We start from the raw sequence: 461,373 nt of genomic DNA, 5'->3' as shown, positions 1-461,373 counted from the left end.
CGTGACCCCGAGCGCCGAGCAGGGCATGTTCCCGGCCCGCGTCGAACTGGGCGAGCCGTTCGAGGTCACGGCGCAGGTGTTCATCGAGGGACGCACCAAGGTCGGTGCCACCGCCGTGCTGCGCAATCCGCGTGGCCGTGAGATGCAGCGCGCCGCCATGACCTGCGCGAACCCCGGTCTCGACCGTTGGACCGTCATGCTCCAGGCCGGCGAGCACAGCGACCTGAAGCCGTGGGATGAGGACTATGCCGCCGTCAAGCGCCAGCTGGGCGAGTGGACCGTCACCATCGAGGGTTGGGAGGATACCTACACCTCGTGGCTGCACGACGCCCGCATCAAGGTGCAGGTCGGCGACGACGTGGAGAACGCCCTGGAAACCGGCGCCGAGATGCTCAACCGTTGGGCACACACCGCGGACGCGCACCTGTCCGCCCGCGACCGCAAGCATCTGGAGCAGGCCGCCGAACGCATGTCGGACAAGGAGCGTCCGGCCTCCGCCAGGCTTGCCGAGGCCGACAACCCGCGCATCGAGGCGCTGCACAAGACGCACCCGCTGCGCGACGGCATCTCCGAAAGCCGCCCGCAGCGTTTCAAGGTCGAGCGTCCGAAGTCCAGCTTCGCCGCCTGGTACCAGTTCTTCCCGCGTTCGGAAGGCGCGTACCGCGCCGAGGACGGCACGATCGTGCAGGGCAATTTCAAGACCGCGCTCACCGGTCTGGACCGTGCCGCCGAAGAGGGGTTCGACATCGTCTACCTGCCGCCGATCTTCCCGATCGGCGTGACCAACCGCAAGGGCCGCAACAATTCGCTTGTGGCCGGCCCGCACGACCCGGGCTCCCCGTTCGGCATCGGTTCCGAGCTCGGCGGCCATGACACGGTGGACCCGCTGCTGGGTACGATGGACGACTTCAAGGCGTTCGTGGCCCACGCCCACGAGCTGGGTCTGGAGATCGCGCTCGACTTCGCGCTGCAGTGCTCCCCCGACCATCCGTGGGTCAAGCAGCATCCGAACTGGTTCCGCATCAAGCCGGACGGCACGATCGCGTTCGCCGAGAACCCGCCGAAGAAGTACCAGGACATCTATCCGATCGACTTCAACGCGGACATGCCCGGCATCGAGCGCGAGGTCGAGCGCATCATGAACCGGTGGATCGAGGCGGGCGTGACGATCTTCCGCATCGACAACCCGCACACCAAGCCGGTGCGCTTCTGGCAGGACGTCATCGCCGCGGTGACCAAGAAGCACCCCGAGGTCCTGTTCCTGGCCGAGGCGTTCACCCGCCCGGGCATGATGCGTGCGTTGAGCTACGTGGGCTTCACGCAGTCGCACTGCTACTTCCCGTGGCGCAACACCAAGGAGGAGCTGGCCGAGTACCTGCTCGAAACCAACGGCAACGAGGGCTACTACCAGCACAACACCTTCTGGCCCACCACGCCGGATATCCTGACCGCCTACGTGCGCGACAACGGCATCGCTGGCCACGCCGTGCGCGCGGTGCTGGCCGCCATGGGATCGCCGTCCTGGGGCATCTACAACGGCTACGAGCTGATCGAGAACCGCCAGCGCCCGGGATTCGAGGAGCAGATCGACAACGAGAAGTACGAGATCAAGGTCCGCGACTGGAAGGAAGCCGACAAGTACGGCATCGCCGAACTGCTCGGTTCGCTCAACGAGATCCGCCGCAACCATCCGGCCACCCGCAGCTACCACAACCTCACGGTGCTGCCGACCTCGGATCCGAGCATCCTGGCGTTCGCCCGCCACACGCCGGCCGAGCTGACCGGCACCGGCCAGGCGGACACGCTGATCGTGGTCGTGAACCTGGACGGCTACAACGCCCACCAGTCCACCGTGCACATCGAACTGCCCGAGCTCGGCCTGCCGACCGACCGCGCCGTCACCATGCGCGACGAGCTGACCGGCCGCGAGTTCCAGTGGGGCTGGGACAACTTCGTCTCGCTGGCCCCGTGGGCCGACGTGGCGCACATCCTCAGCGTGCAGGGCTGAGGTATCGTAGGTAACGGAATATCCGTCTGACCTTCCAAAGGAGAAGACAATGGCAGAAACCTTCAACGTGGTGGTGGAGATCCCGCGCGGTTCCAAGAACAAGTACGAGGTCGACCATGAGACCGGTCGCGTGTTCCTGGACCGTACGCTGTTCACCTCGATGGGCTACCCGGATGATTACGGCTACATCGACGGCACCCTCGGCGAGGACGGCGATCCGCTCGACGCCCTGGTCATGATCCCGAACTCGGTGTTCCCGGGCTGCGTGGTCGAGTGCCGCGCCGTGGGCCTGTACCACATGGTCGATGAGGCCGGCGGCGACGACAAGGTGCTGTGCGTGCCCGCCGATGTGCGCTTCGACGACATCAAGGACATCGACGACGTCTCCGAGTACCACAAGGCTGAGATCAAGCACTTCTTCGAGCAGTACAAGGCCCTGGAGCCCGGCAAGGAGGTCATGCCCGGCGACTACTGGGCCGGCGTGGCCGAGGCCGAGAAGGAGATCGTGGCCGCCAAGGAGCGTCTCGCCGCCCAGGGCGAGTGAGTCCGTCTCCTCGGTAACGTTTGCGGGGCGCATGGTATGAACCATGCGCCCCGTTCGTATAGGTGTCCGGAGAGGGAACCGACCGCTACACCAGCAACGTCGTAATCAGGCCGGCCACTGCCACCACCGGGCCCAGGAACATCACCGGCATCAGCCCGATGCCGAGCCACGGGTGCGCGGCGCCCTCCACCGGGTTCGCGTCCCTCGCCCACAGATATGAGGCGATGCCCAGCAGCACCGCCAGCACCGCAATCACCGCGCAGCCAGCCCATGCGACCGTCAGGGCCGGCCCACCATCCGCGGCACGGCAGCCGGCGAACAGATCGGGCAGGAAGCACCAGCCGGGGGCGGCGATCATCGCCACCCCGCCGGTCACGCCGTGGGACAACGAACGGATCAGATGCGACCGGTCCTCACGCGCCATCTGCCGCGCGAACGAGACCAGCACCAGCGCCACCAGCAGCCCCACGACCCCGGCGGCCCACGTCTCCTGCGGGTAGAACCCCACCGGTTCGGTCCCTTCGGCGCCCGTGGCACGCACAGGGAAGAACAGCGCCCCCAACGACTGCCCCACGGCGCACGCCAGGGACAGCGCACCGGCCACGGCCGCAATCACCCTGCCGGCCAGCCCGTCGCGCAACGACGAGCACCATGTGAACAACGCCATGGCCGCCACCACGGGAACCGTCGTATAGGCAACGTGCACGGCACCCTGCAGATCCCGCATCGGCGAGCACGCCGACACCGCCACCAGCACCACGTATGCGCAGACCTGAACCGCCACCACCTTGGGGAACGGGATCGCATCGGGCTGTTCCGCCGTCTGTGCCGACGACTGCGTCTGAATCATGGTCGCCCTCTTTTCTGTCGGATAATCGAACCGTTCCTTGCCATTCCAATGTAGTCTACAGTGTCCACATACTGCGCCGCATTCCCGCAATTGACATATCCCAAACGTACAATCCAACCAAAAGGGACGTTGCGTTCCAACAGTCCGTGTCGGGGAGACAATCGCAAGGAGGAGCAGGTGACGGATCTGACGTTGATGACTGCGGCGGAAGACCCCGCCACCGTGCTGCCCTCGCTGGCGCTGCTGCCGCACCGCGTGCGCGTGCTCCCGCTGGATCTGGCGAGCATCGTGCGTCTGCCCGAGGACACCATCCTGTTCGTCGACGCCCGCGACGACCTGGCCACCGCCAAAACCGTGTGCCTGATGATGCACGCCTCGGGGCTGACCATACCGATCATCCTGATCCTGACCGACGGCGGATTCCCCGTGGTCACCGCCGAATGGGGGACCACGGACATGGTGCTGGCGTCCGCCTCGCCCGCCGAGGTGGAGGGACGGCTGCGGCTGGCCGGCGAGCGCCAGCCGGTGCGCGCCGACACCGTGCAGAAGCTCGACGCGCCGGCCCTGAGCGACGAGCAGGACGGTCTGCTGCGCTGCGGCGATCTGGTGATGGATGTCAACGGCTATACGGCCAGCCTGCACGGCCACCCGCTCGATCTGGCCTACAAGGAGTTCGAGCTGCTCAAATACCTCATGCAGCACCCCGGTCATGTCTTCACGCGCGCCCAGCTCCTGCAGGAGGTATGGGGGTACGACTACTACGGCGGCACCCGCACCGTGGACGTGCATATCCGGCGGCTGCGCGCCAAGCTCGGCGGCGAATACGAGCATATGATCGGCACCGTGCGCAACGTGGGTTACCGGTTCGACCCGCCCGAGGACGCCCTGGGGGATGAGTGAGCATTCCGCGCGAATCCAAACGCGCCCGGTTGCGGCGCATGCATGACGAATACGCGATTCTCTGCCGTGTCATTCCCGAGCCGGCGTGCGCGCTCGATTTCGACTCCCCGTTCCAGCTGCTGGTGGCCACCGTGCTGAGCGCCCAGACCACCGACAAGCGCGTGAACACGGTCACCCCCGCGCTGTTCGCCGCCTATCCCACGCCCGCGGCGCTGGCGGCGGCCGACCCGCAGCGTGTGGAGGACATCATCCGCCCCATCGGCTTCTACCATACCAAGACGCGCAACATCATCGCCCTGTCCGCCCAGATTGAATCCCGGTTCGCCGGCCGGGTGCCCGACACCATGGAGGAACTGGTCACCCTGCCCGGCGTGGGCCGCAAAACCGCCAACGTGGTGCTCGGCAACGCGTTCGACGTGCCCGGCTTCCCCGTGGATACGCATGTGATCCGCGTGACGGGCCGGCTGCGCTGGCGCGACGACTGGAACGACCCCACCCCCGACCCGGTGCGCATCGAACGGGAGATCACCGCCTGCTTCCCGCCCGAGGAGTGGACGGACCTGTCGCACCGGCTGATCCTGCACGGGCGCGCCACCTGCCACGCGCGCAAGCCCGACTGCGGGGCGTGCCCCCTGAACGACACCTGTCCTTCCGCTCATTGACAGCCGTTATTCAGACGCAGTGGCTACACTCGATACCATGCGTACTCAGAGGAACGATGCATGGAAACGTTGGGCCGTGTTCGTGGCGGTCGCCGCCGCGCTGTGCATGCTGCTGTGGGCGGGCTGGACGCTCCTGAAGGACAGCCACGTCATCGACCACGTCAGCTCGATCCAGTCCGACACGGCCGTCACCATCGGCGTTCCGGACGCACCGTCCTCGATCGACATCCGCACCGACGACAACCCCGCCATCGAGCAGGCGCTGCTCGGCAACGTGTACGAAACGCTCGTCTCCCGCGGCCAGGACAACTCCCTGACCGCCGGTCTGGCCAAGCAATGGGACGTCTCCGAGGATGGCCTCAGCTACACCTTCACGCTGCAATCCGGGCTGCGGTTCTCCAACGGCCATGCGCTCGACTCCTCCGACGTGGTCTGGTCCCTCCAGCAGGCCGTGCAGCAGCAGTACGTCGGCTCCGAGGCGCTCGACCATCTCGCCGAGGTCGCCAATCCGGACAAGGACACCGTCACCATCACGCTGTCCTCCCCCGACCCGACGCTGCCCCGGACCCTGGCCGGACGCGCCGGCATCGTCTACGATGAGGACGCCTCCATCGATTACGCGCGCCAGGCCTTGGGCTCCGGGCCGTTCACCGTCTCCGAGTTCCGCCAGAGCGTGTCCATCGCGCTGCGCGGCAACGACTCCTACTGGGGGCAGGCCCCGGCCTCCTCGCAGATCACCCTCCGGTATTTCGCCGACGAATCCTCCATGGTGGAGGCGCTGCGGAACGGCGAGATCGACATGGCACTGCCGCTGAGCGCGGCCACGGCCCAATCGCTGAGCGAGGACCCCACGCTGATGGTCGCCACCGGGGAGAGCCTGAACAAGACCACGCTGGTGTTCAACAACGACGCCGATTCCATCCTTTCCGATTCGCAGATGCGGCAGGCCATACGGTATCTGGTCGACACCGCCGTCATCACCCAGTCGCAGGCCGACGCCTCGCAGGAGCTGGGCGGCCCGATCGGCCCGCTCGACCCGGGGTACGAGGACCTGACCGGCCTGTTCCCGCACGACACGGACCAGGGTGCCGCCCTGGCCTCGTATTTCGGCACTTCGTACTACGGCGGGGGGCTCCGGTTCGTCGTCCAGCAGGAGTACGCGACGCTGGCCACCACCATCGCCTCGCAGATCGAGCAGGGGGGTGTGCCGGTCAACGTGGAGGCGCTGGCCGAGAACGACTACCAGGTGCGCATCGACTCGCGCCAGTTCGACCTGACGCTGCGGACCGAGGACGGGGACGATTCCGCGGCGCAGTACGCCGACCCGCAATCGCTCTCGCAGTACACCGATTCGCAGGCGCAGGACCAGTACAAGGCGGCCATGGCGGCCCCCAACGATGAGGAGTACCAGGACGGCCTGCGCGCCTTCGCCCGTACGGTCAGCCAGGATGCGGCCAGCGATTGGTTGTACTCCTGCCGGACGTTCGTGGCGGCCCAGCCCCGGTTGAGCGGCTACACCACGAATATGGTGGACCGGTGGCTGCCATTGTCCGATATCGCGCTGTCGTAACGGATTTCTAGACTGTCGTGTATGACAGAGAGCCACAACACCATCATCAATGCGCATCTGACGCCGCTGCCCGACCGGGTGGGCGTCGACGGACTTGAGGACAAGTGGCGCGGCGTCTGGGACGGCAACGACACGTACAAGTTCCAGGGCACCCGCGACCGCAAGGCCGTCTATTCGATCGACACCCCGCCGCCCACCGTCTCCGGTTCGCTGCATGTGGGGCATGTGTTCTCCTACACGCACACCGACGTGATCGCCCGGTTCAAGCGCATGCGCGGCTACGACGTGTTCTATCCGATGGGTTGGGACGACAACGGCCTGCCCACCGAGCGCCGTGTGCAGAACTACTACGGCGTGCGCGTGGACACCTCGCTGAAGTACGATCCGGACTTCAAGCCGCCGTTCGAGGGCACCGACGGCAAGAAGATCGACGCCAAGGACCAGGTGCCGATCAGCCGCCAGAACTTCATCGAGCTGTGCGAGAAACTCACCGCGCAGGACGAGAAGCTGTTCGAGGCGCTGTGGCGCAAGCTGGGCCTGTCGATCGACTGGTCGCAGACCTACCACACCATCGGCGAGCATCCGCGGCGCGTGGCGCAGAAGGCGTTCCTGCGCAACCTGAAGCGCGGCGAGGCCTACCAGAAGGAGGCGCCGGGCCTGTGGGACGTGACGTTCCAGACCGCCGTGGCCCAAGCCGAGCTCGAGTCGCGCGAGTACCCGGGCTTCTACCATAAGGTGGCGTTCCGTTTCGAGGACGGCACCCCGATCTACATCGAGACCACCCGCCCCGAGCTGCTGGCAGCCTGCACCTCGCTGATCGCCAACCCGGAGGACGAGCGCTACCAGCCGTATTTCGGCCAGACCGTGTATTCACCGCTGTTCAAGGTCAAGGTGCCGATCCTGGCGCACAAGGCCGCCGAGATGGACAAGGGCGCCGGCATCGCCATGTGCTGTACGTTCGGCGACGTGACCGACGTGGAGTGGTGGCGCGACCTGAACCTGCCGCTGCGGTCGATCATCCAGCGCAACGGCCGCATCATCATGGACACCCCGGACTGGATCGAGGACGAGGCCGGACGCGAGCTGTTCCAGCAGATCGCCGGCAAGACCACGTTCTCCGCACGCAAGGCGATCGTGGACGCGCTGCGCGAGTCCGGCGACCTGGACGGCGAGCCGACGCCGACCAAACGTATGACGAACTTCTACGAGAAGGGCGACAAGCCGCTGGAGATCGTGACCTCCCGCCAGTGGTATCTGAAGAACGGCGGCACCGACCAGCAGCTGAACGCCGAGCTGATCGAGCGCGGCCGTGAGCTCAACTTCCACCCGGATTTCATGCGCGTGCGCTATGAGAACTGGGTCAATGGCCTCAACGGCGACTGGCTGATCTCCCGCCAGCGCTTCTTCGGCGTGCCGTTCCCGCTGTGGTACCCGGTCAAGGCCGACGGCACCGCGGATTACGAGCATCCGATCACGCCGAGCGAGGACGTGCTCCCGATCGACCCGACCACCGACGTGCCGGAGGGCTACGACGAGTCGCAGCGCGACGTGCCGGGCGGGTTCACGGCCGAGCCGGACATCATGGACACCTGGGCCACCTCGTCGCTGACCCCGCAGATCGTGACCCGCTGGGAGGAGCCAGGCGAGGAGAATCAGGCGATCTTCAACGCCACGTTCCCGATGGATCTGCGCCCGCAGGGCCAGGACATCATCCGCACCTGGTTGTTCTCCACCGTGGACCGCGCGCATCTGGAGAACAAGTGCCTGCCGTGGGCGCACGCCGCGCTCTCGGGCTGGATCCTGGACCCGGATCACAAGAAGATGTCGAAGTCCAAGGGCAACGTGGTGGTGCCGAACGAGCCGATCGACAAGTACGGCGCCGACGCGGTGCGCTACTGGGCCGCCGCCGCCCGCCTGGGCCTGGACGCCACCTATGACGAGGGCCAGATGAAGATCGGCCGCCGCCTGGCCATCAAGCTGCTCAACGCCACCAAGTTCGCGCTGGCCATCGGCCGCGAGGACGAGAACCATCATGTGGGCGCCGCCGCCACCGCCGCGTGGAATCCGGCCGACGTGACCGAGCCGCTGGACCGTGCCGCCATGGCCGCCATGGCCCGCGTGGTGCGCGAGGCCACCGAGTCGCTGGAGGCGTACGAGCATTCCAAGGCGCTGGAGGCCATCGAGACCTTCTTCTGGCAGTTCTGCGACGACTACATCGAGCTGGTGAAGAACCGCGCCTACGGCACCGCCGATTCGACCGGCGTGACGCCGAGCGAGGCCGCCGTGCTCTCCGCGCGCACCACGCTGGGCCTGGGACTGGATGCGTTCGCGCGTCTGCTGGCCCCGTACCTGCCGTACGCCACCGAAGAGGTGTTCAGCTGGATGCATGAGGGCGAGGGCTCCGTGCACCGCGCCGCCTGGCCGGATGCGGCCGTGTACGAGGCGGCCGCCGGTTCGGTGTCCGCCGACGTGCTCGACTGGGCCGGCAAGGCCCTGGCCGAGCTGCGTGGCTTGAAGTCGCAGGCCAAGGTCTCGATGAAGACCCCGATCCTCTCCGCCACGCTGGCCGCGCCGACCGACGCCGTGGAGGCGATCATCAGCACGCTCAGCGACATCGCCGAGGCCGGCCGTGTGACCGGTCCGCTGACCGTGGTGGAGGCCGCCGCGGGCGAGGGCGAGGCGGATGCGACCGTTGCGGTGACCGCCAGCGAGCTGGGCGAGCCGCCGGCCAAGAAGCCGAAGGCCTGATCCAAGGCTCTATTTCCGCTCGGGGGGCGTCCGATGGATATCGGACGCCCCCTGTGTTATTTCGGCATTCCTTCCCCAACACGCCCGGCCTGTGCGGACTCTGATCCATCGTGACTCTGATCCAAGTTACAAAACGGCGGAATATCAAGGTTCTGAACTTGTGTCACGGTCACAAAGTATCAGAGTCCGCAGAAGTCGGGCGTGTCGGACCGATACGAGACGTGCTACGACTGGGCGGCGATGCGTTCGTGGCGGGTCTTGGATTCGCTCACCACGAAGGTGTGGTAGGACTCGGCGATGTCCGGGTCCAATCCGGCCTGCTCCGCGAGCGTGCGCAAGCGTGCGATCTGGCGGTGTTCCCGTTCGTTGTCGGCGGGGGCGAACCCGGCCCGGGCCTTCCATTGGCCTATCCGAGCCGTGTATTTGAACCGTTCGGCCAGCAGCATGACGATGGCCGTGTCCACGTTGTCGATCGACCCACGCAGCCGCTCGATGGCCTGCACGGCCTCGGCCGTCTCGGGATGTTCCCGCGTCTCGGCGGCATCGATTGTGGAATTGCGCCAATCACTCTGTTCGTTATCGCTCATACCCGTCAGCCTAGCGCATCACACAGGCACTCACCATCCACGGATTCCGTTATGTGATGGTACGTAATGCGAATCGACCCTCCGGAGAGGCTCCGTACCGTACCACACCCCTCCGCCGGATTAAGGATTGGCTGTATTCCGCCGTTCCTGTTCATGCCACATCCATGTGGTACGGTACGGAACCCCACATGCGGGATGAGACCCGTTACGTACCACGTCGTGGTGGTACGCGGTTATGAAAAACCGCCGCGGCTCGTTGCGTACCACGGCGGTTGATGCGTTCGGCGTCCGGCTGCAGTTCAGTTGCCGTTGACGGCGCTGGAGTTGCTCTGCTGGACGATCGCGGCCAGGAAGTCGCGGTTGGTCGGCGTCTTCTTAAGCCTCGGCACGAGCGTCTGATAGGCCTGCTCCGGTTCCAGACCGCCCAGCAGGCGGCGCAGACGGTAGATGACCGGTAGCTCGTCGGGCGGGGTGATGAGCTCCTCGCGGCGGGTGCCGGACGAGTTCACGTCGATGGCCGGGAACAGGCGCTTGTCAGCCAGTTCGCGGCTGAGCTTGAGCTCCATGTTGCCGGTGCCCTTGAACTCCTCGAAGATCACCTCGTCCATCTTCGAGCCGGTCTCCACCAGCGCGGACGAGATGATGGTCAGCGAGCCGCCGTTCTCGATGTTGCGGGCCGCGCCGAAGAACTTCTTCGGCGGGTACAGCGCCTGCGCGTCCACACCGCCGGACAGGATGCGGCCGGAGGCCGGGGCCGCGATGTTGTAGGCGCGGGCCAGACGGGTCATGGAGTCCAGCAGCACCACCACGTCCTGGCCGAGCTCGACCAGGCGCTTGGCGCGCTCGATCGCCAGTTCGGCCACGGTCGTGTGGTCGGAGGCCGGACGGTCGAAGGTGGAGGAGATGACCTCGCCCTGCACCGTGCGCTCCATGTCGGTGACCTCTTCGGGGCGCTCGTCCACCAGCACCACCATCAGATGCACCTCGGGGTTGTTGGTGGTGATCGCGTTGGCGATGTTCTGCAGCGTGATGGTCTTGCCGGCCTTCGGCGGGGAGACGATCAGGCCGCGCTGGCCCTTGCCGATCGGGGCCACGATGTCGATCAGACGACCGGTGAGCTTATTCGGCGTGGTCTCCTGCTTCAGCCGCTCCTGCGGATACAGCGGGGTGAGCTTGGCGAACTGCGGACGGTTGGCCGCCTCCTCCACGCTCATGCCGTTGATCGAGTCGATCGCCTGCAGCGGCACGAACTTCTGACGCTGGTTGCGGCGGTCACCCTCACGAGGCGGGCGAATCGTGCCGTGCACGGCGTCGCCCTTGCGCAGGCCGTACTTCTTGACCTGCCCCATCGACACGTACACGTCGTTCGGTCCCGGCAGATAGCCGGAGGTGCGCACGAACGCGTAGGAGTCCAATACGTCCACAATGCCCGCGACCGGCACCAGCTCCTCCTGCGGACGCTGCTGTTCCTCGCGATCCTCGGTGTTCTCGCGGTCACGGCCGCGCATGCGGCGCTGGCGGCGATCATTGCCCGCGGCGTTGCTGTTCCGGTCGCCGCGGTTGCGGTTGCGGCGGGAGAACTCATGGTCCGCGCCCTCGTCCTCATGCTTCTGGTCGGGCAGAGCGGCGAGGATGTCGTCCAGCTCGTGATCCGGTTCGGACACACGCTGACGGTCGGCGGGGGCATGCTTCTGGTCGCGCTCGCCGCGGCGGCGACGGCGCATCGGCTGCCCGGAGTCATCGACCTCATCCTGGTGACGGTGCTCGCGGGATTCCGGCTTGGCGCCCAGATCCAGCTCGTCGAGCAGGGTGGAGGCGAATTCGTCGGTGGACTGACGCTCATGGGCGGCGCGACGCGGCCTGCGTTCGGCCTGCTCCGCCGGCTCCGCGGCGGGGGCGGCGGGATGCTCGGGTGCCGCGGCCGCCTGGGGCGCGGCGGGCTCGGCCGCCGGGGTTTGCTCGGCCGTGCGCGTACGGCGAGGCTCAGTATTCTTCGGCGCGCGGACCGTTACACCTTCCGGGGCCTCTCCCCCGTTACGCGCGGCCTGCAGGGTGGCGAGCAATTCCGGCTTACGCATCGTCGACGTGCCACGAAGACCCATCTGCTTGGCGAGCTCCTTGAGCTCGGGCAGCTTCATCTCTTCAAGATTTTGGCTATTGGCCACTGTTGGTACCTTTCCTTGGCCGCAACCGCCATACGACATAACCGGCTGCGGCTGGTGACAGGATTGCGGAAAACCCGCGATGGAACGTCCGGCATGGCAAGCATCGCTAACGGACGTTGTTCACCATACTACGCCATGCCGACCAACCGCAAAACCCGCCCAACAGCCCGGTTACTTGCTTTCGTGGTAGGACTGCTCGGTATTGACGCTCCACACGTTCTTCTTGGACGTCTTGCCGGTTTTGATGTTGCCGACCGCCTCCATGGCCGTGGCCATCGAATGGTCCATGTTGTTGTACCGGTGCTGGCCGTTGCGGCCCACGCAGTACAGGTTGCCGAACGAATCCAGGTACTCCACCAGCTCGTCCATGCGGCTGTAGGTGTCGAAGTACGCCGGATACGCCTTCTTCACGCGTTCGCGGTGCGAGTCGATGACATCCTGCGGACCGTTGATCACGCGCATGCGGGTGAGTTCCTGGATGGCGAAATCCCGGGCTTCCTCGTCGCTCATCGACCAGAACGAATCGCCCTCCTCGCAGAAGTACTCCAGGCCGATCCACACCGTGTCGTCCACATCCTTGACCAGGTAGGGGCTCCAATTGTTGAAGATCTGCAAACGGCCTACCTTGTAGCCCGGATCCTGCACGTAGATCCAGCAGTCCGGCACGATCGGCGGATTGCCCAGCGTGGGGATGTCGGTGGTGTTGCGCAGCTTCAGGTGCTTGACCAGCAGTCCCACGGTCACGAAGTCGCGGTACGGCAGGCCGTTGGCGATCTCGCTCATATCGGCGGGCACCTGCGCGGCGCCCTCACCCGCGCCCAAGGCGTTGACCAGGTCCTTCACCGGCATGGAGGAGATGAACTGGTCGGCCTTCAGCTCGGTGCGGTTGCCCTCGCAATCCTCGTACACCACGGATTCGATGCGGCCGCCCTCCTGGCGCACCTGGACCACGTTCGCGTCGGTGATCACACGCACGCCGGCGCGCTCGCAGTTGCGCTCCACGGTCTCCCACAGCTGGCCGGGCCCGTACTTGGGGTACCAGAACTCCTCGATCAGGCTGGTCTCCACCTTGGAGGAGTCCTGCTTCTTCGGCAGCAGTTTGAGGAACGCGTTCTTCAGCACCTCGGTGATGCTCAGGCCCTTGACGCGCTGCGCGCCCCAGTCGGCCGAGATCTGCGAGGGGTGCCGCCCCCACAGCTTCTCGGTGTAGCCCTCGAAGAACATCGAGTACAGCTTGCGCCCGAAACGGTTGATGTAGAAGTTCTCCAGATTGTCCTCGGGCAGCTTGTGCACCATCGACTTCAGGTACGAGAACCCGGCCTCCAGCGTCAGCTTGGGGCCCATGGCCTTGAGCGTGTTCGGGCTCAGGCTGATCGGGTAGTCGAAGAAATGCCGGTTCCAGTAGATGCGGGACACGCGGTGCCGCTTGAGCATCACCTCGTCGCAGGTCTCCGGGTCCGGCCCGCCCGGTTCCAGGTCGTGATGGCGGCCGAGCTTCCTGTCGTCGTAGCTGGGCGCACCCTGCAGCGGCAGGGTGTCGCGCCACCACTGCATGATGCGGTCGTCCTTCGAGAAGAACCGGTGGCCGCCGATGTCCATCCGGTTGCCGTTGTGCTTCACCGTGCGCGAGATGCCGCCGAACTCGCGGGTCGCCTCCAGCACGGTCACGTCGTACGCGTCCGCGCCGCCGTCCTTCATCAATTCCCATGCGGCGGTCAGACCGGCGGGGCCGCCGCCGATGATCACCACGGTTTGCTTCTGCGTCACGTTCCGTTCTCCTTGCATTACGGTAAATCACGCATAGTTTACCCGAAAAGGCGGTACCCCGCATGGGGTATCGCCAAATCCTCACGATTGCGGCAAGGATTGGCATCCATTCGTCCCGCGGATGTGCCTCCACGGGAATACAGGAAACGGGCCGATCCGTCTGTTGGAATCGACCCGTCGGATACGTTCCGTTCGTCACCGCTCATCGACCCGAACCCGATGCCGGACGACCGGTTCCGTGTGACATCAGATGCCGTCGGGGATGTCGATGTCGGATTTCTGGACCTCCTCCACGTTCACATCCTTGAACGTCACGATACGCACGCTCTTGGCGAACCGGGAGGACCGGTACACGTCCCACACCCATGCGTCGGTCAGCTGCACGTCGAAGTACACGTCCTGCCCGGCCGAACGCACGTTGAAATCCACCTTGTTCGCCAGGTAGAAGCGCCGTTCCGTCTCCACCACGTAGGTGAACAGTTTGATGACGTCGCGGTATTCCTTGTACAGGGCGAGTTCGGCGTCGGTTTCGTAGTTGTCGAGATCCTCGGCGCTCATCACTTACCTTCCATATCGCGTTTGCGGCCACGCCCCAGGTTGCGCCACCAGGCGGTCTTCGACGATTTGCGTTCGGACGAGCCGTACGGCCAGCTGCTTTCCTCGCCGTCGGACGATTCGCGCACGTCGCCGGACTCCGGCTCGCGGAAGCGTTGGACGGCGCGGGGTTCGGACTGTTCCGGCGGGACGTGCTCCTGCCGCTGCGATTCGCCCGGTTCCTCGCCCGGCTGCGGCATCGGGGCCTTGGCCTCCTCCGGGATGACCGGCCGCGTCTGCTGTTCCTCGGCGTTGCGCTTGCGGATGGACACCGAGTGCTCGCGCATGCTCAGCGCCTCCTTGACGCCGGGGTTATCCTCCAGCACATGCATGCCGAAGGCGTCGAGGGAGGCGATCGGATCGTATTCGTCGGCCAGGGTGTCCATGACGATCAGGTCCTGGTACTTGTTGTTCTCCGCGTCCCACAGCGCGTCGCGCGAGGTGCCCGAGGGCACGAAGCCGAGCGACTGGTACACGGAAATCGACCGCGTGTTCTTCTCCGGCACGCCGACCCAGATGCGGTGCATGCCCAGTCCGGCCGGTTCCGGGGCGAACCCGAAGGTCATGACGCGAGGCATCGCGTCACGCGAATAGCCGCGGCCGCGGTAGTCCTTGCCGAGCACGATCTGGATGCGCGCGGAACGCGCCCAGCCGTCGATGTCGATCAGGAAGATCATGCCGATGACGTTGCCGGTTTCGGCCGCGTCGATTGTGCCGTCGTCGTCATGGTCCGCGTCGGTCAGGATCGACCAGGCAATCGTGCGGCGCGATTCGGGATCGTCCACACCGGTTTCGCTGCGACCCTCCGACCAGGCCACCGAGCGGCGGACCCAGGCGTGGACCACGGCGCGTTCGGCCTGCATGTCCTTGCCGGTGATGCGGGAGGCGCCGCAGTAGGCGCCCAGTTCGTCCATACGCGGCAGATCCTCCACGGCCGCCGGGCGTAGATGCACCATCTCGCCCCTGATCGGGGGGATGACGATCCGCGCCGGAAGTTCGCGGGAGACCGCGTCGGCATCAGTCAACGGAGGTTCGGCGTTCTGTTCCATGACATACACCCCTTGGTCATTCGCTTTCACTCTACCTCTCGACGGTATTGTACCCATCTCAAGATTCGCTGAAAGCATTGTGCACTAGGCGTGAAGCCTCTCCATCACGATCTTGTTGACCGCCTTGGCGTCGGCCTGGCCCCTGGTGGCCTTCATGACCGCGCCGATGATGGCGCCCATCGGCTTCATGTTGCCGGCCTTGAGCTTCTCGACCACATCCGGGTTGGCGGCCATGGCCTCCTCTACGGCGGCCACGAGCGCGCCGTCGTCGGAGACGACCTGGTAACCGTGCTTGGCCACGACCTCGGCGGGGGTGCCCTCGCCGGCGAGCACGCCGGAGACGGTCTGCTTGGCCAGCTTGTCGTTGAGCTTGCCGTCGGCGATGAGCTTCTCGACCTCGGCCACGTCGGCCGGGGTCACCGGCAGCTCCTCCAGCGACACGCCCTTGGCGTTCGCCTCGCGGGACAGCTCGCCCAGCCACCACTTCTTGGCGCCGGCGGCACTTGCGCCGGAGGCCACGGTGGCCTCGATCAGGTCGAGGGCGTCGGCGTTGACCACGTCGCGCATCTCCAGGTCGGAGAAGCCCCACTCGCCCTGCAGGCGGTTGCGGCGTTCGCGCGGCATCTCCGGCATCTGCGCGGCCAGACGCTCGATGTGCTCCTTGGTGATGTGCAGCATCACCAGATCCGGATCCGGGAAGTAGCGGTAGTCGTCCGCGTCGGACTTGACGCGCCCGCCGGCGGTGGTCTGCGAGGCCTCGTCCCAGTGGCGGGTCTCCTGCAGCACCTCGCCGCCGTCGTTCAGGATGGCGGCCTGGCGGCGGATCTCGTACTGGATGGTCTTCTCGATGCCGCGGAACGAGTTCACGTTCTTGGTTTCGGAACGGGTGCCGAACGGGTCGGTCGGGTTGCGGCGCAGCGACACGTTCACGTCGGCGCGCATGTTGCCCTGCTCCATGCGGGCGTGCGAGATGTTCAGCGCACGCACGATGTCGCGCAGCGTGCGCATGTAGGCGCCGGCGATTTCCGGGCCGCGGTCGCCCACGCCCTCGATCGGCTTGGTGACGATCTCGATCAGCGGCACGCCGGCGCGGTTGTAGTCGACCAGCGAATGGTCCGCGCCCTCGATGCGGCCGTCGGCGCCGCCGACGTGCGTGTTCTTGCCGGCGTCGTCCTCGATGTGGGCGCGTTCGATCGGCACGCGGAAGATTGTGCCGTCATCCAGTTCCACGTCCAGGTAGCCGTTGCCGTTGGTCGGCTTGTCGTACTGGGAGATCTGGTAGTTGCGCGGCATGTCCGGGTAGAAGTAGTTCTTGCGGGAGAACTGGCTCCATTCGGCGATCTCGCAGTGCAGGGCCAGGCCCAGCTTGATCGCGTAGTCCACGGCCGCCTCGTTGAGCACCGGCAGGGAGCCGGGCAGACCGAGGGAGACCGGGGTCAGCTGCGTGTTCGGATCGCCGCCGAACTCCACATGCGCCGGGCAGAACAGCTTGGTGTTCGTGCTCAGCTCGACATGCGTCTCCAGGCCGATGACCGGGTCGAACTGCTTGACGGCATCGGCGTACTTCATCAGTTTTTCAGCCATAGTGTCTTGCTCCTCCGATGCTTCACTTGTTCAGGCCGTCGAGCCACGGGGTCTTCAGGGACTGCCAGATCGGGCCGCCCCACTGTTCGTTGAGCGCGGCCTCCAGGGCGGCGGCCGGCTTGTACATGACCTCGTCGCGCTGCTGCGGGGCGATGAACTGGATGCCGGCGGGCAGACCGTCGTCGGACAGGCCGGACGGGATGCTCATGGCCGGGGTGCCGGCCAGGTTCGCCGGGATCGTGGCGATGTCGTTCATGTACATGGCCAGCGGGTCGTCCATCTTCTCGCCGAACTTGAACGCGGTGGAGGGGCTGGTCGGGGAGATCAGCACGTCGGCCTGCTCGAACGCCTTGTTGAAGTCCTGGATAATCAGCGTGCGCACCTTCTGCGCGGAGCCGTACCAGGCGTCGTAGTAGCCGGCGGACAGCGCGTAGGTGCCCAGGATGATGCGGCGCTTGACCTCGTCGCCGAAGCCGGCCTCACGAGTGTAGGCCATCATGTTGGCGGCGGTCTGCGGCACGTCGGCCGGCGGCATGACGCGCAGGCCGTAGCGCATGCCGTCGTAGCGGGCCAGGTTGGAGCTGACCTCGGAGGGCATGATGATGTAGTACGCGCCCAGCGAATACGGGAAGTGCGGGCAGGAGACCTCCACGATCTCGGCGCCCATCTCCTCCAGCAGCTTGACGGACTCGTTGAAGCGGGCCTGCACGCCCGGCTGGAAGCCTTCGCCGCCCAGTTCCTTGACCAGGCCGATGCGCATGCCCTTCAGGTCGCGCTTCATGCCTTCGCGGGCGGCGGCGGCCATCGGGCGCACCGGGGCCGGGATCGAGGTGGAATCGCGGCGGTCATGGCCGCCGATGATCTCCTGCAGCAACGCGGAATCCAGCACCGTGCGGCTCACCGGGCCGATCTGGTCCAGCGAGCTCGCCATCGCGATCGCGCCGAAACGGCTCACGCCACCGTAGGTCGGCTTGACGCCGACCGTACCGGTCAGCGCACCCGGCTGGCGAATCGAGCCGCCGGTGTCAGTGCCCAGGGCCAGCGGGGCCTCGAAGGCGGCCACCGCGGAGGCCGAGCCGCCGCCGGAGCCACCCGGCACACGGTCGGTGTCCCACGGGTTGTGGGTCGGGCCGAACGCGGAATGCTCGGTGGAGGAGCCCTGCGCGAACTCGTCCAGGTTCGTCTTGCCCAGCAGCGGCATGCCCGCGGCCTTGAGCTTCTCGATGACGGTGGCGTCATACGGCGGCACCCAGCCTTCGAGGATCTTCGAGGCGGCCGTGGTCACGATGCCCTTAGTCACGATCATGTCCTTGATCGCGATCGGCACGCCGGCCAGCTCGGGCAGGCCCTCGGTCTGCCCCTTGGCGGTCTTCTCGTCGAAGGCGTCGGCCTGGGCGCGCGCCTCGTCGGCGGACACCTGCAGGAACGCCTGGATGCTCGGTTCGGCGGCTTCGATCACCTTCAGGTGGGCCTCGACCAGCTCACGGCTGGACACCTCGCCGGACTTGATCTTCGCGGCCATCTGCGCCGCGGACAGCTTCACCAGCTCGTCGGTCATCTCACTCCTCCCCCAGAATGCGCGGCGCCACGAACATGCCGCTCTCGGACACCGGAGCGCCGGAGACGGCCTCCTCCTGCGTCAGCGGAGCCTCGGCCACGTCCGGGCGCAGATACGCCTCAAGCGGCACCGGGTTGGCGGTCGGCGGCACGTCGTCTCCGGCGACCTCCTGCACCTTGTTGATGGCGTCGGCGATGACGTTGAGCTCGCCCTGCAGGCGGGCGATCTCCTCATCGGTCAGCGCGATTCGGGCCAGATCGCCCAAATGCATGATCTCTTCACGTGTGAATGTTGGCATGGCCTCAACTATATGAGCGCGGCGTGACACGTGGGTTACCGGTCTCACTTGACATCGGAGCGGCGGACCACGATCGCGCCGATCGCATACGCCACAACCACCCACGCCAGCAGAATCAGTCCGCTCTGCCACCAGGTCGGCTCGAACAGGCCGCTTGTTTCGGGGGTCGCGGCAACCGTCGTCTCCGCAATGGCATCCGCCGAGCCGACGTCGATGCTCACGTTCGTCGAAGACGACGACACCACCACATCGACGCCCGCCGTCAGAACATTCGACGCGGCCTGATCGGGCAGGCAACGCGCCACCGACTGCAGCCACGCAAACCGGTCGCCGGCCAGAGAGGCCATCGACAGCGCGGACGGGGCAATGATCAGCAGACCGACCAGCGCGAACACGCCGCCCATCGTCGACCGGCAGACGCCGCCCAGGCCCACGCCCAACACCGCCATGGCGGTCAGCAGCAGCGCGCCGCCCAGGATACTCACCCACGGCAGCGCATGCTCGCCGTCGGCCAACGGAGTCATGCCGACCGGGGACAGCAGCGCATAGGCCGCGGCCCATGCCAGCAGCAGGCCGACCAAGGACGATACGAACGCGAGCGCCGCCGTCACCAGCGTCTTGGCGTTCAGGAACATCACGCGGCGCGGGTTCGCCGTCAGCGAGGATTGAATCGTGGATGATGAATACTCCACCGTCACCGCCATCACCCCCAGGATGCCGGTCACCAGCAGGCAGGTCGGCACGAACGCGGAGGCCGACCCCCACATATACGATTCGGCCACCGGCTGCGGATCGTCCGTCGTGGTTCCGGTCGCCGGGTCGAGGGACATCAGGAACGCCATCGCCCACGCCATCAGCGCGGAACCGACGGGCAGCAGCAGGGCGTTGATGATCAGCAGCACGTACGTGGACTTCAGGCTCAACGCCTTGCAGATCTCGGCGCGCAGCGCGTTCAGGAACGTCAGGCGCGGCGCGGCGAACGTGGCGTGCGTGCCGTACCCGCCGGCGCGGCCGCCGTCTCCAGTATTCGGTGCGGGGACGTTCCAGGTCTGCTGCGGCTGGCGGCGGGTGCGGGTGTTGCCGGCGGAACGGGCGGAACGGGCGTTACGGTTGGCGTGCGCGGCGTGGGCTCCCCTGCTCATTGCTGCACCTCCTTGGATTGCGCGGGCTGCGCTGATTGCGTGGCGCCGGACATCGAACGGCCCAGGTATTCGGCGCTGGTGTGGGTGAGCGTCATGTAGGCCTCTTCGAGCGAGGCGTGCTCCTGCACGAACAGGTAGGTGACCAGCTGCGCGGCGGCGAAGACACAGGCGGCGGCCCCCAGATCGGCGCCCGTGATGCGGAAGGCCGCGCCCTCCTGCGGGTCGCCGGTTTCGCGCGTGATCGGCGTGACCGTGACCTCGGGCGCGTGGGCGAAGATGGCCCGCAGCTTCTCCGGCTCGGGCGTGATGACGCGCAGCGAACGCGTGGAGTGTTCGGCCACGAAGTCGGCCACAGTGGTGGTCTCCAGGATGCGGCCTTGGCCGATGATGACCAAGTTGTCGGCGGTGAGGGCCACCTCGCTCATCAGATGCGAGCTCAACAGTACGGCGCGGCCCTGCGCGGCGTAGTAGCGGCACAGGTCGCGCACCCATTTGACGCCTTCGGGATCCAGACCGTTGATCGGCTCGTCGAGGACCAGGTTGTGCGGGTCGCCCAGCAGGGCGGCTGCGATGGACAGGCGCTGGCTCATGCCCAGGGAGAACGCGCCAGCCTTACGGGTTTTGACGGCGGCGATGCCGGTCAGGTCCATGACCTCGTCCACACGGCGCTTCGGGATGCCGTTGGTGAGGGCGATGCTCAGCAGGTGGGCGTAGGCGCTACGGCCCTTGTGCGCGGATTTGGCGTCCAACACCGCCCCGACGGTCCGCAGCGGGGCGCGATGCTCGGCGAACGGCCGGCCATCGATGAGGGCGCGACCGGAGTCCGGGGCGATCAGGCCGAGCGCGGCACGCATGGTGGTGGACTTGCCGGCGCCATTCGGCCCGAGAAAACCGGTGACTTTGCCATCCTCGGCGGTGAAGCTGACGTGGTCCAGCACCGGTTTGGCACCGAACCGTTTGGAGAGCCCCTCAATCTCGATCATGCCTCCGAGCCTACACCACCAGCGGTATGTCGGCCGCAGGTAGGGGGCACTGGCGCCATCTGATGCACAAAGTCAACACGCTTGATCCTGCCATCGATATTGAATTCCACCTGGAGTTCGGGAACCATGAAGCCCGCTTCTATGATGACGGCCCGACATTCGGATTCACCACCGTTTTCACTCCGGGCATCCGCATAATCATAATGCAGTGCCCTTATTCGATCAGGAGGAACCAGCTCGTCCCATTGATTCGCAGTCATATATGTATTGCAATACGTGCGTTTCAGTTCGCCGTCTCTGGCCAGATTGAGCATCGCACGCCGCTGCGAATGGGTCGAGCCATAGAAGCAACGTTTTTCCTTGGCTGCCTGATCAATGATTGTTTGGATCCCCGCGCTGATTCTCATGCATCGAACCCTAGCGAATAATGCGATGACAGACACGGGAATCCCGACTATGTGTACGCAGGGAACGGTTTCGGGCGTGTTGTGGATAACTCATGCCCAATGAAGACCTTTTGGTGCACCAGCAAGACCGTGCTGCGGCAAAAGGACCAGATACGACCGGCCCTACATGGCGCGCTGGGCGATCCAACAGTGCATGGCCACGGCGGCCGCGGCACCGGCGTTGATGGAGCGCACGGAGCCGAACTGAGAGATGTACACCACATCGTCGGCCATCGACACGGCCTTTTCAGACAGTCCCGGCCCCTCGGCGCCGAACAGCATCAGGCAGCGTTCGGGGAAGCGGTAGGTCTCGATCGGCACCGCGCCCGGAATGATGTCGAGCGCGATAATCCGCGCCTCACGCAGCACACGCAGTCGCTCGCGCACTTCAACCCGTTGCATAGCCAGATCGGGGATGCACTCATGCCCAAAGTCCGGATGGGACGGGTCAAGGGTCAGCTGTGCGAGTTGGACCTCGCAATCGGCTATCTCGGCGGCGATGCCGGCGCGCCAGCCGGTGATCAGTTCGTCGATCGACGGATGGTATTCGACGTGCTGGTACAGCTCGGTCATCAACGCGCCCTTGCGATTCCACTTGTGCGGGCCGACGATATGCACACGCCGCGCGGCGAATGCGTTGGCGGTACGCACCATCGAGCCGATGTTGAAATCGTGCGTCCAATTCTCCACCGCCACCTCGAACCCGTGGCGGCCCCGCGCATCCAGGTCGGCCTTGATGGCGTCGACAGTCCAGTAGCGGTACCGGTCGAGCACGTTGCGCCGGTCGCCTTCGTCCAGTAGCTCGCCATCATACCGGGCGTCGTAGTTGGGCGACTGGGGGTCGTCCGGACGCGGCTCGCCCGGATGGACCTGCGCCCATGGCCCCACGCCGATCTCACGGAAGGTGGGTTCGCCGGAGGCCTTGGCGGCCAAGGAGATGGGATTCGGCTCGTGCATGAAATCACGCCTTGAGATCGGATTCGTGGAAGATCTCGATGAACGGCAGGGCGTGCGATTCACCGTTGACCGGATTGACGACGGTGATGGTCGGTTCGGTCATGTCAACGCCGCCGATCAGGGAGGCGATGGCGACGACCTGCGCGTTCTGCGCCTCGACGACGCCGAAGTCCAGGCTCAGTTCGTTGCCGTTACGCAGGGTGACCAGAGACGAGGTCTGCACATACGATTTCTCGGACAGCCAGGAATCCAGAAGGATGACGCGCTTATTCGCAATGCTCGGCCCCTTGACGGACGGGTAGACGAAGTCCATCACGAAACCGTCCAGGTCCTCGCCGCGGGAGGCGGCCGCCTGCACCATCGCACCAACCAGCGGCACGGCGGCTGCGGTCAGGGCGCCGACGGCATCGAAATCATCGATCGAATACCCCTGCTCCTCCAAGGTGTCGAGCAGGAGATGACCCACCACTGCGGCCCCTCGATGATCGAAGGTCACGGAGAACAGCTCGCTGAAGGGTTTGTCTGCCATCTCGGCGCGCAGCAGCGTCTTCATCTGGTCGTACGGCGTCATCATGGCGAATGTCGCCTCGTCGATGGAGGTGGAGGCGGTGTTCATGGTCTCTTCGGTCATACGTCCAGCCTATCGCCGAGTGCCGCCAAACCGATTCCGGGCTATTGCGTGACCTCCGGGGCGGTGAGTTCACGGATGTTGGTCTTCTCCGCATCGAGCATTCCCACCTGTGCGATGATCTTGCTGCCATCGACCGCCTGCAGTTTGCGCGCGGTGACGAGCACACGCGATTCCAACGACGAAGCGAACTGGTTGTAGGCGCCCACGGTGCGGGTGATGGCCGTGCCGAGCTTGTTGGCATGGTCGCCCAAGGTCACGAAGCGACTATAGAGCTCACGCGACAGGTCGAACAGCTGCTTGGCGTCATCCGTCAGTCCCTGCTGCCGCCACGCATACGCCACGGACTTGAGCACCGCCCAGAGTGTGACCGGCGAGGTGAGCGCCACCTTGCGGGCGAAGGCATCGTCCATCAGCGTGGGATCCGCCTCCAGCGCCGCCTGGAGCAACGCCTCATTCGGAATGAACGCCACCACGAAGTCGGGCGCCGTATCGAACGCCTGCCAATATGCCTTATCCCCCAGCGTCTTCACATGGTCGCGCAACGCCTTGGCATGGGCCTTGAGCAGCTCGTTGCGGCGGGCCAAGTCCTCGGCGGAAGCGGTCTCCGGGATCTCACAGGCACGCTGGTAATCCGCATACGGCACCTTGGCGTCGATCGGAATCGATTTGCCGCCGGGCAGATGCACCACCATATCGGGGCGCTGGATGTGGCCGTCCGAATCGGTGACCACCACCTGCGTATCGAAATCCACATGCTCCAGCAGGCCGGCCGATTCCACGATATTGCGCAGCTGCGCCTCGCCCCACGCTCCACGCACCTTGTTGTTTCGCAACGCGGCCGACAGTGTGCTGGTCTCCTTATCCAACCGGGCCTGCTGCTCGCCCAGGCCGCGCAGCTGTTCGCTCAGCGCGCCCAACTCCTGCTTGCGCCCCTCCTCAATCTGGGCGACCTTCTGCTGCAGGGCATCCAGATTCTTCTGCACCGGGGCCAACGCCGACAGCACCTTGCCCTGTTCGTTCAAGGCCTGCGCCTGTTCGGACCGTCTGCGCTCGGCCTCCGCCGCGGCACGGTCCTTCTCATGCTGCATTCGGACCTGCTCGGCCTGCTGCGCCTGGGCCAACTGCGACTTGACGAACGACAGCTGCTGGTTCAGACCATCGGCCTGCGCACGGTACTCCGCCGACTGCGTGGACAGCGAAGCAATCTCATGCCGGGCCGATTCCAACTCCCCCTTCACCTGATCCAGCTCACTGGACTTGACGGCGCGAGCCTGCTCCTGACCTTTGGCGCGCCCCAGCACAAAGCCGGCGAACGCCCCCAGCGCCGCACCGACCACCACCATCGCCACCATAACCAGTGGCATCACCGCAGAATCGAACATATGTTCTATTGAAGCGGCAGGCGTGGACGAGGGAACGGGCGTGAGCGAAACACCGGGCACGATTCACCAATCGTCGTGCAAGCCGAGACAACAGCGACAACCAAAAGGCCCCGGCCGCAGTAAAGGGGCCGAGGCCAAAGCGGACAGATCCGGAACGAACCGAGGGCTACCGGCATGGACACCATGCGTATAGCCCCCGATTCGACGGATCGGAACGGACCGGGGACTACCGCATCAGTCCTCGGCAACGCCTTCCACGGTCACGCCGTCATCGACGAGTCGGTCGCTCGCCCAGGCGGAGAGCTCCAGATGCTCGCCGCCGGTGTGATCCACCAGCACCGTGTCGCCATCGTGCACGCGACCGCCCAGCAGCATGCGCGCCAGCTGGTCGCCGACCTCGCTCTGCACGAGGCGACGCAGCGGGCGGGCACCGTACGCCGGGTCGTAGCCGGTGTTGGCCAACCATTCGCGCGCCGAATCCGTCACGTCGAGCGTGATGCGGCGTTCGGTCAGCCGGGCCGCGACCTGCGCCACCTGGATGTCGACGATGCCGCCGAGTTCCTCGCGCGTCAGCGGGTGGAAGATCACCAGCTCGTCCAGACGGTTGACGAACTCCGGCTTGAACTGCATGTGCACGGCATCCATCACGGCCTTGCGCTTGGCGTCCTCGTCCAGATCGGGCTGGACCAGGAACTGCGAGCCCAGGTTCGAGGTCATGATCAGGATCGTGTTCCTGAAGTCCACGGTGCGGCCCTGACCATCGGTCAGACGACCGTCGTCGAGCACCTGCAGGAGCACGTCGAAGACCTCCGGGTTCGCCTTCTCCACCTCGTCGAACAGCACCACCGAATACGGGCGGCGACGCACGGCCTCGGTCAGCTGACCGCCCTCCTCATACCCGATGTAGCCCGGCGCCGCGCCGATCAGGCGGGACACGGAGGACTTCTCCATGTACTCGCTCATATCGATGCGCACCATGGCCTTCTCATCGTCGAACAGGAAGTCGGCGAGCGCCTTGGCGAGCTCGGTCTTGCCCACACCGGTGGGGCCGAGGAACAGGAACGAGCCGGTCGGGCGGTTCGGGTCGGCGATGCCGGCGCGCGAACGGCGCACCGCGTCGGACACGGCCTGGATGGCCTCCTTCTGGCCGATGACGCGCTTGCCGAGGTACTCCTCCATGTTCAGGAGCTTCTCGTTCTCGCCCTGCATGAGGCGGCCGACGGGGATGCCGGTCCAGTCGGAGACGATCTCCGCCACGGAATCGGCGTCCACATGGTCGGGCACCATCGGCTCGTCGGCGTTCTCGGCCGCGTCCGCCTCGTCGGCGGCGCGTTCGGCGGCGGCGAGCTCCTTCTGGATGGCGGGGATCTCACCGTACAGGATGCGGCTGGCCTTCTCCAGGTCGCCCTCACGGGCGGCCTTGTCGGCCTCCACGCGCTTGGCGTCGAGCTGGGCGCGCAGGTCGCCGACCTTGTTGTGGCCGGCCTTCTCCGCGTCCCAACGGGCGGTCAGGCCGCTCAGCTTCTCGCGCGTGTTGGCCAGTTCGGCCTGCAGCTTGCCCAGACGCTCCTTGGACGCGGGGTCCTCGGCCTTCTTCAGCTGCATCTCCTCCATCTCGAGACGCGTCACCTTGCGCTGCAGCTCGTCGATCTCCTCGGGCTGCGAGTCGAGCTCCATGCGCAGATGCGCGGCCGCCTCGTCGACCAGGTCGATGGCCTTGTCCGGCAGCTGGCGGCCGGAGATGTACCGGTTCGACAGCGTGGCGGCGGCGACCAGCGCGTCGTCGCCGATCGTGACCTTGTGGTGCGCCTCGTACCGCTGCTTCAGACCACGCAGGATGGCAATCGTGTCCTCGACGGACGGCTCGCCCACATACACCTGCTGGAAGCGGCGTTCCAGCGCCGGATCCTTCTCCACGTTCTCGCGGTATTCGTCGAGCGTGGTGGCGCCGATCAGGCGGAGTTCGCCGCGCGCCAGCATGGGCTTCAACATGTTGCCGGCGTCCATCGAACCCTCGGCCGCTCCCGCACCGACGATCGTATGGATCTCGTCGATGAACGTGATGATCTGGCCGTTCGCGTTCTTGATCTCGTTGAGCACGCTCTTGAGGCGCTCCTCGAATTCGCCGCGGTACTTGGAGCCGGCCACCATGGAGCCCAGGTCCAGGGAGATCAACTTCTTGTTCTGCAGGGTGCTCGGCACGTCGCCGGCCACGATGCGCTGCGCCAGGCCTTCCACGACGGCGGTTTTGCCGACGCCGGGCTCGCCGATCAGCACCGGGTTGTTTTTGGTGCGCCGGCTCAGGATCTGGATGACGCGGCGAATCTCCTGATCGCGGCCGATCACCGGGTCGAGTTTGCCGTCGCGCGCCTGCGCGGTCAGATCGGTGGAGTACTTCTCCAACGCCTTGTAGTTGCCTTCGGCGTCCGGGCTCGTGACCTTCGCACCGCCGCGCACGCCGGGCACGGCCTTGCGCAGCGCCTCGGGGGTGATGCCGTTGCGCTTGAGGATGTCGGCGCTCTGGTTCGGGGTGGCCGCGGCGATGCCGATGAGCAGGTGTTCGGTGGAGACGTATTCGTCGCCCATCGCCTGCATTTCCTTCTCGGCCTGCGCGAGCGCGGCGGTCAGCTGACGGCTGGCCTGCGGCTGCGCGGTGCTCGAACCGCTGGCGCTCGGCAACGCGACCAGCGCGTTGCGAATCTCAGCCCCGATGCGCTGGCGATCGCCGCCGGCGGCCTGGATCAGGCCGGGGACCACGCCGTTCTCCTGGCGGAGCAGCGCATCCATCAGATGCAGGGTCTCGACCTGCGCGTTGCCCGCGGCGGACGCGCTCTGAATCGCGTCGCCGATCGCCTCCTGGGCCATCGTCGTGAACTTCTGTTCCATATCATCCTCCATGCGTCGCGCCCCGCCGCGGCTTGCTGCCGGGCCGTCTTCGGGCGCGATTCCCGCTGTCTGATATGGTCAACCGACCATGCCCCTATTCTATTCCCAAAACTTGAGTGAAGTTGACTCAAGTTTCCACCATCCAGGCAATCCTTTACCACTCGGAAAGACACACGCTAAACCTCCCGACACCTCGTATCGAAGCATCACCTCCGCATACACCATGTCCATCCTTCAAGTTCCACAGTTTCGACACCCCGAGGAAGTAAAACTTCTGCGCTTGATATACTTAGCATGTCCTGTTTCTAGAACGGGGCTCCAAGACGCCGGGGGATATCCCCCGGCACTTCACTTTTCGGGGGAAAGGGCGAAGGGGATGCGGGAATGCAGTATCTTTCTTGACGAGAGTGGCGAGCAAGGCCGCGAATCCAAATACTATCTGCTCGCAATCGTCTTTCACGATCAGTCACGTCCCATCGGTGAGTTCATTCATCGATACGAGCAATCGTTGCATGCCCGGAATCTTCCAGACATACCGCTACACACCTCACCGCTTCTCAACGGACACGACGCATATGCCGTTCTCGAACCTCGGATACGTAAGCAGCTGCTTCTCGCATTCCTCTCAACGCTCCCGCGTCTTCCCATCACCTACACATGTCTCGTATATAGAAAAAGTGACTTCAACTCCCCAAACCAGCTACGCCTTCGCATGAAGCGTGACATCATGAATCTTCTCATTCGTAACCTCGCGTGGCTGCAGCGTTTCGACAGGATCAAAATCTACTATGACTCCGGGCAGGCCATTGTCAACAAAGCCATTCACGAAGCCGTGGAATTTGCAATCGCAAAAGAAGCCACATTCTACAGAAAAAGCTCGCCGAACGATTACCGACTTGCACAAACCGCTGATTTATTGTGCACGCTAGAGCTTACCGCTTTGAAATTCAACCTCCACGAAGCAACTAGCACCGATACAAAGTTCTTTGGAGACCGACGAACCTTTATGAAAAACTACTACAAAAAGGCCAGCAAATTAAAGCTGAATAACCAACCTGTGGTCGCACTACCTCGGCGTTGAAATTCTCTTGCAAGGAAAATCAAGCCCTCCGAATTAAAACCCCGAAGTAGTGCGAACTGAAGCTCAGCCCTGAACCACCACATTCCTCAGCGAGCCGATGCCCTCCACATGCACAACCGCCTCATCGCCCGGCTTCAATGAGCCTGAGGCGTGCGGGGTGCCGGTCAGGATCACGTCGCCGGGCAGCAACGTGGCATAGCTGGAGATGGCGGCGATCTGCTCGGGGATGCCGTGAATCAGGTTGGCCGTGGTGCCGCTGGCCTCGGGCACGTCCTCACCATTGAGGCTGAACGAAATCCGCGCATCCCGCCAGTTGAGCTCGGTCTGAATCCACGGGCCCAACGGGCAAGCCGTGTCGAACCCCTTGGCGCGCGTCCACATCGGATCGAGCTTCTGCAGGTCGCGCAGCGTCACGTCATTGGTGCAGGTGAACCCCAGCACATAGTCCATGGCCCGCTCCACCGGCACGTTCTTGGCGATCCGCCCAATCACCACCGCCACCTCCGGCTCATAGTTCATGTCATGCGAAGCGCCCGGCATGACAATCGGGTCATCCGGCCCGATGACCGAGGTGGACGGCTTCATGAAAATCATCATGTCCTCGGGAGCATGGGCGATCTCCGAATGCCCGGCCTCATGCATGAACTGCGCATGCGCCTCATAGTTCTTGGCCAGCCCGTAGATCTTCGAGGGGATGATCGGCGCCAGCAGCCGGATGCCGTCAGCATCCAGCGCATACCGCTCGCCGGTCGGGTTCACGCGCGAGCCGCCGAGCGGATACCCGTCGAGCGCCACCAGGTAATCCTTCTCCTCGGCCTCGTCATACTGCACAAAGGCATACTGCGGAACATCATCATGCGAAAAACGTGCGATTCTCATGCTTCACAGTCTAGGCCATGCGCCTGCCTCACTTGAACGCACGCTCGCCGAAGATGGCCGTGCCCACACGCACGATGGTCGATCCTTCCGCAATAGCCAGTTCCATATCCTGCGTCATGCCCATCGAAAGCTCAAGGCAATGCCCCGTTCCGGGGTCCCCGGAGGCCAGGATCTGCTCGCGCAACCGTCGCAGATGCGCGAATCCGGCCCGGATAACCCGCTCATCATCCACATGCGCGCCGATGGTCATAAGCCCCTGCAGCTCCACGCCGCCCATCGCGCCGATCCGCCGAGCGATATCGAGCGCGAGCGCCGGATCGCACCCGGATTTGGAGGCTTCGCCGGATTCGTTGACCTCAAGCAGCACGCCGACGGTGATTCCGGCGGCCACCGCCCGCCGTGCAATCTTCTCCGCGAGTTCGACGGAATCGACCGATTCGATGGTGTCCACAACCGGCAGGACCTTGTTGATCTTGTTCGATTGCAACTGTCCAATGAGATGGAACGGAATATGCCCGGCCACGGCCGACGCGCCGCCGTCAGCCGCGTCACCGCCGTCCGCGCCCAACGCATATCCGCGCTCCCGGCACAGCCGCCGCAAGCCCTCGACCTTGGCTACAACCTCCTGCGGCCGGTTCTCCCCTATCATCCGCACGCCGGCGTCGATTGCCGCCACGATCTCCCCGACGTCGCGGGTTTTGGTGGCCGCGAGCAGCCGCACGGATCCGGCTTCGCGCCCGGCGGCGCGTTCGGCCGACGCGATGCGGTCGAGCACCCGATGCACCCCGTCCGTAATCTGCCGCGTCCGCTCCGGGCCGATCGACTCGTTCGCCAGATCCTTGTGTTCCATATATGCAGCCATAGCCAGCTCCCCGCCGATTCGCGTTCTGCGTTCCGCCACGATTCCCAGTCCATCGTAGTCCGCCGGCGGACCAGGTCAATGGGACCAGGTCAACAGGACCACGTCAACACCCGTCGCCCCGTCGCCCGTTGTCCATTTGGAAGCGCATCACCCGAAACCCGAAATCTACCAGTGCTTCGGCCAGCGCGCCCCGTGCCGCATCGGGTTCCACGGCCCCCGCCGCAAGAACGCAACCAGGATCAGCAACGGCAGCAACGTGCCGGATACGGCGATCGCCGCGGCCACACGCGGGTCATGCGGCGCTTCCTCGATGGGCGGGATATCGCCCGGAATCGCCGCCCGAACGCCGGAAACGAGCAGTCGGTGCGTGTTCACGCCGTACGGGGTGCAGGTCATCAGCGTGACCCGGTCCTCGCCCTCCACGATTTTCAGCCGCGAGGTGTCGTCGGGCTCGATGACCTCGATCCGGTCGACCCGGTAGCCCAACGTCTCGCCCATCACATCGATGTAGAAGTAGTCGCCGACCTTCATCTCATCGAGTCGGGTGAACATCATGGCTTCCACCAGACCTCGATGCCCGGTGATCACCGAGTGGGTGGATGCGCCGCCGACCGGCAGGCTCGACCCGTACAGGTGCCCCGCGCCCGAGGCCAGCGCCGACTCCGAGGTGCCGTGGTAGATCGGCAGGTCCACCGAAATCTCCGGGATGCGGATCGCCCCCATCACGCCGCCGCCCGCGTCCAACAGCGACTGGTATTCCTCGTCCTGCGCGGATGCGGAGTCCTCGCCCGCGGCGCGCGAGCCGCCCGATTCGGCGGAGAACGGGTCGTGCGCCTCGCCCAGGATCGGCTGGCCCGACGCGGCGAGCCGTTCATTGTATGCCCGGGCGGCGGCCAGCGATTCCTCGGCCTGCGGGTATGGCCAGCCCGCCACACGTTCCGCCGCGGCCGACGTGGTGTGTGCCAGCCGCACATCCGACTGGTATTGCAGCACCATCGGGTATCCGATCACGCACAGCGCCAGCACGAGCAGCAGCGCCGACAGGATCCGCAGCCCCCACATCGACCGGCGCAGGCTGCGCTGCCGCTTCACCAGATCGGATATATCAATCGCTTCCATGAACGGCGTCGGCACGAACTCCCCCGATGCCGACGTTCCCGCGGCGTGGTCCCCGTCAATTCCCCCTATCTTGGCGACGTCGCCGCGATCATGCGACGCGCGCCGCCGGATGTCGGCGTTCCTCCTGTGATGTGAGCCGCGCATACCGCTCCTTCCAGACCGAACGTGTTCCGACGCGTCGCACCCCGCTTCCCCCGTATATGACGCGACGTGGCGGTCGTCCTTCGACTGCAAGCATAGTGCCAACCGTCAGACGGTTTGCGCCAATCGAGGATCCCCCGATACCCCCGCCGCTGCCTCGGAACCGGAACAGGGCAAGATAGAATACCCCCCCCCCTATAACGTTTTCGGCCGCGTCGTGGCGCGCGCGTTTCAGTTCGCTGATTTCGATTTCGAGTTCCGGGATGCGGCGGGCCTGCTGGGCGATGATGAGGTTGCGCGGGTCCGGCTCGGGCACGCTCGGCTGCCGCGATTCGGACGGGCCGATGGACACGGTGTCGGCAGTGTCGTCGACATACCGGTAGCGACGGTCCGGATGGGCGGACACGGAATTGAGACGACGGCGCTGCGACGGGTTCCAGCGGCTGCCGGTTGCAACGATGAAGGGCGAGGGGACCGTGGGCGGGGGCACCGTCGTCGCCCAGGGCGGCCTTCCAGCGGGCGATGCTGCGCTCGATCCGCTTGTAGCCGATCAGTGCGGAGTCGAGGCCCGCGCTACGGAAGATCTCGGCGGGCGATTCGCCGTTACGGTACCGACGGATGCAGTCGCGCTTGAAGGCGTCATTGTAGACGATGCGACCGCTGCGCACACGATCCACGGCCGGCAGGGATTCCAGATACTCGACCTCGCGGATGCTGAAGACGCCGCCTCCCAGCGAGCCTTTATGCTGAGCCATGTTCGCACCTCGTTCCCGTGGTTCCCTGATATGACCTGTTTTTTGTTCCGTGTTTCCCCTGACTCGATGGGAGTTGATGGAATCATGGGCAAGGGCGTGCGTTATACACCGGAGTTCCGGGAGAGGGCCGTCGGGCTGCTGGCGGAGTCACGGGACTCGCATTCATCCGGGACACGAGCCCTGGCACAGGTCGCCGGGAACCTGGGCGTGGCTCCCGAGACACTGCGCCGCTGGCGCAACCAGGCCGGCGGTGCCGCGGACGCGCGCCCGTGACCACGCGTCCCGCCAAGGGCACGGGCGGCAGGCCCGACCTCGTGGAGCGCAGGTTCCGGGCGTGCGCGCCGAACCGGCTGCACGTAGCCGACATCACCTACGCGCGCATGGCCGACGGCCGGTTCGCGTATACGGCGTTCGTCACCGACGTGTACGCGCGCAGCATCGTCGGATGGGCGTGCGCCACGGGCATGGGCACGCGGGAACCGCCCCTGCAGGCGTCGGGGCAGGCGATCTCCCGGGCGTCGAGGCACGGCGGCACGCAGGGACTCGTGCGCCACGGCGATCACGGTGCGCGGTACATCGGCACGGTGTGCACCACGCGCGTTCCGGAGTACGGGATGCTCCCGTCCACCGGCACGGTCGGCGACTCGTACGACAACGCCATGGCCGAGAGCGTCAACGGCGCGTACAAGACCAAGCTCGTCTGGCGCAGCAAGCCGTTCCGTACTCTGGGCGAGCTGGAACTGGCCACGTTCCAGTGGGTCTCGTGGTGGAACACGAAGCGGCTGCACGCTTCCCTGGATCACAAGACACCACAGCAGGTCGAGAACGAGTACTATGAACACCAGACGGCACAAGCCGCCTCACTGTAAGGACGGAACAAAAACCAGGCCAGTTCACCCGGCCTCTACGGACTCTGATGCAACACGACTGTGACACAAGTTCAGGAATGGCTATAATCCGCCGTTCTGAGACTTAGATCACGGTCACAAAGTGTCAGAGTCCGTACAGACCGGGCGTGTCCCGACCGCGCCACACGAGAGCTCAGCGGAACAGCGACCCACCATCCGCCACGCGGTCGGCGGTATCCGCTGCCACCGCTTCCCAGGAGAACAACGGCAGCAGCTCCTGCGGCGTCATCGGCCGCGGCTCGCCCACCAATCGCAGCAGCCACGCGCAGTAGCCGACCACGGCACGCGGGTCGTCGCCACGCTCGCGCATCGCCCCCAAATCCAGCGAGTTCAGCCGCTTCGCCATCCGTCGGCCATCGGCCGCATCGATCAACGGCAGGTGCGCGAACTCCGGCGTATCGGTCGCCCCCAAGCATCGCCGCACATACAACTGAATCGCCGTGGACCGCAGCAGGTCGCGCCCGCGCACAATCTGCGTGACGCCCATCGCCATGTCATCCACGCTCACCGCCAGCTGGTAGGCGAACAACCCGTCGGAACGACGCACCACCACGTCGCCCAACTGCCGCGGCAGATCGAAACGTTGCGGCCCGAACACGCGATCGTCGAAACATACCACGCGCGGCAATCCCTCGGTCGGCGCATCGCACGCAGCGCGGTCCACACGAGATATGTCAGAGTCCGCGTGTTCCGACATGACGGATGTGTCAGGGTCCGGGGCCGCACAGGAGGCAGGGTCCGGGTCCGCATATGCATCCGGCACGGCCAGACGCCAGGAATGCCGATCACCTCGGGCCACGCGCGACTCCCGCTCCGCCGCAGGCAGCCTGCGGCATGTGCCCGGGTAGATCAGGAACCCGTCGCCCTCATTCGGCGCGGATGCGGCGCGGATGTCCGCGCGCGAGCAGAAGCACGGGTACACCAGCCCCTGTTCCCGCAGCCGCCGCAGCGCCTCCTCATACGCATCCAGCCGCTGCGACTGGTAGACCGGCTCGCCATCCCAGTCCAGACCGAGCCACGTCAGATCGTCCATAATCCAACGGTCCGCGTCCTTGACCACGCGCGGGGCGTCGATGTCCTCGATGCGCAGCAGCACACGGCCCCCCCGTGGCCCGCACGCCCAGCCAGGCGGCGAGCGCCGCATACGCATTGCCCAGATGCATGCGACCCGTCGGCGAGGGGGCCAGGCGGCCGGTTACGGGGGCGGCGCTCACTCGCTCACCCACAATTCCTCGTCCAACGGCCATTCGTTGGGCACGCAGCCGAGCAGGTCCATCGACTGCTGCTGCATGAGCGGGGCGGGTTGGTTGACGGCGGGGCAGGTCAGTTCGTTGTCGAGGTGCCCCAGGCGATGGCCGACCTCGTGGTTGATGACCATCGTACGGTAGCGTTCCACGGTGCCGCCGGCGTTGCGCCAGCCCTCGGTGGCGTTGTTCCAGCGGTCGATGTTGATGATCACGTCGTTGCCGACGCGGCAGCTGTACTCGTCGCTGCATTCGGTGGAGAACGACGTCATCTGGTCGGCGGCGGCCAGAGTGAGGGTCATGCTGCAGGCGTTGGGGTCGGTACCGTCGGCTTCCTGGAAGACGGCGCCGGCGCGGGGCCAGCCACGGGGGTCGTTGAGGGTGGAGAAGACCGTGTTGGCGAACTCGGTCAGGTCGCCGACATCGCCTTTGGAGGCGACGCAATACGTGTACGTGATGAGCCCGTTGCCGCTTTCGGATGCGGTTTGCTCGGCTTTGGCGAGGATGGCGGAGCGCTCGTCGGCACTCAGCGGTTCGGGAGTGGACTGCTGGTCGGAGGAGCCCTCGTTGTTCTTGTTGTCTGCGTTGTCCTTGCCGTCCGTGTTATCCGACTGCGATTCCGCGGCGGTGTCCTTGCCGGAGGCTCCGTCCTTGCCGGAACCGGAGCCGTGGTCGCCCGCGCCACCGGCGGCCTGCGACTGCGTTGAAGATCCGGCATCGTCGGCACCGGCGCCGCCGTTGCCGACCAGGGCGTGTACGCCGAATACGATGCCGAGTGCTATGGCGAGAACGATCAGCGCGGCCGAACCGAAGACCACGATGCGGCGGACCAGGTAGACGTGCGCCGTGCCGGCGGATGATTTAGCGGCGTTGTTGGCAGCAGACGACTTGGCATTACCGGCGGACATCACACCATCGGACGTCGCACCGTCGGACGTGGCTGCGGGGTCCGCGGACGTGGCCGACGGGCGCAGGTCCCCGATCACTTGAGATCCCAACGAGACGAGGTGTCGAGCAGCGCGAGCGATGGCGCCGGCCGCGCGGATCGCGGCGGAACGGATGGCCCCAGCCGCACGGACTGCTATCGGCCCCAGCTGGGCCGCTCCCCATCGCAGGGCACGACCGATGGCGCCGACCATACGGGTTGTGAAGGAGCGGACGGCGGGCCACACCTTATGGGCCAGCACATGCAGGGCGCCGGCGAACCAATCGCGGATAGCTCGAATAACGGTGCTGGCGTTGGAACCGGGCTTGCCGCTACCGGGCTTGCCGTTGGACTTGTTGCCTCCGTTTGTGAGCTTGTCAGCGTTCACGCCATACACCTCCTCGGAAATTATATTGCCTGGCGGGGATGCCGCGCCGGATGTGCATTGCACGTTGGACACGGCAGCCCCGCCAGGCCACCATAACAGGAATCTGTTCGATCAGGCGAACAGCATGCAGAACAGCCACGCGCCGACGATCGCGCCCAGGATCGGGGCGACCACCGGAATCCAGGCCTCGCCCCAACGCGAGGAGCCCTTGTGCGGGATCGGCAGCAGCTGGTGCAGCAGTCGCGGCATCAGGTCGCGAGCGGGGTTCAGGCCGGGGCCGGTCGGGCCACCCATCGAGGTCACCAGACCCCACACGATGAAGCCGACCACAATCGACGCGGCGGCCGGATTCGCAGCACCCCACGGCAGGCTCAGGCAGCACAGCGCGCCGAGCACGAGCATCAGCGTGCCGAAGAACTCGTTGACGAAGTAGTTGACCTTCGAGTTATAGGCGTCGGTGGTGCTGAAGGTGCCGAAGATGGCCTCCGCCTCCTCGGTGTCGCGATAGTGCGGGTAATAGGTCACGAACACGATCAGCTGGCCCACAAGCGCACCGAGCAGCTGGGCGATGATATACGGGAGCACTTCGTCCCAGGGGAACATGCCGTTGATGGCCTGGGCCAGCGTCATGGCCGGGTTGATGTGCGCGCCGGAGACGCCGCCGAACATGAGCACGGGGAACATGACGCCGAAGCCATAGCCCATGGCGATGGTCAGCCAGCCGGCATGATGGCCCTTGGTGTTTTTCAGTTCCACGTTCGCCACGGCGCCGTTGCCGAACACCATGAGGACGGCCGTGCCGATGAATTCGGCTGCCAATTTGGTAAAGAGCGAGTATTCCATGCGGATCCCTTGTCTTCTCTCGATACTCTCGTATTACAGGCGACGAGACTTCGTTCGGCGCCTAAAGAACATCGATTACCTTACCTCGCCCGCTGTACGAGGCACAACCTGGCCGTCAGGCGGCATCCGGCTCGATGGAAGACGGGTCAACCCGCTGGTACACATCAACGGTATCCCAGTGATCCTTGACGAAGGGGTTATGCGCCGGCTGCGCAGTATGACGCCGCTCGATGGGAGTCCGATCCCAGGTGTCCACATACGTGTACTCGATGCGGCCGGGGGCAAGTTGCTCGATGAATCGGTCCCGATAGTAATCGCGCTCGGACAGCAGCGTATCGACCAGATAGCCAGGCTCACCAGAAAAGTTACGCAGACCGCGATAGTACAGCAGCTTCTGCGAGTCGCGAACCACAACCGGCACCGTATCGATACGCAGCAGTTCCTTGAACATGATCATCCTGCCGATGCGACCGTTGCCGTCCGACAACGGGTGCGTGGATTCGAACATCCAGTGGGCCTTCGCGATCGCATAGGGGTCATCCGTAAGATTCCGGTATAGCTCGTAGACCACATTCATGGCGGCCGGCACGTCAGCGGGGAGAACGGTATGGATCTGTTCGATCTCACTGATCACATTCGGCAGAATCTTGTATCCGCCGATATTCCTGTCCGGATTCGATTCCTGGCTGGTGCCACGTTTCAGGATCGACTGCATCGTGCAGACCATGGTCTTATCAACCGGATCGTCGACATGATCAAGCATCCAGTCAAACATGCGGAAGTGATTGCCCATCTCGATGACGTCATCGGCGCGGATGATGTCATCCGGCCCATCCGCCAGCACCGAACCGGTAGTGAACAGCTGGGCCGTCTGCTCCGGGGTCAGCGTGGAGCCCTCCATGTGGTTCGAATTGTACCCCATGGCGATCTGCGTGTTGTAGTACAACCCATGAGACACCCGTTCGCTGCGCTCCCGCACCAGCCAATCCACAAGTCTGCTCATAGACGCTCCAATCCATCGCCCGCACGTTGCTCATACTCATGTTGGACGAGAGCCCAGGGCTCGTATGGTACATGAATACGAAAAGGTCCCGACCGCGAACGGTCGGGACCTTGCGGGTGCCCCCTCAGGGATTCGAACCCTGGACACGCTGATTAAGAGTCAGCTGCTCTAACCAACTGAGCTAAAGGGGCTTGCTCAGCGGCTCATCTGTTTTCTTGAGCCGAGTGATTACTATACTCAGAATTCACCGACTCGCAAGCTTCGGCGTGTCGCGCCTGTTTCCAGCCCGGAGAAAACAGCAAAACCCCGCCGCACACCGCCCAAAGGCGGCGAACGGCGGGGTCGAATGCTTAAGCTCAGACTCGTTTCAGCCTGGTGACCGGTGTTACTCAGCCACAACCTTCACGGTGAAGGAAGCGGTGATCTCCGGGTGCAGAGCCACGGTGGCGGGGAACTCGCCGGTGGTCTTGATGACCTCGACCTCGATGGCCTTCGGATCGACGGCAGCCTTGTCGGCCAGAGCCTTGGCGATCGCGTCGGCGGAGATGCCACCGAACAGCTTGCCGGACTCGGACACCTTGGCGGCGATCTCAACGGTCGTGCCCTCGATGGCGGCCTTGGCGGCGACGGCATCCTCGCGGGTGGCGACGGCCTTGGCCAGACGGGCGCGGCGCATGGCCTCGATCTGGGCGGCGGCACCCTTGGTCCACGCGAAGGCCATGCCCTGCGGGATCAGGTAGTTGCGCGCGTAGCCGGCCTTGACGGTGACCACGTCACCGGACTGGCCGAGGTTGGAGACGGTCTGGGTGAGAATAACCTTGGTTTCAGCCATGATGCAATCCTCCTAATCCAGATCAGCGACCCGAAGTGGCGTACGGCAGCAGAGCCATCTCGCGGGCGTTCTTGATGGCCTTCGAGATCTCGCGCTGCTCCTGCACGGTGACACCGGTGATACGACGGGAACGGATCTTGCCGCGATCGGAGATGAACTTGCGCAGCAGCGCAACGTCCTTGTAATCGATCTCGGTAACCTTGGCAGCCTTCAGCGGGTTCGGCTTCTTCTTGAACGGCTTGACCGGCGGCTGCGGCCTCTTGCGTGACATTGTGATGTTCTCCTTACAACTGATTCAGCGCAATGATGCGTATTGGAAAGGTACGGTTTAGAACTCGGGTTCCTCGGAGTCGCCACCGAAATCGGTCGTGCCCCCGAATGACGAGAAGGAGGAGCCGGAACCGGCATCGCTCCACGGATCGACGGCCGGACCGGACTGTGCGGCCATGGGTGCCGAAGAGGCACCACCCTGGTACCCACCGCTCTGGTAGGAGGCTCCGCCGGAGTACCCGGCACCGCCCTGATACCCACCGTTGTTCTGGAATCCGCCGTTGTTGCCTCCGCCGAATCCGCCGCGATTGCCGCCCGAGAAGCCGGAGCTCTGACGGGTGACCTGGGCGGTGGCGTAACGCAGCGACGGGCCGATCTCGTCGACCTGCATCTCCACGACGGTGCGGTTGGTGCCATCGTTCGCCTGATACGAACGCTGCTGCAGACGGCCCTGTGCGATGACGCGCATGCCCTTGGTCAGCGACTGGGCGCAGTGGTCGGCGAGCTCACGCCAGGCCGAGCAGCGCATAAAGAGCGCCTGCCCGTCCTCCCACTGTCCGGACTGCCGGTTGAACGTGCGCGGGGTCGAGGCGATGGTGAAGCTCGCCACGGAAGCACCGCTGCCGATGGTGCGCAGCTCGGGGTCCGCGGTGAGGTTACCGATGACGGTGATGACGGTCTCGCCTGCCATGTCGTGCCTTCTTACCTAATACCTAAATATTCCAGCTTGGTTGCGCCGTATTGACGACTTACTTGACGTCCTTACGAAGGATCTTCGTACGGATCACGGATTCGTTGAGGTTGAGCACACGATCGAGCTCGTTGCTCGTGGCGGGCTCGCAGGTGTAGTTGACCACCACGTAGTTGCCCTCGGTCTTGCCGGCGATCTCATAGGCGAGCTTGCGACGGCCCCAGATGTCGATATTCTCGACGGAACCGCCCTCGTTGGTGACGATCTCCAGATACTGCTCGGTCAGCTTCTTCAGACCGCGCTCATCCAGCTCAGGATCGGCAATGAACATCAGTTCGTACTTATGCGCAGACATCACCCACCTCCTTCGGACTATTCGGCCACGGACCTTCCGTGGCAGGAGTGTGTTTACGCGTTATCCGCAGATACTCTGCGGGCAACCGTGCAAGGATAACCCGCGGCGCAGACATTGAGGCATGCCCGATACCGGCGTCCCCGCACTGCTTCCGCATAGAGTGCCACCCGCTACTGCAGATCCACGGCTATGCAGTCATCGGTGCTGTACCCGTTGGCCGGGCACCATGCGGTGGCGTCCGCGGCGCTGCCGAATCCTTCGCCCGACAGAATGACGTAGAAGTCCGTGGTGCCATTCTCCTGGTAGGTCGGATAGTCGCCTGACCAGATGAACAGCGCATTCGGATGCTTCGCACGCCGCTGCAGGAACTGTTCGTAGATATCCCGATACTTCCAGGTTTTCCCTTCCACCTGCATGCCGTACTGTTTGCTGGACAACTGCGTGGTAAACGTGGAGTAGAAGGTGTTCGCCGCGGTCGTATCATGATCAAGCTGCCAGCTCATGGCCAGCTGCGCATACCGTTCGATATCCGTGTCCGCAACGTTCGCCCCGCCCAGCGCCCCGCCGACGGCAGCCGCGGAAGCACCTGACGCCGTAGCATCCTCGATAAGTTCAACGCTCGCGTTTGAAGCATCGATCTGATCATACGGACGCCAATACTGCACCGTGGTGAATGCCAGATCGGCCTGTGCCGTTCCGTCATCGAATTCCAGTGGAGCGTCTCCAAAGTCGTAGACGGCTGCAGCCACAACGTTGCCGTCATCCTGTATCGTGACCTGCACCCCAGCGGCGGAATATGCAGAGTCCTCACATGATTCCGATTCGAAATCCACACTGGCGATCAGCAAGGTCCCCCTGAGTCTCACATCCGACAGTGACGCATCCGGCACCGTGCAGACAACTGTCCGCGATTCATCCCCCGCCGAAGCGTGCCCCCGTGCATCGGCGTCACCGGAATCGGCCGTATCCCCCGCGTCATTTGAGTCCGACGATTCAGATGATTCACCGGACAGCGGTGTTCCGACGGCACCGGACTGTGCCGAGGCATCGTCGCGCAGCACGAACCACCAGACGCCGAATGCGGCAATCGCAATAACCGCCACAGTCACAGCCACGATCGCCGCCACGGCACCCCTAGTCATTCCGCGTTTCCGCTGCGGTTCAGGTTCGACAGGGACCGCCGAAGCAACCGCAGCGGGAAGCGGAAACAGCTTCGCGCCGCAATGCATGCAGAAGCGCATCGAATCATCAATCGCGGCACCGCACGCCGGACAGACCGTAGACGGATTCGTAGCCGCCGGCCGAGCAGGCTCCTGTCTGGCAGCGCCGCACCGCATGCAGAATTTATCTTGCTCCCCCATGGGAGCGCCGCAGGATTGACATGGCATCATTGCATCCCCTTTCATCCGATTGTCCACCGGCTGACGGTGCCAGTATAAGACCGCTTCTCTCATGTCGGTAGATATGTACCGTCTCCTGAAAAGTGTGGCTAGCATGGGATACAAGAAGAGAACAACCCATTCCCGAAGGGAGTCATCATGTTCTGTCCTCACTGTGGAGCGCAAATGAGGGAGGGGGCAAGGTTCTGCGCGCAATGTGGCCAGCCGATGCCCACGCTCCCCACCCCAACCGCCGCGCCTACCAATATGGAAGAGCCTGCGGTGGAAGCAACGATGCCCATGCCTCAGTTCTCCGACTCCTCCCAGCCGGTTTCCGAGGAACCGACGGCGACCGAGCCGATGGTAACTGAACCGATGGCAGCCGAGCCGGCAGCAGCGCAACCGACGACGGCCGAGACAGCCATCGCGGTGCCGGCACCCGACGCAGCGCCGGCACCCGTCGACGGATTCGCTGAGGCCGGAGAATCCCTTGCACCGACGTCGAACGCCGAGCACGAAGTCGAAGACAATGCAGGGGACAACACCACGGCCACTCCGCAGGCTCCCCTTGATGAACCCGCAGAGGCGCCGGCTCCCGACGACGCTCCGACAACGGCAATCCCCGCTCAGGAGCAGCCGACCATGGCCATACCGATGCCGGCGGAGCCGGCACAAGCAGAGCCGGCACAAGCGGAGCCGACGCCGACGAATTATCAACCCGCGCCCGAACAGCCGGAGGCACCGCAGACCCCCGATTTCCAGGACCAGTCCGCCGCCGGACCGGTGCCACTTGTTCAGCAGGTGCCACCCATTCAGCCGACCCAGGCACCGATTATCAACACGCAGGCCATTACCTCCAATGCCACGGTCAAGGAGCTCACTGCTCCCGCAGTGTTGCAGACCGCCGGCGTTTCCCTCGGCATCGGCCTGGGGTCGGCCGTTGTCATCGCGCTGATCAGCGCCATTGTCTGCCTAGCCGGCTCCAGTCAGGCGTTCTCCGGCATGGGCCAGTTCTCCTCTGTCATGTCGTATAGCGGTATGGGCGACCTCGGTTCGATGGTTTCCGGCCTGAATTTCTTCCAGCTGCTGGTCATGTCGCTGATTATGGGAGTCTCCGGCGCGTTCTCCCTGAGCGCGTCCGCCGCGGGAATCTCTCTGGATTCACTGGCGAATGCCTCCCTGTCCATGCCCGTTGGGCTGTCCGGCGTCGCCCTGATGGTCGGCGCGGCGTTCGGCGCCTACTGGTTCGCCCGGAAATCCGGCATCCGGTTCGCGTGGACCGGCGCAATCAGCGCCGCGGCCGTCGGCCTGGTGACCTCCATCCTGTATCTGGTGCTGGGTGCGGTCTTCCCGCTCAGCCTCAGTGTGGCCAGCGGAGGATACGGCGCTTCCGCCTCGTTGGTGGGTGCGACCTTCCGAACCTTCCTGATGACGTTCCTCATCGCGGGACTCGGCGCACTGGCCGGCTACGCGCTGGCCCAGTTCGCCCCTGATTCCAGCAACGTGTTCATCGCCGCCTGGCGTTGGATGCACCGCACGCGTGGCTTCGTGCGCACCATTGCGGAGTCCGTCATGGTGTACGCTGTGGTGTTCACCGTCATCGGCGTCATTGCACTGATTGCCATGGCCATCTCCGGCAAGGATCCGTCCGCGTTGGCGCTGGTCTTCTTCCTGTTCCCGTTCCTGCCGATCGCCACCTTCGTCATCGGCGCTCTCGGATCGTTGGATGTAACGATCACCGGCCAGCAGTCTACCGGCATTTCGGTATTCGCCTCCGGCATGGGGAATGCGCGCTGGGTGTTCGTGGCACTCGTAGTCGTGTTCATCGTCGCCACACTGTACATCGCGCTGCGTGCCGCCGCCCGCAACATGTATGACCGCGCCTACGCCGAGTGGAAGCATTCCTGGAAGTCGCCGGTCGCGGCATTGGTCGCTTGGCTGGTGATTGATTTCGCCGTCGCATCCATGAACGTCACGGCTTCGGTTTCGACCCAGGGCTCGTTCTCGGCGGCGTTCGGCCCGGCCATGTGGTTCTTCCTGGTGGCGGCCATCTGGGCCTTCCTGGTTGAGGTGGTTGCACTGACCTTCGGTCCGACTCTGGTGACTTCCATGCGGGGCCTATGGAAGGTGTTCGTAGGTGGCACCGTGCAGCAGACGCCTCAGAACGTGGCGGATTATGTGGCGGCCTGCTCGCCGAAGAAGGCCAACGCCGCGCAGCAGCCGGCGCAGCAGCCAGCGCAGCAGCCGTCCGGATTCGATACCGCCTCGGAACAGGCTTCTGTCGATTCCGTCAGAACCACGCCGGCAGCCACAACGCAGACATGGCAGCCCCCGACTGCTGTTCCGATGTCCGCCCCGACGGGGCCGGATACCCCCAATGCCGCCAACGCGACGCAACCGATTCCGGTAACACCTGCGCAGCAGACAACGCCGACACAGCAGATTCCGACAGCTGCCGCCATGCCGGCGCCCACCGATCAGGTGCCGCCCACCACGTCCGCCACTGCGCAGATGCCGCCCGTCATACCGCCGGCCGCTCCGGCTGCGCCGAAGGGTAAGCCGCTGACTGCCAAGCAGAAGACCGGCATCATCATCGGCGCGGTTGTGGTAGGCGTGATCGCCGTGCTTGGCATCGCCTATGCGGTGCTGAATGCCACGGTGTTCAGCCCCCAGTCTGTCGCCGACCGCTACGTGGCGGCGCTGTCCAGCGGCGACTACGAGGAGGCGAACAACATCGCCGACCCGCAGCTCGACCAGGACCAGCGTCTGCTGCTGACGAACAAGGCCGCGCAGACCGAGAACGCAACCATCACCAACGCCCGAGTCACCGGTATCACCGACAGCGCGGACGGCTCCAAGCTCGTGAACGTGACCTACACCATCGGCGGCGAACCGGTGAACGACACCTTCACCATGGCACCGTCCGGCTCGCAGTTCCTGATCTTCCGCGACTGGACCGTCACCACGCCGCTGCTCAAGGAGATCACGGTCTCCACCGATGCCGCCACACCGGGATTGACCATCAACGGCGTTGAGGTCGGTGAGGAGAACGCCGTCAGCGGCTCCTTCGGCTCGGATCTGGTGTTCAAGGTCTATCCGGGCACCTACCGCATCGCGGTCACGGAAACCGAGTTCATCACCGAATCCGGCGACGGACCGACCACCGTAAGCACGAACGGCTCTACCTATGCCTACACGAGCGTCGAGGCAACCGACGCACTCGTTCAGGCAATCCAGGATGAGCTCGATGCACAGTTGCAGGCCTGCGCAGCCTCCACCGAAGGCGAACCGGAAGGTTGCCCGTTCTATTTCTGGGGTGCCGACAGTGACAGTTACCGCAACTTCGCGTGGACCCTCACCGACATCCCCACGGTCGATTACGTCAGCCTCTACGACAACTCGTTCACGACCGACTCCTACGGCGAGGCCACGGTGACCTTCGAGCGCCAGAAGTACGACGACAGTTGGGAGCCGGACGACTACGACTGCTCGTTCTACGTGTACGGTTCGTTCGAAATCGACGGCGATAAGGTGACCATCACCGAGATGAACTAATCCAAGCGACGCCGGTTCGGTGCCATTCGCGCCATCGGCGTCGCGGCAACAGTTCGTCGCCGTCGATGCGAGGCAACCCGCCATCCGCTCCTGGGTGACGGGTTGCCTGTATATTGGATACGGTTGTAACGCGGCGACGCCAGAACATATATGTCAGACTGGGTCGCGCAACCGCACAGGCCACATAGAGGCTACGGAGAAAGGCGGAACATGTCGGCGATTCTCGAAGGCACACCGGATAAGCGACTGGCGCTGGTGACGGGACGCGCCTACCCCGAACAAGCCGAGGAAACCGCCAAATACCTGGGCACCACCGTGCTCGAAACCACCGCCTACGACTTTGCGAACGGCGAGATGTACATCCGCTTCACCGAGCCGGTGCGCGGCGCCGACGTGTTCGTGATGCAGTCGCACACCGAACCGATCAACACGTGGGTGATGGAGCAGCTCATCATGATCGACGCGCTCAAACGCGCCTCCGCCCGCTCCATCACGGCCGTCTGCCCGTTCATGGGCTACTCCCGCCAGGACAAGAAGCATCAGGGTCGTGAGCCGATCACCGCCCGCCTGATCTTCGATCTGTTCCGCACCGCCGGAGCTGACCGCATCATGACCGTGGACCTGCACGCCGCGCAGGAGCAGGGCTTCTTCAACGGTCCCGTCGACCATCTCACCGCCATGCCGGTGCTGCTCGACTACGTCCGCGGCCACCTGCCGCTGGAGAACACCACCATCGTCTCCCCCGATGCGGGCCGCATCAAGGTCTCCGAGCAGTGGGCCGCCAAGCTCGGTGGATTGCCGCTGGCCTTCATCCACAAGACCCGTGACACCACGCGCCCGAACTGCGCGGAAGCGCACGGCATCATCGGCGATGTGGCCGGCCGCGACTGCGTGGTGGTGGACGACATGATCGATACCGCCGGCACCATCTGCGAGGCCGTGCGTACCCTGAACAACGCCGGAGCAGCCTCCGTGACCCTGGTGGCCACGCACGGCCTGCTCTCCGGTCCGGCCGTGGAACGCCTGAGCCAGTGCGGCGCGCGCGAGATCGTACTCATGGACACCGTGCCGGTGCCCGAGAGCAAGCGCCTGCCGAATATGACCGTGCTATCCGTGGCGCCGCTGCTGGCCGCCGGCATCCGCTCCGTGTTCGAATCCGGTTCGGTCAGCACGCTGCTCAACGGCCTGCCCGAGGACATGCGCCCGCGCAACATCTACGCGTGAGCGGGCCATCCGTCCGATAGGCCAGTTTTGAGCAACGGGGATGTCATCCTCGTTGCGTACCGCGGTCAGCCTTCCGTTCGACCGTGCGCAAAGGGTGCTGACAACCCATCGGGTTCGGGCTTCCTCGGTGTCCCGTTCCCGGTGTCTCATTCTAATGTCTCGTTCCCGGTGTCTCATCCTAGTGTCCCGTTTCCGGTGCCTCATTTGTCGCTCGTATTTTGGCGTTCCCGTCTTCGGCGTTTCCGCCCCAAGTACCCCCGTACGATACGAATGAACATTGCTGTCTCCGCCCGCGACATCGCATATCGTTATGCACCGGATTGCATATCTCACCTTCGGGCGCGACACACATACCGGCGTGCAATCCTTGGAACGTCAGCGGTCAGCGTATACTCGCTTCGGCAAACAACCAATGCATAACCAATGCATACCGATTGCATACCATAGGAGTAATCCCATGACCGAAGCAGAGAAGAAGACCCCCGCCGAATCGACACAATCGAATGGTGCGAAGTCCAAAACCCCGCTGATCATCGGCGCCATCGTGGTCGTCGTGGTCGTCATCGCCGCGATTGCGGCGTTCCTGATGATGAACCGGGGCGGAGGCAACACCGAAGAGGCCCTGTCAGTGTGCGAACGCAACGCCGCCGCGATCGAAGTGCATCAGAATTCGCTGGCCGCCGTGCAGGAGCAGGCCGATGCGCTCGATCTGGACGGCGCCGACGAGGCCGCGCTCACGGATCTGGAAGCCGCGCAGGAGGCCGTCGACGCCTTGGGCGAGATGCCGGCGTGTCCGACGGACGGTTCGGCCAAGGACATCGAGGCCGCGACCGAGGAAATCAAGACATACGCGAACGATCTGCGCGCCGCCACCAACGATCTCGACGTCGCCGTCAAGGCGCTGGCCCCCGCCGAGGAGTAACCCCGCGCCAAAGGCCCGGACTCCCCACCGGAAAATCCGGACTCCGCACCGGAGGCCACGGGCTCCACAAACACGCCCGGCCTCTGCGGACTCTGACACTTTCGTGACCGTGAACTAAGTTGCAAAAGGCTGAAATTCCGCCATTTTTGAGACTTAGATCACGGTCACGTTGCATCAGAGTCCGCAGAGGCCGGGCGTGTTGAGGTTGGGGGGTGACCGTTTATGACCTCACGCCAGGGTGCCGTGGGCAAGGCGGCCCTGCACCCACACGGCACGGATATTCGCCGGTGTCGAGAGGTTCATGATCTTCTGGAATGTGATCGCCGGATCCTCGTCGTTCTCGAAAATCGGCAGATCGTTGCCCGGCGCGTGCACGTCGATCAGCTGCACATCCCACGCGTAGCCGGCCTCCAGTCGACCGGCGCGCACGCCCAGCGCCTCCGTGCCACCGACGGTGGCCAGGTAGAACGCCCGGTCGAGGGTGACCAGAGCATCCGCCACTCCCCCGCGTTCCGCCGCCTCACGCGAGGCGTCCACTCCGGATTCCAGATTACGGGAGACGATCGCCGCCAAACGGACCATCGCGTGCACGCTCGGATCGTAGCCGCCGGAGATGTCGGTGCCCAGGCCGACCGTCACGCCCTGACGGCGATACCGACGCACCGGCGCCACCGCGTTGGCGAAGTACGCGTTGGACAGCGGGCAGTGCGCCACGGCCGCGCCGCGCCGGGCGAACAAGTCGGCATCGGATTCGGACAGGTACACGCAGTGATGCATGACCGTGCGGTCCGTCAACAGGCCGAACATGTCGAGCGCTTCGGTGTCCGACCGTCCGTAGCGGTCGAAGACCGTGTGGTGTTCCCAATCGCTTTCCGAACAGTGCGATTGGGTGAAGCAGTGGTAGCGTAACGCCAGCTCGCCCAGTCCCTCCAGGGCCGCGTCGGTGCAGCTGGGGATGAATCGCGGGGTGATGACCGGTTGGACGATCGGCGGTGCCGCGTCAAGACCGCTGTCAGGCGCGAACTCACGCACCTCGTTGATGAACCGTTCGGTTTCGGCCAACGCCGTGGCGGTGTCCTCGCGGTAGTACTCGGGGTTGGATTCCGGGTCGTCCATCACGACCTTGCCGATGAAGCCGCGCTGGCCGAGTTCGGTGCAAACGTGCGCCAGGTTGACGGCGGCGGCGCGGTCGATGGTGTCATAGTACAGGACGCTGGTGGTGCCGCGGGCGAGCGTGGCTTGGACGAGATGGCGATGGGCGCGGTCGGCGTACGCAAGGTCGGCGAAGCGGGCCTCCGTGGGGAACGTGTAGCGGCCGAGCCAGCGTTCGAGCGGTTCGTCGAGCGCGGCACCGGCCTGCGCCCACTGCGGGGCGTGCAGGTGCAGGTCGGAGAAGCCTGGGAGCAGGACCTGGCCGTCGGCGAGGCTGGTGAGCCGGTTGAGTCGGGCCAGTTCGGCGCGGATGGCGTGGTACTGCGGGTCGTCCGGGGTGAGGACGGCCGCGATGACGCCGTCGGTGCCGACGAGATACAGCGACTGAGGGCGATACGCGACGTGGGTTTCGCTCTCGCTGCTGTAGGCCGGGCCTTCGACGGCGAAGGCGACGGTGTTGAGATCCGGGATGGGATTGGTGGCGATCGGTTTGCTGCTGGGTTGGTCGACCATGAATTCCACGCTCCTCGTCATGATGTGATTGATAAGGTTCAGCTTAACGTAAAGGAATCAGAAGCCGGATTCACGCATCAATATGTCAGGCTTCCACGTAGTCGGCGAGCTCGGGCTCTTTGGCGGCAATCAGGACGAAGGACTGCACGTACTGGCCTTCCTTGTTCCTGTCGTAGCAACGACGCCACTTGTTGCCGTAGCAGTCGGTGAATTCAAGTTCGACGACCTCATGCCGCTCGTCCGCGTATACGGGTTTCCATGCCAATGCGTTTGCAGCCACCGGCTCCGGTTGCGTCCAAGGGTAGCGCGTACGGGTGGTGCCCACCAGCCAGTTGCCGGGGCGGATCATCCGCCACGGTCGGCTCTTGCTTGGAGCGACATGTGGATTACCGTTACGGCAGGCATCGCGGTTGCCGGTACCATGACCGTATGCGAACTCCGTATCGGGCCATTGCGCCCACACCCGGACCTCATAGATGGAGGCTTCGGTCGGCACGCTGAGTTCCACCGCATAGTTCCTGCCGTTCTTGACGGCGAATGCCTCCACATGGGCGATTTCACGTTGCCGTTCCAGAAACAGCGCACGGTTGCGCGCCTCAATCAGCTCCCGTTCATGCTGCTGCTGTTGCTGCAGCGCCAACTCGTCCTGCTTGGCTTCCTTCCGACGCTCCTCCTGCTCCTGCCGCAACGCCAGCTCACGCTGATGCTTGGCCTCGTCATACTGTCCCTTGGCATAGATGCCGGCAATCACCGCGAACGCTGCCATGACCAGATTGCTGACGGCACTCATGATGTCGTACCACATTGCCGTGCACCTCCCTTGCTCCCGATACTCTTAGGTATCAGCCTTATCGCTATAAGCTTCCGTCGTCGTTATCATCATCTTCAAAATCGATTTCGACATCCGCTTCACGATAAAGCTCAATATTGGCTTGCATATCGATTTCCTCAACAATCCACGGTTCCTCTTGAAATTGACAGTGCTGCTTGAACTCATCGAAATGATTGCGGCCGTCCATGCCACGCAGCGTTACCACGATTCCGAAACGCATATCATCGCCCGCGTTTTTGCCGATGATGCCATTCTCGTCGACGGGGGGATCGAATCGTTCGATTTTGCGAATTTTAAACCCCCAAAACCGTTGACCATGGGTGGTGCGGGGCACGAAACGAGTCTTCTCGACGTCGCTGACGTGCTTGACATTGTCCCATTTTCGATACATCCGACGAGCGTCCCCTTCGTATGTTTTTGCTGTCGGATCATCTTGTACGTTACTGTTGAGGGAGTCGATACCTTTCTGACTCATACGACCAAAATGAAAATCCAATTCAGTGTCCGTATAGTCGACACCTTGATTTTTATTGCACTTCGGGAAATAGCAGAGCGTCGCCCGAGCCATATAAGGATATTTCCCATTCACAATTGGCACAGGAATACGCCAATTGAACGTTTCGAAAGCATTGACGGCGCCTTCTATAATGAACCGTATTTCATTGGAAGGCGTAGTCAGTATATCCTCGATGCGTGTGGGCACGATACCGTAGCCAAGACGAATGTTATCAGTCGGCGCAGCCCCCCATCCTGAAGCGGAATCAATCAGCAACGCCTTGGCTGCTTCGCGAGATAGGTTCATGATATGAATGAGGTACGCCATTTTGCGGGCAATCCACGGTGCCGCGAATGATGTGCCGGCAGTCAACGCAATGACGCTATCTGGCTTGCATACAGCCATTCGTTCAGTATCATCTCCGCCGAAACACGAGATATCCGGTTTACGGAAGAACTGCAGCACCGGTCCCTCGCGCGTGTAGCTTGCAGGTTCTCTCAATATGGAAGTAGCGTTGACGACCAGTGCGTTGATGGAGTCTGCAGGTGATCCGATTCGTTTGGGTGTATCAGGATCGTCATGCACCGATTTATTGGTTCCGGCCACAACGAATATCACTCCGTACTCGTGTTGCAACTCATCCAAGATGGCCGCCTCTGGCGAGATGGTGTTCTCGGGGGCTTCCACCACAGAACCAAGGCTCAGATTCCACACGGTAATATCCGAATTCGTGCTGACGATTCGCCGTATTTCGGACAGTATGGTAAACGAACTGTTGCCTCCTTCTTTGGCGACGGCGAAGTGGCGCACACGGAAACGCCCGCACCCATCATCGAGTCGGGGGTTTAGCGTCGGCCCGTCAACGATGAGTGACGTAACTTCCGTACCATGTGTGTAATCTTCCGGGTCATCGCCCAGTTCCGGATTGATTACGTTGTGGTATTCCACCCAGTCAGAGAAATACACGCTGGCGTCGAATCTGGTATCGATGACTCCAATGATTGGCTCGTTACCCGGCTGGGGAATACTCAGCGTATATTCGTCACGCACTGTATCAGGCTCGAACTCCAATTCTGTCAAATCTTTGGTCGACATGGCTACCAGATACGGTGCGGTTTGGGCAAGCCGACGATACTGATCCGGAATCATATTGATAGTGGTGGGATCGAGCAGGTTTGCCGAAATCACATCCACGCCAAGGGAATTCAACAACGTCACCGTCTGGGAGATGGTTCGCCCAGTGTTATAGATGGTGATTAGTGAGCGCCCCGGCTGTTCTTCCGCCTGCCGTTTGACATCGAAGCGGGTGACATAGTAGACGTCGCGGAGGATTTGCGCGAAGACCGTTTTGGTCAAACCAGCTGTTGCATCAATACGATCGAGACCGTCTTTGGCGAGCGAAGCCAGCCCGGCTGCGTCAATGCTGCCACCGTGCCGTTCGAGAATTGTTCGGCACGCCTCCAGATTCGACAACGTCGATTCTATGATTTCCATAGTCACGTAGTACGTGATGACATGGCACTGATGGCCATCAATCGTTTCGAAGTAGGCTCCGACGATATAGTCATTGGGTTTTTTCCTGGTCCCACTCAGCAGTTGCCGTACACGATTGCTCTTGGCCACCACGGTTCTGTAGTGAACTTCAACCAGTGGGTCTATAGGCGTCTTTTCTTTCTGCCAGAACGCACGAACTTTCTCCAACTGCGCGATTTTGCTCTGTACATCAGCTGTGGTGACCGCCGCCCGTGCCGGCAATGCAGGGGGACCGGGACGTCGGGCTTTTGCCGTCTGCAATTTGCCTTTGAGCTTCAGCACATTATTCATTGTCATTCCCCCTCACTTCCCGGGCGACGGTGCTGCGCGATACACCGGTCAGCGTTTCCACCTCGCGTATGGTGAATCCTTGCCCATAGAGCGCCTTAACATCTTGAATGTTTGCGGACCCGTTAGGAACCAATGCAATGTAGAGACGCCGCAGGTAGTCGTACTCGTCATCAGATTTGCTGAATGCTATGGCCGAGCGGATCAGGTTCTTCATCTCACCCGGATAGGGCACCCGCTCGGTCAGGGTGAGGATCTTATGGAACAGTCGCATGTTCCTGCCGATGAACGAGAATTGCCCTGCGTAGTCACTCAAAATGGCTTCAGACACCTCGATGAGGTCATCGCGCGTATATCGGCCAAAGTCAACAACAGCGTCGAACCGGCGTACGAATGCCCTGTCAAATTTCGCGAACAAGTTGGTAGTGGCGAACACGATGACCTGCTCTGACAGCTCTTCCATCTGATGCAATAGCGCGGATGTCGCTCTTCCCATCTCGCGTACATCATGGGAATCAATGCGATCCAGCGCCAAGGCGTCGATCTCATCGAACAGCACGACTATGCGGTCCGGCTGCGCAAAGCCGTTGATTTCCGCGAACAACTTCGAAATGTTCTTTGCTGTTTGCCCCAAGCGGCTATCGACAACCGCGTTGAAATCCACCATGTATAGGTCCCGCTGCAGGATGGCCGAAATCTGCCGTACCGATTCCGTTTTGCCTGTACCCGCCGGACCGTGGAACAGGAACCGGTGGATGCCGATGTTCCGGCTAATCGCGTTGAGAATGCCCTGAATGTCATCCGTAATGACTTCTGGCAACGGTAGTGACGCTTTCACTACAGGACGCTTTGAGAGAAACTCCGACCGTATAGAGGGTTCTACGCTTTGCGGCACAAAAACGTTGGCATCAGACAGCAGCGCGATGATATGCGCGGCCAACTGCACATCGCCGGAGCGGTCGAAATCTTTGGCGATGTCATACGCCACGTTACGGAAGGCTGCATCGTTGTGCTCGGCATGATACCGAATCAGGTTCAGCACGTCTTTTTTCTTCATGGTTTATGCGCCCTCACAATCCATTCAAAAGTTCCTTCTATATTATGATTATACATTTATTTATAGATATCTATGTCCCAAACATCAACTTATTTGTCTTTTATTGACTCAAGTGTTATGGTATAACCAGGCGCCGCCACGGCACCAAAGAAAAAGCTCTGGCCTGTTGCAGCAGGCCAGAGCATAGAACCGAGCCCTAGGACTCGCGCATCGTCGAGAACGACTGCGCCAGTCTAGCTCAAGACACCGCCAATACGCTAACGCTTTGAAGCGTATGCCTAGACCACGAAAGGATCTACAAGTTATGACTGGATGCACAGCTCCGATTCTGGGCCACCGCACAGCTAGCGGCCGAGATAATTGTCCCGTGTGCGGTACAAGAGGTTATAGTTATGGCGGTACGCCATACTCGTATCATCCAAGCCGCGCATTGTCCCCCTATCCCTACAAGACTGCGAAAAGACAGAAACAGAATAAGATGCAGGCAAAATGGTCGCCGCACGGCTCTACGATTCTGTACTCCCCCGCAGAGATACGAGCGCTAACACCCGTGCGAAACAAGATAGTTGAACGAGCCACTATACAAGGTTTACATGATGTATTCCTGTGCCATACATGGGACGATCGAAAAGGCGCGGCAAAAGAACTATACGAATCTTTAAAGTCACGCGGTGTGTCTGTATGGTTTAGCGAGGAAAATGTTCCCCTTGGGTCACAATTATTGAAAGAGATCGACAAAGGTCTGACCAAATCTCGCTTTGGCATAGTTCTAGTAACCCCTGCTTTCCTTAAGCGCGTGGAACACGAAGGAGTGGCGGAAAAAGAACTCTCTGCACTGCTTTCTCGAGATTTACTCGTTCCCGTAGTGCATGAAACAACTTTTGAAGAGCTTCGAGAAGTAAGCCCCTTATTAGGGTCAAGAAGCGGCTTAAGCACATCTGAGGAACCGATGAAAGAAATAGCCGCAAAGATAGCGGAACTAGCAACCATACAGAGGCAGGTGTCTTGAACAGTGACGAAATGGGCTTGATTTATGAAAAGAGCCCATTTCGCCTCCACGAAGACATGTGCCCCACAGCATTTACACGTAACCCAGACATCCTTCCTGATATGGCCTGGTTTTTGTTCCGCATTTCACCTAACTCGATGGGAGATGATGGAATCATGTCCAAGGGCACGAGATACACGGATGAGTTCAAGGCGAAGGCCGTCAGGCTGTTGACGGAGTCCCGTCCCTCGTATTCGTCGGAGACGAAGGCGATCGCCGAGGTGGCCAGGGATCCGGGCGTCTCGTCCGAGACGCTGCGGCGTTGGCGGAACCAGTCGGATGCGTCGGCCGCGGAACAGTCGGAACAGTCCGCGCAGGAGGCGATGGCCGAGCTCAAGCGTCTGCGGGCGGAGAACGCGGAGCTGCGGCGGGCGAACGAGATTTTGACGACGGCGTCGGCTTTTTTGTATTTTGATGCTCCTATACATTGTCAAAGGTTTCGGTGTGTTGGGTTGGTTGGTTCGGGGTGGTGATGGTTTGGATCCAGAGTGCGGCGCGTCGTTCGAGTTCGGGTAGGTTGCGGGTGCCGCGTTCGATCTCGCTGATGCGGCTGGAGTGGACGCCGAGGGCGTCGCCGATCTGTTGCTGGGTGATGCCGTGCGCGACGCGTAGCTCGCGAAGCCGTCGTCCGCGTTCGGCCGGTGGCTTGTTCAGGGGCGTCCGTCCCCGGCGGATGGAGACGAGGGCCCGGTAGGCCTCGCGAGCGATAAAGCGTTTCAGGCAGCGGATGATCTCCATCTTGCCTTTGCCTTCCCCGGTCTTCCTGTCCACGTAGTCGCGGGTGGGCTGGTGGTAGCGCATGCGGACGATGGCGATGTGGTGCAGGGCGGAGTTGCCCTGCCTGTTGCCGCCTTTGTTGAGCCGGTGCCGGTTGGTCTTGCCGCTGGAGGCAGGGATGGGGCAGGCGCCGCAGAGTTTGGCAAACGCGGCCTCGCTGCGGATGCGTTCGGGATTGTCGCCGGCGACGATGGCCAGGGTCGCGGCGGTCACCGTGCTGGCGCAGTAGATGTCAAGCAGCGGGCGGGCGTGCTCCTCCAGGATGAGTCTCATGTTCTTCTCCAGCAGGTCCGCCTGCTCCTTGAGGGCCTTCCATGCCTTGCCCGCGGCCTTCAGCGCAACGAGCATGCCCTGTTCCACCATGTTCCCGCTGGGACGGCATGCGGCGAGCCTGCGCATCCTGATCGGGGTGCGCAGCCCGCGGTAGCGTTCCCGGATGTGTTCCGGGGCGGTGGTCAGCAGTCCCGTCGCGGAGTTGGACAGCGCGGTCATCGCCGTGACCAGCTGCGCACGTTCCGCGTTCAGGGCGCGTAGCGCCTCGACCCACCCATCCGCGCTTTTCGGCACACTGGTCCCGTCGCCCGCGAGCACGCTGCGGGCCGCGGCGAGGGCGTCGACGGGATCGGACTTGCCGTCCCTGCGTCGCACCGAGCGTTTGGGCCGGAGCACCTCGTATACGTCGTACCCGGCCTCGACGAGCCGCCTGGTGAGCGCGGCCCCGTACGAGTTGGTGCCTTCCACCCCGATGCCCAGGCAGGCATCGGGATCGCCGATCATGGCGGCCAGCCTTTCGTAGCCGGTCGGGTCGGCCGTGAACGTCTGCGTGGCCAACGGCCTGTTTTTAGTCAAGTTGGTGTTTCGGTTTCGGGGTGGTGACGAAATGTTGGACTCCTTGAGCGGGGAGGAGTCGTCATCATGGCGAGGTATTCGAGGGAGCAGCGCAGGCGCGCGGCGGAGTTGTACGAGCGGTACGAGCACAGCGCGGCGGACGTGATCCGGGAGCTGGGGTATCCCAGCAAGGAGGCGTTGCGCATGTGGCATCGCGACTGGCTGGAGGAACGGCGCACGGGGATCCCCTCCAGTCGTGGCGAGCATTATTCGAGGTACACGGATGGTCAGAGGCGCGCGGCGGTGGAGCATTACCTGACACATGGCAGGCGTCTGAGCAGGACCATACGCCAAATGGGGTATCCCAGCCGTGAGGTGCTGGCGGCGTGGATTGACGAGCTGGCGCCCGGGGAGCGCGCGGTCAAGCGCGGCCCGGTGGCGGACGAGGTCAGGCGTATGGCGGTGGCGCGGCTGGTCGCGGGCGGTGTGACGTCGCGGCAGGTCGCGGCCGAGGTGGGCGTGGAGGCGTCGGTCGTGAGAAACCGGGTAGCGTCAACTGCTGCGAGAACCGGTATCGGAGGGCGATCCAGTGACACCAGACAAGCCGGGGAAGAGGAATGATGGCGCGGCCCGTCCGGATCATGACGTGCCGGACCTGGAGGGGCTGGTCGCGGAGCGTGATCGTGTACGCGCGGAGGTCGAGCGGCTGCGCAGGGAGAAACGGGAGGCGGAGATCGAGCTGGCGATCCTCAAGGGGGCGTTGGATCTGGTGGGAAAAGAGCGGGGCGCAGACCCGGACAACCTGACCAATAGGGAGAAGACAATCCTCGTCAAGGCCGTCAGTGCCGGACATGGCATCCCCGCGGAGCGTCTGCTCGCCCGGGTCGGTCTGGCGCGCAGCACCTACTACCATCAGTTGAACGCGATGAACAGGCCGGACAGGGACGAGGGGCTGCTCGCCCTGGTGCGCGACGTGTTCGAGAACAGCCTGCGCCGCTACGGCTACCGGCGGGTGTGGCTCGAACTGAGAAACGCCGGGATCGTCGTGTCCGCCAAAAGGGTCATGCGGCTGATGACGCGGCACGGGCTCGTCCCCTTGCTCAAGCGGGCCCGCCGCTACAGCTCGTACAAGGGCGAGCTGACCAAGGCGCCGGACAACCTCGTCAATCGCGTTTTCCATGCCGAGGAACCGAACCGGCTGTGGGTCACGGACCTGACGGAGTTCTCCATCCCCGCGGGCAAGGTCTACCTCAGCCCGGTGATCGACTGCTACGACGGGATGCCGGTGGCCTGGACGATCGGCACGAGCCCGAACGCCGAGCTGGCCAACCGGATGCTCCGCGACGCGTGCGCCACGCTCGGGGACGGGGAGCGTCCCGTCATCCACTCCGACCGCGGTTGCCACTACCGGTGGCCCGGGTGGATCAGCATCTGCAGGGAGAACGGGTTGACCCGGTCGATGAGCGCGAAGGGCTGCAGTCCGGACAACGCGGCCGCGGAAGGGTTCTTCGGGCATCTCAAGCAGGAGTTCTTCCACGGCCGGAGCTTCACGGGCGTCACCATCGAAGGGTTCGTCGAACAGTTGGACGGGTACATGCGCTGGTATCGGGACGAGCGGATCAAGCTCGCCTTCGGCACCAGCATCGCCAAACGAAGACGCGAGCTCGGACTCATGGCATAATCAAAGAACAAGGACACCGGAGTCCAACAAAACGTCACCACCCCCCTTATGCCAGCTGAATTGTGCCAACTAGGCATGAGTATATTGGTTCATCTCATCGACGGAACCATAAAGCGAAAGGAAAAAGCTACACTAATCCATCCCATATATAAGCAACGTGGATCTATAGCATCGCTTTGCTGAAGAACGTGATTTACTAAGGAAACAAGATATGACTGATTTCAATCGTTCCGCCCTGCCCGACACCGTCCGTTCCAACGGCGCGACCCCGAACCCGTGGTGGGCCAACGCGGTCGTCTACCAGATCTACCCGCGTTCCTTCCAGGATTCCAACGGCGACGGCATCGGCGACCTGAAGGGCATCACCAGCCGTCTCGACTATCTCGCCGACCTCGGCGTGGACGTGCTGTGGCTGTCCCCGGTCTACAGGTCCCCGCAGGACGACAACGGCTACGACATCTCCGACTACCAGGACATCGACCCGCTGTTCGGCACGCTCGAGGACATGGACGAGCTGCTCGCCGAGGCGCACAGGCGCGGACTGAAGATCGTGATGGACCTGGTCGTGAACCACACGTCCGACGAGCACGACTGGTTCCAGGCCTCCCGCGACAAGGACGATCCGCACGCCGACTGGTACTGGTGGCGTCCCGCCAAACCGGGCCACGAGCCGGGCACCCCGGGCGCCGAACCGAACCGGTGGGGCTCCTATTTCGGCGGGTCCGCTTGGCAGTACGACCCGAAGCGCGGCGAATACTACCTCCACCAGTTCTCCAAAAAGCAGCCCGACCTCAACTGGGAGAATCCGGAGGTGCGCAAGGCCGTGTACAGGATGATGAACTGGTGGATGGATCGCGGCATCGACGGCTTCCGCATGGACGTGATCACCTTGATCTCGAAATATCTCGATGGCCGCGGGCGGCTGCCCGGAGAGATCGGCTCGGAATTATCCGAGGGCGAGATGGGCGAAGAGGGATACACGGACGCGAGCCCATTCTGTTCCGATGGCCCGCGGCTCGACGAGTTCCTCGCCGAAATGCGCCGTGAGGTGTTCGAGGGCCGTGAAGGCTACATGAACGTCGGCGAGGCGCCGGGCATCACTCCGGAACGCAACGAGTTCATCACCGATCCGAAGAACGGTGAGCTTGACATGCTGTTCCTGTTCGACCACGTGGGCATTGACCAGGAAGGCTCCAAGTGGAACACCGTCCCGTTCGAAGTCAAGAATCTGCGTGCGCGCCTTGTCGACCAGCAGGAGGCCGTGAGGAACGCCGGCTGGGCCAGCCTGTTCTTCTGCAACCACGACCAGCCGCGCGTCGTCTCCCGTTGGGGCGACGACTCCGACCGCGAATCACGCGAGCTGGGTGCCAAGGCGTTCGGCATGCTGCTGCACATGCACCGCGGCACCCCGTACATCTACGAGGGCGAGGAGCTGGGCATGACCAACGCCCACTTCACCAAGCTGGAGCAGTACCGCGATTTGGAGGCCATCAACGCCTACCGCCAGCGCGTGGAGGAGGCCAAGTGCCAGTCGCCGGAATCCATGATGGCGGCCCTCGCTCTCATCGGCCGTGACAATTCGCGCACTCCGATGCAGTGGGACGCTTCCAGGTACGCCGGCTTCACCGCGCCGGACGCGGCCACCGAGCCGTGGATCGGCGTGAACCCGAACCATGTGGAGATCAACGCGGTCGAGGAATTCGACGATCCGGATTCCGTGTACACGTTCTACAAGAAGCTCATCGCCATGCGCCACAACATGCCGATAATTGCTGTCGGCGATTTTTCTCCAATGGATGCGGGAAACGACGATGTCATTGCTTTCCAACGGCATCTGGGAGATGCAACCATCATGGTGATCTGCAATTTGTCTTCAAAAAAGACAACCATATCGGAATCACTCAGAATTAATGACAACAAACAACAAGTGCTGCTCTCCAATTACTCGACAGATCACGCTTTCAAATCTATGCATGATGGTGTACTTGGTCCGTGGGAGGCGATAACAATCCAGTTGTGAAACACAATTTATCCGACATACATACCCAAAAATACTTAATGCCGGAACGATGGTGTCCGGAACGATTCGCATATAACTAATATGCAACTACTCGGATTGGGATATCGATAACAAAGGAAGAAGATTAATGATAAAACAGCGAAGCTTGAATCAGATTACGGGAACAAAAAGTTCGTCGGTGCGTGTGAACAGGCATCGGGCGGATTGGCGTGGTTGGAAGTTCATGTGGCCGTTCGCCCTGGTGTTCACGTTGGTGTTCATCGTCCCGGTCGTGTACGCGGTCTATATCAGCTTCTTCCAGAAGCGCATGGTCGGGGGCACCCAGTTCGTGGGGTTCGCGAACTACGCGCGCCTGTTGCACGACCAGCAGTTCTGGAGCTCGGTCGGCAGGGTGGCTTTGTTCACGATCGTGCAGGTGCCGATCATGCTGTTCCTGTCGGCGGCGATGGCCCTGGCGTTGGATTCCATGAAGCTGCACGGCGCGAAGTTCTTCCGCATCAGCACGTTCCTGCCGTACGCGGTGCCGGCGGTCGTGTCGACCCTGATCTGGGGCTTCATGTACGGCGCGAAGTACGGCCTGGTCGGGTCGCTGAACGACCTGTTGGGCACGAGCCTGGACGTGTTGTCGCCGAGCGTGCTGCTGGCCTCGATCGGCAACATCGTGACGTGGGAGTTCGTGGGCTACAACATGCTGATCTTCTACAGCTCGCTGTCCACGATCCCGCATTCGCTGTACGAGGCCGCGAGCATTGATGGCGCGTCGGAGTGGCAGATCGTCAAGAGCATCAAGATCCCGGAGCTCAAGGGCTCGCTGGCGATCACGGTGATCTTCTCGATCATCGGCTCGTTCCAGCTGTTCAACGAGCCGAACATCCTGCAGAACATGGTGCCGGGCAACGCGATCACGACGTACTACACGCCGAACATGTACGCGTACAACCTGAGCTTCTCGGGCAACCAGAGCAACTACGCGGCGGCCATGGCGATCGTGATGGCCGTGATCACGATGGCGATCGCGTACGCGGTGCAGCTCAACAGCATGAAGGAGCAGATGAAATGACGAGCGCAACCAATCATCGTCTGGCCATGCAGGAGCTCAAGGCCCAGGAGAAGGCCGCCAGGAAGGCGGAGAAGGAGCGGCAGAAGCGCGTGGCTCGCGACGAGGCCGCGGAGCGCAGGCGGGCCGCGAAGTCCGGGTTCGCGAACGTGGCCAACCCGCGGCGTTCGACCCTGATGACCGTGCTGTGCTCGATCTTCGCGATCTACTGCCTGTTCCCGTTCGTGTACCTGCTGATCAACGCGACCAAGTCCCAGGCGGACTTCACCAGCACGTTCGGCCTGTGGTTCGGCGGCGAGTTCAACCTGTGGGACAACATCGTGACGGTGTTCACCTACCAGGACGGGATCTTCGGCCGCTGGTTCCTGAACACGATCCTGTACGTGGTCGTGGGCGCGGGCGGCGCGACCCTGCTGGCGATCATGGGCGGCTACGCGCTGGCCAAGTTCCGCTTCCCGGGCCGCAAGGCCGTGTTCGCCGTCATCATCGGCTCGATCAGCGTGCCGGGCACCGCGCTGGCGGTCCCGCAGTTCCTCCTGTTCGCCCAGCTGGGCCTGACGAACACGCCCTGGTCGATGATCATCCCGAGCCTGATCAGCCCGTTCGGCCTGTACCTGATGTGGATCTTCAGCGAGCAGGCCGTCCCGACCGAGCTGTTGGAGGCCGCCAGGGTGGACGGTGCGGGCGAGTTCCGCACGTTCTTCCAGGTCAGCCTGCCCCTGCTGGCGCCGGGCATCGTGACCACGAGCCTGTTCACGATCGTGGCGACGTGGAACAACTACTTCCTGCCGTTGATCATGCTCAAGGACGCGGACTGGTACCCGCTGACGATCGGTCTGAACCAGTGGAAGGACCAGGCCAACACCGCGGGCGGCACCGCGATCCAGAACCTCGTGATCACCGGCTCGCTGATCACGATCATCCCCCTGGTCATCGCGTTCCTCCTGCTGCAGAAGTACTGGCAGTCCGGCCTCGCCGCCGGCGCCGTCAAAGAATAAACGGAACCATAGTCCCGCCGACTGTACCGCACCACGATTGTTGACGAGAAACAGTAATCGAAGGCGCGTTACATAGATAGAATAAGATAAGATGAAGAGGTGTGTGCATCTAATACTTGCACACACCTCTTCATGTATCTCGGCAACCGAGATATGCGGATAGCATCCGAATTCCACATAGAATCAGCTTCCACAAAGCGCCATGCATATGCAATCCGTCTCCGTCACAAGCATTTACTTCTGTTCACCAGATGAAAATACAAAAGAAGCGACGAAACCGGCGAGACTTCACACCAGAGGTACGCCTACAATGAAGCCACAACAGAACAAACGGCTCCGCACGAGGCATGAATGAATATTTGCTTGTTTTAGGGCCGTTGTTATTGTCGTAGGAGGCCGATCGGGCTTTTGGGGGTTATTGCGGTTCAAGGCCGGCGTTATTGCCGTTCAGGGCCACCGGTTGTTGGGCTCCTTTCACCATGCGGGGCACGTGTGGTGAAAGGAGCTGCCAGCATGGTAAGGAAAATCAAGGCCAAGGCGGTCCTCCGTCTGGACGGGTAGGGCCTGTCCGGACGCGCGATGGCCGGATCGCTGGGGATCGCGGGGCAGAGCGTCTCCGAGACGCCCGGCGCCGCGAAGACGGCCGGCGTAATCGGTCGAATCATATATGTTGCAGTCATACCGCCATTATCCACCGTCGGCGTGGAACGCGTACTGCCGTACGGGACTGCGAGCCCGCACAAACCCAAGAACCATGGCATCATGCGATTCGCATCCGCACAGGCTGGCGACCTACACGGTGACTTCACCCATTCCCGTTCCGGCGCAATCGGTGTACCGTGGACATCATGCCAGATGTCTCGCCGCAGGCCGCCCCCGATTACACCCCGTGGGCGCTGCGTACGCTCCAGCGCTTCTACGGATACGATTCCTTCCGTGGTCGGCAGTTGGAGGTCATCACTGCCATCCTCAATCGTCGCGATGTGCTGGCCGTCATGCCGACGGGCGCCGGCAAATCCGTCTGTTACCAGATTCCCGCCTGCGCGGCCGGCAAAGGCGGTCGCCCCGCCCTGGTTCTGGTCATCACCCCGCTGCGGGCGCTCATGCACGATCAGGTCAACCAGCTGAATGCCCGCGGTATTCCCGCCGCGCTGATCGACTCCGCCACCGGGCGGGAGGAGCACATTCGTATCGAGCAGGAGATTCGCAACGGGGCGGTGCGTCTGCTGTATGTCTCGCCCGAGCGGTTGACCTCGCCCGGATTCGTGCGGTTCTGCCAATCCATTCGCATCCGTCTGATCGCCGTCGATGAGGCGCACTGCGTATTCCAATGGGGACAGGATTTTCGCCCCGACTATCTGGGCATTGCGGATTTCATCGAGCAGCTGCCGGAACGTCCGGTCGTCGCCGCGTTCACCGCCACCGCCACGTCGGAAACCCGGACCGGTATCATACGCAACCTGCGATTGCGGGACCCGCTATCCGCTGCCGCCGGTTTCGACCGGCCGAACCTGTTCTTCGACAGGCGTCGGGTGAACGGCAAGACGGAACGCACCGAATACGTCATAGACTATGCCCGTCGGCATCCGGGGGAGAGCGGCATCGTCTACTGCATGTCGCGGGACCGGACCGAGGAACTGGCTGAAGCGTTGAAGGATGCCGGAGTCAACGCCGAATACTTCCACGCACGGATGGATGAGGCGCGCAAAACACGGGTGCAGGACGGGTTCCTCAACGACGACATCGATGTCATCACAGCCACCACCGCGTTCGGCATGGGTGTCGACAAGCCCGATGTGCGCTGGGTGATCAACGACAGCGTTCCATCCAGCATGGAGGAGTACTACCAGGAGGCCGGACGTGCCGGAAGGGACGGGCAGCCGGCCACCTGTACGCTGTTGTGGAGCGAATTCGATTTCGAACTGCACCGGCGGCGTATCAAGGACTCCGTCGGCACCGCGCTCGCGGATGAGAACGACCGCAAGCGGGCCAAGGAGGCGGCATTGGCCCGAAGCCGCGCGATGGAACGGTATTGCGATGCCTCCGCATGTCTGCGCGGACAGATTCTGCGATATTTCGGCGACCGTCCGGAATCGGCATCGTGCGGTGCCTGCGGGTATTGCACAAGGCGACAAGCCGCAGCGGATGTCAGGTCGCGTACCGATGGGCACGGCGGTCGGGCGTCATCCCGCACGGTGGTCGTCGAGTCGATGGTCGTCGATCCGCAGTTGAAGACGCGGATTGCGGCGTATGTGCGCAATATCTATGCCGAACAGGGGCATGGGTATGGCGTCGCGAAAATCGTCAACGCGATCCAGGGGTCGCGGAGCCTGAACGTTACCGGTTGCGGATTGGACCGGGTCGATGGCTATGGTTCCGCGCCGCATGCCACGAGCGCTCAGATTCGCGCCGCGGTCAAACAGTTGCTGTCCGATGGGGTCCTCGTCCACGGGGAGCATAAGGCGTTGGAGCCGGTGGATCCAGAGGCGCGACCCCGGACGTCGTAGCCGGTGCGGCGCCATACGGCGGTGCGGCGGCGTGAAGAATCGGGTAGGCTTCTGCTGTAGGAAGAGAGGAGCCGACGATGGCGATGTATTTCACGACCGATACGCACTTCGGACATCCGTTGGTGTCGGCGTTGCGCGGGTTCATCGCCGATGCCGACATCAAGGCCGGGTACGACCATGCCGTTGCGGAGCAGGGGATTGCCGCGGCGGCGCAGTACGTCAAGCGGGCCGCCAACAAGCGGCATCTGCGGATGGCGGATATCGCCGACACCGATGCACACGACACCGCCGTCATCGCCTCGATCAACGCCACGCTAACCCCGGTGGACGAGCTGTGGGTCATGGGCGATGTCGGCTACCGCACGTCGATGGAGCATATCCGCCACTGCCTGCACGCCATCCACGCGCGCCGGCTGCATCTGGTCGTCGGCAACCATGACGTGAACTTCCATCACCGGGAGTTGGACGGCGAATGGCATCACGCCTTCGCCACCATCCAGGATTCGGCGACTGTCACCATCGGCGGTGTCGAGTACCATCTCAGCCACTTCCCGTACCGGGAGGATATGGACGGCTTCCGCGATCCGACCGGCGACGTGTCCGACAACGCCTACGACCCCGGTTACGCGCCCGACGCGTTGCCGCGGGATGGCCACCGTCTGCTGTTCGGGCATACGCATCAGCACACGAAAGCCGGTCGGCAGACGGACTCGCTGCACGTCGGGCTGGATTCGTGGGGATTGAAGCCGGTAAGTGAGGAGCAGGTCGCGGCGTGGTTCGGGGCCGTCCCGCCGTCACCTGTCGCGGCTTAGAATCGCAGCCGCATCTGGTACCAGGTCACGTCGCCGTGCGTGGAACCGGACACGCCCTCGTTCACGAATCCCAGCCGCTCATAGAACCCGATGAGCCGGTCCTTGCAGGTCAGCACCAGTCCCGCGCGTCCCGCGGCACGGGCATCCTCGATAGCCGCGCGCAGCAGCATGCTCGCATACCCATGGTGTCGGTATTCGGGCGCGGTGTCCACGCCGAAGATCATCTGCCAGGCGCCGTGCTCGTCATGCATCGAGGCGTCCTCGTACATCTCGTCGGTCAGATCCGCCTCATCGGTCACGAACCCGTTGACGAACGCGACGAGTCGACCATCCCGGACTGTGTCGCTAGCAACCCCGGCGTCGTCCGCCTCGTTGCCATGCTCGGTCGCCGCGGTATCCACCATCAGCCAGAAGTGATTCGGATACACGGCCAGTCGCGCGCGCACCTCGCGCTCGCTCGCCGCCTCGGCTGCCGGGAAGCAGGCGGCCTCCACCAATGCGATCGCCGCGGCGTCGTCCAATGTCGCATGTCGGATTCTCATGGGCATCACTGTAGTAGACCCATCGTCCTGTGCATGTCCGGATCGTCGGCGAACCGACACAGGAAGTTCATCTGGGCGTCGGTGGCACATGACGTGCGGAAAGGCCGCGATTGGTAAGATGGTGCCACAGGATGCGGCAAGTGGTGCCGTGTCGATGATGGAAGGAGTCATCATGTTCGACGTCGCAGTGGGGGCATGGATAACGCTGATCGTCGTGCTGGTCATCATTGTCGCCGTGCTTGGCGCAGCGCTGTTCATCGTGCCGCAGCAGCAGGCGTACATCATCGAGCGATTCGGCAAGTTCAACAAGGTGCAGTTCGCGGGTATCCACTTGAAGATCCCGTTCGTGGACCGCATCGCCATGAAGACGAATATGCGCGTCTCGCAGATCAACGTGCAGCTGGAAACCAAGACGCTCGACAACGTGTTCGTGACGGTGGTGGCCTCCACGCAGTTCCGTGTGAACCCGCAGGACGTGGCCACCGCCTACTACGAGCTGCGCGATCCGGCGGGCCAGCTGCGCTCCTATATGGAGGACGCGCTGCGTTCCGCGATCCCGGCCCTGAGCCTGGATGACGCGTTCGCCCGCAAGGACGATGTGGCCTCCGACGTGCAGAAGACCGTCGGCGCCGAGATGGCGCGCTTCGGCTTCACCGTGGTCAAGACGCTGATCACCGCGATCGACCCGAGCCCGCAGGTCAAGAGCGCGATGGACTCCATCAACGCCGCCCAGCGCGAGAAGGAAGCCACCCGTCAGCGCGCCGAGGCCCAGCGCATCCAGATCGAGACCCAGGCCGCCGCCGAGGCCGAGAAGACCCGCCTGCAGGGTGAAGGCCAGGCGAACTACCGCCGTGAGATCGCCAACGGTATCGTCGACCAGATCAAGAGCCTCCAGGCCGTGGGCATGGACATCAACAACGTGAACAACGTCGTGCTGTTCAACCAGTATCTGGACGTCATGCGCTCGCTGTCCGAATCGAACAACGCCAAGACCGTGGTGCTGCCCGCCTCGACCCCCGGCGGCTACCAGGATCTCTATGAGCAGGTCACCAAGGCCATGCTCACCGCCGGCGAAGTCGGTAAGTAATGCGCGAAGCCGATAGGTAATGTGCGATCGGGGAGTTGCGTGCTGTGACGGCACACTCCCGAACGACTAGTGCGAAGGTTCCCCTCCGCCGCGTTCCAACCCTACGATTGGGCGGAACCCGAAGGTGGGGAACCTTTCGTGTATGCGGCCGACTATCGTATGGGTGGTTGATACGCATTCCTTTAGCTATGCTGCCAGATCAGGCGTCCGGCCTTGATGGTGGCCAGAACCTGCAGGTTGCGTAGGGCGGTGGGGGAGTCCGCGGAATCCGGGGAGACATCGCAATCCAGCGGATTGCGCGCCACAATCGCCAAATCGGCCAGTTTGCCGACCTCCAACGTGCCCTTGCGGTTGAGCTCGCCGTATTGGGCGGCCGCGTTCACGGTCACGGCCTGCAAACCGTCGTAGATGCCCACGCGTTGAGCCGGGTCGAGCTGTACGCCGGCCCTTGTTATGCGTGTGGCCGCGCACCATACCGATTCGAACAGGTTCGGTTCGATCACCGGGGAATCGGTGTGGAAGGTGAACGGCAGACCCAGTTCAAGCGCATCGTGCACCCGGCTGATTTCCGAGGCACGCCCCATTCCCATATTGGCGATGTGCGTGTCTCCCCAATACCAGGTATGCGCCACAAAAATCGACGGAATCACCCCCAGCGTGCGCATGCGCTCGTATTGGTCGCGTCGCGCGAACTGGCAGTGGACCATCACCGGTTTCAACTCCCGCTTGCGTGGATTCGTTGATTCGTGCATCGCCCGCTCCACCAGATCCAGATACGCGTCCGACGCGGCATCGCCGTTGCAGTGGCACAGCAGCTGATGGCCCTCGTCGAACGCCGCCAACGCGAACCGGTAGGCGGCATCGAGATCCACGGTAGCGTGGCCGCGGTAGCCCGCGCCTTCCGCGCCGGGCGTATACGGTTCGGTCAGCCATGCGGTGCGTGCCTGCGGGGAGCCATCCATGAACAGCTTGCGCCCGCCAAACCGGAAACCGCCATGGTAGGTGGCGGAATCGTACCGTGCGAATTCACGGAACACGCCATCCACATCCTCGCCGAACATCGGATAGGAGACCAGATCCACGCGGAAGCCGTCGTGATCGGCGATGCCGGCGAACGCGGCGACGTCATGCGCGGTGGTGGCGCCATCCTGCACGGTGGTGATGCCATGCGAAGCGTAGAGATCCTGCATGTCGCCGACCAGCGCATGCATATCCAACCGCTGATGCGACTGGATATAGGTGAACACCGGCGACATGGCCGGCGGCTCCACGCAACGGCCGTCCGGCCTGCCGTCCGCATCCCGCAGATAACGGCCGCCGGTCGGATCGGGAGTGTCGGCGGTGACGTCGGCGAGTTGCAGCATGCGGGTGTTGCAGGCCAGATTGTGACCGGAGACATGGTTGACGACCACCGGCAGGGTGGCGCTCACCCGGTCGAGTACCACGCGGTCCGGCATCCGGTGCTCGTCCAGATGGGTGTCGTCCAATCCCACGCCGATCAGGATCACGCCGTCGTCGGCGTGCGCTGGTGCCGCCTCATCGGTGGCCGTGAGCCAGCCGCGGCGCCGCGCGAAATCGGTGAGCAGCCGGGTCACGTCGTCGAAACTCCGTGCGTCGCTCAGGTCCGCCGCGGTGAAGTACTGCGTGGCGCCACTGAAGTGTGAATGGGGGTCGATCAGGCCGGGCATGACGCAATGGCCTTCGCAATCGATCTGTCGAACTGGGGAACCGGACGCGGTGCGCCGCAGCTGTGCGGCGCGGTCGCGGGCCTGCTCCAATGATCCGGTGAAGGCGATGGTGCCGTCATCGCCCACCAGCATGGCCTCAAAGGTATCGTGCTCGCCGGTCATCGGCAGAAACCTGGCATTGACATACAGATCCATGGCGTCCTCGCTTTCGTCGGCTGGAAGCGAGTCTACGCCTGGAAACTGAACGAGGCCGGGACACCCCCCGTTGTAGGAGTTGCCCGGCCTCGTTTCGGAGGGTACGGCTGAGTGTTCTCGGTGTGGAATGGGTCCGCGGACATGCGGGATCCGCCGAATCTGGCGGCCGTGCGGTCAGCTGTTCAGGAAGTCGCCGATCCGGGCGGCGGCCGCATACCCCTTGCGGTACATGCGCTCCAACCCCTCGTAGGTCTTGGTCAGCGTGCTCAGCCCGCACAGGTCGTCGGGGGCCAGAATCATCGCGATGCCCTGCTTCTCGTACTCCTTGGCCAGCGCCACCTCGTCGTTGTAGGTCTTGTACCGGTTGAGCAGGCGTTCGGCGGCCGCCGGATACAGATGCTTGAGCACGCGCGCGGGGGCGACGTCCTTCTTCTGCTCGCGCAGCTCGTCCTTCAGCCGGGTCAGCACCACCACAATGCGGTCGCAGCCGTCGTCCACCGCCTTCTGCACCGGCACCGGATCGGCGATGCCCCCGTCGTAGTACGGCACGCCGTCGATCACGTACGGTTCGTTGGCCACCGGCACCGAGCTGGAGGCCTTGATCGGGTCGATCGACTCGTAGCCCATGTCGGAACGGGTGAAGTACTTGGTGGATCCGTCGCGCGCGTCGCAGGCCACCACGGTGAACTTGGCGGGATTGCCGAGGAACGCCTCATAGTCCAACGGGTTCTCGCCGTCGTGGTTGCTCAGCGTGCTGTACACGTAGTCCAGGTCCACGAAGTTGCGGTCCTTGAGGAAGTTCTCGGTGCTCGCGTACTCCTTGCGGAACGCGTACTGGGTGTAGAACGTGTGGTTGCGGCCATGCTGGCCGGCCAGGAACGAGGTCAGGTTCGCGCTGCCGGCCGAAACGCCGTAGCAGCTGTCGAAGGTGATGCCGTCCTCCAGACACCGGTCGAGCACGCCCGCGCCGAAGATCGCGCGATAACCGCCGCCCACGTCGATGATGGCCGTCTTATGCGCCGTCGGTTGTGTTGCCTGTACCGTCTGCGTTGCTTGTACCGTTTGTGTTGCCTGTGCCGTCTGTGCTGTCTGCGTCATCGTCAAACCCCTTTCGCGCTATGATTGGCGAGCTTACGCGCCCGGCCTCGACATTTCCGCCGGCGGCTGCTAGTTTCCCGACACATCCGGTTTGTGCGGACTGTGACACTTCTGTGACTGTGATACGAGTTCAGACCCTTGATATTCCGCCGTTTTGCACCTTGTGTCAGAGTCACGATGCATCAGAGTCCGCAGAAGCCGGGCGTGTTGGTGCGGGAAGGGGCTTGCGGACTGCAGGAGGGAGTCTGACGGGTGCCGCGGGAGATCCCGGGAAGAGCGCTATGGACGCTGCAGGAGGTCCCGTGCCAGGGCGGCGACGCGCGGTGACGGGTCGGAATTCGCCAGCTCCACACCGCCTACGGCGTCCTCGGGCGCCAGTTTGCCCAATGATTCCAGCACCACATGCAGATGCCGCACCGTGCCCTCGTTGCCGTCGATGATGGCCGCCGAATCGGGCAGCAACTCGCGGAAATACCCGCGGTAGAACACGAAGTGCGTGCAGCCGAGCACCACGGCGTCGATCGAATCCAGGTCGTAGTGGTCGAAATACCCGTGCAACGTGCGCATCACCAGATCGTGATCGTCCAGCCGTCCGCTCTCCACAATCGACACCAAATCAGGACACGGCTCCGGGTGAATCGTGTGATCGGCCTTGAACCGGTCCATCAGCGCGGCGAACTTGCGTTCCCGCAGCGTCAGCGGCGTGGCGGCCACAATCACCCGCTGACGTTCCCCGTGTCCGCGGTCGCAGGCCACCTTGAGCGCCGGCTCCATGCCGATGATCGGGATCTCATACGTGTCCCGCAGCTCGTTGACCGCGGCCGAGGTGGCGGTGTTGCAGGCGATCACCACCGCCTTGACTCCCTGTTTCACGAAGTGTTCCACGATGGCGAACGAGAGCTCGCGCACCTGTTCCGGCGTCTTCGTACCGTAGGGGGCGTTGGCGGAATCGCCGAAGTACAGCACCCGCTCATGCGGCATGGCGCGACGGATCTCATGCGCCACCGAGATGCCGCCCAAGCCGGAATCGAACACGCCGATCGGTGCCGTTGATGCCATGCCGCCTCCTGTGTTGTCTGTATACCGTCCGTGCGCGTGCGGTCGCACACGGTGTCCTCTCCAGAATACCGTCCCGCCCCGGGGTGGCGGTAGGCTCGAAGCCATGAGCATTCCCCATGACGTTTTCAAGGCGCACGCCACCGGCAACGATTTCGTGGTGTATCTGGACCCTGACGGCCGGTACGAGCCGACCGCCGACGAGGTGCGGTTCCTGTGCGACCGGCATTTCGGCATCGGCGGCGACGGCCTGATCCGTCTGACCCATCCCGCGATGGTGTCCGATCTGAACGCGGAGCAGATTGCCGAATGCGCGGACGGCGACGCCGCATGGTTCATGGACTACCGCAACGCCGACGGGTCGCTGGCGGAGATGTGCGGCAACGGCACGCGGGCGATCACGCTGTTCGCCCAGCGCCAAGGCATCGCCGATGGCCCCGGCGGCGAACCGTTCCGACTGGGCACGCGCGCCGGGGTGAAGGTGCTGACCTCGCTGGGCGATGTGGCGCCATACGGCAGGGATGTGTTCCAGGTGCGGATGGGCGCCTGGTCCAGGGGCGCGGACGATGCGTATACGGTCACGATCCCCGGCATGCCGGGCGAGGGGCGCGGAACGTTCGTGGATATGGGCAACCCGCATGTGGTGGTGCCGTTGTGGCGACCCGTGGCGACGCTGCCGGACGTGGAGGACCTGGACCTGACCGTCAAACCGGTGGTGACGCCGACGATCGAAACCGATCAGAATGTGGAGTTCGTCCGGATCGATGACGCGTCCGACCCGGACGGCATCGGCAAGGCCACGATGCGCGTGCATGAACGCGGCTGCGGGGAGACGCTGTCCTGCGGCACCGGCCTGTGTGCCACGGGCGTGGTACTGCGCGGGCGGACGCGGATCGACCATTGGGATATCACGGTGCGCGGCGGTATCGTGCGCGTCGACGTGGATGACACCGAGGTCGTGCTCACCGGTCCCGCCACCATCGTGGGCCGAATCAGCCTGCAGTAACAGCGTCGCCGCGGCCAATCCGGGCATCGTCGGCGGATACGCGGTGGCCCGTGCATTCATGCACGGGCCACCGGTGAAGCGGGATACGCCAGGGTGCGCTAGGCGAACAGCGCCGGTCCGTCGACCACCAGGATCAGCGTGATGACGGCGAGTACCCATACCGCGTCCATCATCAGGTCGATATGGAGTCGGTAGTAGGTGCGCAGCCCATCGGCCTTCGGCGGCAGCCCCTGCACCACCACCGTGGCATGTGACAGCGCCATGAACTGGATGGTGGTGGAGAACATCAGCACCATGCACCATGGGCACAGCGCGTTGATGACGAACATCGACTGGCTGAACAGCCAGTAGGCGTAGGCCAGCGCCGCCAGCCCGCCGAACCAGGTGCAGGCGGCGAACCAGCGCGGCACGCGCACCTGACACAGGCCGATGACGGCCACGGTCACGAACACCGACTCGGCGGCGATGCCGAAGAACGCGTTCGGATAGCTCAGCCCGCCGAACTTGACGATCTCCGCCTGCCAGGACTGCGCCACCGTGGAGCAGGAGAGCACGCCGTTGATATCGCAGCCGAGCGTCTGACCCGGATGCCGGGCGAGCTGCAGGGTTTCGGCCGAAAGCACGAACGAGGCGAACAACGCCACCGCGGAGGCGATCAGCATGATCAGGTACGTCCACTGCGCGGTATGCCGCCAGCCGCCCAGCAGGCTGCGCCCCGGAATCGTCAGCCCGGAACGCGCCGTGGTCGTATCCGCGTCATAATCGGTTGCGGTTGTCGGAGACTGCATCGAATCGTTCATCATCATCCTTCGTGTCCGCGTGGACGCCACTCATGGCGTTCGCCATACCGCTCACCAGATTACGATGGGTGTATGACCCTTGTTGCCTATGCCGATACCCCGCCGCAGGCCGGTTGGGATATCCACTGCCATACCGTGTACTCCGACGGCACCGAGGCCCCGCGGACCCTGGTGCGTGAGGCCGTGCGCCGGGGATTGCACGGCGTGGCGATCGCCGATCACGACACGACCGCCGGCTGGCGGGAGGCCGAGCAGGCGGCTCGGGAATTGTCGATGACGCTGCTGCGCGGCACGGAGATCACCGCGGTGGACGACGGTGTGTCCGTACACATGCTGGGGCTGCAATACGATCCGGGGAACGCGGGCATTCGCGAACTGTTCGCCGCCACGCGGCGCGCCCGCCTGCGCCGTACCCGCCGGATGGTGGAGATGATAGCCAAGGATTACCCGATCACGTGGGAGGATGTGCTGGCGCAGACCAAACAGGGGGAGCGCACCACCATCGGCCGCCCGCATATTGCCGATGCGCTGGTGGCGGCGGGCGTCTACCCGACGCGATCCGACGCGTTCGCGGGGGCGGTGAGTGCTTCCAGCCGGTACTACATCCCCACGCCCTCGCCCACGGCGATGCAGGTGGTGGAGGCGGTGAAAGCCGCCGGCGGCGTGAGCGTCGTGGCCCACGCGGGGGATCCCGGGCGCAACCGTGTGCTGCTGTCCGACACGCAGATCGAACGTCTGGCGCGAGCCGGTCTGGGCGGTCTTGAGGTATGGCACCGTGGCAATCCGCCGGAACAGCGTGAACGTCTGCTGCGTCTGGCGCATCGGTTCGATCTGCTGGTCACCGGCGGCTCGGACTGGCACGGTGCGGGCAAGCCGAATGCGCTGGGGGAGAATCTTACCGAGGACGCCGTAGCGGAGGAGATCATCCGCTACGGCTGTTTGCCGGTCATCCGCTGATGGTGCGGACGGCCGGCAGACCCGGCGTCACAGTGCGCCGAAGCCGACGGCGTGCTTGGTTTCGGATCCGATGATCGCGTACCCCAGGGAACCGGCCGGCACGATGATATGGCGGCCCTTGTCGTCCACCAGGTCGATGGTGCGGCCGTCCGCCACCGCGGCGGCGATGACCTGGCCGACCTCGTCGGCGCTCTGCTCGGTGCTGAAGTTCACCGTGCGCGCCACATCGCGGATGCCCAGTTCGATGTCCATGCTTCCTCCTTATGTCCTCCGCTCGGCCGGAGGACGGATATACGGATATACCGTGAGTTGACGTGTTCCGATTGTATTGTGCCCCGTCCTGCGCCGGGACATGGCCGATTACGCTCGCGGCGTGCGCTCGCCCGTGTCGTCGTTCTCGTCCGGGTGAAGGCCGGCCTGCGCGTCGCGCATCGCCCGCTCCTCACGTTCCAGCAGGGGGATGACGATGGTGGCGGTCGATTCGGCGTCATGTGACGGGGCGGCCTCGGTCTGTGCCGTCACGTCCCGGACCTCCGCCTCGTCGGTGTCGTCGTCCGTGTCGATCGAGCCGGAGAACACGACCGTCTGTGCGGTGGAACCCGACGTGTGCGCGGTCACCGGGTGATCGGCGGTGGAATCGACGTCGGCCTCGCCGACCGCCTCGATCTGCGACGAACCGGTCTTGTCGGTCTCTCCGGTGTCGTCGTTGACGGCGGTCTCACTGGCGACGGTTTCGGCGGGGGGCCGTCCGGTGGACGTTTCGGATGCGCGCCGGCGTTCCGCGTCATTGAGAAGGGTGCCCACGGTGATGGTGCTCGGCGGCTTCGTGCCGGAACGCTGGGCGGGGGCGGCGGTGCTCTTGGCGCGCTGCGTCATCACTCCGAGCTGGTGGGCGAGCCGCTCCACCTGCGCCTTGAACTGCAGGATCTTGGCGTTGTCCGCGCGGCTCAGCGCCTGAACGAATTCGCCGACCTGCTCCATCTGCAGCCACAGGTTCGCGCGCAGCATGATGAGGTCGTCCAGTCGGTTGCCGAGCATCCTGCCGTAGGCGGCGAGCACGGCGTTGCGGTGGGCTTCGTCGAGCTTGGCGAAGATCCACGCCAGATCGCGCGCGGGATCGTTGATCTGCATATCCTGCCAATTGGTGATGGCGGTGATGGTGGAACCGGAGAAGAGGATGTCGCCGTCGTCGAATCCACCGTGCACGGGGCATGTGGCGAACGACCAGAGCCCTTCGGTCTCCAGCACCTGCGACCAGCTGGTGGTGATCTCGGCGGGGATGTGCCCGGCCTGACGCAGCCGCTTGATCCAGGCGGTCAGCTGGGCGCGGATCTGCCCGGTGGCGAATGCCGGATAGCCGTTGTCGGTCAGGAACGCCCCATGCAGGCGATGGATGGCGCCGATGGCCGTGCCGATGGCCGTGCAGTCGTCGATGGTGAGCATATTCAGCGGCCGGGCGTCCCCGATGACATGGGGGCATATCATAACCGCGGTGCTGCCGGTCGGTCCGTGGGCGTTATCACCGGATTCGAACGCCGCCACCCGATCCACGGCGAACCCCAGGCCCGCGGGCACATGCGCCTTGCTCAGCGTGTCGGCGGCGCGCACACGGTCCTGAAGCCGCTTCCGTCCGGCTTCGGTGTCGGTGACGAACACGTCGTACAGTTTGCCTGACGCATCCTGTACCACGGTCTGGCTGATGTCGCAGGACACGTCCGCCGGGGCTACCTGGTTCACGCCGCGCACTCCGGATACGACGATGTTCGGCATGGCCGCCGAGGCCAACGCCGCCAATTGGAACTTGCTTCGCTGAGTCACAGTTCCACACTAATACACGGATGGTGCAAAGCGAAGCATGGCACAATGGGTGCATGGCAACTTCGGCGGATGCGATTCTGGACGGTTTGGACGAGGCGCAGCGTGCCGCCGCGATGGCGGTGGACGGCCCGGTGCGCATCGTGGCCGTGGCCGGTGCGGGCAAAACCCGCACGGTGACGCGCCGCATCGCCTACGCCTGCGCGTCGGGCGCCTGGGATCCGGCGCGGACGCTGGCGGTCACCTTCTCGGTGAAGGCCGCCGCCGAGATGCGGGTGCGGCTGTCCAAACTCGGCGTCGGGGAGGCCGTGACCGCCGCCACCTTCCACTCCGCCGCGTTGCACCAGCTGCTGCGCGTGTGGGATGAGGTGTGCGAGACCCCGTTCCCGCATATCACGGACGACCAGCGCGGGTTGGTGGCCAAGGCCTTCGCGCGGATCAGCGAACTGCAGCCGCAGGAGAGCGATCTGCGCGACATCCACGCCGAGATCAACTGGGCCAAGGTGTCGCTGATCGCCCCGGATGACTATCCGCGGGTGTGCGCGGCGTTGCACCGCCGCCCGCCGGCGGGGATGGAGCCGGATCGGTTCGTGGAGGTCTACCGCGCCTACGAGACGGTGAAGACCTCACAGGGGGAGATCGATTTCAACGACATCCTGCTGATTGCCTGCCACCTGCTGGACGGGTTCCCGGAGGTCGGCGCCGCCATCCGCTCCTCGATCCGATGGCTGACGGTGGACGAGTACCAGGATGTGTCGCCGCTGCAGCATCGGCTGATGCGGCTGTGGTTGGGGGATAACAGGAACGTGTGCGTGGTGGGCGATCCCGCGCAGACGATCTACTCGTTCGCGGGGGCGAGCAGTTACGATCTGCTGGGGTTCGCCGATGAGTTCGCCCCGCTGTCGGCCGACATCAATCTGGCTGTGGATTACCGTTCGACCCCGCAGATCGTACGGTGCGCGAACCGTGTCCTGGGGGCGTCGCCGAACCGGGCCGATTACCTGAAGCTGGATTCCGGCCGCCGGGATGGCGTGCGGATCAGCCGCACCGTGTACGGCACGGACGCCGACGAGGCTGCCGGCGTGGCCGCTGCGATTGCCCGTCTGGCGGCGCGCGGGGTGGCGCCGCAGGACTGCGCGGTGCTGACGCGGCTCAACGCGCAGCAGCAGGTGGTGTGCGCGGCGTTGCGGCGTGAGGGGTTGCGGTTCCGGGTGCGTCGCGATGCCGGATGGCAGCGTTCGGCATTGGACGACGGGCAGGCCGGGCGGCAGGCCATGCTGGAGACGTTGGGGGTTTCGGGCGATGACGCGGGTGTGACCGTGTCCACGATCCATGCCGCCAAGGGCCTGGAGTTCAAGCACGTGTTCCTGATCGGCTGCTCGGAGGGACTGCTGCCGTACGGTTCGCCCGCCCCGGGCGATCTGTTGGAGGAGGAGCGGCGGCTGATGTATGTCGGCATCACGCGCGCCGAGGATTCGCTGCACCTGTCCTACGCGCGGGGCAAGGACGGCGCTGCGGCCATGCAGCGCAGCGCCAGTCGTTTCCTTGTTTAATTGTCGTAATTGTCGGACGGTTCGGTGCCGGAGGAGTCGCCGTCGGACGTCCCGTCGTCGGGCAGCCCCTCATCCAGCAGTTTGCTGAGCTCGGCGTCCCAGTCGATGCCGGTGGTGCCGTCGTCGCCGGAGCCGGCATCGGTGTTGGCGGGACGCGCGTCCACCTCGGCGTCGTCCGGGGCCGAGGCGATGGAGCGATCGTCGTCGGTGGGCATGACGGGCAGCAGATCGGGGTGCGACCAGCGGGTGTCGCGCGCGTCGTCGCCGTCCTCCAAGCCGATGCGTTCCCACAGCGCGGCGGCCTCGCGCATGCGCTTGGGGCGCAGATGCATCCCGAGCAGCTGAGCGAAGGTGCGTTCCGCGGGGCCTCCGGTGGCGCGCTCCCTGCGGGACATCTCACGGAGCTGTTCGATATGCGGGATATGGGCCATGCCCGCCTTCCAGGTCACGCAATCGACCCATCCCTCGACCAGGGCCAGCAGATTCTCCAGACTGGCCAGCGCCTCCTGCTGTTCGGGGGTGTCGGGGATGCCCACCTTGGTCAGATTCACCGCCCCGGACAGGGAATCCGGATCCATCGAAGCGGCGTCGCGCAGCTGTTCCTCCATGGCGTCCAGGTCGATGGTGATGCCGCGCGCATACTTGCCGATCAGGGCCTCGAACCGCGGCATCAGCCACGGCACGGCCGCGAAGAGCCGGGCATGGGCCAGCTCCTGCAAGGCGATGAACGCCATGACCTCGGCGACCGGGATATCCAGCGAATCCGCATACGCCATGATGTTCTGCACGATAAGCGCGCCTGCGGGATTCTTCAGCAGGGCCAGCCCTTGATCGAAGCTGCCGCGCACCTCGTGCGACATGGCGCCGGCGGCCTTCCCCAGCTGCATGGCGAACGAGGTGTTCGCCAGCAGCCGTATCAGCTGGGCGGGGTCCTTCATCCCCTCGGGAATCGGAATCGGCACGGGGCCAGCGAACATGCCGGCCACCTCGCCGTCGCCGAAGGCATCGCCGAGCCGTTCGGACATCACGGAGGCCACCGCGTCGTTCATCGACTGGGCCACCGGCGCGGCGAACTCCGCCCACGCGTCCAGCGTGCCCTCCACCCAGCCGGAGCGGGTCAGCAGCTGCACCTCGCCGGGCACCGGGTCGAACCGGCAGACCGTATCCAGCCATAGGTTCGCCTCGCTGACGGCCCTGCGGGCCAGCTGGCCCTGCTCGGCGTTCACGGTGCGGTCGCTGCCCTCGCCGTTCGCCTGCTGCAACGCTATGGAGGTGGCGAGCTTGACGTTGATGGGCCCCTCCTGCACGGTGCGCTGCATATCGTCCATGGTGTTCAGCCCCCCGGCGGTGAACGCCTGCATCATCGACTGCACCTCGGCGGGTTTGGGCAACCGGCTCGGATCCTGGCTGAGCAGCTGCTCGCGAATCGGCTCGGGCAGATTCGCGATCTGGCTCCAGGCCATCTCACCCTGAATCGGTCCGAAGCATTCGATCAGCCATTGCCGGATAGCATTCTCGTCCATATCGGTCTCCGCCTTCGCGCTGTGAGGATAACGTCGGTTGTATCCATAGTATGGGAGGTATGCCGAATATGCACTCCACGCGCCGTTTTCACGCCAAAGGCGCATTCCAACGTCTGAGGCGGTACTTCGAAACCCGTTCGCTGCGGTACTGCGCCGGGCTGCTCGCCGTGCTGCTGGGACTGGTCGCGCTGGCGGCCCCCAGCCCCTACTGCATCGAAACCCCCGGGCCCACGCAGGATGTGCTGGGGAAGCTGACGGGGCGGTCCGGTGGCGAGGTTATTGCGGTCGAAGGCGCCGACACCTACACGGACGAGGGCGAACTGCTACTGACCACCGTCAACGCGTCGGGCGTGCCCGGATATCCGGTGTCGAATATCGTGGCGCTGATCGGCTGGTTCGACCCGGATACCGTGGTCATGCCGAACGAGGCCGTGGTGCCGATCGGGCAGACCGCCGAGGAGTACGCCGGCGAGAGCCAGCAGGAGATGGACCAATCCCAGCAGGAGGCGGTCGACGCCGCGCTGGCGTTCCTGCAGGACCGGGGCGTGGATGTGTCGGGCGTTGACGTGGAGATGCATGTGGAAGGCATCGGCGGCCCCTCGGCCGGCATGATGTACGCGCTGGGTCTGATCGATAAGCTGACGCCCGAAAGCGAGACCGGCGGGCGGACGATCGCGGGCACCGGAACCATCGATGCCGAGGGCAACGTGGGCGCCATCGGCGGCGTGCGCCTGAAGATGCTTGGGGCCAAGCGCGACGGCGCCACCTGGTTCCTCGCGCCGGAGGCAAACGCCGCCGAGGTGGCGGGCAATGTTCCCGAGGGGTTACGCGACGTATGCGTATCCACGCTGTCCGAGGCGTACGATGCGCTGACGGCCATCGGCCAGGGCAGGGGGGGATGGCCTGCCGCATTGTAAGGCGCGGTAGGACAGGGCGTTGCCCGGCGCGGCAACGGGCGTCCGGAATGTGGGAGGAATCGCGAATCGGCGCGGAAAGACCCCGTGAGTTCACACCGGTTTGCTATATTGTGCAACGTGAACCAAACAGCATCACGACACGCTGAAGAATTCGGTTTCAGCCGTGGGGACATCATTCAGGAATGGCTATGGGATGACGATGTAGACGATTCCATCCGTGCATCCATCGAGGAACTGACCGGTGAGGATCTCGTCGACGAGGAATACGATTCCGCCGTTGATGGCGTCATCATCTGGTGGAGGGATGGCGACGATGAGGACGCACTGTCCGACACGATTGTGGACGCGTATGCGGTGCTGGGGGAGGACGGGCCGCTGTGGGTGCTGACCCCGAAGCCGGGGCGTCCGGGCGCCGCCAGCTCCAGCACGGTGCAGTCCGCGGCCAAAACCGCAGGCATGAACGCCGCGACGCCGTTGACGGTCAGCTCCGATTGGAACGGCATCCGACTGCGCGCCTTCGGCAAGGGGCGCTGAATACGACGTATGGCCGCCGCATTGCCGCGGCGGCCATAACGATTCGTGTGGGCGATGAGGGACTCGAACCCCCGACATCCACCGTGTAAAGGTGGCGCTCTAACCAACTGAGCTAATCGCCCGCATCGACCTACTGTACCGTATGCCTCGACCGTATGGCGAGCGCGTGGCGTGTGTTGGTGCTCGGGCGCGTCGCAACGGTCACGTAATCTGGACTACAGAGTTGTAACCGTAGGAGGTCAAGAGCCATGGCGCAGCAACCTGAATCCGGCAGGAACGCTTCGGGCATCGCCCGGGCGGGCAAGCGCAAGTGGGGATATAACCCCGAACAGGTGGATGAGTTCCTCGAACGTACCCACGCGTTGTATGACAGCGAAGACGCCCAGCTGACGCAGCAGGACATCCAGAACGTGTCGTTCGACCTGAGCAAGGGTGGCTACGTCATCAGCCAGGTGGACGCCGCGTTGGGCCGGCTCGAACGCGCCGTGGTGGATCAGCAGACCACCCGGGAGATCGCACGTCACGGACGTGTGGTGTGGAAGGCCCAGACCGAGGATCTGTACCGCAGCCTGGCCGCTCACGCCGACCGCGCGGCGCGTCAGCGTTTCCGCCCGGGTGACGCCAAGGCTCCGTCCTACGATCGCAAGCAGGTCGACCGTCTGGTGGATCAGGTCATCGACAAGGCCGCCGCGGAACTGGGCGTGGACGGGGTGACAGCCGACGACGTGAAGGATCTGGTGGATGTGAACTCCACCAGCGTGGCCAATGTGATCTTCACCCAGCGCAAGGGCAAGCGCGGCTATGACGAACGCCAGGTGGACAACTACCTGAACGCCTGCGTGCGGCTGCTGAGCCGCATCGAGTCCTATGCCCGCGTGTCGGATTACGTCCATGACCCCGCCACCACGCAGCAGCGCAGTGCGGTGGCCGAGACGGCCGCGGCTCCGGCGCTGTTCCCGCCGAGGGGGGAGAGCCAGCCGCTCGATACGGCCGCGTCCCCCACGGTGATGGACGACGATTTCGCCGAACTGCATCGCGTCGAGCAGCAGATCTTCGCCGTTCCGGCACCCGCCGCCCCGCGTGAGCCCGCGGTGGCGCCCGTGCCGCCTGCCCCGGCTCCCGCACCGTCCGCACCGACTGCCGAGACGGCGTCCCCGGTGACGACGACCGCCATGCCTGCTCCGGCCCCCACGCCCGAATACACGACTCCTGCGGCGCCGGCACCGGTCGCGTGGGATTACGCCCGGAAGACCGAGCCGGCAGCCGTGGCGCAGCAGCCCGAACGGAGTACTCCCGAACAGAACACTCCGGAGAAGAGCGAGGATCCGCTGGCGGGGCTGGCGCATCTGGCCGCCGCCGTGCAGCAGACCCAGCCGATGCCGACGGCCTCCGATCCGGTGGTGCCGTCATTGGACGTCCCCAGCGTGCCGACGGTGCGCTCGCTGAATCTGGACGCCATGCCGTCGCTGGACATCCCCGATCTGTCGTTCCCCACGTTCGACAATGACGAACCGACGCGGAAGAAGCCGGAACAGTGAATCAGAACCTCACCGTGGTCATCCTTGGTTCGACCGGTTCCATCGGCACCCAGGGATTGGACGTCATCGCGCGCCACCGTGACCGGTTCACCGTCGTCGGATTGGCGGCGGGCGGCGCCCATGTGGAGCTGTTGGCCAAGCAGGCCGCGGAGTTCCAGGTGCCGCAGGTGGCCGTATACCGGGCCGACGTGGTGCCTGCGCTGCGGGAGGCGTTGGACCGCGCCGGTGCCGTGACCACGCAGATTCAAGCCGGACCGGATGCGGTGGAGGCCGTCGCCGGATGCGGTGCCGCGGTGGTGCTCAACGGCATCACCGGCTCGATCGGTCTGAAGCCGTCCATCGCCGCGCTGAAGGCCGGCTCCCAACTGGCCCTGGCGAACAAGGAATCGGTGGTGGCGGGCGGCAACCTGCTGTTCTCCGCCCAGACCCGGGACAATCAGATCAATCCGGTGGATTCCGAGCATTCCGCGATCTGGCAGTCGCTGCGCTCCGGCACCCACGCCGAGGTCTCGCGCCTGATCGTCACCGCGTCGGGAGGCCCGTTCCGCGGCATGACGCGCGAGCAGATGGCCGACGTCACCCCCGAGCAGGCGCTGCATCATCCGACGTGGAACATGGGGCCTGTCGTCACCATCAACTCGTCCACGCTGATGAACAAGGGACTTGAGGTCATCGAGGCGAGCCGTCTGTTCGACATCGAGCCTGACCGGATCGTGGTGACCGTGCATCCGCAGTCCATCGTGCACTCGATGGTGGAGTTCCGTGACGGCGCCACCATCGCCCAGGCCTCGCCGCCGGATATGCGTCTGCCGATCGCGCTGGGCCTGTCCGCGCCGGACCGTCTGGACGACATCGCGGCGCCCTGCGATTGGACGACGGCCGCCACCTGGACCTTCGAGCCGCTGGACGATGAGGCGTTCCCGGCCGTGAATCTGGCGCGCCAGTGCCTCAAGGCCTCGCAGAAGCATACCGCCGTGCTCAACGCGGCGAATGAGCAGGCCGTGCACGCGTTCCTGGACCATCGGCTGCCCTACCTGGGCATCGTGGATACGGTCAAGGCCGTCATCGACCAGATGGACGCCGAATTGCGCGGCAACCCGGTGTTCGCCTCCGTGGAGGAAATGGGCGAAGTCGAGCTCGAAGCTCGCCGTCGTGCCGATGATCTGATAGACAAGCAGTTGTGATTCAGAACGATACCCCAGCCGAAACCATGACCGGTGATATGACCAACGACAAGCCGTTCCGCAAAACAGGCGAGGCCGCGATCAGCGAGAGTCCGCTCCATCCGCGCCGCCAGTCCCGCCGGATCATGGTGGGGCCGGTGCCGGTCGGCGGCGGGGCGCCGATCTCCGTGCAGTCGATGACCAACACTCCGACCGTGGACGTGTCGGCCACGCTCCAGCAGATCGCCGAGCTGACCGCCGCCGGATGCGATATCGTCCGCGTGGCGGTGCCCAGCCAGGATGATGCCGACGCATTGCCCGAAATCGTCAGGAAGTCGCCGATCCCGGTGATCGCCGACATCCATTTCCAGAGCAGGTACGTGTTCCAGGCCATCGACGCGGGATGCGCGGCGGTGCGCGTGAACCCGGGCAACATCCGCAAGTTCGACGAGGTGGGACCGGCCATCTGCAAGGCCGCCACCGACGCGGGCATCTCGCTGCGCATCGGCGTGAACGCCGGGTCGCTGGACAAGGAGCTGTACGCCAGGTACGGCGGGCCGACCCCGGAGGCATTGGTCGCCTCCGCGCTGAAGGAGGCCCGCATGTTCGAGGACGTGGGCTTCCATGACTTCAAGATCTCCGTCAAACACCATGATCCGATCACCATGGTGCAGACCTACCGACTGCTCGCCTCCAAGGGCGATTGGCCGCTGCATCTGGGCGTCACCGAAGCGGGACCCGCCTGGCAGGGCACGATCAAGTCCTGTCTGGCGTTCGGCGCGCTGCTGGCCGAAGGCATCGGCGACACGATCCGCGTCTCCCTGTCGGCGCCGCCGGTCGAGGAGGTCAAGGTGGGATGCAAGATCCTCGAATACCTGGGACTGCGCCCGCGCAGGTTCGACATCATCTCATGCCCGAGCTGCGGCCGCGCGCAGGTGGATGTGATCCAGCTGGCCAACGCCGTCACCGAAGGGCTCAAGGATGTGACCGCGCCGATCCGCGTGGCCGTGATGGGCTGCATCGTCAACGGTCCGGGCGAGGCGCGCGAGGCCGATCTGGGCGTGGCCTCCGGCAACGGCAAGGGGCAGATCTTCATCAAGGGCAAGGTCATCGAAACGGTGCCCGAGGACAGGATCGTGGACACGCTGCTGGAGAAGGCCAACGAGATCGCCGCACAGATGGAGGCCGAGGGCCAGGTGCCGGCCGGCTCCACCGGGCCGGTCGTCGTGCCGGTCACCCATACCGCGCGTCACGCGTGAGCTCATGCACCGGCCGTCGCGTGACTACAATGAACCGACGTGATGCATCATCGGAAGTCCACACGGCGGCCGGGCGGCTGGAGCCGTCGCCGGCGTCTGCTGACCACGCTGCCGATATTCATCGTGCTGTTCGGCATCCTGGTCACCGTCTCCACGTTGACCGACGTCCAATGGCATGACGACGCCACCGGACGCACCATCACGCCAGCGACCCCCAACACCGCCGTCGCCTTCGCCAACCCCGACGACGTCCCGCTGCCCGCGCTCGGCACCTACGAGGTCCGCGACCGCTACGTGACCATCGACGTCACCCGCGCATCCACCGGCGAGGTCCAGAAGCTGAACGTGCACGTCCGCGAGCCGGTCGATGCCGGAAACGGTCTGCCCGGCGTCGTGTTCCTGCACGGGGCGGGATACGGCACCTGCGACAACTCGTTCAGCGACGTGGCGAAGGCGATGGGCACGGCGGGCATCGTGACCGCCGTGGTGGACAAGCCCGCCTGGTCCACCATCGACATCAACCGCGACTATCCGGCCTCCGCGGACGCCTATGACGCGGTCATCGACTACATCCGCGGCTTGGACGCGGTGGACGACGGCAAGGTCGGCATCTACGCCACCTCCGAGGGCACGTGGATCTCCAGCTATCTGCTGCAGGACGACCCCGACGTGGCCTTCCAGATCCTGCTCAGCCCGATGGTGTTCACGCCCCGGGAATCGCTGGCGTTCTTCGTCGCGCAGGATTTCACGCTCGCCGGCGCCCACGGCGGCTACCAGTCCTTCGTCCGCCGCGTGTTCAACATCGACGCGGCGCTGTTCGGACTGACGAACCTGGACATCCGGACGCTCACACCGGAGGCGTACGCCATCCCCACATTCGTGGCGTACGGTTCACGGGATGTGATGACCGCGCAGGTCGACGGTCTGCACACCATCCTGGACATGTGCGAGCGGGCGGGAAACCCTGACGTGGTGATACGCAGCTACCGCGGCGGCAACCATGTGCTCCGGCCCGGCGACCTGACGGCGCTCGGCACCCCGTATGCGGGCAACTACGTGAACGATCTGATCGACTGGATCGGCGGCACGCTGGCCGGGCTCGATCCGATCTGCGAACAGGTGGCGGGGGCGCCGATCCGGCAGTCGAGCGCGGTGCCGACATTGCGGGCGCAACGCGTGGCCACGATCTACGGCGTGGTGTTGCATATCCTGACGCTGGTGCTGCTGATCGCCTCGGCGGCGGTCGCTCTGGTGGGTGCGACGCGCCGGATACGGCAGGGGCTGCGGCGCAAGGAGCCGGTGTTCGGCTTCAGCCACGGTTTCGGCAGGTCGCTGGCGTTGCTGGTCATGGCCACGGGGCTCACCCTGCTGTTGTTCGTGGCGGCCATGGGACGCATCATCATGTCGGTGGTGAACCTGGCATGGGGCGGCACGCCGGCGCATGACCCGGGCATCATGTACTGGAGCTGGCCGGTGGCGCAGGTGGTGTGCGCGCTGGTGGTGTGGGAATGGTCGGGCGTGCTCGCCCGGCTGATCGAGGTGGCCTCGGCCCGCGGCATCCTGCGGGTGCCGCCGCGCAAGGGGGCGGTGCGGGAGATCGTGACCGGCGAGCAGCCGGTGCTGGCCTCGCGTCGATTGGGGCGCGTGATGTTCTGGCTGGCCGGAACCGCCATGTTCGCCGTCCTACTGGTGTTCGCGTTCTGGGGCCTGTTCTCGTATGCCGAACCGCTCGTATACTGAGACCCGGATGGAGGTGCGCGATGGCGTTGTACACGGATGAGGGCGTGGTCCTGCGCACCGCCAAACTGGGGGAGGCCGACCGCATCATCACACTGTTCACCCGCATGCACGGCAAGGTGCGCGCCGTGGCCAAAGGCGTCCGACGGACCAAATCGCGGTTCGGCGGGCGTCTGGAACCGTTCATGCGCGTGAATGTGCTCATCGCCGAGGGCCGGTCGTTGGACGTCATCTCCCAGGCCGAGACCATATCGGCCTACGCGTCGTCGATCTGCCTGGATTATGACGCGTATATGGCGGCCGGGATCATGGCGGAGACGCTGGACAAGCTGATCGACACCGAGCGCGAGGCCGCGCCGGAGCAATACCGGCTGCTGATCGGCGCCCTGCACGCCCTGTCCAAGCAGGTCCATCCGGCGCAGTCGATCAGCGACTCGTACGTATTGCGCGCCCTGGCGTTGGCCGGCTGGACGCCGCGACTGCAATCCTGCGTGGTCTGCGGCACCCGTGAACGGCTGCAGCATCTGTCGATTCCGGCCGGTGGCGTGATGTGCTCCGCCGACCGCACCCCCGAGGCGCGTCCGCTGGCCGATGCGGAACGGGTGCAGCTGTGCGCGCTGCTGGCGGGGGACTGGACGATGCTTGGCGACCGCCCGCCCGAGGCCCGGGTGACCCGACTGGTGGGGGATTGGGCGGAGTACTATCTGGAGCGTCCTCTGCGTTCGATGCGCGTCTAGTGCTGCTGTGTTCGATGCGCGTCCGGGAGACGACTGCAAACGGTAAGATGCGTAGTATGGCTTTTGAGAACGTTGATTACCAGTCGCTGAGTGTGCCTGCCGCGCCGTTTTCCGACCCCTCGCGCATCCCCGATTTTCCGAAGAGCAAGGTGCCGCGTCACGTCGGCGTGATCATGGACGGCAACGGGCGTTGGGCGCAGCAGCGCGGGCTGATCCGCACCGAAGGCCACCAGGCCGCCGAGCCGGTGGTGTTCGACACCATCGCAGGCGCCATCGAGGCCGGCGTGCGCTACCTGAGCCTGTACACGTTCTCCACCGAAAACTGGAAGCGCAGCCCGCAGGAGGTGCGGTTCCTGATGGGCTTCTCGCGTGACATCATCCACCGCCGCGTGGCCCAGATGGACGAATGGGGCGTGCGCGTGCGCTGGTCGGGACGCCGTCCGAAGCTGTGGAAATCGGTGATCGACGAACTTGAGGTGGCGATGGAGCGCACCAAGCGCAACAAGGTCATCGACGTGGTATTCTGCATCAACTACGGCGGGCGCGCGGAGATCGCCGACGCCTGCGCCGCCATCGCGCGCGAGGTGCGTGACGGCCGCATCAGCGGCGACCGCGTGACCGAGAAGATGGTGGCCGAGCATCTGTACAACCCCGACATCCCCGACTGCGATCTGGTGATCCGCACCTCGGGCGAGCAGCGCACCTCGAACTTCCTGCCGTGGGAGGCCGCCTACGCCGAACTCGACTTCGTGCCCGAACTGTTTCCCGACTGCGGCCGCGAGGTGCTGTGGCGTTCGATCGACCACTACATCCACCGCGATCGCCGGTTCGGCGGCGTGAAGAAATAAGGTTTCAAGCCGCTGTCCGTCGGAGGGGTCTGCGCAGGTCGGCGAGGCGGTCTTTCGTGCGTTTCTGCTGCGCCGAGGGGCATGGGCGTGTATCGTTTGATGCATGACGACGATGAAGCAGGTGGCGCAGAAGGCGGGAGTCTCGGTATCCACGGTGTCGTTGGTGCTGAACCATCGCGACGCAGGCCGTGTGAAAGCCGAAATCGCCGAACGGGTGCGGAAAACCGCGGAGGAGCTGGGGTATCGGCCCAATCCGCTGGCCAGCAGTCTGCGTACCAGCAGGACCCATATCCTAGGCTTCATCAGCGAGGAGGTCGCCACAACCCCGTACGCCGGCGGCATCATCCTCGGGGCGCAGGACGCGGCCAGCCGATTGGGATACATCATGCTCACCGTCAGCACCGACGGCGAGTCCGACGAGGGTACGGAGATCGCCGCGCTGAAGCGCTACGGCGTGGACGGTTTCATGTACGCCAAGATGTCGAACCGCATCACGCATGTGCCGGATGCGTTGAAGGATTCCCCGGTGGTGCTGGTGGACGCCACGGACGCGGAGGGGCGGATTCCCAGCGTGGAACCGGACGAGATCATGATCGCCAAGGACGCCACCAATCGGCTGATCTAGGCCGGCTGCCGGCGCATCGCCTACATCGGGTGCAGCGAGCCGATGATCGCGCAGGACCTGCGTAAGGAGGGGTACCGTCGGGCCCTGGAGGAGGCCGGCATCGGCTACGATGAGCGGCTGGTCGTCGATGTGCTGAACAACCGGCCTGCGTTGGATGAGGTCCGGGAGCTCTTCGACCGGGAGAATCCGGATGGCTTCTTCTGCTTCAACGATGCGCGTTCGTGGCCGGTGTACGAGTGCGCGGCCCGCAAAGGGCTGACCGTGGGCAGGGATATTTCGGTGGTGGGCGTGGACAACCACCGCGTCATCGCCGAGACGTTCTCCCCGCAGCTGACCACGGTGGAACTGCCGCATTACGAGATGGGGTATTGGGCGGCGTGCAAGCTGATCTCGATGATCGAGGGGCGGTCGCTGGACGATGTGCCGATGCCTGCGACGCGAGCCCCGATTCCGCCGCTGGATTCGCCGATTCCTGCGAGGATCCATTGCACGCTGATCGAGAAGGAGTCCGTGGTCCGCTGAGCGTACTGTGTGCGGCGGTTGCGTGTAGTGTGGTCGACATATTGGATGCGACACGCCGGTGTGCAGTAGGCATGGAATCCAATAACGGCGCTATTTCAATCGTTTAATGTTCGTATGGTGCACGGCAAATGTAAATCGTTTGACGTAAAACGATTGACGTTTTATGATGGCATCACGGTCCCCGGACGGCACGGCAGCCGGACAGAGATCCGCCGCGTCCGCGGCACAATCGAATATCAAGGCAATGGCAGCGGCGGTCGCACGGCAGCGTCCGTCGAAAGAGAAAAGAGACACACATGGCAAGTGCATCAAGGTCTGCATGGCGCAACCCGTCGTATCTGCAGAGCTCCTTCGGCATCTTCATGTTCTTCTGCTCGTGGGGCATCTGGTGGTCGTTCTTCTCCAGGTGGCTGCTGGACCCGGATAAGGGTTTGGGCATGACGGCCGCCGAACAGGGGCAGATCTACTCCATCAACTCGCTGGCCACGCTGATCATCATGTTCGTCTACGGCGTGATCCAGGACCAGCTGGGCATCAAGCGCAAGCTCGTCATCGCGGTTTCGGTCATCGCCGCGCTGGTCGGCCCGTTCGCCCAGTTCATCTACGCCCCGATGCTCACCGCCGGCGGCACCACCCGCTTCCTAGGTGTGCTGCTCGGCTCCATCGTGCTGTCCGCGGGCTTCATGTCCGGCTGCTCGCTGGTCGAGGCGCTCACCGAACGCTACAGCCGCAAGTTCGGCTTCGAATACGGCCAGTCCCGCGCCTGGGGCTCCTTCGGCTACGCCATCGTGGCCCTCATCGCCGGCCACACCTTCAACATCAACCCGCTGATCAACTTCTGGATCGGTTCCGCCTGCGGCCTGGGCATGCTGCTCGTCTACCTGTTCTGGGTACCCGCCGAGCAGAAGGCCGAACTCAAGAAGGAAGCCGACTCCACCGAGCGCACCAACCCGACGCTCAAGGAGATGGTCTCCGTCCTCGGCATGCCGACCCTGTGGGTGCTCATCGTCTTCATGATCTTCACGAACACGTTCTACACCGTGTTCGACCAGCAGATGTTCCCGACCTACTACTCCAGCCTGTTCCCGACCACCGAGATCGGCGACGCCACCTACGGCACGCTCAACGGCTTCCAGGTCTTCCTCGAGTCCGCCATGATGGGCGTGGTCCCGATCATCATGCGCAAGATCGGCGTGCGCAACTCCCTGCTGCTCGGCGCGTTCGTGATGTGCGCCCGCATCGGCCTGTGCGGCGCGTTCCACGACCCGATCTCCGTGTCGATCGTCAAGCTGTTCCACTCCATCGAGGTGCCGCTGTTCTGCCTGCCGGCATTCCGCTACTTCACGCTGCACTTCGACACCAAGCTCTCCGCCACGCTGTACATGGTGGGCTTCCAGATCGCCTCCCAGGTCGGCCAGGTGGTGCTGTCCGTGCCGCTGGGCGCCCTGCATGACGCGATGGGCGACCGCCCGACCTTCTTCACGATCTCCGCAATCGTGCTCGTCGCACTGATCTACGGCTTCTTCGTCATCAAGAAGGACGACCAGGAAGTCGGCGGCGATCCGTTCTACACCGACAAGCAGCTCAAGGCCATGGAAGCCGCCAAGGCCTGACGATGCGGCGGGGCGGCCGAGCCGACGGTCCGGCCGCCCCGCCTCCTCCCGCTCTTCCGTAGCGCAACCATCGAACATCACCAAGTAATCAGAAAGGCACGCAACGATGAGTGACTTCACTCCTACCCTCACCCCGATCGCAGACCACGACGCCGAACTGGCCAAGGCCGAACTCGGCGTGGCCAAACTGGCGGCGTCGCGCAACGACCGCTGGTACCCCAAATTCCACATCGCCTCCAACGGCGGCTGGATTAACGACCCGAACGGCCTGTGCTACTACAAGGGCCGCTGGCACGTCTTCTACCAACTGCACCCGTACGGCACCGCATGGGGCCCGATGCACTGGGGACATGTCTCCAGCGAGGACATGGTCACGTGGCGCCGCGAACCGATCACGATGGCGCCGAGCCTCGAACAGGAGAAGAACGGCGTGTTCTCCGGCTCGGCCGTCATCGGCGACGACGGCAAGCTCCGCTTCTACTACACCGGCCACCGCTGGGCCAACGGCGTGGACAACACCGGCGGCGAATGGCAGGTGCAGCTGATGGCCGTGCCGGACGATGACGAGATCACGCATGTCACCAAGCTCGGCATGGTTGTCGACTGCCCGCGCGAGAAGGTCCACTGGCACTTCCGCGACCCGAAGGTCTGGAAGACCGGCGATACCTGGTACATGATCCACGGCGTCTCCTCCGCCGACCAGCGCGGCCAGATGTGGCTGTACACCTCCGAGGACATGGTCGAGTGGACGTTCAAGACCGTGCTGTTCGAACATCCCGATCCGAACGTGTTCATGCTCGAATGTCCCGACTTCTTCCCGCTCAAGGACAAGGACGGCAACGAGAAGTGGATCATCTGCTTCTCCGCCATGGGTTCCAAGCCGAACGGGTTCATGAACCGCAACCAGAACAACGCCGGCTACATGATCGGCTCCTGGGAGCCGGGCGGCCGGTTCCAGCCCGAAACCGAATTCCGCCTGTGGGACTGGGGCCACAACTACTACGCTCCGCAGTCCTTCGACACCGAGGACGGCCGGCGCATCATGTACGGCTGGATGAGCCCGTTCGACTACAAGTACGCGATGGCCGACGACGGCTGGTGCGGCCAGCTGACCCTGCCGCGCGAGGTGTTCCTCGGCGAGGACGGCGACGTGCACACCGTGCCGGTGCCCGAACTGGCGGGCCTGCGCGAGGACACGTACGACCACGGTGCGATCGATCTGTCCGCCGGTGAGGAACGCGTGCTCAGCGACGACGCCGAGGCCGTGGAGATCGAGATGGCGATCGACCTGAAGGCCACCACCGCGGAACGCTGCGGGCTCAAGGTGCACGCCACCGAGGATGGCGGATACGTCTACGTGGCGTATGACGCGCAGCTCGGCCGCGTGGTGCTCGACCGCCAGGCCGGACACGGCACCGACGGCGGCTACCGCGCCGCCCCGCTGGACGCTGCGGAACTGGCGGCTGACACGCTCACGTTGCGGGTGTTCGTGGACCGCGGTTCGGTGGAGGTCTATGTCAACGACGGCCATCAGGTGCTGAGCTCCTACGACTTCCCGACCGAAGGCCCGCGTGCGGTCAAGCTGATCAGCGAGTCCGGCTCGCTCAAGGCCACGGGTGTGACCCTGCACCACCTGAAGTCCAACGGCTTGGAGTGACCGCCTGGCCTGACCGTTCTTCGCGAATCCTCATCACATAGCACATAGCAAGCGGTCCGCAACGCTCCCACTCGCTGTGGGTGGCGTTGCGGACCGCTTCGTTGTGATGTCAGCGTGCATGCCCGGCGGATGCCGGCGGCTACTCGGCCAGGAGCTCGTCCACCAGTTTCGATTTCTCGGTCAGCTGGCCGCTGAAGCCCGGCCGGATGTCGAGCTTCAAGGTCACGCCGGTGCGGTAGCCCTGCTCGGCGAGCTTCATCGTGGCGTCGCGCACCACGCGCAGCACGTCGTCCAGGTCGCCTTCGATGTTGGTGAACATCGCGTTCGTCTCGTTCGGCAGTCCGGAATCGCGGATCACCGCCACCGCCTGCGAGACGTATTCGCTGAGCTCCGCGCCCACGCCGCTGGGGGCGATGGCCACGGCCGCCACCGTGTTGATATACGGCTTGCCGGTTTCGGGGTCGGTCGGCACCTCCTGCCGGACGGCGTTGCGGTTGATCTGCTTGGATTCGTTCATGTCAAACTCCTTCTTCTGATGTGCCGGCTTCAGCGCCAACGCCAGGCGTGGTCCATTGGACCGGCGCCGTGCCCCAGGTCGAGCTGTTCGGCCAACGCGCCGGTCAGATAATCCTTGGCGCTGCGTACCGCCTGCGGCAGCGTCTCGCCGAGCGCCAGATGGGAGGCGATCGCCGAGGACAGCGTGCAGCCGGTACCGTGCGTATTCGGATTGTCGATGCGCGGGCTGGTGAACCATGTCACGGCACCATCGGGTTCGACCAGCACGTCGTTCGCGTCCTTGACGCCGTGCCCGCCCTTGACGAGTACCGCACATCCGAAGTGTTCTGCCAGTGTGCGGCCGGCCGTCTCCATATCCGCCTCGGCACGAATCCCTTCGCTGAGCAGTCGAGCGGCAGGGTCATCATTCGCCGACGAACGCTCCTGCAGAGCCTGCTCCAGCAGCGCTTCGGTCTCGGGCATGTTCGGTGTGATGACCGTGGCCAGCGGGAACAGCCGTGTGGTGAGCGCGGCGACGGCGTCATCATCGATGAGCTTGGCGCCGGAGGTGGCCACCATCACCGGGTCGAGCACGATGTTCTGCGCCTGATGCGCGGTCAGCCGGTCGGCGATCGTCTCGATAAGCGCCGCGCTGGAGACCATGCCGATCTTGACCGCCATCGGCGGGATGTCCTCGAACACCGCATCGATCTGGTCGGCCAGGATCGCCGGGTCGGCGTTCTGCACGGCGCGCACGCCGGTGGTGTTCTGCGCCGTCAGCGACGTGATGGCGGACATGCCGAACACGCCATTGGCCAGCATCGTCTTCAGATCGGCCTGAATGCCTGCACCGCCCGACGAATCCGATCCGGCGACCGTCAGCACCGGCGGCAGGCCGTGCGGTTGCTTGACGTCGAACATGGCGGCACCGCATTGCAGGGGAGCGGCCACATCCGATTGCGGATGGGAGGCCGCCGACGTCGCAACGCCGTGCCGGGCGTCCCCGCGCACGGCGGTCCATGCCTGGAGCAGTTCGCGGGTGGCGCGTTCCGGATCGTCCGCGGCGGCGATCGCCGAGACCACGAACCATCCGGCGGCCGCGGTCCGGGCCAACGCCGGCACGTCGTCCGCGTGCACGCCGCCGCCGACCACTACCGGATACCGGCTCGCCTCGCACAACAGTTGCGCCCCCGCGATGCCGAGCGCGTGCTTGGTGCCGTCCGCTTCGACCGCGGCCGCATCCGGCTTGGTGGCGGTGTAGTGCAGTGGTCCCGCGCCGATATAGTCGATGGTGCCGTCGGACAGCGCGTTGGCGGCTTTGATGTGCGGCAGGGTTTCGGCGGACAGGCCGATGACGGCGTCGGGGCCGAGCAGGGCGCGGGCCTGTTCGGGAGCCATATCGTCCTGGCCGATGTGCACGCCGTCGACCTTGATGCCGAGTTCACGGCACTGCCAGGCCGCATCGACGCGGTCGTCGATGACGAACGCCACGGTGTCCGCCTTGCCGGCCTGCGCGATGACGGCGGCGATCGCCTCGGCCATCGCGGTCAGATCGCGGGTGTCGGCGTGCTTGGCGCGCAGCTGGATGAAGGTCGCGCCGCCACGCAGAGCCGTGGCGACGACATCGGCCACCGGACGTCCCTTGGTGTCATCGGGGCCTACGACGAAGTAGGCGCGCAGGTCGAAGCGGTCGCGCATTGTGGGGTAGGGGGAACGGTTCATCGTCGATCCTTTCCGTGGTGATTGGACCGTTGCATCGAACGGCCTATGTCGTTGTGCCGTCTGTTTCACTGCAGAATCGTGGAGTCGGCGATCTGTTCGGCGGTCACGTTCCACAACGCATCCAGGAATTCGGTCTGGAACGAGCCGGGGCCGTGGGCGGCGGCTTCGGCGATCTCGCCGGCGCGGTTGAAGTGCAGCGAAGCGGCCATCGCCGCGGTCAGCGGGTCGGCGACGGCCAGATAGGTGCCGACCACGCCGCCGAGCGAGCAGCCGGCGCCGGTGATCTTGGTCATCAGCGCGCTGCCGCCGGGCAGCCGGTAATCGTGCGTGCCGTCGGTGATGAAATCGATGGCGCCGGATACGGCGACCGCACCCTGTCCATTGGGCGAATGGGCGGCGAGGTGGCGGGCGAGGCGGCGGGCCGCGGGAATCGCGGAATCCACCTCGTCGACGGATTCCACGCCGGCCGGACGGGTCCCGTCATCCGCGGCGGCGTCCGTGTCCGTCAATCCCCACATCCGGTCGAGCACGATGATCTCGCTGGCGTTGCCGCGGACGATGGTCGGCGGCACATCGCGGAACGATTCGAGGATGGCGGTGCGCGTGGCGCCCAGTCCCGCCGCCACGGGGTCGAGCACCCACGGCTTGCCCTGGTCGTGCAGTCCGCGGGCGATGTCCGCCAGGGCGTCCTTGTAGAACGGCAGCAGTGTGCCGACGTTGATGTAGGTGGCGCCACAAATGGCCGCGATATCCAGGACGTCGTCCGGCAGATAGCTCATCGCGGCGGTGCCGCCGGCGGCCAGCTGCGCGTTCGCCACCAGATTGATGGTGACGAAGTTCGTGAACGATTGCGCCAGTGGCGTGGTGCTGCGCACGGCATGGACCGCATCCGCAATGCGCGTGCGCAGCGGATGGCCGGCGGGTAGATTGCCGGTCTGAGAGGTGGATGTTACGGCCGATGCCATGGACGAGTCGATGCTCATATCTGCTCCCTACGATGGTCTTAACCAACAGGTTCAAAGGGTCGGGCTTGTGGCCCATCTCAACCCCGTGCGGGGTTCCCCTGCATGTCGGTTCCGACGCTACGCCGTCAAGCGGACAATCCGGGCATCAAACCGGCGGTCCGTGCTGTCAGCGTCTATCGGTATCCTGAGGTCTTTGATAAGACCCCAAACCGTTCAAACCAGAAGGTGCATTGTGGCTGCAAGCAAACTCGATGAAGTGGTATCCCTCGCGAAGCGTCGCGGATTCGTTTTCCCCGCCGGCGAGATCTACGGCGGCACCCGTTCCGCGTGGGACTACGGCCCGCTCGGCGTGGCGCTCAAGGACAACATCAAGCGTGAATGGTGGCGCTCGATGGTCGTGACCCGCGGCGACGTGGTGGGCGTGGACACCTCGGTGATCCTGCCGCCGGCCGTGTGGGTGGCCTCCGGACACGTCTCCGTGTTCAACGACCCGCTGATCGAATGCCTGAACTGCCACAAGCGCCATCGCGCGGACAAGCTCGAGGAATCCTATGCCGAGAAGCACGGCCATGAGCCGGAGAACGGCCTGAAGGACATCGTGTGCCCCGACTGCGGCACGAAGGGCGATTGGACCGAGCCGCGCGACTTCAACATGATGCTGCGCACGCATCTGGGCCCGGTGGAGGACGAGAACAGCCTGCACTACCTGCGCCCGGAGACCGCGCAGGGCATCTTCGTGGACTTCAAGAACGTCATGACCTCCTCGCGCTCCAAGCCGCCGTTCGGCATTGCGAACATGGGCAAGAGCTTCCGCAACGAGATCACCCCGGGCAACTTCATCTTCCGCACTCGCGAGTTCGAGCAGATGGAGATGGAGTTCTTCGTGGTGCCGGGCACCGACGAGGAATGGCACCAGTACTGGATCGACACCCGCACCCGCTGGTACACCGATCTGGGCATCAAGCCGGAAAACCTGCGCCACTACGAGCATCCGAAGGAGAAGCTGAGCCACTATTCCAAGCGCACCGTGGACATCGAATACCGCTTCGGTTTCCAGGGCTCCGAGTGGGGCGAGCTGGAGGGCATCGCCAACCGCACCGACTTCGACCTGACCGCGCACCAGAACCACTCCGGCGAGGACCTGAGCTACTTCAACCAGGCCACCGGCGAGCGCTTCATCCCGTACGTCATCGAGCCGGCCGCCGGCCTGACCCGCTCCCTCATGGCCTTCCTGGTGGACGCCTACGACGTGGACGAGGCCCCGAACACCAAGGGCGGCGTGGACAAGCGCACCGTGCTGCGTCTGGATCCGCGCCTGGCTCCGGTCAAGGCCGCGGTGCTGCCGCTGTCCAAGAAGCCGGAGCTGCAGGGCATCGCCCAGGATCTGGCCGCCGACCTGCGCCAGCACGACTGGATGATCGACTACGACGAGGCCGGCGCGATCGGCCGCCGCTACCGCCGTGAGGACGAGATCGGCACCCCGCTGTGCGTGACGGTGGACTTCGACACGATCGACGATCACGCCGTGACGGTCCGCGAGCGCGACACGATGGCCCAGGAGCGAGTCAGCCTGGACAAGGTGGCCGAATACGTGGCCGAGCGCGTCGGCGAGAAGCGCGTGCGCTACCCGCAGGGCCCGGTCTCCATCGTCGGCACCAAGGCCGCGGATGGTGGTCAGGACGTGGCCAAGGAGCAGGGCGTCGACGAGAGCGAGCCGGTGAAGGTGGCCGAAGCCGGCGGGCAGTACTGAGTCGAACACGTTCGAACGATAATGAGATGACGGGATCCAGTCCGGCAGGCGTCCGGTCTGGGTCCCGTCTCCGTGAATAAGGGGATGGGAATCCGGATATGTCAGAGGAAGCCGTGATCGATTGTGCCGACGAAACCGTTTCGGTCGATCCACGTACCGACGCGAAGCCGACGTCCGCCGTGCGCATCGCCCCGGTCGATCTGGGGCCGGTGCATGTCGAGACCCCGGTGGTGCTCTCGCCGATGGCGGGCGTGACCAACTGGCCGTTCCGCGTGCTGTGCGAGGAATACGGTCCGGACGGACTGTACGTGGCCGAGATGATCACGGCCCGTGCGCTGGTGGCGCGCAATCCCAAGGCGTTGCGGCTGTGCCGGTTCGCGCCGGGGGAGAGGATCCGCTCGCTGCAGCTGTACGGGGTGAACCCCGGCATCGTGGAGCAGGCGGCGCGCATCGTGGTGGACGAGGACATGGCCGACCATGTGGACCTCAACTTCGGCTGTCCGGTGCCGAAGGTCACGCGCCGCGGCGGCGGTTCCGCCCTGCCGTGGAAAACCGATCTGTTCCGTGAGATCATCCAGCGGGTCGTACGCGTCTGCGACGAGGCGAACATTCCGGTGACCGCCAAGATCCGCGTCGGGATCGACCACGACCACGAGACCTTCCACGAGGCCGGCCATATCGCCCAGGAGGAGGGGTGCAAGGCGGTGACCCTGCACGCCCGGACCACCGCCGAATACTACGGCGGGCATTCCGACTGGTCCCGGATCGGCGAGCTGGTGAGCGAACTGGACATCCCGGTGTTCGGCAACGGCGACATCTGGGGCGCCGACGACGCGCTGGCCATGGTCGAGCAGACCGGGTGCGCCGGCGTGGCCATCGGCCGCGGCTGTCAGGGGCGACCGTGGCTGTTCGCCGACATCAAGCATGCGTTCGCCGGCAGCGGGGAGCGTACGAATCCCACACTGGGTGAGGTCGGGCGCATCATCGTACGCCATGCGCAGCTGCTGACCGAGTTCTATGACGGTGACGAGCGGATGGCCGTGCACGACCTGCGCAAGCATGTGGCGTGGTATCTCAAGGGGTTCCCGGTCGGCGGGGCCACCCGTCGGGCGTTCATGGAATGCGAATCGCTGGCGGATGTGGAGCGCGAGGTGGCGCAGCTGGATCAGGACGCGCCCTATCCGGAGCGCGTGGTGGACAAGCCGCGCGGCCGGGTCCGCTTCCAGAAGAAGGTGCATCTGCCGTACGGCTGGCTGGACTCGCGGACGACCACGCACGAGGAGCGCGAGGCGCTGTTCGGCGACGATCCGATGGACGCCAGCTACTGATGGAGCACGGGAATCGCCGGGGACTGCAAAAGAGTTGTCAAAAAGCGGTACACGCTTGAGAATCTGCGTTGATTGTCAGGCCGACTGCGATAGAGTTATGCGTAACCGTGAGTGACAGGAGACTATGGTGAGCGAGATCGCCCAGACTGAATTCAACGACAAGACCAACATCAAGGTCGTCGGTGTCGGTGGAGCCGGCGGCAACGCCGTCAATCGCATGATCGCCGAAGGCCTGCAGAACGTGGAATTCGTGGCCGTCAACACCGACGCCAAGGATTTGCTGCGTTCCGATGCGGATGTGAAGATCTCTTTGGGGGACAACCAGAATCGTGGACTCGGCGCCGGTGCCGATCCCGAGCGTGGCATGAAGGCCGCCCAGGACCATCAGTCGGATATCGAGGAGGCCCTCAAGGGCGCCGATATGGTGTTCGTCACCTGCGGCGAGGGCGGCGGCACCGGTACCGGCGCCAGCCCGATCGTGGCCCGCGCGGCGCACCAGCAGGGGGCTCTGACCATCGCCGTGGTCACGCGACCGTTTGCGTTCGAAGGCCCGCAGCGTGCCAACAAGGCGGAGCTCGGCATCGAGAACCTGCGCAAGGAGGTCGATGCGCTGATCGTCATCCCGAACGACCGTCTGCTGGAGCTGTCCGATCGCTCCATCGGCATCGTGGAGGCGTTCAAGACCGCGGACAGCGCGTTGCTGGCGGGCGTGCAGGGCATCACGGATCTGATCACGCTGAACTCGTACATCCATGTGGACTTCGCCGATGTCACCGCCATCCTGCGCGGGGCGGGCACGGCGCTGTTCGGCATCGGTTCGGCACGCGGCGAGGACCGCGCCACCAAGGCCGCGGAGATCGCCATCAGCTCGCCGCTGCTGGAGGAGAGCATCGAGGGCGCTCATGGCGCGCTGATCAACATCGCAGGCCCGAGCGACATCGGTCTGCAGGAGGCGGCCGCGGCCACGCAGCTGGTGCGCGACGCCATCCATCCGGAGGCGCAGATTATCTGGGGTTTGGCGCTCGACGATTCCTACGGGGACGAGGTCAAGGTCACCGTCATCGCGGCCGGCTTCGACTCCGCCAGCAAGAAGCAGGATACGCAGGAGAAGATCACGCTGGCGCCGGCTGTGGCGTCCGCCCAGCCTTCCCCGATCTCCGTTACGCCTGCGCAGCCGCAGGCCCCGGTCGTCACCGAGCAGACGACCCCGGCGTTCGCGCCGTCCACCGGGGATGCGGCGTCGCGGTCCTTCGACGAGACGACCGAGCATGACGTCATCTCGTCCAACGACCCCAGCGATCTCGACATCCCTGACTTCCTGCGCTGAATCGACGGACTGTAACGAAAGGAACCGTGATGGCTGGGTTTATGAAGAACGCGATGTCCTATCTGGGCATGACGGATGTCGTTGACGACGACGATCCGGTGCTTGACGAGGAGCCTGCCGAATCGTCGTTCGATTCGGATCATTCGGTCACGCCGATGACTTCGAACGCGTCGTCCGGTACCTCCGGGGCCTCCCGTGAATCGTCCACCAGCCCGTTCCCGGGGCGGGTCAGCCGCATCACGACGATTCACCCCAAGACCTACGACGAGGCGCAGATGGTGGGGCGTGCGTTGCGCGACGGCGTGCCGGTGGTGCTCAACCTGACCGGTGTGCCGGAGGCCGTTGCCTACCGGATCGTCGATTTCTCCGCCGGCGTGGTGTTCGGCGTGCGCGGCTCGATCGAACGGGTGACCCCGCGCGTGTTCCTGCTGAGCCCGGCGAACATCAAGGTGGACGAACCACAGACGTCCAAGTCGACCCACGACCTGTTCTCGGACTGACGGCTCACTGTTCGTTATCAGCTTGTCCCCGGTTCTCTTGGTAGGCTGGGGACATGCTGTTATTTGTCCTCGCACGCATCATCGATTGGCTGATCGGTGCGTATATCACCGTATTGCTGATCCGGATGGTGCTGGATTGGGTGGCGGTGCTGGCCCCGCGGTGGCGTCCGCGTGGCGTGGTGTTGTCGCTGATCGGGGCGGTCTATACGCTCACCGATCCGCCCCTGAGGTGGTTGAGGCGCTATATTCCGCCGATTCCCATGGGGCCGATATATTTCGATGTCAGCTTCATCGTGCTGTATTTCGCTCTGATCGTGTTGCGGATTCTCCTTTAATGGCATGTGTAATGGCGTTCTGCACAGGGGGCGTGCTAGCATCGTAGGTTGAGTACGTACATAGCGAGGCACTATGCCTGAAGCGAGGTGCAAGATTTATGGCTCTGTTGACGCCGAAGGACATTAGGGAGCATACGTTCCGAACCGTTCGCCTGAAGGAAGGCTATGATGTCGACGAGGTCGACGACTTCCTGGATCAGGTCACCGAAACCGTTGAAGCGCTGGGCCGTCAGGCCATGCAGGGCAGCCAGTCCACGCAGTCGCTCGGTCCGGATGTTGCCAGCCTGAACACCAAGATCTCCGAGCTGACCGCGCAGGTGCAGTCGCTGCAGGAGGAGAACGAGGGCCTGAAGACCGCCGCGGCGAACGCCGGTGCCCAGTCGGCGCAGGTCGATGCCGCGCAGCTGACCGAGGCCCAGGAGAGCAACCGTGCACTCTCCGCCCAGAACGAGCAGCTCAAGGGACAGGTGGATCGTCTGAGCGCTCAGGTCGATCAGCTGACCGCCCAGGCCGCGCAGGCTTCCGGCAACGAGGATGTTGCCGCGCAACTGGTTTCCGTGCAGCGCGAGCGTGATGAGTTCCGCTCCCGCGTCGAGGATCTCTCCCGCCAGCTGGCCGCCGCCCAGCAGCAGGCCGGCGCCGCCGCCCAGCAGGCCCAGCAGGTTGACGAGCTGGCGCGCCAGCTGCGGGAATCGCAGGATCGTGAGGCGCAGCTGCGCGAGCAGATGGCCAAGGTGGAGCCCGCCGCGGAGACCGGCAGCCTGCAGAAGATCGCCGGTGCCGCCGCGGCCGCCACCACCGAACCGGAGCGCGCCACCGCCATGCTGACGCTGGCTATGCAGCTGCACGACCAGTACGTCGACAAGGGCAAGGCCAAGGCCAAGGAGATCACCGACACGGCCCAGAACCGTTACGAGGAGACCGTGGCCAAGGCCAACGACTACTCCACCCGCACCCGCACCGAGGCCGACGATTACAGCCAGCGCGTGCACGCCGATGCCGACGAGTACTCTGATCGCACCCGTGCCGAGGCCGATAGCTATGCGGTCAAGACCCGTCAGGATGCCGACACCTACATGCAGAACAAGCATGTGGAGGGCGACCAGTACTCCGAGGCCAAGCATCAGGCGGCCGACCAGTACGAGGCCGAGGTCCAGCGCCGCGCCGCCGAGTACGATCAGAAGACCCGCAACGGTGCCGATGCCTACGCCGAGGAGGTTCGCAACAACCTGGAGACCCAGAGCAAGGTCATCGAGGGCAACATCCAGAGCCTGAAGCATTTCGAGAGCGAATACCGCGCCCGCTTGACCGAGTTCCTCGGCCAGCTGGTCTCCCAGGTCTCGGATACGAACAACTTCAATCAGGTCGAGCAGAACTGACCTGACCGGAGCTGATACCGTATGACTGTGAGTCAACAAAGACGGCTGCGCACACGCGTGGCCGTCTTTGCGTGTATTGCGATTGTCGGACTGATCCTTGACCAGGGCACCAAGCTGTGGGCGCTGCAGGCGCTGGCCGATGCCGGTACGGTGCCGGTGATTCCCGGACTGCTGTCGTTCACGCTGGTGTTCAACCCGGGTATGTCATTGGGGCTGTTCTCCTCCGCCACCTGGGCCATCTCACTGCTGGCCGCCGTGGCATGTGTACTCCTGGTCGTCGGCGCGTTGAAGACCGTCAGACTGGCGTGGACCGTGGTGCTGTCCGTGGCGTTCTCAGGTGCCTTGGGCAATCTGATCGACCGCGTGGTGTACGCGGATGGTTTCCTCAACGGCAAGGTGGTGGATTTCATCAACTACGGGTGGTCCGTGGGGAATGTGGCGGACATCCTGCTTGTGGGCGCCGGCATTGCGGTGGTGCTGCTGTTGGTGCTGGGGGTGCCCTTCAGCGAATCGGATCTTGGCGAGGAGCGACGATGACCCATCTGGCACCGGCTCCTGATGCGCTGATCGGCAAGCGGTTCGACGTTGCCGTGGCCAAGATGCTTGGCATCTCACGGGCGAAGGCGTCCGACCTGGTTGCCAGCGGACAGGCGCACGTATTGGGGCGTGACGTGGCGAAATCGGGGATATTGCAGGCCGGCGACATGGTGGAGTTCGACCTGCAGGAGGAACGCCACGAGCCTGAACCCATCGCCGACGACATGCGTGTCGTCTATGAGGACGATGACGTTGTGGTGGTGGACAAGCCGGTCGGCGTCGCCGCACACGCCTCGGTGGGATGGACCGGCCCCACGGTGCTGGGCAGTTTGCTGGACCGCGGGGTGCATATCACCTCGTACGGTGCGCCGGGGCGGCAGGGGATCGTAAGCCGGCTGGACGTCGGCACCTCCGGTCTGATGCTGGTGTGCAAGTCGGAGCTGGCGTACAAGGAGATGCGGCGTCAGTTCGCCGAACATGAGGTGGTGAAGACCTATCATGCCTTGGTTCAGGGCAACCTCAAGGAGGATAGGGCCACTATCGATGCGCCGATCGGGCGTGCCAAGGTGTCCGATTTCCGCTTCACCGTAACCCCTGCCGGCAAGGAGGCGGTCACGCATTGGGATGTGATGGAGCGTTTCGGCGAGGCCACGCTGGTGAGCGTGAACCTGGAGACCGGGCGTACCCATCAGATCCGTGTACATTTCTCCTCCATCGGGCATCCGCTGGTGGGCGACCCGATGTATGGGGCGAATCCGGTGATGGCGGCCGAGCTGGGTCTGGAACGCCAATGGCTGCATGCGGTGCAGTTGGAGTTCCGGCATCCCCGCACGCACGTATGGACCACCGTCACGTCGACGTATCCCGCCGATTTGGAGCATGCGCTAGAGCAGCTGCGTGCCCAGCACGCCGAGTAACGGCACCGCGCCCACGGTGATGGCGTATATCGATATCCAACGGCTGCACGAACGGCGGCAGAGACTGATGACGCCCAGGACGAGGGATGCCAGGGCCGTAACCACCGTCAGCCAGCCGGTGGCCAGCATCGACACCATGAGCAGCGCGCCCCAGGGGGAGTATTCGCCGGAGAGCAACATCCACGTCTGAAACGCTGTACCCAGCAGGCCGAGCGTGGTGCACACGGCCGCCACCAACGTCGCTATGGTGATGATATTTGGTTTACCGGGCGATATGTGTTGTCTGGTCATGATGATGACGGTAGACGGGACGTGCCGCCGATGTCCAGATGATTCGGACAATGTGGTCGAACGATACCGGTTATCCACATGTCCGGCGTGTCGTCGCGGCTATGATGAGGGTAGGCGTCGAGTCCGGGAGGGCGGCATGGCAGGCAGGAAAACGCGTAGCACCAACGAGATTCTGGTGGATATCCTGAACGAACTGGCCGAGCATACCGATTCGGAACACGGCCTGACGGTCAAGGAGCTGAGCGATCGTGTCGGGGCAACCGAGAAAACGGTGCATGCTCATCTGCAGCTATTGGAGGCTCAGCGTCCTATGGGTCGGACGGTTCGGCGTCTGACCGCAGCCGATATGCGTCAGGCGGACAGTGCCGATGCACGCCCCGGATGGTGCATGGAGCCTGCGATCGATGTGGCCGAGCTGCGCCTGTTCGGTGACGGGCTGGCATTGTCCCGCATCGATGAGGAGTATGCGCGGGAGTCCTATGACCGATTGCGCGTTCTTGCGGGATTCGCCGGCGCGCATTCACAGGGGTTGCGGAACATACGGGTACCCAGACCGTACAATCGTGAGTTCCTGTCGAATGTCGAGAATCTGGACGAGGCCATCAGCGGGAAACGCGTGGTGTCCTTCCGGATGTGCGATTACGCGGTGGATGGCAGTCTGACGCTGCGTATCGATCCGGAAAGCGGCAAACCGCGGGAATACCGTGCCGACCCGTATCAGATGACGTACCGCAACGGCATGTACTACCTGCTCTGCCATATGCATGGCAAGAACGGCGTGGCATTCGCGCATGTCGATAGGATTCGCGACCTGCGGATTGTGGAGGGTGTACGGCAGGAGTGCCCGTTGGAGGAGTTGCACGCGCCGGATGGCTCCCCGTTCTCGTTGGCGGATTATCTGGCGGAACGCCTATATCCATGGACCGGCCAGGCCGAGGACATCCTGATGCATGTCAGCAGCCTGTCATGCATCTATGACTGGTTCGAGCGCCCCTCGGTCAGCCGAGTGGATGCGCGCACGTATGAGGTCGCCGTGCACGCCGACCCGCAGACCGTCTTGTGGTGGGCCCTACAATACTCCGATAACGTCGACATCGATATTGTGCAGCCCCAGTCGTTGCGCGACGCCATGGCCGCCGTGGGCCGACGTCTGGTCGAACGATACGGCAGCCGCTCCGGTGAAGATGACGTCTGACGGGATGCCGGTGGATATGCCATGCGGCGGAAGCGCCAGAAGCGGGAGGGCGCCGCTGCGAACGCTTCCGTTTGCGTGGCATGCTATGCCATGATGCCGAGTTCCCGTTTGGTGAACTGGGCTGTCATGGATTGTCCGGTGAGCGTGGCGATGACGGCAAGTCGGGTGAGGGCGCCTTTGAGGGTGCGGATGTCGTCGGGGTACTGCTCGACGAGCAGATCAATGGCCTCGGCGGGGATGTCGTATCCGTGCATGGTGGCCGTCATGCGCAGGATCGCCGTTCTGGTTTCGAGCGATGGGGCGTTGAGACTCACCACGATGCCGGATTGCAGACGGGTGATGAGGGGCTGCGTGAATCCTTTGAGGTTTTTGGGTGCGACGTCGCTGGCGATGACGATGCGTTTGCTGGCTTGGTAGAGGCTGTTGAAGGTGTGGAAGAACTGTTCGAGGGTGGCTTCCTTGCCGCCGAGGAATTGGATGTCGTCGATCAGGAGGACGTCGACCTGGCGGTAGCGTCGGTTGAATTCGGCGATGCGGCCCTGGCTTTGGTTGGGGTTCTGGAGGGCGTCGATGAATTCGTTGGTGAATTCCTCTGATGTGACGTAGCGGACCTTGAGGGTGGGGTCCTTGACGAGGGCGTAGTTGCCGATGGCGTTGAGCAGGTGGGTTTTGCCCAGGCCTGATCCGCCGTAGATGCATAGGGGGTTGAAGTCCTGTCCTGATCCTTCGGCGACGGCGAGGGCGACGGTGCGTGCGAAGCGGTTGGAGTCGCCGGGCACGAACGTGTCGAACGTCGCATTCTTATTCAGATGCGTCTCCGGATCCATGGGAGACCATGGATGGGGAGCAGGGACGCTCCCGTGTTGATTCATAGGTGCCGTCGTCATCGTGACCAACTCCTTTCCGTTCTGCCGCATGCCCGCGGTCGTGGCGCTGTATGGTGCGCACCATTGTTGACTCACACACGCGGAATCGGTACATATCTACCATCGGTGCGTGTCGGGTGGAGACTGGAGCAACGGTTATCGTGGACCTACTGAGGTAAGGTGGAACCTATGGCTGGATCAGGTAGTGACTTCGTGCAACTGCACAACCATACGCATTACTCGTTGCTGGATGGTGCGTCCAAGATTCCCGATCTGGTGCGGCGCACCAAGGAACTGGGTATGACGGCCGTCGGCATCGCCGACCACGGCAACATGCACGGTGCGTACGAGATGTGGAGCGAGGCCGTCAAGGTCGGCGTCAAACCGATCATCGGCATCGAGGCCTATACCACGCCGGAAACCGCCAGGCAGGACAAGACCCGCGTGCATTGGGGCACCGAGGCGCAGCGCTCCGACGACGTGTCCGGCGGCGGCCTGATCGCCCATCTGACGTTGTGGGCGGAAACCGATGAAGGCCTGAAGAACCTGTTGAAGGCATCCTCGGTGGCCAATCTCGAAGGCCGCGTGATGCGCTATCCGCGTATGGACAACGAGGTGCTCTCCACCTATTCCAAGGGCGTGATCTGCGGTTCGGGCTGCCCCTCGGGCATCATCCAGACCCGTCTGCGCCTCGGTCAGTTCGATGAGGCATTGCGCTACGCCGGCGAACTGCAGGACATCTACGGCCGTGACAACTTCTACATCGAACTGATGGACCACGGTCTGAAGATCGAAACCCAGGTGACCAATGAACTCCTGGACATCGCCAAACGGCTCAACGCGCCGCTGTTGGCCACGAACGACTCCCATTACGTGCTGGAGGAGGATCGCGGCGCACAGGACGCGATGCTGTGCATCAACTCCGGTTCGCGGCTGGATGACCCCGACCGTTTCAAATTCGACGGTTCCGGCTACTACCTGAAATCCGCCGAGGAGATGCGTGCGCTGTTCAAGGACCTGCCCGAGGCCTGTGACAATACGATCGAGGTGGCCGAACGCTGCAACGTGATGTTCGACGACGGCGAGGACGGCGCTTTCATGCCGCAGTTCGCCTGTCCGGAAGGCTGGGACGAGACCTCGCTGTTCCTCAAGCAGGTGGAGGAGGGCCTGGAGAAGCGCTACAAGGGCAATGTGCCGATGGATGTGCTGAAGCAGGCCGACTACGAGTGCGGCGTGATCTGCCAGATGCAGTTCTGCGGCTACTTCCTGGTTGTCTCCGACTACATCAACTGGGCGAAGAACAACGGCGTGATGGTCGGCCCCGGCCGTGGCTCCGCCGCAGGCTCGATGGTCGCCTACGCCATGGGCATCACCGAACTCGACCCGTTGCAGCACGGCCTGATCTTCGAACGGTTCCTGAACCCCGAACGTGTGTCCCTGCCGGATATCGATACCGATTTCGACCCGGAAGGACGCATGCGTGTGCTGGAATACGTGGCCGACAAGTACGGTCATGACAAGGTGGCCCAGTGTGTGATCTATGGCACCATCAAGACCAAGCAGGCGTTGAAGGATTCGGCCCGCATCATGGGGTACGAATTCTCCGTCGGCGAGCATGTCACCAAGGCACTTCCGCCGAGCAAGAACGGCAAGGACGCCAGCCTCAAGGAGATCTTCGACCCGACATCGAAGCGGTACGCGGAGGCGCGCGAGTTCCGTGAGATGTACGAGTCCGAACCGGACGCGCACCGCATCATCGATGAGGCCAAAGGCATCGAGGGCCTGATCCGTCAGACCGGTGTGCATGCCTGCGCCACCATCATGGGTTCCGAGCCGATCACCGACACGTCCCCGTTGCTGGAACGCACCGACGGCACGGTCACCACCACCTTCGAATACCACACCTGCGAAACGCTGGGTCTGGTCAAGATGGACTTCCTGGGCCTGTCCAATCTCACGGTCATCCGAGATACGCTGCGCAACATCGAACGCAACGGCAAGCCGGCCATCGACTACCGAGAGATTCCGCTGGACGACAAGGAGACCTACCAGCTGCTGTCGCGCGGCGATACGCTGGGCGTCTTCCAGCTCGATTCCGACGGCATGCGCTCGCTGCTCAAAAGCCTCAAGCCGGATAACTTCAATGACATCTCGGCACTGATCGCCCTATACCGACCGGGCCCGATGGATGTCGATTCACACAACAACTATGCCAAGCGCAAGAACGGCCTGCAGAAGATCACGCCGATCCACCCGGAGGTGGCCGAGGCGTTGGCCCCCGTGCTGGACGAGACCTATGGTCTGATCGTCTACCAGGAGCAGGTGCAGTCGTCCGCGCGTATCCTGGCCGGCTACTCGCTCGGTCGAGCCGACGTGCTGCGCCGAGCCATGGGCAAGAAGAAGCCCGAGGTGCTGGCCAAGGAGCAGGTGCCGTTCTTCGCCGGCATGAAGGAGCACGGCTATTCCGAGGAGGCGGCGCAGGCCGTCTGGGACATCTTCGTGCCGTTCGCCGGGTACGCGTTCAACAAATCGCACTCCGCCGCATACGGTCTGATCTCCTACTGGACCGCGTATCTGAAGACCCATTATCCGGTGGAGTTCATGGCGGCCCTGCTGCAGAACGAACGCACCAACAAGGACAAGACGGCGCTGTATCTGGGCGAGGCCAGGCGTATGGGCATCCAGGTGCTGCCGCCCGACGTGAACGAATCTGTACTGGAATACTCCGCCGTCGGCGATGTCGTGCGTTTCGGCCTGGGTGCGATCCGCAACGTCGGCGACCAGCCGGTGGCCGACATCATCGCCGAACGCAGCGGCCCGCGGGGCAAGTTCGTCAACTTCATGGACTTCATCCGTCGCGTACCGTTGAGCGCGTTGAACCGGCGTCTGGTCGAATCCCTGATCAAGGCCGGCGCCTTCGACTCCATCGACCCGAACCGGCGGGCGCTCTACCAGATTCACGAGGCGGCCATCGACTCGGTGGTCGGGCTCAAGCGCAAGCAGGCGGAGGGTCAGTTCGACCTGTTCTCCGATGTCGACGGTGGTGATGCCGAGGACATGGGCGATGCCGGTGTCACCGTGCCGGACGTGGAGGAGTGGGACAAGAAGACCAAGCTCAACTTCGAGCGCGAGATGCTGGGCCTGTATGTGTCCGACCATCCCCTGAGCGGCATGCAGGCCGTGCTTGCCAGTCTGCGCGAGATGTCGATCGCGCATCTGATTGACCGCGCCAAGACCATGCCCGATCGCATGCAGGTCACCATCGCGGGCCTCGTGACCGGCGTGGACCGGCGTGTGTCCAAGAAGGGCAATGCATGGGCCATCGTCACGATCGAGGACATGGAAAGCTCGATCCAATGCATGTTCTTCGGCAAGGTGTACGAGGCGGCGGCCGCCGATCTGGCCATCGACACCGTGGTGCGCATCCGTGGCATGGTGGAGGTGCGCGACGAGAGCGTGAGCCTGCGAGCCACCGAGATGGATGTGCCGACGTTGGAGGCGGTGGACGAACGTCCGCTCGTCATCACGCTGCCGCAGGTGGCGCTCAACCGCGCCCATGTCATGCAGCTGGGGCAGATCCTGACCAATCACCCCGGATACTGCGAGGTCAAGCTCGCCATCGTGGACGACAAGGGCAACGCGCAGGTGCTGACCTTCGGCGACCGGTTCCGCGTCAAACGCGACACCTCGCTGTTCGCCGAGATCAAGATCCTCTTCGGTCCCAGCTGCCTGCCGGCGGCCTGACGGCATACGCTGACGGGGCGTCGACCACGTGCGGTCCGGCGCCCCGGCGTTCCGATCCGAGCGGTTGCAGTGCCGGGGCGATGGCGTGTCGGTTCATCGCCGGCGATATTATCTAACATGTATTAGATATGCGTCACCGTCGCGGATGATGGCATGGCGCAGCCATACGAAAGGAGCCGACATGGAATTCCAGTGGATCAATGAGTCGACGGTGACCGAGCGAGACGGCATGATCAGCATCCTCGCCCCGGAACACACCGATTTCTTCTGCAACAGCGGTGCGGAGGCGGAAGAGGGCGACGCGGTGCCCGACTCGCTGTGCAACGCGCCGTTCTACTACACCGAGGTCGAAGGCGATTTCGTGCTGCGCGTCAAGGTGTCGCACGATTTCAAGCAGACCTATGACTCCTGCTCGATCATGGTGTTCAAGGACCTGACTCACTGGGCCAAGGCCTGTTTCGAACTGACCGACTTCGGCACCCGCGCCATGGTCAGCGTGGTCACCAAGGACGTCTCCGACGACGCCAATGGCCCCAACGTGGACGCCGACGCGGTCTGGCTGCAGATGTGTCGCAAGGGCGACGCCTTCGCCTTCCACTATTCGCTGGACGGCGAACACTTCTACATGATGCGCTTCTTCACGCTCGACGCCGGCAAGGTGGCCAAGGTCGGTCTGCTGGCGCAGGCGCCGACCGGCGAGGGTGGCGAGCGTCGCTACGAGCACCTGTCGATCGAGCATCGCACCGTGGCCAATATCCGCATGGGGGAGTGATATCCGTCTTAGGAAACCGTGATACGGCGGCCTGTTGCGAAGATGGCGTCCCGCGAGGATCGTTTCCTTGCGGGACGCCATCACGTTGTTACTCCCGGGAAGTAAGCGTAATGCTTCGTGGATATCATGAACTGTTCACCATGGCGTAACCCCTATCCCGCGTTCCTCGAACCGGTTCGCTGATAGAACTGGGTTGTCCGTTGCGCGGCCCAGCCGACAGGGGCCGCGGTTCGATTCGATGATCCGACGGGTGCGGGCGTGATGTGCGCCCGGAAAGAGGGACACAAGGAGACCATTGTGAACAAGCAGTCGAAGATGCGTCGGGCGTTGGGCTCGGGCGTGGCCGGTGTGGCCGCCCTGGCGATGTTGGCGACGGGCACGGCCCATGCTGCGAACGGCACCTACTACAGCAGCAAGCAGCCGTACATCGTTCCCCAGCAGGCACTTGACATGAGCTACTCCGCAGCGCCGGAAGGGTACACGATCACCTACACCGAGATGCTCGCCCGCCACGGTTCCCGCGGCCTGTCCAGCTACAAGTACGACGCGCTGCTCAAGATGATGGGGCAGACCGCCTCCGAGGTGGGCGGCTTCGTCAGCGAGGAGGCCGAACAGGCGTTCATGGCGAATGTGCAGGCCATCATCGATGCCAACGTGGAGAACGGCTACGGCATGCTGACCGGCCAGGGCGCCACCCAGCATCAGGGCATAGGCTCGCGCGCCTACCAGCGCAACAAGCAGCTGTTCGACCAGGCCACAGCCGATGGCGAGACGATCGAATACGAATCCTCAGGCGAGGCCCGCGCCACCGAATCCGGCGAGAACTTCAAGAAGGGGTTCGACCAGGCCTCCGGCAACACGCTGTCGGACTCCTATGAGACCCCGACCGACCCCGCCGGTGAGGGCGATGCGGCACCGTTCCAGAAATCCCCGGACACCCTGTACTTCCATAAGACCGACAACCCCGACGGCTCCGAGAAGACCGGCGAGGCCGCCGACATCGCGTCCCATTATGAGAGCTTTGTCGAGAACGATGAGACGATCGCCAACGCCGAGGACTACATCGAGAACGTCGATGCGTCGGTCACGGTCTCCTACGACCTGCTCTCCCAGATCTTCACCGAGGACTTCCTGGAGAAGGTCGACGACGGCACCTACTCCTGGTACAACACCACCACCGGAGAGAAGGACTCGGATGAGGATGGTAAGGCCGATGATGGATCCGGAACGGACATCCGCAACTGCGCCATCGAGGGTGATCCCGACGAGCTGATGGCCGAGTACGGCGAGGACATCTGCGGCGAGACCGGCAAACACATCTCCTCGGTGGTCGACGCTGCGATGGACCTGTACAACCTGTACATCATCGCCGCGGACATGCAGGAGGAAAACACTGGCGATCACACCTTCGACTTCGACCAGTACTTCACGACCATCAGCCCCGAGGACGGCGACGTCTTCGCCTGGATCCTGGATATGGAGGACTTCTACGAGAAGGGGCCGAGCTACGCCGGTCAGGATGAGACCTACCGTATCGCCCAGCCGCTGCTTGACGACTTCTTCAAGTCGATCGACGAGCGCGTGGCCGGCGGCACAACCGCCGCAACCTTCCGCTTCGCGCACGCCGAGACCATCATGCCGTTCGCCGCACTGATCGGCGCACCGGGCTCCACGCAGCAGGCTCCGGCGGTCGAGAATCCGCAGTCCGTCGCCGATGTGTACAACTACCAGAACAACGAATGGCGCGGCGAGTCCGTCACCCCAATGGCGGCCAACATCCAGTGGGACGTGGCCACCAGGGACGGCATCGATCCGGAGACCGGCAAGGCCTACACCCCGCTGATCCGCATGCTGTACAACGAGGAGGAGGTTGCATTCGGCGGCACCAACACGCTGACGCGCGGACTGTCCTCCTGCACCCCGGTGGCCGAAGGCTCCACCTGGTACAAGGAATCCGAGCTGAAGAGCTGCCTGGGTGTGGACGGTAAGCGTATCCCGTCCACCGAGGAACCGACCATCACGGTCGAGACCGGCACCTCGGGCGATCAGCAGCAGGACGGCAACGCCGGCGACCAGAACCAGAACACCGGTGACGGCGTTACCGGTCCGTCGGATTCCACCAAGAAGCCGACGGCCGCCGACCAGCCGAAGACGATCGCCAAGACCGGCTCGGCCATGATCGTTCCGGCCGTGGCCGCGGTGGTGCTGATCGCCGCCGGCGTCACGTTGGTGTTCGTCAGGCGCGCCAAGCGGCACTGACAGTGATATGAAGGAGGCGTTCGGGCGTTCCGGACGCCTCCTTTCGTATCCGACATACCGACATGGTGGCGGATCCACCCCGAAAGTTTGCCGACTTCGGCGGAACCTGGCCGAAGTCGGCAAACTTTTTTTTGGGGGGGGGGTATTTCGCCATCATGCCGGTATGTCGGGTATCGAATCCGGGCCTACGGCCGATAATCGGCTCCGGTCCGTGGGCTCATCTCACGATTCGGCTGGTAAAACGCCCACGGCAAGCCGGTTGTTACGATAGGCAGGTATGAATACCCCTACGATGCGAATCATTGATCTGCGAGGCAAGCGCCTCACCCGTGCCGAGATGCTGGCTGCCATGCCGCGTGCCGAGATGGGCACCGACGAGGCCACCGAACTGGTCCAGCCGATCCTCGACGATGTCAAGGCCCGCGGCGCCGCGGCGCTGCGCGACTTCGAGGAGAAGTTCGACCATGTGCGTCCCGAGCATCTGCGCGTGCCCGCCGAGGCGATGACCGCCGCGCTTGAGGAGCTCGACCCGGCCGTGCGCGCCTCCATCGAGGAGTCCGTGCGCCGCTCGCGCGCCGTCGCCGCATCGCAGGTTCCCGAGGACTTCCACACCGATCTGGCACCCGGCGCCCGCGTGGCCGAACGCTGGATCCCCGTGCAGCGCGTCGGCCTGTACGTGCCGGGCGGCAAGGCCGTGTACCCGAGCTCGGTCATCATGAACGCGGTGCCCGCCCAGGCCGCCGGCGTCGAATCGCTGGCCATCGCCACCCCGCCGAAGACGGCGGACGGCCTGCCGGACAAGACCATCCTGGCCACCTGCGCCATCCTCGGCGTCGATGAGGTGTACGCGGTCGGCGGCGCCCAGGCCATCGCCATGTTCGCCTACGGCGCCAGGGGCACCGAGCCGCAGGACGGCGAGGTGCTGTGCGAGCCGGTCGATAAGATCACCGGCCCCGGCAACATCTTCGTGGCCACCGCCAAGCGCATGGTCTCCGGCATCGTCGGCATCGACGCGGTCGCCGGCCCCACCGAGATCGCCATCATCGCCGACGCCGGCGCGAACCCCGAATACCTGGCCGCCGACCTGATCGGCCAGGCCGAGCATGACGAACTCGCCGGCTCCGTCCTGATCACCGACAGCGAGGAGATCGCCACCAAGACCCAGGAGAGCCTGAACCGCCGCGTGCCGCGCACCAAGCACGCCGAACGCGTCGCCACCTCGCTGACCGGCCGCCAGTCCGGCATCATCCTGACCGACGGCCTCGGCCAGTCCATCGACGCGGCCAACGCATACGCCGCCGAACACCTGGAGATCCAGACCGCCGACGCGGACGCCGTCGTCAAGCGCATCCGCAACGCGGGCGCCATCTTCCGCGGCCCGTATTCGCCGGTGCCGCTGGGCGACTACATGTCCGGCTCCAACCACGTGCTGCCCACTTCCGGCACCGCGCGTTTCGCCGCGGGCCTCGGCGTGCACACGTTCATGAAGCCGGTGGAGGTCATCGAATATGACGAGGAGGGCCTCAAGGCGCTCGCTGCACGTATCAACACCTTCGCCGTCTCCGAGGATCTGCCCGGCCACGGCGAGTGCGTGCTCACCCGTTTCGTCGCCGACCCGTACGACAAGGCGACGCTGGACCAGCAGGAAATCGAGGCCGGCCTGAAATGAGCGAGTCGATCCCCGCAAGCCTGCCGCTGCGCAACGATCTGATCGGCGAGGAACCGTACGGCGCCCCGCAGCTCGACGTGCCGGTGTGCCTCAACGTCAACGAGAACCCGTACGCGCCCGACCCGGCCGTCTGCGATTCGATCGCCGCGCGGGTGCGCCGGATCGCGCCCACGCTGAACCGGTATCCGGACCGCGAGCACATCGAGCTGCGTCAGGCGTTCGCCACGTATCTCAAGCGTGAATCCGGCGTGGACCTGAGCGTGGACCAGCTGTGGGGCGCGAACGGCTCCAACGAGATCATGCTGCAGGTCTTCCAGGCATTCGGCGGCCCCGGCCGCACGGCCCTGGGCTGCGATCCGACGTACTCGATGTACCCCGAGTACGCGCGCGACACGTTCACCGCCTGGCGGGTCGCGCACCGCAACGAGGACTTCACGTTGAACGTCGAGCGCACCATCGCGGCCATCAACGAGGTGCATCCGGCGATCGTACTGCTGACCAGCCCGAACAACCCGACCGGCACCCCGCTCAACATGGCCGACCTCAAACGGATCCTCGCCGCCTGCGAGACCGCACCCGTGGCGGGAGCGGCCGAAGGCGTGCATCCGGTGGTGGTGGTGGACGAGGCCTACATCGAATTCCGCAACCTCGGCACCCCGTCGGCAGTGACCCTGATCGGCGAGCATCCGAACCTGGCCGTCAGCCGCACGATGAGCAAGGCCTTCGCCTTCGCCGGCGCCCGTGTCGGCTATATGGCCGCCAGCAAGGGCATCATCGACTGCCTGCGCATCGTGCGCATGCCCTACCATCTGTCGGCCATCACCCAGGCGGCCGCGCTCGCCGCGTTCGAACACACCGACGAGCAGCTGAGCCGCGTGGGCCATCTGCGTGATATCCGTCAGCAGACCGCGGCATGGCTGAAAACCCAGACGTATCAGGGGCGGCCGCTTGAGGTGGCCGAGTCCGAGTCGAATTTCCTGCTGTTCGGCGGTCACTTCGCCGACCGCGACCGCATCTTCCGGGAGCTGCTGGACCGCGGCGTGCTGATCCGCGTGGTCGGTCCCGAAGGGTGGCTGCGCGTCTGCATGGGCACCGACGAGGAGATGGCCCGCTTCCGCACGGCGCTCGCCGAGGTGCTGGCGGAACCCCAGGACGCGGACTGATTCCAGTCCGACCCGGTCAACGTTACGCCGACGGCACACACACCGCACTATGCTGAAGGAAGCACCGTACACGGCCGATGGGCAAGGGCTCGGCGCATGCCGGCAACCCGGAAGGAGCAACGATGGCACGTACCGCAACAATCGTGCGCGAAACCAGCGAGTCGCGCATTGAACTGACGCTGAACCTGGACGGCACCGGCAAGACCGACATCAGCACCTCCGTGCCGTTCTACGATCACATGATGACCGCGCTCGGCAAGCATTCGCTGATCGACCTGAGGATCCGCGCCACCGGCGACACCGACATCGATGTGCACCACACCGTGGAGGATACGGCCATCGTCTTCGGCGAGGCGTTGCGCCAGGCACTTGGAGACAAGCGCGGCATCCGCCGGTTCGCCGACGCCACCGTGCCGTTGGACGAGGCGCTCGCCAAGGCTGTCGTCGACATCTCCGGACGGCCGTACGTGGTGTGCTCCGGCGAGCCAGAAGGCTTCGAGTACGCGATGATCGGCGGCCATTTCACCGGTTCGCTGGTCCGTCACGTCATGGAGTCGATCGCGCTGCATGCCGGCATCTGCCTGCATCTGCAGCTGCTGGCCGGCCGCGATCCGCACCACATCGCCGAAGCGGAGTTCAAGGCCGTGGCCCGCGCGTTGCGCTTCGCCATCGAGCCCGACCCGCGCGTGGACGGCATCCCGAGCACGAAGGGGGCGCTGTGATGAGCGAATCGAATCCCGACGAGTTCAAGGACGACGGCCCCTCGTTCAGCGATGAGGAACTGGAGGCGGCCCTGGCCGGATTCGAGGCGGAATTCCGGGATGAGGCCTCCGGCGCGGACCCCGCTGTTAAGGATGCGGATGGCGGTCCGCTGCCCGACGGCGTGACGGTTCCCGATGACGCCTCCGAACTGACCGGCTCGTTCGATGACGAGCTGGAGGGACTGCTCGGCAACAAGGCCAAAACCGCCATGATCATCACGCAGCTGGCCTCCGCCGACCTGCTGGCCGCGTTCTGCCAGCTGGCCGATGTCTCGGCCACCTGTCTGGAGGACGCGCAGGGCGCGGTGGCGGTGCTGCGCAATCTGGACGGCGACGGCCCCGAGGCGGCCGCCAAGGATCTGACCTGCGTGGTGGCCGGCATGCCGGTCATCCTGGCCGTCAACCGCGCCGACAAGCTCGAAGCCACACTCTACGTGAAGGGACAGCCCGGGCAGACCTTCGCCCCGCCGATCCTGTTCACCCAGACTCCGCCGTTCGTGGAGGACCTGATGCTGGGCATCGGCACGGTGGACGGCGTAATCGCGCAGGGCGTACACACCGTGGACTCGGGCAGCTTGGACCGTGAGACCGCCATGAAGGTGATCGCCCAGCATACGCGGTTCGGGCGCGGCTCCTCGAAGATTCAATAACCGTGGCACGCGCACGGTGGGTGGCTCCATCGGCGTGGACAGTGAAAGGATGAAGCATGACTTCGGTGGTGGTGTTCGACTACGGCTTCGGCAATGTCCGGTCGATGGTGCGCGCGTTGGCGAATCTGGATCTGGACGTGACGCTCACGTCGGATTACCGGCAGTCGCTGGAGGCCGACGGGCTGGTGGTGCCGGGCGTCGGCGCGTTCGCCGCCTGCATGGAGGGCCTGCACAAGGTGCGTGGTGACCGCGTGGTGACTGACCGTCTGCGCCTCGGACGCCCGGTGCTGGGCGTATGCGTGGGCGAACAGGTGATGTTCCAGCATGGCAGCGAGCACGGTGTGCCGGCCGCAGGCCTGGGGCTGGTCGGCGGCGCGGTGGGGCCGTTGGATGCGGATGTGGTGCCCCATATGGGATGGGACACGGTTGAGGCCCCCGAGAACAGCACGCTGCTGGACGGGCTGGATGGGGCGCGGTTCTATTTCGTGCATTCGTATGCCGCCGCCGAGGCCACGCCGCTGGGGCCGGATGCCGCGCCGGTCGATTTCGGCGACGCCCCCCAGCATGTGGGATGGTGCACGTACGGCCGCAGCCGGTTCGTGGCCTCCTATGAGCGCGGGCCGCTGTTCGCCACGCAGTTCCATCCCGAGAAATCGGCGGAGGCCGGCGCCCGGTTGCTGCGCAACTGGGTGGGCATCCTGTAACGGCCGTCGGCCGGCACCGATCGCATTGTGGATCAGACCCCTTATCGAAAGGATCACATCATGGCTTTGACCCTGCTTCCCGCCGTCGACGTCCGCGACGGCAAGGCCGTGCGCCTGCGCCAGGGCGCGTCCGGCTCGGAAACCGACTACGGCTCCCCGCTGGAAGCCGCCCGCGCATGGGTGGAATCCGGTGCCGAGTGGATCCATCTGGTCGATCTCGACGCCGCCTTCGGCACGGGGGACAACCGCGACCAGCTCAAGGCGATCGTGGCTGAACTGGGGGAGCGCGTCCATATCGAGATGAGCGGCGGCATCCGCGACGACGACAGCCTCAAGGCCGCGTTGGAGGCCGGGGCCGCGCGCGTGAACATCGGCACCGCCGCACTGGAGAACCCGGAGTGGACCGCCGACGTGATCCGCCGCTACGGCGACCGCGTGGCCGTGGGGCTGGACGTGCGCGGGCACACGCTGGCCGCCCGCGGCTGGGTCAAGGAGGGCGGCGATCTGTTCGAGACGATGGCGTTCCTCGACTCCGTGGGCTGCTCGCGGTACGTGGTGACCGACGTGGCCCGCGACGGCATGATGAGCGGGCCGAACCTCGACCTGCTGCGCGAGGTGGCCGAACGCACCGAGGCCAAGGTCACGGCGTCCGGCGGCATCTCCTCGCTGGAGGATCTGAAGGCCATCAGACAGCTCGCGCCGTTGGGTGTGGATTCGGCGATTCTCGGCAAATCGCTGTACGCGCGCGCCTTCACGCTGCAGGAGGCGCTGGAGGTCGCCGCGGCCTGACGCAATCGCGCCGGCGACGCGTGTTAACACGATGTGACACAAACCCGTGGGAGGATGGTGGACATGGATAGACAGCAAGAGTTTGCGCTGCGCACCGTTGAGGAGCGCGATGTGCGGTTCATCCGCCTGTGGTTCACCGATGTGCTCGGCACGTTGAAATCGGTGGCGATCGCCCCGGCGGAGCTGGAGGCGGCGTTCGAGGAGGGTCTCGGGTTCGACGGTTCCGCCATCGAGGGCATGACGCGTGTCTCCGAGGACGATATGATCGTCAAGCCGGATCCCTCCACGTTCCAGATCCTGCCGTGGCGCGGCGGCCCGCAGGGCACCGCCCGCATGTTCTGCGACGTGCTGACCCCGGACGGCGAGCCCTCGCTGGGCGACCCGCGCCATGTGCTCAAGCAGTCGCTGGCCAAGGCCAAGGAGAAGGGGTTCACGTTCTACGTGCACCCCGAGATCGAGTTCTATCTGTTCGAGAACCAGGAGGATTGGTCGCAGCCGCCGACCCCGATCGACGGCGGCGGATACTTCGATCATGTGCCGCGCAGCTCCGGCATGGATTTCCGCCGGGCCACCGTGAACATGCTCGAACAGATGGGCATCTCGGTGGAATACTCGCACCATGAGGGCGGCCCCGGCCAGAACGAGATCGACCTGCGGTACGCCGACGCGCTCACCGCGGCGGACAACATCATGACCTTCCGCACCGTGGTCAAGGAGATCTCGCTCGAACGCGGCATCTACGCCAGCTTCATGCCCAAGCCGATGGCCGATCAGCCGGGTTCCGGCATGCACACCCATCTGAGCCTGTTCGAAGGGGATTCCAACGCCTTCTACGAGGCCGGCCAGGAATTCAACATGTCGCTGACGGCCCGGCAGTTCGCCGCCGGCATCCTGTACCATGCGGCGGAGATCTGCGCGATCACCGACCAGTACGTCAATTCCTACAAGCGCCTGTGGGGCGGCAACGAGGCGCCGAGCTACATCTGCTGGGGGCACAACAACCGTTCCGCGCTGCTGCGCATCCCGCAGTACAAGCCGGGCAAGGGCAATTCGGCCCGCATGGAGTTCCGTGCGCTCGACCCGGTGGCCAACCCGTACCTGGCGTACTCGGTGCTGCTGGCCGCCGGCCTGGACGGCATCGAGCAGCAGCTGACGCTGGGCGAGCCGACCAGCGACGACGTCTGGGAGCTCACCGACGCCGAACGTCGCGCGATGGGCATCCAGCCGCTGCCCGAATCGCTGGACGAGGCGTTGAAGATTATGGAGAAGTCCGACTTCGTGGCCGGCGTGATCGGCGAGCACGCGTTCGAGTACTTCCTGCGCAACAAGCGCCAGGAGTGGAACGAGTACAGCCACCAGGTCACCCCGTACGAGCTGAAGACCTATCTGCCACGGCTGTAATACAGCGATATACCATACTTGGAACGGGGCGCATGATATACGCTCCGTTCCAAGTATGTGTGCGCTTTCCCCACGGTTTCAGGTATGTGCATATATATCCCACATCACAACATACGCCCCGAATGTTACGGGCAATCGTATGGTTTTCTCTTGCCGCGTAATGGATAACCTGCCGTTTACCTACACGACATCCGCATCGCATGTTGGCCTCCCATAGTGAATACGGCGGTGTAGCCGGGCTCCGTACCGGAACGTCGTCGTATACGAACAAAACTAAGGGGAGGATGCATCATGAATGCACGATGGAAGACGTTGACCGTCATGGTGGCCTGTGGCGCGTTGGTTCTGCCGTTGGCCGCATGCGGGAGTTCATCGGCCGGGGGGTCGGATGACAATATTGTCCGCGTATATGGGTGCGAGCCGCAGAATCCGTTGATTCCTACGGATACGAACGAGGTGTGCGGCGGCAACCCCGAAACCCTGCTGTTCTCCTAGCTGATCGGCTTCGACGCCAAGGGGAACCCCAAGAACGAGGTCGCCGACTCCATCGAGGCGAACGGAGACAACACCGAATACACGATCAAGCTGAAGAAGGGGTGGAAGTTCACCGACGGCACCGAGGTGAAGGCCGAGAACTTCACCCGGGCCTGGAGCTATGGCGCGAACGCCAAGAACGCACAGCTGGGCGCCAGCTTCTTCGCACCGATCCAGGGCTTCGAGGATCTGCAGAAGGACGGGCTGAAGGGCGATGAGCAGCTTTCCGGCCTGACCGTGGTGGATGACTACACGTTCACGGTCAAGCTCAACGCGCCGAGCTCGGTGTTCAAGACGATGCTCGGGTACTCCGGGTATGCCCCGCTACCGGATTCGTTCTTCGACGATCCGAAGGCGTTCGGAGAGAATCCGGTGGGCAACGGCGCATACAAGTTCGACTCGTGGGACCACAACCAGAGCATCAAGCTGTCGAAGAACCCCGACTACAAGGGCAGCTTCCCGGCCAAGAACGACGGCGTCTGGTTCATGGTCTACACCGATCCGCAGCCGGCGTACGCCGACGTGGAGGCCGGCAACCTCGACTCGATGGATACCGTGCCGACCTCGGCGCTGTCCACGTTCGAAAGCGACGACCAGGTGCAGGCGGTCAACGAGCCGGGTAACGTCTCCCAGTCGTTCACATTCGCCGCCCTCGGACCGTTGTGCCCCATCGCCTTTTGGCGGCGGGGCACACGCGTATCGACTACTGCGGGTCGGTGACGGCCATCTCGTCGTGGACGACGGAGGCGTCATTGATCTGCGTGAGCTGCACCGTATAGTCGCCGTCCCAGGAGGGCACCTCGTAGGCCACCGTCACCGTCATCCCCGACCCGGGCAGCACGTCGATCTGATCGGAGGACTGCTCATACCCCTCCACCGGGTCGACGAGAGCGGTGCGTTGAATCTCAACCCCGTTGCGGAATGCCTTCATCTCGCAGCAGTCGGTCAGGGATATCGGCACCTGCGATTGGTTGGACCAGTCGAAACTCGCGATGACGGTATGCGCGCCGTCGTACCGGTCCGGCCCGCGCCGCAATCCCGTCACGCGAACGGCGGCGCGCGGCTTGCCGTCGTATGACTCCACGGTATGCATCTGCGAGAGCTCCGTCTGCGTAGTCCGTTCGGGTTCGGGCAGGTCGGCCACCGGCATGCGGGTGAGATCCGTGCCGGCCGTGTCCGCGCCGATCGTGAATCCCGATTCGATGATCGTCATGTCATCGTGCGCGGTCAGCCGTACATCGACCGGCGTGGTCTCGTCGCGCAGCACAAACGCGAACGTCAGCGTGGCGGTGCCGTCGGGCAGGATCTCCATGCCGTGCGCGTTGCCTTCGTACCCCCAGGATTCCGCCTGGTTCCCGTCGAAGATCGGGTGGGGGAGGGCCACGCCGTTCTGATAGACGTCGGCCGTGGCGAGTTGCGAGAGCGAGGTGGTGACGCTGCCGGTGTTCCGGGCGTCGACGCAGACGAATACGGTGCGTTCGCCGTCTTCGTCGTGCGGTCCGGCGAACGCGCGGGTGATGGCGAGTTCGAGGGATTCGTCCTCATCGGTCAAGGTGCCCGAATCTTCGAAAACGCTGGGCTGGGGTTCCTCGTTCTGTGACCGGTCGTCGTCGGTGGCGCTACGGGAGACCACGGCATCGACATCCATCGTGCGGATGCGGTATTCGAGCATGAGCATGGGCACATGATCGAAGAGGATCAGTACGCTGCAGACCACGGCGATCAGCGCCATCGCGCGTCCGCGCCGCAGGGCGGGCTCGATCCTGATCGCCGTGACCAGGCCGATGGTCGCGCCGAGGGCGGCGGCTACGATGGCCGGTATCGTTCCCGGTATGAAGAACGAGACGATCATCAGCAGCAGGGCGGCAACGGCCGCGCCGCTGATGGGCCGCGGATCGTCATCATCGGTCGTCCGGCTCTTGGTCACGGGCCGGGCCTGACGGGTACTCGCCTTGGCGGTATTCGGTGCGAGTGTGCGGGGTGCCGGTTGCGGAATGGATGCGAGCCGAAGCGGACGCCCCGTTCGGGGAGAGACGCCGGTCCGTCGCCGGGAAGCCGGTGGCGAGGGCTCCTCCTCGTCGGGGACGATGTCGGCGTTGAGGGCGACGTAGGCGGGGGCGTCATCGACGTCAAAGGGTGATTGGGAATCGTTCGTGTGGTGTCTGAACAGCGCCATGTTCTTCTCTTTCCGTGGCGTCAATGGCCGGCATTCCGCATGATACCGCGGAAAGATGAACGAGAATCGACGGGAGGGCGACGTCTGGGTAGCGGGCTCAGCCCAGTTCGGACGAACCCTCCACCAGCACGGTGTCGTCGTAGTCGACGATGCGCGCGTTCACCGTTCCGGCGGTGCGCGGCAGCTCGTAGGCGATCGTGACGGTGGCCTGTGCACCCGGCAGCACCGAAAGGTACTTCGAACCGTCCTCGTATCCCGTCGGTGGTTCGCTCAGATAGGCGGTCTCAAGCTCGGTGCCGTCGAGCCGGGCCTGGATGTCGCCGAGCCAGGACAGCGAGATGGGGTCGTCGGAGCGGTTGATCCACCGATAGGTGACGATGACCGTGGGCTGTCCCTCGTAGGTTTGAGGCCCCAGCGCGATGTCGTCGACCCGCACGTCGGCGATGACGGTGTCGTCCCAGTCGCGGACCGTCGTCATGCCATCGGTGTCCGTGGCCTCCGGCACCTCCGGCAGCTCGGAGGAATCGATCTGCGTGAACGGCGCATCGGGCGTGTCCTCGCCGATCTCGAACGCCGATCGGATGGTGGTGTCGCCGGAATAGTCGCTGAGCCTGACATCCAACGGCGTGGTGTCGTCACGCAACGTGTAGGCCATGGTGATGGTCGCCGTGGCATCGGGCAGGATCTCGTTGATCGATGCCGACGGGTCGTATCCGGCCAGCACGTCGGCGTCGTCGCCGATATACAGATAGGTATCGCGGAGCCCCACGCCGTTCTGGAACACCTCAAGATCGCCCATCGAACTGAGCGATGTGGCGACCGATCCCTCGTTGGAGGCCTCCAGCTCGATGACGACGGTGCGGGCGTCGAGGTCGTCGTGGATGCCTGCGTACGCCCGGGTGATCGTGAACGACATGCGTTCGTCATCGTAGTCATCGGCCAGCGTGCCTGTTCGCTCGAACGTCTCCGGTTCCGGCTCCGTGTAGTCGTGGTCGTCCTCGTCATCGGGGGACCACGAGAACGACCCCCGCAGCGAGCCGGAGGATGTGTTGTGCTGCGCCATGATGACGCCGATCACCGAGGCCGCCACGATGATCGCGACGACCACCGCTACCGTGATGGCAACGGTGACTGTGCGACGGGAGGATGTCGTCCGCGATGATGCGGCGGACGGGGTGCGGGATGCCGTTGGCGTGGGGCGGCCGGTGCCGTTGGCGGCATCCGGTTTCGGCAAACGGATGGATTGGATCAGGATGATGACCGCTCCAATGACCAGCAGGGCGCTGAACGTGTTGCCGAGTATCGTGGCGACGACCAACAGGAGGATCGCAACGCCCAGCTTGGCGGCCAGCGGCCTCTTGGTCTGCGGCTTGGGCTGGTTCGCCGCGTTGACCACGGGATTGGTGGTGGGGCGTGCGGCGCCGGCCGGCTGCGATGGCGGGATGTTCGGCCGCTGATGTGATGCCGGAGGCTGGCCCGTGTGGTAGTAGGCCTGCTCGATATGCTCCTGCTTGCGGTGCTCGGCTCGCTTCTGCGCCTTGCGGCGGCGTTCCTCGCGCTGGTGCTGTCTGGCGTCGATCTGCGATTCGCGTTCGACCACGGTGCTGGGGTCGACGTAGTCCGGAGCTTCGTCCACGTCGAATGGCGAGACATAGTCATCGGTGTTGCGATTGCCGAACAGGCCCATGGGTGCTGCCCTCCCTCATCGCCGAGCGGTTACACCCCCATTGTACGGGGGAGCGGGGCATGGAATCGCATTACTGGCGTGGATTGCCGAACCAGTCGGTGTAGATCAGCGAGAAGTTGCGGTTGCCATAGGAGGAACAGGCGTCGCCCTCGCCGGTTCCGGCCTCCAATGCGGCCTGATTCGGCTGATAGGGTGTGTAGACGTAGAGCAGTGCGGTCGCGTTGTTCTCGATGTAGACCTGGCTGCCGCCGCAGGATGGGATGGGGCTGTACTGCACGTAGTTGAACCGTCCGGCGTGGTAGGCGTAGTCGTCGGGATGGTTCAGGTAATAGCGGTAGCGTCGGGCGGCGCCGTATACCTGGTTGAAGAATCCGGCGTACGCCGGATCGCAGTTCGCGTCGTCTGGGCAGCTCAGCCCCATGGCGGCGCGGATCTGAAAGTCGGTGGGGGCGGTGGCGGTGACCAGATGCTGTTCCTTCTGCAGCATGGTCAGCAGCACCTTCTGGCTGATGCCGCAGGCCCGGGCGGATTTGTCGATGACGGCTGCGGCCGATTCGTCGGTTGCGCCCTCATAGGCTTCACACAGTTCGTCGGCTGGATGGGATTCGGTATCGAAGCGCATCGAGGCCAAGGCGCCGCCCTGCTGGTCCAGGAAGGCCTGCACCTCGGCCTGGCTCATCGCATGTTCGTTGAAGAACTGGCCGTCGGAGATGATATTGCCCGGATTGAAGCCGTAGCGTTGCGCGGTGGCGTCCTGCGCCGCCGCGGCGGCATCCACCTCACGGCGCCACCGGACGAACGTCGTCAGGCCGACGACCAGGGCGATGACGCAGATGACGGCCACCAGCGGCACCAGAATCATCGCCAGTCGTTGTTTGAACCGGGCACGCTTCCATGTGCGCAGCCATCTGCGGAGGGGCTTGCGGGCAACGGATTTTTTCCGTGTCGTCTTGGGGCGGCGTCGTTTGGAGGATGAGCGTTGATTCATCGGCGTTCCCTACTGAAGCGCCTTGCGGATGCGTTGCAGGCTCACGGGACCGGAGGTGCCGAGCTCCTGCGCCCAGAGCGAGACGTAGAACTCCTCCAGCATCCAACGGGCGGCGTCCGCCTGCTTGGTCAGCGACTCATGCCGCGGGCCGGCCGGTTCGGCCTTGGCCCTGGACACAGCGGCATCCACGAGCTGCCGGGCCTCGTCGGCCTCCCAAGCCCAGCGCACATCACGGTTCTTGTCGGCCTTGGCCTTGTTCAGGCGCAGCAGGTCGGCCTGCAGATACGTGGCCAGGCGCGGCAGCGAGGCCGGGGGCGTGGCGCCGACGAACCCGGGGTGCACGAGTGTGGCGATGTGTTCGCGGATGGACTGCAGCACCGAGAGCATCGGCAGGTCGGCGGGACCGGAGACGGCCTTGTCGATCTCGGCGTAGCGCTTGAGCACGGCGATCACATCATGCGCAACCGCGTATACGGTATCCTCGAACACCTGAGCGATGTCCGCCACGGCTTCGGCCAGCGCGGCGTCATCGGTGAGGTCGTCGATGTGCGGCAGCAGCCGTTTGACGGCGGCAAGCTGCAGATCCTCGACAAGGTCCTTGGTGGACCGATACGGCGCGGAGGCCAGCATCAGCGCCTCGGCCCCCAGCCAGCGCGAGGAGACGCGCTCGGAAGGCAGCCGCAGCGCGTCCAACGCGCCGCGCCACAGCATGGCGGCCCGGGACTCGGTGGTCGCCCCGGCCTTCTGCAGCAGGTTCGCCTGCTCGACCAGCTTGCCCTGATCGCCGGCGGCCCGAGCCTTGCGCTGCACCATCTGCCGGGCGGAGGACTCGGCCTCCTGCGCGAACCGGCGTTGCAGGGCGTTGAGATCCTTGCCGGTGCCCAACGTCTTGACCGGCCCGCGGGCATGCCGGCGACCGCGTTGGTTCTTCGCCGGCGGCAGCTGCTGCTCCACGGCAAACGTCATCCGCAGATACGGCGTGAGCCTGGCCATGAGATCCGGTCCCAGCACCTCGGGGTGAATCTGCGCGCCGACCGTGTGGATGGCGGCCTGCGTGAACACATGCGCGAAATCCGGCCAGGCGGCGCCACCCGTGCCGGGGACCACCTCCACCGGCGCGTCCTCGGGCGGCAGATTCGGCTTCTGCCGGTCGCCCGAACCGGGCAGATCCGGATAATGCTCGTCGATCCACATGCGGATCTTGCGGGCCGTGTCCGGCGCCGGCACGAACTGCACGCGCAGCGCCTTGGGCAGCGCCTTGATCAGCCCCACAATCAGCTCATCCAACAGGCCCGGCACATTCCAGCTGAACTGCTCCGGCGTCAGGCGGGAGAGCGCCTTCAACGGGATGTGCACGGTCACTCCGTCGTCCTGCGCCTGCGGATCATACACATAGCTCAGCTTCAGGTCGATCGGCGTGCCATCGGTGCCGAGCGTATGCCACTGATCCGGGTAGTCGGCCAGACTCACCGACTCCGTATCGGCCAGGCGCTCCACCTTCTCCGGATCGAAATCCAGCAGGTGCGGATCGTCGTCATACGCGGTCTTCCACCATTTGCCCAGATCGGCCACCGAGGTCACGTCGTTGGGAATCCGCGCGTTGTAGAAGTCGAACAGGTCCTCATCGCTCACCGTGCCGGCCAGCTGACGCGTGCGGCTCGCATCCTCCGCGGCCTCCTCCAACACCTCCAGGTTGCGCTGGACGAATGCGTCGTGCTGGAACCGCTGCTGGATGTCGCCCTCCACCAGTCCCTGGCGGATCAGGAAGTCGCGCGCCTCGGGCGGGTTGATCCGCCCCCACTGCACGGTGCGGTCCTGCACGATCGGCAGGCCGTACAGCAGCACCTTCGCGCTCGCCACGGCCGAACCGCGCGAACCGGACCAGTGCGGCTCGGCGTAGGTGGTACGGGTCAGGTTGCCCGCCAGCGGCTCCGCCCACGCCGGGTCGATGGCGGCCGAATACCGCGCCCACAGGCGGCTGGTCTCCACCAACTCGGTGCTCATGACCCACGGCGGCGTGGACTTGGCCACGCTGGAGGCCGGGAACAGCGCGAACCGCGTGCCGCGCGCGCCCTGATAGTCGTTCTTCGCCATCTTCTGCGCGCGCTTCATCGCCCGCGCCTTCGCCGCACCCTTGAGACCGGCGAAATCCGAGGCCTTCGGCTCGCGCAGCACCTGCATGCCCATCATCGAAAGCAGACCGGCCAGCATGGAGGTGTGGATGCCCTGCGCATCCCAGGAGCAGCACAACGCGTGCGCCGCCTGCTGGTTGATCGGCAGCTGGCGGATCTTCAGATCCGGGCGGGAGATCGGGATCGGCTCGCCAACCTTGAACTTGAACTCGCGGCACATCTCGGTCAGCTGCGTGACCAGATCCTTCCACTGGCGCATGCGCAGCCAGCTGAAATACTCGGTTTTGCAGATGCGCCGCAACGCCGAGTTGCTGGGGTTGCCGTCGGCCTGGAACACGCGGTCCCAGATGTTCAACGCGGTCAGGAAGTCGCTGAACGGGTCGGCGTAACGGTTGTGGATGCGGTCGGCCTCGTCGCGGTTCTCCTCCGGGCGCTCGCGCGGATCCTGCAGGCTCAGGAACGCCACCACCACCAGCACGGCGGCCAGCGTGTTCGGCGTGGTCGAGCGCGCCGCCTCGATCACCATGCGTCCCAGACGCACATCGATCGGGATGCGGGCCAGCTGGCGGCCGATATGCGTCAGCATCACGCCGCCCTGACGGCGGGCGATGGCCTTGAGCTCCACCAGCTCGTTGAAGCCGTCGGAGACGGCCTTCATATCCGGCGGGTCGATGAACCCGAACGTGGTCACGTCCTCGGCGGTGCGGGCCACGCCCACGCTGAGCATGTGCAGCACCACCGCACCCAGCGAGGTGCGCAGGATCTCCGGCTCGGTGAACCGCGGCCGCGTCTCGTAGTCCTCGCGGCTGTACAGGCGGATGGCGATGCCGTCGGCCACGCGGCCGCATCGGCCGGACCGCTGGTCGGCGCTGGCCTGGCTGATCGGCTCGATCGGCAGACGCTGCACCTTGGCGGTTTTCGAATACCGGGAGATGCGGGCCGTGCCCGGATCGACCACATACCGGATGCCCGGCACCGTCAGCGAGGTCTCGGCCACGTTCGTGGCGATGATGATGCGCTGATGCGTGTGCGCCTCGAACACCCGATGCTGCTCCTTGGCGGACAGCCGCGCGAACAACGGCACGATCTCGATGGCGTCCGGGCGGCGCATATCGGCGGCGCGCGGCCCGTAATGGTGCCTCAGGGCGGCCTCGAACTCGTGGATGTCGCGCTCGCCGGAGGCGAAGACCAGGATGTCGCGGGGACCGGCCGCATGGCTGGAATGGATGACCAGCTCGGCGCAGGCGCGGGCCACGGCGGTGGGCATGTCGATTGGGGTTTCGCGCTCGCGGCCCCGGCCCTCCCGTTCGGAGGCGGTCGGTGCGGCCGACAGCTCCGCATACGCCTGTTCGCCGGGCATCGCGCCGGTTTCGAACCCGGGCACGGACCGCATCAGCGCGGGCGCGGTGCCCAATGGCTCGTAGACGATCTGCACCGGGTAGGTGCGTCCGGACACCTCGATCACCGGCACCGGCGCGTGCAGCGCGTGTTCGAAATGCTCCTGGAACTTGACCGAGTCGATGGTGGCGGAGGTGATGATGAGCTTCAGATCCCGGCGGCGGGGGAGCAGCGCCGTCAGGTAGCCGAGCAGGAAGTCGATGTTGAGGCTGCGCTCATGTGCCTCGTCGATGATGATGGTGTCGTACCGGCTCAGCTGCGGGTCGCGCTGGATCTGCGCGAGCAGGATGCCGTCGGTGACCACGCGCAGTCGGGTCTTCGGGGAGCTTTCGTCGGTGAACCGCACCTGATAGCCGATCTCGTCGCCGAGCCTGACCCCCATCTCAGAGGCGATGCGTTCGGCGACGGTGCGTGCGGCCAAGCGGCGGGGCTGCGTGTGCACGATCTGATGGCCGTGCGAGCCGCGGCCGAGTTCGAGCAGGATCTTCGGCAGCTGTGTGGTCTTGCCGGAACCGGTCTGGCCGGAGACGATGACGACCTGCGAGGTGCGCACGGCCTGCGCGATCTGGTCCTTGGCCGTGCTGACCGGCAGCTCCTTCGGATACTCGAACCTCATAACCCTTCTTCCGCTTCCGCTCACCTCTGCACGCGCATCCCGCGCGTCCTACGTTCCGTGCGGCATACGGGACCGGGATTCAGGCCTGCCGCAAAATCTCAATGATACGGAAGCCCTTGGAGCTGGCGTATTTGCTCACCGCGAACCCGCTGCCCAACGCTCCGGCCAGCCAGGGGATCAGCGAATCGGCGCCCAGGTTCCGCTGCACTACCAGATATGCCGCGCCGCCGGCGTTGAGCCGTGGCAGCCAGGCCATCAGCAGCGTGTGCAGCGCTTCCTTGCCGATGTGGATCGGCGGGTTCGACCAGATCGCGTCGAAGGTCGTCCCCTCGGGCATCGGTTCCGCGCCGGGCGCCTGCTGGTCGGGCAGTGGTGCGCCGGACTCGTCGGTCTGCACGACGTGCACGCGCCCGCAGCCGTTGCGTCTGGCGTTGCCGGCCGTCAAATCCAGCGCGCGTCCGTTCACGTCCACGGCCCATACGTCGGCTTCGGGCGACTCCTGGGCCATCGCAACCGCCACGGGGCCCCAGCCGCAGCCCAGATCCAGGAACGTGCCGTGTTCGGGCAGCTCGGGTGCGTGGCGCAGCAGCACCGAGGTCCCCAGATCAAGCCGGGAGCCGGAGAACACGCCGTTCGAGGTTTCCATGGCGGCCTCGAACCCGCGCAGCGTCACATGCAGCATGCGGCGCGCATCCTGCGAGGCGGGTGCCGCCGAGAAGTACTGTTCGCTCATTGTCGTCGATCCATCCTTGTCGTGTCGTGGGCGATGCCGGCCCGGACATCCGTCTAGCCGATTGTACGCCGGTGAGGGGAGGCCGCATCGGCGGTCGCCGGGTTGCACGGCCGGCGGCGGTGGCGGTGGCATGCGGGCCGTCGCCGTGCAGGGCCCCGATGTTGTCGGCGTGAATACGGATAATGGGGCGTTGACCTGAACCATGACTCGACGACGATGGGTGGATGTTTGACTGAACTCAACGAAGCGATGATCGACAGCGGCCAGGCGTCCGCGGAAGACGGGCGTCCCGACGCGCGCCGCGACGTGCTGTCCGAACAATCGGAGGTGCTGCTCGACGATGACCGGCGCGGCTCGGGTGCCGCCGCCGACTCCGACGAGCTGTGGGAGGAGCGCGAGGGGCGCAACGCCCTGAGGCACGTCGTCGGCTTGGGCGAGATGCAGGACGTCACCGAGGTCGAATACCGCAAGGTGCGGCTGGAACGCGTGGTGCTGGTCGGCGTCTGGTCGAGCGCCGTCACCACGCAGGCCCAGGCCGAGGAGTCGCTGCGCGAGCTCGCCGCGCTCGCCGAAACCGCGGGCGCCGAGGTCTGCGACGGTCTGCTGCAGCATCGGTACCGCCCCGATGCGGCCACATACGTCGGTTCCGGCAAGGCCAAGGAGATCGCGGGCATCGTGGCGCGCGAGGAGGCCGACACCATCATCGTGGACGACGACCTGCCGCCGAGCCAGCGCCGCGCGCTGGAGGACGTCACCAAGGTCAAGGTGGTGGACCGCACCGCCGTGATCCTCGACATCTTCGCCCAGCACGCCACCAGCCGTGAGGGCAAGGCGCAGGTGGAGCTCGCCCAGTTGCAGTACATGCTGCCGCGACTGCGCGGCTGGGGCGCCTCGCTGTCCCGGCAGGCCGGCGGACGGGCGGCGGGCGCCGACGGCGGCATCGGCTCCCGTGGCCCGGGCGAGACGAAGATCGAGATGGACCGCCGCGTGATCCGCAACCGCATCGCCCGGCTGCGCAAGCAAATCGCCCAGATGGCCCCGACGCGCGACGTCAAGCGCGGGTCCCGCCGCCGGTTCGGACTGCCCACGGTCGCCGTCGTCGGATACACGAATGCCGGGAAATCGTCATTGACGAACCGCCTGACCGGATCCGCGGAACTCGTGGAGAACGCGCTGTTCGCCACCCTGGACACGGCCGTGCGCCGGGCGCGGGCCAAGGACGGCCGTCTCTACGCCTATGTGGATACGGTCGGCTTCGTGCGCCGGCTGCCCACCCAGCTCATCGAGGCGTTCAAATCCACGCTGGAGGAGGTCGGCGAGGCCGATCTGATCCTCCATGTCGTGGACGGCTCGCATCCCGATCCGTTCTCGCAGATCGACGCGGTCAACGAGGTGCTCTCCGACATCGAAGGCGTGGGGAACATCCCCGTCGTCATCGCGTTCAACAAGGCCGATATGATGGACGAGGCCGCGCGCGAACGCATCGCCGCGCTCGCGCCCGAGGCGCATATCGTCTCCGCCGCCACGGGGGAGGGCATCGAGGCGCTGCGGACGCAGGTCGAGTCGATGCTGCCGACGCCGAACGTGCACGTTTCCGCGCTTCTGCCGTATACGGCCGGTTCGCTGCTGTCCCGCGTCAGGGAGTACGGCAAGGTCGAGAGCGTGGAATACCGCGGTGACGGCGTCATGCTTGAGGCCGAGGTCGACGGCGTGCTGGCCGCGCAGATCGTGGAGCAGTCGATCGGCTGACGTGCGACCGCATGGGTGGGGTGCTCGTTATGCGTCGGAACGTACCGATTATGCCCGTGAACGTGAGCAACATCACAATTCGTGGTATCGTATGTCGTTTTTGAAACGTCACGTAGTGTGGATAAAGTAAAGGTGTTGTCTAGAAGAAACCCGGGCGCTCCCCGGGGGTTTGCATTCCGCTAAGAGAGGTCGCAACATGGTGGATTCCCCCATTAAGCCCACAAAGCTCGCCATCATCGGTGCCGGAGCCGTCGGCTCCACGCTGGCCTTCGCCGCCGCCCAGCGCGGTGTGGCTCGAGAGATCGTCCTCGAGGACATCGCCAAGGACCGCGTCGAGGCCGAGGTGCTCGATATGCAGCACGGCTCCAGCTTCTTCCCGACCGTCTCCCTGCAGGGTTCCGACGACGTGGAGATCTGCCGTGACGCCGACATGGTCGTCATCACCGCAGGCGCCCGTCAGAAGCCCGGGCAGACCCGTCTCGATCTTGCCGGTGCAACCATCAACATCATGAAGTCCATCATCCCGAGCGTGGTGAATGTGGCGCCCAACGCCATCTATATGCTCATCACCAACCCGGTGGATGTCGTCACCCATGTCTCGCTCAAGCTGTCCGGCCTGCCGTCCAACCAGATGTTCGGTTCCGGCACCAATCTGGACTCCGCCCGTCTGCGCTTCCTGATCGCGCAGCAGACCGGCGTCAACGTCAAGAACGTGCATGCCTACATCGCCGGCGAGCACGGTGATTCCGAGGTCCCGCTGTGGGCGTCGGCCACCATCGGCGGCGTGCCGATGTGCGACTGGAAGCCGCTGCCCGGCCATGAGCCGCTTGACGCCGACAAGCGCGAGGAGATCCATCAGGAGGTCAAGAACGCGGCCTACCGCATCATCCAGGGCAAGGGTGCGACCAACTACGCCATCGCCATGTCCGGCGTGGACATCATCGAGGCCGTGCTGCACGACGCGAACCGCATCCTGCCGGTCAGCTCGATGCTGGACGACTTCCACGGCATCTCCGATGTGTGCATGTCCGTGCCGACTCTGATCAACCGCCAGGGCGTGAACTCGCGCATCAACACCCCGGTGTCCGACCGCGAGCTCGCCGCGCTGAAGCGCTCCGCCGAGACGCTGAAGGAAACCGCGGCCAAGTTCGGCTTCTGACAGGCCGTCCGTTATCCGTTTCCCGAGAAAGCCCCGACATATGTCGGGGCTTTCCGCGTTGAAGCATGGGCGTACCGGGCGAAGCTCGGGCTGCATGCCGTCGGTCCCACTGCGCGGTGGCCTGTCCAGTCCACGAGGATGGCGGTCTTGGTGTGCATGCTGTCGCGGGGTGATGACAACGCGTCGTTGGTGTGGCGGTATGGGGTTCCTGCCGTTTCGTATCCCGCTTATTGAGAATGATAAGCATGTTGAATTGGCTTTATATCAACGAAAACCGTTATCGATATATTGCAATTCTCAATAAAGCCGTCTATGGTGGGAGGTGGATTGGAGGAACGGGAATGGCGCATGTGCATGGAAGTGGAAGCGTGCCCGATGGGGTCTCGCCTGATGGCAGGGGGCATCAGCGCCGTCTGATGGCGACGCTGGCGCTGACCGGATCGGTATTCGTGGCGGAGGTGGTCGGCGCAATCGTCACCGGGTCATTGGCGTTGCTGGTGGACGCCGGCCACATGCTCACCGATATGTCCGTGCTGGCGGCGTCGGCGGTCACCGCGGTGCTGATGCGGCGCCGGCCGAATGGCACGCGCACGTGGGGTTGGTCCAGACTGGAGGTCATCACGGCGGCCGAGGGCGCCACGGTGCTGCTGTTCGTGGGGGTGTACGCGTTGGTGGAGGCCGGCATGCGCCTGTTCGGCGGACGCGGCGAGGATGTGCACGATGCGCGCCTGCTGCTGTGCTTCGGCATTCTCGGCTTGGCGGCCAACTGCGGGTCGATGTTGGTTTTGGCGTCGAACCGCGAGGACAACATGAACATGAAGGCGGCGTTCCTGGAGGTGCTCAACGATGCGTTGGGTTCCGTGGCCGTGGTGGTGTCCGCCGTGGTGATGATGGCGACCGGCTGGTCCGGGTTCGATGCGATGGCCGGTGGCCTGATCGCGTTGTTGATGATTCCCCGTGCCGTGCGGCTGCTGGTTTCGGCCGGACGCGTGTTGTTGGAGGAGACGCCCGAGGGGCTGGACCTGGATGAGGTGCGCCGTCATCTGGAGGGGGTGCCGCATGTGGTGGCCGTGCATGACCTGCACGCCAGCACCGTGGCGACCGGCATGCCGATCCTGACGGCGCATGTGGTGGTGGACCGCGATGTGACGATGCGGCAGGCCGGTGATGTGTTGGAGCGGATGCAGGATTGCCTGCGCGAGCATTTCCCGGTGTCGATCGGACACACGACCTTCCAGTTGGAGCCGGAGGGCTACGATTCCCCGAGTGCCGAACAGCTGCACGCATAGTCTGCAAGGCGTTCGGGCGGGCTTGCGATACGCGTGGGGCCCGTATGGCCGCTCGATGCCCATGCGGGCCGTCGGCTGCCCTACAGCTTGCGCAGCACGGTGACGACCTTGCCCATGATCTGGGCGTGGGTGCCGTCGATGGGGGAGTAGGCGGGGTTGTGCGGGATGAGCCAGATGTGGCCGTTGTCCTTGCGGAAGGTCTTGACGGTGGCCTCGTCATCCAGCAGCGCCGCGACGATGTCTCCGTTCTGGGCCGTGTTCTGTTCGCGAATGACCACGAAGTCGCCGTCGCAGATCGCGGCGTCCACCATCGAATCGCCATGCACCTCCAGCATGAACAGGTTGCCGGTGCCGGTCAGGCGTTCGGGCAGGCGCATGACGTCGTCGACATGCTGTTCCGCGGTGATGGGCACGCCTGCGGCGATGCGTCCGACCAGCGGCACGTCGCGCGACGCCGTGATGGATTCCGGGTTGCCCTGCGGCAGCGGGAACGGCACGATGGTGGCCGTCGGTGTGGGGGACTCCTCCTCGACCAGTTCGATGGCGCGGCCCTTGTTGGCGTTCATGCGGATAAGGCCCTTGTCGGCGAGCACCTGGAGCTGATGCTTCACCGACGAGGGGCTTTTCAGTCCGGATGCCTCGCCGATCTCCCGAAAGGATGGGGCGAAGCCGTGGGCGGCGACATGCGCCTTGATGGCGTCCAGCACCTTGCGCTGGCGGTCGGTCAGCTGTGCGCTGTCCGACTCGGGCGCAGGGGGTTTCGGGGTGGAGGGGGCGGTGCCCATGGCTGCTCCTTTCGTTGCGGTTGTTTCCAGCATAACGTGAAAACCATGTGAAATCAAACATCTGTTCGAGTTTGTGGGTTGTGGTTGTCGAACATCTGTGCGAGAATCAGAACAGATGTTCGATAGAACACATGTTCGAAAGGAATGGTGGTAGTCATGGTGATCGAAACAAGGATTGCAGACACCAATGCTGCGGCGGGGCGTCGTGCCACTGTGGGGGCGGAACATCATACGCGTGGCGCTGCGGCTGCGCGGCATGGGCGGTTGACGGTGCGCGGACGCGTGATTGCGGTGGTACTGTCCGCTCTTCTGGCATGGGGCTGCCTCGGCATGATCGGCGCACGGGACGCGCGGTCGGACTTGGGCGCCATGCAGGTGACGACGTACACGGTTCGCCCGGGGGATACGCTGTGGGTCTATGCCTCGTCGATCACGCCGGAAGGCGGCGACGTGTCGGAAACGGTGGAACAGCTGAAGGCGCTGAACAACCTCCCGTCGTCCGCGTTGCAGACAGGGCAGCGCATCGTGGTGCCGTTGGCATAGCGACACGCTTGGAATCCACCCGTTCGGGGTATTCTTGAGGCCATGCACTGTCCGTTTTGCCAAAACCCCGATACGAAGGTCGTCGATACGCGTATCAGCGATGACGGCCACTCGATTCGCCGCCGTCGTGAATGCACGCATTGCGGGAAGCGGTTCACCACCGTTGAATCCACCATGTTGCTGGTATTGAAGAATTCCGGCAATGTGGAGCCATTCGACCGCAACAAGGTCATCTCCGGAGTGCGCAAGGCCTGTCAGGGGCGCCCGATCAACGAGGACGATCTCAAGGCATTGGGACAACGCGTGGAGGAGGACCTGCGCTCCAGGGGGCTGGCCCAGGTCAGGTCCGAGGACGTGGGCCGTGCGATCCTGGAACCGCTACGCGAACTCGACGTTGTGGCGTACCTGCGGTTCGCCAGCGTCTACCAGAATTTCGATGGCCTGGAGGATTTCCAGCAGGCCATCGATCAATTGAGGATGCATCAGGCGGAATGACGCCGATCGCCGGCAGCGATCAGCGAATCACGCGTGTGCGAATCGTGCCCTCGATCGCCGCGATGGCGTCCATTGTCGCGTCGTCCGGCACCTGTGACACGTCGGTGACCACATAACCCAGCGAGCCCTGCGTGCCGAGCGACTGCGCGGAGATGTTGATGTTCGCGTCGCCGAGCACGTTGTTCATATCGGCCAGCACGCCGGGCAGGTTGGCGTGGAGGTGGATGATGCGGGCTGCGCCGGCGCAGTCGCCGAGGGCCAGCTGTGGGAAATTCACCGACAGCGACGTGGCCCCCCTGGTCCAGTAATCCTCAAGCCGCTGCGTCACGAAATGGCCGATGGATTCCTGGGCCTCCAGCGTGGAGCCGCCGATATGCGGCGTCAGCACCATATTGTCCATATCGGCCAGCGGCGTGATGAACGGATCGCCGGTCTTCTTGGGCTCCACCGGCCACACATCCACCGCGGCGCCGGACAGATGCCCCGAATCCAGATGCCGCTTCAGCGCATCGAGATCGGCCACGAACCCCCGGGAGCAGTTGATGAAGATCGCGTCCTGCTTCATGGCGGCGAACTGGTCCTCGCCGAAGAACCCGATGTTCGACTTGCGCCCGTCCACATGCAACGTGACCGCATCGGACTGTTCGAGCAATTCCTCCAGGGTGTCGCAGCGGTGGGCGTTGCCCAACGCCAGCTTCTCGTCAATGTCATAGAACACCACGCGCATGCCCAGCGCTTCGGCCAGCACCGACAGCTGTGCGCCGATGTTGCCGTAGCCGATGATGCCCAGCGTCTTGCCCCGCACTTCATGCGATCCGGACGCCGACTTGTCCCACAGCCCGTGCTTGAGATGATGGGTGTGGGCGGGTACGCGCCGCATCAGGCAGATGATGTCGCAGATCACCAGCTCGACCACGGAACGCGTGTTCGAATACGGCGCGTTGAACACGGCCACGCCGTGCGTGCCCGCATACTCCAGATCGACCTGGTTGGTGCCGATGCAGAAGCAGCCGACCGCCGAGAGACCGGGGCGGGCGTCGATGACCTTGCGCGTCACCGAGGTCTTGGAGCGGATGCCGAGCAGATCCACGCCGTCCAGCGCGTCGATCAGCTCGTCCTCGTTCAGTGCGCCCTTGAGCGTGACGACATCGAACCCATGCTTGCGCAGGGACTCGGCCGCGAACGGATGAATATTCTCCAATAACAGTGCTTGAGGCATAACCCCATGCTATAGCGGCAGTTCGGATTCGTCCGCGTTTGTCCGCAGTATAAGCAGACGCTGGGTCGGTCGGGTCATCGCCACATACAGGTCGGCCGCCGCGGTCAGGCGCGAGGGGGCCTCCTGGTCGATCGCCGCGGGCTGGACCACCATAACCGCGTCGTATTCCAGACCCTTGACGTCCTGTGTGGTGCAGACGCAGACCTGCTCGTCCCACGCGCTCTGCGCGTCAAGACGCGCGAACTCCTGATCGCTGAACGCCTCCTGCAGCGCCGTGCGCACCGTGCCGCGGAAATCGGCGAGCCGTGTCTGCGGCACGATAACCGCCACCCGGCCCGTGCCGTCCGACGAGACGAAGCGGTCGGTCAGGGCCACCACCTGCCGTGCCACGGCGGCATGCAGCTCGGCTTCGGTCGGCACGGTCAGCCGCTCGACCGAGTCGGGCATCGTGCGCACCGCGTTCACCGTGGAGATGTACAGGCCTTCGGAACGGGCGAATCGAGACGCCAGGTCCGAAACCTCCTGCGGGTTGCGGTAGTTGATCGTCAGCTCGTTGAGGTCCCAGTTGTCCTCGCCGAAGAGCCGGTCCATCGTGTGCCGCCAGGCGCGTGTGCCGCCCAGCGCCGAGGTCTGCGCCACATCGCCCACGATCGTGAATGAGCGCGAAGGGCAGCGGCGGATCAGCATACGCCAGTCCATCGCGGTGAGCTCCTGTGCCTCATCCACCACGATGTGCCCGTACGTCCATTCGCGGTCGGCCGCGGCGCGCTGTGCGGTGAGCTCCGCATCCATGCCGTTGATCTGGTCGACGAGCATCTGCGAGGTCACGATGCCGGAGCCGATGCCGGCCTGGGCCAAGGTGTCCCGCGCGTACTGCTCCTCTTCGGCGCGCTGCGCGTCGGCGGCCGCCTTGCGGGCCGCCGCACGCGGATCGGGACCCAGCAGCTCCATGGCCTCGTCCAGCAGCGGGATGTCCGACTGGGTCAGCGCGGCACCCTTGTCTCGGGTCAGCGCGGCGATGTCGTCATCGGACAACCAGGGTGCGAACCGCCGCAACTGGGCAGGCTTGGAGAACAGCTGGTCAATCAGCCACGGGCCGGTCATCGGCAGCCAGGCCAGATTCAACGTGTGCCTGACGGTGTCGTTCATGCGCAGCTGCTGCATGACGTCGGTGAGCTCCGGCTGCTCCGGGGTGTAGTCGAGCTGTTCGACGTATCGGGCGCGCAAGGCCTCCAGCATGCTGCGGACGAAGGTCTCGCGCGCCTTGTTGTGCGGCTGGCGTGTGCGCCGCGCGTCAGCGATGGCCTGTTCGACGTCGGAGGGCTTCATGGCGACCGCGAACCCGTTGATACGGACCACCGGCAGGGTACGGGGCACGCGTTCGCGCGCGGCGACGGCGTTGGCGATGGCCTTGGCCATGCGCTGCTCGCCCTTGAGTTGGGCGGCCCGGGGCGTATCGGTGGCGGTGGCGTTGAATCCGGGGATCAGGTCGGCGATGGTGCGGCTGACCACACCGGTCTCGCCGAGCGAGGGCAGGACCTGATCGATGTAGTGTAGGAACGCCGAGCTGGGGCCGATGACCAGCACGCCGGAGCGGTCGAGCATGCTGCGGTGGGTGTACAGCAGGTAGGCGGCGCGGTGAAGCGCCACCGCGGTCTTGCCGGTGCCCGGTCCGCCCTGGACGACGACGGCATGGCCGAGGTCGGAACGGATGATGCGGTCCTGTTCGGCCTGGATGGTGGCCACGATATCGGTCATCTTGCCGGTGCGCCGCGAGCTCAGCGAGGCCAGCAGCGCGCCCTCGCCGGTCAGCGTGCCGGCGGACGAGGCCTTGCCGACCTGCTCGGAATGCACGTCGAGCACCTCATCCTCTACGCCCACCACCTCGCGGAAGTTCAGCGTGATATGGCGACGCATGACGATGTCACCGTGGTGCGATGGGGTCGCCTCGTAGAACGGGCGGGCGGCCTCCGCTCGCCAATCCGTCAGGATCGGCTCATGCGTCTCGCTGGACAGGCCGATGCGCCCGATGTAGCGGCGCTCGCCGGCGGTGTTGTCGAGCCGGCCGAAGATCAGGCGGTCCTCCACGGCACGCAGCTGCGTCAGACGGTCCTCGTACATGGTGGCGAACGAATCGCGCTCGGTGCGCTGGGTGGGGGAGCCGTGCGAACCGGCGGCCCTGACGGCGTCAAGCCGTGCGCGAGCCTGCGCGCGCAGGGCGTCGAGGCGACCGTAGGCGCGGTCGACGGCGTGCTGCTCCTCCTGCAACTGTTCGGCGTAACCCGGCATATGTACTGTCCCTTCCTCCGAAAACTCAGGCAATCCAATGTACCGCAAGGCCGCTACGAATCGTCCGGATTGCGGCGAGCGACGCCTGTGAGGCGGACCGCCGCGGCGTCTGTCTCGTCGATATGCGTCCTCAAGTGGGAAAACCATCGGAAAAGGGTAAGTGTTTTGTGGATAAGTGGGGTTTTGTGGAAAGTCGTGGGGTAAAGTGGTGAAGCGACCCAGGTCGGAGTGTACCCAATGCCAGGCTGAAGGAGGTGGGGCTGTGAATGACGACGTCTTTGCACAGCAGCAACCTCCCGCAGGCGGGGATGACATGGATATGCTGCAGCTGCCGCCGTTGCTGCTGGGCACGTTCACGCCGAAGATCGACGCGAAGGGACGCATGGCGTTGCCGGCCAAGTTCCGTTCCATGCTCGGCCGCGGCGTGGTGCTGGCCCGAGGCCAGGAACGGTGCGTGTATCTGCTGCCGATCAGCCAGTTTCGGCATATGGCCATGCAGATCCAGCGTGCGTCGGTGGGGGACAAGGACACCCGCGACTACCTGCGCGTGTTCCTGTCGGGCGCGTCCGACCAGGTGCCCGACAAGCAAGGCCGTGTGCTGGTGCCGCAGATTCTGCGGGATTATGCGGATCTGGGGGAGGACATTGTGGTGATTGGCGTGGGCACGCGTGCCGAGATCTGGAACCGCGAGGCGTGGCAGACGTATCTGGCGGAGAAGGAGCAGCGCTACTCCGATATCGAGAACGACGTACTACCGGCGGTGGAATTCTGATGAACGACTATGCAACCATCCATCAACCCGTGCTGCTCGAACGCTGCGTCGAGCTGGTCGCGCCGGCGCTGGACCATGACGGCGCCGTGGCCGTGGACTGCACCCTGGGATTGGCCGGACATACCATCGCGTTCCTCAAGGCCTCGCCCCGGGCGCGTCTGATCGGCATCGACCGGGACGCCCAGGCGCTGGCGATGGCCACCGAACGCGTGCGCGCGGAGGGCCTGGCGGACCGGTTCACCCCGGTGCATGCCGCGTTCGATGCGTTCTCGCAGGTGCTGGACGACGTCGGCGTGAGGCGCGTGGACGCCGTGTTCATGGACCTGGGGTTGTCGAGCCTGCAGATCGACGAGACGGAGCGAGGGTTCTCGTACAGCCACGATGCGCCGTTGGATATGAGGATGGACGTGTCGCAGCCGTTGACGGCCGAACGCGTGCTCGCGGAGTATGACGAGCCGGCGTTGACGCGGATCTTCAGAACGTACGGCGAGGAGCGGTACGCCCGGCAGATCGCCCGGCGGATCGTCCAGCGGCGGGACAGGGAGCCGTTGCACACATCGGCGCAGTTGAGCGCGTTGGTGGACGAGGTGATCCCGCAGGCGCATCGGCCCGCGGGCAATCCGGCCAAGCGGGTGTTCCAGGCATTGCGCATCGAGGTGAACGGCGAGCTGGACAAGCTGGCGTCCACGCTGCCGCAGGCTGCGAACCGGCTGGCCGTGGGCGGCCGTCTGGTGGTGGAGTCGTACCATTCGCTGGAGGACAAAACCGTCAAGACGTTCATGGCGCAGGGACTGGCGGCCGATGTGCCGCCGGGCCTGCCGGTCATCCCTCCCGACGCCCAGCCGTTCTTCAGGGATCTGACCCGAGGCGCGGTCAAGGCCGACGAGGGGGAGATCGCGCATAACCCGCGTTCCGCATCCGTCCGGTTGCGGGGCGTGGAACTGACGCGACCGATTCCGCAGCGATGGCGGCGCACCTTCGCGTCCGCCGCGGAGCCGCGACACTACGAAGGGGGACGATGATGGCTGCACAGGCACGAAGCGTGCATTCCTCGGCGGCGCCCGCGGGACGCCCGGACCGGGACGGCGCGCCGCAGTCGCGTCCGCAACTGCACGTGGTCAACGGTCAGCGGGCCGGGGCCGGCTCGGCGGCGCGCGGTTTCAAACGTCTGCTGGAATGGACCAGGACGAAGACCACACCGCTGCTGCACATCACCATCGCCATCGTGTTCCTGGTCGGCACCCTGCTGGGGGCGTTGGCCTTGCGCACGCAGATGGTCGAGATCTCCTTCGAATCCAGCCAGGTGCAGACTCGGATCGAGCGGTTGAGCCAGGACGTGGAGGAGCGCCAGACGCAGCTGGACATGCTGAAGGCGTCATTGCCGGAACGTGCGCAGGAGATGGGCATGGTCCCGCAGGAGGGTTCCATCTCCATCGATCTGAACGGATATCAACCCAGTGAAGGTGGAACGCAATGAGACGCGGACAGATGAGGGCCGGCAGGTATAGCGGGTTCGCCAAGCGGTGCATGGCCATCGGTGTCATTCTGGCGTTCATGGCCGTGGCATGCCTCGGCCGGCTCGTCGGCATCCAGCTGCTGGACGGTCGTTCCACCGCGCAGGCGGCCACCCAGAGCCGCACCACCACGGTGCCGATCAGTGCCAAGCGCGGGCGGATCCTGGACACCAACGGCAACGTGCTTGCCCAGAGCGTCGAGCGGTACACGCTGCTCGCCGACCCCTATGCGGCCTCGCTGTTCGAACCGGTGGCCTGCGGGTCGAACCAGGCCAAGTCGCTGGGGTACTGCCACCAGATCGACGACCAGCCCGTCGGCGCCACCGGCGCGGCCGCCGTGGCGCGTCTGCTGGCCACGGTGCTGGACGGTGTGAACGCCATGGAACTCGGCGCCAAACTGGATGGCGTGAGCCGGTACCAGGTGATCCAGCGGGACATCACCCCCGAGCTCAAGCGCAAGATCGACGACCTGCATCTGGCCGGCGTGGTGTGGTGCGAGCTGAGCAGCGACCGCATCTACTCCACGGGCACCCAGCTGGGCGCGTTGCTGGGCGGTGTGGACGACGAGGGCAACGGCGTCAACGGCATCGAACAGATGATGAACGACGAGCTGACCGGCACCGACGGATACGAGGTGTATCAGCAGGGCAACGGCGGCGAGCAGATTCCGGGCACGATGACCGACTCCGAGGCGGCCGTGGACGGCAGCGATGTGACGCTGACGATCGATCAGGACGTGAACTGGTACGTCAAGAAAGTGCTGCGGGAAGGCAAGGAGGAGTTCGGGGCGGCCTGGGCCATCGGCGTGGTGCATGACCTTCAGACCAACGAGATCATCGCTCTGGAGGACACCGACGAGATCGAGGCGGGCAGCGACGACGCCAAGCTCAACGTCTCCCAGGCGGTGAGCGAGACCTTCGAGCCCGGGTCGATCGGCAAGGTCATCACCATGGCCGGACTGCTGCAGACCGGCCTGCACAAGGCCACCGACCAGTTCACGGTGCCGTACAGCATGACCAAGAACGGCCAGGAGTTCCACGACGCCACCAACCATGGCAGCGAGCATTGGACGCTGGCGGGCATCCTGCAGAACTCCTCCAATGTCGGCATGGTGATGGCGGCGGAGAACTACACCAACGAGCAGCGCTACGAGTTCCTGACCAAGTTCGGCGTCGGCCAGTCCACCGGGCTGGACCTGCCCGGCGAATCCGATGGCATGCTGGCCGGCGCCGACGCCTGGGACGGCCGTACCCGGGACACGGTGCTGTTCGGCCAGGGGTACACGGTGAACGCGCTGCAGCTGACCAACGTGGTGGCCACCATCGCGAACAAGGGCGTGCGGCATCAGCAGTCGCTGATCAAGTCGGTGACCGACGCGCAGGGGCGCGTCACCTCCGAGGAGCACGGGGACGCCGTGCGCGTGATCGACGAGCAGGTGGCGGCGGATGTGCTCAACGCCATGGAGTCGGTGGCCGAGGAATACGACAACGTTGCCAAGGTGGACGGCTACCGCGTGGCCTCGAAGACCGGCACCGCCGAGGTCGCCGGCGCGGACGGCCGTCTGACCTCGATCGTGTGCGACTGGTCCGGCATCATCCCCGCCGACAACCCCCGCTTCGTGGTCACCGTGGTGATCAAGGATCCGCAGAAGGGCGGATTCGGCGGTCTGACCGCCGGCCCGTTGTTCGCCAGGATTGGTGAATTCCTTATGCAGAAATATGAGGTGGCTCCCTCGTCTCCGCGTACCGATGCTATTCCGGTGGATTGGTGAATTCGCTGGAGGAAAGGCTGGACCGATGAGTGTGGTGAGCGGTTCCGGTGCATGCCGGATGACGTTGGGGACCTTGGCTTCCCGGTACGGATATGAGCTGGTGCCGCCGTCCTCGGAGGGCGTGACGGTGACCTCGCTGGCGGATGAGGTCGATTCGGTGATCCCCGGTTCGTTGTATGTGCCTGCGGGGTCGGTGAATATGGAGCGGCTGGAGCACGCCGCCATGCGCGGCGCGTATGCGGCCTTGGTGCCGCAGGCGTTGCGCGGGGCGGTCGACAGGTTGTCGATGCCGCTGGTGCTGGGGGAGTGCGATGACGCGCGTCTGGCCGCGATGGCTCAGGAACTGACGGGCGCCAAGACGTTGGCGATGTTCGCCTGCTACGGCGAGGAGGCCGGGCAGGTGCAACGGCAGGTGGAGCAGTTGTCCGAATTCCTGCATGTGCTCGGCAATCCGGTCGGCGTGATCAGCGCGGCGGATACGCAGTCGTTGGAGCAGTACATCGGGTTGCACTATCCGTTGGGGGTTCTGGATGTGCAGCGTGTGCTGTCGGTGTGCGCGGAGGATGGCGCGAACGCCGTGATCGTGTCCATGGACGAGCGGACGTTGCGGCGCGGCGCGCTGCATGCGGTGGATCTGGACGTGTTCGGTGTCGATGACGTGCCCGACTCCCGTCTGCGCGAGGCCTGCGCGACGGCGTGCGACCGGTACGGTTGCGTGATGGACGAGCGCGGCAAGGCGGTGGGCAGAACCGCCGAGTCCGATGCGTTGGCGCGCCAGGCCGACGAGGGCGAGCACGGCGGATCGTGGGAGGTGCTGTCATTGGCCATCGCCATGGCCATGGCGGCCGGTGTGCGCCGTGCGAATATCAGGAGCGCGTTGCGCGTGTCCAGGGAACTGTCCTGAGGGAGAGGAACGAATATGGCTGTGGAATCCACGATGATGCCGATGACGCTGTCCGAGATCGCCGAGACGGTCGGTGGCGGTCTGGTCATCCCGGAGGGCGTTGCCGCCACACCGCAGACCGTGGCGACCAGTGCCGTCACCGATTCCCGCGAGGTCGGTGAGGCGGGCGTCTTCGTCGCCATCGCCGGGGAACGGGTGGATGGCCACGATTTCGTGGGGCGCGCCGCGCAGAGCGGCGCCGCTGTGGCGTTGGTGGCGCATCAGGTCGATGCTCCGATGGCGCAGATCGTCGTGCCGGATACGGTGGCCGCCCTGGGAACCTTGGCGCAGCACAACATCGAGCGTCGCCGCGCACTGGACACGCCGTTCACCATCGTCGGCATCACCGGCTCGGTGGGCAAGACCACCACCAAGGACATGCTGGCCGCGCTGCTTGGATCGATGGGGGAGACGGTCGCCCCCGTCGGCTCGTTCAACAATGAGATCGGCCTGCCGTTGACCGCGTTGAAGGTCGGCCCGGACACCAGGTACCTGGTGGCGGAGATGGGCGCCAATCACGTCGGGGAGATCGCCCGACTGACCACCATCGCGCCTCCGGACATCGCCGTGGTGCTGAAGGTCGGCGTGGCCCATCTGGGCGAGTTCGGCTCGGTGGAACGCATCGTGGAGGCCAAGAGCGAAATCGTGCGCGGCCTGGCCGACGGCGGCGTGGCCATCCTCAATGCCGATGATGAGCGCGTGGCCTCCATGAGCGCCCAGGCGCCGGGAGAGGTGCTGTGGTTCGGCGTGCAGGACGAGCGGGCCCTGGCCTCCGGCTGCTCGGCGCGTGACATCGGCACCGATGCCTTGGACCGTCCCCGCTTCACGTTGTCCACGCCCGATGGCGCCGCCACGGCGGTGCGCCTGGGCATCTGCGGACGCCACAACGTCATGAACGCGTTGGCGGCGGCCAGCGTGGCATTCCGACTGGGCATGCCGCCGGCACGCATCGGCGAGGTGCTGGAGGGCCTGACGCGCATCAGCCCCCATCGCATGGCGGTGTCGACCGTCGAGCGCGGCGGCGCCTCCTTCACCCTGATCGACGACTCGTTCAACGCGAACCCCGATTCGATGCGCGCGGGTCTGGACGGCCTGATGGCGTGGGGCGCCGGGGAACAGACCGCGCCGTACCGTGTGGCCGTATTGGGCGCCATGCTGGAGCTGGGCGCGAACGATCTAGAGCTGCATCGCGGCGTGGGCGAATACGCCGCCCGGTGCGGCGTGGACGCCGTCGTGGCCGTCGGCGGCACCGCCGACGCGCATCTCGACGCGCTGGCCGAAGCGGTCGCACAGGGGGCAAAGCGCGCGCAAACGGGCGCGACCCCGGCGCACCCGTCGATAGACTGGGTGCATGACGCCGATCAGGCCGATGCCGCGGTCGTTCGTCTGGCGCGGGAGCACGGGAATGCCGTGGTGCTGCTCAAGGGGTCTCACGTCTCCGGGTTGAGCGCGTTGGCCGAACGATGGGCCGCATAGCGGCCGGACGGACCGGGAAAGGGAATATGACGCGAATGGAGTACCGCAGGTGATTGCACTCATTATCGGAATTCTGGTCTCACTGGTGGTGACGATCGTCGGCACGCCACTGCTGATCAGGCTGGTCCACAAACTGCATTACGGCCAGTACATCCGGCAGGATGGTCCCCAGTCGCATCAGGTCAAGCGCGGCACCCCGACGCTGGGCGGCGTGGTGATCAACCTGGCGATCGTGTGCGGCTGGCTGGCTTCGGCCATCTACCGGCATATCGTATCCGGCGAGGCGTTCTCGCTGTCGGCCATGCTCGTGCTGTTCGCCATGCTCTCCATGGGCGTGCTGGGCTTCATCGACGACTTCGCCAAGGTGCGCAAGAAGCAGAACGAAGGCCTGTCCGTGGCGGGCAAGTTCATTGGGCAGTTCATCTTCGCCACCCTGTACGCGGTGCTGGCGCTCATCATCCCCACCCGGTCCGGGCTCCCCAGCGCCCAGGCGGGCATGAGCTTCATCGAGGAGCCGTTCTTCAGCTTCGAATTCGCGGGCAGGATCGTGGCGACCGTCTTGTTCGTCATCTGGGTCAACTTTCTGATGACCGCCTGGACGAATGCGGTCAACCTGACCGACGGGCTGGACGGGCTGGCCACCGGCTCGTCGATGATCGCATTCGCCGGATACGGCGTGATCGCGTTCTGGGAGAGCTACCATCTCAAGGGAGCTGGCCATGAGGGGTTCGCCTACGCGGTCTCCGACCCGCTGGACCTGACCATCATCGCGCTGTGCGCCGCAGTGGCCTGCTTCGGTTTCCTCTGGTACAACTCGAACCCCGCCACCATCTTCATGGGGGACACCGGCTCGCTGGCTCTGGGCGGGCTGTTCGCGGCGATGTCCATCGCCACGCACACCGAGTTCCTGGCCATCATCGTCGGCGGTCTGTACGTCATCGAAGCCCTGTCCGACGTCATCCAGGTCGGCTATTTCAAGCTGACGCACAAACGCGTGTTCAAGATGGCGCCGATCCACCACCATTTCGAGCTGCTCGGCTGGACCGAAGGCAAGGTGGTGGTGCGGTTCTGGATGGTTGAACTCATCTTCGTGCTGGTCGGCCTCGTAGTGTTCTACGGCGACTGGGTGGCACGGTCCGGTCTGGTGTGAGGCCCGTGCGTGCAATGGGCCGCGGGCATGGGAGGACAATGAATATGCAGAGGAACGATTGGTCGGGCATGACGGTGGTCGTGGCTGGTCTGGGCGTGTCCGGGCGGAGCGTGGCCGAGGTGCTGGCACCGCGCGTGGCGCGGGTGATTACGGTGGACGAACATCGGCCCGAGGCGGATGTCCATGCGTTCGACGACGTGGACTGGACCGGGGTCGACCTGGTGGTGACCTCGCCGGTGTTCAATCCGCGCACCCCGTTCATCCTGGAGGCGCAACGCCGGTCCATCCCGGTGATCAGCGAGGTGGAGTTGGCCTGGCGGCTGCGCGTGGACAGCGACCGGACCGGCGCGCCCGCGGCATGGATCGGCATCACCGGCACCAACGGCAAGACCTCGACCACGGAGATGACCTCGCAGATGCTCAACGCCTGCGGGTGGCACGCGCCGGCCGTGGGCAACATCGGCAAGGCCGTGTCGCATGCCGCCGTCGACGCCTCCTACGATGCGCTGTGCGTGGAATTAAGCTCGTTCCAGCTGCATTTCACCGATTCGCTGGAACTGGACTGCGCGGTGATCACCAACCTGGCCGCGGACCATCTGGATTGGCACGGCGGCATGGACCGGTACGCCGCCGATAAGGCGAAGGTCTATCACCGCGTCAAGCGAGCCCTGGTCTACAACGCCGACGACGCGCGCGTCACCGAACTGGCCCGGCGGGCGCAGCCGGCCGACGGATGCCGAATGGTGGGGTTCACCCTGCACGCGCCCGATGAGGGGCAGATCGGCATCAGCGACGGTTGGATTGTGGACATGAGCGGCGTGGCGGGTACTCCCGCCGGACAGGCGCTGCGCATCGCCCAGGTCCGCGACTTCCCTCATCTATGCGAGCCGGACGGTACGGTATACCCGCATCTGCTGGCCGACGCGCTGGCGGCTCTGGCGCTGGTGCTGGGCTTGGGCGCCAATCCGGATCATGCCGTGCAGTCGTTGCGCGACTTCACCCCCGGAGGCCACCGCATCCAGACCGTGGCCGTCCGGCACACCGCCGAAGGCGATATCCGTTTCGTGGACGATTCCAAGGCGACCAACGCCCACGCGGCCGCGGCGTCCCTAGGCAGTTTCGGTTTCAAGAGCGTGGTGTGGATCGCGGGAGGCCTGGCCAAGGGCGGAAGGTTCGAACAGTTGGTGGCCGATCAGGCGGCGCGTATCAAGGCGGCCGTCATCATCGGCGCGGACCAGCTCCCGATGACCGAGGCCTTTGCCGCCAGCGCCCCGGATATCCCGCTGACCCTCATCGACCCGTCGGACAACGAGACCGTGATGCGGCGTGCCGTCGAGGCGGCCGGCGCCTACGCCGCCCCGGGTGATGTGGTGCTGATGGCCCCGGCCTGCGCATCCATGGACCAGTTCGTCTCCTACGCCGACCGAGGCGACCGGTTCGCCGAGCAGGCTCGGGAATGGGTGAGAACCCATGCCGAAGCCTAGACAGATTCGTTCCGCATCCTCGGACCGCTCGAAGGGTACGGGAAAACCGAGGAAACGAGAGGCGGCGGAGGGGTTCCAGCGGTATACGGGCTGGCGCAGCCTGCTCAACCCGCTGTGGTGCTACCACGGCTTCCGGGTGGCGGTGCTCGCGCTCACCTGCTTCGGCGTGATCATGGTGTTCTCCAGCTCGTCCGTGGATATGGTCTCCCAAGGCGCGTCCCCGTGGCGGCAGGCGCTCAGCCAGGGCATGTACTGCGTGATCGGATTGGTGATGGCCTTCATCGCCATGCACGTGCGCTGCCCGATCTACCGCCGACTGGGCATTGCGGGCATAGGCTTTTCGATGGTGCTGCAGGCGCTGACGCTGACGCCGCTGGGCATCACCCAATACGGCAACACCGGCTGGATCGGCATCCCCGGCGTGTTCACGCTGCAGCCCGCCGAGGTCATGAAATGCGCGCTGTGCATCTGGCTTCCCTCCGCCATGATCGCCGCACGCAAACGGTATGAGCGCGAGGGCGTCAAGGCGTATCTGGCTCCCGGGATCGTGTATTTCGTATGCCTGGGACTGGTCATGCTGGGCAAGGATATGGGCACCGGCATGATCATCGTGGCCATCGGCATCGTGGCGTTCCTGATCGGCGGATTCCCGATGAAATGGCTGCTCGCCGGCATGGCCGTGGTCGGTGCGGCCGCCGCGGCGTTCGTGATCTCGAGCCCGAACCGATTGAACCGCGTCCTGGCCGCCTACACGGCATGCACCGGTTCGGACGCGCAGGACGTGTGCTACCAGTCCATCCACGCCCGGTACGCCATCGCCTCGGGGGGGCTGCTCGGCGTGGGCATCGGCAACTCCCGCGAGAAATGGAACTACCTGCCCGCCGCCCATAATGATTTCATCTTCGCGATCATCTGCGAGGAGACCGGATTCATCGGCGGGGCGCTGGTGATCCTGCTGTTCGTGGTCATCGGATGGTGCCTGATCGCCATGGCGCTGCAGATGCGGGACCGGTACGCCTCGATGGTGCTGATCTGCATCGCCGCCTGGCTGGTGGGGCAGGGGCTGGTCAACATCGCCGTGGTCGTCGGCCTGCTGCCGGTCATGGGCGTGCCGATGCCGTTCGTCTCGGCGGGCGGCTCCTCGCTGATCATGTGTCTGGCGGCGGCGGGAGCCGCGGTGAGCATGATGCGGGAGCACCCGCAGGTCAAGGCCGAGCGGGTCAAGGCGTGACGCGCGGACATGGACATTGCGGGCAGGAACCGCTGCCGAATGCCCTGCCGGGGCCTGCCCGTGGACTAAGCTCGTATGCTATGAGCAATCGAATGCACCGCATCGTATTGGCCGGCGGCGGTACGGCCGGACATGTCAACCCGCTGCTGGCGGTGGCCAACGCCATCAGGGCCAAGGATCCCTCGGCGGATATCGCGGTGATCGGCACGGCGGTCGGTCTGGAGCGCGACCTGGTCCCGCAGGCGGGATTCGAACTGGAAACCATCGAGAAGGTGCCGTTCCCTCGCCGCCCCAATATGGCCGCGCTGCGGTTCCCGATGGCCTGGAAGCGGGAGACGGCCAGGACCAGACAGATCCTGGAACGTCATCAGGCCCAGGTGGTGGTGGGTTTCGGCGGATACGCCTCCGCCCCGGTGTACGCGTCGGCGCATGTCATGCGGATCCCGATTCTGATCCACGAGCAGAACGCGCGCGCCGGCATGGCCAACAAGCTGGGCGCCCGTTGGGCCGACTACATCGGCACCGCATACGAGGGAACGGGGCTGAAGGCGCGTCGGGATGCCGTGATCGAACGGGTGGGGCTCCCGTTGCGGCCGGCCATCGCGCAGCTGTGCGAGCGGCTGGAATCCGACCGTGAGGGCGCCCGCCGTCAGGCGGCGGAACAGCTGGGCCTGGACGCGAATCGTCCGGTGGTGGTGGTGACCGGCGGCTCGCTGGGCGCCGCCAACATCAACCGCGCCGTGGCGGCCTCGGCCTCATCGTTGCTGCAGCACGCGCAGATCGTGCATCTGACCGGTAACGGCAAGGCGGACGAGGTGCATGAACTGGTCTCGGTCAGCGCGGGGGATGCGGCCGTCACCGGGTTGGACGCCTCGCACGCCGGGGACGGGGACTACCATGTGGCCGAGTATCTGGAACGCATCGACCTGGCGTTCGCCTGCGCCGACCTGGTGATCTGCCGTTCCGGCGCGGGCACGGTGAGCGAGCTGACGGCGTTGGGCCTGCCGGCGATCTACGTGCCGCTGCCGATCGGTAACGGCGAGCAACGCTTCAACGCGCAACCCGTCGTGCAGTCGGGAGGCGGCATGATGGTGGCCGACCGCGAATTCACCAAGGAATGGGTGATCGACCATGTGCCGGGCTTGCTGGCCGACAGCGGCCGTCTGTCCGGATTCGCCGAAGCCGCATGGCGCTACGGCATCCGCGACGCCGCCGAGGCCATGGCCTGCCGCGTGCTGGCGGCGGCGGAGCGTCAGGCCGCGTAGCGCAGGGGAAAACGCAGAACCAGAAACAGTGCAGGAAGGACTCCCAGTGTCAGAACAATCAGCCGTCGAGACAACCATCGAGCTCGATCCGACCCGTCCGGCCTTCGGACCCGACGAACGGATCGGCGATCTGGGCCGGACCCATTTCATCGGCATCGGCGGCGCCGGCATGAGCGTGCTGGCCGAGATGCTGCACGAGCAGGGCGTCGTCGTCGACGGATCCGACCGCGAGCCAAGCCCCAAAACCGATCGGCTGCAGTCGCTGGGCGTCGCGGTCCAGTTCGGGCAGCGCGCGCAGAACGTGGCCGGCGCGGCAACCGTGGTCTATTCGAGCGCCATCAAGCCGGACAATCCGGAGATCGTGGCGGCGCATGCGGCCGGTGCCCGCATCGTGCACCGCAGCGACATCCTCGCCCTGCTGATGGCCGCCAAACGGGCCGTCACCGTGGCTGGCGCGCACGGTAAGACCACCACCAGCTCGCTGCTCGCCCACATCCTGGTCAACGCGGGAACCGGGGAGCTCGCCGACCCCAGCTACGCCATCGGCGGCTCCATCCAGTCGCCGGACGGCACGAACCGTGACGGCGGCCATGCCGGACACGGCGCGGTGCTGGTGGCGGAGGCCGACGAATCCGACGGCAGCTTCGCCAAGTACCGTCCCTCCATCGCCATCGTCACCAATGCGGAACCCGACCATCTGGACCATTACGGCACGGCGGACCGATACCACCGGGCCTTCGTCGACCACATCGGCCACGCGAGGGACGCGGTCGTCATGTGCGCCGACGACGAAGGCTGCCTGGAGGTCCTGCGGGCCGTGGACGCGGACGTCGCCGGACGGGTCGTGGTCTACACCACCCAGGATCCCGATACGCTGGGCGACCTCAACGGCGCGGTTGCGGTCCGCATCGAATCGGAGCGGGAACGCGAGCGCACCGGCCGCGAATGCTTCACGCTGCGCATCCCTCCGGCGTTGGCCGACGGCGCGGAGCTGGAGGTGCCCGTGGAACTGTCCATCCCGGGCATCCATAACGCGCGCAACGCCGCCGCCGCCATCATCGCCGCGGGGATGCTGGGCATGCCGTACGAGCAGGCCGCACGGGCCGCCGCCTCGTTCCTGGGTGCGGCGCGACGCTTCCAGGTGTGCGGGTGCGTGAACGGGGTCACCGTCGTGGACGACTACGCCCACCATCCCACCGAGATCGCCGCGCTGCTCGACGCGGCCCGGCGCCGGTATCCGCAATCCCGCATCCATGTGCTGTTCCAGCCGCACCTGTACTCGCGCACCCGGATCTTCGCCGAGCAGTTCGCACAGGCGCTGTCGAAGGCCGACGACGTGATCGTGGCCGGTATCTTCCCCGCCCGCGAGAAGCAGGAGGACTTCCCCGACGTCTCGGCCTCGACCATCGTCCAGGCCGCGGACGCGGACCGTTGCGCGGATGCGGGGGAGTGGATCCGCGCCGTCGAGGATATGCGGCAGGCCGCCGTGCGCATCCTCGACACCGTCCGGACGGGGGATGTGGTGATCACCGTCGGCGCCGGCGACATCAACCGGATGGACGACGTGCTGCTGCGCGAGCTGTCGGCGCGCGTCGGCGGGATGGAATCCTGATGGCGGGGCGACGGGTCGTCTCCGGTGCGGTGGACCGCAAGCCGGCGGCGGCGCCCGCACGCTCGGCGCGCTCCGTGCGCTCGACGGAGTCGTCCCCGAAACGCAGCGGGCAATCCGATCCCGGTGAATTCGTCGACGTCAGGCGCCTGCAGGGCGAGGACCTTGTCGCCAAGACGCTGAACCAGACCCGCGGGCCGCTCGGCGTGGTTACGCGTCCGAAGGTCGTGGATTTCCGCGCCCGTCTGAAGGAGCGCCGCAAGGCGACCGCGCGCGTGATTCTCCTGCGGGCGGTGGTCATAACCGCCGCGCTGGCCGCCGTGGCCGCCTTGGTCTGGCTGCTGTTCTTCTCCCCGGTGTTCCGGCTGGAAACCGGCGGCATCCAGGTGTCCGGCGGCAACGAATGGGTCAGCGAGGAGCAGATCATGCAGATCGCCGGCAAACAGACCGGCAAATCGCTGCTCCTGGTCTCCAGCGACGACGTCATCGACCAGCTGGACGACATCCCCGGCGTCACCGAGGCCAAGGTGAGCAAGCAGTTCCCCAACCGTCTGCGCGTGACGGTCCGGGCACAGCGGCCCGCCGCCATGCTGCGCGCCTCGGACGGGTCCATGACCGCGGTCGACAGCAAGGGGCGCGTGCTCAATTCCGTCGGGAACGTATCGGTGGAAGGCATTCCGGTGGTGGACGTCGGTGATGTCGACCAGGGGCTGTCCGACCAGGCGGTGCACGAGACCCTGTCGATCCTGGGACGATTGGACGAGTCGATACGGCAGCGCATCTCCTCGGTGAGCGCGCAGACGCAGGATTCGATCACCACGGTGCTGGACGGCGGCAACTACACCATCGTCTGGGGCGACTCCTCCGACCTGAAACTGAAGAAGGCCGTGGTCGACAAGATTATCAACGACCCCAACGTCATCGGGGACAAGCACCAGGTGGACGTCTCCGCACCGCTGCGCCCCATCATCAAGTAGCTTTGGCGGGGCATGCCCGGCAGGCGTGCCCCGCCCCGGAAGGGACCGGGGAGGGAAGATGCCGAATCCTTAGCGGGGCCGGGCCATCACCGCCGTATCGAGCGGGATGGTCACCGGGCCGTCGTTGGTCAGCGACACCCGCATATGGGCGGCGAACCGGCCCTCCCGGACAGTGAGCCCATGGCCGCGCAGCGCCTCGTCAAGGCGTAGCCAGACGTCCCGCGCATGGTCGGGCTGCCCGGCCGCCACGAAACTCGGACGGTTGCCCCGCCGCACATCGCCGTACAGCGTGAACTGGGAGATGGACAGCACCTCGCCGCCCACGTCGAGCACCGAGCGGTTCATCTTGCCTTCGTCGTCATCGAAGATTCGCAGATTGGCGATCTTGCGGGCCGTCCAGTCGATCTGCTCGGGCCCGTCGTCATCGCTGACCGCAACCAGCAGCACCAGTCCAAGTCCGATCCGCTGCGGCTCGAAGGAGGCGTCCGGCTCGCCGGTTGCCGCGTCGATCACGTCCACACCCGCCGAACTCACGCGTTGAATGACCACTCTCATACCGGCCATCATACCTGCTTCGGCGCGGATAAGGCGGGCGCCCCGGTCCGTGAAGGAACCGGGGCGCCCGCTGTTTTCGGAAGGAGGGAGGGACGTGTTAACGGGTCTCGGTGGCCTGCTTCAGGGCGGGGGCCACGGAGACGGCCGGATTCAGACGCGGGATGAACGTGCACTGCAGCGCGTGGTACAGGTCGGACTTGCCGGGCCACACGGTGCCGATGACGTGGTTGTCCTTGTCCAGCTGGTGGAACCAGGAGCCGTGCTCATGGTCGATGAGGTATTCGTCGATGTACCGCCAGAACGTGGCGTACCAATCCTTGTACTCCTGCTTGTCGGTCACGGTGGCCAGCACGGCGGAGGTGTTCACGGATTCGGCGAGCGTCCAGTGCATGCGGTCGGTGACCACGGGGCGGCCGTTCCAGTCGGTGGTGTAGGCCAGGCCCACGGTGCCGTCGGTGTTCCAGGCGTCCTCGAGCGCGCGAGCGAACAGGTGTTCGGCGGCGTCGATCAGCGCGGCCTTCTGCTCGTCGGTGCGGCTGCAGCTGGTGGCGAACTGGGTGATCAGGCGGGCCCATTCGATGCCGTGGCCGGGCGTGGCGCCGTACGGCTTGAACTGGTCGTCGGGCTTGCTGCGGTTGAACTCCAGGTCCGGTGTCCAGTCGGCGGTGAAGTGCTCCGGGATGCGCCACGAGTTGTGCGACGCCCAGTCGACGACGTGGTCGATGATGCGGCCGGCGCGGGTGCGATAGGTCTCGTCGCCGGTCACGTCCGCCACGGCCAGGAACGCCTCGACGGTGTGCATGTTGGCGTTGATGCCGCGGTACGGATCCAGCTCGGTGAACTCGGTGTTCCAGGTGTCCACGGCCAGGCCGTGCTCCTCGTCCCAGAAGTGCGCGTTGTAGGTGTCGAGCGCTTCGGAGAGCAGTTCCTTGGCGCCCGGGCGTCCGATCAGCGTGGCCGAGGTGGCGGCCAGGATGACGAAGGCGTGCGTGTAGCAGACCTTGCCCGCCTCGGGGGTGCCGTCCGCGGTGATGGACGGATACCAGCCGCCGTTCACATCATCATGCAGCGGCCCGCGCAGGCCGTCGAGCGCCTTGTCAACGAGCTTCTCGGCATCTGGCTCGCCGTGGATGGCGCCGAGCGTGTAGACGTGCGCCATGCGGCAGGTGATCCAGGTCTGGATGCCGTGGGAGGGGTCGGGGTTGCCGCGATCGTCCAGCCAGGTGGAACCGCCGTTCGGGGCGGGGAAGCGGTGTCCGAAATGCAGCAGTTCGTTGCTTTCGGCCTCAAGCAGGTCGTGGTTCTCCGGCGAGCCGAAGACATAGGCTTCGGGCGCGTAGGCGGCGGTCATATGCGATGTCCTTCCAGACGTCCGTCGACATCGACGGTAACTGCGTTAATACGTTAACAATGTTAATACTAAACCGCTTAAGACACGCCGGGTGTGGTGGATATGACGGTGTGAGGGCAACAAAAAAGGGTTCCGGGCGTATGCCCGGAACCCTGAACAAGTGGAGCCGCGGGGAATCGAACCCCGGTCCGATGACCGTACCCACAGTCTTCTACGTGCGTAGTCCGCTGGCTTTTCAGCTATTGTTCTGCCTCCACCTATATCGCGGACAACCGGTGGCAGGCCTATCCACAGTGTAAGTCCCTCAGACGCCCTGCGGCTCGGCGAGTGAGGCGAGTCTCCTTAACGACGCCCGATTTCTTCCCGGAGACGCAGAAGAACGGACGGAGCGGCTGCTCGCTGGATTAGTCCTGGCGCGAAGCTCAGGCAGCGAGAGCGAACTCAGTGCGGTTAGATTTAGCACTTATTGTTTTGCGGGGGACATCCACGAGTGGACCCCGCATTCTCGGCACGCTTCCCTGCAGCGAACAGGTCATCGTCGAAACCGATCGGCCCCTTTTGAATTGTCAAACCATGCCGGCGCGTGGCCGGACTTTCCACAATAACCCTGTTGCCCGATGAATGCAACTCGATGCGTTCCCGGTGAACCGGCCCTGTTGCCGCAGCGGTCTGGTGGTGCTGCGGCAACAGGACCTCGAGGGGCACATGCAATGGCCCATATGTCGCACAAACACTATGCTCATGTGACATATGGGCCATAACGCTCACTCGCCGTTGATGATCTTGCAGTAGTCCGGGATGCCCTCCTCGGGATAGGCGGGCCAGGCGCCTTCCTGCGTGCAGACGAAGGCGGATGTGTTGACGGCCGCGCGGTGCGCCTCCTCCATCGTGGCGCCGTTGAGCAGCTTGCCGGTGAAGGTGCCGGAGAACGAGTCGCCTGCGCCCACGGTGTCGGCCACCTCGACCCGCGGCGTGGAGATCGTGGAGCTCTTGCCCGTCTTCGACATGACGGTGCTGAAGGCGGCGCCGCCGGTCAGGATGATGTAGTCGAGGCCGTATTCGTTGATGAACCAACGGCAGGCCTCGTCGTCGGAGGTGCCGCGGATGTCGAACATGTCGCGCAGGAGGAACAGTTCGTCGTCGTTGATCTTGAACACGGTGGCGTATCCGAGCAGTTCCTCGATCAGCTCCTTGGAATAGTGGTCGCCGCGCAGGTTGATGTCGAAGAACTTCATCGTGCCGGGCTTGGCGTGCTTGAGCAGTTCGATGATGGTGTCATGCGATTCGGGGGAGCGCAGGCCCAGCGTGCCGAAGCAGATCGCGTCGGCGCTTTCGACGACCTCGATGAGCTGGCGAGTGTACAGGATGTGGTCCCAGGCCACGTTCTTCACGATTGTGTACTCGGGGATGCCGTTCTTGAGCGCCACGTCCACGGTGCCGGTCGGCCAGGCGTTGCGCTGGATCATCGAGTTGATGCCGGCGGCCTGGGTGGCGGCCAGCAGCTCGTCGCCGAGCTCGTCCTCGCCCACGGCGCTGATGGCCACGCCCTCGGCGCCGTTCATGGAGGCGTGGTAGATGAAGTTGACCGGGGCGCCGCCGGCGCGCTTGCCGGTGGGGAGCATGTCCCACAGCAGTTCGCCGAGGGAGAGCACGGTGGGTTTGGTCATGGTGATTCCTTTCCTTGGTTGATATGTTGGGTTGTCGATTGACGTCAGGGACCGCCTGCCGTCAGGAGATGTCGAAGAATCTCGACGGGGTGGTGAGGAACTGGGTGATGGCCACGGCCGCCGCGCCGGCGACGGTGGCGTCGGCGGGCAGTTGCGACAGGCGGATGTCCGTGGCCTCGATGACTTCGGCGCTGACGCGGCGGCTGGTGATGTCGCGCACGATGTCGAGCAGCCGTTGCCCGGCTCCGGAGACGATGTCGCCGAGGATGATGCGCTCCGGGTTGAACATGTTGCAGATCGTCACGCATCCGTAGGCGATGTAGCGGCTTGCCTCGTCGAGGATGGCCGTGGCCTGCCGGTCGCCGTCGCACACGAGCCCGAACAGGGCGTTGCATGCCTGCCGGTGGGTCATCAATGGGCTGTCCGCGATGATGCCGGCGGCGTTGATGCGCTCGTGGATGGCGTTGGCGGAGCAGTAGCGTTCCAGGCATCCGACGTTGCCGCAGTCGCAGGGCAGGCCGTTGACGTCCACGCTGGTGTGGCCGAGTTCGGTGGCCGTGCCCTGGGCGCCGTTGATGAGGTTGCCGTGGTCGATGACCCCGAGCCCGACGCCTTCGCCGAGCAGGTAGTAGGCGAGGTTGTTGCAGTGGCCGTCGTCGGAGAACAGGTGCTGGGCCAGCACGCCGGCGCGGGCGTCCTGCTCGACGAACACCGGTACGCGGAAGGCCGTGTCGAATTCGTCGAGGAAGTTGATGGTGCGCCATCCCTGCATGGAGGAGACGACGGTGGTGTACCCCGCCTCGCGCAGGTACGGTCCGGGGACGGCCATGCCGATGGCGATGATGGCCGGGTCGGCGTCGAGCAGCGCGCCGACCTTGGTGTGGATGTCGGCGATGGTCTGCGGGATGGTGTCCTCGCTGACCGTGGGCAGGTCCTCGATGGACAGCGCGGTGCCGCTCAGGTCGAAGACGCCGATCTCCACCAGGCTGCGTGCGAATTTGACGCCGATGACGTGGAACCGCGTGGGGTCCAGGTTCAGGCCGATGGAGCGACGGTTCAGCCGTCCCTCCATGTCCCCGGTCTCCTCGATGATGCCGGCCTCGATGAGGCGTGCGGTGATCTTGGTGATGGCGGCGGGCGTCAGTCCCAGGGCCTTGGCGATCTGCGCCCGCGAGCAGATGCCGTGGTAGTACAGGTGCTGGAGGATGCGCGAGCGGTTCGACTCGGACACGGTCGCCTGCGATGCGACGGTTGTGGACGTGGGCATCGACGCCTCCTTGGGTGCGGTTGTCGGTCCGTCTTTGACTTCCAACGATTGTTTATATATTAACATGGTTAATGTATATGTCAATCGTTTTACAGCGTGTCGCCGACGGCCAAGGCCGCTGCCGCCCGTCGGGGATCCGTGACACGGCGTGGTGCCCGGCGCGGAGATGGTACCGTGGTGGCGTGGCAAGGCAGGAGAATCAAAGGAGATGCCCGTGACCGTGGAAATCGCCGTACAGGATGTCGAAGGCGCGAGGATCGCCCTGGAGGAAGGGGCCGACCGCATCGAGCTGTGTGTGGCATTGGGCGCCACCGGTGGTCTGACGCCGAGTTTCGCGCTGATCCAGGCGTGCTCGCACGTGGGTCTGCCGCGCGGCGTGCAGGTGCTGGTGCGCCCGCGTTCCGGCTCGTTCGTGTTCGGCAAGACGGAACGGATGGTGCAGTTGGGCGACGTGCGCTCCGCCATCCTCGCCGGCGCGAGCGGCGTGGTGGTCGGCGGGCTCAATGAGGACAACACCATCGATGTGCCCTTCGCCGCCGCCCTGATCGAATGCGCCCGAGACGAGGGCCGCCGCTGCAACCGCGACGTGCAGGTGACCTTCCACCGTGCGTTCGACATGGTGCCCGACCAGTTCGCCGCGCTGGACGTGCTGATCGAACTGGGCTATACGCGTGTGCTCACCTCGGGCGGGGCTCCGACGGTGCCCGAAGGCCTTGACCGGCTGCGCGATCTGGTGAGGCACGCCGCCGGACGCATCGAGATCCAGGCCGGCGGCGGGGTGACGCCCGAAAGCATCGGCGCGATTCGTGCGGCGGGGGTGGACGCCATCCACCTGTCCGGCAAGACGCTGGTCGCCGCATCGGGCGGTCCCGGTGGCGGTGGCCAGAACCCCGTGGAGCGGACCGACCGTGCCATCGTGCGCGCCGCGGTGCTCGCCGCACGGTGACGTGTCGTCGGCGCCACGCCCCGCCGTATCACCGCTGAGCGGCCGTCACCGCGCCAGATAGTCGCGCAGCACGGCGGTCGATTCGCCGCGGATCGCGATGTCGCTGCCGATCTCGCACCGTCGGATGCGCGTCTGGGCGTGGAATGACGATGCCGTGGTCTGGTCCAGATAGCGTTGCGCGGCGTTGATGAAATCGGAGTTGACGATATCCGGCGGCCCATACACGCAGATGTCGGTGATGTCGAGCATGCCGGCCGGCATGGCCAGGGCATTGGCCAGGTGGACGCCGGCCTGTTCGAGGATGGTCTGGCGCGACTCGGGATGGTCGCGCATCCGCGCCTCAAGCACCTGGGAGGAGATCAGCCGTTCGAGGCACCCGCGTTTGCCGCACGGGCAGGGCGGGCCCTCCGGGTCGATGGAGATGTGGCCGATCTCGCCGCCGGCGTGGTTCTCGCCGACCACCGGCACATCGTCGATGAGCACCGAGGTGCCGATGCCGCGGCGGAACCAGACGAACATGAGATTGGGGCCGCCCTGGCCGAAGAACCGCTCGGCGAGCATGCCGCTGGTCGAATCGTTGTCCACGCTGACCGGCACGGCGAACCGCTGCTCCAGCGGCGTGCGCAGATCGACGTCATGCCAGCCCAGGGCGGTGGAGCGCCGCACCGTGCCGTCCACGATGACGCCGGGGGCGGCCACGCCGATGCCGATGACATGGTCGGTGTGGTCCATGAGCTGGGCCGCCAACTGCTCGATGTCGTCGATGGCGATGGTGTCCTCGGCGCCCAGCGCCAGTTCGGACCGGTACAGTATCGTGCCCAGCAGATCGGTGACCGCACCCTGGATGAACCGCGACTGCGACAGGTCGATGCTGACGATGTGGAGCCGCTGGGTGTCGATCCCGAGCAGCGTGCCGCGTTTGCCCTTGCCGGGGTTGTGGGCCAGCCCGCCCTCCCTGATCAGTCCTTCGTCCAGCATCGATCCGACCACGTCGGACACCGCCACGCGGGAGAGCCCCGTTCGCCTCCCGATCTGCGCGCGGGAGAGCTCGGTGGCGGGGAACAGCAGCCCGAAGATCAGCGCACGGTTGTTCCGCCGTACGTCGGACGGGTCCGCTTTGGACGTATGTCCCGGCGCGAGGAAGGCGACGGGCGGGGTGGAAGGATTCATAGCGTTCCTTCTAAGTGTGCTGGGGAACGGTTGGCCGTTACCGTGGATACTTCATTGTATTGGTTCTCCATTGTAGACGGTCGCCCGTGATCATACGCGATTGAGCCTCAGGGCGAGCTCCACGGAGCCCACGTTGTACCCGCTGCACGCGTAGATGCCGGTCAGGGGGTCGTCCTGTGCCCGGCCGGGGCGGATGGCCACGATGACCGGCGACTTGTCCGGATCCACGAAGGTGATGCGCGCCAGGCGGGCCGCCGTCGGCTCGGCGCACCGCCAGAGCCGGAACCGCCGGGGCAGACGGTCGAGCATGGCCGTGATCGGGGCGCTGACGGGCGTATCATGCGGGCAGAGGGCGATGACGGGCTCGGCATCGGGGTCGGGGCGTTCCGCCAGCGACTCGCGCAATTCGTCCAGCACGTGGATGCTCGGTTCGGAACCGTGGGCGTCGAGGATGAACACCACGCCGCGCCGGCCGTGCAGGACCTCGCTCAAGGGGGTGTCGGTCCCGTCGTCGGCGATGAGCGGCAGGTCCTCCAGCGGCAGATGCGCCAGCAGGTCGGACTGCGCCGGCCGGCGCCAGTCCAAGGCGATGGTGCGGTCCCCATCCGCCACCCGGAGCGTCCGCGAGGCGGCCAGCTGGCTGCCGTTGGGCAGACGCGTGGTGGTGATGACGCGATACGTGCCCGGCTCTAGGCGGATATGGGTCGCGCCGTCCGTCCACGGGACGTCGCCCAGGTCGATGGTGGAGAAATCCATGCCGTACGGGGTGCGCTGCAGCCGGCCGATGGTCCAGTCCACGCCGTAGCGGGGGGTGTCGTCCCGTCCGGGGGCCGTGAGCGTGCAGGCGACCAGCCGGTCGCTTTCGCGGGCCTGAACGTCGACGAACCGCGCGCCGTCGAAATACTGCGGGCTGCGGGTTTCGGGATTCAGGCGCGCCGGGATGCCCAGGCAGCGGCAGACGGTGACGAACGCGATGCCGCGGTGCGGGCCGTCGCCGTATCCGCGGGACAGCAGCGCCGCCGTGCCGGTGTAGGGCTCGTCGTCCTCGGCGTCGCGCACGCCGCGCAGCATCTCCTGCCACAGTGTCCGCGGATCGGAACGGAACAGCGCGATGCGGTCGGCGCCGAACCGCTGCTGCAGCGCGCGGTGGTCGCCGGCGAGCTCCTCGCCGTCCACGCGCGGATTGAGCACGGTGTCACGCCACAGATCCGTGCGGGTGCGTTCGTCGAGATCGGCCAGCATCCGCATCGTATGGTCCCGGATCGCCGCGGCCGCGGCCAGCGCGTCGTCGAGCGTCTCGGCGTGGACGTCGGCCAGATCCTTGTCGGAGAGCGCCTGCAACAGCAGCATCCGGTCGGGTTCGCTCCCCGCCTCCAGGAAACGGGCGATAACCGGCCAGTTGCCGCCGGCCAGACGGAGGATCGCATCGGTGTCGGCGTCGCCGGTGGCCGACTGCCGGGCGAATGACTCAAGGCGTTCGACGCGCATGGTCTCCGCATGCCGCGCCCTGTCCGCGCCCACGGCCTTCTGCTCCGGCGTCAGCGCCGCGGCGCGGGACCCGCCGGCGGCGGGCGCGGACACCGCCAGCGGCGTCCACGCATCGTCGTCTCGGCGTCCGGCATCCAGCGTCACGGTCACCGCGGTGGTGGATGCGGTGTCGACCAGCGCCTCGCCGAACCCATCCGGCGTCGAGGCGTGCACCAGCACGGTGCCGAGCCCGAGCTCGATGGCGGCACGGCCGTCCTCGTCGGCGGCCAGTTGGGCGATCGGCGCGAATTCGGCCATATTGAGCAGTTCGAAGCGCACGTCGGCACCGGGCACGGGGGCGCCGTCGGTGTCGGTCACCGTGACGGCCAGTCGGGTGGTCGGCGCGTAGGAGGCCGTGAGGTTCTGCAGTATCGCGGCGCCCTGCCTGCCGGCCGACGGCGCAACATCGACCGATCCGGTCGTGTAGTCGCAGAACACGCGGGCGTGAATCAGCATCGCGCGGGCCGCCGCGCAGTCGAACCATCCGCGGTCCAGACGCTCCTCGGGCTCGCAGGCCCCCATGAACCGCCAGACGCCGTCGACCATCGCCTCAACCCAGGCGTGGTTGTCGTCGCAATGCGCCCAGCGCGGGGTGTACACCTGACGCGCCGGGATGCCGACGGCTCGCAAGGCGCTCACCAGCAGCGTGGATTCCTCTCCGCAGCGGCCCGTGCCGCGGTTCAGCGCGCCGACCGGGCCGATCGTGCGGATGTCGGAGGGGGCGTAGGTCACATGCTCGGCGCACCAGTAATTGGTCTCGATCGCGGCGCATTCCATGTCAAGCGGCGTAACCCGTGCGTCCAGCTCGCCTGCGATGCGGCTGCGGCACGGTTCGAGACGCTCGTTGTTGACCCGCGGCCAGAACACGTAGTGGATGAAGACGTCCTCCGGCAGTGCCGCGGTCCATGCGCGGCTCCGGCGCAGCTCCAGGGCGTGGTCCACGTAGTCCAGCAGCGTCGCCGGCTCGCATTCGAGGATATCGGTGGTCGGCAGGGTGCCGACGAGCAGATGCATCAGGGCGCGTCGGTCGCCGTCGAGCCTGCCGATAAGCGTGTCGGCGGGGATCGTCAGGCCGCCCAGTGACGCCTTGCGGTCGCGATACCGGTTGTCGGCGTAGTCGTGCAGTGCGGGGGACAGGAGGTTCTCGCGCATGGGTGTGTCCTTGTGACGGCGGGATGGATACGGCAGTACTGTACGACGCCGCTGGTACCGTGACGGGGCGCGGGCGGTTCGGGTGGTAATCTGCCTAGTGACGCAGGTGTTGTGCGGGCGATGATGTGCCGCACGCCTGTGGTCGGAGGAAAGCGAAGGAAACACCGTCAGGAGAGGAAACCCGCATGAATGAATACGTTGGCATCGATATCGGTGGCACCAAGATCGAGGCCGTGCTGGTCGATGAACGCAACACCGTGCTCAACACCTGCCGCATCCCCGCCCGGCCGGGTGCGCAGAACGTGCTCGACGACGTCATCGGCATCACCCGCAGGCTCGGCGGAGAGCCGGTGGCCGTCGGCGTGGGCCTGCCCGGACAGGTCGATTCGGTGACCGGCGTGGTGCGCGACATCGTCAACCTTGACATCGTCAAGCTGGAGCTGGGCCGCGAGGCCAGCAAGGCGCTGGGGATCCCGGTGCAGGTTGAAAACGATGTCAATGCGGCCGCGCTGGGTGCCGTGGCCCTGATCGATGACCAGGTCTCCGCCGGCGATACCGTGGTGTTCCTGAACTTCGGCACCGGCCTGGCCGCCGGCGTGGTGCGCGACGGCCATGTGGAACGCGGGTACAGCGGCTCCTACGGCGAGATCGGACACATCCCGGTCGACCCGAACAAGTTCCTGTGCAACTGCGGCCAGCGCGGCTGCCTGGAGACCGTCACCTCGGGCGGCTCGGTGGCCAAGCTGTGGCCGGGCCAGCCGCCGCTGCCGGACCTGATTGAGAAGGCCAAGGCCGGCGAGCCCCGCGCCATGGAGGTGTACGGCATCGTGCAGCACGGCCTGGCGGACACCATCCAGGTGGTCGGCCAGGCGTATGACCCGAAGCTGATCGTGCTGGGCGGCGGCATGGCCAAGACCGGCCGCCCGCTGCTGGACATGATCGTCGAGGAGATGCGCCGCCGCGAGGAGACCAGCCATTTCATCACGTCGCTGCATCTGCCCGAGCGTCTGCGCCTGGCGCCGGTCGAGCAGCCGATCGGTGCGATCGGCGCCGCGCTCGCCGCCCCGCGCGACTGATTCGCAGTCGTCGTTTCCGTCATGACGGCCGCCTTCCGTGTGCACCAAGCCATGGGAGGCGGCCGTTGGCATAGAGGGGGTGGCGGACGGCGTTTTTGGGGAGACGACGCGCTAGGATTATTTATGACAAGGAAGTTAACGATTTAACTGCACAGTTACGTCGCTCACCCTGAAGAAAGTAGATATCATGCCGGAAATCATCATTGTTAAGAACGAAGCCGAAGCTGGCGAGATCTACGCTCGTTGCGTCGCCGACCTCATCAAGTCCAAGCCGAACGCCGTGCTGGGCCTGGCCACCGGTTCCAGCCCGCTGGCCGCCTATCAGGCGCTGGCCAAGGTCATCGACGCCGAGGGCATCGACGTCAGCCAGGTCTAGGGCTTCGCCCTCGACGAATACCTGGGTCTGCCGCTGGATCATCCGGAGTCGTACCACTCCACCATCAACCGCACGGTCACCGCGCCGCTGGGCCTCGACCCGGCCAAGGTGCATGTGCCCGGCGACGCGCTGAACGGCTGCCCGCTGGAGGACGGCGAACGCATCGCCGGCGCCGGTGCGGCCTATGACGCGGCGATCGAGGCCGCAGGCGGCATCGACGTGCAGATCCTGGGCATCGGCACCGACGGCCATGTCGGGTTCAACGAGCCGGGCTCCTCGCTGGCCTCGGGCACGCGTGTCAAAACCCTCGTCGAGCAGACGCGCGCGGACAACGCCCGCTTCTTCGACGACGACATCAACCAGGTGCCCACCCATTGCATCACCCAGGGCATCGGCACCATCATGCGCGCCCGTCACCTGGTGCTGCTGGCCTTCGGCGAGGGCAAGGCCGAGGCGATCCGCCAGACCTGCGAAGGCGGCATCTCCGCGTTCTGCCCGGCCTCGGCGCTGCAGATGCACCCGCATGCCACGATCATCGTGGATGAGGCGGCGGCCAGCAAGCTGAGCCACAAGGACTACTACGAGTACGCCTACGCCCATAAGCCGGCCTGGCAGGGCATCTGAGCCCCGCCCCAAGTCCCAAGACTGCGAAGGAGTGATCATGGATTCCAACAGGATGGAAACCGTCAAGCGGGTCACCTCGGCCATCACCGGGGCCCCCTCCTGCATCGCCATCCGCGGCGCGCGGAAGATCGACGCCCGCGGCGTACGGGAGCATTTCTGGCTGACCTCGGCCGACGGGGTCATCACGGCCACCGGCACCGACGAGGAGGAGTTCGAACACGCCTGCCGCTCCATCGCCATCGATCCGGCCGATGATACGCGGATCATCGACGCCGCCGGCCATCTGCTGACCCCGGGGTACGTGGACATCCACGCGCACGGCTCGTGGGAGCGGTCCTTCGACGACGGCCCGGACGGCATCGACATCGCCCGGGCCGGCCACGCCGTGCACGGCACGACGCGGCAGGTGTGCTCGCTGATCACCAACCCGATCGACGTGATGTGCGAGAACCTGCGCAACGTGCGCGCCGCGATGGACCGCCGTCCGGATGTGCTGGGCTCGCATCTGGAGGGGCCGTTCCTGGCGCTCGCCCGCAAGGGCGCCCATGACCCGGAGTGCCTGAAGGATCCGGTGCCGGAGCTGGTGGAGCAGCTGCTGGACGCCGCCGACGGCAGCCTGCGCCAGATCACCATCGCGCCCGAGCTGCCGCATGGCATTGACGCCATCGGGCGGTTCGCGGCCGCGGGCGTCGTGCCCGCGGTCGGCCACTGCGACGCCGACTATGACATGGCCAAGCGCGGTTTCGACGCCGGCGCGGGCATCATCACGCATATGTTCAACGCGATGAACGGCCTGCACCACCGTGAGCCGGGCCCGATCCCGGCGGCGGTGGAGGACCCCCGCGTCACCATCGAGATCATCAACGACGGCTTCCACGTCCAGGATCCGATGGTCCGGCTCGGGTTCGGCTTCGCGCCGCACCGCACGGCGTTCATCACCGATGCGATGGCCGCCACCGACTGCCCGGACGGCCCGTACAAGCTGGGTGCGTTGGATGTGAACGTGGTGGACGGGCACGCCCGACTGGTCTCCAACGGCGCGATTGCCGGGTCGACGCTGCTACTGGAGGTCGCCGTGCGCCGCGCGGTCACCGTGCTCGGCATCTCGCCGGTCGACGCCGTCGAGGCCGCCACGCTGACCCCGGCCAGGACGTTCGGATACGACCGTCCGAATCCGGTTACCGGTGCGCCGCTGGGTCTGCTGGCTCCCGGGTATGCCGCCGACCTGCTCCTGACCGATCCCGAGACCTGGGCGGTCGGTGAGGTCTGGTGCGCGGGCCGCAAGCTCAAGTAACCGGGCGTGCCTCGGACGAGGCGACAAAAGTCCGTATAGTGAGATGACAGCCTATGGCGTCTCACTATACGGATTTTTTGTTACGACCTGTGATACGTCAGAAAACGGCGTCATTCCAAGGAAAAACGGGGATTGGGCGACGTGGTTCGTGGGGCAGGACGGGCCATGGGCAGGGCGATTTCGTAACATGCCGCGTCTACGGTCGTGACTTGGACGCCCGCCGAGCGCGATGCCAAAAGCGAATGTGGAATGCAGGCGGGTCCGAATGTTGACAGAGAGAGGATTCAAACGTGAATCGCAAGAAGATCACCGCCGTCATCGCCTCCGTGGCCGCAGTGGCATCGCTCGCGGCCTGCGGCGTGAAGGATGAGGCCGCACCGGCCGCCGACAGCAGCACCATCACCATCGGCACCACGGACAAGATCGTCAGCCTCGATCCCGCGGGATCGTACGACAACGGCTCCTACGCCGTGCAGATCAACGTGTTCCCGTTCCTGTACGCCCAGGACTACAACACCTCCGAGCTGAGCCCGGACATCGCCGCCGACGACGGCACCTGGAACGAGGACGGCTCCCAGTTCACCGTCAAGATCAAGGAAGGCCTGAAGTTCGCCAACGGCAACGACCTGACCTCCTCGGACGTCAAGTTCTCGTTCGACCGCATCAAGACGATCGACGACCCGAACGGCCCGGTGTCGCTGCTGGCCAACATCGAGTCTGTCGAGACCCCGGATGACACCACCGTGGTGTTCAACGCGGCCGTGCCGTTCGACGTGACGCTCAAGCAGGTGCTCTCCAGCCCCGCGGGCCCGATCGTCGACGAGGACGTGTTCAGCGCCGACGCCCTGACCGATGCGGACACGATCGTCGATGGCGACGCCTTCGCCGGCCCGTACAAGCTGACCTCGTTCACGCTCAACGAGAACGTGGCCTACGCCGCGAACGAGGACTACGAGGGCCTGACCCCCGCGCAGAACGAGACCGTGCAGGTGCAGTACTTCGCCGACGCCTCCAACCTGAAGATGGCCATCGAACAGGGCACCGTGGATGTGGCGTTCCGTTCGCTGACCGCCACCGACATCGAGGACCTCTCCGGCAATGACGACCTCAAGGTCGTCGAGGGGCCGGGCGGCGAGGAGCGCTTCCTGTCCTTCAACTTCAAGATCCAGCCGTTCGGCGAGTCCCAGCCGGATGCCGACCCCGCCAAGGCCAAGGCCGTGCGCCAGGCCGTGGCCGCGCTGATTGACCGCGAGGAGCTGTCCGACCGCGTGTACAAGGGCACCTACACGCCGATGTACTCCTACATCCCGGATGGTCTGGAAGGCCATGAGGACACGCTGAAGGCCGCCTACGGCGACGGCAACGGCGGCCCGGACGCCGAGCAGGCCGCGCAGATCCTGGCCGACGCCGGCGTCGAGACCCCGGTGACCCTGAACCTGCAGTACAACGGCGACCACTACGGCTCCAGCTCCGCCGACGAGTACGCGGCCATCAAGTCGCAGCTGGAGGCGGACGGCCTGTTCACCGTCGACCTGCAGCAGACCGAATGGACCCAGTACAGCGAGCAGCGCCTCGTCACCGACGAGTCCGACGGCTCCTACCCGGCCTACCAGCTCGGCTGGTTCCCGGACTACTCGGATCCGGACAACTACCTGTCCCCGTTCTTCCGCGACGGCAACTTCGTGATGAACGGCTACTCGAACGAAGAGGTCAACACGCTCATCACCAACCAGGCCGGTGAGCAGGACCACGACAAGCGCATGGAGATGCTCGGCCAGATCCAGGACATCGTCACCGACGAACTGCCGACCATCCCGCTGCTGCAGGGCGCCCAGGTAGCGGTGACCCGCAACAACATCGACGGTGTCGTGCTCGACGCGTCGTTCCGCTTCCGTTACGCCTCGGTGACCAAGTCCTGAGGTCGCCTGAAGGAGGATGCCATCATCCTCCAAAAACGCCGTCGGACCCGTGTCTCCTATTCTTGACGGGTCCGACGGCCTTACCATCATACGTCCGACATCGCTGATGCCGGACACTCAACCGTATTCCGCCATCCTCCCCCAAGGAGTTTTCGCGTGTCCCAAACCAGCACCCAGGACGCAACGGCGGAGCCCCCGACGCAGAGCGCGTCCACGCGCCCGACGAAAGCCAAGAAAAACAGGCTGTCGGGAGGGTTCTTCCGCTTCGTCATCACCCGTTTCCTGCTTATCATCCCCACGGTGTTCATCCTGGTCACCGTCGTCTTCTTCGTCATGCGCGCCACCGGCGATCCGATCACCGCGGCGCAGGGCGGACGCCTCAGCCCAGAGGAGCTGCAGCGGCGCATCCATGAGGCCGGCTACGACCGTCCGCTCATCGTGCAGTACGTCGACTATCTGGGCGACCTGCTGCACGGCGACCTGGGCACCACCGTCACCGACAACCAGCCGGTGATCTCCATCCTGACCCGGTACGGCGCCGCCACCTTCGAACTGGCGATCCTCGCGCTGATCGTGGCCATGGTCGTCGGCATCGCGTTCGGCCGCATCGCCGCGCACCACCGCGACCGTCTGGCCGACGCGGGCATCCGCACCTTCGCGATCCTGTGCTACGCCACGCCGGTGTTCTTCTTGGGACTGATGCTCAAGCTGATCTTCGCCGTATGGCTGGGATGGCTGCCCTCGTCCGGTCGCGCCGACCTGAGCAGCATGGCGCAGTTCGACCGCCTGGTCCAACCCACCGGCTTCTACATCATCGACGCCCTGCAGCTCGGCGACATGACCGTGCTGGCCGACGTGCTCCGGCACGCCGTGCTGCCGGCGCTGGCGCTGGGCCTGCTCACCGCCGGCGTGTTCATCCGCCTGGTGCGCACGAACGTCATCTCCACCTACAACTCCGGATACGTGGAGGCCGCCCGCTCCCGCGGCGTCAGCGAGAAGCGGCTGTTGTCCAAGCACGCCTGGCGCCCGGCCCTGATCCCGATCATCACCGTCATGGGCATGCAGATCGCCGTCATGCTGGCCGGCGCCGTGCTCACGGAGACCACCTTCGAGTGGAAGGGCCTGGGATTCATGCTGTCCAACTATCTGAAGGCCCGCGACTTCGTGGCCGTGCAGGGCATCGTCATCCTGATTGCGATCATCGTTTCGGTGGCCAACTTCATCGTCGACGTGATCAGCGCGCTCATCGATCCGAGAGTGAGGTACTGACATGGGTGAAAGCACCGCAACCAAGGTCACCGTCCCCGGCGACAACCGGTTGGCCAACCTTGAGGTCAGCAAGAAGCCGTCCGTGTTCTCCCGCCTGCCGATCGTGCGCGACCTCAAGATCGCGGTCGGCTGGCAGAAGGCCATGCTGATCACCGGTCTGGTCATCACCGCCTTCTTCATCCTCGTCGCGATCTTCGCGCCGGTGATCGCCCCTTACGGGTATTCGCAGATCCGTGGCGACGACGGCGTGGCCTTCCCCACGCAGGCGCCGCCCAGCGCCGAGCATATCTGGGGCACCACCGTCGGCGGCTTCGACGTGTTCAGCCGCACCGTGTGGGGCGCACGCACCGCGGTCATCGCCATCATCGTGGCGGTGGTGCTCTCGATCTTCATCGGCGTGTTCCTCGGCCTGGTCTCCGGCTACTTCGGCGGCTGGGTCGACCGCGTGCTGGTGGTGATCGCCGACGCGATTTACTCGTTCCCCTCGCTGCTGCTGGCCATCCTCATGGCCATCATGATCTCCGGCGGCCAGTCCAGCCTGTGGGGCGGCATCCTCGCCTCCGGCGTATCGATCACCGTGGTCTACATCCCGCAGTACTTCCGCACCATCCGCGCCGAGGTCATGCGCATCAAGAACTCGGCCTACGTGGAATCGGCCAAGGTGGTCGGCGCCTCCACCTGGCGCATCATGACCGTGCACCTGCTGCGCAACTCCACGCGTACGCTGCCGGTGATCCTGACGCTCAATTCGTCGGAGGCCATCCTGACCCTGGCCGGCCTGGGCTTCCTCGGGTTCGGCATCGAGCCCACCGCGGCCGCCGAATGGGGCTACGACCTGAACCGTTCGGTGGCGGACGTGACCGCCGGCATCTGGTGGACCGCCGTATTCCCCGGCCTGGCGATCGTGCTGATCGTGCTGGGCATCACGCTGGTGGGCGAATCGCTCAACGATCTGGCCGACCCGCGTCTGCGCGCCCGCAAGTCCGCCGGCGAGGTCATCGGCTCGATCGAGGACACGTCGGTGGAGCCGAACGTCGAGCCGAGCGCCGACAACGAATACGCGATGAGCCTGATGTCCGCCGCGCCGGGCGCGGCGGACGCCGACGGAAAGGAACCGGACCATGAGTGAGCCGAACGCATCCAGCGCATCCCCGTCCACGAATCTCGCCGAGATCAAGGATCTGAGCGTCTCCTTCATCACCGACGCCGGATCCATCAAGGCCGTGGACGGCGTGAGCTTCACGATCCCGCGCGGCACCGTGGTCGGCGTGGTCGGCGAATCCGGCTCCGGCAAGTCGGTGACCGCACGCTCGATCATCAAGCTGCTGCCCGAAACCGCCACCACCTCCGGCGCCGTGATGCTCTCCAAGCGAGACGGCACCGGCGAACTCGACGTGCTCTCCCTGAGCGGCGAGGACCTGCAGCGCATGCGCGGCAGCGAGGCGGCCATGGTCTTCCAGGAGCCGAACTCGGTGCTCAACCCGGTGTACACCATCGGCTGGCAGATCGAGGAGGGCCTGCGCGCGCACGGCATGAAGGACAAGAAGCAGCTGCGCGCCAAGGCCATCGACATCCTGAAGAAGGTCGGCATCCCCGACGCGGAAACCCGCGTGGACTACTATCCGCACCAGTTCTCGGGCGGCCAGAAGCAGCGCATCGTCATCGCGATGGCGCTGGTGCTCAACCCCGGCCTGATCCTGGCCGACGAGCCGACCACCGCACTGGATGTGACCGTGCAGGCCGAGATCCTGGATCTGCTGCGCCTGGCCAAGGACGAGTTCGGCGCCAGCGTGCTGATCATCACCCACAACATGGGCGTCATCGCCGACCTGGCCGACCAGGTGGTGGTGATGTACCGCGGGCATGTGGTGGAGCAGGGCGACGTGGAACAGGTCTTTTATCATCCGAACCACGACTACACCAAGCGGCTGCTCGCCTCGGTGCCGCGCATCGGCCAGCAGCTGGTCGTGCGCGATCTGGACGGCCGCGCCATCGAGCGCGAGGACGACTGGCGCGACCAGCCGATCGCCGTCGAGGCCAAGGGACTGACGATCACGTATCCGGGCCACCTCATGCAGCCCGATTTCGTGGCCGTGGACGGCATCGACTTCACGATCCGCCGCTCCGAGGTGCTCGGCCTGGTCGGCGAGTCCGGCTCCGGCAAGTCCACCACCGGTCGTGCGATCGCCGGCCTGCAGAAGGTCTCCGGCGGCTCGCTCAAGGTGCTGGGCGTGGAGATGAACGGCGTCAAGGAACGCGACTTCAAGCCCAAGCGCGCCGACATCGGCTTCGTGTTCCAGGATCCGGGCAGCTCGTTCAACCCGCTGATGACCATCGCGCAGAACGTGGCCGAGCCGCTGATCGTGCACGGCAAATACCGTGACGTGGCGGAGGCCCGTGAGTACGTAGGCGATCTGCTGGAGATGGTGCAGCTGCCGCGCGTGTATATGAACCGTTTCCCGCATGAGCTGTCCGGCGGCCAGCGTCAGCGCGCCTCGCTGGCGCGGGCCTTGGCGTTGAAGCCCTCGCTGCTGATCGCCGACGAGCCCACCTCCGCCCTGGACGTGTCCGTGCAGGCCAAGGTGCTGGAGCTGTTCAAGCGCCTGCAGGCCGAGATCGGCTTCGCCTGCCTGTTCATCACCCACGATCTGGCCGTGGTGGATATGCTGGCCGATCGGGTGATGGTGATGCACAAGGGCCGGATCGTGGAGCACGGCGACACCGAGGACATCATGCAGCATCCGCAGGATCCGTACACCCGCAAGCTGCTGGCCTCCCTGCCGGTGCCGGATCCGCGCGAGCAGCGGGCGCACCGCGAACAGCTGCACGCGCTGCTGGCGCAGGGCTGAGCGGATCGCAACGCAGCCGGATACCCCATCCAACGGAACGAGGGTGGCCGCGGACGAATCGTCGTCCGTTGCCACCCTCGTCCCGTATCGGGGCGGATGTGCGGGCCGCCCGACCCGTCCGCCTTGACGCCCTCAGTGCCTGACCCTGATGTCGAAGTAGTCCATCACCAGCTCGCAGAACATCATGTTCGACCAGGAGAACCATTCGCGCGTATACTGCGTCGGATCGTCCACGCACACGCCATCGTGCATCAGATGCGTGCCCGCGTCGATGGCCACCAGGTTGTCCAGGATCGCGGCCTTCTCGGCCTTGTCGGGCGAAGTGAGCCCCTGGATGGACAGGGCGATCGGCCAGACGTAGCGCGGCGGGTGCTGAGGTAGAGCGGGTCGTCCGCCGCGCAGTACCCCAGGTAGGGCGCGGCCATCAGGCTGGGCACGTTGCTGTCGTCCATCAGCAGCGCATGCCCGAGCCCGTCGACCTCGTACGCCCAGATCGTCTCGCCGGCGACGTTGGTCATCGTGCCGTGGGAGCGCAGACCCGCGTCGATCGATTCGCGCAGCGCACGCGCACGGGCGGCCAAGGCGGCGTCGTCGACGATCTCGGTGAAGATGCGTTCCGCATAGCCCATGACGACCGCGGCGAACATGTTGGCGGGCACCAGATAGTGGTAGGTGCAGGCGTCGTCGCTGGGGCGGAACCCCGACCAGGTCATCCCCGTGGGGGCCACGGGCGTGCCCCTGCCGTCGTCGTCCAGGCTTTCGGTGGGGATGTCGCAGTCGCGGATGAAGAAGTACGGCGAGCGGGCGTGGTCCTGCTCGGTCTCCAGCACGTCGAGGACGCGCCGCATGCCGGAGATGAATGTGTCGTCGAACTGTGAGACGCGACCGGTGTTGACGTACAGCAGCCATGCCAGCTGGATCGGGTAGCACAACGAGTCGAGCTCGTACTTGCGCTCCCACAGCCACGGGCTGGAGAAGTCGGAGCGGTCGTCCGGATCCCAAGTGGCGCCGTTCGGCTCCTCGTTGAAGGCGTTGGCGTACGGGTCGATGCCGATGTAGCGGAACTGCAGGCGCACCAGGCCCTCGATCATGTCGGCCAGGTCGTCGTCCTCGGCGGCGATCGGCAGGTACGGGCGCACCTGGGCGGTGGAGTCGCGCAGCCACATGGCGGGGATGTCGCCGGTCAGCAGGAAGGTCGTGCCGTCGGCGTGGCGGTGCACGGTGGTGGTGAGCGTGTTGGCGAACGCGGCGTTGAAGTTCTCGGCCCAGTCGGCGTGTTCGGTGCCGCACAGCTCGGTGATGCGGTCCATGAAACGGCGGACGGAGTCCGGCACGGTCTGGTATGGCATGATGCTCCTTCGCATATATGTAAACTTTGTTAATGAATAATAGTATCGTTGATTAACGAAGTTAACACGCCGATGGGCGGTAAACTCGGGAGCAGTCCAGAACACAGCCGTCGGCGATGACGGCGAACCGCTGATCGGAGCATCCATGACCTCTGTAACGAACCGTGCCGATATCCCGCTGATTCCGACGCCGCGTCTGTTGCGGGCGGACGGCTCCATCGCGGTGCTGGCGGCGATCGGGTGCATCGGGGAGGGGGCGGCCGCGGCGGCCTGCGACGCATCGGGCCGCCTGATGCGGCTGATCCGGCGGGATCTCGAAGCGTGCGCCGGTCTGCGTTGGCGCGCGGGCCGGGGCGATGTCGGGGAGTGCGCCATCCGGCTGGACGTCGATGCCGCGATGGCCGCCCAATCCTACCGTCTGGATGTCGGCCGGCGGGCCGATGGCTCCGCCTCGGTGGTCATCGTGGGCGGGGATGCGGATGGCCTGCGGTACGGCGTGCAGACGTTCCGCCAGCTGGTGCGCTACGCGGGGCCGGCCGTCCCCGTGGTGCACATCGAGGACGCCCCCGTGCTGCCGGTGCGCGGATACTATCTGGACGTGACCCGCGGGCGGGTGCCCACGCCCGCATCGCTGAAGGCCCTGGTCGATGTCCTGGAGCTGCACAAGTACAACCAACTGCAGCTGTACGTGGAGCACACGTTCCGCTTCGACGGGTTGAGCCAGGCCTGGCGTGGCACGGGCGCGCTCGACGCCGACGACATCCTCGAACTGGACGAATACTGCGCGAAGGCCGGCATCGAACTGGTGCCGTCCATCTCCACCTTCGGGCATCAGTACATGGCGCTGCGCACGGACCGCTACGCGGGGCTCGGCGAATTCCCGGAACAGGCGGGGCGTCCGTTCAGCCTCATCGAACGGATGGAGCATCATACGCTCAATCCGCTGATGGACGAGTCGCTGGCGTTGGCGAAACGCCTGATCGACCAGTACGCGCCGCTGTTCCGGTCGCGGAGGTTCAACATCTGCGCCGACGAGACCTTCGACCTGGGCAAGGGCCGCTCGGCGGCGCAGGCCCGCGCTGTGGGCGTCGGCACGCTGTACGCCGGATACCTGACCGAGCTGTGCTCGTATCTGGAGGAGCGCGGCCTGCAGCCGATGATGTGGGCCGACATCGCGGTCGGCCATCCGGAGGCGTTGGAACGGCTGCGCGACAAGGCCGTCCTGCTGAACTGGCAGTACGAGCCCGACGTGGACGAGTCGCGCACCGCCCTGGTGGCCTCGACCGGTGCCGCGCAGTATGTGTGCCCCGCGGTGCACTGCTGGAACGCGCTGCTGCCGCGCATCGACACGGCGTGGGCCAACATCTCCCGCATGGCCGCGTACGGTGCGGCGCACCGCGCCGAAGGCATCCTCGTGACCGACTGGGGCGACTACGGGCATGTCAACGATCCGGTGATGAGTCTGCCGGGCCTGTGCTACGGGGCGCAGTGCGGCTGGAACGGGGGAGGGGACTGCGGCCAGGCGGCCGTCGATCGCGCGATCGACCGGCTGGAATACGGCGTGGAGGGCGGATTCGTGGAAGCGTTGCGGCAGGCCTCGGCATGCACGACCTTCGGCTGGGATGACGCCGTGCGGTATCTGGAATTGGATATGCACGTGTATGACCATGCCGACCATCGGCCGGTGCTGAACGGGGACGTGGCCGCGTTCTGCGATGCGTGCGTCGGATCCGGCCCGGCGGAGCGCGTTGCCGATGCGGCGGACGTACGTCAGGAGCGCGGGCGGTTGTTGAAGGCGTTCGCGGCGCGCGTCGGCGATGCCGGGGTGCGCGACGCGGAGCTGATGTCGGTCCGGGAGCGGCTGGGCCGTCTGCTGGGCGGGATGAGGGGTGACCGTGTGCGGTTCGGCGGTTCTGCGATGCTGGCCATCGAGGGCGTTGCCGCCATGAATTGGGCCGGTTGGCATCTGCTGCGCATGCATGGCATCGGCGGCGACACGGACGGCGAGGGATGCGCGCCGTCCGCGGAGGAGACCGCATACCGCCTGGAGGAGTGGGGCGAGGCGATGGCGGACGCGTGGCGGGAGTCCAGCCGCGAGTCCGAACTGCGACATGTGACCGATGTGGTGTGGGCGTTGGCCGACGAGGTGCGCCGCAGTCAGGTCCCGGCATGAGAGGGCGCTCGCGTGCCTCCGCCCGATTTCGATACCATGTGACCATTCCGATCATCAACCGCACAGGAGGAGCATTACGTTGTTCGTTTTCGACAGGGACGCCTACGAGCGTCGCGTGACCTGGTACCGACACGCCCGATTCGGCATGTTCCTGCATTGGGGACTGTACGCGATTCCGGCGCGTGGCGAATGGATCCGCAGCGTGGAGCAGATGCCCGAGGAACCGTACCGCCGGTACTTCGAGGAGTTCAATCCGGTGGATTTCGACGCCCGCCGTTGGGCCCGCGCCGCCAAGGAGGCGGGTATGCAGTACGTGGTGCTGACCGCCAAGCACCATGACGGCTTCTGCCTGTTCGACTCGCAGTACACGGACTGGAAATCGACCAACACGCCGTTCGGGCGGGATATCGTGCGCGAATTCGTGGACGCGGTCCGGGCCGAAGGGCTGCGCGTGGGCTTGTATTACTCGCTGCTGGACTGGCATCATCCCGACTATCCGCATCGGCACGACGCCAACCATCCCGATCGCAACAACGAGTCCGTAAGCGACGAGGGCCGCGACTTCGACCGGTATCTGGACTACATGCACGCGCAGGTCAGGGAGCTGTGCACGAACTACGGCAAGATCGACGTGCTCTGGTTCGACTTCTCCTACGACAACCTGCGCGGCGAGGCCTGGCGGGGCACCGAGCTGATGCACATGGTACGTTCGCTGCAGCCCGACGTCATCGTGGACAACCGTCTGGAGGTCAGCGGCGAGGGATACGGGTCGCTGGCGGCTGGCGAGCCGACGCCGTACCATGGCGATTTCGTTAGCCCCGAGCAGATGATTCCGCCGAACGGCATCCAGGACGTCCACGGCAACGACCTGGCATGGGAGGCGTGCGTGACGATGAACGGCAGCTGGGGCTACACGGCCGACGACCATGCGTTCAAGCCCGCGCCGATGCTCATCCGCAAACTGGTGGAATGCGTCTCCAAGGGCGGGAATATGCTGCTCAACGTCGGTCCGGACGCCCGCGGCCGGTTCCCGAAGCAATCCGTGGAGATTCTCAGCCAGATCGGCGCATGGATGGACGAGAACCATGACAGCATCTACGGTTGCGGGCGCAGCGACCTGCCGAAGCCCGAATACGGCCGCATCACCGCGAACGCCGAAACCAAGACGCTCTACTTCCACGTCTACGAGAACAGCATCGGCGCACTGCCCCTGATCGGAGTGCGCAAGGAGCAGATCGATTCGATCCGCTACCTGGCCAGTGGGGCGGAGGTGCCGATCTCCACGAGCTGGACCCACAGCGACTACCCGGATATCGTATTCGCCGATCTGGGAGCCGATCCGGTCCTGCCCGATCCGGTCGACACCGTGTTGGCGGTGAAGCTGCGGTAGCGCAGTGCACCGGCGCGCAACACCGGACATGACAACGCCCGGCGGCACCATGAACGATGGTGACGTCGGGCGTTGTCGTCGGTGCCGAATCAGAGCCGGATCGGAACGACGGGTCGGAATCAGTGCAGCTTGCCGTTGCAGGCGAACAGCGCGTGGTTGTCGCCTGCGGCCTTGTTGCGCAGATACTCGTGCACGTAGCCGATGCGCTCCACCGTGCTCGCCGCAATCGGCTCGGGCAGGTCGTCCGGGTCGAACCAGCCGACCTTCAGGCTCTCGTCGTCGCCGACGAACGGGTCGGCGTTGCCCTGCGGATCGACCTCGCACAGGAACAGGTGGTCCATGTACATCGTCCGGTCGCCGTTGTCGTAGGTGAGCACCCGATCCGAGGACTTGACCGCCACCATGTCGGTGACGAGCGCGTCAATGCCGGTCTCCTCCCTGATCTCGCGCACGGCCGTGTCAGCGGGCTCCTCACCAGGCTCCACGATGCCGCACACCAGCGCCCACTTGCCGTTGTCGGCACGCTGCCCGAGCAGCACATGTCCCTCGGCATCGTGCACATAGGCGGTGATGCCCATCATCCACAGCAGGTCATGGCCGATTTTCTCACGCAGCTTCAGCACGAATTCCGGAGTCGCCATCGTTCATCTCCTTAATCATGCGGGTCTGTGCCAACCTCCGCCGGCGCAGACCCGCACACGATCCATCGGTAGGGATGATTCCAGCCTACTCGGCCATGGCGGCCATCCAGGCCTCCACATCCTCCACGGTCTTCGGAATGTCCACGGAGATCCACTCGGGGCCGTGCTCGGTCATCAGCACGTCATCCTCGATGCGCACGCCGATGCCGCGGAACTCCGGCGGCACCAGCAGGTCGTTCTCCTTGAAGTACAGTCCCGGCTCGATTGTGAAGATCATGCCCGGGCGGATCTCGGCGCCCTGGTACGACTCATAGCGGGCCTGCGCGCAGTCATGCACGTCCAGACCCAGGTGATGCGCGCAGCCGCAGGCGTGCCAGCGGCGGTGCTGCTGGCCCTCGGGGGAGAGCGACTCCTCCACGCTCACCGGCAGGATGCCCCAGTCGTGCAGACGCTCGGCCAGCACGCGCATGCAGGCGTGGTGGATGTCCGAATAGGTGGCGCCCACTTGCGCGGCCTCGAAGCCCGCGGCCTGCGCGCGCAGCACGGTCTCGTAGATGTCGCGCTGCAACTCGGTGAAGTGGCCGTTGACCGGGAAGGTGCGGGTGATGTCGGCCGTGTACAGGCTGTCGGTCTCCACGCCCGCATCGATGAGCAGCAGGTCGCCGTTGCGCACCACACCGGTGTTGCGCATCCAATGCAGGATCGGGGCGTGCGGGCCGGAGGCGATGATCGTGTCATAGCCGACCTCGTTGCCCTCCTCGCGCGAAACCGAGTTGAACGCGCCCTCAAGCATGCGCTCGGAACGCTCCTTGTCGATCACATGCGGCAGGGTCTTGAGGATCCGGTCGAAGCCCTTCTTCGTGGCGGCCACGGCCTTGCGCATCTCGCCGATCTCGTAGGCGTCCTTGATCATGCGCGCCTCGGCGGCCACCTCGTGCAGCTTGTCGTCGGCGGCGGTGTTGGAATCCGGATCGGCGAAGCCGTTCGCCTCTCGCACGCCCTCGACCAGCTCGGTGATCGCGGCATCGGTCTCGCGGATCACGCGCACGCGCACCGCGCCGGCCTCGGCGCCGACGTCCTTGCCGATCGCATCGGCCAGCTGGGCGATGTCATGGGTCTCCAGACCGGTCATCGCGGCCAGCTCCTTCAGACCGGCGCGCGGGCCGACCCAGTACTCGCCGTACTGGGCGGAGGTGTAGTACTCCTCGGTGCTGTTGTCGGCGCGCGGCGCCACGAACAGCTCGGCCGTATGCGTCCTGCCGGCCTTGGCCTCCTCGGAATCCGGGTCCACCGGGTTGAGCACCAGCACGGCGCCCGCCTCGTAATCCTGGCCCAGGCCGGTGTAATAGGCGAAGGTGGTGTCCGGACGGAAGGCGTAATCACAGTCGTTGGAACGCACCTTCGGTGTGCCGGCCGGAATCACGATGCGTTCGCCCGGGAACTGCGCGCCCAGCGCGTCGATGCGGGCCTGGATGTACCTGCTGGACTCCAGCGGCTCGATCTCGGGCTCCTGATCATCCCAGCCCGTGGTCATGAAATGCCTGAACGTCTCGCCGGTCGGCCGCAGCGTGCGGTTGTTCACACGGTCGGCGTTCGGCTGCGCGTCTCCCGGCGCGGCCGCCGCCTCACGCGCCTCGTACTCCTTGTCCTTGTCGGTCACGACTTCGCTCATAGGTGAGACTCCTCGTTGATGATGCGTATGCGGATATACCGCATCCCATCGTAGTCCGTTCGGAGGTCTTTGCGTATGCATGCCGTGGCATCCTCGACTCAGTTCAGCATCATGTTTCCGTCTCGTTCAATTCTTTGCGGCCGACGTCGGAATTATCGAGAGTGTTTGACGCACTGTTTGAGTTATCTCCGACATGCGATTGAGAATTTATATGCCAACGGTTCTGCGGCCTTCTTGTATGCGTACAATGATTACAGCCTTACGCTGTGGTGAAGGGATGGTTGGCATATATGGCTGGTGAGCTGGATTTTGAGAATGAACTGATCCATCATCTGGAGAGGATTGGTGGGTCAAAGCAATGGAAGTATGAGCCTTCCATTAAGACGATTCCAGCGTTATGGGCTAATTTCCGGGCAATTCTCGAACGGAACAACGCGGATAAACTTGGTGGGCGACCTCTGACGGACACCGAGTTTGCCCAGGTCAAAGCTGTGATCTGTGGCCTACGCTCTCCTTATGAAGCGGGCTGTTGGCTGTATGGTCTGAACGGTGTGACTCAGATCGAGGTTGATCGGGACGAGGCAGAGGATGGTACTGGCGGGAACCATATATTTCTGACCGTGTTCGATCAGGCTCAGGTTGGCGCTGGAAACACGGTGTATCAGATCGTCAATCAAATCGAGAGACCGCATGTTATGGCGGGACGTAAAAATCGCCGATTCGATACGACATTGCTGATCAACGGTCTGCCAATCATCCATATCGAGGAGAAGTATGACAAGCACGACGCTATGGAGGGACTGAATCAGATCCGCCAGTATATTGATGAGGGATTGTTTCATGACATTTATTCGACAGTGCAGATCCTGGTCGGTATGACTCCGTATCAGGCGTTGTACATGGCAAATACGGATGCTGATTCGTTCAATCCGGCGTTTGCATTTCACTGGCAACGGGAGGAGGACAGCAAACCGGTTTGGGATTGGCGTGAATTTGCGGATCTGATGTTGTCGATTCCGATGGCTCATCAGATGTCAACGAGCTACATGATTTTGGATGGAGACCCGAAGCATAAGAATCTTATCGTCATGCGCCCGTATCAGGTATATGCCACTCGTCGTGTAATCGAACGGTTGCGTACTCACGTATTTGGTACGGATGCGCAGGAATCCGGGTATATCTGGCATACCACCGGATCGGGAAAGACGATCAGCAGTTTTAAGACAGCATGGTTGGCCTCCCGCTTGCCCAATGTGGACAAAGTGGTGTTCGTGGTCGATCGTGTGGCTTTGACGAGACAGACGTTCGAGAAGTATTCCGCCTATGATCCCGATGCCGATGAGGACAATGCCGGTGTGGTTTCGGAGACCGCGAACACCGGTGTATTGCGAGCTAAACTGCGTAGTCGCAGCCGGAACAACTCGATTGTGGTGACATCCATTCAGAAGTTGGATCGCTTGTGCAAGCGTGACTCATTCAAAGCACCGGATATGAATTTCGTGTTCGTCGTGGATGAGGCACATCGTTCCACGAACGGAGAGATGCTCAAGCGTATCAAAAAGGCTTTCCCGCGGTCGGCATGGGTTGGGTACACGGGTACTCCGGCGTTTGAGGGTGATATGACGCATGCCGCATTCGGCGATCTGATTCATGCATATACCATTCGTGAGGCGATAGCTGACAGGAACGTATTGGGATTCAACGTAGATTTTGAGAATACGATTCCCAATACGGAAATCACTGGTCAATTGCTGCCTGATTTGTTGAGGCAACGGTATCCACACTGGTCCGATAAGGACATCAGCCGCAAAGTGGCGCGCATGAGTCCCGAGGAAGTGGACAAATATATCGATTCCGGCGTATATGACAATAACCAGAAACATGTTGAGCAGGTTGTGGATGACATTGTCGTTCATTGGCGCAACCGATCGAAGGAGGGGCGGTATAGCGCGATTCTGACCACACATGTCGGTGGCGGGAAATCGTCTGCACCAATGGCGATACAGTATTTCGAGGAGTTTCAGAGGCGAAACGAACAATTGATTGGAGAGGGGAAGCGTCCTCTCAATATCGCCTTGACGTTTTCCTATGGTACGGATAATTCCGAGTATCAATTGGATAAGAACCGTGGATTGCGGGCTGCCATGATGGCGTACAACACGGCATTTGGCACATCGTTTGACGATCGGACCGTAGGGGAGTATTTCAACGATGTCATGGACCGTCTGCGTGGCGAGGCCGAAGGCGAGAAACTGGATATCGTCATTGTGATCGATCAGTTGCTTACCGGATATGATGCGCCCAACGTGAATACGTTGTACGTGGATCGCACGCTGGCCGGAGCCAATTTGATTCAGGCATATTCACGTACGAATCGCATTCAGGACATGCATGCTAAGCCGTGGGGCCATATTGTCAACTACCGCTGGCCGGAAACCTCGAAGAGATTGATGGATGAGGCACTGAGCATTTACGCGAATCGGGATTCGGCGATGGTGCAGGATTCGTTCAAGGACCTGCAGGATAGTGGCATCCTTGCCAAACCATTCAGCGAGGTGAAGGAGAACACCAAACAGATTGTCGAGAATCTGCGCGAACTATCGGATGGGTTTACCGTACTGCCGGCGAGTGAAAACGAACAGCAGGAAATGGCCAATCTGATCAGTCGGTTCAATAGCGGGGTCTCACAGCTTAAACAATATACCGAATTCGATTACGATCAGCCGGAACAGTTATTGAAAGAACTCAAGCTGTCCGATGACCAGGAAAAATGGTTGAATGGTCCGGCGCGTAGCGAACTGAAAAAGCTTGCCGAAGAGCGGAAAAGCCTGATTGATGTATCGATGCTGGATTTCGGCGTGGAGCATATCGCCGAGATTCGCATTAATTACGATTACATCAACGAGCTGTTGGCTAAATTGCTGAACGAGGTTAAGGAGGGTGCTGCAACTGTTCGGGCAACGTATGACAACTTCAAACGTGCGACTGATCAACTTGAGGATCGCCGTTTGGCTGATCAGATGGTGGCTACGGCTGATGAGGCAATGGAAGTCGGAGAGCTTGAAGGCGTCACGTATCCAGTGGTCCCGGAATCGGTCTCGGAGATTGTCCGAGGCCATACGGCACGGGACCGTCGGCAGGCCTCATTGCGGTTCCGCGAAAAATGGGGGTTGGTTGATGTGGCAACGGCCAAGCTGCTGATCGACAGGATGCTGGACCGGCATATCCTGCATAAGGAGGATCTTGCGGATGGCGGAGAATTGTCTCAGTTATTGGCGGATGCCGTTGCGGAACGTCTCTATCAGCAGGATGCGCAGGATGAGGAGATTCGCAGACTAAGCCCGATTAAGTACCGTAATTCCCTTCGGCAGGCTTTGTATGAGTTTGCCGATTATGTAGTATCCCATTACTGAGAAAGAATTATCCCATGGCAGAACAGAATACGGCAAGGCAGCTCACATCTCAGTTGTGGGCGATGGCGAACGATCTGCGCGGCAAGATGTCCGCTGACGAGTTTCGCGATTACATCCTCGGATTCATTTTCTATCGTTATTTGTCCGAACGACAGGAGATGTATCTGGAGGATTTGAGGAACCAGAATGTCATCGAGACCTATGAGGGTGAGACGCTTAATGACGCATATGCTCGTCAGACACAATCGGATGGTATTGAGGCTTGGCGCGAGGACATCTCTCAAAGCCTTGGATACGTCATTGATCCGGAATACACATGGGCGTCTTTGATAGCCAGGATTCGTGACCAGTCTCTTCGCCCCGACTATTTTCAGGCGATGTTCGATTCGTTCCGGCAGAACGCCGAGTTGAACGCCACTGCAGAGAAAGATTTCCGAGAGGTGTTCTCCGACATCAATCTCGCTGATTCCTCGCTGGGCAACTCCACGGCGGCTCGTGCCAAGAGTCTGTCCAACTTGGCGGAGAAGGTGGACTCCATCGACTTCAAGGATGAATCCGGCCACGATATTCTCGGCGATGTCTACGAGTACCTTATTGCGCAGTTCGCCAGCAATTCCGGTAAGAAGGCTGGTGAATTCTATACGCCGCACGAAGTGTCCCGTGTACTGGCCAAATTGGTGACCTACGCGGATCCAACCTCCGAAGGTGCGGATGTCATTCTTGATACGAACAAGGATTTCAGCGTGTATGACCCGACCTGCGGCTCGGGTTCGTTGTTGTTGACCGTACAGAAGGAACTGCCGGGTTCTGAGCGTGAGGGGCGGGTCCGATTCCATGGCCAGGAACTGAATCGTACGACCTACAACTTGGCACGAATGAATCTCATGATGCACGGCGTTGACTACAAGTACATGAAGCTGCGCAATGCGGATACATTGGAACAGGATTGGCCGGATGGCGTCGATGAGAATGGTATTGATCATCCCCGGGCATTCGATGCCGTAGTCGCTAATCCTCCGTATTCTCAGCATTGGGACAACACCGAGACCAAGCTGAAGGACCCGCGTTTTAAGGACTTTGGTAAGCTTGCGCCAAAGTCGAAAGCTGATTTCGCGTTTGTGGAGCACTGTGTCTACCATCTCAAGGATTCCGGTCGTATGGCGATTGTCCTGCCGCATGGAGTCCTGTTCCGTGGCGCGGCTGAAGGGGTCATTCGTAAAGCGTTGATCGAGAAGAACTATCTCGATGCCGTGATCGGATTGCCCGCCAATCTGTTCTATTCCACATCGATCCCGACCGTCGTGCTGGTTTTCCGGAAAGACAGGAAAATCCGAGACATACTGTTTATCGATGCTTCGCAACACTTCGAAAAGGGCAAGAATCAGAATCATCTACGCGATGAGGACATCGACCTGATCTTCGAAACCTATATCAATCGCAAGGACGTTGACAAGTACGCGCATGTCGCTTCGCCAGACGAGATCAAGGAGAACGAATACAACCTCAACATTCCGCGGTACGTCGACACCTTCGAGGAAGAGGAGCCCATCGATATTGATGAAGTGAATCGTCAGCTTGCCGAAGTCGATGCGGAAATTGCGCGGCTACAAGCGCAATTCGACGCCATGGTGGCTGATTTGGTGCCAACGGAAGGGGATGCCTGTGCTTAGTGAACAAGAGATCATAGGCAAACTTGTCGATAAAAGTATCGAGGCATTTCTCGTGGGTTTGGAAATTTATAACAAACCCACAATCAGATACCGCGTTGAAGGATTCTCGTTCTTCATTATCAACGCATGGGAACTGATGTTGAAAGCAGAACTGATACAACGTGGTGAGCCGATTTATTATCGCGATAACCCCGAACGCACGTTGTCGGTAAATGAGGTGATTCGCCGTATTTATACGGATAAACGACAGCCTCTGCGCCTCAATCTGGAACGAATCATCGAACTGCGCAATACCAGTACACATTTCATTACTGAAGATTATGAAGCGGCATATGCGCCGCTGTTCCAAGCGTGCGTATTGAATTTCGCTGGAGAATTAAATCGTTTTCATAAACGGGAGATTTCCGATTACATACAGCAGAATTTCCTTATGTTGTCGGCTACGGCTGAGCCGTTAACCAATGAGCAGATTCGACTGAAGTATCCCGCTGAGATTGCTGAGCGATTCATCAGGCAAGCCAATGCCATCAATGTTGATCAGGAACAGACAGCATCCGATAGATTCACCATACCGGTACGGCAGAACCTATACATTGTCCGAAGCAAGAAAGATGCCGATTTCACTGTGCGCGTGGAAAAAGAATCCGCGAACCCCGTTGCAATAGTGAAAGACATCAAAAATCCTGCCGATACACATCGTTATACGTACCATAACGTCATCGACGCAGTGAATACTAGATTGGCGGCTTCCGGAACTGTCATGCACTATGTATCGGGAGGAAGGGAACATACCGAATTCAACAGCTATACGCTTCAGCTGTTCATCAGGTTCTATGATTTGAAAAGCGATGAACGTTATGCATACAAGTATGTAATCGGCGACGAGGCACCGCGATGGACCTATTCGCAGCATATGATTGATTTCATCGTCGGAGAAATCGTAAAGGCTCCCGATGAAATCATCGGGAGCCTTAAGAGGCAGATAACCCCAGGAGCATAGGAATGCTCGGCAAACGCCTACCCCATTCTGGGACCCAGCTGTAATCCTTCACGAGTTATCTACTACAGAGAATACCACGGAGCATCGATGAGCAACCAATCTACAAAGAGCGACGATATGAACGACGATGGCATGCTGAACGCTGAAATGCAGCGAAAGCTCCCGCAAGGGAAGATATTGCAGCCGAAACTCCGTTTCAAAGGCTTTGCTGACCCTTGGCAGCAGCGTAAGTTGGGAGAGCTTGGTTTTACGTATTCGGGCTTGTCTGGGAAAAATAAATCGGATTTTGGACATGGAAGTGCATATTTCGTCACCTATCTTAATGTATTTTCAAATCCAATAGCAGATTGCTATGGGATTGAGGCCGTTGAAATAGATGACAAACAACATAAAGTTATTACAGGTGATATATTTTTTACTGCAAGTTCAGAAACTCCCGAAGACGTCGGAATGACTTCTTTATGGCTTGGCGCACAAGACAACTTGTACCTTAACAGCTTCTGCTTCGGTTATCGAATGACCGCCAATCATAATTCAATCTTCATGGCCTATTCATTACGTTCTCCGCAATTCAGATCCAAAATTCAGCTTCTTGCACAAGGAATATCTCGATTCAATATCTCAAAAAAGAAGGTTATGGAGCTGATTTCAACTTTCCCTTCATTAAGCGAACAAATTCGCATTGGAGAGTTCTTTCGCGTGTTGGATGATTTTATCGCTGCCGCCAAGAAAAAGGCCGACCTGCTCAAACTCAAGAAACGCTACTATTTGCAGGCCATCTTCAGCCAGCAACTCCGCTTCAAAGGATTCACAGAGCCATGGCAGCAGCGTAAGTTGGGAGAACTATTCAAGGAAAGGTCTGAACGAAGTAACCAAGGTGAACTTATATCCGTCACCATTACCAATGGAGTCGTACCAGCTTCTTCGCTTGAACGTAAAGATAATTCCAGCGAGGATAAATCGAATTACAAGCAAGTGAAGACAGGTGACATCGCATATAACACAATGCGGATGTGGCAAGGGGCAAGTGGTGTATCTCCCTATTCCGGAATCCTGAGTCCGGCATATACCGTACTTATCCCGAGTTCAGAAGTTTCGTCCTCCTTCTTCGCTCAGATGTTCAAGCTGGTAAGGATGCTTCATTTGTTCCAACGTTATTCGCAAGGGTTAACTTCCGATACGTGGAATCTGAAGTATCCGCTCCTTTCGGAAATTCGAGTAACAATACCTTCATTGGCCGAACAGGAGCGGATAAGCGAATTCCTCGTTCTAAATGATGAGCTAACTGCTCTTGTCAAGAAGAAAGCTGAAGATTTGCAGAAGATAAAGTCATATTATCTCCAACAACTATTTGTGTAAAGCAATTGCCTAATTACTGTAATGTGCTGAGGAATTGCATCACACGGTCATTGTCTTGGTTTTCCAGTTCTTTGATGATGTGCAGGTAGGTGCTTTGCGTGGTGCTCATGTTGGCATGACCGAGGCGTCGTGCCACCGATGCAACGGAAACTCCCGCGTAAAGCAGCAGCGAGGCATGTGTGTGTCTCAATCCGTGGACGGAGATTACAGGAACGTCGGCCTGTGCACAGAGTCGGGCGAGCCGGTCGTTGACCGTGGAGTTGTAGATACGTTTCCCCTCGTGTATGAACAGCGGTTTGTCTTCGGGACGCCCTTCGGATAGCTGTTTGAGTTGCATGCACAGCATCCAATCGATCCGAATCTTCCTGTTGGAAGATTTGTTCTTTGTCTTGGCGAAACGTCCGAAGGAATCCTTGTAGCTCCAGGTCTTACTGACATTGAGCATTTGCCTATGGAAGTCGACGTCCTGCGGTGTGACGGCAAGGGCTTCCGCGAAACGCAGTCCAGTCTTTGCAATTAGCAACAGCAAATAATCGACGTTGGGAACTCCACGTAGTTCCAGTTGGTCTAGAAACTTCTGCAGTTCGTGCTGGTTGAGGAATTTGGGTTTATGCTTTCGAGACACGGTTCCCTTGATCACGACCTTGCGCGTGGGATCCCGTGGGATGACGCCTTCCTCCACCGCATCAAGCAGAGCAGCCTTGACCTGATGGTGGAAATCCATGACTGTCTGGCGCTCATGGTCTTCCGCGAAGACATTGAGTAGCTGCTGATATTCGATTCGCGTGATGCTGCCCAGAGACAATCTGGGCGCAAGCTTCAACAGATGCTGGTATGTCAGCTCGTATTTACGGAAGGTGATATCAGTCACCGCTCCTTTCTTGTACATCTCCATCCAGTTATGGAAGTACGTCGGCAGATACTGGTTCTTATGCATGATTACCTTTCCACCGTCACCCACACGGCGACAGTGGAAACAGGCTAAACCTCATACGAACAAACGTTGCAGGTAAGCGGTCTTTCGCCGCTCAAGCAACTCGATCTTTCGCGTCACGGCAACAATAAGATCGTCCATCATACGGAACATCTCACCGATGTGGGTCTGTTCGGAGCAATCCGGAACGGGTGCGCGCCATGGTTCAACCACGGATATATAATGACGCGCATGACCAAGAGAGGGGAATTTCTGGAATTCGAGTAGCTCAAATATGAAATACAAATCCATGGACGGATTCGCGGTCAAAATCTTGATCGCTGAAGACCGTACTTTGAACGGACGCCGCACTAATTTGCGATCGAGAGTGAAATCGTCGAATATAATGCATGCTCCTTTGTCATATATCCCTTCGGAGTTATTGGTATACCCCAACACGAATCCTTTGTTCGCAGTAAGCACCGGTGTGGTTCCCTCGGATAAATAGTCTCCATCGGGCTCGATATAACGATCTGGCCGCTCAAATTTGAGTAAATCCCCTAACTTACGCTGCTGCCAGGGTTCTGTGAATCCTTTGAAGCGGAGTTGCTGGCTGAAGATGGCCTGCAAATAGTAGCGTTTCTTGAGTTTGAGCAGGTCGGCCTTTTTCTTGGCGGCAGCGATAAGCTTGTCAATTGTATGGAGAAACAAAACAATGCGATATTGTTCTTCAATATTTGGGATATTAAGGGACATATCCAAAAACGTAGGAACATGAACTCGCTTTGCTTTTCTTGAACCGTCCGCAAGATTACCTTGATATAAATAAGTATGTTTGCTGAGGCATGTCATTAAAATGAAATTCGGATCAGCAGATGGTAAAATGTCAAAGGCTGGCGAATCCGCTGTGGACTCGTACCCGTCAAGTTCGGGTGGCACTAATCCAAAAGCCGCATGAAGGAAATCTAGCTTCCCATACATCAGTTGCCCGGTATGCCGAATATAATATTTCGTTGCATTGCTGCCTGCTGTCACCGTCTCTTTCTCGACCACGCCTTTGCCCCACAGTTTTACTGTTAGTTTATTCGCTTCAGAACCATCGTGCCCCGGAATATTGCTCTCGATTAAGTAGTCCGAATACTTACGCTGCTGCCAAGTTCGTGAAGTGTTCTTCCTAGGAGGATGTGAGTGTTTGCATCGCGAACTCTGAACTGTTTGATTCGGCGTTTGGCGGTTGACGTGAGGCGACTTTTGCGCTGTTGCTGGATTGCAACGTAAAGTGGACAGTGGGGCCGCTGTCCCCGGTTGCCCCGTTCGCCTAGAATGAGTGGAGTTTGCATCGTCAAGAGGAACACGAGGGAACACGGCATGTCATTCGAGCATCCGAACCGGAGCAACGCATCCATCCACGAGGTCGAGCGCGAGATCATGCGCCGGCCGCCGGAACACAACACCACCAACCTGGATTTGGACCGGATGAACCTGATGCTCGACGTGCTGGGTCATCCGGAGGAGTCGTTCCGCGTCATCCACGTCACCGGCACCAACGGCAAGGGCTCCACGGCCCGCATGGCGGAGGCCATCTGCCGCGCCTACGGCATGCGCACCGGCCTGTACACCTCGCCGCATCTGGAACGCATCAACGAACGCATCGCCATCGACGGCCAGTCGCTGAGCGACGACGACTTCGTGGACACCTGGGATCAGATCAAGGATCTGGTCGATCTGGTGGACATGAAGATGGAACAGGCCGGCAAGCCGAGGATGAGCTTCTTCGAGGTGCTGACCGCCATGGCGATCTGGAAGTTCGCCGACGCGCCGGTGGACGTGGCCGTCGTGGAGGTGGGCATGGGGGGTGCCTGGGACGCCACCAACGTGCTGAACGCCGACGCGGCCGTCATCGGACCGGTGGATATGGACCACATGCAGTGGCTGGGCGATACGGTCGAGCAGATCGCCGCCGAGAAGGCCGGCATCATCAAGCCCGGCTGCACCGCCGTGATCGGACCGCAGCCGCACGAGCAGGCCGTGATGCCGATCCTGGAGGAGGCGGCCGAACGCAACCACGCCAGGATGCTGCGCGACGGGTACGAGATGGAGGTCGTCTCGCGCGCCCCGGCCGTCGGCGGACAACTGGTCACGCTGCGCACCCCGTTGGGGGAGTACGCGGAGATCCCGGTCGCCAAGTTCGGTGAGCATCAGGCGCACAACGCGCTGGCCGCGCTCGCCGCCGCCGAGGCGGTGATCCCGGTTTCCGGACAGCTGAACGCGGATATCGTGTCCGAGGCGTTGGGCGGCGTGAAGGTGCCGGGCCGCATCGAGCAGGTGCGCACCTCGCCGACGATCATCATCGACGGCGGACATAACGTGAATGCCGCCGAGGCGCTGCGTGCCGCCATCGAGGAGAACTACGACTTCACGCAGCTGGTCGGCGTCATCGCCATGATGGGCGACAAGCAGGTGGAGGAGTACCTGGGTGTGCTCGAACCGCTGCTCAGCCATGTGGTGGTGACCGAGAACTCGTGGCGCGAACGCGTCATGTCGGCCAAGGATCTGGAACAGGTGGCCGTGCGCGTGTTCGGCCGCGACCGGGTGACCTGCGAACCGGATCTGCCCGACGCCATCCAGACCGCCGTGAACATGGTGGACGCCGAGGACGAGCTGGGCGTCGGCTATGGGCATGGCGTGCTGATCTGCGGCAGTTTCGTGACCGCCGGCGACGCCCGCACGATGCTCAAGGAGCATGCGCTGGGCGATCTGGCCAGGCCGAAGGCCGAGCGCGTGAACCCCGCCGACCTTACGCCCGAAGGCGCCGTCGCGACCGAGTCCGGGGACGACGAGGACGACGGGGACGAGACCGCCGGTCCGGCCCTCGACGCCGACGAGGATTTCGCCACCGACGCGAATCCGGACTTCGCCGACTCCGATTTCGGCATCTTCGACGTGGCCAAGGCGCAGGCCGAACTGGAACAGGACGCGCAGGCGATTGTGGACAAGGTGTCCGGCGGCGCCAAGGATGAGTCATGATGCGCCGGCGCAGGCCGTCAGGGCCAGGAGAGGGCCGCTGACATGTATCTGAAGGAACTCACGCTGCGCGGCTTCAAGTCGTTCGCCTCGGCCACGACCCTGCGGTTCGAGCCCGGCATCACCGCCGTGGTCGGTCCGAACGGGTCGGGCAAGTCGAACATCGTGGACGCGCTGACGTGGGTCATGGGCGAGCAGGGCGCCAAGAACCTGCGCGGCAGCTCGATGGAGGACGTGATCTTCGCGGGCACGTCGAGCCGTCCGCCGTTGGGCCGCGCCCAGGTGAGCCTGACCATCGACAACACCGATCGCACGCTGGACATCGACTACACCGAGGTCACGATCTCACGCACGATCTGGCGCAACGGCGGCTCCGAATACGCCATCAACGGCTCGCCATGCCGCCTGCTGGACATCCAGGAGCTGTTGAGCGATACGGGGCTGGGCCAGCAGATGCACGTCATCGTGGGCCAGGGGCGTCTCGACGCCATCCTCAAGGCCGATCCGAGCGGCCACCGCGCCTTCATCGAGGAGGCGGCCGGCATCCTCAAACACCGCAAACGCAAGGAGCGTGCGCTGCGCAAGCTGGCGAACACCGAAACCAACCTGTCCCGGTTGGACGACCTGCTCGGCGAGATCCGCCGTCAGCTCGGACCGCTCGGCAGACAGGCGCGTATCTCCCGACGGGCCGACAGCATCCAGATCAGCCTGCGTGACGCTCAGGCGCGACTGTACGCCGAGGATGCCTGCGAGTCGATGAAACGTCGGGAAGCGCTGCGTACGGAACTGACCGCGGTGCGTACGCAGCTGAACGCCGCACAGCACGACCTGGCCCAGATCAAGGTCCGCATCGAACAGGTGGAGGCGCTGAGCTCCCAATCCAGTCCGGCCATGGCCCGCATCAACCAGACCTTCCACGAGTTGTCGCGCATCGAGGAGCGACTGCACGCGCTCGCCCAGCTGGCGGGGGAGCGCAGCCGGTCGCTGGCCGGGCAGATCGTCACGAACTTCGGCGAGGACCCGGGCATCCTGGAGCAACGCGCCGCGGAACTGGACGCCCAGGCGCAGGATCAGCAGCGCACGGTCTCGGATATGCGACTGGCCTTCGACAAGGCCACGGAACAGCGTGCGGACGGCGAGAAACGGCTGGCCTCGGTCCGGCAGACGCTGAACGAGCTGCGCCGCACCGCGCAGCAGCGTGAGACGCAGATCGCCAATCTGCGTGAGCTGGTGGCCCGCGAGGAATCGGCGGTGCAACTGGCCGAAACCAGAATCCGTGATTTTGGCGGCCAGCGCGAGACGCTGGTGCGGCAGTACGACGAGGCCGAACGCCAACGGCAGTCGTTGGAGCAGGAGTCGCAGGCCGTGGACGATGACGGCGGCGCGGCGCTGGACGCCGCACGCGAGACCGTGTCCCGGTTGCAGGACGAGCTCAACGCCGTCGAGGCGCGGCGGCGCGAGGTGGATGGACGGATCATCTCGCTGCAGGCCAAGGCCGACGCGCTCAAGGACACGCTGGATAGCCGCAATGCCTCCGGAAGCCTGGAACGGGACGCCTCCCTGGAGACGATGGGTCGGCTGACCGATTTCATCCGCGTCGCCGAAGGCTGGGAGGAAGGCGTCGCCCGCGCATTGGAGCAGTTCGCCGGTGCCATGGTGGTGCCGGGCCGGGAGCAGATGCTGCACGCGCTAAAGAAGGCGAAGGCCGACAAGCTCGGCAAGGCCGTGATCCTGACCGCCGCGCCCGATTCGGCGTCAGAGGCGTCCCACGTGGCGGCGGGACGTCCCACGGTCGCGCGAACGGCGGATGTCGGCCGATCCGTCACGCCGTTGGCTTCTTTGGTGGAGCCCAACCCCGATGCCGCGGATCCGGCACAGGCCAGTGACGTGGCCGACACGGTACGGGTGCTGCTGTCCGATGTCGCCGCCGTGGACGATGTGGCGCAGGCGCAGCGGGCGACCTCCGGCGCGACCGGATTCACCCGCGCGGTGACGCGCGACGGTGAGGCGGTGGTCGCCGGCGTGGCGGCGATCGGCGGCTCATCGCTCTCGCAGAGCGACCTGTCGCTGGCCTCCCGCAGGGATAAGGCGCTGCATGAGGTCGCCGAACTCAAGGTGGAACTGGCGGATCTCAACGCGCAGGTGGCGCAGGCGCGCGACGCGCGGGACCGGGCACGGCTCGCCGTCGACGCCGCGGCGCAGCGGCGGACCGAGCTGCGATTGCGGATTCAGCAGGCCGAGAAAGCGCTGCGCGGCGCCGTCGACCGTGTCGCCAGCCTGAACCGGCAGGTGACGGCGATGGATGAGCGCATCGCCAAAACCCGGGAGGATGCGCAGTCGCATCGGCTCAAACTGGATGATCTGAACCGGGCCCTGGCCTCCGCGCAGACAGCCACCGGCGAGCACGCCGACTTCGACGATCTGACCGACCGCGAACGGGAACTGGAACAGAGCCTGAACGCGGCGCGCGAGCAGGAGGTTTCGGCCAGGATCGCGTGGACGGAGGCGAACCGTAAGGCCGAATCCCTGACCCGGCAGGCGGGGCTGCTGCACGACAACGCGCGGGAGGCGGCCGAACGCCGGACACGCCTGGAGACGTTGAACGAACGCCGTCGCAAGCAGATGGCGCATATCGAACGCATCGCCGCCGATGCGGACGCGGTGGCCGGACTGGTGGCGGCGAGCATCCGGAACGTGGTCGCACGCCGCGAGGAGCTGCAGGCCGCCGTATCCAGCCACGACGAGGAGCTCAAGACGCTGCGCGCCCAACGCAACGAGATCGAGCCGCGCGTGGCCGGATTGCAGCGGCGCGAGCACGAGCTGGATGTGGACCGTGAACGGTTGGCCGCCGCATACGGGCAGCTGATGCAGAAGGTGGCCGATGCCGTCGGTATGGGGTTGGACGAACTGGTGGCGCAGTACGGCCCCGACCAGCCGGTTCCCGTGCTCGATGACGACGGGCGACCGGTGCCGTTGGATGACGGCGATGACGCCGCACGGTCGGATGGGTCCGGCGATGCCGGGGCCGACGGCCCGGCGGACGGAGACGCCGCCGCACCCGTGGCGTACCGCACGGTGCCGTATGTGCGCGCCGAACAGGTCAAACGGCTGGAGAAGGCGAAGCGGGACCTGGCGGCGCTCGGTAAGGTCAACCCGCTGGCGGCCGAGGAGTACGAGGCGTTGGAGGCCCGCAACCGGTACCTGAACGACCAGCGCAACGACGTGGTGAACAGCCGCGACGACCTGATGACGCTGATCCGCGACCTGGACAGGACGATGGTCGAGGTGTTCCGCAGCGCGTTCGAGGACACGGCGGCCGCGTTCGAGCAGGTGTTCGCCACGCTGTTCCCGGGCGGTACCGGCCGGCTGCGGTTGGAGAACCCGGACGATCTGCTGACCACCGGCGTGCTGGTGGAGGCCAGTCCGGCCGGCAAACGCGTCAAGCAGCTGAGCCTGCTGTCCGGAGGCGAACGGTCGCTGACCGCGTTGGCTCTGCTGTTCGCCATCTTCACCGCGCGTCCGAGCCCGTTCTACGTGATGGACGAGGTGGAGGCCGCGTTGGATGACGTGAACCTGACCCGGCTGCTCAACGCGTTCGAGCAGCTGCGTTCGCACGCCCAGCTCATCGTCATCACCCATCAGCAGCGTACGATGTCGATCGCCGACGCGCTGTACGGCGTCACGATGCGTGCCGACGGCGTGACCGCCGTGGTCAGCCAGAAGCTCAAGCGGGCGGGTTAGCGCAGGGCGAGCGCGCGGGCCGCGGTGTCTTGCACCAGGACGGCCTGGGCGTCGATGATGGGCAGCTGCGGCATTGGGAACGCCTCGTTGAGCACGCTGAGCTCGGTGCATCCGAGGATCAGCGCATCGCAGTGGCAGGGGCCCGACGGGTCGAGCATATCCCGCAACACCGATTCGTACCGGGCGAGATTCAGGTCGCCCGAGCCCTTCACGTCATCGTAGATCAGCGAGGTGATGCGGTCCTGCAGCCTCTGGTCGGGCTCCACGAAGGTGTATCCCGCCTCCTCGACGGCCCTCCGGTACACGCCGGAAGCGCGCGACCCCTCGGTGCCGAGGAAACCGACGCGACGGCACCGCGCCCCCGGATAGGACGCGGCGAGCTTGGCGACGGCCCCGCGCGGCATGTGCAGGATCGGCACGTCGGTCAGCGCCTGCAGCCGTTCATGGAACACATGCGCGGTGTTGCAGGTCAGCACGATGAACGCGGCGCCCATCGCGGTGGCCTTGGCCACATCGTCCGCCAGCACGGGGAACGGGTCGTCGTCGCTCCTGCCGAGGATGAACGCCGTCCGGTCGGGCACCGAGGCGTCGTTGAACACCACATAATCCAGGAAATCCTGATCCGTGTGGGTCGGCACGGCACGGTTGACCAGCCGGATGAAGCTCTCGGTGGCCAACGTGCCCATGCCGCCCAGCACCGCGAAGAACGGACGCCTCATTTCAGGTCGGCCTTCTTCCGGAACCACGTGGCGTAGCTCCTCTTGTAGAGGGCGAACATGTGGCGCACCATCAGCCAGCGCAGCGGGTTCATGTCCTTCTTGTACTCCAGCGTGGTGCCCCAGTCGCCGTCGCGCAGCATGCGCATGCCGCGGTCCTTGTCCTCGCCGGGCTCCACGTAGTCCTCGAAGATCGACCGGGGGATCTCCAGCCACAGCTTGGAGCCGCGGCCGAACAGCGTCTCGCCGTCGAACGGCGTGTCCTCCACCAGGTCCTCGACGAAGTAGCGGGCCAGATTGAAGCCGTTGAGCGTCACGAAATAGCTGGAGCGGCCCTGTCGCAGGTTGATCTCGAAGAGCTTGTACTCGCCGTCGCGCTCGTCGTACTTCATGTCGAAGTTCGCCACGCCCTCGTACTCGATGGCCTCCAGGAAGGCCTTGATCCGGCGGAACACGTCCTCGTTGTAGTCGGGGATGATCGCCGCGTAGTTGCCCACCGCCACGGGGGAGGGGTCCTCAAGCAGCGGATGGCCGAGGAACATCATGCGCACGCGGTGGTGCTTGTCCACGTAGGCGTTGAGCACGCGCATATGCGAGTCGTCACCGGGGATGAAGTCCTGGATTACCATCTCGGAGGTGTATCCGGCGTCGTAGGCGCGTCGGATGATCGTCTCCAACTGCTCCGGCGTGTCCAGGATGTAGGCCTTCTTACGACCCTCGAAGTCGATGTTCAGCCATTCCACGCTGTTGGCCGGTTTCATGGCCACCGGGTAGTCGAACGGCAGGTTGCGGTACTCGCCGGCCTTCACCTGCTCGGCGGTCACCGTCTTGGTCTTGGGATGGGGCAGCCCGTACTGCTCGCACATCCGGTAGAACGTGGACTTGTACGCCAGCTTGCGCGACAGCTGGATGTCGAGCGTGTTGTACACGTAGTAGCGTTTCAGGTCGTCGCCGCACTGGCTGAGCAGGTTCGCGTACACGTCGCCGCAGGGGATCAGCAGCAGCGCGCGGTCCGGGTCCTCCTGCTTGAGCCGCTTGCCTTCGGCCAGCATGGTGTCCCGGAAGGTCACGAAATTGTTGAAGTCGGGGACGATATGGACGTCGACGATCCTGCTGAACTTCGTGGGGCTCAGTTGGAAGTAGGCGTAGGCCCGGGATGTGATGCCGTACGCCTCGTGGAAGGCGCGGGCCATGCCGTAGACGTTGATGTCACTGCCCAGCAGGATCGGTAGAAAACGTGTCATGGTGTTCACTGTAGCGCGTGGGGTGTGCTTGGAGTCGATGGATGGGAGGGGATCACAGGCCGAGCAGCCGGCGTGCGATGGGCCCGTCGCCCTCGTAGGGCACCGGCTTGCCGTTGATGATGTTGCGGCGCTCATGCCCCTTGCCGGCCAGCAGCACCACGTTGAACCGGTCGGCGTGGCGCCGGGCGTCCTCGATGGCCGCGCGGATCGCGTCCTCGCGGGGCACGATGACATGCGTCTCGGCGCGCGGGTCGGTCACGTATGAGCGCATTTCCTCGGCGATGGCCGTGGGGTCCTCGAAGTTGGGGTCGTCGAGCGTGAAGTAGAACGCCTCGGCGCGGCCGTCGGCGCCCTTGACGATGCCTTCGCGCCGGTCGATGGCCTTGCCGCCGGTGGAGCCGGCCACCAGCGTGATGCGCGGATTGCGGTTGCCGTACGCGCGCAGCGCCTCGTCGACCAGTGCCTTGCAGCTCAGGTAATTGTGGGCGAAATCCACATACACCACCAGGTTGCCGCCCGCCGTGATGCGTTCCATGCGGCCGGGCACACTCACCCGTTCAATCGCGTGGATCGCCGGGTCGGTGGCCGGCACGCCGGCCTTGAGGGCCATCGCCACGGCGGCCGCCGCGTTGGCGATGTTGAACGTGCCCGGCATCGCCAGCTCGAACGGTCCCAGCTCCGCGCCGTCCGCGGTCAGGAGGAATCCCATGCGGTTGTGCGGATCGGGGCGCGCCGCCACGAACAGGTTGCGGATGCCGCTGCGGCTGTCCGCGCCGGTCGTGTCATCCGTGCCGTCGAGGAAGGCGTACTGCGCCACCGGCACGTCGGCCATGGCGGCGTCCTGCATCAGCAGCCGGTGATGGTCGCACGCGGCATCGAGCACCAGTGTTTTGCTGTTGGTGATGAGTTGGCGTTTGCAGTGGAGGTAGTCTTCGAAGGTGGGGTGTTCGATGGGGCTGATGTGGTCGGGGGAGATGTTGAGGAATGCTCCGATGTCGAAGGTCAGGCCGTGGACGCGGTGGACTTTGTAGGCCTGTGAGGAGACCTCCATGACCAAGTAGCGCATGCCGTTGTCGGCGGCCTGGCGCATCATCCGGAACGCATCCAACGACTCCGGCGTCGTCAGCTTCGAGTCGGTGTAGGTGCGGCCGTCCAGACAGGTCTGTTCGGAGGAGAACAGCGCCGCGCGCTGGTTGCTGTAGTCGTTCAGGATGGCGTGGACCAGGTAGGCGGTGGTGGTCTTGCCTTTGGTGCCGGTGATGCCGATGACGGTCAGCTCGTCCTGCGGGCGGCCGTAGAACTCCGCCGACAGCAGGCTCATCGCCTTGTGCACATCGTCCACGATCAGTCCGGTGGCGGCGGTGCGGTCGGAGTGGTCGTTCTCCGCCACGTAGACGGCCAGGCCGCGCTCGTCGATGCCGTCCAGGAACTCGGGACGGAACCGTCCCTTGACGAACAGCATCGACCCCGGCGTCACGGTGCGCGTGTCGTAGGTGACCGCGGCGATCGGATTGTCGGCGCCGGGCACATCGGATGCGTCCAGCGTCCAACCACCGGTATGGATGATTTCGCGCAGCAGATGGTGCCGTTCGAGCAGTTGCGCCGCCGTGGCGATGGTGAATGCCGACATGGGTCGTCAAGCCTCCTGGATGCGTATGTCGGCACGGTCCCGGTGACCGTGCCGACATACGATGCTACTCCAAGGGCTCACTGAGCAGACGCGACACCACCTTGTCGTCACCCTCATAGGGCATATGGCGGTTCCGGTCCTTGATCCAACGTTCGTGCCCCTTGCCGATGACCAGCACCATGTCCCATCGCTCGGGGTTGCCCCGAGCATCCCGGATGGCCTCGGTCAGCGCCGTCACACGGTCCACGACGATCCGCGCGTCCACGTCCGGATTGGTGACGTGCCGCAGCATATCGTTGCAGATGTCCTCATACGGTTCGGTGTCGGTGTCCTCGGCGGTGAAGACGAACCGGCCGATGCGGTGCTGGGCGGCCTCCACGATCTCCCGACGGCGGCCGATCGCCTTGTTGCCGGCCGCGCCGGTGACCAGGGTGATATACGGTTGGTCGGCACCGTACCGGCTGTCGACGAAGTCGAGCAGCGCGGCGACGCTGGCGAAGTTGTGCGCATAGTCCACGATGGCCCAGGTCCGCGTATCCGGATCGGCGAGCACCTCCATGCGTCCCGGAACGGTCACGGTCTCGACCGCGTGCAGGGCGGGGCTGTCGGCGGGCGCGCCGGCGGCGGTCGCGATGGCCATGGCCGCGGCGGCGTTGGCGATGTTGAAGTCGCCGGGCAGTCGCAGCCGGAACGTGCCGGCGTCGTGGTTACGGATGGCGACGCGGAAGTCGTCCGGATCGGAACCGTCCGCAGTCGCGGTGATCGCGTGCGCCGTCTTGCAGCCGTCATCGGGGCCGTGTACGGAGAAGTCGACGACCGGAATCCCGGCGTGGGCGGCGTCCTGCCGCAGCAGCTGCATATGGTCGCAGTCGGCGTTGACGACGAGTGTTTTGCTGTTGGTGATGAGTTGGCGTTTGCAGTGGAGGTAGTCTTCGAAGGTGGGGTGTTCGATGGGGCTGATGTGGTCGGGGGAGATGTTGAGGAATGCTCCGATGTCGAAGGTCAGTCCGTGGACGCGGTGGACCTTGTAGGCCTGTGAGGAGACCTCCATGACCAGGTAGCGCATGCCGTTGTCGGCGGCCTGGCGCATCATCCGGAACGCATCCAACGACTCCGGCGTCGTCAGGTCGGACTCCTCGTAGGTATGGCCGTCCAGGCAGTTGTCCACGGAGGAGAACAGCGCGCAGCGGCCGCCCGAATGGGCGTTGAGGATCGCCTGCGTCAGGTAGGCGGTGGTGGTCTTGCCCTTGGTGCCGGTGATGCCGATGACGGTCAGCTCGTCCTGCGGGCGGCCGTAGAACTCCGCCGACAGCAGGCTGAGCGCCTTGCGCGGGTCGTCCACGATCAGTCCCGGGGCGTCGACGACGGCCGAATAATCGGTGTCGGCCACGTAGGCGGCCAGCCCCCGCCCATCCAAACCGTCCAGATATTCCGGCCGGAACCGACCCTTGCAGACGAGCAGCGAACCGCCGTCCACGGTGCGCGTGTCGTAGGTGATGGCGGAGAACGGCACGTCGGCCGCCGGATCGTCGGGGACTTGCATCATCCAACGGTCATCGTGGATGACCTCCCGGAGCAGGCCATGGTCGGATAGCAGCCGGGCGGCTGTACGGAGCGTGAGCGGCATGGATATGGTCCTTTCATGCGGACGTTGGGAACAGTGTCAAAAGTCCCGGACCCTGAGTGTCTCCTGTAAGTCGGGTTACAGCCAGCTCTCACGCACCGGTGCCCGGCCGCGCCCGGCGAGCCAGCGGTTGTACGATTCGCGCCAGGTGCCGTAGGCATGTCGCTGCCAGTCCATCAGGCCCTCAAGCGTGATATGTCCGACCTGCGGGTACAGCGTGGTCATCGGCGCGATCAGGTCGACCGCCGCGATGGTGTCGGCGGTGGCGTCATGGAAATCACCGTCGGGCTCCACCCCGTAGTATTCGGTGGTGTATTCCAGCGTGCGCTTGCCGGAGCGGCGCGACACGGAACGGTCGATGACCAGCGGATCGACCACCAGCATCGCCCGGCCATCCAGTCGCTCCTCCATGGGACGCAGCTGCCAGCGGTTCAGATCACCGGCCAGCATCCGGATGTCGAACGGCGCGTTATAGGCGAGCAACGGGATGCGCTTGCTCTGGGCCAGCGCGATCAGCGAGGCGATGCGCTCGATGGCGTCGATCGGCTCCTCGCCGTGCTCCGCCAGGAACGCGTCGGTGAAGCCGTTGACCTTGCTGGCGCCGGGGCTCATGCGGCGGTGCGGGTTGATGATCCACGTGTCGATGACATCGCCGTCATGGGCGGATCGCGGATCGCGCAGCACCAACGTGGCGGAGACGATGGCGTCCCTGCCCATGGCCACGCCGGTGGTCTCCGTGTCGAACCCCAACAGCCGGGATTGGCCGAGCGGGGTGTCGGCATCCTGCACGGGGGCGGCTTCGAGGGCATCCTTCAGATTCGTCATACCGCATATTCTCACGGTCAAATCAGACAAATCGCACCGATCCGCGGACCGATGCGGTGTCGCGGCATGGTGCGGACGGTACAATGGGCTGTCGTGGACAGCGAGCAGACCGAGACGATGGCACAGCGGCGGGAACGCTTCGAACGACTCGCCATGCCCGCCGTCAACGCGTTGTACCGGCAGGCGATGAAGCTGACCAACAACCCCGAGGACGCCCAGGATCTGGTGCAGGACACCTTCGAGCGCGGCTTCAAGGCCTTCGACTCGTTCCAACCGGGCACGAACTTCGAGGCGTGGATGACCACCATCGAACGCAACGCCTACTTCAACCAGTACGCCAAGGCCAAGCGTCGCCCGCAGCGGGCCAACGACTCGACCGGCGAATACGACGACTGGGACATCTACTCCGCCTCCGAACACACCTCCGAGGGCCTGAAGTCGGCGGAGCAGGAGTATCTGGACACCTTCGCGCCCGAGGAGATCATGGCGGCGCTCGCCAAACTGAGCCCCGAACGCCGGCAGGTGTTCATCGACGCGGCCATCGACGGCAAGTCCTACCAGCAGGTGGCCGACGAGCAGGGCGTCAAGATCGGCACGGTGATGAGCCGTCTGAACCGCGCCCGCACGCAGCTGAAACGCGAATTGGCGGCATACGCGCGGGAGCGTGGGTACGGCATTGCGGATTCACCGTCCGCGAACCTCGGTTCCGGCAAACACGGCGATAATGGAAACAGGACGTCAACCGATGGAAAGGAACTGGCATGAATCGACATGTAGTGCGCCAGAGCCATATCTCCATCACCAGCCGGACCCATGAAGGCGTGGTGCACACCGACGTGCACATCGCCGAGGTCAACGAGGCAGCGAACGGGGAGTGCTTTGACCCTGAAACCTGTTGCGACGCGCGGGAGCGGGCGCTGATCGAGGCCCTGCGCGCCTACCTGCGCCCCGAACAGGCGCCCGAGTGTCTGCTGACCCGTCTGCGCGCCACGCTGGACCACTGCTGCTGCGAGCAGGATGCGCAGCCGCCGTTCCGAGGGTAATAAAAAAATCCGCGGACCCTAAGCGGTTCCGCGGATGCCATGCTCATATCTCAGAGCTCACAGCTCAGGCATTCGGCCTTTTGCCGTGATTCGCTGCCTTTTTGCGACGCGCCTTGCGCTTGCGGCCACGCATGCCCATGATGGACTCCTTTACTGACGGTTAATAAGCCTACGGGATTATCTCACATCCGCGCGACGTTCACAACTTCGGCGGCGTCGCGCGGATGTGGATCCCTATGGAATCAGGCCTTGCGCATACGGATGAACAGCGTGGTGGAGCTGACCTCGCCCGGCTTGATGACGATGACGTCCTTGCCGGAGCGGAACGCGTTGGCATAGGCGGTCTGCGGCTCCACCGCCACGCCGGCCGGATGGTTGTCCGGGGCGAAGCCGGTGCCGGTGCACACCTGGAACGAGGTGATGGTCTCGTCGCCGCCGACCTCCACGGCCATGCCGTCCGGACGGTACAGCACGGCCGTCACGGTGCCGTCCTCGGCGTGCTTGACATCGGTCCACGCATCGTCGTAGGGCTGCTGGTCGAGCTTCATCGGCTCGCGGAAGTCGTACTTCGTGCCGTCCACCGGCTCGGTGCCGGTCGGCAGCAGACGGTCGTCGACGGTCACATGCGTGTCGGCGGGCACCATCAGCGAGCACTGCGCGTTCTGGCCGTCGATCTCGTCGCCGTACCCGTCGAAGCCGTTGGCCAGCCACGGGTGGATCGCCAGCGCCCACGGGGCGTTCGTCTCGCCGTTGTTGCGGGCGGCGATGGTCAGGTTCAGTCCGTTGTCGGTCAGCGTGTAGGTGACGGCCACCACCACGTCGAACGGGTAGCCGGCCATGTTCGGCACGCGCCAGGAGAGCGTGACAGTGGACTCGTCGAGGTTCTCCAGCGTCCAGTAGGCGCGGTAGCCGTAGCCGTGGATGGCGTTGCGGCGCTCGTGCTCGTCGATCGGCAGCTCGTAGGTCTTGCCCTCGAACGTGTAGACGCCGTCCTCGATGCGGTTCGGGTAGGGGATGAGCAGCTGGCCGCTGGAGGCGGGGGCCACCTCGTTGGCGCCGAACGTGGCGATGACGTTCTTGCCCTGGTAGGTGAGCTTGCGCAGCGCGGCGCCCAACTCGGTGATGACGGCGACGTAATCACCGTGCGTGATGGTGTACTGATGGCCGGTGCGCGGCGTGGCGGCGATGGTCATGGATATCACTCCCATAGTGAAATGATGCGATTGTTATCGCTCACTATCGTACTGCCGATTCCCGGTTCCCGCATCGGCGCGGCCCGGTGTGTCCCGTGCGGGGCGCCGCGTCGATCGGCTCGTTCGGCGCCGCCGCACTGCTTGGCGCGTCCCCCGCGCGGGGGCGGTGCGCGGCACCCCGGAACGGGTAAGATGGCGTCAGAATGGAGGAACCATGACGAACGAACAGTCCGGCCGCATCGTGCTGGCCGATCCGCGGGGATTCTGCGCCGGGGTGGACCGCGCGATCCTGACCGTGCAGACCATCCTGAGATCCGCGGCCGACGCCGAACGCGCGCGTGCCGCGGGACTGCCGCCAGTGTATGTGCGCCGCCAGATCGTGCACAACAGGCATGTGGTGGAGGATCTGTCCGCGCAGGGGGCGGTGTTCGTGCAGGAGCTCGACGAGATCCCCGACGAGGCCGTGGCCGCCGGCATTCCGGTGGTGTTCTCCGCACACGGCGTCTCCCCGGAGATCAAGGCCGAGGCGGCGCGCCGCGGCATGCATGTGGTGGATGCCACCTGCCCGCTGGTCAGCAAGGTCCACCGTGAGGTGCTGCGGTTCGTGCGGGAGGGGTACGAGATCATCTACATCGGGCACCGCGGCCACGACGAGGCCGTCGGCGTGGTGGGGGAGTCGTCCGAGCATGTGCACCTGATCGAGCACGAGACGGATGTGGAATCGCTGGACTTCGATGATTCGACCAAGCTGGTGCTGCTCACGCAGACCACGTTGAGCGTGGATGAGACGGCCGGCACCATCGAGGCGCTGAAGCGTCGGTTCCCGTGGATCGAGATGCCGCCGAGCTCGGATATCTGCTATGCCACGTCCAACCGGCAGGCCGCGGTCAAGCTCGTTGCCGAGCAATCCGATTGCGTGGTGATCGTAGGCTCGGCGAATTCCTCGAATTCGGTGCGGCTGATGGAGGTGGCGCAGGAGGGCTTGGCCGATCGCGGCCGGGCCTACCGTGTGGATGATGCGGGGGAGTTGGATTCCGCATGGTTCGCCGGTGTGAGCGCGGTCGGCGTCTCCTCGGGCGCCTCGGTGCCGGACGAGCTGGTCGCCGGCGTGGTCGAGGCGCTGCGCGGGTTCGGATTCACCGAGGTCTCCACCGTCGAGACCATCAAGGAGCATATGCACTTCGTCCTGCCCGCCGAACTGCGCCGCTGACCCCGATCCTGTTGTGACTCTGATACATCCGTGACTGTGACACATTGGGAAAAACGTTGGAATTGCAACGTTTTGAGACGTTATCGCACAGTCACGATGTCGCACGGTCACGAAAGGGCCGGGGTACGGTCACGGGTTACCACGGGTTACCAGGTGGCGATGGGGGCGGTGGCGGCGTTCAGAACCCTCACCAGATCCTGCGGGGCGATGCCGACGCTGAACCCGCGCTTGCCCCCGGACACCAGGATACGGTCATAGGCCAGCGCGCTCTCGTCGAGCACGGTCGCATGGCGCGTCCGCTGCCCGAACGGCGATATGCCGCCCACCACATAGCCGCTCTCGCGCATTGCCACCTTCGGATCGGCCATCGCGGCCTTCTTCGCGCCCACGGCGGCGGCCAGCGCCTTCAGGTCCATATGTCCGCTGACCGGCACCACGCCGACCACGCGCGCCGTGCCGGTGTCGGCCATCAACGTCTTGAACACCTGATGCTCGTCGAAGCCCAGCTTGCGGGCCGCTTCAATGCCATAGCCGTCATCCATGTGGTCGTTGGAGTGCTCGTACTCGTAAATCTCGAACGGAACACCCGCGCGTTCCAGCTCCACAATCGCCGGTGTGGATCCCTTGCCTGATGTCTTCCTACCCATGCCACCTATCCTATGTCGTGCCTCGGCACACGTTGACATACGAAAAGGGCCGCCCCGGAAACCGGGACGGCCCGAACGGTTCGTCAGGAACCTAGCGGACTAGGCCGCTGAGGCTCACTTGGCGAGCTCGGCGAAGTACAGCAGCGTACGAACCATGTTCGAGGTGAAGCCGTACTCGTTGTCGTAGAAGGCCACGGTGCGCACGAGCTGGACGCCGTCCACCTCGTTCACATCGGTCTGGGTCGGGTCGAACACGCCGCCGTGGGTGTCGCCGACGATGTCGCCGGAGACGATGCCGTCAGCGTTGTAGCCGTAGTACTCGCAGCCCTCGAAGGCATCCTTGAACGCGGCGTTGATCTCGTCCACGTTGGTTTCCTTCTCGAGCACGGTGAACAGCTCGGTCACGGAGCCGTCCGGAACCTGGACGCGCTGGGCGTGGCCCTGCAGCTTGCCGTCGACTTCCGGCACGACCTTGCCGATGGCCTTGGCGGCACCGGTGGAGTGCGCGATGGTGTTGACGGCGGCGGCGCGCAGGTCGCGGCCGTTCTTCTTGCCGCGCGGGCCGTCGAGGATCATCTGGGTGCCGGTGTAGGCGTGGATGGTGGTCATGAAGCCGACCTTGATGCCCCACTTGTCGTTGAGCAGCTTGACCATAGCGGCCATCGAGTTGGTGGTGCAGGAGCCGGCGGAGACGATGTTGTCCTCAGCCTTCAGGATCTCGTGGTTCACGCCGTAGACGACCGTCGGGGTGGTGGCGTCCTTGGCCGGAGCGGAGATCAGGACCTTCTTGGCGCCGGCGTTCAGGTGGGCCTGCGACTTCTCGGCGGAGGTGTAGAAGCCGGTGCACTCGAGCACGAACTCGACACCGTCGTTCTTGACCCACGGGATGTTGTTCGCATCCGGCTCGGCGTACACCGGGTACTCCTTGCCGTCGACGACGATGGCGGAGTCGGTGGCGGAGACCTCGACCGGGGTGCCGTCCACGTGCTTGAAGGTGCCGTGCGTGCTGTCGTACTTCAGCAGGTACGCCAGAGCGGACGGGGAGGTCAGATCGTTGATCGCGGCGACCTCGATATCACCAGCCTCGCCGCCCTTCTGCTGCAGCTCGAAGATGCGACGGAACGCGAGACGACCAATACGACCGAAGCCGTTGATACCAATCTTGACTGTCATGTAGTTCTCCCTTGGGGATAGGCCGTGGCACGTTGTCGGAACCCCGCATGGCGCACGCGCGGCCGTTGAATACCAACACCTTGTACTTTAGTGCGTCGTCTGTACTTGGGCAACGGGACAAGCGGGGCTGTGAGATGAATTTTCAGGAATTTCCGTGAGCGCTCACACCCTTGGCGAGCACCGGGGATACGGCGGTATCGAGCGAACCGAGGTCCCCCGCGAACCCGTGGAAGCGGACGACCTCGGGCATCGGCGCCTCGGAGGGGAACGTGACGATCAGCGTGCCGTGATGGACGTTGATCGCGGAAGGCACGCCCTGCAGGAACTCGTTGCTGACGCCGTTGACGCGGGTGTTGGTCATCGTGGCGTGCCTGAGCTGGTATTTCAATCCCGGTTCGTTGACATCGCGCGCCTCGTCGCTCAGCGAGAACACGGAGACCATGCGTCCGGGGGGCACGTCGTTGGCGGGGAACCGCAGCTCGCCGTCGGTGATCGCCGTGACCACCGTGCCGTCGCCATGCAGGAAACCGATGCCGCCGTGCCGGGAGACGAGCGCCATCAGCTGGATGTTGGCGATGGTGTGGTCGATGCGCCCGCCCAGTCCGCCGTGGATGTGGAAGGTGCGGCAGCCGTGCGACCAACCGATCTTGAGCGCCGAGAGCATGTCCGGATCGTCCTTCTCCGCGGGCAGCGCGATGGTGCGCTCCCCGTCCGCCGGACGGCGTCCCGTGAGCGAATCGAAATCCCCGATGACGACGTCGGCGGTGAGGCCGAGCCCGCGCACATGGTCCAGACCGCCGTCCGCGGCCACGATGAATGCCCCGTCGGGGACAACGGGCGCGTCGTAGTAGTCGCCCGCGCCGAAGATCACACAGGTGTCGTCATGCATGAGCCCCACTGTACCGCGGCTCGGCGCCAAGCGGCGAGTGTCGCCTCGCTCACAGGAACGGCACAACTGTTTGCTAAGCTGACTGGCAGTATCGGTGTCGGGCGAGGACCCGGCAGCACCATAAAAGAGGACATAGAGGAAACAGAGGAAGAAGGAGCGCCGTATCCATGTGCGGTATCGCCGGTTTCGTCAATGACATGCCGATTGATGTGAAATGTCCCGTCCTGAAGCGGATGACGGATATCATCGCGCATCGTGGTCCCGACAGCGAGGGCAGCTATGTCGACGAGCATGCGGCCCTGGGGCACCGCCGTCTGAGCATCATCGACCTGGGCGGCAGCTCGCAGCCGATCTACAACGAGGACCGCACGCTGGTCATCACGTACAACGGCGAGATCTACAACTACCAGCCGCTGCGCGAGGAGCTGCTCGCGCTGGGCCACACCTTCGCCACCGAGGGCGATACGGAGGTGATCCTGCACGGCTACGAGCAGTGGGGCGCGGACGTGCTCAAGCGACTGCGCGGCATGTTCGCCTTCGTGATCTGGGATACGAAGACCCGCACCCTGTTCGGCGCCCGCGACCACTTCGGCATCAAGCCGTTCTACTATGCGCAGATGAACGGCACGTTCATGTACGCCTCGGAGATCAAGGCGCTGCTGCAGCACCCCGACTTCGTCAAGGAACTCAACGCGGACGCGCTCAAGCCGTATATGACGTTCCAGTACCCGGCGATCCCCGAGACCTTCTTCAAAGGCGTGTTCAAGCTGCCCGAGGGACACTGCTTCACCTACCGGGACGGCCGGATGGACATCCGCCGCTACTATGACGAGACCTACACCGAGGGCGGCATGGACCTCAAGGAGCTCGTCGACACCATCGACCGCACGGTGTGCGACTCGGTCAAGGCCCACCAGATCGCCGACGTGGAGGTCGGCTCGTTCCTCTCCAGCGGCGTCGACTCCAGCTATGTGGCCGCCGTGGCCCGCCCCGAGCACACCTATTCGATCGGCTTCGGCAAGGGCACCTACAACGAGTCGCAGCAGGCACAGGAACTGGCGCAGATCATCGACCTGAACAACACCTCCGAGGCGCTGGGCGGCGACGAGGCCTTCGAAAACTTCCCCCGCATCCAGTGGCATCTGGACGAACCGGATTCCAACCCGTCCTGCGTGCCGCTGTTCTTCCTGTCCGAACTGGCCAGCCGCGATCTGCGCGTCGTGCTGAGCGGCGAAGGCGCGGACGAGCTGTTCGCCGGGTACATCGACTACGGCGTGCACACCCACTCCAAGGCCATCAAGGTGGTCACGCGGATGCTGACCCACCTGCCCCAGGGCATGCGCCACGCCATCGCGCGGTTCTGCAAGGGCAAGACCTTCCATGGCGCATGGCACCTGTACGCCAACCTGGCTCCGGCCGAGGAGAGCTTCATCGGTCAGGCCAAGGTCTTCGACGAGGATGAGGCCGTCAGGCTGCTTAAGCCCGAATACCGGCAGGGGCCGGGCGTGGCCCAGATCGTCGGCCGCATCTATGAGCGCATCAAGGGCCGGGGCATGTCCGAGCTGAAGAAGAAGCAGTATCTGGACATGCACCAGTGGATGCCTGGCGACATCCTGCTCAAGGCCGACAAGCTGACGATGGCCCATTCGCTGGAGCTGCGCGTGCCGCTGCTCGACAAGGAGCTGATGGCCGTGGCCGAGCAGGTGCCGACCAAGTACCTGATCACCGACGAGAACACCAAGTTCGCGTTCCGCCAGGCCGCCGCCCGCCATCTGCCGAAGGAATGGTACGACCGTGAGAAGCTCGGCTTCCCGGTGCCGATCAAGATCTGGCTGCGTCAGGAGAAGTACTACCGCCACGTCCGCGCGCTGTTCGAGCAGGAATGGGTGGGTCGGTTCTTCGACCAGGACGCGCTGCTCAAGATGCTCGACGACAATTTCGAGGGCAGAACCGACGACCGCCGCAAGATCTGGACCGTGTTCACGTTCCTGACGTGGTACGACGTCTACTTCAACCACGACGGCTCCAAGCCCGAGCTGGTCGAACTGACCGCGTGAGGCCGTGCGTCCGTGAGTCCGTGTGCCCCGGACGCCCGGCCCGCGCGGACGCCGCACCCGCGACACGCCCGTCCGGGCATGTGGTACACTATCCAAGGCTTGAGAAATCAAGAAAGCGGGGAAACCCCACCTGGAAGCCTGTTACGGCCTCGGGTCCAAGGCATGAGCCCGACGATGGCTATCGTCCGCTCGCGGTGCCCATGTGCGCCGCCATGTACAGTGTCCGCATCAACGGATGCATGATGACATGCCCTGACCCGGCGACGTGCGCGCCGAACGGTGAGCCCGCAAGGAAACACCGAGGATTGGAGTCATCATCAGCGACGAACCACGCATTAACGACGAGATTCGCGTCTCCCAGGTGCGCCTGATCGGCCCGAACGGCGAGCAGGTGGGGGTCATCGCGACCTCCGTCGCACTGAACCTGGCCAAGGAAGCGAACCTCGATCTCGTCGAGGTGGCACCCAACGCAAAGCCTCCGGTCGCCAAGCTCATCGATTACGGCAAGTTCAAGTACAACGAGAAGATCAAGGCCCGTGAGGCCCGCCGTAATCAGAACACTGCCGAGATCAAGGAGATCCGTTTCCGTCTGAAGATCGACGACCATGACTTCGAGGTCAAGAAGGGTCATGTCGTCCGTTTCCTCAACGGCGGGGACAAGGTCAAGGTCACCATCATGCTGCGCGGTCGTGAGCAGTCGCGTCCGATCGGCGGCGTGGAGATGCTGCAGCGCCTGGCCGCCGACGTGGAGGAGTACGGCACCATCGAGTCCGCTCCGAAGCAGGAGGGCCGCAACATCATCATGACGCTGGCCCCGAAGGGCAAGAAGGTGCACACGCAGTCCGAGCAGCGCCGCCGCGGTGCGGAATCCCGCGCCGAGCGCCAGGCCCGTCAGGCCGCACGCCTGGCCGCCAAGCAGGAGGCCCAGGCCCAGGCCGCCGCCGAGGCCCAGGCCGCGGTGAACGGTCAGTCGAAGACTTCCGCGAAGAACAACACAACCAAGGAGGGCAGCAATGCCGAAGATGAAAACTAATTCCGCCGCGTCCAAGCGCGTCCGCGTCACCGGCAAGGGCAAGCTGATGCATGTCGGCAGCGGCATGCGCCACAACCTGGAGCACAAGTCGGCCCGCAAGCGCCGCGCGCTGTCCGCCGACGAGGTCATGGCTCCGAACCAGGTCAAGAAGATGAAGAACCTGCTCGGTATGTGAGCTGCTTCGAGATCGAACAAGACGTCAACAGAAAGCTGAGGAATAGATTATGGCACGTGTCAAGCGCGCAGTGAACGCCCACAAGAAGCGTCGCGTCGTTCTCGAGAGGGCCTCGGGCTACCGCGGCCAGCGCTCCCGCCTGTACCGCAAGGCCAAGGAGCAGCTGCTGCACTCCTTTACCTACAACTACCGCGACCGCAAGGCTCGCAAGGGTGACTTCCGCAAGCTGTGGATCCAGCGCATCAACGCCGCGGTCCGCGCCGAGGGCATCACCTACAACCGCTTCATCCAGGGCCTGCGCCTGGCCGGCATCGAGCTCGACCGTCGCGCCCTGGCCGAACTGGCCGTCTCCGATCCGGAGACCTTCAAGGCCATCGTCGCCGAGGCCAAGAACGCCCTGCCGGCGGATGTCAACGCCCCGGTGGAGGCCTGAATCGGCGTGACGCACGCATGATTCCTGTTGCGAAACCCCGCTTCGGCGGGGTTTCCTCGTATCTACCGGAGGAACGGTAGAGGGAGGGAGACCCGGATGGAATCCGACTTCGGGCGGCTGTTGGAGCAGTTCCTCACGCATATCGGCGTGGAACGGGGATTGGCGCAATCGACCGTTGACGCCTATGCGTCCGATCTGCGCCGGTATCTCGACTGGCTGGAGGCCCGCGGCGTCCACGGGCCGGCCGCCGTGACACGGCAGGATGTGGAGGACTACGTCGCCGATCTCGACGGGGCGGGGGAGAGCGGCCGCAGCAAGGCCAGGCGACTGGCCAGCATCCACGCGTTCCATCGGTTCGCCCTCGCCCAGCAGGCCGTGGCATCGGATGTGGCGGCGACGGTCAAGGCCCCCAAGGGGGCCGGCACGCTGCCCGACGTGCTGACCGTGGACGAGGTCGCCCGTCTGCTGGAGGCCGTCCCGCAGCCCGGGGGCACGGGCGTGGCCGGTGTGGAGGACGCCGTGCTGGTGCGCGACCGGGCGCTGCTCGAACTCATGTACGCCACCGGCGCGCGCGTCTCGGAGATCGTGGGGGCGGATATCGATGACATGGATTTCGACGAGCATGTGATCCGTGTGACGGGCAAGGGCTCCAAGCAGCGGCTGGTGCCGGTGGGCGGGTACGCCTGCCAGGCGCTGCGGCGGTACCTGGACGAGGCGCGACCGGTGCTGGAGCGACGCAAGCGGTCGGGGAGTGCGGAACGCCGCGCGCTGTTCCTGAACAAGCGCGGTTGCCGGCTCTCCCGGCAATCGGTATGGGAGGTGGTCAAGGCGGCCGGCGAACGGGCGCATATCGCCAAGCCGTTGCATCCGCACACGCTGCGCCACTCCTTCGCCACGCATCTGATCCAGGGCGGGGCCGACGTGCGCACCGTGCAGGAGCTGCTTGGCCACGCCTCGGTCATCACCACGCAGATCTATACGCATGTCAGCCCCGAATCGTTGATCGAGGCTTATCTGACCGCCCACCCGCGTGCCCGGTGAACGCGACTGCCCCGCAGATGCCTGCAAGGGGCACGCCACGGACGCCGCGTGATGTCTTCGGACACATTGTCGCGATACGATAGCAATCGGAAGACTTCAGCCATGGTCGCGGCACGGGTCGCCGCCACAGGAATGGAGACGGTATGGGCGCGGCGCAATCGCAGGGCAGTGGGACGGGGCCGTGGTATGACGAGTCCACGACGCACCGGTTCCGGCAGGGGCTGCTGCCGATAGGCGGCACGTACGCCGTGCCGGCCGTGGATGACGGGGGGACACGTGGTGGAACCTCGTCGGATGAACACATGAATGTTGATAAGGTGAACAGTATGCCTACGGATCTGCTTGGTCGTGAATATGAGACGTTCCCCGCGCCCGAACCGCTGCGTCAGCACGGTCCGGCGCGGATCATCGCGATGTGCAACCAGAAGGGCGGCGTCGGCAAGACCACCAGTTCGATCAACATCGCCGGCGCGCTGAGCCAGTACGGGCGCCGTGTGCTCATCGTGGACTTCGACCCGCAGGGTGCGGCCACCGTGGGCTTGGGCATCAACGCGAACACCGTGGAGAACACGGTGTACACGGCGCTGTTCGACATGTCCGTGGATCCGCATGAGGTGATCCACGCCACCGATTTCGAGAACATCGACATCATGCCGGCGAACATCGACCTGTCGGCCGCGGAGGTGCAGCTGGTCACCGAGGTCGGCCGCGAGCAGGTGCTGGCGAGCGTGCTGCGCAAGGTGCGCAACGAATACGATGTGATCATCGTCGACTGCCAGCCCTCGCTGGGCCTGCTGACGGTGAACGCCCTGACCGCGGCCGACGGCGTGATCATCCCGGTGGCGGCGGAGTTCTTCGCGCTGCGCGGCGTGGCGCTGCTGATGCAGTCGATCGAGAAGGTGCAGTCCCGCATCAACCCCCGTCTGGAGGTGTACGGCGTGCTGGTCACCATGTTCACGCGCACGCTGCACTGCGAGGAGGTGCTGCAGCGCATCTACGAGGCCTTCCAGGGCAAGGTGTTCCACTCGGTCATCTCCCGGTCGATCAAGCTGCCGGACGCCACGGTGGCGGCCGCGCCGATCACCATCTACGCCCCCGGGCACAAGACGGCCAAGGAATACCGCGAGGTGGCCCGCGAGCTGATCGCCAAGGGCATCGTGCCCTGACCGGCGGCGTGGCCATGGTGGAATGGGCAGAGCTGGCGGAGCCGGAGGGGCGTGCCGTCGACTCCGGATTCGCCGTCAGTCTGGACGTGTATTCCGGCCCGTTCGACGTGCTGCTGGGCATGATCGCCGGCAATCGCCTGGAACTGACCGAGGTTTCGCTCTCGGCGATCACCGAGGAGTTCCTGGAGTATGTCCGGGGCATGGATGTGGCGCGCAACATGGAGGCCGCCAGTTCGTTCATCGACGTCGCCTCGATCCTGGTGGAGGCCAAAAGCGCCGCGCTGCTGCCCGGCGACGAGGACGGCGGGCGCGACGAGCACAGCATGGAGGCGCTGCGCGAGCGTGATCTGCTGTTCGCCAGGCTGCTGCAGTACCGCGCGTTCAAGCAGGCCGCCGACGACTTCCGTGCACGTCTGGCGGCGAATTCGGGCCGGTTCCCGCATCCGGCGGTGATGGACGCGGGCATGTCGGCCCTGTTGCCCGAACTGGTCTGGACGCTGACCCCCGAGGACCTGGCCCGGCTGGCCGCGCAGGCGTTCGCCAACGCGCCGGCCAGCGAGGTGTCGGTGCATCAGCTGCATATGCCGATGGTGGACCTGCGCGCCCAATCCATGCTGGTGCGGGACCGGCTGCGCGCCCTGCCGGTCGGAGGGTCGATGACCTTCGCCGAGCTGACGGCGGATGCGGCGAGCGCCATTGAGGTGGTGGCCAGGTTCCTGGCGGTGCTGGCGTTCTTCAAGCAGGGTGTGCTGCAGTTCAGACAGGCCGGTCCCTATGAGACCTTGCACCTGCGGTGGGTGGCCGGTGCGGAGGAGACGGACACCGCGATCGACGAACGGGATTTCGCATGACAATCGGATACGGCGGGAGGCGGCTGTGATGGATCAGAACGAGCGGACGGTCGGCGCGGCGCGCCCCGAATACGTGGACTTCGACGTCGACGGATTCCCCGGCGGCCTGCCGGCATGTCTGGAGGCGGTGCTGATGGTCTGCGATCAGCCCCAGCAGGCCGCCGATCTGGCGCGGGTGCTGGCGGTGGACGAGGAGCGGGTGACCGCGGCGCTGGAGACGCTGCAACGCGACTATGACGGTTCGGACGCCTCCGGTCGCGCCCCCAGGGGGTTCGAGCTGCGCCGTACCGCCCGGGGGTGGCAGTTCTCCAGTCGTGCGGTGTTCGAACCGGTGGTGTCGGCGTTCGTGACCGACGGGCAGACCGCGCGCCTGTCTCAGGCGGCGTTGGAGGCGCTGGCGATCATCGCGTACCGGCAGCCGATCACGCGTGCGCAGATCGCGGCGATCCGAGGAGTCAATTCCGACGGGGTGATTCGGGCGTTGATCGTGCGAGGATTGATACGTGAAGAGGGGATTGAGGAAGAGTCTCGTGCCGCGTTGCTGGTGACTTCACCGCTGTTTCTGGAGAAGATGGGGTTGTCCTCGTTGGAACAGCTGCCCGAGCTTGCGCCGTTTCTGCCGGACTCGGTTGGCGCTGCGTTGGAAAGCGGTGGTCCGCTTGATGACACGCAGTTATAGTCATTGTGACTAAAAGTAGTATGCTCGTGCTTGTCTCGGTACGATTTCCGGAACGGAAGGTAAGGGCATGGGCATCGGCAATGTTACGGAACGGCGTATGCAGCCGCCGCAGGTCGGCGTTTCCGTTGTCATCCTGACGTTGGCTCCCGCTCCTTCGGGCAGCCGGCTTTGGTTGCCGTTGGTTCGACGCACCCGTCAGCCGTTCCTCGGCCGCTGGGCGTTGCCTGGAGGAGGGCTGCGCGCCGACCGGTCGCTGGAAGAATCAGCCTATTATGCGTTGGTCAGCACCACCGATCTGCATCCGCGATACCTCGAACAGCTGTACACCTTCGGCGATCCGGCGCGCTCTCAGGGCGGACTGCCGATGGTATCCATCGCGTACTGGGCATTGGTGGGCCGGGAGGAAACGGACGATCTCAGTGAGGCCGAGAACGTGCGGTGGTTCCCGGTGGACGCGCTTCCCGAACTTGCCTTCGACCATCGCCGCATCATCGAATACGCCCTGCAGCGATTACGCGCCCGCGTCGACCAGCCGGATGTAGTCACCACGTTGGTCGGCGAAACCTTTACGCTCAACCAGCTGCATGGCGTCTATGAAGCCGTTGCCGGTACCTCCATCGATTTGGCGAATTTCCGGCGTCGTATGCTCGCCACCGGTCGAATCGAGGAGACCGGAGAACGACGGCGGGAAGGCCGCCACCGCCCGGCTGCCGTATACCGGTACACCCCCGGCGATCCCGATCCCGTCGCGCCATACGACGTGGTGCGGCAACGATTGGCGTCGTTGACCCAGTCGTCGGCGCTGAGCGGCGCATCAGCACCCAGTCTCGATCTGCGGATGCGGGAGGCGTTATCCCCGTTGGAGCGTGCCTGATCGCACCCCTGACGCCGGCATCGTGTAGAACGGCCGCCCGTCGTGCTCGGCAAATCAAAGACAAGGACATATTGGAAGGAGCGCAATGAACGTCGTCTCATCGAAGAACACCGTGCAAACCGAGCGCGGGTTGAGTCGGAACGCACGACTGGACCGTCTGCCATTCAACGCGGCGCATCGCAAGTTGTTGGTGGCCTCGGGCATCGGTTGGGCTTTCGACGCCATGGATGTCGGATTGGTCTCGTTTGTGGTCGCCGCCATTGCCGCCGACCCGCATTTCAACCTGAACGCCACCGAGAAGTCGTGGGTGTTGTCGGTCGGATTCGTGGGCATGGCTATTGGTGCCGCATTGGGCGGATACTTTGCCGATCGGGTGGGACGAAAAACCGTATTCACCGCCACATTGGTCATTTTCGGCTTGGCGAATGCGGGTATGGCCTGCTCCTGGACGTTGGTGGCGCTGCTGATCGCACGTTTCATCATCGGATTGGGATTGGGGGCTGAACTGCCGGTGGCCTCCACGCTCGTGTCCGAGTTCTCGCCGACCCGGCATCGCGGGCGGATGACGGTGCTGTTGGAGTCGTTCTGGGCTGTTGGATGGATCATCGCCGCAGCCATCGGTGCGTTCGTCATTCCGAACACCGGCGACTGGGGGTGGCGTTGGGCGTTGCTTATCGGCGCGTTGCCGCTGCTGTACGCCGTTGTGACCCGCGCCCACATCCCCGAATCGGTGCGTTTCCTGGAGTCCAAGGGGCGCGAGGATGAAGCCGAGCAGGCGGTGCGCTACTTCGAACAGGCCTCCGGGGTGGCCCCCGTCGCCAGCCCGAAGGCCGAACCGCTGCCGGCCATTCGCACGCGGGAACTGTTCGGTCATCAGTATCTGGCTCGTACGGTGGCCATTTGGCTGACCTGGTTCTTCGTGAACTTCTCCTACTACGGCGCGTTCACCTGGATGCCGAGTCTGCTGGCCGACCAGTTCGGCTCGCTGACCAGCTCGTTCGGCTATACGCTGATCATCTCGCTCGCCCAGCTGCCGGGGTACTTTCTGGCCGCCTGGTTGGTGGAGATCTGGGGGCGTCGCCGCACGCTGAGCGTATTCCTCGCGGTGTCGGCTGTAGCCGCCTTCGCGTTCTCCCAAGCCGGATCGGTGGCCGCCGTGATCGGGTTCGGCATGCTGTTGTCGGCCTCGAACCTGGGCGCATGGGGTGTGCTGTATGCGGTGACGCCAGAGATCTATCCGACGCGTCTGCGCGGTGCCGCGTCGGGGGCGGCCGCAGCGGTCGGCCGTGTGGCTGCGATCATCGCACCATTGCTGGTGCCGTGGTTCCTGACGCTGTCCGGGGGCAACAAGACGGTGGCCTTCGTGATCTTTGCCGTGGCCTTCGTGCTGGGGTGCATAGCCGCGTTGTGCTTGCCCGAACGCAAGGGACTCGATCTGGAGGACTGAATACGCCGCAAGGATAATATACGGTGTTCAATATCATGGTGTAGCGTTGCTTCAGAACGAATCCGATGGGAGTGAAGCATGGTGCTGCAGATCAAGGACATCCACAAGCAATACAAGACCGGCGACTTCGTACAGAAGGCGTTGGACGGCGTCACGCTGAACCTGCGCGACAACGAGTTCGTGGCCATCCTCGGTCCCTCCGGGTCCGGCAAGACCACGCTGCTCAACATCATCGGTGGTCTGGATCGCTACGATTCCGGTGATTTGGTGATCAACGGCACCTCCACCAAACAGTACCGCGACCGCGACTGGGACTCCTACCGCAACCACACCATCGGCTTCGTCTTCCAGAGCTACAACCTCATCCCGCACCAGAGCATCCTGGCCAACGTGGAACTGGCGCTGACCATCTCGGGCATTCCGAGGTCCCAGCGCCGTCAGCGTGCCCGCCGTGCCCTGGCGCAGGTGGGGTTGGGCGCCCACGTGCACAAGAAGCCGAACCAGCTGTCCGGCGGACAGATGCAGCGCGTCGCTATCGCTCGCGCACTGGTCAACGACCCGGACATCGTGCTGGCCGACGAGCCGACCGGCGCGTTGGACTCCGACACCTCCGTGCAGATCATGGACCTGCTCAAGGAGGTGGCCCGGGACCGTCTGGTCGTCATGGTCACGCATAATCCAGACCTGGCCGAGCAGTACGCCACGCGCATCGTCAACCTGCGCGACGGCCGCATCGTCGACGACTCGGATCCGTATATCATCGACGAATCCGAGGCGGCACCGGCCGTGCACCGGACGATGGGCAAGGCGTCGATGTCGTTCGGCACCGCGGTGGCGCTCAGCTTCAACAATCTGAAAACCAAGTTGGCGCGCACCATACTCACTTCATTCGCCGGGTCGATCGGCATCATCGGCATCGCGTTGATTCTGTCCGTGTCCACCGGCGTGAACAACTACATCACGGCCATCCAGCGCGATACGATGACCGCCTATCCGATCTCCATCGATGCCAAGAGCTGGGATCTGCAATCGTTGCTGGAGGAGAGCGCGGCCAATGCCAACGGCGAACGCACCAAGGATCACAAGCACGATGCCGTATACGCCGACGATTCCAGTTTCACGCAGGCCTCCACACTGACCAGCAGCATCGCCGAGAACAACCTGACCGCGTTCAAGCAGTATCTGGACGATCCGGACAGCGAGATCCAGCAGTACGTGGGTTCCAACGGCATCCACTATTCCTACGACGTCAAGTTCTCGGTGATCAGCCGCGACCCGAACGGCACCTTGGTCAACGCCGACGGCGTAGATTTCGGCGACGACACCGGGTCGATGTCGTCGATGATGGCCACGAAGAGCGGGTCGATGAGCAGCATGTCGGATGTGACGGCCATGCAGATGTCCATGGTCACCGGCGAAACCGACGAGAACGCCGCACCCTCGTCCTTCGGCGAGATCATGCCCGGCGAGAGCGACAGCGAGCTGATCAGCCCGGTGGTGACCGACAACTACAAGGTCGTCAGCGGCACTTGGCCTGCTGCCCAGGACGAGGTGGTGCTGGTCGCCGATCAGAACAACGAGATCCCGCTGAGCACACTGTACGAGCTGGGTCTGCTGCCGGCGTCCGACTATGACGACCTGATGAAGCGTCTCGATGACGGCGAGAAGATCGACGAGCAGACAATCCGTCTCGATTACGACCAGGTGCTGAACCAGCAGCTGTATCTGATTCCCGCGTGCGACCAGTACGTGCGCGGCGACGACGGACGGTACACCTACGTCGGCGACGACGCCGAGCGGATGGGGGAGCTGATCGACAACGGCACCGCCATGCCGCTGAAGATCGTCGGCGTCGTTCGTCCCGTCGAGGACGCCGACGCGGCCAACATCGACGGCTCGGTCGGCTACACGCACGCCCTGACCGACTATCTGATCGACCACACGGCCTCCAGCCCGGTGGTCACCGACCAGCAGGCGAACCAGAACGTGAACGTGCTCAACGGCATGACGTTCTCGCCCTCCGATGACGCGACCAAGGTCGCCGACGCCCGCACCTATGTGGCCGGCCTCGGCGTGACGCAGAAGGCGCAGCTGGCGGCCGGTCTGATGGACGAGGCGGCGCAGTCCGGCATGGATATGGGCGTCGCGGGGGCGGCGGGCGGCACGGCGGCCAGCGAGGAGATGCTGGCCCAGCAGCTCGACGCCTATCTGGCCACGGCCGATGACGCGACCTTCATCCACATCTACGACGAGTACGTCTCCACCGGCGATTACGACGACAACCTCTCCGCCTTCGGCGTGATCAGCCGGGACGCCCCGAGCTCGATCCGGATCTACTGCGACAGCTTCGAGGACAAGGACGGGGTCTCGGACGCCATCGACCAGTACAACGCCGACGCCTCCGAACAGGACCAGATCACCTACGTGGACTACGTGGGCGCGCTGATGAGCTCGGTGACCACCATCGTCAACGTCATCACCTACGTGCTGATCGCGTTCGTGGCGGTCTCCCTGGTCGTCTCCTCGATCATGATCGGCATCATCACCTACATCTCGGTGCTGGAGCGCACCAAGGAGATCGGCATCCTGCGCGCCATGGGCGCCTCGAAGCACAACGTCTCCTCGGTGTTCAACGCCGAAACCGGCATGATCGGCCTGTGCTCCGGCCTGATCGGCGTGGGCGTGACGCTGCTGTTGCTCATCCCCGGCAACGCGATCCTGCACCATTTCATGGGCACGAACGAGGTCAGCGGCGTGCTGCCGGTGCCCGGAGCCGTGGCGCTGGTCGTCCTGAGCGTGGTGCTCACGCTGATCGGCGGCATCATCCCCTCGAAAAAGGCCGCCAGACAGGATCCGGCCACCGCGTTGCGCACCGAGTGAGCCTCGGGGGCGGAGCTGTCAAGCAATCCCGCTACACTTGGCTCGGTTTGTGTGGACGTACTGGGGCTTGCCGAACGGTCCGGTACCGAAGGAACGCAACTGAAATCAGGTAAGAGAGGTTTTGATGGCAGTTCGTGGCGATATTCGAAATGTGGCGATCGTGGCGCACGTCGATCACGGCAAGACCACGCTGGTGAACGCGATGCTCCAGCAGTCGCACGTGTTCTCCGAGCGCGAGGAGGTCCCCGACCGCGTGATGGATTCCAATGATCTGGAGCGCGAGAAGGGCATCACCATCCTGGCGAAGAACACGGCCGTGCAGTACACAGGCCCGCTCGCCGAGAAGTACGGCCATCCCGAAGGCATCACGATCAACGTCATCGACACCCCCGGCCACGCCGACTTCGGCGGCGAGGTCGAGCGCGGCATCTCGATGGTCGACGGCGTGGTCCTGCTGGTGGACGCTTCGGAAGGCCCGCTGCCGCAAACCCGCTTCGTGCTGCGCAAGGCCCTGGAGGCCAAGCTGCCGGTGATCCTGTGCGTGAACAAGGTGGACCGTCCGGACGCCCGCATCGAGGAGGTCGTGGGGGAGGCCACCGACCTGCTGCTCGGTCTGGCCCAGGACGTCATCGAGGAAGGCGTGGACCTGGACCTCGATTCGCTGCTCGACCTGCCGGTGATCTACTGCGCCGCCAAGGCCGGCTACGCCTCCACGAACCAGCCGGAGAACGGCGGACTGCCGGATAACGACAACCTGGAGCCGCTGTTCGACTCGATCATCTCGAACATCCCCGCCCCCGAGTACGAGGAGGACGCCCCGCTGCAGGCTCACGTGACCAACATCGACGCCTCGGACTACCTGGGCCGACTGGGTCTGGTCCGCATCTACAACGGCACGCTCGTCAAGGGCAAGCAGTACGGCCTGAGCCGTGTGGACGGTTCGATCGAGAACTTCAAACTCACTGAAATCCTGCGTACCAAGGGCTTGGATCGGTTCCCGGTCGAACAGGCCGGCCCCGGCGACATCGTGGCCATCGCCGGCGTCAACGACATCATGATCGGCGAGACCATCGTCGACCCGTCCGATCCGAAGCCGCTGCCGCTGATCCACGTGGACGAGCCGGCCATCTCGATGACCTTCGGCGTCAACGACTCCCCGTTGGCCGGCACGGAGGGCAAGGACCACAAGCTCACCGCCCGCATGATCAAGGACCGTCTGGACCGCGAGCTGATCGGCAACGTGTCGATCCGCGTGCTGCCGACCGAGCGTCCGGACGCCTGGGAGGTACAGGGACGTGGCGAACTCGCCCTGGCGGTGCTCGCCGAGCAGATGCGTCGCGAAGGCTACGAGCTGACCGTCGGCCGTCCGCAGGTGGTCACCAAGACCATCGACGGCCAGGTTTGCGAGCCGATGGAGAACACCACCATCGACGTGCCCGAGGAGTATATGGGCACCGTCACCCAGCTGATGGCCGACCGTAAGGGCCGTATGGAATCGATGTCCAACCATGGCTCCGGTTGGGTGCGTCTGCAGTTCACCGTGCCGAGCCGTGGTCTGATCGGCTTCCGGACCACGCTGCTGTCCTCCACGCGCGGCACCGGCATCGCCTCGTCGATCTCCGCCGGCTATGCGCCGTGGGCGGGCCAGATCGTGACCCGTCAGAACGGCTCGATGGTCTGCGACCGCAAGGGCGTGGCCACCCCGTACGCCATGCAGCGCCTGCAGGCGCGCGGCAACTTCTTCGTGGACCCGCAGTCCCCGGTGTATGAGGGCCAGGTCGTCGGCGTGAACAACAAGCCGGACGAGCTGGACGTGAACATCACGCTGGCCAAGCACATGACCAACATGCGCTCCTCCACCGCCGACGTGCTGGAGACGCTCACCCCGCCGATCAAGATGAGCCTTGAGGAGGCACTGGACTTCGCGAACGAGGACGAGTGCGTGGAGGTCACGCCGGAGTCGATCCGCGTGCGCAAGATCATCCTCGGCCGCGAGGACTGGTACAAGTGGCGCGCCAAGCAGCGTCGTCAGAACAATCAGGCCAAGGCCTGAGCTTCCAACGCCAAGTAGTGACCGTGCCGCCGGCTTCAACCGGCGGCACACCTATACTGGAACGCATGACCTCCATCGCCAATTCATCCCGGCGGCAGTCGGATCCGACCCTGCAGCCGTGGAGCCACCGCCAGCCGTACGCGGTCCGCGTCCTGATCACCATCGTCTCGGGCGTGGCGGCCGGCATCGTCGGCACGCTGGCCCACCGCATGGGCGCGGCGCAGAACATCCCCTACGGCCTGCTGCTGGCGTTCCTGATCCTGGGCATCTCCACCTGGTGCGCCCGCGCGCGCAGCAATGCGGTGGGACTGGGATTCCACCTGATCGCCTCCTCGGCGGCGGTATGGATGCTGACCGGCTACGGCCCGGGTGGCGATGCGCTGGTTCCGGTCGGATTCAGCGGCGAGGTGCCGTTCTTCTGCCAGCACGCCGGCGTGATCTGGATCTACGGCGTGATCGTCATGCAGGTGGTCATGCTGTTCCTGCCGGCGCGGTGGTTCATGGTACCGGACCGTCTGGTGCCGGAGCCGCAGACTGCGGACGCCGCTGAGCCGTTCGCTGTTGAGGGAAACGGCAACGGGACCGATGACGGCACCGCAGACATGACGGATATGACGTTGGACGACGAGGGAGAGACGTGGTGAAACCGTTGCATTATCTGGGGCCGCAGGGTTCGTTCACCCATCAGGCCGCGGCGGGCGCGGCGGAGCTGCTGTCCGGCGGCCCCCTCGGTGCCGGTCAGGCCCCGCGGCTGGTCGCGGTGTCCGACGTGCCCGCAATCGTGAGCGCCGTGGAGCGCGGCGAGGCCTGGGGCGTGGTGGCCTGGGAGAACAACGTCGAGGGGTATGTGGTCCCGAATCTCGATCTGCTCATCGACTCGCGGGATGCCGTTGGGTTCGTGCGCGTCGCGGTCGACATCGCGTTCGACGCGTTCGCCCGCGGCCCCCGCATCGATCCCGACGGCGTCCGAGTCAGCGCGCATCCCCACGGGCTGGCGCAGTGCAAGGGGTTCATCGCCGAACATCATCTGACGGCCGTGCCCGCCGCCTCGAACGCGGCCGCCTGCCGCGACCTGCAGCCCGGCCAGATGGCGCTGGGCCCGTCGATTTGCGGTCCGCTCTACGGCCTGACCACCGTGGCGCGATCGGTGCAGGATTATTCCGGCGCGCATACCGAGTTCCTGGTGCTCGCCCCCCGCGCCGAGGCGAGGCAATTGCTGGAACGGGCGCGCGGCAACGGCGTGGACGAGTTCGAGACGATCATCACGTTCATCCCGTTGAGCACCGGCCCCGGCGTGCTGGCCAACCTGCTGGACGTGGTGCGTGACGCCGGCCTGAACATGACGAGCTTCATCTCCCGCCCGATCAAGGGGCATGACGGCACCTACAGCTTCATCGTCACGCTGGACGCCGCCCCGTGGCAGCCTCGGTTCCGCGCCGTGCTGGAGGAGATCGTCGACCATGGGGACTGGGTGAAGACCCTGGCCGTCTATCCGCGCCGGGAACGGCCGAATCCGCCGGTCGACGCGTGGATGCTGCCGGAGGGCGGGGTGCATGTCGACGAGGGGACGTTGGACGTCGCCGCCAGTGATCGGGCGGACGAGTTGGACAGGGAGCTGCTGTGGTAGGGACACGGACGGAATCGGATTGGATGACGCCGCAACGCATCGGCGTGGTCGGGCTGGGCCTGATCGGAGGGTCGCTGGCCTGCCGGCTACATGACGCCGGGTGCGAGGTGCTGGCATGGAACCATACGACGCGTCCGTATGCCGGCGCCGAGGCCCGCGGCATCCGCTGCCTGCCGACCATCGAGGCGCTGGCCGCCGCGCAGCCGGATCTGCTGGTGCTGTGCAATCCGCTCAAGGCGATGCCGGAGACGCTCGCGGCGCTGGCCGGGGTGCTGGACGAGCGGACCACGCTCACCGATGTGGGCAGCGTCAAGGGCATGGTGCGCGATCAGGTCGAGGCCGCCGGTCTGGGGGAGCGGTATATCGGGGCGCATCCGATGGCCGGCAACGAGCGTTCCGGCTGGTCGGCCGCGGACCCGGCGCTGTATGACGATGCGCTGTGGGCCGTGACGGTGCGCGGGGATTCGGACTACCGGCGGTTCCTGTCCGTGGCGGGGATGATCACCGGGCTGTGCGGCAACCGCATGATCGTGGTGGATGACCGGACCCATGACCGCGCCGCGGCACTGATCTCCCACATGCCGCATGTCGTGGCCACGGCGCTGGTCAACGAACTGGTCACCGACCCCGAACGCGACATCGCCACCGCACTGGCCGCCGGGTCATGGCGTGACATGACGCGGGTGGCGTTGACCGATCCGGACCGCACCCGGGCCATGGTGGAGGAGGATGACGCCAATGTGTCCCGACTGCTGCGGGACGTGTCCTCACGGCTGCTGGCGGTGGCGGACGCCCTGGATGGTGCGGGACGTGACGCCGCATTGGCGCGGTTCTTCGCCGAAGGCGATCCGTTCCGGACGTTCAAGACGGCGCAGACGGACATCCTCGCCCACGCGCCGGAGCGGATCGTCGAACTGCCCGAGCATGGGTGGCAGACGGCGCTGACGGATCTGGCCCGCCGCGGCGAGCATATCGTACGGTTCGACACCCCGCGCACCGTGGTGGTGCGCGAGCTGTCCCACATCGGCTGACGGCCGCCGCCCATGGGTCACGGGCGGGACGTCGGACGTTCCGGCACCGGCTTGATCGTCACGATCGTCTCGACGTCGATGCTCACCCGTTGCTCCGGGCGGGAGCCGTTCGCGGCCGCGTCGCGGGTCATCTCCAGCGTATGGCCGTCCCATGAGCGTACGTGCCCCACGTAATCGCGGAATTTCATACGTTGGTCCTGCGGGTCCACCCCTTCGCAGACACGCACCACAATCCGCGCGCCGGCGGGAATCTCACGTGGCATAGGCATATCCCCATGCTACGCCGTGCGTGGGCCCTGCGGCGTGCGGTGTCCGGACAGCGGTCCGTGGCCTGCGCGGCGCTGCGGCATCCGCATGCGAGAATGGATGGCGAAACGGCGGAAACGGAAAGGGGCCGTCATGCGGTTCGAACGCGAACTGGATGGATATCTGACCTATCTGAAGGCCAACCGGGGGCTGAGCGAGAACACGCGATCGGCGTACGCGCGTGACGTGAGGTCGTGCCTGGAGGCCATGCAACGGCGCGGCGTGGCCGAGCTGGGGGAGATCACGCTGGATGACCTGCGGATGTGGATGGCGGGGGAGTCCCGCACCCACGCGCGTTCGAGCATGGCCCGCCGGGTGGTGGCGGTGCGGGGGTTCTTCTTCTGGGCCCATGAGCATGGGATGATTCCGTCCGACCCGGCGGCCGCGCTGATGACGCCGAAGATCCCGGAGCACCTGCCGGAGATCCTGAACGAGGCCCAGGCCGAACGCTTGCTGGATAAGACGGCGGATCGTCTGGTCTCCGACGGCGACGACCCGCGGCGCGACGCCATCGGACTGCGGGACGACGCGATGCTGGAACTGCTGTATGCCACGGGGATTCGCGTGGCCGAACTGGTGGCGTTGGACCGCGGCGACATCACCTTCGCCAACCGCACGCTGAAGGTGACCGGAAAGGGAAACAAGCAGCGGGTGGTGCCGTTCGGGGCACCCGCCGGACTGGCGCTGGAACGCTGGCTGGAACGGGGGCGGCCGGTGCTGGAGAACGAGGCATCGGGGGCGGCCGTGTTCCTGGGCGCGCGAGGCGGGCGGGTGAACCAGCGCGTGGTGCGCCAGGTGGTCCACGCATCCGCGCGCGCGGCCGGCGTGCCCGACATCGGTCCGCATGCGCTGCGTCACAGCGCCGCAACCCATCTGCTCGACGGCGGGGCCGACCTGCGCGAGGTCCAGGAGCTGCTGGGGCATGCGTCGCTGAAGACCACCCAGCGGTACACCCACGTCTCGATCGAACAGCTCAAGCAGCGCTACGGCCAGGCCTTCCCCCGCGCGTAGAGAGGACATTACGTCGCATGCGTGTCGGAATGTGGACGCTTAAACGTTGCAGCAACCCATTCCGTCTCATCATATGGGAAGTTCCGCATCGGTGATTCCGTGTTTGCTACGATGGCACGTTTCGTCGGTGTCGCCGGCGCAAACCCCTGAACTTCTGCGGCATAGGCTTGTCCATCGTTGTCTTCGGAACATGAACGGCGTCTGAACTTCCGGCGCTTTTGATATAACAGCATCTAATGAAAATGGCTCGGCTCACCGGTTCGACGACTAGAATGTTGAAGAGTTTGCATGGCCGAACATCCTGATAAGGGAGTAGCAAGTGATTAAATACATCATCAGACGCTTGGTGAATTACGTGATCATGCTATTCGTCGCCATTTCGATGACGTACTTCCTGGCAAGTGCGTTCATGGATCCGCGTTCGAACTACATGTCGCGTAACCCCCGTCCGCCGGAGGCGTCCATCGACCGTTCGCTCGATCTGGCGAACATCAACGACAAGACCCCGGTGCTCGTCCGTTATTTCAACTGGCTCAAGGGCATCGTCACCGAGTGGAACTGGGGTCTTTCCCCCGATCAGGAACCGGTCGCTCCGGCTGTGGCCTCCCGCATCTCCTCGTCGGTGCAGTTGGTGGCCATCTCCACGGTGCTGTCCATCATCATCGGCGTGAGCCTGGGCGTGTACACCGCCATCCGCCAGTACAAGTGGCAGGACCGCGCGCTGAACGCCGTCTCCACGCTCTTCCTGGTGACCCCGGCCGCAGTCCTCGGCCTGCTCATCGTGCTCGGCACCATCGCGATCAACAACGCCACCGGCACCCGCATCTTCTACGTCACGGGTCTGCACTCATATGAGGGCGGGAACATAGGGTTGGCCATATTGGATTTCCTGCAGCACATCATCCTGCCGACGATCGTGCTGGTATGCATCGGCTACGTCAACTACCACCTGACGCAGCGCACCTACCTGCTGGACACGATGAACGCCGACTATGTGCGCACCGCCCGCGCCAAGGGCCTGACGCTCAACCAGGCGATCCGCAAGCACGCGTTGCGCACCTCGCTGATCCCGACCACCACCAACATCGCGTTCTCGATCGCCAGCATCTTCACCGGCGCGGTCATCACCGAAACGGTGTTCGCCATCAACGGTCTGGGCCGCTACTTCGTCACCACGATCCAGGACAACGACATCAATGGTGCCGTCTGCATCGCGGCGTTCAGCGGCGTGTGCACGCTGGCCGGCGCCCTGCTGGCCGACATCCTCGCCGCGTGGCTCGATCCGCGCATCCGACTGAACTGATGAAGGTGCGTGATATCCAGTGAACCAAGCAATGCTGCCAGTGAATACATGGTCCGTCAACGGACCTCTCGCGGAAGGAGACCGGTCGTGAGCGACATGGCCACCGAAGAAAAGGACCTCGGTCTGAATCAGGACGTCGCCACCGAAGGCACGCCCGCCGCAGTCGTCGTCAACCCCGTCTCCCAGGGCGGGGACGCCCAGGACCTCAAGCGCACCGGACGCATGACGCTGTACGTCCGCCGCTTCATGCGCCGTCCTTCGGCCGTGTTCGGCCTGGTGGTGCTGTGCATCCTGATCCTGTTCGCGCTGTTCGGCGCCATGGTCTGCCCCTGGAAGTACGACGAACCGGACTTCACCGCCCTCGCCGCGGCGCCGAGCGCCGACCATTGGCTGGGCACCACCATCGGCGGTTCGGATATGTACGCCATGATCGTGCGCGGCCTGGGCCGCTCGCTGCTCGTCGGCATCATCTCCTCCACGCTGATCATGATCATCTCCGCCGTGCTCGGCACGGCCATCGCCTTCTTCGAGGGCGTGGTGGAGAAGGTCGGCATGTGGATCCTCGACATGCTGCTGACCATCCCGTCCTTCCTGCTCGTGGCCATGATCGTGCGTTCCTCGTCCGGCACGTCCGGATGGCTGTGGCTGACCATCGGCATCACCGCATTCGGCTGGATCGGCTACGCTCGTGTCATCCGCACGCTGACCATGAGCCTGCGCGAGCTGGACTACATCCGTGCGGCCAAGTTCATGGGCGTCGGTTCCTTCCGCATCATCCTGCGCCACCTGGTGCCGAACCTCGGTTCGGTGCTCATCATCAACACCGTGCTGGGCGTGGTCAGCGCCGTCAATCAGGAAACCGCACTGAGCTTCCTGGGCCTGGGCATCAAAGCCCCCGACACCTCGCTGGGTACGCTGCTGATGAACGGCCAGTCCTCGGTGCTCACCGCCCCGTGGATCCTGCTGTTCCCCTCGGCCGTGCTGATCCTGCTGACCTTCTCGGTGCAGCTGATCGGCGATGGTCTGCGTGACGCGATCGATCCCTATTCCCGTTCGGCCGGAAAGGCGGAGTGATGACTGAACCGATGAATACTGTGGCGGCCGCGCCCGCCAATGGCGAGCAGCCTGTGCTGGAAGTGCGCGACCTGCGCGTCAACTTCGCCTCCGAGGCCGGCACCGTGCGTGCCGTGCGTGGTGTGAACTTCGACCTGTACCGCGGCAAGACCCTGGGCATCGTGGGCGAGTCCGGTTCCGGCAAGTCCGTGACGTCGATGGCCATCATGGGTCTGCTCGACAAGAACGCCCATGTGGAAGGCTCGATCAAGTTCCGCGGCGACGAACTGCTGACCAAGAACGACAAGGAGATGAGCGTCCTGCGCGGCGACCGCATCGCGATGGTCTTCCAGGACCCGCTCTCCGCGTTGACCCCGGTGTTCTCCATCGGCGAGCAGCTCAAGGAGGCCCTGGTCATCCACAACCCGAAGATGACCGAGGAACAGATCGTCTCCCGTTCGATCGAGCTGCTCAAGCTGGTCGGCATCCCGAACGCCGAGGAACGGCTCAAGTCGTATCCGCATCAGTTCTCCGGCGGCATGCGTCAGCGCGTGGTCATCGCCATGGCCATCGCCAACAACCCGGATATCATCATCTGCGACGAACCGACCACCGCACTGGACGTGACGATCCAGGCCCAGGTGCTGGAGGTGCTGCAGCGTGCGCAGCAGGAGACCGGCGCCGCCGTGATCTTCATCACCCACGATCTGGGCGTGATCGCCGGCATCGCCGATGACATCATCGTGATGTACGCGGGCCGTCCGGTCGAGAAGGCCGATGTGGACACCGTGTTCCACAAGCCCGTCATGCCGTACACGATGGGTCTGCTGGGCGCCGTGCCGCGCCCCGACCGTGAGAAGTCCAGCCGTCTGGTGCCGATCCCCGGCGCGCCGATGAACTTGGTGAACATGCCGAAGGGCTGCCCGTTCGCGCCACGCTGTCCCCTGGCCACCGACATCTGCCGTCAGGGCGAGCCGGATCTGCTGCCGGTCGAGGGGCGTGAGGGCCAGCTGGCCGCCTGCCACCGCGTCAAGGAGATCGTCGATCAGAACCTCACGTTCAGCGACATCTACACCGTCGGCGAATCGGTGAAATCGAAGTTCGACGGCATCCCGCGCGAGCAGCGCCAGACCGTGCTCGACGTCAAGCATCTGAAGAAGACGTTCCCGCTGACCGCCGGCGGGTTCCTGCGCCGCAAGATCGGCGAGGTGCACGCCGTCGACGATGTGACGCTCGACGTGCGCGAGGGGGAGACCGTGGCCCTGGTGGGTGAGTCCGGCTCCGGAAAGTCCACCACGCTGCTGGAGATCATGGAGTTCCGCCAGCCCGAATCGGGCGAGATCTCCGTGCTCGGCAAGCCGATCGCCAAGCGCATGAGCCGCGAGGACAAGCGTGAGCTGCACAGCAACGTGCAGTACATCTTCCAGGACCCGATGAGCTCGCTCGACCCGCGTCTGCCGATCTACGACATCCTGGCCGAGCCGCTGAAGGTGCAGGGCCTGTCCAAGCAGGAGATCAACGACCGCATCCGCGATCTGATGGCCCTGGTGGAACTCAACCCGGATCAGGTCGACCGCTTCCCGACGCAGTTCTCCGGTGGCCAGCGTCAGCGCATCGCCATCGCGCGCGCCCTGGCCGTCAACCCCAAGCTGGTGCTGCTCGACGAACCGGTCTCCGCGCTGGACGTCTCGATCCAGGCGGGCGTGATCAACCTGCTGGAGGACCTGCAGAACAAGCTGGGCGTGGCCTACCTGTTCGTGGCTCACAACCTGTCGGTGATCAGGCACATCTCCAACCGCATCGCCGTCATGTATCTGGGCCGCATCGTGGAGCTCGGCAGCAACCATGACGTGTTCGAGGAGCCGTTGCACCCGTACACCAAGGCGCTGCTGTCCGCGGTGCCGGTGCCCGACCCGCAGATCGAGCGCACCCGTCAGCGCATCGTGCTGGAAGGCGAACTGCCGAGCCCGTCCGAGAGCTTCTCGGGATGCCCGTTCGCCGGCCGCTGCCCGATGTTCTCCACGCTGACCAAGGACCAGCAGGCCCGCTGCCTTGGCGAGTCGCCGGAACTGGTGGCCAAGGGCGGCGCCGCCGACCATATGGCGGCCTGCCACTTCGCGTGACCTATGGACACGACGGGTGAGTGAACGCTGACCCGCGCCGTATCCGTGATCGCCGGATGGATCCTCAGGACCCATCCGGCGATTTTTGTTGCCGTTCCGGGTGAAAACGGGCGCGGAACACCGGCTCACGACCGGTGATGTTGCCTCGGTATTACGAACATGTGTCCAATAGATGAATCATCGCCGCGGTTTGGTCAGCGGTCCTACTACCATCGGAACTGTTTCAGTGCCGCGAGGCACATTCGAGACGAGAGGAAACAATAAGTGAAAACTCGCAAGACAATGATTGCGGTGACTGCTGCTTTCGCTGCCTGCATCCTGGCCCTGTCCGGCTGCGGCGGCAATAACGCGAACACCGACGACAACGGCAATGGCGAAGCCTACGTGCAGCCGGATGACGGCGTCCCCTCGAGCTATCAGGGCACGCTGCCGACCCCGGTCGCGGGCGAGCGCAACGACAACCCGACCGATCGTGACGACATCCAGGACGGCGGCGAGCTGATCCAGGACATCTCCGAGATCGGCCCGAACTGGAACGCCAACAGCACCGACGGCAACACCGCCTACATGGCTGAGCTGTGGGCCTGGTACCAGCCGCACCTGTGGGATTACAGCGTCGGCGGCGAGGCCACCCCGAACCCGGATTACCTGACCAACGTCGAGGTCACCAGCGAGGATCCGCTGGTCGTCACCTACGACATCAACGAAAAGGCCACCTGGAACGACGGCACCCCGATCGACTACACCGCCTTCCAGTCCACCTGGACCTGCCTGAACGGCAAGGACGACCGCTACAACCCGCCGCAGACCATGGGCTATGAGAACATCGCCTCGGTCGAGAAGGGCGAGTCCGACAAGCAGGTCGTGGTGACCTTCGAGACCCCGTTCTACCCGTACCAGTACCTGTTCCAGCAGCTCGTGAACCCGAACTCGGTCGATCCGGACGTGTTCACCCAGGGCTGGGTCAACGATCCGCACACCGAGTGGGCCGCCGGTCCGTACACCATCGAGTCCTTCGACGACACGCAGGTCACCTTCGTGCCGAACGAGAACTGGTGGGGCAACCCGGCCAAGCTGGACCGCGTGGTCTTCCGCCAGATGGCCGATTCCGCCGCCATCAACGCGTTCCAGAACGGTGAGATCGACGCCATCGGCGGCCGCGCCTCCGGCGGCGGCGCGGCTTCGGCCGATCGTCTGAAGATCGTCCGTGGCATGGAGGGCGTGCAGCTGCGTATCGGTTACTCGATGCAGACCAACGTCTTCACCTACAACGGCACCGCTGGTGCTCTGAAGGACATCGCTGTGCGCAAGGCCATCTCCCAGGGCTTCGACTACGATACCTGGATCAAGATCGCCTACCAGGGCGTGGATTGGGATCCGGAGCGTCCGGGTTCCGAGATCCTGCAGCCGTTCCAGGAAGGCTATGAGAACAACCTTCCGGAGGACGTGCAGAAGCTCGACGTCGAGGGTGCCAAGAAGACCCTCGAAGACGCCGGCTACACCATGGGCGAGGAGTACTACGAGAAGGACGGCGAGACGCTGCACATCACCTACACCTACTTCGGTGACAGCGCCACCCAGACCGCCATGGCGAACGCCTACCAGCAGATGATGAAGAACATCGGCGTCGAGTGCGAGATCATCAACCTCGACAACTCCGAGTTCTCCAAAACCGTGGGCGACGGTTCCTACGAGGTGCTGCCGATGGGCTGGTCCGCCTCCGATCCGTTCGGCTACAGCTCCTCCGGTTTCCAGCTGTATGGCTCCGATTCCTCCTCGAACTTCACCTATGTGGGTTCGGATGAGGTCGATGAGCTGTGGGCTGTGGCGGGCACGCTTGAGGACGCGACCGAGGCCACCGCCGCCGCCAACGAGGCTGAGAAGGCTTCGTTGGAGCTGTACGGCACCGTTCCGGTTTCGACCCCGCCGATCTACATGGCCGTCAAGGAGGGCCTGGCCAACTACGGCCCGTCCGGCTTCATGCAGATCACGCTGCACCGTGAGGACATCGGTTGGGAGAAGGAGGCCTGATCCCGATAGGGATTACGCCCCCGTGACCATTCCGGTCTGATTTCGGGGCCTGCGCAACCATGGGCTGCGCAGGCCCCTTTTCGTTGCCCGAAGGCGCGTATGCGGCGAAACCGTCCACATTGCGACCGCGGTGTTCGGATTGACGAAAACCCAGTCGTTTCAAGGAAAACGACGCCATGGCGTAACGTGTTCGTAACAAGCAGGACCACGACATCGTTCCCATCTCGGTACGTGAGACCTATAGCGGACCGCGAGATTGGGATTTCGACTTGTTCCTTGTGAACAGTGCGGGGTACATCTGGGGATTCACAATCGCCCACGGCATCGTGCGGCGCCACAAGCGCGACCGATGCCGGGGAGGACATGATGGTCTGCGAACCATGAGGGGAGCGAAATATGAATATGCGCAAGACGATGACGTGGACGATCGCCATGGTCGCCGCGGCCTCGATGGCCTTGGCCGGCTGCGGCGGCAACGGCGCGGGCGACGCCTCCGCGTCCAAGAGCGGCTACGTCCAGCCGGCGGACGGCGTTCCGTCGGATTATACGGGAACATTGCCCGCTCCGGACGCGTCGAAGGCATATAACAACCCGCAGGAGCGTGACAACATCCAGGACGGCGGCACGCTGACCCTGGCCACGACCGAGATTGGCCCGAACTGGAACGCCAACAGCACCGACGGCAACTCGGTGTACATGAACGAGTTCTGGTCGTTCTACCAGCCGCATCTGTGGGACTACTCGTTCGACGGCAAGGCCACCCCGAACCCGGACTTCCTGTCGAAGGTCACGCTCACCAGCGAGGACCCGATGGTGGTGACCTACGACATCAACCCGGACGCCAAGTGGAACGACGGCAGCGAGATCGACTACACCGCCTTCCAGTCCACCTGGAACGCGCTGAACGGCAAGGATTCGGCCTACAACCCGCCGATGACCACCGGTTACGACCAGATCGCCTCGGTGGAGAAGGGCGAGTCCGACAAGCAGGTCGTGGTGACCTTCGAAACCCCGTTCTACCCGTACACCGGCCTGTTCAACCTACTGGTCAACCCGAAGGCCGCCGACGCGGACACCTTCACCCAGGGCTGGATCAACGATCCGCACACCGAGTGGGCCGCCGGCCCGTTCGTCGTGGACTCCTTCGACGACTCGCAGGTCACCTTCACCCCGAACCCGAACTGGTGGGGCGACAAGCCGAAGCTCGACAAGGTGGTGTTCAAGCAGATGGAATCCAGCGCAGCCATCAACGCGTTCCATAACGGAGAGATTGACGCGGTGGGTGCCAGCACCGCCGATAATCTGAAGATCGTGCGCTCGATGGATGATGTGCAGATCCGCATCGGCTACAGCAAGTCCACCGATGTGCTGACATACAACGGCACGGCCGATGCGCTCAAGGACATCGCGGTGCGCAAGGCCATCACCCAGGGCTTCGACCAGAAGACGTGGTCCAAGATCCGTTACCAAGGCACGGATTACGATTCGCCGCAGCCCGGTTCCGAATGCATGCTGGTCTTCCAGGACGGCTACGAGAACAACCTGCCGAAGGATTCCGGGTATGATGTGGACGCCGCCAAGAAGACGCTGGAGGACGCCGGCTACACGATGGGCGACGCCGGCTACTACCAGAAGGACGGCAAGCCGGTCAAGATCTCCTACACGTACTTCGGCGATGACGCCACCCAGACCGCCATGGCGAACGCCTACCAGAAGATGATGAAGGACATCGGCGTGGACTGCGAGATCGTGAACCTCGACAACTCGGAGTTCTCCAAGACCCTGATCAGCAAGAGCTTCGAGGTGCTGGCGATGGGCTGGTCCGCCTCCGACCCGTACGGCTACTCCACCTCCGGCTACCAGCTCTATGGCTCCGATTCCGATTCGAACTACAGCTTCATCGGCACGCCGGAGATCGACGCGATGCTCAAGAAGCCGTCGACGATGTCGGACTCCACCGAGGCCATCGCCGCGTTCAACGAGGCCGAGAAGGCCGCCTTCGAACAGTATGGCACCATTCCGACCGATGTACCGCCATCGTACACAGCAGTCAAGAAAGGCCTGGCCAATTTCGGCCCCTCCGGCTTCAACAACTGCAACGGCGGCATCTGGCACACCGAGAACATCGGCTGGCAGAAGGAAGCCTGAGCGGCAGACACCGAGCGGAGCGCATGATCCCATAGGATGATGCGGCTCCTATAAGACGGGCGCCGCGTTTCTGCGGCGCCTCCACGGAGCGAATCCGGATCATCTTTCCTCTCATCTCTGATCCGGATTCGCTTGTTCCATTCTGAACAAGGTACGGACAGGCCGTCGCGGCTCCAGGAACCGCGACGGCCTGATCGCAATGGTCGCGCCGGCACACGCATATGACGCGGGGCGTGTCGGCTCAACGGCACGGCCGCGTCAGCGGCGCCCACGGGTCCAGCGTCACCGGTTCGGTTTCGAGCAGCGCGCGCGTCTCGTCGTCGAGGCAGTCCTTGCGGACGACGATCTCCGTCACGAAGCGGTCGAACCAGGCGCCCGAGGCCACGTAATAGCCGTCGTCGCCGTTGTCCTTGCCCCAGCTGTTCTCGATCTTCCAGCGGTCAGGCGCGCCATCGGGAGCGATGTTCACGCCGGTGAACGTCATCGCATGGTTGCTCGGGCAGTCGGCGTATTCGAGGCCCTGACCCTTGTCGAACGTGAACTCGGTGCCGAACAGCTGGTCCACACGCACGGTGTCGCAGTCGAAATACCCCTCGTCGCGCAGCGAGAACTGCATGCAGTCGCAGGCGAACCAGATCGGGTGGCCGGCGGCGAGCTGGTCCGCGGCGGCCTTCCTGAACGTGTCCAACGGCACGTTCACGAATTCCATCGGACCGGCTTCCTTGACGTTCTCGGTGTAGGCGATCCGGTATCGTTTGCCGAACGGGGTGCGCGCCATCGGGGCGTTGACCAGCGTCACGAACTCATCGACGTCCACGGGCACGTACTTCCTGTAGAACTCGAGCGGGGTGATGCCGTACTCGCGGATCTGCGGGCGGTCGTCGATGCCGGACTTCGGCGCGTCGGCGGCGTCCGTATCCTTGCCGGTGTTCTTGCCGTCCTTGGTGCGGGCGATGAAGTCGAATGTCGCGGGCGGCTCGCCCAACGCGATCGCACAGATGCGGTACACGGTCTCCATGTCCCTGACCTTGAGGTCGCGCAGCTCGTCAATCGTGGCGCCCGCGGCGTGGCGGTCGCGCAACTCGGCGGCGAACTCGCGCAGCTTGGTGTTGAGGTACTGCTCGAAGGCCGTCGAATTGCGGGAGTTCGCCGACTCCGGGAACGCGCTTTTGGGCATCAGGCCGTATTTGTCGACCAAGGCGGCGAACATCTGCCACCAGCCGCCGTCGCCGGCCGGATTGCCGTTGATGTTCTGGAACAGGCGGCTGTCGGTGGGCTCGTCAAGCGTTTCCAGCACATGCTCCAGATAGGCGTTCGATTTCTCGAACTTGTCCCAAAAGAACAGGTAGGTCTCCGAGAACTCGAAGTCCTCCAGGTTCCAGCGGTGCATGAGCTCATAGCGCAGCGTGTTCAGGCCTGCGAACATCCAGCAGCGGCCGGACTGGCGCTGGTTGGTGATCGACCCCTGCTTGAGCTCGATCGAGAAGTCGCGTGGCAGGGCGCGCATGCCCTTGTAATCGGTCGCGGCCTTCAGGATCCCTTCGGACACCGAGGCGTTGGCGGCCACCAGATTCGCGCGATCCGCGTTGAATGACTCGGCGTAACCGCGCGTCATCTCGGCGGTCATCGCCACGGATGCGGTCGGATTCGTCATATTCCCTCCCGTCATTGGTGCATGGATGTCGGAACCGTGCGGGCGCATACCGATATGCCCCGCGCCAACTCAATATGATACACCGCCATCGGGGCGGATCCGGTTGCGGAAGGCGCAATCCGTCGGTGCGGTCTCGAACGGTCGGCGGTGGGCGGCCATCCGGCTGGGCAGTGCGGACGTGCCCGGGTGCGGTGCGGGGCGGCTGGTATGGTTCGGGGTATGACGATCACTATCACGACTTCGAATGTCAACGGCATCCGTGCGGCGCGGCGCAAGGGCATCGCCGCCTGGGCGGGCGCGAACACGCCGGACGTGTGGTGCATGCAGGAGGTGCGCGCCCCGCAGGAGGAGATCGATCCGATCTTCGCCGAATTCGGCGCCGAATACGCCACCGCGGGCAAGATCGGCGATCAGGGGGAGCTGTCGGCGATGAACGAGGTCTGCCGCGTCAAGGGGCGCGCCGGCGTGGGCCTGCTGAGCGACCTGCCGGTCATCGACCGCCGGTACGGGCTGCCGGGGCTGGACGAGGACGTGGACTCGGGCCGGTGGATCGAGGCCGACGTCCGCACGCCGCAGGGGTACGTGATCACCGTGGCCTGCGTGTACGTGCATGCCGGCAACAGCGACGACGAGATCAAGATGACGCAGAAGTACCGCTTCCTGGACACCATGCTGATCCGGCTCGGCCAGCTGCGCGATGAGGCGGCCTCCGGCGGGCGCCAGGCGGTGCTGTGCGGCGATTTCAACATCGCGCATACGCCGTTGGACATCAAGAACGCCAAGGCCAACGAGAAGCATGCGGGATTCCTGCCCGAGGAGCGCGCCTACGTGGACCGCTGGCTGGGCGAATACGAGTTCGTGGATGTCATGCGTGATCTGGCCGGCGACATCCAGGGGCCGTACACCTGGTGGAGCCAACGCGGGCGCGCCTTCGACAACAACGTCGGCTGGCGGCTCGACTACCAGTTCGCCACGCCTGAACTGGCCCAGACCGCGCGGGGATTCGTCATCGACAAAGCCCCCAGCTATGACGCACGCTGGTCCGACCACGCGCCGCTGACGATCACATACGACGTGTGAGGCATCCCCAGCGGCCATTCAGGTTCGGATGCCGCCCGGGTGCTAGGCTATAGGACGGTTGCACCCGTGTACGAGCCACTACCAAAGGAGCATTATGGGACTGTTCGGATTCGGCAGGAAGAAGCGCGAGGCCAAGGAAGCCCGGGAGGCCGAGGAACTGGAGAAGGCCGAGAAGACCGAGGACGCCGTCGAGGACGCTGCCGCACAGGCCGCCGACGAGCAGGAGCCGCAGTCCCCGGCGTTCCCGCCGGCCGCCGCGGACACGTATGTCGGCCGCGGCGAGCAGTACGGTCCGTGGGACGTCAACGACGAGAACGTGCCCGACTACGACGAATACCTGGACATGGGATCGTACTACCTGCCGTTCCTGCTGGGCATCCAGCTGCGCATCAAGGCGAACCGCAAGACCGGCCAGGTGCTGGGCGCCACCATCACCTTCGGCGCCTCCAGCTTGGAGATCGAGGCGTTCGCCGCTCCGAAGACGATGGGCCTGTGGGATGACATGCGCGCCGATCTGCTCGCCGCCAACGACAAGGCGACGCAGAAGGCCGGCGTGTTCGGCACCGAGGTCATGCTGCCGGTCACGATCAAGGGCGGCCGCACCGTGATGACCCGCGTGGTCGGCATTGACGGACCCCGTTGGATGCTGCGCGGCGTGTTCTCCGGTCGCGCCGCGGTGGCCGAAGGCCCCGAGACCGACGCGCTGAACAAGTTCTTCGCCGACATCGTCGTCGAACGCGGCGATGAGCCGCTGGCCCCCCGCGATCTGATCCCGATGCACCCGCCGGTGACCCCGAAGCAGCGCCGTGCCGCCGAGCAGGCCGCCGCGGACGCCGAGGACAACGGCAAGCGCGACGTGCCGGGCAAGCCCAAGGGCCCGTTCGATTCCGACCAGCAGGTGCAGGTCGAGACCACGCTCTCGCGCGGTCCGATGTTCTCCGAAGTCCGCTGAACGCACCGACCGACTGCGGAAAGCCAGGAAATCGGGATACCCGCATGACAGAACCAAGGAAACGCACCGGACTGGCCTCGCTGGCCAGCGCCGGCGAGGATGAGGATTTCTCCGTCATCGACGCGATCGGCGGACCGCGCGGCGTCATCGAATCGATGTTGCCCGGAGTGGTGTTCGTGGTGCTGTTCGTCATCACCAGCAATCTGGAACTGACGGTTGGCGTGTCGGCCGTGCTAGCGGTGCTGCAGGTCATCGTCCGCCTGATCCAGCGTCAATCGGCCGTGGGCGCCGCCAGCGGTCTGCTGGCGGTCGGCATCTGCCTGATCTGGGCGTGGCAGAGCCACGAGGCGCGCAACTACTACATGTTCGGATTCCTGACGAACGCGTTCTACATCGTCCTGCTGTCGATCTCGCTGATCGTCCGCGTCCCCGCGCTCGGTTTGGCGGTCGAGTTCATCCGCACGCTGCCCACCGAGCACCTCAGGGCCTGGCTGGACGACTGGATGCAGGACAAACCGCTCAAGCGCGCGTACACGATCATCACCGCGTTGTGGATCGGCGTGTTCTCGCTGCGGCTGCTGGTGCAGGTGCCGCTGTACCTGACCGACCAGGTCGGCTGGCTGGGCACGGCGCGCCTGCTGATGGGCATCCCGTTCTGGGCGCTGATGATCTGGATCTCCTACCTGATCATCGCCACCCCGATGCACCACCACAAGGCGCTGCACGCCGCTGCGGAGGAGCAGCCCGGCGAGCAGGAACCGCAACGGCCGAACGCCTAGGCCGTCACCGGCGGAGTGCCGGCCGGACGCGAACCAGTCATACAGGCCGCAAGGCCGCAAGGCCCGTATCGGGCGTCAAGGAGCAAGCTGTATGGAAGCAACGATTCGCATCGAACGGTACGCCGATCAGGGCCGGTGCGTCGGTCATCTCGACGGGCGCGTGGTATTCGTCCGTTTCGCCCTGCCCGGCGAACTCGTGCGCGTGGTGCTCGATGAACCGCACGACCGCGACGACCGGTATTGGACCGGCGAGGTCGTTGATGTCATTGAGCCGAGCGAGGACCGTGTCACCCCGCCGTGGCCGCTCGCCGGGCCGTTGGCCATGGGAGGCGGCGTCGGCGGCGCCGACCTGGTGCATGTGAGCCTTGAGGGGCAGCTGCGGTGGAAGGCCATCACCATCGGCGAGCAGATGAGCCGTTTGGGGCATATCGAGCTTGAGGACGTGCCGATCGAACGCATGGCGTGCGACTTGGAGACCGGAGGCCTCAACTGGCGCACCCGCATCGAGATGATCGCCGACGACCAGGGCCGTCCCTCGATGCGCCGTCGCGGCACCCACGTCCGCGTGCCGATCGACACGATGCCGTTGGCCAGCCGTGCGCTGCTCGACGTCGCCGACGAGTGCCACGTCTGGGACGGCGGCTTCGAACCCGGCTCGCAGATCCGCATCGCCGTGCCCGAACCGCGCCCTGCGGTGGGGGTGGCGTCACCGGACGACGGAGCCAACCATGCCGTCCTCGTCGACGGCGAGCTGCGCGACGGCTCGCGGGAGCTTGAGGAGATGGTGAACGTCGACGGACACGAGTTCCGATACACGGTGGACGCCGCGGGCTTCTGGCAGATGCACCGCCAGGCGCCGATCGCGCTGGCCGACCATGTGCTGACGCTGGTGCGCGGCGTGCTCGATGGCGCGAACGCCGCCACACTCTGGGACCTGTATTCCGGCTCCGGCCTGTTCACGCTGCCGCTGGCCACGCTGGCGGCCGATCGCACGCGCATGCTCAGCGTCGAAGGCGGCAGGATCCCGGTGCGCAACGCGCAACGCAACCTGCGCCGCGTGGGCATCACCGCCGTCGACGCGCGGTGCGGCGACGTCTCCACGGTCCTGAACCGTGTGCCGCGCGACCTGTCGCACCCCGATGTGGTGGTCCTCGACCCGCCCCGGGCCGGCGCGCGGGCCAAGGCGTGCCGCCAGATCGCCGCGGCCGGGCCGCGGGGCATCGTCTACATCGCCTGCGACCCGACGAGCCTGGCCCGCGACACCGGCACATTAACCGGCCTGGGATACGAGCTGGCCGATATCCGCGCCTTCGACATCTACCCGATGACCCATCACGTCGAGACGGTCGCCCTGTTCCGGCGCGCTGAATAACCCGAGGACGGAGCTATGACACACCTGTTTCGCCGCATCATGGGCGTGACCGCCACCGCCGCGCTGGCGTTGGCGCTGCCCGCCTGCACGCCGCCCGGCAAGGCCGTCGGGGACACCCAGGAGCAGGAGCCCGACGTGGCGTTCGACGGACTGGACCGGGGCGACGTGGTCATCGGCTTCATCGGATCCGACCAGCCGGACTTCGACCGGATCGTGCTGCAGGCGTTCGATGTGTCCGGATTGCGGACCTCCTACCTGTCCACGGACGGGGTCGACGACGCACAGGGCACGGCGCAGCAGGGCGTCAGGGATATGGCCGAACGGCAGGTGGCGATCATCGTCGTCAGCCGCCCCGCCATCACCGACGACACGGCCGGCGGCTGGGACGACGCGCTCGGCGACGCCCGTGGGGCGGGCATACCGGTGGCGCTGCTCAACCCGGTGGGGGAGCTGCCTGACGACACGCTGTATGCGGCGGCGCTGACCGTCAATGACCGCGCGATGGACGCCACGCCGATCGACGACGCGGTGATGACCGTCATCGACGACCTGCCGCACGAGAAGACCATGATGGTCAGCACGTCGGTCGCCGACTGACGCAGCGGGACATCACCCCTGCGGACGATGGCGGCCGCGGGACGCTCAGGGAAGAATCAGGGTAGATATGTACCATCGCCGGACGGCTGCGGCCAATAATGGATAGTGACCGTTGTACGCACGAAACGCAAAGGATGACATGAGCACACCCAATGACGCCCCCTCCATGCCCGCCACCGCCGAGCGCGGCCTGAGCCGTGCCGAGGTCGAGGCCCGTGCGGAATCTGGGCGGACCAACAAGGTCAAGGATTCCACGTCGCGTTCGTTGGCGGAGATCATCCGGGCCAACGTCTTCACCCTGTTCAACGGCATCATCCTGGCGGCCATGGTGCTGGTGCTGGTCACCGGATCCTGGCGTGACGCGGTGTTCGGCTTCGTCATCATCATCAACACCGGCATCGGCATCGTCACCGAACTGCGTGCCAAGCGCACCCTGGACAAACTCTCGATCCTGGTGGCGTCGGACTTCCTGGTGCGCCGCGAGGGCCGGGACGTCGAGGTGCCGCACGACCAGATCGTGCTCGACGACGTCATGTGGATCCGTTCCGGCGAGCAGGTGCCGGCGGACGCGCAGATCATCGAAAGCTGGGGGCTGGAGCTCGACGAGTCGATGCTGACCGGCGAGTCGCGCACGGTCCGCAAAACCGAGGGGGGCCAGATCTACTCGGGGTCCACCGCGGTGTCCGGCATGGCCCTTGTCCGCGTGAACGCCGTGGGCGAACACAGCTACGCGGCCACGCTGACCGCCCAGGCCAAGGTCTACAAGAAAACCGTCTCCGACTTGAACAAGGGCATCAACACCATCCTGAAATTCATGACCTTCCTGGTCGTGCCCCTGTGTGCGCTGCTCGTCTGGTCGCAGATCAACACCGTCGGCGGATGGGGCGTGGCCATCGCCACCGGCGAATGGCGCCAGGCCGTCGTCTCGGCCGTGGCGGGCGTGGTGGGCATGATCCCCGAAGGCCTGGTGCTGCTCACCTCGCTGAACTTCGCGCTCGCCGCAATCCGCCTGGCGCGCAAGAACACGCTGGTGCAGGAACTCGAATCGGTGGAGACGCTCGCCCGCGTGGACAGTTTGAACCTGGACAAGACCGGCACCATCACCGACGGCGGCATCGCGTTCAACCGTCTGGTCATGCTGGATGCTGATGCGGCGGCCGCGGGCCCGGATAAGGCCTCCGGACATCCGCAGGAGGACAGCGTATTGCAGGCGTTGTACGACCTGGCCTACGAGGAGCAGCCCAACGGCACCGGCCGGGCGATCCTTGAGGCGTTGGGGGAGCGGGGATACGTGCCCGCCGGCATCGAGACGCGCGTCCCGTTCTCCTCGGCCCGCAAATGGAGTGCCGTCGCCTACCCCGAGCAGGGGTACGGGCTGGTCGGCGCGGCCGCGAGCGAGGCGGGCCAGCCGTCGTCGTTCGCCGTGCCCGGAGGGCTGTGGTACATGGGCGCGCCGGAGGTCATCCTGGCGGCGTTGGACGGCGACCACGCCGATGTCCTGAGCCAAGCCAACGCCTACGCCGCCGACGGCGACCGTGTCCTGCTGGTGGCGCATCTTCCCGCCGACCGCATGGAGCCGACGATGCGGGCCGATGGGGCCGAGCAGCCTTCGCTGGCGGACGAGCCGCGGCTGATTCCGCAGGCCCGGCCGGTGGCGTTGGTGATCTGCTCGGAACGCATCCGCGCCGATGCCGAGCAGACGCTGGCCTGGTTCCGTGACCAGGGCGTGCGCTGCCGCGTCATCTCGGGAGACAACCCCGCCACGGTCGGGGCGATCGCCGCCAAGGTGCGCCTGACCGGGGACCGCCGCCTCGTGGCGATGGACGCCCGTGAGCTGCCCGAGGACATCGATGAGATGGCCCGCGTGCTGGAGCATGTGGACGTGCTCGGACGCGTGCTGCCCGATCAGAAGAAGGCCATCGTGCAGGCGCTGCACGCCGGCGAGCATGTGGTGGCGATGACCGGCGACGGCGTCAACGATGCGCTCGCCATCAAGGAGGCCGATCTGGGCATCGCGATGGGCAACGCCGCCCCGGCCACCAAGGCCGTGGCGCAGGTGGTGCTGGTCGATTCGAAGTTCTCCCATCTGCCTGACGTGGTGGCGCGAGGCCGCCAGGTGATGGCCAACATGGAGCGCGTGGCCAGCCTGTTCCTGGTCAAGACCGTGTACTCGGCGCTGATCTCGCTCGGCGTGGTCCTCACGCAGATCCCGTACCCGTACCTGCCGCGGCATATCACCTACATCGGTGCACTGACCATCGGCGCGCCCGCGTTCATCCTGGCGCTGGCCCCGAACACCAGACGCTATATCCCCGGGTTCCTCAAGCGTGTGGTGCATTTCGCGCTCCCCGGTGGTCTGGCCACGGCGCTGTCGGTGCTGCTGGCCGCCTGGGCGCTGCCGGGCATCATGGGATGGAACGTGTCCGGGTCGGACGCGGATCTGGTCTCGCTGCGCGCCACCTGCGCGATCATCCTGTTCGTCATGGGCGTGTTCATGCTGGCGCGCGTGGCCAAGCCGTTGCGTTCCTGGCGGGGGATTCTGGTGGCCTGCTTCGCGGCGGCCGGCGTGATCGGCGCGTGCATCCCGTTCGTCGCCTCGTTCTTCGCGCTGCAGCTGCCGACCGGGCGAACGCTGGTCGCCACGCTGGTGGCATTGGCCATGGCCGCGGTCATCTTCGCGCTCTGCCTGTTCGCCGTGCCCAAGGTGTGGCGGATCGTGGAGCATCGCCATGCCGAACGCTGAGGAACGAACGCCGAATTGTCTCACATGACAAGCCGACACGCCAGAGCCGGGACGCGGACACGGTACCGTGGGATGCGGTGTATCGATGGCGAGGCGTTCCGCATCAGGTCCGCGTCTCGCCCTGACGGTCGGAGGGATTCATGGCACTGCGCGACAGCCAACTGTCCACGTTGAACGTGGCGGGCAAGGAATACGACTACTACCGCATCGACGATCTGGACGGCATCGACCATCTGCCGTACTCGCTGAAGGTATTGGTCGAGAACCTGGTCCGCAATATCGACGGCGCGAACATCACCGACGACCATGTCCGGGCGCTGCTCGACTGGGATCCGGACGCCGAGCCCAGCCATGAGATCCAGTTCACACCCAGCCGCGTGGTCATGCAGGACTTCACCGGCGTGCCCTGCGTGGTCGACCTGGCCACGATGCGCGACGCGGTCAAGGCCCTGGGCGGCGACCCGCAGGTCATCAACCCGCAGGTGCAGTCCGACATGGTCATCGACCATTCGGTGCAGATCGACAACTACGGCGTGGCTGATGCCATCGAACGCAACATGGACATCGAATACCGGCGCAACCGCGAACGCTACCAGTTCCTGCGCTGGGGGCAGCAGGCCTTCAGGAACTTCCGCGTGGTGCCGCCGGGCACCGGCATCATCCACCAGGTCAACATCGAATACCTGGCGCAGGTCGTTATGCGCCAGGCCGCGGCGGACTCCGACGGCCGCGAGCTCGCCTACCTCGATTCCTGCGTGGGCACCGACTCGCACACCACCACGGTCAACGGCCTGGGCGTGCTCGGCTGGGGCGTCGGCGGCATCGAGGCGGAGGCCGCCATGCTTGGCCAGCCGATCTCCATGCTGGTGCCGCGCGTCGTCGGCTTCAAGCTCACCGGCGCCATCCCGGAGGGCGTCACGGCCACCGATGTGGTCCTGACCATCACCGACATGCTGCGCCGGCACGGCGTCGTCGGCAAGTTCGTGGAATTCTACGGCGAGGGCATCGCCTCCGTGCCGCTGGCCAACCGCGCCACCATCGGCAATATGGGGCCGGAATTCGGCTCGACCTGCGGCATCTTCCCGATCGACGACGTCACGCTTGACTACCTGCGCCTGACCGGCCGTTCCGAGGAGCAGGTCGCCCTGGTCGAGGCGTATGCCAAGGCGAACAAGCTGTGGGGAGACGCCACCGCACCCGGCTATGTGGAGCCGACCTACTCCGAGTACCTCGAACTCGATCTCGGTTCGGTCGTCCCCTCCATCGCCGGGCCGAAGCGTCCGCAGGACCGCATCGAACTGTCCGCGGCCAAGCAGGCGTTCGAAGCGGCGCTGCCCACGTATGAGACCGTCGACACCGTCACCGAACCGGTGCCGGTCCACACCGCCTTCCGCGGCGACTTCGCCCTGACGAACGGCGCCGTGGCCATCGCCTCGATCACCAGCTGTACGAACACCTCGAACCCCTCGGTGATGATCGCCGCCGGGCTGATTGCCCGCAACGCGGTGGCCAAGGGCCTCAAGCCCAAACCGTGGGTCAAGACCTCGCTGGCACCGGGCTCCCAGGTCGTCACCGACTACCTCAAGGCCGCGGGGCTGCAGGACGACCTGGACGCCCTGGGCTATCAGCTCGTCGGCTATGGCTGCGCCACCTGCATCGGCAACTCCGGGCCGCTGCTGCCCGAGATCTCCGAGGCCATCAACGCCAACGACCTGACCGTCACGGCCGTGCTGTCGGGCAACCGCAACTTCGAGGGGCGCATCTCGCCGGACGTCAAGATGAACTACCTGGCCTCGCCGCCGCTGGTCATCGCCTACGCGCTCGCCGGCACGATGGACTTCGACTTCGCCGCCGAGCCGCTGGGAACGGACCCGGAGGGCAGGCCCGTGTTCCTCAAGGACATCTGGCCCACCAACGCCGAGGTCGAGGCCGTGGTGAACGGCACGGTCAGCCGTGAGATGTTCCTGAAGGACTACGCCTCCGTGTTCGACGGCGACGAGCGCTGGCGCGGCCTCGACGTGCCCGAGGGCGATCTGTTCGCCTGGGACGAGGCCTCCACCTACGTGCGCCGGCAGACCTTCTTCGACGGCATGGGCGCGGACCCCGAGCCGGTGCGCGACATCCACGGCGCCCGCGTGCTGGCGCTGCTCGGCGATTCGGTGACCACCGACCACATCTCGCCTGCCGGCGCGTTCAAGGCCGACAGCCCCGCCGGCCGGTACCTGACCGACCGCGGCGTCGAGCCGAAGGACTTCAACTCGTATGGTTCCCGTCGTGGCAACCACGAGGTCATGGTGCGCGGCACATTCGGCAACATCCGTCTGCGCAACCAGCTGCTCGCCTCGGTCGGGCGGGAGGTCACACCGGGCGGCTACACCTATGATTTCCTGGCCGGGCGCCCGACGACCATCTACGAGGCCTCGCGCGACTACCAGGTGCATGACGTGCCGCTGGTCGTGCTGGCCGGCAAGGAGTACGGCACCGGTTCCTCGCGCGACTGGGCGGCCAAGGGCACGATGATGCTCGGCGTGAAGGCCGTGATCACCGAAAGCTTCGAGCGCATCCACCGGTCGAACCTGATCGGCATGGGCGTGCTGCCGCTGCAGTTCCCCGAGGGCGAATCCTACGCCTCGCTGGGGCTGGACGGCACGGAGACCTACGACATCGCCGGCATCGAGGCGCTGAACGACGGCGAGACCCCGAAGACCGTGCACGTCACCGCCACCAAGACCGACGGCACTGTGGTCGAATTCGACGCGATCGTGCGCATCGATACGCCCGGTGAGGCCGACTACTACCGCAACGGCGGCATCCTGCAGTACGTGCTGCGCAACCTGATGAAGCGCTGACGCGGAAACCGCCGTACACCGAAACGCCTGCCCCCATGCCTGCGGGGCGGGCGTTTCTCGTTATGAGCCGAGCCTGACGACCATGCGGCAATCCGCGGTCGTGTCACCCTGATGGGCGGAGCGTATACGGATGTAGCGGCGTGTTGCATCGCGACAGTGGCAGACTGATGTCCATCTGATTCGTTGAAGGAGGGGACATGGTTCGCGTCGCCATCGTCGATAACGCCCCGGCGTGCCAGACGATCCTGACCGGTCTGTGCCGACGGTATGAGGCCGAGCAGGGCAGGGCGTTGGACGTCACCGTGTTCGACGACGGCGACGCGTTCGTCGCCTCATATACCCCCGATTGGGACGTCATCATCATCGATGTGGATCTGGGCGGCATCGACGGGCTCGGTGTGATGCGTCGGATTCGTGAGGTGGATGATGCGGTGGAGGCGATCCTTGTCTCCCTGACCGACGAGTATGCGGTCGGCGGCTATGAGATCAATGCGATGTCCTATATCCTCAAGCCGCCGTCCTATGAGGTGTTCGCGCATGATATGACCCGGTGTCTGGATGGGCGACGCGCCTGCGAGCGCCGCACGATCCAGGTCATATCCGGTGGCAGGACACGCCGGATGCGTCTTGACGAGATCATCTACGTCGATTCGGTGAAGCACCGAACCATCCTGCATACGATGCTCGGCAATATGCAGATCGTCTGCTCGATCATCCGGTTTGAGGAGCGGCTGATCGAACTCGACCACGCCTTCGTGCGCGCGAACTCCGGATATCTGGTCAATCTGGCGCATGTGACCGCCGTGGCGGAACACGAGGCCATCATGTCCAACGGCGATCGATTGCCGATCAGCCGTCCCCGTCGCGCGGCGTTCAAGCAGGCCTTCGCCTCGTACGTGAATGCCGGCCGTCGGTCCGGGCGCGCCGGCGAACCGTCGTGACGCGCCGTACCCGTCGCATGATTCGGCATTGACACCGAATCGTGTTCACCGTGCCACGCCCGGATTGCGCACGGTCACGGGTGCAGAATTTGCCCATCACATGACAGAACGGTGCGTTCGTTCCGCATCGGCTGCATGATTCTGCTGTACTGGCTCCAACGGCGGAACGATCCCGATATCCGCAGGGATCGCCCCGCACGCTTCCCATAGGAACAGCGGTCCGACGCTGCCGTCGGATTCGCCTGAGCAAAGGAGACAGGATGGTAGGCATCAACATGGAGGACGTCATCGGCGTCCTGCAGACCTGCAAATGGTATCTGGTCGCCTTGGGCGTACTGCTGGTGATCGCGGTTGCGGTCGCCGTCGGGGCCCACTGGATCGGCAAGCCACTGCGTGGTCTGGTCCGCGGCAATGCAGTATTGGGGGCGATCCTCTCGATTGTGGTGGTGGTCAATCTCATCGTGCTGATCCCGATGTCCACGCTGATCGGCATGGCGTTCAGCGAGAGGGCCACGGTCAGCGAGGGAACCACCGAGGAAGCCAAGCAGCTGTCCGAACGAATCGCCGAGGAGGGATTCGTGCTGCTGAAGAACGATGACGGCCTGCTGCCGCTGGACGGCGTCGATTCCATCAATCTGTTCGGTTGGGCTTCGGAGAATCCCTCCTACGCGGGCGGCGGCTCCGGCGGCATCAACGACCTGTATGAGAAGGTCTCGATCCAGCAGAGCCTGGAGGACGCCGGGTTCCGGGTCAACCAGGACCTCGCCGACTTCTACGCCGAATACAGCGATCGTCCGGAGATGTCGATCAACAAGCAGAGCTGGTCATTGCCCGAACCCCCGATCGACTCCTATCCGCAGGAGCTGATCGACGGTGCCAAGGCATTCTCCGACGTGGCGGTCGTCACGTTCTCCCGTGCGGCCAGCGAAGGCCAGAACGACCTGCCGACCGACGTGAGCCAGGCCAAGTTCGAATCCAACTCCACCGCATACCAGGACTTCGAGACGGGCGAACACTACCTCAAGCTCTCCCAGACCGAAGAGGACCTGGTGGACATGGTCTGCGGGAACTTCGACAACGTCATCGTGCTGGTCAACAGCGCCAACCCAATGGAGCTCGGCTTCCTCGACCGATACGAGCAGATCAAGTCCGCCATCTGGTGCCCCGGCCCCGGCCATGCCGGTTTCAGCGCGCTCGGACGCATCCTTAATGGCGAGGTCAACCCCTCCGGGCGCACCACCGACACGCTCGTCTATGACATGACCCAGACGCCGTGGTGGAACAGCGCGGTGAAAACCGACTACAGCAATATGAAGGACATGACCGTCCAGGGCATGAACGCCGGTGTGCCGCAGGACTTCTCTCCCGCGTACCTCGACTACACCGAGGGCATCTACGTGGGATACAAGTTCTATGAGACCGCCGCGGACGAGGGTCTGATCGATTACGATTCGGTCGTCCAGTTCCCGTTCGGTCACGGCCTGAGCTACACCACGTTCGACCAGAGCATGAGCGACATCATCGAGGACGGTGACGGGCTCTCGTTCGAGGTGACCGTCACCAACACCGGCGACGTGGCCGGCAAGGACGTGGTCGAGGTCTACTACAATCCGCCCTACACCAACGGAGGCATCGAGAAGGCCACCGCCAACCTGCTGGACGAGCGGAAGACCGACCTGCTCGAACCTGGCGAATCGCAGACCATCAACCTCACCTTCACCCCCGACGACCTGGCCTCCTATGACTACGAGGATGCCAAGGCGTGGGTGCTGGAGACTGGCGACTACACCATCTCCGTCAACGCCGACTCCCACACCGAACTCGACAGCCGTGTCTGGACCGTCGCCGACGAGATCGTCTACGATGGCGAGGATACCCACAACGGCGACCTGGCCGCCGCCAACAACGAATTCGACGACGCGAACGGCGGCCTGCCGTATCTGTCGCGTGCCGACCACTTCGCCAATTACGAGGAGGCCACCGCCAAGGGCAGCGACGTCCTGCCCGACGATCTGCGCGCGCAGTACCACATCAACGAGAACTTCGACTACACCACCTATCTTGACCCGGAGGCACAGATGCCGACCACCGGTGCCAGGAACGGCGTGCAGCTTGCCGACCTGCGCGGCGTGGACATCGACGACCCGCAGTGGGACGAACTGCTCGACGAGATGAGCGTGCGGGATATGGTCGACCTGACCTCGCTCGCCGGCTACCAGACCCCCGCCGTCGAATCAATCGGCAAGGTGCAGGTCATCGATGCCGACGGCCCCGCCGCCATCAACAACAACTTCACCGGCGACGGCTCGATCGGTTTCGGCGTGGCCACCCTGATCGCGATGACCTGGAACCCGGATCTGGTCCACGACTACGGCGAGATGATGGGGCGCATGTGCCGCGAGATGAACATCGCAGGCTGGTACGCGCCGGGCGTGAACATCCACCGCAGCCCCTTCGGCGGCCGCAACTACGAGTTCTACTCGGAGGACGGCACGCTCTCCGGCATCATGGCCACGGCGGCGATTCAGGGTTGCCAGAGCCAGGGAGTGTACGCGTTCATCAAACATTTCGCCCTGTATGACGGCAACTCCAAGATGGTCAGCGTCTGGTCCAACGAACAGGCCGTCCGCGAGATCTACCTGAAACCCTTCGAGATGGGTGTCAAGGACGGCGGCGCGCAGGCGCTGATGGTCTCGTGGAACTATATCGGCATCAAGTGGGCCGGTGAATGGAGCAACCTGCTCCAGACCGTGCTGCGCGACGAATGGGGTTTTAAGGGCATGGCCATCTCCGACTATTTCCGGGACAACGGCCACGGCTTCATGAACGCCGACGCGGCGCTCGCCAACGGTGTGGATGCGATGCTCTCCACCTATGGCTCAGGTCCGAACGTGCCGCAGGACACCTCCGACGCCAGCACCGTACAGTATCTGCGCGAGGCGAGTCGACACATCCTCTACACCGTGGTGAACAGCTGGGTGTATGAGAACGGCGCACCGCAGACCGGTCTCGAACCGTGGAAGATGGCGGTGATCGGCATCGATGCGGTGATCGGCTTGCTGCTGATCGGTGCCGAGGCGCTGATGGTGCGCGGCTACCTGAGGCGTAGGCGCGGCTGACCGGGCCAATATCCGTCCGGCGAACCCTCCTCCTGCTCGCCGGGCGGATATTCGTTTTCTCTGTCGGGGGAGGGCTTTGTTGCGGGCCGGGAGCATCCGGCCCGCGTTCTCGTGCGCGGCACCCTGTAACTGTGCGATAGTCGGGAGTCCTTCGATTCTTCTCCCTGCATACGAGGTATGTCCTCGGATAACTGGATTGTGCCTGGCGATCGTCGACTGTGTCGGGGCTTGCGCTGCGGCGTAAGCCTGCGATGTCTTCCATAAATATGCAAACGTTGTCATTATGTCGGCGTGTTGCATCGCGCGATGGTGTTGCATGGTGTGCATGACGCAATACACCAGCGAACAGGAACGTATGCTCGCCGGCGAACTGTATGTGGCGGCCGACCCGGAACTCGGCGCGGCCAACATGCGCAAACGCCGCCTTGTGCATGCGATCAACACGATGGACTATGACAGGCTCGACGAGCGCATGGCGCTCTTCCGCGAGCTGTTCGCCGAACTGGGGGAGGGGTCCTTCGTCGAGGCGCCGTTCAACTGCGACTACGGCTCGAACACGCGCATCGGCAGGAACTTCTACGCCAACATGGACTGCATCTTCCTGGACGTCGCCCCGATCACCATCGGCGACAACGTGTTCTTCGGCCCGCGCGTCGGCCTGTACACCCCGTACCATCCGATCGACGCCGAGGTGCGCAACGAGGCCATGGAGGGCGGTCTGCCCATCACCATCGGCAGCGACGTCTGGTTCGGCGGCAACGTCATCGTCTGCCCGGGCGTGACGATCGGCGATGATGTGGTGATCGGCGCCGGATCGGTGGTGACCAAGGACATCCCGTCTCATTCGGTGGCCGTCGGCAACCCGTGCCGCGTCATCCGTGAGATCGGCGAAAGGGATCGCGAATACTGGCAGTCCAAGGCCGCCGAATACCGCGCCTGGAAGGCCACCCAAGCCTGATTCCCGCAGGCCCCGCCATTCAGCAGGCGGATATCCTGGGCGACGACGCGCCGAGCCAAGGCTGAGATTCTCTTCAGTGGGCGAATGAACGCTTCAGTGGGCGCCCTATCATGAAGCCTCGGCTTGAGATATGGCTGAAAATGGCTCCATTCCAAGCCGAGGCTTTGCCATAGCCCGCCCACTGAACGAACAATCCGCCCACTGGGTGGGGCCAGCGGGCGGCGGTGTCAGGGCCGCCCGCTGGGGCAGGCCATCCGGTAATTCAAATCAGCACACGTACAGCGAGGCCGGGTAGGTCAGGTAGCTGATCTCATCGAGCTGGTCGGCGGTTACATAGCCCGCCGGAGCATTGAGTACATCCGGGATGCGGTTGACGATGGTGGCGCAGGTGTGTTCGACCGTGGCCGGCTTGACCACGTGGAATTCCACATCCGGTTCGCCGGCGATCGTCCAGTCGCACATGTCGCCGTCGTCCGGCCCGTAGACCTTGCCGATGCAGGAGGTCTCCAGCGTGATGCCCTGATTGGTTTCCGTGGTCACCACGGCGGACATGCCGATGCACTTGCCGGCCGGAATCGTCTCGCCGAGCGTCTCGGAATACACGTCCAGATCGCTGAAATAGGGTACCGCCCTCTGCGTGGTCGAACGGATCGTCAAGCCCATCTTCTGGGCCAGCGACTCGTTGGAGTTCCACACGTAGGACGGCACGATCGTCTCCGGATGCGCCAGCTCGGCCTCGAACTGTTCGGCGGTCAGGCCGCAGCCGTGCGCCTTGGCCAGCGCCAGACCATAATCCTCCACGTTGTAGCTCACCGCGCCGGTGATCTTCTCGATGCGGTGGCAGCCGGCCGCCACCTGCGCGACCATGTTCACCCAGAAGATGTCCTGCATGCCCGAGCCGACCATGGTGGCGCCGTGGTCCTTGGCGATGCGGTCGAGCCGGTTGGTCACCGCAGGGGCGGTGGTCCACGGGTAGATGGCCTCCTCGCAGGTGGTGATGACGCTGATGCCGCGGCTGAGGCACTGCGCGCACATCGCCTCGATCTCCTCGGTGAAGCTGAACAGCGTCACGACGGCGATATCCGCGTCGCACTCGTCCAGCACCGCTTCGGCATCCGCCCGGATCGGCACGTTGATCGGACCGATGCCCGCATAGACGCCGGCGTCCATGCCGACGACCTCCGGATTCACGTCGATCGCGCCGACGATCTGGATGCCTTTCTCATGCATGTAGCGCATCGTGTACTTGGCCATTTTGCCGCAGCCGTACTGAATCGCCTTGATTGCCTCCATACATAACTCCTTTGTCCAGGTGGCCATTGTCCGCCGTGGCGTCCTCGCCACGTGTCGGCACCATCCAGTCTAGCGTTCTGTCCCGGTTCGGACAAAGCGACATGTCCTGGACGCATGTCCGGTTGGCGAATGCGGTCAGTGAGGCATGGTAACCGGCAGGCGGCTGCCGTTCAGCGTTGTTCGGGAAGGTCGGCGCGCTCCACGAGCCGTGCCATCTGCACGCGTCCTATGCACAGCTTGTCCGCGGCCGAGGACAGATGCGCCTTGGCCGTGCGCTCGGAGATGAACATGCGTTGGGCGATCTCCGCGTTCGTGTACCCCTCGGCGGCCAGTATGACGGCTTCGCGCTCGCGTGCGGGCAGCGTGTCCAACAGGGCCCGCGCCTCATCGCGACGGGATTGCGGCCGTTGCCGGCTGAGCCCGCCGATCAGTTGCCGTTGGCTCGCCGAATTGAATTGGGGCGCGCCCTTGCAGACGCCGATTACGCGTCGGATGATCTCATCGGGCGCGTCCGTCTTGGATACGAACCCCTCCGCGCCGGCCTCGACCGCGCGTTCGACCGTGTCGGCTGGGCTCAGCGAGGTGAGGACGAGCACGTGAGGTGCGGGTCGTAAGGCGCGCAACCGCTGTGTTGTCTCGATGCCGTCGATTCCCGGCATGGCGATGTCCATGAGCACCACGTCCGGATGCTCCTGCTCCGCACGCTCGACCGCCTCGCGGCCATCGACCGACGTGGATACGACGGTGATGCGGCCTTCGGAATAATCGTTGAGAATCAGACCCATCGCCTGACAGATCATCGGGTCATCGTCCACCACGCTAACACGGATCGGACGGTTGTTCTCCAACTCGCTCACGGTTGTATCCTAGGCCAGGCCGGCAACGTTCGACTGCTGTCCGGTGGCGCTACCGATCCACGGCAGACGGGCATCGATATGGAACACGCCTTGTTCGTCGGCGCCGTATGCGCAGGTGCCGCCGGCGCTGTGGATCCGGGCGGCGATGCCGGTCAGCCCGTTGCCGGTCCGATCCGGCCGTGCGTGTTCGCCGGCGGTCAGCGGATTGCTGATATGGATATGCACGCCGACACGGGGGAGTGCATCGATTTGGAGGGCGACCGGCGCATCAGGCGCATGCCTGCGAGCGTTGGTCAGCCCCTCCTGGATGGTGCGGTAGGCGATTTTGCCGAGATTCTCGTCCAGCTCGCTGAGCTGCTGGATGTCGATCCAGGTGTCCACGCGCATGCCGGCCTGCCGCGCGTCGGTGATGAGTGCGTTGAGCGATTCCCGGGTGAGGGCCGTGTCATCGGAGGGCGCCAGTTGGACGTACGCCTGTTCGGGATGCCGGAGCATGTCGATGATTGTGTGGGCTTCATCCAGTGCGCCCGCCGCCTGTCTGCGGATCTGCTGCGCCTGCTGGGCGATGGAATCGGCGCGGGTGCGGACGGCGTCCTCGCTCGACTGCGTCATGGTGCACAGTTTGTCCGATTCGGCCTGCAGCGCGCTGGCATTCAACGCTAGGAGCGACAGGGAATGGGCGAGGGTGTCGTGCGCCTCCGCCGCGATGGCGTCGGCGAGCTGCTGGTTGTTCAGGTCGGCCTGCAGGGTGTGCGCCTGGCTGGCGGCGGCATCGGCCTTGGCTTCGGCCGAGGCTGCGATGGCCTTGGACCGCAGGTGCAAGCCGACGAGCGCCGCGATGGCGGTGGAGATGAGCGCGGCGATCGCGGCCGTGATGATGATGGGGGTCTCGCCGACCAGCATCACGATGGGAGTGCCGGTATTGCCGCCGGTATGGGGTTTGGCGAAGAACACGTGCCAGAGCGACGCGTCGGGCGGATTGAGCGCGTCGCGCAACTGGGCGATCAGGGCGATCGCCCCGCCCGCCGCGATGGCGCGCACCGTGACCGCGCGCGAGGATCGCCGGGCGAGCAGCGAGGCCATGGCCATCAGGGCGAGCATCGAATCGAAGGGGAAGGCGATGACCAGGGCGCATGACCCCCAGAAGACCGCTTCGGGGTGGCGGTCCCTGGCGAGCAGCAGCAATCCCGAAGGAATGGCGGCGAGCGTGGAGAACATGAACCAGAGAAACTGCGGATCCGAACTGCCATAGCGGGCAGCGGCGAAGGACGTTTGCACCAGACACATGAAGATGGCTATGGGAACCATCACCAGGCTGCTTTTCCAGGTGCCGCGGACCGGCACCTCGTCGTCCTGTGCCATGCCGTCCGCTTGTCCGGCCTGTGGACGGTTGCGGTCGCGGATGTCGGGATTGCTCATAGTCACCATTATCGGCATCCTCCAGCGATTCGCCATGGTGCGGCGGGGCATAACCGATTGCCCGAAAGGGCGAACGGAAATGACCGTTCGTCCAGTATCGGTTTCCTGCGCTATCTCGTAGCGTGACAATCGTACCTATTCGGGTTCATGATATTCGTTTCACCGAAGGCGACGAGAAAGAAGGAAACAACATGAATGAGCATGGAACACCGCAGCCCGTGGCGGATGTGGGATCGGGACAACGAGCCAATCGAGGCATCACGATATGTGGCGTTGTGGGGTTGATTCTCGGCATCATCGCCGTGATACTGAGCTTCATACCAATCATCAACAATGCCGCGGCTGTGTTGGGATTCGTCGGTGCCGTGTTGGCACTTGTCGGCACCGTGGCCGCATTTCGCGGCAAGCGGGATGGCAAGGTGCTGTCGGTTGTTGCGTTGGTGTTGTCGGTGCTGGGTATCGTCATCACTTTGGCTATGCAACAGGCTGCGGTCGATGCTATCGACGATGCGTTGGGTGCCGGCTCTTCCCAGCAGGAGCAGGGCGCGGATGCCTCGGGCGTTGAGGATGGAGAAACTGAGGCTGCGCCGGTTCAGGATTCGGAAGGGGATCTGCAATCCGCTCATGTACGTCTGGTATCCGCGGTATCCAGCGGGAACGATTATGAGGGCAATCCCACCGTGTTGGTGACGCTCGAATGGACGAACACGACGGATTCCAACACATCGTTCGCATCGGTGCTGCAAACGAGCGTTTTCCAGAACGGCCATGGACTGGAGACGGCCATCTACGTGGATGCTCCGGAAGGATACGATGCGAACTCGTATCTTGCCGAACTGCAGCCAGGCGCTACCGGCACCGTATCACTTGGTTACGTGCTGGAGGATTCCTCACCTGTGGAGGTCCAAGTGAGCGATCTGATTTCGTTTGACGATGATGCGCCGATGATCTCCCATGCTTTCGAGCTATGAATCGAGTTGCCGGAATAGCCGTATTCCGGCAACGTCGGTTTTTTATCGCACTTTGCGGTCAATGAGCAGCGTCAGCAGCACGAATCCGGCCGCCACCAATGAGAACAGCGCCCCGACGAGCCCGACGTACCGCAATCCCGGGCCGGAGACCACGGCGCCGCCGATGGCCGTGCCGAAGGCGATGCCGATGTTGAACGCCATCGGCTCCAGCGAGCTGGCCAGCACCATCGCCTTCGGATGGCGTTCGCGCGCCACGCGCATGAACAGCGAGATGCAGGAAACCGAGACCACATACATCGACAGGCCCACCAGCATGACCGGCACCAGAGACCACGGCATGGCCGGGCTGACCATGAACAGCGCCACCATGAACAGCGCCTGAACCGGGAACACGACCAGCAGCGCCTTCATGCCGTATCTCAGATCCACCCAGCCTGAGATCAGGTTGGAGACGAAGCACATGACGCCGTACACCATCAGGGTCATGCTCGCGCCGACCGCGTCCATGCCCAGCACATCCTCCAGATACGGGGTGACGTACCCGTAGAACACGTAGACCGAGCCGACGCCGAACAGGAAGATCGCGATGCCGACGAGGATCTGCGGCTCCGTCAGCAGTCCGGCCTGTTCCCGAACCGTGGACGGTTCATCGGTCGAACCGTGCCGGGGGAGCACCGCCAGCATGGCCGCGCTGACCGCCAGCGCCAGCACCAGCGCGATGATCATCACCGCATGCCAGTTCAGCACCTCGGCCACGATCTTGCCGACCGACGTGGCCACCACCATCGCCACGGAGAACGCCGCATACACCACCGAGATCATCATCGACATGCGATGCACGCCCACCAGCTCGGGAATGAACGTCACACCGACGGCCAGCAGGGCGCCCGAGACCGCGCCGAGCAGGATGCGGGCGGCCTGCAGCACCTCGAAGGTCGGCGCGAAGGTCATCATGATGTTGGAGACGCAGAACAGCGTCACATAGACGATCAGCAGCGTGAACCGCTTGAATCGGCCGGTCGATACGGCCAGCAGCGGCGTGAGCACCGCGTAGGCCACGGAGAAGAAACTGATGAGTTCGCCCACACGGGCCAGCGGCACGTCGAATGCCTCGGCGAGTTCGGGTTCGATGCCGATGACGGTGAATTCGGAGAATCCCAGCGAAAAGCCCAACAGCACCAGCAGGGCTATGCAGGCTAGGGCGCGCGGTCGACGGATGGAGGTCATGGCGGTCCTTTGAACGAAGGCAGGGGGATGAATGGGGGTGCCGCGGCGATGCCGCGGAACAGCCATGGGTCATCGTATCGGACATGGCGATTATCGTCATCCGATCGTTCCGTCGGCGTTTCGTCGTTATATGCGCCGAGGAACGTCTGTGTGCCGTACCGAAACGAATAGGGGCCGCATCCGGATGGATGCGGCCCCTACGGCGACGGCGACGTCTCGAACATCCGCCACCGTCATGGCGGGTCAGGTCAGTCCCTGTTGCCCAGCAGTTGAAGAATGTACAGGAAGATGTTCACGAAGTCCAGATACAGGTTCAGCGCGCAGATGATCGAGACCTTCTTGATCATCTCCGGCCCGTAGCCGGCGTATTCGTTGAAGATGGCGCGCGTCTGCTGGGCGTCATGCACGGTCATGGCGGCGAACAGCACCAGGCCGATCGCGGAGACGACCATCAGCATCGTATCCCCGGGGAACAGGAACGTCAGCAGCAGCTCTGCCACGATGAGTACGACCAGGCCAGCGAACAGGATCGGGCCGGCCTTGAGCATGTTGATCTTGGTGGTCATGCCGAACATCGTGAGCACGAAGAAGAACGCCGCGCAGATGCCCAGCGCCAGACCGATCGAGCCCAGGTCGTAGATCATGAAGATCGAGCTCAGTGTGAAGCCCATCAACGCGGAATACACGTAGAACATCACGCGGGCGGTGCTCGACTTGATCGTCATGATGCGGGCGCCGAGGAACACGGCCAGACCCACCTGCACCACGGCGAACAGGATGAACCCGATCAGACCGGTGGCCTGGAGGAACGCCACATAGGCGCCGCTCATCTGCGCGAGCACGGCCACCACGGCCGTGATGACCAGACCGATGGTCATCTCGCCATAGGCCTTCGTGACGGAGATGCGCTGCGCCTCCTCGAAGGCGTAGGTCGCCTGGGCGTTGATGGCGGCGGTGCCGTTGGGCGCATAGGCGTACGACTGCTGCGCGTTGTACTGGTACTGGTTCTGCGGCTGCTGGTTATAGCCGTTGCCGCCTTGCGGCTGTTGGCCGAAAGTCATCATCACTCCTTGGAACAACCCGGCCGGATGGCCGGCATTTCCCCCATCGTACGGGGAGATGCTGAACGAATGGTGAAGAATTCCGCCGCGGGCACAGAATCTTGGCAATCGGCACGGCACGGCAACGCCGTACGGCAACGCGGTGCAATAACGCGGCGTCAGGAGTGCGGGGCCTCGTCCACCTGCGGCGCGCCGTTGATGTCCCGGTGGATGTTCTGCATCTGCACCTCGATGTTCTGCAGGCTGCGCGCGCAGTCCAGCAGCGTCTGCGAATGCTCGCTCAGCTTGACGTCCGGCAGGTCGGTCTTATACCGCAGCGCGTGCTCCAGGCTGGCCCAGTAATCCATCGCGATGGTGCGGAACTGCACTTCCACCGGGGTGTAGTGCGCGCCGGACGAGAGAAACACCGGCACCGCGTAGATGACGTGCAGGCTGCGGTACCCGTTCTGCTTGGGGTTCTTGATGTAGTCCTTGACACGCAGCACCTGGATGTCCGACTGCGCGGACAGGTAGTTGGACACCGAGTACACGTCGTCGCGGTAGTTGCAGATCACGCGCACGCCGGCCACGTCGAAGAGATTGTCCTTGATGGATTCCACCGTCTTCGGCAGTTCGCGGCGCTCGAGCTTGCCCAGGATCGAGGAGATCGACTTGAGACGGCGCTCGATGTGGTGCACCGGGTTGTGCGAGAACCGCACCTGGAACTCCTCGTCGAGCACCTCCAGCTTGGTGCTGATCTCATACATCGCCCCCTCGTAGACCTGCATGAGATTGACGAATTCGGTGATCTGGTCCACGGGGAATTGCCCGTCGCCGAAGTTCGTCGCCTTCAGGCGCGCCTCGAGTTCGGCGGAGTTCAATCGGCTGTGTCGGTCAAGTATCACGGTCACCATCATAGCCCCGTCCGTCAATCCGAGCTCTCGGTTAGCATGGGGTTTCATGGATGAAGCGATGATGACCGAGGCGGAGCGCGCCTCGAAGCAGGCCGATGCCGCCGACCCGCGTGTGTCGGCCGGCGAGCGCGGCAAAGGCGTGTATGCCATTCACACACTCGGCTGCCAGATGAACGTGCACGATTCCGAGCGCATCGCCGGCGTGCTGGAGCAGGATGGCTATGTGCCGGCCACCGAGCAGCAGGTGGCCGACAAGGACGTGGATCTGATTGTGCTCAACACCTGCGCCGTGCGCGAGAACGCGGCGGAACGCATGTACGGCACGGTGGGGCTATGGGCGGAACTGACCCGCCGCAACCCGCGTTTGCAGATCGCCGTGGGCGGGTGCATGGCCCAGCTGGATCGTGAGCGGATCGCCCGGCGCGCCCCGTGGGTCGCCGCCGTGTTCGGCACCAAGAACATCGGTTCGCTGCCGCGTCTGCTCGACCAGCATCGCGCCACCGGCGAGCCGCAGGTGGAGGTCGTCGACAAACTCGACTATTTCCCGAGCCAGTTGCCGGCCGTGCGCGCCTCGAAGGTGTCGAGCTGGGTGTCGATCTCGGTGGGGTGCAACAACACCTGCACGTTCTGCATCGTGCCGACGACGCGCGGCAAGGAGCACGACCGCCGCCCCGGCGACATCCTCGACGAGGTGCGCCGCTGTGTGGAGCAGGGCGCCAAGGAGGTCACGCTGCTGGGGCAGAACGTGAACTCGTTCGGCTACGGCATCGGCGACCGGTACGCGTTCTCCAAGCTGCTGCGCGCCTGCGGCACGATCGAGGGGTTGGAGCGCGTCCGGTTCACCTCGCCGCATCCGGCCGCGTTCACCGACGACGTGATCGCCGCGATGGCGCAGACCCCGAATGTCATGCACCAGCTGCACATGCCGTTGCAGTCCGGTTCCGACCGCATCCTGCGTGCCATGCGCCGCTCCTACCGCACGGCGAAGTTCATGGATATCCTGCGCAAGGTGCGCGAGGCGATGCCCGATGCGCAGATCTCCACCGACATCATCGTCGGGTTCCCGGGGGAGACCGAGGAGGACTTCGAGGAGACGATGCGGATCGTGGAGGAGGCCCGGTTCTCGTCGGCGTTCACGTTCGAGTACTCGCCGCGCCCGGGCACGCCCGCGGCCGCGATGGAACAGGTGCCCAAGGACGTGGTGCAGGAGCGGTTCGAACGCCTGGTCGCACTGCAGGAGCGCATCACCGAGGAGGAGATGGCCAAGTTCGAGGGACGCGACGTGGAGGTGATGATCACCGGCACCCATGGCAAGAAGGACGCCGCCACGCATCGCGTGACCGGCCGTGAGCGGACGGGCGTGCTGGTGCATGTCGGCGTGCCCGAAGGCGAGCCGATGCCCGAGGTCGGCGATTTCGTGACCGCCACGGTCACCCATGCCGCCCGGCACAATCTGATTGCCGATCCCAATCCGAAAGCCGGCCAGACCTACCATGTGCGCCACTGACCGCCCCCGCGTCGTCTCGATCGTCGGCCCCACCGCCTCCGGCAAGACAGGCCTGGGCATCGCCATCGCGCGGGCCCTCGCCGAACGCGGCGAACGGGCCGAAATCGTCAACGCGGACGCCTACCAGATGTACCGCGGCATGGATATCGGCACGGCGAAGCCCTCACCGGAGGAACTGGCGGCGGTGCCGCACCATCTCATCGATATCGTCGACCCCGACGACGCGATGAGCGTGGCACGGTTCCAGACGCTGGCCCGCGATTGCATCGCCGATCTGCAATCCCGCGGCATCCGCCCGATCCTGGTGGGTGGTTCCGGACTGTACGCGCGCGCCGCGATCGACGACATCTCGTTCCCCGGCACCGACCCCGACGTGCGGGCGCAGCTGGAGCATCGCGCCGAAACCGAAGGGCCGGGGATCCTGTTCGAGGAGCTCAGGGCCAAGGATCCGGTGGCGGCCTCCCGCATGGATCCGCGCAACCCGCGCCGCACGATCCGCGCGCTGGAGGTCATCGCGATCACCGGCCGCCCGTACTCGGCGAGCCTGCCGCGGTACCGGTATGTGATTCCGAGCGTGCAGATCGGCCTGGATCTGCCCCGCGAGGAGCTGGATCGGCGCATCGACCTGCGGACCGCACGGATGCGCGAGGACGGGTTCGTGGATGAGGTGCGGCGTCTGCGGCCGCGACTGGGGGCGACCGCCTCCCGCGCCCTCGGCTACCAGCAGGTAATCGACGCGCTGGACGGCCTGTGGAGCGAGAACGAGGCGTTCGCTGACATCGCTCAGAAGACCAAGCGGCTGGCCCGCAAGCAGATGGGATGGTTCGGACGTGATCCGCGCATTCATTGGCTGCGCGCGCAGAACCCGGATCTGGTGTCCAACGCGATGGCCGTCGTTGACCACGCCGATGCGGGCGACTACGACGCCATCGACGCCCAGGCCGACGCGTACACGCAGCACCATCTCGGCGACATCGCCGCCTGATGCTCCGCTGATACCTGCCAAGAAGGGGCGATAGCGTCATCGTCGTGCGACTCCGGCACGCGTCGACGCGCGGCGGAGTCGCACGACGGCGAACGAACGGGGATTCAGTGGGCGGGGCCCTGATCCCAACCGGCGATGAGGAACACGCGCGTCGGGTTCGCCGGTCTGACCATCAGATCGAACATGCGTTCGAAGCCCGTGGTCTGGCCGCGGTAGGCGTCGTGCTTGGCCGTCCGGTACAGTTCGCGGTCCACCGGGCCCCAGTCCAGATCCCATCCGGCATCGTGCGCGAGCCGCGAGGCGAAGATGCGCAGCGTCATCGCGTTGCCGCCCTTGAACGGGTGCAGGTAGCCCAGCTCGTCGTAGATGTGGGCCAGCTGCCGGATGAAATCGCCGCGGTCCAGGTTGCGCAGGTTTCGTTTGTCCGCCAGCTCGGTGGCGATGTTCAACGCCCCGGTTTCGATGAGATTGGCGGGGAAGAACGCCTCTGGATTCTTCGCGCGCGCCCGGTCCTCGGTGTCCTCCCGTGTGGTGTCGCGGGTACGCAGCCGTCCGGCGTCGTTGAACACCCCCTCGAAGAGTCCCCGGTGGATGGCCCGCAACTCGTCCAGGTCGGTGGTGGCCGGCCAACGGCGTTCGGCCAGCACGATCGTACGCACGAACACCGCGCTGCTGCGGTCGTCGTCCGCATCGTCGAGCAATCGGGAGACGTCGATATCCCCGTACTCGTATCGCGCCGTCACCCGCATCGTCGCGTCGCTCGGCGCCATTGAATCCAACGCGCAGTTCTTCAGTGCAAATGCGACTGCGCTCGCACGTTCCGCTGGAGTCATACTCCGATGATAGCGGCGCGGGCGCGGAATCATGCGTCCTGCGTCGTGTGTCGCGAATCTGCGCGGATGGGGTGCGCGTTGACGGTTCCCGTCCGGCGGCGACCGTGCCGGGTTGTACAATCTGTTGCGTTATGGCACGAACCAATTCCTCCTCTCAAACCACCAAGCGCGCCAAGGGTCGGAACGGTCGCGCGGCCCAGTCGCAGCCGCCTGCGGAGCCGGTATGGAAACGCGTCCTGTTGGCGGTGCCCCGGGGCATGGGCTCCGCGGTCCGCTCGCTGACCGGCGTCGGCGAATACGATCCCGCTTACCGCCGTGATGGCCTGTGCTTCCTCATGCTGGTGCTGGCCGTGTGCTTCTGCGCCTCCGAATGGTTCCGGGTCAACGGGCCCCTGGGGGTGTTCCTCCACGCCGTGGCTTCGGGCCTGTTCGGCGTGATGAGCGTGGTGGTGCCGGTGGTGCTGGTGATCGTGGCGGTCCGTCTGATGCGCAACTCCGGCAAGGATTCGGGCAATCCGCGTGTGCTGGCCGGCTGGGTGCTGCTGATGTGGTCGATCTGTTCGATCATCGATGTGGCGCTGATCGCCGACGTGCCCGGATTCAACATCGGCGCGATACAGAGCGCCGGCGGCCTGCTCGGTTTCGTCCTCGGATCCCCCCTGGCTTGGGGTCTGTCCGAGGCGTTCGCGATCGCGGTGTTCGTGATCGTGGGCCTGTTCTCGTTGCTGCTGATCACCCGTACGCATGTCACCGATGTGCCGCAGCGGGTTGGATCCGTGATGGACAGGGTCCGCGGCAATCAGCAGGCGGACGAGCGACCGCAGTTCCCGAACGAGGTGCGTGTGGGGGATGGCACGTTGTCGTTCGCCGAAGGGGTTCCCTCGCATGACGGCGACGATGACGGTACCGATGGCTCCCGGTCCGTCAGGAAGGGCTGGTTCTCCCGATTGTTCTCCAAGGCGTCGGGCAAGCGCACGGATCGCACGCTGGAACGGTACGAGGGCGACGATCCGTTCGACCATGCGGCCAGTCGCCATGGGGACGCCGCCGAGACCCGCGTGCTGGGCGCGCCCGCGTCGGACGGCGCGCGCACGGTGTCGTCCGCAGGCAGGGCCGCGGACGAAACGGCGGTGATGATGAACTCGAATCATGCGCCGGTGGATGCCACGCATGTGCTGCCGGTCGACGACATGACACGTCCGTTGTCCGAATCCGACCCGTGGGCCTCAATCGGGGAGGACGGCGAGATGACCGTGGACCCGCAGACCGGCGAGATCGCCGACGAGCCGGCGGCGGGCGACGACGGCGCCCCGGCGGCGCAGAACGCCCCGTACCGTCTGCCCGATCTGAACCTGCTGGCCAAGGGGCAGCCGCATGCGGCGCGCACCCCGGCCAACGACCGGGTGATCCAGGCGTTGACCTCCACGTTCCAGCAGTTCAACGTGGACGCCAAGGTCGTCGGGTTCCTGCGCGGACCTTCCGTGACCCAGTACGAGGTGGAGCTCGGGTCCGGCGTGAAGGTCGAGAAGGTCACGAACCTGCAGAAGAACATCGCGTACGCCGTGGCGAGCTCGGATGTGCGCATCCTGTCGCCGATTCCGGGCAAGTCGGCGATCGGCATCGAGATCCCGAATGCCGATCGCGAGATCGTGCACCTGGGCGACGTACTGCGCTCCGACAACGCCGTCAACGACCCGAACCCGATGCTGGCGGGCATCGGCAAGGACGTCGAGGGCCATTTCGTGACCGCCGACCTGACCAAGATGCCGCACCTGCTGGTCGCCGGCGCCACCGGTTCGGGCAAGTCGAGCTTCGTCAACTCGATGCTCACCTCGATCATCATGCGCGCCACCCCAGAACAGGTGCGCATGATCCTGGTCGATCCCAAGCGCGTGGAGCTCTCCGCCTATGCCGGCATCCCGCATCTGCTCACCCCGATCATCACCGATCCGAAGAAGGCCGCGCAGGCGTTGGAGTGGGTGGTCAAGGAGATGGACGCCCGGTACTCCGATCTGGAGTTCTTCGGGTTCCGCCACGTCAAGGATTTCAACGAGGCCGTGAGGGCCGGCAAGGTGCATGCCCCCGCCGGTTCGAACCGCAAGGTCGCCCCGTACCCGTACCTGCTGGTGGTGGTCGACGAGATGGCCGACCTGATGATGGTGGCCAAGAACGATGTGGAGAGCTCGATCCAGCGCATCACCCAGTTGGCGCGAGCTGCGGGCGTGCATCTGGTGCTGGCCACGCAGCGTCCGTCGGTGGACGTGGTGACCGGCCTGATCAAGGCGAACATCCCCTCGCGTCTGGCGTTCGCCACGTCATCGGCCACCGATTCCCGCGTCATCCTGGATACGGTGGGTGCCGAGACGCTGATCGGCCAGGGCGATGCCCTGTTCCTGCCGATGGGTTCGGCCAAGCCGATCCGCGTGCAGGGCTCGTGGGTGTCGGAGTCGGAGATCCGCAAGGCCGTGGAATACGTGCGCACGCAGCGCAAGCCGCACTACCGTGAGGATATCGAGCAGATGGCCAAGGACGCCGAGAAGCACGCCCTGGAGCCGGATGAGGAGATCGGCGACGACATGGATGTGCTGCTGCAGGCCGCCGAGCTGGTGGTCACCACGCAGTTCGGCTCGACCTCCATGCTCCAGCGCAAGCTGCGCGTCGGGTTCGCCAAGGCGGGGCGCCTGATGGACCTGCTGGAATCACGCGGCGTCGTCGGTCCCTCGGAGGGCTCGAAGGCCCGCCAGGTGCTGGTGCAGCCGCAGGACCTGCCCGCGGTGCTGGCGTTCATCCGCGGCGAAACCGACAGCCTGACCTCCAGCGCGCCGACGCAGGACGCCCTGTCCATGTGACGGGTGGCGTTGCGATGTGTCGGATTCGAATACGGCGGCGTACACAAGAACAGGATTCGGGGTACAGTGAAGAGTATGCAGAAAACCGATGAACAGACCGCGAACTCGTTGCTCGACGGTTGGAACGCGCCGCCGAACCTGGTCACCTATGCGCGCATCGCGCTGGTGGTGGTGTTCCTGGTGCTTGACATCATGGCGGGGCCGTACGGCGTGGACAATCCGACGCTGCGCTGGGTGGCGGCCATCATCTTCATCATCGCCGCATCCACCGATAAGATCGACGGCTGGATGGCCCGCAAGTACAATCAGGTGACCGAGATGGGCAAGCTGATGGACCCGATCGCGGACAAGCTGCTCACCTGCGGCGCGCTGGTCGTGGCCGCGGCGTTCGGCGAGTTCGGCAACGTGGTGTGGGGCTGGGTCATCGTGGCGCTGTTCCTCATCCGGGAACTCGGCATCACGGTCATGCGCTTCTTCGTCATGGAACAGCCCGGCGGCAAGGTGATCGCCGCCGCCTGGCCGGGCAAGCTCAAGACCGTGTTCCAGTGCGTGGGCCTGTCCCTGCTGCTGGTGCCGCTGTGGACGCTCGCGCCCGGCACCGGGCCGAATCCGTGGTGGCTGACGGCGTACACGTGGCTCACGCAGATCGTGATCTACGTGGCGCTGGTGCTATGCCTGTATTCCGGCGCCATCTACCTGATCAACACCTTCCGCAAGCCTGCCGCATGAGCGGGAGCCTGTCCGCGGGGGAGATCCGGCGCCGCTGCGACGCGTTGGCGCAGGCGGTGCTGGGATGGTGCGGGTCTCGCGGCATGCGCATCGCCGCGGCCGAGTCGCTGACCGGGGGATTGCTGGCCGACGCGTTCGTGCGCATCCCCGGTGCCTCGCGCGTGTTCCTCGGTTCGGCGGTGACCTATGACATCGCGGCCAAGGCGTCCGTGTTGGGGGTCGACGCCGACCTGCTGCGGCGTGAGGGAGCCGTGCACCCGGATGTGGCTAGGCAGATGGCCCTCGGCACGGCCCGGCTGTACGATCAGCCGGCGTATGGGGGACGGGTCATCGGATTGTCCACCACCGGTGTGGCCGGTCCGGGGCCGGACGGGGACAAGCCCGCCGGACTGGTGTATGCGGGGTTTTCGGTACCATCGTTCGATGCCGGGGACGGCCCGCGGACCACGACGTCGGTGCGGTTGATGCTCTCGGGCGACCGCGAGCGGATCCGGTTGCTGACGGTGTTGCGCGTTCTGGAAAATGTGAGCGGATTCACAGTGGATTCACAGGAATAATCCCGCGTCTGCGGTGTTGTTCGTAGTGGTATGGATGAACGACGCCGAGCCGAAAGGGATGACGTGATGGAATCGATGACTGTGACCCGCGAGCGAGTCGAACGGGCGGGTATGACCGCCGCCCCGGCCAAGGCAACCGGGGCGCGCATGCGCGACCTGACTCCCGCGCAGCGGCGTGCCGTGATGTTCGCGCAGCAGCAGGTGATCAAGGCCCGTGCCGCCAAGAAGGCCAAGGAGGAGCGGCAGGCCGCCCTGGAGCGGATGTGGCAGCAGGAGGATTTCGCCGAACGCACGCGCGGCCATACCGGCCGTGCCGTGGAGGCGGCGCCCGAAGCCAAGGAGGTGTCGCTGCGCGAGGCCATCGGCTATGTGCTGCGTGACCTGCGCACCCGCGACCACAAGACGTTGCGCGAGGTCAGCGAGAAGGCCGGCGTATCGCTGGGGTACCTGTCCGAGGTCGAACGCGGGCAGAAGGAGGCCAGCTCGGAGCTGCTGGGGTCGATCGCCCTGTCGCTGGGCGTCAAGCCCTCGCAGATGCTGCGGCTGGTGGCCGATTACCTGGACTCGTTGGAGGACTAAAGGACAGGGGCTTCGGGATATCGTTGCGATGACGGCGTGGCGGGCGGTCCGGTGGCCGCCCGCCACGCCGTTTGCGATGGTTCGGTGCCGCTGCGGATGCGGGCGTCGGGGGTGGCGTGCGCGGGTCGCCGGGCTGCGGGGGGGTACGGTGTCGGGATGTGTGTACACTGGCGGTCATGCGAGAACGCGAATTCTGGGAATTGTTGGAAGAGGTGTTCGGGCGTGGGTACGGGCGCAGTCTTTCCGTCGATCAGCGATTGACCGCGTTGGACAACATGACGGTGGTGGAGGCCCTGGCTGCCGGGGTGGAGCCCCGTGTGGTGTGGAACGTGCTGTGCGATCAGATGGATGTGCCGGATTCGCGCCGATGGGGTGCCGATCATAACGCGCCGCCCATGCCTGCGGCGTGACATGCCGACGCGTCATTCGAACATTTGTTCGTGTTTGGGGGTATAGTTATCCACAGTTACGGAACGTTGCGCGCATCGTTCGACCACATTGGCCGGTCGACCTTGCGGACGCGGCGCGGACGCCCCTACGGTGGATGGGGACGAAGAGCCGAACATGCTTGAAGGAGGCATCATGGCACAGCAGACGACAGTCGCGGCGAAGGACGCCGCGGACACCGCCAAGGAGGCCCATGCCATCGACCCGCGCCGCAAGGCCGCGTTGGATACGGCGTTGGCGCAGGTGGAGAAGAACTTCGGCAAGGGCTCGGCCATGCGCCTGGGAGACAAGCCCCCGCAGGACGTGGAGGTGATCCCCACCGGTTCGCTGGCATTGGACATGGCGTTGGGCATCGGAGGCCTGCCCAAGGGGCGCATCGTGGAGATCTACGGCCCGGAGTCCTCGGGCAAGACCACGCTGGCGCTGCATGTGGTGGCCAACGCCCAGCGCGAAGGCGGCGTGGCGGCGTTCATCGACGCCGAGCATGCGTTGGATCCCGTGTACGCCAAGAAGCTCGGCGTGGACACCGATTCGCTGATCGTTTCGCAGCCCGACAACGGCGAGCAGGCGCTGGAGATCGCCGATATGCTGATCCGCTCCGGCGCGCTTGACGTCATCGTCATCGATTCGGTGGCCGCACTGGTGCCCAAGGCCGAGATCGAAGGCGAGATGGGAGACAGCCATGTGGGCCTGCAGGCGCGGTTGATGAGCCAGGCGCTGCGCAAGATGACCGGCGCGCTGGCGCAGGCGGGCACCACGGCGATCTTCATCAACCAGCTGAGGGAGAAGATCGGCGTGTTCTTCGGCAATCCCGAAACCACCACCGGCGGCAAGGCATTGAAGTTCTACGCCTCGGTGCGCCTGGACATCCGCCGCGTGCAGACGCTGAAAAGCGGCGACGAGGCCGTGGGCAACCGCACCCGCGTCAAGGTGGTCAAGAACAAGATGGCGCCGCCGTTCAAGTCGGCGGAATTCGACGTGCTGTACGGCGAGGGCATCTCCAAGGAGGGCTCGGTGCTGGATATGGCGTTGCAATGCAACGTGGTGAAGAAATCCGGCTCCTGGTTCACCTATGACGGCGACCAGCTGGGGCAGGGGCGCGAGAACGTGCGCCAGTTCCTCAAGGACAATCCGGCCGTGACCGAGGAGATCGAGAACAAGGTCAAGGCCGCATTCGGCCTGATCGATATGTCCGAGGGCGAGTCGGACGGGGATTCGGCGCAGGATGCTCCGGCCGGTGAGACCGCCAAGCCCGCGAAGGCCTCCAAGACCGCCAAGGCCTGACGGCTGCCGGTGCCATGATCGACGCACAGGAATTCCTGGGACGTGCCGTTGCAGCGGAAACGGTCGGCGCGGCGGAGACGGTGGTCCACGAATCGGATGCCGATGATGTGGACGCCTGCCGTGAGGCGGCGTTGCGCCTGCTGGACGCGGCGCCGCGCGCCTCGGGGGCGTTACGTGAACGCCTGATCGCCAAGGGGTATGCGGACGGCATTGTGGACGAGGTCATCGAACGGCTGACCCGCGTGCATCTGCTGGACGACCGGGCCTATGCCGAGTCGGCCGTCCGCTATTGCACAGGGCGCTGCATGGGGCGCAGGGGCACCGTGATGGAGCTGACCCGCAAGGGCGTGGACCGCGCATTGGCCGAGGCCGTGGCAACCGAAGCCGAGCAGCGCGGCGATTTCGAGGACGCCGCATGGGAGCTGGGGCGTCAATACGCCAGAAAGACCCGCGGTCTCGACGTTGCGGTACGGCGTCGGCGCTTCTGGTCGGCGGGAGGCAGAAAGGGGCACAGCCCGGAAACGCTGCGGCGCGTTGCGGAGGAGCTGCTGAACTGAGTAAAGGTGGGTAAAGAAGCGTGAGGTCTCCGATACCCCGGGTTCTGTCACACCGCATGCGCGGTGCGGATGGCCATCCATCTCGACCTGACGTTGCCGCCAGGCTCCAGCAGCCTACCCGGAGGCTCGGGCGAGCAGCCCTCAAACGCCTCCTGCTTGGCCTTGCTCCCGATGAGGCTTGCCATGCGGCCGACTGTTACCAGCGGCCCGGTGGTCTCTTACACCGCCGTTTCACCCTTACCCGGCCGAAACCGGGCGGTCTGTTCTCTGTTGCGCTAGCTCTCAGGTCACCCTGGGCGGACGTTATCCGCCATCGTGCTCTATGGAGCCCGGAAGTTCCTCAGCCGTGTCGGCGAACCGACACGGCCGCGGCCATCTGGAGACCTCACATCCACCCAAGGATAGCATGGCGCATCGGTCTTCATTATTGGCGAGTTGTTCACCATGTCGCCACGGAACTCGGCTACAATGAGACGTACCCGGATGGCGATGATGCCATTCGGACACATACAGCGGGCACAACCCGCTTGAGCTCAAGGAGGTCCACATGGAAATCGTCGTTACCGGACGTCATACGCAGATCAAGCAAAGGTTCCGTGATGTCGTCGAAAACAAGATGAATCGTGTGACCGCTATCGCCCCGGATGCGGAACGCGTGCAGATCGTCGTCACGCATGAGGGCAACCCGCGTCAGGCCGATACCGCAAAGCGCGTGGAGATCACCGTCATTGCCGGGCGTACCGTGGTGCGCGCCGAGGCGTCGAGCACCGACGAGTACAGCGCCCTGGATATGGCGCTGGACAAGCTGACGCTGCGTCTGCGCCGCACCCGTGACCGCCGCAAGGACCATCGTCGTGGATACACGAACCCGGTGCCCGTGGACATGGGCGTTGTGACCCCCGAACCCGTGGAGGAGGAACCCGTACCGGAGGAGCCGAACAACAGCCCGCAGGCTGCGGTCGCCTCCGATCTGGGCCCCGGCGAATCGGTGGAGGTCCAGGTCGGCGACACCCCGATCGTCATCCGCCGCAAGCTGCATATCGCCGAGCCGATGACCATCGACGAGGCGCTGTATGAGATGGAGCTGATCGGGCACGACTTCTTCCTGTTCGTCAACAAGGACACCAACCGTCCCTCCGTCGTCTACCACCGTCATGGCTGGAGCTATGGCGTGTTCGAGATCGACACCCCGGAGAACGTGGCGAAGGCCGAGTAACGGCGAACGCTTGAACTGAGGATGACGCCCCGCGACACACAGTGCGCGGGGCGTCATCCGTTGTTTGACGCGGAAAATCTGTGCGTTCGCGTACTATGGGTCAAAGTTTGCGCCCGATTCCATGGGGATTGGGCTATGCTCGTTTACGGTAACCGACAAGGGAGCGAACGTGGTAGATATCATTGACAAGGCTCTTCGCATGGGCGAAGGCCACCAGCTCAAGAAGCTCGAGAACGTGGCGAAAGCCGTGAACGCGCTGGAGGATGAGATTTCAGCTCTGAGCGATGACGAGCTCAGGGCGCAGACCGGCAAGTTCAAGCAGCGCCTGGACAACGGCGAGAAGCTTGACAGCCTGATGCCCGAGGCGTTCGCCACGGTGCGCGAGGTCTCCAAGCGCACGCTTGGCCAGCGTCACTTCGATGTGCAGCTGATGGGCGGCGCCGCCCTGCACTGGGGCAACATCGCCGAGATGAAGACCGGTGAGGGCAAGACCCTGGTCGCCACGCTGCCGAGCTACCTCAACGCGCTGGAGGGCAAGGGCGTGCACGTCGTGACCGTCAACGACTACCTGGCCAGCTACCAGAGCGAACTCATGGGCCGCATCTACCGGTTCCTGGGCATGTCGGTCGGCTGCATCCTGACCGAGCAGAAGCCGCCGGAGCGCCGCAAGCAGTACAACGCCGACATCACCTACGGCACCAACAACGAGTTCGGCTTCGACTACCTGCGCGACAACATGGCGTGGGAGAAGTCGGATCTGGTGCAGCGCGGCCACCACTACGCCATCGTCGACGAGGTGGACTCCATCCTCATCGACGAGGCCCGTACCCCGCTGATCATCTCCGGTCCCGCCGAGGGCGACGTGACCCGTTGGTACCGCCAGTTCGCGCGCCTGGTGCCGAAGCTGACCCGCGACGAGGACTACGAGGTCGACGAGAAGAAGAAGACCGTCGGCATCCTGGACCCGGGCATCACCAAGGTCGAGGACTTCCTGGGCATCGACAACCTGTACGAGCCGAACAACACCGCGTTGATCGGCTACCTCAACAACGCCATCAAGGCCAAGGAGCTGTTCCTGCGCGACCGCGACTACGTGGTCACCGGCGGCGAGGTGCTCATCGTCGACGAGCACACCGGCCGTATCCTGCCGGGCCGCCGCTACAACGAGGGCCTGCACCAGGCCATCGAAGCCAAGGAGAACGTGGAGGTCAAGGCCGAGAACCAGACCTTCGCCACCATCACCCTGCAGAACTACTTCCGCATGTATGACAAGCTGGCCGGCATGACCGGCACCGCCGAGACCGAGGCCGCCGAGTTCATGGGCACCTACAAGCTCGGTGTGCTGCCGATCCCGACGAACAAGCCGATGATCCGCGTCGATCAGGACGATCTGATCTTCCGCACCAAGCGCGAGAAGCTCGCCGCCATCGTCAAGGACGTGGCCAAGCGCCACGCCAAGGGCCAGCCGGTGCTGCTGGGCACCGCCAGCGTGGAAAGCTCCGAGGTCGTCTCCTCGCTGCTCGACGTGGCAGGCATCCCGCATCAGGTGCTCAACGCCAAGCAGCATGCCAAGGAAGCCGCCGTCGTGGCCGTGGCCGGCCGCAAGGGAGCCGTGACCGTGGCCACCAACATGGCGGGTCGTGGTACCGACATCATGCTGGGCGGCAACGTGGAGTTCCTGGCCGACGCCAAGCTCAAGGCCGAGGGCTACTCCCCGGATGACACCCCGGAGGAGTACGAGAAGCGCTGGCCGGGCACCCTGGCCGAGGTCAAGGAGCAGGTCAAGGACGAGCACGAGGAGGTCGTCGGGCTCGGCGGTCTGTATGTGCTCGGCACCGAGCGCCATGAGTCCCGCCGTATCGACAACCAGCTGCGCGGCCGTTCCGGCCGTCAGGGCGACCCGGGCGAGTCCCGTTTCTACCTGAGCCTTGAGGACGACCTCATGCGTCTGTTCAACACGCAGCTTGTGGCGCGCGTGATGGCCAAGGGCCTGCCCGAGGGCGAGCCGATCGAGTCCAAGAGCGTGTCCAAGGGCGTGCGCACCGCGCAGAAGTCCGTCGAGTCGCGCAACTTCGAGATCCGTAAGAACGTGCTCAAGTATGACGACGTGATGAACAAGCAGCGCAGCGTCATCTACGCGGAGCGTCAGGCCGTGCTCAAGGGCGAGGACATCCATGAGGATATCGAGCGCTTCATCGCCGACACCATCGGCAGCTACGTGCGCGGCGCCAACAAGGGTTCGGACAAGCCCGCCGACTGGGATTGGGAGGGCCTGTTCAAGGCGCTGAACACCATCTACCCGGTGCTGGTGACCGAAGCCGACGCCCGTGACGCCGCCGGCAAGCTCAAGGGTGAAAAGGCCGTTGAAGCCGTGCGCGACGTGCTCGTGGCCGACGCCAAGGAGCAGTATGGCAGGATCGAGACCAAGCTCGGCGAGGAAGGCCTGCGCCAGCTGGAGCGCCGCGTGGTGCTCGCCGTGCTCGACCGCAAGTGGCGCGAGCACCTGTACGAGATGGACTACCTCAAGGACGGCATCGGCCTGCGTGGCATGGGCCAGCGTGATCCGCTGGTCGAATACCAGCGCGAGGGCTACCAGATGTACAACTCGATGATCGAGGCCATCAAGGAGGAAAGCATCCAGCTGCTGTTCCACGTGGACATCGACCGCGTAGCCATGACCCAGGATCTGCAGTCCGAGCAGGACGAGGATGCCGCCGTTGACGCCGCCGAGGCGCAGATGGGCATCGATACCGAGTCCGCCGATGCCGCCGAGGACCAGACCGTGGCCACCGGCCCGGCCGAGCCGGAGACCGATGACGAGGCCGAAGCCGAGACCATCGACGAGCTGGGCGAAGAGGCCGCGTCCGAGGATCAGGTGACCCGTGACGCGGACGGCAACCCGGTGATCGTGGGCCCCGCGCCGATCAGCCACGCCGAAGGCAAGGTGCCGGCCTCCAAGCGCCCCAAGAGCGAGGAGCTGCACACCCCGTGGTCCGATGGCCGCACGTTCCCGGGCACGCCGAAGAACGCGCAGTGCCCGTGTGGATCGGGCCGTAAGTACAAGATGTGCCACGGCCAGAACGAGTAGTGGTTCGCACTGACGAATGAGAGGCGCCCGCCGGAGAGCATCCGGCGGGCGCCTTCGTATTTCGGCGGATCCCCCCCTGATCATCCGTGATACGGACAGCACATCGGTCTTGCAATATATCGCCGATACAATAAGCCGCGACACATACCATCACGAGCGTGCTTCAAGGAGGGCATGATGGCTGAGATCACATGGAAATCGATCCTCACCAAGCTGGTTGCCGGCAATCACCTGAGCGCGGGGGAGGCGTGGTGGTTCGTGGACGATCTGATGAAAGGCAACGCCAATCCCGCGGCGGTGGGTGCCGTCCTCGCCGCGCAGCAGCTGCTGGGACTGACCGCCGAGGAGGTGCGCGGCGCCGCCGACGCGATGGTGTCGCACGCCGTGCCGCTGGCCGTCTCCGGGGAGACGACCGATATGGTCGGCACCGGTGGGGACGGCGCCGCGACCGTGAACCTGTCCACGATGGGTTCGGTGGTGGCTGCGGCCGCCGGTGTGAAGATCGTCAAGCACGGCAATCGCGCCGCATCGTCCAAATGCGGTGCCGCGGACTGCCTGGAGGCGTTGGGATTGCCGCTGGATCTGAGCCCGCAGGCCGTGGCCGAGATCGGCGATGAGGTGGGCATCACGTTTGCGTTCGCCAAGGTGTTCCACCCGGCCATGCGGTTCGTCGGCCCGGTGCGTTCCGCCTTGGGCGTGCCCTGCGTGTTCAACGTGCTGGGTCCGCTGACGAATCCGGCCAACCCGAACCATGTGGCCATCGGCTGCGCCAACCGGGCCGTCAGCCCGATGATGGCCGAGGTGTATGCCTCGCGCGGGCAGACTGGCATGGTCTATACCTCGCATGAGGGACTGGACGAGCTGGCGCCGACCGGGCCGGTGAGCGTCTGGGAGATCCGCTACGGCAAGGTGCATGAGACCGAGTTCGACCCGACGGCGGAGCTGGGGCTTGATCCGGTGACGTTGGATGACCTGCGCGGCGGCGAGCCCGCCGTCAACGCGCAGGCGATGCTGGACTTCTTGGCCGGCAAGCCGGTGCCGTTCCGCTCGACCGCATTGCTCAACGCGGCATCCGCCATCGTGGCCGACGCCCGCCGGTTGCCCGATCCGGACGCCACGCTGGCGCAGCGCTTCCGTGACGCCTATGCGATGGCCGAGGCCGCCGTCGACTCCGGTGCCGCGAACGACCTGCTGCACCGCTGGATCGAGGTGGCCAGGTCGAAGGCCTGAGACCGGTGGTTCGCACTACCTCGGGGTTCGATTTCCGACTGGCCGAAATCCGCCACTCCGTGATTGAACCGCCGAGGTAGTGCGAACCGCTATACGCGCGCCCCGTCGTCGAAGTAGTCGGTTTTGGTTTCGTTATGGCCCTTGTGCCGCATGATCAGACCTGCCGCGCCGATCAGCGTTGAGGTGCCGAAGATCGTGCCCAGCACGGGCGCCATCGAGGGCAGGAACACCGAGCCGATGACGCCGATGACGCCCACGATCAGCAGGATCCAGAACACGAGCTTGGACTTGTTCACCGGTCCCAGATCGGGGTTCGGCGGGGTGAACGGATCGCCGTAGCGGTCCATCACGTCGTCGGTGTCCAGCCAGCTGGAGCCGGTGAAATCGCGCGGGCCGCGGCCGGCGCCGCCGGCGAAGGCGGCCGGGTCCAGATCATCGACCGAGAGCAGCGCCTCCTTCTCCTTGCGCTGCGCGTGCTTCTCGAACCGCTTGGCGTTGCGCGAACGCTCCACATCATTGAGGTCTTCGGCGTGCTCGGCGGCGAACTGCGCCCACGCGGCGTCGAAGTCGGCGGACCCCGGATCGCCGTTGTTCGGCGTGGGGTTTGGACGCTCGCCGTCCGCGTTGCTATTGTTGTGCTCAGTCATAGACACCACTCTAACCAAGTGTGACGCCATGCCGCGCCCACGGAGTTCACGAGGAGGAAATCCACGATGCTGTACTGGTTCTTCGTCAAAGGGTTCGGTTGGATCGCCCGTCGCCGCCTCGGGCCCACGGTCAAGGGCCTGCAGAACATCCCCAAGCATGGCGGCGCCATCATCGCCGCGAACCATCTGGCCGTCATCGACGACGCGCTGCTGCCGATCACCTGCCCGCGCATGATCCACTTCATGGGCAAGGCCGAATACTTCGAGGGCAAGGGCCTCAAGGGCAGGTTCAAGAAGTGGTGGTTCACCTCCGTCGGCGTGTTCCCGGTCGACCGTTCCGGCGGCTCCAAGTCGCTCGGCGCGTTGAACCATGCGCGGGAGATCCTGGAGGACGGCCACCTGTTCGGCATCCACATCGAGGGCACGCGCAGCCCCGACGGTCGCCTGTACAAGGGACATACCGGCGTGGCCAAGCTGGCGCTGGAAACCGGATGCCCGATCGTCCCGGTCGCCATCATCGGCTCGGACACGTTGCAGCCGGTCGGCACCGTGGTGCCGAAGAAGGGCAAGACGCAGGTGATCTATGGCGCGCCGATTCCCGTGGAGCGTAAGGACGCCGAGGACGTCACCCATGACGACCTGCGCTCGCTGACCGATCAGGTCACCCGCGCCATCCAGTCCATGAGCGGTCAGGAATACGTGGACGAATACGCGCAGACGGTCAAGAAGCGCCTGAAGGAGCAGGCCGCCGCACAAGCCGCGCAGGCCGCGTCGAAGTAGTCCACTTCGTCACACGACGGTGAGCGTGATGACGGAGGCGTTGCCATCCGCGTCACGCAGCCGCACGTTGGCGCCATCGCTGATGGATTCGCCGTTGTACTGCACGTCACGCACCGTGCCGAACAGGCCGCCGAGGATGCGGTTGGTCTCCACCTTGAACCCCAGGCCCTGCAGGGTCTTGGTCACCTCGCTCTCCTGCTTGCCGACCAGGCCCGAGGGCACGGCCGCGGTCTCGGGACCCTTGGAGACGACCACATCCACCGTGTCGCCCCAGTGCAGTTCGGCACCGGGCTCCACGGAGGCGGAGATGACCTGACCGGAGGGCACCGAGTCGCTGAACTCCTCGGTCACGTTCGCCGTCAGCTTCAGCTCGGTGAGGGCCTCGTTCATCTGGTCGCGCGTCAGCCCCTCCACGGTGGGCATCTGAACCGGCGCGGGCCCCTTGGACAGCGTCACGGTCACCTCGGCGTTATGGTCCAGCGTGGTGCCCGGGTCGGGGCTGATGGTCAATGCCACGCCCGCCGCCAGCGTCTCCGAGTACTGGTCGTTGTCCTCGTCGTGAACCACGTTGTCGAATCCCGCATCCTGCAACGCCTGCAGCGGATCCTTGGCGTTGGCGGAATCCGGGTCGAGGATGTCCTCGGGGATCGTGGCCTGACGGACGCCCTTGGATACCGTGACGGTGATCTGGCTGCCGTCCCGCCTGCTGACATGGTCGCCCACGTTCAGCGGCTTGGCGGAGGCGTCGGCCGTCAGATGGACCGCGATGATGTTCCCCTCGTCAACCGTATCGCTGAAGTCCTCGGCGGTGGTGTACGGAATGTCCGCAACGGTGAGTGCGCTGCGGTAATCATCCCAATCGGCGTCGGTGATGGGGCAGTCCCGTCCCTCCGTGCAGGTGATGTCGTTCGGCTGGGGGAGCGTCCAATAGCTGCCGGGGCCGCGGAAATACCACCAGGCGAAGCCGCCGCCACCGATGGCGGCGATGAGCAGCACGACGACGGTGACGATGACGGCGGTCCTGCGACGTGATGTGTGGGCCTTCGGCTGTTCGTCCGCGGCGGGGGCCGCATCCGGCGTTGCCTCCGGCGCATCGACGGCGCCGATGACCTGCGTGGAGGCGATGCCGGCGGACGTGGCGTGAACGGCATCCGGCTGGGCGATGGCCTGTGCCGGCGCGCCGACCGCGGGCAGGTTCTGCGTGGCGTTCACGTCGATGATGCTGGTGGCCGACTCGGGGGAGCGGTCGATGGCCTGCGTGGCGTCGGGGGCGAAGGCTGCGGTGGCGGTGCCGTCGGCAGGCGCGGCGGGTGGTTGCGACATCGCGGTCGTCTGCTGTGCCTGGATGGCCGCGGTGACGGCCGAAGGCGCGTCTGCGGTCACGGGGGTGTCGACATGCGCGGAGGCGTCCGCGGACGTGGGGGTCGTCGGATCGGCGGCGACAGGCGGCAGCGGCGGCAGGGCCGTGGTCGCCGCGGGCGCGGGGGCCACGGTCGGCTTGCGGTACTGCCATGCGGTCATGGGCAGATGCGCGGTCAGCTCGCGCAGCTCACGCATCGCCTCGACGGCGTCCGCCGGGCGCGCGTCCACGGCCCTGGCCGTCAGATGGGCGATGAACGCCGCGATCGACGGGTCGATGCCCGGGCAGGGATCCGCCACCGAGGGCACGTCCTCATGCACATGCTTGAAGACGAGCGTGACCGGGTTGTCGGACTGGAACGGCACGAAACCGGCGAGCATCTCCCAGGCGGTGATGCCGACCGAGTACAGGTCGCCCTGCGGCGTGGCCTGGTTGTGCTCGATCATCTCCGGCGCCAGGTAGGCGGCCGTGCCGAGCAGCATGTTGGTGGTGGACAGCGTGGCCTGCGAGGCGGCCTTGGCCAGTCCGAAGTCGGTGATCTGCACGCGGCCGCGGTCGTTGAGCAGGATGTTCTCCGGCTTGATGTCGCGGTGCACCACGCCGATGCGGTGCGCGGCGGACAGGCCGTCCAACGTCTCGGACAGGATGCGCAGCGTCTCGCGCACCGTGAAGGTGCGCTGCGTGTTCATCTCATGACGCAGGTTCACGCCGTGGACGTACTCCATGACCAGATAGTCCAGCCCGTTGTACTCGCCGGTGTCGTACACCTGCACGATGTGGGGGTTGGCGATGGCCGCGGCGGACTTGGCCTCGCGCCGGAACCGTTCGACGAACTGCTCGCGGTGGGGGCCCTGCGCCAGCTGAGTATGCATGATCTTGATGGCCACCGTGCGATCCAGCCGCTCGTCCATGGCCTGGTAGACCGTGGCCATGCCGCCTTCGGCGATGCGGCGGACAATACGGTATCGTCCCTCGATCACAAGTCCATCGGGGACATTCGCGGCTTCAGTCATGGCGGTGCAAGCAATCCTTGGTGTTGGGAACGATCTGGTTAAAAGTCTACATGCTGCCGGGCTCACGGGGCGTGTAATGCACGGATGGCACGAAACGGGCACAAGCCGCGGTCAGGGTGCGGCGCGCGTCATCATCCGCCGGCATATGCGCGATGGCGTCCAGGCTGCGTCGCCACAGCTCCTCGATGCGCCGCCGCGAGCGTTCGATGGCACCGGTGTGATGGAACAGGTCGATGACGCGGGCGGTTTGCGCCTCGGTGCGGGCATCGGCCTCGAAGACGGCGATGAGTTCGCCGCGCTGTTCGTCGGTCGCCCCGGCCAGCGCATCGGCGAGCAGCACGGTGCGCTTGCCCTCGCGGATGTCGCCGCCCACCGGCTTGCCGGTGGCGGAGCTCGAACCGATGACGTCGATCAGGTCGTCGGTCAGCTGGAACGCCAACCCCAACGGTTCGCCCACGTCCAGCGCGCACGACCGGGCCTGCTCCGGCGGATACCCGGCGGCGAGCATCGCCAGTTCCAACGGCGCGATGGTGGTGTAGCTGGCCGTCTTCCAGCGGAACACATCCAACGAGGTGCGCGCGAGCCGTGCCGGGTCGGCCATCGGGCAGTGCACGGCGGCCAGATCGAGCACCTGCCCGATCTCCACCTCGCGATGCATCGTGAGGAACGCGCGGTTGATGGCGTCGGCGCTCGGCAGACGGTGCGCGGCGTCGTTGGCGATGTCCACGCTGGCGGTCGCCAGCAGATCGCCCAGCATGATGCCGAGCCCCACGCCCAGCGCCGCATCGTGGTCCGGTCCGGCCAGCGCCTTGTGCGCGGCCGGTTTGCCGCGCCGCAGATCGGCGTCGTCGATGATGTCGTCGTGCACCAGCGCGGCGGTCTGGAACACCTCGATCGCGCAGGACAGGTCGAGCATCGCATCCCGGCGCTCCCGCCCGGCGTCCCCTCCCAGCGCGCGGTAGGCGTCCAGCGCCAGTAGTGCGCGCAGCCGTTTGCCGCCTTCGCTGGAGGTCACCGCCTGATGCGTCGTCGCCTGCAGGATGGGTTCACAGGACTCGTCGAGCCGGACGCCCTGGGGTAGACGGACAAAGGTGCTTACCAGGTCGGCGATGCGGGTTTCGACGGTATCCAGCGTTGCGGTCGTGCTCATACCTATGAGGGTATCCGCAGCAGTCAGACAAGACAACCGGATGCGTAGCGTTCGACCACATTCGCCGAGCCTTCGACCACATCGGACCGTCCGGGTGGCGGGGACACATCCGCATCATCGATACTGGAGACGCGCCATATGGCGTAGCCGGTGCGTGGGGCAACGGCGGCGACGATGACGGGGGTGACCATGACGACGGAGCAACACTGTGCGGATCGTGCCGATGCGCGGCGCGACCGCATCGCGGACACGGTGCGACGGTTGGGGACGCAGCTGCGCGAGGACAGGCGGGAACGCGGGCCGCACGTGGCCGACGCCGCGTGGGTCGATGAACCGTTCGACGACTGGCTGGCCATGCTGCACGAGGGCAAGCCGCTGGCACGGACCTCGATGCTGGCGCTGGCGGTGGGGATGGATCAGACGCTGGCCGTCCGCGACGCCCTGATCGTGTCGATTGTGGGCGGGGCGGACGGTGCCAGGAAGGCCGTGCTGATGGATTTCGCGTCGCGGCCGCATGCGCCGGAGGTCTGCGCGCGCATGGGGCGGCTGCTGACCGCCGCGTTCACGGACGAGCATGGGGGATTGGATAAGGCGCGGTGCCGTGCCGCCGTCGGCGCGCTCAAGGATATGGCCGGCATCGTGCCGGAACGCTATCGGGTGCAGCCGCTGACCATCATGGCCTACGTGCTGTGGTGGCTGGGGAAGGATGAGGCGGTGGAATACGCGCTGGAGGCGCTGGCCATCGATGAGCGGTGTTCGCTGGCGGCGATCGTGCTCGGCGCGATGCGGCGGGGCATATACCCGGTATGGTTGCGCTGATGCGGCCGGACGGTTCTGATTGAACTGTGGCGGAACGGGAATAATCGTCCTTGGTGGATGGTTAACTCCAATAGTTGACGATTTGCCCTTGCCAGAAGTGCGCCTGTATGCTATAGCGCTTCGGGCAGGAACCTGCAGGAGGATGAGTTTGGCCACGAAGAAAACGACGACCGAGCCGGAGCAGGACGAACGGACTGCCAAGGCCTCGTCGACGGCGAAGACCACCACCGCGCGCAAGAGCGCTTCGAAGAAGACCACCGCCAAGGCCGCGGCTGGTTCCGGTAAGGCCTCCGCGGCCAAAGCCGAGAAGTCGTCGCGCAAGACCACGGCCAAGAAGAGCAGTGCGCCGGAACCCGCCGAGGATCTGGTCAAGGACGAGGAGATGCTGGACGATGAGGACTCCGAGGTCGTGGACGACGACCTGGAGCACATCGACGAGGATCTTGAGGATCCCGATGCGGTGCAGGATGACGACGACGACCTGGACGAGGAATCCGAGCCGGAGCCCGAAGAGGACGAGGACGAGCACCCGAACAAGCCCGAGGAGCCCAAGGAGAAGGGCGCGTTCGTGGTCCGCGATGACGACGACGATGACAACCTGACCCCGTCCGGCAACCCGAAGCGCCGTGTGGTCGCAGCCGGCGCCACCGCCGATCCGGTCAAGGACTACCTGAAGCAGATCGGCCGTGTCAGCCTGCTGAACGCCGAGCAGGAGGTGGACCTGTCCGAGCGCATCGAGGCGGGTCTGTACGCGCAGCATCTGCTGGACACCGAGGGCGACCAGCTGGACTTCAAGCGCCGCCGCGAGCTCAAGTGGGCCGCCAATGACGGCAAGAAGGCCAAGGACCACCTGCTGGAGGCCAACCTGCGACTCGTCGTTTCGCTGGCCAAGCGCTACACCGGCCGCGGCATGCTGTTCCTGGATCTGATCCAGGAGGGCAACCTGGGCCTGATCCGCGCCGTGGAGAAGTTCGACTGGAAGAAGGGCTTCAAGTTCTCCACCTATGCCACCTGGTGGATCCGCCAGGCCATCACCCGAGCCATGGCCGATCAGGCGCGTACCATCCGCGTGCCCGTGCACATGGTGGAGGTCATCAATAAGCTCTCGCGCGTGCAGCGCCAGATGCTGCAGGACCTGGGGCGTGAACCCACTCCGGACGAGCTGGCTCGTGAGCTGGACATGCCGGTGGAGAAGGTGCAGGAGGTGCAGAAGTACGGCCGCGAGCCGATCTCGCTGCATACGCCGCTGGGCGAGGACGGCGATTCCGAGTTCGGTGATCTGATCGAGGACACCGACGCCATCGCGCCGTCCGACGCGGTCGCGTTCTCATTGCTGCAGGAGCAGTTCAAGCAGGTGCTGGAGACGCTGAGCCCGCGTGAGGCCGGCGTCATCAAGATGCGCTACGGCCTGGAGGACGGCCAGCCGAAGACCCTTGACGACATCGGCCGCGTGTACGGCGTGACCCGTGAGCGCATCCGCCAGATCGAGTCGAAGACCATGTCGAAACTGCGTCACCCGTCGCGCTCCCAGACCCTGCGCGACTTCCTCGACCAATGACAGCCAGCGGCGGCCCGCTTGGCAGGCCGCCGCGCGAGGAGCGAGGAAGTCCGGTGGGCTTCCGAACGACGGAGCCATCCGTAGACGACTCGCACGGGGATACCGATTACTTCGGCGTCCTCCCACCCAAGGGAGGACGCCGCATCATGGCCGGAACTGGCGTTGCTCCGGCGTACACCGACGACTGAATGGGGACCATGGCAAAGGACAACTACGGCGCGGACAGTTTGACCGTTCTCGAAGGCCTCGACGCGGTGCGCAAGCGCCCCGGCATGTACATCGGCACCACCGACAGCCAGGGCCTGATGCACTGCCTGTGGGAGATCATCGACAACGCCGTGGACGAGGCACTGGCCGGCGCCTGCGACCACATCACCGTCACGCTCCATGACGACGGCTCGGTCGAGGTGGCCGACAACGGCCGCGGCATCCCCGTGGACACCGAACCGAAAACCGGGCTGAGCGGCGTGGAGGTCGTACTGACCAAGCTGCACGCCGGTGCCAAGTTCGGCAACTCCTCCTACAACGCCGTCGGCGGTCTGCACGGCGTCGGCTCGTCCGTGGTCAACGCGCTGTCCGCGCGCCTGGACATCGAGGTCGATCGCGATGGCAAGACGCACCACATGGCCTTCCACCAGGGGCACCCCGGCGTGTACACGGATGCGGATCCGGCGCACCCCTCGCCGGACGCGCCGTTCAAGCGCACGCGCAAGAACAAGGCGACCGAACTGGAGATCATCGGCAAGGTCAGCCCGAAGACCACGGGCACGCGCATCCGCTACTGGGCCGACCCCGAGATCTTCAACGACACCGCCGAATTCAGCTACGAGCAGCTCATCGACCGCGTGCGCCAGACGAGTTTCCTAGTGCCAGGGCTGCGGATCACCGTCATCGACGAGAACATCCCCGAAACCGGCGACGAGTCGGTCGACGAGGTGCGTGAAATCGACGAGGCCGTCTCCGCGGAGGGTGACGCCGGTACCGCCGAGGCGGCACCGACGCCGGGCCTGGACGGCTTCTCGACGGTGGCGGCGGAGTCGGACGTGGCGGAACCCGTGCCGTCGGGGCCTGCAACGCCCGCCCACGGCCATGCCCGCGTGGAGGAGTTCCTCCATACCGGCGGCGTCAAGGACTTCGTCGACTTCCTGTCCAAGGGGGAAGCGGTCTCCGACATCTGGCGCATCACCGGCGAGGACACGTACGAGGAAGAGACCCAGGCCGTCGACGACAACGGCGACCTGCACGCGCGGACGATCACCCGCACCTGCGGCGTGGACATCGCCCTGCGGTGGGTCAACGGATACGACACCACGATGCGCAGCTTCGTCAACGTGGTCGAGACCCCGGGCGGCGGCATGCACGTCGACGGGTTCCTCAACGGCATCACCAAGCAGATCCGCAAGGCCGTGGAGGACAACGCGCGCAAGCTCAAGGTGAACCTCAAGGACGGCGCCATGCGCGTCGAGCGCGACGACATCCTGGCCGGCCTGGTCGCCGTGGTCACCGTGCGCATCGCCGAACCGCAGTTCCAAGGCCAGACCAAGGACGTGCTCGGCACCGCGCAGGTCAAGCCGATCGTCACCCGCATGACCGACAGGCAGTTCGGCGAGATGATCACCGGTTCCAAGCGCGGCTACAAGGAACAGTCCGGCCGCGTGCTGGAGAAGATCGTCGGGGAGATGCACGCCCGCATCCAGGCGCGTAAGACCAAGGAGGTCACGCGCCGCAAGAACGCGCTCGAATCCGCCTCGATGCCGCCGAAGCTGTCCGACTGCCAGCCGGGCAACGACGACGTGGCCGAGCTGTTCATCGTGGAGGGCGATTCGGCGCTCGGCACCGCCAAGGCGGCCCGCAACTCCGGGTTCCAGGCGCTGCTGCCGATCCGAGGCAAGATCCTCAACGTGCAGAAGGCCTCGCTGAGCCAGATGCTCTCGAACAAGGAATGCGCGGCCATCATCCAGGTGGTCGGCGCCGGGTCCGGGCCGAGCTTCGACATCGAGCAGGCACGGTACAACAAGGTCATCATGATGACCGATGCCGACGTGGATGGCGCGCATATCCGCATCCTGCTGCTGACGCTGTTCTACCGGTACATGCGTCCGCTCATCGAGCACGGCCGCGTGTACGCCGCCGTGCCGCCGCTGCACCGCATCGCGCTCGCCGGCTCGCACAAGGGCGAATACATCTACACGTATTCGGACGACGAGCTGGCCGGCAAACTGGCCGAGCTGGACCGCAAGCACATCGCCTACAACGACGACATCCAGCGCTACAAGGGTTTGGGCGAGATGGACGCCGACCAGCTGGCCGACACCACGATGGACCCGCGCACGCGCATGCTGCGCCGCATCCGCATGGAGGACGCCGCGCAGGCCAGTGAGATCTTCAGCCTGCTCATGGGCGACGACGTGCCGCCGCGCAAGCAGTTCATCGTGGACAACGCCGACGATTTCGACCGCTCCAAGATCGACACCTGATCCCCGTTCCCGGCCTTCCCTTTGCCGGGGAACGTTTCTCCGTGGTTCCTCCTTCGGATGTGCGGCCGATGCGACGTGCCGGAGAGGAAGCGTTGGTGCGTGCGCCATGTGAACTGACAGCGCTTGCAAACATGCGGACGAAAACCGTCCCGAACGGCATGTCGCATGCGGACGGATGACAGAATGACAGCTGTCTACTGACCGTTCGGTATATGTTTGAGGAGACGCTGATGGCCAACCTGTTGCTTGCCGTCATCTATCTGGCGTTCGTCAGCCTGGGATTGCCCGATGCCATGCTTGGCGCGGCCTGGCCGACGATGTACCACGACTTCGGCGTGCCGGTTTCGTTCGCCGGCGGCATCTCGATGGTCATCTCGGCGGGCACCATCGTCTCGGCGCTGCTGAGCGACCGGCTGACGCTGCGCTTCGGGGCGGGCAGAGTGACTGCGGTTTCGGTGGGCCTGACGGCCGCCGCGCTGCTGGGGTTCTCGTTCGCGCCGAACTACTGGACGCTGATCGTACTGGCCGTGCCATACGGCCTGGGCGCGGGCGGTGTGGACGCCGCGCTGAACAACTACGTGGCGGTCCATTACACCAGCCGCCATATGAGCTGGCTGCACGCCATGTGGGGCGTCGGCGCCTCGGTCGGCCCATACGTCATGGGCTTCGCCCTGGGACAGGGGCAGGGCTGGTCCTGGGGATACCGGTATGTGGCCATCGTGCAGATCGTGCTGACCGCGTTGCTGCTGTTCAGCCTGCCGTTGTGGCGCAACCGTTCCGGCGAACGGCAGCCTGCCGAGGACACGGCCGGACAACAGGCCTCAGACCCCGTCCGCAAGCCGATGGGACTGCGCGGCGTGCTGGCCATCCCCGGAGCCAAGGAGATCCTGGTCATGTTCTTCTGCTATTGCGCGGTGGAGCAGACCGCCATGCTGTGGTCCAGCAGCTACATGGTGCTCGGCTGCGGCATCGACAAGCTGACTGCGGCCAGCTGGGCCAGCCTGTTCCTCATCGGCGTGACCGCCGGACGCTTCCTGAGCGGCTTCATGACCATGAGGTTCGATGATCCGACGATGATCCGCATCGGCCAGGCGTTGGTGTTCGCCGGCATCGTGGCCATGCTGCTGCCCCTGCCCGCCCATATGAACGTCATCGGCGGCCTGATGCTGATCGGCCTGGGCTGCGCCCCGATCTACCCGTGCGTCATCCACTCGACGCCGATGTATTTCGGCGAGGACAAGTCCCAGGCGATCGTGGGCGTGCAGATGGCCTGCGCCTATATCGGCACGCTGCTGATGCCGCCGCTGTTCGGCCTGATCGCCAATCACATCGACGTGCGGCTGTTCCCGTGGTACCTGCTCGTGCTCCTGCTGCTGATGGTGGTGATGCACGAGCGGCTGCGCAAGCTGCGCGGCTGAACGCCGAACACGTCCCATTCCACAGAAAGAGTCGAACGCACCGGCGCGCCGCTCCTGCATCGTGACGCACAACACCGTCCAGGGCATCGAGGCCACCACGCTGATCGCCTATGCCGTCAGCTGCGGCATCGACGGGCTCGGCGTGCGGGAGGCGCTGGACGCCGCCGTCGCGCACATCCGTGCCACCGCCGTCCAAGGGTATTGGTCGGCCAAGGCGTCGGTGCTGGAACGCACGCAATGGATCCTCGACGAAACTGGACGGCACGCGTATGACGACGAATCCTTCGCCGCGCTGCTGCGCAAGGTATGCGGGACCAGCGTCGAAGCGAACGAATCCGTGCCCGCGGCCTTCGCCATCGCCAACCGATTCGCCGACGACCCGTTCCGCGCGCTCTGCTTCGCCGCCTCGCTCGGCGGGGACACCGATACCATCGCGGCCATGGCCGGGGCGGTGATCGGCGCATGCCTCGGCGTGGAGGCGTTCGACGCGGATCATCTGGCCACGCTGCGGGCCGTCAACGGGCTTGAACTGGAACCGGTCGCCGAGGGACTGCTCGCCATCCGGCAACGGCGGGAACGAGGCGTGCGATGAACGGCGCGCGATGTGCGGATTCGCCCGGGCGGGTCGTCTCGTTCGGACAGGTCATCATCGACCTGACCATACGGGTCGGGCGGGTGCCGCATCCGGGGGAGGACGTGTACGCCGACCGGGCCGTGGAACGCGCCGGCGGCCTACTGGTTCTGGCACCATATCCCCACCCGGTCGGAAATCGTCGCGCAGATTCAGGCGATGAGCGACGCCGGCTACCAATCGTTCCAGATCCAGACGAGGCTGTCCTTCCTGCGGGACCGGTACCTGTCGGACGACTACCTGGCCATGTGCCGTCTCGCCGCCGACGAGGCCGCCTCCCGGGGGATGATGATCGGCGTCTACGACGAATACAACTGGCTGTCCGGATGGCGGTTCCGCCCGGTGACGCGGGATGTGGATGCGACGTGCTCCTGGCAGCCGATCATGCCGTTCGACGGGTGGCAGGCGCAGGGGTATCCGACGTTCTGCGGCACCGGCGAATACCGCATCGACGTGGAGATCCCCGACGGTGCCGTGTCGCCCGACGGGTGGGAGCTGCTGCTCCCCGTCACCGAGGATTCGGTGGAGGTGTTGGTGGATGGCAGGCCTGCGGGTGCGGCCCCCTGGCCGTCCGGCGCGATTCGGCTCGGCGGGTCGTTGCATGCCGGGGTCAACGTGTTGATGGTCCGGGTCACGTCGTCGGCCGCCAACCACTACTATCACGGGACCGGTCTGCAGGGCGACGGTCCGGCGCGGTGCGGCCTGCTCGCGGCGCCGGTGCTTTGCCCGGTGCGCCGGTGGCATGATATCGACAGCCTGTTGGCCTGAGACGTGCGGCACGCGTTGGCGTCTGACCTAGGCTGACATGCCCCGGTATGCCCTGTCGGTCGGTCGCCGAATCTGACGGCGTGCCGGTCTGACGGCGTGCCGGGCGGTCGAATCCGTCCCGGCGCGCTGCCATAATCGAACATATGTACGAATGTCTGGATCTGTTCTCCGAGCCCACCGGGGCATGGTTCAGACATGCGTTCGCGCAGGGGGAGACGGCGGCGCAGCGCCAGGCCTGGCCGGTTATCGCGAAAGGGAATGACGCGCTGGTCATCGCGCCGACCGGTTCCGGCAAGACGCTCTCCGCGTTCCTGTACGCCATCGACCGGCTGATGAACCGCGCAGCGGATCCGCGGGATGCGGGCGGCTCCCGCTCCCGCAAACCCGCCAAGGGCGTCAAGGTGCTGTATATCTCGCCGTTGAAGGCGCTGGGCGTGGACGTGGCGCGCAATCTGGAAACGCCGCTGGCGGGCATCGCCGCCCAATGCAAGGCCATGGGCCTCAACCCGCCGTCGATCCGCGTGGCCACGCGCAGCGGCGACACCACGGCGCAGGAGCGGCGAGCCATCGCCTCGCACCCGCCGGACATCCTGGTCACCACGCCCGAATCGTTGTATCTGCTGCTCACCTCCAAGGCGCGGCGCATCCTGTCCACGGTGCGCACCGTCATCGTGGACGAGATCCATGCCATCGCCGGCACCAAACGCGGGGCGCATCTGGCGTTGAGCCTGGAACGGCTGGATATGCTGACCGCCGAACCCGTACAGCGCATCGGACTGTCAGCCACGGTGCGTCCGGCCGAGGCCGCGGCGCGGTTCCTCGGTGGCGCGCGGGCCGTCACCATCGTCGACGTGCAGTCGCACCCCGCCATGGAACTCAAGGTGGTCGAACCGGTCGAGCAGATGCCCGAATCCGCCGCTCCCGCGAACCGGTCGTGTGGCGGCGCTGGGTCCGGGAAACCGTCCGGGCTCCCTTCCATCAGCGGGGTCACGCCGGCCATGATGAGACTCGCCGAACGTCAGGGCACTGCCGCGGCTTCACCGGGTCCGCCTCAAGGTCCGCTGCGGACTCGCGCCGACGTCGAAGCAGGGGAGACGACATCGGCACCGGGAAACGCCATATCGGCGGACGAACGTGCCGGATCGGTATGGCCCGCTGTGGAGCGCAGCATTCTCAACGAGGTGCTCAGTCATCACACCACGCTCGTGTTCGTCAACTCGCGCGGCTTGGCGGAACGGCTCACCGCGCGGCTCAACGACCTGTACGCCGCCATGCCCGGCCACGGCGATGCGGATGCGCCTCGGTCGGATGAACCGTACGCCGGTCAGCGGCATTTCCATCCCATGGCGGGGCCGTCCACGAATCTCATCCATCCGCATGCGCCGGAGGACACCATCGCCATGGCCCACCACGGATCGGTGTCCAAGGATCGCCGCAAACGCATCGAGGAGGACCTCAAGCACGGCCGACTGCGCTGCGTGGTGGCCACCAGCAGCCTGGAACTCGGCATCGATATGGGCAGCGTGGACCTGGTCATCCAGGTCTCCCCGCCGCTATCCGTGTCCTCGGGGCTGCAGCGGGTCGGTCGTGCCGATCATCAGGTGGGCGGCGTCTCCCACGCGCTGTTCTACCCGCTGACGCGCGAGCAGATTATCGGCGCGGCCGCCACCGTGGAATGCATGCTGACCGGCGACATCGAGCCGCTTTCCATACCGCGCTGTCCACTGGACGTACTGGCCCAGCATACGGTGGCCGCCGCGGCCATGGAGGACCTGAACCCCGACGACTGGTATCAGATGGTCCGCCGTGCCGCCCCGTTCGCCGACTTGGACCGCTCCGTGTTCGACTCGGTGCTCGGCATGCTGACCGGCGCCTATGATTCCGAGGCATTCACCGCCTTCCGGCCCAGCCTGATGTGGAACCATGAGGAGCATCTGATCTCCGCGCGGCCCGGGGCGCAGCGGCTGGCCGTCACCTCCGGCGGTACGATCCCGGACCGTGGCCAGTACACGGTGGTCCTACCGGAACAGGAGGCTGGCAAAGGGCCCAAGCGCGTCGGCGAACTCGACGAGGAGATGGTCTACGAATCCCGCATCGGCGACGTCATCACCCTCGGCACCTCCACCTGGCAGATCCAGGACATCACCCACGACCGCGTGGTGGTGGTGCCGGCCCCCGGCCGCACGGCCCGGTTGCCGTTCTGGCACGGCGAGGGCTTCGGACGCGATGCCGGATTCGGCGAGATGCAGGGCCGGTTCGTGCGGGATATGGTCAACGGTCTGCACGACGGCGATTGCACGGTGGCATCCGTTGGTGTGGCGCCATCCGATTACCCAGCGTCATCCGATTGCGCGGCATCGTCCGACGGCATGACGTCCTCGTCGGATGCGGCCGCATTCGATGACGATACGACGGATCGATTGCGCGCGGACGGACTCGACGGCAACGCCATCTCCAACCTAGCCCAACTGCTGCACGAGCAGCGCATCGCCACCGGCGCGGTGCCGACCGACCGCACGCTGGTGGTGGAGCGATGCCCGGACGAGGAGGGCGACTGGCGGATCGTGCTCCACTCGCCGTACGGCAAGCGCGTGCACGAACCGTGGGCGATGATCGTCGGCAACCGGATCAAGCAGCGCTACGGATACGACGGCCAGGTCTACGCCTGCGACGACGGCATCATCCTGCTGCTGCCTCAGTCCGACGGGCATATCCCGGCCGCCGAGCTGTTCACGGTCGATCCCGATGACATCCAACGACTGGTGGCCGAACAGGTGGGGGAGTCGGTGCTGTTCACCGCACGCTTCCGCGAATGCGCGGCGCGTTCGCTGTACCTGCCGCGCACCGACCCGGGCAAGCGCGTGCCGCTGTGGCAGCAGCGCTTGCGTGGCGTCCAACTGCTCAACGCCGCGCGGACGCAGCGCAACTTCCCGCTGCTGCTGGAGACCACCCGCGAATGCCTGCAGGACGTCTACGACCTGCCCGCGCTCCGGCGGCTGATGACACGGCTCTCCAACGGTGAGATCGACCTGGTCGATGTCGAGACGCAGGCGCCGTCGCCGTTCGCCGAAACCATCATGTTCGGCTATGTGGGGCAGGTGATGTATCAGTATGACCAGCCGCACGCCGAACGCAGCGCGGCCCTGCTCTCGCTGGACTTCGACGCGCTGGAGCGCCTGCTCGGCACCGCCGACATGACCGCAGTGCTCGACCCGGACGTCATCCACGACGTGGAACGGGAACTGGCCGGGCGGACGTTCTGGAACGAACTGGACGAGCGTGATGTTGCCGGCCGTGTGGCCCGATACGCCAAGACGCATGGCCCGTTCACCGTTGACATGATGATGGTGGAGCTGCATCTGGACGCCGAACGCGCGGTGCGCGAGCTTGACGGGCTCAAAGCGCGCGGCGAGGTGCTGACCGGCTTGTTCATGACGAATCCGGGACGGGGAAATGGCTCTCGCTCAACCGTCGATGATGCACAACCTGGTGAAGGTGCGGAATCGTATGGCGGCATGGGCAAGCTTGTCGGCGGCATGGGTCCAGATGTTGAGATGTCGGATGACCACAGGCCCGTTCAGTATCTGCATCGCGATGTGTTCCGCCGCATCCGCGCACGCTCGCTGAGCAAGGCGCGTGAGACCATCAAACCGGTGGCGCCGGCGGTCTATCAGTCGTTGCTGCTGGACCGTCAGGGGGTAGGTCCGGTCGGCGGCGAACGGTATGACGGCGCGGACGGGCTGATGCGTGTCATCGAACAGCTGGAGGGTGTGGCCCTGCCATTGCCGGTATGGGAAGGCGCGGTGTTCCCGGCGCGGGTGCGCGGCTACCAGCCCGCCATGCTGGACGAACTGCTCGCCTCCGGGGATGTGGTGTGGGCCGGGGAGAAAACCGCCGGCACCAAGGCCAAGGAACCCGGCCGCATCGCCTTCCATCCCGCCGACTCGGAACTACTGATCAATACCGCGGCAGCCGACGCAACTGGGCATCCATCCGATGGCGCGCCCGATGACACTATGACCGGCGACACTGCGCCCGACGATGATGCGGGACAGGCGTTGGAGTCTGTGCGGACGCTGCCCGACGCCATCCTGCACGTCCTGGCGGCCGGCGGCGCGTTCCGGGCGGAACGGCTGGCGGAACTGGTTCGCGCGGCATGGAGGCCGGATACCGAACCGGTCGATCTCGAAACCGGGGAGATCCGCCCCCCGGCCTGGTCGAACAGCCAATTCGAGGACGCCCTGTGGTCGCTGGTCTGGCAGGGCGCGGTGACCAACAGTTCGCTGACACCCGTTCGCGCCATGGCGTCGGCTGTGAGCTCCCATGCCACGCGCAGTGTATCCGTGGGCCGCACACGCCGCCGCGCCCGCGTGGCCGTACAGGTGCCGGTGCTCATGCAGGGGCTATGGTCGGCCGTGCCAACCGTCACCGCCACCGCCGAACAGCGCTCGCTGGCGCGGATCGAGGTTCTGCTGGACAGGTACGGCATCATCGCCCCGCCGTTGATCGACGCCGAGGACGTGCCGGGCGGCTTCTCCGCGCTGTATCCGGTGCTGCGCCGTATGGAGGAGCACGGCACGCTGGTGCGCGGCATGTTCGTGCAGGGGTTCGGCGCCGCGCAGTTCGCCCGACGCGACACCGTGGACCAGCTGCGCCATGCGGGGGAGGGACACAGCCGGTCCTGTGTGGCCATCGAGGTCATGGATCCCGCCAACCTGACCGGTGCGGCCGTGGCCTGGCCGCAGTATGGCGGCACGGCCAACAAACCATTGCGGCGTGCCGGAGGCATGGTGGTGCTGGACCACGGCAACCCGGTGGTCTACGCCGCGGTCAAGGGCCATCACCTGACCACGTTCACCGACGACGGGGACACGCTGCGCCGCGCCTTCGCCGAACTCGCCTATGCCCTGCAGCGCCGCCCCTCCGGCAGCGTCACCTTCGCCGATCTCAACGGCGAGCCGTTGACCGCCCGCACCGAAGCCGCCCGCATCCTGCACGCCGCCGGCTTCACCCCCTGTCCCCAGGGCATGAAGCTGTACCGGTGATGGGATGTTCGCTTTGTGAACGATACCCGCTTCAGCCGGAAACCGAGGGATAATCTAACGAAGGTTTGACCGGAACCGTTGGGCGAGTTCCGGTGGATATTGAAGGCAATGAGAAGGGGAATGACAATATTCCTGATAGAATCCTGCCGCATAACGGCAGGTGGTGCGTGAAAAACAGACTTGCTGAGCCTGCTATAAAGATAATGGGTAGGTATGGGAGCTAATGATATATCTTCTCAGATAATCTGTTTTATCGATGTTCTGCCAAGCGGGTCCATGCACGAATCCATAGGCTTGTGGTACGGAGTCTTGGATGCGGCGATTATGGGATTCCGTACCGTACCACAGACCTGACCGGCTTTGAAGAATGGCGGAATAATGCGGATTCCATCTGGACGGATAGCCCGTGGTACGGTACGGAACCGCTGCGATGGGATTTTCCCGGTTGCGTACCACGACATTGCGGTACACAACCGTCATAACAGGGGTCTTCTGGTTCCGTACCACACCATCGTGGTACCGAAACCAGAAAAAGCATCGGATATGGTTCGGTACCGAGCAGCCGTCCGAACTCAGCCCGCGAACGCGATCGGCGCGGCCAGCTCGGTGCCCGAACCGTCGCGGCGCATATCCGGCTTCGGCAGCTCCACTGGGTTGCCGCCCTCGGTCGAGGCATGCAGCGGGTACAGACCCACCCACGCGAAGATCAGCGTGTTCTGGCCCTTCAGGAAGCGCTGCGACCGTACGCCGCCAGTGGCGCGACCCTTGGTCGGGTACATCTCCAGCGGGGTGACCTTGGCCGACCCGTTCTCGGTGCCGGGCAGCGCGTCCGCGTCGCCGGCCACGGTGAGCACCACCGCGCCGGAGGCGGAGAACAGGCCGTTCTCGCCCTCCTCATAGGTCCAGGCCACCTTGCCGGCCGGAATCACATTGAACGTCACCACCTGGCAGCCGTCGGCCAGCTTGATGCCGGCCATGCCGCCGGCCGTACGGCCCTGCGGGCGGACGTTGCCGGCCTCATAGGTCAGCAGCGAGGAATCCGAGGAGATGAACACCAGCCGGTCCTCGTCGGCGGCGGGCGCGGCGAACACCACCGTGTCCCCGTCCTTCAGGTCGATGACGCTCCACGAATCCATCGTGGTCGGCGACTCCCTGTTCCACCGCTTGATTACGCCGTGACGCGTGCCGATCGCCAGCGGCGGCAGCGCATCCCCGGACGCGTCGTCGGAGTCGGACGCATCGCCCTTGTGCGGCGGGGCGGTCATCGCGATCGCCGTCACCACGTATTCGCCGGGCACCGGATCGGTGTTCTCGGTCGTGCCCAGCAGCTCCTTGGCCTTGACGCCGCCGGCCACGCTCAGCGTGGCGGAGGCGGGCAGCGCAGGCAGGTCGGCCACATGGGCGAGCACCAGGCGTCCCGCCGACGTGATCAAACCATACGAGGCCAGCGTGGTGGTCGGGAACAGGGCCACGATCTGGTCGCCGTCCGCGCGCGCGTCACCCGACGAGCGCGACTCCCACACATCCAACGCGCTGGGGGAGGTGCGGGCGATCAGCCCGGAGGCGCTCATCATCACCACGCACGGTTCGTCGTCCAACTGCAGCGCGGATACGGCGCCCGCATCCTCGCCGGCCTTCCTGGCTGCGGCAGCGGCGGCGGCCACGTCGGCCTCGGCGGAGGACACGGTGTGCGCGGCGCGCACGGCCTCCATCGCCCCCGCGGGCACCCCCTCGGCGCCGGCCGCGGTCACCGGGTGCATCGAGCCGTCCGGATCCACATCCAGCAGCACCGTGCGGCGCGGCGAACCATACCGGTCGGCCACGTCGTCCATCTCGGCGACCACCACACGGTCCAATTCGTCCGCCGAAGCCAGAATGCGCTCCAGCTCCTCGATCCTGCAGCGCAGGTCGTCGCGTTCGGCCTCCAACTCGATTCGGCTCATCCGGGTCAGGCGACGCAGTCGCAGATCCAGGATGTACTGGGCCTGCACCTCGTCCAGGTCGAATACGGCCATCAGCCGGCTCTTGGCGGCGTCCGCGTCGTCGGAGGAGCGGATCACCTGGATCACCTCGTCGATGTCCACCATCGCCAGCAGCAGGCCCTCGACCAGATGCAGCCGCTCCTGCGCCTTCGTGCGGCGGAACTCGCTGCGGCGGCGCACCACCACGCGGCGGTGGTCGATCCACACCTGCAGCATCTCCTTCAGGCCCATCGTGTGCGGCCGGCCATCCACCAGCGCCACGTTGTTCATCGTGAAGTTGTCCTGCAGCGGCGTGTGCCTGAACAGCTGCACGAGCACCGCGTTCGGGTCGAAGCCGGTTTTGATCTCGATGACGATGCGCGTGCCGTTATGCCGGTCGGTCAGGTCGATCGCGCCCGAGATGCCTTCGAGCTTGCGGTTCTTGACCCCCTCGGAGATGCGCTCCAGCACGCGCTCGGGGCCCACCATGAACGGCAGCTCGGTCACCACGATTGCCTTCTTGCGGGCCGTGACGTTCTCGATATGCGTGGCCGAGCGGGTGGTCAGCGTGCCGCGGCCGGACGCGTAGGCCTCGCGGATGCCGTCGCGACCGATGATGATGCCGCCGCCCGGCCAGTCCGGGCCCGGCACATAGCGCATGAGCTCCTCCAGCGTGGCGTCCGGATGCGCCATCAGATGCTTGGCCGCGTTGATGACCTCGCCCAGGTTGTGCGTGGCCATGTTCGTGGCCATGCCCACGGCGATGCCCGAACCGCCGTTGACCAGCAGGTTCGGGATGGCGGCCGGCAGCACGGTCGGCTCCTTGAGTTTGTTGTCGTAATTCGGCGCGAAGTCGACCGTATCCTCGTCGATGTTCGCGTTCATGCCCAGCGCCGCGGGCGCGAGCCTGGCCTCGGTATAACGGGAGGCGGCCGGCCCATCATCTAGGGAGCCGAAGTTGCCGTGGCCGTCCACCAGCGGCAGACGCATGGCGAACGGCTGCGCCAGACGCACCATGGCCTCGTAGATCGCCGAATCGCCGTGCGGGTGGAGCTTGCCCATCACCTCACCGACCACGCGCGCCGACTTCATGTACGGGCGGTCCGGGTTCAGGTTCATCTGGCCCATCTGGTAGACGATGCGGCGCTGCACCGGCTTCATGCCGTCGCGGGCGTCGGGCAGGGCGCGCGCATAGATCACCGAATACGCGTATTCGAGGAACGACTTGCTCATCTCCTCGTTCAACGGCGTCTCGACGATATGCTCCTTGACCGTGCGCGGGTCGAAGGCCGGCTGCGCCGTCTTGCGATGTGATGCCATGCGACAAGCTCCCAACATTGAAACCAACAGGAAACCTACAAACCGAACCAGTGTACCGCAACGGCGAAACCTGCCGACTTCGGTTTTCGCCCGACGGTGGTTGAATGAACGGTATGAGTGTGGACGTGCCCGAGATGGAGGAGTTGCTGCGACCGGTGCCGGTCGCGCGGTATGGGGACGACGCCGACGGCGCCGCGCGTGGGGGAGCGCTGCACCTGTCGAGTCTGCTGCCGGCGCTGGCCTGCGCGATCGGGCATCCGACGCCGACGGCGGTGCACCGCGACCCGGACGAGGCGCACCGGAAGCTGGGTCTGCCGGAGGTCGAATCCGCGGTTGTGGTGCTGATCGACGGCCTGGGCTATTGGAATCTGGCGATGCGGCTCGGCCACGCCCCGTACCTGCGGTCGCTGATGAACGAGCCGGCCAACCAGCGGCCGATCTCCACCTGCGCACCCAGCACCACGGTGGCGGCCATGTCCACGTTCGGCACCGGCACCTGCCCCGGACTGACCGGCATGACCGGGTATACGCAACGCAACCCCGAAACCGGCGAGCTGGCCCAGATGATCCAGTTCAGGCAGGCGATCGCCCCGCGCGACCTGCAACGCCAGCCGACCGTCTTCGAACTGCTGCGGGAGCGTGGCGTGCGCGTCACCAGTTCGGGGCTGCCGAAATTCGCCGCATCGCCGCTGACCGAGGCGGCGCTGCGCGGCACCGACTACATCTCGAACGTGGCGCCGCGCGACCGCGTGCTCGCCGCGGCCGACGCCGCCCGCACGCCCGGCCTGACCTACCTGTATATCCGTGATGCGGATAAGATCGGACACACCTACGGCTGGGACAGCGACAAATGGATCGGCACCTTCGAACGCATCGACGCGCAGCTGGCCCTGCTGCGCCGCAGTGTGCCCAAGGGCACGCTGATCGTCATCACCGCGGATCACGGCATGGTCTCCTCCGATCCGCAGCGGCGCATCGACATCGCGGTCACGCCGCGGTTGGCGCAGGGCGTGGCGATGGTGGGCGGCGAACCGCGGTCGGTGATGCTGTACGCGCAGGAGGGCGAGGACCCGGAGGATATCGCCGATCGATGGCGGGGATTCCTGGGGGATGGGGCGCAGGTCCGTACCAGGGCGCAGGCGTTGGCCGAGGGGCTGTTCGGCCCGGTCGAGCCGCGTGTGGAGCCGATGATCGGCGACGTGCTGGTTTCGGCCGTGGGGTCGCTGACCTTGGTCGATTCGCGGATACAAACGGCGCAGGCGATGCAGTTGCCCAGCGTGCACGGCGCGCACACGATGCTGGAGATGGACATCCCCTGCCTGATCGACCTGGCCTGAACCGGTCTGAATCGAAGCGGACTGAATCGACCGGGCTTGGCGCGAACTGACCGGGCCTGGTCGATTCAGTCGCCGAACAGGATCTCGTCCCAGCTGGGAACGGCGGAACGGCCGGAGCGGCGTTTCGGCTTGGCCGCGGGCTGCGCCGGCGTGGGGGCGGCCGTCGCGTCGGCAGCGTCGGCATCGGATTGCGACGGATCCGCTGCGGGTGTCTGTGCGGGGGAGACGGTCGGTTCCGGCTGCGGCGTTGCGGCGTTGTCGGCCGGCGCGGGCGCTGCCGGCTGCGCAAGATCGGGCCTGACGGCGGGCATCGTGGGCTCCGGCGTGCTCCACGCCGAAACCGTCTGCTCGATGCGTGCGGAACGGGCGGAGTCGCCGGGAAGATTCAGCGGTACGGCAAAGCCGTCGTCGTACCCCGACTCGGCGGCGGGCGCAACGGCCTGCCCCGGTCGATCGCCGCCCTGCTCGCCCAGCAGCTTGCCGGCGGTGCGGTTCAAGCACGTCACGGCATTGTCGTGCATATTCCACGACCACTCGGCGCGGATGGTCCGCCCGGCGGAGGTGAACTGCGCGGTGATCCGCCACGGTTCCAGCCCGCGACGCGTGGCCTTCCAGACCACGTCCTCGGGGCGCACCCGCGCCGCGGCGAACGTGCGGTCGATCAGCTCGGACAGGGTATGCGCGCGACTGTCCTTGGGCGCGGGCACGGAAAGGAACTGTTCGATGGCGTACTGCTTCTCGGTTTCCACGGAGGCGGAGAACCTTCTGACCAACGCCGCGCTCACCCCATAGCGTTCGGCCACGCGCGCGGGGTCGGCGCCGGCCCGGATCAGGGACTGGATCTGCGAGATCGGCAACGTCTGCGAGGGCGCCGGCCGCGGCGCGATCTCCGCGGTGATCTGCTTGGCCTCAAGGATGGCGTGCTCCAGCGTGTCGTCCACATGGACGGCGAACTGTTCCTCGCCTGCAACGAACACCAGGCGTCCCTCGGCGTCCACATGGTCGAAACGGGCTTGAACAAGCGGCTGATCAGGCATGAGCGCACCACTTTCCTCTTGCGAACCGGACCTTATTCCATTGTGCCCCACGTGTCGGATTTTACGAGTATTTCAAATCGTGTATCCTATGCGGGGGAATGTCATGTATTCTATGGCGCATAATCGCCATTACGGAGAAAGGACCACCATGGCACAGGATTACGATTCGCCCCGCAACAAGGACGAGGACGAGGAGTCGCTGCAGGCTCTGGGCAAGGGCGCGCAGAATTCGGCCAGCGACATCGACGACGATGAGAATGCCATCGCCGAGGACTACGAGCTGCCCGGCGCCGATCTGAGCAACGAGGACGCCTCGGTGACGGTGATCCCGATGCAGGGCGACGAGTTCATCTGCTCGGAATGCTTCCTGGTCAAGCACCGCAGCCAGCTGGCCGAAACCACCGCGGACGGACAGCCGATCTGCAAGGAGTGCGCCGCCTGATGGCATTCGACGAGGCGTATAACGAGCCGGAGCACGTGGAGGTGCTGATCCGGTCGATCGACCCATCCCATCCGATTGAACTTCGGTATGCGCATGCCGGTGACGCGGGCGCCGACCTGGTGACCACCGAGGAGGTGACCCTGAAGCCGTTCGAACGCGCCCTGGTGCCGACCGGTGTGGCCATCGCGCTGCCGGCGGGGTATGTGGCGCTGGTGCATCCGCGCTCCGGTCTGGCCGTGCGCCAGGGGGTGACGGTGCTCAACGCGCCCGGAACCGTGGACGCCGGATATCGCGGCGAGATCAAGGTGCCGTTGATCAATCTGGATCCGGAGCATACCGTGACGTTCCACCCCGGCGACCGCATCGCCCAGCTGGTGATCCAGCGGTATGTGGAGGCCCGGTTCATCCCGGCGGAAACGCTACCCGGATCGGACCGCGCCGAACGGGGATTCGGGTCGACGGGCGTGTCCGCCTGAATCCCGACATTCCACGCAGCCGTCCACAGCCCGTAAGGGTAGGATGGAGTGCATACGAGAGGAGGTACAACGATGGTGTCCGACGTTGATGATGGGTATTTCTCCGCTCGTACGCTCGGTTGCGAGATCAGCGGCAATCCGCTCGATCCGCTTGAACCGATTATGAACGCCTGCAAGGCGCACCACCCGGACGAGGATATGGACATCCTCAACCGCGCCTACCGCCGGGCGGTGCGCCAGCATTCCCCCCAGCGCCGCAAGTCAGGCGAGCCGTACATCATCCATCCGCTGGCGGTGGCGCAGATCCTGGCGGACCTGGGCATGGGGCCCCTGGTGGTGGCGGCCGGCCTGCTGCACGACACGGTGGAGGACACCGACTATACGCTGGAGGAGTGCCGCGCCGAATTCGGCGACACCGTCACCGGTCTGGTGGACGGCGTGACCAAGCTCTCCAAGATGGAATACGGCGATTCGGCGCAGGCCGAGACCATCCGCAAGATGGTGGTGGCGATGAGCCGCGACGTGCGCGTGCTGGTCGTCAAGCTCGCCGACCGTGTGCACAACGCCCGCACCTGGCGGTACGTGAAAACCTCCAGCGCGCAGAAGAAGGCCCGCGAGACGCTGGACGTGTACGCCCCGTTGGCCAACCGGCTGGGCATGAACGCCATCAAGACGGAGCTCGAGGAACTGAGCTTCAAGGTGCTCTACCCGAAGATCTACAACGAGATCGTGGTGCTGGTGGCCCGCCGGGCCGGCCAGCGCGACGTGTACCTCAAGCAGATCCTGAGCGAGATCAACGAGGATCTCGAGGAACAGCACATCAAGGCCTACGTCACGGGCCGTCCGAAGGACTACTTCTCGATCTACCAGAAGATGATCGTGCGCGGGCACGATTTCGAGAACATCTACGACCTGGTGGGCGTGCGCATCATCGTTGATACGATCAGCGACTGCTATGCGGCGCTCGGCGCCGTGCATGCGCGGTGGAGCCCGGTGCCGGGCCGGTTCAAGGACTACATCGCCATGCCCAAGCTCAACATGTACCAGAGCCTGCACACCACGGTGGTGGGCCCGGGCGGCAAGCCGGTGGAGGTCCAGATCCGCACATGGGACATGCACCGGCGCGCCGAGTTCGGCATCGCCGCGCATTGGAAGTACAAGGCCAACGGGCAGGCCGGGCGTGCGCTGAGTTCGCCGGACGCCGACGACCGTAAGCGTGAGAACAGCGAGAACCAGGAGCTCAGCGAGGCCGATAACCTCAAGTGGATCCAGCAGCTTGCCGATTGGACGAGCGAGACCCCCGACTCGAACGAGTTCCTGGGTTCGTTGAAGGAGGATCTCGGCTCGGCCGAGGTCTACGTGTTCACGCCGAAGGGCAAGATCGTGTCCCTGCCCGCGCAGGCCACGCCGGTCGACTTCGCCTACGCCGTGCACACCGAGGTGGGCCATCGCACGATGGGCGCGCGCGTCAACGGCCGTCTGGTGCCGTTGGACACCAAACTGGAGAACGGCGACACCGTGGAGGTGCTCACCTCCAAGTCCGATACCGCCGGTCCGTCCCGCGACTGGCTGAGCTTCGTCAAGAGCCCGAAGGCCCGCAACAAGATCCGGCAGTGGTTCAGCAAGGAACGCCGCAGCGAGGCCATCGAGGAAGGCCGCGACGACCTGACCCGCGCCATGCGCAAGCGCAACCTGCCGATCTCCACGCTGATGTCGCCCGAGGCGCTGATCGGCGTGGCCGACGAGCTCAACTACCCGAACCCGGACAGTCTGTTCGCGGCCATCGGCGACGGCCAAGTCTCCACGCAGAACGTCATCGCCCATCTGGTCAAGGACGCCGGTTCCGACGAGGTGGACGAGGAGGCCGAGCAGGAGCTGCTGCCGCTGCGCCGCACGCCGGAACGCTCCAAGCCCACCAATGCGCTGGGCATCTCCGTCAAGGGCGTGGGCGATGTCTGGGTCAAGCTGGCGCGCTGCTGCACGCCCGTCCCCGGCGATGACATCGTCGGCTTCATCACCCGCAACCAGGGCGTATCGGTGCATCGCACCGACTGTCAGAACATGATCGACCTGCAACGCCGGCAGCCCGAACGCGTCATCCCCGTGCAATGGACGAGCACGAAGGGCCTGTTCATGGTCAAGATCCAGGTGGAGGCGTTGGACCGCCCGCATCTGCTGAGCGACGTGACGCGCGTGCTCTCGGACCACGGCGTGAACATCATGTCCGGCAACATCGCCACTGGCGCCGATCGCGTGGCCATCAGCCAGTTCTCGTTCGAGATGGCCGACCCGCAGCATCTGAACACGCTGCTGTCCGCCGTGCGCAAGATCGACGGCGTCTTCGACGTCTACCGCATCACCGGCGCCAAGGATTCCGCCGAACCGCGCCTGCGCCGCATGCAATAGACCGGCTGTCGTGACTCTGACGCAAAAAATGGTGGTGGCGGCTCGCTGCGGAGTCGCCACCATCGATATCAATGAATCGAACGGTGGAACCGTTACTTACTTACCTACTTGACCACTTCCACCGAGATGATGCCGGCGGGTTCCATCGGACGGTCGGAGCGATCGGTCGGTAGCGCTTCGAGCTTGTCCACCACGGCCTTGGACTCGTCATCGGCCACCTCGCCGAAGATCGTGTGATGGCCGTTGAGCCACGGTGTCGGCACGGTGGTGATGAAGAACTGCGAGCCGTTGGTGCCGTGGATCTTGCCGTCCATGCCGCGGCGCAGGCCGGCGTTCGCCATGGCCAGCAGGTACGGGTGGTCGAAGGTCAGCGTCGGCACGATCTCGTCGTCGAAGTCGTAGCCGGGGCCGCCGGTGCCGGTGCCCAGCGGGCAGCCGCCCTGGATCATGAAGTCCTTGATGATGCGGTGGAAGGTCAGGCCGTCGTAGAACGGCTCGTTGCGCTCCTCGCCGGTCATCGGGTCGCGCCAGGTCTTCTCGCCGGTGGCGAGCCCCACGAAGTTGGCCACGGTTTCCGGGGCCAGGTCGTCGAACAGGTTGATGGTGATGTCACCCTCGGAGGTGCGCATGATAACTGTAGTGCTCATGCCTGCCAGTCTCCCATGCCGCCCCGACCGCGCGACGTTGTCTGGGTGTATCAGTCGGCGTAATGTTCGAGTCCGGATCATAGCTGATTTCTTTGGAACGTTTTGTAAAAGGATTTACGGAAGTTTCGGGCGTTACCGAATACGTATCGTTCGGAGTTTGTGGGCTGTCCGGCGTCGAAGTGTAGTTTGGTCAGCTCCAGACAGCAGGCAAGGTCGGCGACTTGGGCGAGTCGATATAAACGGTAGTCAGTAGGGTCAAGATGCCTGTGATCAATGTTGATGATGAGCTCATCGGTATCGGAGAGAATGCGCGCAAGCTGCTTCTGCCCGTCGTCATAGTAGAGAATTGTTTTATCGTATGAGGCGAATAGCTTGTGGTTCTCCCGGAAGAATGAGGTGATTTCACGCGAGACTCTTCTCTCCAGGTCGCTCGGTGCGCGGCAAATGCGTCGGTCAAAGGAAAAGACCTTATATTTAAGACCGCATTTCCGGGCAAACAGATACAGCCTGGAGAGAAGGTAACGCTGTTCTTGTAGGGTCAAATCGCGGTATTCATCTTCGTGGCGCAACAGGGGTCGAGTGTGGATGGAAGAAGTGCGTAGGTTGTTGTTGATCAGGTCGGAGTCGAGTGCGAGCATTTGCTCGGTGATGAGGTTGCTCTGGTCGTGGAGAACCATCGAAACAATGTAGAACGATGTGTCGGGTTTGTAAGGTCCGAAATCGCCGCTTTCGTCTATAAATAAGCTCAACTCCGACATATTATCCCCCAAGCAAATACAAGAATGGCGGGGATCTTCCCCGCCGATTTGTTGAACCCGAAAGCTCATAGTTCAGGATAACACGACGCATGGTGAACACGCCAAACCTTATGTGCATAAAAATATGCGTGCGTGCGAATGACTATACATTGATGTAGGATGGTCAGCCAGTAATCACATGGTGGGATCTGAAAGACCGAGAATATCCGGGCCCACCCGCTTGGAGAATAAGAGGAAAGACTGAAGACATGGAATACCTGGTGCTGTTGGGCATCGCCGTCGTCATCGTCGGCTTCGCCCTGCGGCTGGACTCGATCCTCATCGTGTTCCTGGCCGCCATCGTCACCGCGCTGCTGGGCAATCTCGGCATCGACGGCTTCCTGACCACGCTGGGCGAATCGTTCGTCTCGAACCGCAGCGTGGCGCTGTTCATCATCATCCTGCTGGTCACGGGCACGTTGGAACGCAACGGCCTGAAGCAGGCCGCCGCCGAGCTGATCGGCAAGGCCAAGGGTGCCACGCCCGGCATCATCATCGCGCTGTACGGCGTGATGCGTCTGGTGTTCGCCGCGTTCAACGTGAGCTTCGGCGGCGTGGCCGGATTCGTGCGTCCGATCATCATGCCGATGGCCGTCGGCGCCATCGAGGCCACCGGTCACAAGCCGGACGAGGACTACGTCGAACAGCTCAAGGGCATGGCCTCCGGCATGGAGAATGTCGCCTGGTTCTTCGGCCAGGTGCTCTTCGTCGGCACCTCCGGCGCGATCCTGGTCAAGACCACGTTGGCGCCGCTCGGCTATGACGTGGATCTGCTGCAGCTGGCCATCATCGAGATCCCGGTGGCGCTGATCGCCGTGGGCGTGACCGCCGCTTACTACATTATCAAGGATGCGCGGCTGCGCAGAAAATTCTACGGCGGCGAATCCGGCGTCCGGAAGCCGGATTCGGTGAAGGAAGGGGAGTGACGTCATGGCGTTCTTCATGGATCCCGAGGTGCTATCCAGCGACAAGATCATGGAGGTGTTCTACATCGTCATGGGTCTGATGAGCATCTATGCGGGCGTGCATAACCTGCGTGACAGGTCCAACCCGTCGCGGTACGGAACCTTCGTCTTCTGGACGCTGCTCGGCGTCGTCATCGCCTTCGGCCGCTGGATTCCGCCGATGATCGACGGCCTGCTCATCGTCATCATGGTCATCCCCGCCATCGCCCAGCGCGTCAAGCCGGGCAAGGCCGCCGAACCGACCGACGCCGAGGTGGAGGGCAACTTCCGGCGCATCGGGCAGAAGGTGTTCATCCCCGCGCTCGCCATCGGCGTCTTCGCCATCGCCGGCGCGCTGATCCCCGCCATCGGCGCGCTCGCCGGCTGCTGCATCGGCGTGTTCGTCTCCGCGATCATCCTGTGGGCGTTCAACCGCGCCAACACGCTGGCCGTGTTCCTGGGCGACTCCGAGCGGCTGCTGTCCGCGATGGGTCCGCTGTGCATGCTGCCGATGCTCCTGGCCAGCCTGGGCGCGATTTTCGACGCGGCCGGCGTGGGCGACGTCATCGCGCGGATTGTCGGCGGTGTGATCCCTGCAGGCAACCGGACCGTCGGCATCATCGTGTTCGCGCTCGGCATGATGCTGTTCACGATGATCATGGGCAACGCCTTCGCCGCCATCACCGTGATGACCGTGGGCATCGGCGCCCCGTTCGTGCTCTCCCTCGGCACCGACCCCGCCGTCGTCGGCATCCTGGCGCTGACCTGCGGCTACTGCGGCACGCTGCTGACGCCGATGGCCGCGAACTTCAACATCGTGCCCGTAGCCATGCTCCAGATGAAGGACCGCATGGGCGTGATCAAGAACCAGGTGCTGCCCGCGTTCGTCATGATCGTCGTGCAGATCATCTACATGCTCATCGCCTGCTGACGGCCGTGCCGGGATGCGGGCAGGTGCATGCAGGTATAAAGGAATGGGAAATCCATCAGGATGGAACGGCGTCGGACGCTGCGGCGCTTCCAGCACGATACAGGAGGTTTGATGATGCTGAGCAAGATTCTGATCACCGGATTCGACCCGTTCGGCGGCGAATCCGTCAACCCGGCGTATGAGGCGGTCAAGCTGCTGCCGGACGCCATTGCGGGGGCGCGGATCGTCAAGCTGGAGGTGCCCACCGTGTTCACGCGCAGCGCCGAGGTGCTGGAACAGGCCATCGCGGCCGAACGCCCCGACGCCGCGATCTGCATCGGGCAGGCCGGCGGCCGCAGCTGCGTGACGGTCGAACAGGTGGCCATCAACCTGGCCGAGGCCCGCATCCCGGACAACGACGGCGAACAGCCGCTGGGTCAACCGCTGCGCGAGGATGGTCCCGCGGCCTACTTCGCCACCGTGCCGGTCAAGGCCATGGTCGCCGGCATCCGTGCGCATCATCTGCCGGCGTTCGTCTCCTACACGGCCGGCACCTTCGTATGCAACAGCATCATGTATCACGCGCTGTACCTGTGCGAGCGGCGGTTCCCCGGCACCATCGCCGGATTCATGCACGTGCCGTACGAACCCGGCCAGGTGGTGGACAAGCCCGAAGGCACCCCGTCGATGCCGCTGGACACCATCGCCGCATCGCTGGAGTACGCCATCGAAGCCGTGGTCCGCGGCGACGGGGCGGACGACGCGGTGGCCGGCGCCACGCACTGACACGCATCGATCCCTGCCGCAACGCACAGGCACCCAACGAGTCCCAGTGATGGAGAACGACACCCCATGACCCTGCCCATTCGACGTATCCTCGGGTTTCTGCGCCGTGAGACGGTGCTATGCGTGGCCGTGGTGCTGGCTGTGGCCTCGGCGTTCGTCGTGCCGCCATCCGCCGACTACCTCGGCTACATCGACTGGGATACGCTGGCGCTGCTGTTCTCGCTGATGGCGGTGATGAAGGGGTACCAGCAGATCGGCATCTTCGCGCGGCTGAGCGACGCACTGCTCCAGCGTGTGGCGACCACCCGCGGCATGGTGATGGTCCTGGTGTTCCTGCCGTTCTTCCTGAGCATGGTGGTGACCAACGACGTCTCGCTGATCACCTTCGTGCCGTTCGCGCTGGTGGTGTTGCGCATGGCCGGGTGGGAGCGGCTGATCGTGCCGACCGTGATCCTGCAGACGATCGCCGCGAATCTCGGCAGCATGCTCACGCCGATGGGCAACCCGCAGAACCTGTATCTCTACGCGCGCTCGGGGATGGGATTCGGCGAGCTGGTGACGCTGACGCTGCCGTACGTGGCGGTCTCCGGCATCGTGCTGGCGGCGGTAATCGGCGTGGGGTTGCGCCGCCCGAAACCCGTGCAAGGCGTTTCGGTGGACGTGCACGTATGCCGCCGGCGTTCGCTGGTGGGCTGCACCGGAGGATTCGTGCTCTGTCTGCTGGCCATATTCGGTCTGGTGCCGCCATGGGCGATCGCCGCGCTGGCCGCCGTCACGCTGCTGGTGGTGAACCGGCGTGTGCTGGCCAGCGTCGACTACTCGCTGCTGGCCACGTTCGTCGCGTTCTTCATCTTCATCGGCAATATGGGCAACATCGGGCCGTTCCGCGACCTGCTGGCCGTCATGCTGGAAGGACGTGTGCAGATCGTGTCCGTGCTCGCCAGCCAAGTCGTCAGCAACGTGCCGGCCGCCCTGCTGCTGTCGGGGTTCACCGACGATTGGTCGGGGCTGATCGTCGGATGCAACCTGGGCGGTCTGGGCACGTTGATCGCCTCGATGGCCAGCCTGATCTCCTACAAGATGGTGGCGCGCGAATACCCGCAGCGCCGCGGTCGCTACCTGCTGTGGTTCACCATCGCCAATGTGGCGCTCTTGGCGCTGCTGCTGATGATCTCCGCCGTGCTGTGAAACGGCGTGGTCCCTATTGAAGTATGCCGAAGTGCCGCAACGCGTTCATGACGCCGTCGTGATCCACGTCATCGGTCACGTAGTCGGCCACCGCCTTGACCTCGTCGTTCGCATTGCCCATCGCCACGCCGACGCCGGCGAATTGCAGCATCGCCATGTCGTTGCCGCCGTCGCCGAACGCCATCGTCTGCTCCCGGGAGAACCCATGGTGCTCCATGAAGCAGCGGATGCCGCGCGGCTTGCCGCCGTCGGCGGGGATCATATCGGTGAAGTCGGGATGCCAGCGCACCCCGGTCACGTTCCGGCACAGGCCGACAAGCTCCGCCTCCTGCTCGGGGGTGATGAACGGGCTGATCTGGAACGTCTCATGCGTGAACGGACGGGTATGTGGGTCGTCAACGAACCGCGTCGGCGCGGTCTTGCCCAGCTGATTCCACGTCGCCTCCATCGCGGGGGTGATCCGGTTGAAATACACGTAGTCGCATTCGCTGAAGGTGGCGACCACGTCCGGATTGCGGTCCAGCCAATCGACGATCACGGCCACGTCATCGCCGTCGATCGGCCGGGCGTCGAGGAATCCTTGGGCGTCGAAGCAGTACTGGCCGTTGGCCGCCACAATGCCGTCGAACTCGACCGGCAGCATCCGCGCCACCACCTCGAACTGCGAGGGCGCGCGGCCCGTGCAGATGAACACCAGCACGCCGCATTCCCGCAGCCGCTGGAGCGCCGTGATAGTGGACGCCGGAACCTCATGGGTGGTGAAACTGGTGAGGGTGCCGTCCACGTCAAAGAACACGGCCCTGATATCATGCGACTTCATCCTCGTAACCTCCCGGGAACGGATACCTGACGTTCCCAAGTGTATCGGGCGTCGTCCCGATGGAAACCGGCTGCTTGTCCGCATGCGGTGCGATGGCAGACATCTGCGTTCCGTGGGCCTGCGGAATTGGTTCCTCCCTCACGCGATGCGTCGGTCGGCATCTACGCCACCTCCGAGGGCACGTGGACCGGCTCCTCCCGCGCACGATGCGTCGAGCCGCAGACGAGCCGGTGCGGGATGCGAATCCGCCGATGTCCGGTTGGGCGTATGGCGGCTAGACTGGGGGACATGACACAGATTCGCTTTGCCCTAGCCCAGATCGACACCTGCGTCGGTGACCTCGCCGGCAACGCCGCCAAGGTGCTCGACTACACCCGCCGCGCAGCCGGCGAGCACGCCCGCGTGGTCGTGTTCCCCGAGATGACCCTGACCGGCTACCCGATCGAGGACCTGGCGTTGCGCCGCACCTTCCGGCAGGCGGCATGGAACCAGGCGAACGAACTGGCCGCCGCGCTCGCCGCCGAAGGCCTGGGGGGGCTGTATGTGGCGGTCGGCACGGTCGGCACCGACCCCGAGACCTCCAAGCCGCGCAATCGCATGGTGGTCCTGCACGAAGGCGTGGTCTGGGCCGGCTATGACAAGCATTTCCTACCCAACTACGGTGTGTTCGACGAGTTCCGCATCTTCTCCGCAGGGGACCGTTCGGTGGTCATCGACGTGGACGGCGCGCGCATCGGCGTGGCGATCTGCGAGGACATCTGGCAGGACGGCGGCCCCGTGGCCGAGTTGGCGGAACGGGGCATCGACCTGCTGCTGACGATGAACGGCTCGCCATATGAGGAGGGCAAGACCCATACGCGCATGGAGCTGGCGGTCCGCCGCGCCCGTGAGGTCGGCGCGCCGCTGATCTACCTGAACCAGGTGGGCGGGCAGGATGACCTGATCTTCGACGGTGGCAGCTTTGTGGTTGACTCGGATGGCACGCTGCTGGAGCGTTCCCCGATGTTCATGGAGGACCTGAGCTATTTCACGCTCGACACCGACGCCGCGCGTCAGACGCCGACCAGCATCGCCGCCGATCTGGATCCGGACGAGGAGGTCTACACGGCCTGCGTGCTGGGACTGAAGGACTACATGCGCAAGAACGGGTTCAAGGGCGTCACGCTCGGCCTGTCCGGCGGCATCGATTCGGCGCTGGTGGCCGCCATGGCCGCGGACGCGTGCGGCGGCGGGAACGTCTGGGGCATCTCGATGCCCAGCATGTACTCCTCCGACGGCTCGAAGGACGACGCCGCCGACCTGGCCGCGAACCTCGGCGCCCACTATGACATCCAGCCGATCGAACCGTTGTTCGCCGCGTTCCAGAGCCAGCTGGCGCTGGAGGGCGTGGCCGCCGAGAACCTGCAGGCGCGCATCCGCGGCGTCATCGTGATGGCCTACTCGAACGCCAAGGGGCTGCTGGCCCTGGCCACCGGCAACAAATCCGAGCTCGCCTGTGGGTATTCCACCATCTACGGCGATGCCGTCGGCGGGTACGCGCCGATCAAGGACCTGCTCAAGACGCGCGTGTGGGAGCTGGCCCGTTGGCGCAACAAGGCCGCCGCGGCCGGCATGGGCATCGGCGGACTGGCCGTGGTCGGCAACGAGCGGCGTGACGCCGGCGTGCCGCTGCCGGACGGCGTGATGATCCCCGTCAACAGCATCGTCAAGGCGCCCAGCGCCGAACTGCGCCCCGGACAGAAGGACTCCGACAGCCTGCCCGAATACGGGCTGCTGGACCGGGTGTTGTCCGCATACATCGAGCATGCGCACGGTCGGGCCGATCTGCTGGCCGACGGGTTCGACGAGGCCACCGTGGACACGGTGATGCGTCTGGTGGACCGCGCCGAGTGGAAGCGCCGGCAGTATCCGCTGGGACCGAAGGTCACGGCGCTCGCGTTCGGCCGGGACCGCAGGCTGCCGGTGACGACCGCGTTCCGTGAGTAGTGCGGTGACGGGTGACGGAGCGTGGTATGGCCCGCCGTGTCCTTGGTCGGGCACGGCGGCCCGCCGCGTTCCGACCGCGGTTATGTGAACGGTAACGAAAATGTGATGTAGCTCACGTCGCGTCCCAGCTTGTTTTCAGGCGGCTGCGGCTACAATGAGGAACCAACGACGGCGTAACGATGCGTCGCCGACGATCACCCAGAAGGAGTGGATATGACAGCAGTTGATGCAACCGCGGTCTCCCCGGAGGAGCTCAACGCCAAGGCGTGGGACGGCTTCGAAGGCGGCCATTGGCAGGACGATATCGACGTGCGTGACTTCATTCAGAAGAACTACACGCCGTACGAGGGCGATGAGTCCTTCCTTGCCGGTGCGACCGAAAAGACCAAGCATCTGTGGCAGTATCTCGACGACAACTACCTGGCCGTGGAGCGCAAGCAGCGCGTCTACGACGTGGATACCCACACCCCGGCCGACATCGATGCTTTCCCGGCCGGCTACATCGACAGCCCTGAGGTGGACAACGTGATCGTCGGCCTGCAGACCGACGTTCCCTGCAAGCGTGCGATGATGCCGAACGGCGGCTGGCGCATGGTCGAGCAGGCCATCAAGGAGGCCGGCAAGGAGCCGGATCCGGAGATCAAGAAGATCTTCACCAAGTACCGCAAGACCCACAATGATGGCGTCTTCGGCGTGTACACCAAGCAGATCAAGGTCGCCCGCCACAACAAGATCCTCACCGGTCTGCCGGACGCCTACGGTCGTGGCCGCATCATCGGCGACTACCGCCGCGTGGCCCTGTACGGCGTGAACGCCCTGATCAAGTTCAAGCAGCGCGATAAGGACTCCGTGCCGTACCGCAACGACTTCACCGAGCCGGAGATCGAGCACTGGATCCGTTTCCGCGAGGAGCACGACGAGCAGATCAAGGCCCTGAAGAAGCTGATCAACCTCGGCAACGAGTACGGCCTGGATCTGTCCCGCCCGGCCCAGACCGCGCAGGAAGCCGTGCAGTGGACCTACATGGGCTACCTGGCCTCGGTCAAGAGCCAGGACGGCGCCGCCATGTCCTTCGGCCGCAACTCGACCTTCTTCGACATCTACATCGAGCGTGACCTGAAGAACGGCACGCTGGACGAGGCCGGTGCCCAGGAGCTCATCGACAACATCGTCATGAAGCTGCGCATCGTCCGCTTCCTGCGTACCAAGGACTATGACGCCATCTTCTCCGGCGACCCGTACTGGGCGACCTGGTCCGACGCCGGCTTCGGCGACGACGGCCGCACCATGGTCACCAAGACCTCGTTCCGTCTGCTCAACACGCTGACCCTCGAGCACCTGGGACCCGGCCCGGAGCCGAACATCACGATCTTCTGGGATCCGAAGCTGCCGGAGGGCTACAAGCGCTTCTGCGCCAAGATCTCCATCGACACCTCGGCCATCCAGTATGAGTCCGACAAGGAGATCCGCGGCCACTGGGGCGACGACGCGGCCATCGCCTGCTGCGTGTCCCCGATGCGCGTCGGCAAGCAGATGCAGTTCTTCGCCGCCCGCGTGAACTCCGCCAAGGCCTTGCTGTACGCGATCAACGGCGGCCGTGACGAGATGACCGGCATGCAGGTCATCGACAAGGGCGTGATCGATCCGATCCAGCCCGAGGCCGATGGCACGCTGGATTACGAGAAGGTCAAGAACAACTACGAGAAGGCCCTCGAGTGGCTGTCCGAGACCTACGTGATGGCGCTGAACATCATCCACTACATGCATGATAAGTACGCCTACGAGTCCATCGAGATGGCCCTGCACGACAAGGAGGTGTACCGCACCCTGGGTTGCGGCATGTCCGGTCTGTCCATCGCCGCCGACTCGCTGTCCGCCGTCAAGTACGCCAAGGTCTACCCGATTTACAACAAGGACGCCAAGGACATGCCCGGCCACGAGTACGAGTATGTCGAGGGCGCCGATGACGATCTGGTGGTCGGCTACCGCACCGAGGGCGAGTTCCCGGTCTACGGCAACGATGACGATCGCGCCGACGACATCGCCAAGTGGGTCGTCTCCACGGTCATGGGCCAGATCAAGCGCCTGCCGGTCTACCGCGGCGCCGTCCCGACCCAGTCCATCCTGACGATCACCTCGAACGTCGAGTACGGCAAGAACACCGGTTCCTTCCCGTCCGGCCATGCCAAGGGCACCCCGTACGCCCCGGGCGCGAACCCGGAGAACGGCATGGATTCCCACGGCATGCTGCCGTCGATGTTCTCGGTCGGCAAGATCGACTACAACGACGCGCTGGACGGCATCTCGCTGACCAACACGATCACCCCCGACGGCCTGGGCCGCGACGAGGATGAGCGCATCACCAACCTGGTCGGCATCCTGGACGCGGGCAACGGCCACGGCCTGTACCACGCCAACATCAACGTGCTGCGCAAGGAGCAGCTCGAGGACGCCGTCGAGCATCCGGAGAAGTACCCGCACCTGACCGTGCGCGTCTCCGGCTACGCGGTGAACTTCGTCAAGCTCACCAAGGAGCAGCAGCTCGACGTGATCTCCCGTACGTTCCACCAGGGTGCCGTCGTCGACTGAGTCGATGACCTGCACCGTGTGAACGGCTGAACGGTCCGGCGGGGTCTTCTTCGGAGGGCCCCGCCTTTTCGTATCCCGTGCCGGCTCGCTTTCAGTGAGGAAGTGTCGTACGTGGGATGTGGCGTATGCGGGGACGTGGCGTGTGGTGCCGCGGGAGGGAACCGAAGACACGTGACGCACCTCACAGCGGAAAACCGCGTGTCCGTGGGGGCCAGGCCCTACGATGGCAATCAGTACAGTCGAATGCGTGCGCCACGCCACGCGGCAGAAGGAGGACGAGGATGTCTGAAACCACCGAGTTCCGCACCACTACCCGGCATATGCTGAAGCGTTCCAAGCAGTATGCCAGCCAGACGCTGATGGGCGGCCTGTCGGGCTTCGAATCGCCGATCGGCCTGGACCGCCGCGACCGCATCGAAGCGCTGCGCACCGGCGATATCGGCTTCGTGCACTCGTGGGACATCAACACCTCCGTGGACGGTCCCGGCACCCGCATGACCGTGTTCATGAGCGGCTGCCCGCTGCGCTGCCAGTACTGCCAGAACCCCGACACCTGGAAGATGCGCGACGGCCAGCCCGTGTACCTGGAGGCCATGATCAGGAAGGTCGAACGCTACGCCGATTTGTTCAAGGCCACCGGCGGCGGCATCACGTTCTCCGGCGGCGAGTCGATGATGCAGCCGGCCTTCGTCTCCCGCGTGTTCCGCGCGGCCAAGGAGATGGGCGTGCACACCTGCCTGGACACCTCCGGCTTCCTCAACCGCAACTACACCGACGAGATGATCGAGGACATCGACCTGTGCCTGATCGACGTCAAATCCGGCGACGAGGAGACCTACCGCAAGGTCACCGGCGGCCTGCTCGCGCCGACCATCGAGTTCGGGCAGCGTCTGGCCAGGGCCGGCAAGAAGATCTGGGTACGCTTCGTGCTGGTGCCCGGCCTGACCGACTCCGAGGAGAACGTGGAGAACGTAGCCAGGATCTGCGACACCTTCGGCGAGGCCATCGAGCATATCGACGTGCTCGGATTCCACCAGCTCGGCCGGCCCAAGTGGCATGAGCTGCGCATCCCGTACCCGCTGGAGGACGCCAAGGGCCCCTCGGCCAAGCTCAAGACGCGGGTCAAGGAGCAGTTCGAGTCCCACGGCTTCGTGGTGTACTGACCGAATCCAGTGAACCGCCGGCATCCGTGCGCGTGGTGATACCACGAATCCGGCGATGAGCCCGTAGCCTTGAATCATGGCGGACATTTATGCATTCCCGGCGTCGCCGTCCGAGGACGGACGTGGGGGAGTGCCGCGCCCCGAAGGCGTGCCCGACGTGGTGTGGCACGCCGTCCAGACCGTGCGTGCGATGCCCCATATGGCGGGCATGCGGTATCGGGAGATTCCGGTGCCGTCCACGTTGGCCGACTTCGGCATCGGCGTGGAACTGGAATACGATTCGTCCGACGAACCCCCATCCCGCACGGCGACCGGCTGGATCATGGTGCTGTATGCGGCGCAGGGCCGCCGCGGTTGGATCTCGCAATGGCGATGCGTGGCGTTCGCCCGGCTGCCGTTGGACGAGAACGAGCGCGACTGCCTGACGCCGTCGATGTATTGGGAGGATATGCTCGACGCGTTGGACGCCGTCGATCCGGAGGGCGTCCGGGGCACGGTGACGGTGACGCGGAACACGTCGTTCGGCGATATGGAGTCCGAGCCACACGCCGGGTGCGAGATGCGCGTATCATGGACGCCGTCGGTGTCGCCGGAAGGCGCGGATGCCGGCGCACAGGTGTCGGTGTGGGCGCAGTTCCTGCGCGCATCGGTGGACGATGGCGAAGGACCGTGATTGGATAGGGAACCGAGGTTGCAGGCCGAACCGCGAGACGGCGTTCCCGACATCATCGACACCCCGTCCGGATACCGACGGTACTGCAGCCGGCTGCGTGAGGCCTCGGGTCCGCTGGCGGCCGACGCCGAGCGCGCGTCGGGCTTCCGGTACGGGCATGAGGACTGGCTGATCCAGTTCAAACGCGAAGGGGCTGGCATCGGTCTGCTGGACCCGGTGGCGCTGACGCAGACGGGGGTCGATTGGAACGAGTTCAACGACGCCGTGGGGGAAGCGACGTGGATCATCCACGACGCCGTCCAGGATCTGCCGGGATTCGCGCAGATCGGTCTGAAGCCGCAGGCGTTGTTTGACACTGAGATCGCCGCGCGCCTGCTGGGACTGCACCGCTTCGGCCTGGCCGCGGTCACCGAGCATTACCTGGGCATCACGCTGGCCAAGGAGCATTCGGCGGCCGACTGGTCGTACCGGCCGCTGCCCCGCGACTGGCGCAATTACGCGGCGTTGGATGTGGAACTGCTCATCGAGCTCGAACGGCTGCTGCTTGAGGAGCTGAAACGGCACGGCAAGGACGAATGGGCCCGTCAGGAGTTCGCGTACACGCTCCGTGAGGGGGTGCGGCCGCGTGCCGGGCATCCGGTGCCGTGGATGCGGATCTCGCGCATCACCACGTTGAGCCGCGACCGTCGGGGGTTGGCCGTGGCGAAGGCGTTGTGGGAGGAACGCGACTGTCTGGCGCGGCGGTACGACATCGCGCCGGGTCTGTTGCTGTCCGACGCGGCGATCATCGAGGCGGCGCAGAGGAAACCCCGCAATGCCAGGGAGTTCCGGCTGATCCGTTCCCTGAACGAGCGGGTGCGCATGCATACCGGCGGAGAGCAGGACAAGATGTTCGAACGCTACGCGCCGATCCAGCGGGCCGTCAAGCCGAATGTCTGGAAGACCGTGATCCAGCAGGCGCTGGCGCTGCCCGCCGACCAGTGGCCGTCCATGCCGCCGGCGCCCGCCGACTCCCAGGCCAACGCCCCCCGATCGATGAAGGTCTGGTCCATCAGGCATCCCGAACGGTATGAGCGGTTGCAGGCCGTACGTCATGTGATCAACCAGATCGCCGAGGACACCAGGACCCCCGCGGAGATGATTGTCAAGCCGCAGATCATCCGCAACCTGTGCTGGACCGATGACCCAGGCGGCCGCGACGTCGCCGAATTCCTGACGCAGCAGGGCGCCCGCCCGTGGCAGGTGTCGCTGATCGCAGCGTCCGTGAGTCGCGCTATCATGTAACGGTTGCCTAACGGCAGGAATAACGAATACGAATATTTCACAGGAGCGCAAGCGTGAAAATCAGCGTCAGGAACCTCGAGCCCACCAAGGTGAAGCTCACCATCACCGTCGATCCCGAGGAGTTCAACCCGTATCTGGATGCCGCCCGCAAGGAGATCGCCAAGCAGGTCACCGTGCCCGGCTTCCGTAAGGGCCATGTCCCGGGCAAGATTATCGACCAGCGCATCGGTTTCGCCGCCGTTGCCGGCGAGGCCGTGAACAACGGTGTGCCGGAGCTGTATTCCAAGGCGCTCGAGGAGAAGAAGATCCGTCCGATGGCCCAGCCGGAGATCGACGTGCAGGAAGTCCCCACGTCGGCCAAGGACGAGACCAAGCTCAAATTCGTCGCCACCGTGGAGCGCCGTCCGGACATCGAGCTCCCGGAGCTCGACGGCATGGAGATCGACGTGCCGAAGGCCGAGATCACCGATGAGGACGTGAACCGCCGCCTGGAGAACCTGCGCCAGCGTTTCGGCACCCTGGTGGGTGTGGATCGTCCGGCTGCCAAGGGCGACTACGCGAACATCGACCTCGTGGCCGAAATCGACGGCGAGACCGTCGACTCCCAGGAGGGCGTGAGCTACGAGCTCGGCTCCAACACCATGCTCGACGGCCTGGATGAGGCCCTGGACGGCCTGTCCGCCGGCGAGGAGACCACCTTCGAGGGCACGCTGGAAGCCGGCGAGCACGAGGGTGAGAAGGCCCAGATCAAGGTCAAGGTCAACTCGGTCAAGGCCGAGGAGCTGCCGGAGCTGGACGACGACTTCGCCCAGGAGGCCTCCGAGTTCGACACCCTCGACGAGTTGAAGGCCGATATCCGCAAGGCCTGCGAGCGTGACGCCGAAGGCCGCCAGGCCACCGAGGCCCGTGACGCGTTCATCGCCAAGCTCAAGGAAGGCCTGGAGATCCCGGTGCCGAAGGGCGTCAAGGCCGAGGCCGCCGAGCAGCACCTGAAGGGCATGACCCCGGATCCGGAGCAGGCCACCAAGGAGCAGAAGGCCGAGGCCGAGGAGGCCGCCGAGAACGAGCTGCGCGACCAGATGGTGCTCGATGCCCTGGCCGAGAAGATGGACGTCAAGGTCTCCCAGATGGATGTGACCAACTTCCTGGCCTCCATCGCCCAGCAGTACGGCATGGATCCGTCGGCGTTCATCAACGCGATCATCCGCAACGGCCAGCTGGGTTCCGCCGTGGAGGAGGTCGGCCGTTCGAAGGGTCTGCTGGCCGGTATGCGTGCCGTGACCTTCAAGTGCGAGGGCGAGGTGCTCGATCTGAGCTCCTTCCTCGGTGACGTGGCTGAGGACGAGGAGGCCGAGTCCGTTGAGGCCGCCTCCGCCGCTGCCGCCGTGGCCGACGAGCTCGCCCAGGCCGAGGACGCCGAGTGAGTTGTGACCTTGCCGTGGCAAGGGTCTGAATAACGATGATTGTGGGCTGGAACCGGTTGCGCCGGTTCCAGCCCACAATCGTTGGGGCGGAGGGAGTGTGCGATGAGTGAACGTCGACGTGCGGTGGCGATGATCGCGGCGGTACTGGGGCTGGGCGTGGTCATCGGCGTTGCGGCCGGTCTGCTGACGTTGATGTTGTACGGCATCGAACATGTGGCGCTGGGCTTCGTGGAGAGTCCCGAACAGCCCGGACCGTTCGCCACGCCGTCGTGGCGCCGCGCGCTGTCAGTGATTGTCGGCGCGACCCTCGCCGCGGTGATCTGGTGGCTGCTGCGCACCCGCAGCGCCAAGGTGCCCTCGGTGACCAAGGCGGTGGCGGGCGAGGGGATGCCGTGGTGGCAGACCATCGTGCATGTGCTGCTGCAGATCCTGATTGTCGGCTGTGGCATGTCGATCGGGCGCGAGGTGGCGCCGCGCGAGTTCGGCGCGCTGGCCGGCCAACGCGCCTCGGGTTGGCTGAAGCTCAACGCCGCCGACACCCGCACGATTGTGGCGGTCGCAGCCGGCGCGGGTCTGGCCGGCGTGTACAACGCGCCGTTGGCCGGTGCGTTCTTCGCCGTGGAGATCCTGCTGGCCGACGTGACGCTGCGGACCGTGGCCTATGCGTTCGCCTGCTCCACCGTGGCGGCATGGGTGGGCACGCTGATCAAGGGCACGCACACGTTCTATGACATGGGCGAGCCCAGCGGGCTGTTCACGCCCGACCTGATGGGGTTCGCGCTGGTCGCGGGCCTGGTGTGCGGCGTTGCGGGCGCGGTGTTCCGATTCGGCTCGTCCTGGGCCGAGCGGCACCACGCCACGGGCAACGCGATACTCTGGCAACTGCCGCTGGCGGGTGTGATAACCGGCGTGGTGGCCATCTGGGTGCCGCAGGTGATGGGCAACGGCCGGGCCACGGCGCAGATGGGGTTCGGCGGCGACTGCGATTGGGCGCTGATCGGCGTGCTGCTGGTATCCTGCGTGGTCAAGGGCGTCATGACGCTGCTGACGATTCGCTCGGGCGCCTCCGGAGGCGTGCTGACCCCGGGCATCGCGTTGGGCGCCACGTTGGGCGCGGTGCTGGGGATCCTCTGGTTGCAGGGCTTCGGCACCAATTCGATCGGCGTCTACGCGCTGATCGGCGCCTGTGCGCTGCTGTCCGCCTCGCAGCAGGCGCCGTTGATGGCCATGTGCCTGGTCATGGAGCTGACCGATGCGCCGCTGAATCTGTTCGTGCCGGTGTGCCTGGCGGTGGCGGCCAGCACGGTGTGCGCCCAATGGCTCGGCGCGCGACTCGATCGCGCCGGTGCCGCCGGTCCGAAGCCGGCCGTGCACGCCTGACATCGCGTGCCGGTTACCGGGCGCCGCGGCGGCGCGCTATGCGTTCCGCGCAAAAGCCGCGGGCCGTCGATTCGAGGCGGTAGGCTGAAGAACATCACGACTAATTGTGAAGGAGACATGGTGAGCAATCTGCTTGCAACATCGCCGGTCATGGCCGGCGAGGACGTGCCTGCCGGGCCCGTCGACCCGATCTTCAACCGTCTGCTCAAGGACCGCATCATCTGGATGGGTGAGGAGGTCAAGGACGACATGGCCAACCGCATCTGCGCCCAGATGCTGATGCTGGCCGCCGAGGATCCGAAGAAGGACATCTGGCTGTACATCAACTCGCCGGGCGGCTCGATCACCGCCGGCATGGCCATCTATGACACGATGCAGCTGATCGAGCCCGATGTGGCCACCGTGGGTCTGGGCATGTGCGCCTCGATGGGCCAGTTCCTGTTGAGCTCCGGCGCCAAGGGCAAGCGGTATCTGACCTCGCACGCCCGTGTGCTGATGCACCAGCCGTCCGGCGGCATCGGCGGCACCACCACCGACGTGCGCATCAACGCCGAACTGATCATGGATATGAAGCGCACGCTCGCCGAGCTGACCGCGGAACAGACCGGTCACACGGTGGAGGAGATCTACCGCGACAACGAGTACGACCACTGGTTCACCGCGCAGCAGGCGTTGGAATACGGTTTCGTCGACAAGATCGTGACCACGCCGGACACCATCAACGCCGACTGAGGAAGGGAAAAGACGAGCAATGGCAAGTGAAGAAGCGAAGTTCGCGGCCCGCGCCGACCGTCTCGCCGGGGCGAGGGGCGTGGTCGGATTCGTGCCGTCCTCCGTCCGCGACGCGCGTTTCGCGCCGCAGGACCGGTACATCCTGCCGCAGTTCGAGGAGAAGACCCCGTACGGCTACAAGCGCCAGGACCCGTACACCCGCCTGTTCGAGGACCGCATCATCTTCATGGGCGTGCAGGTGGATGACGCCGCCGCCGACGACATCATGGCCCAGCTGCTGGTGCTGGAAAGCCAGGACCCGAACCGTGACGTGATGATGTACATCAACTCGCCGGGCGGTTCGATGACCGCGATGACCGCCATCTATGACACGATGCAGTACATCAAGCCCGACGTGCAGACCGTCTGCCTCGGCCAGGCCGCCTCGGCCGCCGCCATCCTGCTGGCCGCCGGTGCCAAGGGCAAGCGCCTGATTCTGCCGAACGCGCGTGTGCTCATCCACCAGCCGGCCATCGACCAGGGCTTCGGTAAGGCCACGGAGATCGAGATCCAGGCCCGCGAGATGCTGCGCATGCGCGAATGGCTGGAGAACACACTGGCCAAGCACACCGGCCAGGACGTCGAACGCATCCGCAAGGACATCGAGGTCGACACCTTCCTGACCGCCCCCGAGGCCAAGGAATACGGCATTGTGGACGAGGTGCTCGAACACCGTTCGTGAATGTCCGCATGACCTTTACATGAGTGCGCCCCCGCCCGAGGAGCCGGCAGGTATCCTCGGTAGGGGGCGCATCCGTTGTATGGTGCGTCGGAACGGAGGAACTGCATGGGACGCGTGGTGAGCTACAACGAGGATGTGCCGCGCTGCACATTCTGCGGCAAGACCGAGCATCAGGTGCGCAAGCTGGTCACCGGCCCCGGTGCCTCGATCTGCGACGAATGCATCGCGCTATGCGTGGACATCATCTCCGAGGAGCGGCACCACGATGCCGACGTCAACGCGCTGACGCTGCCGAAGCCGGTGGAGATCAACGCGTACCTGGACCGGTACGTCGTCGGCCAGGAGGACGCCAAGCGGACGCTGTCCGTGGCCGTCTACAACCATTACAAGCGCGTCAATATGGAGCTGCGCGAGGCCGCCGACGAGCTGGGGGCTGGCAAGGATGGCTCCCCGGTGCGGGCGTGGCGCGTCGCCGACCCGCTGGCGGATGTGCAGGTGGCCAAATCGAACATCCTGCTGATGGGGCCGACCGGCGTGGGCAAGACCTATCTGGCGCAGACGCTGGCCCGTGTGATGAACGTGCCGTTCGTCATCACCGACGCGACCACGCTGACCGAGGCCGGTTACGTGGGCGACGACGTGGAGACCGTGCTGCAGCGGCTGCTGCAGGCCGCGGACGGCGACGTGAGCCGCGCGCAGCACGGCATCGTGTACATCGACGAGATCGATAAGATCGCCCGCAAATCGGGGGAGAACACCTCCATCACCCGCGACGTGTCCGGCGAGGGCGTGCAGCAGGCGTTGTTGAAGATCCTGGAGGGCACCATCGCCTCCGTGCCGGTGGAGGGCACGCGCAAGCACCGCGAACAGGAGACCATCCAGTTGGATACGCGGGGCATCCTGTTCATCTGCGGCGGCGCGTTCGTCGGCCTGACCGACATCGTGGCGCGGCGTCTGGGCACGCGTGAGAGCGGGTTCGGCGCCTCCTGGCACGAGCACGAGGCCACACCCGACGAGCTGCTGGGGCAGGTCACGGCCGACGACCTGGCTGAGTTCGGGCTGTTGCCGGAATTCATCGGACGTCTGCCGGTGGTGAGCGTGCTGAAGGACCTGACCGAAACCGATCTGGCCGATGTGCTGACGCAACCCGCCAATGCTTTGACCAAACAGTACCGCAAGCTGTTCGCCGTGGACGGCGTGGAGCTGGTGTTCACCCGGAAGGCCGTCGAACAGATCGCGGCGACGGCGATCCAGCGGGGAACCGGCGCGCGCGGGCTGCGTTCGATTATCGAGAAGACCTTGGAGCATACGATGTTCCTGCTGCCGAGTATGGAGGATGTGACCCAGGTGGTGGTGGACGCGGCGTCGGTGCGCGGCGAGAGCGAACCGAAGCTGGTGCGCGCCGCCACGCAGGAGATCCCGAAGCGGCGGGCGGCGTGACGACACGCCGATTTGCATATCGGAGTACATGGGTGTAACTTATTTCGAGTTGCCGCAAAGACAACATGCGCGAGTAGCCCAGCGGATTAGAGCAGCTGACTACGGATCAGCAGGTCGCAGGTTCGAATCCTGTCTCGCGCACTCAGCCGTCATGCATGTGGCGGCATGCGCGAGTAGCCCAGCGGATTAGAGCAGCTGACTACGGATCAGCAGGTCGCAGGTTCGAATCCTGTCTCGCGCACCACAACGGCGGAGCGTCATCGCTCCGCTTTTTTCGTATCCCCGCCCATACTGCCCGGCGTCGCCGGTGAGTGCCTATGGTTCGTTCGGCACGATACATCACGGTCACGGGAGAGAACCAGACACGCGGTATCATGGTGTCGTTTGTGACTTCCGCTATGAGCGACCGACAAGGAGCAGTGACGCATGTACGATTTCGAGACGCTGGTGGACCGCAGGGGCACGACCTCGTCCAAGTGGCATATGATCGAAACCGATATGGGGCCGGGCAATGAGGATGTCATCGCCCTGTCCGTGGCCGATATGGAGTTCAAGCCCGCCCCCGAAATCGTGGAGGCGCTGGTCCACGCCGCCCAGCATGACATCTTCGGCTACGACTACGCCACCGACCAGTATTTCGATGCCCTGGTGGGCTGGATGCGGCGCCGCCACGCGTTGGACATCAAGCCCGAATGGGTCACGCTCTCCGACGGCGTCATGCCGGCCGTCAACACGGCCCTGCGCGCCGTGACCCGCCCCGGCGACAGCGTGATCGTACAGAGCCCGTCCTACCCGCCGTTCGTGGCCGCCGCCCGCAACAACGGCCTGACCCTGCTGGACAACACGCTGAAGCTTGAGGACGGCCGCTACGTGATGGACTACGAGGACCTAGAGGCCAAAGCCTCCGACCCGCGCTGCACCGCCATCATGCTGTGCAACCCGCACAACCCGGTCGGCCGCGTCTGGAGCGCCGACGAACTGCGCCGCCTGGCGGACATCTGCATCGAGCACGGCGTGACGATCCTGTCCGACGAGATCCACGCCGACTTCGAACACCCCGGCCACAAGGTCACGATGTTCTCGACCCTGGGGGAGCGCTACGCCATGCACTGCATGGAATTCACCGCGCCCACCAAGACCTTCAACCTGGCCGGCCTGCTGTGCTCCAACGTCATCATCCCGAACCCGGAACTCAAGCGCGCCTTCGACGTGGCAGCCGAGAACATCGCCGGTCTGACCGTCAGCCACTTCGGCCTGGTGGCCTGCCAGGCGGCCTACAACCATGCCGAACCGTGGCTGGACGAGCTGATCGGCGTGCTGCAGGGCAATCTGGCGCTGCTGCGCGACTTCGCCCATGCCACCGGCACCACGCTGATCGAGCCGGAGGGCACCTACCTGGGATGGCTCGACTGCCGCAGCCTGGGCTTCGCCGACGCCGACGCGCTGTGCTCCTTCATGCGCGACAAGGCCCGCGTCTATCTGGATGAGGGGCAGATGTTCGGCACCGCCGGCGCCGGATTCGAACGCGTGAACCTGGCCTGCCCGAAGCACCTGCTGGAACGGGCGCTCGGCCGGATGGGCGACGCGCTGGCCGCCCGCTGACCCGGCGGCGACCATCTTTGGACCCGTGGGCCGACGTGCACCCGGAGTCCGTATGCGGGACCGCCTCCCGACGATGAGGGGGCGGTCCGCCCGTTGTCCCGGACGAACACCATCGAGGCCGGTAGAATGATACCGGCAACTGATTCGTATGGATGGAACGGAGCGCGGCATGACGGCACGTCGAAGGGCATGGGCGGCGATTCGCAGAATCGCGGCGTCGGATCGCATCAGCGGACTGATCATGCTCGGCTGCGCCATCCTCGGTCTGGTCCTGGCGAATCTGCCGGCCACGGCCCACCTGTTCGAGACCGTGGCGGAAACGCATCTGGGCATTCCCGGCACCGACATCGACCTGCCGCTGGGGCACTGGGCGCAGGATGGTCTGCTGACCATCTTCTTCCTGACCGTGGGGCTGGACCTCAAACAGGAGCTGACCACAGGCTCGCTCGCCAACCCGAAGGCCGCCGCTGTGCCGATGCTGTGCGCGGTGGGCGGCATGGTGATGCCGCCGATCCTGTTCCTGACCGTGGTGGAGCTCTACGCCCGGTTCGGCCCACCCGCCGTCGGCGAGGCCACTGTGGCCTCCGGCGCGGTGTTCGGGTTCGACGAGCTGGCCCAGGGCTGGGCCATCCCCACTGCCACCGACATCGCGTTCTCCCTGGCCGTGCTCGCATTGTTCGCCAAGGCCCTGCCCGGGTCGATCCGCGCGTTCCTGATGACGCTGGCCACCGTGGACGACTTGCTGGCGATCATCCTGATCGCCGTGTTCTTCTCCTCGCTGGAGGCCTGGTACTGGTTCGTCGGCATCGGCGTGTGCGCCCTGGTCTGGTGGTATCTGGTGCGGCGCAAGCGCGTGCCGTGGCTGGTGGTGGCCGTGGTCGGCGTCCTGGTGTGGATCATGATGTTCGAGGCGGGCGTCCATCCCACGCTCGCCGGTGTGCTGGTCGGGCTGCTGACCCCGGCGCATCCGATTCACAGCGAGGCCTCGCCCCGTGCCGAACGCTACTGCGTCAAGCTCCAACCGCTTTCGTCGCTGGTGGCGCTGCCGGTTTTCGCGCTGTTCGCCGCCGGCGTGCATTTCGAGACGCTCAGCCCCGCGCTGCTGACCTCGCCGGTGGTCATCGGCATCGTGGCGGCCCTGGTGGTGGGCAAGCCGTTGGGCATCATGGCCACCGCCTGGCTGTCCACCCATCCCGGCGGACTGAGCATGCCCAAGGGTCTGCGCGTGCGCGACATGTTCCCTGCGGCCTGCGCCTGCGGCATCGGCTTCACGGTCTCGCTGCTCATCGCCTCGCTGGCCTATACGGATGCCGAGCTGTCGGCGGAAAGCCGGTTCGGCGTGCTGATGGCCTCCCTGGTGGCCGCGGCCATCTCCGGCGTGCTGCTCAGCTTGCAATCCAAACGGTACGAGCGCGAACGGGCCGCGGCGCACGCCGCGATCGGCACGATCGGCGGCAATGTCGCCGCGCATGAGGAACCCCAACCGGACGAATCCGAACTCGTCTGGCACGACCATATCGACGACGAGGAGAGCGAGGAGACCGAGGATGACTGACCCCACAACACAGCCGGTGGACCCGGAGGACCTGATCCGCCGCCGGCAGGTCGACCCCGCCGCCGGCGACATCGACGCACCGCCGTTCAGCGAGACCTATCACCGTGGTCCCGTCATCCTGCGCGGTCCGATGATCCCGCAGGACAGCACCACCGCCAACCTGTTGAAGGCGGAGCAGTCCACCGACTGGCTGCATATGGATCCCTGGCGCGTGCTGCGCATCCAGGCCGAGTTCGTCGACGGATTCGGCGCGCTGGCCGAGCTGGGACCCGCGGTATCCGTGTTCGGTTCGGCGCGGACGCAACGCAGCGATCCGGCCTACCGTGCGGCGCAACGCATGGGCGCCCTGATCGCCGAACGCGGCATCGCCGTCATCACCGGCGGGGGACCGGGCATCATGGAGGCCGCCAACCGCGGCGCGGCCGCGGCCGGCGGCAAATCCGTGGGGCTGGGCATCGAGCTGCCGCATGAGCAGGGCATCAACGAATGGGTGAACCTGGGCATGAGCTTCCGGTACTTCTTCGTCCGCAAGACCATGTTCGTCAAGTACTCGTCCGGCGTGATCATCTGCCCGGGCGGGTTCGGCACGCTGGACGAGATGTTTGAGCTCCTGACGCTGGTGCAGACGCACAAGGTGGAGCCCACGCCCGTGGTGCTGTTCGATACGTCGTACTGGCAGGGCCTGTTCGATTGGATCACCGGCACGTTGGAGCCGCGCGGCATGATCTCGCCGCTGGACCCCGAACTGGTGACGCTGACCGATGATCCGGAACAGGCCGTGGCCGTGGCCACGAGCACCATACGCTGACCGTGGCCACGGCCACGGTCAGCCATCCGGCCAGACTCTGTCTTGCCGGAGCCGATCGGTCAGCGCTTGACGGCGATCAGCAGTCCGGTGCCGGACGGGGTGAGCGTGGAGCGGAAGCGTTCATCCGACTGCACGGCGTCGAGCAGTTCGCGCATGGCCAAGGCCTTGTCGCCGCGGTCGGCGGGATTGGGCACGCCGCCATTGGCGTGGGGATCCTCCAAGGCCATGACGTCGGTGAACACGATGACGCCATGCTCACCCAGCACCCGTGAGGCGTGCTCGAAGGCGGGCGCGTAGTTCGACGCGTCCCCGGCGACCACAATCAGGTCGTAGTCCCCGGCGTTCAGCCTCGGCAGATAGGTGCCCACGGGGGCGCTGACGGCGCGCAGCGTGGTCTGGGTGCGGTCCGACAGCCCCGCGAACAGCTTGCGAATCAGCGCGATGCCCTCCGTGGAGGAATCCACCGCGGTCAGCTGGCCGCGCCCCTCCAAACCGTCGATGAGCTGGAGCGTTTCGACCACCGACGCGGTGCCGATGGCGATGATCGAGGAGGCGTCGAGCACATGCACCAGCAGCGAGAGCAGTTCGGCCTGCGCCGCCGACCCCTGGGGGATGCCCTCGTGCTCCACGGCCGTGCGCACCTCGTTGAGATCGGGGGACTGCCGGGAGAATGCGCGATCCTCGACGAACTGCCAGACCTTGGCCAGATTCGTGTATGACGTCTTGTTCATGGTTCCGCCTTTGAATGTCGATGGATGGGTCAGCGTTCCTTGACCTGCGCGATCAGCTGCCAGATCTCCTCGCCGACGTCGATGCCGCGCGGGCATTCACGGGTGCAGGCGCGCACCGACTGGCATGCCGCGATGCCGTCCGCCGTGTCGATGGCGTCCATGCGCTCCGCGGCCTGCGTATCGCGCGAATCGTTGATGAACCGGGACGCCGTGATCAGCGCGGCCGGGCCGATGAACGCCTCGCCGCCGGCGAACACAGGACAGCTGCCCTCGCACACGCCGCAGGCGATGCAGTTGCTGAGCAGCTCGTACCTGGCCAGCTGGTCGGGGTGCTGCAGGTATTCGAAGACGTCCACCTTGCCCTCGTCGGTGGTGGCCAGCACGCCGTCGGCCTGCAGGTACGGCTTGAGCTTCCTGATCTGTTCGAGCATCGGGTCGATGTCCGCGATCAGGTCGCGCTGCACGGGGAACCCGGGAAGCGCCGCCAGTTCGATGACGCCGAGGGACCCGTCCGGAACATCCCCGGACGGCGCGTCCGTATCATCCGCGTCGTCCACGCCACCGGTCCTGCGGAACCCCTCCTCGTCGGTGGCGGAGGCCTCCGGCTTGGCCCAGTCGGCCACCGTGGCGGTGCACAGCAGCGTGGGCGCGCCGTTGATCGCCACCGCGTCCGAACCGCACATGCCGTGGCCGCAGGAATAACGGAAAGCCAAGGTCGGGTCGACCGTCCGCTTGATGGTCAGCAGGCAGTCCAGCACCGTATCCTCGGGGCGGGCCGCAATCGTGTACTCCTGCACCCACTGCTTGCCGCGTGGGCGTCGGCGGGCCGAATCGCCGCCGAACGGGGAGGACTTCCTGGCGAACGGACTGCCCGCGCGCGCACGGTCGCGCTCGCGCTCGGCGCGTGGCGTGAACCGGTGCACACGCAACGTCACCGTGGTCATGTCGTTCTCGAGTCCGCCGCTCATTGCTCCGCCTTTCCTGTCAAAAACCGTCATATAGTCTGCCATATCCCGTACCCGTCCGGCTCAGTACGAACGGGCCTGCGGCGGCATGTCCTCGATATGCACCGGCTGCCAGCCGATGCCGCCCTCGGCGTCGGTCATCGAATGGGCCAGGAAGCGTCCGTCGTCGCGTGCGGGGAAATCCATCCGGTACAGCGAGCCGCGCGATTCATGACGCGCGTCGGAGGCCTCAAGCATGGCCGACCCCAGGTCGATCAGATGGCGCACCTCCCAGATGGCGGTCAGCTCCTGGTTGAACGCGGGGGTGTCGCTATGCGGATGGAGGCTCGCGGCCTGCGGCGCGATCCGCTCGGCGATGTCCTCACGCGCGGCGGCGATGGTGTCCTCGCTGCAGTGGACCGCCAGCGCCGACTCCATGACGGCGCCGAGTTCGGCCATCAGTTGATAGGGGTTGCCGTCGGCCGTATCCTCGTCGTCGGCATCGGCGTCGGCGCCGACCTTGGCCGCGGCCAGCAGGTCGGCCACCTGGGTCCTGCGTGCGGCTGCGGCGTCATCCACCCGGTCCTGGACGGTTTCGTCGCCGGCATCCGGCGCGGCTGCGGCACCCTCCAGACGCGCGGCCATCGAACGGCCGGCGCGGGTGCCGAACAGGCAGGCGTCGAGCAGCGAATTGCCTCCCAGTCGATTCGCGCCGTGCACGGACACGCACGAGCACTCGCCGGCGGCGAACAGTCCCTCGACCGTGGCGCGCCGCCCATCGGCCCAACGGTAGACCTCGCCGTCCACGGTCACCGGGATGCCGCCCATCGTATAGTGGGCGGTCGGCTTGACCGGGATCAGGTCAACGGCCGGATCAAGGTTCGCGTACTTGCGGATGGTGGCCACTACCTCGGGCAGCACCTCGTTCATATGGTCGGCGTCGATGCCGCGCATATCCAGCCATACGCAGTCCCTGCGACCCGCAGGATCCTTCGGATCGGCCACGCCGCGCCCGGCGTCGGTCTCCGATCGGATGGCGCGGCTGACCACGTCGCGCGCGGCCAGGTCGGCATGACCCGGGGCGTAGCGCTGCATGAACGCCTCGCCCTCGGCGTTGCGCAGCACACCGCCCTCGGCGCGCGCAGCCTCGGACAGGAGGATGCCGGTATGCGCCAGCCCGGTGGGGTGGAACTGCATGAACTCCACATCCTCAAGCTGCAGACCGGCGTTCAGGGCCAATGCCATGCCGTCGCCGGTCAGATCCCACGAGTTCGACGTGGTGTGGAACAGCCTGCCCGCGCCTCCCGTGGCCAGCATGACGTTCCTGGCGTGCACGGCGTGCACGGCGCCGGTATGCGTATCGAACGCCACCACGCCCTCGACCTTGGTGCGCGCCTCGTCCAGCACCAGGTCGGTCACATACCATTCCTCGGCGAATGCGATGCCGGCCGCCACGCACTGCTGCCACAGCGCGTGCAGGATCTGGTGACCGATGCGGTCGGCGGCGTAGGCGGCGCGCTTGACCGGCTGCTGGCCGAAGTCGGCGGTATGCCCGCCGAAGCGCCGCTGCGCGATATGTCCGTCCTCGGTGCGCGAGAAGGCCACCCCCATGCGTTCGAGGTTGATGACCGCGGCGGGGGCCTCCTGCGCGAGCAGCCTGGCCGCGTCCTGGTCGACCAGCCAGTCGCCGCCCTTGACCGTGTCATAGTAATGCCAATGCCAGTCGTCGTGCTCCACATTGCCCAAGCTGGCGGCGATGCCGCCCTCGGCCGAACCGGTATGGGAACGCAGCGGCTGGAGCTTGGAGATCACCAGCACGGAGGGCTCCTCGCCCAAGGCCCGGCGTTCGGCGAATTCGGGGGAGTGGACCATACCCAGCGCCGCCGACAGGCCGGCCGCGCCGGCGCCGACGATCACGACATCATACATTGCTTCGACATGCTTCGGACTCATAGTCTTGATTCTCGCACAACGGCGGTAATAATGGAGCCATGAGTGAGTCGTTGGTACCTGATGGCACCCAAGGCGGTGCATCGGCGTCCGAGGATGCGGGGCGGACGCAATCGTTCAACGCCGGCGTCTACGAGGTCGTCAGGCGCATACCGCGCGGATGCGTGGCGACCTACGGGCAGGTGGCGGCGCTCGCCGGACGCCCCCGTGCCGCGCGGTTCGTGGGGTTCGCGCTGCACGCCAACCCCGAGCCCGGGGTGATCCCCTGCCACCGTGTGGTGTTCCGCGACGGTTCGCTGGCGCCCGGATTCGCATTCGGCGGTGAGGAGCGCCAGCGTGAGCTGCTGGAGGCCGAAGGCGTGGTGTTCGTGCCGCCGCCGGAGGGCGCGCCCAACGCCGGCGCCGAGGGCTGGCGGGTGGATATGGCGCGTTGCCAATGGCGGGCATAGGCCGGTCTCAACCGTCGGCAACGGCATAGCCGGTTCGTTCGCGCACGATGACGCCCTCCAATTCGAGGCGCGCCAGCTCGGCCAGCACCTGTTCCACGCCGGGGCTCATGCCTGCGGCCTGCAGCTCGGCCAGGATGATGTCCGCCGTGGCCGGGCTATGCCGCCGCCGGCATGCGGCTATGGCGTCGAGGATAGGTTGGGTGGATGGGGTCCCGCCGTCCGGGGCCGCATCCTGCGAGGCGATGCCGTCCGCGGTGCGGTCGATGGGCGGGTGCGCGGTGTGACAGATCTCGTCGATGCAGCGCATCGAGGAGATGATCATGGCCATGCCCGTATGGATCAGCGAATTGCAGCCGGCGTTGCGCGGTGAGGTGATCGAGCCCGGGACCGCGTACAGCTGGCGGTTCAGGTCGGACGCCCATCTCGCCGTGTTCAACGCGCCGGACCGGGGGCGGGCCTGCGCCACCACCACGGAGGAGGCCAACGCCGCGATGAGCCGGTTGCGCAGCAGGAACCGGTGGGATTCCGGAATGACGTCCGGGCACAGTTCGCTGATCAACGCCCCGCCCTGCCGCCGCATCCTCTCGAAGAGGCGACGGTTGCGTTGCGGCCCGATGTGATGCAGCCCACCGGCGAATACCGCGACCGTACGTCCCGGGGGAATCGTGGCGCCGGAACCCGGTGGTACGGCGGCCAGGGCACCCAGATGCGCCGCGGCGTCGATGCCCATGGCGCCGCCGGAAACCACCAGATGACCGTCCGCCGCGGCCTGCGCGGCCAACTCCTGCGCCACGGTGCACCCGTAGTCGTCGGCCGCCCGTGACCCCACGATCGCCAGCGGGCTGTCGCAGCAGACCAGCGATTCGGGGTCTCCCAGGCCCCACAGGCACAGGGGCGGCGCCCAATCCTTGCGGGTGACGAGGTCGTCCAGCTGATGGGGCCAGTACGGGCTGTGCGGGGCGATGATCCACATCCCGCCGCCGTCCGTCATCCGCTCGGCCAGCTCGTCCGTGGAGGAGCCGGGGAGCGTGTGTAGCCGGCGGATCCATCCGTTCAATGCCGTATGGAACGCCCGCATGGCCTCGGGCTGCACCTTGCGGCCCAATCGGCTCAGACCGGTGGCGAAGCAGCCGTCCAGCGCTTTGCGGGTGGCCGCGGGCATGGTCTCGTGCCGCGCCGCCGACATCAGCGTGGCCGCCAGGGCCTCGGCGCTGTCGGAGCCCTTGAGCGTGGCGAACATCAACGCGTCCGCGCCGTTGATGGCGGCGGTGAGCACGGCCCGGGACACGGTTTCGGCGTCCGGGGCGGGCATGGGAGGCGACTGTTCGGCGTTCATGGGCGGTCCTCGGTACGCAGGCCGATGGCCGTGAACATATGGTCCGGCGTGGGGGAGTCGGCGCCCGAGAGGTCGGCCAGCGTCCACGCCAGGCGCATCGACCGGTCCGCGCCCCGCAGGCTGAGCCGCTCGCGGTTCAACGCCCGGTCGATGACTTGCAGCGCCGCGCGTGAGGTATGATCACGCAGCCATGAGCCGGAGGCCTGCGCGTTGCAGCTCCATCCATGCCGGGCGAAGCGTTCCTGCGCCGTATGGCGGGCCTGGATGACGCGCTCGCGGATCCGGGCGCTGGGCTCCGCGGGAACGGTGTCGGCGGCCAGCAGCGTGGTGACCGGCGGCACCGTGATCTGGATGTCGATGCGGTCGAGGATTGGGCCGGAGAGTCGGGAGAAATACCGCATCCGATCCCGTTCCCGGCATGTGCACCGCTCTCCGGTGCCGTAGTCGAACCCGCACGGGCAGGGGTTGGCCGCCATGACGAGTTGGAAGTCGGCCGGGTAATACGTGGTGCCGCCCGAACGGGTGAGCACCACATGCCCGGATTCCAACGGCTCGCGCAGGGTCTGCAATGCGCGGGTGGAGAACTCCGGTGCCTCGTCCATGAACAGGATGCCGCAGTGGGCGCGGGAGATCGCCCCCGGCTGGGCCAGTCCGCTGCCACCGCCGACCAGCGAGGGACAGGAGGCCGTATGATGCGGCGCCTCGAACGGAGGGACGTCAGAGATGCCGTAGTGCTGCAGCGTGCCGCACAGGGAGCGGATCGAGGCCACCTCCAGCTGCTCGCGTTCGTTCAACGGGCTCATGATGCCGGGCAGGCGTGAGGCCAGCATGGTCTTGCCGGAACCGGGAGGCCCCACCATGAGCAGATGATGGCCGCCGGCGGCCGCCACCTCAAGCGCCTTCTTGGCTTCGGCCTGGCCGATGACTTCGGCCATGTCTCCGGGGTGGGACGCGTCGAACACCGGTTGCCGGGGCTGCTCGCCGACGGGCAGGTCGTGCGGCATCTGATAGCGGGCGCTGCCGCCCATCATCTCGATGAGTTCGCCGACGTGCCTGACCCCGATGACCTGCGGGCCGTCCACCAGCGAGGCCTCGTCAAGGTTGGCGTACGGCACCACCATGCGGCGCAGCCCGCGTTCCTTGGCGTGCAGCATGATGGGCAGCAGTCCGTTGACGGGCAGGACCGTGCCGTCCAGATTGACCTCGCCGATCACCACGACCTCGTTCAGACAGTCCGGCGGAATCGCCCCGGCGGCGCTCAGCACGCTGGCCGCAATCGCCAGGTCATGCGAGGAACCGCGCTTGGGCATGGAGGCGGGGGAGAGGTTCACGGTGACCCGCGTCTCCGGCCAACGCAGGCCGCAGGCATGGCAGGCCGATTTGACGCGTTCGCGGGCTTCGGACAGCGAGGCGTCGGGCAGGCCGATGATGCTGAAGTACGGCAGACCGGGGGAGATGAAGGCCTGCACCTGGATGATGAAGGCCTTGATGCCGATCAATCCGATGGACAACGCTCCGCCGATGGCCATCAGAACGCCCCCGGTATGTGGTGCAGCAGCGGTCGTCCGCCGCGCACGATGATCGAGACGACATCGAAGCGCACGCCGCGGTGCGCGATCCTATGCCCCGGGTCCAGCAGCCATTGCACGCCCGCCCGGCGCAGATTCGCCTGCTTCCTCATATCGACGGCCTCCTGGGGGAAGCCGCAGCGCAGCGAACGCCTGGTCTTGACCTCCACGAAGGCGATCAGGTCCTCCGGGGTCAACGCCACGATGTCGAGCTCGCCGTAGCGTGTACGCCAATTGCGCGAGAGGACGCGCCAGCCATGGTGCTCCAGCCAGCCGGCGGCATAGGCCTCCCCGGCGGCCCCCAACTGCTTGGCGTCCAATGTGCCGTCCTGCAGGCCATGCGCGAGCCGGGCCAGGGGCCGGGCATGCTCCGCTGCCGATTCCGCCGATGGCTGCGCCGTTGTGATCTGTGCTGTGGTCATGGTTTCAGTGCACCAGACTTCCGTCTGCGGGGAAAGCGGCGCAGGGCGATGTGACCGCAGCGGGCGGTTTCGGGCGTGTTGTGGATAAGTTCATGCAATACATACGGCGTCCCTGCGCGGAACGTCGCATATTCCGCGCAGGGACGCCGTATGTCGGCTACAGGCCGCCGAAGGCCGCCGCTCAGTGCAGCAGCGCCGTCATCGCGCCGAGGTTGAGCTCGAAGCTGACGCCGCGCTCCTCGAAATCGGGCTGGTTGCGGGTGCTGACCATCGCGTCGCGCACGAATTCGCCGGCGATGGCCGCGGCCTCGGACAGCCCCTTGCCCGCCATCACCGCGCCGCACAGTGCGGAGGCGAAGGCGTCGCCGGTGCCGTGGATCATGTACGGCAGTTTCTCGTGCGCATGTTCCTGCTTGTGCTCGGCGCCGGTTTCGGCGCTGGCCACATAGTTGCGCAGGAATCCGTCCCCGCGGTCGATGCCCTTGAGCACCACGTTCCTGGCGCCCAGCTTGAGCAGCGCATCCAGCCAGTCGGTCACCTCGGCGTCATCCAGGTTCTGCCCCGGATAATCGCGACCGGTCAGGATGCTCGCCTCGGTCAGGTTCGGCATCAGCACATCCGCGCCATCGGCCAGGGCACCCATCGCCTCGCACAGCTCGTCGGTATACGTCGGATACATCTGGCCGCCGTCGCCCATCACCGGATCCACCAGCCGCAGGGCGCCCGGATATTCGTGGTACAGGCGCTGAATGACCGCCACCTGGTCGGCCGAGCCGAGGAAGCCGCTGTACACGCCGTCGAGCCCCACGCCGATCTTGCCCCATGCGTCCAGGTATCCGTTGAGGATCTCCGTGGTGTCATGGAACGTGAACACCGGATACTTGGTGTGCGAGGAGAACAGACCGGTCGGCACCGGGCACACGTCGCAGCCCGCGGCGGACAGGATCGGGATCGCCGCGGTCAGCGAGCACTTGCCGTAGCCGCACATGTCATGCACGGCGGCCACGCGCGGGATATACGCCGGATTGCGGTCATACAGCTTCACATCACTCATAACCCCTCGATTCATTAGGGACTGTTGGTCTACGCTCCCGACATTACCCATTCGCGCGACATTCCGGGGCCCCGGGGACAGGGGGAGTCCCATACTGTCCGAAATGCGGACATAAATCCGAGAGAATTACGGCGTGTCGTCTCGAACCGCGACGGATCCGCCGAGGCGCTGCGCCGCGTAAGACCTCCAATGGCGGCGAATGATAAACGGCTATAACCAACGCCGATAGCCGTGAACCTTGCCGTACCGACGGCCCGCGGCCTACAGTCGCCACCAACGCCGATGCCCCGCATCGTCCGCAGCCAACCCAAGGAACCACCGAACACGGGAGCAACCATGACCACCGCACAACACCACTTCGAAACCCTGCAGCTGCACGCCGGCCAGGAACAGCCCGACCCCGCCACCGACGCCCGCGCCGTGCCGATCTACGCCACGACCAGCTACGTGTTCCGCGACTTCGACCAGGCTGCGGCCCGGTTCGCGCTCGCCGATGCGGGCAACATCTACGGGCGGCTGACCAACACGACGCAGGAGGTGCTCGAACAGCGCGTCGCCGCGCTCGAAGGCGGCACCGCGGCGCTCGCCGTCGCCTCGGGCGCGGCCGCCGTCGAATACGCGCTGCGCAACATCACCCAATCCGGCGACCACATCGTCGCCTCCCATACCATCTATGGCGGCACCTACAACCTGCTGCGCCACACGCTGCCGCGCGACGGGATCACCACCACGTTCGTCGACATCGCCGACCACGCCGCCCTGGAGGCGGCGATCACCGATCGCACCCGGCTCGTCTACTTCGAGACTTTCGGCAACCCCAATGCCGACCTGCCCGACTTCGAGGCGATCGCCGCGATCGCCCACCGCCACGGGCTGCCGGTGATCGTCGACAACACCTTCGCCACGCCGTACCTGTTCCGGCCGCTCGAACACGGCGCCGACATCGTCGTCGAATCGGCGACCAAGTTCCTCGGCGGACACGGCACCACGCTCGGCGGCGTGATCGTGGAGGGTGGACGGTTCGACTGGGCGGCCGGCGCCGGCGGATTCCCCACGCTGACCGAACCGGACCCCTCGTACCATGGGCTGCGGTTCTTCGAGGCGCTCGGACCGACCGCGTTCGTCACCCGCGCCCGCGCCGTGCTGCTGCGCGACACCGGCGCGACGATCTCGCCGTTCGCCGCGTTCCTGCTGCTGCAGGGCATCGAGACGCTGAGCCTGCGCGTGGAGCGGCATGTCGCCAACGCCCTGCGCGTCATCGAATACCTGCGCACCGTCCCCGAGGTCGCTTCGATCTCGCACCCCTCGATCGAGGGGCGCGAGGACCACGAACGCTACCTGCGCTACTTCCCGAACGGCGCCTGCCCGATCTTCACGTTCGACATCCGCGGCGGCCTGGACGCGGCCCGCGCGTTCATCGACGGGCTGAGCCTGTTCAGCCTGCTGGCCAACGTGGCCGACGCCAAGAGCCTGGTCATCCATCCCGCCTCGACGACCCACTCGCAGGAGAGCGAGGAGGAGCTGGCGGCGCAGGGCATCGGCCCCGGCACCATCCGCCTGTCGATCGGCCTGGAGCATATCGACGACATCCTCGCCGACCTCGAGCGCGGGTTCGCCGCCGTGCGGGACCTGCGCTGAACGCCGGCCCATATCCGCACCGCCGGTCCGCACACGGGTCCGGAGCATCCTAGGCGTCGCCGTCATCCCCAGGGATGACGGCGACGCCGCGGTTCCGCCCGGCGCACGATGTGGGCCGACCCCGGACCGGGGATAGCTTGGGGGCAACAGCCGGGATGGACCCCGGCTCCGGACAACCAAGGGGTGCGACATGAACACTGCCATCGAGGCCATCGACCTGGTCAAGGATTACGGAAACGGCGAGAACGCCGTCCATGCGCTGCGCGACGTGAACGTGGCGTTCGAACAGGGGCGGTTCACCGCCATCATGGGGCCGTCCGGCTCCGGCAAGTCCACGCTGATGCACACGCTCGCCGGACTCGACTCCGCCACCGGCGGGCACATCATGTTCGATGGCGCCGACATCACCACCATGACCGACAACCAGCTGACCATGCTGCGCCGACACAAGATCGGCTTCATCTTCCAAAGCTTCAACCTGCTGCCGATGTTCACCGCCGAGCAGAACATCATCATGCCGCTGACGCTGGCCGGCGAGAAACCGGACCGCGCCTGGTTCGACCTGCTCGTGACCACGCTGGGGCTCAAGCAGCGCCTGGGCCACCGCCCGAACGAGCTGTCCGGCGGCCAGCAGCAGCGCGTCGCCATCGCCCGCGCGCTGATCGCACGCCCCCAGCTCGTCTTCGCCGACGAGCCGACCGGCAACCTGGATTCCGTCTCCAGCGCGGAGGTCCTGAGCTTCCTGCGCCGCTCGGTCAACGAATTGGGGCAGACGATCATCATGGTCACCCATGACGCGGTCGCCGCCTCCTACGCGGACCGGGCCATCGTCTTCGCGGACGGCCGCATCGTGGCCGACGAGACCGACCCGACCGCCGAACGCATGAACCAGCTGCTCATGCAGGAGCGGGAGCGGGCCACCCGCCAGTCCCTGACGCCGACCGGACCGCAATCGCCGCACGCGGGAGCCGGCGTGCCGCTGCCGCCGCGGGATGCGCGGAACACGCGCGCCGGGGCGCATGCCGCAACCGCCGGCCGCCATCGCCGCTAATCCACACGCATTGGTTACGGCATAACAGAGGTAAGGAGGAACGCTCATGTGGTCGATAACGCTCAAACTCATGCGAAAGAACGCCCGGATGCTGATCCCGGCGGGCATCGCCATCCTGATCGGCACGATGTTCATCGCCAGCACGCTGCTGTTCGGCAACACGCTCGACTACTCGCTGCGCCGGCAGATCTCGGCGTCCTACGGGGACGCGAATTACGCGGTCGTGGCCAGCGACGATGACGCGCCGATGTACGGCATCACCGTCGGCGACCTGAACCTGGACCAGGTGCGCCGGGTCGAGGGCGTGGCCGGCGTGCGCGCCGAGGTGACGCTGAACATCGAGGTGACCGCCGGCGACCGGCACTCCAGCGGCATCGTCATCGCGAACGCCACGCCGTCCACGCTGATGCCGGTCGATCTGGCGGAGGGTGAGTGGCCGTCCGGCGACGGGCAGATCGTACTCCCGCGGGATATGGCGGCGCGGCTCGACGTCGGCATCGGGGATACGGTCGGCGCGGCCTACTCGGACGGCACGCCCGTCGAGCTGACCGTCAGCGGCCTGAGCCTGAATCCGGGCGGCGCGTACGCGTACTACGGCGGCGCGGCCGTCGTGTCCGAGGGGGCGATCGGACGGCTGATGGATAGCGTGGCCGTCGATCCCGGCTACGCATCGCTGAACTGCACGATCCTATACCTGGACATCCAGCCGCCGGCGGGCACGGACGCCGAACAGGTCATCAAGCAGGTCAACGCCCTGCTGCCCGCGCACTTCGCCGCGCTGGACCGCGGCGCGAGCGAGGACCAGGTGCTCGAACGGCTGGGCGGCGGGCAGACCAGCATGATGACCACGTTCATGATGGTCTTCGGCGTGCTTGCCATGTTCGTGGCGGCGCTCGTCATCGCCAACACCTTCCAGGTGCTGGTGGCGCAACGCCGCCGTACGCTGGCGCTGCTGCGCACCATCGGCGCGAAGAAGGGGCAGCTGTACCGTTCCGTGGTGGCCGAGGCGCTGCTGCTGGGGCTGATCTCCTCGCTGGTTGCGGTGGGCCTGTCCATCGGACTGATGCAGCTGCTGCATGTGGCGGGCGTGGAGTTCTCCGGCATCAGCTTCGTGACCGTGCTCACCCCGCAGGTGTTCCTGGTACCAATCGCCTTCGGCGTGGTGGTGACGATCCTGGCCTCGCTCGGATCGGCCCGCACCGCCACCACCGTCACCCCGCTGGAGGCGCTGCAGCCGCTGGAGGTCAGCGCGGCCAGGAAATCGGGTGCCGCCCGACTGGTGGTCAGCCTGCTGATGATGCTGTTCGGCGCCGCCGTCACCGCGTTCACCGTGGTGGATACCTGGCGGCAGGCGCACGGCGAATCCGCGCTGAGCAACGAGCAGTTCTCTCTGGTGCTGCTCATGGCCATGGGTGGCGTCATGATCTTCTTCCTCGGCCTGCTGCTGTGCGCCAACCGGTGGGTGCCGCTCCTGCTCAAGGGCGTGGGCGCGCTTGTGGCCCATATCGGCCCCGCATCCACCATCGCCACCGCCAACATCCAGAAGAACCCGCGGCGCGTGGCCGCCACCAGCACCGCGCTGCTCATCGGCGTGGCCCTGGTCTCCACGCTCGGCACCGGCGCGGCCAGCGCCCGGCAGACGCTCGCCAGCGAACTCGACGCCCGGTACAGCGTGGACATCCAGGTCTCCGGCGAAGACGTGGACCAGACCGTGCTCGACGACATCCGCAAGGTCGCCGGCATCCAGGACGCCGAACTGATCGGCTCGTCGAACGCCGTCTGGCATACGGACGACTATGACAGCAACCTGCAGGTGTACACGCTCACCGCACAGCAGGGTCGGGCCGTGATGAACGGCGACGCCATCGACGGATTGCGCGACGGCGTGCTGCTCGTCCCCGACGCGCTGGCCGGCGACAGTGACGACTACCCGGTGCGCGACGGGTCCGTGCTCGATCTGGAACTCAACGCCACCTACAACGACGACGGCGACATCGTCGACGGCATCGCGTTCAAACCGACCGTCGAGGCCGCGCCGTTCCGCGGGGTGAACACCCCGTACGGCATCTACGGGCTGATGCAGCCCGACACGCTCGACCGGCTGGGCGCCAAGCCCGACGGCTACGAGGTGTGGGCCAAAACCGACGGCACCGTCACCCCGGCGGATGTGATCGACGACATCCAGCAGGCGGTCAGCTCCATCCCCGGCATCACCGTCGGCGGATCGATCGCCGAACGCGTGTCCTGGGACGGCATGGTCAACATGCTGCTCATGGTGCTGGTGGCCCTGCTCGCCGTGGCCGTGATCATCGCGCTGATCGGCGTGGCCAACACGCTGTCCCTGTCCGTGATCGAACGCACCCGCGAATCGGCCACGCTGCGCGCCATCGGCATGACGCGCGGACAGCTGCGGCGCTCGCTGGCCATCGAGGCGCTGCTGATCTCGCTGGTCAGCGGTGTGGTCGGCATCGTGGTCGGCACCGTGTTCGGCTGGATCGGCTCGTACATCGTGTTCTCGATGAGCTTCGGCTCGGTGGTGTTCCCGATCGACTGGGCCACCTCGGGGGCGATCCTGGCGATCGCCGCGGTTGCCGCACTGCTGGCCAGCGTCTTCCCGGCCCGCCGGGCCGTGAGGACCCCGCCCGTCGAGGCCTTGTCCGAGGCCTGAGCCTCTTTAAAAGGAATGACCTCCCTCATCGCAGGGAGGTCATTTTCTATACCAGATGGTTGTCATAGGCGAAGACCACGGCCTGCACGCGGTCGCGGGCGTTGATCTTGGCCAGGATGTGGGCCACATGCGTCTTGACGGTCGGCAGGCTGATGAACAGCTTGTCGGCGATCTCCTGATTGCTCAGGCCGTGCGCGATCTCGATGAGCACCTCGCGCTCGCGGTCGGTGAGCTCGTCCAGTTCCGGATCGGTGTAGACCGGCGCGGCGGGGGCGGCCTCGGGCGTAGGGTGCGGCTTGGTGTACCCGTCCTCCATCATCTTCTCGATCAGACGCTTGGTGGCCGAGGGGGCGATGATGGCATTGCCCTGATAGACGGTGCGGATCGAGCTGAGCAGCGTCTCCGGCTCGGTGTCCTTGAGCAGGAAGCCGGAGGCGCCCGCGTTGATGGCCGCCATCACGTACTCATCCAGGTCGAAGGTCGTCAGGATGATGACGCGCGTCGGCCGCGTCCCCTCGGCGGCCTCGGATTCCAGCGCGGTGATGCGACGGGTCGCCTCGATGCCGTCCATGCCGGGCATGCGCACATCCATCAGTACCACGTCCGGGTGCAGCGATTCGGCCACCCGGACGGCGTCGGCGCCGTCACGCGCCTGCCCGACCACCTGCATATCCTGCTGGGAGCCGATCACCATCGCGAAGCCGGCACGCACCAGCTCCTGGTCGTCGGCGATGACCACGCGAATCCGTTGCATAGCATTCATGCCTTCCACTGTAGCGAACTGACTGGCAGTCGCGGTCGATGTTGTCCATAGCCCCCCGAAGCCGCACCGTGGTGTTGCCTTGGCGTCATGCTTTGGCGGTGGCGGCCCGCAGCTGGTCGTCCAGCGAGGCGGCCGGGGTCAGCCGCATCGTCTCCTGTGCTGCCGGCCGGTGCTCGTCGCTGAAGCCGGTCTCGCGCAGCACCCGCAGCAGCTGTCGCATATGCGCCAGCGCGTCGCGTCCGCGCGAACCGATCGCCTCGAACGCGGCGGCGATCGTCTCCGGAGCGGGCGTCTCGCCGCGCGCCGCGCAATCGTCCAGCATCGCCAAACCGTCCACCGCCTGGTCGATGACCGTGGTCAGCGTGGCCGTGACCTCAGCCTGGATGCTGGCGCTGATCCGGTCGCGCTCCATATTCGCCGCCAGCACGCGCTGCTTGGCCTCCTCGGCCCTGAGCGCCTCCTCGCGAGCCTGCAGGATCAGCACGTTCGCGCCGCGCGCACGGGTCCAGCGCCCATAGATGATCGCCGCGCAGCACAACAGGAACACCACGCCCCCGGTCATCATCCCGGCGGCGATGTACAACGTCAGCCGAAGCGGCGGCGTGCCGAACATCAGCTCATAAATGGTGTTGAATCCCATGATATTGGCCGATACCTTGACGCCGAACAGGATGGAATCGATCAGCGAGGCCGCGGTCAGCCATATCCACGCGCGTGGCCGGCCATACGCCGATGCCGCATACAGCGCATACAGCACCAACATGTTGCACCAGGGCGCGCTGGGCAGGAACACCATCTCGAAGGCGCAGAACACCGCCAGAAAGGCCGCGGTGCCCTCCGGGAACCGCCGATGGAAGGCCAACGGGCCGATCACCATCACGCTGATGAACATATACAGTGCATGGTTGGACAGCGGGCTGCTGACGAAATCCGCGTGGACGAACAGATCGGAGGAGGCCATCAGAATCAGCAGCACTGTACCGATGACATCCATCATCAGATAATGGCGCTCGCTCCATTGCGAGAGTCGCTCGATCCAATTGAACCGCTCGCCGCCCGCCGACTCCGCCTGGTCGATCGGCTTGGAACGCAACTTGCCGGCGATCTCCTGCAGCGAGGGAGGCACGATGCGCTCCGGCAGCGGGAACGACGGCATCGCGAACCGGGGCAGACGCGGCATGTGGAAGGTCAGCGGGGACGATGGGCGGTCGGCCGAATCGGTCGTGCCGGTCAACCCGGCCGAATCGGTCGTGCCGGTCAACCCGGCCGAATCGGCCGACCCGGCCGAAACGTGCGACCCGGCCGAAACGTGCGAGAAGGTCGCGTCGGTCGCGTCGGTGTCGCCGATCGCGTGCATGTTCGCCTCGCCTACCGGGATCGGAGCGGCGGTGCGGTCCTGCCCGTCGGGAGACGTTGCCGGACCGGTGCCGGGAGCCACTGCCGACGGCGACGCCGCGGTCTGAATGGGGGCCGTGGCGATGCCGGCGGATCGCGCCGTCGCATCGCCGGCGGCCTTGGGAACGGCATCCTGCGTAGCGGCGTACGGCACGGTGACGGACACCACGAACCCTCCGCCGATGCCCGGTCCCGCACTGACGGTGCCGCCCACGGCCTGCACACGCTCCCGCATGCCGATTAGCCCGTAGCCGGGCGCATGCCCATCCAATCCGGAGGAGGCGCCACGGCCGTTGTCCGCGATCGTCAGGGACAGCCCGTCGTCGTCCCAATGCTCGTCGATGCGGACCGTGGGGCGCGGCCCCGCGTACTTGCGCACGTTGGTCAACGCCTCCTGCACCACGCGGTACACGGCCACACTCGCCTGTGCTCCCAAGCGTTGCGGCGCGGCCGTGCCTTCGGTACGGCGGACGATCGCGGTGCCAGGGGAGGTCTCGCGCGCCTGGTCCACCAATGCGGTGATGTCGTCGTAATCGGCATGCGAGGAGCCGCCGAACACGCCGAGCAGACGTTTCATATCGTGCAACGCGCGCTCCGATTCACGACGAATCGTCTCCATCGTGCTGCGGGCCACCGCGGGGTTCCCGACACCGGCGTAGCGGCCGCCATCGGATTGGACGATGATGATCGAGAGCGTATGCGCCACCACGTCATGCATATCGCGGGCGATACGCGCGCGCTCGGCCAACGCGGCGATACGGCGCTCCTCATCCTGTCGCGCGGCAATTGCCTCGTTGCGTTCGCGCAGCATGCGGATCGTCGCCTGCCGGGCGCGCTGCCAGTAGGCGAGCACGATGGTGGCGACCAGGCACGCCGCCACCAGCAGCCCCATCTGGAAGCCTTCGGACAGCAGTATGGAGGAGCAGTCGCCGTTAAGACCTTCTTGATAGACGGTGTTGCACGCACCGTAATACATCTGGCGGTAGCCGACCCACACCTGGCCGAACGCCGGCCCCACATCCACCGACCAGGTGATCGCCATCGTGGCGAACAGGCCGAACGCGGCGGCCAACACGATGAACGCCTTGGTATTGCGCGGATCGCCATAGACGATCACCGAATACACCATGACCAGCGCAAGGAAATCGCTGTACAGCATGGCCGGGCCGAAGATCAGATGCAGCGCCACCAGACCCGCGTAGCACAACGCCGCCGCCTGCGGACGCCAACGGCGGAACATGACCGGAACCAGCGAAACCAGGGACCATATGATCTGAGACGTTGCATCATGCGCGAACAGGATGCCCGGCGTGTCCCCGGTGGAGGCGGCGACGCCGACCGCAAAGAACGCGATCGCCAGCGTGCCGATGATGTCAATCGGCAGCACGTTGCGCCCGCGCCACTGGGAGAACCGTTCCAACCTGTTCATGCCTTCAAGGCTACCGTGGGATGATGCCCGCCAGCCATCATGCTCGGGGATGAGGGACCGCGGGAATCGAGGGACGCCGGGATGAGGACGGACGGGCATGCCGCGACGTGTCCGCATACGCTCACGGCGACCGTGCGGCTCGCGCGTCTCGGATATCATGGAACCGCCCAAGGAACCGCCCGAACCGTGAAGAAAGGGAGAATCGGAACCGATGACGTTGCTGACGCAGTACTACGTGCCCGGACTGCATATCGAGGACCGGTCGATCCGCGTGCCGCTCGACTGGGCCGGCCATACGCCCGGCGAAGGGTTCGACGGCGAGTCGATCAGCCTGTTCTACCGCGTGGTCACCGCGCCCGAACACGTACACGACGACCTGCCGCTGCTCGTGTTCCTGCAGGGCGGCCCCGGCGGCCCCGGCCCGCGCCTGCTCAACCCCACCAGCGATGGGTGGATCGCGGAGGCGATCAAGCACTTCCGGGTGGTGTTGCCCGACCAGCGTGGCACCGGGCGCTCCAATCGCATCGAAACGCATACGATGGCGCGGCTGGCCCCGGGCGGCCCCGAGGCGCAGGCCGCGTATCTCAAGCGGTTCCTGGCCGATTCGATCATCCGCGATTTCGAACACCTGCGCCGCACCGAATTCGCCGGCGCGCGGTGGGTCACGCTGGGCCAGAGCTACGGCGGATTCCTGACCTTGACCTATCTATCGCTGTTCCCGGAGGGCGTGATCGCCAGCTTCACCACCGGCGGCATCCCGCATGTGCCCGCCGACGCCACGGAGGTCTACGAGCACACCTTCCCGCGCATGGCCGTGAAGACGCGCCAGTACTATGACCGCTACCCGCAGGACGTGGAGCGCGTGGCCGCCGTGGCCGACCGGCTGGCGGCGCAGGATGTGCGCCTGCCGAACGGCGACCGGCTTACCGTGGAACGATTCCAGACCCTGGGCTCCGACTTCGGCATGAAGCCGAGCTTCGAACGGGTGCACTGGATCATGGACGACGCGTTCCTGGACGGTGACGGGTCCGTGTCCGCCGACTCGCCGTTGAGCGACGATTTCCTGGGCAAGGTGATGGCCGCCACCGGATCGAGGCCGCTGTACTGGCCGTTGCAGGAGTTCATCTACGCCAACGGCGAGCTGGACGAGCCGATCCGCTGGGCCGCGCAGCGCGTGCGCGACCGGCATCCCGAATTCGCGGGGGACCGGCGGCCGATGCTGTTCACCGGCGAGGCGATGTTCCCGTGGATGTACGAACAGCAGGCCGCGCTGCGTCCGTTCCGGGCCGCGATGGACGTGCTGATGGAGGACACGCGCTTCGGACGCATCTACGACGCCGACCGGCTGGCCCGCAACGAGGTGCCGCTGCAGGCGGCCGTGTACTTCGACGACATGTACGTGGACTCGGGGCTCCAGCTGGATACGCTGAGCCGGGTCGGGCGCTCGCGGTACTGGGTCACCAACGAGTTCGAACACGATGGGCTGCACGGGTCCGTGGTGTTCCGCCACCTGTATGAGGAGGCGCTGAACCGCGGCGACTTGGAGGAACTGTTCTGAACCGGCGCGCCTTGCCTCCGCGGCGAGGCGGGACGTGAAGAGAAAGGATATAGAGGATGCCTTTGCAGGATGTGACCGTCGGATTCATCGGATACGGCAATATGGGGCAGGGCGTGGCCCGAGGCCTCGTGAACGGCGGCGTGGTCGGGGCCGGCAACATCGTGGCCTACGACATCGACCGCGACCGTCTCATGCGCGACACCACGCAGCTCGGCGCGCGCGCCGCCGCCAGCGCGGAGGAGACCGTCGCCGAGTCGGATGTCGTCGTGATCGCCGTCAAACCGAACCTGGTCGGCGAGGTCATGACCCCGCTGGCGGACGCCCTGGACGGCAAGATCGTCCTGTCCATCGCCTGGGGCATGTGGAACGACCAGCTGGAGGCCATCATCCCCGGCACCAGCCACCTGTCGGTCGTGCCGAACCTGCCGATCGGCGTGGGCAGCGGCGTGCTCGTCGTCGAACAATCGCACACGCTGGAATACGAGCAGATGGCGCTGGTCCGCTCCCTGTTCGAGCCGATCGCGTTGCTGGAAACCGTCGACACCGCACACATGTCGGTTGCGGGCATCGTCAGCAGCTGCGCACCCGCGTTCACCGCCGTCTACGTCGAGGCCCTGGCCGACGCCGGCGTGAAATACGGGCTCAGGCGCGACACGGCCTACCGGCTCGCCGCCAAGATGGTGGAGGGCACCGGCGCGCAGATCATCGAGGAGGGCATGACCCCGTCCGCGCTGAAGGACGGCGTGTGCTCGCCGGGCGGCGCCACCATCAAGGGCGTGGTCGCGCTCGAACACGCGGGGTTCCGCGGGGCCGCCATCGGCGCCATCGAGGCCGTGCAGGGCTGAAGGTAGGCTGGAGGGCATGTCTCTTACCATTGGAATCGTCGGCTTGCCGAACGTGGGCAAGTCCACACTGTTCAACGCATTGACCCGCAACAACGTGCTGGCGGAGAACTATCCGTTCGCCACCATCGAGCCGAACACCGGCATCGTGCCGCTGCCGGACGACCGTCTGCCGGTGCTCGCCAAGCTCGTGCACACCGAGAAGATCGTGCCGGCCACCGTCACGTTCGTGGACATCGCCGGCATCGTCAAGGGCGCGTCCGAGGGCGAGGGCCTGGGCAACCAGTTCCTGGCCAACATCCGCGAGGCCGACGCGATCTGCGAGGTCGTGCGCGCGTTCGAGGACGACGACATCGTGCACGTCAACGGCCGCGTGGACCCGGCGGACGACATCGACACGATCAACACCGAGCTCATCCTGGCCGACATGCAGACCATCGAGAACGCGCTGCCGAAGCTGGAGAAGGACCTGCGCGGCAAGAAGGTCAGCCCGGAGTACGTGGCGGCCGTCAAGCAGGCCAAGGAGATCCTGGAGGCCGGCGAGACCATCGACCATGCGGCCGCGGACGGCAGGATCGACAAGGCCGACATCGCCGAGCTGCACCTGATGACCGCCAAGCCGTTCATCTACGTGTTCAACGTGGACGACAACGAGCTGGGCAACGAGGAGTTCAAGGCCAAACTGGCCGCCTCCGTGGCGCCGGCCAAGTCGATCTTCCTCAACGCGCAGTTCGAGGCCGAACTGACCGAGCTGGACGAGGCGGACGCCCGCGAGATGCTTGAAGACGCCGGGCTCAAGGAATCCGGCCTGGACCAGCTGGCCCGTGTCGGCTTCGACATCCTGGGCCTGCAGACCTTCCTGACCGCCGGCGAGAAGGAGGTGCGCGCCTGGCAGATCCACAAGGGCTGGACCGCCCCGCAGGCCGCAGGCGTGATCCACACCGACTTCGAGAAGGGCTTCATCAAGGCCGAGGTCATCTCCTACGACGACTTCGTGGCGGCGGACGGCTCCTACACCAAGGTCAAGGAGGAGGGCAAGATGCGCCTGGAGGGCAAGGACTACGTCATGCGCGACGGCGACATCGTGGAGTTCAAGTTCAACGTCAGTAAGTGAGTGCGGAAGAGGTTCGCACTACCTCGGGCTTCGAATCCGGAAGTGGCTTTTTCCTTGGCCTTGGATTTGAAAACTCGAGGTAGTGCGAACCTCTATTACGATACGGCGCACACGACGTTGTACCGGAGTGAAGACATTTCGCAGGTACGTGTGGACAAATGGGTTATCTAGTTCTACCATAAATGTTGAATGACGACATTGGGTTCGGACAAGGAAGATGAAGTTGCATGGGGTTGAACTATCCTTCGATGAAGTCTTCCGACTTGCTGCGAATCCTCCAAAAGCTTGGCTACGAGGAGGATCGACGGGCAGGCTCCCATAGACGTTTGAAGGCCGACGGCAGGCAACCGCTTACCTTTGCTTTTCATGACGGCCAGACCATTCCTCCAGGGTTGGTAAGGAAGATACTCATGAAAGATGTGGGATTGACCGAACAAGAGATTCAGGAGATGCTCGGATGAATCGAAATGTTGACAGCGTAAAGATTGTCTACCATCACGAAGACGGTATCTGGTGGGCTGAATCCGACAACATGCCTGGTTTTTATGCGGCTGGAAACACTTTCGGTGAAGTGCGTAAAAATGTCAGGAGCGGCGTGGACTTTTATTTTGACGATGGACTTCCTCGTGTGCTTGAAGAGTACACAGAAGACGGTGCTGTGTTGATGGATGGCAACCACAAGATTTATATTTTTCCGTCCAATGTCAAAAACGGATTATCTAATCAGAGCCAAGGCTCATATCAGTCCATCTCTTCATCAAAATATTCGGAAGCAAGGTTGGTGGCTTGATCATGAGTAGTATGTCAGAGCGGTCGGCAGTTAAGATTTCTATCGCGGATTTCGCCAATATTACCCCGGAAAGTAATAAAGGGAATGCTGTGGGAATGGGCGGATATATCCTACCGATCGCCCAAACAGGATTGACTGTAAGATTTTCGGTATTCACCGAAGTGTGTGTTCCTGGCGATTTGTGCCCATGTGAATTGACCTTGGAACTTTCTCTCCGTGATCAATACGGTCATGTGGTGGAACTTCTTGGACCTGTACCGCAGAAGATTCGTGTAGCAAGCGTACTTACTGTTGAGACCGTTCAGGGTTTGACCTTGGACCAAAAGAACTTTATCGGTGGGCATGCGCTTAACGTTCTTGACTTCGCGAGTGGACTGCCGTTGTCGCCGGGCAATTATGTATGGAAAGCGACTATAGATTCTGATGAAGAACATGCTGCAGAGTTGAGATTCTGCATTCCGATTCCTCAAACGCAGCCGGTTCTCGGATGAACAACAACAAGGTTCATGATTCTGCTTGAATCGTGAACCTTAACTCTTTTTCTTAAGTCTTTCAGTGCTATGCTTTCTGCCCATCGGCCATGGCCTTATCGTCGCCACCCAACAGTTTCCCATATCTGCACACGAGCCCTTGTTCCAAACGATCGAATTCGGGAAGGTAGTCGTGGATGATGGTATCGACCAACAGCCGGGCTTTCTCGCCGTCATAGACATGGGCGGAATCGTTGCGGTCGCGCAGCATACGGAGCCATAATGCTTCGTCCGTGAAATCGTAATATTGATACGCGGTCTTGAGCGTGTCTCGGGGCGATCCCGAAGCCGCCACTGGATCGCCCTCATAGAGCAGCAGTGCCTTCAGCAACTTCCAGCCGAGTTCGAACTGAAGTTCGAACTTGTCGATGATGCCGCTCTGGATGAATTCGTTCGACAAATCCTGCGCGGGATCTTGCCGCAGGGAGCGCAGGGCCGAGGAATAATTCTCAAACTTTCTCATACGACACCACTCCGTGCCCCGTCTGTGTCCCGAAACCTACAGAATATGCAACGGCGTCTGGCGCTGCCGGAGTCGAGCGGTTACAGTGGAACCATGAGGAGCAACGGCGCATGCCGCATATCGGGTGAGGTTGTGGAGAGACGATGAGGGTCTTCGACTTCGATGGGACGATCTACAAGGGCGAGAGCCTGTTCGACCTGTATCTGTTCAGCGTCCGTTACGAGCCGCGCGTGTTGAAATACATCGCACCGGTGGCCCAATGCGGCATCCGGTACAAGACCGGCCACGCCGAACTACAGACGATGGAACGCAAGCTGGGGCGCGTCATCCACCGGTATCTGCAGGATATCGACGCATCGAAGCGCGTGGCCAGGCTGTGCGGATCCAACCCGTCGCCAACGGTTCCGTCGAAGCGCGGCGGCGATCCCGTCGCGGCCTCCCACGCGGGACTGAACGCGCTGTCGGAGGCTTTCTGGAACCGCAAGTTCCATAAGATCAAAGCCTGGTACCAACCCCAGCCGGACGACGTCATCGTCACTGCGTCGTTCGACCTGACGGTGGGGGAGGCCTGCCGTCGTCTGGGCATCCGACACCTCATCGCCTCCACCATCGACCCGGAGACGCTGGAGATCTCCCACCTGAACTTCCGCACGAACAAGGCCAAGCGCTTCCGTGAAATCTACGGCCCCGACGCCGTCATCGACGAGTTCTACACCGACAGCTACCACGACCAGTCCATGATCGACCTGGCCCGCACCGCCTATTTGGTCAAAGGCAACAGACTCATCCGCATCAAGTGACGACGCTGCCCCTTGAGATCGGAGCCGCGGGATTCCATCTGACGAACACCGCATGACGGCGGTCTATCGCGCTCCGTAGCATTGGTCTGCGGCGACCGGCGCGAACGTGCCGCGCTGCAGAGTCGACGGCCGGGAACCGGGTGATGGAGGAGTGCCGTCCTACCGCGAGCGATGAAGGAGAGACGTTGGAACCGCAGGCGTATATGGTCACGCAGGGGGAGGGCTTCCCGATCGTCTTCGCGCACGGCATGGGCGTCGACCATCGGTCGCTGATGATGCTGGACCGGTATTTCCCGGAGCGGACGCAGCGCATCTACCTCGATCTGCCCGGGTACGGCCGCACCCCGGCGCTGGACGGCCCCGGCGGTTTGCCCGAATACGTGGACTGGTTCTGCGGCGCGATCGACGACATCCTCGGGCCTCGTGCGCCGTTCGCCGTGGTCGGCAACTCGATGGGCGGGGTGCTGGCTCGGGCCGTGATCGCACGCAAGCCGCGTCGTGTGGCGGGCGTCGCCCTGATCGCGCCGGTCATCGATCCGGTGATTGCGCATCGTCGCGTCGCCGAGCATGTGGTGAGCGAGCCGAACCCGGACCTGATGCACAAACTGCCGCTCGACCAGGTGCTGGACTTCATCCGCATGGGCGTCAACCAGTCGTTCGAGGCATGGCGGCGGTATCAGATGTATGTGCTGCCGGGCATCCGCGCCTTCGACCGCGCCGCGTACGCCAGGCTGGAGGCGCGCTATTGGCTGGCTGAGGACCCGGAACGTGCGTTCGGTATGTCCGAGGGGCCGACCGCCATCATCTGCGGACGGCAGGATCAGATCGTCGGCTATGAGGATCAGGAGGAGATCCTGCCCCACTATCCGAACGCGCGGTATGCGGTGATCGAGAACGCGGGACACAATGTCTACGTGGACCGGCCCGAGCAGGTCGGCGCATTGCTGCGCGATTGGGCCGGACAGCTGCCGATTCGTTAGGAGAGGGATGGAACAGTTCACGGTGGTGTTGGACCAGCTGATCGGGTTCGCGATCATGCTGGTCATCGGGTACATCTGCGTCAGGTGCAGGATCTACGGCGAGAAGGCGCTGGATGGCATCTGCCAGCTGATCCTCAAGGTGGGCATACCGCTGATGGTGTTCTCCAACGCCACGGCGGGCGCCACGCGCGCCGACCTGTTCGAATCCGGCATCATCCTGGTGTTCCAGGCCGTCATGTACGTGCTGCTCATCTCGTCCACCTGGCTAATCGCCAAGGTCATGCGCCTGCCGGTGGACCGCGGTCACATGTTTCAGGCGGCGTTCATCTTCGGCAACGTCGGGTTCATCGGACTGCCGTTGCTCATCGCCCTGTTCCCGGAGCGTGGCGCGTTGTTCTACTCCCTGATGGCGCTGCTCGACCAGTTCCTGATGTGGACGTACGGCGTCTGGCTCACCCGCTCCGAACAGACCCGCCGCGAACGGCCCGCCGCATCGTTGGCGCAGCAGCTGCGCGGGTTGCTGAGCCCCGGACTGGTGTCCGTGATCGTGTCGTTGCTGGTCATCCTGATCGGCATTCCGATCCCCGAGGATATCAACACGCCGCTGCACACGGTCGGCTCGATCTCCACGCCGTTGTCGCTGATGTACATCGGCGGCCTGTTCGCGTTGCGTGATTGGAAGACCACGCTCAGGCAGCCCGAGGTGTATGTGGGCATCGTGGTCAAGATGCTGATCATCCCGATCGCCCTGTTCGCGCTGCTCACCTTCGTGCCGCCGATGTTGGGTCTGGGCGTGGCGAACGCGGATATGGTGCACGCCGTCACCGTGGTGTGCGCGATGCCGACGATGGCGGCGTTGGTCATGTTCGCCGAGCGGGAGCGTAACATGCCCGAATACGCGGTCGGTCTGGTGCTGGTGACCACGGTGGCCAGCCTGCTGACGCTGACCGGCGTGTCCTATGTGGTGTTCTGATGCGGGATACTGGTGGTATGTTCGCGCTGTTGGAGACGCTGATCGCCGTCTATGAGACCGGGCAGTTCACCATTGCGGCCGACGAGCTCAAGGTCTCGCAGTCCACGGTGTCCTCGCGCATCGCCTCGCTGGAGGCGATGGTGGGCGCCCCGTTGTTCGTGCGGCACGCCAAGAGCGACGTGACCCCCACCGAAGCCGGCACACTGCTGTACCGCGCGGCCACACAGATCGGCGGCGTGTGGCGTGACGCCCGCGAGGAGATCGCCCGTACACGGGCGAACCGCGAGCCGTTCTCGATGTTGGTCTCCCATACCGCCGCCGCGGTGCTGATCCCCGCGGCGCTGCGCGCGACGCTCGGTGAATTGGACCGATTCGAGATCGCCGTGGCGGCTTCGAACTCGGATGGCATCCTGGAACGGGTGGGGCTGAAGGAGGCCCATCTGGGCGTGGTCGAGAAGCCGATCATCAGCGAATCGGTCGAACGCGTCACCCTGTGCGAGGACGAGCTGGTGCTGGCCGGAGACCCCTCGGGCGTATGGCTGGTGCGCGAGCATGGATCCGGTGTGCGCTACTACACCGAGCTGTATTTCAAGACGGAGGGTATCGTGCCGACGCACGCCATCGAGGTGGCGAGCAACGCCTCCATCGTCGCCGCGCTGGCGGCGGGCGTGGGCTGTTCGATCGTATCGCGCGCCGCGTGCCCCGGTGGGGTGCCGGTGCATGATTTGGGACCGGAGTTCGTGCGTCGGTTCTACGCGCTGATCCCGCGGTCCGGCCTGACCCGCGACCAGCGTGCGCTGGCCGATGGCATCATCACGGCGTTGCGCGACGTCAGGCTGCGCTGAGAAGTCGGTTCGGCGTTAATGGCCCGGCGGGACGCATTCGCATCGAAATACGTGATGATATTCATCGATATGTTCTATTTGACCGATGTTGGGCCTCGTTGTTCAATGGAGGTATGAGAGAGTTCTGCACCAAGTGGTGGAAGCGCATCGCGACCACCGATATGTTGTTCATCGCCGTCCTGACGCTGATCGCCTCCTTCATCGGCACGTTCCTCAAGCAGTTCGACGGCTTCTCGCTGCTCGGTCCGCTGATCATCGCCCTGCTCATCGGCATGGTCATCCAATTCCCGATCCGTTCCCTCTACGTCGGCTCCAACGACTCCCGCAAGGCGGGCGTCAAGGACGCCGCCGGTCTGATCTCCAACAAGCTGCTGCGCCTGGGCATCATCCTGCTTGGCTTCAAGCTCAACCTGCAGGTGCTGTTCACGCAGGGCATCAAGTGCCTGCCGATCGCGGCGGTCATCGTCACGCTGGTCATCGTCGTGACCTATCTGATCGCCCGTGCACTCAAGGTCAGCCCGATGCTCGCCATCCTGACCGCGGGCGGCACCGGCATCTGCGGCGCTGCCGCCGTCATGGGACTGTCGGGCTCCATCACCGTTCCGGAGGAGGACGAGGAGGAGAAGGCCGACAACGAGGTGATGGCCGTGGCCACCGTGGCCATCATGGGCACGATCTTCGCGCTGATCGAGATCGCGCTGTTCCCGGCGCTCGGCCTGACCCCCGCCCAGCAGGGCGTGGCCGCCGGCGCCAGCCTGCACGAGATCGCCCACGCGGTCGCCGTCGGCGGCGCCTTCGGCGAGGAGGCCCTGAACATGGCCACCATCATGAAGCTGAGCCGTGTGCTCATGCTCGTCTTCGCGGCCATCATCATCGCCATCTGGTGGGACCGCACGCATTCCACGGTCAAGCACGAAGGCAAGCGCAAGGTCGCCTTCCCGTGGTTCATGCTCGGCTTCATCGCCGCGTCGGTGCTGGGCACCTATGTGCCGTTCTTGACCGCCATCTCCGCCCAGCTGGTGGACGTGGCCTACATCGTGCTCGGCATGGCCATGGCCGCGCTCGGCATCAATGTGAACTTCAAGGCCATCGCTTCCAAGGGCGCCAAGGCCGTGCTCGCCAGCTTCATCGCCTCGGTGCTGCTGGTGGCGTTCGCGGTGCTGGTCGCCAAGCTGTTCTTCTGATTCGGGTGCCGTCCGCCGAATCCGGCGGCGCGGATCCGTTCCCGCAGGGGCCTTCCGATTCGTCGGAAGGCCCCTGTCCGTTATATGAGGGGCGGAATCGAGGGCTGTCGCCGATGCGTTCGCTCACGGTAAAACGATGGAAGCCCCGCCCTCCAAGGCGGTTGAACGGAGTGAATGGTCAAGGATACGAGCCCGGAAGGGCTCGGGGGCCGGCCGCAGCGGCCATCGTCTGCGGCGGACGGTCCTCTCCCACGTTGAAGGAGTATGTGATTATGGCTATGTTCCCTTCCCTGATGCATGATTCCCTGTTCGGCGATTTGTTCGACGATCCGTTCTTCACCGGACTGCGCCGCGTCTCCGACACCCCGGGCACCGTGGTGTCCGGCAGCATGATGAACACTGATGTGCGCGAGACCGACAAGGGCTACGCCGTCGACATCGATATGCCCGGTTTCAAGAAGGAGGATATCGCGGTGGAGCTGAAGAACGGCTATCTGACCGTCAGCGCCCATCGTGATACGCACCACGACGAGAAGAACGACAACGGCCGCTGGCTGCGCCGCGAGCGTTACGTCGGCTCCTGCTCGCGCAGCTTCTACGTGGGCGAGAACGTCAAGGATACCGACATCCACGCCAGCTACAAGGACGGCACGCTGTGCCTGGAGCTGCCGAAGCCGGAGGCCCGGCAGCAGGTCGAGCAGAAGCACACCATCGCCATCGAGGGCTGATTGGCGGCTCGGCTGAACGCCGACGCATCGTAATGAACCGGTGAGGCCGGTGGGCATCCGAATCGCAGACGGATGCCCACTGGCCTCATCCTGTTCCGTTCCCGCGTGCGTGCCGTGGACGGACGTGCGAGAAATCAAGAGCGGGGCCCTGCTCCGATGCATTCCGGAACAGGGCCCCGCTTGTGGGTAAGTCTGGTTGACTCGGCCTTTTACTTGTTGAGCATGCGCTTGATGCCGTTCCACACGGTCTGGGAGAGCGCGTAGTGGCCGAGCGAAGGGTCGGTGGCGGCGAGCGGGGAACGCAGGGCCTGATCCATCATCTGCTGGTTCATCATGGTTGTTTCCTTTCGTTGTGGCGCCCGTCTTGGTCTGCGGGTGCCGGGTTGGTGATATTCGATCTTCTGTTGTGGCAAGCACAGCTTACGTCCTCCGAGCCGCCGGTTTCCTGCTGAGATTTCCAGAAAACTATCAAAAATATCGGGTATTCTTGAAATAGAGATAAAGAAATGGTGAAGAACGGAGCGGATGCGATGACGGAACCCGTGGTCAGCGAGGCCAAACTGCGCTATCTCGACTTCCTGAGCCGGGAGGACCGCGTACGGCACCACCGGTACGTGGAGGAGATGAAGCAGTACGAGCTGATGAAGAACGGCGACCTCTCCGCCATCGGCGAGAGCGCGCGGCTGTGGACATCCGGCTTGTACGGCCATGTCTGCGACGACCCGCTGCGCAACGCGAAATACCTGTTCGTCACCTCGATCACGCTGGCCACGCGGTTCGCCATCGAGGGCGGCATGGACGAGGAGGACGCCTACAACGCTTCCGACCTTTACATCCAGGACGTCGACCGCTGCACCACCACCGATGAGGTGCGCCGGCTGCATGCCGATATGATGACCTTCTTCACCTGGGCCATGGCCGACATGCAGCGCGGCGAGGTGCATTCCACCGCGGTCGTCGAATGCATGGACTACATCCGCTACCACCTGCACGAGCGCATCACGGTGCCGATGCTCGCGAACCACGTCCACCTCAATCCCACATACCTGTCGGAACTGTTCGCCAGGGAGATCGGAACCACCATCTCCCGCTACATCGCCGATCAACGCATGGAGGCGGCGCGCAACATGCTCAGGTATTCGCAGTATTCGGTCGGGGAGATCGCGCAGATCCTGGCATACCGTTCGCCCAGTCATTTCGGCAAGGTATTCAAGGACCATATGGGCGTGACGCCGCGCGAATACCGCAACGCCAATGCCCAGACCGGCATCTGGCCGGAATAGTCGTCTCCCGGGTTCGGCGCCATCAGGCATTCGGGCGTGCGATCCGGCCATGGTCGTCGGCGCGGTCGCGGTGCCGAAGGTGAACGCGGCATGTGCCTCCGGTGAATTCTGTACAGGCCCATCGCAAAAACGTGCCCGGTCGCGCCGTTGTTCGGCTACGGTGGAATCGGAACGGGTCCGCACGTCCGGTGCGGACTCGATCGATATCGGTACGGCAATCGACGAGTTCAGGAGGAGCGACCATGGGCATGCCGTTGGACCTGTATGTCATCCGCCACGGCCAGTCCGAGGCGAACGTCATCGTGCAGGCGGGGGAGCAGGGCGATAACTCCCTGTACACGCAGGATAACGTCACCGTGCCGGACCGCTCGTGGCGTCTGACCGCGATCGGGCGCAAGCAGGCCGATTGCATCGGACGCTGGCTGGTCTCCCAGCAGGAGTTGTTCGATCGGTACCTGGTGTCGCCGTATGTGCGCACACGGGAGACGGCGGCCACGATGGCGTTGCCCAAGGCGCGTTGGGAGGAGAGCCGCGTGCTGCGCGAGCGTTCATGGGGCGAGATCAACACCATCACCCAGGAGGAGTTCCGCACGAACTATTCGCGCAACTGGATGTTCAAGCGCACCGACCCGCTGTACTGGCGTCCGCCGGCGGGCGAGTCGATCGCGGATGTGGCCGAGGACCGCGTCCATAACCTGCTGACCTCGCTGAACCGCAGGGCCGAGTCGGAATCGGTGGTGGCGGTGACCCACGGCGATTTCATGCTGGCGCTGATGCTCACGCTGGAGGACATCTCGGACGAGGAGTTCCTGCGTCGCGCGGACAGCCCCGATTGGCAGATCACCAACTGCACCTGCCTGCACTACTCGCGCCGTGACCCGCATACCGGCCGTACCTCGCAGCGCGTCCGATGGGAGCGGACCGCGCGTCCCGTGCTCGACGAGGAGACCGGCCGCTGGGAGGTGCGGGTCGAGCCGTGGCGCGAATTCACCAAGCCCACGTTGTCCAACGGCGATCTGGTTGATGTGGTGCATTCGGTCGATCCCCACCTGTGAGCCGGATCTGGTCCAATAGTCGCAGTTGTACCATCGCGCTGCGGCTTTTGGTCCAGTTGGCCGGTCTGATATGGCCCTTTTGTGCCAGTGCTTTGGTGCTGCTGCGGCTTTTGGCGCAGTTCTTCATCGTTATCCGGTCCTTTTGGCGCAGCAGCCTGGTGTTGCTGCGGCACAAGGGCTTGGGCGGCGATGGACTAGGCGTGTCGCTATACTATTCTGCGGCGCGCGGACGGAGTGTGCCGCGCTGAGAGAGTTCAAAGGAGATAAACAGATGAAGAATCTGTTCAGCTGGGCCATCCATGGCGATGGCAAGACGCTGCATCCGGGCGAGGTCGTCGAACCCGACGAGCGTCTGACCTGGGGCCGTACCGCAGGTATCGGCGCCCAGCATGTGGTGGCCATGTTCGGCGCGACCTTCCTCGTGCCGATCCTCACCGGCTTCGATCCGTCGACCACGCTGTTCTTCACGGCCATGTCGACCGCCCTGTTCCTGCTGATCAACAAGAACGTCCTGCCGAGCTACCTGGGCTCGTCCTTCGGCTTCATCGCCCCGATCACCGCCGTCACCACGGCGAACAAGGGCCTGGCCGTCGCCAGCTTCGGCATCATGGTCACCGGTCTGCTGCTGGCCCTGATCGGCCTGCTCGTGCACTTCGCCGGCTCCAAGTGGATCGACGTGGTCATGCCGCCGGTCGTCAACGGCGCCATCGTGGCCATCATCGGCTTCAACCTGGCCCCGAGCGTGTGGAACAACTTCCAGGTGGCCCCGGACACCGCGCTGGTCACCCTGGTGGCCGTGCTGGTCATCTCCGTGCTGTTCAAGGGCCTGCTCGGCCGTCTGAACATCCTGCTCGGCGTCATCGTCGGCTACATCTACGCCTGCTTCCGCGGCCAGGTCGACTTCTCCGCCGTGAACGAGGCCGCGTGGATCGGTCTGCCGAAGTTCCACCTGCCGCAGGTCGACTTCTCCATCCTGCCGATGTTCATCCCGGTGGTGCTCGTGCTCATCGCCGAGAACGTCGGCCACGTCAAGTCCGTGGCGCAGATGACCGGCCGCGACTATGACGACAAGATGGGCACCGCCCTGTTCGCCGACGGTCTGGGCACCGCCATCGCCGGTTTCGGCGGCGGCTCCGGCACCACCACCTACGGCGAGAACATCGGCGTGATGGCCTCCACCAAGGTCTACTCCACCGCCGCCTACTGGTTCGCCTCCGGCTTCGCGCTGCTGCTGAGCCTGTGCCCGAAGTTCGGCGCGATCATCAACACGATCCCCGCCGGCGTGCTCGGCGGCGTGACCACGCTGCTGTACGGCATGATCGGCATGATGGGCGTGCGCATCTGGGTTGACAACCACGTCAACTTCGACAAGTCGCTCAACGTCATGACCGCCGCCATCGTCATGATCATCGGCATCGCCGACTTCACGTTCGCCATCCAGGGCGTGCAGTTCAACGGCATCGCCATCGGCACCATCGCCGTGCTCGTCGCCTACCACGGCCTCAAGGCCATCGGCAAGGTCACCGGCACCATCGAGAAGGACGATCCGGACATCAAGTGATGACGGTCCATCCGAACACGGATGACTGACTCCCGTGGGGCGGCCTGAACAAGCCGCCCCACATTCATATCCGCCATGTCCGCCTTCTCCCTGCGATGGGGAGAAGACGCATGGCCCGTGATCGACTTCGCCGACACCTCTCGCGCCGACCGAGGTGCACGCCGTCAGGCATCGGCTACTATGCTATGAGGTATTGGTCCTTGTCGGTGAAGCAACGCCGGTACACCAGCAGCATGATGATTGTGTCCGCCAGCAGGGTCAGCGCCGAGATCGCGGCCAGGATCACGAACTGGTACTTCGCCGCATCGAACGGGTCCCCGCCGGCGATGACCTGTCCCGCCATCATGCCGGGGATCGTCACGATGCCGCTCGACGCCAAGGAGGCCGTTGTGGGCAGCAGGCCGAGTCTCAACGAGGAGACGATCGACGGGCGGGCCGCCTCCCACGTCGTGGCGCCCAACGCCAGCATCATCTGGACCTCGTCACGCCGCTCCCGCATGCTTTCGAAGAACCGCGTCAACCCCACCGCCAGCGCGGACACCGAGTTCCCCAGCAGCATGCCGGTCAGCGGCACCACCAGCTGCGGGGAGTACCACGGCGTCGGACGCACGATCAGTTCGGCCACCAACGTCAGCATCAGCAGCATCGTGATGACCAACGCCAGCAGCACCGGGCCGGCCATGCCCCGCGGCACGCCCTTGGCCCGGGACAGCGTGATCTGCACGCCGGCCCCCAGCATGACCACGATCAGCAGTGCCACCAGCCAGGGATTGTCGGCACGGATCACGAACCCGATGATCAGTCCCATCGCGCACAGCTGCAGCAACGCGCGGCAGGCCGACCACAGCAGCGTCCGTCCGATGCCCAGCCGCATCCGCCACGACACCGCGGCGGCCGCCACCACCATCAGCATGGCCGCCAGCAGTCCCCAGACGTCGATGGGGTAGTAGGTTCCTCCGTTCATGTCACGCCTCCTCTTCCGGCCGCGCAGTACCGGCCCGTGAACCATCGGGGTGCACGCCGTCAGGGTGCGTTTCGTCACCTTGCGTTCGACCGGACCGTGAACCATCGGCATGTGCGGCGGCCTGCATATCGGTGCTGCCTGAATCATGGGTTGCGTCGTTGCCATGCAGCCGACCGTCGCTCAACACCAGCGTGCGTGAGGACGCTCCGTCCGGTGGCCGGTGCCGTATGCGGATGACTGCCATACCCTCGCGCGCCGCCCGCGTCATGATCGCGGCGACCTTGGCCGCGTTGTCGTCATCCAATCCGGCGTCGACCTCGTCGGCCAGCAGCAGCTTCGGCCGGGTCAGCAGCGTACGCGCCAGCGCGACGCGCGCCGCCTGGCCGCCCGACAGGTCGTGCGGCGGCCGGTCCAGCTCGATGTCGCCGCAGCCCAGCGCATCCAGCATCCGGCTGATCGCCGCGTCGTCCAAACGATCGGCTGTGTGGCGGTCGGCACCTCGGAGCAATGACAGGAACCGTCTCCGGCCGCCGTCATATGCGTCCTCCGCACCCTCCGTGCCGTTCGAGCCGCCGGCACGAACGGCCAGCGTGAACGGCAGACGGATCGCCTCGGCCACGGTGCCGCCGGTCAGGATGGCCTGCTGCGGCAGGTAGGTGACCTGGGTGCGCCACTGCTGCGGGGTGAAGGCGGATGCGGGCCGCCCACGCAAGGTCAGATCGCCGGATGCGTGCGGATTGAGCTGCGCCAGCGCGGTCAGCAGACTGGACTTGCCGGAACCCGAAGGACCGGTCAGATCGACGATCTCGCCGGATTCGACCTGCAGCGACAGGTCGCGGAACAACACGCGTTCGCCGTCGGACGACGGCAGGGTGCAGAACAGGTGTTCGGCGCGTAATAAGGCTGTCATGTCGCCAGTGTAGGCGGGGTCGGTTCGGATGGGGTAATGGGATGTGTGTTGCCGGTGCGGTGCGTGCGGTGCGTCAGCGGGCGGTGCGGTGCGGCGGGCAGGCACATGTTCGCAGCCGGCACGGAAGCGATGCCGGAGTCGTACCGGTTCGATACAGTGAAGGGCGATTGGTTCCGGCAAGACAGGGAGGTCGTGATGGACAAGCGGATCGCAATCGTGACGGGCAGCGCGTTGGGACTGGGGTATGAGCTCACGCGGCAACTGATCGAACGGGGATGGTTCGTGTGCGGCGTGGATTTCAATGCCGCCAAACAGCAGGAGCTCGCCGAGGCGTTCGGCTCCGACCGCTATCGGGCGTTGACCGGTGACATCTCGGACGAGGCGTTCGTCAGGGCGGCGGTGGCCGAGGCCGCGTCGATCGGGCACATCGACCTGCTGATCAACAACGCAGGCCAGCCGTCGTTCAAGGTGCCGACCGCGTACACGGCCGCCGACGTGGACAAGTGCCTGAAGGGATTGAAGGGGATGATCCTGTTCAGCGTCGAAACGCTGAAGGCGGATGGCGAGCGCGACCTGAAGATCGCCAACGTCATGAGCACCGCCGCCACGCGCGGCAACGCCAACGAATCCGTGTACTGCGCCACCAAGTGGGGCGAGCGCGGCTACACCGAAAGCCTCAAGGCCGCCTACAAGGGCACCAGTGTCAAGATCGTGGGCGTGTGCCCGGGCGGCATCGACACCGAGTTCTACCGCGACAGCCACGACTACGTCTCCGAGGAGAAGCAGCACACGTTCATGAGCCCGGCCGACTGCGCCAATGTCATCCTGTTCAACCTGGTCAACGACGCGAACCTGACTGTCTCCGACATCCTGATCGAACGCAACTACGTGTGATCGTATGCGTAATAGGCATAACGACCATGTTGATGCGGCATTAGCGATCCGAAGGGCATGCGGGAAGGAATGGAACCGTGTGGCCCCGCTCCGTGCCGACGGATTCGACGGGGCCGATCAGGAAGGACAACACCATGAACAATCCCAGCCTGTTCCCGATGGGCGAACCGAACGACGCCTACGCGCGGTATTTCATCGGCCAGAGCTATCTGGCGCCATTGCTGAACAAGGAGATCTCGCTGTCGAACGTCACGTTCGAGCCGGGGTGCCGCAACAACTGGCATATCCACCATAATTCCCCGCAGATCCTGATCGCCGTGGGCGGCGTCGGCTACTACCAGGAGTGGGGCAAGCCGGTGGTCACGATGCAGCCGGGCGACGTGGTGTACGTGCCCGCCGAGACCAAGCACTGGCACGGCGCCACGCCGCACGCCTCGTTCGCGCATCTGGCGATCATGATTCCGGGCGCCGACGTGAGCAACGAGTGGCTGGAGCCGGTGGACGACGAGACGTACTACGCGCTCGATGCCGAGGCGGCCCAGTCCTCCAAGTGAACGGCTTGGGACGGCCGGACGCTGTGTCGATAACGGTCCGTGCTTCGCGGTGGCGCCGCGGGCACGGACCGTTGGTTTCCCGGGCGATTCACCATCCGCATCCCCGGTGCAAACCAAAACCAAACCATCGTCCTGTACCATAGGCTGTTCGGCGGCGGATGGGGCCGCCGCGGGATGCAAGGACGGTGCCGATGGCAAGATTGCTGATCATCGAGGACGAGGCGGAGCTGCTGCACGCGTTGGAACAGCTGTTCGTGCATGACGGCCACGACGTGCTGACGGCCATCGACGGGGAACAGGGGCTGCGCCGCTTCCGTGAGGGACGTGTGGATCTGGTGGTCGTCGATATCCTGCTGCCGAAACTGGACGGGTTCGCCGTCTGCAAGGCGATCCGGCGCGGCAGCGACGTGCCGATCATCGTGACCACCGCGCTCGACGATGAGGGACATCAGTTGCAGGGGTTCTCCCTGCTCGCCGACGATTACGTGACCAAACCGTATTCGTTGAGCGTGATGCGCGAACGCGTGCGTGCGGTGCTGCGCCGTTGCGCGACGCGGTCGGATGCAGCCGCCTCGCACGCCATCGAGCCGACGACTGCGGGCGGACCGGCGGGCGGGGCTCCGATAGCCGCATCCGCAGCGGAGTGCGGCCCCGGGACTGCCGCCAGGGGGCTGCTGGGATTCGGCGACATCATCGTGGACACGGAGGCGCACGAGGTGCTGCTCCGCGGCGATGTCGTGGCGCTGACGCGCACCGAATTCGACATCATACGGTTGCTCGCCGAGCATCCGCGCCGTGTCTTCACCCGCGATGCGCTGGCCCGGCAGGTGTGGGGGTACGCCGACGATTGCGGGAACAAGGCCATCAACATCCATGTGATGAACCTGCGCCGCAAACTCGGAGCGGATAGCGTGGACACAGTGCGCGGCGTGGGATACCGGGCGGGGACGCGCCATGGCTGAGCTTGGGAAAGTCGAGCCGGGCAATCGGAATCGGCCGGCCGCACATGCCCCGGCGCGGTTCGTCGGCTGGGTGCGACGTGCGGCCGGCCGCCTGTCGGTGAGGCTGTTCGTGGGGCTGCTGGCCGCGTTCAGCCTGTGCGGTGTGCTGGTCTACGGCATCGTGTCATGGGCGTTCCCGTACGGCTTCGACTCCGTGGTGGCCGCGCGCGAGGCGGGTGCGGCCGACGTCATGCAGGGGGATGGCGTCTCGACATGGACGTTCGCCGAAGCGGGCGGCGACCCGCCCGGCACCGGTGCCGCGGTGTCGATTACGGTCGATGCCCAGCGCGCCGCCATCGAGGATACGTTCGTCACGCTGCTGTTGCCGATGATCGGCGTCATCGTGGCGCTGTCCGCGGTGGTGGCGTGGCTGTGCAGCCGGCTGATCATCCGCCCGATGCAGCAGGCCAACCGTCGGCTGGCCGAGCTCAACGGGCGGCTCGCGTCCGCCAATGACGAACTGGCCCGCGAGACGCGGGTGATGCGTGCGATGGAACGCGAACGTCGTGATTTCTTCATGGCGGCCTCGCATGAGTTGAAAACCCCGGTCGCCGTGCTGCATGCGCAGGTCGAGGGCATGATGATGAACCTGGGCGACTATGCGGACCGGGATGCGGTGCTGCCGCGCGCCTTGCGCACCGTGGAGCGGATGCAGCGCATCGTCGGACAGACGCTGGCAGTGTCGCGCATGGATGCCGCCGAACTCGGGGAACGGTGTTGGCTGCGCCTGCGCGATCTGATCGGGGACGCAGTCGAGGGACATGATGCGTTGGCGCACCGCAGGGGCGTGACGGTGGAGTGCAACGTGGACGGCGGGACGGCGCTGCATGCCGTGCCGGGCCTGCTGGACAAGGCCTTCGACGCGGTGATCGGCAACGCCGTGGCCTATGCGGCACCGGGGAGTGCCGTCCGCATCGAAACAGGGACGGTTCCGGCGCCGGGCCGCTGCGAGACGGTGCCCGGCGCCCTGACGGTGACGGTCCGCAACCGGGCGGAGCAGCTGCCCGAAGCCGATCTGGCGCGTCTGGGGGAGCCGTTCTTCCGGCCGGACGTCTCGCGCAGCTCGGCCACCGGAGGCACGGGACTCGGCATCCATATCGCGCACACGATATTCCGGTCCCAGGGCTGCACACCGTCGATCGATATGACGGATGGAATCTTCCGGTACAGGGTGGTCGTGCCGGCGGCGATCGTGCGGGAACGAGGCGACGGGCCGGGCGGAACCGCGCCCGACGCGGATGGGGACGCCGGCGAACCAAACCGACACCAAACCGGAACGATACCGAACCCACACCGTCATCCTGTTGAATCGTCGTTGGCGGGGAGCGCGGCTCCGGTCGGCGGCGGTGCCATCGCCGACTGAACGAATCGCCCGGAGCCGCGCTCACCGCCGCCATCAATCACGGAAGGAAAGGCGGAACACGGCATGCGGAGCATCACGTTGGCGTTGCGGTATATATGGCGCAAACGCGGCAGGACCATCAGCCTGCTGCTCATCCTGCTCGTCGTCGCCACGACGACGCTGACCGGATTGGCGGTGCGTGACGCGGCGGCGGATGCGCAGCAGGCGATACGGCAGGCGCTCGGCGGGGTGTTCACCATCGAACAGGACGAGTCGAACCCCGAGAACTGGACCAACAGGCAAATCGAGGGCATGGGCTATCAGCAGGTGTTCGCGGGCAAGCCGATCACCGCCGAACTGTGCGGCAGGGTGATGGCGCAGGTCCAGGGCATCCGCGGCTGCGACGCGACGACCGAGCAGGTGCTGGTGCCGGAGACCACGGATGGCCGGACACTGGAGCTCATCGACGACGGCTCGGGCACCGACCCGGCCAGCGAACAGGCGTTCTCGACCGACGACTTCGGCGACACGGTAACCGTCATCGGTGGCACCGACTCGCGGTTCGACGCGAACTTCGCCAAGGGATATCTCGTGCTCGCCCACGGGGAACCGGTGATCGACCCGGCCGCGCGTACGAGGACTGACCGGGACGGATCGGATGACGATGCGGACGGCGGGACGGGTGTCGGGACGGACGACGGCGTGGTCGGCGACGTGCTGATCGGCTCGCAGCTCGCCGAACGCAACGGTTTGCGGATCGGCGACACGATCGTGCTGCGGCGTGCCACCGTCCACGCGCAGATGAGCGGCACCAGCGTCGAGCAGACGCGCACGCCCGTACGCATCGTCGGCCTGTTCGACCAGACCGCGAAATCCAGCGCGCTGACCAGCAACTGGTCGATGACCAACGCGATGTTCACCACCATGGACGTGGTCGACCACTCACGCGAAGGCACCGCCGAGGAAGGATTCGACAAGGTGAGCTTCTACGTGACCGATCCCGAGCGCACGGCCGACATCGCCGCCCGCGTGCAGGCGCTCGACGAGCTGTCGGGCGGCCAGTATGTGGTCAGCCAGGACACGGCGGACGCCGATGCCGTATCCGAACCGCTGCGCAACCTCGATGCGCTGGTGCTCGCGCTCGTCGTGCTCGCATTGGCGGCCGGCATGGTGATCCTGTGCCTGGTGCTCGCCTCGCGCGTCAAGGAGCGCATGCACGAGAGCGGCGTGCTGCTCTCGCTCGGCTTCGGCCGCTGGGCGATCCTCTCGCAGTATCTGGTCGAGGCGGCGCTCGTGGCCGTCGTCGCGTTCGCGTTGAGCGTGCCGATCGGCGCGATGATCGGGCAATTCGTCGGAGACGGGTTGCTCGGCATGTCACGTGCCGGCACGGGAGGCGGCTCGGCCGGCACGGGCGGCGGCCTCACCTCGAAGGATGGCATGACCGTGGCCAACAGCGACATGATGTCGCCCAGCTTCACGCCGAACGCCGACATGGGCAGCATCCACGTCGTCATCGATGGCTGGACCATCGCCGGCCTGTACGGGCTCGGCCTGGCGCTGGTCGCCGTGTCGGTCGGCCTGTCGGGCATGGTGCTGATGCGCCGCCGTCCCAAGGACATCCTCGCCGCCATGTCGTGACCCTGACCCGATCCCAGCCACAAGCAATCCGTATGCGAAAGGAGCTCACCAATGGCGATCATCGCACTCGACAACGTCACCTATGCCTATGAGGACGGTCATGGCCGCACGCGCACCGTGCTGCGCAACGTCAGCGCCGGATTCGAGCCCGGGGTCATGACCGCCGTGGTCGGCCCGTCCGGTGTCGGCAAAAGCACGCTGCTCGCGCTGCTCGGCGGCCTCGATCTGCCCGACGCGGGGCACGTCGTCTACGACGGCCGGCCGCTGGCCGCGGGCGGGCTTGCCGTGCACCGCCGTCGCCACGTCTCGTTCGTCTTCCAGGAGTTCAACCTCATCGACTACCTGAACGCCATCGAGAACGTTGCGCTGGTCGCCGACCGCACCCGCGCCCGTGAGCTGCTCGACACGGTGGGACTCGACGCCGAGGATATGCGGCGCGGCGTGACGCAGCTGTCGGGCGGGCAACGTCAGCGCGTCGCCATCGCACGGGCGCTGGCGGCCGGCACCAAGGTGCTGCTGGCGGATGAACCGACCGGCAGCCTCGACGCCGACAACGCCGAAGCCATCGCCGCGTTGCTGGCTGAGAACGCCCATGAGCACGGCATGTGCGTGATCGCCGTGACCCACTCCGAACGATTCGCCGCCCACGCGGATGCGGTGATGCGGCTGAACCGCGGGCATCTCAAGCGGATCCGCTGATATGCCCGCATCCGGGGTCTTCGCGTCACGGGCGGCGGTCAGCCGTTGCGGCGCTTGGGCAGCAACGAACGCATCGCGTCCGGCACGCCGTCCTTGACGATGTCGATGAGGAACGAGGAGACGAACACCGTGACCAGCGAGAAGGCGATGCGCTGCACCGGGATATAGGTCAGCGACAATCCCAGCACGGTCAGGTCGGTGAACAGGTAGGCGCGTGCGAGCCGCCAGTGCGTCACATGCGAGATGACGAGCGCCAGCGCGTCGTCGCCGCCGCTGGAGCCGCCCTGGCGCACCACCAGTCCGACGCCGATGCCGACGAACACGCCGCCCAGCAACGCCGCCAACAGCGGCATGCCGGACAGGTCGGGCAGCATCGGCGGGAACAGGTCCCACAGGCCGAAGAACAGCGACATCGATGTGGTCGATACGATCGACAGCAGGATGAACCTGCTGCCGAGGAACCGCCAGGCCAGCAGGTAGCAGGTGACGTCCAGCACCGGCGTGGCGATGGACGGCGGGATGCCGAACCAGTGGTCGAGCAGGAGCAGCATGCCGAGCACGCCGCCCTCGGTGATGTCAACGCGCTGGTGGATGTTATGCAGTCCGAACGTGGCGATGGCGGTACCCAACATGATGAGCAGAATGCGCCTGAACGTCAGCGTTTCGGGGATTTTCCGCAACATGTCGTGGACCTTGGCCCATGGCATGGATATCACGTCCCTTGCAGATGCGAATCAAAGGTAATAATGCTAGTCGGCCGGATCGGTCATGCCGGCCGACACAGCAGTGTAGCACGTCCGTCTGCGAACGTCGCGGGCGGACGACGGGCTAGGCCCGTCGCCGGTCGCGCGCCAGACTGTCGGCGACGCCGACGACTACGCCGATGAACGCGGGGATCAGCCATCCGATCTGCAGGTCGTTGAACGGGATGGCGCCGACCAGCGCGTCCAACCAGCCGAACGATACGCCGAGCAGTGCGATAAGTTCGGCGCAGCAGTTGACGATGCTGACGATGCCGGCCAGCAGTACGGCCCAGAAGTAGACGCGCGGGAACCTGGAGGAGAAGACGCCGTGGACCAGCGAGAGTACCACCAGCACGATGGCGATGGGGTACAGCGCGGACAGCACCGGCACCGACACCTTGATGATGGTGTTGAGGCCCGCGTTGGAGACCAGGAAGCTGAACGCCGCGAAGATGGCGCTCCAGACGCGGTAGGACACCGGACGGCCCGCCACCGTGGGGAAGTGGCTGTGGAAGAACGTGCCGCAGGTGGAGATCAGCCCGGTGCAGACGTTGAAGCAGGCGACGACGAAGATGACGCCGAGGAACGCGGTGCCCACCGGCCCGAACGCGGAGTGCGAGAGATTCGTCAGCACGGTGGCGCCGGTGTCGGTGGCCGGGTCGACCGGGGTGATCGAGCCGGAGACCATGCCGATGAAGGCGAGCGCGCCGTAGATCGCCACGAGCAGGATACCGGTGCCAAGTCCCGCGTAGCCGGTTTCGCGGCGGTTCTGGGAGACGCTGGTGATGCCCATCTGCCTGACGTTGGCGGAGATGACGATGCCGAAGTACAGCGCCGCCAGCAGGTCCATGGTCTGGTAGCCGTCCAGGAACCCGCGGGACAGCTGCAGCTGTGCGTAGTCGCCGCTCGGTGCGGGGAAGGCGTCGTGCGGGATGATCAGGCAGGCCACGAACAGCACGGCGATCATCACGAGCAGCAGCGGCCCCATGAACCGTCCCAGGGTTTTCGAGAGGATCTCCGGACGCTGCGCGAGGAGGAACGAGAGGATGAAGAACACCGCCGAATAGATGAGCTGAGTGATCCAGGTGGGGATGCCGGTCGTGAAGGGAACCACCATCATCTCGAACGAGGTGGTGGCGGTGCGGGGGATGGCGAAGCAGGGGCCGATGGTCAGGATGATGGCCAGCGCCAGCACGATGGCGAACCTGGGGGAGACGCGGTCGGCCAGATATTCGAAACCGCCGGCTGAGGATACGGCCAGCACGCCGAGTACCGGCAGGCCGACGGCGGAGATGATGAACCCGACGGCGGCCAGCGGCGTGGCCGATCCGGCCTGCGCCCCGAGGAACGGCGGGAAGATCAGGTTCGCCGCGCCGAAGAACATGGAAAAGAAGGTGAACGTGATCAGGACGCGGCTGCGGATATCCAGACGTTCCCGCGTGGTGTTGGCCGCCAATGGCTCTTCGCTGTCTTCTCTCATGGACACTACCGTAGTGCCCTCTCGTCCAAATAGTGGAATCGTCCGGCGCGCCCTGCATCGGGGAGCGCCGGACGATGTCGTCACGGATTCGGCGCGCCGTCAGCGGAACGAACGCAGGCCGGCCGTCAGCCGTCGCATGCCCTCGTCCACGCGTTCGCGCTGCGTCGCCGCGTTGATGCGGACGAAATACCGTCCGTTGCCGCGGAACTGGGCGCCGGGGGAGAGCATGAGCCGCTGTTCGGCGAGCAGGTGATCGCACAGGCGTTCCGTGTCGTCGGTCAGCGCCGAGCAGTCGAGCCACAGCAGGTACGTGGCGTCGCCCTCGACCAGGGTGACGCGGCGGGCGGTATCGACCGATGCGTTGTACTCATCGACGGCGGCGCGTACCGCGCGCTTGTTCCCCGCCAGGTAGGCGCGCAGCTCGTCGAGCCAGGGGCCGCCCTCGATGAACGCCGCCACCGCCGCCGTGATCGCGAACGCGTTCGGCTCGGCCACCTCGTCGGTGTTCAGCCCGCGCCACACCTTATGCCGGAGCACGGGGTCGGGCACCATCACGGCGGCGGTCTGCAGCCCGGCCAGATTGAACGTCTTGGTCGGCGCGATGCACGTCACCGAGTTCATGCGGCAGTGCTCGCTCACCGAGGAGAACGGCACGTACCCGAACCCCGGATCGGTCAGATCGCAGTGGATCTCGTCGCTGATCACCGTCACATGATGCTCCCAGCACAGTTCGCCGAGGCGTGTCAGGGTTTCGCGGTCCCAGATCTGCCCGGAGGGATTGTGGGGGTTGCACAGGATCATCAGCGTGGTCTGCGGGTCGGCCAGCTTGCGTTCCAGATCCTCCCAGTCGATGGCGTACCGTCCGGCCGCCGCGTCGTAGGTCAGCGGCGACTCAAGCACATTGCGGCCATTGTTGAGGATCGAGTTGAAGAAGATGTTGTACACCGGCGTCTGGATGACCACGTTCTCGGCCGGCGTGGTCAGCTTGCGCACCATGCTGGAGATTGCGGGGATCACGCCGGTGCAGAAGATCAGCGACTCGCGTTCGAAGGTCACGCCGTGGCGGTCTCGCCACCAGCCGATATACGCGTCCGCCCACTCGTCGGGCACGATCGAGTATCCGAAGACGCCGTGGTCGAGCCTGCGGCGCATCGCCTCACGGATCGGGGGAGCGGTCGTGAAATCCATGTCGGCCACCCACATCGGCAGCGCGTCGCCGGCCTCCTCCCATTTGAGCGAGTAGGTGCCGGAACGGTCGGTCATCGCATCGAAATCGTAGGTCATCGGTTCTCCTGTCAGCTGGGGCAAGCGTCCCTGCCATATTGCCTCATACCGGTGCGCGGCGGCAAGGCGGATGCGTCGCGCACCGCGGGGCGTTCAGCGGTCCGCGGTCTCGATCACGGTGGCCGCGGGATCGATGCGCGCCGGATCGAGCGTGATCCCGCCGATCGAACCGGCCTTGATCCTGCCTCCGGCAGGGTTGAGCACGCTGTCGATATGGCCTTCGATCTCGGCGTCCACCGTCGAATACTCGAACGCCAGGTTCGTATGGTTGAGCCGGCAGCCGCGCATCACCAGATTGTCGATGTAGCACAGGCCCTGCAGGCTCTCGATCGTGCAGTTGATCAGCGTGAGGTTCCGGGCGTTCCATCCCAGGTACTCGCTGGTGATGAACGAGTCGCGCACGGTCACGTTCTCCGAGTTCCAGAACGCGTCCTTGGTGATGAGCCGCGAATTGGCGATCTCCACGTTCCGCGCGCCGTCGAACGAGTACCCGCCGACCAGCCGCAGGCCGTCCACCTTCATGTCCTCGCAGTTCATCGCGAAGTAGTCGCCGTGCACGGCCACGTCGTCCAACGTCACGTTGCGGCAGGACCACAGGGTCTCCTCGGCGTTCGGGAACTCCACATGCCGCAGCGTCACGCCGTTGCAGCGGCGGAAGTTCTTCGGCGCCACCACGGTCGAATTCTCCACGGTGATGTTATCCGTGTACCACACGCCGGCGCGGCCCATCTCGAACCAGGTGCATCCGCGCACGGTCACGTCCCTGCAGTACCACAGCGGGTACTTCCACTGGAAGGAGCTGTCAATCAGCGTGATGTTCCGGGCATGCTTGAGCGGGGATTCGCCGTCGGCGAAAATCGTGTCGACATAGGTCACGCCGTCCGCCGCGAACGCCGCGCGCTCGCCGGTCAGATAGCCCTGCTCGACGCGGTCGGCGGCGTCGGCGGTCTTGGCGTTGTTGGGATTGGTGGGTTCGGTCATCATACGTCCATTCGTGATGGGGAATCAGGATTGTAGTCAGTAACGCTGCACGGGATGATAACCCCGGCCGAGGCGATGCGCAAATGCTTGGGCTGGGGCATAGCCATGCTTAATTGGTATGATTTGAGGCATGGGGCGCGGTACCGTACAACAACGTGCGCCGTGGGATATTCAGGGAGGCCGTGATGGCGCATAACCGCAATGGCGGCATGGAGCTGCGGATTCTGCGGTATTTCCTGGCGGTGGTGGAGGAGCAGAGCATCACCGGCGCCGCCGAATACCTCGGCATGTCGCAGCCGTCGCTGTCCCGTCAGTTGCGCGAGTTCGAATCCAGGCTCGGCTGCACGCTGTTCGAACGCGGCAGTCGGACGATCACGCTCACCCCGGAGGGGGAGCTGTTGCGCGAACGCGCCGAGGAGATCGTGACGTTGGCGGACCGTGCGGAGGCGGAGATCACCTCGATGGAGGAACCGGTCGGCGGTCCGGTGTACATCGGCGCGGGGGAGACCGATGCGATGCGTCTGCTGGCGCGCGCCGCGCGGGCGATGACCTTCCGCTATCCGCAGGCCCGGTTCCATATCTATTCGGGCAACACCGAGGACGTCACCTCGCGTCTGGATTCGGGGCTGCTCGACTTCGCGCTGCTGTTCGAACCGTATGACACGACCAAGTACGCGTACATCACCCTGCCCGTTTGCGACGTCTGGGGTGTGATGATGCGGCGCGACGATCCCCTGGCCGCACGGGAGTCGATCACCGTCGACGACCTCAAGAGGCTGCCGCTCATCGTATCCCAGGAGACCCGCTTCGACCGTGAATTCGGTGCCTGGAGCGGGATGGGGCAGAGCGACCTGCGGGTCGTCGGCACCTACAATCTGCTGAACAACGGTGCGCTGATGGTGTCGGAGGGGCTGGGCTACGCGCTGTGCCTCGACCGCATCGTCAACGTGACCGGGGACACCAACCTCACGTTCCGCCCGCTCAGTCCGCGCCTGGAGGCCCGGCTCAATGTGGTGTGGAAGTCCGACCGCCGGTTCACCCGCGTGGCGGCCTGCTTCCTGCAGGCGTTGCGCGAGGAGCTGGCCGCATCGGCTATTGCGCCAGGCCCATCTCGTATTTGAGCGTCATCACGCGGATCGCGGAACGGGTGACCTTCTCGGCGAACGCCTGGTCGGAGGCGGCGCGCTCGTTCAACCCGTCCAGGATCGGCTGGACATAGTCCGCGGCGCCGATGCAGGCCAGGTCGGCCCGGCATCCACAAAGCGCATACCGATCTCACGCGGGTCGAAGCCGCCCAACGCCGCCGCGGACAGCGAATCGGAGGTGATCACGCCGTCATAGCCGACCGTGCCGCGCAGATACCCGTCGATCAGCGTGGAGGAGAACGCGGCGGGATTGTTCGGATCGATCTGCTGATAGGTGGCCAGCGACATCATCACCATCGACGGATCGGCCTGCAACGCCGTGAGGAACGCCTTGATCTCTGGGCCGTCGAGCGTGGTGGTGGTGTCCAGGATGCCGTTGGCGGTGAAATCGGTGTTGCCGGTCACGCCGCCCAATCCGGGGAAATGCTTGATCACGGTCTCGACGCCGGAATCCCGCATGCCGTCGATGAATGCAGTGGCATGCTCGGCGTTGCCCTGCGCATCCAGGCCGAAGTCGCGGTACAGCGCGCCGATCGGGGCGTTCGAGCCGCGGTCGACCGTCACGGTGCCCACCACCGGGGCCAGATCCACGTTGATGCCGGCCTGGTTGAGCTGCGAGCCCCACACGGCGGCCGACTGGCGCAGCGCATCGGTGCTCATCGCGCCTTGGTCCACGGCCGTCGGCATCGTGTCGAATCCGGGTCCCTGCAGATGCTGGACCAGACCACCCTCCTGGTCGGTGGTCATCAGCAGCCGGTTATCGGCCGGCGCGTATGACTGCAGGACATCGGTGGCCTGGCGGACCCCGGCGGTGCCCGACCACCAATTGCCGATGATCAGCACCGAGCCGACATGCTGGTTGGCGATCAGGTCGTACAGGGCCGAGGGGTCGGTGCCCGCGTACAGCGGCGCCATGACCAGCTGCCCGACGCGCTCCTCAATGCTCATCGCCTCAACGGCGCGCTGCGCCTTGGCGCGGGGGGAGTCGTCCACGGGCTCCGGCGCCGGCTCCTTGTCGGCGTCCTCGTGCGCGGACGCTTGTCCGTCCTGCCCCTCGGCCGGCGCGGAGGCCGCGGGTGGCGTATCCGGTCCGGCCGCGCCCGAAGGCCGTAGCGCGACCCACCAAAGGACGGCCGCCGTCAGGACGGCCAATACGCAGACCACCGCCAGCGCGGCGGGCCAACGGCGGGGGGTGACCGGCGCTCCGGTCCGACTGTGGTGCATCGCGGGTTCTTCCATATCTCCCGATTATTCCATCGCAGCCGTATAACCCCGGCGAAACCGGCATCCCGGAACACGGACGATGCGCCGGTCCCATAGCCTGAAAGGGGAACAATTCGCCTGGTCGCGTACTTCCGAACCACCCGCTAGGCTGGACACATGTCTTTTTTCGATGCGTTTGGCATGATGTTCGACCCCGACGACGACCCCCGTCGCCGCAACGCCGCAGGCACCGATGACGACCCGGTGATCCTGAACGTGGAAACCGACGGCGACGACGCCTCCCACCGCACCCCGCCCCCGCAACGGCCCGCCGGCCCGCGCATCACGCGCCAACCCGAGCGGCCGCGCGGCAACGGCCGAGGCAGCCGCATCCTCATCGGCGTGGTCCTGGCGTTGGCCGTCATCGTGGGACTGTTCTTCGGATTGTCCCGTTTCATCACCGACCTGATGTGGTACGGACAGCTCGGCTTCCAGAGCGTGATCTGGACCCAGCTGGGCGTGCGCGTCGGCGTCTGGGTGGCCTACGCGCTGCTGGTGGCTGCGGTCGGCTTCCTGTCGGCCACCCTGGCCATCCACGCCCGCCCGGCGGACGCCGACGGCTCCACGGTGCGTATCCACGGTGACGTGGTCGAGATCGCCAACGGCATCAGCTCCAAGCACGCCCGCATGGTGGCGGTTATCGTGGCGCTGGTGGTCGGTGTGGCGTTCGGCTCGCAGTTCAACGCCAACTGGTCCGACATCCTGCTCATGTTCAACGCGCAGAGCTTCAGCACCACCGACCCGCAGTTCGGACTGGACAACGGCTTCTACGTCTTCATCCTGCCCGGTCTGAAACTGGTGATGAGCGCCGTGTCCACCATGCTGCTGGTCGGCATCGTGTTCTCCGTCATCACCCATGTGCTGATGGGCGGCATCCGCATCACCATGCCGGTCAACGGCCGTGGTCTGTTCGCCATCACCAAGCGCGCCCGCCGTCAGCTCGGCGTCTGGCTGATGCTCAACATGTTCGCGTTCGCCGCGCAGATGGTCATGGGGGTGTTCACCCACCTGACCACGCAGGGCGACCGGTTCACCGGCGCGAACTACACATCGGTGCATGCCACCATCCCCGTCACGTTCGTCATGGCCGCGTTGGTGGCCATCCTGGGCGTGGTGCTCGGTGTCTGGCTGATGACCTCGCACGCGCTGGAGGGTAGCGCGCCGCTCGGCGTGCGCGCCATCACGGCGCTCAAGGCGTGGCGCGTGCCGGTGGTCTCCGTCGCCATCGTCGTGGTCGCCGCCGTGCTGCTCACCGGCGTCTGGCCGGTCGTCCTGCAGCGTTTCCGTGTCGACCCGAACGCGCAGGAGATGGAATCGACCTATATCGAGCGCAACATCGCGGCCACCAAGCAGGCGTACGGCCTGGACGACATCGCCGTCGAGGAGTACGACGCCACCACCGAGGGCGAGGCGGGCGCGTTGTCCGCGTCGGCCGAATCGACCGCGCAGATCCGACTGCTCGACCCGCAGATCGTCTCGCCGACCTTCAAGCAGCTGCAGCAGTCGCGCCAGTACTACACCTTCGCCGACACGCTCGCCGTGGACAAGTACAACGTGAACGGCGTCAGCCAGGATACCGTCATCGCCGCGCGCGAGCTTGACCTGAGCGGCCTCGACAACCGCAACTGGGTCAACGACCACACCGTGTACACGCACGGCTACGGCGTCGTGGCCGCCTACGGCAACAAGGTCACGGCCGACGGCCAGCCCGAGTTCTTCGAATACGGCATCCCCACGCAGGGTGCGCTGACCGAGTCGGAACAGTACGAGCCGCGCATCTACTTCTCGCCGAACGCCACCGAGTATTCGATCGTCGGCGCGCCGGAGGGCACCGAATCCTGGGAGTTCGACTACCCGACCGGTTCGGACGAGGGCGCCACGAACACCTTCGACGGCGACGGCGGCCCCTCGGTCGGCAACATCTTCTCCCGACTGCTGTACGCGGTGCGCTTCGGCTCCGAACAGATCCTGTTCTCCGACCGCGTGACGTCCGAATCGCAGATCCTGTACGACCGCAGCCCGCGCGAACGCGTCGCCAAGGTCGCCCCGTACCTGACGCTCGACGGCCGCGTCTACCCGGCCGTGGTCGACGGGCGCGTTAAGTGGATCATCGACGGGTACACGACCTCCGACGCCTACCCGTACTCGCAGATGACGGATCTGGGTGCGGCCACCGAGGACTCGACCACCGAAACCTCGCAGACCGTGCAGGGGCTGAACTCGCAGCAGGCCAACTACATCCGCAACTCGGTCAAGGCTACCGTCGACGCCTACGACGGCTCGGTGGACCTGTACGTCTGGGACGAGGACGATCCGGTCATCAAGGCCTGGCAGCAGATCTTCCCCGGCCAGTACCACTCGCTCTCCGAGATCTCCGGCGACCTGATGAGCCACATGCGCTACCCGGAGAGCCTGTTCAAGGTGCAGCGCCAGCTGCTGGAACGCTACCACGTCTCCAGCGCCAGCCAGTTCTTCTCCGGCGAGGACTTCTGGCAGACCCCGAACGATCCGACGGCCTCCTCCAGCGCGCAGTCGCAGGGCCAGTCCGTGCTGCAGCCGCCTTACTATCTGACGCTGCAGACCGGCGGCAGCAGCGAACCCGTGTTCTCGCTGACCTCCACCTACATCCCGGCCGGCTCCTCCACCCGTGAGATCCTGACCGGCTTCCTGTCGGTGGATTCGGACGCGGGCAACGAGGCGGGCGTGATCGGCGAGCACTACGGCACGATCCGATTGCAGGAGCTGCCGCAATCCTCCAACGTGCCCGGCCCCGGACAGGCGCAGAACAACTTCAACGCGAACGCCGACGTGTCCCGCGAACTCAACCTGCTCGAATCCGGGTCCACCAGCGTGGAACGCGGCAACCTGCTGACCCTGCCGCTCGGCGGCGGCCTGGTGTACGTGCAGCCGGTGTACGTGCGATCCAGCGGTGCGACGAGCTATCCGATGCTGCAGAAGGTGCTGGTGGCCTTCGGCGACCAGGTCGGCTTCGCGGACACGCTGGACGAGGCGCTGGACCAGGTCTTCGGCGGCGATTCGGGCGCCTCGGCCGGCGATGCCGAGAACGCCGGCGAGCCCGGCTCCCAGGGGTCGACGCAGGACGACACCGCCTCGCAGGATGGCGAATCCGGCGACGCGGCGGCCGACGACGGGACGGACGGACAGGCCGACGGGTCGGGGTCGACGCCGAATGGCGGCGGTTCGGGTGCCGCGACCGGCGACCTGAAGGCCGCCCTCGATGACGCCGCCCAGGCCATGAAGGATTCGGACGCCGCGCTGAAGGACGGCGACTGGACCGCCTACGGCGAGGCCCAGGACCGTCTGGAGGAGGCCATCAACAAGGCGTTGGAGCTGGGGAACTAGCCGGTCTCCGGTGACCGGGCATTGACCGGTCGCGACTATCTCTGTGGGGCGTGGTACTTGCCGCGCCCCACAGTCGTATCCGGGGGTGGCCGTCGATATGCTGGTGCCCCATGAGCGAATTCATCATCCGCGGCGCGACCGACGCCGACCTGCAGGCCATCACCGACATCTACAACGAGGCGGTGCTTGAGCGCATGTCCAGCGCCGACATCGAACCTCGCACGCTCGCGCAGCGCAAGGCCTGGGTCGACTCGCACGAGCCGCGCTCCCTCTATCCGGTCGTCGTCGTGGAGAATGCCGACGGCGAGGTCGTTGCATTCGGTTCGCTGTCGCGGTATCACGAGCGCGCCGGCTATGACGGCGTGGTCGAACTGAGCTATTACGTGGGCTCCGCATGGCGGCGTCAGGGTGTCGGCCGCCAGCTGGTCGCCTGGCTGCTGGCCGAGGCCCGGCGGGTGGGGCATCGCATGGCCGCCACATTGATCTTCGCCGACAACGAGGGCTCCAGCGCGCTGATGCGGCATTTCGGCTTCGAGCGATTCGGCCTGATGCCCGACGCGGTCCACCTGCCCGGCGGCATCCGGCACGACATCGCCTATTGGTGCCTTCCCTTATAAGCCGATTCGCGGTTTCCGGGGGCGTTGCCGAGTGAATCGGCTCACCCTGTGAGACAAGAGGTCCGATGGTACAATCGTTCCGTTTGATAGACATGATGACGAAGGACAGGGCGATATGGCATCGGATTTCTGGTTGATTGCGGGGTTGGGCAACCCGGGCAAGAAGTATGAGGACACACGGCACAACATGGGCTTCATGACGGCCGACCTGCTGGCCGAACGCTGGTCGGTCGCCTTCTCCGACCATAAGGGTCTGGCCATGCTGGGCAAGGGGGCCATGAACCTCAACGGCCGGACCGTCAAGTTCTTCCTGGCCAAGCCGCTGACCTACATGAACGATTCCGGCAACGCGGTCGCCTCCATCAGCGCCTACTACCAGATCGAACCGGACCGCATCGTCGTCATCCACGATGACATGGACCTGGACTTCGGCCGCATCAAGGTCAAGTCGGGCGGTTCGGCCGGCGGCCACAACGGCATCAAATCCATCGACAAGTCCCTGGGCACGCCGAAGTACGCGCGTGTGCGCATGGGCGTCGGCCATGCCCGGCGCGGCGCGAACGCGCATGACAATACGATCAACTGGGTGCTGGGCGGATTCGGCCCCGACCAGCGCAAGCGGCTGCCGGAATTCCTGGCCGACGGCGCCGACGCCGCCGAATCGATCATCTTCAACGGATTGAACAAGACCCAGGAGCAGTTCAATGGTCGCTGACCGTGAAACGTCGCGCGAACGCAAAGCGCGTGCGGAAACGACAATGAACCAACTGGTCGAAGGATCGTTGTCGGGGCTGCTGGAGTCCCTTGACAGGGACCCGAGCTTCCATGCGTTGGCCACGGACGACTTCGATCGACCTGAAGGCGCCGCCGATCCGTCGATTGTCGTCGGCGCCCCCGAAGGCGTGCGTCCGGCGCTTGCCGCAGCCGTGGCCCGTCGTTCCCCGGTCGTCTATCTCGTCGCATCCGGCCGTGAGGCCGAGGAGACCGTCAACGCGCTGCGCTCCTGGTACGACGGCGACCCGAACGACATCGCCCAGCTGGAGGCGTGGGAGACGTTGCCGCATGAACGCCTGTCACCTCGCGCCGACACCGTGGCCAGCCGTATGGCCGTCTTCCGCCGGCTGTGTCATCCCGAACCCGGCGACGCGATGTTCGGCCCGATCCGCATTCTGGTGATGCCCGTGCGCTCGCTGATCCAACCGGTCGTCGCCGGTTTGGGCGATGTGGAGCCGCTGGTCTTCACCGTCGGCGAGGAGCTGCCGCTCGACGAGGCGGCGGCCCGGCTGGTGGAGAACTCGTACACGCGCGTCGACCTGGTGATGGACCGCGGCGAGTTCGCCGTCCGCGGCGGTCTGCTCGACGTGTTCCCGCCGACCGCACCCCATCCGGTGCGCATCGAGTTCTTCGGCGACGAGGTCGACTCGATCCGGGAGTTCCACGCCTCCGACCAGCGCACCTACGGCGATGGACTCAGGAGCATCTGGGCGACGCCCTGCCGCGAGGTGCAACTCACCGAAGCGATTCGCGAACGGGCCCGCAGCCTGATCGGCCGGATCCCCAACGCCGAGGACATGCTCGAATCGATCGCGAACGCCATTCCGGTCGAAGGCATGGAATCCCTGCTGCCCGCCCTCGTCGACGACATGGAGTCGATCACCGGCATGTTGCCGAACCATGCGGTCGTCATGCTGTCCGATCCGGAAAAGCTGCGTCGCGCCGCCGACGATCTGATGAAGACCGCGAACGAGTTTCTGGCGGCCAGCTGGCACGTCGCCGCGTCCGGTCACGGTGCGGGCGCCCCGATCAGCTTCGACCAGGCCAGCTTCCTGGATTTCGATGAAACCATCACGTCGTTGACCTACCGGGATTTCGACGTGTGGCGGCTCACCAGCTTCACCGTCGAGGCCTCCCGTCCCGGACGCATCGCGTTGGCGGCTCATGCGCCGGCCGAATACCGGGGCGACGAGCATCGCGCGGCCACCGGCATCGAGGGATTGATCGACGCCGGCCTGCAGGTGACGGTGACCGCCGCCGCGCACGGCACGCTCGCCCGACTCAAGCGCGCGATCAACGAGACCGGCATCACCCGGTTCGAGACGATCCGTGCGCAGGCCATCGACGGATTCGTCGACACGGCCGCCGGCGTCGCGCTGCTGACCGAACGCGACCTGACCGGCCGCACCAGCGCCGCGGCCCAGGCCAAAACCCCGAAACGGCGGCGCAAGGCCATCGACCTGATGGAGCTGAAAACCGGCGACTACGTGGTGCACGAGCAGCATGGCATCGGCCGGTTCGTCGAGATGCGTCAGCGTGCCGTCGGAGCCGGGGATGCGAAGACCACGCGCGAATACCTGGTCATCGAATACGCGCCGAGCAAACGCGGCGCCCCGCCGGACAAGCTGTTCATCCCCACCGACCAGCTCGACCAGGTCAGCAAGTACATCGGCGCGGAGGCCCCGAAACTCAATAAGCTGGGCGGCTCCGACTGGGCGGCCACCAAGGCCAAGGCCCGCAAACACGTCCATGAGATCGCCGAGGATCTGGTCAAGCTGTATTCGGCCCGCCAACGCACGCCCGGCTTCGCGTTCAGCCCGGACACTCCGTGGCAGAAGGAGCTGGAGGACGCGTTCCCGTACCAGGAGACCGCCGACCAGCTGACCACCATCGACGAGGTCAAGGCCGATATGGAGAAGCCGATCCCGATGGACCGCCTCATCTGCGGCGACGTGGGCTTCGGCAAAACCGAGATCGCCGTGCGTGCCGCCTTCAAGGCCGTGCAGGATTCCAAGCAGGTGGCCGTGCTCGTGCCGACCACGCTGCTCGTCCAGCAGCATTACGAGACCTTCTCGGAGCGCTACGAGGGCTTCCCCGTCACCGTCAAGGCGATGAGCCGCTTCCAGACCACCAAGGAGATCAACGACACGATCAAGGGGCTTCAGGACGGCACCGTGGACGTGGTCATCGGCACGCACAAACTGCTCAACCCCAAGATCCAGTTCAAGGACCTGGGGCTGGTCATCATCGACGAGGAGCAACGCTTCGGCGTCGAACACAAGGAGACGCTCAAGGCGCTGCGCACCAACGTGGACGTGCTCTCCCTGTCCGCCACGCCGATCCCGCGCACGCTGGAGATGGCGGTGACCGGCATCCGCGAGATGTCCACGCTCGCCACCCCGCCGGAGGACCGTCTGCCCGTGCTCACCTACGTGGGCGCCTACGAGGACGCGCAGGTCACCGCGGCGATCCGACGCGAGCTGCTGCGCGGCGGCCAGGTGTTCTACGTGCACAACCGCGTGGCCGACATCTCCCGCATGGCGGCGAAGATCCAGGAGCTCGTGCCCGAGGCCAAGGTCGGCACCGCCCACGGCAAGATGGGGGAGAAGCAGCTCGACCAAATCATCCGCGACTTCTGGCACCGCGACATCAATGTGCTCGTATGCACCACGATCATCGAGACCGGCCTGGATATCTCGAACGCGAACACGCTGATCGTGGACCATGCCGACCGCTTCGGCCTGAGCCAGCTGCACCAGCTGCGCGGCCGCGTCGGCCGTGGCCGCGAACGCGCCTATGCGTACTTCCTGTACGATCCGAGCAAGCCGATGACCCAGCAGTCGCACGACCGTCTGGCCACCATCGCCCAGAACACCGCGCTGGGTTCTGGCTTCGACGTGGCGATGAAGGATCTGGAGCTGCGCGGCACCGGCAACCTGCTGGGTGACGAGCAGTCCGGCCACATCGAGGGCGTGGGCTTCGACCTGTACGTGCGCATGGTCTCCGAGGCCGTGGAGGCGTACAAGGAACCGGAACGCACCGAGCCGGTGGCCGTCAGCATCGATCTGCCGATCGAGGCGTCGATTCCGGTGGACTATATCGACTCCGACAAGCTACGTCTGGAGGCCTACCGCAAGCTCGCCGCCGCCCGCAACGAGCAGGATCTGGAGGAGCTGCGCGAGGAGCTCACCGACCGCTACGGCAATCCGCCGATCGAGTTCGCCACGCTGTTCGCCGTCGCGCGTCTGCGCAACAAGGCGCGTGCGCTGGGCCTGACCGAGATCATCGCCCAGGGCAACCGTGTGCGCGTGGCCAAGATCGAGCCGCCCGAGTCGGTGCAGATGCGCATCGCCCGCATCTACAAGGGCGTGCAGTACCGGCCGGTCACCAAGACCTACCTGATCCCGACCCCGTTCGCCGGTTCCTTCGGCTCCGAACCGATGGGCTCGGACGAGGTGGTGGCCTGGACCGACCAGCTGCTCGACGACCTGGCCTGGAAGCCCCAGTCGCGCAGGTGATGCGATTCCCGGACACGACGCCGTGTCCGGGAATGGTTTGGACCGTGTGGACTGCGTTGCTACAATGTCCGACGGATGTCAGTCCCTTGTCTGCAACGAAAGAGAACGATTCCGATGATGCAATCCGAGACCACGCCCGTCGCCGACCATGCAGCAGCCGCACCGTCGGTGACCTCGTCGATGGCGGTTCCCGCCGTGCATGTCAACGCGTTGAACACGGCCGAAACCGAAGAGGCCGTCGAAAGCGCGGGCGTGAACAAAACCAAGCAGAGCAAGTCCGTCACCTTCATCCTGGCCCTGTTCGCCGGCGCGTTCATCGGCTTCGGCGCCCTGTTCTTCCTCATCGTCACCTGCGATCCGGCGATGACCTGGGGCCCCAAGCGCTTCGTCGGCGGACTGGCGTTCTGCATGGGCCTGATCCTGGTGCTGTGTTGCGGCGCCGAACTGTTCACCGGCAACTCGCTGATGGCTTCCAACCTGGCCGCACGCCGTATCTCCCTGCCCGCTCTGGTCCGCAACTGGGTGATCGTCTGGTTCGGCAACCTGCTGGGCGCCCTGATCCTCGTCGCCCTGATCGCCATGGCCGGCACGATGGGCCTCAACGACGGCCTGGTGGGGGAGACGGCCGTCTCCACCGCCATCTCGAAGGTCACGCTCGACCCCGTGACGCTGTTCGCGCGTGGCGTGCTGTGCAACGTGCTCGTGTGTCTGGCCGTGCGCATCGGCTACTCGTCGCGCTCCACGGCAGACAAGGTGCTCGGCATCCTACTGCCGATCTCCGGATTCGTGGCGATGGGTTTCGAACACTGCGTGGCCAACATGTTCTTCCTGCCGATCGGACTGGTCGCCAAGGCCATGGGCTACGGCGCCGGACTGGACGGCATCGCCGACCTGACCGTACAGGCCTCGCTCTATAACATCGGTGTGGCCACGCTGGGCAACATCGTCGGCGGCGCGGTCGTGGTGGCGCTCGCGTACTGGTACGTGAACAACCACAAGCCATCGAAACGCAGGAAGAGCATCGAGGAGCGCTGAATGAACGAACAGGATCGGAACCGGAACGATACCGATGCGGGGCGCATGACCATCCGCCGCGCCGAGCCGCGCGACATCCCGCAGATCGATGTACTGCTCCATCAGGTGCTGGACGTGCACCACGCGGGACGGCCCGACCTGTTCAAACCCCACGCCACCAAGTACACCGACGACCAGCTGGCCGGCATCATCGCCGACGACCGGACCCCGGTGTTCGTGGCGGTCGAGCCGGGCGCCGGTTCCATCGCCGACCCCGCGCGAGAGGACGCCGAGGGGGCGGACCGCCTGCTGGGCTATGCGTTCTGCCAGTTCCAGCGGCATGTCGATGACAACATCCTCACCGACATCCAGACGCTGTACATCGACGACCTGTGCGTGGACGAGGCCCAGCGCGGACGGCACGTCGGCAACGCCCTGTACCGCCACGTCCTCGGCTTCGCCAAGGAGTCCGGCTGCTACAACCTGACGCTGAACGTGTGGGCGTGCAACGAGGCCGCGAAGGGCTTCTACGAGCACTGTGGCTTGAAGCCCCAGAAGATTGGCATGGAGACGATTCTCTAGCCGCCTGCAACCGTCCCCACGCCGTCTGCCGCTATGCCCGCGACGTCAGCGCAACGCCGCGCGCAACCGCCGTTCGATCGCCTCATGGTCGCGGGGCAGACCCTCGTCGTCCATATCGGTTCGGTCGACATCGACGATTGTGCCGATTGTGCCGTCGGCAAGCACCAGGATGCGGTCGGACAACCGCGCCGCCTCCGGAATATCATGGGTGACCATCAATATGGTCCACTGCTGCTCGGCCTGCAAGTGCGCCAGCAGGTCCTGCATATCCAGACGGGTCAGCGCATCGAGCGCGCCGAACGGTTCATCCAACAGCAACAGTTTCGGCTGTCGTACGATCGCGCGTGCCAACGACGCCCGCTGCGCCTGCCCTCCGGACAGTTCGCCGGGCCATGCGTCGGCGTGGTCGGCTAGTCCCACCCGTGCCAAGGCATCCAGTGCCAGCTGGCGTCGTTCGGTGCGCCGCCCGGGCAATCCGAGCGTGACGTTGTCCCACAGCCGGATCCACGGCACCAGTCGGGCGTCCTGAAACCCGAAGGCCATATCGTGGTCGGCATGCACCGTGCCGGCGGTCGGTTCGATCAGGCCCGCCGCCACGCGCAGCAGCGTGGATTTGCCGCAGCCGGAGCGTCCGATCAGACTGACGAACCGCCCGTCGTCGACGTGGACGGTCACGTCGCGCAGCACCTCGTGGCCATCGAACGTCATACGGATGTGGTCGAGCGTCAACGTCATCGCGGCCTCACTTCGTGCAATCCATAACGTGGCTCTTGACGTCGGGCAGCGCGTCGATGAACCCGAAGTCCACGTACTGCTGCGCCTGCTGTTCCAGCATGTCGAGCCCGTCGGCGTCGATCGGCAGGATCTCGGGGACGTCGAACTTGGCCACCTGATCGACGATCTCGTCCGAGGCCCCGAATTCGCGGTAAGCGTCGGTGATGATCTCGGGATGTTCCTGGGCCTTGTCCGATTCCTTGACCAGCGCGCGGTACATGGCCTTGACCAGATCCGGATGCTCGTCGGCGAAGGACTGGGAGACGATGTGAATCGAGACGTTCAGGTTGCCGTATTCCTTGGCGTTGACCAGCAGCTTGGCGCCGGGCGTGGCCATCGCCGAGGCCAGGTTCTGGTCGAAGGTGGCGATGGCGTCGACCTGTCCCGAGCTGAACGCCGCGCTGAAGTTGCTGGGGCTCATCTCCACCTCGGTGACCTGCGAAGCGTCCAGTCCGGCGTTGGCGAACGCCTGGTGCACGATGTAGTCGCCGGTCGCGCCCTTGGAGTCGATGGCGATGGTCTTGCCGTACAGGTCTTCCAGCGTCTCGACGCCGCTGTCCGGCGCGGCGACGATGCCCTGCGAATCGCCGTCGTAGTACTCGATGGCGAACGCGACCCACGGCTGGTCCTGGGCGATCAGGTTGATGAACGAGCCGGTACCCGTCGACGTGGCGTCGGCGTTGCCCGACTGTACGGCGGTGCGGGCGTCGGCCGGATTGTAGGGGCCGGTGAACTCGACGGTGGCGGGTGCCAGCTCATCCTGGGCGAACTGTTCGTTCTTGAGCGTGGTGAGGTAGTTGGCGGTGGACAGATACGCCACGCGCATGGTGTCGGTATCGGTGTTGGCGGAGGCGTTGCCGTGCGCCGAGCAGGCGGTTGAGGACAGCAGCAGGGCCGCCGCCCCCAGCGCGGCGAGCTTGCGGGCGATGGTGTGGTTGGTTCGGGTCATCATGGTTCCTTTCGAGATGGTGATGATGAGGGTGATGGTGATGGGATGGCGTGACGGCATACATGAAGGGCCGCCGCGTGCCATCGGGTATGGTGTGCGGCGGGGCGGCCGCTCAGTGGCGGGCGTACCGCCAAGGGAGCGCCGCGCGCTCCAGCAGGGTGACGATCGTCTCCGACAGCAGGCCAAGGATGGCATACAGCACGATGCACAGCACGGTCTGGTCGGTGCGGGAGAACTGCTGGGAGCGGGACAGCATATAGCCGATCCCCGTGGAGGAGTTGACGGTTTCGCAGGTCACCAGCGCGATCCAAGCCACGGTGAGCGCGAAGCGCAGGCCGGTCATGAATCCCGGCAATGCCCCCGGCAACAGCACCCGCAGGAAGAGCGTGGCTCGGCTGAAGTGGTACACCTTGGCCAGTTCGAACAGCCGTGGGTCGAGATTGCGCACGCCGTCACGCAGATTCACGTACACCAGGCCGAACACGCCGACGGTGATCAGCCCGATCTTCATCGTCTCCCCAATGCCGAACACGACGATGAACAGCGGGGCGAGCGCCGGGAACGGCACGGCCCGCAGCATATGGATCGGCTTGTCGATGATGGCCAGGCCCACGCGGGAGGCCCCGGCGACCAGTCCGGCCGGTACGGCCAGGATGATGCCCAACGCCAGACCCGAGGCGACCCGCAACAGACTGATCCCAATCGAAGGCCAGAGCAGGCCTTCCGCGTCCAGATCGTTCCAGGCGCCGACGACCTCGGCGGGGGACGGGAGGGGACGGGTGTCCGCAGGGGAGAGCGTGGCGAAGTACCACCACAACAGCAGGAGCAGCGTCGAGGCCCAGGCGGCCGCAACGGCCGCGATTCGACGGCGCAGGGCATGCTTGCGCATGATGACATTCCCTTCGATAGTGCTAACTACATCAGGTTCGACGAGTATGATCTCAGCCCAGCCGCCCGCTTTCATCCACCGGTTGCGGTGTTTCCAGCATGATTTAAGGCAATGGCCCGGGCACCCCGTGTCAGTCTCATATTCTTGGACCGAGGTATGGACATAGAACGCCGTCATGGCCAACGAACAGGCGTATGCGTGTCGGATGTCCAGGCGGCTCGGACGCAGCCGCCAAATGGTGATGGTTCCAAGGGGATTCACCGATGTGAGCGCTAACGAAAGTTCTTCCGCGTGTCTTCGCCCAACGTCCATCAAACCCACTATCCTTAACAGTGTCATCACAACCCAACGTCGTAAGGAGTAGTTGTGGCAGTAATTGAAAGCGTGTACGCGCGTCAGATTCTTGACTCCCGTGGCAACCCGACCGTCGAGGTCGTGCTGGACACCGAGGACGGCGCCCAGGGTCTGGGTCTCGTTCCGTCCGGTGCCTCCACCGGTGAGGCCGAGGCTTGGGAGCGTCGCGATGGCGACAAGGCCGTGTACAAGGGCAAGGGTGTTCTCAACGCCGTCAAGGCTGTGAACGAGGAGATCGCCCCGAAGGTCATCGGCATGGATGCCTCTGATCAGCGCGCCCTCGATGAGGTCATGATCGAGCTCGACGGCACCCCGAACAAGGGCCGCCTCGGCGCCAACGCCATCCTGGGCGTCTCGCTGGCCGCGATCTACGCCTCGGCCGAATCCGCGGGCATGCCGCTGTACCGCTACCTCGGCGGCACCAACGGCCACATCCTGCCGGTGCCGAACATGAACATCATGAACGGTGGCGCCCACGCCGACTTCGCCACCGACATCCAGGAGTACATGATCTCCCCGTACGGCTTCGAGACCTATTCCGAGGCTCTCCGCGCCGGCGTCGAGGTCTACCACACCCTGAAGAACGTCCTGAAGAAGCAGGGCCTGAACACCGGCCTCGGCGACGAGGGCGGCTTCGCCCCGAAGATGAAGTCCAACGAGGACTCCATCAAGTTCATCATGGACGCCATCTCCGCCGCCGGCTATGAGCCGGGCAAGCAGATCGGCATCTCGCTGGACGTGGCCTCCTCTGAGTTCTACAACAAGGAGACCGGCAAGTACCGCTTCGACGGCGAGGAGCGCGAGTCCGCCTACATGTTGGACTACTACGAGAAGCTCGTCAACGAGTACCCGATCGTCTCCATCGAGGATCCGTTCCAGGAGGAAGGCTGGGAGGACTGGGCGGCCATCACCGCTCGCCTGGGCGACCGCCTGCAGTTCGTCGGCGACGACTTGCTCGTGACCAACCCGAAGCGTCTGGCCAAGGGCATCGAGCTGGGCGCCGCGAACTCGCTGCTGGTCAAGCTCAACCAGATCGGCACCGTGACCGAGACCCTCGACGCCATCGAGCTGGCCACCAAGAACGGCTTCACCTCCATGGTGTCGCACCGTTCCGGCGAGACCCCGGACACCACCATCTCCGACCTGGCCGTCGCCAAGAACACCGGCCAGATCAAGACCGGTGCCCCGGCCCGTGGCGAGCGCATCGCCAAGTACAACCGCCTGCTCGAGATCGAGGAGGAGCTCGGCTCCACCGCTCAGTACGCCGGCTACAGCGCCTTCAAGGCCTGCAAGAAGTACATGTGATCGCCGGGCCGTGTAGGCCTGTAACGAGCGCATAGCTTCCCGCCCGCCGCATCCGTGAAGTCGAATGCGGCGGGTATTTTCATGTCTATGACCAGAACGACCCGCACCCGCAGACCAGGCAAGCCCACGGCGAAGGCCGGTCGCGGCAGCGCCGGGCCGATCTCGTTCTTCATCGCCCTGTTCATTGTGGCGTTGGGCGCCATCCAGCTGGTTTCCACGTTCTATACGTATGCGCTGACGGTATCCGACCTCAACGGTCTCAAACGTCAGGAAGCCGCTCTGGAAGCCGAGAAGCAGGACCTTGAGAACGAGATCAAACGATGGGATGACGAGGCCTACGTCACCGCGCAGGCCCGCGAACGGTTGGGATTCGTCTTCCCCGGGGAGCAGGCGGTGCGTGTGCTGCACCCCGAGGCCGTGACCGGCCAGACCGACGCCGAACGGCAGCAGGACAACGACGCATCGGACAGCCAGTCGTTGCCATGGTACGAGGAGCTCGCCTACTCCTTCGAACAGGTGGACCGGCAGGACACCTCCGCGGGAGATACCGGCGAATCCGCACGGCAGCAGCCGCAATCCCAGACCGACACCACAGACACGTCAGGAGAGGAATAAGTGAATCAGAGCGAGGACATCGCCCGAATCGCGGTCGAACTCGTCGACCGTTGCCTGCAGGATCCCGCCACCGATGAGGATATGGCGATTGTGGAACGGCAGCTTGGCCGGTATCCGCGCGGCATGGTGGCTGTCGGCGCACGATGCGTGTGCGGCAGGCCCCTGGCCGTCATCACGCGGCCGCTGCTGCCCGGCGGCATCCCGTTCCCCACCACCTGCTACCTGACTGGCCCTGAGGCGGTGAAGGCGGTTTCGCATGTCGAAGCCGAAGGCGTGATGGCCGAATACAACGAGCTGCTTGCCCAAGATGATGAGGTGCGGGCCGCGTATGAGCGCGCGCACCGGTTGTATCTGGCCTTCCGGCACGAGCTGGCCGGACGGCTGGGCGACAGCGAGGAGCATATCGAGGGCATCAGCGCCGGAGGCCTGCCGACCCGCGTCAAATGCCTGCACGCGCTGCTCGCCCAGACACTGGTGATGGGCCAGGGGGCCAATCCGATCGGCGACCTGACCCTGGCGCGCATCCGCGGCGAGTTCAGCCCCGACGTGTGCCGGTGTACGGTTGAATAACGGGTGTGCGCGGCACACGACAGACAACGGTTGAGGGAGGGAAGACGGATATGGCTTCGGTAACGGTGGCCGGCATCGATTGCGGCACGAATTCGATTCGTTTGAAGGTGGCGCGCGTCGACGAGCACGGTATGGAGGAGATCGTCCCCCGTACCCTGCGCGTCATCCGTTTGGGACAGGACGTGGACCAGACGCACCGCTTTGCGGATGAGGCGTTGGAGCGCGCCTATGCGGCCGCGGGGGAGTTCGCCGAGATCCTCAGGGAGCATCCGGTGGACGGCATCCGCTTCGTGGCCACGTCGGCCACACGCGATGCCGAGAACCGCGAACAGTTCGAAGACGCCATGGAACGCATCCTCGGCGTGCGCCCCGAGGTGATTCCCGGCACCGAGGAGGCCGACCTGAGCTTCCTGGGCGCCACCAGCGTGGTCGAACGCGACCTGGAGGCCCCCTATGTGGTGATCGATCTGGGCGGGGGATCCACCGAGCTGGTGCTGGGCGGCGACGGCGTGACCGCGCCGAAGACAGAGGTGCAGGGGGCGTTCTCGATGAACATCGGCTCGGTGCGCATGACCGAACGGCATCTGCACACCGATCCGCCGACCGATGACGAGATCGCCGAGGCCGTCGCCGATATCGATGAGCATATCGATGAGGCCTTCCGCGTCGTGCCCGCCGGCAAGGCGCGGACCATCATCGGCGTGTCGGGCACGGTGACGACGATGACCGCCCTGACGATGGGACTCAAGGAATACGACCACCGTCTGGTGGATGGCGTCCGTGTGCCGTTCCCGGACGCGTTCGCCGTCAACGACCGGTTCCTGCGCATGCCGCGTGAGGAGCGCCGCGAATACAGGACCATCCACCCCGGCCGCATCGACGTGGTCGGCGGCGGCGCGCTGGTATGGAGCCGTGTGCTGGCCCGCATCGGCGAGGCGGCCAAGGCCGATCACGGCGTGGCGATCGACTCGTTCGTGGCCAGCGAACACGGCCTGTTGGACGGTATTGTGCTGGATTACGGCAGGCGTCTTCTCACCGCGCGATAATCGTGGCATAATACAGTGTGGCCGGTGCGCCGGCCGTGCCCCCGTGGCGAAATGGTATACGCAGCCGACTTAAAATCGGCCGCTTCGGCTTGCGGGTTCGAGTCCCGCCGGGGGCACTGATACGCGGCTCCGTCCCACGTGATGGGCGGGGCCGTTTTCGTGACCAATGGACCGCCCAAAAGGAGTGCCAGTGTTCAGCATCCTCGACATGTTCTCAATCGGCGTGGGGCCGAGCTCGTCTCATACGGTGGGGCCGATGCGCGCCGCGCACGCCTTCGTGGCCTCGTTGGCCGAATGCGGTCTGCTCGACGGCGTGCATCGCGTGCGGGTGACCCTGTACGGCTCGCTGTCGCTGACGGGACTGGGGCATGGCACCGACCGCGCCGCGGTGGCGGGATTGGAAGGCCATCTGCCCGAAACCGTGGATACCGATCACCTGCTGCATATCCGTGAGACATGCGAGGATGCCGGCAGCCTGGCGCTGAACGGCACACGCGTTATCGGCTTCGATTACGGCCGTGACGTGGTGTTCGACCAGTGGCGGCGCTTGGCCGCCCACCCCAACGGGATGCGGTTCGAGGCGTTCGACGCGGACGGCGGCACTGTGGACGAACAGGTGTGGTATTCGATCGGCGGCGGATTCATCCAGCGCGGCAAAGCGAATGACCGACTGGTCGGCAACCATGAACGCGTCACGGCGCCATCCGATGCCGGATCCGATGACGAAGCCGCCGGGTCCGATACGGGGGAGTCGCCTGCGGATACGGGGGTGCCGTACCCGTTCACCACCTGCGACGAACTGATCGCCATCTGCCGCCGGCAGGGCATGTCCATCGCCGATGTGGTGTGGGCGAACGAGACCGCGGTCCGCCCCGCCGACGAGGTGCGTGAACGTCTGCTCACGGTGTGGCGCGTGATGCGCGAATGCGTGGCCAACGGCTGCTCCAGCACCGAGCTGGTGTTGCCCGGCGGCCTGGATGTGCCGCGGCGCGCACCGGGGATGTACGCGCGGTTGGCCACCAATGGCGACATCCTCAAACGTGACGCGGGACGCATCGACATCGTGCTGGAATCCTCGGACGCCGCGTGGGTCAACCTGTTCGCGCTGGCGGTGAGCGAGGAGAACGCGGGCGGACGCCGCATCGTCACCGCGCCGACCAACGGTTCGGCCGGCATCATCCCCGCCGTGCTGCTGTATTACTGGCATTTCGTGGACGTGGCCGACGAGGAGGGTGTGATCCGTTTCCTGCTGACCGCGGGGGCCGTGGGCTACCTGTTCAAGCGCAACGCCTCGATCTCCGGCGCCGAGGTCGGCTGCCAGGGCGAGGTGGGCGTGGCCTGTTCGATGGCCGCCGCGGGACTGGCCGCGGTGCTGGGCGGCACCCCGGAGCAGGTGGAGAACGCCGCAGAGATCGGTATCGAGCACAATCTGGGACTGACCTGCGATCCGGTGGGCGGGCTGGTGCAGATCCCGTGCATCGAACGCAACGCGATGGGCGCGAACACCGCCATCAACGCGGTGCGCATGGCCATGGTGGGCGACGGTTCGCATATCGTGAGCCTGGATCAGGCCATCGTGACGATGAAGCAGACCGGCGAGGACATGATGGCCAAATACAAGGAGACGTCCAAGGGCGGCCTGGCCGTCAACGTGGTGGAATGCTGACGGCGTTGTGCTAGGCTATGAGACATTCTGTGTTGAAGGAGGTCAAGATGGCAGACAGCATGCCTGTGGTGAACGCCGAGTTCGGCGCTTCGCCCGTTATCGAATTCCCGTCCGACGAGGCCCCGAAGGGTCTGAAGGTCGTGGAGCTGGTGGAGGGCGATGGCCCGATGGTGCGCCGCGGCGATACCGTGACCGTGAACTATCACGGCGTGGTGTGGGGCGGCACCGATCCGTTCGACTCCAGCTTCGTGCGTCATCAGCCGGCGAGCTTCGGCATCGGCGTCGGGCAGGTCATCAAGGGCTGGGACCAGACCGTGCCGGGGCATAACGTTGGCTCCCGACTGGTCGTATCCATCCCGCCGGAGTACGGCTACGGTTCCCGTGGCGTGCCGCAGGCCGGCATCGGCGGCGGCGATACCCTGGTGTTCGTCATCGACATCATCTCGACCCGCTGACGGATATTCGCGAAAAGGGAAGGCGCCGGCATCGATCGGCGCCTTGTCATAGACGGACATGCATGGCGCCGAGCCGTCTTCCGTATTAGACTTGGCTGCCAATGAGTCCGTGCAAAAGGAGGAATCATGACTGAGGAAAAGACGATCCTGCTGACGCAGGAGGCGTATGACAAGCTCAAGGAGGAGCTCACCTGGCGTGAGGGGGAGTACCGCGACGAGATCACCGAGCGCATCGCCGCCGCGCGCGCCGAGGGCGATCTGTCGGAGAACGGCGGCTACCAGGCCGCGCGTGAGGAGCAAGGCAAGAACGAGGGGCGCATCAACGAGCTGATCGTCAAGCTGCGCAACGCCAAGATCCTTGAGGCGCCGGAGGCCGGCCTGGTGGGCAACGGCTCCGTGGTCACGATGGATATGGCCGGCCGCGAGATGGTGGTCGTGCTGGGTTCCCGCGACATCGCCGTGGCCACCGACTATGACGTGATCAGCCCCGAATCGCCGATCGGTGCCGCCATCATGGGCGCGCACGCCGGCGACACCGTGAGCTACCAGGCCCCCAACGGCCGCGAGATCTCGGTGACGATCAAGGACGCCAAGCCGCTGAACTGACACCCATCAATCGAACAGGCTCCGGTGCTCGTAAGGGCAACCGGGGCCTGTTCGTTCCATGCCATGCCCTCCTCATACGGACTCTGATCTATCTTATCCACGATGTATTTTCGTGACCCTTGGAATTCCAAGGATTACGGACTTGTGTCACGGTCACGATAGATCAGAGTCCGTATGGCGGTACGGATGTGTACGGCCTTTATTGCCAGAGGCTGACGATGACCATGTAGATCGCCACCATCTGGCACGCGTACCCGGCCACGGTGCCGCAGTGGAAGATCTCATGGAATCCGAACACGCGGGGCCAGGGGTCGGGCTTGCGCAGCGCGTACACGATGGCGCCGGCGATATAGCAGGCGCCGCCCGCGGCCAGCAGGATCACCACCGGCGGGCCGGCATAGGGGGAGACCCAGAACAGCCACATGAACGCCACGCCGGAGACGCCGAAGACGATGTAGGTGATGGTGTACAGCCAGCGTGGCGCGCTGATCCAGATCACATGCACGATCATGGCGACCGAGGTGCAGGCCCACATGCCGCCGATGATGGCGTTCCTCCAGAACGGCTCCAGGGCGAACGAGACCGGGGTATAGGTGCCGGCGATGAGCAGGAAGATATTGAGGTGGTCGATGCGACGCAGCACGTCGGTCACGCGCGGCGACCAGTCGCCCAGATGGTAGGCCGCGGAGTTGGCGAACAGCACCAGCGAGCAGACCATGAACACCGCGCACGCCCACTTGAGCGCCGCCCCCTGCGCCAGACAGATCAGCACGATGCCCGCCGCCAATGAAAGCGGCGCCGCCACCAGATGGATCCATCCGCGCATGGCCGGCTTCGGACGGCCGTGCACGTCCAGCCTGATCTTGCGCTCCACCTCGGCGGGGGCGATGCCTTCGAGCCTGGCGGCGCGCGCCTCGCCTTTGGCGATGGTGAGTTTGGCCTTGGTCTCCGCCTTGCGGCGGATGTTGTCGGCCTTGTTGCGGGCCTTGATCCGCACGGCGTCGGCCTTGGCCTGCAGCGCCTGCTCGCGTGCCTCGATGACGGCCGCCCGTGTGCGTTCGATCTCCTCGTCGGTGTGCCGGCTCATATGTCCTCCCGAATAATGGTTACGCAACCGTAACCTACGTTATCGTAGGTTGTGGATATCGCTGGATTCGGACACGCGCTGGGGTAATGTGGAGCACATGGCTGATTTTTCCGAGATACTGGCGAGTCGTCCCGATCTGGACAACTACGACCGCGAATGGCTGCATCAACTCGTGGCGGACTGGCAGGTCATCGCCGACCTGAGCTTCGCCGACCTGCTGCTCATCGTGCAGAATGGCGACGGCAGGTACATCATCGCCGAGCAATGCCGCCCCTCCACCGTGATGAGCCTGCGTGAGGAGGACGTGGTCGGCAAGGAGGTGGACGAGGACCTGTACGGCGAGCTGGACCTGGCCATGCGCTCGGGCTCCGTGTTCCGTTCCACCGTGCTGCGTACGGTGGGCAAGTCCGCGGTATGCAACGTGTATGCGCCGGTCCGGCATAACGGCAAGACCCTCGGCCTGGTGGTGCGCGAGACCAACATGGCCACACGTGAATCGAACGGCCGCTATGAGTCGGAAAGCATCAACGCCGGCAAGCAGTTGTATGAGATGATTCCCCGCGGCCAGTTCCCGTACCGTGATTCGGTGATGAACCAGCGGCATATCGCCCGCGTGTCGGACGGATTCATCGTACTGACCGTGGACGGCGTGGTGCGCTATGCCTCCCCGAACGCCATCAGCTGCTTCCGCCGTCTGGGGTCGTTGCGTGCCATGATCGGCCAGTACCTGAGCGAGATCGGCACCCAGCTGTTGCACAAGAACGATCCGGTGCCGGAAACGCTGCCGTTGGTGTTGAGCGGCAAGGCCGCTGTCGATTCCGAACTCGACGCGAACCGTTCCGCGGTCTCGATGCGTTCGCTGCCGCTGTATGACGCGAACGGCAGGACGGGCGGCATCGTGCTGTGCCGTGACGTCACGGAGCTGCGCCGCCGCGAGAAGGAGCTGCAGACCAAGGACGCGGCGATCTCCGAGATCCACCACCGGGTGAAGAACAACCTGCAGTCGGTGTCCGCGCTGCTGCGGCTCCAGGCGCGCAAGACCAAGTCCCAGGAGGTCAAGAAGGAGCTGGCCGAGGCGCAGCGCCGCGTGCAGACCATCGCGATGGTGCACGAGGGACTGAGCCAGACGGTCGACGAAATCGTCGATTTCGACAAGGTGATCTCGAACCTGCTGAAGATGAACGTGGACCTGGCCACGATGCGCGACCAGCATATCGACATCGATTTCATAGGCAAGTTCGGCATGATGCCGGCGCAGGACGCCACGCCGCTGTCGCTGGTGCTCACCGAGCTGATCACCAACGCCATCGAGCACGGGTTCGAAGGCCGTAAAGAGGGTCATATCACGGTATCCGTGGGCCGTGGCGGCAACAACCTCAACGTGGTGGTCGAGGACGACGGCGTGGGTCTGGAACAGGAGGAGAACAACGGCATGGCTCGTTCCTCCGGGTCCGGTCTGGGCACGCAGATCATCAACACCTTTGTCAAGAACGACTTCGGCGGCACCGTGCGTTGGGAGCCCCGCCGCGAGGGCGGCACCCGCGTCATCCTGGACATGAAGCTGCGTGCCGCGCAGAACGAATCCTGACCGGCACCTCCCGCGGCCCGCATCGGATGCGCGGATACGCTGAGGGGCCTTCCGCCATTCGCGGAAGGCCCCTCGCCATCGGTTGACCGGTCTTAAGCTCTCACACCTGCATCTGCATGGCCTGGGAGCGGCGGGCGCGCATGGCGCGACGCTTCAGCGCGCGCCGCTCGTCCTCGCTGAGGCCACCCCAGACACCGTAATCCTGATTGGTGTCCAGAGCGCATTTGAGGCAGGCATCGATGACCTTGCAGGTCCGGCACACGGCCTTGGCCTCCTCGATCTGCTGATAGGCGGCACCGGTGTTGCCGACGGGGAAGAACAGTTCGGGATCCTTGTCCCGACACGCGGCTTTGGCTCGCCAATCGTAAGCGCTGCTCATGGTTTCCTCGCACTCCTCAATCGCAATATCCGACTTCCGGAACAAACATTATTCAGATAACCACGAAATCATCGACTTTTCAAGAGGTTTCGCCGGGAAAAAACGCAGGCTTGGTGAAGGAACCGGAAGGAACCATGCACTGCACCACGGTGGCCCTGCCGGGTTCGACCAGCACGCCCCGGCCGGGTGTGGTCAATTCCTCATGGCCGAATTGGTTCAGCAGTTCGGAGGGGATGCCGTTCATCAGATCGGTGGCGCGGTCGCCGGAGGGGAAGATGAGCCTGGTGCGGAAGAAGTCGGGGCGTCGCAGGCTGTGCGGATGCTCCACCGCCACAACAAGGGCCACGCCCTCCCGATACAGATTGCGCCGTATCCGGTCGGTGCAGGTCCGGTCGCATGCGGGATTGAACACCATATCCGCGTCGTCGATCAGCCATGCCCGATGCCGTGCGGCCGAATCCCTCCCCGTTCCGGACGGCGGCAGGGGAACCGTGCAGATATCCGCGGCGTCGACGTATGTCCCGTCGGAAAGATACGTCACCGTCAGCGCCACATCGTCGCGCGCACCCCAGCTCGCCGCCAGCATGCGCAATGCGGTGGTCTTGCCCCGGCCCCTGCCCCCGATGATGGCGATGCCGCCCTCCTGCGGTTGCAGGACGACGTCGTGGAAGCGCGCGCCGTCGTCCCCCAGGGCGAACGGCACGCAATCGCGGGCAACGCACGCGCCGTCGCCGCAGGCAACGCGTGCGGGCAGGGGTGCGGTGAACAGCGGATCGGCGGGCCGGGCGCCGTGGAAACGGCACGCCATGCCGATGGCCGCGGTGATGGACCGCGCGTCGGCCGGGGCGCAGCTGCGGATGGGGGTGACGGTGACGCCGTCGTTGCTGTAGAACGCGCCGGGCATGGTCGGAGGGATGCCTGCGGCGGCGGACGAGCCGATCAATTCCGCGGATTGCATACCGTCACGTACCCGCAGGCACAGGTTCAGCGCCATATTCGACTTCATCTCCGCGTGCACCTGGCCGAGGGGATGCTGTGTGCAGGCGATCAGATGCATGCCCAGGGACCGGCCCAACGAGGCGATGCGGATGAACCGTTCGATGGCGTCGGGCAGCTGTTGCCGGAGCACATGGAACTCGTCGATCACGATGATGATGGATGGCTGCGCGTTGCCCAGCCGATCGATGGAGGGCACCCCGGCCTCCGCCACTAGCCGTTCACGGCGCTTGAGCTCACGTTCCAGGCCGACGATCGCCCTGGCGGCGTGCCTGATGTCCAAATCGTCGACGATGCCCGCCGTATGGGGCAGACCCCGCAATTGGCTGAACGTCGATCCGCCCTTGAAGTCGAGGAACACGAAATGCAGCGTATCGGGAGGGTTGCGGACCGCCAACGCCAGACACCAGTTCTGCAGCAGCACGGATTTGCCGGATCCCGTGGTCCCCGCAACCAGGGCGTGCGGTCCCTGCGCGGCGATGTCCAGGGTGGCGACGCCCTTGGCGGTGGTGCCTATGGGCACGTCGGTATGTGCGCCGTCGAGCCAGCTCGCCACAATCGGCCGCCACATCACGGGATCGTCGCGCAGGCCGAGCACCGATTCCAACGGCAGCATGGCGATGGCGCCGAAATCGTCGGACGGCCCGGATCGCTCCTCGGGTTGCGGTCCTGACCGGGAGGGGTCGTCGCCGCGGGTGACTATCACCAGGAGCGAGGCCAAACACCCGACCAGCCCCGGCATGATCATGAGCACGAACATCCAGCGTTGCTCCACCGCCATCGCCCCCAGCAGTATCAGCTGGGCGATGGCCGGTGCCACGGCCGCGGCGAGGCTCAGCCGTCTGGCCCTGAGGCGTCGGCGGTCGGTGGCCCGCTCAGTGGTTCGAGTATGTCGATGGGTGCCCTTCATGCCTTCAGTCTGACCGTTGGCACGGCAGGTGGCAAGGCGAACGGGGCGATGTGGTCGAAGGCTATCGGAATCGGCGTGTCGCCGGGGTCACTGGCTCTCGGCGAGGGTGCCCACCACGCCGGGCTCATGCGTGCCGTCGGCCAATGCGGTGAACAGTTCCAGGTTGCGCTGGTCGTCCAGCAGCACGCTGGAACCCACGCCGTCCACGTAGTAGTCGGGGTCGGACCAGTACACGGAGCCCGTGATTCCCGATGCGCCGGTGGCGTCGCGGAACGCCAGCGCCATCATCAGCAGGGTGTACGGGTTGGTCTGCTCGTCAACGGTGATGGCGTTCAACGTGGTGTCCGCCACGGACATCACCGTGCCCGGGTTGGAGAGCGTTCCGGAGGACAGTCCTTTGTCCATGATGGCCCCGATGACCTGCCGCTGGCGGTCCCCGCGGCCGAAGTCGCCGGTGGCGTCCGCGTAGCGCATGCGCGAGAAAGCCAATGCGGTGTCGCCGTCGGCCGTGTGGCAGCCGGCTTGCCATTCCAAGCCGGAATACGGGTCGCTGACATCGCTGTCGTAGCACAGTTCGATGCCGCCGAGCGCATTGACCACGTCCTTGAGACCGTTGAACTTGATCTGCGCTACATGGTCGATCTTCTGTCCGGTGATCTGCTCGACCTCGCTGACCAGGGATTGTCCGTCATACAGCTGGCTCACCGCGTTGATCTTCAGGTAGTAGTCGTCGATCGAGACCAGCGAATCCCGGGGGATGGAGATCAGCGAGCTGCTGCCTTTCCGGGGTTTGGTCAGCACCAGAATCGTATCGGTGCGGAACCCGACGATATCGCTGTCGCCGCCTTCACGTTCGTCGGAACCGAGCACCAGCCACGTGGATGCGGGCGTATCGGCGCGGTCCGTCAGCCAGGGGGTTTTGATGAGTTTGCCGTCGACCCAGTTCCACACGCCGAACAGGCCGAGCGCCGCAGCCAGTATGAGAACGAGCAGGACGCTGACGATGATGTGTCCGATATGCCTGCGGCGGCGTGGAGGCTGTGCGGACACGGCCATCGTGGAGCCGTAGGCGGCCGCCGGTGCCGCGGCTCGGACGTTCATGGGGGTATTCGGCACGGTTCGTGGCGGCGTGGCGGGGGGCACGGTCCGTTGCGATGCTGCCGAACGCGAGGACCCCGTGGCCCGACGTGCGGGCTTGGATGCCGGTTGGAAGCTCTGCGGCATCTGTTGCGCCGGTCCCGTGGACGAGGCGGGTGCCGGGGTGACGGCGGCCGGCTTGGCGGCACGCTTGCGCGAGGGCGGGATGAAACTGGGCGGTGCCGCGTCCACGCTGGGGGAGGAGGGACGCTGGCGACTGGCCGACGGTATGAAACTGGGCGGTATGCCCGGCATACCAGTGTCTCCCTGTTCTTCGGCCATATGTCCCTCCAGTGTGTCTGTCTCCAGTCGTTTTTACACGGTGGAGGGACATTTCAGCGTATCTGCGGGTAATCCTGCGCAGGAACAGCACATTACCGTGTCATGAGACCCGGCAGAAGGTGTACATGATGTACTGGTCGGCCATGCCGATGTACTGCCCGGTGAGCGGGTCGGAGATGGAACCGGTCTCCGGGTCCACGACGCCGCCCGTGGCGGGGTCGGTGAGCACTTCCTGCAGGGTGTAGGGGTCGACGGAGGTGACCAGTCCGGTGTTTGGATCGGGCGCGGCCTGCTGCGTCTGCTCGGTGCCGGTGTCGGTGCCGTCCTGCGTGGTCTGCTGGGAGGCGTCGGTGTCCGAAGGCGTGTCGGACGGCGTCTCGGACGAGTCGGCGGTGGCGTCGTCCGACGACTGGGCGTCGTCGGACTGGGCCGTCAGCGGCTGGTTGAGCCGGAGTTTCTCCCAGACGGCGTCGGCGGCGTCGGACCAGACGACGCGGGCCGTGGGATTGTAGGGGTCGGCGACCACCGGAACGGTTTGCGCGTACAGATGCGAGGAGTCCAGGTTCTTCAGGCTCATGGCCAGTCCGGCCAGGGTGGCGGCGTCCGCCAGGCCGTCGCTGATGTTGAGCGATTCCAGCGCGGCGCGGGCCAGCTGGTAGAGCTGCGGGCTGTTGGTGAACAGGTTCTTGCTGAGCGCCTCGTTGAGCAGCGCCTTGATGAGGTATTGCTGTCGTGTTGTTCGCATGACGTCCGAGCCATCCGTGCCGGTGCCGTGGCGCATGCGGGCGTACTGCGTGGCCTGGGTGCCGTCGAGATGCTGCAAGCCCCGCTTCAGGTCCAGACCGGTATAGGTGTCCTGGGTGTCGAACGGGATACAGATGTCCACGCCTCCCAGCGCGTCGATCATGCTGCTCAGGCCCTGGAAGTCCACCACCACGACCTCCTGGATGTCCAGGCCGGTCAGCGCGTTCACCGCGTTCACCGTGCAACCGGCCGCGGACGCCAGGTCGCCCCCATAGGAGTAGGCGTTGGCGAAGATCGAGTTGAACTGCACGTAATACTGCGCGGGGATGGTGCCGTTGGCCGTGGAGCAGCTGGGGACGTCGACCATGGAATCGCGGGGGATCGAGACCAGGTTGATGTAGGAGCGGTCGGCGGCGATCTGCGCCACGATCGTCGTGTCCGCATTATGGAGGTTCGCGGTCGAGTCGTCGCTGCCGCCCACGGCGGCGTTGCCGTCGCCCTCGCGGGTGTCCTGACCCAGGAGGAGCACATTGACCGGCTTGCCGGCGTTCACGTCCACCAGCTGGGGCTCGTTGTCCTTGTCGGCATCGTCCGCCTGCACCGGCAGGGTGAACGACCGTTGCTCGATGGTGCTGTTGATATCCACCCACACGGCCGCGGCTGCGGTGCCGACGAATGTGAGGGCCGCCAATAGGATGGATACCAGAACGGTGCGCACAACGTGACTGATGCGGTATTGGCTGCTGTGCCGTGGATGCGAGGCGATGCTTCCCGCGATGTTGGGGATTGTGCGGTTGGTCCTGCGGTGTGAGGTCACGTCGTCGCCTTCCTGGTTGCGGGTTATGAGCGCCCGTCGCGGTTGAACGGAATAGATTGTAAGCCACCGGCCTGAACAATGCCCCAAAATGGGAATACGGGGCCATGATGTTCACCGGATCGGAACAGAGCCGGCATGTACGGAAGGGGCAATATAGCATCTGCACCCCTTAAAGGGCGGTATTGACACGGCTTTTGATTTGACAAATCCCAAGTGACAAGTGTGTAATTTAAGCGAATCGATTGCACACGGCCTAGGCAAGGAGGACAACATGTGGGGGGTCATGGACGAATCCGCCGATGAGCCGCTATCCAAGTTGTGGGGGTTGTTCCAGTCGGGCGACGATCTGTCATGGCAGCATAAGGCGTTGTGCTCGCAGACCGATCCGGAGGCGTTCTTTCCGGAGAAGGGCGGATCCACCCGGGACGCCAAGCGCGTGTGCGCCCAGTGCGAGGTGCGTGAACAGTGTCTGGATTGGGCCATCGAACACGACGAGCGATTCGGCATCTGGGGCGGCATGAGCGAACGCGAACGCCGTCGGTATAAGAAGGAGCGCAGGGGACGGGCGTAACGCACGGGCACCCGTTGCGTACACTGGGAGTTATGAATTCCACAGGCAACAGCGACATTCAGCGGATTATCGCCGAGCAGGCGGCGGCCATGCCCTTGCACAAGCGGGCCGTGGACCATACGGTGGCCGCCGTGATCACGGTCGAGGGGGATCTCCGGTTCCTTGGCGACACCATGCACGCCGTGCTGAACCAGACCGTGCTGCCGGGAACCGTGATCGTGGCGGACTGCACCGGGCTGACGGGGCAGCCGGTCCATTCCGAAGTGCCGCTGCGGGACGGGGAACCCGACCAGGCGCTGAGCGTACAGATCGTCCGCGCCGCAGGCGCACGTTCGTTCTTCGACGCGGTGATGCGTGGGCTGAAATACGCACGGCTGGAACGCGCCGTGTCCGCGCTGTGGACGCTGCATGACGATTCGAAGCCGGCCGATGCCTGTCTGGAGGCGTTGCTGGAGGCGCGGCGCAATACGCCCACCGCATCGCTGCTCGGTGCCAAACAGCTGGACTGGAGCGGGGAGAACCTGCATAACGTGGGATCGTATGCCGGCAGGCATCATCTGGAATCCCTGGTGGTGGACGGCGAGCCGGACCAGGAGCAGTATGACGGCCGGCAGGATGTATTCGCCGTGTCCTTGGCCGGCGCGTTGATGCCGCTGTCCACGTTGCAGACCACCGGGGGAACGGATCCGTGGTTCGGCAGCTTCACCGAGGCCGACGACCTGTGCCGGCGCATCTGCCTGGGCGGCGGCCGCGTGGTGGTGGTGCCCACCGCCGAGGTGGCGCACCGGAGGGCCAGGTTCGAGGGCATCCGCACCCATGAGGGCGAACCGGTGGCCCAGGAGGACGCCTATGACACCGCCATGGGGGTGCTGGAGGCGCAGCAGCGGTATTACTACACGGATATCCGTACGGTGTGGTGGCCGTTCCTATGGATATGGCGACTGCTGCGTTCCGTGGTGATGGCGGTAGTGAGGCTGTCACGCAAGCAGCCGTATGCGGCGTTGTGCGAGCTGGCGCTGCCATGGCGCGCGCTGGGCACGCTGCCGGCGGCCGTGCGGGCCAGGAAACGGGTGGTGCGTCAGGGCACGGTGCCGTTGGCGCGCCTGTCGGTGTTGTCGGCGACCCGCCAGCAGATCGGGCAGTGGCACGACCGCAGCCAGGCGTTCTCCGACCAGCGCGACACCGTGGTGCTCAATCCGTTGGCCCGCGAGCATCTGCTGCGTCGTTCGGTATGCCGGTGGACCGCGGTGCTCCTGGCCGCGATCGCGGCGTTCGCCGTTGTGGCCGGCACGCATTGGACGGTGCTCCGTGCGGTGTTCGGCGGGGCGGCCGTCGTCTCGGATGCGTGGGTTCCCACGGATGCCACGTTCTCGCAGCTGGTGGAGGCCGCGACCTCCTCATGGGCGTTCGGCACCGGCACGGGCGTACCCGCGCCGCCCACGCCGTGGCTGCTGGTGCTGATGGTGGCCTCGGTGTGCACGCTGGGCCATGTGGCTGCGGCCACGGCGCTGCTGCTGTTCGCCGCGGCGCCGTTGAGCGTGCTGTCGTTCTGGGCCCTGGCCGGCGTGTTCACCCGTTCGGATGCCGTGCGCGTCACGGCGTCGCTGCTGTGGTTCGCTCTGTCCCTGGGACTGGGATTGTACGATTCGGCCAATCTGCCGATGCTGACGGTGATGGTGTTCCTGCCTGCGGCGTTCGCCTTCGCGTTCCGTGCCGTGGGCATGTACCGGACCGAGGACCCGGTCAGGCCGCACAAGTCGGTGCAGGCCGCCGCGGCGTCGGCGCTGTGCTTCATCCCCGTGGTGGCGGCCGAACCGCAGCTGCTGCTGTCGCTGGTGGTGGCGTTCCTGGTGTTCTTCGTCTTCGTGCGTCGGCACCGTGCCACCTTGCTGCTGATCCCGTTGCCCGCCGCTCTGGTGCTGGCCCCGACGTTGGTCAACGTGGTCCGTCGCTTCGGCGACGGGGCATGGCGTCAGCTGTTCGGCGACGCCACCGTACCGGATGCGGCGGCCGGCGGGGAGCCGGCGGCGTTGTCCCTGACCGGCGTGCTGATGCGCGCGTTCGGGCTGACCGTGTCCGGCGACCAGCTGTGGCTGCAGGTGGCGGTGTTCGGCGTGTGCGCCGTTGTGGCGGTGCTGGCCGTCGTGTCGTTGGCGCTGCCGTTCGTGCTGCGCGCCTCGCGCATGATGTGGGTGGTCGTGATCGCCGGCGCCGCGGCGGCGCTGCTGTCCGTGCGGGTGGCCACCGGGGCGGGCGATGACGGCGCGGCCGCCGGAACGGCGTTGCCCGGAGTCGTCATGTGCCTGCTGGGACTGATGTCATGCGCCTGCATGGTGGCGGGCATGGCCGTGAAACGGTTCGACCCGCTGTCCGGCCGGGGGGACCGGCGGGCCCGTATGCGTCTGACCGTAGCTGGGCGGGCGCTGCTGGCCGTGGTCTTGGCCGCGGGGGTCTGCGTATGGTCGGGGTATGGTCTGACGCGGCATGATGCGGAACTGTCCTCCTCCGGCGGCGGACTGCCGATGGTGGCCGTGGACTATCTGGAACAGAATCCGGCGCACCGCATCCTTGCCGTTGCCGCACGGTCGAACAACCATGTGGAATACGCCGTGATGCGTACGGGACTGGGGGATGTGATCGACAATTCCGTCGGGCAGCGCGCCCAGCAGGTCTCCGGCATCCGCGACGAGGCCGACGAGTTGTTGGCGTCCGCGGCGGCGCGCCTGATGGCGAACGCCGACGCCCAGGCGATCGCCGATATCGCCTCGCTGGGATTCGGGGGCATCTATGTATCCACCGGCAGTGCGGACAGCGAAGAGGCAGGTGATCAGTTGTCCGCTAATATCACCGCCTCGGACGGTGTGCAATCCGTGGTGAGCAACGCCGACGGCACGTACTTCCGATTCACGCTGATCGATCCGCTGCACCAAGGCATCGACACCGCGCATCAGCGTGAGATTCAGTCCAGCGTCTGGCGTAGGGCTTGGCTGTGGTGTATGGGCGTGGTCATCGTGCTGTACTGCGTGGTGGCGTGGCCGCGGTCGCATCGATATGATTGGGAGGAATCATGACCGATTCTCGTCGACATGCCCGTTCGTCCGCAGCGGGATTGGCGGGCAAGGTGTCGGTTTCCGTGGTGTCCGCGGTGGTGCTGATAGCGCTGATGACGGTATTCGTATGCTATCGGCCGTGGACGGGACTGGTCGATGACGCCGGCGGCTCGGCCGCGGGCGCCTATGACGTCAGCACGGAACGGATCGAACAGTACTGCCCCGGGCGCATGGCGCTGATGGACTCGGATTCGTACGGAGACAGCGAGTTCCAGGCATCGTCGGGCAATATCACGTCGTCGGCCCGATATGCCGCGCTCGGATCCGTCTACATGTCCTCGGTGACGCCGATGGCGAACGCCGACGCCGAGGCCGAACGCCTGTCCGACGGCGATGACGCGGACGCCATAGCCGTCCTCTCCGGTGCCGTGGACGACAGCCCGACCCTGTTCGACACCCGTCTGACGGCCTCCGAGGACGGAACCGGCGCGGCGGGCAGCGTCGCGTCCTGGGCCACCGACGGCGACCTGCGTGGTGTGGCGGCGGCGACCTGCGTGGTGCCATCGCTCAGCCAGTCGTTCATGCTGCCGGCGACCGCCACCGGCACCACACAGGAGCTGGTGGTGTCCAACCCGTCGGATCGTGCCACGGCCGTCACCATGCGGGTATGGGGCAGCTCGGATGGCGAGGCGATATCGTTGACCACGGGCAATACGCTGACCGTCGACGCCCATGGCGAATCCTCGGTCGATCTGGCAGCGGCCGCCTCCGGACAGGACGGCCTGTTCGTCACGCTCGACAGCGACGAGACGCCGGTGGCCGCGGTGGTGCGGATGACGCGGATGGATGGGCTGAACCCCCAGGGCATCGACTATATCCCGCCCGTCTCGCAGTCGTCGTCCGATGCCGTCATCCCCTCGGTGCGCGAGGGGGATGCCGTGCGGGTGACGGTGCGTGCGGAGGAAACCGCCTCGGTCACCGTGTCATGGCTGACGGCGCAGGGGACGACGGCGGCCGATGAGGGGCAACTGGACGCCGGTCGCGTGACGATGTTCGACCTGGGCGAGGCTCCCGAGCATACGCTGGGCGTCGTCATCGAATCCGACGCGGCGGTCAATGCCATGGCCCTTGCCGAACGGGGCGGCGACGACGGACAATCCGACTTCACCGTGGCGCTCCCCGGAACCGCCGCGGCGGCCTCGGCCGTTGCCGTGCCGTCCGATACCCGTGGCGAGCTGACGATGGCCAATGTCTCCGGGGAACGCACCTCGGTGACGATGCACGCCTATGACGCCGACGGCCGTCATGTGGGGGAGCACCAGATCGATCTTGAAGACGGCGCCGCCGTCGACCTGGCGGTGACGGACCTCGGCGAGGACGCGGCCGTGATCATGGTGGATGATCCTTCGGAATCCGTGGTGTGGGGCGTGCGATTGTCCCAGCCCGATGTGGACGAGTCCGGGTTGGCGGGATTGGCTAACCTGCAGACCACGGCGTTGACGCCGGTCCAGGAGACGGTTCTGTCCCAATCCGATCGTGCGGTGATTCGCTGAGGCGTCACAGACCCCAGTCCGGATCGATCTCCTCGGGACGCCGTCCGTAGAGTTCGCCGATACGTCCGACCAGTTCGTCCCGAATGATCAGCTGCATGTCGAGCTTGGTCCGGGACCGGGATTGTATCGGCATGCGGTACAGCACCACGCGGGCGGGGATGCCGTGCGAGGCGGCGAAGCACTGCGAGGAATTGCTGCGCCGTGGCTCCCATGGGGCGGGGTCGGAGGGCGGCACATCCTCCACGGCGAACTGCAACGGCCGGATCAGCTCCGGCCAAGCGTCGTTCAACCGTCGGATCTGCGCGGCGACCATGTCGTCGAACATACCGCCGCGGGTGCGGTACCGGGGCAGGCGTGCGCCGAACATCGGCGTCCTGATGCCGCGGCCGTGCCTGTTGCGATAGACCTTCGCTTCCCATGGAGGTTGGAACATGGTTCCCACCTTATGCCAAGACACGGCCATTGCGCTACCATACTGACTATGACGTGGTAAGAAAGGAAGCGACGTGGCCCCTATTGACGTACCCTCGTGGACCCAGCTGGATATGGACGCCGTCTGCGCGCGGATCCGCGCCGTCGCGTTCGATCTGGACAACACGCTCGCCCGCTCCCGCAAACCGATGCTGCCCTGGATGGCGGAACGGTTCTCCACGCTCACCACGCTGCTGCCGGTGGCGGTGATCACCGGCGGCCGGTACGGGCTGGTCATCAGCCAGATTCTCGACGTGCTGGACGACCACGCCGATCGCTCTCATCTGCATCTGATGCCGACCAGCGGAACCCGATACTACCGCTGGGACGGTGATGACTGGCGGTGCGTGTACGCGCATGATCTGGGCGTCGACCTGCGCGATGCCGCCGTGGCGTCGCTGACCGACCATGCCAAGGAACTGGGGCTGTGGCTGGAGGACACGTGGGGGCCGCGCATCGAGGACCGCGGCAGCCAGATCACGTTCTCGGCATTGGGGCAGCAGGCGCCGGTCGAGATCCGCGAACGGTGGGATCCGGATGGTACTAAGCGTGACGCACTCGTGCGCGCCGTTGCCGCCGATCTGCCCGAACTGCAGGTCCGCGCGGGCGGCACCACCAGCGTCGATATCTCGTTGCACGGCTATGACAAGGCGTTCGCCATCCGCGAGCTGGCGGCGTCGCTTGACCTGCCGGTGGACAGGATCATGTTCGTCGGCGACCGGATGTCGCCGGACGGCAACGATTATCCGGCGGCCGAGGCGGGGAGCCTGGCCGTCCGCGTCACCGGCCCGGAGGATACCGCGCGGCTGTGCGACGAGCTGATCGCCCGCCTGTCGTAGGGGAGGGGACACGCCGTCGGTTGCCGCTGCACCGCCGTGGTGCTGTGATGAGATGCATGGGGATTTCGGCATGGTTGGGCGTGATTCGCGATGTGGTGCTGCCACGCGGCTGCGCGGGGTGCGATGCGCCCGACGCCGTGGTCTGCGGCGAGTGCCGGGAACTGCTGGACAGGACGGTGGTGTTCGATATGCCGGGCACATCCATAGGTCGGGGATACGCGTGCGCATGGTATGGGGGCGCGGTGCGCCAGGTGATCCTGGGGTGGAAGGACCATCGCGACGAGGAGTGCGACGGGCCGTTGTCCGAGGCGATGGCCGTGCTGGCCGCCCGGTGCCTGCAGGCGACGGTGAGCGGGATGCATACTGTCCTGGTGGTTCCGGCGCCGTCCTCATCGGCGTCGGTGCACCGGCGGGGACGGCGGCATACCGCCGTGCTGGCGGCCGCCGTGGCGCGGGCGTGTCGGGATATGGGGATTGATGCGCGTGTGGTTCCCCTGCTCACGATGGACCATGTCCGCGGACGGTCCGTGCAGATGGGCGGAGGTCAGCGCAGCCGGCGCGTCAGCGGGCGCATCGCCGTGCGGCGGCCGGAACTGTGCCGGCACGCGCATGTCATCGTCGTGGATGATATCGTGACGACCGGGGCCACGATGCGGCAGTGCGTCGACGCGCTCCGATCCTCCGGCGCACAGGTCGTCACCTGCCTGTCCGTGGCCTATACGCCGCAACCGGATGCCGCTACGGTTCGGGATTCGGCTGCGCGAGATGATACTTCGGCAGCCTGATCTCGAAATCGGCGCCGCGGGAATCGTCTACCACGGCGACGGTGCCGCCGTGCAGCTGCGCCGCCCATCGTGCGATGGACAGCCCTAGCCCCGTGCCGCCCGATTCCGTGCCCGGACCGGTTTTGCCCTTGACGAAGCGCCGGAAGATATCCGATCGCGCCTCCCGGGGGATCTGCGAGCCGTAATTCACCACGTTGGTGACGATCATGCCCTCATCCTCGTCCTCGTGCGCCTCGATGAGCACCTCGGTGCCGTCCTCCGAATGCTTGAGCGCGTTGGCGATGATGTTCGTGAACAGCTGGCGCAGCCGGTCCTGGTCGCCTTCCATGCGGATATCCTCAGGAATGAGGACCCGGATGGTGTGGCCGTGCCCGCCGTCGGCGATCTCCAACGGCTCGACCGTGTCGTCGATGAATTCGCGGAAGTCGAACCATTCGATCTGCAGGCTGGCGGCCCCCGCCTCCATCCTGGACAGGTCGAGCAGGAAGGCGATCAGATCGGAGAGGCGATGGGTCTGGTTGAGGATGCTCTCCAGATTCGCCGGTGTCGGCTCCACGATGCCGTCGGCCATGTTCTCCACCATGGCCTGCAGGGCGGAGACGGGCGTGCGCAGCTCATGGCTGACGTTGGCCACCATATCCCGCCGCATCTGGTCGGCATGTTCCAGTTCCTCGGCCATCTCGTTGAACGAGCGCGCCAGCTGGCCCACCTCGTCGTTGCTGTCGGTGCCGGTGTGCACGCGAACGGTGTAGTCGCCGTCGGCCATGGCCTTCGCCGCATCGCGCATCTGACGCAACGGCGAGGTCAGTCCGCGGGAGAAGAAGTAGGTGATGCCGAGCGACACGATCAGCGTCAACGGCATGGCTATCCATCCGCTCCAGCCGAATTTCAGCAGGAACCAGGCCATGACGAAGGCTATGGCGGTGGAGATGGTGATGATGACCGCCAGCTCCGTCTTCAGCGAGGACAATACACCAATGGGCCGTTCCGTATGCAGAACGGCCCTGAAACGTCTGGACGGAGTGCGTTTGACGGTCACTCGTGCTGCTCCGGCGGCTCGAAGGCATACCCCACACCGTGCACGGTGCGGATGGTCTGGGAGCCGAGCTTATGACGGAGCGCCTTGACATGCGAGTCCACGGTTCGCGTGCCCGAGGCGTCGACCCAGTCCCATACCTCCTCGAGCAGCTTCTCCCGGGTGAGCACGGACTTGGGCTTGCGTGCCAGCGTGGCGAGCAGATCGAACTCCGTGGGGGTCAGGTGAACGGGCTCGCCGTTCATCGTGACGATGCGCTGTGCGGGGTCGATGACCAGCGAACCGAAATCCAGCACCTTCTCGTTCTCGGAGTTCTTGGCGATGGCCTTGGCTCGTTCGACGCGGCGCAGCAGCGCCTTGCAGCGGGCGATGAGTTCGCGCATCGAGAACGGTTTGGTCATATAGTCGTCGGCGCCCGCGCCGAGCCCCGTGACCTTGTCGGCCTCGTCGTCACGGGCGGTCAGGATCAGCACGGGGACGGGCCTGGCGGCGACGATTCGCTTGGTCGCCTCCAGGCCGTCCATAACGGGCAGCATGATGTCCATGATCACCAGATCCGGCTTGAGCTGGGCCGCGGCCTGCACCGCACTGGCCCCGTCGGACGCCACGCGCGCCGTCCAGCCTTCGGCCGTGATGCGTTGCGCAATCGCCGTCGCCAGCGTCGGTTCGTCCTCCACCACCAGAACCGTGCGTAGTGTTGCCTGCCGTAGTGCCGTGTTGATCATGGAATCCGCCTTTCAGTCCTCCGGTACCAAGAATACAGCGCCCAGCGCCGGAATCGTGAGCTTGGCGGACCAGTCGCGCGAATGGTACTCCCCGGCGACTGCCTCAAAGGTGCCATTGTGGATGTCCGAGCCGCCGTACTTGGCGTCGTCGGTGGTCAGCGCCTCGCGCCAGCGGCCGCCCTTGGGCAGCGGCACCTGGTAATCCTGCCAGGCGTTGCCGGAGAAGTTGACCACGACCACCATCTGCTCGCCGTCCTTGCCGACACGCATGAAACTCAGCGTGTTGTGGTCGGCGTCGTCGCTGGTCAGCCACTGGAAGCCCGCCGGGTCGAAGTCCTGGCTCCACAGGGCGGGGGAGGCCTTGTACAGGGCGTTGAGATCGGCGACCAGGCGCTGCACGCCGCGGTGCTCCTCCCAGTTCAGGCAATCCCAGTCCACCGAGGCGTTGTGGTTCCATTCGCCGTACTGGGCGAGCTCGTTGCCCATGAACGTCAGGTTCTTGCCCGGGTGGGCCCACTGGTAGGCGAACAGCGCGCGCACGCCGGCGTAGCGCTGCCAGTCGTCGCCCGGCATCTTGCCGAATAGGGAGCCCTTGCCGTAGACCACCTCGTCATGGCTGATTGGCAGCACGTAGTGCTCCGAATAGGCGTAGACCATCGAGAACGTGATCTCGCCGTGGTGCCACTTGCGGTTGATCGGGGATTCGTGCAGGTACTGCAGCGTGTCATGCATCCAGCCCATGTTCCACTTCAGGCCGAATCCGAGGCCCCCGGCGTCGGTCGGGGCGGTGATGCCCGGATACGCCGTGGACTCCTCGGCGATCATCATGATGCCGGGGTTGTTCTTGTACGCGGTGGCGCAGGCCTCCTTGAGGAAGTCGATGGCCTCCAGGTTCTCGCGGCCGCCGTAGATGTTCGGACGCCACTGCCCGGGCTCGCGGCTGTAATCCAGGTACAGCATCGAGGAGACGGCGTCCACGCGCAGCGCGTCGACATGGTACTCGTCCAGCCAGAAGCAGGCGTTGGCCACCAGGAAGTTGCGCACCTCGCGGCGTCCGAAGTTGAACACGTAGGTGCCCCAATCCGGGTGCTCGCCGCGCATCGGATCGGGATCCTCATACAGCGGCGTACCGTCGAAGCGGCCCAGCGCGAAGCCGTCCTTCGGGAAGTGGGCGGGGACCCAGTCCATGATCACGCCGATGCCGGCCTGATGCAGCTTGTCGACCAGGTACTTGAAGTCGTCCGGGCCGCCCTGGCGCGAATCCACCGCGTAGTAGCCGGTGACCTGGTATCCCCACGATCCGGCGAACGGGTGTTCGGCCAACGGCATGAACTCCACGTGGGTGAAGCCCTCCTTGGACACGTACTCGACCAGCTCGTCGGCCAGACCGCGGTAATCCAGCCCCTGACGCCAGCTGCCGGCATGCACCTCGTAGATGCTGACCGGGCCGTCGTGCGGGTTGGTGGCGCGGCGGTGCTCCATCCAGACGTCGTCATCCCACTCGTGCGTCGATTCGACGACGATCGAGCCGGTGCGCGGCGGCACCTCGTGCGAGCGCTCCATCGGATCGGCCTTCATCACCCATTCGCCGCTGGCGTTGAGGATCTGGTACTTGTAGATCTCCCCGGCCTGCACGCCCGGGATGAACAGCTCCCACACGCCGGAGGAGCCCAGTTCGCGCATGGCGTGACGTCGGCCGTCCCAGCTGTTGAAGTTGCCGACCACGCGCACGGCATGGGCGTTCGGCGCCCAGACGGAGAACGAGGTGCCGACCAGCTGCTCGCCGGGGGTGCCGTCCGCGCCGCCCATCGGGTCGTCGAAACGCTGGACATGGGCGCCCAGGGCCTCCCACAGGTGCTCATGGCGCCCCTCGCCGAACAGGTAGGTGTCCATCTCCCCGAGCGTGGGCAGATACCGGTACGGATCGTCCTCCACGATCGTCGGGCCGTCCTCGTAGGAGGTGCGCACGCGGTAGTCGGGAACGGCATGCCCCGTTTCGGTCGCCACGGCCGGGATGACGGCCATGAACACGCCGTTGTATTCGTGGGATGCCTCGTATTCGCCGTCCTGGGTGACGATGGTGACGGTTTTGGCCAGCGGGCGCAGGACGCGCACGGTGACGCAGTCCTCATGCTCGCCGATGCCCAAGTGGCCACCGAGCACTTCGTGGGGGTTGTAGAATTCGGCGTTGCTCACCGAATCGAGCACTCCCTGATTGACAGGTACAGCGACAATATCTTCATTGATGTTATTGGTCATAGCAAAAGTGTACGCATGGAATGGTCCATTGTGGCGACAGATGTCGAAAAAAATCGGGAAAATGGGTGAGTCCACGCCATACGGCATAATTATTCGAGTTTTGCGTACCTATTCACGGAGGATTCATGGGTTACAAGGTCGGCGATATGGTCGTCTATCCGCGTCACGGCGCCGCGAAGGTGGAGGCCATCACCGAACGGACGGTGCGGGGCGTCTCCCGCGAGTACCTACAGCTGTCGGTGCTGTCGTCGGATGGTCTGGTCATCAACGTGCCGGTCGACAATGTCAAGAAGGTGGGGGTGCGTGACATCGTCGACGCGAACGAGGTCTCCAAGGTGTTCGAGATCCTGCGCACGCCGATTATCGAGAAGGAGATGAACTGGTCGCGCCGCTACAAGCTGAACGTGGAGAAGATCGCCACCGGTGACGTGAACAAGATCGCCGAGGTGGTGCGTGACCTGGCCCAGCGTGACGTGGACGAGCACGGGCTGTCCGCGGGGGAGAAGCGCATGCTGACCCGCGCCCGCAGCATCCTGACCTCGGAGATCGCGCTGTCGGAGAAGATCGAGGAATCGGAGGCCCAGCGTCTGCTCGACGTCAACCTGGGCTACGAGCAGCCGCAGCCCGGCGACGAGGCCCACCATACCGAGGCTCCCGAGGAGGCGGCGCAGGATACGCTGGCCCGTCTGGAGGCCGAGGGCAAGAAGTCGAAGAAGAAGTGATCGGCGCCGCCATGCGCATCGGCCAGGGGTTCGATGCCCACCGGTTCGCCGCTCCCGATGCCGACCGGCCGCTGTGGCTGGCTTGTCTGCCGTGGGATGGTACCGGCATCGAGGGCGATTCGGATGGCGATGTCGCCGCGCACGCGCTGATCGATGCGCTGCTGTCCGCCGCGGGGCTGGGCGACATCGGCACCCTGTTCGGTGTGGGATCCGATTCCGCCGGTGCCGGGCAGCATGGTGGGGCCATGTTGCGCCATACCGCATCGGTATTGGCGGAACACGGGTTTGCACCGGTGTCGGCCAGCGTGGTGATCATCGGCAACCGTCCTAAGATCGGTTCCAGACGCGTGCAGGCCGAACAGGCCTTGTCCGCGGCGGTGGGGTGCCCGGTATCGGTGACGGCCACCACCACCGATGGCATGGGGTTCACCGGCGCCGGCCAGGGCGTGGCCGCGATAGCCAACGCACTGGTGGCGGAAACCGGACGATGACCTGCACGGCCCCGGTTTGGGGCCGAATCAATGACGTTTGCGCAGTGCCGCCACACCTCGTGACACGGCCCAGAACGCCGTGGACAACGCCACGATGATGAAGCTCGGCGGCGCCGGGAACATGGCGGACAACACCAGACCGCCCCAGATGGCCGTCAGGCACAGCGCCGTGGCCATGACCATGGCCCGGAACGGCGAGCGCGCGATGATGTTGGCCGCGGCCGCCGGGGTGATGACCAGCGCGAAGATCAGCAGGGTGCCGACCGCGGGCACGGCTATGGTGATGACGCCGGCCATGATGGCCATGAACGCGATGTTCATCACGCCGATCGGCACGCCCTTGGCCTGCGCCACCTGTTCGTCCAGCGAGCTGAACAGGAGCGGGCGGTAGATGACGGCCAGCACCGCCAGCAGGACGGCGTCGAACACCAGGAATCCGATGATCTGCCCGGTGGTGATGGTCAGGATCGAACCGAACAGGATCGATTGCATCTGCTGGGAGGCGGAGCTGGACAACCTGGCGAAGAACAGGCCTAGACCGGTGGCGAAGGCCAGCACGGTGCCGGTGGCGATCTCCCGCTGCGAGGCGCGTTTGCCGAGCGCTCCGATGACCAGTGCGCCGCCCAACGCGAACACGCCCAGTCCCAACGAGACCGGCAGGCCGAGCAGCACCGCCCCGGTGGCCCCGGGCAGCCCGATATGGGCCAGGGCGTGCGCGGCGAAGGTGGAGTGCCGTGCGATGGTGAAGTAGCCCATCACCCCGGCGGCCAGGGATATGGCCAGACCCGCCAGGAAGGCGTTGGTCATGAACGGGGCGGACAGGGTGTCGAGCCAGTTCGGGTCGAATGCGAATTGAATGCCGTTCAACGGGATCCTCCCTCATGGCGGTGCAGCGCCGCCAGCTCGATGGGGTCGTGGGTGTCCTGGGGCGTCTCGTCGTCCGTCCGGAGACCGGGGGTGACGAACATATCGCCCTGGGGGGTGGTGACGACGCGCACGCTGGTGCCGTACAGGTGGGTGAGCAGGTTGGAGTCGAGCACCTCGTCCAGCGCCGCGTAGTGGGGGTGTCCGTCCAGCAGGTAGACCGCCCCGGTCAACACCGGCAGCAGCATATTCAGGTCGTGGGCCACCACCTGGATCGTCATGCCCAGTTCTCGGTTGAGCTTGGCCAGCACATCCACCACTGAGCGCTGGCTGGCCAGATCCAGGTTGGCCAGCGGTTCGTCGAGCATGAGCAGCTGCGGGTCGCCGACCAGCGCCTGTGCGATGGCCACGCGTTGCCGTTGGCCGCCGGACAGTTCGGAGAGGCGGTACGCGGCCCGATCGGCGATGCCTACGAAGTCCAAGGCCTTGCATGCCTTGGCCTTCTCCTCACGGGAGACGCGGTGGATGCCGAAGCGGGTGCCGGTCAGCCCCAGCAGCACCGACTGCTCCGCGGTCAGGTTTGATTCGATGTCCGAGGTGTAGCTCTGCGGCACGTAGCCGATGAGGTGGTTGGCGTCCCCGGCCGGCCGCCCCAGGACGCGGATGCTGCCATTCTCCAGCGGCAGCAGGCCCAGTTCGGCCTGCATCATGGTGGTTTTGCCGGTGCCGTTGGTGCCGACGATGGCGGTGACCGATCCCATCGGGATGGAGAAGTTGCCGTCCCGCCAGATAATATGCCCTCCTCGGCGCACCGCCACGTCGCGGAAGACCACGCAAGGCTCGTCCGGCTGGGATTGCGTATGATGCTGGCGCATACTGACCGCTCCTGGGAATGGGGATGGATGACGGCATCAGTATGTCAAACGAGATTGACAATAATTCTCATTAGTGTCGATCGGCAGACGGTCAGCGGCCGGGATCCTGCTGTCCCTCGTTCGAGGGCGCGGACGTATCGCCGGCGGTATCCTGGCCGTCGGCGGAACCGGTTCCCTCCCCGGCGGCATCGTCGGCGGTGCTATCGGCTTCATCGGCGTCATCGGCATCGGACGGGGCGTCGGCGGGCAGCAGCCCGCTGATCGTCTCCACCAGCGAGGCGATCCAATCCGTCGGATCGTCGAATTCCTCGGGCATCTGCTCGCTGACATCGAACACCGGAATGTTGGCGCGCCCGGCGGTGCCGGTGATCATATTGGCGGCGTCACCGCCCTGCTGCACATTGTTGACCAGCAGATCGACCCCCTGCGATTCGATCAGCTCTTGGAACTGCTGCAGATCGGCGGGGGCGGGTTCGGATTCGTTGGCCGAAGCCTGCGCGTACCCCTCGGGTGTCAGATCCTCGAAGCCCAGATCGCTGAGCAGATAGTAGGCCACCGATTCCGTGGCCGCGTAGGTGGCGTCCGGGTGCGCCTGACGGAACGCGTCCATCGAGTCCTCCAGCTGCTGCTCCCGCTCCTGCCACTGGTCCAGGCGCTTTTGGAAGTCGTCCTTCTTGTCCGGCAGGATCCGGGAGAAGGCATCGGCAAGCTCGGTGGCCATGCCGTTGCGCGCGTCCTTGGAGAACCAGAGGTGCGGGTTGTCGCCCTCCGAGGCGCCGACGGTCTCCGCGGCGGACACGCTCGCCGTCTGCGGCCCCATGCTCTTCGTGGCCCAGGCGTCGTATCCGGCGCCGTTGCTGACCACAACCTGCGCATCCTGCAGGGCGGCCATGTCGGCGGGTTGCGGCTCGAAGTCGTGCGCGTCCACCGCGGTGGTGTCCACGATGGAGGTCACGGCGACGTCGTCCCCGCCGATCTGCGCCGCCAGGGAACCCCATTGGTTGACCGAGGCGACCACGGTGATCGGACCCGCCGGTTCGGCGGGGGGCTCCACGGGTTCGGCGGATTGCTTGTTCTGCCCGCAGGCTCCCATGGAGGCGATGAGTCCGCATGCGGCGAGAACGGCCGCGATCCTGTTCCACCGGTGTGTTGCGCCCTGCATATGTGCTCCTTGCCATGCCGCACTGCCCGTCATCCGGGCCGACGATTATGCCCTGACTCCACGATAGCCTACGATGCAGAGCAACGATTCAACGGATCAAGGAGCGTACACATGCCCACCAAACTCGACGGCAAGGCGGTAGCCGCCGCACTGAAGGACGAACTGCGCGATCGCGTGGCGGCGCTGCGGGAGCGGGGGATCGAACCCGGCCTGGGAACCCTGCTGGTGGGGGAGGACCCCGGCTCGCTCAAGTATGTTGCGGGCAAGCACGCGGACTGCGCCGAGGTCGGCATCCGGTCAATTCGCCGTGACCTGCCGGCAGACGCGGACTTCGGGCATATCGCCGCCGCCGTGAGGGATCTGAACGAGGACCCGGCCTGCACCGGATTCATCGTGCAGCTGCCGTTGCCCTCCGGCGTGGACGAGAACGCCATCATCGGCATGATCGACCCGGCCAAGGATGCCGACGGCATGCACCCGTACAATCTCGGCGAACTGGTCCTGCACGTGAACGGCGCGGTCTCGACCCCGCTGCCCTGCACGCCCCGCGGGGTGCTCACCCTGCTCGACCACTACGGCATCGGACTGGACGGCAAGCACGTGTGCGTGCTGGGGCGCGGCATCACCATCGGACGTACGATCGGGCTGCTGCTGACCCGGCGCGACGTCAACGCCACGGTGACGCTGTGCCACACCGGCACGCCGGACATCGAGGAGCGGATGCGTCAGGCCGACGTCATCATCGCGGCTGTCGGCTCGGCCGGGTTCGTCCGTCCGGACTGCGTCAAACCGGGCGCCGTGCTCGTGGACGTCGGCGTCTCCCGCGTCTGGGACGAGACGGCCGGACGCTTCCGCATCAAGGGTGACGTGGACCCCGCCTGCTACGAGCTCGCCTCGGCCTACACCCCCAATCCCGGAGGCGTGGGGCCGATGACGCGGGCCATGCTGCTCGCCAACGTCGTGGACATGGCCGAACGCGCGGCGCGCTGAGCGGTACGCCACCGAATATTCCGGGCGTGTCGTTTTCGCGGGAACCCGTGTTTTGGGCATGGCTGCCGGTATTCTGAATACTCGTGTGTGCCGTGAGGCGCCCGCAGATAACTGAAGAACGATATTATCCACCCACTAGTTACAGAAACCACAGTTAATGGCACAGAACAACACTGAAGTCACCAAGGTCGCAATCAACGATATCGGCACCGAAGAGGACTTCATCAAGGCAGTCGATTCCACCATCAAGAACTTCGATGATGGTGATCTGGTCGAGGGTACCGTCGTCAAGGTCGATCACGACGAGGTCCTGCTCGACATCGGCTACAAGACCGAGGGTGTGATCCCCTCCCGTGAGCTTTCCATCAAGAAGGACGTCGATCCGGACGAGGTCGTCGAGGTCGGCGACACCGTTGAGGCCCTTGTCGTCACCAAGGAGGACAAGGAAGGCCGTCTGATCCTGTCCAAGAAGCGCGCCCAGTACGAGCGTGCCTGGGGCGATGTCGAGAAGATCAAGGAAGCCGATGGCGTTGTCGAGGGCACCGTCATCGAAGCCGTCAAGGGCGGCCTTATCGTCGACATCGGCCTGCGTGGCTTCCTGCCGGCCTCCCTGGTCGAGATGCGTCGCGTGCGTGACCTGAGCCCGTACATCGGCCAGACCATCAAGGCCAAGATCCTCGAGCTGGACAAGAACCGCAACAACGTAGTCCTGTCCCGTCGCCAGTACCTCGAGGAGACCCAGTCCGAGGTCCGCGAGACCTTCCTCTCGCAGCTCAAGAAGGGCCAGATCCGTGAGGGCGTGGTGTCCTCCATCGTCAACTTCGGCGCGTTCGTCGATCTGGGCGGTGTTGACGGCCTGATCCACGTCTCCGAGCTGTCCTGGAAGCACATCGACCACCCGTCCGAGGTCGTCAAGGTCGGCGACAAGGTCACCGTCGAGGTGCTCGACGTCGATCTGGACCGCGAGCGCATCTCCCTGTCGCTCAAGGCCACCCAGGAGGATCCGTGGCAGCGCTTCGCTCGCACCCACGTCCCCGGCCAGATCGTCAAGGGCAAGGTCACCAAGATCGTCCAGTTCGGCGTGTTCATCTCCGTCGAGGACGGCATCGAGGGCCTGGTGCACATCTCCGAGCTGGCCAACCGCCACGTCGAGAACCCGGAGACCGTGGTCAAGCCGGGCGAGATCGTGTTCGTCAAGGTCATCGACGTCGACCTGGATCGCCGCCGCATCTCCCTGTCGCTCAAGCAGGCCAACGACTCCGTTGACCCGGCTTCCGAGGACTTCGATCCGGCGCTGTACGGCATGCCGGCCGAGTATGACGAGCAGGGCAACTACAAGTACCCTGAAGGCTTCGATCCGGAGACCAACGAGTGGATCGCCGGCTTCGAGAAGCAGCGCGAGGAGTGGGAGTCCCAGTACGCGGCCGCCCACGACCTGTGGGAGCAGCACAAGGAGTTCGTGGCCAAGGAGATCGAGAACGCGGCCGAATCCGCCGCCGCCGATGGCCAGGCTCCGCGCCAGGAGCGTGTCGAGGAGACCTCGAACTACTCGTCCGAGTCCACCTCCACCGGCACCCTGGCCGACTCCGATCAGCTCGCCGCCCTGCGCGACCAGCTGCTCGGCAAGAACAACTGATCGGGCTTTCATCCGCTGAGGAACCGATAGCTCGATGAACGGCCCCCGCCACGGCGGGGGCCGTTCTGCTATCCGCATATCACATGGGTGCGCGGCTCCGTTGCCGTCCGCATCCGCGGCGGGCGTGGCACAATGGCGTACATGGTGAGAACGATGAACGAACGGTTGGTCCGCGTGGGGCTGACCGGAGGCATAGCGGCGGGCAAGAGCACGGTGGCCGCAAGGATGCGTGCGCTGGGTGTGCCGGTGATCGACTACGACGAGCTGGCGCGGGTGGTGGTGGCCCCCGGCAGCGCGGGCCTGAGGCGAATCGTCGAGGAGTTCGGCGTCCGGGCCCTGGGGCGGGACGGCGCCCTTGACCGGGCGTGGCTGGCCGAGCATGTGTTCGGCGCGAATGCGGCCCCCGGGGCTAGGGAACGTCTCGACGCCATCGAGCATCCGCTGATCTACGAGGAGGCCGCCCGCATCGAACGGCGCCTGCCGGCGGGGGAGGGTGATGATGCCGGTGCACCGGATGCGGCGCTGGTGGTGCACGATGTGCCGCTGCTGGCGGAGGTCATCGGCGCGATGCCGTTCCGATTCGACCACATCGTGACGGTGGAGGCGTCCGAGCGCACGCGCATCGAGCGGATGATGACGGCCCGCGGCATGACGCGCCGGCAGGCCGAGGACCGGATCCGCCACCAGTCGAGCCGTGCGCAACGCGAGGCGATCGCCGACGCCGTCATCGACTCCGAACAACCGTTCGAACAGATGTTCGATGCTGTTGATATGCTGGTGGCACAGTGGCGGTCCGAATGCGGGAACACGTCCCGTCGCGCGGTGGAACAGGAGGTCTGATATGGGGTTCAATATCGAACGTATCGACAAGCCGTTCGTCGTCAAGTCGCCGTATAAGCCGTCGGGCGACCAGCCGCAGGCCATCGAGGAACTGGCCACGCGCATCGAGAACGGCGAGAACGACGCGGTGCTCATGGGCGCTACCGGCACTGGTAAGACGGCCACCACGGCCTGGCTGATCGAGCGTCTGCAGCGTCCCACGCTGATCATCGAGCCGAACAAGACGCTGGCCGCGCAGCTGTGCGCCGAATTCCGCGAGCTGATGCCGGACAACGCGGTCAGCTACTTCGTCTCCTACTACGACTACTACCAGCCCGAGGCTTACATCCCCCAGACCGACACCTACATCGAGAAGGATTCGAACATCAACGACGACGTGGAGCGCCTGCGCCACGCCGCCACCGCCAACCTGCTGACCCGGCGCGACTGCGTGGTGGTGGCCACGGTCTCCTGCATCTATGGCCTGGGCACGCCCGAGGAATACGCCGGGCGCATGCTGTTCCTCAAGGAGGGGCAGCAGATCGACCGCGACCAGCTGCTGCGCAAGTTCGTGGACATGCAGTACAAGCGCAACGACATCGCGTTCACCCGCGGCACGTTCCGCGTGCGCGGCGACACGGTGGAGATCATCCCGGTGTACGAGGAGCTGGCCGTGCGCATCGAGTTCTTCGGCGACGAGATCGACCGCATCTCCACGCTGCATCCGCTGACCGGCGACGTCATCGACCACGTGGCCGAGACGCATATCTTCCCGGCCTCGCACTATGTGGCCGGTCCCGAACGCATGGAGCGCGCGTTGAGGACCATCCGCGAGGAGCTGGACGAGCGCGTGGCCGAGCTGCGCAAGCAGAACAAGGAGCTGGAGGCGCAGCGCCTGACGATGCGCACGAACTACGACCTGGAGATGCTCGCCCAGGTCGGCAGCTGCTCGGGCGTGGAGAACTACTCGCGGCATTTCGACGGGCGTGACCCGGGCACCCCGCCGCACACCCTGCTGGATTTCTTCCCGGACGATTTCCTGCTGGTCATCGACGAATCGCATGTCACGGTGCCGCAGATCGGCGCGATGTACGAGGGCGACGCCAGCCGCAAGCGCACGTTGGTCGAACACGGGTTCCGTCTGCCCAGCGCCATGGACAACAGGCCGCTCAAATGGCCGGAGTTCCTGGACCGCGTCGGCCAGACCGTGTACCTGTCCGCCACGCCGGGCGACTACGAGCTGGGGTTGTCCGACGGCGTGGTCGAACAGATCATCCGCCCGACCGGCCTGGTCGATCCCAAGATCGAGGTGCGGCCGGTGGAGGGGCAGATCGACGACCTGCTGGCCGAGATCAAGGATCGCGTGGCGCGCGGCGAACGCACGCTGGTGACCACGCTGACCAAGAAGATGGCCGAGGACCTGACCGATTATCTGCTCGAGCGCGGCATCAAGGTGGAGTACCTGCACTCCGACGTCGACACGCTGCGGCGTGTCGAACTGCTGCGCGAACTGCGCGAGGGCAAGATCGACGTCATCGTCGGCATCAACCTGCTGCGGGAGGGCCTGGATCTGCCGGAGGTCTCGCTGGTGGCGATCCTCGACGCCGACAAGGAAGGGTTCCTGCGCTCGTACCGTTCGCTGATTCAGACGATCGGCCGCGCGGCGCGCAACGTGTCCGGCACGGTGATCATGTACGCCGACGAGATCACCGAGGCCATGCACAAGGCCATCGACGAGACCAACCGCCGCCGTGACCGGCAGATCGCCTATAACAAGGAGCACGGCATCGACCCCAAGCCGCTGATCAAGAAGATCAGCGACGTCAACGACATGCTGGCCAAGGAGGACGTCGACACGCAGACGCTGCTGGCCGGCGGGTACCGCAACGCCGGCAAGGCGGGGAACAGCCATCTGGGCGTGCCGCCCGCGGCCGACCGGCAGGAGGCGCAGCGCCGCCATGAGGAGCTGCTCAAGGCGGGGCTGCCGGCCCAAGACCTGGCCGACCTGATCCGCCAGTTGAGCGAGCAGATGCATACGGCGGCCGAACAGCTCCAGTTCGAGCTGGCGGCCCGGCTTCGCGACGAGATCCGTGACCTGAAGAAGGAACTGAGGCAGATCACCGAGGCCAAGCGCTGATGTTCCGGCGGGGCCGACCCCCGGATGCCTTGCCCGCGGGCGGCGTATCCCTGCGGGCAAGGCGTGTCCGTGATTGTGTCCACCGGAATGTGAGCGCTAACAAACACACCGTGCGGAAAAGTGGCTCCGTTCAGGTTTTCCTAGTAAACTGTCGTGTGGCAACTGGGTCGTCAGACCCCCACACGTCAAGAAGGATAGGCAGCCATATGCGTAAAGCCAAGATCGTAGATACCATCGGTCCCGCCACCGAATCGCTCGAGAACCTCACCAAGCTCGTCGAAGCGGGTATGGACGTCGCCCGTCTGAACCGCTCCCACGGCACCCCTGAAGATCACCTGCGCGTGTACAACAACGTGCGTGAGGCTTCCAAGACCGCGGGCCGCAACGTGGCGGTTCTGGTCGACCTGCAGGGCCCGAAGATCCGTTGCGGCTGGTTCAAGAAGAACGCCGAGGGCGAGGACAAGGTCCAGCTGACCGAGGGCCAGGAGTTCATCATCACCACCGACGACATCGAGGGTGACGAGCACATCACCTCCACCACGTTCAAGGGCCTGCCGGGCGATTGCCACGCCGGCGACCCGATCCTGATCGACGACGGCAAGGTCCGTCTGGAGGTCACCAAGGTCGAGGGCAACAACGTGCACACCAAGGTCATCGTGGCCGGCCCCGTCTCCTCGCACAAGGGCATCAACCTGCCGGGCGTGGCCGTGTCCCTGCCCGCGCTGACCGAGAAGGACGAGGAGGATCTGCGCTGGGCCATCCAGACCGGCGCCGACATCATCGCCATGTCCTTCGTGCGCTTCGCCTCCGACATCGATCGCGCCCATGAGATCATGGACGAGGAAGGCCGTCGCATCCCGGTCGTGGCCAAGATCGAGAAGCCGCAGGCCCTGGAGAACCTTGAGGATATCGTCAAGGCCTTCGACGGCATCATGGTCGCCCGTGGCGATATGGCCGTCGAGTGCCCGCTCGAGGAGGTCCCGCTGGCCACCAAGCGCTGCATCGAGCTGGCCCGCCAGTACGCCAAGCCGGTGATCGTTGCCACCGAGGTGCTGGGCTCCATGGTCAACTCCCCGGTCCCGACCCGCGCCGAGGCCTCCGACTGCGCCAACGCCATCCTGGATGGCGCCGACGCCACGATGACCTCCAACGAGACCGCCGTCGGCAAGTACCCGGCCGTCACCGTGGACACGATGAGCCGCATCTCCGGCTACGCCACCGAGCACGGCTACGACCGCATCCCGCAGCTGAAGAACCTCGACATGTCGTCCACCGGCGCCGTGTCGTCCGCCGCGGTGGATCTGGCCGACAAGCTCAACGCCAAGGCCATCGTGGCCTACACGCAGACCGGTTCCACCGTGCATCGCGTCTCCCGCGAGCGCCCGGCCACCCCGATCTACGGCCTGACCAACAACGAGCACACCTACCACTGGCTGGCTCTGAGCTGGGGCACCGAGGCGTTCCTGCTCGACGAGGACTATCACGACAAGTCCCGCAAGGAACTCATGGTCTTCACCGATTCGGTGCTCAAGGGCGCCGGCAAGGTGGCCGATGGCGACAAGATCGTGGTCCTGAGCTCCGCGCAGGGTGAGCACAAGGCCGGCAGCACCGACACCATCTACGTGCACACCGTCGGTGCCAACGAGTGAGCGTGACGCCGCATAGACGGCGTTGACATCCCTCCAAACGATCGGGGCCTCCGCCATGGAGGCCCCGATCGTTGTACGGGTTGCCGTATCGGGAGGACACGTCGGCGCGCCGGTTGGCAATATCGGGCCGATGTGGTATATTTCCGTAGGTTGATATATGCCCCTGTATCCCAATTGGTAGAGGAAGCAGCCTCAAAATCTGCGCAGTGTGGGTTCGAGTCCCACCGGGGGGCACGGTATTGCTTCGCTGTATGAAATACCCGAGGTCGGGTATCTTCGCCCGACCCCGACGATATCGAATGGAAAGAGGTCGGCATGGCTGCAAGGAAGAAGACCACGGAATCCGAGGATGAGATGAACGGGGTCGTGCTCACCGACGAGGAGATCAAGGCCGCGGCCGAGGGGGATATTGAAGCTGTAGCCAAGTCCCGGGAGAATGAGGCCCCCCGTAAGCGCACCGTTGTGGTGGCGGAGGACGAGTCCGTCAATCGCATGGATCTGGTGGCCATGCTTGAGGATAACGGCTATGAGGTGGTCGGTGAGGCCGCCAACGGCGAGGAGGCGGTTGAACTCACCCGCAAGTACCGCCCTGATGTGGTGTGCATGGACGTCAAGATGCCGCGTATGGACGGCATCGCCGCCGCCGGCATCATCTGCGACGAGAACATCGCGCCGGTGGTTATGCTCACCGCGTTCTCCCAGTCCGATCTGGTCAAGAAGGCCACCGGCGCCGGCGCCATGGCGTATGTGACCAAGCCCTATGAGGAATCCAAGCTGATGCCGGCGCTGGAAGTGGCCATGGGGCGTTTCGCCGAGATCAACGACCTGCTGGATAATGTGGAACGCAGCGAGAACAAGCTGCGCGAGACCGAGGAGCAGCTGAGGAAGGCCGAGGAGAAGCTCAAGAAGACCGAGGAGATGCTGGAGGAGCGCAAGCTGGTCGACCGCGCCAAGGGCCTGCTGATGGACAAGGCCGACTTCTCCGAGCAGGGCGCCTTCCGCTGGATCCAGAAGACCTCCATGGATCAGCGCATCCCGAAGAAGCGCCTGGCCCTGGCCATCATCGCCAAGTACGGCGATGCCAAGCCGGAACCCGGTGATGAGCGCTGATTGCGAACCGATGGATGAACGTACCTATCGCGGAACGCTGCTGGTCGTAGACGGCCATTCCCTGGCGTTCCGCGCTTTTTTTGCCTTACCTGTCGAGAACTTCAGCACGTCCGCCGGACAGCCGACGAACGCGGTCTGGGGCTTCGCCACCATGCTCTCGCAGGTCATCGAATCGGAGAGGCCCGACCACCTCGCCGTGGCGTTCGACGTCAAGGGCGGCACGTTCCGCAACGACCTGCTGCCGCAGTACAAGGGGACGCGCGAGGCCGCGCCCGAGGAACTGCTCAGCCAGCTGCCGATGATCCAGCAGATGCTCAAGGCCCTGGGCGTCACCTACATCGAGAAACCCGGCTACGAGGGCGACGACGTCATCGGCACCTTGGCCACCATGGGGGAGCGCGCCGGATACCGCACGCTGGTGCTTTCCGGCGACCGTGACGCCTTCCAGCTGGTTGACGAACATATCACCGTGCTGTACCCCGGCCACCACTTCAAAGACCTCAAGCACATGACGCCGCAGGCGGTCGAGGAGAAGTACCATGTGACGCCTGCGCAGTACCCCGATCTGGCCGCGTTGCGCGGCGAGACCGCGGACAACATCCCCGGCGTGCCGGGGGTGGGTGACGGATTCGCCGCCAAGTGGATCAACCAGTTCGGCGGGCTCGACCAGATCATCGAACACGCCGACGAGATCGGCGGCAAGAAGGGCGAGGCGCTGCGCGAGAACCTCGAACAGGTCAAGCTCAACCGCAAGGTCAACGCACTGGTCCGCGACGTCGATCTGGGCATCACCGTGGACGACCTGACCTTCGGCACGTTGGATGTCGACGAGGTCAGCGCGCTGTTCACCCGCCTGGAGTTCGGCGTGCGTACCAAGAACCGTGTCCTGAAGACATTCAACGGCGGGGAGCGCCCGCAGCTGAACGGGGATGCCCCGTTGCCCGACGAAACGGCATCCGCCGGACTGGATATGCCCGAGGTCACCCTGATCGAAGACGCCGAGCAACTGCTCGAATGGGGCGGGCGGAATCTGCCGGCGCCCGAGGCGCCGACGGATTCCGCGGCAGGTACCGAGTCTGACCGCGGCATCCGCGACGATATCGGCCGTTCGTGGGTGTTGCATGTGGAGGGACGACCCAAGCCGGGCGACGTGGCGCTGACCGCGCTGGTCATGCTTGGCGGCGGCCAGGCCGCGGTCATCGAGGCGCCGATGGCCCCCAGGATTGCGGAGGCGGTGCGCGAGCTGATCGAACAGCATCACGCCACCATGGTCCTGCACGGGTTCAAGGAGCACCTGCACATGCTCTCGGCGGCGGGAATCGCCGTGGGGACCCCGTTGTTCGACACCAAGCTGGCCGGCTATCTGGTGCACCCGGACTTCCATGCCGAGACGCTGGAACAGGCCGCCGGCCATTTCCTGGATCTGCACTTCGAACAGGAACAGGAGGCCACGCAGGGGCAGCTGGACTTCGGCGAATCGGAACAGCCCGAGGAACAGGCGCGCGAACACGGCGCCGTCATGCACGCGGCCATCGTCCGCGCTTTGGCGGACGCGTTGGCGTCGCGCATCGACGAACGCCGGCAGTTCTCGCTGCTGCATGCCATCGAATTGCCGACATCCCGCGTATTGCAACGCATGGAGGCCGCGGGCGCGCAGGTGGACATCCAGCGGCTGACCGACATGCGGGACCAGTTCGCCTCGGAGGCGCGGCAGGCACAGGAGATCGCCTGGGAGCATGCCGGCACACGGGTCAACCTGCAAAGCCCGAAGCAGCTGCAAGCGGTGCTCTTCGAGGACATGGGGCTCAAACCCACCAAGCGCACCAAGTCGGGGTCGTACACCACCAGTGCGGCCGCATTGCAGGATCTGTACGTCAAATCGGTGAACAACGAACGCGCCAACGGATTCCTCGGCGCGCTGCTACGTCACCGGGAGACGAACAAGCTCAAGCAGATCGTCCAGACCCTGATCGAGGCCACCAGCCAGCAGGACGGCCGCATCCACACGACCTACGAGCAGACGGTGGCCGCCACGGGGCGGCTGAGTTCCGTGGACCCCAATCTGCAGAACATCCCCAACCGGAACGCCGCCGGACGCGAGATTCGTTCCGCCTTCGTTCCCGGCGAGGGGTATGAGGCGCTGCTCAGCGCCGACTATTCCCAGGTCGAGCTGCGCATCATGGCGCACCTGTCCGGCGACGAGGCCCTGATCGAGGCGTTCCGGTCCGGCACCGACTTCCACAAGTACGTGGCCTGCCTGGTCTACCGGATCCCGATCGACCAGATCACCCCGGACCAGCGCAGCCACGTCAAGGCGATGAGCTACGGCCTGGCCTACGGGTTGAGTACCTATGGCCTGGCCCAGCAGCTCAAGATCTCCCCGGCTGCCGCCGACGTGCTGAAGGACCAGTATTTCGCTACGTTCGGCAAGGTCCACGACTATCTTGAGTCATTGGTGTCGGGGGCGCGAATCAACGGTTACACCGAAACGATGTTCGGCAGGCGCCGGTATTTCCCGGCCCTGAAATCCTCCAACCGCGCCGCGCGCGACGCCGCCGAACGCGCCGCGCTGAACGCGCCCATCCAGGGCTCTGCGGCGGACATCATGAAGATCGCCATGATCCGCGCCGAGCAGGCGCTGCAGGACGCCGGCGTGCACAGCCGCATCATCATGCAGATCCATGACGAACTCGTGGTGGAGGTAGCTCCCGGCGAGAGCGAACAGGTCACCGCATTGGTTAAGGACGCGATGGAACACGCCGTCGAGATCGCGGTGCCGTTGGACGTGTCGACCGGCCTGGGCGCCGATTGGCAGCTGGCCGCGCACTGACGGACGTCACAGAATCGGAGGGAGTCACGCTATGCCGATGCTCAAACAGGTGGTGGATGTCCTGGAGACGCTGTATCCGCTGCGATACGCCGAATCGTGGGACCATCCCGGATTGATCGTGGGAGACCTGTCCGCCCCGGTGCGGCGCATCGAGTTCGCGGCGGATCCCACCATGGAGGTCGTGCGTCAGGCCATCGAGCGGGGAACAGACCTGCTGGTCTGCCATCACCCGCTGCTGTTCCGATCGGTGCATGAGGTGTCGGGTCTGGGCGTGCACGGCGACATCGTCCGCAGGCTCAGCCAGGCGGGATGCGCGCTGTGGGTGGGCCATACCAACGCCGACGCCGCATATCGCGGCACCGGCATGGCTGCCGCCGACCTGTTCGGACTCGTCGGCCAGCGGCCGCTGGTGCCCATCGACGACCCGACGGCCGTGCATCCGGTGGGATTGGGACGCGTCGGTTCGCTGCCGGAGCCGATGACGCTGGAGGCGTTCGCCCGACGCGTGGCGGATGTGCTGCCGCACACCGAACTGGGCGTGCAGGTGTGTGGGCCGCTGGACGCGACGGTGCGCACCGTCGCGGTGCTGCCGGGGTCGGGGGACTCTCTGTTCGACGAGGTGCGCGCCGCAGGCGTCGACGTGTACGTGACCAGCGACCTGCGGCATCACCCGGCCACGGACGCCATCGAACAGGCGCGCTACGAGGCCGCGATGCGCGGCCGCGGCATCGGACTGGGCAGCGGGGATACGGCCATCCGGCCGCTGCTGATCAACACGCCCCACAGCGCCATCGAATCGCTGTGGTTCCACTACGCGCTGGAGGATGTGCCGCAGGCCGTGGAGCAGGCCACGGGGGAGCGGCCGCAGGTGTACTGGAACCGGATGAACACGGATCCGTGGACGTTGTCGATCAGGTGAACGGTACGGGGTGTGACATGGAGCAAAACGGCGACATCATCGACATGAACCGGCCGGTCACCGTGCTGGAACGCGACACGGTGTACCAGGGGGCGGTGTTCTCGGTGGAGGACATGCGTCTGGCCCTGCACGCCCGGGACGGCGGCGACATCGTGGTCCGACGCCAGGTCATGCGCCACGCGCCGTGCGTGGTCATGCTCGTGCACGACACGGCGAACGACCGGTACCTGATGGAACGTGAGTACCGGGCCGGATCCGACCTGTTCGCGTACGGCTTGCCGGCCGGTCTGATGGACGCCGGCGAGGAGGTGATGGCCGCCGCCCTGCGCGAACTGCGCGAGGAGACCGGCGTGGTTCCGGATGATGCCGACGCCGTGCACGTGGACCATGCTGGTGCCTTCTATTCCTCGGAGGGCATGTCCGACGAACTGGCGCACATCATGGTGCTGCATCTGGACCGCTGGCACACCGTGCCGCGTCACCTGGACGCCGACGAACACGTATGGTCCGCCTGGGTGACCTGGGACGAGCTGATCCAGGCCGGGGTCACCTCATCCAACTCGATGATCGCCATCCAGCATGAGGCGATACGCCGTCTGTCACGCGCAACGGCGTAACCGGCGCACACGGTTCCCATTCGTGCGGATACCGAACCGGTTAGACGGAATACCGCGTCGTGCCGGACGCCATGTGCGATACTGGAACTATGCAGATCAGACCAGGTTCGATGTATCCGCTCGGCGCCCATTACGACGGGGCCGGCGTGAATTTCTCCATCTACTCGCAAGTCGCCGACAAGGTTGAGCTGTGCCTGTTCGATGATCAGGACCGCGAAACCCGCATCGAGATGACCGAGCAGAACTCGTATGTCTGGCATAACTATCTGCCGGGCATCCAACCCGGTCAGCGGTACGGATACCGTGTCTACGGCCCCTACGACCCGAACCGGGGACTGCGCTGCAACCCGAACAAGCTGCTGCTCGACCCCTACGCCTATGCCATCGAAGGCAACATCGACAGCGATGAAAGTCTGTTCTCCTACTGGTTCAAAAGCCCGAACGACAATTCGGCGATGAACACGTTGGACTCGGCCGGGCACACGATGAAATCGGTGGTGGTCAACCCCTACTTCGACTGGGGCGCCGACCGGCACCCGAACATCCCCTACCATGATTCGGTCATTTACGAGGCTCATGTGCGCGGCATGACCAACCTCAACGTGGACGTGCCCCCGGACATCCGCGGCACCTACGCCGGCCTGGCCTACCCGTCGGTGATCGAATACCTGAAGAAGCTGGGCGTCACCACCATCGAGCTGATGCCGATCCACCAGTACGTCAACGACACCTTCCTGCAGGAGAAGGGGCTGAGCAACTACTGGGGATACAACACCATCGGCTTCTTCGCCCCGCACAACGCCTACTCGAGCTCCGGACAGCGCGGCGAACAGGTCAACGAGTTCAAATCGATGGTCAAGGCCTACCATAACGCCGGCATGGAGGTCATCCTCGACGTGGTGTACAACCACACCGCCGAAGGCAACGACCGCGGCCCCACGCTGAGCTTCAAAGGCATCGACAACCAGGCCTACTACCGGCTCGTCGACGGCGACCCGCAGCACTACTTCGACACCACCGGCACCGGCAACTCCCTGCTGATGCGCTCGCCGCGCGCGCTGCAGGTCATCACCGACAGCCTGCGCTACTGGGTCACCGAGATGCATGTCGACGGCTTCCGCTTCGACCTGGCGGCCACCCTGGCCCGCCAGTTCCATGACGTGGACAAGCTCTCCGCCTTCTTCGACATCGTCGAACAGGATCCGGTCATCTCCCAGGTCAAGCTCATCGCCGAACCGTGGGATATCGGCTCCGGCGGCTACCAGGTCGGCGGCTTCCCCTCCAGCTGGTCGGAATGGAACGGCCGGTACCGCGACTGCGTGCGCGATTTCTGGCGCTCGCAGCCGTCCACGCTGCCGGAGTTCGCCAGCCGTCTGATGGGCAGTTCGGACCTGTACCAGATGAACGGGCGTCGACCGGTCGCCTCGGTGAACTTCATCACCGCGCACGACGGCTTCACGATGAACGACTTGGTCAGCTACAACAACAAGCACAACGAGGCGAACGGCGAAGGCAACCGCGACGGCGAAAGCAACAACCGTTCCTGGAACTGCGGTGTGGAAGGGCCGACCAACATCCGTGACGTCAACGAACTGCGCCAGCGGCAGATGCGCAACATGTTCGCCACGCTGCTCGTCAGCCAGGGCATCCCGATGATCTGCGGCGGCGACGAGGTCATGCGCACGCAGGGCGGCAACAACAACGCGTACTGCCAGGACAACGAGATCTCGTGGACGAATTGGGACCTCGACGATTCGCAGCAGGAGATGCTGGCGTTCGTCTCCAAGATGATCCACCTGCGCCTCAACCATCCGGTGCTGCACCGGCGCCGCTTCTTCTCCGGCCGCATGCCGGGCGACCCGGTGGACAAGATCCCGCAGGCCGAATGGTTCGACCACACCGGTTCGATTATGGATATGGCCGACTGGCAGAACACCCACGCGTTCTCGGTGATGATCTACCTCAACGGATCGGACATTCCCGAAGCCGATTGGTTCGGCAACCAGATGGTGGACAACGACTTCATCCTGATCTTCAACGCCCACTACGAGCCGATCCAGTTCACGCTGCCGGACGAACGGTACGGCAAGAAGTGGAAGCTGGTGGTCGACACGCACAACCCCGACGGGCCGGAACTCAACTACGAGGCCGGATTCGCCATCACCGCGCAATCACGCAGCTTCCTGCTGCTGATGAGCGACCGGAAACCGGAAGCGCAACGCAAATTCTAGGACTTATGCCGTCTTGGTCGCAGACGGGTGGCGGCCCGCTTCGTGGAGCGGGCTACCACCCGTGTTGTGTGTTGCGCAGTCGGCAAGGTCTGCGGGTGCGATATACTGATTCATTGTGTCGTGACCGGTGACGACCGGAACCGATGCAACGGGCTGTAGCGCAGTTTGGTAGCGCGCCTGCTTTGGGAGCAGGATGTCGCAGGTTCAAATCCTGTCAGCCCGACTTTGAAAATCTTGTTTTTCGCTTGGCGCCAAAGGCCTTCTACATGAATGAGCCTTTGCAGTGCTTGCGGAGACGATGTGAAGAAGCATCGTGTCATATGACGTGTATGACACTAATGGATATTTTGAAGAAGGATATGATTAAAACGTCGATGGTTGATGTACAGATTTGCTTCTATCTACTTGATGGGTCACCCGGGGTCGGTCTTTTTCGCAAAGACTCCGAGGGTTACGGATACTGCGATAATTTCATGGTTGCAGAACCTGATGGACATCCCATATTGAATATCGACGAGTACCGTTTGGTAACGGTAAGCGTACCGATTAAAACTGATGGGTCATACGATCGCCCGGAAATCATTAATAAACTTGCGGACGGAATGGACGAGATTATCGACAACAACGAATATGACTGGGGTGAACAGACAAAGCAATCCATTGACCTGTGGGAATCCATGTTTGGACAGACTGAGCGCCACTTGTGGTAGAGATTCATATCTGCCGTCAATTCTTGTCGATAATGACAGGTCATTGCTGGTAACTGAATAACTGCTCGTTAAAGTTAATTTGGGAATATGGGGCTAATCATTGATCTCTGGTGATACGGCGCGTATGGCGAGACGATGCGCCATACGCGTTCAACGGACGGCTGCCCGGATACACCGGGCCATTGGACCTCAACGTGTTCCGTGGTGACTACGGCAACGGTCAAGCCTGAAAGGTTGCGTATCTTTTGTCAAGCTGTGGTAGTCCGTTCGAGGTGGTGACGAAATGTTGGACTCCTCTCACCCAAGGAGTTCAACATTTCGTCCGCCCCCGGCAGTTCATTTTCGTGATCGTCAAATATCTTTCAATGAAATATGCTGGGTCATATGTCCATATATGGTTCGCATAGTAAGCTGTGGATCGAACGCTTGTTCTAGTTTGGTTGACGTTAGCGATTCTCTGGGAATTTTTGTCATCATAATGATGTATATTCTTCCCTATGAGCACCGCAACCGCATCGCACGACACTCAGACCGATGGCCATTTTGACGAAGCAACAGAGCTTATCGCGTTGCTGCGCGGTTCCATGACGTGCCGGCAGCTTGCCGAATCGCTGCAAGTGTCCACCTCGACGGTGGAGCGTTGGGAATCCGGCAAGGTGAAGTGCAAGCCGGCCATCGTTCCTGCGTTGCGCGAGTTGTATTTCGGCACCACGCGTGAGGACGGCACTGATTTCCGTACCATCGACCTGTTCGCTGGTATCGGCGGCATCCGCCGCGGTTTTGCTTCGGCTGGCGGGTATGCGGTGTTTTCGTCGGAATGGAATGAATTCTCGACCCGCACATATCGCACGAACTATGGGTTTGCCGAACAGATGGCCGGAGATATCACCAAGGTAGACGTGAATGACATCCCCGACTGCGATGTGGTGCTCGCTGGTTTCCCATGCCAGCCGTTCAGTGTAGCCGGTGTATCGAAGAAGCGCAGTTTGGGCCGTGAAACAGGATTCCGCGACAAGACGCAGGGCACACTGTTCTTCGACGTGGCACGCATCATCGCCGCGAAACGCCCGGCGGCATTCCTGTTGGAGAACGTGAAGAATCTGACCTCTCACGACCGTGGCCGCACATTCCAAGTCATTCTCGATGCCCTGCAGAACGAATTGGGCTACGAGGTGCATTGGAAGGTCATTGATGGACAGCATTTCGTACCGCAGCACCGCGAGCGCATCTACATCGTGGGTTTCCGCTCGAAGACCGACTTCACGTGGGACGATCTCAAATTCCCTGAGCATAAGCCAGTTCTCGCCGATATCCTGCATAAGACCGATGGAACGGAGCCTGTGCTGCCTTGGGATGGCGACCGATACTTCGACCACGAGCACAACAAAGTGCAGGACAAGTACACGCTCACGCCGCGTCTGTGGCAGTACCTGCAGGATTACAAAGCCAAGCACGAGGCTATGGGGCATGGTTTCGGCTACGGTTTAGTGACGCCTGACATGGTGTCCCGCACCTTGTCCGCCCGCTACCACAAAGACGGTTCCGAGATATTGGTCGCGCAGAAAGGCAAACGCCCCCGTCGGCTCACGCCGCGCGAATGCGCCCGTCTTATGGGATACCCAGATGATCTGCGCATTCCCGTCTCGGATACGCAGGCTTATCGCCAGTTTGGCAACTCCGTGGTTGTGCCGGCGGTCGCGGAGATCGCCCGCATTATGCGACCACATATTCTCAAGGTCATGCAGGAAGACGAGACCCTCGAACTGATCTCCGATTCCGAAATGACCGAGGAGGCGATTCAGAAGGCTCGCCGTTTGGCCGTCGCCGGCGCAAGCCGCGACTGAAACGGCACGCCGCCAAACCGTTGCCACTTTGGTGTTGCCGTCGGCATGGGTATTGTTGAGTTATGCGTGATACCCATATCAACGACGATCGGCAATGGTACGACACGGCCGATATCCAGCAGGTCTATGATCTGTTAACCCGAGCTGGCGCTGAAAGCATCTGGGTCAAGCGATTGGTGCCCAACAACAACTCGAAGCAACAGATTTTCTTGGGTAACGATCCTTCTGACTTGGCTTTCCTTCCCCTCGGCACGCCGTGGTACACCGATCCGAAATCACAGAAGAAGAAAGCCGGGCCACTGCTCATTCGCATCCCCGTGCCATGGCGGTGGGTCACGCCTGACGGTGAGTTCGGTGCTCCGAACGCCAACATGTGCTTCTATCCGCAATATCCCGAAGTGCGGTTCTCCGGTTTTCTGAAGGGATGTGAGGAAGCACCATCCGAGTTGTTGAGCGAGTCAAAACGTGGGCATGAAGAAGGACGGTGCCTGTTCTTCGGAACGGTGAGGGAAGCGGATGGCGGAAAGAAACACGTCGTCGCCTTGGTCGTCGGCGCTCCGTCCCCAGCGGCCAGATACGTCCTTAACATGCCTACTTTCGAGAAAGGACATGTCTGTCCGGTGGTGTTTCAAGGGCAGAGGAAACCCGGCGAGTTCTCCGTTCTTGAGAATGCGCTCCTCGGCATCATTGGCAAGAAGATCATTCCATGGCGTTTACGCAACGATGGTTCCATCGACAAGCCATATGTCGCTCCCAACGCTCCCGGCCTGACCTTGGAGGCGGAGCTTGGCGTGGGCGAGAACGCCATTCCGGGTCCTGACTTCGACATTTGGGAGCTTAAGGCCATCAAGCAGCCCTCGCTTGAGCGCCGCAGCAACCACCGGGTCACGCTGTTCACTCCTCAACCCGACATGGGTTGGATCACGGGCCAATCCCAAGCCGATTTCGTGCTGCGATACGGACATATCAGCGGCACCGACGAAAACGGCGATCCTAACGAGTACTACTTCACCTCGGGCGACATCAACCGTCCCGGCGAAGACAAGGACGGCGCGAAACTCAACCTCCGGCTCGTTGGATTTACGGATGCCAAGCATTTCAATCCCAATGGAATGATCGCACTGTATGACAAGCAAACCGGTGACCTCGCCGCCGGATGGTCGTACCTCAAGCTGCTCGAACACTGGCAGCGCAAGCACAACCGTGCCGCCTACGTGCCGTATCTCAGGGAGAAAGAGGACGGGAAGATCACGGTGGAGTTCGGTCCACTCGTCACCCTCGGCATCTCCACCAGCTTCGGATTGTTCCTCCAAGCCTTCCAAGACGGCAAAGCCGTCTACGATCCAGGCGACAAGATCACGCTCAAGGACGGCAAGTGGACACCCCATTCGCGAAGCCAGTTCCGCATCAACCTCAAGGACATCACCGCCATTTACCAAGAGGTGAAGGAAGTGGATTTGCGGAATCCGGATACTCCGCAAGGAGAGGAATGACAATGGCGATGATAATGTGTCCAAATTGTGGTACAAGTATTTCTGACAGGGCATTGTCTTGCCCTCAGTGCGGTTTCGTCGGTGATGATCCAAGCCGCCCAATCTCCCAGCAAGCGATTTATGAAATGGTGCCCAGACTCCAGGTTGAGATTGATCGGTGGGATCCGCAATCGCAAGCATTGGTGACCGAGCCAGTGGATATTCCTCTTGAGATGCGACGCAAGATCTTTGGCTTCCTTGGCAATCTGGAACAGCTCCAGACATTAGCGCCCGGACTCTTCCAGCTCATTAAGGCGTTCTCCAACAAAGATGAGGCAACGCTGGTGGCACATTTGCCCGAAGAAATCATGAAGATGGTTGAAGAAGGCAAGTTATTCTTTAAGGAGGATTCCAATGGGAGGATTCTGCCACAGGTGTTCGATGCGAGGGGAAAGTTCTATAAGCAGGTTCGGCTTGACTGGGAGAAGATGCCATCCGATGTCATGGATACCATGCGGCATTTGCAGACTCAGATAGCCATCGCCATGGTATTGGCCGAAGTGCATAGTCTGAGAGATCAAATCGAAGGTATCCGGGTAGATCTGCAGAATGATCGCTTGGCATTGGCCGAAGGGGCATGGGACAAACTCATGCAAGCCCGTGCCATTGAAGATTCGCGTCTGCGCGATGCACTGATAGTGCAAGCCATATCGTCCGCAACCGAAGCCAAACGAACGCTGATGCGTAACTTCGCCGAGAACGTCAAATACTTGAAAGCCCACTCCAATGAGCGTCTGGACAAGAAACTTATTTCTGCCGTCACTCAGCAAAATCAGGTCAGAGCGGCAGATGCCTTTAACGATTTAGCACAGATCACCAATGCGGTTCGTGTTGAAGGTGTGGGCTATGCCATGCTCAATCAAAATGGTGCAAGCATAGTTTGCCTAGAGCAGTTCCGCGAATTCATAGATGCAAACAAGCTAAATGAACGTGATACCTTGTTGTCAATTAACTCGCATTTGCCGGCTGGGTCGAAGATGCCTGACATGGTCGAACGATTTGAAGATCTTGCGTTAAGAATAACAGCGCTGGACGGTGTATTGCGGTTGAACCGCATCCCTGAAAAACTACTTGAACCGTTTAGACCTGAACCAGAGATAGGTGAATCTAATAATGCAGAGGAGATTGGCCGCAATGTTTTGCAAGAAGAAGAATAATCCATCTCAAAACGAGGAAACAGAAAACGAAGATGGTATTATTCGCGATGCGCATGATGCTGATGGATTCTATCTTCATGCTTCCACACGCAAGAGAATCAAGTGTTGCGAAGATTGCGATAGCGAATTGGAAAGTACGCGAAAATCCGATCTGTGCGAAGCGTGCGAGATGGAACGGTTACAGAATAACGTCCAGAAAGGAGCAGCTATTGCTGCTGCTATTGGACTAGCAAAAGTGGTTATCCCGAAAGTTGCCCCATATGCCAAGAAAGTCGTTTCTGCGGCGGCCAATGCCGTAAAGAAGAATAGCTAAATGGCTTTTCAGTGTCATAAGTTTACCTCACTAGGATTGATTGGGTAATTTTTTGACCGCAGCAATGATTTCACTCACGTTCTGGTAACGGCGGCTGGGATGGCTATCTGAGCATTTTTGCACGACTTTACTTACTGGAGAATCATCTTCAGGAAGATTCTCCCTACCGGTGAATATGTAGTTAAGGATAAAACCAATTGCATATATATCATTGATGGCTCGAAATTCTCTGAATGAACCGAGAGCGGGATCTTTGATCGATCCTTTCATTACGGAACCTGTGCTGGTTAGCTCGGAGTTTTCTGTTTTGGCTAGTCCGAAATCAGACACTTTGACGGCAAACGCACCACCACTCTTGTAGGTGTGTACAAGGACATTCTTGTAGCTGAGATCCCGGTGCATGATGCCGTTGCTATGGAGAAATTTCATCGCATATAGGAATTGCATGGCAAGCTTGCGCCGCCACTCGAAGCGAAGTTTTGCATTATTGTGAGCAATGAAGTCTTTGAGCGTATGTTCACAGTACTCCATAATGTAGCTATTATTCGATTCATCAATCGCATACACTTTCAAGACATAGGGATAGTCGAATTGTTTCATAAGGGAGTATTCTCGACGAAAACGTTGTTTCTCTTTTTCATCAGCCGTTTTCTTTAGTTTCTTTCGAGCAAAGGTAATTCCATATTCAGGGTCGGTGAACTTGTGTACCGTGGCATATGATCCTGATCCTATGAGATGGAGCTTGGCGTTTTTGGTGCTGCCGATGTTGATGCTCGTATCTTCGACATTGAATATTGAGTCGTACTTCTCAATACGTATAGGCGTGATGTCTTTAGGTATTTCACTGCCATAGCTGGGCATGAGCCATTCAATGGAACTATCAATGACTCTTTGATAGTCGGCGTCGATATGAAGAACCTTCCCTGACTTAGCGGTTAGTCTTTGCAAATCTGTGAGTCTTTCGTTTGTTTCTATCAGTTGACGGCTGTCATCTGCGTTGAAATGCCCTCCGGATCCATGAGGCGCTTTATAATTCATAAAATCGAACGCATTGTTGTAACACTCATGCATCCAAGCAAGCACACGCTGAAAATCTTGTTGATCATCGTACAGGTTCAGATACGCTTGGCTAATTTCTTTGTCGTCGAATTCATGTAAGAACTCTTTCAGTTGTAGTTGCGGATTCAATTTGTCCTCCTAAAGCCGTATGCCTACCACATTAGTGCTTGCAGCGTCTATGCGAAAATCTCCAAGAGAAAGTTGTTTGGTAGCAAGTGCAACGACTGCTCTTCACTGGAATGTTTCCTATCGAGATTATTCGCAGTTCTAAAAGTCATTTTGACACGCCAGTAAGGTCAACTGTCATAAGGATCCGAGATGAATATAATTCGTTAACAAAGACCGTCACGGTGAGTCAATCCCAGTTGACGCAGCATAAACAAACATAAAATCGGAAAGCGCTGTTTCCAGCGATATTGAGCTCGGCAAAGACCGCTGGTTTCAATAAAGCAGCATCTCGCGAATACAGGATACCGCAGGTTCAAATCCTGTCAGCCCGACAAGAAGGGCGGAAAATCAACGATCTCAGCCGCTCAATAATGAGCTTTCCCGAATTTCGCTAATACTCGGTAACACAGAAAGCTACCGTCCCCTCTTGCGAGGGGACGCTGAGATTACAGGTAGGACGGAACCTACCCGGGTATTTATCAGAGTACCGTTGCCATATAGCTGATGGCAAGGCGACGATGACAGCCACGTTGCCCTATGCGATAATGGGCTTTACGAAGCGCGAATATGAAGGGAAGTGCTGAATCATGCGGGGCGGCGTCATGGGAGTCTTTCTGCTGGTGGTGGGCATCATCTGCATCGTCTATGGGGCCACCATCATGCTCACCTGGTCGGGAACGGCGTTCTTCCTGGTGTGGTACGCCCTCGGTGTCGTCTGCGGAGTCACGGGCGCGTTCGCGCTCGCATTGCCCGACTCCACCCTGGTGCGCGGCATCCGCACCGCGGTGTGCTGCCTGACGATCTGCGGCATCGCCGTCGTCTCCATCATGAGCGCCGTCATCATGCGCGAAGCGTATCGTACGCCGCCACGCGATCTTGACTATCTGATCGTGCTCGGCGCGCAGGTGCGGCCCTCCGGCAAACCGTCCGAAGTCCTGCGGTACAGACTCGCCGCCGCACAGGATTATCTGGACGAGAACCCGCGCACCCGCGTGGTGGTGTCCGGCGGACAAGGCCCCAACGAACCATGCCCCGAAGGTGAGGCGATGGCACGCTGGCTTGAACGCGCCGGGGTGGATGCCGACCGCATCATCGTCGAATCCGCGTCGAAGACCACCGTCGAGAATCTGCAGAACTCTCGTGCTCTCATTGATGACGATGACGCGCGCATAGGAATCGTGACCAACAACTTCCACCTCTTCCGCGCGATGCGCATGGCCAAGCGGCTTGGTATCGAGCATGTCTGGGGCATCCCGGCCCATTCCACACCGTGGTACCTGCCCAACAATCTCCTGCGCGAATGCCTCGCACTCGTCAAGGCCGCGATCGGCGGCACCATCTAGAAAACCAACGGGCGGAGCGGATCCCCGACAAGCCGGGCCGAATCCTTCAGCGTGTGGTGGCACATCGGGGGTCCTGTCGGGAATGTCGGGCATGGGCTATCATGGTGCAAGTTGGCGGGTGCCTGGCGTAACCGGTGCACTCGCTCGAGATGAACTGCGGATGTACGGAAAACGGAGCACACGGGTATGGGACGACACCAGAGAGCGGAGACCGCGGGATTGGTGTCGTGCCTGATCTGCGCGGTTCTGGGCGGCACGGCCATGTCGCTGTACATGACGCTGGCACCTGCGATCTGGCAGATCAGCCAGCGACTGTTCACCGTCTGCGCCGGCATCGTCGCAGCCTGCGGCGTCGTCTCGTTCTGTTGCGGATACATCAAAGGCTCCAGCTCGTTCACGCTGCGCAACGGCTGGTTCGCCCCCATCCGCCGCGCCGGGGAGACGCTTGCGCTCTCGGTGGTGTACGCGGCCACCGCGTTCCTGACCTCCTTCCTGATCCTCAACATCGCCAACGGCATCATCGGCACGCAGATGTTCGTGGGCTATCTGGTCGGCGCATGCGCGGGACTGTCCGGCGTCGTCGGCTACCTGACCTTCGTGCAGGCGCAGGCCATGCGCGCCAAAACCCTCGCCGCGCTGCTACCGTTCTTCGTCATCGCGGGCGTCGGGGGAGCGGGCATGACCACCGATGACCCGTGGTGGTTCGTCAACAACTTCTCCCGACTCGGCGACCGCACCACGTTCGCCGCCTCCATGTTCAACACCACGCTGATTCTGGCGGGGCTGTGCGTGATCGTCATCAGCTACTTCTCCGTGTCCGAGCTGGTCACCACGTACCGGCAGCGCGAACTGTGGCATCGTCGGCGGTTCGACCGGCCCGGTAGAGATCTGCCTCACTTCCGGGTGCGTATGGCGATACTGTCGATGCTGCTGGCGGCGTGCGGCTGCTGCTTCATCGGCATCGGCAGCTTCCGGCAGACGCCGCACCCGATTGCGCATAACGCGTTCGCATTCAGCCTGCCGGGCATCACTGCAGTGTTGCTGCTCGCACTGCCATGGCTGGCGCCCCTGTTCTCCAAAGCCATGTATGTGGTCTCCGATCTGATTGTGGTCGTCGGCACGGCGGCGGTGGTTGTCTGGCGGTATGACATAACCTCGATGACCAATCTGGAACTGCTACTGGGCATGCTGTTCTTCGGATGGTTCATCGTGTTCTGCCGGCAGATCGCCGCGTTGGAGGCCGACCGCATCCAGGAGCAGGTCGTTCACCTGCAGTTGGCTGCGGAAGGCGCGGACGCCGTGGACGAACCGTTGGAATCCCGCGTGGCATCCGACCGTTGACGATCGGCCCGATGGTCGACCAGGCTTCGCTCCGCATGGTAAGCATTTTCCCTGAATCGGCGCCGTTTCCCGATACGATGGACACTATGAGTGAATTCCAGAACCCTTGGCCCGCACCGCTGGCCACCCGACCGTTGTCCGCCACCGTTACGATTCCCGGCAGCAAGTCGCTGTCGAACCGGTATCTGATCTTGGCCGCGATGGGGCGGCGTCCGGTTACGCTGGTCGGCTTGCTGCGTTCGCGCGATACGGATCTGATGATGGGTGCGCTGCGGTCGCTGGGCGTGGAGTTCCAGGTCGATTCGGATGACGAGACGACGGTGCGCGTCATACCGCCGGCATCCGGGCGGTTCACCGGCGACGTGGACGTGTATTGCGGTCTGGCCGGCACGGTGATGCGGTTCGTCCCCGGACTGGCGATGTTCGCCGACGGGCCGGTGCGGTTCGACGGCGACGCACAGGCCTACGCTCGCCCGATGAAGCCGGTATTGGACGGGTTGGAGCAGCTGGGCGCGCACATCGAATACCACGGGGAGCCGGGACGACTGCCGTTCACGCTGACCCCACCGGTGGCGTCCGACGGAATGCACGCGCCGGCGCATACGGTGTCCATCGACGCGTCCGGATCCTCCCAGTTCATCTCCGGTCTGCTGCTGATCGGCGCGCGCCTGCCCGGCGGATTGGAACTGCAACACACCGGCGACCATCTGCCGAGCCTTCCGCATATCCGTATGACGGTCGCCGATCTGCAGTCGGCTGGCGTCGCTGTGGATGTGGATGAGGAGCATCATCGCTGGCGTGTGCATCCGGGGCCGGTCCAGTTGCCGGACCGTGTGATGGTGGAACCGGATCTGTCGAATGCCGCGCCGTTCCTGGGGGCGGCGTTGATTGCGGGCGGAACGGTGTCGGTGCCGTACTGGCCGCGTGAGACGACGCAGCCGGGAGGCCTGCTGCCGGGAATCCTGCAGGCCATGGGCGCCGAGATTACGTGGGATGGCAAGCCATGGAGCGAGGCCACTACAGGAGAAGACGCTCCTGCCGCGGCGACGTTGACGGTGCGGGGCGATGGCATGATCCGCGGTTTGGGACGTTTCGATATGTCTGCGGCGGGGGAGATCGCCCCGAGTATCGCCGCGCTGGCCGCGTTGGCCGATGCACCGACCCAACTGGTCGGCATCGCCCATCTGCGAGGGCATGAAACGAATCGTTTGGCCGCGTTGGTGACGGAGATTCGCAGAATCGGCGCCGAGGCTGAGGAACTGGAGGATGGCATCGAGATCCGTCCGGTGCCGCGCGAACGGTTGCACGGCGCGGTGATGGAGACCTATGCGGATCACCGTATGGCCACGTTCGCTGCGATGATTGGTCTGACCGTGCCGGATATCGCGGTGGTCGATGTGGCCACTACGCGCAAGACCATTCCCGATTTCGTGGGTCTGTGGTCCGCGATGTTGGACTGAGTCATTTCGGGACTGCTGTTGAGTATGCCGCGGAACCGGGTCGGTTGTCGCAGGGTATTCAACAGTACCCAGATGGCGCCGTGGAAGTGAACGGTTGAAAAGGTGTCGCTAACCGGGGACAGACATACGGTCGACTGAGCCGGCTACGAAAGAAGGGGCTTCACGAACGAATCGTGAAGCCCCTTCTTTCGTAGGCTCAGGCAATCAGCCCTTCACTCACTTGGCGAAGACGTTGCCGTAGGAATCCTTGCCTTCCTCGGCGATGGCGGCGGACTTGCGGGCGATCGCAAGCTCCTCGTTCGTCGGGATGACGGCGATGATGACGGAGGAATCCGGGGTGGAGATGATGCGCGGTTCCTTGGAACGGGTCGCGTTCTTCTCCAGATCCAGCTTGACGCCGAACGGGGCGAGCTTCTCGCACACCATCTTGCGGACGATGTCATCGTTCTCGCCGACGCCGGCGGTGAAGGTGATGACATCCACGCCACCCATCTGGGCGGTGTAGTTGCCGATGTAGCCGACGATGCGGTGCACATAGACGTCTAGGGCCAGCTTGGCGTTCTCGTCGCCGGCCTCGACCAGCTTGTGGACCTCGCGCAGATCGCCGTGGCCGGTCATGCCCATCATGCCGGAACGCTTGTTGAACAGGGCGTCCAGCTCATCCACGTTCATGTGGGCGTTGCGGATCAGGTGGAAGACCACAGCCGGATCGATGTCGCCGGTACGGCCGCCCATCATCAGGCCCTCGAGCGGGGTCAGGCCCATCGAGGTCTCAACCGGCTTGCCGGAGATTTCGGCGGAGGCGGAGGCGCCGTTGCCGATGTGCAGCACGATCTGCTTGAGGCCTTCGGCCGGCTTGCCGACGACGTCCGGAACCACGGAGGAGATGAACTCGTGGCTGGTGCCGTGGGCGCCGTAACGGCGGATATGGTACTGGTCGGCGATCTCCTTGTTCAGCGCGTAGGTGCTGGATGCCTTCGGCAGCTGGAAGAAGAAGGAGGAATCGAACACGAACACCTGCGGGACATCCGGCAGGAGGGCGCGCATGACCTCGGCGCCGACGGCCTCGGGGCCGTTGTGCAGCGGCGCGAGCACGGCCAGATCCTTGACCTGGTTGATGGTCTTGTCGGTCACGAGCGCCGGGTTCGGGAAGATCGAGCCGCCCTGGACCACGCGGTGGCCAACGGCCACGATGCCGGCGTCGGCGAGCTTCGGACCGTACTCGTCGAAGAAGCCGAGCACGCGCTTCAGGCCCTGCTCGTGGTCGTGGATGGGCTCCTCGAGCTCATGCTTCTCGCCGTTGTACTCATGCTTGTAATGGCCGTCAACCGGCTCGCCGATCTTCTCGACGAGACCGGAGGCAATACCTTCGCCGGATTCCAGGTCGACCAGCTGGTACTTGATCGAGCTGGAGCCGGAGTTGATAACAAGGACGGTTTTCGCCATTGGGGCATCCTCCATGTGTGTCTACATTGATCCCGCGGACACGGGGTTTCCTCTACCTAGAGTACTCGCCTGATGCTACAAACCGCGTAACAGCGCGCACGAACTATGCGAAAGCCTCCCCATCATGGGGAGGCTTTCAACGGTCAGCCGGTACCGAGCCTAGACGTTCCGCCGCGTTGACGAACCGGCGCTCACTGCGCCTCGATGGCGGTCAGGGCCACGGTGTTGATGATGTCCTGCACCAGCGCGCCGCGGGACAGGTCGTTGACCGGTCGGTTCAGACCCTGCAGCACCGGGCCGACGGCGATGGCGCCGGAGGAACGCTGCACGGCCTTGTACCCGATGTTGCCGGCGCACAGGTTCGGGAACACGAACACGTTGACGTGACCGGCCACATCGTTGCCCTTGGCCTTGGTAGCGGCCACGGTGGGCGACCAGGCGGCGTCGAACTGAATCGAGCCGACCACGGCCAGATCAGGTGCCTTCTCCTTGACGATGGCGGTGGCTTCCTCGACCAGATCCACATCCGGCCCCTTGCCCGAACCCAGCGTGGAGTAGGAGAGCATGCCGACCTTCGGGTCGATGCCGAAGGCCTTGGCGGTTTCGGCGGACTGGATGGCGATGTCGGCCAGCTGCTCGGCGTTCGGATTCAGGTTGATCGCGCAGTCGGCGAACACGGCCACATGATCCTTGAAGCACATGAGGAACGCGCCGGAGACCAGCGACTGGCCGGGCTTGGTCTTGATGACCTGCAGCGCCGGGCGCACGGTGTTGGCGGTCGAGTTGATGGAACCGGAAACCAGACCGTCGGCCTTGCCGAGCACCACCAGCATCGTGCCGAAGTAGCTGGCGTCGGTCAGCGTCTTGCGGGCCTGCTCCTCGGTCATGCCCTTCTTGGCGCGCAGCTCGCACAGCTTGGCGACCATCGGGGCGAGCACCTCCTCGTCGTCCATGGCCTGGAAGGAGGCCTTCTCCAGCGAGTTGAGGCCGAGCTCCTTGCCACGGGCCAGGATCGCGTCCTTGTCTCCGACGATGATCAGGTTTACGATGTCACGTTCGAGCAGATAGTCGGCCGCCTTGATGATGCGGTCCTCCTCACCCTCGGGCAGCACGATGGTCTTCTTATCGGCCTTGGCCTTGCCCAGCAGGCTGTACTGGAAGGCGTACGGCGTAACCGGGGCGGTGAACGGGGCCTCAAGTGCGGCCAGCACCTCATCCGCGGGCACATGCTCGTCGAAGACGGCGGCCGCGGCCTGTGCGCCTGAGGCGTCGGAGAACTCCACGGCGGGCACGGTCCACACCGGCACGTCGCCGGCCACGGCGGCCTTGACCGCATCGGCCTGGTCGTCCGGGCAGCCGGTGACGAACACGCCGAGCACGGTGGTGCATGCCTTGGCCACAATCGCGGTGCAGGCGTCGACGGTGGCCTTGACCTGCTCGGGAGTGCGGTCGATGGCGCACACGGCCAGGAACACGGGGGAGGCCAGATCGGCGGCCACATCGGCGTTGAACGAGAAGCTATCGGGATCATTGACCGCGGAATGATCGGTGCCGACGATCACCATCGCTTCGGGCGCGGTGGCGGCCACGGCCTCGGAGTATGCGGCCACGATGTCGGGGCGGGCCCCCTCCTTGTCCTCGCGTGCGCGGCGCGGGCACACGCCGGTGGCCTGTTCGCGGGTGATGCCGGAGGTCGCTGCCCCAAGCAACACGTCGGTGAAGGTCTCGCGCTTGCAGACCGACGGGCGGAACACGCCGGTCTTCTTGGCGGTGGCCAGAGCGCGGACGACGCCGTATGCCACGACGTTACGGCCGTTGGCGGCTTCGGGGCTGAGGATGCTGATGGTGGTAAGACTCACGATGTCTCCTTGTTCATGTTTCAGTGTGACCACTACGTTCACACTACACAGTCATTCTAACCATGCCTGTTCTCTTATGCCGACATGTGCCGCATGTTTTCCGTGCGGAGGCCGACGCTCGGGCATACGAAAGAGGGCCCGGGAAATCCCGGGCCCTCAAGGGACTACGCGACCGTGACGGTCAGGTGGTCATCACTCGTTGTCGCCAGCGGTGGCGGCGGTGGCGGTGACGGCACCCTGCACGTCGGTCTTGACATCCGAGTACACCCAGTCGGTGTAGTCCGGATGATCGTAGCCGTTGTCGACCGCGAACTGGAAGGCTTCGGTGCGGAAGGCCTCGAGCTCGTCGATCTTCTCGGCGTACTTGTCGGCGTCGATCATGCGCAGAGCCTCGGCGACGAGCTCGTAGCGATCGATGTCGTTGACGCGGACCATATCGAACGGCGTGGTGGTCGAGCCCTGCTCCTTGTAGCCGTGAACGTTGAAGTTATCGTGGTTCGGACGGTCGAAGATCAGGCCACGCACGTCGTGCGCATAGGAGTGGTAGGCGAACAGGACCGGCTTGTCGGCGGTGAAGATCTCAGCGAACTCCTCGTCGGTCAGGGCCTCGTCGTTCTCCTTGGCGGACTGCAGCTTGATGAGATCCACCACGTTGACGACCTTGAACTTGATGCCCATCTCGTTCAGCTTGTCGGCGGCGGCCATGATCTCCTGGGTCGGGACATCACCGGCGCAGGCCAGCACGATCTGAGCCTCGTCGTTCGAAGCGGCGGTGGAGGCCCACTTCCACTCGGCGGCACCCTTCTCGAGCTCGGCACGAGCCTCGTCCAGGGTCATCCAGGTGGCGGCCGGCTGCTTGCCGGCGATGATCGCGTTGATCTGGTTGGTGGACTTGTAGCACTTCTCGGCGACGGCCAGCAGCATGTTGGAGTCGCACGGGAAGTAGATGTTCACCACATGGTCGTTGTTGAACGTCTTGTTCAGCAGGACGGAGGTGACACCCGGATCCTGGTGCGAGAAGCCGTTGTGATCCTGACGCCAGACGTGCGAGGAGACCAGGAGGTTCATCGAGGAGATCGGCTTGCGCCACGGGATCTCACGGACGGTGGCCTCCAGCCACTTCGCGTGCTGGTTCAGCATGGAGTCGATCACGTGCACGAAGGACTCGTAGGAGCTCCAGATGCCGTGACGGCCGGTGAGCAGGTAGCCCTCGATGAAGCCTTCCATCTGATGCTCGGAAAGCTGCTCGGTGACCTGGCCGGTGACGGCCATGTGCTCGTCGGTCAGCTCGGACAGGTAGCCGGCATCCCACTGCTTGTTGGTCACCTCGTAGGCGGCCTGCAGACGGTTGGAAGCGGTCTCGTCCGGTCCGAAGATACGGAACGAATCCGGGTTCAGCTTGATGATGTCGCGGGTGTAGACGCCGAGGCGACGGGTGGCCTCGAGCTGGCCCCAGCCATGGCCGAACTTGGCGACTTCCTTGACCTCGTAGTTGTCCAGCGGCGGGAGGACCAGATCCTCACGGATGCGGCCGCCGTTGGCGTTCGGGTTCTCGCCGATGCGCAGCTCGCCGGTCGGCATGAACGCGGTGACCTCGGGCTTGACGGCGCCGTTCTCGTCGAACAGCTCCTCCGGCTTGTAGGACTCGAGCCAGTTCTTGAGGACCTGGAAGTGCTCCTCGGTATCGCGGGCGGAAGCCAGCGGCACCTGATGGGAGCGCCACGAACCCTCGGTCTTCTTGCCGTCGATGTACTTCGGGCAGGTCCAGCCCTTCGGGGTGCGGAAGATGATCATCGGGTAGAACGGACGGGTCATGTCGTCGGTCTGGGCCGCGGCCTTGATGTCGCAGATCTCGTCGAAGACGGTCTCGAACAGGTCGGCGAAGCGGCGGTGGATCGACATGTGATCCTCATCGTCGAAGCCGGCGACGAACTCGTACGGCTGGTAGCCCATGCCGTGGAAGAACTCGTGCAGCTCTTCGTCGGAGATGCGGGCCAGGATCGTCGGGTTGGCGATCTTGTAGCCGTTGAGGTGCAGGATCGGCAGGACGATGCCGTCGGTGCGCGGGTTGATGAGCTTGTTGGACTGCCAACCGGTGGCCAGCGGGCCGGTCTCGGCCTCGCCGTCGCCGACGATGGCCGGCACGAACAGGCTCGGGTTGTTCATCACGGCGCCGTAGGCGTGGGACAGGGCGTAGCCCAGCTCGCCACCCTCGTGGATCGAGCCCGGGGTCTCCGGCGCGTAGTGGGACGGAATGCCGCCCGGGTAGGAGAACTGGCGGAAGAACTTCTGCAGGCCAGCCTCATCCTTGGTGATGTTCGGGAAGTACTCCGTGTAGGTGCCGTCCAGGTAGGACTGCGAGGTGCCGGCGGGGCCGCCGTGGCCCGGACCCATGATGATCACGGTGTTCTGCTGGTGATCGGCGATGAGTCGGTTGATGTGGCCGATGAGGAAGTTCAGGCCAGGGGTGGTGCCCCAGTGACCCACCAGACGGTGCTTCACATCATTGCGAGTGAACGGTTCCTTCATCAGCGGATTGCTGCGCAGATAAATCTGGCCGATGGACAGATAGTTCGAAGCGCGCCAGTACTTGTCGACGCCTTCGAGAGCTTCCTCGGAAACCGGAGCGTCCAGCTTCTTCCAAGGGGTGCCAATAACAGGACTCGTCATATGTACTCCTGTACTCCTGCACGGTGTTGTGCGATTGATACTTATCGTCGGTCGCGGACCTGCCGGAAACCTTGCGATTCCGCGGTTAGCCCACGTCCAATCGTTCTTAATCCTACGAGGAACGTGCGACTTTGTGGTGATTTTTTGCGGGAGCGTTCGAAATTGTTAGAAAAATTTACCGTATTGTTCATGTTTTGTGGCCGGATTGTGAACACCGAGACTCGCCGGAATATGCCGGAAAACGGCGGAAAGTCAAGCAAAAACGGATTTGCGATTCGCTCGGCGCGTTCGTTTCGCGGGCTCGGATGCGGCGTGTTGGAGGTTGCAATGGTGCGTGTTGTGACATTCTCGAACCGGTTTATCGCGTGTGCCGCGCCGCCGCGGATGTCCCCTTGAACCGCCACAATAGACCTATTCACTCCACCCCGATGAAAGAGGAGAGCTTCATGGCCACAGGTCCGGTTCTTGTTGTTGATTTCGGAGCCCAGTACGCCCAGCTGATCGCCCGCCGCGTGCGTGAGGCGAACGTGTATTCGGAACTGGTGCCCCATTCGATGCCTGTTGATGAGATGCTGGCCAAGGATCCCAAGGCCATCATCCTGTCCGGCGGTCCGGCTTCGGTGTTCGAACCGGGTGCGCCGAGCATCGACCGCAATGTGTTCGAGGCGGGCGTGCCGGTGCTGGGCATCTGCTACGGCTTCCAGGTTATGGCCTATGAATTGGGCGGCAAGGTGGACAAGGCCGCGTTGGGCGAGTACGGCAAGACCGCCACGGTGATCGACAAGGCCGAGGGTCTGCTGGACGGCTCCCCGGCGGATCAGAGCGTGTGGATGAGCCATGGCGTGGCCGTGGAGGCCGCACCCGAGGGCTTCGAGGTGCTTGCGCACACCGAGGGCGCGCCGGTGGCCGCCATGCAGGATCCCGCTCGCAAGCTGTACGGTGTGCAGTGGCATCCGGAGGTCAAGCACACGCCGATGGGGCAGAAGCTCATCGAGACCTTCCTGCACGAGTGCGCCGGCCTTGGCTCGGATTGGGACGCCTCCAGCATCATCGAGGACCAGGTGGCCAAGATCCGCGCCCAGGTGGGCGACGCCCAGGTGATCTGCGGCCTGTCCGGCGGCGTGGACTCCGCCGTGGCCGCCGCCCTGGTGCACAAGGCCGTCGGCGACCAGCTCACCTGCGTGTTCGTGGATCACGGTCTGCTGCGCAAGGGGGAGGTCGAGCAGGTCAAGCACGACTTCGTGGCCGCCACCGGTATCAAGCTCATCGCCGTGGATGCGGCCGATGACTTCCTGGAGGCGCTGAAGGGCGTCTCCGAGCCGGAGCGCAAGCGCAAGATCATCGGCGAGAAGTTCATCCGCACCTTCGAGAAGGCGCAGCGCCAGGTCATCGAGGAGGCCGGCGCCGAAGGCAAGGAAGTCAAGTTCCTGGTGCAGGGCACGCTCTACCCGGATGTGGTGGAGTCCGGTGGCGGCGACGGCGCGGCCAACATCAAGAGCCACCACAACGTCGGCGGCCTGCCCGAGGACCTGAAGTTCGAACTGGTGGAGCCGCTGCGCACGCTGTTCAAGGACGAGGTCCGCGCCATCGGCACCGAGCTGGGCCTGCCCGACGAGATCGTCTGGCGCCAGCCGTTCCCCGGCCCGGGCCTGGGCATCCGCATCATCGGCGAGATTACCAAGGAGCGTCTGGACCTGCTGCGCGAGGCCGACGCGATCGCCCGCGAGGAGCTCACCAAGGCTGGACTGGACCGTGACATCTGGCAGTGCCCGGTGGTGCTGCTGGCCGACGTGCATTCCGTTGGCGTGCAGGGTGACGAGCGTACCTACGGCTCGCCGATCGTGCTGCGCCCGGTTAGCTCCGAGGACGCGATGACCGCCGACTGGTCGCGTGTGCCCTACGATGTGCTAGCCACGATCTCGACGCGCATCACCAACGAGTGCCGCCAGATCAACCGTGTGGTGCTGGACGTGACCTCCAAGCCGCCGGCAACCATCGAGTGGGAATAAAATTCGGGACAAAACGGTATTTCACACTCCACCCCGAAACACAACAAAACCGCAGGTCAGAAGTGGTGCGTTCGAGAAATCGGCGCACCACTTCGCTTCGAAAGAAGGCACTCCTTTCGGGATTATTCGTACCGGAATTCGTACCACCCCAGCGCCACCATTCGCGATGCTGGGCACTGAGAGGAGATTAGAAAGATGATCAACGAAGCGAAGATGACCGAACTCACCCAGGCCGAGGACATGGCCTACTTAGGGCGGATCTTTGCCTCTACTCGCCGGAGAGCTACAGCATGGATGAGAAGAAGGAAATCTGCAACGACATGATGGCCACGAGCAAGGCGGTGCTCGACGCCATGCGCGAGGATTTCCAGCAGCTCCCGCCCGAGGCCCGTGCCAAGCTTCTGGACATGCTTTGCCAGTCCGGAGTTGAGACAGCAGACTGGTGGTGGGATGTGCTTGTGGGCGACGGAGACCCGCTGTACCGCGAGCTCGAACCGCTCAGCTAGTCAGAACCCACATAGCAAGCAAGAAGGCCGTCTATCATGCGATAGGCGGCCTTCCGCGTTACTTGTCCTCGTAAGCCCTTCGGATGTCTTCGTACATCTTCGAAGAGCGGGACGAGCGGCAGCAGGACCAGCATCAGCAGCAGGCTGGCCGCGATCCCCAGGAGCCACCCGACCTGCTCGCCGAGCCACCGAAGCCTCGACCTCATGACAGCATCTCGTTCACGCGCCGCTGCACGATCGAATAGTACGACCCCAGGCGCCGCTTCCGCTCCTCGCCGTTGCCGTAGTCGCCACGAATCACGGCGCGGGCCATTTCGTCGACGTCCATGGATGTCGAGCTCGCGCCGGAGGCCCCGAGGATCTCGTTCACGCGCTTCTGCACGGCCGAGTACTTCGACCCCAGAGCCTGCTTCGGGCGTCGCCGTTCCCGAACTCACCGGCGATGACGCGGCGCGCGAGGGCGTCCACGTCGTAGGAGGAAGAGGAAGAGCCGCCGGACAGGATCCGATTGACCTCCGCCTGGACCTCGTCGTACCGGCTGCCCAGCGCGGCCCTGCGAGCATCGCCATTGCCGAAATCGCCTGCGATGACCCTCGCCGCAAGCTCTGACACGTCGCCGGAGGGCGCACCAGAGCCGGTAGGGGTTGACTCGCTGCCCACGTCGGCCTTGCCGTTGTAGTGGAGGATGCCGTCCCAGCTGCCGGAATAGTAGTCGTGGACCCAGCTCTCGCGCCCGGTCTGGTCGCCCGGCTCGCCATCGATGCCGCCGGTCTCGCTGATGCTGAACTCGCCCAGGAGGTCGGCCGTCCCGTCGTTGCGGATGCACATGGCCGTGTGGTGCTCCTCGTCGAGGTAGATGTCTCCGCGCGACGCGATGAACGATACAGGTTTCCACGAGAAGAGCCCCGAGCCCACGAACATCTCTCTCATGCCGCCGGTCCAGTTGTAGCGCGTGATGAGGCCGTCGTATGCCGAGCCGGCCAGCGCCAGCTCCCAGGCCTCGCACACCGCACTGGAGCAATCGCGGTCGCCCTTGGTCACCTTGATCGTGCCCGCGTCGGTCTTCACGTTGCAGTGCCCAGAGGTACCATGCCGTCCTGGCTGCGAGTACCCATGCTCCGAGCACGTGCAGAGGTGTTCCATGATCTGCGCCGCCACGTTCGCCCTCGATATGCTCACGGTGTCCGCCTCCCTCGTGCCAGCGGAGGCGCCGACAACCGCGCAGCGCCCCCGCCAGTCGTCCTTGGTGCCGTAGAAGAGGTCGAGGTCCAGGTGCCCGCCGTATCCGGGGATGCGACCCGTGCCGGTGTACTGGAAGATGAGAGGATCCTTCCAAGCCCCGAAGTCCCAGCCGTCGGTCCATGGCTCGGATAAGAAGCCCGTCTCCTCGTAGTTGGGGTACTGCGCCACCCACAGCGGGTAAGTCTTGGCCACGCTCGACCAGTCGTAGGAGAAGAGCACGCTCTTGCTCGTGTAGATGCCGGGCGTCACGCCGGTCTTGTCCCTGACGCGGTCAAACCACTTCTTGGCCCACGCCACACCTAGGTTCAGCGCGTCCGCCTCCCAGTCCAGGAACGGGATCGCCTTGCCGACGTACGGCTTGAACGCCGCGATGAAGTGATCCGCCTCGGCCTCGGCTGAGCCCTCGTAGCCCCGGTCGCGCGCGTAGTGGTAGCAGCCCAGCAGCTTGCCGGTCGCCAGGGTCTCGTCGCAATGTCGGCGGAAGCACTCGTTGGTGTAGCCCGCGCCGCCGGTCGCCTTCACGATGACGAAGTCGCACGTGGTCATCGCAGAGACGACCAGGTCCTCCTGCCAGGAGCTGATGTCGATGCCGTTAAGCCCCATGGCTGCCGCCCTTCGGGATGACGATCTCCTCGTCGCCTCCGCCGAGAGCCGCCATGATGGGCTCAGCACTGCCATCACCAGCGCTACGACGAGTGCCCTCATGCTCGGGTCGAGCACGCACCAGCCCAGGATCAAATCCAGGTTGGTGATCACCACGCCCAAGACGCCCTGCACGATCGTGCGCAGGAGCCTCCACTGCCACTCGTTGCTTGCCAGGAACTCGCTCATCTCATGCCACCTTCCCTTGATCTCCTCGATGTCGTGCTTCGCGACGGCCATGTCCTGTTCGAGCCGGTAGGTTCGCTCCAGGACCTGGTTGTGCTTCTCGACCTTTGCCGTGAGGGCGTCCAGCTTGACCTCCATGACGGCCCTGCTCTTCGAGTTGGAGAGGATCACCCCGACGAGGGTCACCACCCCCGTGATGCAAGCGACGATGATTGACTCCATAAAGAACTGCCTCCCGGGATCGACTGTTGTCCTCGAGAGGCAGTGTCGTGTCACGTCACAAAGTCAGCTGGGTTAGCTGGCAGCTAATCCGGTTTCGCCTTGTTTCTAGTAGAATTGATGCATTACGTTGTCTGTTTATTGAGGAGAGCACGTCATGGCATTGATACAGGTCGCTATGGAGGTTCCAGACGATATCGCGCTGTTGATCGATGCGGGTGAGCTCATCCGTCGCGGCGGTGTAGTCAGGGATGCTTCGGGGCACATAGTAAAGCATCTCAAGGAGGTCGATCTCCCTGACGCAGCTGAGGGCGCAGAGATGGCCCAGAAGGCGCTCGCCATGGCCAAACAGTACAAGTATCCCCTCATAGGCATCGGTATTGCGGCGGTAGCGGCAATCGGCGGTGTCGTCGCATATAAGCTCACCACTAAGCAAAAGAACGACGCAGATAAGAAGCTTTCGGAAGATGCAGTTGCGTTCAATGAAGCTATGACTAGGTATTTGGACAGCATCAAGGCCGGCAACCTGAACGAAGGTGACCTCGAGGGCATTATCCGGCAGGTAGACGGATTGCGTGAGGGGCTAGACGGAAAAACCGTCACGCTCGATCTCGACGGCGGACAACTTGAGACGTTGGCGGACATGCTCCGCACTTATACCGAGAAACTCGCGGCGGCCAATGGCGCTTCCCTGCGCGAGGCACCTTCCGTTGAAGACGCTGGCGAGTATGGCAACGTAATTCTCCTCAGACACTATCTTGGCGAGCAGCAGAGAATCCTGCAGGCTGCTTAAGGAGTTACCCATGCCAGGATTCAACCCGCTGAAAGTCGCCCTTGATGTAGTGACCTTTATCCCGAAGACCATTATCTCCATTCCTGGCAAAATGGCCGAGTACCGCGAGGAGATGGAGCGTCGTCGCAAGCTTGAAGAGGAACGGCGCTCAACACCACCCTCATACGATGACGGCGTGTCAGAGGCGGAGTTCGAGCAGATTGTCCTCAAAGCCAAGAAGGGTATCCCGCGTATCAAGTCGGCCTCCATCGATGGATTCGTTGTAGGCATTGAGGTCAAGTCGCAGAGCGGTATATCCATTTGGGAAGCCACCATCGACTTCAACGACTTCGGGCATCTTACGGGTTGGCATAAGATCTGGTCAGAGAATGACGATTCGAACATCCCAGAAGCATTCGCGCGAGATGTGGTCGAGGGCATTCGCCTCTGCAAAGAGGCGAATGAGCACCCCACGACCGCAGGTGATGAGATCCACTAGGCCGCAATCAGATACCCTGCTTGCCCGGCCCGGTCGGTCCTCATGTACGTGTATCCAGTGTTCGAGCTAGACCATGCGGTCCCGTTGCCGCCGACAAGCGAGCGGCAGTTGTAGAAGCACTGCATGCCGCTGATGCCAGAGCTCGGCAGCGCCCACGTGCTGTCCGCGTAGATCGTCGTGAGCGAGCTGCATCCAGAGAAGCAGTAGAACAGGTCCGTCAGCGTGGACGGGTCGAACCCCCGGAAGTCCAGCACCGTCACCGCGCAGGAGCTGAACGTGTAGCGCATCGAGGATACGTTCGCCAGGTTGCCGAGGCCCGTGACGGTCGCCAGGTTCGTGCAGCTGTAGAACAGGTAGATCAGGTTCAGGGCGGCGAAGGAGCCCATGTCGCTCGCGAAGTGCACGCTCGTGAGCTGCGGGCGGTTCGTGCTGTCCCAGGGCGTGAAGCCCATGCCCGTGTACTTGCCGATGGCACAGATCCGCCCCGTGGCCAGAAGCTCGCGCGTGGCGTCCGGCGTCGCGGTGGCCGTGAGCACGGCCTGCCCGTCCGCGTAGAAGTGCCCGTAGAACCACGTGCGGCTGTCCGCGTTGGGGTTCGTCAGCACACCCCCCGTGAACGCCATGCCCGAGAGCCCGAGCTCGCGCAGCGCGGCGGCCGTCGCCAGCTCCTCGCCGGTCGTCTGCTGGCTCGCGTAGTTCTTGACCGAGAACTCGCCGATCTGGAAGCCGCCGACCTCGCCCGCGCCGTACTCGGCGAAGGCGTCCACGGCCGCGCACACCGCCCGCTTGAACACGTTGCAGGTGGTCGTCGCTCCCTTCACGGCGCAGAGCCACTTCACGTGGCTGTCCGCGATGGGAAGAGATGCCGCGAAGGCGGCCTCAGAGAGACCGCCCCCGTAGGTCTGCGAGTAGAACTCGTATGTCACGGTGGACGCCACGGTTACTCCGTGGAGGCCGAGACGTACACGCCGTCGAGCTTGTTGTCGAAGAGCTCCACGATGCCGTACTTGCGATACTTCATCATGTAGCTGTCCAGCGCCTCGAGCTCGTCCGGGGAGAACACGCGGCTCGCCACGTGCTTGTCGAACTTGATGACCGCGCTGCGCTCCACGACCATGAAGTTGATGTCCAGACCGGGCGTGGTGGTCATCTCGTAGTAGCTGCCCAGGCTCGCCTTCTGCGGGCTCGCGACCTCGGTGTACACGTAGGGGCTCGCGGAGGTGCCGCTGCCGCTGCGCGTGTAGTAGGTCTTGCCGGAGTCGACCTCGGTGTCCGTGGTCAGCTCGTAGGTAGCCGCGCGCTTCTGGTAGCCGAACTGGTCATCGTCGCCGGAGAGCAGGTCGATGGCCGTGTAGAAGCGCACCTGCGGCACCTCCACGATGCGCGAGAAGCGCTCGAGCACGCGGTTGGAGCGGTTCGGGTTCGCGTAGGAGAAGTCGTCCAGGACGCCCTTGAGCGTGGGCGTGATGAACAGGATGCGGCTGCCCAGAGTCACCTGGTTCTCGTCCATGGCGGAGGTCACGGTGCGCAGGTCCTCCAGGATGTCCTCGGCGTCTGCGCTCGCGTAGCTTTCGGTGACTGTGGTCACGCCCGTGTGCCCGGCGATCTGCGCGAAGGTAAAGGCGTCTGCCTCCGGGGCCACCTGCGTGCGCTGCAGCTCGGCGCCTGCCTCCACGAAGCAGTCGTTCACGCCAGCCTCCTCCACGTCCATGACGTCGGCGAACAGGCGGATGCCGCGATTGTAGTTGAAGGTCTTGGTCTCGAACTCGTAGGTGATGGCGCCGGTCTTGTAGCCGACGTTGCGGGTGTAGTCGCCGAGACCCGTGACGGAGATCTTCGGGATGAGGATCTCCTTGGCGTTGTGCCCGGCACGGACCATGCGGCGGCCGGAGTTGAGCACGCCCGAGACGGACGCCCTCTGGTACACCTCGTCGATCACCGAGGTGTAGTTACGTGCGAATGCGATGTTGTTGCTAGGCATGTCTTACTCCTTCTTGTCGTCGTCGGTGAGGCCCGCGATCTCGCGCCAGTGCTTGAGCGTCTTGCCCTCGTCGGAAGCCGCGCCCGCGTTGGGAAGCCCGGTCGTGCCGGAGCCGGCGCTTCCGTCCTTGGCGTGCTTGCCTGTGGCCTCGAAGAGCCAGGGCTCGGCCTCTTTCAGCTTGTCCACGTCGTTGTCGTGGTCGGAGAGGAGTGCGCGTGCCGCCTTCACGTTGCGCACGCCCGCGAGCTGCAACTTAAAGTCGATGCGGTCGCTCTCGCCCTGGGCCTTGAGCTCGGCGATTTCGCCGCGCAGCTGCTCGGCCGTCTCGGCGTTCTTCGCCGCCTCGGCCACCTGTGCCTCGAGCGAGGCGATCTTCTCGTCGCGCTCGGCAATCTGCTTCTCGTAGTCGGGGGTCTCGCCGCCTACTTGCGACTGGCCCTGCTGCGTTTCCTGCTGCTCCTGGCCCTGTTGTTGCGACGCGTCCTGCGCACCCTGCGCGGCTTTCTGGCCGCCATTGGTCTCACCGTTCATGTTCCTGCCTGCCTTTCGTTGGTCCAGGCGGGCAGAGACGAACAATGCCCGCACCTTTACCGGTACGGACATCGTCGCAGCGTGTCACAAGTTGCGGGTTTGCCTAGCTTAGAGCAGGTATCTTTTCGTCTGGGAGTACGCCCTTGTCGAATTCCTTGAGCTTTGAAAGCGAAATCTGGTACTGCCCATTCTTGGGTGGTTTTCGGCCCTCGAACAGGCTCCATACTCGTTCGCCAGGACCGTTGTAGATCTCCTCCAACCTGCCGTTTTCATCAATATGCAGGACTATGAGATAGTCAGGCTTTTCGCTGATACCGACCGAGTTCCTTTGCGTCGTCTTTATCTGAACGAGCCGCCCATCTGGCGTGAAGTGTCTTCCCGGATACATCGCCTCGAGTCTGTTAGTGAGTTCGTAAATCTCGCCGATAATGCTACTAAGTTCCTGTGCCTTGTCCACTGTGATGTACCTCGACTCTTTGCTAAACGTGCAGGTTGAACGCCTGTACGGTCACATGCATCACGCGTTCATCCTCGGCGTTCTGTATCTCGCAATACCATTGCCCCGCTTAATGCTCCTGGCTCGAATGGCATGCTCGTCGAGAGCACCCTGAATGCTTTCCAACACGTTCTCGAAGCTCTTGTTCTCCTTGTTGAAGATGATGACGCTGACCTTCGTGTCTCGCCAGGTGGAATAGGAGAAGAGCTGTTCGATGGCCGATAGGAATGCCTTCTTCCCATGCCATATCTTGCATTCGGCGATGTACGCGACGTGGTCGCCAAAGGGGATATGGATGTCCGTCTTGCCCCTGTTGCGGAAGGTTTCTCCCGTCACGTTGTCGTAATGCGTCCCAAGCATTCCTCTTAGGTAGTCACGCAGCTGCTCTTCGTCGAGGCTCGAGAAAGAAGAGGGTGCCTGCTCCATGAGGGCCCCGCAGTCGCTGATCACTGCATTAATGGCCTCGTAGTCCACATCGGTGATACTGCAGCTTACTTCGCCTCTTGTGTTCGGTACCGGCTTGCTAAAGCACAGCTTCCTCTTGGGCAGTGGAACGGGGCGGGCCATCGGCGCTCCTTCAACCCTGTTGAGGGGTATGTTCAGGCCTTGACGTATCCTGGCAAACTTATCAACTTGTCGTATGCGCTCGTCAATTGCCTTCTCCACTTCGCCGCGTATCGTCTCGTTGAATCGGCGGGCCTCGGTGTTGACTTTCTCCACCTCTGTGTGTATCGCACCGATCTCTTGCGAGAAATGGGCTTCGATGCCTTCCGCGCTTGCATCCCTCTCCAACAGCTCGTATGACAATACGAGGTATCCGATGCCGTCCTTGCCCGGTTTTATGATGCGGTCAACCTCGTAGGCGCCCATGGTGTGCGGGTTTGGCTGCAGCTCGAAGAGACCTGGGTCGCCGGAGAACGGGACTTTGCACGTGACCTTATAACCCGGTCTGTCGAAGAACTTTGGCTCGTCCCTGCTGATTTGATACCAAGTGTTGTATTCCTGCACAGTCTTCTCTGAGATGTCGATGTCCTTTGATTCGGGATACATGACCACGAGGTCAATCTCGTATTCCGAGCAGAAGTAGTCAACCCAAGCATCCCTGTCTGTGCTGTCCATTTCTTTGGCACTCAGCTCAGCGATCTTCTTCTTCATGGCCTTGAGATGGGCGGGGAAAGCTTGGAAAGCGTATGCGCCGTTGAAGCAGTTCATTCGGCTCCTATTCCTCATCCGAGTTGCAGCGCCGGTACACGATGGGCAGCAAGTCGTTATCCATGATTCTCATGTAGGCGTCAGGGTTCTCGCTGAACTTCTCGTACATGTCGGCGCTGTCGGCGAGGATGGCGGCGAGCGCCCTCATCATCACGTCGCCGAAGATCGCCCGCAGGTCGCCCATGCTGTTGGTGCGTGCCTTGGCGACGAACTCCTCGTCCTCGCAGATCTTGTCGGCGCAAGCCTTGATGATCTTGTCCGCCTCGGTCCACTCTGCGCCGAACGCCTCGTTCAGGTGGTCGATGAGCACGCTCAGGCGCTCCTCTTCCTCCTCCTTTGAGACGCCCGCGTTCGCCCCGCCGTTGTGCAGTTCGGTGCTCTCCAGCTTTATGGCCTGGGTGCCCTTGTCCTCGATGCGAAGGTACTCCAGCTCCACCTTGTCGCGCAGGTCGGGCGTGCTGCCGGTGTCCAGGAAGAGCTTCTTAACCAGGAACCCGGCGTAGACGAACAGCCGGTGCAGGTCCTCGTCGCCCAGGCTGATCATCTGCGTGATGAACGAGTACGAGCGCAGGAACTTGCGCAGCAGCGCCTTGAACTCGCGCTTGGGCGTGTCGTCGAGCGCCTGCCAGCGGTCCACCGCTGGCTGCAGCTTTGGCTCGATCTTGCGCAGCACCGCGCTCGGGTCGGGCTCGTCGAAGTAGACGGAGGCGATGGCCTCTACCTTCGAGTATTCGTACACGTGGTAGCCGTCCAGCCGCTCCTGCAGGTTGTAGATGACGTCGGGGTCGGTCGCGGCGTCGAGCTGGGTTGCCTCGTAATAATCAGAGAAGCTCGCCCGTATGGTGTCCCACGTGTTGGCGAAGTCAACTACGAAGGTGCGCTTGCCGGGTATGGAGCATGTGCGGTTCAGGCGGCTCAAGGTTTGTACGGCTGCTACGCCGGTGAGCATCTTGTCTACGTACATCGCGCAGAGCTTGGGCTGATCGAAACCGGTCTGGAACTTGTTGGCGCACACGATGATGCGCTTCTCGTCCGAGTCGAAGAGCTCGGCGGTGCGGGTCTCGGGCACGCCGTTCACCTTCGTCTCGGTGACCTCCTCGCCGTCCACGTCGAGCTTGCCGGAGAACGCCACCATGATCTGGCAGGCGTACTTCTGCTGCTTTACGTATTCGGCCATCGCAAGGTAGAGCCGGTAGGCCATAGGCCGGCTCCAAGTGACGACCATGGCCTTGGCCTTGCCGTCCAGCACGCCCTCCACGTCGTTCATGAAGTGCTCAACGATGATCTGCGCCTTCTGTCCGATCATGGTTGGGTTCCAGTCGACAATCCCCATAAGTGCGCGGTTTGCCTTCATCTCCTTGTACTTGGGGTCGTCTGCGATGGTCTTCACCAGTTTGAAGTAGCTCTCGAAGCAGGTGTAGTTCTCCAGCACGTCCAGGATGAAGCCCTCGTCGATGGCCTGCTTCATGCTGTATAGGTGGAAGGGTCGCGGGATGAGGATGCCGCTCTCATCACGCTTGCAAAGCTCGTCGCGCGTGCCGAACACCTCGAGGGTGGCCGCCTTCGGCGTGGCCGTGAACGCGAAGAAGCTCAGGTTCGGTATCGTCCCCTGCGCCTTCATCTCCTTGGCGAGCTCGTCCTCGTCGTCCCACGGCTCGTCCGGGTCCAGGTCGCGGTCTATGAGCGCCAGCTTCATCTTTGCGTTGGCCTTGCCGGACTGCGAGCTGTGCGCCTCGTCGATGATGACGGCGAACTTCCTGCCGGAGACTTTCGTCTCGGAGCAGATGTAGGGGAACTTCTGGATGGTCGAGGTGATGATCTGCGCGCCTGAGTTCAGAGCCTCGCGAAGGCCGGCCGAGCCGTCTTCCTCGCGGATGCGCACGACCACGACGCGCTTGTGCTCCACGGCGTCGATCGTCTCCGAGAGCTGTGCGTCGAGGTTGCGCCGGTCGGTGAGAATAACCACGGTGTCGAAGACGGGATTGTCATCGGCGTCATGCAGCGACTGCAGATGGTGCGCCAGCCACGCGATGGAGTTCGACTTGCCGCTGCCCGCCGAGTGCTGGATCAGGTAGCTCTTGCCGGCTCCGCTCGCCTTGGCGTCCGCCACCAGCTTGCGCACGGCGTCGAGCTGGTGGAAGCGCGGGAAGATGATCTTCTTCATCGCGGGCGTGTCGGGGTCGTATTCCACGCGAACGAACCGCTGGATGATGTCGAGCAAGCTGTCGGGCGCCAGGATCTCGCGGTACAGGTACTCGGTGCGGTAGCCGTGCGGGTTGGGTGGGTTGCCCGCGCCGTTCTTGCCGTTGCCCCGGTTGAAGGGCAGGAAGAACGACTTCCCGTTCGCGAGCCAGGTGCACATTTCCACGGTCTCGGAGTCCAGCGCGAAGTGCACGATCGCCCGCCGGTTCGCCTTGAACAGCAGCTCCTTGGGGCTTCTGTCGGTCTTGTACTGCTTCACGGCGTGCTCGATGCGCTGTCCGGTGAGGTTGTTCTTCAGCTCCATGGTCACGACCGGTATGCCGTTCAGGAAGAGCACGATGTCCACGGAGTTGTTGAGATCGTCGGGCATCGTGCCGTAGCGCAGCTGCCGCACCACCTCGAAGCGGTTGGCGCGGTAGCGCTTCCAGGCGTCGGGGTTCTTCTCCGTCACTGGCCGGAAATAACACAGGCGGAATTGCGCTCCCGGTGCCATGCGGATGCCGTGTCGCAGCACGTTGACCACGCCGCCGCGCTCGTCATGGGGCTCCAGCTCGTCGCACAGGCGCTTGATGAAACGCTCTTGCGTGTGAGAGCCGTACAGGCTTACGATCTTGGCCCATTCCTCAGGCTGTGTCTCGCGAACGAAGCCGACGAGGGATTCCACCTTGAACGCGAGTTTGCGGTCGTAGTCGGCTTGCGCCGTCGCGTTGCTGTCGAATGTCCTCCATCCGGCAAGGCCGAGTATTGACTCCACGTCGCCCTCGAAGTTCTTCTCCGCCGTCTTCGGCATGGAGGTGGAGTAATACTCGACCGTCACTTGGGGCGTTTTGTCGAAGGTGTCTTCCATGACGCATCTCCTGGTGTAGCTGTCAACTAGCTGGAAAGTCCGTTGGCCGCGATCTGGTTGAAGTCTGGCGTCCAGAGCGCGAGCACGAGCGACCCCACGAGCCCGGATCGCTCGGCGATCTCGTTGCGCCCGAAGGTCTCGTAAGCCTTGAACTCGAAGCCCGTCTCGCCCATGAACTTGAGGAAACGCGGGTTGTGCTGGTACGAGGCAGCCACGAGCGCCGCCGAGAGCACGTTGCCCTTCTCGCTGCCGTAGACGGGCAACTTGTCCGGGTAGCGGTCGTCGTTGATCGATGCGTTCGTCGATTTATCGAGCAGGAGCAGGTTGCCAGGCCTGTTCCTCGTTGCTTCGAACTCCTCACGGCTGCCGTACTCGTCCTGATACCATTCGAAGTGGTCAGTGATGATGTGCTCCACCTCGAAGGGCCGCTTGCTCTTCACGGCTACATACTCCAGATAGTGGCCGGGCTGGTCGCACCCGCGCTCCACGTAGTCGGTGATGCGCGCGAGCATGTGGCGGATGTACTTCTTGGTGTAGAAGTTAAGCCTAAAGTCGTCCCAGGCGTTTTCGATGCTCATGCCGAGGTCGGCGACCTCCTTGCCGAGCTGGGTTGCCAGCTCGGGCACGTCAAGGTTGCGGATGCGCTTCGTCAACTGGAACATCGCGTACTTTATGGTCGAGTAGTCCATGCTCCGGTAGTTGATGGCCCTCGTGTAGATGAGGATGTCGATGAAGCGAGATACGAGCAGGATCTTCCGGTCGATTGTCTCGCCCAAATCTTCGGCTCGAATGGGCGCGAGGCAGAGCTGCGACTGCAGGGTGAAGCTGAGCGCCGCGTTGTAGTAGAGGTACGGCTGCTTCTCGTCGAACGTCCATTCCCAGTGCTTGAGGCGTATGTAGATGTCCGCGAACTTGCAGAACTCCTCGATGAACTGCTCGAACTCGTCTGACGAGTTGAGGCCCAGCCGCGCATGCTCGTCGCGCACCCATTTGTGGAAGCTGCCGCCAATGAGGTCGAAGTCCTCGGGCGTCGCTCCCTTCTTGTTCTCGCGGATGCTCTCGGCATATTTGGCGCGCAGCCACGCCTTGATGCAGTCCTCCTCTTCGCCCTTGCCGAGCTCCTTCAAGGAGAGCATCTTGGCCTTCCAGGCGTCGTTGAGCTTTTCGCGCCGCTTGTCGTCGGCCACTTCGGAGAGAAGGTAGCCCTTGAGCATCTCGGCGGAAGTGAGGCTTAATCCGCGGTCGTTCATCGACACGAACACTTTGTGGGCGTCCTGCTCGGTCTCGGTCACGATCTCGATGAAGTAGACCTTCTCGGTCAGCCAGTCGGCGAAGTACGGAAGCGCCGCATCGTCTATCTCTTCGGGGAACAGGTCGCAGATGTCCTGGTAGCGGGCGTACAGGTTCTTGACACTCTCGCCGTAGCCCTCCGGGTCGAAGTTCTTGCCGTCGTTGAGCGCCTGCAGGCACGGCTCGCGGTCCTCGACCGAGATGTTGAACGATGCGGTGCCGAAGCTCTCCGAATAGATCATCTGGTCCACGGTCGCGATTGTCATGCCCACCTCGAGCAGGCGCCTGCGCAGGTAGATGAGCAGGAGCGACAGCGAAGAGAGGCGCTGCTGTCCGTCGATGATGGCGTTCTCGCGCCCAGCGAGGACGACGCTGCCCATGAAGTACACGCCGTACTGCGCGACGTCCTTGCGCTCGTGGGTGGGGTCGTAGTAGATCAGGAACTCGTCGGTCAGGTCGTCGACGAGCTCTTGAATCTGCTTGAGTTGCCAGGCGTACTCGCGCTGGTAATAGTGGATGGAATACTTCGTGTTTTGAAGTAGCTCCTTGAGGTTCTTCGGTGTTCCGTTGATCTTCTTCATGCTTCCTTCTCCGCCCGGATTCAACTTGTAAGTGCAACGCTTGTGCTTGGGTTGGTGGTTTTAGATTGTAGTCTGCTGGTCTCCTCGTCCCATGCCTCGTTGGGTGTTTTGTATTCGAGCTGTTTCATGGGGGTGTCGTCGGTCTCCTTGACGATCGCGTCGAGCTCGGCCTGGGTCAGGTCGTCGAACGGGGTTTTCTTGGGCAGGTACCGGCGGATCCTGCCGTTCCTGTTCTCGTTGGTGCCGCGCTGCCAGCTGGAGTAGGGGTCGGCGAAGTAGGCGGGCATGCCCAGGGCCTCGTCGACCAGCTGGTGGCAGGAGGCCTCGGTCCCGTTGTCCCAGGTCCGGTCGATGCGCGCCCGGGGCGGCAGGTCCCCGTGGATCTCGTATTCGGCGCGCGCGGTGGCCATGGCGCTCTTGTCGGGGACCAGGCGCGCGAACGGTCCGCGGCTTTTGCGCTCGACCTGCGTGTCGATGCACACGCGCGAGGGGGCCGCGCCTATCACGGTGTATTTGTTTAATGGTTTGTGTGCCGGTTTATCGCGGGTTTGTTGGCCGTGTTACCGGTGAAAAGTTGACCATGTGATCGTGTTGTCGGCGTGGAGAGGCGTTGGCCCGTCCGGTCTTGTTAGATTCCCGAGTTGAGGCAACCATTCGCAGGTATCTCGGGAAGGAAAGGACATGACTGTGCCAACGCCCATACAACAACGTATCAGGATTCTCGACGCGAGGGGTGTGTCCTGGCGTCGCATATCGAGGGAGGTCGGGGTGTCCAGACAGACGGTGCGCAAGTACGCGCAGTTGGAGGACTGCTCGCCGGAGCCCCCGGCCCGTCCTGCGGCGGTCTCGAAGCTCGACCCGTACAAGCCGTTGATCGGCAAGTGGTTGGAGGCGGACCGGTTCATGCCGCGCAAGCAGCGGCATACGGCCAGGCGCGTGTATGACAGGCTGGTCGAGGAGCAGGGGTTCGATGGTTCGTACCAGATCGTGCAGC

361 protein-coding genes, 7 tRNA genes, 2 other RNA genes, 16 pseudogenes and 1 riboswitch (1 of these 387 only partly in view) are annotated in these 461,373 nt (G+C 64.6%); of the genes and pseudogenes, 241 read left to right on the top strand and 145 right to left on the bottom strand.

Going from position 1 to position 461,373, the window contains the following annotated elements:
- Both BIGA_RS04135 and BIGA_RS04130 read left to right on the top strand, forming a co-directional pair.
- A protein-coding gene (locus BIGA_RS04135; RefSeq protein ID WP_033507190.1) for an alpha-1,4-glucan--maltose-1-phosphate maltosyltransferase crosses the window boundary here: on the top strand, nt 1-2,008 show its 3' portion. The gene continues 203 nt to the left of window position 1, outside the view; 2,008 of the gene's 2,211 nt are visible here — the last part of the coding sequence; its start codon lies off the left edge, out of view; the stop codon is at nt 2,006-2,008.
- Between the two features lie 49 nt (nt 2,009-2,057).
- A complete protein-coding gene (locus tag BIGA_RS04130) occupies nt 2,058-2,552 on the top strand; it encodes an inorganic diphosphatase (RefSeq protein WP_033507188.1) in 495 nt (164 codons plus the stop codon).
- 85 nt (nt 2,553-2,637) lie between these two features.
- Here BIGA_RS04130 and BIGA_RS04125 read toward each other — a convergent pair whose 3' ends face one another.
- The gene (locus BIGA_RS04125) at nt 2,638-3,402 is read right to left on the bottom strand and encodes a hypothetical protein (RefSeq protein ID WP_033507187.1); all 765 of its coding nucleotides are present in this window, start codon (nt 3,400-3,402) and stop codon (nt 2,638-2,640) included.
- 177 nt (nt 3,403-3,579) lie between these two features.
- Here BIGA_RS04125 and BIGA_RS04120 point away from each other — a divergent pair, with 177 nt between their 5' ends.
- Genes BIGA_RS04120 through valS form a run of 4 tightly spaced genes read left to right on the top strand, consistent with a single transcriptional unit; the run spans nt 3,580 to nt 9,282 of the window.
- Nucleotides 3,580-4,302 carry a winged helix-turn-helix transcriptional regulator gene (locus BIGA_RS04120; protein ID WP_033507185.1) on the top strand — a complete coding sequence of 241 codons (723 nt, stop codon included), beginning with the start codon at nt 3,580-3,582 and terminating at the stop codon, nt 4,300-4,302.
- Between the two features lie 38 nt (nt 4,303-4,340).
- A complete protein-coding gene (gene nth / locus BIGA_RS04115; RefSeq protein WP_051917087.1) occupies nt 4,341-4,964 on the top strand; it encodes an endonuclease III in 624 nt (207 codons plus the stop codon).
- Between the two features lie 37 nt (nt 4,965-5,001).
- Nucleotides 5,002-6,534 carry an ABC transporter substrate-binding protein gene (locus BIGA_RS04110; RefSeq protein WP_033507183.1) on the top strand — a complete coding sequence of 511 codons (1,533 nt, stop codon included), beginning with the start codon at nt 5,002-5,004 and terminating at the stop codon, nt 6,532-6,534.
- A 21-nt stretch (nt 6,535-6,555) separates the two neighbouring features.
- A complete protein-coding gene (valS, locus tag BIGA_RS04105) occupies nt 6,556-9,282 on the top strand; it encodes a valine--tRNA ligase (RefSeq protein ID WP_033507181.1) in 2,727 nt (908 codons plus the stop codon).
- Between the two features lie 224 nt (nt 9,283-9,506).
- On the opposite strand, the gene BIGA_RS04100 is transcribed toward valS, so the two are convergent.
- The 16 genes and pseudogenes from BIGA_RS04100 to clpB form a co-directional block, all read right to left on the bottom strand.
- The gene (locus tag BIGA_RS04100) at nt 9,507-9,869 is read right to left on the bottom strand and encodes a chorismate mutase (RefSeq protein WP_033507180.1); all 363 of its coding nucleotides are present in this window, start codon (nt 9,867-9,869) and stop codon (nt 9,507-9,509) included.
- Nucleotides 9,870-10,168: 299 nt separating this feature from the next.
- Nucleotides 10,169-12,034, bottom strand: coding sequence for a transcription termination factor Rho (gene rho, locus BIGA_RS04095; protein ID WP_033507179.1), 1,866 nt, complete (start codon nt 12,032-12,034; stop codon nt 10,169-10,171).
- Nucleotides 12,035-12,205: 171 nt separating this feature from the next.
- The gene (locus tag BIGA_RS04090) at nt 12,206-13,801 is read right to left on the bottom strand and encodes an NAD(P)/FAD-dependent oxidoreductase (RefSeq protein WP_033507178.1); all 1,596 of its coding nucleotides are present in this window, start codon (nt 13,799-13,801) and stop codon (nt 12,206-12,208) included.
- Between the two features lie 246 nt (nt 13,802-14,047).
- Nucleotides 14,048-14,359 (bottom strand): DUF2469 domain-containing protein, encoded by a 312-nt coding sequence (locus tag BIGA_RS04085; RefSeq protein ID WP_033507176.1) that lies wholly within the window; start codon nt 14,357-14,359, stop codon nt 14,048-14,050.
- Nucleotides 14,359-15,444, bottom strand: coding sequence for a GNAT family N-acetyltransferase (locus tag BIGA_RS04080; RefSeq protein ID WP_033507174.1), 1,086 nt, complete (start codon nt 15,442-15,444; stop codon nt 14,359-14,361). The genes BIGA_RS04085 and BIGA_RS04080 overlap by 1 nt, the downstream gene beginning before the upstream one ends.
- 84 nt (nt 15,445-15,528) lie before the next feature.
- Nucleotides 15,529-17,028, bottom strand: coding sequence for an Asp-tRNA(Asn)/Glu-tRNA(Gln) amidotransferase subunit GatB (gene gatB / locus BIGA_RS04075; RefSeq protein WP_033507172.1), 1,500 nt, complete (start codon nt 17,026-17,028; stop codon nt 15,529-15,531).
- A gap of 22 nt (nt 17,029-17,050) precedes the next feature.
- Complete coding sequence (gatA, locus tag BIGA_RS04070; protein ID WP_033507170.1) at nt 17,051-18,586, bottom strand: Asp-tRNA(Asn)/Glu-tRNA(Gln) amidotransferase subunit GatA; 1,536 nt, start codon at nt 18,584-18,586, stop codon at nt 17,051-17,053.
- A gap of 1 nt (nt 18,587) precedes the next feature.
- A complete protein-coding gene (gene gatC, locus BIGA_RS04065) occupies nt 18,588-18,884 on the bottom strand; it encodes an Asp-tRNA(Asn)/Glu-tRNA(Gln) amidotransferase subunit GatC (protein ID WP_033507168.1) in 297 nt (98 codons plus the stop codon).
- A 44-nt stretch (nt 18,885-18,928) separates the two neighbouring features.
- On the bottom strand, nt 18,929-20,026 hold the full coding sequence (locus BIGA_RS04060) for an ABC transporter permease (RefSeq protein ID WP_051917071.1): 1,098 nt from the start codon (nt 20,024-20,026) through the stop codon (nt 18,929-18,931).
- Nucleotides 20,023-21,009 (bottom strand): ATP-binding cassette domain-containing protein, encoded by a 987-nt coding sequence (locus BIGA_RS04055; RefSeq protein WP_033507166.1) that lies wholly within the window; start codon nt 21,007-21,009, stop codon nt 20,023-20,025. The genes BIGA_RS04060 and BIGA_RS04055 overlap by 4 nt, the downstream gene beginning before the upstream one ends.
- Nucleotides 21,006-21,416, bottom strand: a complete 411-nt coding sequence (locus BIGA_RS09475) for a hypothetical protein (RefSeq protein WP_152596014.1) — start codon at nt 21,414-21,416, stop codon at nt 21,006-21,008. Before BIGA_RS09475 ends, BIGA_RS04055 begins: the two co-directional genes overlap by 4 nt.
- A 162-nt stretch (nt 21,417-21,578) precedes the next feature.
- Nucleotides 21,579-21,833: pseudogene (locus tag BIGA_RS10115) on the bottom strand (TrmH family RNA methyltransferase); the annotation flags it as partial.
- A gap of 101 nt (nt 21,834-21,934) precedes the next feature.
- Nucleotides 21,935-22,412 (bottom strand): annotated as a pseudogene (locus BIGA_RS10110) (TrmH family RNA methyltransferase); the annotation flags it as partial.
- A 4-nt stretch (nt 22,413-22,416) separates the two neighbouring features.
- The gene (locus tag BIGA_RS04040) at nt 22,417-22,986 is read right to left on the bottom strand and encodes a type I phosphoribosyltransferase (protein ID WP_394295741.1); all 570 of its coding nucleotides are present in this window, start codon (nt 22,984-22,986) and stop codon (nt 22,417-22,419) included.
- A gap of 98 nt (nt 22,987-23,084) precedes the next feature.
- Nucleotides 23,085-24,425 carry a DNA recombination protein RmuC gene (rmuC, locus tag BIGA_RS04035; RefSeq protein WP_033507159.1) on the bottom strand — a complete coding sequence of 447 codons (1,341 nt, stop codon included), beginning with the start codon at nt 24,423-24,425 and terminating at the stop codon, nt 23,085-23,087.
- Between the two features lie 234 nt (nt 24,426-24,659).
- Nucleotides 24,660-27,311: an ATP-dependent chaperone ClpB gene (gene clpB / locus BIGA_RS04030; RefSeq protein ID WP_033507157.1), complete on the bottom strand. Its 2,652-nt coding sequence runs from the start codon at nt 27,309-27,311 to the stop codon at nt 24,660-24,662.
- Nucleotides 27,312-27,399: 88 nt separating this feature from the next.
- Between clpB and BIGA_RS10050 the strand changes: the two genes are divergently transcribed.
- Nucleotides 27,400-28,392: a DUF3800 domain-containing protein gene (locus BIGA_RS10050; protein ID WP_337588868.1), complete on the top strand. Its 993-nt coding sequence runs from the start codon at nt 27,400-27,402 to the stop codon at nt 28,390-28,392.
- A gap of 63 nt (nt 28,393-28,455) precedes the next feature.
- Here the strand turns inward: BIGA_RS10050 and BIGA_RS04020 are convergent, their stop codons facing one another.
- From BIGA_RS04020 to BIGA_RS04010, 3 genes are all read right to left on the bottom strand, one after another.
- Complete coding sequence (locus tag BIGA_RS04020) at nt 28,456-29,271, bottom strand: fumarylacetoacetate hydrolase family protein (RefSeq protein WP_033507153.1); 816 nt, start codon at nt 29,269-29,271, stop codon at nt 28,456-28,458.
- A gap of 28 nt (nt 29,272-29,299) precedes the next feature.
- Complete coding sequence (locus BIGA_RS04015; protein WP_033507151.1) at nt 29,300-30,133, bottom strand: YggS family pyridoxal phosphate-dependent enzyme; 834 nt, start codon at nt 30,131-30,133, stop codon at nt 29,300-29,302.
- Nucleotides 30,134-30,298: 165 nt separating this feature from the next.
- Nucleotides 30,299-31,252, bottom strand: coding sequence for a class C sortase (locus BIGA_RS04010; protein ID WP_051917086.1), 954 nt, complete (start codon nt 31,250-31,252; stop codon nt 30,299-30,301).
- 599 nt (nt 31,253-31,851) lie between these two features.
- On the opposite strand from BIGA_RS04010, the gene BIGA_RS10105 reads away from it, so the two are divergent.
- Nucleotides 31,852-32,421, top strand: a complete 570-nt coding sequence (locus BIGA_RS10105; protein ID WP_051917070.1) for a transposase — start codon at nt 31,852-31,854, stop codon at nt 32,419-32,421.
- A pseudogene (locus tag BIGA_RS04000) lies at nt 32,403-32,986 on the top strand (DDE-type integrase/transposase/recombinase); the annotation flags it as partial. The gene BIGA_RS10105 and the pseudogene BIGA_RS04000, both read left to right, overlap by 19 nt.
- A 203-nt stretch (nt 32,987-33,189) precedes the next feature.
- On the opposite strand, the pseudogene gluQRS reads toward BIGA_RS04000, so the two are convergent.
- The 10 genes and pseudogenes from gluQRS to BIGA_RS09220 form a co-directional block, all read right to left on the bottom strand.
- Nucleotides 33,190-34,219 (bottom strand): annotated as a pseudogene (gene gluQRS / locus BIGA_RS03995) (tRNA glutamyl-Q(34) synthetase GluQRS).
- A gap of 47 nt (nt 34,220-34,266) precedes the next feature.
- Nucleotides 34,267-35,613 carry a DUF3152 domain-containing protein gene (locus BIGA_RS03990; RefSeq protein ID WP_237744046.1) on the bottom strand — a complete coding sequence of 449 codons (1,347 nt, stop codon included), beginning with the start codon at nt 35,611-35,613 and terminating at the stop codon, nt 34,267-34,269.
- 111 nt (nt 35,614-35,724) lie between these two features.
- Complete coding sequence (locus BIGA_RS03985; protein ID WP_033507811.1) at nt 35,725-36,456, bottom strand: MIP/aquaporin family protein; 732 nt, start codon at nt 36,454-36,456, stop codon at nt 35,725-35,727.
- A 115-nt stretch (nt 36,457-36,571) separates the two neighbouring features.
- Complete coding sequence (locus BIGA_RS03980; RefSeq protein WP_033507812.1) at nt 36,572-37,459, bottom strand: Fic family protein; 888 nt, start codon at nt 37,457-37,459, stop codon at nt 36,572-36,574.
- A 117-nt stretch (nt 37,460-37,576) separates the two neighbouring features.
- Nucleotides 37,577-37,650 (bottom strand) — tRNA-Lys (locus tag BIGA_RS03975).
- Between the two features lie 194 nt (nt 37,651-37,844).
- Nucleotides 37,845-38,291 carry a 50S ribosomal protein L9 gene (rplI, locus tag BIGA_RS03970; protein ID WP_033507813.1) on the bottom strand — a complete coding sequence of 149 codons (447 nt, stop codon included), beginning with the start codon at nt 38,289-38,291 and terminating at the stop codon, nt 37,845-37,847.
- A gap of 22 nt (nt 38,292-38,313) precedes the next feature.
- Nucleotides 38,314-38,562: a 30S ribosomal protein S18 gene (gene rpsR / locus BIGA_RS03965; RefSeq protein WP_003810112.1), complete on the bottom strand. Its 249-nt coding sequence runs from the start codon at nt 38,560-38,562 to the stop codon at nt 38,314-38,316.
- Between the two features lie 57 nt (nt 38,563-38,619).
- Nucleotides 38,620-39,252 carry a single-stranded DNA-binding protein gene (locus BIGA_RS03960; RefSeq protein ID WP_033507815.1) on the bottom strand — a complete coding sequence of 211 codons (633 nt, stop codon included), beginning with the start codon at nt 39,250-39,252 and terminating at the stop codon, nt 38,620-38,622.
- A 58-nt stretch (nt 39,253-39,310) separates the two neighbouring features.
- Nucleotides 39,311-39,607, bottom strand: a complete 297-nt coding sequence (rpsF, locus tag BIGA_RS03955; protein WP_033507816.1) for a 30S ribosomal protein S6 — start codon at nt 39,605-39,607, stop codon at nt 39,311-39,313.
- Between the two features lie 170 nt (nt 39,608-39,777).
- Entirely contained in the window at nt 39,778-40,995 is a 1,218-nt protein-coding gene (locus BIGA_RS09220; protein WP_272944570.1) for a zinc ribbon domain-containing protein, read from the bottom strand.
- Between the two features lie 150 nt (nt 40,996-41,145).
- Between BIGA_RS09220 and BIGA_RS10100 the strand changes: the two are divergent.
- From BIGA_RS10100 to BIGA_RS03935, 4 genes and pseudogenes are all read left to right on the top strand, one after another.
- Nucleotides 41,146-41,208, top strand: a pseudogene (locus tag BIGA_RS10100) (zinc-ribbon domain-containing protein); the annotation flags it as partial.
- A 72-nt stretch (nt 41,209-41,280) separates the two neighbouring features.
- The gene (locus BIGA_RS03945; protein ID WP_237744044.1) at nt 41,281-44,541 is read left to right on the top strand and encodes a heme utilization protein; all 3,261 of its coding nucleotides are present in this window, start codon (nt 41,281-41,283) and stop codon (nt 44,539-44,541) included.
- A 210-nt stretch (nt 44,542-44,751) separates the two neighbouring features.
- Nucleotides 44,752-45,765: a ribose-phosphate diphosphokinase gene (locus BIGA_RS03940; protein ID WP_033507818.1), complete on the top strand. Its 1,014-nt coding sequence runs from the start codon at nt 44,752-44,754 to the stop codon at nt 45,763-45,765.
- 457 nt (nt 45,766-46,222) lie between these two features.
- Complete coding sequence (locus BIGA_RS03935) at nt 46,223-46,687, top strand: hypothetical protein (protein WP_033507819.1); 465 nt, start codon at nt 46,223-46,225, stop codon at nt 46,685-46,687.
- Nucleotides 46,688-46,915: 228 nt separating this feature from the next.
- Here the strand turns inward: BIGA_RS03935 and BIGA_RS03930 are convergent, their stop codons facing one another.
- The 4 genes from BIGA_RS03930 to BIGA_RS03915 all read right to left on the bottom strand — a co-directional run bounded on the left by BIGA_RS03930 (nt 46,916) and on the right by BIGA_RS03915 (nt 52,558).
- Nucleotides 46,916-48,373 carry an amidohydrolase family protein gene (locus BIGA_RS03930; RefSeq protein WP_202805500.1) on the bottom strand — a complete coding sequence of 486 codons (1,458 nt, stop codon included), beginning with the start codon at nt 48,371-48,373 and terminating at the stop codon, nt 46,916-46,918.
- A 64-nt stretch (nt 48,374-48,437) separates the two neighbouring features.
- Nucleotides 48,438-49,157 carry a hypothetical protein gene (locus BIGA_RS03925; RefSeq protein ID WP_033507820.1) on the bottom strand — a complete coding sequence of 240 codons (720 nt, stop codon included), beginning with the start codon at nt 49,155-49,157 and terminating at the stop codon, nt 48,438-48,440.
- 49 nt (nt 49,158-49,206) lie between these two features.
- The gene (locus BIGA_RS03920; RefSeq protein WP_033507821.1) at nt 49,207-51,504 is read right to left on the bottom strand and encodes a S8 family peptidase; all 2,298 of its coding nucleotides are present in this window, start codon (nt 51,502-51,504) and stop codon (nt 49,207-49,209) included.
- Entirely contained in the window at nt 51,497-52,558 is a 1,062-nt protein-coding gene (locus BIGA_RS03915) for an ATP-binding protein (RefSeq protein WP_033507822.1), read from the bottom strand. Before BIGA_RS03915 ends, BIGA_RS03920 begins: the two co-directional genes overlap by 8 nt.
- A gap of 478 nt (nt 52,559-53,036) precedes the next feature.
- Here BIGA_RS03915 and BIGA_RS09215 point away from each other — a divergent pair, with 478 nt between their 5' ends.
- Complete coding sequence (locus BIGA_RS09215; protein ID WP_237744043.1) at nt 53,037-53,567, top strand: toll/interleukin-1 receptor domain-containing protein; 531 nt, start codon at nt 53,037-53,039, stop codon at nt 53,565-53,567.
- 155 nt (nt 53,568-53,722) lie between these two features.
- A pseudogene (locus BIGA_RS09470) lies at nt 53,723-54,010 on the top strand (transposase); the annotation flags it as partial.
- 16 nt (nt 54,011-54,026) lie between these two features.
- Here the strand turns inward: BIGA_RS09470 and BIGA_RS03910 are convergent.
- Entirely contained in the window at nt 54,027-55,214 is a 1,188-nt protein-coding gene (locus BIGA_RS03910) for an IS110 family RNA-guided transposase (protein ID WP_237744042.1), read from the bottom strand.
- An 84-nt stretch (nt 55,215-55,298) separates the two neighbouring features.
- On the opposite strand from BIGA_RS03910, the gene BIGA_RS09860 reads away from it, so the two are divergent.
- The 7 genes from BIGA_RS09860 (at nt 55,299) to BIGA_RS03875 (ending at nt 64,286) form a co-directional block, all read left to right on the top strand.
- Nucleotides 55,299-55,832 carry a hypothetical protein gene (locus BIGA_RS09860; RefSeq protein WP_237744041.1) on the top strand — a complete coding sequence of 178 codons (534 nt, stop codon included), beginning with the start codon at nt 55,299-55,301 and terminating at the stop codon, nt 55,830-55,832.
- Complete coding sequence (locus BIGA_RS09205) at nt 55,801-56,892, top strand: IS3 family transposase (RefSeq protein ID WP_237744040.1); 1,092 nt, start codon at nt 55,801-55,803, stop codon at nt 56,890-56,892. The genes BIGA_RS09860 and BIGA_RS09205 overlap by 32 nt, the downstream gene beginning before the upstream one ends.
- A 211-nt stretch (nt 56,893-57,103) precedes the next feature.
- Nucleotides 57,104-58,912, top strand: a complete 1,809-nt coding sequence (locus BIGA_RS03895; protein WP_033507969.1) for a glycoside hydrolase family 13 protein — start codon at nt 57,104-57,106, stop codon at nt 58,910-58,912.
- A gap of 127 nt (nt 58,913-59,039) precedes the next feature.
- The gene (locus BIGA_RS03890; protein WP_051917067.1) at nt 59,040-59,972 is read left to right on the top strand and encodes a carbohydrate ABC transporter permease; all 933 of its coding nucleotides are present in this window, start codon (nt 59,040-59,042) and stop codon (nt 59,970-59,972) included.
- Nucleotides 59,969-60,967, top strand: a complete 999-nt coding sequence (locus tag BIGA_RS03885; protein ID WP_034259656.1) for a carbohydrate ABC transporter permease — start codon at nt 59,969-59,971, stop codon at nt 60,965-60,967. Before BIGA_RS03890 ends, BIGA_RS03885 begins: the two co-directional genes overlap by 4 nt.
- Before the next feature lie 848 nt (nt 60,968-61,815).
- The gene (locus BIGA_RS03880) at nt 61,816-63,474 is read left to right on the top strand and encodes a RecQ family ATP-dependent DNA helicase (protein ID WP_052122833.1); all 1,659 of its coding nucleotides are present in this window, start codon (nt 61,816-61,818) and stop codon (nt 63,472-63,474) included.
- Nucleotides 63,475-63,551: 77 nt separating this feature from the next.
- Complete coding sequence (locus BIGA_RS03875; RefSeq protein WP_051917065.1) at nt 63,552-64,286, top strand: metallophosphoesterase family protein; 735 nt, start codon at nt 63,552-63,554, stop codon at nt 64,284-64,286.
- On the opposite strand, the gene BIGA_RS03870 is transcribed toward BIGA_RS03875, so the two are convergent.
- Nucleotides 64,283-64,834, bottom strand: a complete 552-nt coding sequence (locus BIGA_RS03870) for a GNAT family N-acetyltransferase (protein WP_237744039.1) — start codon at nt 64,832-64,834, stop codon at nt 64,283-64,285. The two genes, BIGA_RS03875 and BIGA_RS03870, sit on opposite strands and share 4 nt — an antisense overlap.
- A gap of 166 nt (nt 64,835-65,000) precedes the next feature.
- Here BIGA_RS03870 and BIGA_RS03865 point away from each other — a divergent pair, with 166 nt between their 5' ends.
- The gene (locus BIGA_RS03865; RefSeq protein WP_033507790.1) at nt 65,001-65,915 is read left to right on the top strand and encodes an SPFH domain-containing protein; all 915 of its coding nucleotides are present in this window, start codon (nt 65,001-65,003) and stop codon (nt 65,913-65,915) included.
- 182 nt (nt 65,916-66,097) lie between these two features.
- Here BIGA_RS03865 and BIGA_RS03860 read toward each other — a convergent pair whose 3' ends face one another.
- The 3 genes from BIGA_RS03860 to murI form a co-directional block, all read right to left on the bottom strand.
- Entirely contained in the window at nt 66,098-67,798 is a 1,701-nt protein-coding gene (locus BIGA_RS03860; protein WP_033507791.1) for an amidohydrolase, read from the bottom strand.
- A 174-nt stretch (nt 67,799-67,972) separates the two neighbouring features.
- Nucleotides 67,973-68,896 carry a patatin-like phospholipase family protein gene (locus BIGA_RS03855; protein WP_081929414.1) on the bottom strand — a complete coding sequence of 308 codons (924 nt, stop codon included), beginning with the start codon at nt 68,894-68,896 and terminating at the stop codon, nt 67,973-67,975.
- Nucleotides 68,897-69,175: 279 nt separating this feature from the next.
- Nucleotides 69,176-69,955 (bottom strand): glutamate racemase, encoded by a 780-nt coding sequence (murI, locus tag BIGA_RS03850; protein WP_033507795.1) that lies wholly within the window; start codon nt 69,953-69,955, stop codon nt 69,176-69,178.
- Nucleotides 69,956-70,058: 103 nt separating this feature from the next.
- Here murI and dapF point away from each other — a divergent pair, with 103 nt between their 5' ends.
- Nucleotides 70,059-70,958, top strand: a complete 900-nt coding sequence (gene dapF, locus BIGA_RS03845; protein ID WP_033507796.1) for a diaminopimelate epimerase — start codon at nt 70,059-70,061, stop codon at nt 70,956-70,958.
- A 98-nt stretch (nt 70,959-71,056) separates the two neighbouring features.
- Here dapF and BIGA_RS03840 read toward each other — a convergent pair whose 3' ends face one another.
- Nucleotides 71,057-71,746: a vitamin K epoxide reductase family protein gene (locus BIGA_RS03840; protein WP_081929457.1), complete on the bottom strand. Its 690-nt coding sequence runs from the start codon at nt 71,744-71,746 to the stop codon at nt 71,057-71,059.
- Nucleotides 71,747-71,830: 84 nt separating this feature from the next.
- Here BIGA_RS03840 and BIGA_RS03835 point away from each other — a divergent pair, with 84 nt between their 5' ends.
- Complete coding sequence (locus BIGA_RS03835; protein ID WP_033507797.1) at nt 71,831-72,715, top strand: PHP domain-containing protein; 885 nt, start codon at nt 71,831-71,833, stop codon at nt 72,713-72,715.
- 27 nt (nt 72,716-72,742) lie between these two features.
- Here BIGA_RS03835 and BIGA_RS03830 read toward each other — a convergent pair whose 3' ends face one another.
- Together BIGA_RS03830 and BIGA_RS03825 are read right to left on the bottom strand one after the other, a co-directional pair.
- Nucleotides 72,743-72,967, bottom strand: a complete 225-nt coding sequence (locus tag BIGA_RS03830; RefSeq protein ID WP_033507798.1) for a DUF3107 domain-containing protein — start codon at nt 72,965-72,967, stop codon at nt 72,743-72,745.
- A gap of 108 nt (nt 72,968-73,075) precedes the next feature.
- Nucleotides 73,076-74,485, bottom strand: a complete 1,410-nt coding sequence (locus BIGA_RS03825; RefSeq protein WP_033507806.1) for a phosphotransferase — start codon at nt 74,483-74,485, stop codon at nt 73,076-73,078.
- A gap of 101 nt (nt 74,486-74,586) precedes the next feature.
- Between BIGA_RS03825 and BIGA_RS03820 the strand changes: the two genes are divergently transcribed.
- Nucleotides 74,587-76,083, top strand: a complete 1,497-nt coding sequence (locus BIGA_RS03820; protein WP_033507799.1) for an ATP-dependent helicase — start codon at nt 74,587-74,589, stop codon at nt 76,081-76,083.
- Here the strand turns inward: BIGA_RS03820 and BIGA_RS03815 are convergent.
- Nucleotides 76,080-77,606: a zinc-dependent metalloprotease gene (locus tag BIGA_RS03815; RefSeq protein WP_033507800.1), complete on the bottom strand. Its 1,527-nt coding sequence runs from the start codon at nt 77,604-77,606 to the stop codon at nt 76,080-76,082. The genes BIGA_RS03820 and BIGA_RS03815 overlap by 4 nt on opposite strands.
- 68 nt (nt 77,607-77,674) lie before the next feature.
- Between BIGA_RS03815 and BIGA_RS03810 the strand changes: the two are divergent.
- Nucleotides 77,675-78,533, top strand: a pseudogene (locus BIGA_RS03810) (YlbL family protein).
- A gap of 98 nt (nt 78,534-78,631) precedes the next feature.
- Nucleotides 78,632-79,057 carry a DUF3052 domain-containing protein gene (locus tag BIGA_RS03805; protein WP_033507802.1) on the top strand — a complete coding sequence of 142 codons (426 nt, stop codon included), beginning with the start codon at nt 78,632-78,634 and terminating at the stop codon, nt 79,055-79,057.
- Between the two features lie 48 nt (nt 79,058-79,105).
- Here the strand turns inward: BIGA_RS03805 and BIGA_RS03800 are convergent.
- Nucleotides 79,106-79,179, bottom strand: a tRNA-Val gene (locus tag BIGA_RS03800).
- A gap of 126 nt (nt 79,180-79,305) precedes the next feature.
- Between BIGA_RS03800 and BIGA_RS03795 the strand changes: the two genes are divergently transcribed.
- From BIGA_RS03795 to BIGA_RS03755, 9 genes and pseudogenes are all read left to right on the top strand, one after another.
- Nucleotides 79,306-80,595: a DivIVA domain-containing protein gene (locus BIGA_RS03795; RefSeq protein WP_051917063.1), complete on the top strand. Its 1,290-nt coding sequence runs from the start codon at nt 79,306-79,308 to the stop codon at nt 80,593-80,595.
- Nucleotides 80,592-81,779, top strand: a complete 1,188-nt coding sequence (gene dxr / locus BIGA_RS03790; RefSeq protein ID WP_033507803.1) for a 1-deoxy-D-xylulose-5-phosphate reductoisomerase — start codon at nt 80,592-80,594, stop codon at nt 81,777-81,779. Before BIGA_RS03795 ends, dxr begins: the two co-directional genes overlap by 4 nt.
- A 26-nt stretch (nt 81,780-81,805) precedes the next feature.
- A complete protein-coding gene (gene ispG, locus BIGA_RS03785; RefSeq protein ID WP_152596041.1) occupies nt 81,806-83,017 on the top strand; it encodes a flavodoxin-dependent (E)-4-hydroxy-3-methylbut-2-enyl-diphosphate synthase in 1,212 nt (403 codons plus the stop codon).
- Between the two features lie 42 nt (nt 83,018-83,059).
- On the top strand, nt 83,060-84,757 hold the full coding sequence (locus BIGA_RS03780; RefSeq protein WP_051917062.1) for an alpha/beta hydrolase family protein: 1,698 nt from the start codon (nt 83,060-83,062) through the stop codon (nt 84,755-84,757).
- A 20-nt stretch (nt 84,758-84,777) separates the two neighbouring features.
- On the top strand, nt 84,778-85,491 hold the full coding sequence (recO, locus tag BIGA_RS03775; protein WP_033507941.1) for a DNA repair protein RecO: 714 nt from the start codon (nt 84,778-84,780) through the stop codon (nt 85,489-85,491).
- Between the two features lie 56 nt (nt 85,492-85,547).
- Nucleotides 85,548-86,339 (top strand): isoprenyl transferase, encoded by a 792-nt coding sequence (locus BIGA_RS03770; protein ID WP_033507940.1) that lies wholly within the window; start codon nt 85,548-85,550, stop codon nt 86,337-86,339.
- Between the two features lie 103 nt (nt 86,340-86,442).
- A pseudogene (locus tag BIGA_RS03765) lies at nt 86,443-87,486 on the top strand (LacI family DNA-binding transcriptional regulator).
- Between the two features lie 296 nt (nt 87,487-87,782).
- Complete coding sequence (locus tag BIGA_RS03760; protein WP_033507939.1) at nt 87,783-89,099, top strand: MFS transporter; 1,317 nt, start codon at nt 87,783-87,785, stop codon at nt 89,097-89,099.
- Between the two features lie 106 nt (nt 89,100-89,205).
- Nucleotides 89,206-90,756 carry a glycoside hydrolase family 32 protein gene (locus BIGA_RS03755; protein WP_033507830.1) on the top strand — a complete coding sequence of 517 codons (1,551 nt, stop codon included), beginning with the start codon at nt 89,206-89,208 and terminating at the stop codon, nt 90,754-90,756.
- A 139-nt stretch (nt 90,757-90,895) separates the two neighbouring features.
- On the opposite strand, the gene BIGA_RS03750 is transcribed toward BIGA_RS03755, so the two are convergent.
- The 4 genes and pseudogenes from BIGA_RS03750 to BIGA_RS03740 all read right to left on the bottom strand — a co-directional run bounded on the left by BIGA_RS03750 (nt 90,896) and on the right by BIGA_RS03740 (nt 93,956).
- Entirely contained in the window at nt 90,896-91,273 is a 378-nt protein-coding gene (locus tag BIGA_RS03750; protein ID WP_033507831.1) for a thiamine-binding protein, read from the bottom strand.
- Between the two features lie 29 nt (nt 91,274-91,302).
- The gene (thiD, locus tag BIGA_RS10045) at nt 91,303-92,172 is read right to left on the bottom strand and encodes a bifunctional hydroxymethylpyrimidine kinase/phosphomethylpyrimidine kinase (protein ID WP_033507842.1); all 870 of its coding nucleotides are present in this window, start codon (nt 92,170-92,172) and stop codon (nt 91,303-91,305) included.
- A gap of 159 nt (nt 92,173-92,331) precedes the next feature.
- Nucleotides 92,332-92,949, bottom strand: a pseudogene (locus tag BIGA_RS10040) (thiamine phosphate synthase); the annotation flags it as partial.
- Between the two features lie 89 nt (nt 92,950-93,038).
- Nucleotides 93,039-93,956 carry a hydroxyethylthiazole kinase gene (locus BIGA_RS03740; protein WP_033507832.1) on the bottom strand — a complete coding sequence of 306 codons (918 nt, stop codon included), beginning with the start codon at nt 93,954-93,956 and terminating at the stop codon, nt 93,039-93,041.
- Nucleotides 93,946-94,048: riboswitch (TPP riboswitch) on the bottom strand. Its footprint overlaps the gene before it by 11 nt.
- Nucleotides 94,049-94,170: 122 nt before the next feature.
- Between BIGA_RS03740 and BIGA_RS03735 the strand changes: the two genes are divergently transcribed.
- The 8 genes from BIGA_RS03735 to BIGA_RS03700 all read left to right on the top strand — a co-directional run bounded on the left by BIGA_RS03735 (nt 94,171) and on the right by BIGA_RS03700 (nt 102,011).
- A complete protein-coding gene (locus tag BIGA_RS03735; protein WP_033507833.1) occupies nt 94,171-95,688 on the top strand; it encodes a glycine--tRNA ligase in 1,518 nt (505 codons plus the stop codon).
- A 98-nt stretch (nt 95,689-95,786) separates the two neighbouring features.
- The gene (dusB, locus tag BIGA_RS03730; protein ID WP_081929410.1) at nt 95,787-97,016 is read left to right on the top strand and encodes a tRNA dihydrouridine synthase DusB; all 1,230 of its coding nucleotides are present in this window, start codon (nt 95,787-95,789) and stop codon (nt 97,014-97,016) included.
- Nucleotides 97,017-97,143: 127 nt separating this feature from the next.
- Complete coding sequence (gene ftsZ / locus BIGA_RS03725; protein WP_152596045.1) at nt 97,144-98,343, top strand: cell division protein FtsZ; 1,200 nt, start codon at nt 97,144-97,146, stop codon at nt 98,341-98,343.
- Nucleotides 98,344-98,372: 29 nt separating this feature from the next.
- The gene (locus tag BIGA_RS03720; RefSeq protein ID WP_033507835.1) at nt 98,373-98,843 is read left to right on the top strand and encodes a cell division protein SepF; all 471 of its coding nucleotides are present in this window, start codon (nt 98,373-98,375) and stop codon (nt 98,841-98,843) included.
- Between the two features lie 53 nt (nt 98,844-98,896).
- Nucleotides 98,897-99,178: a YggT family protein gene (locus tag BIGA_RS03715; protein WP_033507836.1), complete on the top strand. Its 282-nt coding sequence runs from the start codon at nt 98,897-98,899 to the stop codon at nt 99,176-99,178.
- A gap of 98 nt (nt 99,179-99,276) precedes the next feature.
- The gene (locus tag BIGA_RS03710) at nt 99,277-100,557 is read left to right on the top strand and encodes a DivIVA domain-containing protein (RefSeq protein ID WP_033507837.1); all 1,281 of its coding nucleotides are present in this window, start codon (nt 99,277-99,279) and stop codon (nt 100,555-100,557) included.
- A gap of 27 nt (nt 100,558-100,584) precedes the next feature.
- Complete coding sequence (locus BIGA_RS03705; protein ID WP_394295740.1) at nt 100,585-101,094, top strand: signal peptidase II; 510 nt, start codon at nt 100,585-100,587, stop codon at nt 101,092-101,094.
- A complete protein-coding gene (locus tag BIGA_RS03700) occupies nt 101,091-102,011 on the top strand; it encodes an RluA family pseudouridine synthase (protein ID WP_033507839.1) in 921 nt (306 codons plus the stop codon). The genes BIGA_RS03705 and BIGA_RS03700 overlap by 4 nt, the downstream gene beginning before the upstream one ends.
- On the opposite strand, the gene BIGA_RS03695 is transcribed toward BIGA_RS03700, so the two are convergent.
- On the bottom strand, nt 101,979-102,302 hold the full coding sequence (locus BIGA_RS03695; protein WP_152596042.1) for a hypothetical protein: 324 nt from the start codon (nt 102,300-102,302) through the stop codon (nt 101,979-101,981). The two genes, BIGA_RS03700 and BIGA_RS03695, sit on opposite strands and share 33 nt — an antisense overlap.
- A 136-nt stretch (nt 102,303-102,438) precedes the next feature.
- Here BIGA_RS03695 and BIGA_RS03690 point away from each other — a divergent pair, with 136 nt between their 5' ends.
- Nucleotides 102,439-103,497 carry a helix-turn-helix transcriptional regulator gene (locus BIGA_RS03690; protein ID WP_033507841.1) on the top strand — a complete coding sequence of 353 codons (1,059 nt, stop codon included), beginning with the start codon at nt 102,439-102,441 and terminating at the stop codon, nt 103,495-103,497.
- A 98-nt stretch (nt 103,498-103,595) separates the two neighbouring features.
- Here the strand turns inward: BIGA_RS03690 and BIGA_RS03685 are convergent.
- A pseudogene (locus BIGA_RS03685) lies at nt 103,596-104,321 on the bottom strand (chromosomal replication initiator protein DnaA); the annotation flags it as partial.
- Between the two features lie 231 nt (nt 104,322-104,552).
- Here BIGA_RS03685 and dnaE point away from each other — a divergent pair.
- The 11 genes and pseudogenes from dnaE to BIGA_RS08950 all read left to right on the top strand — a co-directional run.
- Nucleotides 104,553-108,107 (top strand): DNA polymerase III subunit alpha, encoded by a 3,555-nt coding sequence (gene dnaE, locus BIGA_RS03680; protein ID WP_033507845.1) that lies wholly within the window; start codon nt 104,553-104,555, stop codon nt 108,105-108,107.
- A 181-nt stretch (nt 108,108-108,288) separates the two neighbouring features.
- Entirely contained in the window at nt 108,289-108,879 is a 591-nt protein-coding gene (locus BIGA_RS03675) for a DUF1349 domain-containing protein (RefSeq protein WP_033507846.1), read from the top strand.
- A 315-nt stretch (nt 108,880-109,194) separates the two neighbouring features.
- The gene (locus tag BIGA_RS03670) at nt 109,195-111,138 is read left to right on the top strand and encodes a histidine-type phosphatase (RefSeq protein ID WP_033507847.1); all 1,944 of its coding nucleotides are present in this window, start codon (nt 109,195-109,197) and stop codon (nt 111,136-111,138) included.
- A 277-nt stretch (nt 111,139-111,415) separates the two neighbouring features.
- Nucleotides 111,416-112,807, top strand: coding sequence for a histidinol dehydrogenase (hisD, locus tag BIGA_RS03665; RefSeq protein ID WP_033507619.1), 1,392 nt, complete (start codon nt 111,416-111,418; stop codon nt 112,805-112,807).
- Nucleotides 112,804-113,970: a histidinol-phosphate transaminase gene (locus BIGA_RS03660; protein ID WP_033507617.1), complete on the top strand. Its 1,167-nt coding sequence runs from the start codon at nt 112,804-112,806 to the stop codon at nt 113,968-113,970. Before hisD ends, BIGA_RS03660 begins: the two co-directional genes overlap by 4 nt.
- 122 nt (nt 113,971-114,092) lie before the next feature.
- Nucleotides 114,093-114,692, top strand: coding sequence for an imidazoleglycerol-phosphate dehydratase HisB (gene hisB / locus BIGA_RS03655; RefSeq protein WP_033507630.1), 600 nt, complete (start codon nt 114,093-114,095; stop codon nt 114,690-114,692).
- Nucleotides 114,692-115,381, top strand: coding sequence for a hypothetical protein (locus tag BIGA_RS03650; RefSeq protein WP_033507615.1), 690 nt, complete (start codon nt 114,692-114,694; stop codon nt 115,379-115,381). The genes hisB and BIGA_RS03650 overlap by 1 nt, the downstream gene beginning before the upstream one ends.
- 56 nt (nt 115,382-115,437) lie before the next feature.
- Nucleotides 115,438-116,085, top strand: coding sequence for an imidazole glycerol phosphate synthase subunit HisH (hisH, locus tag BIGA_RS03645; protein ID WP_033507613.1), 648 nt, complete (start codon nt 115,438-115,440; stop codon nt 116,083-116,085).
- Nucleotides 116,086-116,145: 60 nt separating this feature from the next.
- Nucleotides 116,146-116,874 carry a bifunctional 1-(5-phosphoribosyl)-5-((5-phosphoribosylamino)methylideneamino)imidazole-4-carboxamide isomerase/phosphoribosylanthranilate isomerase PriA gene (priA, locus tag BIGA_RS03640; RefSeq protein WP_033507611.1) on the top strand — a complete coding sequence of 243 codons (729 nt, stop codon included), beginning with the start codon at nt 116,146-116,148 and terminating at the stop codon, nt 116,872-116,874.
- 63 nt (nt 116,875-116,937) lie between these two features.
- Nucleotides 116,938-118,275, top strand: a complete 1,338-nt coding sequence (glnA, locus tag BIGA_RS03635; protein WP_033507609.1) for a type I glutamate--ammonia ligase — start codon at nt 116,938-116,940, stop codon at nt 118,273-118,275.
- Nucleotides 118,276-118,566: 291 nt separating this feature from the next.
- Nucleotides 118,567-119,451, top strand: a pseudogene (locus BIGA_RS08950) (peptide ABC transporter substrate-binding protein); the annotation flags it as partial.
- A gap of 61 nt (nt 119,452-119,512) precedes the next feature.
- Here the strand turns inward: BIGA_RS08950 and BIGA_RS03625 are convergent.
- The 5 genes from BIGA_RS03625 to BIGA_RS03605 all read right to left on the bottom strand — a co-directional run bounded on the left by BIGA_RS03625 (nt 119,513) and on the right by BIGA_RS03605 (nt 128,539).
- Entirely contained in the window at nt 119,513-120,736 is a 1,224-nt protein-coding gene (locus tag BIGA_RS03625) for a DUF4190 domain-containing protein (RefSeq protein ID WP_033507607.1), read from the bottom strand.
- A gap of 346 nt (nt 120,737-121,082) precedes the next feature.
- Nucleotides 121,083-122,672: a DUF5067 domain-containing protein gene (locus BIGA_RS03620; RefSeq protein ID WP_033507605.1), complete on the bottom strand. Its 1,590-nt coding sequence runs from the start codon at nt 122,670-122,672 to the stop codon at nt 121,083-121,085.
- A 70-nt stretch (nt 122,673-122,742) separates the two neighbouring features.
- On the bottom strand, nt 122,743-123,660 hold the full coding sequence (locus BIGA_RS03615) for a hemagglutinin (protein ID WP_237744038.1): 918 nt from the start codon (nt 123,658-123,660) through the stop codon (nt 122,743-122,745).
- A 9-nt stretch (nt 123,661-123,669) separates the two neighbouring features.
- A complete protein-coding gene (locus BIGA_RS03610; RefSeq protein WP_033507601.1) occupies nt 123,670-127,806 on the bottom strand; it encodes a DUF3418 domain-containing protein in 4,137 nt (1,378 codons plus the stop codon).
- Nucleotides 127,807-127,885: 79 nt separating this feature from the next.
- Nucleotides 127,886-128,539 (bottom strand): class I SAM-dependent methyltransferase, encoded by a 654-nt coding sequence (locus tag BIGA_RS03605; RefSeq protein ID WP_033507599.1) that lies wholly within the window; start codon nt 128,537-128,539, stop codon nt 127,886-127,888.
- A gap of 249 nt (nt 128,540-128,788) precedes the next feature.
- Between BIGA_RS03605 and hflX the strand changes: the two genes are divergently transcribed.
- From hflX to BIGA_RS03590, 3 genes are all read left to right on the top strand, one after another.
- Nucleotides 128,789-130,288: a GTPase HflX gene (gene hflX / locus BIGA_RS03600; protein WP_033507598.1), complete on the top strand. Its 1,500-nt coding sequence runs from the start codon at nt 128,789-128,791 to the stop codon at nt 130,286-130,288.
- Between the two features lie 196 nt (nt 130,289-130,484).
- Entirely contained in the window at nt 130,485-131,447 is a 963-nt protein-coding gene (locus tag BIGA_RS03595; RefSeq protein WP_033507596.1) for an L-lactate dehydrogenase, read from the top strand.
- Nucleotides 131,448-131,788: 341 nt separating this feature from the next.
- Nucleotides 131,789-132,736, top strand: a complete 948-nt coding sequence (locus BIGA_RS03590) for a cation diffusion facilitator family transporter (RefSeq protein ID WP_033507595.1) — start codon at nt 131,789-131,791, stop codon at nt 132,734-132,736.
- Nucleotides 132,737-132,816: 80 nt separating this feature from the next.
- Here the strand turns inward: BIGA_RS03590 and lexA are convergent, their stop codons facing one another.
- The gene (gene lexA / locus BIGA_RS03585; protein ID WP_033507593.1) at nt 132,817-133,521 is read right to left on the bottom strand and encodes a transcriptional repressor LexA; all 705 of its coding nucleotides are present in this window, start codon (nt 133,519-133,521) and stop codon (nt 132,817-132,819) included.
- 156 nt (nt 133,522-133,677) lie between these two features.
- Here lexA and BIGA_RS03580 point away from each other — a divergent pair, with 156 nt between their 5' ends.
- Nucleotides 133,678-134,064, top strand: coding sequence for a LysM peptidoglycan-binding domain-containing protein (locus tag BIGA_RS03580; protein ID WP_081929402.1), 387 nt, complete (start codon nt 133,678-133,680; stop codon nt 134,062-134,064).
- A 42-nt stretch (nt 134,065-134,106) separates the two neighbouring features.
- The gene (gene nrdR, locus BIGA_RS03575) at nt 134,107-134,559 is read left to right on the top strand and encodes a transcriptional regulator NrdR (protein WP_033507591.1); all 453 of its coding nucleotides are present in this window, start codon (nt 134,107-134,109) and stop codon (nt 134,557-134,559) included.
- A gap of 19 nt (nt 134,560-134,578) precedes the next feature.
- On the opposite strand, the gene serA is transcribed toward nrdR, so the two are convergent.
- Together serA and BIGA_RS03565 are read right to left on the bottom strand one after the other, a co-directional pair.
- Entirely contained in the window at nt 134,579-135,778 is a 1,200-nt protein-coding gene (gene serA, locus BIGA_RS03570; RefSeq protein WP_033507589.1) for a phosphoglycerate dehydrogenase, read from the bottom strand.
- A 9-nt stretch (nt 135,779-135,787) separates the two neighbouring features.
- Nucleotides 135,788-138,067 carry a HelD family protein gene (locus tag BIGA_RS03565; protein WP_033507588.1) on the bottom strand — a complete coding sequence of 760 codons (2,280 nt, stop codon included), beginning with the start codon at nt 138,065-138,067 and terminating at the stop codon, nt 135,788-135,790.
- Nucleotides 138,068-138,380: 313 nt separating this feature from the next.
- On the opposite strand from BIGA_RS03565, the gene mraZ reads away from it, so the two are divergent.
- The 12 genes from mraZ to BIGA_RS03505 all read left to right on the top strand — a co-directional run bounded on the left by mraZ (nt 138,381) and on the right by BIGA_RS03505 (nt 152,259).
- Nucleotides 138,381-138,839 (top strand): division/cell wall cluster transcriptional repressor MraZ, encoded by a 459-nt coding sequence (gene mraZ, locus BIGA_RS03560; protein WP_051912030.1) that lies wholly within the window; start codon nt 138,381-138,383, stop codon nt 138,837-138,839.
- Nucleotides 138,839-139,861: a 16S rRNA (cytosine(1402)-N(4))-methyltransferase RsmH gene (gene rsmH / locus BIGA_RS03555; protein ID WP_033507584.1), complete on the top strand. Its 1,023-nt coding sequence runs from the start codon at nt 138,839-138,841 to the stop codon at nt 139,859-139,861. Before mraZ ends, rsmH begins: the two co-directional genes overlap by 1 nt.
- On the top strand, nt 139,861-140,316 hold the full coding sequence (locus tag BIGA_RS03550; RefSeq protein ID WP_033507628.1) for a hypothetical protein: 456 nt from the start codon (nt 139,861-139,863) through the stop codon (nt 140,314-140,316). The genes rsmH and BIGA_RS03550 overlap by 1 nt, the downstream gene beginning before the upstream one ends.
- On the top strand, nt 140,313-142,124 hold the full coding sequence (locus tag BIGA_RS03545) for a peptidoglycan D,D-transpeptidase FtsI family protein (RefSeq protein ID WP_051917058.1): 1,812 nt from the start codon (nt 140,313-140,315) through the stop codon (nt 142,122-142,124). Before BIGA_RS03550 ends, BIGA_RS03545 begins: the two co-directional genes overlap by 4 nt.
- A 25-nt stretch (nt 142,125-142,149) precedes the next feature.
- Complete coding sequence (locus BIGA_RS03540) at nt 142,150-143,028, top strand: hypothetical protein (RefSeq protein WP_033507580.1); 879 nt, start codon at nt 142,150-142,152, stop codon at nt 143,026-143,028.
- A 33-nt stretch (nt 143,029-143,061) separates the two neighbouring features.
- The gene (locus tag BIGA_RS03535) at nt 143,062-144,543 is read left to right on the top strand and encodes a UDP-N-acetylmuramoyl-tripeptide--D-alanyl-D-alanine ligase (protein WP_033507627.1); all 1,482 of its coding nucleotides are present in this window, start codon (nt 143,062-143,064) and stop codon (nt 144,541-144,543) included.
- Between the two features lie 49 nt (nt 144,544-144,592).
- Nucleotides 144,593-145,693 (top strand): phospho-N-acetylmuramoyl-pentapeptide-transferase, encoded by a 1,101-nt coding sequence (mraY, locus tag BIGA_RS03530; RefSeq protein WP_033507578.1) that lies wholly within the window; start codon nt 144,593-144,595, stop codon nt 145,691-145,693.
- Nucleotides 145,694-145,737: 44 nt separating this feature from the next.
- The gene (gene murD / locus BIGA_RS03525; protein WP_033507576.1) at nt 145,738-147,177 is read left to right on the top strand and encodes a UDP-N-acetylmuramoyl-L-alanine--D-glutamate ligase; all 1,440 of its coding nucleotides are present in this window, start codon (nt 145,738-145,740) and stop codon (nt 147,175-147,177) included.
- Complete coding sequence (locus BIGA_RS03520) at nt 147,164-148,408, top strand: peptidoglycan glycosyltransferase FtsW (RefSeq protein WP_081929400.1); 1,245 nt, start codon at nt 147,164-147,166, stop codon at nt 148,406-148,408. Before murD ends, BIGA_RS03520 begins: the two co-directional genes overlap by 14 nt.
- Nucleotides 148,409-148,488: 80 nt before the next feature.
- Nucleotides 148,489-149,673, top strand: coding sequence for an undecaprenyldiphospho-muramoylpentapeptide beta-N-acetylglucosaminyltransferase (gene murG, locus BIGA_RS03515; protein ID WP_033507574.1), 1,185 nt, complete (start codon nt 148,489-148,491; stop codon nt 149,671-149,673).
- A 46-nt stretch (nt 149,674-149,719) separates the two neighbouring features.
- On the top strand, nt 149,720-151,285 hold the full coding sequence (gene murC, locus BIGA_RS03510; RefSeq protein WP_033507572.1) for a UDP-N-acetylmuramate--L-alanine ligase: 1,566 nt from the start codon (nt 149,720-149,722) through the stop codon (nt 151,283-151,285).
- On the top strand, nt 151,285-152,259 hold the full coding sequence (locus tag BIGA_RS03505) for a cell division protein FtsQ/DivIB (RefSeq protein WP_033507570.1): 975 nt from the start codon (nt 151,285-151,287) through the stop codon (nt 152,257-152,259). The genes murC and BIGA_RS03505 overlap by 1 nt, the downstream gene beginning before the upstream one ends.
- Before the next feature lie 69 nt (nt 152,260-152,328).
- Here BIGA_RS03505 and dtd read toward each other — a convergent pair whose 3' ends face one another.
- The 5 genes from dtd to BIGA_RS03485 form a co-directional block, all read right to left on the bottom strand.
- Entirely contained in the window at nt 152,329-152,814 is a 486-nt protein-coding gene (gene dtd, locus BIGA_RS03500) for a D-aminoacyl-tRNA deacylase (RefSeq protein ID WP_033507568.1), read from the bottom strand.
- Between the two features lie 97 nt (nt 152,815-152,911).
- A complete protein-coding gene (locus tag BIGA_RS03495; protein ID WP_033507566.1) occupies nt 152,912-154,165 on the bottom strand; it encodes an AGE family epimerase/isomerase in 1,254 nt (417 codons plus the stop codon).
- A 158-nt stretch (nt 154,166-154,323) separates the two neighbouring features.
- Nucleotides 154,324-154,721: a transfer-messenger RNA gene (gene ssrA / locus BIGA_RS09195) on the bottom strand.
- 208 nt (nt 154,722-154,929) lie between these two features.
- Nucleotides 154,930-155,832: a carbohydrate kinase family protein gene (locus tag BIGA_RS03490; RefSeq protein ID WP_033507564.1), complete on the bottom strand. Its 903-nt coding sequence runs from the start codon at nt 155,830-155,832 to the stop codon at nt 154,930-154,932.
- A gap of 61 nt (nt 155,833-155,893) precedes the next feature.
- On the bottom strand, nt 155,894-157,099 hold the full coding sequence (locus tag BIGA_RS03485) for an ROK family transcriptional regulator (RefSeq protein ID WP_033507563.1): 1,206 nt from the start codon (nt 157,097-157,099) through the stop codon (nt 155,894-155,896).
- Nucleotides 157,100-157,307: 208 nt separating this feature from the next.
- Here BIGA_RS03485 and BIGA_RS03480 point away from each other — a divergent pair, with 208 nt between their 5' ends.
- Nucleotides 157,308-158,045 carry a copper homeostasis protein CutC gene (locus BIGA_RS03480; protein WP_129237072.1) on the top strand — a complete coding sequence of 246 codons (738 nt, stop codon included), beginning with the start codon at nt 157,308-157,310 and terminating at the stop codon, nt 158,043-158,045.
- 45 nt (nt 158,046-158,090) lie between these two features.
- Here BIGA_RS03480 and BIGA_RS03475 read toward each other — a convergent pair whose 3' ends face one another.
- Both BIGA_RS03475 and BIGA_RS03470 read right to left on the bottom strand, forming a co-directional pair.
- A complete protein-coding gene (locus BIGA_RS03475; protein ID WP_033507559.1) occupies nt 158,091-159,215 on the bottom strand; it encodes an ROK family transcriptional regulator in 1,125 nt (374 codons plus the stop codon).
- Between the two features lie 90 nt (nt 159,216-159,305).
- Nucleotides 159,306-161,894 carry a transglutaminase domain-containing protein gene (locus tag BIGA_RS03470; RefSeq protein WP_033507557.1) on the bottom strand — a complete coding sequence of 863 codons (2,589 nt, stop codon included), beginning with the start codon at nt 161,892-161,894 and terminating at the stop codon, nt 159,306-159,308.
- A 185-nt stretch (nt 161,895-162,079) separates the two neighbouring features.
- Between BIGA_RS03470 and BIGA_RS03465 the strand changes: the two genes are divergently transcribed.
- The 7 genes and pseudogenes from BIGA_RS03465 to BIGA_RS03435 all read left to right on the top strand — a co-directional run bounded on the left by BIGA_RS03465 (nt 162,080) and on the right by BIGA_RS03435 (nt 171,301).
- Nucleotides 162,080-162,970, top strand: a complete 891-nt coding sequence (locus BIGA_RS03465) for an ROK family protein (protein ID WP_033507556.1) — start codon at nt 162,080-162,082, stop codon at nt 162,968-162,970.
- 187 nt (nt 162,971-163,157) lie between these two features.
- Nucleotides 163,158-163,970, top strand: a pseudogene (gene nagB / locus BIGA_RS03460) (glucosamine-6-phosphate deaminase).
- 37 nt (nt 163,971-164,007) lie between these two features.
- Entirely contained in the window at nt 164,008-165,264 is a 1,257-nt protein-coding gene (locus BIGA_RS03455; protein WP_033507554.1) for an N-acetylglucosamine-6-phosphate deacetylase, read from the top strand.
- A 290-nt stretch (nt 165,265-165,554) separates the two neighbouring features.
- Entirely contained in the window at nt 165,555-167,183 is a 1,629-nt protein-coding gene (locus BIGA_RS03450) for an ABC transporter substrate-binding protein (RefSeq protein ID WP_033507552.1), read from the top strand.
- 156 nt (nt 167,184-167,339) lie between these two features.
- Nucleotides 167,340-168,452, top strand: a complete 1,113-nt coding sequence (locus BIGA_RS03445) for an ABC transporter permease (RefSeq protein WP_033507551.1) — start codon at nt 167,340-167,342, stop codon at nt 168,450-168,452.
- A 1-nt stretch (nt 168,453) separates the two neighbouring features.
- A complete protein-coding gene (locus BIGA_RS03440) occupies nt 168,454-169,581 on the top strand; it encodes an ABC transporter permease (RefSeq protein ID WP_051917057.1) in 1,128 nt (375 codons plus the stop codon).
- Nucleotides 169,574-171,301, top strand: a complete 1,728-nt coding sequence (locus BIGA_RS03435) for a dipeptide ABC transporter ATP-binding protein (protein ID WP_033507550.1) — start codon at nt 169,574-169,576, stop codon at nt 171,299-171,301. Before BIGA_RS03440 ends, BIGA_RS03435 begins: the two co-directional genes overlap by 8 nt.
- 132 nt (nt 171,302-171,433) lie before the next feature.
- Here the strand turns inward: BIGA_RS03435 and BIGA_RS03430 are convergent.
- Nucleotides 171,434-172,650, bottom strand: a pseudogene (locus BIGA_RS03430) (glycoside hydrolase family 125 protein).
- 145 nt (nt 172,651-172,795) lie between these two features.
- Here BIGA_RS03430 and BIGA_RS03425 point away from each other — a divergent pair.
- Together BIGA_RS03425 and BIGA_RS03420 are read left to right on the top strand one after the other, a co-directional pair.
- Nucleotides 172,796-174,823: a beta-N-acetylhexosaminidase gene (locus tag BIGA_RS03425; protein WP_051917056.1), complete on the top strand. Its 2,028-nt coding sequence runs from the start codon at nt 172,796-172,798 to the stop codon at nt 174,821-174,823.
- Between the two features lie 79 nt (nt 174,824-174,902).
- On the top strand, nt 174,903-176,213 hold the full coding sequence (locus BIGA_RS03420; protein WP_193345851.1) for an alpha-L-fucosidase: 1,311 nt from the start codon (nt 174,903-174,905) through the stop codon (nt 176,211-176,213).
- A 119-nt stretch (nt 176,214-176,332) separates the two neighbouring features.
- Here BIGA_RS03420 and BIGA_RS03415 read toward each other — a convergent pair whose 3' ends face one another.
- Both BIGA_RS03415 and BIGA_RS03410 read right to left on the bottom strand, forming a co-directional pair.
- Nucleotides 176,333-176,854, bottom strand: a complete 522-nt coding sequence (locus tag BIGA_RS03415) for an NUDIX hydrolase (RefSeq protein ID WP_033507548.1) — start codon at nt 176,852-176,854, stop codon at nt 176,333-176,335.
- 85 nt (nt 176,855-176,939) lie between these two features.
- A complete protein-coding gene (locus tag BIGA_RS03410; protein ID WP_033507546.1) occupies nt 176,940-178,526 on the bottom strand; it encodes an aminopeptidase P family protein in 1,587 nt (528 codons plus the stop codon).
- A 290-nt stretch (nt 178,527-178,816) separates the two neighbouring features.
- Here BIGA_RS03410 and BIGA_RS03405 point away from each other — a divergent pair, with 290 nt between their 5' ends.
- From BIGA_RS03405 to BIGA_RS09190, 4 genes are all read left to right on the top strand, one after another.
- Nucleotides 178,817-181,939, top strand: a complete 3,123-nt coding sequence (locus tag BIGA_RS03405) for a type I restriction endonuclease subunit R (protein WP_033507544.1) — start codon at nt 178,817-178,819, stop codon at nt 181,937-181,939.
- A 14-nt stretch (nt 181,940-181,953) separates the two neighbouring features.
- Nucleotides 181,954-183,609, top strand: a complete 1,656-nt coding sequence (locus BIGA_RS03400) for a type I restriction-modification system subunit M (RefSeq protein WP_033507542.1) — start codon at nt 181,954-181,956, stop codon at nt 183,607-183,609.
- The gene (locus BIGA_RS03395; RefSeq protein ID WP_202805499.1) at nt 183,602-184,609 is read left to right on the top strand and encodes a DUF3644 domain-containing protein; all 1,008 of its coding nucleotides are present in this window, start codon (nt 183,602-183,604) and stop codon (nt 184,607-184,609) included. The genes BIGA_RS03400 and BIGA_RS03395 overlap by 8 nt, the downstream gene beginning before the upstream one ends.
- An 87-nt stretch (nt 184,610-184,696) precedes the next feature.
- The gene (locus tag BIGA_RS09190; RefSeq protein WP_081929395.1) at nt 184,697-185,968 is read left to right on the top strand and encodes a restriction endonuclease subunit S; all 1,272 of its coding nucleotides are present in this window, start codon (nt 184,697-184,699) and stop codon (nt 185,966-185,968) included.
- A gap of 13 nt (nt 185,969-185,981) precedes the next feature.
- Here BIGA_RS09190 and BIGA_RS03385 read toward each other — a convergent pair whose 3' ends face one another.
- A complete protein-coding gene (locus tag BIGA_RS03385; protein WP_033507981.1) occupies nt 185,982-186,905 on the bottom strand; it encodes a tyrosine-type recombinase/integrase in 924 nt (307 codons plus the stop codon).
- 51 nt (nt 186,906-186,956) lie between these two features.
- A complete protein-coding gene (locus BIGA_RS03380) occupies nt 186,957-187,934 on the bottom strand; it encodes a restriction endonuclease subunit S domain-containing protein (protein WP_156098648.1) in 978 nt (325 codons plus the stop codon).
- A gap of 315 nt (nt 187,935-188,249) precedes the next feature.
- On the opposite strand from BIGA_RS03380, the gene BIGA_RS03375 reads away from it, so the two are divergent.
- Nucleotides 188,250-189,908, top strand: coding sequence for a bifunctional folylpolyglutamate synthase/dihydrofolate synthase (locus BIGA_RS03375; RefSeq protein WP_051917053.1), 1,659 nt, complete (start codon nt 188,250-188,252; stop codon nt 189,906-189,908).
- A 42-nt stretch (nt 189,909-189,950) separates the two neighbouring features.
- Entirely contained in the window at nt 189,951-193,646 is a 3,696-nt protein-coding gene (gene smc / locus BIGA_RS03370) for a chromosome segregation protein SMC (protein ID WP_033507925.1), read from the top strand.
- On the opposite strand, the gene BIGA_RS03365 is transcribed toward smc, so the two are convergent.
- The 5 genes from BIGA_RS03365 to BIGA_RS03345 form a co-directional block, all read right to left on the bottom strand.
- Nucleotides 193,643-194,365 (bottom strand): aspartate/glutamate racemase family protein, encoded by a 723-nt coding sequence (locus BIGA_RS03365; RefSeq protein ID WP_033507924.1) that lies wholly within the window; start codon nt 194,363-194,365, stop codon nt 193,643-193,645. The genes smc and BIGA_RS03365 overlap by 4 nt on opposite strands.
- A complete protein-coding gene (locus tag BIGA_RS03360) occupies nt 194,362-195,606 on the bottom strand; it encodes a carboxylate--amine ligase (RefSeq protein WP_033507923.1) in 1,245 nt (414 codons plus the stop codon). Before BIGA_RS03360 ends, BIGA_RS03365 begins: the two co-directional genes overlap by 4 nt.
- 52 nt (nt 195,607-195,658) lie before the next feature.
- Nucleotides 195,659-197,236, bottom strand: a complete 1,578-nt coding sequence (locus BIGA_RS03355; RefSeq protein WP_033507922.1) for a UDP-N-acetylmuramoyl-L-alanyl-D-glutamate--2,6-diaminopimelate ligase — start codon at nt 197,234-197,236, stop codon at nt 195,659-195,661.
- A 64-nt stretch (nt 197,237-197,300) separates the two neighbouring features.
- Nucleotides 197,301-198,863 (bottom strand): UDP-N-acetylmuramoyl-L-alanyl-D-glutamate--2,6-diaminopimelate ligase, encoded by a 1,563-nt coding sequence (locus tag BIGA_RS03350; protein WP_034259643.1) that lies wholly within the window; start codon nt 198,861-198,863, stop codon nt 197,301-197,303.
- Nucleotides 198,864-198,938: 75 nt separating this feature from the next.
- Nucleotides 198,939-199,685, bottom strand: coding sequence for an exonuclease domain-containing protein (locus BIGA_RS03345; protein ID WP_033505965.1), 747 nt, complete (start codon nt 199,683-199,685; stop codon nt 198,939-198,941).
- 117 nt (nt 199,686-199,802) lie between these two features.
- On the opposite strand from BIGA_RS03345, the gene BIGA_RS03340 reads away from it, so the two are divergent.
- The gene (locus BIGA_RS03340; protein ID WP_033506238.1) at nt 199,803-200,450 is read left to right on the top strand and encodes a sigma-70 family RNA polymerase sigma factor; all 648 of its coding nucleotides are present in this window, start codon (nt 199,803-199,805) and stop codon (nt 200,448-200,450) included.
- Nucleotides 200,447-200,728 carry a hypothetical protein gene (locus BIGA_RS03335; RefSeq protein ID WP_033505966.1) on the top strand — a complete coding sequence of 94 codons (282 nt, stop codon included), beginning with the start codon at nt 200,447-200,449 and terminating at the stop codon, nt 200,726-200,728. Before BIGA_RS03340 ends, BIGA_RS03335 begins: the two co-directional genes overlap by 4 nt.
- 64 nt (nt 200,729-200,792) lie before the next feature.
- Here BIGA_RS03335 and BIGA_RS10095 read toward each other — a convergent pair whose 3' ends face one another.
- The gene (locus tag BIGA_RS10095) at nt 200,793-200,867 is read right to left on the bottom strand and encodes a 50S ribosomal protein bL37 (RefSeq protein ID WP_369803150.1); all 75 of its coding nucleotides are present in this window, start codon (nt 200,865-200,867) and stop codon (nt 200,793-200,795) included.
- Between the two features lie 103 nt (nt 200,868-200,970).
- Nucleotides 200,971-201,921, bottom strand: a complete 951-nt coding sequence (locus BIGA_RS03330; RefSeq protein ID WP_033505968.1) for an aldose 1-epimerase family protein — start codon at nt 201,919-201,921, stop codon at nt 200,971-200,973.
- 214 nt (nt 201,922-202,135) lie between these two features.
- On the opposite strand from BIGA_RS03330, the gene BIGA_RS03325 reads away from it, so the two are divergent.
- The gene (locus BIGA_RS03325) at nt 202,136-203,131 is read left to right on the top strand and encodes a 4-hydroxy-3-methylbut-2-enyl diphosphate reductase (RefSeq protein WP_033505970.1); all 996 of its coding nucleotides are present in this window, start codon (nt 202,136-202,138) and stop codon (nt 203,129-203,131) included.
- A 146-nt stretch (nt 203,132-203,277) separates the two neighbouring features.
- Here the strand turns inward: BIGA_RS03325 and ybaK are convergent, their stop codons facing one another.
- The 3 genes from ybaK to BIGA_RS03310 all read right to left on the bottom strand — a co-directional run bounded on the left by ybaK (nt 203,278) and on the right by BIGA_RS03310 (nt 205,840).
- Nucleotides 203,278-203,778, bottom strand: a complete 501-nt coding sequence (ybaK, locus tag BIGA_RS03320) for a Cys-tRNA(Pro) deacylase (protein WP_033505972.1) — start codon at nt 203,776-203,778, stop codon at nt 203,278-203,280.
- A gap of 114 nt (nt 203,779-203,892) precedes the next feature.
- Nucleotides 203,893-204,951 (bottom strand): type I glyceraldehyde-3-phosphate dehydrogenase, encoded by a 1,059-nt coding sequence (gene gap, locus BIGA_RS03315; RefSeq protein ID WP_033505974.1) that lies wholly within the window; start codon nt 204,949-204,951, stop codon nt 203,893-203,895.
- A gap of 142 nt (nt 204,952-205,093) precedes the next feature.
- Entirely contained in the window at nt 205,094-205,840 is a 747-nt protein-coding gene (locus BIGA_RS03310; RefSeq protein ID WP_033505975.1) for a thiamine diphosphokinase, read from the bottom strand.
- 167 nt (nt 205,841-206,007) lie between these two features.
- On the opposite strand from BIGA_RS03310, the gene asnB reads away from it, so the two are divergent.
- The 15 genes from asnB (at nt 206,008) to BIGA_RS03235 (ending at nt 223,187) form a co-directional block, all read left to right on the top strand.
- Nucleotides 206,008-207,897, top strand: a complete 1,890-nt coding sequence (asnB, locus tag BIGA_RS03305; RefSeq protein WP_033505977.1) for an asparagine synthase (glutamine-hydrolyzing) — start codon at nt 206,008-206,010, stop codon at nt 207,895-207,897.
- 304 nt (nt 207,898-208,201) lie between these two features.
- Complete coding sequence (gene infC, locus BIGA_RS03300) at nt 208,202-208,930, top strand: translation initiation factor IF-3 (protein ID WP_033505978.1); 729 nt, start codon at nt 208,202-208,204, stop codon at nt 208,928-208,930.
- Entirely contained in the window at nt 208,911-209,105 is a 195-nt protein-coding gene (gene rpmI, locus BIGA_RS03295; protein ID WP_033505980.1) for a 50S ribosomal protein L35, read from the top strand. The genes infC and rpmI overlap by 20 nt, the downstream gene beginning before the upstream one ends.
- A gap of 49 nt (nt 209,106-209,154) precedes the next feature.
- Entirely contained in the window at nt 209,155-209,538 is a 384-nt protein-coding gene (gene rplT / locus BIGA_RS03290; protein WP_033505982.1) for a 50S ribosomal protein L20, read from the top strand.
- A 96-nt stretch (nt 209,539-209,634) separates the two neighbouring features.
- On the top strand, nt 209,635-210,579 hold the full coding sequence (xerD, locus tag BIGA_RS03285) for a site-specific tyrosine recombinase XerD (protein ID WP_033505984.1): 945 nt from the start codon (nt 209,635-209,637) through the stop codon (nt 210,577-210,579).
- Between the two features lie 326 nt (nt 210,580-210,905).
- The gene (locus BIGA_RS03280; protein WP_033506239.1) at nt 210,906-211,745 is read left to right on the top strand and encodes a ParA family protein; all 840 of its coding nucleotides are present in this window, start codon (nt 210,906-210,908) and stop codon (nt 211,743-211,745) included.
- Nucleotides 211,746-211,759: 14 nt separating this feature from the next.
- The gene (locus tag BIGA_RS03275; RefSeq protein ID WP_051917052.1) at nt 211,760-212,596 is read left to right on the top strand and encodes a segregation and condensation protein A; all 837 of its coding nucleotides are present in this window, start codon (nt 211,760-211,762) and stop codon (nt 212,594-212,596) included.
- A 28-nt stretch (nt 212,597-212,624) separates the two neighbouring features.
- The gene (gene scpB, locus BIGA_RS03270) at nt 212,625-213,275 is read left to right on the top strand and encodes an SMC-Scp complex subunit ScpB (protein ID WP_051917051.1); all 651 of its coding nucleotides are present in this window, start codon (nt 212,625-212,627) and stop codon (nt 213,273-213,275) included.
- Nucleotides 213,276-213,342: 67 nt separating this feature from the next.
- Nucleotides 213,343-214,149, top strand: a complete 807-nt coding sequence (locus BIGA_RS03265; RefSeq protein ID WP_051917050.1) for an NUDIX hydrolase — start codon at nt 213,343-213,345, stop codon at nt 214,147-214,149.
- A gap of 85 nt (nt 214,150-214,234) precedes the next feature.
- The gene (locus BIGA_RS03260) at nt 214,235-215,596 is read left to right on the top strand and encodes an MFS transporter (RefSeq protein WP_033505985.1); all 1,362 of its coding nucleotides are present in this window, start codon (nt 214,235-214,237) and stop codon (nt 215,594-215,596) included.
- Nucleotides 215,597-215,677: 81 nt separating this feature from the next.
- Entirely contained in the window at nt 215,678-218,476 is a 2,799-nt protein-coding gene (locus tag BIGA_RS03255) for an ATP-binding cassette domain-containing protein (RefSeq protein ID WP_033506245.1), read from the top strand.
- Between the two features lie 124 nt (nt 218,477-218,600).
- Complete coding sequence (typA, locus tag BIGA_RS03250) at nt 218,601-220,529, top strand: translational GTPase TypA (RefSeq protein ID WP_033505987.1); 1,929 nt, start codon at nt 218,601-218,603, stop codon at nt 220,527-220,529.
- A 65-nt stretch (nt 220,530-220,594) separates the two neighbouring features.
- Nucleotides 220,595-221,173, top strand: a complete 579-nt coding sequence (locus BIGA_RS03245) for a hypothetical protein (RefSeq protein ID WP_081929393.1) — start codon at nt 220,595-220,597, stop codon at nt 221,171-221,173.
- Entirely contained in the window at nt 221,167-222,156 is a 990-nt protein-coding gene (locus tag BIGA_RS03240; RefSeq protein WP_033505989.1) for a prephenate dehydratase, read from the top strand. The genes BIGA_RS03245 and BIGA_RS03240 overlap by 7 nt, the downstream gene beginning before the upstream one ends.
- Nucleotides 222,157-222,179: 23 nt before the next feature.
- The gene (locus tag BIGA_RS03235; protein WP_033505991.1) at nt 222,180-223,187 is read left to right on the top strand and encodes a prephenate dehydrogenase; all 1,008 of its coding nucleotides are present in this window, start codon (nt 222,180-222,182) and stop codon (nt 223,185-223,187) included.
- 17 nt (nt 223,188-223,204) lie between these two features.
- Here BIGA_RS03235 and BIGA_RS03230 read toward each other — a convergent pair whose 3' ends face one another.
- Nucleotides 223,205-223,456 carry a DUF6725 family protein gene (locus BIGA_RS03230; protein ID WP_033505992.1) on the bottom strand — a complete coding sequence of 84 codons (252 nt, stop codon included), beginning with the start codon at nt 223,454-223,456 and terminating at the stop codon, nt 223,205-223,207.
- Nucleotides 223,457-223,586: 130 nt separating this feature from the next.
- On the opposite strand from BIGA_RS03230, the gene BIGA_RS03225 reads away from it, so the two are divergent.
- The 6 genes from BIGA_RS03225 (at nt 223,587) to BIGA_RS03200 (ending at nt 233,162) form a co-directional block, all read left to right on the top strand.
- Nucleotides 223,587-224,504 (top strand): tyrosine recombinase XerC, encoded by a 918-nt coding sequence (locus BIGA_RS03225; protein ID WP_033505994.1) that lies wholly within the window; start codon nt 223,587-223,589, stop codon nt 224,502-224,504.
- 319 nt (nt 224,505-224,823) lie between these two features.
- Nucleotides 224,824-225,807, top strand: a complete 984-nt coding sequence (locus BIGA_RS03220; RefSeq protein ID WP_033505995.1) for an ABC transporter permease — start codon at nt 224,824-224,826, stop codon at nt 225,805-225,807.
- Nucleotides 225,808-225,903: 96 nt separating this feature from the next.
- Complete coding sequence (locus BIGA_RS03215) at nt 225,904-226,881, top strand: ABC transporter permease (protein WP_033506249.1); 978 nt, start codon at nt 225,904-225,906, stop codon at nt 226,879-226,881.
- A complete protein-coding gene (locus tag BIGA_RS03210; protein WP_051917049.1) occupies nt 226,881-228,983 on the top strand; it encodes a dipeptide ABC transporter ATP-binding protein in 2,103 nt (700 codons plus the stop codon). The genes BIGA_RS03215 and BIGA_RS03210 overlap by 1 nt, the downstream gene beginning before the upstream one ends.
- Nucleotides 228,984-229,265: 282 nt before the next feature.
- Nucleotides 229,266-231,014: an ABC transporter family substrate-binding protein gene (locus tag BIGA_RS03205; protein ID WP_033505997.1), complete on the top strand. Its 1,749-nt coding sequence runs from the start codon at nt 229,266-229,268 to the stop codon at nt 231,012-231,014.
- Between the two features lie 396 nt (nt 231,015-231,410).
- Nucleotides 231,411-233,162, top strand: a complete 1,752-nt coding sequence (locus BIGA_RS03200) for an ABC transporter family substrate-binding protein (protein WP_081929391.1) — start codon at nt 231,411-231,413, stop codon at nt 233,160-233,162.
- 241 nt (nt 233,163-233,403) lie between these two features.
- On the opposite strand, the gene BIGA_RS03195 is transcribed toward BIGA_RS03200, so the two are convergent.
- Complete coding sequence (locus BIGA_RS03195; protein WP_033505998.1) at nt 233,404-234,816, bottom strand: C1 family peptidase; 1,413 nt, start codon at nt 234,814-234,816, stop codon at nt 233,404-233,406.
- A 219-nt stretch (nt 234,817-235,035) separates the two neighbouring features.
- Here BIGA_RS03195 and BIGA_RS03190 point away from each other — a divergent pair, with 219 nt between their 5' ends.
- The 10 genes from BIGA_RS03190 to BIGA_RS03145 all read left to right on the top strand — a co-directional run bounded on the left by BIGA_RS03190 (nt 235,036) and on the right by BIGA_RS03145 (nt 250,206).
- On the top strand, nt 235,036-235,896 hold the full coding sequence (locus BIGA_RS03190; protein ID WP_033506000.1) for an exodeoxyribonuclease III: 861 nt from the start codon (nt 235,036-235,038) through the stop codon (nt 235,894-235,896).
- A gap of 94 nt (nt 235,897-235,990) precedes the next feature.
- Nucleotides 235,991-236,848, top strand: a complete 858-nt coding sequence (locus BIGA_RS03185) for a DUF3710 domain-containing protein (RefSeq protein WP_033506001.1) — start codon at nt 235,991-235,993, stop codon at nt 236,846-236,848.
- Between the two features lie 44 nt (nt 236,849-236,892).
- The gene (locus BIGA_RS03180; protein ID WP_033506003.1) at nt 236,893-237,627 is read left to right on the top strand and encodes a DUF3159 domain-containing protein; all 735 of its coding nucleotides are present in this window, start codon (nt 236,893-236,895) and stop codon (nt 237,625-237,627) included.
- Between the two features lie 91 nt (nt 237,628-237,718).
- A complete protein-coding gene (locus tag BIGA_RS03175) occupies nt 237,719-238,999 on the top strand; it encodes a class I SAM-dependent RNA methyltransferase (RefSeq protein WP_033506005.1) in 1,281 nt (426 codons plus the stop codon).
- 15 nt (nt 239,000-239,014) lie between these two features.
- Nucleotides 239,015-239,596: a type 1 periplasmic-binding domain-containing protein gene (locus BIGA_RS03170; RefSeq protein WP_051917048.1), complete on the top strand. Its 582-nt coding sequence runs from the start codon at nt 239,015-239,017 to the stop codon at nt 239,594-239,596.
- 166 nt (nt 239,597-239,762) lie between these two features.
- The gene (locus tag BIGA_RS03165) at nt 239,763-242,339 is read left to right on the top strand and encodes an HAD-IC family P-type ATPase (protein WP_033506259.1); all 2,577 of its coding nucleotides are present in this window, start codon (nt 239,763-239,765) and stop codon (nt 242,337-242,339) included.
- 140 nt (nt 242,340-242,479) lie between these two features.
- A complete protein-coding gene (acnA, locus tag BIGA_RS03160; RefSeq protein ID WP_033506006.1) occupies nt 242,480-245,188 on the top strand; it encodes an aconitate hydratase AcnA in 2,709 nt (902 codons plus the stop codon).
- Nucleotides 245,189-245,385: 197 nt separating this feature from the next.
- Nucleotides 245,386-246,129, top strand: coding sequence for a LytR/AlgR family response regulator transcription factor (locus tag BIGA_RS03155; protein WP_051917047.1), 744 nt, complete (start codon nt 245,386-245,388; stop codon nt 246,127-246,129).
- A gap of 260 nt (nt 246,130-246,389) precedes the next feature.
- On the top strand, nt 246,390-249,248 hold the full coding sequence (locus tag BIGA_RS03150; RefSeq protein ID WP_033506008.1) for a glycoside hydrolase family 3 N-terminal domain-containing protein: 2,859 nt from the start codon (nt 246,390-246,392) through the stop codon (nt 249,246-249,248).
- Between the two features lie 325 nt (nt 249,249-249,573).
- Nucleotides 249,574-250,206, top strand: a complete 633-nt coding sequence (locus tag BIGA_RS03145; RefSeq protein ID WP_033506263.1) for a sugar O-acetyltransferase — start codon at nt 249,574-249,576, stop codon at nt 250,204-250,206.
- 267 nt (nt 250,207-250,473) lie between these two features.
- On the opposite strand, the gene BIGA_RS03140 is transcribed toward BIGA_RS03145, so the two are convergent.
- The 3 genes from BIGA_RS03140 to BIGA_RS03130 form a co-directional block, all read right to left on the bottom strand.
- Complete coding sequence (locus BIGA_RS03140) at nt 250,474-251,499, bottom strand: NAD(P)H-dependent amine dehydrogenase family protein (protein ID WP_033506009.1); 1,026 nt, start codon at nt 251,497-251,499, stop codon at nt 250,474-250,476.
- A gap of 170 nt (nt 251,500-251,669) precedes the next feature.
- Nucleotides 251,670-252,356, bottom strand: a complete 687-nt coding sequence (locus tag BIGA_RS03135) for a response regulator transcription factor (RefSeq protein ID WP_033506011.1) — start codon at nt 252,354-252,356, stop codon at nt 251,670-251,672.
- 9 nt (nt 252,357-252,365) lie between these two features.
- Nucleotides 252,366-253,664, bottom strand: coding sequence for a sensor histidine kinase (locus BIGA_RS03130; protein WP_081929452.1), 1,299 nt, complete (start codon nt 253,662-253,664; stop codon nt 252,366-252,368).
- 302 nt (nt 253,665-253,966) lie between these two features.
- On the opposite strand from BIGA_RS03130, the gene BIGA_RS03125 reads away from it, so the two are divergent.
- Nucleotides 253,967-254,746 (top strand): DUF5067 domain-containing protein, encoded by a 780-nt coding sequence (locus tag BIGA_RS03125; RefSeq protein ID WP_033506012.1) that lies wholly within the window; start codon nt 253,967-253,969, stop codon nt 254,744-254,746.
- A gap of 42 nt (nt 254,747-254,788) precedes the next feature.
- On the opposite strand, the gene BIGA_RS03120 is transcribed toward BIGA_RS03125, so the two are convergent.
- The 3 genes from BIGA_RS03120 to BIGA_RS03110 all read right to left on the bottom strand — a co-directional run bounded on the left by BIGA_RS03120 (nt 254,789) and on the right by BIGA_RS03110 (nt 257,927).
- A complete protein-coding gene (locus tag BIGA_RS03120) occupies nt 254,789-255,973 on the bottom strand; it encodes an MFS transporter (RefSeq protein WP_081929389.1) in 1,185 nt (394 codons plus the stop codon).
- A 248-nt stretch (nt 255,974-256,221) separates the two neighbouring features.
- The gene (locus tag BIGA_RS03115; protein WP_033506014.1) at nt 256,222-257,034 is read right to left on the bottom strand and encodes a Bax inhibitor-1/YccA family protein; all 813 of its coding nucleotides are present in this window, start codon (nt 257,032-257,034) and stop codon (nt 256,222-256,224) included.
- A gap of 158 nt (nt 257,035-257,192) precedes the next feature.
- The gene (locus BIGA_RS03110; RefSeq protein ID WP_033506268.1) at nt 257,193-257,927 is read right to left on the bottom strand and encodes a GTP pyrophosphokinase; all 735 of its coding nucleotides are present in this window, start codon (nt 257,925-257,927) and stop codon (nt 257,193-257,195) included.
- 46 nt (nt 257,928-257,973) lie between these two features.
- Between BIGA_RS03110 and miaB the strand changes: the two genes are divergently transcribed.
- Entirely contained in the window at nt 257,974-259,434 is a 1,461-nt protein-coding gene (gene miaB, locus BIGA_RS03105) for a tRNA (N6-isopentenyl adenosine(37)-C2)-methylthiotransferase MiaB (RefSeq protein WP_033506016.1), read from the top strand.
- Nucleotides 259,421-260,419 (top strand): tRNA (adenosine(37)-N6)-dimethylallyltransferase MiaA, encoded by a 999-nt coding sequence (gene miaA, locus BIGA_RS03100; RefSeq protein WP_033506018.1) that lies wholly within the window; start codon nt 259,421-259,423, stop codon nt 260,417-260,419. Before miaB ends, miaA begins: the two co-directional genes overlap by 14 nt.
- A gap of 104 nt (nt 260,420-260,523) precedes the next feature.
- Here miaA and BIGA_RS03095 read toward each other — a convergent pair whose 3' ends face one another.
- Nucleotides 260,524-261,252, bottom strand: a complete 729-nt coding sequence (locus tag BIGA_RS03095; protein ID WP_081885291.1) for a Fic/DOC family protein — start codon at nt 261,250-261,252, stop codon at nt 260,524-260,526.
- A 131-nt stretch (nt 261,253-261,383) separates the two neighbouring features.
- Between BIGA_RS03095 and BIGA_RS03090 the strand changes: the two genes are divergently transcribed.
- The 7 genes from BIGA_RS03090 (at nt 261,384) to BIGA_RS03060 (ending at nt 268,254) form a co-directional block, all read left to right on the top strand.
- Nucleotides 261,384-264,101, top strand: coding sequence for a DNA translocase FtsK (locus BIGA_RS03090; protein WP_033506021.1), 2,718 nt, complete (start codon nt 261,384-261,386; stop codon nt 264,099-264,101).
- Nucleotides 264,102-264,176: 75 nt separating this feature from the next.
- Nucleotides 264,177-264,830 (top strand): CDP-diacylglycerol--glycerol-3-phosphate 3-phosphatidyltransferase, encoded by a 654-nt coding sequence (pgsA, locus tag BIGA_RS03085; RefSeq protein WP_033506022.1) that lies wholly within the window; start codon nt 264,177-264,179, stop codon nt 264,828-264,830.
- Nucleotides 264,827-265,387, top strand: coding sequence for a CinA family protein (locus BIGA_RS03080; RefSeq protein ID WP_033506024.1), 561 nt, complete (start codon nt 264,827-264,829; stop codon nt 265,385-265,387). The genes pgsA and BIGA_RS03080 overlap by 4 nt, the downstream gene beginning before the upstream one ends.
- A 66-nt stretch (nt 265,388-265,453) precedes the next feature.
- A complete protein-coding gene (locus BIGA_RS03075; protein ID WP_033506025.1) occupies nt 265,454-265,966 on the top strand; it encodes a helix-turn-helix domain-containing protein in 513 nt (170 codons plus the stop codon).
- Between the two features lie 176 nt (nt 265,967-266,142).
- Nucleotides 266,143-266,376 (top strand): DUF3046 domain-containing protein, encoded by a 234-nt coding sequence (locus BIGA_RS03070; protein WP_033506026.1) that lies wholly within the window; start codon nt 266,143-266,145, stop codon nt 266,374-266,376.
- Nucleotides 266,377-266,548: 172 nt separating this feature from the next.
- Nucleotides 266,549-267,697, top strand: coding sequence for a recombinase RecA (recA, locus tag BIGA_RS03065; protein WP_033506027.1), 1,149 nt, complete (start codon nt 266,549-266,551; stop codon nt 267,695-267,697).
- 14 nt (nt 267,698-267,711) lie between these two features.
- Nucleotides 267,712-268,254: a regulatory protein RecX gene (locus BIGA_RS03060; protein WP_081929387.1), complete on the top strand. Its 543-nt coding sequence runs from the start codon at nt 267,712-267,714 to the stop codon at nt 268,252-268,254.
- Between the two features lie 17 nt (nt 268,255-268,271).
- On the opposite strand, the gene rnpB is transcribed toward BIGA_RS03060, so the two are convergent.
- Nucleotides 268,272-268,642: RNase P RNA component class A (gene rnpB, locus BIGA_RS08985), an RNA gene on the bottom strand.
- Between the two features lie 159 nt (nt 268,643-268,801).
- On the opposite strand from rnpB, the gene hpf reads away from it, so the two are divergent.
- The 3 genes from hpf (at nt 268,802) to trpD (ending at nt 273,788) form a co-directional block, all read left to right on the top strand.
- The gene (gene hpf / locus BIGA_RS03055) at nt 268,802-269,470 is read left to right on the top strand and encodes a ribosome hibernation-promoting factor, HPF/YfiA family (protein WP_033506028.1); all 669 of its coding nucleotides are present in this window, start codon (nt 268,802-268,804) and stop codon (nt 269,468-269,470) included.
- Nucleotides 269,471-269,639: 169 nt separating this feature from the next.
- Nucleotides 269,640-272,558: a preprotein translocase subunit SecA gene (secA, locus tag BIGA_RS03050; RefSeq protein WP_033506029.1), complete on the top strand. Its 2,919-nt coding sequence runs from the start codon at nt 269,640-269,642 to the stop codon at nt 272,556-272,558.
- Nucleotides 272,559-272,735: 177 nt separating this feature from the next.
- Entirely contained in the window at nt 272,736-273,788 is a 1,053-nt protein-coding gene (gene trpD / locus BIGA_RS03045; RefSeq protein WP_033506271.1) for an anthranilate phosphoribosyltransferase, read from the top strand.
- An 89-nt stretch (nt 273,789-273,877) separates the two neighbouring features.
- Here the strand turns inward: trpD and BIGA_RS03040 are convergent, their stop codons facing one another.
- Nucleotides 273,878-274,435, bottom strand: coding sequence for a hypothetical protein (locus tag BIGA_RS03040; RefSeq protein ID WP_033506030.1), 558 nt, complete (start codon nt 274,433-274,435; stop codon nt 273,878-273,880).
- 66 nt (nt 274,436-274,501) lie between these two features.
- Here BIGA_RS03040 and BIGA_RS03035 point away from each other — a divergent pair, with 66 nt between their 5' ends.
- Nucleotides 274,502-275,215, top strand: a complete 714-nt coding sequence (locus BIGA_RS03035; protein ID WP_033506033.1) for a lysophospholipid acyltransferase family protein — start codon at nt 274,502-274,504, stop codon at nt 275,213-275,215.
- Between the two features lie 9 nt (nt 275,216-275,224).
- Here the strand turns inward: BIGA_RS03035 and BIGA_RS03030 are convergent, their stop codons facing one another.
- Nucleotides 275,225-277,588 carry a protein kinase domain-containing protein gene (locus tag BIGA_RS03030; RefSeq protein WP_033506035.1) on the bottom strand — a complete coding sequence of 788 codons (2,364 nt, stop codon included), beginning with the start codon at nt 277,586-277,588 and terminating at the stop codon, nt 275,225-275,227.
- 46 nt (nt 277,589-277,634) lie between these two features.
- Nucleotides 277,635-278,738: a polyprenyl synthetase family protein gene (locus tag BIGA_RS03025; RefSeq protein WP_033506037.1), complete on the bottom strand. Its 1,104-nt coding sequence runs from the start codon at nt 278,736-278,738 to the stop codon at nt 277,635-277,637.
- Nucleotides 278,739-278,927: 189 nt separating this feature from the next.
- Here BIGA_RS03025 and BIGA_RS03020 point away from each other — a divergent pair, with 189 nt between their 5' ends.
- The 7 genes from BIGA_RS03020 (at nt 278,928) to BIGA_RS02990 (ending at nt 291,454) form a co-directional block, all read left to right on the top strand.
- Nucleotides 278,928-279,557 (top strand): DUF4192 family protein, encoded by a 630-nt coding sequence (locus BIGA_RS03020; protein ID WP_033506273.1) that lies wholly within the window; start codon nt 278,928-278,930, stop codon nt 279,555-279,557.
- Nucleotides 279,558-279,705: 148 nt separating this feature from the next.
- Complete coding sequence (locus tag BIGA_RS03015; protein ID WP_033506039.1) at nt 279,706-281,115, top strand: RNA polymerase sigma factor; 1,410 nt, start codon at nt 279,706-279,708, stop codon at nt 281,113-281,115.
- A 188-nt stretch (nt 281,116-281,303) separates the two neighbouring features.
- Nucleotides 281,304-283,592, top strand: coding sequence for a DNA gyrase/topoisomerase IV subunit B (locus BIGA_RS03010; RefSeq protein ID WP_394295739.1), 2,289 nt, complete (start codon nt 281,304-281,306; stop codon nt 283,590-283,592).
- A gap of 230 nt (nt 283,593-283,822) precedes the next feature.
- Entirely contained in the window at nt 283,823-285,010 is a 1,188-nt protein-coding gene (locus BIGA_RS03005; RefSeq protein WP_033506043.1) for an MFS transporter, read from the top strand.
- 16 nt (nt 285,011-285,026) lie between these two features.
- Nucleotides 285,027-285,602, top strand: a complete 576-nt coding sequence (locus BIGA_RS03000) for an ADP-ribosylglycohydrolase family protein (protein ID WP_081929385.1) — start codon at nt 285,027-285,029, stop codon at nt 285,600-285,602.
- Nucleotides 285,603-285,800: 198 nt separating this feature from the next.
- Nucleotides 285,801-286,409 carry a hypothetical protein gene (locus tag BIGA_RS02995; RefSeq protein ID WP_033506045.1) on the top strand — a complete coding sequence of 203 codons (609 nt, stop codon included), beginning with the start codon at nt 285,801-285,803 and terminating at the stop codon, nt 286,407-286,409.
- A 143-nt stretch (nt 286,410-286,552) separates the two neighbouring features.
- Complete coding sequence (locus BIGA_RS02990; RefSeq protein WP_033506047.1) at nt 286,553-291,454, top strand: DEAD/DEAH box helicase; 4,902 nt, start codon at nt 286,553-286,555, stop codon at nt 291,452-291,454.
- Nucleotides 291,455-292,026: 572 nt separating this feature from the next.
- Here the strand turns inward: BIGA_RS02990 and BIGA_RS02985 are convergent.
- The gene (locus BIGA_RS02985) at nt 292,027-294,735 is read right to left on the bottom strand and encodes a DNA gyrase/topoisomerase IV subunit A (RefSeq protein WP_033506048.1); all 2,709 of its coding nucleotides are present in this window, start codon (nt 294,733-294,735) and stop codon (nt 292,027-292,029) included.
- A 113-nt stretch (nt 294,736-294,848) separates the two neighbouring features.
- Between BIGA_RS02985 and BIGA_RS02980 the strand changes: the two genes are divergently transcribed.
- Nucleotides 294,849-296,072 carry an alkaline phosphatase family protein gene (locus BIGA_RS02980; RefSeq protein WP_081929383.1) on the top strand — a complete coding sequence of 408 codons (1,224 nt, stop codon included), beginning with the start codon at nt 294,849-294,851 and terminating at the stop codon, nt 296,070-296,072.
- Between the two features lie 65 nt (nt 296,073-296,137).
- On the opposite strand, the gene sepH is transcribed toward BIGA_RS02980, so the two are convergent.
- Nucleotides 296,138-297,109, bottom strand: coding sequence for a septation protein SepH (sepH, locus tag BIGA_RS02975; protein WP_033506054.1), 972 nt, complete (start codon nt 297,107-297,109; stop codon nt 296,138-296,140).
- Between the two features lie 148 nt (nt 297,110-297,257).
- Between sepH and BIGA_RS02970 the strand changes: the two genes are divergently transcribed.
- From BIGA_RS02970 to BIGA_RS02960, 3 genes are all read left to right on the top strand, one after another.
- Nucleotides 297,258-297,551, top strand: a complete 294-nt coding sequence (locus tag BIGA_RS02970) for a DUF4193 domain-containing protein (RefSeq protein ID WP_033506056.1) — start codon at nt 297,258-297,260, stop codon at nt 297,549-297,551.
- Nucleotides 297,551-298,027 (top strand): dUTP diphosphatase, encoded by a 477-nt coding sequence (gene dut, locus BIGA_RS02965; protein ID WP_033506058.1) that lies wholly within the window; start codon nt 297,551-297,553, stop codon nt 298,025-298,027. Before BIGA_RS02970 ends, dut begins: the two co-directional genes overlap by 1 nt.
- A gap of 72 nt (nt 298,028-298,099) precedes the next feature.
- Nucleotides 298,100-300,433 (top strand): RelA/SpoT family protein, encoded by a 2,334-nt coding sequence (locus BIGA_RS02960; protein ID WP_051912006.1) that lies wholly within the window; start codon nt 298,100-298,102, stop codon nt 300,431-300,433.
- 104 nt (nt 300,434-300,537) lie between these two features.
- Here BIGA_RS02960 and BIGA_RS02955 read toward each other — a convergent pair whose 3' ends face one another.
- Nucleotides 300,538-301,080, bottom strand: a complete 543-nt coding sequence (locus tag BIGA_RS02955; protein WP_033506060.1) for a peptidylprolyl isomerase — start codon at nt 301,078-301,080, stop codon at nt 300,538-300,540.
- Nucleotides 301,081-301,157: 77 nt separating this feature from the next.
- Complete coding sequence (locus BIGA_RS02950; RefSeq protein ID WP_152595958.1) at nt 301,158-301,907, bottom strand: DUF3800 domain-containing protein; 750 nt, start codon at nt 301,905-301,907, stop codon at nt 301,158-301,160.
- 179 nt (nt 301,908-302,086) lie between these two features.
- Here BIGA_RS02950 and BIGA_RS02945 point away from each other — a divergent pair, with 179 nt between their 5' ends.
- The 4 genes from BIGA_RS02945 to BIGA_RS02930 all read left to right on the top strand — a co-directional run bounded on the left by BIGA_RS02945 (nt 302,087) and on the right by BIGA_RS02930 (nt 305,705).
- Nucleotides 302,087-302,803, top strand: a complete 717-nt coding sequence (locus tag BIGA_RS02945) for a DUF969 domain-containing protein (protein ID WP_051917044.1) — start codon at nt 302,087-302,089, stop codon at nt 302,801-302,803.
- Between the two features lie 4 nt (nt 302,804-302,807).
- On the top strand, nt 302,808-303,752 hold the full coding sequence (locus tag BIGA_RS02940) for a DUF979 domain-containing protein (RefSeq protein ID WP_033506064.1): 945 nt from the start codon (nt 302,808-302,810) through the stop codon (nt 303,750-303,752).
- Between the two features lie 111 nt (nt 303,753-303,863).
- Complete coding sequence (gene pcp, locus BIGA_RS02935) at nt 303,864-304,517, top strand: pyroglutamyl-peptidase I (protein WP_272944569.1); 654 nt, start codon at nt 303,864-303,866, stop codon at nt 304,515-304,517.
- Between the two features lie 66 nt (nt 304,518-304,583).
- Complete coding sequence (locus BIGA_RS02930) at nt 304,584-305,705, top strand: SLC13 family permease (protein WP_033506065.1); 1,122 nt, start codon at nt 304,584-304,586, stop codon at nt 305,703-305,705.
- Nucleotides 305,706-305,718: 13 nt separating this feature from the next.
- Here the strand turns inward: BIGA_RS02930 and BIGA_RS02925 are convergent, their stop codons facing one another.
- A complete protein-coding gene (locus BIGA_RS02925; RefSeq protein ID WP_033506067.1) occupies nt 305,719-306,525 on the bottom strand; it encodes a Cof-type HAD-IIB family hydrolase in 807 nt (268 codons plus the stop codon).
- A 288-nt stretch (nt 306,526-306,813) separates the two neighbouring features.
- Here BIGA_RS02925 and BIGA_RS02920 point away from each other — a divergent pair, with 288 nt between their 5' ends.
- The 15 genes from BIGA_RS02920 (at nt 306,814) to BIGA_RS02850 (ending at nt 323,882) form a co-directional block, all read left to right on the top strand.
- Nucleotides 306,814-308,511, top strand: a complete 1,698-nt coding sequence (locus tag BIGA_RS02920; protein WP_033506072.1) for an NAD+ synthase — start codon at nt 306,814-306,816, stop codon at nt 308,509-308,511.
- A 213-nt stretch (nt 308,512-308,724) separates the two neighbouring features.
- Entirely contained in the window at nt 308,725-311,100 is a 2,376-nt protein-coding gene (pflB, locus tag BIGA_RS02915) for a formate C-acetyltransferase (protein ID WP_033506073.1), read from the top strand.
- A 281-nt stretch (nt 311,101-311,381) separates the two neighbouring features.
- Nucleotides 311,382-312,263 carry a pyruvate formate-lyase-activating protein gene (gene pflA / locus BIGA_RS02910; RefSeq protein ID WP_033506074.1) on the top strand — a complete coding sequence of 294 codons (882 nt, stop codon included), beginning with the start codon at nt 311,382-311,384 and terminating at the stop codon, nt 312,261-312,263.
- 76 nt (nt 312,264-312,339) lie between these two features.
- Nucleotides 312,340-312,936, top strand: coding sequence for a DUF3000 family protein (locus BIGA_RS09685; RefSeq protein ID WP_034259637.1), 597 nt, complete (start codon nt 312,340-312,342; stop codon nt 312,934-312,936).
- Nucleotides 312,937-314,220 (top strand): HRDC domain-containing protein, encoded by a 1,284-nt coding sequence (locus BIGA_RS02900; RefSeq protein WP_033506078.1) that lies wholly within the window; start codon nt 312,937-312,939, stop codon nt 314,218-314,220. It abuts the gene before it with no gap.
- A 53-nt stretch (nt 314,221-314,273) separates the two neighbouring features.
- Nucleotides 314,274-315,644: a trigger factor gene (gene tig / locus BIGA_RS02895; protein ID WP_033506080.1), complete on the top strand. Its 1,371-nt coding sequence runs from the start codon at nt 314,274-314,276 to the stop codon at nt 315,642-315,644.
- A gap of 102 nt (nt 315,645-315,746) precedes the next feature.
- Nucleotides 315,747-317,024 (top strand): chloride channel protein, encoded by a 1,278-nt coding sequence (locus BIGA_RS02890; protein WP_051917043.1) that lies wholly within the window; start codon nt 315,747-315,749, stop codon nt 317,022-317,024.
- A 120-nt stretch (nt 317,025-317,144) separates the two neighbouring features.
- A complete protein-coding gene (locus tag BIGA_RS02885) occupies nt 317,145-317,756 on the top strand; it encodes an ATP-dependent Clp protease proteolytic subunit (RefSeq protein WP_129238298.1) in 612 nt (203 codons plus the stop codon).
- A 19-nt stretch (nt 317,757-317,775) separates the two neighbouring features.
- Nucleotides 317,776-318,477 (top strand): ATP-dependent Clp protease proteolytic subunit, encoded by a 702-nt coding sequence (locus BIGA_RS02880; protein ID WP_033506082.1) that lies wholly within the window; start codon nt 317,776-317,778, stop codon nt 318,475-318,477.
- A gap of 105 nt (nt 318,478-318,582) precedes the next feature.
- A complete protein-coding gene (clpX, locus tag BIGA_RS02875; protein ID WP_033506083.1) occupies nt 318,583-319,917 on the top strand; it encodes an ATP-dependent Clp protease ATP-binding subunit ClpX in 1,335 nt (444 codons plus the stop codon).
- A gap of 67 nt (nt 319,918-319,984) precedes the next feature.
- Nucleotides 319,985-320,058 (top strand) — tRNA-Arg (locus BIGA_RS02870).
- A gap of 26 nt (nt 320,059-320,084) precedes the next feature.
- Nucleotides 320,085-320,161, top strand: a tRNA-Arg gene (locus tag BIGA_RS02865).
- Nucleotides 320,162-320,343: 182 nt separating this feature from the next.
- Nucleotides 320,344-321,519, top strand: a complete 1,176-nt coding sequence (locus tag BIGA_RS02860) for a MalY/PatB family protein (RefSeq protein ID WP_033506084.1) — start codon at nt 320,344-320,346, stop codon at nt 321,517-321,519.
- A 169-nt stretch (nt 321,520-321,688) separates the two neighbouring features.
- Nucleotides 321,689-323,074 (top strand): Na+/H+ antiporter NhaA, encoded by a 1,386-nt coding sequence (locus tag BIGA_RS02855; protein ID WP_081929381.1) that lies wholly within the window; start codon nt 321,689-321,691, stop codon nt 323,072-323,074.
- Nucleotides 323,067-323,882: an LOG family protein gene (locus BIGA_RS02850; RefSeq protein ID WP_161786254.1), complete on the top strand. Its 816-nt coding sequence runs from the start codon at nt 323,067-323,069 to the stop codon at nt 323,880-323,882. The genes BIGA_RS02855 and BIGA_RS02850 overlap by 8 nt, the downstream gene beginning before the upstream one ends.
- Nucleotides 323,883-323,941: 59 nt before the next feature.
- Here the strand turns inward: BIGA_RS02850 and BIGA_RS02845 are convergent, their stop codons facing one another.
- From BIGA_RS02845 to BIGA_RS02835, 3 genes are read right to left on the bottom strand one after another with little or no spacing between them, the layout of a single operon-like run.
- Nucleotides 323,942-324,613 (bottom strand): O-methyltransferase, encoded by a 672-nt coding sequence (locus BIGA_RS02845; RefSeq protein ID WP_033506086.1) that lies wholly within the window; start codon nt 324,611-324,613, stop codon nt 323,942-323,944.
- Between the two features lie 29 nt (nt 324,614-324,642).
- Entirely contained in the window at nt 324,643-325,581 is a 939-nt protein-coding gene (locus BIGA_RS02840; protein WP_033506088.1) for a succinate dehydrogenase/fumarate reductase iron-sulfur subunit, read from the bottom strand.
- Between the two features lie 60 nt (nt 325,582-325,641).
- Nucleotides 325,642-327,510: an FAD-binding protein gene (locus BIGA_RS02835; protein WP_033506090.1), complete on the bottom strand. Its 1,869-nt coding sequence runs from the start codon at nt 327,508-327,510 to the stop codon at nt 325,642-325,644.
- Between the two features lie 50 nt (nt 327,511-327,560).
- Between BIGA_RS02835 and BIGA_RS02830 the strand changes: the two genes are divergently transcribed.
- Nucleotides 327,561-327,956 (top strand): MGMT family protein, encoded by a 396-nt coding sequence (locus BIGA_RS02830; RefSeq protein ID WP_317367685.1) that lies wholly within the window; start codon nt 327,561-327,563, stop codon nt 327,954-327,956.
- A gap of 7 nt (nt 327,957-327,963) precedes the next feature.
- On the opposite strand, the gene BIGA_RS02825 is transcribed toward BIGA_RS02830, so the two are convergent.
- From BIGA_RS02825 to BIGA_RS02810, 4 genes are all read right to left on the bottom strand, one after another.
- The gene (locus tag BIGA_RS02825) at nt 327,964-329,292 is read right to left on the bottom strand and encodes a DNA-protecting protein DprA (RefSeq protein ID WP_081929377.1); all 1,329 of its coding nucleotides are present in this window, start codon (nt 329,290-329,292) and stop codon (nt 327,964-327,966) included.
- Nucleotides 329,289-330,821 (bottom strand): YifB family Mg chelatase-like AAA ATPase, encoded by a 1,533-nt coding sequence (locus tag BIGA_RS02820; protein WP_033506092.1) that lies wholly within the window; start codon nt 330,819-330,821, stop codon nt 329,289-329,291. Before BIGA_RS02820 ends, BIGA_RS02825 begins: the two co-directional genes overlap by 4 nt.
- Nucleotides 330,821-331,282, bottom strand: coding sequence for a YraN family protein (locus tag BIGA_RS02815; protein WP_051917042.1), 462 nt, complete (start codon nt 331,280-331,282; stop codon nt 330,821-330,823). The genes BIGA_RS02820 and BIGA_RS02815 overlap by 1 nt, the downstream gene beginning before the upstream one ends.
- A 181-nt stretch (nt 331,283-331,463) precedes the next feature.
- Complete coding sequence (locus BIGA_RS02810; RefSeq protein WP_033506097.1) at nt 331,464-332,336, bottom strand: PfkB family carbohydrate kinase; 873 nt, start codon at nt 332,334-332,336, stop codon at nt 331,464-331,466.
- Between the two features lie 336 nt (nt 332,337-332,672).
- Here BIGA_RS02810 and BIGA_RS02805 point away from each other — a divergent pair, with 336 nt between their 5' ends.
- From BIGA_RS02805 to BIGA_RS02795, 3 genes are all read left to right on the top strand, one after another.
- Nucleotides 332,673-333,974, top strand: a complete 1,302-nt coding sequence (locus BIGA_RS02805; protein ID WP_033506099.1) for an O-acetylhomoserine aminocarboxypropyltransferase/cysteine synthase family protein — start codon at nt 332,673-332,675, stop codon at nt 333,972-333,974.
- Nucleotides 333,975-334,164: 190 nt separating this feature from the next.
- On the top strand, nt 334,165-335,025 hold the full coding sequence (locus tag BIGA_RS02800; RefSeq protein ID WP_081929375.1) for an ABC transporter ATP-binding protein: 861 nt from the start codon (nt 334,165-334,167) through the stop codon (nt 335,023-335,025).
- A gap of 46 nt (nt 335,026-335,071) precedes the next feature.
- Nucleotides 335,072-337,693, top strand: a complete 2,622-nt coding sequence (locus BIGA_RS02795; RefSeq protein ID WP_033506101.1) for an ABC transporter permease — start codon at nt 335,072-335,074, stop codon at nt 337,691-337,693.
- 46 nt (nt 337,694-337,739) lie between these two features.
- Here the strand turns inward: BIGA_RS02795 and BIGA_RS02790 are convergent, their stop codons facing one another.
- Together BIGA_RS02790 and BIGA_RS02785 are read right to left on the bottom strand one after the other, a co-directional pair.
- The gene (locus tag BIGA_RS02790) at nt 337,740-338,456 is read right to left on the bottom strand and encodes a response regulator (RefSeq protein ID WP_033506102.1); all 717 of its coding nucleotides are present in this window, start codon (nt 338,454-338,456) and stop codon (nt 337,740-337,742) included.
- 85 nt (nt 338,457-338,541) lie between these two features.
- Nucleotides 338,542-341,280, bottom strand: coding sequence for a sensor histidine kinase (locus BIGA_RS02785; protein WP_033506103.1), 2,739 nt, complete (start codon nt 341,278-341,280; stop codon nt 338,542-338,544).
- A gap of 211 nt (nt 341,281-341,491) precedes the next feature.
- On the opposite strand from BIGA_RS02785, the gene BIGA_RS02780 reads away from it, so the two are divergent.
- The 6 genes from BIGA_RS02780 (at nt 341,492) to BIGA_RS09460 (ending at nt 346,075) form a co-directional block, all read left to right on the top strand.
- The gene (locus BIGA_RS02780; RefSeq protein ID WP_033506105.1) at nt 341,492-342,838 is read left to right on the top strand and encodes an alpha/beta fold hydrolase; all 1,347 of its coding nucleotides are present in this window, start codon (nt 341,492-341,494) and stop codon (nt 342,836-342,838) included.
- A 56-nt stretch (nt 342,839-342,894) separates the two neighbouring features.
- Nucleotides 342,895-343,683 (top strand): pyrroline-5-carboxylate reductase, encoded by a 789-nt coding sequence (gene proC / locus BIGA_RS02775; RefSeq protein ID WP_033506107.1) that lies wholly within the window; start codon nt 342,895-342,897, stop codon nt 343,681-343,683.
- 16 nt (nt 343,684-343,699) lie between these two features.
- Nucleotides 343,700-344,794 (top strand): redox-regulated ATPase YchF, encoded by a 1,095-nt coding sequence (ychF, locus tag BIGA_RS02770; RefSeq protein ID WP_033506108.1) that lies wholly within the window; start codon nt 343,700-343,702, stop codon nt 344,792-344,794.
- A 227-nt stretch (nt 344,795-345,021) separates the two neighbouring features.
- Complete coding sequence (locus tag BIGA_RS02765) at nt 345,022-345,255, top strand: type II toxin-antitoxin system HicA family toxin (RefSeq protein WP_033506109.1); 234 nt, start codon at nt 345,022-345,024, stop codon at nt 345,253-345,255.
- Complete coding sequence (locus BIGA_RS09465) at nt 345,252-345,584, top strand: type II toxin-antitoxin system HicB family antitoxin (protein ID WP_152595959.1); 333 nt, start codon at nt 345,252-345,254, stop codon at nt 345,582-345,584. Before BIGA_RS02765 ends, BIGA_RS09465 begins: the two co-directional genes overlap by 4 nt.
- 11 nt (nt 345,585-345,595) lie before the next feature.
- The gene (locus BIGA_RS09460; protein WP_152595960.1) at nt 345,596-346,075 is read left to right on the top strand and encodes a hypothetical protein; all 480 of its coding nucleotides are present in this window, start codon (nt 345,596-345,598) and stop codon (nt 346,073-346,075) included.
- A 67-nt stretch (nt 346,076-346,142) separates the two neighbouring features.
- Here BIGA_RS09460 and BIGA_RS02755 read toward each other — a convergent pair whose 3' ends face one another.
- Nucleotides 346,143-346,577 carry an HI0074 family nucleotidyltransferase substrate-binding subunit gene (locus tag BIGA_RS02755; protein WP_033506111.1) on the bottom strand — a complete coding sequence of 145 codons (435 nt, stop codon included), beginning with the start codon at nt 346,575-346,577 and terminating at the stop codon, nt 346,143-346,145.
- A 143-nt stretch (nt 346,578-346,720) separates the two neighbouring features.
- On the opposite strand from BIGA_RS02755, the gene BIGA_RS02750 reads away from it, so the two are divergent.
- The 6 genes from BIGA_RS02750 to BIGA_RS02725 all read left to right on the top strand — a co-directional run bounded on the left by BIGA_RS02750 (nt 346,721) and on the right by BIGA_RS02725 (nt 352,087).
- Nucleotides 346,721-347,377: a haloacid dehalogenase-like hydrolase gene (locus BIGA_RS02750; RefSeq protein WP_033506112.1), complete on the top strand. Its 657-nt coding sequence runs from the start codon at nt 346,721-346,723 to the stop codon at nt 347,375-347,377.
- Between the two features lie 203 nt (nt 347,378-347,580).
- Nucleotides 347,581-348,357 carry an alpha/beta fold hydrolase gene (locus BIGA_RS02745; RefSeq protein ID WP_033506298.1) on the top strand — a complete coding sequence of 259 codons (777 nt, stop codon included), beginning with the start codon at nt 347,581-347,583 and terminating at the stop codon, nt 348,355-348,357.
- A gap of 7 nt (nt 348,358-348,364) precedes the next feature.
- Nucleotides 348,365-349,330 carry an AEC family transporter gene (locus BIGA_RS02740; RefSeq protein ID WP_033506115.1) on the top strand — a complete coding sequence of 322 codons (966 nt, stop codon included), beginning with the start codon at nt 348,365-348,367 and terminating at the stop codon, nt 349,328-349,330.
- A gap of 17 nt (nt 349,331-349,347) precedes the next feature.
- Nucleotides 349,348-350,175, top strand: a complete 828-nt coding sequence (locus BIGA_RS02735; protein WP_033506116.1) for a LysR family transcriptional regulator — start codon at nt 349,348-349,350, stop codon at nt 350,173-350,175.
- 113 nt (nt 350,176-350,288) lie between these two features.
- On the top strand, nt 350,289-351,359 hold the full coding sequence (locus BIGA_RS02730; protein WP_033506117.1) for a YeiH family protein: 1,071 nt from the start codon (nt 350,289-350,291) through the stop codon (nt 351,357-351,359).
- Nucleotides 351,360-351,631: 272 nt separating this feature from the next.
- A complete protein-coding gene (locus tag BIGA_RS02725; RefSeq protein ID WP_033506121.1) occupies nt 351,632-352,087 on the top strand; it encodes an Hsp20/alpha crystallin family protein in 456 nt (151 codons plus the stop codon).
- 209 nt (nt 352,088-352,296) lie between these two features.
- On the opposite strand, the gene BIGA_RS10000 is transcribed toward BIGA_RS02725, so the two are convergent.
- Nucleotides 352,297-352,422 (bottom strand): hypothetical protein, encoded by a 126-nt coding sequence (locus BIGA_RS10000; protein ID WP_264463275.1) that lies wholly within the window; start codon nt 352,420-352,422, stop codon nt 352,297-352,299.
- A 171-nt stretch (nt 352,423-352,593) separates the two neighbouring features.
- On the opposite strand from BIGA_RS10000, the gene BIGA_RS02720 reads away from it, so the two are divergent.
- The 3 genes from BIGA_RS02720 (at nt 352,594) to BIGA_RS02710 (ending at nt 355,986) form a co-directional block, all read left to right on the top strand.
- Nucleotides 352,594-353,370 (top strand): helix-turn-helix domain-containing protein, encoded by a 777-nt coding sequence (locus BIGA_RS02720; protein WP_237744034.1) that lies wholly within the window; start codon nt 352,594-352,596, stop codon nt 353,368-353,370.
- Nucleotides 353,371-353,612: 242 nt separating this feature from the next.
- Nucleotides 353,613-354,425: a histidine phosphatase family protein gene (locus tag BIGA_RS02715; protein WP_033506123.1), complete on the top strand. Its 813-nt coding sequence runs from the start codon at nt 353,613-353,615 to the stop codon at nt 354,423-354,425.
- A gap of 271 nt (nt 354,426-354,696) precedes the next feature.
- The gene (locus tag BIGA_RS02710) at nt 354,697-355,986 is read left to right on the top strand and encodes a uracil-xanthine permease family protein (RefSeq protein ID WP_033506125.1); all 1,290 of its coding nucleotides are present in this window, start codon (nt 354,697-354,699) and stop codon (nt 355,984-355,986) included.
- A gap of 178 nt (nt 355,987-356,164) precedes the next feature.
- On the opposite strand, the gene BIGA_RS02705 is transcribed toward BIGA_RS02710, so the two are convergent.
- Both BIGA_RS02705 and BIGA_RS02700 read right to left on the bottom strand, forming a co-directional pair.
- Complete coding sequence (locus BIGA_RS02705; RefSeq protein WP_033506129.1) at nt 356,165-356,950, bottom strand: ABC transporter permease; 786 nt, start codon at nt 356,948-356,950, stop codon at nt 356,165-356,167.
- 1 nt (nt 356,951) lies between these two features.
- Entirely contained in the window at nt 356,952-357,860 is a 909-nt protein-coding gene (locus tag BIGA_RS02700; protein ID WP_081929371.1) for an ABC transporter ATP-binding protein, read from the bottom strand.
- A gap of 195 nt (nt 357,861-358,055) precedes the next feature.
- On the opposite strand from BIGA_RS02700, the gene BIGA_RS02695 reads away from it, so the two are divergent.
- The 6 genes from BIGA_RS02695 to BIGA_RS02670 all read left to right on the top strand — a co-directional run bounded on the left by BIGA_RS02695 (nt 358,056) and on the right by BIGA_RS02670 (nt 363,988).
- On the top strand, nt 358,056-358,754 hold the full coding sequence (locus BIGA_RS02695; RefSeq protein ID WP_033506304.1) for an SDR family oxidoreductase: 699 nt from the start codon (nt 358,056-358,058) through the stop codon (nt 358,752-358,754).
- Between the two features lie 134 nt (nt 358,755-358,888).
- Nucleotides 358,889-359,308, top strand: a complete 420-nt coding sequence (locus BIGA_RS02690) for a cupin domain-containing protein (RefSeq protein WP_033506306.1) — start codon at nt 358,889-358,891, stop codon at nt 359,306-359,308.
- 191 nt (nt 359,309-359,499) lie between these two features.
- Nucleotides 359,500-360,270: a response regulator transcription factor gene (locus BIGA_RS02685; RefSeq protein ID WP_033506131.1), complete on the top strand. Its 771-nt coding sequence runs from the start codon at nt 359,500-359,502 to the stop codon at nt 360,268-360,270.
- Nucleotides 360,263-361,672: a sensor histidine kinase gene (locus tag BIGA_RS02680; protein WP_033506133.1), complete on the top strand. Its 1,410-nt coding sequence runs from the start codon at nt 360,263-360,265 to the stop codon at nt 361,670-361,672. Before BIGA_RS02685 ends, BIGA_RS02680 begins: the two co-directional genes overlap by 8 nt.
- 63 nt (nt 361,673-361,735) lie before the next feature.
- On the top strand, nt 361,736-363,289 hold the full coding sequence (locus BIGA_RS02675) for an FtsX-like permease family protein (protein WP_033506135.1): 1,554 nt from the start codon (nt 361,736-361,738) through the stop codon (nt 363,287-363,289).
- A gap of 51 nt (nt 363,290-363,340) precedes the next feature.
- Nucleotides 363,341-363,988: an ABC transporter ATP-binding protein gene (locus tag BIGA_RS02670; protein ID WP_033506137.1), complete on the top strand. Its 648-nt coding sequence runs from the start codon at nt 363,341-363,343 to the stop codon at nt 363,986-363,988.
- A gap of 38 nt (nt 363,989-364,026) precedes the next feature.
- Here BIGA_RS02670 and BIGA_RS02665 read toward each other — a convergent pair whose 3' ends face one another.
- The 4 genes from BIGA_RS02665 to BIGA_RS02650 all read right to left on the bottom strand — a co-directional run bounded on the left by BIGA_RS02665 (nt 364,027) and on the right by BIGA_RS02650 (nt 368,476).
- Nucleotides 364,027-364,671, bottom strand: coding sequence for a YitT family protein (locus tag BIGA_RS02665; RefSeq protein ID WP_033506308.1), 645 nt, complete (start codon nt 364,669-364,671; stop codon nt 364,027-364,029).
- A gap of 145 nt (nt 364,672-364,816) precedes the next feature.
- Nucleotides 364,817-366,211, bottom strand: a complete 1,395-nt coding sequence (gene brnQ / locus BIGA_RS02660; RefSeq protein WP_051917040.1) for a branched-chain amino acid transport system II carrier protein — start codon at nt 366,209-366,211, stop codon at nt 364,817-364,819.
- Between the two features lie 99 nt (nt 366,212-366,310).
- Complete coding sequence (locus BIGA_RS02655) at nt 366,311-367,495, bottom strand: MalY/PatB family protein (protein WP_033506141.1); 1,185 nt, start codon at nt 367,493-367,495, stop codon at nt 366,311-366,313.
- A gap of 93 nt (nt 367,496-367,588) precedes the next feature.
- A complete protein-coding gene (locus BIGA_RS02650) occupies nt 367,589-368,476 on the bottom strand; it encodes a DUF3737 family protein (protein ID WP_051917078.1) in 888 nt (295 codons plus the stop codon).
- A 185-nt stretch (nt 368,477-368,661) separates the two neighbouring features.
- On the opposite strand from BIGA_RS02650, the gene BIGA_RS02645 reads away from it, so the two are divergent.
- Nucleotides 368,662-369,597: a LysR family transcriptional regulator gene (locus BIGA_RS02645; protein WP_202805498.1), complete on the top strand. Its 936-nt coding sequence runs from the start codon at nt 368,662-368,664 to the stop codon at nt 369,595-369,597.
- Here BIGA_RS02645 and BIGA_RS08940 read toward each other — a convergent pair.
- Nucleotides 369,569-370,791: pseudogene (locus BIGA_RS08940) on the bottom strand (glycoside hydrolase family 3 N-terminal domain-containing protein). The gene BIGA_RS02645 and the pseudogene BIGA_RS08940 sit on opposite strands and share 29 nt — an antisense overlap.
- A gap of 210 nt (nt 370,792-371,001) precedes the next feature.
- Here BIGA_RS08940 and BIGA_RS02635 point away from each other — a divergent pair.
- The 6 genes from BIGA_RS02635 to BIGA_RS02610 all read left to right on the top strand — a co-directional run bounded on the left by BIGA_RS02635 (nt 371,002) and on the right by BIGA_RS02610 (nt 380,752).
- A complete protein-coding gene (locus BIGA_RS02635) occupies nt 371,002-374,247 on the top strand; it encodes a UPF0182 family membrane protein (RefSeq protein ID WP_033506142.1) in 3,246 nt (1,081 codons plus the stop codon).
- Nucleotides 374,248-374,357: 110 nt separating this feature from the next.
- Complete coding sequence (locus BIGA_RS02630; RefSeq protein WP_033506143.1) at nt 374,358-374,864, top strand: GNAT family N-acetyltransferase; 507 nt, start codon at nt 374,358-374,360, stop codon at nt 374,862-374,864.
- Nucleotides 374,865-374,979: 115 nt separating this feature from the next.
- Nucleotides 374,980-375,579 carry an aminoacyl-tRNA hydrolase gene (pth, locus tag BIGA_RS02625; protein WP_033506145.1) on the top strand — a complete coding sequence of 200 codons (600 nt, stop codon included), beginning with the start codon at nt 374,980-374,982 and terminating at the stop codon, nt 375,577-375,579.
- Between the two features lie 43 nt (nt 375,580-375,622).
- On the top strand, nt 375,623-379,156 hold the full coding sequence (gene mfd / locus BIGA_RS02620; protein WP_033506316.1) for a transcription-repair coupling factor: 3,534 nt from the start codon (nt 375,623-375,625) through the stop codon (nt 379,154-379,156).
- A 114-nt stretch (nt 379,157-379,270) separates the two neighbouring features.
- Complete coding sequence (locus BIGA_RS02615) at nt 379,271-380,191, top strand: formate/nitrite transporter family protein (RefSeq protein WP_202805497.1); 921 nt, start codon at nt 379,271-379,273, stop codon at nt 380,189-380,191.
- 45 nt (nt 380,192-380,236) lie between these two features.
- A complete protein-coding gene (locus tag BIGA_RS02610; protein WP_033506319.1) occupies nt 380,237-380,752 on the top strand; it encodes a GNAT family N-acetyltransferase in 516 nt (171 codons plus the stop codon).
- Between the two features lie 45 nt (nt 380,753-380,797).
- On the opposite strand, the gene BIGA_RS02605 is transcribed toward BIGA_RS02610, so the two are convergent.
- From BIGA_RS02605 to BIGA_RS02595, 3 genes are all read right to left on the bottom strand, one after another.
- Nucleotides 380,798-381,487 (bottom strand): ABC transporter ATP-binding protein, encoded by a 690-nt coding sequence (locus tag BIGA_RS02605; RefSeq protein ID WP_033506147.1) that lies wholly within the window; start codon nt 381,485-381,487, stop codon nt 380,798-380,800.
- Nucleotides 381,488-381,494: 7 nt separating this feature from the next.
- Nucleotides 381,495-382,475 (bottom strand): ABC transporter substrate-binding protein, encoded by a 981-nt coding sequence (locus tag BIGA_RS02600; RefSeq protein ID WP_051917077.1) that lies wholly within the window; start codon nt 382,473-382,475, stop codon nt 381,495-381,497.
- Nucleotides 382,476-382,587: 112 nt separating this feature from the next.
- Nucleotides 382,588-383,364: an ABC transporter permease gene (locus BIGA_RS02595; protein ID WP_033506149.1), complete on the bottom strand. Its 777-nt coding sequence runs from the start codon at nt 383,362-383,364 to the stop codon at nt 382,588-382,590.
- A 366-nt stretch (nt 383,365-383,730) separates the two neighbouring features.
- Between BIGA_RS02595 and eno the strand changes: the two genes are divergently transcribed.
- The 8 genes from eno to BIGA_RS02555 all read left to right on the top strand — a co-directional run bounded on the left by eno (nt 383,731) and on the right by BIGA_RS02555 (nt 389,981).
- Nucleotides 383,731-385,023 (top strand): phosphopyruvate hydratase, encoded by a 1,293-nt coding sequence (gene eno / locus BIGA_RS02590; protein WP_033506155.1) that lies wholly within the window; start codon nt 383,731-383,733, stop codon nt 385,021-385,023.
- An 87-nt stretch (nt 385,024-385,110) separates the two neighbouring features.
- Nucleotides 385,111-385,638, top strand: coding sequence for an FtsB family cell division protein (locus BIGA_RS02585; RefSeq protein ID WP_033506156.1), 528 nt, complete (start codon nt 385,111-385,113; stop codon nt 385,636-385,638).
- Complete coding sequence (locus BIGA_RS02580; protein ID WP_051917039.1) at nt 385,639-386,208, top strand: DUF501 domain-containing protein; 570 nt, start codon at nt 385,639-385,641, stop codon at nt 386,206-386,208.
- A 50-nt stretch (nt 386,209-386,258) separates the two neighbouring features.
- Nucleotides 386,259-387,254, top strand: a complete 996-nt coding sequence (locus BIGA_RS02575; RefSeq protein WP_033506158.1) for a Ppx/GppA phosphatase family protein — start codon at nt 386,259-386,261, stop codon at nt 387,252-387,254.
- A 37-nt stretch (nt 387,255-387,291) separates the two neighbouring features.
- A tRNA-Leu gene (locus BIGA_RS02570) sits at nt 387,292-387,370 on the top strand.
- Nucleotides 387,371-387,444: 74 nt separating this feature from the next.
- A complete protein-coding gene (locus tag BIGA_RS02565) occupies nt 387,445-388,920 on the top strand; it encodes an L-serine ammonia-lyase (protein WP_033506159.1) in 1,476 nt (491 codons plus the stop codon).
- 47 nt (nt 388,921-388,967) lie between these two features.
- Entirely contained in the window at nt 388,968-389,375 is a 408-nt protein-coding gene (locus BIGA_RS02560) for an FKBP-type peptidyl-prolyl cis-trans isomerase (RefSeq protein ID WP_033506162.1), read from the top strand.
- Nucleotides 389,376-389,501: 126 nt separating this feature from the next.
- On the top strand, nt 389,502-389,981 hold the full coding sequence (locus BIGA_RS02555; RefSeq protein WP_033506164.1) for a GreA/GreB family elongation factor: 480 nt from the start codon (nt 389,502-389,504) through the stop codon (nt 389,979-389,981).
- A 199-nt stretch (nt 389,982-390,180) separates the two neighbouring features.
- On the opposite strand, the gene trhA is transcribed toward BIGA_RS02555, so the two are convergent.
- Nucleotides 390,181-391,068: a PAQR family membrane homeostasis protein TrhA gene (gene trhA, locus BIGA_RS02550; protein ID WP_033506165.1), complete on the bottom strand. Its 888-nt coding sequence runs from the start codon at nt 391,066-391,068 to the stop codon at nt 390,181-390,183.
- A 97-nt stretch (nt 391,069-391,165) separates the two neighbouring features.
- Here trhA and BIGA_RS02545 point away from each other — a divergent pair, with 97 nt between their 5' ends.
- The gene (locus tag BIGA_RS02545; RefSeq protein WP_033506166.1) at nt 391,166-392,656 is read left to right on the top strand and encodes a sensor histidine kinase; all 1,491 of its coding nucleotides are present in this window, start codon (nt 391,166-391,168) and stop codon (nt 392,654-392,656) included.
- A gap of 100 nt (nt 392,657-392,756) precedes the next feature.
- Here the strand turns inward: BIGA_RS02545 and BIGA_RS02540 are convergent, their stop codons facing one another.
- The 4 genes from BIGA_RS02540 to BIGA_RS02525 all read right to left on the bottom strand — a co-directional run bounded on the left by BIGA_RS02540 (nt 392,757) and on the right by BIGA_RS02525 (nt 397,921).
- Entirely contained in the window at nt 392,757-393,035 is a 279-nt protein-coding gene (locus BIGA_RS02540; RefSeq protein ID WP_033506168.1) for a WhiB family transcriptional regulator, read from the bottom strand.
- 79 nt (nt 393,036-393,114) lie between these two features.
- The gene (locus tag BIGA_RS02535; RefSeq protein ID WP_081929364.1) at nt 393,115-394,941 is read right to left on the bottom strand and encodes an FtsK/SpoIIIE domain-containing protein; all 1,827 of its coding nucleotides are present in this window, start codon (nt 394,939-394,941) and stop codon (nt 393,115-393,117) included.
- 87 nt (nt 394,942-395,028) lie between these two features.
- Nucleotides 395,029-396,360: an LCP family protein gene (locus BIGA_RS02530; RefSeq protein WP_081929363.1), complete on the bottom strand. Its 1,332-nt coding sequence runs from the start codon at nt 396,358-396,360 to the stop codon at nt 395,029-395,031.
- A gap of 100 nt (nt 396,361-396,460) precedes the next feature.
- Entirely contained in the window at nt 396,461-397,921 is a 1,461-nt protein-coding gene (locus BIGA_RS02525; protein WP_033506169.1) for an LCP family protein, read from the bottom strand.
- 271 nt (nt 397,922-398,192) lie between these two features.
- Between BIGA_RS02525 and BIGA_RS02520 the strand changes: the two genes are divergently transcribed.
- Genes BIGA_RS02520 through BIGA_RS02510 form a run of 3 tightly spaced genes read left to right on the top strand, consistent with a single transcriptional unit; the run spans nt 398,193 to nt 403,095 of the window.
- Nucleotides 398,193-398,492: a WhiB family transcriptional regulator gene (locus BIGA_RS02520; protein ID WP_033506171.1), complete on the top strand. Its 300-nt coding sequence runs from the start codon at nt 398,193-398,195 to the stop codon at nt 398,490-398,492.
- Nucleotides 398,493-398,524: 32 nt separating this feature from the next.
- On the top strand, nt 398,525-401,563 hold the full coding sequence (locus BIGA_RS02515; protein WP_033506173.1) for a glycosyltransferase family 2 protein: 3,039 nt from the start codon (nt 398,525-398,527) through the stop codon (nt 401,561-401,563).
- The gene (locus BIGA_RS02510; RefSeq protein WP_033506175.1) at nt 401,560-403,095 is read left to right on the top strand and encodes a DUF5719 family protein; all 1,536 of its coding nucleotides are present in this window, start codon (nt 401,560-401,562) and stop codon (nt 403,093-403,095) included. Before BIGA_RS02515 ends, BIGA_RS02510 begins: the two co-directional genes overlap by 4 nt.
- A gap of 4 nt (nt 403,096-403,099) precedes the next feature.
- Here BIGA_RS02510 and BIGA_RS02505 read toward each other — a convergent pair whose 3' ends face one another.
- The gene (locus BIGA_RS02505) at nt 403,100-403,528 is read right to left on the bottom strand and encodes a metallopeptidase family protein (RefSeq protein WP_033506177.1); all 429 of its coding nucleotides are present in this window, start codon (nt 403,526-403,528) and stop codon (nt 403,100-403,102) included.
- Between the two features lie 112 nt (nt 403,529-403,640).
- On the opposite strand from BIGA_RS02505, the gene BIGA_RS02500 reads away from it, so the two are divergent.
- Together BIGA_RS02500 and BIGA_RS02495 are read left to right on the top strand one after the other, a co-directional pair.
- A complete protein-coding gene (locus BIGA_RS02500) occupies nt 403,641-404,405 on the top strand; it encodes an HAD-IIB family hydrolase (RefSeq protein ID WP_081929444.1) in 765 nt (254 codons plus the stop codon).
- A gap of 56 nt (nt 404,406-404,461) precedes the next feature.
- Complete coding sequence (locus BIGA_RS02495; RefSeq protein ID WP_033506180.1) at nt 404,462-405,190, top strand: ComF family protein; 729 nt, start codon at nt 404,462-404,464, stop codon at nt 405,188-405,190.
- On the opposite strand, the gene BIGA_RS02490 is transcribed toward BIGA_RS02495, so the two are convergent.
- From BIGA_RS02490 to glgB, 3 genes are read right to left on the bottom strand one after another with little or no spacing between them, the layout of a single operon-like run.
- Nucleotides 405,144-406,187 carry a sensor histidine kinase gene (locus BIGA_RS02490; protein ID WP_193345853.1) on the bottom strand — a complete coding sequence of 348 codons (1,044 nt, stop codon included), beginning with the start codon at nt 406,185-406,187 and terminating at the stop codon, nt 405,144-405,146. The two genes, BIGA_RS02495 and BIGA_RS02490, sit on opposite strands and share 47 nt — an antisense overlap.
- A 38-nt stretch (nt 406,188-406,225) precedes the next feature.
- Nucleotides 406,226-406,951 (bottom strand): response regulator transcription factor, encoded by a 726-nt coding sequence (locus BIGA_RS02485; RefSeq protein ID WP_033506184.1) that lies wholly within the window; start codon nt 406,949-406,951, stop codon nt 406,226-406,228.
- 12 nt (nt 406,952-406,963) lie between these two features.
- Complete coding sequence (glgB, locus tag BIGA_RS02480; RefSeq protein WP_033506186.1) at nt 406,964-409,210, bottom strand: 1,4-alpha-glucan branching protein GlgB; 2,247 nt, start codon at nt 409,208-409,210, stop codon at nt 406,964-406,966.
- A 125-nt stretch (nt 409,211-409,335) separates the two neighbouring features.
- Here glgB and BIGA_RS02475 point away from each other — a divergent pair, with 125 nt between their 5' ends.
- Together BIGA_RS02475 and ispF are read left to right on the top strand one after the other, a co-directional pair.
- A complete protein-coding gene (locus BIGA_RS02475; protein ID WP_033506188.1) occupies nt 409,336-409,932 on the top strand; it encodes a CarD family transcriptional regulator in 597 nt (198 codons plus the stop codon).
- 11 nt (nt 409,933-409,943) lie between these two features.
- On the top strand, nt 409,944-410,423 hold the full coding sequence (gene ispF / locus BIGA_RS02470; protein WP_033506328.1) for a 2-C-methyl-D-erythritol 2,4-cyclodiphosphate synthase: 480 nt from the start codon (nt 409,944-409,946) through the stop codon (nt 410,421-410,423).
- Between the two features lie 27 nt (nt 410,424-410,450).
- On the opposite strand, the gene BIGA_RS02465 is transcribed toward ispF, so the two are convergent.
- From BIGA_RS02465 to BIGA_RS02455, 3 genes are all read right to left on the bottom strand, one after another.
- Nucleotides 410,451-411,290 (bottom strand): metal ABC transporter permease, encoded by an 840-nt coding sequence (locus tag BIGA_RS02465; protein ID WP_033506190.1) that lies wholly within the window; start codon nt 411,288-411,290, stop codon nt 410,451-410,453.
- Nucleotides 411,287-412,162, bottom strand: a complete 876-nt coding sequence (locus BIGA_RS02460; protein ID WP_051917037.1) for an ABC transporter ATP-binding protein — start codon at nt 412,160-412,162, stop codon at nt 411,287-411,289. The genes BIGA_RS02465 and BIGA_RS02460 overlap by 4 nt, the downstream gene beginning before the upstream one ends.
- A gap of 91 nt (nt 412,163-412,253) precedes the next feature.
- Complete coding sequence (locus BIGA_RS02455; protein ID WP_033506192.1) at nt 412,254-413,324, bottom strand: metal ABC transporter solute-binding protein, Zn/Mn family; 1,071 nt, start codon at nt 413,322-413,324, stop codon at nt 412,254-412,256.
- Between the two features lie 111 nt (nt 413,325-413,435).
- On the opposite strand from BIGA_RS02455, the gene BIGA_RS02450 reads away from it, so the two are divergent.
- The 17 genes from BIGA_RS02450 to BIGA_RS09455 all read left to right on the top strand — a co-directional run bounded on the left by BIGA_RS02450 (nt 413,436) and on the right by BIGA_RS09455 (nt 433,818).
- Nucleotides 413,436-414,314 carry a bifunctional methylenetetrahydrofolate dehydrogenase/methenyltetrahydrofolate cyclohydrolase gene (locus tag BIGA_RS02450; RefSeq protein WP_033506194.1) on the top strand — a complete coding sequence of 293 codons (879 nt, stop codon included), beginning with the start codon at nt 413,436-413,438 and terminating at the stop codon, nt 414,312-414,314.
- A 157-nt stretch (nt 414,315-414,471) separates the two neighbouring features.
- A complete protein-coding gene (gene rpsA / locus BIGA_RS02445; RefSeq protein WP_033506196.1) occupies nt 414,472-415,950 on the top strand; it encodes a 30S ribosomal protein S1 in 1,479 nt (492 codons plus the stop codon).
- A gap of 141 nt (nt 415,951-416,091) precedes the next feature.
- Nucleotides 416,092-416,790 carry a dephospho-CoA kinase gene (gene coaE, locus BIGA_RS02440; RefSeq protein ID WP_237744030.1) on the top strand — a complete coding sequence of 233 codons (699 nt, stop codon included), beginning with the start codon at nt 416,092-416,094 and terminating at the stop codon, nt 416,788-416,790.
- A gap of 1 nt (nt 416,791) precedes the next feature.
- A complete protein-coding gene (uvrB, locus tag BIGA_RS02435) occupies nt 416,792-418,906 on the top strand; it encodes an excinuclease ABC subunit UvrB (RefSeq protein WP_033506199.1) in 2,115 nt (704 codons plus the stop codon).
- Nucleotides 418,907-419,112: 206 nt separating this feature from the next.
- A complete protein-coding gene (gene pyk, locus BIGA_RS02430; RefSeq protein WP_033506201.1) occupies nt 419,113-420,555 on the top strand; it encodes a pyruvate kinase in 1,443 nt (480 codons plus the stop codon).
- Nucleotides 420,556-420,714: 159 nt separating this feature from the next.
- Nucleotides 420,715-420,789, top strand: a tRNA-Leu gene (locus tag BIGA_RS02425).
- Nucleotides 420,790-420,870: 81 nt separating this feature from the next.
- Entirely contained in the window at nt 420,871-421,665 is a 795-nt protein-coding gene (locus tag BIGA_RS02420) for an ANTAR domain-containing response regulator (RefSeq protein ID WP_033506203.1), read from the top strand.
- Between the two features lie 10 nt (nt 421,666-421,675).
- The gene (gene polA, locus BIGA_RS02415; RefSeq protein WP_152595962.1) at nt 421,676-424,495 is read left to right on the top strand and encodes a DNA polymerase I; all 2,820 of its coding nucleotides are present in this window, start codon (nt 421,676-421,678) and stop codon (nt 424,493-424,495) included.
- A 31-nt stretch (nt 424,496-424,526) separates the two neighbouring features.
- Nucleotides 424,527-425,414 carry a Nif3-like dinuclear metal center hexameric protein gene (locus BIGA_RS02410; RefSeq protein ID WP_033506205.1) on the top strand — a complete coding sequence of 296 codons (888 nt, stop codon included), beginning with the start codon at nt 424,527-424,529 and terminating at the stop codon, nt 425,412-425,414.
- Nucleotides 425,415-425,431: 17 nt separating this feature from the next.
- Complete coding sequence (locus BIGA_RS02405; protein WP_033506206.1) at nt 425,432-426,031, top strand: NUDIX hydrolase; 600 nt, start codon at nt 425,432-425,434, stop codon at nt 426,029-426,031.
- Between the two features lie 89 nt (nt 426,032-426,120).
- A complete protein-coding gene (gene glgX / locus BIGA_RS02400; RefSeq protein WP_152595963.1) occupies nt 426,121-428,262 on the top strand; it encodes a glycogen debranching protein GlgX in 2,142 nt (713 codons plus the stop codon).
- 149 nt (nt 428,263-428,411) lie between these two features.
- Nucleotides 428,412-428,485 (top strand) — tRNA-Pro (locus tag BIGA_RS02395).
- A gap of 115 nt (nt 428,486-428,600) precedes the next feature.
- Nucleotides 428,601-428,972, top strand: coding sequence for a hypothetical protein (locus BIGA_RS02390; RefSeq protein WP_152595964.1), 372 nt, complete (start codon nt 428,601-428,603; stop codon nt 428,970-428,972).
- Nucleotides 428,973-429,469: 497 nt separating this feature from the next.
- Nucleotides 429,470-430,816 carry a DNA (cytosine-5-)-methyltransferase gene (gene dcm, locus BIGA_RS02385; RefSeq protein WP_051917036.1) on the top strand — a complete coding sequence of 449 codons (1,347 nt, stop codon included), beginning with the start codon at nt 429,470-429,472 and terminating at the stop codon, nt 430,814-430,816.
- Nucleotides 430,817-430,878: 62 nt separating this feature from the next.
- Nucleotides 430,879-432,309, top strand: coding sequence for an MvaI/BcnI family restriction endonuclease (locus BIGA_RS02380; RefSeq protein ID WP_033506209.1), 1,431 nt, complete (start codon nt 430,879-430,881; stop codon nt 432,307-432,309).
- 2 nt (nt 432,310-432,311) lie between these two features.
- Nucleotides 432,312-433,505, top strand: a complete 1,194-nt coding sequence (locus BIGA_RS02375) for a zinc ribbon domain-containing protein (protein ID WP_161786255.1) — start codon at nt 432,312-432,314, stop codon at nt 433,503-433,505.
- Entirely contained in the window at nt 433,483-433,818 is a 336-nt protein-coding gene (locus tag BIGA_RS09455) for a hypothetical protein (protein ID WP_152595965.1), read from the top strand. The genes BIGA_RS02375 and BIGA_RS09455 overlap by 23 nt, the downstream gene beginning before the upstream one ends.
- Nucleotides 433,819-433,848: 30 nt before the next feature.
- On the opposite strand, the gene BIGA_RS02365 is transcribed toward BIGA_RS09455, so the two are convergent.
- Nucleotides 433,849-435,006: a protein kinase domain-containing protein gene (locus BIGA_RS02365; RefSeq protein ID WP_081929359.1), complete on the bottom strand. Its 1,158-nt coding sequence runs from the start codon at nt 435,004-435,006 to the stop codon at nt 433,849-433,851.
- Nucleotides 435,007-435,647: 641 nt separating this feature from the next.
- Between BIGA_RS02365 and BIGA_RS02360 the strand changes: the two genes are divergently transcribed.
- The 3 genes from BIGA_RS02360 to aroA all read left to right on the top strand — a co-directional run bounded on the left by BIGA_RS02360 (nt 435,648) and on the right by aroA (nt 439,189).
- Nucleotides 435,648-436,388, top strand: a complete 741-nt coding sequence (locus BIGA_RS02360) for a YdcF family protein (RefSeq protein ID WP_161786256.1) — start codon at nt 435,648-435,650, stop codon at nt 436,386-436,388.
- 186 nt (nt 436,389-436,574) lie between these two features.
- Nucleotides 436,575-437,729, top strand: a complete 1,155-nt coding sequence (locus BIGA_RS02355; RefSeq protein ID WP_033506212.1) for a hypothetical protein — start codon at nt 436,575-436,577, stop codon at nt 437,727-437,729.
- Nucleotides 437,730-437,815: 86 nt separating this feature from the next.
- Nucleotides 437,816-439,189, top strand: coding sequence for a 3-phosphoshikimate 1-carboxyvinyltransferase (gene aroA / locus BIGA_RS02350; RefSeq protein WP_033506213.1), 1,374 nt, complete (start codon nt 437,816-437,818; stop codon nt 439,187-439,189).
- Between the two features lie 216 nt (nt 439,190-439,405).
- Here aroA and BIGA_RS02345 read toward each other — a convergent pair whose 3' ends face one another.
- The 3 genes from BIGA_RS02345 to BIGA_RS02335 all read right to left on the bottom strand — a co-directional run bounded on the left by BIGA_RS02345 (nt 439,406) and on the right by BIGA_RS02335 (nt 445,164).
- Entirely contained in the window at nt 439,406-440,635 is a 1,230-nt protein-coding gene (locus tag BIGA_RS02345) for an acetate/propionate family kinase (RefSeq protein ID WP_033506215.1), read from the bottom strand.
- Nucleotides 440,636-440,826: 191 nt separating this feature from the next.
- The gene (pta, locus tag BIGA_RS02340) at nt 440,827-442,527 is read right to left on the bottom strand and encodes a phosphate acetyltransferase (protein ID WP_193345850.1); all 1,701 of its coding nucleotides are present in this window, start codon (nt 442,525-442,527) and stop codon (nt 440,827-440,829) included.
- A 159-nt stretch (nt 442,528-442,686) separates the two neighbouring features.
- Nucleotides 442,687-445,164 (bottom strand): phosphoketolase, encoded by a 2,478-nt coding sequence (locus BIGA_RS02335; RefSeq protein WP_033506218.1) that lies wholly within the window; start codon nt 445,162-445,164, stop codon nt 442,687-442,689.
- Nucleotides 445,165-445,610: 446 nt separating this feature from the next.
- Between BIGA_RS02335 and guaA the strand changes: the two genes are divergently transcribed.
- Nucleotides 445,611-447,173, top strand: coding sequence for a glutamine-hydrolyzing GMP synthase (gene guaA / locus BIGA_RS02330; RefSeq protein ID WP_033506219.1), 1,563 nt, complete (start codon nt 445,611-445,613; stop codon nt 447,171-447,173).
- A gap of 290 nt (nt 447,174-447,463) precedes the next feature.
- Nucleotides 447,464-447,679: a hypothetical protein gene (locus BIGA_RS02325; protein WP_051917033.1), complete on the top strand. Its 216-nt coding sequence runs from the start codon at nt 447,464-447,466 to the stop codon at nt 447,677-447,679.
- 202 nt (nt 447,680-447,881) lie between these two features.
- Here the strand turns inward: BIGA_RS02325 and BIGA_RS08930 are convergent, their stop codons facing one another.
- Together BIGA_RS08930 and BIGA_RS09845 are read right to left on the bottom strand one after the other, a co-directional pair.
- The gene (locus BIGA_RS08930; protein ID WP_081929442.1) at nt 447,882-448,007 is read right to left on the bottom strand and encodes a hypothetical protein; all 126 of its coding nucleotides are present in this window, start codon (nt 448,005-448,007) and stop codon (nt 447,882-447,884) included.
- A gap of 38 nt (nt 448,008-448,045) precedes the next feature.
- Nucleotides 448,046-449,971, bottom strand: coding sequence for a GH25 family lysozyme (locus BIGA_RS09845; protein ID WP_051917032.1), 1,926 nt, complete (start codon nt 449,969-449,971; stop codon nt 448,046-448,048).
- A gap of 154 nt (nt 449,972-450,125) precedes the next feature.
- On the opposite strand from BIGA_RS09845, the gene BIGA_RS08920 reads away from it, so the two are divergent.
- Together BIGA_RS08920 and BIGA_RS02300 are read left to right on the top strand one after the other, a co-directional pair.
- Nucleotides 450,126-450,761 (top strand): hypothetical protein, encoded by a 636-nt coding sequence (locus BIGA_RS08920; protein ID WP_051917031.1) that lies wholly within the window; start codon nt 450,126-450,128, stop codon nt 450,759-450,761.
- A 10-nt stretch (nt 450,762-450,771) separates the two neighbouring features.
- The gene (locus tag BIGA_RS02300; protein WP_033506229.1) at nt 450,772-451,239 is read left to right on the top strand and encodes a hypothetical protein; all 468 of its coding nucleotides are present in this window, start codon (nt 450,772-450,774) and stop codon (nt 451,237-451,239) included.
- On the opposite strand, the gene BIGA_RS02295 is transcribed toward BIGA_RS02300, so the two are convergent.
- The 8 genes and pseudogenes from BIGA_RS02295 to BIGA_RS02255 all read right to left on the bottom strand — a co-directional run.
- Entirely contained in the window at nt 451,236-452,060 is an 825-nt protein-coding gene (locus BIGA_RS02295) for a leucine-rich repeat domain-containing protein (protein ID WP_193345849.1), read from the bottom strand. The genes BIGA_RS02300 and BIGA_RS02295 overlap by 4 nt on opposite strands.
- 119 nt (nt 452,061-452,179) lie before the next feature.
- Nucleotides 452,180-453,220: a hypothetical protein gene (locus tag BIGA_RS02285; protein ID WP_033506233.1), complete on the bottom strand. Its 1,041-nt coding sequence runs from the start codon at nt 453,218-453,220 to the stop codon at nt 452,180-452,182.
- A 3-nt stretch (nt 453,221-453,223) separates the two neighbouring features.
- Nucleotides 453,224-453,751: a hypothetical protein gene (locus BIGA_RS02280; protein WP_051917029.1), complete on the bottom strand. Its 528-nt coding sequence runs from the start codon at nt 453,749-453,751 to the stop codon at nt 453,224-453,226.
- A gap of 103 nt (nt 453,752-453,854) precedes the next feature.
- The gene (locus tag BIGA_RS02275) at nt 453,855-454,208 is read right to left on the bottom strand and encodes a DUF6998 domain-containing protein (protein WP_033506234.1); all 354 of its coding nucleotides are present in this window, start codon (nt 454,206-454,208) and stop codon (nt 453,855-453,857) included.
- Nucleotides 454,209-454,268: 60 nt separating this feature from the next.
- On the bottom strand, nt 454,269-455,459 hold the full coding sequence (locus BIGA_RS08915) for a hypothetical protein (RefSeq protein WP_051917028.1): 1,191 nt from the start codon (nt 455,457-455,459) through the stop codon (nt 454,269-454,271).
- A 7-nt stretch (nt 455,460-455,466) separates the two neighbouring features.
- The gene (locus BIGA_RS02265; RefSeq protein ID WP_051917027.1) at nt 455,467-458,508 is read right to left on the bottom strand and encodes a type I restriction endonuclease subunit R; all 3,042 of its coding nucleotides are present in this window, start codon (nt 458,506-458,508) and stop codon (nt 455,467-455,469) included.
- 26 nt (nt 458,509-458,534) lie between these two features.
- Nucleotides 458,535-460,379, bottom strand: coding sequence for a DUF262 domain-containing protein (locus BIGA_RS02260; protein WP_033506236.1), 1,845 nt, complete (start codon nt 460,377-460,379; stop codon nt 458,535-458,537).
- A 20-nt stretch (nt 460,380-460,399) separates the two neighbouring features.
- Nucleotides 460,400-460,888, bottom strand: a pseudogene (locus tag BIGA_RS02255) (IS30 family transposase); the annotation flags it as partial.
- Between the two features lie 259 nt (nt 460,889-461,147).
- Between BIGA_RS02255 and BIGA_RS02250 the strand changes: the two are divergent.
- Nucleotides 461,148-461,373: pseudogene (locus tag BIGA_RS02250) on the top strand (IS21 family transposase); the annotation flags it as partial.

The sequence above is a fragment of the Bifidobacterium pullorum subsp. gallinarum genome (genome assembly GCF_000741215.1).
GTDB lineage: Bacteria > Actinomycetota > Actinomycetes > Actinomycetales > Bifidobacteriaceae > Bifidobacterium > Bifidobacterium pullorum_B.
Note: the sequence above shows the minus strand (reverse complement) of the source record. Positions and strands in the feature narration are given on the sequence as shown.

Coding starts and splice junctions, on each gene's coding strand:
- BIGA_RS04130 (WP_033507188.1), top strand. CDS start 2,058: ATGGCAGAAACCTTCAACGTGGTGGTGGAGATCCCGCGCGGTTCCAAG.
- BIGA_RS04125 (WP_033507187.1), bottom strand. CDS start 3,402: ATGATTCAGACGCAGTCGTCGGCACAGACGGCGGAACAGCCCGATGCG.
- nth (WP_051917087.1), top strand. CDS start 4,341: ATGCATGACGAATACGCGATTCTCTGCCGTGTCATTCCCGAGCCGGCG.
- BIGA_RS04110 (WP_033507183.1), top strand. CDS start 5,002: ATGCGTACTCAGAGGAACGATGCATGGAAACGTTGGGCCGTGTTCGTG.
- valS (WP_033507181.1), top strand. CDS start 6,556: ATGACAGAGAGCCACAACACCATCATCAATGCGCATCTGACGCCGCTG.
- BIGA_RS04100 (WP_033507180.1), bottom strand. CDS start 9,869: ATGAGCGATAACGAACAGAGTGATTGGCGCAATTCCACAATCGATGCC.
- BIGA_RS04085 (WP_033507176.1), bottom strand. CDS start 14,359: ATGAGCGCCGAGGATCTCGACAACTACGAAACCGACGCCGAACTCGCC.
- BIGA_RS04080 (WP_033507174.1), bottom strand. CDS start 15,444: ATGGAACAGAACGCCGAACCTCCGTTGACTGATGCCGACGCGGTCTCC.
- gatB (WP_033507172.1), bottom strand. CDS start 17,028: ATGGCTGAAAAACTGATGAAGTACGCCGATGCCGTCAAGCAGTTCGAC.
- gatA (WP_033507170.1), bottom strand. CDS start 18,586: ATGACCGACGAGCTGGTGAAGCTGTCCGCGGCGCAGATGGCCGCGAAG.
- gatC (WP_033507168.1), bottom strand. CDS start 18,884: ATGCCAACATTCACACGTGAAGAGATCATGCATTTGGGCGATCTGGCC.
- BIGA_RS04060 (WP_051917071.1), bottom strand. CDS start 20,026: ATGAGCAGGGGAGCCCACGCCGCGCACGCCAACCGTAACGCCCGTTCC.
- BIGA_RS04055 (WP_033507166.1), bottom strand. CDS start 21,009: ATGATCGAGATTGAGGGGCTCTCCAAACGGTTCGGTGCCAAACCGGTG.
- BIGA_RS09475 (WP_152596014.1), bottom strand. CDS start 21,416: ATGAGAATCAGCGCGGGGATCCAAACAATCATTGATCAGGCAGCCAAG.
- BIGA_RS04040 (WP_394295741.1), bottom strand. CDS start 22,986: ATGATGACGCCGTACGACCAGATGAAGACGCTGCTGCGCGCCGAGATG.
- rmuC (WP_033507159.1), bottom strand. CDS start 24,425: ATGTTCGATTCTGCGGTGATGCCACTGGTTATGGTGGCGATGGTGGTG.
- clpB (WP_033507157.1), bottom strand. CDS start 27,311: ATGGAACAGAAGTTCACGACGATGGCCCAGGAGGCGATCGGCGACGCG.
- BIGA_RS10050 (WP_337588868.1), top strand. CDS start 27,400: ATGCCCCTATTCTATTCCCAAAACTTGAGTGAAGTTGACTCAAGTTTC.
- BIGA_RS04020 (WP_033507153.1), bottom strand. CDS start 29,271: ATGAGAATCGCACGTTTTTCGCATGATGATGTTCCGCAGTATGCCTTT.
- BIGA_RS04015 (WP_033507151.1), bottom strand. CDS start 30,133: ATGGCTGCATATATGGAACACAAGGATCTGGCGAACGAGTCGATCGGC.
- BIGA_RS04010 (WP_051917086.1), bottom strand. CDS start 31,252: ATGGAAGCGATTGATATATCCGATCTGGTGAAGCGGCAGCGCAGCCTG.
- BIGA_RS10105 (WP_051917070.1), top strand. CDS start 31,852: ATGAAGGGCGAGGGGACCGTGGGCGGGGGCACCGTCGTCGCCCAGGGC.
- BIGA_RS03985 (WP_033507811.1), bottom strand. CDS start 36,456: ATGGAATACTCGCTCTTTACCAAATTGGCAGCCGAATTCATCGGCACG.
- BIGA_RS03980 (WP_033507812.1), bottom strand. CDS start 37,459: ATGAGCAGACTTGTGGATTGGCTGGTGCGGGAGCGCAGCGAACGGGTG.
- rplI (WP_033507813.1), bottom strand. CDS start 38,291: ATGGCTGAAACCAAGGTTATTCTCACCCAGACCGTCTCCAACCTCGGC.
- rpsR (WP_003810112.1), bottom strand. CDS start 38,562: ATGTCACGCAAGAGGCCGCAGCCGCCGGTCAAGCCGTTCAAGAAGAAG.
- BIGA_RS03960 (WP_033507815.1), bottom strand. CDS start 39,252: ATGGCAGGCGAGACCGTCATCACCGTCATCGGTAACCTCACCGCGGAC.
- rpsF (WP_033507816.1), bottom strand. CDS start 39,607: ATGTCTGCGCATAAGTACGAACTGATGTTCATTGCCGATCCTGAGCTG.
- BIGA_RS09220 (WP_272944570.1), bottom strand. CDS start 40,995: ATGCCATGTCAATCCTGCGGCGCTCCCATGGGGGAGCAAGATAAATTC.
- BIGA_RS03945 (WP_237744044.1), top strand. CDS start 41,281: ATGCCCATGCCTCAGTTCTCCGACTCCTCCCAGCCGGTTTCCGAGGAA.
- BIGA_RS03940 (WP_033507818.1), top strand. CDS start 44,752: ATGTCGGCGATTCTCGAAGGCACACCGGATAAGCGACTGGCGCTGGTG.
- BIGA_RS03935 (WP_033507819.1), top strand. CDS start 46,223: ATGACCGAAGCAGAGAAGAAGACCCCCGCCGAATCGACACAATCGAAT.
- BIGA_RS03930 (WP_202805500.1), bottom strand. CDS start 48,373: ATGACGAGGAGCGTGGAATTCATGGTCGACCAACCCAGCAGCAAACCG.
- BIGA_RS03925 (WP_033507820.1), bottom strand. CDS start 49,157: ATGTGGTACGACATCATGAGTGCCGTCAGCAATCTGGTCATGGCAGCG.
- BIGA_RS03920 (WP_033507821.1), bottom strand. CDS start 51,504: ATGAATAATGTGCTGAAGCTCAAAGGCAAATTGCAGACGGCAAAAGCC.
- BIGA_RS03915 (WP_033507822.1), bottom strand. CDS start 52,558: ATGAAGAAAAAAGACGTGCTGAACCTGATTCGGTATCATGCCGAGCAC.
- BIGA_RS09215 (WP_237744043.1), top strand. CDS start 53,037: ATGCAGGCAAAATGGTCGCCGCACGGCTCTACGATTCTGTACTCCCCC.
- BIGA_RS09860 (WP_237744041.1), top strand. CDS start 55,299: ATGGCGAGGTATTCGAGGGAGCAGCGCAGGCGCGCGGCGGAGTTGTAC.
- BIGA_RS03895 (WP_033507969.1), top strand. CDS start 57,104: ATGACTGATTTCAATCGTTCCGCCCTGCCCGACACCGTCCGTTCCAAC.
- BIGA_RS03890 (WP_051917067.1), top strand. CDS start 59,040: ATGATAAAACAGCGAAGCTTGAATCAGATTACGGGAACAAAAAGTTCG.
- BIGA_RS03885 (WP_034259656.1), top strand. CDS start 59,969: ATGACGAGCGCAACCAATCATCGTCTGGCCATGCAGGAGCTCAAGGCC.
- BIGA_RS03880 (WP_052122833.1), top strand. CDS start 61,816: ATGCCAGATGTCTCGCCGCAGGCCGCCCCCGATTACACCCCGTGGGCG.
- BIGA_RS03875 (WP_051917065.1), top strand. CDS start 63,552: ATGGCGATGTATTTCACGACCGATACGCACTTCGGACATCCGTTGGTG.
- BIGA_RS03870 (WP_237744039.1), bottom strand. CDS start 64,834: ATGCCCATGAGAATCCGACATGCGACATTGGACGACGCCGCGGCGATC.
- BIGA_RS03865 (WP_033507790.1), top strand. CDS start 65,001: ATGTTCGACGTCGCAGTGGGGGCATGGATAACGCTGATCGTCGTGCTG.
- BIGA_RS03860 (WP_033507791.1), bottom strand. CDS start 67,798: ATGGATCTGTATGTCAATGCCAGGTTTCTGCCGATGACCGGCGAGCAC.
- BIGA_RS03855 (WP_081929414.1), bottom strand. CDS start 68,896: ATGACGCAGACAGCACAGACGGCACAGGCAACACAAACGGTACAAGCA.
- murI (WP_033507795.1), bottom strand. CDS start 69,955: ATGGCATCAACGGCACCGATCGGCGTGTTCGATTCCGGCTTGGGCGGC.
- dapF (WP_033507796.1), top strand. CDS start 70,059: ATGAGCATTCCCCATGACGTTTTCAAGGCGCACGCCACCGGCAACGAT.
- BIGA_RS03840 (WP_081929457.1), bottom strand. CDS start 71,746: ATGCAGTCTCCGACAACCGCAACCGATTATGACGCGGATACGACCACG.
- BIGA_RS03835 (WP_033507797.1), top strand. CDS start 71,831: ATGACCCTTGTTGCCTATGCCGATACCCCGCCGCAGGCCGGTTGGGAT.
- BIGA_RS03830 (WP_033507798.1), bottom strand. CDS start 72,967: ATGGACATCGAACTGGGCATCCGCGATGTGGCGCGCACGGTGAACTTC.
- BIGA_RS03825 (WP_033507806.1), bottom strand. CDS start 74,485: ATGCCGAACATCGTCGTATCCGGAGTGCGCGGCGTGAACCAGGTAGCC.
- BIGA_RS03820 (WP_033507799.1), top strand. CDS start 74,587: ATGGCAACTTCGGCGGATGCGATTCTGGACGGTTTGGACGAGGCGCAG.
- BIGA_RS03815 (WP_033507800.1), bottom strand. CDS start 77,606: ATGGACGAGAATGCTATCCGGCAATGGCTGATCGAATGCTTCGGACCG.
- BIGA_RS03795 (WP_051917063.1), top strand. CDS start 79,306: ATGGCGCAGCAACCTGAATCCGGCAGGAACGCTTCGGGCATCGCCCGG.
- ispG (WP_152596041.1), top strand. CDS start 81,806: ATGACCGGTGATATGACCAACGACAAGCCGTTCCGCAAAACAGGCGAG.
- BIGA_RS03780 (WP_051917062.1), top strand. CDS start 83,060: ATGCATCATCGGAAGTCCACACGGCGGCCGGGCGGCTGGAGCCGTCGC.
- recO (WP_033507941.1), top strand. CDS start 84,778: ATGGCGTTGTACACGGATGAGGGCGTGGTCCTGCGCACCGCCAAACTG.
- BIGA_RS03770 (WP_033507940.1), top strand. CDS start 85,548: ATGGCTTTTGAGAACGTTGATTACCAGTCGCTGAGTGTGCCTGCCGCG.
- BIGA_RS03760 (WP_033507939.1), top strand. CDS start 87,783: ATGGCAAGTGCATCAAGGTCTGCATGGCGCAACCCGTCGTATCTGCAG.
- BIGA_RS03755 (WP_033507830.1), top strand. CDS start 89,206: ATGAGTGACTTCACTCCTACCCTCACCCCGATCGCAGACCACGACGCC.
- BIGA_RS03750 (WP_033507831.1), bottom strand. CDS start 91,273: ATGAACGAATCCAAGCAGATCAACCGCAACGCCGTCCGGCAGGAGGTG.
- thiD (WP_033507842.1), bottom strand. CDS start 92,172: ATGTTCGACGTCAAGCAACCGCACGGCCTGCCGCCGGTGCTGACGGTC.
- BIGA_RS03740 (WP_033507832.1), bottom strand. CDS start 93,956: ATGAGCATCGACTCGTCCATGGCATCGGCCGTAACATCCACCTCTCAG.
- dusB (WP_081929410.1), top strand. CDS start 95,787: ATGTCAGAGGAAGCCGTGATCGATTGTGCCGACGAAACCGTTTCGGTC.
- BIGA_RS03720 (WP_033507835.1), top strand. CDS start 98,373: ATGGCTGGGTTTATGAAGAACGCGATGTCCTATCTGGGCATGACGGAT.
- BIGA_RS03715 (WP_033507836.1), top strand. CDS start 98,897: ATGCTGTTATTTGTCCTCGCACGCATCATCGATTGGCTGATCGGTGCG.
- BIGA_RS03710 (WP_033507837.1), top strand. CDS start 99,277: ATGGCTCTGTTGACGCCGAAGGACATTAGGGAGCATACGTTCCGAACC.
- BIGA_RS03700 (WP_033507839.1), top strand. CDS start 101,091: ATGACCCATCTGGCACCGGCTCCTGATGCGCTGATCGGCAAGCGGTTC.
- BIGA_RS03695 (WP_152596042.1), bottom strand. CDS start 102,302: ATGACCAGACAACACATATCGCCCGGTAAACCAAATATCATCACCATA.
- BIGA_RS03690 (WP_033507841.1), top strand. CDS start 102,439: ATGGCAGGCAGGAAAACGCGTAGCACCAACGAGATTCTGGTGGATATC.
- dnaE (WP_033507845.1), top strand. CDS start 104,553: ATGGCTGGATCAGGTAGTGACTTCGTGCAACTGCACAACCATACGCAT.
- BIGA_RS03675 (WP_033507846.1), top strand. CDS start 108,289: ATGGAATTCCAGTGGATCAATGAGTCGACGGTGACCGAGCGAGACGGC.
- BIGA_RS03670 (WP_033507847.1), top strand. CDS start 109,195: ATGCGTCGGGCGTTGGGCTCGGGCGTGGCCGGTGTGGCCGCCCTGGCG.
- hisD (WP_033507619.1), top strand. CDS start 111,416: ATGAATACCCCTACGATGCGAATCATTGATCTGCGAGGCAAGCGCCTC.
- BIGA_RS03660 (WP_033507617.1), top strand. CDS start 112,804: ATGAGCGAGTCGATCCCCGCAAGCCTGCCGCTGCGCAACGATCTGATC.
- hisB (WP_033507630.1), top strand. CDS start 114,093: ATGGCACGTACCGCAACAATCGTGCGCGAAACCAGCGAGTCGCGCATT.
- BIGA_RS03650 (WP_033507615.1), top strand. CDS start 114,692: ATGAGCGAATCGAATCCCGACGAGTTCAAGGACGACGGCCCCTCGTTC.
- hisH (WP_033507613.1), top strand. CDS start 115,438: ATGACTTCGGTGGTGGTGTTCGACTACGGCTTCGGCAATGTCCGGTCG.
- priA (WP_033507611.1), top strand. CDS start 116,146: ATGGCTTTGACCCTGCTTCCCGCCGTCGACGTCCGCGACGGCAAGGCC.
- glnA (WP_033507609.1), top strand. CDS start 116,938: ATGGATAGACAGCAAGAGTTTGCGCTGCGCACCGTTGAGGAGCGCGAT.
- BIGA_RS03620 (WP_033507605.1), bottom strand. CDS start 122,672: ATGGGCCTGTTCGGCAATCGCAACACCGATGACTATGTCTCGCCATTC.
- BIGA_RS03615 (WP_237744038.1), bottom strand. CDS start 123,660: ATGAATCAACGCTCATCCTCCAAACGACGCCGCCCCAAGACGACACGG.
- BIGA_RS03610 (WP_033507601.1), bottom strand. CDS start 127,806: ATGAGGTTCGAGTATCCGAAGGAGCTGCCGGTCAGCACGGCCAAGGAC.
- BIGA_RS03605 (WP_033507599.1), bottom strand. CDS start 128,539: ATGAGCGAACAGTACTTCTCGGCGGCACCCGCCTCGCAGGATGCGCGC.
- hflX (WP_033507598.1), top strand. CDS start 128,789: ATGATCGACAGCGGCCAGGCGTCCGCGGAAGACGGGCGTCCCGACGCG.
- BIGA_RS03595 (WP_033507596.1), top strand. CDS start 130,485: ATGGTGGATTCCCCCATTAAGCCCACAAAGCTCGCCATCATCGGTGCC.
- BIGA_RS03590 (WP_033507595.1), top strand. CDS start 131,789: ATGGCGCATGTGCATGGAAGTGGAAGCGTGCCCGATGGGGTCTCGCCT.
- lexA (WP_033507593.1), bottom strand. CDS start 133,521: ATGGGCACCGCCCCCTCCACCCCGAAACCCCCTGCGCCCGAGTCGGAC.
- BIGA_RS03580 (WP_081929402.1), top strand. CDS start 133,678: ATGGTGATCGAAACAAGGATTGCAGACACCAATGCTGCGGCGGGGCGT.
- nrdR (WP_033507591.1), top strand. CDS start 134,107: ATGCACTGTCCGTTTTGCCAAAACCCCGATACGAAGGTCGTCGATACG.
- serA (WP_033507589.1), bottom strand. CDS start 135,778: ATGCCTCAAGCACTGTTATTGGAGAATATTCATCCGTTCGCGGCCGAG.
- BIGA_RS03565 (WP_033507588.1), bottom strand. CDS start 138,067: ATGCCGGGTTACGCCGAACAGTTGCAGGAGGAGCAGCACGCCGTCGAC.
- mraZ (WP_051912030.1), top strand. CDS start 138,381: ATGGATATGCTGCAGCTGCCGCCGTTGCTGCTGGGCACGTTCACGCCG.
- rsmH (WP_033507584.1), top strand. CDS start 138,839: ATGAACGACTATGCAACCATCCATCAACCCGTGCTGCTCGAACGCTGC.
- BIGA_RS03550 (WP_033507628.1), top strand. CDS start 139,861: ATGGCTGCACAGGCACGAAGCGTGCATTCCTCGGCGGCGCCCGCGGGA.
- BIGA_RS03545 (WP_051917058.1), top strand. CDS start 140,313: ATGAGACGCGGACAGATGAGGGCCGGCAGGTATAGCGGGTTCGCCAAG.
- BIGA_RS03540 (WP_033507580.1), top strand. CDS start 142,150: ATGAGTGTGGTGAGCGGTTCCGGTGCATGCCGGATGACGTTGGGGACC.
- BIGA_RS03535 (WP_033507627.1), top strand. CDS start 143,062: ATGATGCCGATGACGCTGTCCGAGATCGCCGAGACGGTCGGTGGCGGT.
- murD (WP_033507576.1), top strand. CDS start 145,738: ATGCAGAGGAACGATTGGTCGGGCATGACGGTGGTCGTGGCTGGTCTG.
- BIGA_RS03520 (WP_081929400.1), top strand. CDS start 147,164: ATGCCGAAGCCTAGACAGATTCGTTCCGCATCCTCGGACCGCTCGAAG.
- murG (WP_033507574.1), top strand. CDS start 148,489: ATGAGCAATCGAATGCACCGCATCGTATTGGCCGGCGGCGGTACGGCC.
- BIGA_RS03505 (WP_033507570.1), top strand. CDS start 151,285: ATGGCGGGGCGACGGGTCGTCTCCGGTGCGGTGGACCGCAAGCCGGCG.
- dtd (WP_033507568.1), bottom strand. CDS start 152,814: ATGAGAGTGGTCATTCAACGCGTGAGTTCGGCGGGTGTGGACGTGATC.
- BIGA_RS03495 (WP_033507566.1), bottom strand. CDS start 154,165: ATGACCGCCGCCTACGCGCCCGAAGCCTATGTCTTCGGCTCGCCGGAG.
- BIGA_RS03490 (WP_033507564.1), bottom strand. CDS start 155,832: ATGACCAAACCCACCGTGCTCTCCCTCGGCGAACTGCTGTGGGACATG.
- BIGA_RS03485 (WP_033507563.1), bottom strand. CDS start 157,099: ATGCCCACGTCCACAACCGTCGCATCGCAGGCGACCGTGTCCGAGTCG.
- BIGA_RS03480 (WP_129237072.1), top strand. CDS start 157,308: ATGCCCGTGACCGTGGAAATCGCCGTACAGGATGTCGAAGGCGCGAGG.
- BIGA_RS03475 (WP_033507559.1), bottom strand. CDS start 159,215: ATGAATCCTTCCACCCCGCCCGTCGCCTTCCTCGCGCCGGGACATACG.
- BIGA_RS03470 (WP_033507557.1), bottom strand. CDS start 161,894: ATGCGCGAGAACCTCCTGTCCCCCGCACTGCACGACTACGCCGACAAC.
- BIGA_RS03465 (WP_033507556.1), top strand. CDS start 162,080: ATGAATGAATACGTTGGCATCGATATCGGTGGCACCAAGATCGAGGCC.
- BIGA_RS03455 (WP_033507554.1), top strand. CDS start 164,008: ATGGATTCCAACAGGATGGAAACCGTCAAGCGGGTCACCTCGGCCATC.
- BIGA_RS03440 (WP_051917057.1), top strand. CDS start 168,454: ATGGGTGAAAGCACCGCAACCAAGGTCACCGTCCCCGGCGACAACCGG.
- BIGA_RS03435 (WP_033507550.1), top strand. CDS start 169,574: ATGAGTGAGCCGAACGCATCCAGCGCATCCCCGTCCACGAATCTCGCC.
- BIGA_RS03425 (WP_051917056.1), top strand. CDS start 172,796: ATGACCTCTGTAACGAACCGTGCCGATATCCCGCTGATTCCGACGCCG.
- BIGA_RS03415 (WP_033507548.1), bottom strand. CDS start 176,854: ATGGCGACTCCGGAATTCGTGCTGAAGCTGCGTGAGAAAATCGGCCAT.
- BIGA_RS03410 (WP_033507546.1), bottom strand. CDS start 178,526: ATGAGCGAAGTCGTGACCGACAAGGACAAGGAGTACGAGGCGCGTGAG.
- BIGA_RS03405 (WP_033507544.1), top strand. CDS start 178,817: ATGGCTGGTGAGCTGGATTTTGAGAATGAACTGATCCATCATCTGGAG.
- BIGA_RS03400 (WP_033507542.1), top strand. CDS start 181,954: ATGGCAGAACAGAATACGGCAAGGCAGCTCACATCTCAGTTGTGGGCG.
- BIGA_RS09190 (WP_081929395.1), top strand. CDS start 184,697: ATGAGCAACCAATCTACAAAGAGCGACGATATGAACGACGATGGCATG.
- BIGA_RS03385 (WP_033507981.1), bottom strand. CDS start 186,905: ATGCATAAGAACCAGTATCTGCCGACGTACTTCCATAACTGGATGGAG.
- BIGA_RS03375 (WP_051917053.1), top strand. CDS start 188,250: ATGTCATTCGAGCATCCGAACCGGAGCAACGCATCCATCCACGAGGTC.
- smc (WP_033507925.1), top strand. CDS start 189,951: ATGTATCTGAAGGAACTCACGCTGCGCGGCTTCAAGTCGTTCGCCTCG.
- BIGA_RS03365 (WP_033507924.1), bottom strand. CDS start 194,365: ATGAGGCGTCCGTTCTTCGCGGTGCTGGGCGGCATGGGCACGTTGGCC.
- BIGA_RS03360 (WP_033507923.1), bottom strand. CDS start 195,606: ATGACACGTTTTCTACCGATCCTGCTGGGCAGTGACATCAACGTCTAC.
- BIGA_RS03355 (WP_033507922.1), bottom strand. CDS start 197,236: ATGTCGGCATTCACCATCGCCACGGCGGCGCAACTGCTCGAACGGCAC.
- BIGA_RS03350 (WP_034259643.1), bottom strand. CDS start 198,863: ATGCCGCTCACGCTCCGTACAGCCGCCCGGCTGCTATCCGACCATGGC.
- BIGA_RS03345 (WP_033505965.1), bottom strand. CDS start 199,685: ATGACGAATCTGAAGGATGCCCTCGAAGCCGCCCCCGTGCAGGATGCC.
- BIGA_RS03340 (WP_033506238.1), top strand. CDS start 199,803: ATGGCACAGCGGCGGGAACGCTTCGAACGACTCGCCATGCCCGCCGTC.
- BIGA_RS03335 (WP_033505966.1), top strand. CDS start 200,447: ATGAATCGACATGTAGTGCGCCAGAGCCATATCTCCATCACCAGCCGG.
- BIGA_RS03330 (WP_033505968.1), bottom strand. CDS start 201,921: ATGACCATCGCCGCCACGCCGCGCACCGGCCATCAGTACACCATCACG.
- BIGA_RS03325 (WP_033505970.1), top strand. CDS start 202,136: ATGACGAACGAACAGTCCGGCCGCATCGTGCTGGCCGATCCGCGGGGA.
- ybaK (WP_033505972.1), bottom strand. CDS start 203,778: ATGGGTAGGAAGACATCAGGCAAGGGATCCACACCGGCGATTGTGGAG.
- gap (WP_033505974.1), bottom strand. CDS start 204,951: ATGACAGTCAAGATTGGTATCAACGGCTTCGGTCGTATTGGTCGTCTC.
- BIGA_RS03310 (WP_033505975.1), bottom strand. CDS start 205,840: ATGCATGACGACACCTGTGTGATCTTCGGCGCGGGCGACTACTACGAC.
- asnB (WP_033505977.1), top strand. CDS start 206,008: ATGTGCGGTATCGCCGGTTTCGTCAATGACATGCCGATTGATGTGAAA.
- rpmI (WP_033505980.1), top strand. CDS start 208,911: ATGCCGAAGATGAAAACTAATTCCGCCGCGTCCAAGCGCGTCCGCGTC.
- rplT (WP_033505982.1), top strand. CDS start 209,155: ATGGCACGTGTCAAGCGCGCAGTGAACGCCCACAAGAAGCGTCGCGTC.
- xerD (WP_033505984.1), top strand. CDS start 209,635: ATGGAATCCGACTTCGGGCGGCTGTTGGAGCAGTTCCTCACGCATATC.
- BIGA_RS03280 (WP_033506239.1), top strand. CDS start 210,906: ATGCCTACGGATCTGCTTGGTCGTGAATATGAGACGTTCCCCGCGCCC.
- BIGA_RS03275 (WP_051917052.1), top strand. CDS start 211,760: ATGGTGGAATGGGCAGAGCTGGCGGAGCCGGAGGGGCGTGCCGTCGAC.
- scpB (WP_051917051.1), top strand. CDS start 212,625: ATGGATCAGAACGAGCGGACGGTCGGCGCGGCGCGCCCCGAATACGTG.
- BIGA_RS03265 (WP_051917050.1), top strand. CDS start 213,343: ATGGGCATCGGCAATGTTACGGAACGGCGTATGCAGCCGCCGCAGGTC.
- BIGA_RS03260 (WP_033505985.1), top strand. CDS start 214,235: ATGAACGTCGTCTCATCGAAGAACACCGTGCAAACCGAGCGCGGGTTG.
- typA (WP_033505987.1), top strand. CDS start 218,601: ATGGCAGTTCGTGGCGATATTCGAAATGTGGCGATCGTGGCGCACGTC.
- BIGA_RS03245 (WP_081929393.1), top strand. CDS start 220,595: ATGACCTCCATCGCCAATTCATCCCGGCGGCAGTCGGATCCGACCCTG.
- BIGA_RS03235 (WP_033505991.1), top strand. CDS start 222,180: ATGACGCCGCAACGCATCGGCGTGGTCGGGCTGGGCCTGATCGGAGGG.
- BIGA_RS03230 (WP_033505992.1), bottom strand. CDS start 223,456: ATGCCTATGCCACGTGAGATTCCCGCCGGCGCGCGGATTGTGGTGCGT.
- BIGA_RS03225 (WP_033505994.1), top strand. CDS start 223,587: ATGCGGTTCGAACGCGAACTGGATGGATATCTGACCTATCTGAAGGCC.
- BIGA_RS03215 (WP_033506249.1), top strand. CDS start 225,904: ATGGCCACCGAAGAAAAGGACCTCGGTCTGAATCAGGACGTCGCCACC.
- BIGA_RS03210 (WP_051917049.1), top strand. CDS start 226,881: ATGACTGAACCGATGAATACTGTGGCGGCCGCGCCCGCCAATGGCGAG.
- BIGA_RS03205 (WP_033505997.1), top strand. CDS start 229,266: ATGATTGCGGTGACTGCTGCTTTCGCTGCCTGCATCCTGGCCCTGTCC.
- BIGA_RS03200 (WP_081929391.1), top strand. CDS start 231,411: ATGAATATGCGCAAGACGATGACGTGGACGATCGCCATGGTCGCCGCG.
- BIGA_RS03195 (WP_033505998.1), bottom strand. CDS start 234,816: ATGACGAATCCGACCGCATCCGTGGCGATGACCGCCGAGATGACGCGC.
- BIGA_RS03190 (WP_033506000.1), top strand. CDS start 235,036: ATGACGATCACTATCACGACTTCGAATGTCAACGGCATCCGTGCGGCG.
- BIGA_RS03185 (WP_033506001.1), top strand. CDS start 235,991: ATGGGACTGTTCGGATTCGGCAGGAAGAAGCGCGAGGCCAAGGAAGCC.
- BIGA_RS03180 (WP_033506003.1), top strand. CDS start 236,893: ATGACAGAACCAAGGAAACGCACCGGACTGGCCTCGCTGGCCAGCGCC.
- BIGA_RS03175 (WP_033506005.1), top strand. CDS start 237,719: ATGGAAGCAACGATTCGCATCGAACGGTACGCCGATCAGGGCCGGTGC.
- BIGA_RS03170 (WP_051917048.1), top strand. CDS start 239,015: ATGACACACCTGTTTCGCCGCATCATGGGCGTGACCGCCACCGCCGCG.
- BIGA_RS03165 (WP_033506259.1), top strand. CDS start 239,763: ATGCCCGCCACCGCCGAGCGCGGCCTGAGCCGTGCCGAGGTCGAGGCC.
- acnA (WP_033506006.1), top strand. CDS start 242,480: ATGGCACTGCGCGACAGCCAACTGTCCACGTTGAACGTGGCGGGCAAG.
- BIGA_RS03155 (WP_051917047.1), top strand. CDS start 245,386: ATGGTTCGCGTCGCCATCGTCGATAACGCCCCGGCGTGCCAGACGATC.
- BIGA_RS03150 (WP_033506008.1), top strand. CDS start 246,390: ATGGTAGGCATCAACATGGAGGACGTCATCGGCGTCCTGCAGACCTGC.
- BIGA_RS03145 (WP_033506263.1), top strand. CDS start 249,574: ATGACGCAATACACCAGCGAACAGGAACGTATGCTCGCCGGCGAACTG.
- BIGA_RS03140 (WP_033506009.1), bottom strand. CDS start 251,499: ATGGAGGCAATCAAGGCGATTCAGTACGGCTGCGGCAAAATGGCCAAG.
- BIGA_RS03130 (WP_081929452.1), bottom strand. CDS start 253,664: ATGGTTCCCATAGCCATCTTCATGTGTCTGGTGCAAACGTCCTTCGCC.
- BIGA_RS03125 (WP_033506012.1), top strand. CDS start 253,967: ATGAATGAGCATGGAACACCGCAGCCCGTGGCGGATGTGGGATCGGGA.
- BIGA_RS03120 (WP_081929389.1), bottom strand. CDS start 255,973: ATGACCTCCATCCGTCGACCGCGCGCCCTAGCCTGCATAGCCCTGCTG.
- BIGA_RS03115 (WP_033506014.1), bottom strand. CDS start 257,034: ATGACTTTCGGCCAACAGCCGCAAGGCGGCAACGGCTATAACCAGCAG.
- BIGA_RS03110 (WP_033506268.1), bottom strand. CDS start 257,927: ATGGTGACCGTGATACTTGACCGACACAGCCGATTGAACTCCGCCGAA.
- miaB (WP_033506016.1), top strand. CDS start 257,974: ATGGATGAAGCGATGATGACCGAGGCGGAGCGCGCCTCGAAGCAGGCC.
- miaA (WP_033506018.1), top strand. CDS start 259,421: ATGTGCGCCACTGACCGCCCCCGCGTCGTCTCGATCGTCGGCCCCACC.
- BIGA_RS03095 (WP_081885291.1), bottom strand. CDS start 261,252: ATGACTCCAGCGGAACGTGCGAGCGCAGTCGCATTTGCACTGAAGAAC.
- BIGA_RS03090 (WP_033506021.1), top strand. CDS start 261,384: ATGGCACGAACCAATTCCTCCTCTCAAACCACCAAGCGCGCCAAGGGT.
- pgsA (WP_033506022.1), top strand. CDS start 264,177: ATGCAGAAAACCGATGAACAGACCGCGAACTCGTTGCTCGACGGTTGG.
- BIGA_RS03080 (WP_033506024.1), top strand. CDS start 264,827: ATGAGCGGGAGCCTGTCCGCGGGGGAGATCCGGCGCCGCTGCGACGCG.
- BIGA_RS03075 (WP_033506025.1), top strand. CDS start 265,454: ATGGAATCGATGACTGTGACCCGCGAGCGAGTCGAACGGGCGGGTATG.
- BIGA_RS03070 (WP_033506026.1), top strand. CDS start 266,143: ATGCGAGAACGCGAATTCTGGGAATTGTTGGAAGAGGTGTTCGGGCGT.
- recA (WP_033506027.1), top strand. CDS start 266,549: ATGGCACAGCAGACGACAGTCGCGGCGAAGGACGCCGCGGACACCGCC.
- BIGA_RS03060 (WP_081929387.1), top strand. CDS start 267,712: ATGATCGACGCACAGGAATTCCTGGGACGTGCCGTTGCAGCGGAAACG.
- hpf (WP_033506028.1), top strand. CDS start 268,802: ATGGAAATCGTCGTTACCGGACGTCATACGCAGATCAAGCAAAGGTTC.
- trpD (WP_033506271.1), top strand. CDS start 272,736: ATGGCTGAGATCACATGGAAATCGATCCTCACCAAGCTGGTTGCCGGC.
- BIGA_RS03040 (WP_033506030.1), bottom strand. CDS start 274,435: ATGACTGAGCACAACAATAGCAACGCGGACGGCGAGCGTCCAAACCCC.
- BIGA_RS03035 (WP_033506033.1), top strand. CDS start 274,502: ATGCTGTACTGGTTCTTCGTCAAAGGGTTCGGTTGGATCGCCCGTCGC.
- BIGA_RS03030 (WP_033506035.1), bottom strand. CDS start 277,588: ATGACTGAAGCCGCGAATGTCCCCGATGGACTTGTGATCGAGGGACGA.
- BIGA_RS03025 (WP_033506037.1), bottom strand. CDS start 278,738: ATGAGCACGACCGCAACGCTGGATACCGTCGAAACCCGCATCGCCGAC.
- BIGA_RS03020 (WP_033506273.1), top strand. CDS start 278,928: ATGACGACGGAGCAACACTGTGCGGATCGTGCCGATGCGCGGCGCGAC.
- BIGA_RS03010 (WP_394295739.1), top strand. CDS start 281,304: ATGGGGACCATGGCAAAGGACAACTACGGCGCGGACAGTTTGACCGTT.
- BIGA_RS03005 (WP_033506043.1), top strand. CDS start 283,823: ATGGCCAACCTGTTGCTTGCCGTCATCTATCTGGCGTTCGTCAGCCTG.
- BIGA_RS02995 (WP_033506045.1), top strand. CDS start 285,801: ATGAGCGACGCCGGCTACCAATCGTTCCAGATCCAGACGAGGCTGTCC.
- BIGA_RS02990 (WP_033506047.1), top strand. CDS start 286,553: ATGTACGAATGTCTGGATCTGTTCTCCGAGCCCACCGGGGCATGGTTC.
- BIGA_RS02985 (WP_033506048.1), bottom strand. CDS start 294,735: ATGGCATCACATCGCAAGACGGCGCAGCCGGCCTTCGACCCGCGCACG.
- BIGA_RS02980 (WP_081929383.1), top strand. CDS start 294,849: ATGAGTGTGGACGTGCCCGAGATGGAGGAGTTGCTGCGACCGGTGCCG.
- sepH (WP_033506054.1), bottom strand. CDS start 297,109: ATGCCTGATCAGCCGCTTGTTCAAGCCCGTTTCGACCATGTGGACGCC.
- BIGA_RS02970 (WP_033506056.1), top strand. CDS start 297,258: ATGGCACAGGATTACGATTCGCCCCGCAACAAGGACGAGGACGAGGAG.
- dut (WP_033506058.1), top strand. CDS start 297,551: ATGGCATTCGACGAGGCGTATAACGAGCCGGAGCACGTGGAGGTGCTG.
- BIGA_RS02960 (WP_051912006.1), top strand. CDS start 298,100: ATGGTGTCCGACGTTGATGATGGGTATTTCTCCGCTCGTACGCTCGGT.
- BIGA_RS02955 (WP_033506060.1), bottom strand. CDS start 301,080: ATGAGCACTACAGTTATCATGCGCACCTCCGAGGGTGACATCACCATC.
- BIGA_RS02950 (WP_152595958.1), bottom strand. CDS start 301,907: ATGAGCTTTCGGGTTCAACAAATCGGCGGGGAAGATCCCCGCCATTCT.
- BIGA_RS02945 (WP_051917044.1), top strand. CDS start 302,087: ATGGAATACCTGGTGCTGTTGGGCATCGCCGTCGTCATCGTCGGCTTC.
- BIGA_RS02940 (WP_033506064.1), top strand. CDS start 302,808: ATGGCGTTCTTCATGGATCCCGAGGTGCTATCCAGCGACAAGATCATG.
- pcp (WP_272944569.1), top strand. CDS start 303,864: ATGATGCTGAGCAAGATTCTGATCACCGGATTCGACCCGTTCGGCGGC.
- BIGA_RS02930 (WP_033506065.1), top strand. CDS start 304,584: ATGACCCTGCCCATTCGACGTATCCTCGGGTTTCTGCGCCGTGAGACG.
- BIGA_RS02925 (WP_033506067.1), bottom strand. CDS start 306,525: ATGAAGTCGCATGATATCAGGGCCGTGTTCTTTGACGTGGACGGCACC.
- BIGA_RS02920 (WP_033506072.1), top strand. CDS start 306,814: ATGACACAGATTCGCTTTGCCCTAGCCCAGATCGACACCTGCGTCGGT.
- pflB (WP_033506073.1), top strand. CDS start 308,725: ATGACAGCAGTTGATGCAACCGCGGTCTCCCCGGAGGAGCTCAACGCC.
- pflA (WP_033506074.1), top strand. CDS start 311,382: ATGTCTGAAACCACCGAGTTCCGCACCACTACCCGGCATATGCTGAAG.
- BIGA_RS09685 (WP_034259637.1), top strand. CDS start 312,340: ATGGCGGACATTTATGCATTCCCGGCGTCGCCGTCCGAGGACGGACGT.
- BIGA_RS02890 (WP_051917043.1), top strand. CDS start 315,747: ATGAGTGAACGTCGACGTGCGGTGGCGATGATCGCGGCGGTACTGGGG.
- BIGA_RS02880 (WP_033506082.1), top strand. CDS start 317,776: ATGGCAAGTGAAGAAGCGAAGTTCGCGGCCCGCGCCGACCGTCTCGCC.
- clpX (WP_033506083.1), top strand. CDS start 318,583: ATGGGACGCGTGGTGAGCTACAACGAGGATGTGCCGCGCTGCACATTC.
- BIGA_RS02860 (WP_033506084.1), top strand. CDS start 320,344: ATGTACGATTTCGAGACGCTGGTGGACCGCAGGGGCACGACCTCGTCC.
- BIGA_RS02855 (WP_081929381.1), top strand. CDS start 321,689: ATGACGGCACGTCGAAGGGCATGGGCGGCGATTCGCAGAATCGCGGCG.
- BIGA_RS02850 (WP_161786254.1), top strand. CDS start 323,067: ATGACTGACCCCACAACACAGCCGGTGGACCCGGAGGACCTGATCCGC.
- BIGA_RS02845 (WP_033506086.1), bottom strand. CDS start 324,613: ATGAACAAGACGTCATACACGAATCTGGCCAAGGTCTGGCAGTTCGTC.
- BIGA_RS02840 (WP_033506088.1), bottom strand. CDS start 325,581: ATGAGCGGCGGACTCGAGAACGACATGACCACGGTGACGTTGCGTGTG.
- BIGA_RS02835 (WP_033506090.1), bottom strand. CDS start 327,510: ATGAGTCCGAAGCATGTCGAAGCAATGTATGATGTCGTGATCGTCGGC.
- BIGA_RS02825 (WP_081929377.1), bottom strand. CDS start 329,292: ATGAACGCCGAACAGTCGCCTCCCATGCCCGCCCCGGACGCCGAAACC.
- BIGA_RS02820 (WP_033506092.1), bottom strand. CDS start 330,821: ATGGCCATCGGCGGAGCGTTGTCCATCGGATTGATCGGCATCAAGGCC.
- BIGA_RS02815 (WP_051917042.1), bottom strand. CDS start 331,282: ATGACCACAGCACAGATCACAACGGCGCAGCCATCGGCGGAATCGGCA.
- BIGA_RS02810 (WP_033506097.1), bottom strand. CDS start 332,336: ATGAGTGATGTGAAGCTGTATGACCGCAATCCGGCGTATATCCCGCGC.
- BIGA_RS02805 (WP_033506099.1), top strand. CDS start 332,673: ATGACCACCGCACAACACCACTTCGAAACCCTGCAGCTGCACGCCGGC.
- BIGA_RS02800 (WP_081929375.1), top strand. CDS start 334,165: ATGAACACTGCCATCGAGGCCATCGACCTGGTCAAGGATTACGGAAAC.
- BIGA_RS02795 (WP_033506101.1), top strand. CDS start 335,072: ATGTGGTCGATAACGCTCAAACTCATGCGAAAGAACGCCCGGATGCTG.
- BIGA_RS02790 (WP_033506102.1), bottom strand. CDS start 338,456: ATGAATGCTATGCAACGGATTCGCGTGGTCATCGCCGACGACCAGGAG.
- BIGA_RS02785 (WP_033506103.1), bottom strand. CDS start 341,280: ATGAACAGGTTGGAACGGTTCTCCCAGTGGCGCGGGCGCAACGTGCTG.
- BIGA_RS02780 (WP_033506105.1), top strand. CDS start 341,492: ATGACGTTGCTGACGCAGTACTACGTGCCCGGACTGCATATCGAGGAC.
- proC (WP_033506107.1), top strand. CDS start 342,895: ATGCCTTTGCAGGATGTGACCGTCGGATTCATCGGATACGGCAATATG.
- ychF (WP_033506108.1), top strand. CDS start 343,700: ATGTCTCTTACCATTGGAATCGTCGGCTTGCCGAACGTGGGCAAGTCC.
- BIGA_RS02765 (WP_033506109.1), top strand. CDS start 345,022: ATGGGGTTGAACTATCCTTCGATGAAGTCTTCCGACTTGCTGCGAATC.
- BIGA_RS09465 (WP_152595959.1), top strand. CDS start 345,252: ATGAATCGAAATGTTGACAGCGTAAAGATTGTCTACCATCACGAAGAC.
- BIGA_RS09460 (WP_152595960.1), top strand. CDS start 345,596: ATGTCAGAGCGGTCGGCAGTTAAGATTTCTATCGCGGATTTCGCCAAT.
- BIGA_RS02755 (WP_033506111.1), bottom strand. CDS start 346,577: ATGAGAAAGTTTGAGAATTATTCCTCGGCCCTGCGCTCCCTGCGGCAA.
- BIGA_RS02750 (WP_033506112.1), top strand. CDS start 346,721: ATGAGGGTCTTCGACTTCGATGGGACGATCTACAAGGGCGAGAGCCTG.
- BIGA_RS02745 (WP_033506298.1), top strand. CDS start 347,581: ATGGTCACGCAGGGGGAGGGCTTCCCGATCGTCTTCGCGCACGGCATG.
- BIGA_RS02740 (WP_033506115.1), top strand. CDS start 348,365: ATGGAACAGTTCACGGTGGTGTTGGACCAGCTGATCGGGTTCGCGATC.
- BIGA_RS02735 (WP_033506116.1), top strand. CDS start 349,348: ATGTTCGCGCTGTTGGAGACGCTGATCGCCGTCTATGAGACCGGGCAG.
- BIGA_RS02730 (WP_033506117.1), top strand. CDS start 350,289: ATGAGAGAGTTCTGCACCAAGTGGTGGAAGCGCATCGCGACCACCGAT.
- BIGA_RS02725 (WP_033506121.1), top strand. CDS start 351,632: ATGGCTATGTTCCCTTCCCTGATGCATGATTCCCTGTTCGGCGATTTG.
- BIGA_RS10000 (WP_264463275.1), bottom strand. CDS start 352,422: ATGATGAACCAGCAGATGATGGATCAGGCCCTGCGTTCCCCGCTCGCC.
- BIGA_RS02720 (WP_237744034.1), top strand. CDS start 352,594: ATGGTGAAGAACGGAGCGGATGCGATGACGGAACCCGTGGTCAGCGAG.
- BIGA_RS02715 (WP_033506123.1), top strand. CDS start 353,613: ATGGGCATGCCGTTGGACCTGTATGTCATCCGCCACGGCCAGTCCGAG.
- BIGA_RS02710 (WP_033506125.1), top strand. CDS start 354,697: ATGAAGAATCTGTTCAGCTGGGCCATCCATGGCGATGGCAAGACGCTG.
- BIGA_RS02705 (WP_033506129.1), bottom strand. CDS start 356,950: ATGAACGGAGGAACCTACTACCCCATCGACGTCTGGGGACTGCTGGCG.
- BIGA_RS02700 (WP_081929371.1), bottom strand. CDS start 357,860: ATGACAGCCTTATTACGCGCCGAACACCTGTTCTGCACCCTGCCGTCG.
- BIGA_RS02695 (WP_033506304.1), top strand. CDS start 358,056: ATGGACAAGCGGATCGCAATCGTGACGGGCAGCGCGTTGGGACTGGGG.
- BIGA_RS02690 (WP_033506306.1), top strand. CDS start 358,889: ATGAACAATCCCAGCCTGTTCCCGATGGGCGAACCGAACGACGCCTAC.
- BIGA_RS02685 (WP_033506131.1), top strand. CDS start 359,500: ATGGCAAGATTGCTGATCATCGAGGACGAGGCGGAGCTGCTGCACGCG.
- BIGA_RS02680 (WP_033506133.1), top strand. CDS start 360,263: ATGGCTGAGCTTGGGAAAGTCGAGCCGGGCAATCGGAATCGGCCGGCC.
- BIGA_RS02675 (WP_033506135.1), top strand. CDS start 361,736: ATGCGGAGCATCACGTTGGCGTTGCGGTATATATGGCGCAAACGCGGC.
- BIGA_RS02670 (WP_033506137.1), top strand. CDS start 363,341: ATGGCGATCATCGCACTCGACAACGTCACCTATGCCTATGAGGACGGT.
- BIGA_RS02665 (WP_033506308.1), bottom strand. CDS start 364,671: ATGTTGCGGAAAATCCCCGAAACGCTGACGTTCAGGCGCATTCTGCTC.
- brnQ (WP_051917040.1), bottom strand. CDS start 366,211: ATGAGAGAAGACAGCGAAGAGCCATTGGCGGCCAACACCACGCGGGAA.
- BIGA_RS02655 (WP_033506141.1), bottom strand. CDS start 367,495: ATGACCTACGATTTCGATGCGATGACCGACCGTTCCGGCACCTACTCG.
- BIGA_RS02650 (WP_051917078.1), bottom strand. CDS start 368,476: ATGACCGAACCCACCAATCCCAACAACGCCAAGACCGCCGACGCCGCC.
- BIGA_RS02645 (WP_202805498.1), top strand. CDS start 368,662: ATGGCGCATAACCGCAATGGCGGCATGGAGCTGCGGATTCTGCGGTAT.
- BIGA_RS02635 (WP_033506142.1), top strand. CDS start 371,002: ATGTCTTTTTTCGATGCGTTTGGCATGATGTTCGACCCCGACGACGAC.
- BIGA_RS02630 (WP_033506143.1), top strand. CDS start 374,358: ATGAGCGAATTCATCATCCGCGGCGCGACCGACGCCGACCTGCAGGCC.
- pth (WP_033506145.1), top strand. CDS start 374,980: ATGGCATCGGATTTCTGGTTGATTGCGGGGTTGGGCAACCCGGGCAAG.
- mfd (WP_033506316.1), top strand. CDS start 375,623: ATGAACCAACTGGTCGAAGGATCGTTGTCGGGGCTGCTGGAGTCCCTT.
- BIGA_RS02615 (WP_202805497.1), top strand. CDS start 379,271: ATGATGCAATCCGAGACCACGCCCGTCGCCGACCATGCAGCAGCCGCA.
- BIGA_RS02610 (WP_033506319.1), top strand. CDS start 380,237: ATGACCATCCGCCGCGCCGAGCCGCGCGACATCCCGCAGATCGATGTA.
- BIGA_RS02605 (WP_033506147.1), bottom strand. CDS start 381,487: ATGACGTTGACGCTCGACCACATCCGTATGACGTTCGATGGCCACGAG.
- BIGA_RS02600 (WP_051917077.1), bottom strand. CDS start 382,475: ATGACCCGAACCAACCACACCATCGCCCGCAAGCTCGCCGCGCTGGGG.
- BIGA_RS02595 (WP_033506149.1), bottom strand. CDS start 383,364: ATGCGCAAGCATGCCCTGCGCCGTCGAATCGCGGCCGTTGCGGCCGCC.
- BIGA_RS02585 (WP_033506156.1), top strand. CDS start 385,111: ATGACCAGAACGACCCGCACCCGCAGACCAGGCAAGCCCACGGCGAAG.
- BIGA_RS02575 (WP_033506158.1), top strand. CDS start 386,259: ATGGCTTCGGTAACGGTGGCCGGCATCGATTGCGGCACGAATTCGATT.
- BIGA_RS02560 (WP_033506162.1), top strand. CDS start 388,968: ATGGCAGACAGCATGCCTGTGGTGAACGCCGAGTTCGGCGCTTCGCCC.
- BIGA_RS02555 (WP_033506164.1), top strand. CDS start 389,502: ATGACTGAGGAAAAGACGATCCTGCTGACGCAGGAGGCGTATGACAAG.
- trhA (WP_033506165.1), bottom strand. CDS start 391,068: ATGAGCCGGCACACCGACGAGGAGATCGAACGCACACGGGCGGCCGTC.
- BIGA_RS02545 (WP_033506166.1), top strand. CDS start 391,166: ATGGCTGATTTTTCCGAGATACTGGCGAGTCGTCCCGATCTGGACAAC.
- BIGA_RS02540 (WP_033506168.1), bottom strand. CDS start 393,035: ATGAGCAGCGCTTACGATTGGCGAGCCAAAGCCGCGTGTCGGGACAAG.
- BIGA_RS02535 (WP_081929364.1), bottom strand. CDS start 394,941: ATGAAGGGCACCCATCGACATACTCGAACCACTGAGCGGGCCACCGAC.
- BIGA_RS02530 (WP_081929363.1), bottom strand. CDS start 396,360: ATGGCCGAAGAACAGGGAGACACTGGTATGCCGGGCATACCGCCCAGT.
- BIGA_RS02520 (WP_033506171.1), top strand. CDS start 398,193: ATGTGGGGGGTCATGGACGAATCCGCCGATGAGCCGCTATCCAAGTTG.
- BIGA_RS02515 (WP_033506173.1), top strand. CDS start 398,525: ATGAATTCCACAGGCAACAGCGACATTCAGCGGATTATCGCCGAGCAG.
- BIGA_RS02510 (WP_033506175.1), top strand. CDS start 401,560: ATGACCGATTCTCGTCGACATGCCCGTTCGTCCGCAGCGGGATTGGCG.
- BIGA_RS02505 (WP_033506177.1), bottom strand. CDS start 403,528: ATGTTCCAACCTCCATGGGAAGCGAAGGTCTATCGCAACAGGCACGGC.
- BIGA_RS02500 (WP_081929444.1), top strand. CDS start 403,641: ATGGACGCCGTCTGCGCGCGGATCCGCGCCGTCGCGTTCGATCTGGAC.
- BIGA_RS02495 (WP_033506180.1), top strand. CDS start 404,462: ATGGGGATTTCGGCATGGTTGGGCGTGATTCGCGATGTGGTGCTGCCA.
- BIGA_RS02485 (WP_033506184.1), bottom strand. CDS start 406,951: ATGATCAACACGGCACTACGGCAGGCAACACTACGCACGGTTCTGGTG.
- glgB (WP_033506186.1), bottom strand. CDS start 409,210: ATGACCAATAACATCAATGAAGATATTGTCGCTGTACCTGTCAATCAG.
- BIGA_RS02475 (WP_033506188.1), top strand. CDS start 409,336: ATGGGTTACAAGGTCGGCGATATGGTCGTCTATCCGCGTCACGGCGCC.
- ispF (WP_033506328.1), top strand. CDS start 409,944: ATGCGCATCGGCCAGGGGTTCGATGCCCACCGGTTCGCCGCTCCCGAT.
- BIGA_RS02460 (WP_051917037.1), bottom strand. CDS start 412,162: ATGCGCCAGCATCATACGCAATCCCAGCCGGACGAGCCTTGCGTGGTC.
- BIGA_RS02455 (WP_033506192.1), bottom strand. CDS start 413,324: ATGCAGGGCGCAACACACCGGTGGAACAGGATCGCGGCCGTTCTCGCC.
- BIGA_RS02450 (WP_033506194.1), top strand. CDS start 413,436: ATGCCCACCAAACTCGACGGCAAGGCGGTAGCCGCCGCACTGAAGGAC.
- rpsA (WP_033506196.1), top strand. CDS start 414,472: ATGGCACAGAACAACACTGAAGTCACCAAGGTCGCAATCAACGATATC.
- coaE (WP_237744030.1), top strand. CDS start 416,092: ATGGTGAGAACGATGAACGAACGGTTGGTCCGCGTGGGGCTGACCGGA.
- uvrB (WP_033506199.1), top strand. CDS start 416,792: ATGGGGTTCAATATCGAACGTATCGACAAGCCGTTCGTCGTCAAGTCG.
- pyk (WP_033506201.1), top strand. CDS start 419,113: ATGCGTAAAGCCAAGATCGTAGATACCATCGGTCCCGCCACCGAATCG.
- BIGA_RS02420 (WP_033506203.1), top strand. CDS start 420,871: ATGGCTGCAAGGAAGAAGACCACGGAATCCGAGGATGAGATGAACGGG.
- polA (WP_152595962.1), top strand. CDS start 421,676: ATGGATGAACGTACCTATCGCGGAACGCTGCTGGTCGTAGACGGCCAT.
- BIGA_RS02410 (WP_033506205.1), top strand. CDS start 424,527: ATGCCGATGCTCAAACAGGTGGTGGATGTCCTGGAGACGCTGTATCCG.
- BIGA_RS02405 (WP_033506206.1), top strand. CDS start 425,432: ATGGAGCAAAACGGCGACATCATCGACATGAACCGGCCGGTCACCGTG.
- glgX (WP_152595963.1), top strand. CDS start 426,121: ATGCAGATCAGACCAGGTTCGATGTATCCGCTCGGCGCCCATTACGAC.
- BIGA_RS02390 (WP_152595964.1), top strand. CDS start 428,601: ATGGATATTTTGAAGAAGGATATGATTAAAACGTCGATGGTTGATGTA.
- dcm (WP_051917036.1), top strand. CDS start 429,470: ATGAGCACCGCAACCGCATCGCACGACACTCAGACCGATGGCCATTTT.
- BIGA_RS02380 (WP_033506209.1), top strand. CDS start 430,879: ATGCGTGATACCCATATCAACGACGATCGGCAATGGTACGACACGGCC.
- BIGA_RS02375 (WP_161786255.1), top strand. CDS start 432,312: ATGGCGATGATAATGTGTCCAAATTGTGGTACAAGTATTTCTGACAGG.
- BIGA_RS09455 (WP_152595965.1), top strand. CDS start 433,483: ATGTTTTGCAAGAAGAAGAATAATCCATCTCAAAACGAGGAAACAGAA.
- BIGA_RS02360 (WP_161786256.1), top strand. CDS start 435,648: ATGGGAGTCTTTCTGCTGGTGGTGGGCATCATCTGCATCGTCTATGGG.
- BIGA_RS02355 (WP_033506212.1), top strand. CDS start 436,575: ATGGGACGACACCAGAGAGCGGAGACCGCGGGATTGGTGTCGTGCCTG.
- aroA (WP_033506213.1), top strand. CDS start 437,816: ATGAGTGAATTCCAGAACCCTTGGCCCGCACCGCTGGCCACCCGACCG.
- BIGA_RS02345 (WP_033506215.1), bottom strand. CDS start 440,635: ATGGCGAAAACCGTCCTTGTTATCAACTCCGGCTCCAGCTCGATCAAG.
- BIGA_RS02335 (WP_033506218.1), bottom strand. CDS start 445,164: ATGACGAGTCCTGTTATTGGCACCCCTTGGAAGAAGCTGGACGCTCCG.
- guaA (WP_033506219.1), top strand. CDS start 445,611: ATGGCCACAGGTCCGGTTCTTGTTGTTGATTTCGGAGCCCAGTACGCC.
- BIGA_RS02325 (WP_051917033.1), top strand. CDS start 447,464: ATGGATGAGAAGAAGGAAATCTGCAACGACATGATGGCCACGAGCAAG.
- BIGA_RS08930 (WP_081929442.1), bottom strand. CDS start 448,007: ATGGACGTCGACGAAATGGCCCGCGCCGTGATTCGTGGCGACTACGGC.
- BIGA_RS09845 (WP_051917032.1), bottom strand. CDS start 449,971: ATGGAGTCAATCATCGTCGCTTGCATCACGGGGGTGGTGACCCTCGTC.
- BIGA_RS08920 (WP_051917031.1), top strand. CDS start 450,126: ATGGCATTGATACAGGTCGCTATGGAGGTTCCAGACGATATCGCGCTG.
- BIGA_RS02300 (WP_033506229.1), top strand. CDS start 450,772: ATGCCAGGATTCAACCCGCTGAAAGTCGCCCTTGATGTAGTGACCTTT.
- BIGA_RS02285 (WP_033506233.1), bottom strand. CDS start 453,220: ATGCCTAGCAACAACATCGCATTCGCACGTAACTACACCTCGGTGATC.
- BIGA_RS02280 (WP_051917029.1), bottom strand. CDS start 453,751: ATGAACGGTGAGACCAATGGCGGCCAGAAAGCCGCGCAGGGTGCGCAG.
- BIGA_RS08915 (WP_051917028.1), bottom strand. CDS start 455,459: ATGAACTGCTTCAACGGCGCATACGCTTTCCAAGCTTTCCCCGCCCAT.
- BIGA_RS02265 (WP_051917027.1), bottom strand. CDS start 458,508: ATGGAAGACACCTTCGACAAAACGCCCCAAGTGACGGTCGAGTATTAC.
- BIGA_RS02260 (WP_033506236.1), bottom strand. CDS start 460,379: ATGAAGAAGATCAACGGAACACCGAAGAACCTCAAGGAGCTACTTCAA.